At 70.8% G+C, this 357654-nt stretch carries 303 protein-coding genes, 5 tRNA genes and 3 pseudogenes; 125 read left to right on the top strand and 186 right to left on the bottom strand.

Translation table 11 applies throughout. The annotated features are described in order from the left end of the window. A partial coding sequence (locus tag ACIRD7_RS11050; RefSeq protein ID WP_403452288.1) for a CDP-alcohol phosphatidyltransferase occupies positions 1 to 1751 on the top strand: 1751 nt, incomplete at its 5' end. Between the two features lie 3 nt (positions 1752 to 1754). On the opposite strand, the gene dusB is transcribed toward ACIRD7_RS11050, so the two are convergent. Then, the gene (gene dusB / locus ACIRD7_RS11055; protein WP_403452290.1) at positions 1755 to 2897 is read right to left on the bottom strand and encodes a tRNA dihydrouridine synthase DusB; all 1143 of its coding nucleotides are present in this window, start codon (positions 2895 to 2897) and stop codon (positions 1755 to 1757) included. Positions 2898 to 2961: 64 nt separating this feature from the next. Here dusB and ACIRD7_RS11060 point away from each other — a divergent pair, with 64 nt between their 5' ends. Further along, positions 2962 to 4407 (top strand): MFS transporter, encoded by a 1446-nt coding sequence (locus ACIRD7_RS11060; protein WP_403452292.1) that lies wholly within the window; start codon positions 2962 to 2964, stop codon positions 4405 to 4407. A gap of 61 nt (positions 4408 to 4468) precedes the next feature. Here the strand turns inward: ACIRD7_RS11060 and ACIRD7_RS11065 are convergent, their stop codons facing one another. After that, positions 4469 to 5353, bottom strand: coding sequence for a helix-turn-helix transcriptional regulator (locus ACIRD7_RS11065; RefSeq protein ID WP_403452293.1), 885 nt, complete (start codon positions 5351 to 5353; stop codon positions 4469 to 4471). Positions 5354 to 5454: 101 nt separating this feature from the next. On the opposite strand from ACIRD7_RS11065, the gene ACIRD7_RS11070 reads away from it, so the two are divergent. The 3 genes from ACIRD7_RS11070 to ACIRD7_RS11080 all read left to right on the top strand — a co-directional run bounded on the left by ACIRD7_RS11070 (position 5455) and on the right by ACIRD7_RS11080 (position 7856). Then, positions 5455 to 6882 (top strand): MFS transporter, encoded by a 1428-nt coding sequence (locus ACIRD7_RS11070; protein WP_403452295.1) that lies wholly within the window; start codon positions 5455 to 5457, stop codon positions 6880 to 6882. 135 nt (positions 6883 to 7017) lie between these two features. Beyond that, positions 7018 to 7236 (top strand): hypothetical protein, encoded by a 219-nt coding sequence (locus ACIRD7_RS11075; RefSeq protein ID WP_403453061.1) that lies wholly within the window; start codon positions 7018 to 7020, stop codon positions 7234 to 7236. Continuing rightward, positions 7233 to 7856 carry a GNAT family N-acetyltransferase gene (locus tag ACIRD7_RS11080; protein ID WP_403452297.1) on the top strand — a complete coding sequence of 208 codons (624 nt, stop codon included), beginning with the start codon at positions 7233 to 7235 and terminating at the stop codon, positions 7854 to 7856. The genes ACIRD7_RS11075 and ACIRD7_RS11080 overlap by 4 nt, the downstream gene beginning before the upstream one ends. Before the next feature lie 4 nt (positions 7857 to 7860). Here ACIRD7_RS11080 and ACIRD7_RS11085 read toward each other — a convergent pair whose 3' ends face one another. Then, complete coding sequence (locus tag ACIRD7_RS11085) at positions 7861 to 8460, bottom strand: TetR family transcriptional regulator (RefSeq protein WP_403452299.1); 600 nt, start codon at positions 8458 to 8460, stop codon at positions 7861 to 7863. Positions 8461 to 8489: 29 nt separating this feature from the next. Next, positions 8490 to 9497, bottom strand: coding sequence for an aldo/keto reductase (locus tag ACIRD7_RS11090; protein WP_403452301.1), 1008 nt, complete (start codon positions 9495 to 9497; stop codon positions 8490 to 8492). Between the two features lie 147 nt (positions 9498 to 9644). On the opposite strand from ACIRD7_RS11090, the gene ACIRD7_RS11095 reads away from it, so the two are divergent. After that, positions 9645 to 10691 carry a chitinase gene (locus ACIRD7_RS11095; RefSeq protein WP_403452303.1) on the top strand — a complete coding sequence of 349 codons (1047 nt, stop codon included), beginning with the start codon at positions 9645 to 9647 and terminating at the stop codon, positions 10689 to 10691. Positions 10692 to 10709: 18 nt separating this feature from the next. Here ACIRD7_RS11095 and ACIRD7_RS11100 read toward each other — a convergent pair whose 3' ends face one another. The 3 genes from ACIRD7_RS11100 to ACIRD7_RS11110 form a co-directional block, all read right to left on the bottom strand. After that, positions 10710 to 11360, bottom strand: coding sequence for a 1,4-alpha-glucan branching protein (locus tag ACIRD7_RS11100; protein WP_403452305.1), 651 nt, complete (start codon positions 11358 to 11360; stop codon positions 10710 to 10712). A gap of 33 nt (positions 11361 to 11393) precedes the next feature. Next, positions 11394 to 12005 (bottom strand): LysE family translocator, encoded by a 612-nt coding sequence (locus tag ACIRD7_RS11105; protein ID WP_403452306.1) that lies wholly within the window; start codon positions 12003 to 12005, stop codon positions 11394 to 11396. A 150-nt stretch (positions 12006 to 12155) separates the two neighbouring features. Next, positions 12156 to 13538 carry a glycine--tRNA ligase gene (locus ACIRD7_RS11110; RefSeq protein WP_403452308.1) on the bottom strand — a complete coding sequence of 461 codons (1383 nt, stop codon included), beginning with the start codon at positions 13536 to 13538 and terminating at the stop codon, positions 12156 to 12158. Positions 13539 to 13700: 162 nt separating this feature from the next. Here ACIRD7_RS11110 and ACIRD7_RS11115 point away from each other — a divergent pair, with 162 nt between their 5' ends. The 4 genes from ACIRD7_RS11115 to ACIRD7_RS11130 are packed head-to-tail and all read left to right on the top strand — an operon-like array spanning position 13701 to position 16830. Further along, positions 13701 to 14663: a metal ABC transporter substrate-binding protein gene (locus ACIRD7_RS11115; protein ID WP_403452310.1), complete on the top strand. Its 963-nt coding sequence runs from the start codon at positions 13701 to 13703 to the stop codon at positions 14661 to 14663. Positions 14664 to 14683: 20 nt separating this feature from the next. Next, the gene (locus ACIRD7_RS11120; protein WP_403452311.1) at positions 14684 to 15451 is read left to right on the top strand and encodes a metal ABC transporter ATP-binding protein; all 768 of its coding nucleotides are present in this window, start codon (positions 14684 to 14686) and stop codon (positions 15449 to 15451) included. Next, complete coding sequence (locus ACIRD7_RS11125) at positions 15451 to 16353, top strand: metal ABC transporter permease (protein ID WP_403452313.1); 903 nt, start codon at positions 15451 to 15453, stop codon at positions 16351 to 16353. Before ACIRD7_RS11120 ends, ACIRD7_RS11125 begins: the two co-directional genes overlap by 1 nt. Before the next feature lie 60 nt (positions 16354 to 16413). Next, positions 16414 to 16830: a Fur family transcriptional regulator gene (locus tag ACIRD7_RS11130; RefSeq protein ID WP_030947874.1), complete on the top strand. Its 417-nt coding sequence runs from the start codon at positions 16414 to 16416 to the stop codon at positions 16828 to 16830. 110 nt (positions 16831 to 16940) lie between these two features. Here the strand turns inward: ACIRD7_RS11130 and ACIRD7_RS11135 are convergent, their stop codons facing one another. The 12 genes from ACIRD7_RS11135 to ACIRD7_RS11190 all read right to left on the bottom strand — a co-directional run bounded on the left by ACIRD7_RS11135 (position 16941) and on the right by ACIRD7_RS11190 (position 27435). After that, positions 16941 to 17780: an isoprenyl transferase gene (locus tag ACIRD7_RS11135; RefSeq protein ID WP_403452314.1), complete on the bottom strand. Its 840-nt coding sequence runs from the start codon at positions 17778 to 17780 to the stop codon at positions 16941 to 16943. Positions 17781 to 17814: 34 nt separating this feature from the next. Continuing rightward, on the bottom strand, positions 17815 to 18561 hold the full coding sequence (gene recO, locus ACIRD7_RS11140) for a DNA repair protein RecO (protein WP_403452316.1): 747 nt from the start codon (positions 18559 to 18561) through the stop codon (positions 17815 to 17817). A gap of 26 nt (positions 18562 to 18587) precedes the next feature. Next, positions 18588 to 19208, bottom strand: a complete 621-nt coding sequence (locus ACIRD7_RS11145) for a DUF1266 domain-containing protein (protein ID WP_403452318.1) — start codon at positions 19206 to 19208, stop codon at positions 18588 to 18590. A gap of 30 nt (positions 19209 to 19238) precedes the next feature. Next, positions 19239 to 19454, bottom strand: coding sequence for a hypothetical protein (locus ACIRD7_RS11150; protein WP_403452320.1), 216 nt, complete (start codon positions 19452 to 19454; stop codon positions 19239 to 19241). Continuing rightward, positions 19451 to 19657, bottom strand: coding sequence for a hypothetical protein (locus tag ACIRD7_RS11155; protein ID WP_403452322.1), 207 nt, complete (start codon positions 19655 to 19657; stop codon positions 19451 to 19453). Before ACIRD7_RS11155 ends, ACIRD7_RS11150 begins: the two co-directional genes overlap by 4 nt. A gap of 186 nt (positions 19658 to 19843) precedes the next feature. Further along, on the bottom strand, positions 19844 to 20788 hold the full coding sequence (locus ACIRD7_RS11160; RefSeq protein WP_403452323.1) for a hypothetical protein: 945 nt from the start codon (positions 20786 to 20788) through the stop codon (positions 19844 to 19846). 22 nt (positions 20789 to 20810) lie between these two features. Further along, a complete protein-coding gene (locus ACIRD7_RS11165) occupies positions 20811 to 21692 on the bottom strand; it encodes a DUF6879 family protein (protein WP_403452325.1) in 882 nt (293 codons plus the stop codon). 101 nt (positions 21693 to 21793) lie between these two features. Beyond that, positions 21794 to 22765 carry an SCO2521 family protein gene (locus tag ACIRD7_RS11170; RefSeq protein WP_403452326.1) on the bottom strand — a complete coding sequence of 324 codons (972 nt, stop codon included), beginning with the start codon at positions 22763 to 22765 and terminating at the stop codon, positions 21794 to 21796. Position 22766: 1 nt separating this feature from the next. Continuing rightward, positions 22767 to 23750: an SCO2522 family protein gene (locus ACIRD7_RS11175; RefSeq protein ID WP_403452328.1), complete on the bottom strand. Its 984-nt coding sequence runs from the start codon at positions 23748 to 23750 to the stop codon at positions 22767 to 22769. After that, positions 23747 to 24664 (bottom strand): SCO2523 family variant P-loop protein, encoded by a 918-nt coding sequence (locus tag ACIRD7_RS11180; RefSeq protein WP_403452330.1) that lies wholly within the window; start codon positions 24662 to 24664, stop codon positions 23747 to 23749. The genes ACIRD7_RS11175 and ACIRD7_RS11180 overlap by 4 nt, the downstream gene beginning before the upstream one ends. 3 nt (positions 24665 to 24667) lie before the next feature. Continuing rightward, complete coding sequence (locus tag ACIRD7_RS11185) at positions 24668 to 26518, bottom strand: SCO2524 family protein (protein WP_403452331.1); 1851 nt, start codon at positions 26516 to 26518, stop codon at positions 24668 to 24670. A gap of 122 nt (positions 26519 to 26640) precedes the next feature. After that, complete coding sequence (locus tag ACIRD7_RS11190) at positions 26641 to 27435, bottom strand: SCO2525 family SAM-dependent methyltransferase (RefSeq protein ID WP_403452333.1); 795 nt, start codon at positions 27433 to 27435, stop codon at positions 26641 to 26643. 180 nt (positions 27436 to 27615) lie between these two features. Here ACIRD7_RS11190 and ACIRD7_RS11195 point away from each other — a divergent pair, with 180 nt between their 5' ends. Beyond that, positions 27616 to 28143, top strand: a complete 528-nt coding sequence (locus ACIRD7_RS11195; RefSeq protein ID WP_403452334.1) for a GNAT family N-acetyltransferase — start codon at positions 27616 to 27618, stop codon at positions 28141 to 28143. Between the two features lie 83 nt (positions 28144 to 28226). Then, a complete protein-coding gene (locus tag ACIRD7_RS11200; RefSeq protein ID WP_403452336.1) occupies positions 28227 to 29708 on the top strand; it encodes an alpha/beta hydrolase in 1482 nt (493 codons plus the stop codon). A gap of 1 nt (position 29709) precedes the next feature. Here ACIRD7_RS11200 and ACIRD7_RS11205 read toward each other — a convergent pair whose 3' ends face one another. Both ACIRD7_RS11205 and ACIRD7_RS11210 read right to left on the bottom strand, forming a co-directional pair. Beyond that, on the bottom strand, positions 29710 to 30144 hold the full coding sequence (locus tag ACIRD7_RS11205; RefSeq protein ID WP_403452338.1) for a VOC family protein: 435 nt from the start codon (positions 30142 to 30144) through the stop codon (positions 29710 to 29712). A 12-nt stretch (positions 30145 to 30156) separates the two neighbouring features. Further along, positions 30157 to 31311 (bottom strand): abortive phage infection protein, encoded by a 1155-nt coding sequence (locus ACIRD7_RS11210; protein WP_403452340.1) that lies wholly within the window; start codon positions 31309 to 31311, stop codon positions 30157 to 30159. Positions 31312 to 31431: 120 nt separating this feature from the next. On the opposite strand from ACIRD7_RS11210, the gene bla reads away from it, so the two are divergent. Beyond that, complete coding sequence (bla, locus tag ACIRD7_RS11215; protein ID WP_403453062.1) at positions 31432 to 32319, top strand: class A beta-lactamase; 888 nt, start codon at positions 31432 to 31434, stop codon at positions 32317 to 32319. 46 nt (positions 32320 to 32365) lie between these two features. Here the strand turns inward: bla and ACIRD7_RS11220 are convergent, their stop codons facing one another. The 4 genes from ACIRD7_RS11220 to ACIRD7_RS11235 form a co-directional block, all read right to left on the bottom strand. Further along, positions 32366 to 32839 (bottom strand): helix-turn-helix transcriptional regulator, encoded by a 474-nt coding sequence (locus ACIRD7_RS11220; protein WP_403453063.1) that lies wholly within the window; start codon positions 32837 to 32839, stop codon positions 32366 to 32368. A 123-nt stretch (positions 32840 to 32962) separates the two neighbouring features. Beyond that, positions 32963 to 35326 (bottom strand): ATP-binding cassette domain-containing protein, encoded by a 2364-nt coding sequence (locus ACIRD7_RS11225; protein ID WP_403452341.1) that lies wholly within the window; start codon positions 35324 to 35326, stop codon positions 32963 to 32965. Between the two features lie 56 nt (positions 35327 to 35382). Continuing rightward, positions 35383 to 35793 carry a VOC family protein gene (locus tag ACIRD7_RS11230; RefSeq protein ID WP_403452343.1) on the bottom strand — a complete coding sequence of 137 codons (411 nt, stop codon included), beginning with the start codon at positions 35791 to 35793 and terminating at the stop codon, positions 35383 to 35385. Positions 35794 to 35879: 86 nt separating this feature from the next. Then, positions 35880 to 36590, bottom strand: coding sequence for a FadR/GntR family transcriptional regulator (locus ACIRD7_RS11235; RefSeq protein WP_403452345.1), 711 nt, complete (start codon positions 36588 to 36590; stop codon positions 35880 to 35882). A 246-nt stretch (positions 36591 to 36836) separates the two neighbouring features. On the opposite strand from ACIRD7_RS11235, the gene ACIRD7_RS11240 reads away from it, so the two are divergent. Genes ACIRD7_RS11240 through ACIRD7_RS11260 form a run of 5 tightly spaced genes read left to right on the top strand, consistent with a single transcriptional unit; the run spans position 36837 to position 43431 of the window. Beyond that, a complete protein-coding gene (locus ACIRD7_RS11240; protein WP_403452347.1) occupies positions 36837 to 38465 on the top strand; it encodes an ABC transporter substrate-binding protein in 1629 nt (542 codons plus the stop codon). Positions 38466 to 38475: 10 nt separating this feature from the next. Continuing rightward, positions 38476 to 39435, top strand: coding sequence for an ABC transporter permease (locus ACIRD7_RS11245; RefSeq protein WP_403452349.1), 960 nt, complete (start codon positions 38476 to 38478; stop codon positions 39433 to 39435). Then, entirely contained in the window at positions 39432 to 41420 is a 1989-nt protein-coding gene (locus tag ACIRD7_RS11250) for a dipeptide/oligopeptide/nickel ABC transporter permease/ATP-binding protein (protein WP_403452351.1), read from the top strand. The genes ACIRD7_RS11245 and ACIRD7_RS11250 overlap by 4 nt, the downstream gene beginning before the upstream one ends. Then, on the top strand, positions 41417 to 42496 hold the full coding sequence (locus ACIRD7_RS11255; protein ID WP_403452353.1) for an oligopeptide/dipeptide ABC transporter ATP-binding protein: 1080 nt from the start codon (positions 41417 to 41419) through the stop codon (positions 42494 to 42496). The genes ACIRD7_RS11250 and ACIRD7_RS11255 overlap by 4 nt, the downstream gene beginning before the upstream one ends. Then, complete coding sequence (locus ACIRD7_RS11260) at positions 42496 to 43431, top strand: dihydrodipicolinate synthase family protein (protein WP_403453064.1); 936 nt, start codon at positions 42496 to 42498, stop codon at positions 43429 to 43431. Before ACIRD7_RS11255 ends, ACIRD7_RS11260 begins: the two co-directional genes overlap by 1 nt. Positions 43432 to 43537: 106 nt before the next feature. On the opposite strand, the gene ACIRD7_RS11265 is transcribed toward ACIRD7_RS11260, so the two are convergent. The 4 genes from ACIRD7_RS11265 to ACIRD7_RS11280 all read right to left on the bottom strand — a co-directional run bounded on the left by ACIRD7_RS11265 (position 43538) and on the right by ACIRD7_RS11280 (position 48813). Further along, complete coding sequence (locus ACIRD7_RS11265; protein WP_403452355.1) at positions 43538 to 44719, bottom strand: exo-alpha-sialidase; 1182 nt, start codon at positions 44717 to 44719, stop codon at positions 43538 to 43540. 38 nt (positions 44720 to 44757) lie between these two features. Continuing rightward, positions 44758 to 45417, bottom strand: a complete 660-nt coding sequence (locus ACIRD7_RS11270; protein WP_403452357.1) for a response regulator — start codon at positions 45415 to 45417, stop codon at positions 44758 to 44760. Further along, positions 45414 to 46649, bottom strand: coding sequence for a sensor histidine kinase (locus tag ACIRD7_RS11275; protein WP_403452358.1), 1236 nt, complete (start codon positions 46647 to 46649; stop codon positions 45414 to 45416). The genes ACIRD7_RS11270 and ACIRD7_RS11275 overlap by 4 nt, the downstream gene beginning before the upstream one ends. A 73-nt stretch (positions 46650 to 46722) precedes the next feature. Further along, on the bottom strand, positions 46723 to 48813 hold the full coding sequence (locus ACIRD7_RS11280; RefSeq protein ID WP_403452360.1) for an MMPL family transporter: 2091 nt from the start codon (positions 48811 to 48813) through the stop codon (positions 46723 to 46725). Positions 48814 to 49022: 209 nt separating this feature from the next. Here ACIRD7_RS11280 and ACIRD7_RS11285 point away from each other — a divergent pair, with 209 nt between their 5' ends. Further along, on the top strand, positions 49023 to 49445 hold the full coding sequence (locus tag ACIRD7_RS11285; protein WP_403452362.1) for a DUF6234 family protein: 423 nt from the start codon (positions 49023 to 49025) through the stop codon (positions 49443 to 49445). A 10-nt stretch (positions 49446 to 49455) separates the two neighbouring features. Here the strand turns inward: ACIRD7_RS11285 and ACIRD7_RS11290 are convergent, their stop codons facing one another. Continuing rightward, complete coding sequence (locus ACIRD7_RS11290) at positions 49456 to 50154, bottom strand: TerB family tellurite resistance protein (RefSeq protein ID WP_403452364.1); 699 nt, start codon at positions 50152 to 50154, stop codon at positions 49456 to 49458. 317 nt (positions 50155 to 50471) lie between these two features. Continuing rightward, positions 50472 to 52193 carry a 2-isopropylmalate synthase gene (gene leuA / locus ACIRD7_RS11295; protein WP_403452366.1) on the bottom strand — a complete coding sequence of 574 codons (1722 nt, stop codon included), beginning with the start codon at positions 52191 to 52193 and terminating at the stop codon, positions 50472 to 50474. A gap of 318 nt (positions 52194 to 52511) precedes the next feature. On the opposite strand from leuA, the gene ACIRD7_RS11300 reads away from it, so the two are divergent. Genes ACIRD7_RS11300 through ACIRD7_RS11315 form a run of 4 tightly spaced genes read left to right on the top strand, consistent with a single transcriptional unit; the run spans position 52512 to position 56489 of the window. Beyond that, positions 52512 to 53582, top strand: coding sequence for a M4 family metallopeptidase (locus ACIRD7_RS11300; RefSeq protein WP_403452368.1), 1071 nt, complete (start codon positions 52512 to 52514; stop codon positions 53580 to 53582). A 21-nt stretch (positions 53583 to 53603) separates the two neighbouring features. Further along, the gene (locus ACIRD7_RS11305) at positions 53604 to 53870 is read left to right on the top strand and encodes a protealysin inhibitor emfourin (protein WP_403452369.1); all 267 of its coding nucleotides are present in this window, start codon (positions 53604 to 53606) and stop codon (positions 53868 to 53870) included. 46 nt (positions 53871 to 53916) lie between these two features. Beyond that, the gene (locus tag ACIRD7_RS11310) at positions 53917 to 55251 is read left to right on the top strand and encodes a GH1 family beta-glucosidase (RefSeq protein ID WP_403452371.1); all 1335 of its coding nucleotides are present in this window, start codon (positions 53917 to 53919) and stop codon (positions 55249 to 55251) included. Next, positions 55248 to 56489 carry an MFS transporter gene (locus tag ACIRD7_RS11315; RefSeq protein ID WP_403452372.1) on the top strand — a complete coding sequence of 414 codons (1242 nt, stop codon included), beginning with the start codon at positions 55248 to 55250 and terminating at the stop codon, positions 56487 to 56489. The genes ACIRD7_RS11310 and ACIRD7_RS11315 overlap by 4 nt, the downstream gene beginning before the upstream one ends. Before the next feature lie 28 nt (positions 56490 to 56517). Here the strand turns inward: ACIRD7_RS11315 and ACIRD7_RS11320 are convergent, their stop codons facing one another. Next, positions 56518 to 56913, bottom strand: a complete 396-nt coding sequence (locus tag ACIRD7_RS11320; protein ID WP_403452373.1) for a peptidase inhibitor family I36 protein — start codon at positions 56911 to 56913, stop codon at positions 56518 to 56520. A 123-nt stretch (positions 56914 to 57036) separates the two neighbouring features. Next, the gene (locus ACIRD7_RS11325) at positions 57037 to 57891 is read right to left on the bottom strand and encodes an NAD-dependent epimerase/dehydratase family protein (protein WP_403452375.1); all 855 of its coding nucleotides are present in this window, start codon (positions 57889 to 57891) and stop codon (positions 57037 to 57039) included. A gap of 119 nt (positions 57892 to 58010) precedes the next feature. Here ACIRD7_RS11325 and ACIRD7_RS11330 point away from each other — a divergent pair, with 119 nt between their 5' ends. Beyond that, complete coding sequence (locus tag ACIRD7_RS11330; RefSeq protein WP_403452377.1) at positions 58011 to 58859, top strand: helix-turn-helix transcriptional regulator; 849 nt, start codon at positions 58011 to 58013, stop codon at positions 58857 to 58859. Between the two features lie 232 nt (positions 58860 to 59091). Beyond that, positions 59092 to 59568, top strand: coding sequence for a hypothetical protein (locus ACIRD7_RS11335; RefSeq protein WP_403452378.1), 477 nt, complete (start codon positions 59092 to 59094; stop codon positions 59566 to 59568). Between the two features lie 43 nt (positions 59569 to 59611). On the opposite strand, the gene ACIRD7_RS11340 is transcribed toward ACIRD7_RS11335, so the two are convergent. Both ACIRD7_RS11340 and ACIRD7_RS11345 read right to left on the bottom strand, forming a co-directional pair. Continuing rightward, a complete protein-coding gene (locus tag ACIRD7_RS11340; protein ID WP_403452380.1) occupies positions 59612 to 59950 on the bottom strand; it encodes a P-II family nitrogen regulator in 339 nt (112 codons plus the stop codon). Further along, positions 59947 to 61278 (bottom strand): ammonium transporter, encoded by a 1332-nt coding sequence (locus tag ACIRD7_RS11345; protein WP_403452382.1) that lies wholly within the window; start codon positions 61276 to 61278, stop codon positions 59947 to 59949. The genes ACIRD7_RS11340 and ACIRD7_RS11345 overlap by 4 nt, the downstream gene beginning before the upstream one ends. A 131-nt stretch (positions 61279 to 61409) precedes the next feature. Between ACIRD7_RS11345 and era the strand changes: the two genes are divergently transcribed. The 5 genes from era to ACIRD7_RS11370 all read left to right on the top strand — a co-directional run bounded on the left by era (position 61410) and on the right by ACIRD7_RS11370 (position 65931). Continuing rightward, complete coding sequence (era, locus tag ACIRD7_RS11350) at positions 61410 to 62372, top strand: GTPase Era (RefSeq protein WP_403452383.1); 963 nt, start codon at positions 61410 to 61412, stop codon at positions 62370 to 62372. A gap of 321 nt (positions 62373 to 62693) precedes the next feature. Then, on the top strand, positions 62694 to 63758 hold the full coding sequence (locus ACIRD7_RS11355) for a PhoH family protein (RefSeq protein ID WP_403452385.1): 1065 nt from the start codon (positions 62694 to 62696) through the stop codon (positions 63756 to 63758). Between the two features lie 15 nt (positions 63759 to 63773). Continuing rightward, positions 63774 to 64271 (top strand): rRNA maturation RNase YbeY, encoded by a 498-nt coding sequence (ybeY, locus tag ACIRD7_RS11360; RefSeq protein WP_403452386.1) that lies wholly within the window; start codon positions 63774 to 63776, stop codon positions 64269 to 64271. Beyond that, positions 64268 to 65575 carry a hemolysin family protein gene (locus tag ACIRD7_RS11365; protein WP_403452387.1) on the top strand — a complete coding sequence of 436 codons (1308 nt, stop codon included), beginning with the start codon at positions 64268 to 64270 and terminating at the stop codon, positions 65573 to 65575. Before ybeY ends, ACIRD7_RS11365 begins: the two co-directional genes overlap by 4 nt. Further along, positions 65572 to 65931: an MmcQ/YjbR family DNA-binding protein gene (locus ACIRD7_RS11370; RefSeq protein WP_403452388.1), complete on the top strand. Its 360-nt coding sequence runs from the start codon at positions 65572 to 65574 to the stop codon at positions 65929 to 65931. Before ACIRD7_RS11365 ends, ACIRD7_RS11370 begins: the two co-directional genes overlap by 4 nt. Here ACIRD7_RS11370 and ACIRD7_RS11375 read toward each other — a convergent pair. Then, positions 65893 to 67344 (bottom strand): MFS transporter, encoded by a 1452-nt coding sequence (locus tag ACIRD7_RS11375; RefSeq protein WP_403452390.1) that lies wholly within the window; start codon positions 67342 to 67344, stop codon positions 65893 to 65895. The genes ACIRD7_RS11370 and ACIRD7_RS11375 overlap by 39 nt on opposite strands. A gap of 148 nt (positions 67345 to 67492) precedes the next feature. On the opposite strand from ACIRD7_RS11375, the gene ACIRD7_RS11380 reads away from it, so the two are divergent. The 3 genes from ACIRD7_RS11380 (at position 67493) to ACIRD7_RS11390 (ending at position 69637) form a co-directional block, all read left to right on the top strand. Beyond that, positions 67493 to 68314, top strand: coding sequence for a helix-turn-helix transcriptional regulator (locus tag ACIRD7_RS11380; protein WP_403453065.1), 822 nt, complete (start codon positions 67493 to 67495; stop codon positions 68312 to 68314). A 28-nt stretch (positions 68315 to 68342) separates the two neighbouring features. Then, entirely contained in the window at positions 68343 to 68696 is a 354-nt protein-coding gene (locus tag ACIRD7_RS11385) for a cytidine deaminase (RefSeq protein WP_403452392.1), read from the top strand. Positions 68697 to 68836: 140 nt separating this feature from the next. After that, entirely contained in the window at positions 68837 to 69637 is an 801-nt protein-coding gene (locus ACIRD7_RS11390; protein WP_403452393.1) for a VOC family protein, read from the top strand. 75 nt (positions 69638 to 69712) lie between these two features. Here the strand turns inward: ACIRD7_RS11390 and ACIRD7_RS11395 are convergent, their stop codons facing one another. After that, positions 69713 to 70870 (bottom strand): carbohydrate kinase family protein, encoded by a 1158-nt coding sequence (locus ACIRD7_RS11395; RefSeq protein WP_403452395.1) that lies wholly within the window; start codon positions 70868 to 70870, stop codon positions 69713 to 69715. A gap of 264 nt (positions 70871 to 71134) precedes the next feature. Continuing rightward, the gene (locus ACIRD7_RS11400; RefSeq protein ID WP_403452397.1) at positions 71135 to 72082 is read right to left on the bottom strand and encodes a 5-dehydro-4-deoxyglucarate dehydratase; all 948 of its coding nucleotides are present in this window, start codon (positions 72080 to 72082) and stop codon (positions 71135 to 71137) included. Positions 72083 to 72191: 109 nt separating this feature from the next. On the opposite strand from ACIRD7_RS11400, the gene ACIRD7_RS11405 reads away from it, so the two are divergent. Together ACIRD7_RS11405 and ACIRD7_RS11410 are read left to right on the top strand one after the other, a co-directional pair. Further along, positions 72192 to 72977: an IclR family transcriptional regulator gene (locus ACIRD7_RS11405; protein WP_403452399.1), complete on the top strand. Its 786-nt coding sequence runs from the start codon at positions 72192 to 72194 to the stop codon at positions 72975 to 72977. Between the two features lie 199 nt (positions 72978 to 73176). Beyond that, positions 73177 to 74409 (top strand): MFS transporter, encoded by a 1233-nt coding sequence (locus ACIRD7_RS11410; RefSeq protein WP_403452401.1) that lies wholly within the window; start codon positions 73177 to 73179, stop codon positions 74407 to 74409. Here the strand turns inward: ACIRD7_RS11410 and ACIRD7_RS11415 are convergent. From ACIRD7_RS11415 to hrcA, 10 genes are all read right to left on the bottom strand, one after another. Beyond that, complete coding sequence (locus tag ACIRD7_RS11415; RefSeq protein ID WP_403452403.1) at positions 74402 to 75394, bottom strand: adenosine deaminase; 993 nt, start codon at positions 75392 to 75394, stop codon at positions 74402 to 74404. The two genes, ACIRD7_RS11410 and ACIRD7_RS11415, sit on opposite strands and share 8 nt — an antisense overlap. Positions 75395 to 75414: 20 nt before the next feature. Then, positions 75415 to 76320 carry a ribonuclease Z gene (locus ACIRD7_RS11420; RefSeq protein WP_403452405.1) on the bottom strand — a complete coding sequence of 302 codons (906 nt, stop codon included), beginning with the start codon at positions 76318 to 76320 and terminating at the stop codon, positions 75415 to 75417. A 12-nt stretch (positions 76321 to 76332) separates the two neighbouring features. Then, positions 76333 to 76686, bottom strand: coding sequence for a histidine triad nucleotide-binding protein (locus ACIRD7_RS11425; protein ID WP_403452407.1), 354 nt, complete (start codon positions 76684 to 76686; stop codon positions 76333 to 76335). A gap of 93 nt (positions 76687 to 76779) precedes the next feature. After that, positions 76780 to 80010, bottom strand: a complete 3231-nt coding sequence (locus ACIRD7_RS11430) for a S41 family peptidase (protein ID WP_403452409.1) — start codon at positions 80008 to 80010, stop codon at positions 76780 to 76782. A 45-nt stretch (positions 80011 to 80055) separates the two neighbouring features. Then, positions 80056 to 80613 (bottom strand): hypothetical protein, encoded by a 558-nt coding sequence (locus ACIRD7_RS11435; protein WP_403452411.1) that lies wholly within the window; start codon positions 80611 to 80613, stop codon positions 80056 to 80058. Between the two features lie 60 nt (positions 80614 to 80673). Beyond that, entirely contained in the window at positions 80674 to 81066 is a 393-nt protein-coding gene (locus tag ACIRD7_RS11440) for a VOC family protein (RefSeq protein ID WP_403452412.1), read from the bottom strand. An 18-nt stretch (positions 81067 to 81084) separates the two neighbouring features. Further along, positions 81085 to 81843: a 16S rRNA (uracil(1498)-N(3))-methyltransferase gene (locus tag ACIRD7_RS11445; RefSeq protein ID WP_403452414.1), complete on the bottom strand. Its 759-nt coding sequence runs from the start codon at positions 81841 to 81843 to the stop codon at positions 81085 to 81087. Further along, a complete protein-coding gene (locus tag ACIRD7_RS11450) occupies positions 81840 to 82925 on the bottom strand; it encodes a nitronate monooxygenase (protein WP_403452416.1) in 1086 nt (361 codons plus the stop codon). Before ACIRD7_RS11450 ends, ACIRD7_RS11445 begins: the two co-directional genes overlap by 4 nt. 90 nt (positions 82926 to 83015) lie before the next feature. After that, a complete protein-coding gene (dnaJ, locus tag ACIRD7_RS11455) occupies positions 83016 to 84152 on the bottom strand; it encodes a molecular chaperone DnaJ (protein WP_403452418.1) in 1137 nt (378 codons plus the stop codon). Next, positions 84153 to 85169, bottom strand: a complete 1017-nt coding sequence (hrcA, locus tag ACIRD7_RS11460; protein ID WP_403452420.1) for a heat-inducible transcriptional repressor HrcA — start codon at positions 85167 to 85169, stop codon at positions 84153 to 84155. Positions 85170 to 85335: 166 nt separating this feature from the next. Here hrcA and ACIRD7_RS11465 point away from each other — a divergent pair, with 166 nt between their 5' ends. Together ACIRD7_RS11465 and ACIRD7_RS11470 are read left to right on the top strand one after the other, a co-directional pair. Beyond that, on the top strand, positions 85336 to 86079 hold the full coding sequence (locus ACIRD7_RS11465; RefSeq protein WP_403452422.1) for an MBL fold metallo-hydrolase: 744 nt from the start codon (positions 85336 to 85338) through the stop codon (positions 86077 to 86079). Between the two features lie 31 nt (positions 86080 to 86110). Further along, positions 86111 to 86920: a DUF3097 domain-containing protein gene (locus ACIRD7_RS11470; RefSeq protein WP_403452424.1), complete on the top strand. Its 810-nt coding sequence runs from the start codon at positions 86111 to 86113 to the stop codon at positions 86918 to 86920. Here the strand turns inward: ACIRD7_RS11470 and ACIRD7_RS11475 are convergent. From ACIRD7_RS11475 to ACIRD7_RS11485, 3 genes are all read right to left on the bottom strand, one after another. Next, positions 86904 to 87476: a Uma2 family endonuclease gene (locus ACIRD7_RS11475; protein WP_403452426.1), complete on the bottom strand. Its 573-nt coding sequence runs from the start codon at positions 87474 to 87476 to the stop codon at positions 86904 to 86906. The two genes, ACIRD7_RS11470 and ACIRD7_RS11475, sit on opposite strands and share 17 nt — an antisense overlap. Before the next feature lie 102 nt (positions 87477 to 87578). Next, positions 87579 to 88811 carry a radical SAM family heme chaperone HemW gene (hemW, locus tag ACIRD7_RS11480; protein ID WP_403452428.1) on the bottom strand — a complete coding sequence of 411 codons (1233 nt, stop codon included), beginning with the start codon at positions 88809 to 88811 and terminating at the stop codon, positions 87579 to 87581. A gap of 43 nt (positions 88812 to 88854) precedes the next feature. Beyond that, entirely contained in the window at positions 88855 to 90786 is a 1932-nt protein-coding gene (locus ACIRD7_RS11485) for a SpoIIE family protein phosphatase (protein ID WP_403452430.1), read from the bottom strand. 102 nt (positions 90787 to 90888) lie between these two features. On the opposite strand from ACIRD7_RS11485, the gene ACIRD7_RS11490 reads away from it, so the two are divergent. Then, a complete protein-coding gene (locus tag ACIRD7_RS11490; protein WP_403452432.1) occupies positions 90889 to 95094 on the top strand; it encodes a HAMP domain-containing protein in 4206 nt (1401 codons plus the stop codon). A gap of 12 nt (positions 95095 to 95106) precedes the next feature. Continuing rightward, on the top strand, positions 95107 to 95673 hold the full coding sequence (locus ACIRD7_RS11495) for a two-component system response regulator (protein ID WP_403452434.1): 567 nt from the start codon (positions 95107 to 95109) through the stop codon (positions 95671 to 95673). A 117-nt stretch (positions 95674 to 95790) separates the two neighbouring features. On the opposite strand, the gene ACIRD7_RS11500 is transcribed toward ACIRD7_RS11495, so the two are convergent. Both ACIRD7_RS11500 and lepA read right to left on the bottom strand, forming a co-directional pair. Further along, positions 95791 to 97665 (bottom strand): AMP-dependent synthetase/ligase, encoded by a 1875-nt coding sequence (locus tag ACIRD7_RS11500; protein ID WP_403452435.1) that lies wholly within the window; start codon positions 97663 to 97665, stop codon positions 95791 to 95793. Positions 97666 to 97895: 230 nt separating this feature from the next. Beyond that, positions 97896 to 99764 carry a translation elongation factor 4 gene (gene lepA / locus ACIRD7_RS11505; RefSeq protein WP_403452437.1) on the bottom strand — a complete coding sequence of 623 codons (1869 nt, stop codon included), beginning with the start codon at positions 99762 to 99764 and terminating at the stop codon, positions 97896 to 97898. A gap of 234 nt (positions 99765 to 99998) precedes the next feature. Between lepA and rpsT the strand changes: the two genes are divergently transcribed. After that, positions 99999 to 100259, top strand: coding sequence for a 30S ribosomal protein S20 (gene rpsT / locus ACIRD7_RS11510; RefSeq protein ID WP_403452439.1), 261 nt, complete (start codon positions 99999 to 100001; stop codon positions 100257 to 100259). Positions 100260 to 100450: 191 nt separating this feature from the next. Here the strand turns inward: rpsT and ACIRD7_RS11515 are convergent, their stop codons facing one another. The 6 genes from ACIRD7_RS11515 to ACIRD7_RS11540 form a co-directional block, all read right to left on the bottom strand. Then, positions 100451 to 100849 carry a nuclear transport factor 2 family protein gene (locus ACIRD7_RS11515; protein WP_403452440.1) on the bottom strand — a complete coding sequence of 133 codons (399 nt, stop codon included), beginning with the start codon at positions 100847 to 100849 and terminating at the stop codon, positions 100451 to 100453. Positions 100850 to 100919: 70 nt separating this feature from the next. After that, positions 100920 to 101909 (bottom strand): DNA polymerase III subunit delta, encoded by a 990-nt coding sequence (gene holA / locus ACIRD7_RS11520; RefSeq protein WP_403452442.1) that lies wholly within the window; start codon positions 101907 to 101909, stop codon positions 100920 to 100922. A 124-nt stretch (positions 101910 to 102033) separates the two neighbouring features. Then, entirely contained in the window at positions 102034 to 102279 is a 246-nt protein-coding gene (locus tag ACIRD7_RS11525; RefSeq protein ID WP_403452444.1) for a hypothetical protein, read from the bottom strand. A gap of 66 nt (positions 102280 to 102345) precedes the next feature. Further along, entirely contained in the window at positions 102346 to 103185 is an 840-nt protein-coding gene (locus tag ACIRD7_RS11530) for an arylamine N-acetyltransferase (protein ID WP_403452446.1), read from the bottom strand. 4 nt (positions 103186 to 103189) lie between these two features. After that, positions 103190 to 105910 carry a ComEC/Rec2 family competence protein gene (locus ACIRD7_RS11535; RefSeq protein WP_403452448.1) on the bottom strand — a complete coding sequence of 907 codons (2721 nt, stop codon included), beginning with the start codon at positions 105908 to 105910 and terminating at the stop codon, positions 103190 to 103192. Further along, on the bottom strand, positions 105907 to 106557 hold the full coding sequence (locus ACIRD7_RS11540) for a helix-hairpin-helix domain-containing protein (RefSeq protein WP_403452450.1): 651 nt from the start codon (positions 106555 to 106557) through the stop codon (positions 105907 to 105909). Before ACIRD7_RS11540 ends, ACIRD7_RS11535 begins: the two co-directional genes overlap by 4 nt. On the opposite strand from ACIRD7_RS11540, the gene ACIRD7_RS11545 reads away from it, so the two are divergent. After that, complete coding sequence (locus ACIRD7_RS11545; protein ID WP_403452451.1) at positions 106504 to 107142, top strand: hypothetical protein; 639 nt, start codon at positions 106504 to 106506, stop codon at positions 107140 to 107142. The two genes, ACIRD7_RS11540 and ACIRD7_RS11545, sit on opposite strands and share 54 nt — an antisense overlap. Positions 107143 to 107273: 131 nt before the next feature. On the opposite strand, the gene ACIRD7_RS11550 is transcribed toward ACIRD7_RS11545, so the two are convergent. The 3 genes from ACIRD7_RS11550 to leuS all read right to left on the bottom strand — a co-directional run bounded on the left by ACIRD7_RS11550 (position 107274) and on the right by leuS (position 112170). Continuing rightward, a complete protein-coding gene (locus ACIRD7_RS11550) occupies positions 107274 to 108119 on the bottom strand; it encodes a DegV family protein (RefSeq protein ID WP_403452453.1) in 846 nt (281 codons plus the stop codon). Between the two features lie 93 nt (positions 108120 to 108212). Beyond that, on the bottom strand, positions 108213 to 109031 hold the full coding sequence (locus tag ACIRD7_RS11555) for a hypothetical protein (protein WP_403452454.1): 819 nt from the start codon (positions 109029 to 109031) through the stop codon (positions 108213 to 108215). A gap of 259 nt (positions 109032 to 109290) precedes the next feature. Then, the gene (gene leuS, locus ACIRD7_RS11560; RefSeq protein WP_403452456.1) at positions 109291 to 112170 is read right to left on the bottom strand and encodes a leucine--tRNA ligase; all 2880 of its coding nucleotides are present in this window, start codon (positions 112168 to 112170) and stop codon (positions 109291 to 109293) included. 469 nt (positions 112171 to 112639) lie between these two features. On the opposite strand from leuS, the gene ACIRD7_RS11565 reads away from it, so the two are divergent. Together ACIRD7_RS11565 and ACIRD7_RS11570 are read left to right on the top strand one after the other, a co-directional pair. Further along, positions 112640 to 114007, top strand: a complete 1368-nt coding sequence (locus tag ACIRD7_RS11565) for a cytochrome b/b6 domain-containing protein (RefSeq protein WP_403452458.1) — start codon at positions 112640 to 112642, stop codon at positions 114005 to 114007. Continuing rightward, positions 114004 to 115617 (top strand): NADH-ubiquinone oxidoreductase-F iron-sulfur binding region domain-containing protein, encoded by a 1614-nt coding sequence (locus ACIRD7_RS11570; RefSeq protein WP_403452460.1) that lies wholly within the window; start codon positions 114004 to 114006, stop codon positions 115615 to 115617. The genes ACIRD7_RS11565 and ACIRD7_RS11570 overlap by 4 nt, the downstream gene beginning before the upstream one ends. A gap of 128 nt (positions 115618 to 115745) precedes the next feature. Here the strand turns inward: ACIRD7_RS11570 and ACIRD7_RS11575 are convergent. From ACIRD7_RS11575 to ACIRD7_RS11615, 9 genes are all read right to left on the bottom strand, one after another. Continuing rightward, positions 115746 to 115818 (bottom strand) — tRNA-Ala (locus ACIRD7_RS11575). Between the two features lie 123 nt (positions 115819 to 115941). After that, positions 115942 to 116175, bottom strand: a complete 234-nt coding sequence (locus tag ACIRD7_RS11580) for a hypothetical protein (RefSeq protein ID WP_003976229.1) — start codon at positions 116173 to 116175, stop codon at positions 115942 to 115944. A gap of 440 nt (positions 116176 to 116615) precedes the next feature. Next, positions 116616 to 116688, bottom strand: a tRNA-Ala gene (locus tag ACIRD7_RS11585). Positions 116689 to 116792: 104 nt separating this feature from the next. Further along, positions 116793 to 117464, bottom strand: a complete 672-nt coding sequence (locus tag ACIRD7_RS11590; protein WP_403452462.1) for a histidine phosphatase family protein — start codon at positions 117462 to 117464, stop codon at positions 116793 to 116795. Then, the gene (gene rsfS / locus ACIRD7_RS11595; protein ID WP_403452464.1) at positions 117461 to 117907 is read right to left on the bottom strand and encodes a ribosome silencing factor; all 447 of its coding nucleotides are present in this window, start codon (positions 117905 to 117907) and stop codon (positions 117461 to 117463) included. Before rsfS ends, ACIRD7_RS11590 begins: the two co-directional genes overlap by 4 nt. A 119-nt stretch (positions 117908 to 118026) precedes the next feature. After that, positions 118027 to 119733 carry a LytR C-terminal domain-containing protein gene (locus ACIRD7_RS11600; RefSeq protein WP_403452465.1) on the bottom strand — a complete coding sequence of 569 codons (1707 nt, stop codon included), beginning with the start codon at positions 119731 to 119733 and terminating at the stop codon, positions 118027 to 118029. A 25-nt stretch (positions 119734 to 119758) separates the two neighbouring features. Beyond that, the gene (gene nadD / locus ACIRD7_RS11605) at positions 119759 to 120397 is read right to left on the bottom strand and encodes a nicotinate-nucleotide adenylyltransferase (protein ID WP_030948193.1); all 639 of its coding nucleotides are present in this window, start codon (positions 120395 to 120397) and stop codon (positions 119759 to 119761) included. Positions 120398 to 120474: 77 nt separating this feature from the next. After that, positions 120475 to 120639 (bottom strand): hypothetical protein, encoded by a 165-nt coding sequence (locus tag ACIRD7_RS11610; RefSeq protein WP_163016976.1) that lies wholly within the window; start codon positions 120637 to 120639, stop codon positions 120475 to 120477. A 131-nt stretch (positions 120640 to 120770) separates the two neighbouring features. After that, entirely contained in the window at positions 120771 to 120932 is a 162-nt protein-coding gene (locus ACIRD7_RS11615) for a hypothetical protein (RefSeq protein WP_403452467.1), read from the bottom strand. 125 nt (positions 120933 to 121057) lie between these two features. Here ACIRD7_RS11615 and ACIRD7_RS11620 point away from each other — a divergent pair, with 125 nt between their 5' ends. Then, positions 121058 to 122164 carry a M48 family metallopeptidase gene (locus ACIRD7_RS11620; protein ID WP_403452469.1) on the top strand — a complete coding sequence of 369 codons (1107 nt, stop codon included), beginning with the start codon at positions 121058 to 121060 and terminating at the stop codon, positions 122162 to 122164. 24 nt (positions 122165 to 122188) lie between these two features. On the opposite strand, the gene ACIRD7_RS11625 is transcribed toward ACIRD7_RS11620, so the two are convergent. The 5 genes from ACIRD7_RS11625 to proB form a co-directional block, all read right to left on the bottom strand. Further along, complete coding sequence (locus ACIRD7_RS11625) at positions 122189 to 123277, bottom strand: hypothetical protein (protein ID WP_403452471.1); 1089 nt, start codon at positions 123275 to 123277, stop codon at positions 122189 to 122191. Between the two features lie 121 nt (positions 123278 to 123398). Next, entirely contained in the window at positions 123399 to 123974 is a 576-nt protein-coding gene (locus ACIRD7_RS11630; RefSeq protein WP_403452472.1) for a hypothetical protein, read from the bottom strand. 168 nt (positions 123975 to 124142) lie between these two features. Beyond that, positions 124143 to 125429, bottom strand: a complete 1287-nt coding sequence (locus ACIRD7_RS11635; RefSeq protein ID WP_403452473.1) for a glutamate-5-semialdehyde dehydrogenase — start codon at positions 125427 to 125429, stop codon at positions 124143 to 124145. Positions 125430 to 125504: 75 nt separating this feature from the next. Further along, positions 125505 to 125960 (bottom strand): hypothetical protein, encoded by a 456-nt coding sequence (locus ACIRD7_RS11640; RefSeq protein ID WP_383411302.1) that lies wholly within the window; start codon positions 125958 to 125960, stop codon positions 125505 to 125507. A 201-nt stretch (positions 125961 to 126161) separates the two neighbouring features. Beyond that, on the bottom strand, positions 126162 to 127289 hold the full coding sequence (gene proB, locus ACIRD7_RS11645; protein WP_403452475.1) for a glutamate 5-kinase: 1128 nt from the start codon (positions 127287 to 127289) through the stop codon (positions 126162 to 126164). 214 nt (positions 127290 to 127503) lie between these two features. Here proB and ACIRD7_RS11650 point away from each other — a divergent pair, with 214 nt between their 5' ends. Further along, the gene (locus tag ACIRD7_RS11650; RefSeq protein WP_403452477.1) at positions 127504 to 129537 is read left to right on the top strand and encodes a hypothetical protein; all 2034 of its coding nucleotides are present in this window, start codon (positions 127504 to 127506) and stop codon (positions 129535 to 129537) included. A gap of 61 nt (positions 129538 to 129598) precedes the next feature. Here ACIRD7_RS11650 and ACIRD7_RS11655 read toward each other — a convergent pair whose 3' ends face one another. Both ACIRD7_RS11655 and ACIRD7_RS11660 read right to left on the bottom strand, forming a co-directional pair. After that, positions 129599 to 130021, bottom strand: a complete 423-nt coding sequence (locus ACIRD7_RS11655) for a hypothetical protein (protein ID WP_403452479.1) — start codon at positions 130019 to 130021, stop codon at positions 129599 to 129601. A 64-nt stretch (positions 130022 to 130085) separates the two neighbouring features. After that, complete coding sequence (locus tag ACIRD7_RS11660; RefSeq protein WP_403452481.1) at positions 130086 to 136592, bottom strand: RHS repeat-associated core domain-containing protein; 6507 nt, start codon at positions 136590 to 136592, stop codon at positions 130086 to 130088. Between the two features lie 353 nt (positions 136593 to 136945). Between ACIRD7_RS11660 and ACIRD7_RS11665 the strand changes: the two genes are divergently transcribed. Next, a complete protein-coding gene (locus ACIRD7_RS11665) occupies positions 136946 to 138205 on the top strand; it encodes a phospholipase D-like domain-containing protein (RefSeq protein ID WP_403452483.1) in 1260 nt (419 codons plus the stop codon). A gap of 7 nt (positions 138206 to 138212) precedes the next feature. On the opposite strand, the gene ACIRD7_RS11670 is transcribed toward ACIRD7_RS11665, so the two are convergent. From ACIRD7_RS11670 to ACIRD7_RS11725, 12 genes are all read right to left on the bottom strand, one after another. Beyond that, positions 138213 to 139424, bottom strand: coding sequence for a glycosyltransferase family 2 protein (locus tag ACIRD7_RS11670; protein ID WP_403452485.1), 1212 nt, complete (start codon positions 139422 to 139424; stop codon positions 138213 to 138215). 252 nt (positions 139425 to 139676) lie between these two features. Then, positions 139677 to 141755, bottom strand: a complete 2079-nt coding sequence (locus tag ACIRD7_RS11675; RefSeq protein ID WP_403452487.1) for a hypothetical protein — start codon at positions 141753 to 141755, stop codon at positions 139677 to 139679. A 117-nt stretch (positions 141756 to 141872) separates the two neighbouring features. Then, entirely contained in the window at positions 141873 to 143372 is a 1500-nt protein-coding gene (locus tag ACIRD7_RS11680) for a D-ribitol-5-phosphate cytidylyltransferase (RefSeq protein ID WP_403452489.1), read from the bottom strand. A 194-nt stretch (positions 143373 to 143566) separates the two neighbouring features. Beyond that, a complete protein-coding gene (locus ACIRD7_RS11685) occupies positions 143567 to 144787 on the bottom strand; it encodes a hypothetical protein (RefSeq protein ID WP_403452491.1) in 1221 nt (406 codons plus the stop codon). 94 nt (positions 144788 to 144881) lie between these two features. Then, positions 144882 to 146441, bottom strand: a complete 1560-nt coding sequence (locus ACIRD7_RS11690) for an alkaline phosphatase D family protein (RefSeq protein ID WP_403452493.1) — start codon at positions 146439 to 146441, stop codon at positions 144882 to 144884. 170 nt (positions 146442 to 146611) lie between these two features. Next, the gene (locus tag ACIRD7_RS11695; protein WP_403452495.1) at positions 146612 to 148111 is read right to left on the bottom strand and encodes a VCBS repeat-containing protein; all 1500 of its coding nucleotides are present in this window, start codon (positions 148109 to 148111) and stop codon (positions 146612 to 146614) included. Between the two features lie 325 nt (positions 148112 to 148436). Next, positions 148437 to 149882: a GTPase ObgE gene (obgE, locus tag ACIRD7_RS11700; RefSeq protein ID WP_403452497.1), complete on the bottom strand. Its 1446-nt coding sequence runs from the start codon at positions 149880 to 149882 to the stop codon at positions 148437 to 148439. Between the two features lie 125 nt (positions 149883 to 150007). Next, positions 150008 to 150262 carry a 50S ribosomal protein L27 gene (rpmA, locus tag ACIRD7_RS11705; RefSeq protein WP_398829979.1) on the bottom strand — a complete coding sequence of 85 codons (255 nt, stop codon included), beginning with the start codon at positions 150260 to 150262 and terminating at the stop codon, positions 150008 to 150010. Positions 150263 to 150276: 14 nt separating this feature from the next. Beyond that, positions 150277 to 150597 (bottom strand): 50S ribosomal protein L21, encoded by a 321-nt coding sequence (gene rplU / locus ACIRD7_RS11710; protein WP_004931419.1) that lies wholly within the window; start codon positions 150595 to 150597, stop codon positions 150277 to 150279. A gap of 295 nt (positions 150598 to 150892) precedes the next feature. Next, positions 150893 to 154969 (bottom strand): ribonuclease E/G, encoded by a 4077-nt coding sequence (locus ACIRD7_RS11715; protein WP_403452499.1) that lies wholly within the window; start codon positions 154967 to 154969, stop codon positions 150893 to 150895. Between the two features lie 261 nt (positions 154970 to 155230). Further along, positions 155231 to 155995, bottom strand: a complete 765-nt coding sequence (locus ACIRD7_RS11720) for a TIGR03936 family radical SAM-associated protein (RefSeq protein ID WP_403452501.1) — start codon at positions 155993 to 155995, stop codon at positions 155231 to 155233. Between the two features lie 48 nt (positions 155996 to 156043). After that, a complete protein-coding gene (locus ACIRD7_RS11725) occupies positions 156044 to 157165 on the bottom strand; it encodes a hypothetical protein (RefSeq protein WP_403452503.1) in 1122 nt (373 codons plus the stop codon). 200 nt (positions 157166 to 157365) lie between these two features. On the opposite strand from ACIRD7_RS11725, the gene ACIRD7_RS11730 reads away from it, so the two are divergent. Further along, positions 157366 to 158817, top strand: coding sequence for a hypothetical protein (locus ACIRD7_RS11730; RefSeq protein WP_403452505.1), 1452 nt, complete (start codon positions 157366 to 157368; stop codon positions 158815 to 158817). A gap of 18 nt (positions 158818 to 158835) precedes the next feature. Here ACIRD7_RS11730 and ACIRD7_RS11735 read toward each other — a convergent pair whose 3' ends face one another. After that, positions 158836 to 160293: a Yip1 family protein gene (locus tag ACIRD7_RS11735; protein ID WP_403452506.1), complete on the bottom strand. Its 1458-nt coding sequence runs from the start codon at positions 160291 to 160293 to the stop codon at positions 158836 to 158838. A 77-nt stretch (positions 160294 to 160370) separates the two neighbouring features. Further along, positions 160371 to 161468, bottom strand: a complete 1098-nt coding sequence (locus ACIRD7_RS11740) for a PP2C family protein-serine/threonine phosphatase (RefSeq protein ID WP_403452508.1) — start codon at positions 161466 to 161468, stop codon at positions 160371 to 160373. Between the two features lie 254 nt (positions 161469 to 161722). Between ACIRD7_RS11740 and ACIRD7_RS11745 the strand changes: the two genes are divergently transcribed. Beyond that, positions 161723 to 162568: an enoyl-CoA hydratase/isomerase family protein gene (locus ACIRD7_RS11745; RefSeq protein WP_403452509.1), complete on the top strand. Its 846-nt coding sequence runs from the start codon at positions 161723 to 161725 to the stop codon at positions 162566 to 162568. Between the two features lie 57 nt (positions 162569 to 162625). Here the strand turns inward: ACIRD7_RS11745 and ACIRD7_RS11750 are convergent, their stop codons facing one another. The 14 genes from ACIRD7_RS11750 to ACIRD7_RS11815 all read right to left on the bottom strand — a co-directional run bounded on the left by ACIRD7_RS11750 (position 162626) and on the right by ACIRD7_RS11815 (position 183063). Then, a complete protein-coding gene (locus tag ACIRD7_RS11750) occupies positions 162626 to 162982 on the bottom strand; it encodes a carboxymuconolactone decarboxylase (RefSeq protein ID WP_403452511.1) in 357 nt (118 codons plus the stop codon). 102 nt (positions 162983 to 163084) lie between these two features. Next, entirely contained in the window at positions 163085 to 164713 is a 1629-nt protein-coding gene (locus ACIRD7_RS11755; RefSeq protein ID WP_403452512.1) for an MFS transporter, read from the bottom strand. 139 nt (positions 164714 to 164852) lie between these two features. Further along, entirely contained in the window at positions 164853 to 166805 is a 1953-nt protein-coding gene (locus tag ACIRD7_RS11760; RefSeq protein ID WP_403452514.1) for a calcium-binding protein, read from the bottom strand. A 575-nt stretch (positions 166806 to 167380) separates the two neighbouring features. Continuing rightward, positions 167381 to 169354 (bottom strand): TIGR03960 family B12-binding radical SAM protein, encoded by a 1974-nt coding sequence (locus tag ACIRD7_RS11765; RefSeq protein WP_403452516.1) that lies wholly within the window; start codon positions 169352 to 169354, stop codon positions 167381 to 167383. A 131-nt stretch (positions 169355 to 169485) separates the two neighbouring features. Beyond that, positions 169486 to 170988, bottom strand: coding sequence for a CHAD domain-containing protein (locus tag ACIRD7_RS11770; protein ID WP_403452518.1), 1503 nt, complete (start codon positions 170986 to 170988; stop codon positions 169486 to 169488). Between the two features lie 142 nt (positions 170989 to 171130). Further along, positions 171131 to 172330 (bottom strand): rod shape-determining protein RodA, encoded by a 1200-nt coding sequence (gene rodA / locus ACIRD7_RS11775; protein ID WP_403452520.1) that lies wholly within the window; start codon positions 172328 to 172330, stop codon positions 171131 to 171133. Beyond that, positions 172327 to 174588, bottom strand: a complete 2262-nt coding sequence (gene mrdA, locus ACIRD7_RS11780) for a penicillin-binding protein 2 (protein WP_403452522.1) — start codon at positions 174586 to 174588, stop codon at positions 172327 to 172329. Before mrdA ends, rodA begins: the two co-directional genes overlap by 4 nt. A 126-nt stretch (positions 174589 to 174714) precedes the next feature. Next, on the bottom strand, positions 174715 to 175395 hold the full coding sequence (gene mreD, locus ACIRD7_RS11785) for a rod shape-determining protein MreD (protein ID WP_403452524.1): 681 nt from the start codon (positions 175393 to 175395) through the stop codon (positions 174715 to 174717). A 13-nt stretch (positions 175396 to 175408) separates the two neighbouring features. Beyond that, positions 175409 to 176467, bottom strand: a complete 1059-nt coding sequence (gene mreC, locus ACIRD7_RS11790) for a rod shape-determining protein MreC (RefSeq protein ID WP_403452526.1) — start codon at positions 176465 to 176467, stop codon at positions 175409 to 175411. Positions 176468 to 176614: 147 nt separating this feature from the next. Next, entirely contained in the window at positions 176615 to 177634 is a 1020-nt protein-coding gene (locus tag ACIRD7_RS11795) for a rod shape-determining protein (protein WP_004931372.1), read from the bottom strand. A gap of 279 nt (positions 177635 to 177913) precedes the next feature. Continuing rightward, complete coding sequence (gene ndk / locus ACIRD7_RS11800; RefSeq protein ID WP_030943193.1) at positions 177914 to 178327, bottom strand: nucleoside-diphosphate kinase; 414 nt, start codon at positions 178325 to 178327, stop codon at positions 177914 to 177916. A gap of 81 nt (positions 178328 to 178408) precedes the next feature. Then, positions 178409 to 178765, bottom strand: a complete 357-nt coding sequence (locus ACIRD7_RS11805; protein WP_403452528.1) for a DUF4233 domain-containing protein — start codon at positions 178763 to 178765, stop codon at positions 178409 to 178411. A 9-nt stretch (positions 178766 to 178774) separates the two neighbouring features. Further along, positions 178775 to 180262 carry a bifunctional folylpolyglutamate synthase/dihydrofolate synthase gene (locus ACIRD7_RS11810; protein WP_403452530.1) on the bottom strand — a complete coding sequence of 496 codons (1488 nt, stop codon included), beginning with the start codon at positions 180260 to 180262 and terminating at the stop codon, positions 178775 to 178777. Positions 180263 to 180438: 176 nt separating this feature from the next. Continuing rightward, positions 180439 to 183063: a valine--tRNA ligase gene (locus ACIRD7_RS11815; protein WP_403452532.1), complete on the bottom strand. Its 2625-nt coding sequence runs from the start codon at positions 183061 to 183063 to the stop codon at positions 180439 to 180441. 136 nt (positions 183064 to 183199) lie between these two features. Between ACIRD7_RS11815 and ACIRD7_RS11820 the strand changes: the two genes are divergently transcribed. Then, a complete protein-coding gene (locus ACIRD7_RS11820; protein ID WP_403452534.1) occupies positions 183200 to 184195 on the top strand; it encodes a hypothetical protein in 996 nt (331 codons plus the stop codon). 75 nt (positions 184196 to 184270) lie between these two features. Here the strand turns inward: ACIRD7_RS11820 and clpX are convergent, their stop codons facing one another. The 5 genes from clpX to ACIRD7_RS11845 form a co-directional block, all read right to left on the bottom strand. After that, positions 184271 to 185554 carry an ATP-dependent Clp protease ATP-binding subunit ClpX gene (gene clpX, locus ACIRD7_RS11825; protein WP_403452535.1) on the bottom strand — a complete coding sequence of 428 codons (1284 nt, stop codon included), beginning with the start codon at positions 185552 to 185554 and terminating at the stop codon, positions 184271 to 184273. Between the two features lie 180 nt (positions 185555 to 185734). Then, positions 185735 to 186415, bottom strand: a complete 681-nt coding sequence (locus ACIRD7_RS11830; protein ID WP_308400784.1) for an ATP-dependent Clp protease proteolytic subunit — start codon at positions 186413 to 186415, stop codon at positions 185735 to 185737. A gap of 50 nt (positions 186416 to 186465) precedes the next feature. Further along, complete coding sequence (locus tag ACIRD7_RS11835; RefSeq protein WP_030967072.1) at positions 186466 to 187074, bottom strand: ATP-dependent Clp protease proteolytic subunit; 609 nt, start codon at positions 187072 to 187074, stop codon at positions 186466 to 186468. Between the two features lie 363 nt (positions 187075 to 187437). Beyond that, complete coding sequence (tig, locus tag ACIRD7_RS11840; RefSeq protein ID WP_403452537.1) at positions 187438 to 188832, bottom strand: trigger factor; 1395 nt, start codon at positions 188830 to 188832, stop codon at positions 187438 to 187440. A gap of 203 nt (positions 188833 to 189035) precedes the next feature. After that, positions 189036 to 189112: transfer RNA gene (locus ACIRD7_RS11845), tRNA-Pro, on the bottom strand. Positions 189113 to 189243: 131 nt separating this feature from the next. On the opposite strand from ACIRD7_RS11845, the gene ACIRD7_RS11850 reads away from it, so the two are divergent. Beyond that, a tRNA-Gly gene (locus tag ACIRD7_RS11850) sits at positions 189244 to 189314 on the top strand. A 268-nt stretch (positions 189315 to 189582) separates the two neighbouring features. After that, positions 189583 to 190299, top strand: a complete 717-nt coding sequence (locus ACIRD7_RS11855) for a hypothetical protein (protein WP_403452539.1) — start codon at positions 189583 to 189585, stop codon at positions 190297 to 190299. 80 nt (positions 190300 to 190379) lie between these two features. Here ACIRD7_RS11855 and ACIRD7_RS11860 read toward each other — a convergent pair whose 3' ends face one another. Together ACIRD7_RS11860 and ACIRD7_RS11865 are read right to left on the bottom strand one after the other, a co-directional pair. Then, positions 190380 to 192518 (bottom strand): PQQ-binding-like beta-propeller repeat protein, encoded by a 2139-nt coding sequence (locus ACIRD7_RS11860; protein ID WP_403452541.1) that lies wholly within the window; start codon positions 192516 to 192518, stop codon positions 190380 to 190382. Between the two features lie 90 nt (positions 192519 to 192608). Continuing rightward, positions 192609 to 192803: a hypothetical protein gene (locus ACIRD7_RS11865; protein WP_004001285.1), complete on the bottom strand. Its 195-nt coding sequence runs from the start codon at positions 192801 to 192803 to the stop codon at positions 192609 to 192611. A gap of 540 nt (positions 192804 to 193343) precedes the next feature. Here ACIRD7_RS11865 and ACIRD7_RS11870 point away from each other — a divergent pair. Beyond that, positions 193344 to 194546 carry an acyltransferase family protein gene (locus ACIRD7_RS11870; protein WP_403452543.1) on the top strand — a complete coding sequence of 401 codons (1203 nt, stop codon included), beginning with the start codon at positions 193344 to 193346 and terminating at the stop codon, positions 194544 to 194546. A gap of 21 nt (positions 194547 to 194567) precedes the next feature. Here ACIRD7_RS11870 and ACIRD7_RS11875 read toward each other — a convergent pair whose 3' ends face one another. After that, complete coding sequence (locus ACIRD7_RS11875; protein WP_403452544.1) at positions 194568 to 195032, bottom strand: HD domain-containing protein; 465 nt, start codon at positions 195030 to 195032, stop codon at positions 194568 to 194570. A 17-nt stretch (positions 195033 to 195049) separates the two neighbouring features. Then, positions 195050 to 196228, bottom strand: a complete 1179-nt coding sequence (locus ACIRD7_RS11880; RefSeq protein ID WP_403452545.1) for a PP2C family protein-serine/threonine phosphatase — start codon at positions 196226 to 196228, stop codon at positions 195050 to 195052. A 162-nt stretch (positions 196229 to 196390) separates the two neighbouring features. On the opposite strand from ACIRD7_RS11880, the gene ACIRD7_RS11885 reads away from it, so the two are divergent. Continuing rightward, positions 196391 to 197647, top strand: coding sequence for a GNAT family N-acetyltransferase (locus ACIRD7_RS11885; RefSeq protein WP_403452547.1), 1257 nt, complete (start codon positions 196391 to 196393; stop codon positions 197645 to 197647). A gap of 16 nt (positions 197648 to 197663) precedes the next feature. Here ACIRD7_RS11885 and ACIRD7_RS11890 read toward each other — a convergent pair whose 3' ends face one another. Both ACIRD7_RS11890 and ACIRD7_RS11895 read right to left on the bottom strand, forming a co-directional pair. After that, complete coding sequence (locus tag ACIRD7_RS11890; RefSeq protein WP_403452549.1) at positions 197664 to 198473, bottom strand: Fpg/Nei family DNA glycosylase; 810 nt, start codon at positions 198471 to 198473, stop codon at positions 197664 to 197666. A 98-nt stretch (positions 198474 to 198571) separates the two neighbouring features. After that, positions 198572 to 199057: a ribose-5-phosphate isomerase gene (locus tag ACIRD7_RS11895; protein WP_403452551.1), complete on the bottom strand. Its 486-nt coding sequence runs from the start codon at positions 199055 to 199057 to the stop codon at positions 198572 to 198574. A gap of 217 nt (positions 199058 to 199274) precedes the next feature. Here ACIRD7_RS11895 and ACIRD7_RS11900 point away from each other — a divergent pair, with 217 nt between their 5' ends. Continuing rightward, positions 199275 to 200741 carry an amino acid permease gene (locus ACIRD7_RS11900; RefSeq protein WP_403452553.1) on the top strand — a complete coding sequence of 489 codons (1467 nt, stop codon included), beginning with the start codon at positions 199275 to 199277 and terminating at the stop codon, positions 200739 to 200741. Positions 200742 to 200812: 71 nt separating this feature from the next. Here the strand turns inward: ACIRD7_RS11900 and ACIRD7_RS11905 are convergent, their stop codons facing one another. Further along, a complete protein-coding gene (locus ACIRD7_RS11905) occupies positions 200813 to 202810 on the bottom strand; it encodes a serine/threonine-protein kinase (protein ID WP_403453066.1) in 1998 nt (665 codons plus the stop codon). Positions 202811 to 203051: 241 nt separating this feature from the next. Here ACIRD7_RS11905 and ACIRD7_RS11910 point away from each other — a divergent pair, with 241 nt between their 5' ends. Then, on the top strand, positions 203052 to 203777 hold the full coding sequence (locus ACIRD7_RS11910) for a hypothetical protein (protein WP_403452555.1): 726 nt from the start codon (positions 203052 to 203054) through the stop codon (positions 203775 to 203777). An 87-nt stretch (positions 203778 to 203864) separates the two neighbouring features. Here ACIRD7_RS11910 and ACIRD7_RS11915 read toward each other — a convergent pair whose 3' ends face one another. Beyond that, positions 203865 to 204446: a biotin transporter BioY gene (locus tag ACIRD7_RS11915; RefSeq protein ID WP_403452556.1), complete on the bottom strand. Its 582-nt coding sequence runs from the start codon at positions 204444 to 204446 to the stop codon at positions 203865 to 203867. Between the two features lie 408 nt (positions 204447 to 204854). Between ACIRD7_RS11915 and ACIRD7_RS11920 the strand changes: the two genes are divergently transcribed. The 8 genes from ACIRD7_RS11920 (at position 204855) to ACIRD7_RS11955 (ending at position 213559) form a co-directional block, all read left to right on the top strand. Continuing rightward, positions 204855 to 206057 carry an ROK family protein gene (locus ACIRD7_RS11920; protein WP_403452558.1) on the top strand — a complete coding sequence of 401 codons (1203 nt, stop codon included), beginning with the start codon at positions 204855 to 204857 and terminating at the stop codon, positions 206055 to 206057. Positions 206058 to 206264: 207 nt separating this feature from the next. Then, on the top strand, positions 206265 to 207332 hold the full coding sequence (locus ACIRD7_RS11925) for an ABC transporter substrate-binding protein (protein ID WP_403452560.1): 1068 nt from the start codon (positions 206265 to 206267) through the stop codon (positions 207330 to 207332). Between the two features lie 5 nt (positions 207333 to 207337). Beyond that, positions 207338 to 208180 (top strand): ABC transporter permease, encoded by an 843-nt coding sequence (locus ACIRD7_RS11930; protein ID WP_403452562.1) that lies wholly within the window; start codon positions 207338 to 207340, stop codon positions 208178 to 208180. After that, positions 208156 to 208872, top strand: a complete 717-nt coding sequence (locus ACIRD7_RS11935; protein ID WP_403452564.1) for an ABC transporter ATP-binding protein — start codon at positions 208156 to 208158, stop codon at positions 208870 to 208872. Before ACIRD7_RS11930 ends, ACIRD7_RS11935 begins: the two co-directional genes overlap by 25 nt. Before the next feature lie 179 nt (positions 208873 to 209051). After that, positions 209052 to 210392, top strand: a complete 1341-nt coding sequence (locus ACIRD7_RS11940; RefSeq protein WP_403452568.1) for an LLM class flavin-dependent oxidoreductase — start codon at positions 209052 to 209054, stop codon at positions 210390 to 210392. A gap of 12 nt (positions 210393 to 210404) precedes the next feature. Then, positions 210405 to 211301 (top strand): TauD/TfdA dioxygenase family protein, encoded by an 897-nt coding sequence (locus ACIRD7_RS11945; RefSeq protein ID WP_403452569.1) that lies wholly within the window; start codon positions 210405 to 210407, stop codon positions 211299 to 211301. A gap of 121 nt (positions 211302 to 211422) precedes the next feature. Then, the gene (locus ACIRD7_RS11950; RefSeq protein WP_403452571.1) at positions 211423 to 212811 is read left to right on the top strand and encodes an amino acid permease; all 1389 of its coding nucleotides are present in this window, start codon (positions 211423 to 211425) and stop codon (positions 212809 to 212811) included. Between the two features lie 106 nt (positions 212812 to 212917). After that, positions 212918 to 213559 carry a superoxide dismutase gene (locus ACIRD7_RS11955; RefSeq protein WP_403452572.1) on the top strand — a complete coding sequence of 214 codons (642 nt, stop codon included), beginning with the start codon at positions 212918 to 212920 and terminating at the stop codon, positions 213557 to 213559. Positions 213560 to 213676: 117 nt separating this feature from the next. Here the strand turns inward: ACIRD7_RS11955 and ACIRD7_RS11960 are convergent, their stop codons facing one another. The 3 genes from ACIRD7_RS11960 to ACIRD7_RS11970 are packed head-to-tail and all read right to left on the bottom strand — an operon-like array spanning position 213677 to position 216561. Next, a complete protein-coding gene (locus ACIRD7_RS11960) occupies positions 213677 to 214456 on the bottom strand; it encodes an SAM-dependent methyltransferase (protein ID WP_403452574.1) in 780 nt (259 codons plus the stop codon). Positions 214457 to 214468: 12 nt separating this feature from the next. Continuing rightward, a complete protein-coding gene (locus ACIRD7_RS11965; protein WP_403452575.1) occupies positions 214469 to 215104 on the bottom strand; it encodes a histidine phosphatase family protein in 636 nt (211 codons plus the stop codon). After that, positions 215101 to 216561 carry an FGGY-family carbohydrate kinase gene (locus ACIRD7_RS11970; RefSeq protein WP_403452577.1) on the bottom strand — a complete coding sequence of 487 codons (1461 nt, stop codon included), beginning with the start codon at positions 216559 to 216561 and terminating at the stop codon, positions 215101 to 215103. The genes ACIRD7_RS11965 and ACIRD7_RS11970 overlap by 4 nt, the downstream gene beginning before the upstream one ends. A gap of 166 nt (positions 216562 to 216727) precedes the next feature. Here ACIRD7_RS11970 and ACIRD7_RS11975 point away from each other — a divergent pair, with 166 nt between their 5' ends. The 10 genes from ACIRD7_RS11975 to ACIRD7_RS12020 are packed head-to-tail and all read left to right on the top strand — an operon-like array spanning position 216728 to position 226628. Next, positions 216728 to 218149: an ABC transporter substrate-binding protein gene (locus ACIRD7_RS11975; protein WP_403452579.1), complete on the top strand. Its 1422-nt coding sequence runs from the start codon at positions 216728 to 216730 to the stop codon at positions 218147 to 218149. 3 nt (positions 218150 to 218152) lie between these two features. After that, the gene (locus tag ACIRD7_RS11980; protein WP_403452580.1) at positions 218153 to 219028 is read left to right on the top strand and encodes a carbohydrate ABC transporter permease; all 876 of its coding nucleotides are present in this window, start codon (positions 218153 to 218155) and stop codon (positions 219026 to 219028) included. Continuing rightward, positions 219025 to 219855 carry a carbohydrate ABC transporter permease gene (locus tag ACIRD7_RS11985; protein WP_403452581.1) on the top strand — a complete coding sequence of 277 codons (831 nt, stop codon included), beginning with the start codon at positions 219025 to 219027 and terminating at the stop codon, positions 219853 to 219855. Before ACIRD7_RS11980 ends, ACIRD7_RS11985 begins: the two co-directional genes overlap by 4 nt. Next, positions 219852 to 220937: an ABC transporter ATP-binding protein gene (locus ACIRD7_RS11990; RefSeq protein WP_403452583.1), complete on the top strand. Its 1086-nt coding sequence runs from the start codon at positions 219852 to 219854 to the stop codon at positions 220935 to 220937. The genes ACIRD7_RS11985 and ACIRD7_RS11990 overlap by 4 nt, the downstream gene beginning before the upstream one ends. Further along, positions 220934 to 221749: a DeoR/GlpR family DNA-binding transcription regulator gene (locus ACIRD7_RS11995; RefSeq protein WP_403452585.1), complete on the top strand. Its 816-nt coding sequence runs from the start codon at positions 220934 to 220936 to the stop codon at positions 221747 to 221749. Before ACIRD7_RS11990 ends, ACIRD7_RS11995 begins: the two co-directional genes overlap by 4 nt. Beyond that, positions 221727 to 222809, top strand: coding sequence for an ABC transporter ATP-binding protein (locus ACIRD7_RS12000; RefSeq protein ID WP_403452587.1), 1083 nt, complete (start codon positions 221727 to 221729; stop codon positions 222807 to 222809). Before ACIRD7_RS11995 ends, ACIRD7_RS12000 begins: the two co-directional genes overlap by 23 nt. Beyond that, positions 222806 to 223834 (top strand): 2-hydroxyacid dehydrogenase, encoded by a 1029-nt coding sequence (locus ACIRD7_RS12005; RefSeq protein ID WP_403452588.1) that lies wholly within the window; start codon positions 222806 to 222808, stop codon positions 223832 to 223834. The genes ACIRD7_RS12000 and ACIRD7_RS12005 overlap by 4 nt, the downstream gene beginning before the upstream one ends. 20 nt (positions 223835 to 223854) lie before the next feature. Further along, entirely contained in the window at positions 223855 to 225279 is a 1425-nt protein-coding gene (locus tag ACIRD7_RS12010) for an FGGY family carbohydrate kinase (protein ID WP_403453067.1), read from the top strand. 56 nt (positions 225280 to 225335) lie between these two features. Further along, positions 225336 to 226394, top strand: coding sequence for a glycerophosphodiester phosphodiesterase family protein (locus ACIRD7_RS12015; RefSeq protein ID WP_403452590.1), 1059 nt, complete (start codon positions 225336 to 225338; stop codon positions 226392 to 226394). A 9-nt stretch (positions 226395 to 226403) separates the two neighbouring features. Then, the gene (locus ACIRD7_RS12020; protein ID WP_403452592.1) at positions 226404 to 226628 is read left to right on the top strand and encodes a hypothetical protein; all 225 of its coding nucleotides are present in this window, start codon (positions 226404 to 226406) and stop codon (positions 226626 to 226628) included. Positions 226629 to 226631: 3 nt separating this feature from the next. Here the strand turns inward: ACIRD7_RS12020 and ACIRD7_RS12025 are convergent, their stop codons facing one another. Further along, entirely contained in the window at positions 226632 to 227270 is a 639-nt protein-coding gene (locus ACIRD7_RS12025; RefSeq protein ID WP_403452594.1) for a DsbA family protein, read from the bottom strand. A gap of 148 nt (positions 227271 to 227418) precedes the next feature. On the opposite strand from ACIRD7_RS12025, the gene pepN (ACIRD7_RS12030) reads away from it, so the two are divergent. Further along, on the top strand, positions 227419 to 230007 hold the full coding sequence (gene pepN / locus ACIRD7_RS12030) for an aminopeptidase N (RefSeq protein ID WP_403452596.1): 2589 nt from the start codon (positions 227419 to 227421) through the stop codon (positions 230005 to 230007). A gap of 208 nt (positions 230008 to 230215) precedes the next feature. Continuing rightward, on the top strand, positions 230216 to 231268 hold the full coding sequence (locus tag ACIRD7_RS12035; RefSeq protein ID WP_403452598.1) for a hypothetical protein: 1053 nt from the start codon (positions 230216 to 230218) through the stop codon (positions 231266 to 231268). Between the two features lie 85 nt (positions 231269 to 231353). On the opposite strand, the gene ACIRD7_RS12040 is transcribed toward ACIRD7_RS12035, so the two are convergent. The 3 genes from ACIRD7_RS12040 to ACIRD7_RS12050 form a co-directional block, all read right to left on the bottom strand. Then, positions 231354 to 232499, bottom strand: a complete 1146-nt coding sequence (locus ACIRD7_RS12040) for a serine hydrolase domain-containing protein (protein WP_403452600.1) — start codon at positions 232497 to 232499, stop codon at positions 231354 to 231356. Positions 232500 to 232599: 100 nt separating this feature from the next. After that, entirely contained in the window at positions 232600 to 234384 is a 1785-nt protein-coding gene (locus ACIRD7_RS12045) for a TIGR03767 family metallophosphoesterase (protein ID WP_403452602.1), read from the bottom strand. Between the two features lie 231 nt (positions 234385 to 234615). Continuing rightward, the gene (locus ACIRD7_RS12050; RefSeq protein ID WP_403452603.1) at positions 234616 to 235074 is read right to left on the bottom strand and encodes an NUDIX hydrolase; all 459 of its coding nucleotides are present in this window, start codon (positions 235072 to 235074) and stop codon (positions 234616 to 234618) included. Positions 235075 to 235309: 235 nt separating this feature from the next. Between ACIRD7_RS12050 and ACIRD7_RS12055 the strand changes: the two genes are divergently transcribed. Beyond that, complete coding sequence (locus ACIRD7_RS12055) at positions 235310 to 238597, top strand: S8 family serine peptidase (RefSeq protein ID WP_403452605.1); 3288 nt, start codon at positions 235310 to 235312, stop codon at positions 238595 to 238597. Between the two features lie 62 nt (positions 238598 to 238659). Here ACIRD7_RS12055 and ACIRD7_RS12060 read toward each other — a convergent pair whose 3' ends face one another. Further along, positions 238660 to 239388 carry a hypothetical protein gene (locus ACIRD7_RS12060; RefSeq protein WP_403452606.1) on the bottom strand — a complete coding sequence of 243 codons (729 nt, stop codon included), beginning with the start codon at positions 239386 to 239388 and terminating at the stop codon, positions 238660 to 238662. 1 nt (position 239389) lies between these two features. Continuing rightward, positions 239390 to 239917 carry an RNA polymerase sigma factor gene (locus ACIRD7_RS12065; protein ID WP_403453068.1) on the bottom strand — a complete coding sequence of 176 codons (528 nt, stop codon included), beginning with the start codon at positions 239915 to 239917 and terminating at the stop codon, positions 239390 to 239392. A gap of 308 nt (positions 239918 to 240225) precedes the next feature. On the opposite strand from ACIRD7_RS12065, the gene ACIRD7_RS12070 reads away from it, so the two are divergent. Beyond that, positions 240226 to 241242, top strand: coding sequence for an aspartate-semialdehyde dehydrogenase (locus tag ACIRD7_RS12070; RefSeq protein ID WP_403452608.1), 1017 nt, complete (start codon positions 240226 to 240228; stop codon positions 241240 to 241242). Positions 241243 to 241296: 54 nt separating this feature from the next. Here the strand turns inward: ACIRD7_RS12070 and ACIRD7_RS12075 are convergent. Next, a pseudogene (locus tag ACIRD7_RS12075) lies at positions 241297 to 241422 on the bottom strand (type II toxin-antitoxin system PemK/MazF family toxin); the annotation flags it as partial. Positions 241423 to 241433: 11 nt separating this feature from the next. Next, complete coding sequence (locus ACIRD7_RS12080) at positions 241434 to 241907, bottom strand: DUF1203 domain-containing protein (RefSeq protein WP_403452610.1); 474 nt, start codon at positions 241905 to 241907, stop codon at positions 241434 to 241436. A 112-nt stretch (positions 241908 to 242019) separates the two neighbouring features. Here ACIRD7_RS12080 and pepN (ACIRD7_RS12085) point away from each other — a divergent pair, with 112 nt between their 5' ends. Continuing rightward, positions 242020 to 244593, top strand: coding sequence for an aminopeptidase N (pepN, locus tag ACIRD7_RS12085; RefSeq protein ID WP_403452612.1), 2574 nt, complete (start codon positions 242020 to 242022; stop codon positions 244591 to 244593). Positions 244594 to 244706: 113 nt separating this feature from the next. On the opposite strand, the gene ACIRD7_RS12090 is transcribed toward pepN (ACIRD7_RS12085), so the two are convergent. Continuing rightward, positions 244707 to 246209, bottom strand: a complete 1503-nt coding sequence (locus ACIRD7_RS12090) for an FAD-dependent monooxygenase (RefSeq protein WP_403452614.1) — start codon at positions 246207 to 246209, stop codon at positions 244707 to 244709. 143 nt (positions 246210 to 246352) lie between these two features. Between ACIRD7_RS12090 and ACIRD7_RS12095 the strand changes: the two genes are divergently transcribed. Continuing rightward, positions 246353 to 246940, top strand: coding sequence for a TetR family transcriptional regulator (locus tag ACIRD7_RS12095; protein ID WP_403452615.1), 588 nt, complete (start codon positions 246353 to 246355; stop codon positions 246938 to 246940). A gap of 144 nt (positions 246941 to 247084) precedes the next feature. On the opposite strand, the gene ACIRD7_RS12100 is transcribed toward ACIRD7_RS12095, so the two are convergent. The 3 genes from ACIRD7_RS12100 to ACIRD7_RS12110 all read right to left on the bottom strand — a co-directional run bounded on the left by ACIRD7_RS12100 (position 247085) and on the right by ACIRD7_RS12110 (position 249799). Then, positions 247085 to 247330, bottom strand: coding sequence for a hypothetical protein (locus ACIRD7_RS12100; protein ID WP_403452617.1), 246 nt, complete (start codon positions 247328 to 247330; stop codon positions 247085 to 247087). 144 nt (positions 247331 to 247474) lie between these two features. Then, the gene (malQ, locus tag ACIRD7_RS12105) at positions 247475 to 249601 is read right to left on the bottom strand and encodes a 4-alpha-glucanotransferase (RefSeq protein WP_403452618.1); all 2127 of its coding nucleotides are present in this window, start codon (positions 249599 to 249601) and stop codon (positions 247475 to 247477) included. Further along, positions 249602 to 249799 carry a hypothetical protein gene (locus ACIRD7_RS12110; RefSeq protein ID WP_403453069.1) on the bottom strand — a complete coding sequence of 66 codons (198 nt, stop codon included), beginning with the start codon at positions 249797 to 249799 and terminating at the stop codon, positions 249602 to 249604. Positions 249800 to 250045: 246 nt separating this feature from the next. Here ACIRD7_RS12110 and ACIRD7_RS12115 point away from each other — a divergent pair, with 246 nt between their 5' ends. The 3 genes from ACIRD7_RS12115 to ACIRD7_RS12125 are packed head-to-tail and all read left to right on the top strand — an operon-like array spanning position 250046 to position 252617. Next, positions 250046 to 250579 carry a PadR family transcriptional regulator gene (locus ACIRD7_RS12115; RefSeq protein ID WP_403452620.1) on the top strand — a complete coding sequence of 178 codons (534 nt, stop codon included), beginning with the start codon at positions 250046 to 250048 and terminating at the stop codon, positions 250577 to 250579. Then, positions 250576 to 251274: an ABC transporter ATP-binding protein gene (locus tag ACIRD7_RS12120; protein WP_403452622.1), complete on the top strand. Its 699-nt coding sequence runs from the start codon at positions 250576 to 250578 to the stop codon at positions 251272 to 251274. The genes ACIRD7_RS12115 and ACIRD7_RS12120 overlap by 4 nt, the downstream gene beginning before the upstream one ends. Continuing rightward, positions 251271 to 252617 carry an FtsX-like permease family protein gene (locus ACIRD7_RS12125; protein WP_403452623.1) on the top strand — a complete coding sequence of 449 codons (1347 nt, stop codon included), beginning with the start codon at positions 251271 to 251273 and terminating at the stop codon, positions 252615 to 252617. The genes ACIRD7_RS12120 and ACIRD7_RS12125 overlap by 4 nt, the downstream gene beginning before the upstream one ends. A gap of 169 nt (positions 252618 to 252786) precedes the next feature. Here the strand turns inward: ACIRD7_RS12125 and ACIRD7_RS12130 are convergent, their stop codons facing one another. Continuing rightward, on the bottom strand, positions 252787 to 253323 hold the full coding sequence (locus ACIRD7_RS12130) for an HNH endonuclease (RefSeq protein ID WP_403452625.1): 537 nt from the start codon (positions 253321 to 253323) through the stop codon (positions 252787 to 252789). A gap of 326 nt (positions 253324 to 253649) precedes the next feature. Here ACIRD7_RS12130 and ACIRD7_RS12135 point away from each other — a divergent pair, with 326 nt between their 5' ends. Further along, on the top strand, positions 253650 to 254744 hold the full coding sequence (locus ACIRD7_RS12135; RefSeq protein WP_403452626.1) for a mechanosensitive ion channel family protein: 1095 nt from the start codon (positions 253650 to 253652) through the stop codon (positions 254742 to 254744). Between the two features lie 7 nt (positions 254745 to 254751). Here the strand turns inward: ACIRD7_RS12135 and ACIRD7_RS12140 are convergent, their stop codons facing one another. Beyond that, complete coding sequence (locus tag ACIRD7_RS12140) at positions 254752 to 255009, bottom strand: hypothetical protein (RefSeq protein ID WP_403452628.1); 258 nt, start codon at positions 255007 to 255009, stop codon at positions 254752 to 254754. A 202-nt stretch (positions 255010 to 255211) separates the two neighbouring features. Between ACIRD7_RS12140 and ACIRD7_RS12145 the strand changes: the two genes are divergently transcribed. The 14 genes from ACIRD7_RS12145 (at position 255212) to ACIRD7_RS12210 (ending at position 274623) form a co-directional block, all read left to right on the top strand. Next, a complete protein-coding gene (locus tag ACIRD7_RS12145; RefSeq protein ID WP_403453070.1) occupies positions 255212 to 256465 on the top strand; it encodes an MFS transporter in 1254 nt (417 codons plus the stop codon). A 160-nt stretch (positions 256466 to 256625) separates the two neighbouring features. Further along, positions 256626 to 257837: an ROK family protein gene (locus ACIRD7_RS12150; RefSeq protein ID WP_403452629.1), complete on the top strand. Its 1212-nt coding sequence runs from the start codon at positions 256626 to 256628 to the stop codon at positions 257835 to 257837. 71 nt (positions 257838 to 257908) lie between these two features. After that, positions 257909 to 259267: an ABC transporter substrate-binding protein gene (locus ACIRD7_RS12155; protein WP_403452631.1), complete on the top strand. Its 1359-nt coding sequence runs from the start codon at positions 257909 to 257911 to the stop codon at positions 259265 to 259267. 8 nt (positions 259268 to 259275) lie between these two features. Continuing rightward, positions 259276 to 260217 carry a carbohydrate ABC transporter permease gene (locus ACIRD7_RS12160; protein WP_403452632.1) on the top strand — a complete coding sequence of 314 codons (942 nt, stop codon included), beginning with the start codon at positions 259276 to 259278 and terminating at the stop codon, positions 260215 to 260217. 2 nt (positions 260218 to 260219) lie between these two features. Continuing rightward, positions 260220 to 261110: a carbohydrate ABC transporter permease gene (locus ACIRD7_RS12165; protein WP_403452634.1), complete on the top strand. Its 891-nt coding sequence runs from the start codon at positions 260220 to 260222 to the stop codon at positions 261108 to 261110. 7 nt (positions 261111 to 261117) lie between these two features. Next, on the top strand, positions 261118 to 262383 hold the full coding sequence (locus tag ACIRD7_RS12170; protein ID WP_403452635.1) for a 6-phospho-beta-glucosidase: 1266 nt from the start codon (positions 261118 to 261120) through the stop codon (positions 262381 to 262383). Then, positions 262380 to 263345 carry an N-acetylglucosamine kinase gene (locus ACIRD7_RS12175; RefSeq protein WP_403452637.1) on the top strand — a complete coding sequence of 322 codons (966 nt, stop codon included), beginning with the start codon at positions 262380 to 262382 and terminating at the stop codon, positions 263343 to 263345. The genes ACIRD7_RS12170 and ACIRD7_RS12175 overlap by 4 nt, the downstream gene beginning before the upstream one ends. A gap of 249 nt (positions 263346 to 263594) precedes the next feature. After that, the gene (locus tag ACIRD7_RS12180) at positions 263595 to 265055 is read left to right on the top strand and encodes a hypothetical protein (RefSeq protein ID WP_403452639.1); all 1461 of its coding nucleotides are present in this window, start codon (positions 263595 to 263597) and stop codon (positions 265053 to 265055) included. 170 nt (positions 265056 to 265225) lie between these two features. Continuing rightward, positions 265226 to 266200, top strand: a complete 975-nt coding sequence (locus tag ACIRD7_RS12185) for a glutamate ABC transporter substrate-binding protein (protein ID WP_403453071.1) — start codon at positions 265226 to 265228, stop codon at positions 266198 to 266200. A 74-nt stretch (positions 266201 to 266274) separates the two neighbouring features. Next, positions 266275 to 267600, top strand: a complete 1326-nt coding sequence (locus tag ACIRD7_RS12190) for a hypothetical protein (protein WP_403452640.1) — start codon at positions 266275 to 266277, stop codon at positions 267598 to 267600. A 22-nt stretch (positions 267601 to 267622) separates the two neighbouring features. Next, positions 267623 to 270172 carry a tetratricopeptide repeat protein gene (locus ACIRD7_RS12195; RefSeq protein ID WP_403452642.1) on the top strand — a complete coding sequence of 850 codons (2550 nt, stop codon included), beginning with the start codon at positions 267623 to 267625 and terminating at the stop codon, positions 270170 to 270172. 3 nt (positions 270173 to 270175) lie between these two features. Further along, on the top strand, positions 270176 to 271603 hold the full coding sequence (locus ACIRD7_RS12200; RefSeq protein WP_403452643.1) for a protein phosphatase 2C domain-containing protein: 1428 nt from the start codon (positions 270176 to 270178) through the stop codon (positions 271601 to 271603). Positions 271604 to 271699: 96 nt separating this feature from the next. Further along, on the top strand, positions 271700 to 273046 hold the full coding sequence (locus ACIRD7_RS12205; RefSeq protein ID WP_403452645.1) for a VWA domain-containing protein: 1347 nt from the start codon (positions 271700 to 271702) through the stop codon (positions 273044 to 273046). Between the two features lie 104 nt (positions 273047 to 273150). Next, positions 273151 to 274623, top strand: coding sequence for an FHA domain-containing protein (locus tag ACIRD7_RS12210; RefSeq protein ID WP_403452647.1), 1473 nt, complete (start codon positions 273151 to 273153; stop codon positions 274621 to 274623). Positions 274624 to 274876: 253 nt separating this feature from the next. Here the strand turns inward: ACIRD7_RS12210 and ACIRD7_RS12215 are convergent, their stop codons facing one another. Continuing rightward, the gene (locus tag ACIRD7_RS12215) at positions 274877 to 275863 is read right to left on the bottom strand and encodes a methyltransferase domain-containing protein (protein WP_403452649.1); all 987 of its coding nucleotides are present in this window, start codon (positions 275861 to 275863) and stop codon (positions 274877 to 274879) included. Between the two features lie 124 nt (positions 275864 to 275987). Between ACIRD7_RS12215 and ACIRD7_RS12220 the strand changes: the two genes are divergently transcribed. Further along, the gene (locus tag ACIRD7_RS12220; protein WP_403452651.1) at positions 275988 to 276401 is read left to right on the top strand and encodes a globin; all 414 of its coding nucleotides are present in this window, start codon (positions 275988 to 275990) and stop codon (positions 276399 to 276401) included. 72 nt (positions 276402 to 276473) lie between these two features. On the opposite strand, the gene ACIRD7_RS12225 is transcribed toward ACIRD7_RS12220, so the two are convergent. The 3 genes from ACIRD7_RS12225 to ettA are packed head-to-tail and all read right to left on the bottom strand — an operon-like array spanning position 276474 to position 279238. Next, the gene (locus tag ACIRD7_RS12225; protein WP_403452652.1) at positions 276474 to 277142 is read right to left on the bottom strand and encodes a hypothetical protein; all 669 of its coding nucleotides are present in this window, start codon (positions 277140 to 277142) and stop codon (positions 276474 to 276476) included. Then, a complete protein-coding gene (locus tag ACIRD7_RS12230) occupies positions 277139 to 277567 on the bottom strand; it encodes an acyl-CoA thioesterase (RefSeq protein ID WP_403452654.1) in 429 nt (142 codons plus the stop codon). Before ACIRD7_RS12230 ends, ACIRD7_RS12225 begins: the two co-directional genes overlap by 4 nt. 6 nt (positions 277568 to 277573) lie before the next feature. Continuing rightward, complete coding sequence (gene ettA, locus ACIRD7_RS12235) at positions 277574 to 279238, bottom strand: energy-dependent translational throttle protein EttA (RefSeq protein WP_403452656.1); 1665 nt, start codon at positions 279236 to 279238, stop codon at positions 277574 to 277576. Positions 279239 to 279545: 307 nt separating this feature from the next. On the opposite strand from ettA, the gene ACIRD7_RS12240 reads away from it, so the two are divergent. From ACIRD7_RS12240 to ACIRD7_RS12250, 3 genes and pseudogenes are all read left to right on the top strand, one after another. Further along, positions 279546 to 280046 (top strand): DUF6928 family protein, encoded by a 501-nt coding sequence (locus tag ACIRD7_RS12240; RefSeq protein ID WP_403452658.1) that lies wholly within the window; start codon positions 279546 to 279548, stop codon positions 280044 to 280046. Further along, positions 280046 to 280238 (top strand): annotated as a pseudogene (locus ACIRD7_RS12245) (hypothetical protein); the annotation flags it as partial. The gene ACIRD7_RS12240 and the pseudogene ACIRD7_RS12245, both read left to right, overlap by 1 nt. Before the next feature lie 131 nt (positions 280239 to 280369). Next, the gene (locus ACIRD7_RS12250; protein WP_403452659.1) at positions 280370 to 280663 is read left to right on the top strand and encodes a hypothetical protein; all 294 of its coding nucleotides are present in this window, start codon (positions 280370 to 280372) and stop codon (positions 280661 to 280663) included. 272 nt (positions 280664 to 280935) lie between these two features. On the opposite strand, the gene ACIRD7_RS12255 is transcribed toward ACIRD7_RS12250, so the two are convergent. The 4 genes from ACIRD7_RS12255 to ACIRD7_RS12270 all read right to left on the bottom strand — a co-directional run bounded on the left by ACIRD7_RS12255 (position 280936) and on the right by ACIRD7_RS12270 (position 287427). Next, positions 280936 to 282366 (bottom strand): Cys-Gln thioester bond-forming surface protein, encoded by a 1431-nt coding sequence (locus ACIRD7_RS12255; RefSeq protein WP_403452661.1) that lies wholly within the window; start codon positions 282364 to 282366, stop codon positions 280936 to 280938. A 280-nt stretch (positions 282367 to 282646) separates the two neighbouring features. Then, positions 282647 to 283120 carry a single-stranded DNA-binding protein gene (locus tag ACIRD7_RS12260; protein ID WP_403452663.1) on the bottom strand — a complete coding sequence of 158 codons (474 nt, stop codon included), beginning with the start codon at positions 283118 to 283120 and terminating at the stop codon, positions 282647 to 282649. A 293-nt stretch (positions 283121 to 283413) separates the two neighbouring features. Continuing rightward, the gene (locus ACIRD7_RS12265) at positions 283414 to 285816 is read right to left on the bottom strand and encodes a GTPase (RefSeq protein ID WP_403452664.1); all 2403 of its coding nucleotides are present in this window, start codon (positions 285814 to 285816) and stop codon (positions 283414 to 283416) included. Between the two features lie 3 nt (positions 285817 to 285819). Continuing rightward, positions 285820 to 287427, bottom strand: a complete 1608-nt coding sequence (locus ACIRD7_RS12270) for a dynamin family protein (protein ID WP_403452666.1) — start codon at positions 287425 to 287427, stop codon at positions 285820 to 285822. A gap of 320 nt (positions 287428 to 287747) precedes the next feature. Between ACIRD7_RS12270 and ACIRD7_RS12275 the strand changes: the two genes are divergently transcribed. Next, positions 287748 to 287820, top strand: a tRNA-Arg gene (locus ACIRD7_RS12275). Between the two features lie 292 nt (positions 287821 to 288112). Here the strand turns inward: ACIRD7_RS12275 and ACIRD7_RS12280 are convergent. From ACIRD7_RS12280 to ACIRD7_RS12345, 14 genes are all read right to left on the bottom strand, one after another. Continuing rightward, entirely contained in the window at positions 288113 to 288781 is a 669-nt protein-coding gene (locus tag ACIRD7_RS12280; protein ID WP_403453072.1) for an SLATT domain-containing protein, read from the bottom strand. Positions 288782 to 288856: 75 nt separating this feature from the next. Continuing rightward, on the bottom strand, positions 288857 to 290245 hold the full coding sequence (locus ACIRD7_RS12285) for a tyrosine-type recombinase/integrase (RefSeq protein ID WP_403452668.1): 1389 nt from the start codon (positions 290243 to 290245) through the stop codon (positions 288857 to 288859). After that, positions 290245 to 290448, bottom strand: coding sequence for a helix-turn-helix transcriptional regulator (locus ACIRD7_RS12290; RefSeq protein ID WP_403452671.1), 204 nt, complete (start codon positions 290446 to 290448; stop codon positions 290245 to 290247). The genes ACIRD7_RS12285 and ACIRD7_RS12290 overlap by 1 nt, the downstream gene beginning before the upstream one ends. After that, positions 290445 to 291599 (bottom strand): AAA family ATPase, encoded by a 1155-nt coding sequence (locus ACIRD7_RS12295; RefSeq protein ID WP_403452673.1) that lies wholly within the window; start codon positions 291597 to 291599, stop codon positions 290445 to 290447. The genes ACIRD7_RS12290 and ACIRD7_RS12295 overlap by 4 nt, the downstream gene beginning before the upstream one ends. Continuing rightward, positions 291596 to 292495 (bottom strand): bifunctional DNA primase/polymerase, encoded by a 900-nt coding sequence (locus ACIRD7_RS12300; protein ID WP_403452676.1) that lies wholly within the window; start codon positions 292493 to 292495, stop codon positions 291596 to 291598. Before ACIRD7_RS12300 ends, ACIRD7_RS12295 begins: the two co-directional genes overlap by 4 nt. Before the next feature lie 90 nt (positions 292496 to 292585). Beyond that, a complete protein-coding gene (locus ACIRD7_RS12305; RefSeq protein WP_403452678.1) occupies positions 292586 to 293056 on the bottom strand; it encodes a hypothetical protein in 471 nt (156 codons plus the stop codon). Between the two features lie 2 nt (positions 293057 to 293058). After that, positions 293059 to 293661: a hypothetical protein gene (locus ACIRD7_RS12310; protein ID WP_403452679.1), complete on the bottom strand. Its 603-nt coding sequence runs from the start codon at positions 293659 to 293661 to the stop codon at positions 293059 to 293061. 17 nt (positions 293662 to 293678) lie between these two features. Continuing rightward, a complete protein-coding gene (locus ACIRD7_RS12315) occupies positions 293679 to 293861 on the bottom strand; it encodes a hypothetical protein (protein WP_403452681.1) in 183 nt (60 codons plus the stop codon). A 165-nt stretch (positions 293862 to 294026) separates the two neighbouring features. Next, positions 294027 to 294278: a hypothetical protein gene (locus tag ACIRD7_RS12320; protein ID WP_403452683.1), complete on the bottom strand. Its 252-nt coding sequence runs from the start codon at positions 294276 to 294278 to the stop codon at positions 294027 to 294029. A 139-nt stretch (positions 294279 to 294417) separates the two neighbouring features. Then, the gene (locus ACIRD7_RS12325; protein ID WP_403452684.1) at positions 294418 to 296673 is read right to left on the bottom strand and encodes a cell division protein FtsK; all 2256 of its coding nucleotides are present in this window, start codon (positions 296671 to 296673) and stop codon (positions 294418 to 294420) included. A gap of 80 nt (positions 296674 to 296753) precedes the next feature. Further along, on the bottom strand, positions 296754 to 297137 hold the full coding sequence (locus tag ACIRD7_RS12330) for an RRQRL motif-containing zinc-binding protein (RefSeq protein ID WP_403452686.1): 384 nt from the start codon (positions 297135 to 297137) through the stop codon (positions 296754 to 296756). Further along, positions 297137 to 297787 (bottom strand): GGDEF domain-containing protein, encoded by a 651-nt coding sequence (locus ACIRD7_RS12335; RefSeq protein WP_403452688.1) that lies wholly within the window; start codon positions 297785 to 297787, stop codon positions 297137 to 297139. The genes ACIRD7_RS12330 and ACIRD7_RS12335 overlap by 1 nt, the downstream gene beginning before the upstream one ends. Beyond that, positions 297784 to 298776, bottom strand: coding sequence for a DUF2637 domain-containing protein (locus tag ACIRD7_RS12340; RefSeq protein WP_403452690.1), 993 nt, complete (start codon positions 298774 to 298776; stop codon positions 297784 to 297786). Before ACIRD7_RS12340 ends, ACIRD7_RS12335 begins: the two co-directional genes overlap by 4 nt. After that, the gene (locus tag ACIRD7_RS12345; protein ID WP_403452692.1) at positions 298773 to 299072 is read right to left on the bottom strand and encodes a hypothetical protein; all 300 of its coding nucleotides are present in this window, start codon (positions 299070 to 299072) and stop codon (positions 298773 to 298775) included. The genes ACIRD7_RS12340 and ACIRD7_RS12345 overlap by 4 nt, the downstream gene beginning before the upstream one ends. 340 nt (positions 299073 to 299412) lie before the next feature. Here ACIRD7_RS12345 and ACIRD7_RS12350 point away from each other — a divergent pair, with 340 nt between their 5' ends. Both ACIRD7_RS12350 and ACIRD7_RS12355 read left to right on the top strand, forming a co-directional pair. Next, the gene (locus tag ACIRD7_RS12350) at positions 299413 to 300102 is read left to right on the top strand and encodes an XRE family transcriptional regulator (RefSeq protein WP_403452694.1); all 690 of its coding nucleotides are present in this window, start codon (positions 299413 to 299415) and stop codon (positions 300100 to 300102) included. Then, positions 300099 to 300572, top strand: coding sequence for an NUDIX domain-containing protein (locus tag ACIRD7_RS12355; protein ID WP_403452696.1), 474 nt, complete (start codon positions 300099 to 300101; stop codon positions 300570 to 300572). Before ACIRD7_RS12350 ends, ACIRD7_RS12355 begins: the two co-directional genes overlap by 4 nt. Here the strand turns inward: ACIRD7_RS12355 and ACIRD7_RS12360 are convergent. From ACIRD7_RS12360 to ACIRD7_RS12370, 3 genes are all read right to left on the bottom strand, one after another. Then, on the bottom strand, positions 300565 to 301125 hold the full coding sequence (locus ACIRD7_RS12360) for an HD domain-containing protein (RefSeq protein WP_403452698.1): 561 nt from the start codon (positions 301123 to 301125) through the stop codon (positions 300565 to 300567). The two genes, ACIRD7_RS12355 and ACIRD7_RS12360, sit on opposite strands and share 8 nt — an antisense overlap. Positions 301126 to 301154: 29 nt before the next feature. Then, a complete protein-coding gene (locus ACIRD7_RS12365; RefSeq protein ID WP_403452700.1) occupies positions 301155 to 301592 on the bottom strand; it encodes a GntR family transcriptional regulator in 438 nt (145 codons plus the stop codon). 721 nt (positions 301593 to 302313) lie between these two features. Further along, a complete protein-coding gene (locus tag ACIRD7_RS12370) occupies positions 302314 to 303105 on the bottom strand; it encodes a hypothetical protein (RefSeq protein ID WP_403452701.1) in 792 nt (263 codons plus the stop codon). Positions 303106 to 303645: 540 nt separating this feature from the next. Between ACIRD7_RS12370 and ACIRD7_RS12375 the strand changes: the two genes are divergently transcribed. After that, complete coding sequence (locus tag ACIRD7_RS12375; protein WP_403452703.1) at positions 303646 to 304707, top strand: DUF4365 domain-containing protein; 1062 nt, start codon at positions 303646 to 303648, stop codon at positions 304705 to 304707. A gap of 834 nt (positions 304708 to 305541) precedes the next feature. On the opposite strand, the gene ACIRD7_RS12380 is transcribed toward ACIRD7_RS12375, so the two are convergent. Then, positions 305542 to 308622 (bottom strand): NACHT domain-containing protein, encoded by a 3081-nt coding sequence (locus tag ACIRD7_RS12380; RefSeq protein ID WP_403452704.1) that lies wholly within the window; start codon positions 308620 to 308622, stop codon positions 305542 to 305544. Positions 308623 to 308782: 160 nt separating this feature from the next. After that, positions 308783 to 309154: a hypothetical protein gene (locus ACIRD7_RS12385; protein ID WP_403452706.1), complete on the bottom strand. Its 372-nt coding sequence runs from the start codon at positions 309152 to 309154 to the stop codon at positions 308783 to 308785. Between the two features lie 722 nt (positions 309155 to 309876). Here ACIRD7_RS12385 and ACIRD7_RS12390 point away from each other — a divergent pair. After that, positions 309877 to 310983, top strand: coding sequence for a hypothetical protein (locus tag ACIRD7_RS12390; RefSeq protein WP_403453073.1), 1107 nt, complete (start codon positions 309877 to 309879; stop codon positions 310981 to 310983). A gap of 136 nt (positions 310984 to 311119) precedes the next feature. Beyond that, complete coding sequence (locus ACIRD7_RS12395; RefSeq protein WP_403452708.1) at positions 311120 to 313030, top strand: TerD family protein; 1911 nt, start codon at positions 311120 to 311122, stop codon at positions 313028 to 313030. Between the two features lie 510 nt (positions 313031 to 313540). Here ACIRD7_RS12395 and ACIRD7_RS12400 read toward each other — a convergent pair. The 3 genes from ACIRD7_RS12400 to ACIRD7_RS12410 all read right to left on the bottom strand — a co-directional run bounded on the left by ACIRD7_RS12400 (position 313541) and on the right by ACIRD7_RS12410 (position 316393). After that, positions 313541 to 314119, bottom strand: coding sequence for an NUDIX domain-containing protein (locus ACIRD7_RS12400; RefSeq protein WP_403453074.1), 579 nt, complete (start codon positions 314117 to 314119; stop codon positions 313541 to 313543). 421 nt (positions 314120 to 314540) lie between these two features. Beyond that, positions 314541 to 315188, bottom strand: a complete 648-nt coding sequence (locus ACIRD7_RS12405; protein ID WP_403452709.1) for a response regulator — start codon at positions 315186 to 315188, stop codon at positions 314541 to 314543. Continuing rightward, positions 315173 to 316393 carry a sensor histidine kinase gene (locus ACIRD7_RS12410; protein ID WP_403452710.1) on the bottom strand — a complete coding sequence of 407 codons (1221 nt, stop codon included), beginning with the start codon at positions 316391 to 316393 and terminating at the stop codon, positions 315173 to 315175. The genes ACIRD7_RS12405 and ACIRD7_RS12410 overlap by 16 nt, the downstream gene beginning before the upstream one ends. Before the next feature lie 147 nt (positions 316394 to 316540). Between ACIRD7_RS12410 and ACIRD7_RS12415 the strand changes: the two genes are divergently transcribed. Both ACIRD7_RS12415 and ACIRD7_RS12420 read left to right on the top strand, forming a co-directional pair. Beyond that, positions 316541 to 317308, top strand: coding sequence for an ABC transporter ATP-binding protein (locus tag ACIRD7_RS12415; protein ID WP_403452712.1), 768 nt, complete (start codon positions 316541 to 316543; stop codon positions 317306 to 317308). Continuing rightward, the gene (locus tag ACIRD7_RS12420) at positions 317308 to 319725 is read left to right on the top strand and encodes an ABC transporter permease (RefSeq protein WP_403452714.1); all 2418 of its coding nucleotides are present in this window, start codon (positions 317308 to 317310) and stop codon (positions 319723 to 319725) included. Before ACIRD7_RS12415 ends, ACIRD7_RS12420 begins: the two co-directional genes overlap by 1 nt. A gap of 151 nt (positions 319726 to 319876) precedes the next feature. Here ACIRD7_RS12420 and ACIRD7_RS12425 read toward each other — a convergent pair whose 3' ends face one another. Genes ACIRD7_RS12425 through ACIRD7_RS12435 form a run of 3 tightly spaced genes read right to left on the bottom strand, consistent with a single transcriptional unit; the run spans position 319877 to position 322728 of the window. Beyond that, the gene (locus ACIRD7_RS12425; protein WP_403452716.1) at positions 319877 to 320665 is read right to left on the bottom strand and encodes an SDR family oxidoreductase; all 789 of its coding nucleotides are present in this window, start codon (positions 320663 to 320665) and stop codon (positions 319877 to 319879) included. A 52-nt stretch (positions 320666 to 320717) separates the two neighbouring features. Further along, a complete protein-coding gene (locus ACIRD7_RS12430; protein WP_403452717.1) occupies positions 320718 to 321656 on the bottom strand; it encodes an NAD-dependent epimerase/dehydratase family protein in 939 nt (312 codons plus the stop codon). Between the two features lie 40 nt (positions 321657 to 321696). Next, complete coding sequence (locus tag ACIRD7_RS12435; protein ID WP_403452719.1) at positions 321697 to 322728, bottom strand: ScbA/BarX family gamma-butyrolactone biosynthesis protein; 1032 nt, start codon at positions 322726 to 322728, stop codon at positions 321697 to 321699. Between the two features lie 131 nt (positions 322729 to 322859). On the opposite strand from ACIRD7_RS12435, the gene ACIRD7_RS12440 reads away from it, so the two are divergent. Both ACIRD7_RS12440 and ACIRD7_RS12445 read left to right on the top strand, forming a co-directional pair. Further along, the gene (locus ACIRD7_RS12440; protein WP_403452721.1) at positions 322860 to 323540 is read left to right on the top strand and encodes a ScbR family autoregulator-binding transcription factor; all 681 of its coding nucleotides are present in this window, start codon (positions 322860 to 322862) and stop codon (positions 323538 to 323540) included. A gap of 64 nt (positions 323541 to 323604) precedes the next feature. Beyond that, entirely contained in the window at positions 323605 to 324564 is a 960-nt protein-coding gene (locus tag ACIRD7_RS12445; RefSeq protein ID WP_403452723.1) for a D-2-hydroxyacid dehydrogenase family protein, read from the top strand. Between the two features lie 10 nt (positions 324565 to 324574). On the opposite strand, the gene ACIRD7_RS12450 is transcribed toward ACIRD7_RS12445, so the two are convergent. From ACIRD7_RS12450 to ACIRD7_RS12470, 5 genes are all read right to left on the bottom strand, one after another. Next, on the bottom strand, positions 324575 to 325159 hold the full coding sequence (locus tag ACIRD7_RS12450; protein ID WP_403452725.1) for a DUF2087 domain-containing protein: 585 nt from the start codon (positions 325157 to 325159) through the stop codon (positions 324575 to 324577). A 65-nt stretch (positions 325160 to 325224) separates the two neighbouring features. Then, a complete protein-coding gene (locus tag ACIRD7_RS12455; protein ID WP_403452727.1) occupies positions 325225 to 326085 on the bottom strand; it encodes a tyrosinase family protein in 861 nt (286 codons plus the stop codon). Beyond that, entirely contained in the window at positions 326069 to 326572 is a 504-nt protein-coding gene (locus ACIRD7_RS12460) for a tyrosinase family oxidase copper chaperone (RefSeq protein WP_403452729.1), read from the bottom strand. Before ACIRD7_RS12460 ends, ACIRD7_RS12455 begins: the two co-directional genes overlap by 17 nt. A gap of 108 nt (positions 326573 to 326680) precedes the next feature. Then, entirely contained in the window at positions 326681 to 327271 is a 591-nt protein-coding gene (locus tag ACIRD7_RS12465) for a vitamin K epoxide reductase family protein (protein ID WP_403452730.1), read from the bottom strand. A 10-nt stretch (positions 327272 to 327281) separates the two neighbouring features. Beyond that, positions 327282 to 328028, bottom strand: coding sequence for a beta-glucanase (locus ACIRD7_RS12470; protein ID WP_403452732.1), 747 nt, complete (start codon positions 328026 to 328028; stop codon positions 327282 to 327284). 215 nt (positions 328029 to 328243) lie between these two features. Between ACIRD7_RS12470 and ACIRD7_RS12475 the strand changes: the two genes are divergently transcribed. The 4 genes from ACIRD7_RS12475 (at position 328244) to ACIRD7_RS12490 (ending at position 330196) form a co-directional block, all read left to right on the top strand. Beyond that, entirely contained in the window at positions 328244 to 328639 is a 396-nt protein-coding gene (locus ACIRD7_RS12475) for a hypothetical protein (RefSeq protein ID WP_403452734.1), read from the top strand. Positions 328640 to 329082: 443 nt separating this feature from the next. Then, complete coding sequence (locus tag ACIRD7_RS12480; protein ID WP_403452736.1) at positions 329083 to 329424, top strand: hypothetical protein; 342 nt, start codon at positions 329083 to 329085, stop codon at positions 329422 to 329424. Positions 329425 to 329489: 65 nt separating this feature from the next. After that, on the top strand, positions 329490 to 329810 hold the full coding sequence (locus ACIRD7_RS12485) for a hypothetical protein (protein WP_403452737.1): 321 nt from the start codon (positions 329490 to 329492) through the stop codon (positions 329808 to 329810). Positions 329811 to 329875: 65 nt separating this feature from the next. Continuing rightward, positions 329876 to 330196, top strand: a complete 321-nt coding sequence (locus ACIRD7_RS12490) for a hypothetical protein (protein WP_403452739.1) — start codon at positions 329876 to 329878, stop codon at positions 330194 to 330196. Positions 330197 to 330505: 309 nt separating this feature from the next. Here the strand turns inward: ACIRD7_RS12490 and ACIRD7_RS12495 are convergent, their stop codons facing one another. Then, the gene (locus tag ACIRD7_RS12495; RefSeq protein WP_403453075.1) at positions 330506 to 330811 is read right to left on the bottom strand and encodes a hypothetical protein; all 306 of its coding nucleotides are present in this window, start codon (positions 330809 to 330811) and stop codon (positions 330506 to 330508) included. 157 nt (positions 330812 to 330968) lie between these two features. Beyond that, entirely contained in the window at positions 330969 to 331613 is a 645-nt protein-coding gene (locus ACIRD7_RS12500) for a hypothetical protein (protein ID WP_403452741.1), read from the bottom strand. A gap of 333 nt (positions 331614 to 331946) precedes the next feature. Between ACIRD7_RS12500 and ACIRD7_RS12505 the strand changes: the two genes are divergently transcribed. From ACIRD7_RS12505 to ACIRD7_RS12540, 8 genes are read left to right on the top strand one after another with little or no spacing between them, the layout of a single operon-like run. Further along, on the top strand, positions 331947 to 333086 hold the full coding sequence (locus tag ACIRD7_RS12505; protein WP_403452743.1) for a glycosyltransferase family 4 protein: 1140 nt from the start codon (positions 331947 to 331949) through the stop codon (positions 333084 to 333086). Next, on the top strand, positions 333083 to 334549 hold the full coding sequence (locus ACIRD7_RS12510; RefSeq protein ID WP_403452745.1) for a sugar transferase: 1467 nt from the start codon (positions 333083 to 333085) through the stop codon (positions 334547 to 334549). The genes ACIRD7_RS12505 and ACIRD7_RS12510 overlap by 4 nt, the downstream gene beginning before the upstream one ends. Positions 334550 to 334555: 6 nt before the next feature. Then, entirely contained in the window at positions 334556 to 335908 is a 1353-nt protein-coding gene (locus tag ACIRD7_RS12515; RefSeq protein ID WP_403452746.1) for an O-antigen ligase family protein, read from the top strand. Then, positions 335905 to 337617 (top strand): murein biosynthesis integral membrane protein MurJ, encoded by a 1713-nt coding sequence (gene murJ / locus ACIRD7_RS12520; protein WP_403452748.1) that lies wholly within the window; start codon positions 335905 to 335907, stop codon positions 337615 to 337617. Before ACIRD7_RS12515 ends, murJ begins: the two co-directional genes overlap by 4 nt. Further along, positions 337607 to 338398, top strand: coding sequence for a polysaccharide deacetylase family protein (locus ACIRD7_RS12525; protein ID WP_403452750.1), 792 nt, complete (start codon positions 337607 to 337609; stop codon positions 338396 to 338398). The genes murJ and ACIRD7_RS12525 overlap by 11 nt, the downstream gene beginning before the upstream one ends. After that, complete coding sequence (locus tag ACIRD7_RS12530) at positions 338395 to 339537, top strand: glycosyltransferase (RefSeq protein ID WP_403452752.1); 1143 nt, start codon at positions 338395 to 338397, stop codon at positions 339535 to 339537. The genes ACIRD7_RS12525 and ACIRD7_RS12530 overlap by 4 nt, the downstream gene beginning before the upstream one ends. Beyond that, on the top strand, positions 339534 to 340199 hold the full coding sequence (locus ACIRD7_RS12535) for a lipopolysaccharide biosynthesis protein (protein ID WP_403452754.1): 666 nt from the start codon (positions 339534 to 339536) through the stop codon (positions 340197 to 340199). The genes ACIRD7_RS12530 and ACIRD7_RS12535 overlap by 4 nt, the downstream gene beginning before the upstream one ends. After that, positions 340196 to 341341 (top strand): GNAT family N-acetyltransferase, encoded by a 1146-nt coding sequence (locus ACIRD7_RS12540; RefSeq protein ID WP_403452756.1) that lies wholly within the window; start codon positions 340196 to 340198, stop codon positions 341339 to 341341. The genes ACIRD7_RS12535 and ACIRD7_RS12540 overlap by 4 nt, the downstream gene beginning before the upstream one ends. A 66-nt stretch (positions 341342 to 341407) precedes the next feature. Here the strand turns inward: ACIRD7_RS12540 and ACIRD7_RS12545 are convergent, their stop codons facing one another. The 10 genes and pseudogenes from ACIRD7_RS12545 to iolC all read right to left on the bottom strand — a co-directional run bounded on the left by ACIRD7_RS12545 (position 341408) and on the right by iolC (position 356135). Continuing rightward, entirely contained in the window at positions 341408 to 343333 is a 1926-nt protein-coding gene (locus ACIRD7_RS12545) for an AMP-dependent synthetase/ligase (protein WP_403452758.1), read from the bottom strand. 90 nt (positions 343334 to 343423) lie between these two features. After that, entirely contained in the window at positions 343424 to 344962 is a 1539-nt protein-coding gene (locus ACIRD7_RS12550) for a von Willebrand factor type A domain-containing protein (protein ID WP_403452760.1), read from the bottom strand. A 148-nt stretch (positions 344963 to 345110) separates the two neighbouring features. Then, positions 345111 to 345983, bottom strand: coding sequence for an ABC transporter permease (locus tag ACIRD7_RS12555; RefSeq protein ID WP_403452761.1), 873 nt, complete (start codon positions 345981 to 345983; stop codon positions 345111 to 345113). Continuing rightward, entirely contained in the window at positions 345980 to 348631 is a 2652-nt protein-coding gene (locus ACIRD7_RS12560) for a CocE/NonD family hydrolase (RefSeq protein ID WP_403452763.1), read from the bottom strand. The genes ACIRD7_RS12555 and ACIRD7_RS12560 overlap by 4 nt, the downstream gene beginning before the upstream one ends. A 142-nt stretch (positions 348632 to 348773) precedes the next feature. Continuing rightward, entirely contained in the window at positions 348774 to 350183 is a 1410-nt protein-coding gene (locus ACIRD7_RS12565; RefSeq protein WP_403452764.1) for an APC family permease, read from the bottom strand. A 199-nt stretch (positions 350184 to 350382) separates the two neighbouring features. After that, positions 350383 to 351885: a CoA-acylating methylmalonate-semialdehyde dehydrogenase gene (gene mmsA / locus ACIRD7_RS12570; RefSeq protein WP_403452766.1), complete on the bottom strand. Its 1503-nt coding sequence runs from the start codon at positions 351883 to 351885 to the stop codon at positions 350383 to 350385. A 103-nt stretch (positions 351886 to 351988) separates the two neighbouring features. After that, positions 351989 to 353875, bottom strand: a complete 1887-nt coding sequence (gene iolD / locus ACIRD7_RS12575; protein ID WP_403452768.1) for a 3D-(3,5/4)-trihydroxycyclohexane-1,2-dione acylhydrolase (decyclizing) — start codon at positions 353873 to 353875, stop codon at positions 351989 to 351991. Next, positions 353872 to 354296: pseudogene (locus ACIRD7_RS12580) on the bottom strand (5-deoxy-glucuronate isomerase); the annotation flags it as partial. The pseudogene ACIRD7_RS12580 and the gene iolD, both read right to left, overlap by 4 nt. Before the next feature lie 10 nt (positions 354297 to 354306). After that, the gene (locus ACIRD7_RS12585) at positions 354307 to 355188 is read right to left on the bottom strand and encodes a deoxyribose-phosphate aldolase (RefSeq protein ID WP_403452770.1); all 882 of its coding nucleotides are present in this window, start codon (positions 355186 to 355188) and stop codon (positions 354307 to 354309) included. After that, complete coding sequence (iolC, locus tag ACIRD7_RS12590) at positions 355185 to 356135, bottom strand: 5-dehydro-2-deoxygluconokinase (RefSeq protein ID WP_403452771.1); 951 nt, start codon at positions 356133 to 356135, stop codon at positions 355185 to 355187. Before iolC ends, ACIRD7_RS12585 begins: the two co-directional genes overlap by 4 nt. Before the next feature lie 413 nt (positions 356136 to 356548). On the opposite strand from iolC, the gene ACIRD7_RS12595 reads away from it, so the two are divergent. Together ACIRD7_RS12595 and ACIRD7_RS12600 are read left to right on the top strand one after the other, a co-directional pair. Next, complete coding sequence (locus ACIRD7_RS12595; RefSeq protein ID WP_302000589.1) at positions 356549 to 356749, top strand: AlpA family transcriptional regulator; 201 nt, start codon at positions 356549 to 356551, stop codon at positions 356747 to 356749. Positions 356750 to 356801: 52 nt separating this feature from the next. Next, on the top strand, positions 356802 to 357392 hold the full coding sequence (locus ACIRD7_RS12600; RefSeq protein WP_403452772.1) for a GNAT family N-acetyltransferase: 591 nt from the start codon (positions 356802 to 356804) through the stop codon (positions 357390 to 357392). The last annotated feature ends 262 nt before the right edge of the window (positions 357393 to 357654 follow it).

Here is a 357654-nt window from a genome sequence, read left to right on the forward strand (position 1 = left end):
CACAGGGGCCACCCGCACGCGACGACGAAACCGCCACGGGTGGTGCGGGCGGGAAAACAAAAACAACAAACACACCCGCACCCGCCGACGCCGAGAACGAGGACCGACCCGAAGGCGAAGCCAAGCCGCGCCCCTACCTCCGCTGGACCCTCACCCTCCTCGCCGCCGCCCTCATCTACCTCTGCCTGCAGATGCCGAACACCCTCGGCAACCTCAAGGCACGCGAGTTCCTCCGCCTCCCCGCCGAGGCCATCATCGGCGCCGCCGTACTGCTCAGCCTCCCCCGCCGCCCCCGCCTGATCACCGCGGCCGTCACCGGCGCCGCCCTCGGTGCCCTGACGATCCTCAGCCTCCTCGACATCGGCTTCAACGAATACCTGGGCCGGCACTTCAACATCGTCCTGGACTGGGAACTCCTCGACGACGCCCAGTCGTACATGAAGGACTCGATGGGCGGCTCGACCACGGTCCTCCTCACGATCGGCGCGATCACCCTCTCCATAGCCCTGATCGCCCTCGTCGCCCTGTCCACCGTCCACGTCGCGAACGTCCTCGCCCGCCACCAGCCGAACGCCTCCAAGGGCGCCCTCATCGCCGGCACGGTCTGGATCACCTGCACCGCGTTCGGCCTCCAGATCGCCGGCGTCCCGATCGCCGCCGACCACACCGCGGGCGTCGTCAAGGTCCACGTACGCCGGGCGCTGGACACCCTGCACGACGAGGCGCAGTTCGCGAAGGACGCGAAGGCGGACACGTTCGGCAACACCCCGCCCGCCCAACTCGTGCCCGACCTGCGCGGCAAGGACGTCATCTTCACGTTCATCGAGAGCTACGGCCGCAGCGCGCTGGAGGATCCGGAGATCGCCCCCGGAGTCACGCGCACGCTCGACACCAGCACCGAGGCCCTGGCCAAGGCCGGCTTCCACGCCAAGAGCGGCTGGCTGACGTCGGCGACGTTCGGCGGCAACAGCTGGCTCGGCCACTCCACGACCCTGTCCGGCCTGTGGATCGACAACCAGCAGCGCTACCGCACCGTCATGGCCAGCGACCACCTCAGCCTGACCAAGGTCTTCCAGAAGACCGGCGAGTGGGACACGGTCGGCGTGATGCCCGGCGTGCAGAAGGCCTGGCCGGAACAGAAGTACTACGGCCTGGACAAGCTCTACAACGCCTTCCAACTCGGCTACAAGGGACCGAAGTTCAGCTGGTCGACGATGCCCGACCAGTACGCCCTGGAGGCCTTCCAGCGCCAGGTCCACGGCAAGGAGCGCGACAAGCCCCTGATGTCGGAGATCATCCTGACCTCCAGCCACCAGCCCTGGGCCCCCATACCCAAGATGGTCGACTGGGACGACGTCGGCGACGGCTCGGTCTTCGACGCGATCCAGAAGGCCGGCATCGAACCGGCCGACATCATCTCCGACTCCACCCGCTCCAAGCAGGAGTACGGCAAGTCGATCTCGTACTCCGTCACCAGCCTCACCCAGTGGCTGGAGCGCTACGGCTCCGACGACACGGTCCTCGTCTTCCTCGGCGACCACCAGCCGATGTCCCGGGTCAGCGGCGTCCGGGCCAGCCGGGACGTCCCGGTCTCCATCGTCGCCAAGGACCCGAAGATGCTGGACAAGATCGCCGACTGGAACTGGGCGGACGGGCTCCAGCCCACCGCCGGCACCCCGGTCTGGAAGATGAGCTCCTTCCGGGACCGCTTCCTGATGGCGTACGGCTCGACCCCGAACCCGTCGAAGTAGCCGTCAGCCGCCGGAGGTGTCCAGCTCCGCGTCCTCGCTCACCCCGGCACAGTCGTACGGGTCCTTCAGCCAGCCGTCCGGCAGCACCACCCGGTTGTTGCCGGACGTACGGCCGCGGGGCCCGTCGGCGCCGGCGGGCCAGGCCTGGTCGAGGTCGAGCTCGTCGAGCCCGCCGCGCAGTTCCTCCAGCGAGGACGTGATCGCGAGCCGCTTGCGCATCTCGGAGCCGACCGCGAAGCCCTTGAGGTACCAGGCGACGTGCTTGCGGAAGTCGATGACCCCGCGCGCCTCGTCGCCGATCCACTCGCCTAGCAGCGTGGCGTGCCGGACCATGACGTCGGCGACCTCGCGCAGGGCGGGCCGGGCGATGTCCTGCTCGCGCCCTTCGAAGACCGCGACCAGGTCGGAGAACAGCCAGGGCCGCCCGAGGCATCCGCGCCCGACGACCACGCCGTCGCAGCCGGTCTCGCGCACCATGCGCACGGCGTCCTCGGCCGACCAGATGTCGCCGTTGCCGAGCACGGGGATCTCCGGCACGTGCTCCTTGAGCCGCGCGATGGCGTCCCAGTCGGCGGTGCCGCCGTAGTGCTGGGCGGCGGTGCGGCCGTGCAGCGCGATGGCCGTGACGCCCTCCTCGACGGCGATCCGGCCGGCGTCGAGGTAGGTGATGTGGTCGTCGTCGATGCCCTTGCGCATCTTCATCGTGACCGGCAGGTCCCCGGCCCCGCTCACGGCCTCCCGCAGGATCGCCCGCAGCAGGTTCCGCTTGAACGGCAGCGCGGAGCCGCCGCCCTTGCGCGTCACCTTCGGCACCGGGCAGCCGAAGTTCAGGTCGATGTGATCGGCCAGGCCCTCCTCCGCGATCATGCGGACGGCCTTGCCGACGGTGGCCGGGTCGACGCCGTACAGCTGGATCGAGCGCGGCTTCTCGGTCGCGTCGAAGTGGATCAGCTGCATGGTCTTCTCGTTGCGCTCGACCAGCGCCCGAGTGGTGATCATCTCGCTGACGAACAGCCCCTTGCCACCGCTGAACTCCCGGCACAGGGTGCGGAAGGGCGCGTTGGTGATCCCGGCCATCGGTGCCAGGACGACGGGCGGCTGGACGGTGTGCGGGCCGATCTGCAGGGGCGAGGCGGTCGTGGGCATCCACCCATTCTCACGTACCGGACCGGGTGCGGCTAAATTCATTAGTTAGGCGTACTATTCAAGGATGCCGGAGCTCAGCCCACGCCGCCGGATGCTGGTCCTCGCGATCTGCTGCATGAGCCTGCTGATCGTGAGCCTCGACACCACGGCCCTCAACGTCTCCCTGCCCTCTCTGCAACGCGACCTGGGCGCGAGCACCTCGGGCCTGCAGTGGACGATCGACGCCTACACCCTCGTCCTGGCGTCGCTGCTGATGCTGGCCGGCTCCACCGCGGACCGGATCGGCCGCAAACGGGTCTTCATGACCGGCCTGGTCCTGTTCACGATCGGTTCGGCGCTGTGCTCCCTCGCCCCGAACCTCGACGCGCTGATCGCCTTCCGGATGATCCAGGCGGTGGGCGGTTCGATGCTCAACCCGGTCGCGATGTCGATCATCACCAACACCTTCACGGACCCGCGCGAACGTGCCCGCGCGATCGGCGTCTGGGGCGGTGTCGTCGGCATCTCGATGGCCGCGGGGCCGCTGGTCGGGGGCCTGCTCGTGGACGCGGTCGACTGGCGCGCGATCTTCTGGGTCAATCTGCCGGTGGGCCTGACCGCGCTCCTGCTCACCCTCCGTTTCGTCCCCGAGTCCCGCGCCCCCAAGGCCCGCCGCCTCGACCCGGTCGGCCAGATCCTGGTGATCGCCCTGTTCGGCTCGCTCACCTACTCGATCATCGAGGCGCCGAACGCCGGCCTCTCGTCGGTGCTGCCCTTCGCGGCGATCGCGCTCGCGGCCCTGCTGGGCCTCCTCGCTTACGAGCCACGCCGCTCCGAGCCCCTGATCGACCTGCGCTTCTTCCGCTCGGCGCCGTTCAGCGGGGCGACGGTGATCGCGATCGGCGCGTTCGCGGGACTCGGCGGCTTCCTGTTCCTGTCGACGCTGTACCTGCAGAACGTACGCGGCCTCGACGCCCTGCACGCGGGCCTGTGGATGCTGCCGATGGCGACGCCGATGTTCCTGTGCGCACCGCTGTCCGGGCGGCTGGTCGGCAGTCGGGGGCCGCGGGTGCCGCTGGCGGTCGCGGGTGTCGCGATGACGGCCAGTGCCCTGCTGTTCGCCCTCTTCGACGCCGAGACGTCCGATGTCACGCTGATCCTCGGGTACGTCCTGTTCGGCATCGGGTTCGGGTTCGTGAACGCGCCGATCACGAACACGGCGGTCTCGGGGATGCCGCGTGCGCAGGCCGGGGTGGCGGCCGCCGTCGCCTCCACGAGCCGCCAGCTGGGCCAGACGCTGGGGGTGGCGGTCGTAGGTGCGGTGCTGGCTTCGGGGGTATCGGCGTCGTCGTACAAGGAGAGTTTCGTGTCCGCCGCGGTGCCGGGGTGGTGGGTCGTCACCGGGTGCGGGCTGCTGGTCCTCGTGGTGGGCCTGGTCACCAGTGGGCCGTGGGCACGGGGCACAGCCGAGCGTGCGGCTGAGAAGCTGGCGTCTCCTGAGGTTCGCGATGCGTCGAGGGTCGTCGCATAGGGCGGCGGCTATCCGTGAGTGGGGGCTGGTCGCGCCCACGCGGCGGAGCCGCATATCCGACTCAGCCCCGCGCCCCTTCGAGGGCGATTTCGTGCAGCTTCTCAAGACGTACTGCCGACTCCTCGTCCGCCGGGACGTAAGTCACCATCCTCGGCCCCACGTCCGGGCTCAGCCACAGGTCGGTGTGGTCCACGAGGATGCGGCCGACGTGGCGGTTGAGGAACTCCTTGCGCTTGCTGCGGTGGGACACCACCTCGTGGCGCTCCCAGACCTCGCGGAACTCGGGGGACTCGGTGCGCAGGCGCCCCAGGAGCATCTTCCAGGCGGGCTCGCCGAGATGTCCGGCCATCGCGGCGCGGAAGCGGGCGGCCATCAGGCGCTGGGTCTCCTCCAGGTGCACGATCGAGGACTGCCAGTCCGGGTGGGTGTACGACAGGATCATGCAGTTGCGGTCCTCCGGCGGCACCGCCTCCAGGTCGCACAGCAGCAGCCCGTACGTGCGGTTGTGGGCGAGGATGTCGTACCGGCTGTTCTGCAGGCAGGCCGGATACGGCTCCAGTTGCTCCAGTACGGCCCGCATCGCGGGCGTCACCGACGGGCACGTGGTGGCCGGCGTCGGATCCACCGCCCCGGCCAGCTGGAAGAGGTGGGAGCGCTCGCTGGGGTCGAGCAGCAGGGTGCGGGCGAGGGCGTCGAGGACCTGGACGGAGACCTGGATGTCACGGGCCTGTTCGAGCCACGTGTACCAGGTGACGCCGACCGCGGCGAGCTGGGCGACCTCCTCGCGGCGCAGGCCGGGCGTGCGGCGCCGGCGGCCGCGGGGCAGGCCGACCTGCTCGGGGGCGATGTGCTCGCGGCGGTGACGCAGGAAGGCGGCGAGTTCGTGACGCCGGACGGCGGCTCCGTCCCGCCGTACCGCAGTCGTCTCCTGTGCCATGGTCGTCATGCCTCCAGCCTGCCGCCACCCGCACCCTGTTTCCAGGTGCTTCCGCTACCAGGATAAGGACACTCTGGTACCAGTCTCGGAGCGGGCGCAGGCTCGTCGGCGTGACCGAAACCATCACTGCGCTCAAGGCCCGGACCGCCGACGCACCACCCTCGCTCGGCGCTCTCGGCCTCTTCACGGTGCTGCTCGCGGCGGCACTGCCGCTCATCGACTTCTTCATCGTCAACGTGGCCCTGCCCACCATCGGCCACGACCTCGCGGCGAGCGAGGCCGTGCTCGAACTCGTCGTGGCGGGTTACGGACTGGCGTACGCCGTGCTGCTCGTCCTCGGCGGACGGCTCGGCGACCTCTTCGGCCGGCGCCGGCTCTTCCTCGGGGGCATGGCGGCCTTCGGACTGACCTCGCTGGCGTGCGGGCTGGCGCCCAGCGCGTGGACGCTCGTCGCGGCGCGCATCGCACAGGGCGCGGCGTCGGCGGCGATGCTGCCGCAGGTGCTCGCGACCATTCAGGCCGCCACCACCGGCGGGCGCCGCGCGAAGGCCATGAGCCTGTACGGCGCGACGGCCGGACTGTCGATGGTGGCCGGGCAGATCCTCGGCGGCGTACTCGTCGCGGCGGACATCGCCGGTACCGGCTGGCGCTCGGTGTTCCTGGTGAACGTGCCCGTCGTCCTCGTCGGGCTCTTCCTCGCCGCGCGCGCGGTCCCCGAGACCCGCTCGCAGCACCCGGAGCCGCTGGACGGCCCCGGCACGGTGCTGCTCGCCGTCGCCCTCGTCACGCTGCTGGCCCCGCTCACCGAGGGCCGGGCGGCGGGCTGGCCGCTGTGGACGTGGCTGTCGCTGGCGGCGTTCCCGTTCGTGGCGGCGGCGTTCTACCTGGTGGAGCGCAGGGCGGACCGGCAGGGCCGCACTCCCTTGGTGCCGCCGAGCCTGTTCGCGCTGCTGTCGCTGCGCCGCGGTCTGGTGATGATCGTGCCGTTCTCGATCGGCTTCAGCGGCTTCATGTTCGTGATCGCGGTGGCGTTGCAGCAGGGCGCGGGCCACGGTCCGGTCGAGGCGGGGCTGGCCCTGGTGCCGATGGCGGTGGCGTTCTTCTTCGTCTCGCTCGCCGGGCCGCGCCTGGTGGCCCGGCACGGCACCCGGATCGTGACCGCGGGTGCGGCGGTCCAGGCGCTGGGCGTGGCCCTGATCGCGCTGGCCGCCTGGCGCTCGTGGCCCGGTCTCGGCCTCCTCGAACTGCTGCCCGGCGCGGCGATCGCCGGCGCGGGCCAGGCCCTGCAACTCCCCGTCGTCTTCCGGATCGTGCTGTCCGAGGTGCCAGCGGCACGGGCGGGGGTGGGCAGCGGCGTGATGATCACGACCCAGCAGTCGGCGCTGGCCCTGGGTGTGGCGACCCTGGGCACGCTGTTCCTCTCCCTGGTCCCGGGGGCGGGCATGCGGGACGCGCTGGTCACCACGCTGCTGGTCCAGCTGGCCGGGGTGGCGCTGACGGGCCTGCTCAGCCTGCGGCTGCCGCGCACCATCGGCTGAGCGAGTTGTGAGGGTGTGGGCACAGGTTGGTCAACTCACCGGGGAAGTGTCCCTGTTGATGTTGGTCTTGCTGCACACTCCTTGCTGCGCGAGGGCGCGCACGCAGACTCGATGTCCTGGGACGCTGGAGGCGTCATGCTGGAGATCAACCAGAGCAAGGTGAGCCGCTGGGACCACCATGGGCGCGAGCACGTCGTACGAGTACAGCGCAAAGGCGCGCAGCGCTCGATCAGATGCGACACCTGCGGCTGGCGCAAGAGCACGCAGTTCCTGCCCTGGCTGAAGGCGGAGGAACACCTGGCGGAGGCGCACCAGGCGACCGTGGACCCGGCGGACCCCCAGCCGGACCGATGACCCACGTCCGTCCCTGTCGCCCGGGGGACCGGGCGGCCGTCGAGGACATCTGCGTGCGCACGGCCCACGAGGGCGGCGACAGCCGGCCGCACTACCGGGACCCCGCCGTCTTCCCGGCGACCTTCGCGCTTCCCTACGTCGTGCTGGAACCGGACCTCGCGTTCGTCCTGGACGACGGGGCGGGCCGGGCGGTCGGCTACATCCTCGGCGCCGCGGACACCCCTCGCTTCGTCGAGGCGTTCCGCTCCGAGTGGCTGCCGTCGGCCGCCGCCCGCCACCCCGAGCCGACCGGCCCCGCGGCCACCCCGGACGAGCGGATCGCCCAACTCCTGCACCACCCGGAGCGCATGCTCGTCCCGCAGGTCGCGGCCTACCCGGCCCACCTGCACATCGATCTGCTCCCGGCGTGGCAGGGCCAGGGGCACGGGCGCACTCTGATGCGCACGCTGCTGACGGCCCTGCGGGACAAGGGAGTTCCGGCCGTGCACCTGTCCATGGTCACGGCCAACACCCCGGCCAGGGCCTTCTACGACCGTCTCGGCTTCCACGAGATCGACGTTCCGGACCCGGGTCCGGTCACCTACCTCGGACGCACGACGGGTGATCCGGACCGCCTGTGACGGCTCAGCCCCGGGCCCGCAGGCCCCGGATCAGCAGCTCCACGAGCACCTCGAACTCCTCCTCCACGCCCGGCTGTTCCCATTCCCCGGCGTAGCGCGGGTCGTGGAAGCGGTCCGTGGCCCGGAAGAGGGCGAGGGCCGTGGCGGCCGGGTCCTCGACGGTGAAGGAGCCGGCCTCGGCGCCCGCGCGGACGATCTCGGTGAGCTGGCCGGTGAGGTCGCCGATGTGCTCGCTGACGACCGTCTCGAAGGTCTCGGTGGTCAGCACCGAGTACGTCGCGAAGAGCTCGGGGTCGTCGAACGCCTTGCGGCGCTTGGCGGCGAAGAGGGCCGCGAGCCACTCGCGCACCCTGGTCTCCGGGTCCAGGTCCGGGGCCGCGACGATCGCCGCCAGCACCCCCGTCGTCCGGTCCAGCCACCGCTTCGTCACGGCCTCCCGCAGCGCGGCCTTCGTACGGAAGTGGCGGTAGACGCTGCCATGGCTGACGCCGAGCGCGCGGGCCACGTCCACCACGGTGGCCTTGGCCGGGCCGTGGCGGCGCAGCACCTCCTCGGTGGCTTCGAGGATGCGCTCGGCGGTCAGGGTCTGGGGCGTCGGTGACATGAGTCAGACCGTACCCGGCACGTCGGCCGTCACTTGCTGCCCAGGTGTGCCATCTGCGCGGCCGGGTAGCGGTCGCCCGCCGCCGCGTCCGCCGGCACGGCCTCCTCGATCGCCGTCACGTCGGCCGCGTCCAGCGTGACGTCCAGCGCGCCCAGCGACTCGGTGAGCCGCTCCCGGGTGCGGGCGCCCACGAGCGGCACGATGTCGTCGCCGCGGGAGAGCACCCAGGCGATGGCGATCTGGGCGACGGAGACGCCCTTCTGCTCGGCGATCTTCCGCAGCGCCTCGACCAGGGTCAGGTTGTGCTGGAGGTTGTCGCCCTGGAAGCGGGGCGAGTGGGCGCGGAAGTCGTTCGCGGCGAGCTGCCGGTCCGGGGCGAAGTGGCCGGAGATCAGCCCGCGGGACAGGACGCCGTACGCGGTGATGGAGATGCCCAGCTCACGGGTGGTGGGCAGGACGGACTCCTCGATGCCGCGGGAGATCAGGGAGTACTCGATCTGCAGGTCGGCGATCGGGGCGGTGGCGGCGGCCCGGCGGATCGTCTCGGCGCCGACCTCGCTGAGGCCCACGTGCCGGACGTATCCCTGCTCGATCAGCTCCGAGATCGCGCCGACCGTCTCCTCGATCGGTACGTCCGGGTCGAGCCGCGCGATCCGGTAGACGTCGATGTGGTCGACGCCGAGGCGCTGGAGGGAGTAGGCGGCGAAGTTCCGTACCGCGGCCGGGCGGCCGTCGTAGCCGGCCCAGGCGCCGTCCGGGGAGCGCAGCGCGCCGAACTTCACGCTGGTCAGGGCCTGCTCACGCAGGCTCGCGGGAGCCGTGCGCAGGGCCTCGCCGATCAGCATCTCGTTGTGGCCCATGCCGTAGAAGTCGCCGGTGTCGAGCAGGGTCACGCCGGCTTCCAGGGCCGCGTGCACGGTGGCGATCGACTCGGCCCGGTCCGCGTCGCCGTACAGGGCGGACATGCCCATGCAGCCGAGGCCGAGGGCGGAGACCTGGGGGCCGGTGGTTCCGAGGGGGCGGGTTCGTATCGTCATGCCTCCACCATGCCCTAACAGCTGACAGATTTCAATATCTGTCATTCCATATTTGTCCAGATGGTCCAGACCTATTGACGAAAGGTCTGGACCACGAGCACTGTCATGCCTACGACACCTCACCGCACCCCCACCGGGAGGCCCCGTATGCTCCGCCGCGCCCTGCGCCTGGCCGCCGCCGCACTGGCGACCGCCTGCCTGACCCAGCTCCCCGTCGCCGCCCCCGCCTCGGCCGCCGACACCTGCGCCGTGAAGTCGAAGCCCGCCGGCAAGGTCCTCCAGGGCTACTGGGAGAACTGGGACGGTGCCGCGAACGGCGTCCACCCGCCGTTCGGCTGGACCCCGATCACCGACTCCCGCATCTCCGCCCACGGCTACAACGTGATCAACGCGGCGTTCCCGGTGATCCGCTCCGACGGAACGGCCCTGTGGGAGGACGGCATGGACAGCGGGGTGAAGGTCGCCACCCCCGCCGAGATGTGCGCGGCGAAGGCCTCCGGCCAGACGATCCTCATGTCGATCGGCGGCGCGACGGCCGGCATCGACCTCAACTCCACGGCCGTGGCGGACAGGTTCGTGGCGACGATCGTGCCGATCCTGAAGAAGTACAACTTCGACGGCATCGACATCGACATCGAGACGGGCCTGGTCGGCAGCGGCAGCATCGGCCGGCTGTCCACGTCCCAGGCCAACCTGATCCGCATCATCGACGGGATCCTGGCGCGGATGCCGTCCGGCTTCGGCCTGACGATGGCCCCGGAGACGGCGTACGTCACCGGCGGCAGCGTCGTCTACGGCTCGATCTGGGGCGCCTACCTGCCGATCATCAAGAAGTACGCCGACAACGGCCGGCTGTGGTGGCTGAACATGCAGTACTACAACGGCAGCATGTACGGCTGCTCCGGCGACTCGTACTCCGCCGGCACCGTCCAGGGCTTCACCGCCCAGACGGACTGCCTCAACAAGGGGCTGGTGGTGCAGGGCACGACCATCAAGGTGCCGTACGACAAGCAGGTGCCGGGCCTGCCCGCGCAGTCCGGCGCGGGCGGCGGCTACATGTCACCGTCCCTCGTCGCCCAGGCCTGGCGGCACTACGGCAGCGCGCTCAAGGGCCTGATGACCTGGTCGATCAACTGGGACGGCTCGAAGAACTGGACCTTCGGCGACAACGTCAGGTCGCTGCAGGGGCGTTGATCCCCCGGGCGCCGGACGTCATCGGAGCAGGGTCGCGAACAAGCCGTGGACCCGGGTGCCGTCCGGCAGCTGCCAGGCGCCGCCGACATGGCCGGTGGCTCCGCCGGGCAGCGCCGGGGCACCCGGCCCGGCGGGCCGCAGGACGCGGTGCAGGTGGAGGGTGGCGCCGTCCGGCGCGGTCAGACGGGTGCCCTCCGAGTCGTCGGCGAGAGCGGGCGCGGCAACCTTCGCCGTGCGGCCCGGGCCGGCGTAGGAGCGGGTGACCTCGCGGTCGGCGGTGTCGCTGAGGCTCTGCGCCTGGGCCTGGGCCCGGCCCTCGATCAGGGACCACAACTGGGCGACCAGCACCGGGTCGTGACAGCCGTCGTAGACCCAGCGACGGCCCAGCACCCCGTGCTCCGCGGTCCCGACGAGGGCGTGCTCGGCGCCGTCGAGCGGGGCGCCGCGATAGGTCAGCGGCACCAGGTAGCTGACCGGCTCGGGGCCCGCGGCGTCGGTGGTCACCATGAACTCGATGCCGACCTCGCCCTCCGGGTCGTCCAGCCGGAACCCGCCGGCCTTGGCGAGGAGGGGTTCACCGGCACCGGCGTACCAAGGGCGGGAGGGCAGCCAGGCGGTGAGCAGTTCCAGCTTGGTCGGCTCGAGGGTGGTGCGATGGATGATGGCCATGCCGAAGGCTCTCATGGACAGGGTGGACAGGGCCTAGCGGGCCGTGACCGCCAACTTCGCGCCCAGCGCCACGAAGGACCCCGCGAAGGTCCGCCGCAGCCATGTCATCACCCGGGGTCGGGAGGTGACGTGGCCGCGGACGGAGGCGGCGAGGACGCCGTACGCCGCGAAGACCAGGAACGTCACGGCCATGAACACTCCGCCGAGGCCCAGCATGCGCGCCGCGGCGTTCGGCTCGGCCGGGTCCACGAACTGCGGCAGAAAGGCGAAGAAGAACATCGTCAGCTTCGGGTTGAGGATGTTGATCAGCACACCCCGCGCGATCACCCGCCCCGCGGAGACCGGCGTGGCCCCCTCGTCCACCGCGACGGCGTCCTTGTCCTTCAGCGTCGCCCAAGCCATGTACAGCAGATAGGCGACACCGGCGTACTTGAGTATCTGGAAGGCGGTCGCGCTCGCGTGCAGCAGCGCGGCCGCGCCGGTCACGGTGGCCGCCATGTGCGGCACGATCCCGAGGGTGCATCCGAAGGCGGCGACGACACTCGCGCGCTTGCCGCGGGAGAGTCCGGCGGCGAGCGTGTAGACGACACCGGTGCCGGGGGTGGCGACGACGACGAGGGTGGTGAGGAGGAAGGCGAGGCTCATGCCCGTCACCCTGGCGCCGCCGCGGCCCCGGAAACAGGGCCAATCGATGCCCGGCCTGGCGGACCAATCGCCGCGTCGGACATGCAGAAAACCCCGACTCCGGCACGGCTGTCGCGGCCGTGACGGAATCGGGGTTCCTCAGCGGATTGCTCAGGCGCCGATCAGCCGGCTCGCGAGGTAGCCCTCGATCTGGTCGAGGGAGATGCGTTCCTGCTTCATCGTGTCCCGCTCACGCACCGTCACCGCGTTGTCCTCGAGCGTGTCGAAGTCGACCGTCACGCAGTACGGCGTGCCGATCTCGTCCTGGCGGCGGTAGCGGCGGCCGATGGCGCCGGCGTCGTCGAACTCGATGTTCCAGTTCTGCCGGAGCGCCTGGGCGAGGCCCTTGGCCTTCGGGGACAGCTCGGGGTTCCGGGAGAGCGGGAGCACCGCGACCTTCACCGGGGCGAGGCGGTGGTCCAGGCGCAGCACCGTGCGCTTCTCCATCTTGCCCTTGGCGTTGGGCGCCTCGTCCTCGACGTAGGCGTCGAGCAGGAACGCCAGCATCGCGCGGCCGACACCGGCCGCGGGCTCGATGACGTACGGCGTCCAGCGCTCGCCGGCCTCCTGGTCGAAGTAGGACAGGTCCTGGCCGGAGGCCTTGGAGTGCGCGCCGAGGTCGTAGTCGGTGCGGTTGGCGACACCCTCCAGCTCGCCCCACTCGTTGCCGCCGAACTGGAAGCGGTACTCGATGTCAGCGGTGCGCTTGGAGTAGTGGGAGAGCTTCTCCTTCGGGTGCTCGTACCACCGCATGTTCTCCTCGCGCAGGCCGAGACCGGTGTACCAGTTCCAGCGCTGCTCCATCCAGTACTCCTGCCACTTCTCGTCCTCGCCCGGCTTGACGAAGAACTCCATCTCCATCTGCTCGAACTCGCGGGTGCGGAAGATGAAGTTGCCGGGCGTGATCTCGTTGCGGAAGGACTTGCCCATCTGCGCGATGCCGAACGGCGGCTTGCGGCGCGAGGTGGTCTGCACCTGGGCGAAGTTGGTGAAGATGCCCTGGGCGGTCTCCGGGCGCAGGTAGGCGATCGAGCCGGAGTCCTGCGTCGGGCCGAGGTGGGTGGAGAGCAGACCAGAGAACTGCTTGGGTTCGGTGAACTGGCCCTTGTTGCCGCAGTTGGGGCAGTTGATGTCCGCGAGGCCGTTCTCGGGGGCGTGGCCCTTCTTGGCCTCGTACGCCTCCTCCAGGTGGTCCGCGCGGAACCGCTTGTGGCAGGAGGTGCACTCGGTGAGCGGGTCGGTGAAGGTGGCGACGTGCCCCGAGGCCACCCAGACCTCCGGGGCCAGGATCACGGACGAGTCGATACCGACCACGTCCTCGCGCGACGTCACCATGTAGCGCCACCACTGGCGCTTCAGGTTCTCCTTGAGCTCGACACCCAGCGGTCCGTAGTCCCAGGCGGCCTTCGTGCCGCCGTAGATCTCACTGCTGGGGAATACGAAGCCACGGCGCTTGCTCAGGCTGACGATGGTGTCGATCTTGTCGGCGGCCACGGTGCTCTCTTCATTACGACGACGGGCGACGAAGCGAGGCGCTTCACAGCGAATGCTTCAGGGTACCGGCGGGGCCTCCCCCTCAACCAAATCGGTAGCCCTCTGTGGACCGCTCCTCACGCTTGTTGACAACCGTTTCCAAATTCGCTGAAAATGACTGTCATGAACGTACGACGACCACACATATCCGGGATCGCCCTCGCGGCCGTCACCGCACTCGGCATCGGCACGCTCTCCGCCTGCTCGTCGGACAGCGCCGCCGTGGGCAACACGGACAAGTTCGACGTCGTCGCGTCTTTCTACCCGATGGCCTTCGTCGCCGAGCAGATAGGCGGCGACCACGTCAAGGTCACCAGCCTGACGAAGCCCGGCCAGGAGCCGCACGATCTCGAGGTCAGCGCTCAGCAGCGCGCGCAGATCGAGGAGTCCGACGCCGCCCTCTACCTCAAGGGTCTCCAGCCGGCCGTGGACGAGGCCGTCACCCAGTCCGGCGCCAAGACCAAGATCGACGCCGCCACGCTCACCACGCTGGAGGACCACGGCAACCTCGAGGACAGCCACGAGCACGGGGGCGAGGAGGCGCACTCCGAAGAGGAGGAGCACGCCCGCGATCCGCACATCTGGCTCGACCCGGTGAAGTACGCCGAGGTCGCCAAGGGCGTCGGCGCCGCCTTCGAGAAGGCCGACCCGGACCACGCCGCCGACTACAAGAAGAACACCGACGCGCTGGTCAGGAAGCTCGAAGACCTCAACACGCGGTTCGCCGACGGGCTGGAGAACACCAAGTCCAAGGTCTTCTTCACCAACCACGCCGCCTTCACCTACCTCGCCGAGCGCTACGGCCTGACCCAGGAGGCCATCTCCGGACTCGACCCGGAGAGCGAGCCCAGTCCGGCCCGGATCAGGGAACTCCAGGAGGAGGCCAAGGCCGACGGCGTCACCACCGTCTTCTACGAGACACTGGTGTCCGACAAGACCGCGAAGACCCTCGCCGACGACGCCGGCCTGAAGACGGACGTCCTCGATCCGCTGGAGGGCATCACCGACAAGTCCAGGGGCGACGACTACTTCGCCGTCATGGACGCCAACCTCACGGCCCTGCAGACGGCTCTGGGAGCCAAGTGACCAACCCTACGGAGGACGGCATGACCGAGCCCGTCATATCGCTGCGCGGCGTCCGCGCCGAGCTGGGTTCGCGCCCCGTCCTGCGCGGCATCGACCTCACCGTGCACCGCGGTGAGGTCGTCGCCCTGCTCGGCGCCAACGGCTCGGGCAAGTCGACGGCCGTGCGCGGCGTCATCGGCCAGGTGCCCGTCAGCGCCGGCGAGATCGAGCTGTTCGGCACCCCGCGGGCCCGGTTCCGCGACTGGGCGCGGGTGGGCTACGTCCCGCAGCGCACGACGGCCGCCGGCGGCGTGCCCGCCACGGTCGGCGAGGTCGTCTCCTCGGGCCGCCTGTCCCGCACCCGCTTCGGCGTCTTCCGCAAGGCCGACCACGCGGCCGTACGGCGTGCCCTGGAGCTCGTCGGCATGGCGGACCGGACGAAGGACTCCGTCAACGCCCTCTCCGGCGGCCAGCACCAGCGCGTGCTCATCGCGCGCGCCCTGGCCGCCGAGCCCGAACTGCTGATCATGGACGAGCCGATGGCGGGCGTGGACCTGGCCAGCCAGGAGGTGCTCGCGCGGACGCTGACCGAGCAGGTCGCCGCCGGTGCGACGGTCCTGCTGGTGCTGCACGAGCTGGGCCCGCTGGAGCCCCTGATCGACCGGGCGGTCGTCCTGCGTGACGGCTGTGTGACCCACGACGGGCCGCCCCCGAAGGCGGTCGGCCAGCACGCGCTGCCCGGCCACGACCACGTACACCCGCACGCGGCTCACGACGCCGAACCGATCCGGACGGGACTGCTGAGCTGATGGACTTCCTGAACTACGACTTCATGCAGCGGGCGCTGCTCGCCGCCGTCCTGGTCGGCATCACCGCCCCCGCCGTCGGCATCTACCTCGTCCAGCGCCGCCAGGCCCTGATGGGCGACGGAATCGGCCATGTCGCGATGACCGGCGTCGGCCTGGGCTTCCTCCTCTCCTGGTCCCCGGTGTGGATGGCGACCCTCGTCTCCGTCCTCGGCGCGGTGCTGATGGAGCTGATCCGCTGGTACGGCAGGACACGCGGCGACATCGCCCTCGCGATGCTCTTCTACGGCGGCATGGCCGGCGGCGTGATGTTCATCAACCTCGCGCCGAACGGCTCGAACGCCAATCTGACCTCGTACCTCTTCGGCTCGCTCTCCACGGTGAGCCAGTCGGACGTGACGGCGATCATCCTGCTCGCCGCGTTCGTGGTGCTCGTCACGCTCGGCCTGCGCCGCCAGCTGTTCGCGGTGAGCCAGGACGAGGAGTTCGCACGGGTCACCGGGCTTCCGGTGCGCGCCCTGAACCTGCTGACGGCGGTCACCGCGGCGGTGACGGTGACGGTGGCGATGCGGGTGGTCGGCCTGCTGCTGGTGAGCGCGCTGATGGTGGTGCCGGTGGCGGCGGCGCAGCAGCTGACCCGGAGCTTCGCGGCGACGTTCGCGATCGCGGTGGCGATCGGCGTCACGGTGACGATCGGCGGCACGGTCACGTCGTACTACCAGGACGTCCCGCCCGGCGCGACCATCGTGCTGCTGACCATCGGCGCGTTCATCGCGCTCACCGCGCTGGCGGCCCCGCTGGCCCGGCGCAGGGCACGCGCCCTGGCGGCCGCGCACCCCTCCGGCGACCCGGCGGAGTGCGCGATTCCGGCCAGCAGGGAGAACGGCGGGAAGGTGAGCGTCTGACCGCCCTCCGTCCGGGCTGGCACAATGGCCCGGCAAGGCGCAGACGTGAGGAGGCAACCGGTGACGACGGCAGGACCGCCCGTGAAGGGCCGGGCCACCCGGCAACGTGCAGCCGTGGCGGCCGCCCTTGACGAGGTCGACGAGTTCCGCAGCGCGCAGGAACTCCACGACATGCTCAAGCACAAGGGCGACTCGGTCGGGCTCACCACGGTCTACCGCACGCTCCAGTCCCTCGCCGACGCCGGCGAGGTCGACGTCCTGCGCACCTCCGACGGCGAGTCGGTCTACCGCCGCTGCTCGAGCGGCGAGCACCACCACCACCTGGTCTGCCGTGTGTGCGGCAAGGCGGTCGAGGTCGAGGGCCCGGCCGTGGAGAAGTGGGCGGACGCCATCGCGGCCGAGCACGGCTATGTGAACGTGGCGCACACGGTGGAGATCTTCGGCACCTGCGCGGAGTGCGCGGCGGCCAACGGCTGAGGCCGAGTGCAAGGACTACACGTTCCTCAACGACCACTAGGGTCGGCCGGAACCGCGAACGGCCCCGCTCCACTTCGGTGGAGCGGGGCCGTTCGGCTGTCTCCGGGAGGTCAGCTCTCCTCGGTACGGCCTTCCATCGCCAGCAGTTCCTCGTTCGGGATCGCCCCGCCGAACCGCCGGTCGCGCGAGGCGAACTCCACGCAGGCGCGCCACAGGTCACGCCGGTCGAAGTCCGGCCACAGCACGTCCTGGAAGACCATCTCGGCGTAGGCGCTCTGCCAGAGAAGGTAGTTGGAGGTGCGCTGCTCGCCGCTCGGCCGCAGGAACAGGTCCACGTCCGGCATGTCCGGGTAGTACAGGTACTTCGCGAAGGTCTTCTCGCTCACCTTCGACGGGTCGAGCCGCCCGGCCTTCACGTCCTCGGCGAGGGCCTGCGCCGCGTCCGCGATCTCGGCCCGCCCGCCGTAGTTCATGCAGAAGTACAGCGTCAGCTTGTCGTTGCCCTTGGTCTGCTCCTGGGAGATCTCCAGCTCCCTGGCGACCGACTTCCACAGTTTGGGCATCCGGCCGACCCAGCGCACCCGCACACCCAGCTCGTCGAGCTGGTCACGGGTCTTGCGGATGAAGTCCCGGTTGAAGTTCATCAGGAAGCGCACCTCGTCGGGTGAGCGCTTCCAGTTCTCGGTGGAGAAGGCGTACAGCGAGATCGCGCCGACGCCCATCTCGATCGCGCCCTGGAGCACGTCCAGCACCCGCTCGGCGCCGACCTTGTGCCCCTCGGTGCGCGGCAGCCCGCGCTCCTTGGCCCAGCGGCCGTTCCCGTCCATGACGATCGCCACATGGTTGGGGACCAGCTCACCGGGGAGCTTCGGCGCGCGGGCCCCGGACGGATGCGGCTCCGGCTTCTTGTACTCGCGGCGCCGGCGCCCCAGGATCCCACTCACGACCATGTGCCTCTCGTCTCCCTTGCCTCTACTTCTGCTTCTACTTCTCGACGTACCGAAGCGAGCGCAGCCCGCGCTCCAGATGCCAGTGCAGATAGGCGGACACCAGACCGCTGCCCTCCCGGACGTACCGCGGCTCGCAGGCGTCCGCCGTCTCCCAGTCTCCCGTAAGCAGCGCCCCGAGCAGTTCCAGGGTCTGCGGCGACGGTACGACGCTACCGGGCACCCGGCAGTCGACACAGACCGAGCCCCCGGAGGCCACCGAGAAGAAGCGGTTCGGACCGGGCATGCCGCACTTCGCGCAGTCGCTGAAGGTCGGGGCGTAGCCGTTGACGGCGAGGGAGCGCAGCAGGAACGCGTCGAGCACGAGGTGCGGCGCGTGCTCGCCGCGGGCGAGTGTCCGCAGGGCCCCGACCAGCAGCAGATACTGCTGCACCGCCGGTTCGCCCTCGTGGTCGGTGAACCGCTCGGCGGTCTCCAGCATGGCCGTCCCGGCGGTGTAGCGGGCGTAGTCGCTGACGATCCCGCCGCCGTACGGGGCGATGGTCTCGCTCTGGGTGCACAGCGGCAGCCCGCGCCCGACCAGCTCGCTCCCCCGCGCGAAGAACTGCACGTCGACATGGGAGAACGGTTCGAGCCGGGCACCGAACTTCGACTTGGTCCGCCGCACCCCGCGAGCCACGGCCCGCACCCGCCCATGACCGCGAGTGAGCAGCGTGATGATCCGATCCGCCTCACCCAGCTTCTGGGTGCGCAGCACGATGCCGTCGTCGCGGAACAGACTCATGGGTTCATTCTCTCGTACGGCGGGACTCAGCAGGTGCGGTCGGGGTGGCTGATGGCGTTCCAGGGGGCCTTGTTCCAAGGGCTGGAACGATTCTCCGGGTCCAGCAGGGCGCGCAGATGCTCGTCGGCGACCGACTGCGACGCCGGGAGATCGGGGTCTCCCGCGCCCCGCAGCCCCTCCCGCCACACCTTCCGCCCGAGCAGATAGTGCGCGGCGTACTCGTGCCACGAGCCGTACGTCCCCACCACCGCCGGCACGATGTTCTTCAGCGCGGTCCACGCGTCCGCCTCGTCGATCAGCCCGCCCGCGAAGCCCCGGCGGGTGATGTCGACGTACAGCGCGGCGTCCCAGGCGAGCGGCGCGACACCGGTGAGCCGGTAGGCCCTGGCCCGGTAGCCGGTACGGCTCAGCTCGTCGAGCCGGCCGACCAGCTCGCCCCGCGAGGTGATCTTCCACTGGTCGGCCAGCCAGCGCCGGGCGCCGTCGTCGTCGATCCGCGTGTACGGGTACAGCGTGGTCCGCGAGGCGCCCCGGTCCCGGCTCACCGGCGCGCTCAGCGCGACCATCCACAGCTGGTGCACGGTGAGCGGTACGGGGTAGCGGCGGGCCGCCTTCACACCGCGCCTTCTCCATCTCCACAAGGCCATGCCGCCGCACCCTACGCACCCACCCCTACGTCAAGGAACCTCACCCCGGCTTCGTGCGTTGGCGTACGCCGTCGCCGCGCGCAGCCGCTCGGCGGGCGTCGCGTTGCGTACGGCGGCCGGCTCGGCGTCCCACTCCTTGCCGCCTCCGTACGGCCTCAGCTGCACATACGGCCCCTCGTGCCCCATCACGACACCGATCCGACCCGAACGAGTGTCGACGACATAGGCCCCGATCGCCGGCTTCATCGCAACACCGCCGCGAGGCGCCGCGCGGTCTCGACGGAACAGCGGCCCAATTCGACGAGCGGGCAAGGGGCTTCACGCGCAAGACTCGCCGGATCGATCCGGAGTGTCGGCAACGTAATTCCTGCCTTTTGCAGCACCGCCCGCAATTCCTTCACTGCTTCCTCCGCTTCTTCGACGCAGCGCGCCGAGTGTCGTGCCGTCACGTTGCTCCCCTCCCCTTTGGGTTTCACGCATTCCATCTCCATGGTGACCTGCGACGTCTACACTCGGCGGGAGCCTGTGCCCTACAAGTGCGCGTCTGCGCAAAGGGGTTCACACGGAGTTGCGTTCCCGGGTATTCGTCACCGGGAGGGGTTAACAAACCGACGGTATTTTCGAGCGGACGGATTTCACGCGCTTCGGCGGGCACTCCACAGATGGTCGAACCGTGCCTTGCGCCGAGCGACTCTCTCCTCGCGGGCGTCCAGTTTGGCGTTGGGGTTGAGCTGCTGCACATCCGTGGTGATCTCGAAGTAAAGCTCTCCGTCGAAGATGACGACGTCGAGCGTCTCACCCACCCGGATGTGGGACGGCAGCTCGGACAGGACCACCACCCCGGCCTCTATGCCGGTGGCTCGCTGCTCCTCCAGGAGACTGACCAGGTTCTCGTTGAGCTCGTCGGCGTTCTTCACGATGAACAGACGCCGGACCTTCACGCCGTGCTGCTGGATCGCCTCGCGCTGCAGGTCGAGGTAGTACTTCGCGGTCGCGGTCTCCCAGAACGCCCGGTCGACGAAGCTGCTGGTGGCGTCGATGCTGTGCCGGGCGCACTGGGTGAGATCGATCAGCAGGTCGTTGTTCTCCCCCGGCCAGTCGGCACTGCCCGAGGTCAGTCTCGCCATGGTCGACGCGAGACGTTCTATCTCGGCACGCGCCAGGGCCCGTACGATGCCGGGGCTCTCGCGTCCCACCTGGGTGGCGCTGCGGGCCAGCCACGCCACGTTCTCGGCGTCCATCCCCGACTGCTCCAGCTCGCTGAACAGCTCGGTCACTTCCCCGACCCGCTCGAAGCCCCGGTCCACCAGCTCGGTCAGCTCATGCCGGTGCTGTCGCTGTCCGGCCTCCACCGCCCCGAGGCGCTGCTCGAAGTCGACGAGGTACTGGACGATCAGCGCCGCTCCGCCGATGAGGACGGCCAGGGCGATCTGCCACAGGTCCTCCTCGGACGGGCCGATCAGGTTGCTGATCACATAGGTCACCGTCGCCACGGCCACCGTGACCAGGACCTTCAGTACGACCGGCGGTATGCGCAGCCCGCCGGTCGCCGGACCGCGGGTTCCCTGCTGTCCGTTCATCCCTGCCTCTGGGGCCGTGTCCTCAGGTGCCTGACGTGACCGTCGGCTGCGGCTCGGGGCCGGCCTGGCGCTCCGATTCCGCCCACAGTTTGGCGAACTGGGTGACGCGGTCCTCGATGTGGTCCGGTTCGGCGCTCAGCCAGGTCCCGTCCGGGTTGGACTCCTGGTCCGGCTTGGTCTCGTAGCAGAGTTCGCCGTCGAAGACGATGAAGTCGTCCACCCTGGGGTTCGACTCCATCAGTGAGCGCACCGCGATGCGCGCCTCGATGCCACGCCTGCGCTGGCTCTCGCAGAGTGCTCTGAGCTCCGGGGTGACCTCGTCCTCGTCCCGCACGATGAACAGGCGCCGGATCTCCACGCCCCGCCGCTTGATGGCCTTCTCCTGCGCGGCGAGATACCGCTCGGCGGACCCGCTGGTCCAGAACGCCCGGTCCACCGAGGTGCTGGTGGCGTCGAGGGTCATCTTGACGCAGTCGGTGATGTCGATCAGCCACTCGTTGTTCTCGCCGGGGCAGTCCGCGCTGCCGCTGCCGAGCCCTTCCATGGTCTTGGCGAGGCGGCCCAGCTCCTTCTCCGCGAAGGCCTGCACGATGTCGCCGCCCCGCTCACGGACCTTGGTGTATCCGAGGACCAGCCGGGTCACCTCGTCGGAGCGCAGGACCGAACCGTCGACCTGGCTGAACAGCGTCGTCGCGGCGAGGATCTCGTTGAAGCGCCGGTCGACCTTCTCGAACCGCTCGCCGAAGTCGATGAGGAACTGGACGATCAGGGCGGCGCTGCCGATGACGATGGACGCCACCCACTGCCAGATGTTCCCGTCGTCCTGGTCCAGGATGCTGGTCAGCAGGAAGGCCCCGCCCGCCGCCGAAGCCGTGATCACGATCCGCCAGAACATCTTGGGCATGCGCGGCTCCTGACGCGGCACCGGTCCGCCGTTGCTCCCAGCTCCTAATGGCGCCCCACTCATGTCGTGTCCCCCGTCTGTGTGTGGTTCGGGTTCGCCCCTCAGCCGGCGCTGAACGCCTGCTGCGGCCTGGCTACGGCCTGGAGGGCCAGTCGGTCTCTGATGCGCCGACTGATGTTCTCCCACTGCCGGGAGAACCCCGGCTTCTCTTCCAGTGCGTCCCACAGGTGACCCAGCGCGGGGTCCACATGCGCTCGCGGCATCCACAGATGCAGCAGATGAACCACGACCGGATGGAGCGCCTCCACGACCGAGGCCCCGTCCGCCGCGCCGATCCGCTTGTTGTCCAGCATGTGCTGAACTGTCGTCAAAAGCCAGTCGTGCAGGGCGAGATCCTCGCAAATGCCCGCCGCGGATGCTGCCGGAATGTGCTCCGGCAGCCGTAGCTCCATGGTGCGCAGTCCGCCCTCGGCCACCGTGAAGTGCACCAGAGAGGCCCGCTCGCCCCCGGGCGTGCGTCGCGCCACCCAACGCAGCCTGGTGGGGCTGGACTTGAAGGGCACCCGGCGGTCGAGGAGGGCATGCCGGCGCAGCTGTGCCAGCAGGCCCTCGGCGATCATCCCGAGGTCGAGTTCGCCCCGTCCGGCACCGCGCAACGCGCCGTCAGCGGCGGCCTGTTGGGGCAGCTTGCCGAACGGTTCGACCAGGCCGGGGCGGACCAGGTACTGGCCCCAGGGGCGGCGCAGGTCGGGGCCGGCGGCCGGGAGGCTGAAGTACGCGGTCGACTGCAGCAGCCGTCCCTCGGTCAGTGCCGCGCGGGCGGCCACCGTGCCGACGGCCCGGACCTTGCTGCCGTTGGAGGTGGGCAGCCGGCAGTCCACGCCGGTCAGGATCTCCGGGGACAGGACGTACATGGTGGGCCGCTCGGAGAAACGGACGGGGACGTCGGCGCGCAGCCTGAGCAACTGGGCGGCGGCCCGGCCGTCCAAGGCCTGGAAGGACGGGAGCAGACAGGTGCGCACCTCGCCGCAGGCGAGGACCGAACGCGCCGGTTGTCCGGGGGCCGCCGTCATCTCAGCTCTCCTCGGCCTCGGAGGAGTCGCCCGGCTCCTCGTAGAAGACGTAGGTGGCGCGCTGTGCCACCGCCGGCGGCACCGGCATCCCCTCGGCCCCGGACCGCTCGGCGACCTGCCGCAGGGCCCCGGCGTCGACGTCTATCTGGTCGAGGATGAGCCGTACGGCGTCCTCGACGGCGAGGAAGCGGTTCGGCATGAGCGTGCAGGTGCGGTAGGCGCTGAACGGCGCCTTGGTGTCGGTGAGCTTGATCAGGGGGTCGAGCCGGTCCCAGTCGTGCGGGAAGTCCCCGCCCTGCCACTCCCGCGGCACCAGCACGGGCTCACCGAGGTGCCGTAAGAGGCCCAGCCGGGCCAGTTGCCACACGGCGGCCAGGAAAGGGCAGGACCACAGCCGCCGTCCGTCCTTCTCGGACCACAGCTCCACGTCCATGAAGACCGAGTGGTTGCGGGCCGCGGTCTCCCGCGGCGGCTCCCAGCCCTTGGCCCGGCCGCCGAGCGCGGGGGCCGGCATCGTGGGCGTGCGCTGGCCGTTGGCGAGCCAGCCGGTCTGGCTGACGGGCGGGCGGGAGCCGTAGCTGCCGGGCGGCGGCGACTCGACGAGGCGCTGCATGACGGATTCGGCGAGTTCGACGCGGTCGGCGACCGCGCAGGCCGACTCGCGGGCCAGGTAGTCGATGACGAGGCCCGCCTTCTCGGCCTCCTTCAGCACCATCGGGATCAGCTCGGCCGGGGTGGAGAAGCGGGTGAAGTAGTCGTCGATCAGGAAGCAGGTGCTGATGCGGGGCCGCTTGCTGCGGCGGGCCGCCGAGGCGCGTACGGCGTCCACCCAGATCCGCACCTCGGCGAAGTGCTCGCCGAGCCGCTTGGGGCCCGCCTCGAAGTCCTCCATGTAGAGGTGGCCCAGCTCCAGCGAGAGGTGGGCCAGCGGCACGGACTGGGTGCGCAGCTCGGCGGTGGTCTCCTGGAACACGGCTTCGGTCACGCCTGCTCCCAGTACTTGTCGTCGGTCAGGCGTCCGGCGAGCTGGCTGAGCGCCGTCCAGGTCTCCTGGTTGGCGATCTGGCTGTCGAGCACGTCCTCGTCGGTGATGAGCTGCTCACGCCATTGCAGGACCGGCTCCAGCGGCACCGATCCGAGGACCTGGCTGTAGCCGATGCCGTGGGTGGAGGCGAGCTGCTTGAGGTCGCCGTCGGTCTTGCGCATCCACGCCGACTGGGTGGGCGAGACCTGCGACCACAGCGGCGACTCCGGGTCGGGTACGGCCGCCCGCACGAAGCGGATGGCGTTGCGCAGGGCCTCCTCCTCGTGGCCGCGCTCGATGCCGCCGGCGACGATGCCGCGCTTGCCGAACACCAGGCTCGCGGCGGCGGCCACGTGCTGGCGGGTCCAGCGGTGGAAGACCAGCCAGCGGGCCGTGACCTCGCGCATCTCGCGCTGTGCGGTGGCCTCCAGGACCATGTCGACGGCGTAGGAGCGGCCGGCGCTGAGGTCGACGACGACCAGGTCGAACTCGTAGTAGAGCGTCATCAGCAGGTCGACGCAGCGGCGCAGGTTCTCCTCGCCGGTGGCGAACTCGCCGCCACTGACGTCGCCGGGCATCAGCACCAGCCGACCGCAGCCGGGCGGCGGGAAGCGCAGCACCTGGTGCTCGGTCTCGGACCAGACGTCGATCCGGGCCGGTTCGCTGACCTCTCCTATGAGATAGGCGTGCAGACCCCGGTCTTCCGTCTCCTGGCGGGCGTCGGCCACGTCGAAGACGGCCGCCGCGGTGGGCGAGCCGAAGTCGAAGTCCAGGTAGCAGACGTCGTCCCCGGCCAGCGCGCGATGGTAGGCGAGGTTGGCGCTCGTGACGGAGCGGCCCGTGCCTCCCTTGTCGGAGGCGGCGAAGATCAGCACGGTTCACACTCCCCGGTCCGCGGCTTCGCGGGCACGGGCGAGCGAGTCGAGCTGTCCCAGCACGTCGAGCGTCAACGCGTAGGCGGTACCCGGCTGTTCGTCCACGAGGCTGCGGGCGCGGCGCAACTTGACCTCGATGTTCCTGAGCTGCATTCCGTGCCGGCCGTCTCCGGCGGGCGCGGGTTCCATCTGTTCGTTGCCCAGGAGATGGGCGGACTCACTGAGCAACGCCCTGGCGAGCTCGGTGAGTTCGAGGCTGCGGATCGGGGGCTGGCGGTACATGGCGTGGGCCTGGACCATGACCTCGGTGACCCGCTCGGTGATGCTCCACGACACCGGTACGCGTCGCTTGTGGATCTCGGCCTCGGGATAGGCGTGGTGCACGCTGTCCCACAGGCCGATGCCCTCGCCGTCGCGGATGCGGCGCATCCACATGTGGTCGAAGATGTCCTCGGCGAGCCTGAGGAGCCGGTCGTGCGAGGAGAGGGTGCGCGACAGGGTGCACAGCTGCACGGTCCGCTTCAGCAGCTGCGCGGAGAAGTCGGTCATGGCCCAGGTCATGGGCGGTCCGAGCCGCTCGCTGCCCTGCAGGGGCAGGGCGACGCCCACGTTGTGCAGTTCGTGGACCATCGGGTCGTCGCGCACCATGCGGCTGGTGATACGGCCGCGCTCGGCGAGGCGCTCCATGACGCCGACGGTGCGGGTCAGGTCGTCGTCGGTGGCCCGGCGGCGCATCAGGTCGTGCACGAGGATGGCGGCGACGGAGAGGGAGAAGTACTCGGACTCCAGCTGCTGTCCCGTCGTACGCCAGGGAAGGTCCTCCAGGGGCCAGCGGTCGGCGTCGAAGCGGGCGATGCCGGACCAGTACTGCTGGGTCAGCTCCCACCGCAGCCGGAGCGACTCGGCGAGCCGCTGCTGTTCGGTGTTGAGCAGGCCGAGGGTGAGGGTGCGGTCGGAGAAGAGGTCCTGGATACCGTCGAGGGCGACCACGGTGAAGTACAGGTACGGCACCGAGTTGGCGACGCCCTCCAGCTGCGGGCCGATCGGCTCGCTGGTCTCGACCTCGGGGGCGTCCTTGACCATGCTCCACGCCCAGCCGCACTCGAAGAGCTGGTTCTCGTCCTTGAGGCCTTCCTGGACGTCGATGCCGAGGAACACGCTCTCGTTGATCGCCGCGCGCAGCGCCCGGAAGCGGTTCTGGAACTTGTTGAGCACCTGACGCTGTGACAGCCGTCCCTGGCCGAGGAGTTCGGTGAGCGTACGGCCCTGGGAGGAGTCGGTGTCGAAGACGTTGACGACGAAGGAGCGCAGCAGGCTGACCATGGCGGCGGTGAGCCGGTTGCTGGTGGCCTGGCGCAGTTCGGCGATGGTCTCCCTGATGTCGCTGCGCCGGGTCCTGGTCTCGTAGACCTTGAGGAAGCCGAGCGTGGCGAGGCACAGGGTGATCGACATGGAGTAGGAGTCGACCACGCCGACCTGGCGCTGTTCCTCGGTCAGTTCCTTGGTCTTGTCCTGGGCGCCGAAGTAGTAACCCCCGGCGAAGGTGGGCCTCTTGTCCTCACCGGTGTGCGTGCGCATGAAGTCGGCGGCGGCCGTGACCAGGTTGGCCGGGATGTCCAGGCGTCCGCCGGCCTTCTTCAGGACCTGTTGCACGTCCTCCTGGGTGGTGTCGGGGTCGTCCAGCCGGAACGCGGGGATCTCGGTTGCCGGGTACAGCAGGCAGAGCAGCCGCTCGGCGTCGGCCACACTGCTCTCTTTGCCCCATTCGCCCCACTCCCACTCTCCCCCGTCGAAAGAGTGGCGGGCGACTGCCTGCCAGATGTCCAGCAGATGCTGGCGTGGCTTGATCTGCATCCCATGCCCCTCACACAGGCCGCACTGCCAACTTGCGGAATATCCCTCTTCTGTTGTGAAGATTCACTGCGTTGACTAGCTGCGTTGACTCGCCGCGTCGATTCACCGCGCGGATTCACCGGTCAGCCGATCGGAATGACAGAATCCGAATTGCTGCGCCAGCCGTAGGCGACGATCATTCCGGAATATCCGTCGCGCACCTCGGCCGCTGATTCGAGGCGTTGGACCTTGAAGTCGCCCACGAATGCCTCAAGGCTCTCCCGCACCTCGGATTCTCCCACGTCACAGGCCGGGAAGAAATGCTCGCCCGCGTGATAGCCCTTCGAATGTTCCATGAAGGCGGCGGCGAAGGGGGCGCCGGGTGCGAGCGCCCGCATGAATCGCTCGACCCCGAGCCGGAACTCCCGGTGGGACGAGGTCATCGACTCGGCCACGAAGAACATGGTCCCCATGGACCACCGCCGCTCGTGGCGCGCGAGGTCGAAGAGGTCGCCCTGCTCGACCGAGACGACCTTCCGGAACCGCTCACGCGGCTCCATGCCAAGGGAGTTGTACGCCTCGTGCGTGCGCAGGGCGTCCCAGAACTGGTCCCAGTTGTCGTCGTAGCAGTCGACCTGACTACGGAGGTAGTCGACGTTCGCGGGCGAGCGCTCGAAGAGAGTGATCTCGTCGCACCACGGCATCATCGCGAGTGCGGGATAGAGATTGGCGCCGGCACCGACGTCGATACCGGAAACGGGGCCTCCGCCCTGCTTCTGGAAATGATCGCCGAAATGATCCCGTACCATGTGCAGGATCTCCGCGTCCTCTGCCTGTAAGTCGCGGTAGTTGTGATCAACATAGGCGATCGGGTCGAATGCCGCCCAGCGCACCTCGGCGTTCTTCAACTGGACGCCCCCCGACGATCTGTGGGTCATTCACTCACGGTACCAAAGGAAGGCGCACTGGGAGCGCGTCGAGGCATAAGCGCCTCGCACTCTTGAACCGCCGGATTGCCCTGCTCAAGATGGGCTGATCTCCAACTGAGCACCTGAAAGGGCGGGCAACGGGTGCTCACCCGCACGAGTGACTTCAATCCATCACATAGGGGGCAGTGGATGGCCGTGCCGGAGGAACGTTTCCCTTTTCTGGGCAGCCGCGCCGACCAGGCGTTCTTCGCGGACAGCAGCGATCGGCCGCTGACCATGAGGGGCGTCACCGACGCGGACCTGCCCGAGCTCCTCCGCGTGGACCGGGAGGTCTTCCCGGACGATCCGTACCCCTACTTCGTCCTGCGCCAGCACCTCGACGTGCACGGCGACCGCGTCCTCGTCCTCGACGACGGGGAGTGCCTGCACGGCTATGTCCTCTTCGTCACCACCTCGGACGGCTATGTGTGCTGGGTCCTCAGCCTGGCCGTCAGCGCCGACCAGCGCGGCCGGGGCCTCGGCAAGCGACTGATGCTGGAGGTGCTGCGGCAGTTGCGCAGGGAGCGGACGCACGAGGTGAGGCTGACCGTCGAGCCGACGAACGCGGCGGCGATCATGCTGTACCGGACCCTGGGATTCACCCCCGAGGGGGGCGTGCACCGGGACTACCTGGGCCCCGGGGAGGACCGGCTCATCATGGTGCTGGGGCTGACCTAATGGCCGTATGGGGGTAAACCCCAGGCGCGATACGGGAGTTGCCCGGATGTGACGCTCCGTGAAGGCCGGTCAGGCTGCTGTGCATGAAGCAGATCACGAAGAGCCTCGCCCTGATCGCCGCCGCCTCCGGAGTCGTCATCGGAGTCGTCACCCCCCTCACCGCGTCCGCCACCGGCGCTCCCGCGCCCCTGAAGTGGACCGACTGCGAGGGTGACGCGCTCGACCCGCGCCAGGAGTGCGCGACCGTGTCGGTGCCGATGGACTACGCCGACCCCGGCGGCCCGAAGATCGACATCGCCGTCTCCCGCATCCCGAGCGAGAAGCCGTCCGCACGCCGGGGCGCGCTGCTGATGATCCCCGGCGGGCCCGGCGGCAGCAGCCTCGGCCACCCCTCGGGCGTGGGACAGCGGATGCCGCGGAAGGTGCGGGAAGCCTACGACCTGATCGGATTCGCGCCGCGCGGCAACGCGCCTTCCACACCGGTCAGTTGTGACGTCGGCCCCGACGACCTGGCCGCGGACCGGAAGCTGCCCTGGCCCGCCCCCGACGGCTCCGTCACCGAGAACATGGCGCAGTCCCGGCGACTGGCGGACGCCTGCGCCCGCACCGGCGGCGAGCTGATCAAGCACATCAGCACCCTCAACAACGCCCGGGACGTCGACCGCATCCGGGCCGCCCTCGGCGAGCGCAAGCTGTCCGCCTGGGGCGTCTCCTACGGCACGTACATCGGCGCCGCCTACACCGAGCTGTTCCCGCGGCGCACCGACCGGATCGTGCTGGACAGCAGCGACAACCCCGACCCCGTGCAGGCGGAGCGTGCCTGGCTCCGGGCGTTCGAGGCGGGCGTCGAGGACAACTTCCCGGAGTTCGCCAGGTGGGCCTCCCGGCCCGGCAATCCGGACCGCCTCGCCCCCACCCCGGCCGAGGTGCGCTCGCGCTTCCTCACCCTCGCCGCCCGCCTGGACCGCGAGCCGATCCCCTGGCCCGGCGCCCAACCGGCGGAGCTGAACGGCAACGTGCTGCGCCAGACCATGCTGGACAGCTTCTACGACCCCGACGACTACCCGGTGCTGGCCGAGCTGATGCTGGCCGCCGAGAAGGGCACGCTGCCGCCGGCACCGCCGCGGCCGCCGCTGGAGGCCGCCCGGAACTACATGGCGGTCGCCGCCGGGACGATCTGCAACGACGTCGCGTGGCCCGGTTCGGCCGCGGTGTACGAGAAGGGCGTCGCCGAGAGCCGGGCGAAGTTCCCGCTCACGGCGGGCATGCCGCGCAACGCCCTTCCCTGCACCTCCTGGCCGTGGCAGCCGAGGGAGGCGCCGCTGCGGGTGACGGACCGCGGGCCGTCCAACGTGCTGATGATCCAGAACGAACGGGACGTGGCCACACCGCTGAGCGGCGCCCTGAAGCTGCGGGAGGCCTACGGCCGGCGGGCCGTCATGGTGGTCAACGACTCCACCGGCCATGACGCCTACCTCGACAACGGCACCGCGTGCGGCGACGCCGCCGTCTCCCGGTTCCTGGCGACGGGCGAGCGTCCGGCCCGGGACGCGTACTGCGAGTAGGTCAGCGCTCGGCGAGGGGTGCCGGGGCCTCCTGGACGGCCCAGCCGTTGCCGTCGGGGTCCCGGAAGAAGAGGAAGGAGGTCCATGTCTCCTTGCCCCGGCCCTCCGCCCAGCCGGACGCGCCCACGTGCGTCACCGGGGTCACGTCGACCCCGCGTTCCGCCAGCTCCGCCCGTGCCGCCTCGATGTCCGTGACACACAGTTGCAGGCCCTGGAGCGAGCCGGGCGCCATCCGGGACTGGCCCGGGGCGTCCGGCATGCCGGACTCCAGCACGATGGAGCAGCGGGAGCCGGGCGGGGTGAGCTGGATGAAGCGCGCGCCGTCGAAGAACGGCGCGTCGATGTCGACGCGGAAACCGCACTGTTCCTTGTAGAAGCTCTTGGCCCGGTCCAGGTCAGTGACCGGCACACCGATCAGCTCCAGGGTCCACTCCATGCACGTACCTCCTCACCCATGGTCACCCCGCGGGGCGGTCCCCGCCCGTCGGCGGTAGCGGCCGGCCACCGCGTGGAAGGCCTCCTTCGGTTCCCAGTGCCAGCCCGAGGCCGGGTCGTCGGGGGCGTCCTTGACCGGCTTGGTGATGGCGTAGCTCGCGAGGTCCAGGTCGTAGCGGGGGTTGTCGGGCCGGTGCGGGGCGTCCGGGGTGACGAACTCGAAGGCCATCGCGGCGTACAGGTTCATCGACTCGAAGACGTCCAGCAGTTCGACCAGGTAGGCGGCCTGGGTGCGCTCGCTGCGCACCAGGTCGCCCTTGATCTCCGGCGGCTCCTTCGTGTAGTCGACGACGTACCAGCCCATGCCGCCCGCCTCGGGCGCACCGGCGTAGGCGCACGTGCCGAACTCGGTGATGGCCAGCGGCTTGCCCCAGCGCAGATAGCGGCGCAACTCGCGGACGTAGTCGTCGTGTCGGCGGAAGGAGGAGTAGTAGTCGATGCCGACGACGTCGAAGAGGTTCCAGTCGACCGGTTCGAACTCCTCGTCCTGGGCGGCGGCGTAGCTGAGGCGGCCGTGGAAGACGGACCGGCCGGCCTTCGCCGCCTTCGCGGTGAAGCGGGCCAGGCGGCGCCGCATCCCCGGCATGTCGACGGTGCCTTTCTGGAGGTTCTCGACGCGCTCCAGGACCGTCTCGCCCGGGACGATTCCCGGCACGAACAGCCAGAACTCGCAGCCCACGCTGAAGTCGACGCTCGCGCCCTGCCGGCGCAGCCGCTCGGCGAACCGGCCGCACTCGGCGATCGAGTCCAGGATCTGCTTCTCCGGCAGGTCCCCGAGCGTCGGCTGGAGCCAGACGTGCAGGCCGCGTTCGGCGGCCTCGGCGGCCGTGGCGGTGAGGCGGTCGACTCCGTCACCGGTGACGTCGACCGTGTCGGCGTGCAGGTCGTCGCGGATGACGCGGATGTCCCGGCGCATCCGCGCGGCGCTCCACGCGGTGCCCGGGGTCTCCCCCGCGCCGACGGTGTAGACGACGCCCCGGTGCTTCAGGCCCCGCCGCTCCCGCGGAGCCGCGGCGGCCTGCCCCGCGGGCAGCGCCACCGCCCCCGCCAGTCCGGCGGCCGCCCCCGCGAGAAATCGTGCCCGGCTGATCCCCTTGGTGTTCTCCATGGGGATCACTGTGGCGAGCGCACGCGCCCTCGTCCGTCGGCCGATGGTCTACGGCACGGCAACCAAGGAATGACGTACGGCGTCGATCATTGAAGAGATCGTCATCACCCGTCAGACGAAATCCGAGCGAAGGAGACCGAGATCTTAGGCCGACGCACCCTGCTCACCGCAGGCATCGCCACCGCCGCAGCGCTCCTCACCGGCGCCCCCGCCCATGCCACCACAGACCGCCTGAGCGAACTGGAGCGGCAGCACGGCGCCCGGCTGGGCGTGTTCGCGCGCAACCTCCGGACGAGGAGGACCGTCGCCCACCGCGCCAACGAACTCTTCCCGATGTGCTCGCTCTTCAAGACGCTCGCGGCGGCGGCCGTCCTGCGGGACCTCGACCGCGACGGCGAGTTCCTGCGCCGCCGTATCCACTACACCGAAGCCGACCTGCCGAAGACCGGCTCCGACAAGACCAGGGACCACCTGGCCGAGGGGATGACCGTCGCCGAGCTGTGCGACGTCGCCATCACCTACAGCGACAACGGCGCGGGCAACCTCCTGCTGCGCGAACTCGGCGGCCCCACCGCCATCACCCGTTTCGCCCGCTCCCTGGGCGACCCGGTGACCCGCCTCGACCGCTGGGAGACCGAACTAAACTCGGCGGAACCGTGGCGGGTCACGGACACCACGAGCCCCCGTGCGATCGGCCGCACCTACGGCCGGCTCGTCCTCGACGACGACGCCCTGAACCGCGCTGACCGGGGCCTGCTCACCCACTGGCTGCTCAGCAACACCACCAGCACCAAACGCTTCCGCGCCGGTCTGCCCAAGACCTGGACCGTCGCGGACAAGACGGGCTCGGGCTCCTACGGCACCACCAACGACACGGGCATCGCCTGGACCCCCGACGGCGATCCGGTCGTCCTCTCGGTGCTGTCCACCAAGCCCGCCCAGGACGCGGCCTGGGACGACAGCCTGATCGCGGAGACCGCCGCGCTGCTCGCGCGGACTCTCGGCTGACCCGACCGGGCGGCGACGGGCCGGGGGCGGCGCCCCGGCCCGTCGGTCACGCCGGCTGTCGTCCGGCGTCCGGCATCGCTCCGTTGACCGCCGCCGCGAGGCTGAACGGCGCCGGCCGGTTCCTCAGCGGCCGGGTCACCTGCTTCGCCACGCACGACGGGATGCCCTCGGTCACGTCCGACGCCTCACGCCGGTAGGCGCTCGGCGACATGCCGACCAGCTCCGTGAACCGCGTGCTGAAGGTGCCCAGCGACGAACAGCCCACGGCGAAACACACCTCGGTGACGCTGAGGTCGCCCCGGCGCAGCAAGGCCATCGCGCGCTCGATGCGCCGGGTCATGAGATAGCCGTACGGCGACTCGCCGTAGGCGGCCCGGAACTCACGGCTGAGGTGTCCGGCCGACATGTGCACGCCCCGCGCGAGCGCCTCGACGTCCAGCGGCTGGTCGTACTCGCGGTCCATCCGGTCGCGCACGCGCCGCAGCGCCTGGAGGGTCCGCAGGCGCTGTTCCTGGGGCATCGAGTGGCTGGGGCTCACACCAGCATCTTCCAGGGCCCGCTCCCACCGCGTCCACTCCCGTGCCTGACGGGAGCGGGACGCGAGGAGGGCCATCACAGGGGTGGAGGTCAGACACATCGCCGGTCAGCCGCCGACGTAGGCCGCGAGGTGCTCCCCGGTGAGGGTGGAGCGCTCGGCGACGAGGTCGGCGGGGGTGCCCTCGAAGACGATCCGGCCGCCGTCGTGGCCGGCGCCGGGGCCGAGGTCGATGATCCAGTCGGCGTGCGCCATGACGGCCTGGTGGTGCTCGATGACGATGACCGACTTGCCGGAGTCGACCAGCCGGTCGAGCAGGCCGAGCAGCTGCTCGACGTCGGCGAGGTGCAGACCGGTCGTCGGCTCGTCGAGGACGTACACCCCGCCCTTGTCGGCCATGTGCACGGCCAGCTTCAGCCGCTGTCGCTCGCCGCCGGACAGCGTGGTCAGCGGCTGGCCGAGGGTGAGGTAGCCGAGCCCGACGTCGGCCATCCGCTCGACGATCTTGTGGGCGGCCGGGATCCGCGCCTCGCCCGCCCGGAAGAACTCCTCGGCCTCGGTCACCGACATCGCGAGCACCTCGCTGATGTCCCGGCCGCCGAAGTGGTACTCCAGCACCGACGCGTCGAACCGCTTGCCCTCGCAGTCCTCGCAGGTGGTGGCGACGCTCTGCATGATCGCCAGGTCGGTGTAGATGACGCCGGCGCCGTTGCAGGTGGGGCAGGCGCCCTCGGAGTTGGCGCTGAACAGGGCCGGCTTGACGCCGTTGGCCTTGGCGAACGCCTTGCGGATCGGCTCCAGCAGTCCGGTGTACGTCGCCGGGTTGCTGCGGCGCGAGCCGCGGATCGGGGTCTGGTCGACGGACACGACGCCCTCGGGGGCCGGGATGGAGCCGTGCACGAGGGAACTCTTGCCGGAACCGGCGACGCCGGTGACGACGCAGAGCACGCCGAGCGGGATGTCGACGTCCACGTCCTGGAGGTTGTTGGCGGTGGCGCCGCGGATCTCCAGGGCGCCGGTGGCCTTGCGCACGGTGTCCTTGAGCCGGGCCCGGTCGTCGAGGTGCCGCCCGGTGACGGTGTCGCTGGCCCGCAGGCCCTCCAGGCTGCCCTCGAAGCAGACGGTGCCGCCGGCGGTGCCGGCGCCGGGGCCGAGGTCCACGACGTGGTCGGCGATGGCGATGGTCTCCGGCTTGTGCTCCACCACGAGCACGGTGTTGCCCTTGTCGCGCAGCCGCAGCAGCAGGTTGTTCATGCGCTGGATGTCGTGCGGGTGCAGACCGATGGTGGGCTCGTCGAAGACGTACGTCACGTCGGTGAGGGAGGAGCCGAGGTGGCGGATCATCTTGGTGCGCTGCGCCTCACCGCCGGAGAGCGTGCCCGAGGCGCGGTCGAGGGAGAGATAGCCGAGGCCGATCTCCACGAACGAGTCGAGGCTGTGCTGGAGCTTGGCGAGCAGCGGCGCGACGGAAGGTTCCTTCAGCTTGCGGGCCCACTCCGCCAGATCCCGGATCTCCATCTTGCAGGCGTCCGCGATGCTGATCTTGCCGATCTTCGAGGAGCGGGCGAGTTCGCTGAGCCGGGTGCCGTCGCACTCGGGGCACTCGGCGAAGGTGACCGCACGGTCCACGAAGGCCCGGATGTGCGGCTGCATCGACTCGCGGTCCTTGGACAGGAAGGTCTTCTGGAGCTTCGGGATCAGACCCTCGTAGGTCAGGTTGATCCCGTTGATCTTGACCTTGGTGGGCTCGCGGTAGAGGAAGTCGTGCCGCTCCTTCCTGGTGTACTTGCGGATCGGCTTGTCCTTGTCGAAGAACCCCGACTCGGCGATGACGCGTACGACCCACCCGTCCCCGGTGTAGGTGGGGATGGTGAAGGGATCCTCGGAGAGCGACTTCGAATCGTCGAAGAGCTGCGCGAGGTCGATGTCGGAGACCCGCCCCCGGCCCTCGCAGTGCGTGCACATGCCGCCGGTGCGGCTGAAGCTGACCTTCTCGGTCTTCGTCTTGTCGGCACCGCGGTCGACGGTGAAGCCGCCCTGTGCCGAGACCGAGGCGACGTTGAAGGAGTACGCGGCGGGCGGGCCGATGTGCGGCTTGCCGAGGCGGCTGAAAAGGATGCGCAGCATCGCGTTGGCGTCGGTGGCGGTGCCGACGGTGGAGCGCGGGTCGGATCCCATGCGCTGCTGGTCGACGGTGATCGCGGTGGTCAGGCCGTCGAGGACGTCGACCTCGGGCCGGGCCAGGTTCGGCATGAAGCCCTGCAGGAACGCGCTGTAGGTCTCGTTGATCAGCCGCTGCGACTCGGCGGCGATCGTGTCGAAGACCAGGGAGCTCTTGCCCGAGCCGGAGACACCGGTGAACACCGTCAGCCGGCGCTTCGGGATCTCGATGCTGACGTCCTTGAGGTTGTTCTCCCGCGCGCCGTGCACGCGGATCAGGTCGTGGCTGTCGGCAACGTGCGCCTCGGTCATCGTGAAGTCTCCATCTGCAACTCGGTCGGGAACGCTGCCGGTGCGGGCGGGGTGGCTCAGCCCCGCGCCTGGATACGGACCATGTTGCCCGCCGGGTCGCGGAAGGCGCAGTCCCGGATGCCGTACGGCTGGTCGGTCGGCTCCTGGACCACCTCGGCGCCGCTGGCCTGCACCTTCTCGAAGGTGTCGTCGACGTTCTCGGTGGCCAGCAGGATCCAGCCGTAGGTGCCCTTGGCCATCATCTCGGCGATGACGCGGCGCTCGTCGTCGGTGACGCCGGGGTCGGCGGCGGGCGGCGCGAGCAGGATGGACGTGCCGGGCTGGCCGGCGGGGCCGACGGTGATCCAGCGCATCTTGCCCTGGCCGACATCGCTACGGACCTCGAACCCGAGGGCGTCCCGATAGAAGGCGAGGGAGGCCTCCGGGTCGTCGTGGGGGAGAAAACTGGCGTGAATCGAGATGTCCATGCCCGTCACGCTAGCCGTGGCGGGGTGGCGGCGCTTCTCGATTCCTGATCGGCCTCGGCGCAGCTGCCGGAAGGGCCGCCGCCGCTTTACCGGACCCGCTTCTCGATGCCCCGGAAATGCACGGCCATCGCCCGCTGCGCCCCCTCGACATCCCCCGCACGCAACGCCGCGACGATGTCCCGGTGCCACCGGGCGGTGACCTCGGGGGAAGGGTCGTCGGGGCGCCCGCGCGCCCCGTTCACCCGCCGGAACACCGTCCAGAACGCGGCCAGCAGCTGCGGCACGAGGTCGTTGCCCAGCGAGGCGTACAGCAGCTCGTGGAACTCCCGGTCCAGGTCCGGAAAGGGCCGCCCGGACCGCCCCGCCGCCTCCATCCGGGACACGACCGCCTCCAGCCGGTCCAGCTCCCCGGCGGTCACCGTCGCCGCCACCCGCCGGATCAGCCCCTCCTCCAGCACCTCGCGCACCTGCAGGATCTCGGCGAGGGCCCCCGCGTCATGGTCGTGCCGGGCGAGCGTGCGAAACGTCAGTCCGTCGATCAGCGGAGTGAGCGAGGCCTGGCCGACATACGTCCCGTAGCCGTGCCTGATCTCCACGATGTCGAGGGCCTGGAGTGCCTTGAGCGCCTCGCGCACGGAGTTGCGGCTGACGCCGAGGTCCTCCATCAGCTCGGCCTCGGTGGGCAGGAGAGCGCCCGCCTGGAGCCTGCGGTCGATGATCAGCTGCATGACCTGGCGCTGGATCCGGCTGTTCCTGGACTCCTCGGACGTACGACTGTTCCTGGGCTGCCCGGGCATGCGGCGCATCGTACGCGCACCCGGACGTCCCACGTCCCATGTCTCCGGTAATCACCCCTGACGGGGGGTCAACTCGCGCCATTTCACAGCGCCATTGGTCCGACCTGTGGCAGATGCGCCATTCGTGTGAGATCCCTTGACCGCCCCCATCGGCCCACCTATGGTCGCGCTGACCGTCAGGACGTAGGACGTCGTATCTCCTCATACCTTCCGAGATCCTTCCGAGCTCTCTCCGCTGGAGGAACCGTGCGCGACGTGACCCACGACGTGCCGGCGCTGCACCGCCGGTCGTTCCTGAAGTACACCGGCGCGCTGGGCGCGGCCGCCGCCGTCTCCGCGTCGCTGTCGGCCTGTTCGTCGGGGCCGGAGTCCACGAACGAGACCGGTGGGGGCGGTGGCGCGAACCGGACCCTCACCGCGGTGATCGGCTACGGCAACGACGGCAGCTGGGACCCCACCCAGACGGCGTCCGCCTTCTGCATGGCCGCCAACAACCACATCTACGAGGGCCTCCTCGACACCGACCCGATCTCCCGCGAGCCGTACGCCGCGCTCGCCACGCAGGTGCCGGCGGACCCGAACGCCACGTCGTGGAAGTTCACCCTGCGCGCGGGCGCGAAGTTCCACGACGGCAAGCCGGTCACCGCCGACGACGTGGTCTTCGTCTTCGACCGGATCCTCGACCCGAAGACGCAGACCCTCGCCAAGGGTTTCTTCGCGAGCTGGCTGAAGGAAGTGCGCAAGATCGACGCGCAGAACGTCGAGCTGGTGCTCAAGTTCCCCTTCCCCGACGGGCTTTCCCGGCTCACCCTCGCCAAGATCATGCCGAAGCACGTCTTCTCGCAGCCGGGCGGCTGGGACGAGGCCATCAAGGGCAAGGCGATCGGCTCGGGCCCGTACCGGCAGACCGCGCACCACCCGAAGTCCAACACCACCTTCGAGGCGTTCGCCGACTACAACGGTCCGCGCAAGGCCGCCTTCAAGAAGATGAACTGGCTGACCATCGTGGACGCGGCCCCGCGCGTGGCCAGGATCTCGGGCGCGAGCGCCGGCGCGCAGATCGCGGACAACATCCCGTACGCCAACATCGGCCAGCTGGAGAGCGGCGGGCTGACGGTCGCGGGCGGCGCCGGGATGAACAACCTCTTCCTGATGTTCAACACCAAGCACAAGCCCTTCGACGACGTGCGCGTGCGCCAGGCGCTGCACTACGCCATCGACACCGGCAAGATGATCGAGGTCGCGCTCAAGGGCCACGGGAAGCCGTCGTCGTCGTTCCTCAACGACTCCAACCCCAGCTACCGGCGGGCCAAGACCGTCTACGACTACGACCCCGACAAGGCGAAGGCGCTGCTGAAGGAGGCCGGGGTCAGCGGGCTGAAGATCGAGATCCTGTCCGTGAACGTGAGCTGGATCGTGGACTGCCTGCCGACCATCAAGTCCTCGTGGGACGCGATCGGCGTGCAGACCACCCTCTCCCCGCAGGAGACGACGGCCGTCTTCACCAAGATGGACCAGAAGCAGGACTACCAGGTGGTCGTCGCCGCCTCGAACCCCAACCAGTTCGGTCTGGACGCGGACCTGATCATGCATTACAACTACGGCCCCGAGAACCTGTGGATGCAGTACACGCGGTGGGCCGACAACTCCGTCGCCAAGGCCCTCTTCAAGGACATGGACCGGGCCACCCAGGAGCCGGACGCCGAGAAGAAGAAGGCGATGGTCCAGGACTACATCGACGTCGTCGCCGAGCAGGCCGTGCTCTACCCGGTCGTCCACAACGAGCTGATGACGGCGTGGAACCCGAAGGAGCTCAGCGGCATAAGGGCACAGCCGTACCCCGGTATCAACCTCCTCCAGGCCAAGTGGGTCTAGGAGCCCCTCTGTGATCACCGTTGTCAGGATCCTGGCCCGCCGCGTCCTGCTGCTCGTGCCGCTGATGCTGGGCATCGTGCTGTTCGTGTTCCTGGTCATGCGGTTCTCGGACGTCGACCCGGCGTCCGCGTTCTTCCAGGGCGCGAACCCCACGCCCCAGCAGCTGCACGACTTCCGCGAGCAGAACGGCCTGCTGGATCCCCTGCCCGTCCGCTACGTCGCCTTCATCGGCGACCTGCTCCACGGCGACATGGGCACCAGCGCCCTGACCCGGGGCGCCGTCGTCGACCAGGTCATGACCGCGCTGCCGCTGACCATCCAGCTCACCTTCCTGGGCCTCGGCATCGCGGTCGTGCTGTCGCTGCTGGGCGGCGTGACGGCCGCCATCTACCGCGACCGCCTGCCCGACCAGATCATCCGCGTCGTCTCCCTCACCGGGGTCGCCGCCCCCGGCTTCTGGCTGGCGCTGCTGATGATCCAGTACCTCGCCGTCGACCTCGGCTGGTTCCCGACCGGCGGCTACATCAACCCGGCGGACTCCTTCACCGGCTGGCTGAAGACGATGACCCTGCCCGCCCTCGCGCTGTCGCTGCCGGTGGCGGCGCAGCTGACGCGGATCGTGCGCACGGCGGTGGTGGAGGAGCTGGACAAGGACTACGTCCGCACGGCGATCGGCAGCGGGCTGCCGCCGAGGGTGGTGGTGGGGCGCAACGTGCTCCGCAACGCGCTCATCAACCCGCTGACGGTCCTCGGTCTGCGCGTCGGCTATCTGCTCGGCGGCGCGGTCGTCATCGAGACGATCTTCTCCCTGCCGGGCATGGGGAAGCTGATGATCGACGCCGTGAAGAACGGTGACCCGGCCGTCGTGCAGGGCGTCGTCCTCACCACGGCGATCGGTTTCGTGGTCGTCAACCTCGTCATCGACATCCTGTATCTGCTGGTCAACCCGCGCCTGCGGGAGGCGACGTGACGTTCAACCGCAAGCGCCTGGCCGAGGCGCTCTCCCGGCCCGGCATCCGGCTGCGCGGCTGGCGCAAGCTGCCGCCGCTGTCGAAGGTGGCGGTCTGTTTCCTGGCCGTCGTGGTCCTGGTGGCGCTGTTCGCGCCGCTGCTCGCCCCGCACGACCCGCTCGACCAGCAGCCGCCCGTCGACGGCACCGGACACCCGTCGGCCGAGCACTGGATGGGCCAGGACAGCCTCGGCCGGGACATCCTCAGCCGGCTGATGTACGGCGCCCGCTGGTCGCTGGCGATCGGCCTCGGCGCGACCGGGCTCGCGCTCGTCGTCGGCGCGCTGATCGGCGCCGTCGCGGCGACCTCGCGCAAGGCCGTCGACGAGACGCTGATGCGCTGCCTGGACGTGGTGATGGCGTTCCCGGGCATCGCGCTGGCCGCGGTGCTCGTCGCCGTCTTCGGCGGCGGCATCACCGTCCTGATCTGCGCGATCGCGTTCCTGTTCACTCCGCCGGTGGCACGGGTGGTGCGGGCGAACGTCCTCGACCAGTACGGCGAGGACTACGTGACGGCGGAACGGGTGATCGGCGCCCGCACCCCGCACATCGTCATCCGGCACGTCGCCATCAACTGCGCGGCGCCCGTGCTCGTCTTCTGCACGGTCCAGGTGGCGGAGGCGATCGTCTTCGAGGCGTCGCTGTCCTTCATCGGCGCGGGCGTGCGGCCGCCGGACCCGTCGTGGGGCAGTGTCATCGCGGACGGCAAGAACATGGTGCTGACCGGCGGCTGGTGGGCGACCGTCTTCCCCGGCCTGCTGATGCTGGTGACCGTGCTGTCGCTGAACATCCTCTCCGAGGGCGTGTCGGACGCGTGGGCGGCACCCTCGGCCCGCGAGGTCGACGTCAAGGACCAGCACGACCGGCTGGAGGCGCCGGAGCCGGGCAGTGGCGAGGTCCTCCAGCTGCCGGGCCTGACGGAGGCGGCGGCCCGGCTGCGGGCCCGGGCCCGTCCGCTGCCCCGGGGGCGGCAGCCGGTGCTGGCGGTGGAGAACCTGGCGATCGGCTTCGAGGGCCGGCATGCCGGCGTGGACATCGTCGACGGCATCAGCTTCGAGGTGCAGCCCGGTGAGGTGCTGGGCCTGGTCGGCGAGTCGGGCTGCGGCAAGTCGCTGACCGCGCTCACGGTGATGGGCCTCGAACCGAAGGGCGCCCGGGTGCGCGGCCACGTCCGGTTCAACCAGCGGCAGCTGGTGGGCGAGCCGATGCGGACGCGCCGCAAGCTGCTGGGCCACGAGATGGCGATGATCTACCAGGACGCCCTGTCGTCCCTGAACCCGGCGATGACGATCCGCTCGCAGCTGGGGCAGGTCGTACGGCGCGGGGGCCGCCGCAGCCCGCACGAACTGCTCACGCTGGTCGGCCTCGACCCGGACCGCACCCTGCGCAGCTACCCGCACGAGCTCTCCGGCGGCCAGCGCCAGCGCGTCCTGATCGCCATGGCCCTGTCCCGGGAGCCGAAGCTGATCGTCGCCGACGAGCCGACGACCGCGCTGGACGTCACCGTGCAGGCGCAGATCATAGAGCTGCTGCTGAGGCTGCGGGAGGAGCTGGGCTTCGCCCTGATCCTCGTCTCGCACGACCTCGCGCTGATCTCCGACGTCACCGACCGGGTGGTCGTGATGTACGGCGGCCAGATCGTGGAGACCGGCGTGACCGCCGACCTGGTGGAGGCGCCGGCCCATCACTACACCCGCGGCCTGCTCGGCAGCGTGCTGTCGCTGGAGTCGGCGCAGGAGCGGATGACGCAGATCAAGGGCGTGGTCCCGTCCCCCGCGGACTTCCCGGCGGGCTGCCGTTTCGCGGACCGCTGCCCGCTGGCGAGCGAGGTCTGCCGGACCACGGCCCCCGTCCTCGCGGGGACCCCGACGCACACGGCGGCCTGCCATCACCCGGCGATCCTTCTGGCGCCGACGGACCGCTCGGAGAGCGAGGCGGTGACATGAGCGCGGACGACGTGACGGTGAGCAAGGTGAGCGCGGGTGATCCGGGCGCGCCCGCGCCCGGCGCGCTGGTGGAGCTGTCCGACGCGCACGTCGTGCACAAGGCGCGCAGCGGCGGGCTGTTCACCCGGGACAAGGTGTACGCCCTGACCGGCGCCGACCTCACCATCGCGCCCGGCGAGACGGTGGGCGTCGTCGGTGAGTCGGGGTGCGGCAAGTCGACGCTGGCGAAGGTGCTGGTGGGGGTGCAGCGGCCGACGTCGGGGACCGTGGCCCTGCGGGGGCGTGACCTGTGGGCCATGACGCCGGCCGAGCGCCGGACGGCCGTGGGCGCCGGCACGGGCATGATCTTCCAGGACCCGTCGACGGCACTGAACCGCCGCCTGCCGGTCCGGCAGATCCTGCGGGACCCGATGGACGTGCACGACCGGGGCACGAAGCGAGAGCGCGAGGACCGGGTGCGGGAGCTGATGGCCCTGGTGGGTCTGCCCCGCGCCCTCACCGACGCGCTGCCAGGCCAGCTGTCGGGCGGTCAGCGCCAGCGCGTCGCCATCGCCCGCGCGCTGGCCCTTGACCCGGACCTGGTGGTGGCGGACGAGCCGACGAGCGCGCTGGACGTGTCGGTCCGCGCCCAGATCCTGAACCTCCTGCTGGACCTGAAGCAGAGGCTGGGCCTGGCGCTGGTCTTCGTCTCGCACGACATCCAGACGGTACGCCGGATGAGCGACCGGGTGATCACGATGTACCTGGGCCGGATCGTCGAGGAGGCCCCGGCCGGCAATGTCACCGACGGCTCCCGGCACCCGTACACCCGCGCGCTGTTCTCCGCGACGCCCGGGCTGCTGGACCCCATCGACCCGATCCCGCTGGTCGGCCCGGTCCCGTCGGCGACGCGGCCGCCGAGCGGATGCCCCTTCCGGACGAGATGCTGGAAGGCGGACGGGGTATGTGCGGACGTGTTGCCGGACTTCTCGGCCGCGTCGAGCCCCACGCATCGTTACAGGTGTCACCATCCGGTGGAGGAGGGCGAGGCCACCCGCGACCTCGTACGACAGAGTCACCATTCCAGGGAGCCTTGATCATGATCCCCACCCCGCTCACCGGTGTCGTCCCGCCCGTCTGCACGCCCCTGACACCGGACCGCGAGGTGGACGTCGCGTCCCTGCGCCGGCTGATCGACCACCTGATGGCGGGCGGGGTGCACGGCCTGTTCGTGCTCGGCTCGACGTCGGAGGTGGCGTATCTGACGGACCGGCAGCGGCGGATCGTGGTGGAGACGGCCGTGAAGCACGTGGACGGCCGGCTTCCGGTGCTGGCGGGCGTGATCGACATGACCACGCCGAGGGTGCTGGACCATGTGCGGGAGGTCTCGGACGCGGGGGCGGACGCGGTCGTGGCGACGGCCCCGTTCTACGCCCGCACCCACCCCGCCGAGATCGCCCGCCACTACCGGCTGATCGCGGCGGCGTCGCCGGTGCCCGTCATCGCCTACGACCTGCCGTCCGCCGTCCACACCAAGCTGCCCGCCGACGTGGTCCTCGGCCTCGCCGCCGAGGGGGCGCTCGCGGGGCTGAAGGATTCCAGCGGCGACCTGGCCGGCTTCCGCGAGGTCGTCGTAGGCGCGCGGAACCGGTCCGACATCACCGGGTTCTCCGTGCTGACGGGCTCCGAACTCCTCACCGACGCGGCGCTCGCGGTCGGGGCGGACGGGGCGGTGCCGGGGCTCGCCAACGTCGATCCCGCGGGGTACGTCCGTCTCGACCGGCTGCACCGGGCCGGGGACCGGGAGTCGGCGCGGGCCGAGCAGGAACGGCTGTGTGGGCTGTTCGGGATGGTGACGGTGGGGGATCCGGGGCGGATGGGCGGGAGTTCTTCGGCGCTGGGGGCGTTCAAGGCGGCGCTGTATCTGCGCGGGGTGATCGACTGTCCGGCGACGGCGGAGCCGCAGGTGCCGTTGTCGTCGGGGGAGGTGGAGCGGGTGGGGAAGTTTTTGGCGGGGGCGGGGTTGCTGTAGGGGTTTCTCGCCCCCGCCGCCCCTACCCGTCCCATCCTTCTGGGGCTCCGCCCCAGACCCCGCTCCTCAAACGCCGGAGAGGCTGACTGGCCGGCCCGTCAATCAACTACCGCAGCGACAGCCGGCGGAACTCGATCGTCTCGTACGTCCCGCCGACCCCCGTCTCGTACAGGATCCCCACCCGCTGCCCATCCAGCCGCACCAGATCCGAGTACGCCGCCCGCTGCTGAGACAGCGTCAGCGCCTTCGTGAAGGTCGCCCCGCCGTCCGTGCTGCGCCACACCGCCATCGACTGACGGGCGGTGGGGACGGAGGGTCCGGAGAAGAGCAACGGGGCCTTCGCACCGGGGAGTTGCAGGACGCTTCCCTCGACGACGGGGACGTCGTTCAGGGACGGCTGGACGGTGTAGGGGCGGTCCAGGGACTCACCGCCGTCGCTCGACACACTGTCCAGCCGGTTCCCGGCACTCGTGCCGTGCTGGTCGCGGGAGTTGAAGTACACCCTGCCGTCGGGGAGTTCGGCGGCGGTGGACTCGTTGGCGTTGCTGTAGCCGTCGTACGAGTCGTCCACGAAGCCCATCTCCCACGTGAGCCCGCCGTCGTCGCTGTAGATGGCGTGCGCGCCGTAGTACTTGGCCTCCTGGCCGGTGTCGGGAGAACCCGGCGCCGGTGCCACCGAGTGGTTGGACGCGACGAGCAGCCGGCCCGCGTGCTTCCCGTGCCGGAGGGCGATCGCGTGCCCCGGCCCGGTCGCGTACCAGCGCCAGTTCCACGGCTTCACCGTCCTCGTGATGTCGCGCGGCGACGTGAAGGTGCGTCCGTCGTCGGTGCTGCGCTGCACGAACACCCGCCGGCTCTGCTCCGGCGTCGCCTCGCCGCGCATGATCTGCGCCTCCGTCACGTCCCCGCTGTTGTAGGAGGTGACCAGCACGACCGCGCCGGTGCGCGGATCCACCACCGGCGCCGGATTGCCCCGGGTGTCCCCCTCCCCGGCGGCGACGACGGTCTGCGCGCCCCAGGTGCAGCCGCCGTCGAGGGACCGTCTGAGGACGACATCGATGTCGCCGGTGTCACCGGCCCCGTCGTGCCGGCCCTCGGCGAAGGCCAGCACCGTGCCGCGCGCCGTGGTGACGGTCGCCGGGATGCGGTACGTGTCGTAGCCGCCCTTGCCCGAGACGTACGGCACGGAGGAGGTGCAGGCGCTGCTCGCCGAGGCGTTGCCCGTGGCGACTAGCGGTGTGGTCAGGAGTGCTGCGGTGGCCAGGAGTGTGCGGCTCAGGAGGGTCATCGAGCTCCTTTGACGGAGGGTCAGACATTACCTGTCCGTCACAGGCTCCCCGGTGTCACCATGCCTGACTCATACGCCACGATGACCAGCTGGGCCCGGTCCCGCGCGCGCAGTTTGCCCATGATGCGGCTGACGTGCGTCTTCGCCGTCAGCGGGCTCAGTCGCAACGCCTCGGCGATTTCCGTGTTGTTGAACCCGCGTGCGACCAGCGCCAGCACTTCGCGCTCACGTTCGGACAGGCATTCGGGTCCGCCGGTCGTGGGCGCGGAGGGGCTGCGCAGGAAACGCTCGATCAGCCGTGCGGTCGGCCCGGGCGAGAGCAGCGCCTCCCCCGCCGCCACCGTGCGGATCGCGTCGAGGAGTTCGGCCGGGCGGGTGTCCTTGACGAGGAACCCGGAGGCGCCGGCCCGCAGCGCGTCCACGATGTTCTCGTCGGTGTCGTAGGTGGTGAGGACCAGCACCCTGACCCCGGCCAGGTCCTCGTTCGCCGCGATCAGCCGGGTCGCCTCGATGCCGTCGAGGTCGGGCATGCGGATGTCCATCAGGACGAGGTCGGCGCGGGAGCCGGCCGCCAGCTCCGCGGCCTCCCGGCCGGTGGCCGCCTGGCCGACGACCTCCATGTCCGGTGCCGACTCGACCAGCATGGCGAACGCCTCACGCACGAGCGTCTGGTCGTCCGCGAGCAGGACGCGGATCATCTCTCCCCCTCCCGGCCGGTCCCGACGGACACCCGGCTCTCCTCGGGCAGTCCGGTTCCGGTGGGCAGTACGGCGCTCACCTCGAAACCCCCCTCGTCACGCGGCCCGGCGTCGAGTGTGCCACCCACGCTGCGGGCCCGTTCACGCATCCCGACCAGACCGTAGCCGGGGCTCTGCGCGTCGGGCGCGGGGCGGCCGTCGTCGGTTACCGACAGACGCAGGGCGCCTTGCTCCTCGTACAGCGCGACGCGCACCGCCGGTTCGGGGCCGGCGTGCCGGACCGCGTTGGTCAGCGCCTCCTGCACGATCCGGTACACGGCCGCCCCCACCGCCGGCGGCGCCTCCCGCACCCGTACGTCGGACTCCACCCGCGCCCCCGCGAGCCGCGCCGCCTCCACCAGGTCGGGCAGTCCGTCCAGCCCGGGCAGCGGCCCACGCACATCCCCCGCGGCTCCCTGCTCCCGCAGCACCTCCAGGGTCGTACGCAGCTCCCCCCGCGCCGTACGGCACGTCTCCGCGATGTCCTCCAGCGCCTTGGCGACCGTCTCCCGGTCCAGGCGAGCGGGGTCGGTGTTCAGCACGTGCGCGGCCACCGATGTCTGCACACCGATCAGGGTGATGCTGTGGGCGAGCAGGTCGTGCAGGTCGCGGGCGATCCTCAGGCGTTCCTCCGCCACCCGCCGCCGTGCCTCCTCCTCGCGGGTGCGTTCGGCACGTTCGGCGCGTTCGACGATGGCGGCGATGTAGTTGCGGTGCACGCGGACCGCTTCGCCCGTGATCGCACACGCCAGGATCCAGCCGGAGATGCGCAGCAGCTCGATGCCCCGCTCCGGATTGATCGTGAGGAGCATGACCACGCTCAGGCCGAGCAGCGTCGGCACCACGATCAGGGTCCGGCGCCGCGGGCCGGCCACCGCGAGCGAGTAGATGGCGACGATCGTCACCGCGATCAGCCCGGAGTGGGCGTTGCCCAGGGAGTGGTAGGTGCCCTCCACGGCGATGAGTGCGAGCAGCACGCCCATCGGATAGTGGCGCCGCCAGGCGAGCAACAGCGCGGAGAGACCGAACAGCGTCCAGCCGAGCACGTCCGGCGTGTGCGCGTTGTCGCCCTGCGCCACGAACGTCAGCGGGATCGACGCCAGGCCGATCCCCACGGCGAACAGCCAGTCGCGCCCGGTGGGCCGCCTGGCGAGGTGACTCAGCTGCTCCCTGGTGGTCAACACGTGCTCCATCCTCGCCGATCCGACCGGAGGGCCGGACCCCCGGGCACGAGCCCGGAGATCCGGCCGGCTGTCCCCGTCCCGTTCAGCGCATCCCCACGGGCTCCGAGACCGGCTCGGGCAACTCCGCGCCGCCCGCGGCCGGTTGCCTCGACAGCGCCCCCGGCCACCACACCTTGCGCCGCAGCGCCACGCTCGCGCTCGTGACCAGGTACGTCCGGACCAGGAAGGTGTCGAGCAGCACCCCGACCGCGATGACGAAGCCCAGCTCGACGAGCTGCACCATCGGCATGCTGGTGAGCACGGCGAACGTGGCGGCCAGGACCAGCCCGGCGGAGGCGATGACACCGCCCGTGGTGCGCAGCGCGGTGAGCGCGGCGGCGGCCGGTTCGGCGCCGTTCAGGCCCTCCTCGCGCATCCGGTGCATCAGGAAGATGCCGTAGTCGACGCCCAGCGCCACCAGGAACACGAAGGACAGCAGGCCCAGCCCCGGATCCGTGCCCTCGAAGCCGAAGAGCGGTCCGAAGACGAGTCCGCCGATGCCGAGCGCCGCGCCCCACACCGCGACCACGGCCGCCACCAGGATCAGCGGCGCGACGAGCGAGCGCAGCAGGACGACGAGGATCAGCAGCACCGACAGCAGCACGATCGGCACGACGACCAGGCGGTCCCGGGCGTTGGTGTCCTTCAGGTCGATCTGCTGGGCGCTCGGCCCGCCGACGTAGGAGCCGTCGAGCGTGTCGCGCAGGGCCTCGATGGTGGCCGTCTCCCCGGCGGACTGGGGAGGTGCGGTGGCGAGGACGGAGATCTCGGTCCAGCCGTCTCCGGTACGGCCTTCCCGCGCGCTGTCGACGCCGCGCGTGCCCCGGATCGTCGCGAGGGCCTCCTCGGCACGGCCTTCCGGCGCGATGACGGTGATGGGCTGGGTGCCCCGCTCGGGGTAGGCCTCGGCGAGCGTCTGCATGGCGGCGACCGCGTCCGGCTTGCTGGTGAAGGAGTCCTCCTGCTTGAGGTTGCCGGGCAGGTTCAGGGTGCCGAGCGCGAGCGCGCCGAGCAGGACGGCGCCACCGGCGAGGACGGTGAGGGGCCGGCGTCCGGCCGAGCTGCCCATCGCGGTGAACAGGGACCGGCGGGCCTTGGGCGTACTGCCGTAGCGCGGCACGAGCGGCCAGAACACGCGCCGGCCGAGCAGGACGAGGATCGCGGGCAGCAAGGTCAGCATGGCGACGAGCGCGCACAGCACACCGACGGTGCCGAGCGGGCCCATGCCCCGGCTGGAGTTGAGGTCGGCGGCGAGCAGGCACAGCAGGCCTGCGGCGACGGTCCCGGAGGAGGCGAGCACGGCGGGCCCGCAGCCCTTGAGCGCGGCGGCCATGGCGTCGTAGGGCCGCTCGATGCGTCGCAGCTCCTCCCGGTAGCGGGAGACGAGCAGCAGCGCGTAGTCGGTACCGGCGCCGAAGACGAGGATGGTCATGATCCCGGAGCTCTGGCCGGAGACGGACGTCCCGAACGCCTGGTTGAGCCCGTAGGCCACGCCCATCGACAGATAGTCGGCCATGCCCGCGACGGCGAGCGGGACCAGCCACAGGAACGGGCTGCGGTAGATGAGGATCAGCAGCAGCGCGACGACCGCGGCGGTGGTGTAGAGCAGCGGTCCGTCGAGGGAGTTGTAGACCTCGGCGGCGTCGGTGGCGAGGGCCCCCGGGCCACCGACGTCGACGCTCAGCCCGTCCTCGCCCCGTGCGATGTCCCGTACGTCGTTGACGAGCGCGTCACGGGCCTTCTCGTCCTGCCCCGGCTCGGTGCTGGCCACCGGGTACATCAGGGTGGTGCCGTCCTTCGACGGGACACCCCGCGGTTCACCGGTGAGCCGGTGCTCGCCCGCGATCCGCCCGATCTGCTCGGCGGCGGTGGCCCGGTCCCCCTCGGTCAGTCCCCCCTGCCGGTGATACACGACGACCATCTCGGTGGCCTCGCCACCGGGCAGCCGCTCCTGGATCCTCGCCACGTGCGTGGAGTCGGCACTCGCCGGCAGATAGTCGACGGCCCGGTCCCGCTGCACGTCCCCGAGCTTCGACGCGAACGGCGACGCGATCGCCAGCACGGCGATCCACAGCCCGAGCACGATCCACGGCACGGCCCGCCGTCGCCGCCCACTCGTCCTTACGGCCCCCATGAGTCGGGCCTCCCCTCCGGATCCGGTGTCTGTATCGGCTTCCAGACTTCCGGGGCCGGGGTGGGGAATCGTCGGGCGGGAGGGCGAGTTGGGGAGTACTGCCTCGGTCGACGCGCCGGGGCGATTACTCCCTGGGGAGTACGGCGGCACGCGGAGCCTGAGTACCGCTACTCAGGCGGCCGGGGCCGTTTCCCGGCGATCCTGACCCCATGACCGCCCCCACCGGCCTCCCGCACTTCCGCGGCGCCAACGTGCCGCCCCCGCCCGGCGGACGCCGGCGGCTGCCCCTCGCCGGGGACATCGCCCTGGCCGTCGGGCTGCTCCTCCTCGACGCCCTCGGGACGGTGGTGGCCCTGCTGCTCGGCATCGACGTCGGCGGCGACTGGAGGCCGTTCGACCCGGGCGCGGACAACTCCGACGTCACGTTCACGCTCAGCTGGCTCCCGGTGGGCGTCGCCGGCGGCATCGTGCTGCTGACGGCCGCCCCGCTGTGGCTGCTCCGTGCCGTCGTCAGCGCCTCGCTCCAGGTGCTCGTGGGCATGGCCGTGCTGGTCGTCGCGGTGAGCGGAGCGCAGTTCGACGAGCGGCGCGAGGAGCCGTCCCGGGCGTCCGTGTCCGCGGCGTACCGCTGACCGTCCGCCGCTACGAGGGCGTCCGGGCCGCCGCGGCCAAGAGGCTCGTCACGTCGTCGGCGCAGATCGTCAGCGCTGCGCCCACCGTGGCCAGGACATCCCGCTCGGCGGGTGTGTAGGGCCCGTCGGCCAGGGCGATGCGGGCGCCCTGGAGGAGGATCGATTCGCGGCCGGCGGGGGCCAGGTGGGGGGCGAGGGGGTCCAGGGCCTCGTGGAGCTCTATGGCGAGGCCCGCGCCGCAGGGCTCGGAGAAGACCCGGCCGGTGTCGGCGGCCAGCGCCTCGACCAGGGCGCTCAGCTGGTCCTCCGTGCAGTCGTCGAAGCCGGCCGCGCGCACGGTGGCCGCGGCGGTCTCCAGGGACGGCCGCGCGCAGGTGCCGCCCGCCGCCAGCACCGCGAGGGCGACGGTGTGGACGGCGTCGCGGAGCATCGCGGAGAAGCGGGTGGTGGTCGGATGGTCGAGGACGTCGGTGCCGAAGTGGCGGCGGCAGGCCGCGCACTCCACGACCGGCGCGCTCTCGCCGCGCGGCAGCACGGGCACGCCGAGCAGCGTGAAGCGGCGATGCCCGGTCAGCCGCTGGTAGTTGCGGTCGCCTCCGCAGCCGGGGCAGAAGAACTCCCCGTCGCCTACGGCCGACCACGCGGTGCGGGTGCCCAGGATGCGCGCAGCCCTGGTGGCACGGCCGTTTCGTCCCCGTCCTGGCAGCACGTCGCACCTCCGCGAAACCTCGCGGCAACGTCGCCGCGCTTGCGTGATGTTAGCCACATCACGGACGTGGAGTCAGTACCCCGGACGAGACCTTTCCGTGACCTGCACAGGTCAATGGCCGGAAATGAGCGAACCCCGCCCACCGAAACATGGCGGACGGGGCCCAGAAACTCCGGGTACGACTACGCCCTCAAGGGGCGCGGGGCTGTGTCGATGTGCGGGTCCGCCGCGTGGGCGCGACAAGCCACGACGGCGCCGCAGCCGCAGGACAACCCCTCGCGGCACGACCTGTCGGCGCACCCCCGCGGAGCGAACCGTCAGCGAGCCGCCCGGTTGACGGCGGAGACGACCGCCTTCAGCGAGGCACGCGTGGTGTTGGCGTCGATCCCGATGCCCCACAGAACCTTGCCGTCGATCGCGCATTCGATGTAGGAGGCGGCCTGCGCGGAGGCACCCTCGCTCATCGTGTGCTCCTTGTAGTCCAGCAGCCGCGCGTCGATGTCGATCTTCGCCAGCGCGTCGAAGAAGGCCGAGATCGGACCGTTGCCGGTACCGGCCAGCACCGTGTCGACGCCGTCGACGGTGGCCTCCACCTTCAGCGTGTCCACGCCGTCGGTGTCGGTGGTCGACTGGCCGTTCTTGACCTGGATCCGACCCCACGGGTTCTCGGGGTTCGGCAGGTACTCGTCCTGGAAGACCGCCCAGATGTCGCCGCCGGTGACCTCGCCGCCCTCGGCGTCCGTCTTGGCCTGGATGAGCTTGGAGAATTCGATCTGCATCCGGCGGGGCAGGTCCAGCTTGTGGTCGTTCTTCAGGACGTACGCGATTCCGCCCTTGCCGGACTGCGAGTTGACGCGGATGACGGCCTCGTAGGAGCGGCCGACGTCCTTCGGGTCGATCGGCAGGTACGGGACCGCCCACTCGATGTCGTCGACCGTGACGCCCTTCGCCGCCGCGTCGGCCTCCATCGCGTCGAAGCCCTTCTTGATGGCGTCCTGGTGGGAGCCGGAGAAGGAGGTGTAGACCAGGTCGCCCACGTACGGGTGGCGCGGGTGGACCTCCATCTGGTTGCAGTACTCCCACGTACGACGGATCTCGTCGATGTCGGAGAAGTCGATCTGCGGGTCGACGCCCTGGGAGAAGAGGTTCATGCCCAGGGTGACCAGGTCGACGTTGCCGGTGCGCTCGCCCTGTCCGAACAGGCAGCCCTCGATGCGGTCGGCGCCGGCCATCAGCGCCAGCTCGGCCGCCGCGACGGCCGTACCGCGGTCGTTGTGCGGGTGGACCGACAGGCAGACGTACTCGCGGCGGGACAGGTTGCGGCCCATCCACTCGAACCGGTCGGCGTGCGTGGAGGGCGTGGAACGCTCCACGGTGGCGGGCAGGTTGAGGATGATCTCGCGGCCGGGACCGGGCTGGTAGACGTCCATCACCGCCTCGCAGACCTCCAGCGCGAAGTCCAGCTCGGTGTCGGTGAAGATCTCCGGGCTGTACTGGTAGCCGAACTCGGTCTCGGGGCCCAGCAGCTTCTCGGCGTACTCCATCACCAGCCGCGTGCCGTCGACGGCGATCTGCTTGATGTCGTCCTTGGAGCCGCGGAAGACCACGCGGCGGAAGACGGGGGCGGTGGCGTTGTACAGGTGGACGGTGGCCCGCTTGGCGCCCTTCAGGGACTCCACCGTGCGCTCGATCAGGTCCTCGCGGGCCTGGGTCAGTACGGAGATGGTGACGTCGTCGGGGATGGCCCCGGGCTCCTCGATGATGGAGCGCACGAAGTCGAAGTCGGTCTGGCCCGAGGCGGGGAAGCCGACCTCGATCTCCTTGTAGCCCATCTTGACCAGCTGGTCGAACATCCGGCGCTTGCGCTCGGGCGACATCGGGTCGATCAGGGCCTGGTTGCCGTCACGCAGGTCGGTGGAGAGCCAGCGGGGGGCGGTGGTGACACGCTTGCCCGGCCAGGTCCGGTCGGGGATGTCGACCTGCTCGTAGCGGCCGTACTTGTGGATCGGCATCGTGCTGGGCTGCTGGCGGTTCGCCATGTCTGCGGGGCTCCTCAGGTGTCCGGATGGACGGCCGACGACGCAACGCGAAGCTCCGCGGGGAGGGAGTCGACCTGGCTTACAGGCCCTCGCCGCGGCAGCTAAGAAGAAGCAGCCCGAAACGCATGATGCGAAGCATGCTAGCCGAGCCTCCTCGGATGCGGGGCGCCGTATCAGTATGCGGGACCCGAAGGACGAAAGGGGCAAAACGTGTGCCATACCACTTCGTCACAGAGAGTGCTGCTCCCTGTCCGCATATTTCACCAATCATGGTTGCGGCTAGTGACAGCGACCTAACGCAGTGCAATGGTGCCGCACATGACGACCAACGGGGGCTTCGAGCCCGTCTTCTGCACCGTCGTACCGCCCCACGTCCTGGACAAGCTGGCCCGGAACGACGACCCCGCACTCTCCGGCCCGGCTCGCCGGACCCTGATGCGCGACAGCGAGCTGCGTGGCAAGCGCCGTGTCACGACCGAGTTCGCCCTCGCGGCCGCCCCGACGGCGAAGGCACCGTCGGACCAGCCGCTGCGCACCATCTACGACGCCCGGCACGGCACCGCCCTGCCCGGCACCAAGGTCCGCGGCGAGGGCGCGGACCCCGGCCAGGACGCCACGGTCAACCGCGCCTACTCCGGGCTCGGCGCCACCTTCGAGCTCTTCCTCAAGGCCTACGCCCGCCACTCCATCGACGGCGACGGCCTGCCGCTGGACGCCACCGTCCACTACGACGAGAACTACAACAACGCCTTCTGGAACGGCGAGCAGATGGTGTTCGGCGACGGTGACGGCGAGATCTTCCTCGACTTCACCATCCCGATCGACGTGATCGGCCACGAGCTCACCCACGGTGTCACCCAGTACACGGCCAACCTCACGTACTACGGCCAGCCGGGCGCGCTGAACGAGTCGATGTCGGATGTCTTCGGCGCCCTGATCAAGCAGTACACGCTGGGCCAGACCGCGGCCGAGGCCGACTGGCTGATCGGCGCGGGCCTGCTCGCCCCGAGCGTCTCCGGCAAGGCCCTGCGTTCCATGAAGGAGCCGGGCAGCGCGTACGACGACGACGTGCTCGGCAAGGACCCGCAGCCCGCGACGATGGACGACTACGTCCGCACCGGCCGCGACAACGGCGGCGTCCACATCAACTCCGGGATCCCGAACCACGCCTTCTACCTGGCGGCCACCGCCCTCGGCGGGCACGCCTGGGAGAAGGCGGGCCAGATCTGGTACGACGTCCTGACCGGCGGCGAGCTGTCGGACCGGGCCCTGTTCACCGACTTCGCGGGGCTGACCGTCAAGGCCGCGCGCGAGCGCTTCGGCGACGGCGGCGAGGAGCTCCAGGCCGTGTCCAAGGCATGGGAGCAGGTCGGGGTGCGGATCCTCTAAGTCCGTACTAGACAGGGACCCATGCGTATTCAGGTACGGCGTACGGGCGGATTCGCCGGCATCGAGCGGTACGCCGAGGTGGACACCTCGGCCCGGCCCGACGCCCAGGAGTGGCAGGCCCTGGCCGAGCACGCGCTCGCGGCCGGCCGGGGCACGCCCCCGATCGGGGTTCCGGACGGCTTCAGCTACCAGATCACCGTGGACGGCCGGACGGTGTACTGCTCGGATCCCCGGCTCACCGACGAGCAGCGCAAGCTGATCTCCAGGGTGCTGAAGGAAGGAGCGTAACGGGCAGTTCACGCCGGGGCGTTGACTTCCGTTACCGCCGGTACGGATGATCCGGCGCATGGCGATCGATGAGCGCGGTGCGCAGAGCCCGATACCTCAGTTCCCGGCCGGCTTTCTGTGGGGCGTCTCGACCTCGGCCCATCAGATCGAGGGCGCGGCGGACGAGCGCGAGCGGTCCGTGTGGGACGCCTTCACGGCCGAGCCGGGACGGGTGAAGGACGGCTCCACGGCCGACGTGGCCTGCGACCACTACCACCGGTACCGCGAGGACGTGGCGCTGCTGGCCGACCTGGGCGTGGACGCGTACCGCTTCTCGGTCTCCTGGCCCCGGGTGAACCACCCGGAGGGCCTCGACTTCTACGACCGGCTGGTGGACGAGCTGTGCGCGGCGGGCGTACGGCCGGTGCCGACGCTCTTCCACTGGGACCTGCCGGTCACGCTGGACTGGCTGGAGCGGGACACGGCGGCCCGGTTCGCCGAGTACGTGTCGGTGGTCGCCGAGCGCCTGGGCGACCGGGTGAAGAAGTGGATCACTCTCAACGAACCCGCCGAGCACACCCTGCTGGGTCACGCCCTCGGCACCCACGCCCCCGGCAGGCAACTCCTCTTCGACGCCCTCCCGGTCGCCCACCACCAGCTGCTGGCCCACGGTCTCGCGGTGCGGGCCCTGCGCGCGGCCGGCGCGACGGACATCGGCATCGCCAACTCGCACGGGCCGACCTGGCCGGCCTCGGAGGAACCGGCGGACCTGGAGGCCGCGGGCTTCTACGACGTACTCCTCAACCGGCTGTTCGCCGACCCGCTGCTGCTCGGCCGGTACCCGGAGGGCATCGGCGAGTTGATGCCGGGAGATGCCGAGGCGGACCTGAAGACCATCTCGGAGCCCCTCGACTTCTACGGCGTCAACTACTACGCCCCCACCCGCGTGGGCGCCCCGCAGGGCACCGAGATCGAGTTCGGCGGGATCAGCATGCCCGCCGAACTGCCCTTCTCCGTGCGGGAGATCGAGGGCGTGCCGACGACGGACTTCGGCTGGCCGGTGGTGCCCGAAGGCCTGACGGAACTGCTCACCGGCTTCCGCGAGCGCTACGGCGACCGGCTGCCGCCCGTGGTCGTCACCGAGAACGGCTGCTCGTACGAGGGCATCGACGACCAGGAGCGGATCGCCTACCTGGACGGCCACATCCGCGCCCTGCACCGGGCGGTGGAGGCGGGCGTGGACGTGCGCGGGTACTTCGTGTGGTCGCTGCTCGACAACTTCGAGTGGGCGGAGGGGTACGCACGGCGGTTCGGTCTGGTGCACGTGGACTACGAGTCGCTGAAGCGCACGCCGAAGGCGTCGTACGGCTGGCTGCGGGACGTGCTCCGGACGCGGGGATGACGGCCGACGCCCTCGCCGAACCCACGGACCGGGTCGGCAGGGGCTGGACCGCCGCGCTGTCGCTGGCCAACGTGGCGATCTGGGTGGGCTGGTACGGCCCGCTGCAGATCCTGCTGGCCCGGCAGGCGGAGGACTTCGCGCCCGGCACCGGGATGTCGAAGGAGACCCTGCTGGCGTGGGTGACCGGCGTGGGCGCGGTGGTGTCGCTGGCGGCCAACCCGTTCTTCGGCGCGCTGTCGGACCGCACCGCGGCCCGCTGGGGCCGCCGTACGCCGTGGATCGTGGCCGGTGCGGCGGGCGGGGCGCTGTCGTTGCTGCTGCTCGCCGGGGCGGGCGGGCTGTGGGTGATGGCGGTCGGCTGGTGCCTGGCGCAGCTGACCCTCAACGCGGCCTTCGCGGCGGTGACTGCGGCGGTACCGGACCGGGTGCCGCGGCTCCAACGGGGTGCGGTGGGCGGCTGGTTGGGGGCGGCGCAGATCCTCGGCGCGGTCGTCGGCACGGGACTCGCGACGGCGGCGGGCGGGATCGCGGCGGGGTACGTGGCGTGTGCGGTGTTCACGGCGGCGGGGGTGCTGCCGTATGTGCTCCGCCACCGCGACCTGCGGCTCGGGGCCGCGGACCGTCCCGCGTGGTCCTGGGGTGCCTTCGCGCGCGGCTTCTGGCTGAGCCCGCGCCGCTACCCGGACTTCGGCTGGGCCTGGCTGACCCGCTTCCTGATCAACCTCAGCAACGCGCTGGTGCTTCTCTATCTGCTGTATTACCTGCGGGACCGCCTCCACCACGAGGACCCCGAGCAGGGTGTGCTCATCCTGACCGCCGTGGACAGCGTGGCGCTGCTGGCCACGGTCGTGGTGGGCGGGGTCTGGTCGGACCGCGTGGGCCGCCGCAAGCCCTTCGTGAGGTGGTCCGGGGTGCTGATGGCGGCGGCCACGGCCCTGCTGGCCGGCTGGCAGACCTGGGCGGGCGCGATCGTCGTGGCGGCGCTGCTGGGCGTGGCCCTGGGGGTGTTCATGTCGGTCGACTTCGCGCTGATGACGGACGTCCTGCCCACGGCGCGGGACCGGGGCAAGGACCTGGGCGTCATCAACGTGGCCAACGCCCTGCCCCAGGTCGCGGCGCCCGCCCTCGCCGCGCCGGTCGTCACCCACCTGGGCGGCTACCGGATGCTGTACCTGGTGGCGGCGGTGGTGGGGCTGGCCGGGGCGGTGCTGGTGGGGCGGATCAGGGGTGTGGACTAGGGGCTGGGGCGGGCCGGCGGCGATCAGCTCAGCATTCGCGGCCCCACCGTGCGCTGTGCAGGGTGACGGGGCCCTCGAAGGTCACCATGTTGGTGTCGTTCGGGTAGTGCAGGCAGCCCTTGAAGTTGCCGCCGTTCTCCGGCGTGGTGGTGAGGTTGTACCAGATGTGGTCGGCACCCGGCTGGCGCACACCGTTGTTGACGATGGTCACCCCGTTCTCCGAGCGCAGGTCGTACAGGTTCCCCTTCGACTTCCACGTCGGCTTGCCCGACGCCGTGTCGTTGTTCCACACGCAGACGTATTCCCTCGGGCAGTCCGCCGGGGCGGCCGCCGCCGGCGGCGCCGCGGCCACACCCATGGCGCCCATCATCAGGACTGCCGCCACACCCATGCCGGCCTTCGCGCGCAACCGAGTCTTCATCATGTCGCCCCTCCGTTTTCGGTCACTCGGGGCAGCCGTGGTCAATTCGGCCGCCCCCGAGTGACCCAGCATCGCGCGTGCTTCAGGGCGCCGGTCCCTGACATCTGTCAGGCAACCGGAGGCCGGTCACAGCGCTCCGGCCTCCCGGGCCGCGTAGACCGACGGGTACAGCGGGCGGTAGCCCAGCTCCCGGCGGATACGGACCGTGGAGGTGATCACGTGCCACGGGTCGGGGTCCGTGCGGTCGTACAGTTCGGCCGGGACGTCGACGCCGCCCAGCTGGTGCAGCTCGACCGCCGTGACCGGGGCGTCGTCGGCGATGTTGTAGACGCGGCCCGCGATGCCCGGCGCGTGCAGGATGCGCAGCAGCGCCTGGGCGACGTCCGCGTGATGGCCCATCTGGAGCCGCTGGGTGGCCGCCCAGTTCCGGGCCCACATCAGGGACTGGGAGAGGTGCGGATCGCCCTCGCCGTAGACGAAGGGGAGCCGGCCCACGCGCACGTCCAGGCCCTCCAGCGCGAGCAGTTCCCGCTCGGCCCGCGCCTTCGACTCGGGGTAGGCGCCCCACATCGGCCCGCCGGGCCGGATCTCGTCGTCCTCGGTCAGCGGGCGGCCCCGTCCGGTGCCGTACACCAGTCCCGTGCTGACCTGCACGAACCTCCTCACACCGGCCGACCGCGCGGCGCGGCCCAGCTCGACGGCCGCGTCCCGGTTGACCGCCCACGCCTCCTCGTCCGGCACCCCGCGGAAGGCGGCCGCGACATTCACGACCGCGTCGGCCCCGGCGACCGCCTTGCCGAGCGCCTCCGCGTCCCGCAGGTCGCCGACGACGACCTCGGCACCCCGTTCGGCGTACGGTTCGCCCCGCGCCGCGTCCCGGACCAGCACCCTGACCTTCTCCCCCGCCCGGGCCTGTGCCAGCAGCCTCGGCACGAAGCGCCGGCCGACCTGCCCCGTCGTACCCGTCACCAACGTCAGCATGTCCTGCTCCTCTCGTCACCGACCACCCTCGGACGGGGCCGGGGAGAGCGGGAGAGACCCGTTGATCAGGGGATCGGCAGTCCCTGGATAAGGCGCGCGGCGTGGCGCAGGCTGAAGGGGTGAACCGAGCCGAACTCGCCGACTTCCTGCGCCGTGGCCGCGCCCGCCTGACCCCGTCGGACGTGGGTCTGACGCCCGGCACCCGGCGCCGCACACCGGGCCTGCGCCGCGAGGAGGTCGCGCAGCTGGCGGGGATGTCGGTGGACTACTACACCCGGCTGGAGCAGTCCCGCGGCCCGCGCCCGTCCCGCCAGATGCTCACCGCGCTGGGCCGCGCCCTGCGCCTGACCGACGTCGAGCAGGACCACCTGTTCCACCTGGCCGGCGAGGAGCCGCCGCGGCGCGAGACGGCGTCGGCACACGTCCGTCCCGGGCTGCTGCTGATCCTGGACCGGCTGCACGACACCCCGGCGCAGGTGGTGAACGACTGCGGCGAGGTGCTGGCGCAGAACACCATGGCGAAGGCGCTGGTCGGCGACGTGATGTCCCGCCCGCCGCGCGAACGCAACCTGCTGCGCCTGTTCTTCCTGGACCCGGCCGCGCGCACGCTCTTCCCGCCGGAGGACTGGGCGCCCCATGCCCGCGCCCATGTGTCCACCCTGCGCGCGGTGGCCGCCGCCCGCCCCGACGACCCGGAGCCGGCCGCGCTGGTCGCCGAACTGCGCGCGGCGAGCGAGGAGTTCGCCCGCCTGTGGGACGAGCACGAGGTGTCCCAGCGCAACCGGGCGACCAAGCGGTTCCTGCACCCGCTGGTCGGTCTGCTGGAGCTGGACTGCGAGGTCATGGTGAGCCACCAGCACCACCATCTGCTGGTCGTCCACTCCGCCCGCCCCGGCACCGAGGCCTACGAACGCCTGGCGCTCCTGCGTGTGGTGGGGCTGCAGGACATGTCACCCAGCAAGGCCTGATCCGCACCCCGGGGGCGGTTGCCCAACCTTTCGGTACCCGCCGGTAGTTGAGGCCGGAAATCACCCTTGCCGACCCTCGCCCCACGCGCATCAATGGAACCGACGGTTTCCGACGGACCGTCAGATTCGGGCTGTCGGATTCGGTCTCCGCGCAGTGTGTTCGCACCCACCTGCCGGGCCACCCCACCCCCCACTCACCGAATTCCCCCACCCCTACAGGGAGCGAATCCCCATGAGACGAACGCGCATTGGAGCAGGTGCGGCCCTGATGGCCGGGGCCCTCGCGGTCACCGGCCTGGCGCTGGCGCCGGCCGCCTTCGCCGTCACCCCCGCGACCGCGACGATCACCGCCGACTGCGGCGGCTTCGGGGGCGGCGAGGCCACCCTCACCGCGACTCAGGACGGCACCGCCGCCACCCTCACCCTCAACTCCTCCGCGATCACCGCGCCGATCGCGCTGGGAGAGGACTCGATCTCCTCGACGCTCACCCTGACGAAGGCGGGCGGCCCCGCCGTCGCCTTCTCCGGCACCGAGAACCCGGCGATGGCCGCCGGCGACCCCGTCCAGGTCGGCCCGCTCACCGGCACCGTGGCCTCCGGGGACAGCCTGGAGGCCTTCGGCGGCTCGCTGCGGATGACCGTCTTCGGCATCACCATCACCTGCACGGCGACCGGGCCGCAGGCGCCGGGCCCGTTCGTGTTCGACTGAGGCACCCGACGCGAGGAGGGGCGCGGCCTCGGCGCCCGGCGCTCTACAGCGCGTCGGGGCCGCGCTCGCCCGTGCGGACCCGTACGACCGTCTCGACCGGCAGCGCCCAGACCTTGCCGTCGCCGATCTTGCCGGTGTGGGCGGCCTTGACGACGGCGTCGATGACGTCGTCGGCCGCCGCGTCCTCGACGACGACCTCGATCCGCACCTTCGGTACCAGGTCGACCTGGTACTCGGCGCCGCGGTACACCTCGGTGTGCCCGCGCTGACGGCCGTAGCCGCTCGCCTCGGTCACGGTCAGGCCGTGCACGCCGATCTCCTGGAGAGCGGTCTTGACCTCGTCGAGCCGGTACGGCTTGACGATCGCGGTGATGAGCTTCATGCCTGCTTCTTGACCTTCTGGGCGGCGGGGACGGCGGAGGGGAGGGACGCGGTGACCGGGGCTCCGTGGCCGAGGACCCCGTGATCGTAGGCGCTCTCGGCGTGCACCGTAAGGTCCAGGCCGGTGTGCTCCTGCTCCTCGCTCGCCCGAAAGCCCATGACCCGGTCGATGAGCTTGCCGATGCCGTAGGTGACGAGGAAGGCGTACGCCGCCACCGCCACGATCGCCACCAGCTGCCTGCCGAGCTGCGCGAGTCCGCCGCCGTACAGCAGGCCCTCGGCCCCGCCCGTCATGGCGGCCGTCGCGAAGACGCCGATCAGCAGGGTGCCGATGACACCGCCGACGAGGTGGACGCCGACGACGTCCAGGGAGTCGTCGTAGTCGAGCTTGAACTTCCAGCTCACGGCGTACGAGCAGACGACGCCGGCGGCCAGGCCGATCACCAGCGCGCCGAGCAGGGAGACCGAGCCGCAGGACGGGGTGATGGCGACCAGGCCCGCCACCGCGCCCGAGGCCGCGCCCAGCGTCGTGGGATGCCCGTCGCGCTTGTGCTCGACGAGGAGCCAGCCCAGCAGGCCCGTGCAGCCGGCGGCGAGGGTGTTGAGGAACACGGCGGCGGCGAGACCGTTCGCGCCGAGCGCGGAGCCGGCGTTGAACCCGAACCAGCCGAACCAGAGCAGTCCGGCGCCGAGCACGACCATGGGCAGGTTGTGCGGGCGCATCGCGTCCTTCTTGAACCCGAGCCGCGGGCCGAGGACCAGGCACAGGGCGAGCCCGGAGGCGCCGGAGGTGATCTCGACGGGCAGACCGCCGGCGAAGTCGAGGGCGCCGAGACGCTCGAGGATCCAGCCGCCGGGGCCCCAGGTCCAGTGGGCGACCGGAACGTATACGAGCAGCGCCCACACCGGCACGAACACCAGCCACGCCCCGAACTTCGCCCGGTCCGCGACGGCGCCGCTGACCAGCGCGGCGGTGATGATCGCGAAGGTGAGCTGGAAGGTGGCGAACAGGAGGGTGGGCACGGTGCCCTGGACGCTGTCGGGTCCGAGGCCGGCCATCCCGGCGTGCTCCAGTCCGCCGAGGAGGCCGCCGCCGATGTCCTCGCCGAAGGCGAGGGAGTATCCGCACGCCAGCCACACGACCGTCACCAGGGCGATCGACACGAAGCTCATCATCAGCATGTTGAGGACGCTCTTCGTGCGGACCATGCCGCCGTAGAAGAGGGCCAGGCCCGGGGTCATCAGCAGCACGAGGGCGGTGGCGGCGAGCAGCCAGGCGGTGTCGCCGGTGTCGACGCTTGCGGCGGCGAGGGGCACGGTGGTCTCCAACGGTGCGGGGTTCGTCAGAGGTTCACGGCTTCGCGTTTCCGGTCGCGTACGGGTGTGTTTCGGCGACGTTTCGTTGCGTGGGGGTTTCCGGAAGCTCACCGTGTACGGCGAGGCTTCGACGATCAGGGACAATGGGCGCCATGAGCGTTCGTACCCAGTCATCCGATGAGCCGGCCGAGGCCGTCCACCGCGCCGGCTTCGCCTGCTTCGTGGGCCGCCCCAACGCGGGCAAGTCCACGCTTACGAACGCTCTGGTCGGGCAGAAGGTCGCGATCACCGCGAACCAGCCGCAGACGACGCGGCACACGGTGCGGGGCATCGTGCACCGGCCCGACGCCCAGCTGATCCTGGTGGACACCCCCGGCCTGCACAAGCCGCGCACCCTGCTCGGCGAGCGCCTCAACGACGTCGTGCGCACCACCTGGGCCGAGGTCGACGTGATCGGCTTCTGCCTGCCCGCGAACGAGAAGCTCGGTCCCGGTGACCGCTTCATCGCGAAGGAGCTGGCGTCGATCAAGAAGACGCCGAAGATCGCGATCGTCACGAAGACCGACCTGGTGGACGGCAAGACCCTCGCGGAGCAGCTCATCGCGATCGACCAGCTCGGCAAGGAGCTGGGCTTCGAGTGGGCCGAGATCGTGCCCGTCTCGGCGGTCGGCGACAAGCAGGTGAGCCTGCTGGCCGACCTGATCGTGCCGCTCCTGCCGGAGGGGCCCGCCCTCTACCCCGACGGCGAGCTCACCGACGAGCCCGAGCAGATCATGATCGCGGAACTGATCCGGGAGGCCGCGCTGGAGGGCGTACGGGACGAGCTCCCGCACTCCATCGCGGTGGTCGTCGAGGAGATGCTCCCCCGCGAGGGCCGCCCCGCCGACAAGCCCCTCCTCGACATCCACGCCTTCGTCTACATCGAGCGCCCCAGCCAGAAGGGCATCATCATCGGCCCCAAGGGCAAGCGCCTGAAGGACGTCGGCATCAAGAGCCGCAAGCAGATCGAGGCGCTGCTGGGTACGCCGGTCTTCCTGGACCTGCATGTGAAGGTGGCGAAGGACTGGCAGCGGGATCCGCGGCAGCTGCGCAAGCTGGGCTTCTGACCCCGGTTTTTCGCCCCCGCCGCCCTTACCCGTCCCCTCCTTCTGGGGGCTGCCGCCCCCAGACCCCCGCTTCGGCCCTGAAGGGGCCTCGTCCTCAAACTCCCCCAAGCTCTCCGAGCAGGGGGGACCCCCAGACGGGCTGGTAAGTCATCCGGCGTTCGAGGAGCGGGGGCGAAGAAGAGCCCCCGTCCCGCTTGGCATGCCCCCGCGAAAAAGTCCTACGGCGATGTCAGTCCCCCGGCGTACTCTGGAAATCGCCAGGCCGCCCCTGTGGCGGGCGAGTCGTATCGAGGAGGACGAGCAAGGCCTACGAGCCGGCCCATGACTCAGACACCCACAGCTCACACACCCGCGCAGGGGCAGGCGAGAGCACAGTTCACCGTCCCCGCCCAGCACCCCATGGTGACCGTGCTGGGGTCCGGCGACTCCCTGCTGCGCGTGATCGAGACGGCCTTCCCGGCGACCGACATCCATGTCCGGGGCAACGAGATCAGCGCGGTCGGCGACTCCGCGGAAGTCGCCCTCATACAGCGCCTGTTCGACGAGATGATGCTGGTGCTCCGCACCGGGCAACCGATGACGGAGGACGCAGTGGAACGCTCGATCGCGATGCTCAGAGCCAGCGAGAACGGCGAGGGGCCGGAGGAGACCCCGGCCGAGGTGCTCACCCAGAACATCCTCTCCTCCCGGGGCCGCACGATCCGCCCGAAGACCCTCAACCAGAAGCGCTACGTCGACGCGATCGACAAGCACACCATCGTCTTCGGCATCGGCCCCGCCGGTACGGGCAAGACCTACCTCGCCATGGCCAAGGCCGTGCAGGCCCTGCAGTCCAAGCAGGTCAACCGCATCATCCTGACCAGGCCGGCGGTCGAGGCCGGTGAGCGGCTCGGGTTCCTGCCCGGCACGCTCTACGAGAAGATCGACCCCTACCTGCGGCCCCTGTACGACGCGCTGCACGACATGCTCGACCCCGACTCCATCCCCAGGCTGATGGCCGCCGGGACCATCGAGGTCGCGCCGCTCGCCTACATGCGCGGTCGCACGCTCAACGACGCCTTCATCATTCTCGACGAGGCCCAGAACACCAGCCCCGAGCAGATGAAGATGTTCCTCACCCGCCTCGGTTTCGACTCGAAGATCGTCATCACCGGTGACGTGACCCAGGTCGACCTCCCGGACGGCACCAAGTCCGGTCTGCGGCAGGTGCAGGACATCCTGGAGGGCCTCGACGACGTGCACTTCTCGCGGCTGTCGTCGCAGGATGTCGTCCGGCACAAGCTGGTCGGCCGTATCGTCGACGCGTACGAGAAGTACGACAGCAGCCACGGCACCCAGAACGGCACCCACAAGGGCCGCGGCAAGGCCGGGCACAAGGGGAAGTAGAGAACACGCGCGACCATGTCGATCGACGTCAACAACGAGTCCGGAACCGAGGTCGACGAGCAGGCGATCCTCGACATCGCCCGCTACGCACTCACGCGGATGCGCATCCACCCGCTCTCCGAGCTCTCGGTGATCGTCGTGGACGACGACGCCATGGAGCAGCTCCACATCCAGTGGATGGACCTGCCGGGGCCGACGGATGTCATGTCCTTCCCCATGGACGAGCTGCGGCCGCCCACGAAGGACGACGACGAGCCGCCGCAGGGGCTGCTCGGCGACATCGTGCTCTGCCCTGAGGTCGCCGCCAAGCAGGGGGCGGAAGCGCCCACCCAGCACACCATGGACGAGGAGCTCCAGCTGCTCACCGTCCATGGTGTGCTGCACCTCCTCGGGTACGACCACGAGGAGCCCGACGAGAAGGCCGAGATGTTCGGTCTGCAGGCCGCGATCGTGGACGGCTGGCGTGCGGAGAAGGGGCTGACCGGCCCCTCCCCGGCCCCGACCGTGTCATGAGTCTCGCCCTGGTCTCCGGGGCCATCGCCCTGGTGGTCGTCGCCTGGCTCGCCGCCTGCGCGGAGGCGGGCCTGGCGCGCGTCTCCAGCTTCCGCGCCGAGGAGGCCGTACGCAGCGGCCGGCGCGGCAGCGAGAAGCTCGCGCTGGTCGCCGCCGACCCGACGCGCTATCTGAACGTGGCGCTGCTGGTCCGCGTGGCGTGCGAGATGGCCGCCGCGGCGCTGGTCACGTACGCCAGCCTGCAGGAGTTCGACAGCACCACCGAGGCCCTGCTGGTCGCGATAGCCGTCATGGTCCTGGTGTCCTATGTCGCCGTCGGGGTCTCCCCGCGCACCATCGGCCGCCAGCACCCGCTGAACACGGCGACGGCGGCGGCGTACGTCCTGCTGCCGCTCGCCCGGATCATGGGCCCGATCCCCTATCTGCTGATCCTCATCGGCAACGCGCTCACCCCCGGCAAGGGCTTCCGCCGCGGACCGTTCGCCTCCGAGGCGGAGCTGCGGGCCCTGGTCGACCTCGCCGAGAAGGAGTCGCTGATCGAGGACGAGGAGCGCCGGATGGTGCACTCGGTCTTCGAGCTCGGCGACACCCTGGTGCGCGAGGTCATGGTCCCGCGCACCGACCTCGTCGTCATCGAGCGCTACAAGACCATCCGCCAGGCCCTCACCCTCGCCCTGCGCTCCGGTTTCTCGCGGATCCCGGTGGTCGGGGAGAGCGAGGACGACGTGGTCGGGATGGTGTACCTGAAGGACCTGACCCGCAAGACGCACATCTCCCGGGACGCGGAGAGCGAGCTGGTGTCGACGGCGATGCGGCCCGCGTTCTTCGTGCCCGACACCAAGAACGCCGGTGACCTGCTGCGCGAGATGCAGAAGGAGCGCAATCACGTCGCGGTCGTCATCGACGAGTACGGCGGCACCGCCGGCATCGTCACCATCGAGGACATCCTCGAGGAGATCGTCGGCGAGATCACCGACGAGTACGACCGTGAGCTGCCCCCGGTGGAGGAGCTCGGCGAGGACCGCTACCGCGTCACCGCCCGCCTGGACATCACCGACCTGGGCGAGCTGTACGGCCTCGACGAGTACGACGACGAGGACGTGGAGACCGTCGGCGGGCTGCTCGCGAAGGCGCTCGGACGGGTCCCGATCGCCGGGGCCTCCTCGGTGGTCGAGCTGCCCGACGGCCGTGAGCTGCGGCTGACCGCGGAGGCGGCGGCCGGCCGGCGGAACAAGATCGTGACCGTGCTCGTGGAGCCGGTGATCCCCGCCGCGCTCCCGGAGGAGGAGAAGGAGTCCGAGTGACCCCGCAGGAGCTGCGCGCGCTCTGCCTGTCGTTCAACGCGACGGTGGAGGACTTCCCGTTCAACCCCGAGACCTCGGTCTTCAAGGTGCTGGGCAAGCTCTTCGCCCTGACGAACCTGGACGCCCGGCCCCTGACGGTCAACCTGAAGTGCGACCCGGAGGACGCGGTGCGGCTGCGCGGCGAGCACCCCGGCCTGATCGTCCCCGGCTACCACATGAACAAGCGCCACTGGAACACGGTGACGGTCGACGGCGAGCTCCCGGACGGCATGGTCCGGGAGCTCGTCGAGGACTCCTACGACCTCGTCGTGGCGGGGCTACCGAGAGCCGACCGACTGCGTCTCGACCGCCCCTGAGCGGGTCGCCCGCCGGGTGCGCAGGCCGAGCGCGACCAGGACGGCGGCGGCGAGGACGATCCCCGCGTTCAGGGCCATCACCGTGCGGGTGCCGGACAGCAGGTCGTCGGCGGTGGTGGCGAGGACGCCGAGCAGCGGGATGCCGACCGTGAGGCCGATCTGCTGGGTCGAGGTGACCAGTCCGGTGGCCAGCCCCTGCTCCCCGTCCGGGACGCCGGAGGTGACGGTCAGGCCGTAGGAGATGATCGCGCCGAGGTGGAACATGCTCGCCAGCGAGACGGCGGCCGTGGCGAGCCAGACCGACCAGGTGTGCGCGTTCAGGAACAGCAGGCCCGCGACGAAGGCGCCCTGTCCGGCGAGCGAGACGACCAGGGTGCGGCGGGCGCCCAGGCGGCTGACGAAGCGCGGGGTGAGCGCGCCCGCGATCACCGAGACGACGCCCTGGACACCGAAGACCAGCCCGGTCTGCCAGGCCGACAGGTGCAGGATCTCCTGGAGGTACAGGGTCAGGACGAAGATCACCGTCGACATCATCGAGAAGGTGACCAGGCCGCCCAGGTTGCCCCAGGCCACCGTGCGGCGGCGCAGCATCGGCAGGGAGACCAGCGGGGACGCGGCGCGGGACTCGACGACCACGAAGGCGACGAGGAGCGCGAGGCCCGCGATCAGGGTCGCGACGACGTCGGCGCGGCCGAAGCCGTGGTCGGCGGCCGTCGTCAGGGCGTAGATCAGGGAGAGCAGGCCGCCGGTGACGGTGATCGCGCCGGGGACGTCGAGGTGGGGGCGGTCGGGGGTGCGGGACTCGGGCAGCAGGCCCGGCGCGAGCGGCAGCACGATCAGTGCGAAGACCGCGAGCAGCCCCATCGTGGAGCGCCAGCCGAGCGCGTCGGTCAGGACGCCGCCCGCGACCATGCCGATGGTGAAGCCGAGCGACATCAGCGTCCCCGAGATGCCGAGGGCGCGGTCGCGGGCGGGGCCCTCGGCGAAGGTCGTCGTCAGCAGCGACATGCCCGTCGGGACGATGACCGCCGCGCCGAGCCCCTGCAGGGCGCGTCCGGCGAGGAACGACGCCGGGTCCCAGGCGAACGTGGCGAGCGCCGAGGCGCCGGCGAACAGGGCGAGGCCGGTGAGGAAGAGCCGGCGGCGGCCGTAGAGGTCGCCGATGCGGCCGAACAGGAGCAGGAAACCGCCGGAGGGCAGCGCGAACGCCGTGACCGCCCACTGCAGCGCCGAGGTGCTCATGCCGAGGTCGGCGCCGAGGACGGGCAGGGCGACGTTCAGGACGGAGAAGTCGAGCGCGACCATGAACTGGGCGGCGCACAGGACGAACAGGACGAGCTTGTCGCGCGTCGACATCCGGGGGGTGTCGAGCGGTGGGGTGGGAGCGGGAGCGGTGGTGGAGTCGATCGCCATGGGCACCAGCCTGCGGGCGCCGGAATAGCCGTGGGGAGCGGGAAGTTGTGCTGGTGGTGGCACCACCAGGCAACGGGATGAGGGGGATCCGTACGTGTCCGAGGGCGTGCTGAAAAGCCATCGGCGGCGCGAGCTGCGCGAGTTCCTGATGAGCCGGCGGGCCCGGGTGACCCCGGGCGAGGCGGGCCTGCCGGACGGCGGTCCGCGGCGCCGTACGCCGGGGTTGCGGCGCGAGGAGGTCGCCGTGCTGGCCGGGGTGGGCGCCTCCTGGTACCAGTGGCTGGAGCAAGGGCGGGAGATCTCCGTCTCGCCGCAGGTGCTGGACTCCGTGGCCCGGGTGCTGCGGCTGAGCAACGCCGAGCGCCGGCATCTGTATCTGCTCGCCGGGCTGAATCCGCCGGCTCCCGAAGTGGCGCCCGAGAAGCAGGACATGTGCGACGGGCTGCGGCGGCTGATCGACGCGTGGATGCCGTATCCGGCGCACATCATGGACAAGTACTACAACGGCGTGATGCACAACGACGCGGCCGCGGCGGTGCTCGGCATGCGGCCCGGCAAGCGGTGGAACTGCCTGATCGACTTCTTCACGGATCCGATGTACCGGTCGCGGTCGAAGAACTGGGACGCGAACGCCGCCACGGTGGTCGCACAGTTCCGCGCGGTGTGCTCGGCCAACCCCGACGACGAGGGTTTCCAGGCCGTGCTGGCCGAGGCGAAGGCGTCGAGTGCGGAGTTCACCGCGCTGTGGGAGCGCCGGGACATCGAGGACGCCGGGCAGATCCGCAAGGAGCTGGAGCATCCGCTGGTCGGGCTGCTGTGCATGGAGTCGAGCGTGATGCAGATGCCGGTGCGGCCCGATCTGTCGATCGTCCTGCACACCCCGCTGGACGAGGCGAACACGGCGGCGAAGCTTCAGTGGCTGGCGTCCCCGGAGGGGCGGCGCGGGGCGATGTACCCCGTGGCCGGATAGGCCGGGCGGCCCTCCGTATGCTCAGCTCATGACCGAGATCAGCGCGCTTGACCCCGAGGACCGCAAGATCGTCACCCTGGCCCGTTCGGCCCGGGCCCGCAACGGCGTGCCCGAGGGGGCGGCCGTACGGGACGAGACGGGCCGTACGTATGTCGCCGCGACCGTCGCCCTGGACTCGTTGCGGCTGAGCGCGCTGCGCACCGCGGTGGCGATGGCGGTGGCGTCGGGGGCGACCTCGCTGGAGGCGGCGGCGGTGGTGACGGAGGCCGCGACCGCGTCGGAGGAGGACCGCGCGGCGGTACGGGACCTCGGCGGACCGCAGACGCCGGTGCTGGTGGCGGGGCCGGACGGGGCGGTGCGGGCGACGGTGACGGCGGGCTGAGGCCGGCTCTTCCCTCCCCTGCCGGACCTTCCCCCCTTGCCGGCCCCTCCCCTCCCGCCCTTGCCGGACGGATCCGACGGGCGATTGTCAGTGCCCGGTGTCACGCTGAGGGCATACAGGTTCGGCGGAAGGGATTCGTCATGATCACCACCGACCAGACTCCCGGCTCCCCGTGTTGGCTCGACCTCGGCACCCCTGATGTCCGGGCCGCCGCGGCCTTCTACGGCGCGGTGCTCGGCTGGGAGTACGAGTCCATGGGCGAGGGCGGTGAGATGGAAGGCGGGATGTTCAAGAAGGACGGCAAGACCGTCGCCGGGCTCGGCAAGCTCACCGAGGAGGGGGCGCGCTCGGCCTGGATGATCTACTACACCGTCACCGACGCGGACGCGACGAGCCAGGCGGTGCAAAGCGCGGGCGGCACGGTGCGGGTGGCTCCGACGGACCTCGAGGACTGGGGCCGGATGGCGCAGTTCAGCGATCCGCTGGGCGGGCAGTTCGCGGTCTGGCAGCCGGGGAAGAACGCGGGCTTCGAGCTGGCCGACGAGACGGGCTCGCTGTCCTGGACCGAGCTGTACACGACCGACGCCGCGGCGGCGAAGGAGTTCTACGGCAGCGTGTTCGGCTGGCAGTTCAGCGACATGGAGCTGCCGGGCGGCGGTGGCGCGTACACCCTGATCACGCCGGCCGGGCAGCCCGAGGAGCGTATGCAGGGCGGCCTGATGCAGCTGCCGAAGGAGAATCTCGCGCTGGCGGGCGGACGGCCCTACTGGCACCCGGTGTTCAACGTCGACGACTGCGACGCGGCGGTCGCCAAGGTCACCGAGAACGGCGGCAGCGTGCAGATGGGACCGGACGACGCGGAAGGCGTCGGCCGGCTGGCCGTGTGCGTGGACCCGTCGAACGCGGACTTCGTGGTGCTGAAGCCGGCCCCGCCCACCTGAGTGCGCCCGGCGGCCGGCCCCACCTGAGTCCGCCCGGCGGCCGGCCCCGGCTGAGTCCGCCCGGCGGCGGCACCCTCACGCCGAGCGTCCGAACCCGATCGTCGGCACCGCCCGCCGCAGCGGCCAGGGTCTCGCCGCCGCCTCCGGAACCAGGTCCGCCAGGAACGCGTACCGGCGCAGGGCCTCGGGGTCCTGCCGGTCGAGGGACTGGACCTGACGCCACCAGGCGCCGATCTCGGCCCAGCCGGGTGCGGACAGCGAGCCGCCGAACTCCTGGACCGAGAGGGCCGCGGTCAGCCCGGCGAAGGCGAGCCGGTCGGCGAGCGGCCAGTCGGCCAGGGTGCCGGTGACGAAGCCGGCCACGAAGACGTCACCGGCCCCCGTCGGGTCCAGTGCCTCCACGGCGATGGCGGGGACCTCGGCCGTCTCGCCGGTCCTGCCGTCCACCGCGTACGCGCCGTCCGCGCCGAGGGTGACCACGGCCAGCGGGACGTGCGCGGTGAGGGCGTGGGCCGCCTTGCGGGGGCAGTCGGTGCGCGTGTACCGCATCGCCTCCTGCGCGTTCGGCAGGAACGCCTCGCAGTGCTCCAGGTCCGCGAGGCCCGCCAGGTCCCACGCCCCGGTGTCGTCCCAGCCGACGTCCGCGAAGATCCGGGCGCCCTTGCTCGCGGCCTGGGCGATCCAGGGTGCGCGCCTGCCCGGCTCCAGGGAGGCGACGGCGGCTCTCGCGCGGGGCGGGCAGTCCGGCGCGGGCTCCTCCGGGGGCGGCTCGTGGCCGTGGGAGACCATCGTGCGCTCCCCCTCGTACGCCATCGAGACCGTCACCGGTGAGTGCCAGCCCGGGACCGTGCGCGAGGGCGAGAGGTCGATGCCCTCGCCCTGCTCCAGCGCGTCCCAGCAGTAGTCGCCGTAGTGGTCGTCGCCGAAGGCGGCCGCGAGGGAGGTCTTCAGGCCGAGGCGGGCCAGGGCGGTGGCCATGTTCGCCACCCCGCCGGGGCTGGAGCCCATCCCGCGCGCCCAGGACTCCGTGCCGCGCACCGGGGCGGAGTCGAGGCCGGTGAAGATGATGTCCAGGAACACCGTGCCCGTGAGGTAGACGTCCCAGGGCGGGTCGGCGGGCTCGCGCAGGCCGGCGAGCGGGTCGACCTGGGCCCGTCGGTAGGGCCCCACCGCCTTGGTCGGCGGCCGCTGGGGCGAGGGTCCCTTTCCGTTGGGCGCGGTGGGCGTGGTCACGGTGCGCTCCCTGACGTGGTGCTGATCTGGCCAGTGTGCACCACGCCACCGACAACACCACCGCGATCTTGCCCGAGCCGCCCGTCCGTGCGGGGTGGACGGGCGCGGCTCCGGGCGCACCGGCCACTGTCAGGGGCGGACACGGCCCCGGCCCCGGGCGCCGCCGAGCCCGACACCACCGCCGCCCCTGGCCCACCAGCCGCTTCCCGGGCCGCACACCGCGCCGCGGACTCGTCGGCCGCTAGATCTCCCCGACGGTGAGGTTCACGGCGCGGCTCCCACGAGGTCGAGTCCCGCGGTGAGCAGGGTGCGCAGGTCGGCCAGGTCGGCGGCCGACGGGTCGGTGAGCGGGGCGCGCACGGGTCCGACGGGGTGTCCGCGCAGCCGGGCCGCTTCCTTCACCAGGGCCACGGAGTATCCGGGCACCCGGTCGCGCAGCTCGACGAACGGGACGTAGAAGTCGCGCAGCAGCTTGTCGACCGTGCCGTGGTCGCCGGCGGCGAGGGCGGCGAAGAAGGCGTTCGCGATCTCGGGGGCGAAGGCGTGCACGGCGGAGGAGTAGGCGGGGACGCCGACGGCGGCGTAGGCGCGGGCCTGGACCTCGGCGGTGAGGGCCCCGTTGAAGAAGAGGAAGTCCTCGGGTGCGGCGAGGGTGAGGCGCTGGAGCCGGTCGAGGTCGCTGTGGCCGTCCTTGAGGCCGATGACGCCGGGGAGGGCGGCGATGCGCCGGAGCGAGTCGACGGTGAAGGCGACCTGGCCGCGCTGGTAGGCGATGAGCGGGAGCCGGGTGCCGGCCGCGATCCGCTCCAGCTGGGCGACCAGGCCGTCCTGCGGCGCGGCGATCAGATAGTGCGGCAGCACGAGGAGGGCGTCGGCGCCGGCCTCCTCGGCGATGCGCGCGAAGCGGACGGCCTGCGCCCAGCCGTACCCGGTCCCGGCGACGACGGGCACACGTCCGCCCGCCTCCTCGACGGCGATCGAGACGACCTGGCGGTACTCGTCCTCGTCCAGCGAGAAGAACTCGCCCGTGCCGCAGGCGGGGAAGAGGGCGCCGGGCGCGGTGGTGAGCCGGTCGGCGACGTAGGCGCGGAAGCCGTCCGGGTCCAGCGAGCCGTCCTCGTGGAAGCTCGTCAGCGGGAACGACAGCACGCCGTGGGCCATGCCGTCCCGCAGACGGCGGGCCGTGTCCGTATCGAGGCTCACCCTGGTCATCTCCAGTCTTCCTGTCTTCCCATGTAGACCTCATCCACGTATGAGAATTGAGATTAGATACGCGAACCGGGACCGTCAATGCCGCGGTCGGCCCGATTACCATCGGCCCATGTCGGAGACAGGCGGCGTCCGCGAGGTGAAGTCCGCGGCGCGGACGGTCGAGCTGCTGGAACTCCTCGCCGCGCGCGGCGACCGCCCGGCGCGCCTCCAGGAGCTGGCCGACGAGCTGGCCGTGCCGCGCAGCTCCATGTACGCGCTGCTGCAGACCCTGATCTCGCGCGGCTGGGTCCGCACCGACGTCACCGGCTCGCTCTACGGCATCGGCATCCACGCCCTGCTCACCGGCACCGGCTACCTGGACTCCGACCCGCGCGTGCGCGTCGTACGCCCGTATCTCGACGAGGCGTCCGACGCGCTGGGCGAGACGATCCACATGGGGCGCCTCGACGGCCGGGACGTGGCGTACCTGGCGACGCGCGAGTCGCACGAGTACCTGCGCACGATCAGCCGGGTCGGCCGTCGCCTGCCGGCCCACGCGGGTGCGCTGGGCAAGGCGCTGCTCGCCGAACGCCCGGACGCCGACCTGCCGGAGGGCCCCTACGAGGCGCTCACCCCCAACTCCCACACCACCCGCGCCGCCCTGACGGCGGATCTGGCCGGGGTGCGGGCGCGCGGCTGGTCGGTCGACCGCGAGGAAGGGGTGACCGGCATCGTCGGCTTCGGCTTCGCCCTGCGCTACGACTCCCCGGCCCAGGACGCGATCAGCTGCTCGGTGCCCGTGGCCCGGCTGTCGGCGGAGCACGAGGAGCGGATCGTCGCGGTGATGCGGGAGATCAGATCGAAGATCGAGGCGACGGTTCCGGGCGGGGCCGGGGCGGTGCACTGGCGCAGGTGAGGCGGCCGCGAGGGGTCGGCGGGGCACTTCGGCTACCCCCCTTCTCACCCCTCAAACAGAACGTGCCCCAGATCACACCATCCCCGCTTTTTCGCGCGTCCCCTCGCTTGATACAAATTGCCCGCGCGTTCCTGTCCGTCGACGGCCTGCGCCCCTCCCCCTTCTTGAGCCGCTCCTTTCGCATGCCCTGGGAACGCCCGTGTTCGCCCCCCGCACCACCCCCTGGCCCCTCGTTGCCCTTTTCACGGCCGGGTACCTCGCTCCGTATCTGCTGCCGACGGTCGTCGGCAGGCTCGACTCCGGACTTCCGCTCTCCCCCACCCAGGCGGGCGCCGTCGGCAGTGCCCTGCTGCTGAGTTCGGCGTCGGCGGGCTTCCTGCTGGCCTCCCGCGTCGAGCGGATCGGCGCCCGCGCCCTGGCCCGGTTCGGCCTCACCCTGGCCCTGCTCGGCTACGGCGGCGCGGCCCTCGCGCACGCCGTACCGGCCGTCGTCCTCGGCGTGCTGCTCGGCGGTCTCGGATCCGGTACGGCCACCGCGGTCGCCGCCACCCGGATCGCCGCCGAACCCGACCCGCACCGGGCCACCACGGTCGGCCTGCTCGGCGTCTCCGCCCTCGCGGGCGCCGTCTATCTGACGGTGCCGCACCTCGGGGCGGGCCACGGCCAGCCGCTGGCCGCCATCGCCCTGACCGCGCTCGCCGTATGGCCGCTGACGGGCCGTCTGCCGTCGGGCGCCGCCCCGCAGCCGCAGGCCCGGGCCGCCTCCCGCCTCCCGCACCGCCGCCCGGGGCTGGTCCTCGCGGCCTGCATGCTGTGCTGGTCCCTCGCCCAGAACTCCCTGTGGGGCGTCAGCGGCCGGATCGGCCTGACGCAGGCCGAGCTGTCGGAGACGACGGTCGGCGCGGTGTTCGCCGTCGCGCTCGGCGCCGGGCTGCTCGGGGTGACGGGCGCGGGCGCGCTCGGCCCGCGGCTCGGCCGCGCGCTGCCGATCGGCGGCGGCACGGTCCTCATCGCGGCCTGCATCGCGGTGAGCGCGTCCGCGACGGACCTCACGACCTTCGCGACCGGCGAGATCGCCTGGAACACGCTCTACCCGATCGTCCTGTCCTATGTCATTGGCCTCGCCGCCTCCCTCGACGCGCGTGGCCGCTGGGCCGTCCTCGTCGGCTCGGCGTCCTCGCTGGGGACGGCGGCGGGACCGCTCACCGGGAGCGTGCTGTCGGCGCAGGCCGGGTTCCCGGCGATGGGCGCGGTCCTCGCGGCGGGGCTGCTGGTGATCGCCGTGCCGATGACGGTCGTGGCACTGGGCCGGCGCTCCCGCAAGCCGGTCGAGGTCGCCGAGGGCATCGAGGTCGTGGAGGTCGTCGAGATCCCGCTGGACACCGCCGGGGCGGCACCGGCCGCGCCCGAGCGGCTGACCCCGGCTACGTGAACTCGTAGGCCTCGACCTCGGCGAGATACCGCGCCCGCAGCTCCTCGTCGTCCTCCAGGAAGGAGGCGAGGAAGGAGTTGCGGGCCAGCTCCCGGAGCTGTTCCTCGCTCAGTGCGAGGGTCCGGCGCACGGCGTCGAAGTTGTCGCCGGCGTACCCGCCGAAGTAGGCCGGGTCGTCGGAGTTGACCGTGCACATCAGCCCGGCGTCGAGCATGGCCGGCAGCGGGTGGTCGGCGAGGACGTCGACCGTGCGCAACCGCACGTTCGACAGCGGGCACAGCGTCAGCGGCACCCGCTCCCGCACCAGCCGCTCCACCAGCGCCGGGTCCTCCATGCAGCGCAGCCCGTGGTCGACGCGCTCGACGCCGAGGATGTCGAGGGCCTCGGTGATGTAGGAGGGCGGCCCCTCCTCGCCGGCGTGCGCGACACGGCGCAGACCGAGCGCGGCGGCGGCCTCGTACACCTCGCGGAACTTCACCGGCGGATGCCCGACCTCGGCCGAGTCCAAGCCGATGCCGACGATCCGGTCGAGGTACGGCTCGGCGGCCCGCAGCGTGTCCATGGCCGACTCGGCGGAGTCGTCGCGCAGGAAGCACATGATGAGCCGGGTGGAGACCCCGTGGTTCGCCTCGCTGCTCCCCAGCGCCCGCCACAGCCCCTCGACGACGGTGCCCAGCTCGACGCCCCGCTTGGTGTGCGCCTGCGGGTCGAAGAAGATCTCCGCGTGCCGCACGCCCTGCGCTGCGGCACGGGCCAGGTACTCGTTCGCGAGGTCCTCGAAGTCCCGCTCGGTGCGCAGGACCGCCATGAGCTCGTAGTACAGGTTCAGGAAGGACTGGAGGTCCTCGAACCGGTAGGCCTTGCGCAGCTCTTCGGTGTCGCCGTAGGGCAGCGTGATGCCGTTGCGGGTGGCCAGTTCGAAGGCGAGCTCGGGTTCGAGGGTGCCTTCGACATGGAGGTGCAGTTCTGCTGTGGGGAGGGGCATCGGAGCATCGTACGGCGGTGTCAGCGCCGCTTCGGCATCGGCACCCGCAGCAGGTCGTGGGCCACGGTCAGCTCCCCGTCGAAGCCGGCGTCGCGTGCCTCCCGCTCGAATTCGTCGGGCTCGGTGTAGCGCTGGCTGAAGTGGGTGAGCACGAGGTGCCGCACACCGGAGTCGAGCGCGACGCGAGCCGCCTGACCGGCCGTCAGGTGCCCGTGTTCGACGGCGAGTTCCATGTCCTCCTGGAGGAAGGTGGACTCGATGACGAGCATGTCGCAGCCCTCGGCGAGGGCGTACGCCCCGTCGCAGAGCCGGGTGTCCATGACGAACGCGAACCGCTGCCCCCGCCGGAACTCGCTCACGTCGTCGAGCGACACCCCGCCGAGCGCACCCTCCCGCTGGATCCGTCCGACGTCCGGCCCCTTGATGCCGTGCGCGGCGAGCCGTTCGGGCAGCATGCGCCGGCCGTCGGGCTCGACGAGTCGATAGCCGTACGACTCGACGGGGTGCGAGAGCCGGGCGGTGTGCAGGGTGTAGGCGCCGGTGTCGGCGATGACGCCGTCGGCGCTGACCGGGGCCGGCGCGAGGTCGACGGTCTCGCGGTAGGCGGTGGCGTACCGCAGCCGGTCGAAGAAGCGCTGCCCGGAACGCGGGTAGTGGGCGGTCACGGGGTGCGGGACCTTGTCGAGGTTGATCCGCTGGATCACCCCGGCGAGCCCGAGCGAGTGGTCGCCGTGGAAGTGCGTGACGCAGATCCGGTTGAGGTCGTGGGCCGCGACGCCGGCACGCAGCATCTGCCGCTGCGTGCCCTCGCCGGGGTCGAAAAGGAGGCCCTCACCGTCCCACCGCAGCAGATAGCCGTTGTGGTTGCGGTGCCGGGTCGGGACCTGGCTCGCCGTCCCGAGGACGACCAGTTCACGTACGGACACGTCTGTTTCGACCTAGCCGGGGGGCCACTGCATGCCGCGGCCGCCGAGGAGGTGGGCGTGGGCGTGCCAGACGGTCTGGCCGGCGCCGGCGCCCGTGTTGAAGACGATGCGGTAGCTCTCCAGCTTCTCCTCGTCGGCGACCGCCTGGGCCTCGCGCAGGACGTCCGCGGCGACGGCCGGCTCGGCGGCGGCCAGCGTGGCCGCGTTCTCGTAGTGCACCTTGGGGATCACCAGGACGTGGACCGGGGCCTGGGGGTTTATGTCCCTGAAGGCGACGGTCGTTTCCGTCTCCCGGACGATCGTCGCAGGGACGTGGCCCTCGACGATCTTGCAGAACAGGCAGTCGTCCTGGGGTTCCCCTGTCATGCCGTTTTCCTCCAGCGGTTGATCGCTTGTGGGGGCATCGTATCGTCGCCGCGTCCGGGCGCTTCGTGGCTGGTCGTTCGGTTCCTCGCGCCCCTAGGTGGGCAGACCCGGCGGCGTCTTCGCCGGCCGCTCCTCCAGCCCCGCCAGCGCCAGCCGGATCGCCTCGTCCAGTTGGGCGTCTCTCCCCGCCACCCAGTCCTGCGGACGCTGCACCACCTCCACGTCCGGGTCGACGCCGTGGTTCTCGACGTCCCAGCCGTACCCCTCCAGCCAGATGGCGTACTTCGGCTGGGTGATGAGCGTGCCGTCGACCAGCCGGTACCGGCTGTCGATGCCGATCACGCCGCCCCAGGTCCGGGTGCCGACCACCGGGCCGAGCCCCAGCGCCTTGATCGCCGCGTTGACGATGTCCCCGTCCGACCCGGAGAACTCGTCCGCGACCGCCACCACGGGCCCGCGCGGAGCGTCCGCCGGATAGCTGTACGGCCGCATGCCCCGCGGCAGTTCCCAGCCGACGATCTTTCGCGCCAGCTTCTCCACGACCAGCTGGGAGGTGTGCCCGCCGCCGTTCTCGCGGACGTCGACGACCAGCCCCTCCCGCGCCACCTCGACCCTGAGGTCACGGTGGATCTGGGCCCACCCCGGCGCCTGCATGTCCGGCACGTGCAGATAGCCGAGCCGGCCGCCGGACTTCTCGTGGACGTACGCCCGCCGGTCCGCGACCCACGCGTGGTAGCGCAGCGGCTGCTCGTCCGCGATCGGTACGACGACCGCGTGCCGCACGTCCCCGCCGCCGGCCGGTGAGATCGTCAGCTCCACCGCCTTGCCGGCCGTGCCGACGAGCAGCGGCCCGGGGCCGGTCACCGGGTCCACCGGCACCCCGGCCACCGCCACGATCCCGTCGCCGGCCCGCACCGCGACGCCGGGCGCGGCCAGCGGTGCCCGCGCCTCGGGGTCGGAGGTCTCCGAGGGCAGGATCCGGTCGATCCGCCAACTGCCGTCCGCGTGCCGGGAGATGTCGGCGCCGAGCAGCCCCTGCCGGGCCCCGCCGCCGTACCCGCCGTGCCCGGCGACGTAGGCGTGCGAGGTGCCCAGCTCGCCCTGCACCTCCCACAGCAGGTCGATCAGGTCGTCGTGGGTGGCCACCCGGTCGAGCAGGGGGCGGTAGCGGTCCAGTACGCCCGCCCAGTCCACCCCGCTCATGTCCGGCCGCCAGAAGTGGTCCCGCATGATGCGGCCGGCCTCGTCGAACATCTGCCGCCACTCGGCGGCCGGGTCGACGGTCTGCCGTACGCGGGTCAGGTCCACGGTGACGTTGGAGTCGCTGTCGTCGTCGCCGGAGGCCCGCCGGTCGCTCGGGACGACCTTGAGCCTGCCGTCCGTCCACAGCAGCACCCGCTTGCCGTCGCCGCTGACCTCGAAGTCGTCGGCGTCGTCGGCGAGATGCTCCACACGCCGCTGGACGAGGTCGTAGCGCTCCAGCTCGGTCTTGGGCTCGGGGTCGTCGGGCGTGGCCCGGGAGGAGCCGAGCGCGCCGCGCACGGGGTGCCGCAGCCACAGCACGCCGTCCTTCGCGGCCCGCAGGCTCGAGTAGCGGGCGGCCTCGACCGGGAACGGCACGATCCGGTCGGCGAGCCCTTCGAGGTCGATGCGCGTGGTCGGGGTGCCCTCGCTGTCGGGCGTCTCGTCCTTGTCCGGCGCGTCGAAGGGACGGCCGTGGCGCTGCGGGCCGAAGGGCGACGGGGTGGTCGCGGCGAGGGTGATCAGGTGGGGGCGGGAGCCGACCACGAAGGCGAGGTCGAAAACGTGCTCGTCGTAGACCGGGTCGAAGGCACGCGTCGACAGGAACACCAGGTGCTTGCCGTCCTGGGTGAACGCGGGCGCGTAGTCCTGGAAGCGCAGCGGGGTCGCCTCGGACACCGACAGGTCGGTGGTGTTGGCCAGCTTGAGCTGGGCCAGCGGGCGCGGGCCGGGGTGGGACCAGGCGAGCCAGGTCGAGTCCGGCGAGAACACCAGCCCCGAGACGTCGCCGTCCTGGCTGCGGTCGACCTCGCGCACCTCGCCGCTCTCCCGCTCGACGAGCAGCACCCGCCCGTCGTGCGCGGCGACCGCGGCCCGGCTTCCGTCGGGCGCCATGGCGAGCTCCAGGACCCGGCCCAGCTGCCCGGCGCCGAGCCGGCGCGGTGTGGCGCCCGGGGCGAGTCCGGTGGCGGGCGCGAACTCCAGCGCGTCGTCGCCCTCCGCGTCCGTCACCCACACCACCCACTCCTCGCCCTCGGCGCGGAAGGCGCGCGGCAGCCGGGCCCGTACGCCGGGCTCGGCGGCGAGCGCGCGGGCGGGGCCGGAGCGGTGGGTGACCCAGTGCACGGCGCCCCGGACCGAGACCGCGCTGCCGCGCGCGGTGTGGTCGGGCGCGGCGGCGCCGAACGAGCGGGCGGCGCTCAGCGAGTACGGCTGCCGGTCGGTGCGCTGCCCGCCGAGCCGGATGTCGAGCCGGCGCGGCTCGGCGCCGTCGAGGTCGTCGAGGAGCCACAGTTCACCGGCGCGGGCGTGGACGACGCGGGTGCCGTCGCTCGCGGCGTGCCGGGCGTAGAAGCCGTCGAGGGCGGTGTGCCGTCGCAGGTCGGTCCCGTCGGCGAGGGAGGAGTAGAGCGCCCCGACCCCCTCGTGGTCGGAGAGGAAGGCGATGCGCTCCCCCACCCACAGGGGATCCTCGAGGTTCCCGTCCAGCTCCTCGTGCAGCCGTACGAACTCCCCGTCGCCGTCGCGGTCGATCCACAACTTGCCCGCCGTGCCGCCCCGGTAGCGCTTCCACCGGGCCGCCTCCAGCCCCATCGGCGCCGAGGCGAGCACGAGGTGCGGTCCGTGGACGACGTCGCCGACGGGGCCGTACGGCAGGGTGGTGGCCGGGCCGCCGTCGAGCGGGATCGTATGGGCCCAGGTGCGGCGGCCGCCCGCCTGGCCGCGGGTGCTGATCGCGAGGACCCGGCCGTCCGGGGTCCAGCCGCGCACCCGGGTCTGCCAGCTGCCCCAGTGGGTCAGGCGCTTGGCGGGGCCGCCGTCGACCGGGGCGATGTGCACCTCGGGGGCGCCGTCGCGAGTGGAGGTCCAGGCGACGGTCGTGCCGTCGGGCGAGATGCGCGGCCGGGTCACCGGCACGTTGTCGGCGCTGACCCGCCAGGCGCGGCCGCCGTCGAGCGGGGCGAGCCAGACGTCGTCCTCGGCGGTGAAGGCGACCAGGTCGCCGTGCAGATGCGGATACCGCAGGTACGAGGGCGCGGGGGGTGCGGCCGAGGCCGGAACAGACGTCGCGGACTGTGTCACCCGATCACCCTAAGCAGGCGCCGCGCGCGCGAACAGCCCTTTGGATCACTTGCCCTCCGGCCAGCAGCCGGGGTGCTGCTTGCAGTAGACGGTCTTGGTGACGGTCACCGTGACGGTGGGGCCGGGCTGCTGACCGCCGCCGGGCGGGTTGACCGGCGAGGGTGTGGCGTCGCAGTTGCCCAGCCCGTTCACGTGGAACCACTCCTTGCCGCCGATCTTGGCGACGAGGTCCCCGCGCACGCAGGAGCCGCTGACGGCCCGGGTGATCCGGCCGGTGACGGTGATGTCCTTGCCGTCGGAGGTCTCGCCCTCGCAGTCGACCTTCACGACGGTGTTCTCACCGGCCGTCGGCGAGCTGTTGCCGTTGCCACCACCGGCGTAGGAGCCGGTGCAGTTGAGCCACTGCACGTCGGCCTTCTGCCGCTCCAGCTCCGCGGTGACGGTCTGGTCGGTCGTGAACGCCACGGTCGCGGTGCTCAGCCCGCCCGGATCACAGCCGCCGACCCCGGCGACGGCGACGACCGCGAGGCCCGCCGCACCCACCGCCCGCGCCCCACGCGGGCGCAGCCCCGCGCGACCCCAAATCCTGCTGAAAGCCCCCATGGGAGGGCAGCCTGCCACTGTCCCGGCCGACGCGGTAGAGCGCATACGGCCACTCGCTGCTCAGCCGCGCAGCAGCAGCCACTCCTGGAGTTCCACCAGGTTGCCCTCCGGGTCCTTGAGGTGGGCGACCCGCATGCGGTCGGTCAGCGGGGCGGGGCCGTGCAGGAGGGCGGCGCCCCGTTCGGCGAGCCGCTCGCAGTAGGCGTCCAGGTCGTCCACCCGCAGGACCACCAGGGAGCGGTGGCCGGTGGCGTGGTCGCCGAGTTCGCCGAGGACCTCGGCCATCATCGCCCGGTCCTGCAGGGCGATCCCCGCCGAGCCGGTCGTGGGGCTGAACTTCTCGTACGGCCCGTCCGTCGCGCCGGACTGCGGCTTGAGGCCGAGGACGTCGGCGTAGAACCGGTAGCAGGCGGTGAAGTCGCCGACCAGCAGCCGCACTTGGGCGAGTTCCACGGCGGACGTCCCTCCCTGTCAGGACCAGCGGCCGGTGCGGCCGAGGAGCAGTGCCGTCGCCGCGGTGCCGGCGGTGGACGTGCGCAGGACGGTACGGCCCAGACGGTACGCCTTCGCCCCGGCCTCCTCGAAGAGGGCCAACTCCTCGGGGGACACACCGCCTTCGGGTCCGACGACGAGCACGATCTCGCCCTCGGCGGGCAGTTCGGCGGTCGCGAGCGGCTCGCTGCCGTAGTCGCGGTCCTCGTGCAGGACGGCGGCGAAGTCGGCTGCCGCGAGCAGCGCCGCGACCTGCTTGGTCGTCGCCGCCTCCGCGACCTCGGGGAAGCGCACCCGGCGGGACTGCTTGCCGGCCTCGCGGGCCGTCGCCCGCCACTTGCCGAGCGCCTTGGCGCCGCGCTCGCCCTTCCACTGCGTGATGCAGCGGGCCGCCGCCCACGGCACGATCGCGTCGACGCCGGTCTCGGTCATGGTCTCGACGGCCAGCTCACCGCGGTCGCCCTTGGGCAGGGCCTGGACGACGGTGATCCGGGGCGGCTGCGGCGGCTCCTCGGCCACCGCGCCCAGCTCCAGCACCAGCCGGTCCTTGCCCTCGGCCGCCTTGACGACGCCCTCGGCCCAGCGCCCGTGCCCGTCGGTGAGGACGACGTCCTCGCCGGGCCGCAGCCGCTTCACGGAGACCGCGTGCCGCCCCTCGGGCCCGTCGAGCACGTACTCGCCGCCGGCGGGACCGGTGGCCCGCTCCAGCGACTCGACGACGAAGACCGGCGCGGTCATCGGCCGGCACCGCCCTGCGGGTACGACGACAACGCTGTCGACGCGGCGGCCGACTCGGCGGCCAGGACCTCCACCAGCTGTCCGGCGGGCAGCTCGCGGGCCATGCGGTGGCCCTGCCCCGCCCACAGCGCCATGCCCTGCGGGTCGCCGGAGGAGGCGGCCTTCTTGCGCAGCGGCGAGGTGAGGTGGTGGATCTCGGGGTAGGCGGCGGGGGCGTACGGGCCGTGCTCGCGCATGAAGCGGTTGACCAGGCCGCGCGCGGGTCGTCCGGAGAAGGCGCGGGTCAGCTCGGTGCGGACGAACAGGGGGTTGGTCAGCGCCTGCTTGTGCAGGGCGTGGGCGCCGGACTCCGGGGTGGCGAGGAAGGCGGTGCCGAGCTGGGCGGCACTGGCGCCGGCCGCGAGGGCGGCGGCGATCTGGCTGCCGCGCATGATGCCGCCGGCGGCGACGAGGGGCAGGCTCACCGTCTCGCGGACCTGGGCGACGAGGGACAGCAGTCCGATGCCGGTGCCGTCGGTCTCGGGGTTGTCGCGGTGGGTGCCCTGATGGCCGCCGGCCTCGACGCCCTGCACGATCACCGCGTCGGCGCCGGCCCGCTCCACGGCGAGGGCCTCGTCCGGGGTGGTGGCGGTGACGAGGGTGAGGGTGCCGGCGCGGCGCAGCGACTCCAGTACGTCGGCGCTGGGCACGCCGAAGTGGAACGAGACGACCGGCACCGGGTTGTCCAGCAGCACGGCGAGCTTGGCCTCGTAGCCGTCGTCGCGGCCGCTGTCGGGGTCCCCCAGCTCGACCTCGTACCAGGCGGCCTCACCGGCGAGCTGATGCGCGTAGACGTCCACGGCCGCGGCGTCGGCGTAGTCGGGCTGCGGCATGAACAGGTTGACGCCGAAGGGCCGCTGGGTCAGTCCCCGCAGCTGCTTGATCTCCTGGTACATCCCGTCGGCGGTTTTGTACCCGCCGGCGAGAAACCCCAGCCCACCGGCCTCGGCCACGGCAGCGGCGAGCTGCGGCACGGAGACGCCGCCTGCCATGGGGGCCTGCACGATCGGATGCGGGAAGAGATCGGTCAGCGCGGAGGACATGACCGCATGTTGTCACGTCCTCCGAACAAGTCCGAATCGGCCCTGGGCCGTGCAATGCACGGGGACTGCACAGGGCCCGCCCCACCGGACTCAGCGTCCGTTGAACGCATCCTTCAACCTGGAGAACAACCCCTGCTGCCCCGGCTGGAACTGCCCCTGCGGACGCTCCTCGCCGCGCAGCTTGGCCAGTTCGCGCAGCAGTCGTTCCTGCTCGGGGTCGAGCTTGGTCGGCGTCGTGACCTCGACGTGGACGATGAGGTCGCCGCGGCCGCCGCCGCGCAGGTGGGTGACGCCCCGGCCGTGCAGCGGGATCGACTGGCCGGACTGGGTGCCGGGCCGGATGTCGACCTCCTCCATGCCGTCCAGCGTCTCCAGCGGCACCTTCGTGCCGAGCGCCGCCGCGGTCATCGGGATCGTCACCGTGCAGTGCAGGTCGTCGCCGCGCCGCTGGAAGGTCGTGTGCGGCAGCTCGTGGATCTCGACGTACAGGTCACCGGCGGGACCGCCACCGGGCCCGACCTCGCCCTCGCCGGCGAGCTGGATCCGGGTGCCGTTGTCGACACCGGCCGGGATCTTGACCGTCAGGGTGCGCCGGGACCGTACGCGGCCGTCGCCGGCGCACTCGGGGCACGGCGTCGGGACGACGGTGCCGAAGCCCTGGCACTGCGGGCAGGGGCGCGAGGTCATGACCTGGCCCAGGAAGGACCGCGTCACCTGCGACACCTCACCGCGGCCGCGGCACATGTCACACGTCTGGGCGGAGGTGCCGGGCGCGGCCCCTTCACCGTTACAGGTGTTGCAGACGACGGCCGTGTCGACCTGGATGTCCTTCGTGGTGCCGAAGGCCGCCTCGTCGAGCTCGACCTCCAGCCGGATCATCGCGTCCTGGCCGCGCCGGGTGCGCGAGCGCGGGCCGCGCTGGGACGCCGTACCGAAGAACGCGTCCATGATGTCCGAGAAGTTCCCGAAGCCGCCCGCGCCGAAGCCGCCCGCTCCCGCGCCGCCCGCCTGGGACAGCGGGTCGCCGCCGAGGTCGTAGACCTGCTTCTTCTGCGGGTCCGACAGCACCTCGTAAGCGGCATTGATCTCCTTGAACCGCTCCTGGGTCTTCGGATCCGGGTTGACGTCCGGGTGCAGCTCGCGGGCGAGCCGCCGGAAGGCCTTCTTGATCTCTTCCTGCGACGCGTCGCGACGCACGCCGAGCACGGCGTAGTAGTCCGTGGCCACTTACGACTCCGCCAGGATCTGTCCGACGTAACGTGCCACTGCGCGTACCGCTCCCATCGTTCCCGGGTAATCCATGCGGGTCGGTCCGACCACGCCGAGCTTGGCGACTGCCTCGCCGCCCGAACCGTAGCCCACCGACACGACGGACGTGGAGTTGAGTCCCTCGTAGGCGTTCTCGTGCCCGATGCGCACGGTCATGCCCGAATCCCCCGCCTCGCCAAGCAACTTGAGGAGGACGACCTGCTCTTCCAGGGCCTCCAGGACCGGCCGGATGGTGAGGGGGAAGTCATGTGCGAAGCGGGTGAGATTGGCGGTGCCGCCGATCATCAGCCGCTCCTCGTTCTCCTCGACGAGCGTCTCCAGGAGGGTGGAGAGCACGGTCGAGACGGTGCCTCGGTCCTCGACGTCGAAGGCCTCGGTGAGGTCCTCGACGAGCCGCGGGACGTCCGTGAACCGGCGTCCGGCGACCCTGCTGTTGAGCCGCGCGCGCAGATCGGCGAGCGAGGCCTCGCCGAACGGCGCCGGGCAGTCGACCATCCGCTGCTCGACCCGGCCGGTGTCCGTGATCAGCACGAGCATCACGCGCGCGGGTGCGAGCGAGAGCAGCTCGACGTGCCGGACGGTGGACCGGGTCAGGGACGGGTACTGCACGACGGCGACCTGCCGGGTGAGCTGCGCGAGCAGCCGTACCGTGCGGGCCACCACGTCGTCGAGGTCGACGGCGCCGTCCAGGAAGTTCTGGATGGCGCGCCGCTCGGGCGGGGTCATCGGCTTGACGCCGGCGAGCTTGTCGACGAACAGCCGGTAGCCCTTGTCGGTCGGGATGCGCCCGGCGCTGGTGTGCGGCTGGGCGATGAAGCCCTCGTCCTCCAGGGCCGCCATGTCGTTGCGCACGGTGGCCGGGGAGACGCCGAGGTTGTGCCGCTCGGTCAGGGCCTTCGACCCGACCGGCTCCTCGGTGCCGACGTAGTCCTGGACGATGGCGCGCAGAACCTGAAGCCTGCGTTCGCTCAGCATCTTCCGCACTCACCTCCAGAAGTCGTGCCCCTTGGCGCATTTCCTGGCACTCTGTCCATCCGAGTGCCAGCCGTCCCCGGCCAGTGTACGGCGGTGGGGTACGCCCCGGGCAAGGCCGGGCCAGGTCCGCCGTGCCCGACGGTGGTGTCCCCGCTAGCGTCGCCGTATGACGGTGACTTGGGAAGAGCTGGGGTGGGAGCGGCTGGCGGCCGGGGTGGGCCGGTGCCGTCTTCCGGTGTGGGACTGCACGGCGGGACTGGTCGTGGGGGACGGCGCCGCGTTGGTCGTCGACGCCGGTTCGAGCCTCGCCGAGGGCGCGCGGTTGCGTACCCAGGCGCAGTGGCTCACCGGTCACCGTGTGACTCATCTCGCGCTGACGCATCCCCACTTCGATCACGTCTTCGGGGCGGCGGCGTTCGCGGGGGCCGAGGTCTACGGCCCGGTGGGCATGGACACAGTGTTCCAGGGGCGGCACGCGCGTGAGGAGCTGCGCGCGGACGCGGTCGGCAACGGCCTGGACGCGGCCGCGGCCGAGGAGGCGGTGGACGCGCTGATCCACCCCCACCACCAGGTCAGCGGCGAGTGGACGCTCGACCTGGGCGGCGGCCGCCAGGTCCTGCTGGCGAACGTGGGCCCGGCCCATACCGCCCACGACCTGGTCGTGCTGGTGCCGGGCGAGGTCTCCGCCGACCGGGAGGTGGTCTTCTGCGGCGACCTGGTGGAGGAGTCCGGCGAGCCGCAGGCGGGCCCCGACGCCGTACCGTCGCACTGGCCGGCCGCCCTGGACCGGCTGCTGGACCTGGGCGGCGAGGACGCGCTGTACGTGCCCGGTCACGGAGCGGTGGTGGACGCCGGGTTCGTGCGGCGCCAGCGCGACGAGCTCGCGTCGAGATTCGGCGTGTCGCGGTGACCGCGGGGGCGCTTCTCCTATCGTCATCCGAATGCGCCAGTACTCCGCCGACCTGACCCCGCCCTGGAAGAAGCCCAAGCCCGTCCCCGAGGTCCCGGCGGAGCCCGGCCTGGTGGTCGAGGAGCCCGGCACGGGATTCTGCGGCGCGGTGATCCGCTGCGAGGCGGGCACGGTGACCCTGGAGGACCGCTTCGGCAAGCACCGGGTGTTCCCGCTGGAGCCGCGCGGCTTCCTGCTGGAGGGCAAGGTGGTGACGCTCGTACGGCCCTCGGGGGCGGCTCCCGTACGTCCCACCCGTACGGCATCCGGTTCGGTGGCCGTTCCCGGCGCCCGCGCCCGCGTCGCCCGCGCCGGCCGTATCTACGTCGAGGGCCGGCACGACGCCGAGCTGGTCGAGAAGGTGTGGGGCGACGACCTGCGCATCGAGGGCGTGGTCGTGGAGTACCTGGAGGGCGTCGACGACCTGCCGTCGATCGTGGCCGAATTCGCACCCGGTCCGGATGCGCGGCTGGGGGTCCTGGTGGACCACCTCGTGCCCGGCACGAAGGAGTGGCGCATCGCCGAGTCGGTGACGAGCGAGCACGCGCTGGTCGTGGGCCACCCGTACATCGACATCTGGGAGGCGGTGAAGCCGGCCTGCCTGGGGATCGAGGCGTGGCCCCGGGTGCCGCACGGGCAGGACTGGAAGACCGGGGTGTGCCGGGCGCTGGGCTGGCCGTCGGAGAACACCGGGGCGGTGTGGCAGGCGATTCTGAAGCGGGTGGGGTCCTACAAGGACCTGGAGCCGGCGTTGCTGGGGCGGGTGGAGGAGCTGATCGACTTCGTCACCCTGCAGCCGTGAGAGGGGGCAGAGTGCCGAACCTGCTGGTGTCGAGATCGATACCGATGATCGGCAACGGCACCGGGTCGCCGAACTTGCGGGTCCTCTTCGTTTGATAGTCCGCTGACAAGCTTGTGCCGACCGGCTCTGTGAGCACCAGGCACTGGGCCTTGAAGGGGTCGATGATCAGGTAGACGGGGACGTGTCCCGCAGCGTAGATCGAGCGCTTCTCCACATAGTCCCGGTGGACACTGGTCTTGGAGACGACCTCCACCAGCATCGTGACTGCCGGTCCGGGTACGAGGCGTCCCGGACTGTCATCGGCACCGATCTCCATGACCACGAGATCCGGCTGGGGCTCGCTGTCCTCAGCGGGAAAGGCCACGTCCTGGGTTTGCAGCCGGTCCCATCGGTCGGCGGGAATCTGGTCCTGAACGAACTGAACGATTCGATTGTGGACCTTGTCCGGCCCCGCCATCATCACGATTTCCCCCCGGATGAGCTCAGCCTTGAAACCCTCCGGAACCTCAAGGTTCTCGAAGGCCTCATGCACCCGGCGTTCATCCACAGCGGTCATCTCCGTGGCCCTCCGCTCCCTGCCGCCGCGTGTACAGCGGCAGCCTACGAATCAGGTTAGGGACCGAACCGACGTTCCGCACCGATTCACTCGCCCGCGTGATCAGTCCACCAACTCCCTGACCACCGCATCAGCCAGCAACCGCCCCCGAAGCGTCAGCACCGCACGCCCCTCCTGGTACGGCCCAGCCTCCAGCAGCCCCTCCCCCAGCGCCCGCCGAGAAGCCGCAAGCCCCTCCTCCCGCAGCAGCTCCAGCGGCACGCCCTCCCGCAGCCGCAGCTCCAGCAGGATCCGTTCCACCCGCCGGTCCTCCTCCGACAGCAGTTCGCGGCCGGCCCCCGGCGACCGCCCCGACGCCAGCGCCGCCGCGTAGGCACCCGGGTGCTTGACGTTCCACCAGCGCACCCCGCCCACATGCGAGTGGGCGCCCGGCCCCGCGCCCCACCAGTCGGCACCGCGCCAATACAGCTCGTTGTGCAGACAGCGGGCGGCCTCGGAGGTGGCCCAGTTGGAGACCTCGTACCAGTCGAAACCGGCCGCCGCCATCACCTCGTCGGCGATCAGGTACCGGTCGGCGTGGATGTCGTCGTCCGTCATCGGGACCTCGCCCCGGCGGATACGGCGGGCCAGCTGTGTGCCCTCCTCCACGATCAGGGCGTACGCGCTGATGTGGTCCGGCCCCGCACCCAGCGCCGCCTCAAGCGACGCGCGCCAGTCGTCGTCCGACTCGCCCGGGGTGCCGTAGATCAGGTCCAGGTTGACGTGCTCGAAGCCGGCCGCGCGGGCCTCCGCGACGCAGGCCTCGGGGCGGCCGGGGGTGTGCGTGCGGTCCAGGATCTTGAGCACGTGCCGGCGCGCGCTCTGCATGCCGAAGGAGATCCGGTTGAAACCGCCCTCGCGCAGGGTGGCCAGATACGCCGGGTCGACCGACTCCGGGTTCGCCTCCGTCGTGATCTCCGCGTCCGGCGCCAGTCCGAACTCGTCGCGGATCGCCCCCAGCATCCGTACGAGATCACCGGCGGCCAGCAGGGTGGGCGTACCGCCGCCGACGAAGACGGTGCGGACCTCGCGGGGGTCGTCGCCGAGGACCTTGCGGGCGAGGCGGACCTCGTCGACGAGGGTCTCGGCGTAGTTGTCGCGGGACGCGAGCACTCCGCCCGTGCCGCGCAGCTCGGTCGCCGTGTATGTGTTGAAGTCGCAGTAGCCGCAGCGGGTCGCGCAGTACGGGACGTGCAGGTAGAAGCCGAGGGGGCGGTCGGCCGCGGCGGCGAGCGCGGTCAGCGGCAGCGCGCCGTCGGCGGGGACGGGCTCGCCGTCGGGGAGTGCGGAGGGCATGGGTTCCATTGTCCCGTACTCCGCGGGTGTCCTTCCCCGCCGGTCACTCGGCCTGGAGCACCAGGAGCGCCAGATCGTCCTCCGGCGGGCGCCCGCCGAACTCGTGGACGAGCCTGCGGATCCGTTCCGCGATCAGCTCGGCGTTCAGCCCGGCGCACCCGGCGAGTGCCGTGGCGAGGCCGTCGCCGTCGTCGAACTGGCGGGTGCCGCTGCGCCGCTCGGTCACCCCGTCGGTCACGCACAGCAGGGTGTCGCCGGAGCACAGCTCGAAGGTCTCGCTGCGGTACGTGGCGTCCTCGACGACCCCGAGCAGGGTCTGCGGCTGGGCGACGGTGTGCACCTCGCCGTCCGTGCCGAGCAGCAGCGGCAGCGGGTGGCCGGCGGAGGCGAGGGTGCAGCGGATGCCGCCGTCGACGGGTGTCAGTTCGCCGTAGAGCAGGGAGAGGAAGCGGGTCTGGGGGCCGTCGCCGGGGGCCATCGGGCCGACCAGGGCGCGGGCCGCGGCGTCGGCGGCCTCGGTGGCGTCGTCGAGGAGCAGCTGGTTGAGGCGGTCGAGGACGTCGGAGACGCGGTAGCCCTCGCGGGCCAGCAGCCGCAGCCAGGGCCGCGCGATGCCGATCACCACCGCCGCCTCGGGGCCCTTGCCCTGGACGTCGCCGATGGCGAAGCACCAGCGGCCGTCGCCGGCCGGGAACAGGTCGTAGAAGTCGCCGCTCGGACCGCCCTTGTCGCACGGCTCGTACACGAGGGCGCTGACCACCCCGGGGATCTCCGCGACGGCGCCGGGCAGCAGTCCGCGCTGCAGGACCCGGCTGATGGTGGCCTGGCGGGCGTACTGGCGGGCGGCGCCGATGGCGAGGGCCACCCGGCGGCTGAGGTCCTCGACGAGCCCGGTGACCTCGTCGGGGAAGCGCGGCAGACCGGCCCGCCCGATGACCAGCGTGCCCATGGGGCGGCCGCCGGCGATCAGCCGGTACGCGAGCGCGGTGCCCCGCACCCCGCGCGCGCCGAGCGCCTCACCGGGCCAGGGGTAGGAGACGGGTCCGGCGCGATCGTCGTCGGGCGGCTGCGGCGGCTCCTTCTCCAGGGCGCCGCGCAGTTCCTCGATGAGGCTCTCCGAGCCGTGCCAGACCCGGGCCAGCCGGGGCCCGGTGCCGTCCGTCGCCCAGCCGGCCGCGCCCTCCGCATCGCCGGAGCGGGGGTACCCCCAGCGCCCGGCGACCTCGTCCTCCAGCCACACCGCGCACCAGTCCGCGAGCCGCGGCACGATCAACTGGCCGGCGAGGGCGGCCACGAGGTTCTCGTCGAGCTGCCCGGCGAGCAGGTCGGAGGCCTCGGCGAGGAAGGACAGCGCGCCCCGGTTGAGCCAGTCCCGCTCCCGCTCGGCGCGCTGGGGCTCGGGCGCGAGGATCTCGGCGACGCGCAGCCCGCGCTCCAGCGCGCGCTCCTCGGCGTACGCCTCGATGTCGTCCTTGGCCGCCACGGGATCCTCGGCGGGCAGCCGCGCCCACACGGTCTTGGAGCCGGTGCGGTAGGTGACGCCCCAGGACTCCGCGAGCCGGGACACCAGGCGCAGCCCGCGCCCGTACTCCGGTGTCTCGTAGGGCGCCTCCAGCTCGCCGTCGCGCGGGGCGCGCGAGGGGTGGTGGTCCAGGACCTCGACGAGGAGGGCGCCGGTGTCCATCTCCAGCCGGCAGGTGAGCTCGACCTCGGTGCCGGCGTGCACGACGGCGTTGGTGACGAGTTCGCTGACGGCCACCACGGCGTCGTCGACGAGGCGGTCGGTGAGGTGCTCGGTGCCGGGGAGTCCGGAGGCGGCCCACTCGGTGAGGGCGCGCCGCACCAGGGTGCGGGCGGAGCCCGGGGAGAGGGGGCTGCCGGGGAGCGTGGTGCGGGTCATCGCGCGCTCGGTGTCGTGCGCAGGCGCATCACAGGCACGGGTGACGGTCTCCCGTTGCACCGGAATGGCCCCCATCTACAGCTCCCCGGACGGTTCGGACGAATACGCCTCAGCGGACGCCGACAGAGTGACAGACTGGCCACGCCCATAAGCACCGAGTTACCGAAGTGGGCCGCCATGAGTGAGAACCGTGCTACGCGTGTGCTCGAAGACGGACAGAAAGACGGTCAAATTCGAGCATCGGATCTGCGCCCGCTGCTCGCCGCGATGACCGCGGCCCGGGACGGGGACTTCCGCAGGCTCCCGGAGACCGGTGAGGGTGTGGTGGCCGAGCTGACGGCCGTCTTCAACCAGATCATGGACCGCAGTACGCACTTCAACGGGGAAGTGCAGCGCGTAAAACGGGAGTTGATCCGGCACGGCAGGCTGGACGAACGGCTCTCCGCGAGCCCGGGGCAGGGCGACTGGACGACCCGCGTCAACGACGTCAACCATGTGCTCGACGCCCTGGTGGCCCCGGCCGCGAACGCCACGCGCGTGCTCGACGCGGTGGCCGGCGGCGACCTCACCCAGCGCGTCGACCTCCATGACGGCAGCCGCCAGTTACGCGGCGACCTGCGCCGCCTCGGCCGGGCCGTGAACAAGATGGTCGACCAGCTCTCCCTGTTCACCGGCGAGGTCACGCGCGTGGCCCGCGAGGTCGGCACCGAGGGCCGGCTCGGCGGACGCGCCAAGGTGCAGGGCCTGTCGGGCAGTTGGCGGGATGTGACCGAGGCGGTCAACGCGATGGCGTCCCGGTTGACGGCCCAGGTGCGGGACATCGCGGCGGTGACGACGGCCGTGGCGCGCGGCGACCTGACCCGCACGGTCACCGTGGAGGCGACCGGCGAGCTGCTCGAACTGAAGCTGACCGTCAACACGATGGTGGACCAGCTGTCCGCCTTCGCCGACGAGGTCACCCGCGTCGCCCGCGAGGTGGGTACGGAGGGCCAGCTGGGCGGGCGGGCCCAGGTGCGCGGCGTCAGCGGCGTATGGAAGGACCTCACGGACAACGTCAACTTCATGGCGTCGAACCTGACCTCCCAGGTCCGCAACATCGCCCAGGTGACCACCGCGGTGGCCAACGGCGACCTGAGTCAGAAGATCACCGTGGACGCCCAGGGCGAGATCCTCGAACTGAAGTCGACCATCAACACGATGGTGGACCAGCTCTCCGCCTTCGCCGACGAGGTCACCCGCGTCGCCCGCGAGGTCGGCACCGAGGGCAACCTCGGCGGCCGGGCCCAGGTACGCGGCGTCTCCGGCGTATGGAAGGACCTCACCGACAACGTCAACTTCATGGCGGACAACCTCACTTCGCAGGTCCGCAACATCGCCCTCGTCTCCACCGCCGTCGCCCAGGGCGACCTCGGCAAGAAGATCACCGTCGAGGCGAAGGGCGAGATCCTGGAGCTGAAGTCGACCATCAACACGATGGTGGACCAGCTCTCCGCCTTCGCCGACGAGGTCACCCGCGTCGCCCGCGAGGTCGGCACCGAGGGCAACCTCGGCGGTCAGGCCCAGGTGCGCGGCGTCAGCGGCGTATGGAAGGACCTCACCGACAACGTCAACTTCATGGCGCTGAACCTGACCTCCCAGGTCCGCAACATCGCCCAGGTCACCACCGCCGTCGCCAACGGCGACCTCTCCAAGAAGATCACCGTCGACGCGCGCGGCGAGATCCTGGAGCTGAAGGACACCGTCAACACGATGGTCCAGCAGCTGCGCGCCTTCGCCGATGAGGTCACCCGCGTCGCCCGGGAGGTCGGCACCGACGGCCGGCTGGGTGGCCGGGCGCAGGTGCTGGGCGTCTCCGGTGTGTGGCGGGACCTGACGGACAACGTCAACTACATGGCGGACAACCTGACTTCCCAGGTCCGCAACATCGCCCAGGTCACCACCGCCGTCGCCAACGGCGACCTCTCCAAGAAGATCGACGTGGACGCGCGCGGCGAGATCCTGGAGCTGAAGACCGCCATCAACACGATGGTCGACACGCTGTCGTCGTTCTCCTCGGAGGTCACGCGCGTGGCCCGCGAGGTCGGCTCCGAGGGTCAACTGGGCGGCCAGGCCCGGGTGGAGGGCGTGTACGGCACCTGGAAGCGCCTGACGACCAACGTGAACGAACTCGCGTCGAACCTCACCACCCAGGTGCGCGCCATCGCCGAGGTCGCCTCCGCCGTGGCGCAGGGCGACATGTCCCGTTCGATCACGGTCGAGACGCGCGGCGAGGTCGCCGAGCTCAAGGACAACATCAACCTGATGGTGGCCAACCTGCGCGAGACGACCCGCGCCAAGGACTGGCTGGAGTCCAACCTGGCCCGGCTCGCGGCCCTGATGCAGGGTCACCGGGACCTGATGGAGGTCGCCGACCTGCTGCTGCGCGAGCTGACACCGCTGGTGAACGCCCAGTACGGCGCGTTCTTCCTGGCGGACCCGGACGAGGAGAGCGCCGCGCTGCGCACCACGGTGCCCGCGAAGGGACTGGCCTTCATCGCCGGATACGGCTCGGCGCAGGGCACGACCATCGAGACCGGCGGCCTCCCGGTGCACGGGCTGGTCCGGCAGGCGGCCCGGGAGAAGAAGCGGATCCTCGTCGAGGAGGCCCCGCCGGACTACATCAAGATCAACAGCGGGCTCGGCGAGGCGGCTCCCAGCAGCGTCGTGATCATCCCGATCCTCTTCGAGGACAAGCTCCTCGGCGTGATCGAGCTGGCGTCGTTCTCCCGCTTCTCCGATGTGCACCTGGCGTTCTTCGACCAGTTCGTGAACACCATCGCCGTCGCGATCAACACGATCATCGCCAACTCCCGTACGGAGTCCCTGCTCGGCGAGTCCCAGCGCCTCGCGATGCAGCTCCAGGAACGCTCCGACGAACTCCAGATGCAGCAGGCGGAGTTGCAGCGCTCGAACGCCGAACTGGAGGAGAAGGCGGCCCTGCTCGCGACCTCCTCCCAGTACAAGTCGGAGTTCCTGGCAAACATGTCGCACGAGCTGCGCACCCCGCTGAACTCGCTGCTGATCCTGGCCCGGCTGCTCTCCGACAACCCGGACGGCCATCTCTCCGACCAGGAGGTCCAGTTCGCGACGACGATCCACCGCTCGGGCTCGGACCTGCTCCAGCTGATCAACGACATCCTGGACCTGTCGAAGATCGAGGCGGGCCGGATGGACGTACGCCCGAAGAAGCTGCCGCTGATCAAGCTGCTGGACTACGTCCACGCCACCTTCCGGCCGCTCACCCTGGACCGGGGCCTCGCCTTCGAGGTGTCGGTGGGCGAGGACGTGCCGCGCGAGATGTACTCGGACGAGCAGCGCCTGCAGCAGATCCTGCGCAACCTGCTCTCCAACGCGATCAAGTTCACCGCGACGGGCCGGGTCGAGTTGCGCGTGAGCCGACTGAAGGACCCCGAGCACCGATGGGGGTCCCCCCGCTCGAGCGAAGCCGAGAGTGGGGGAGTGCGCGAGAACGACGAGGTGATCGCCTTCGCGGTCTCCGACACCGGCATCGGCATCGCGGCGGAGAAACTCCCGGTCATCTTCGAGGCGTTCCAGCAGGCCGACGGCACGACCAACCGCAAGTACGGCGGCACGGGCCTCGGTCTGTCCATCAGCCGGGAGATCGCGGGCCTGCTGGGCGGCCGTATCGTCGCCGAGAGCGAACCCGGCAAGGGCTCGACGTTCACGCTGTACGTCCCGGTCGTCAGCCCCGGTCACGCCGCCACCGGCCCGGTGCCCGAGGACCGTCCCGTGCCGGTGCCGGAGCAGTTGTCGGCGGAGCCGTTCCAGGCGGCCCACGACGCGGACGACTCGTGGCCGACGCCGACCAAGCTGGAGGCGTGGCAGACGGGCCGGGCGGGGCGGGTCCTGCCGGGCCGGCGGGTGCTGATCGTGGACGACGACATCCGCAACGTCTTCGCGCTCACCCATGTGCTCGGCCGGGTGGGCATGCCGGTGCTGTACGCGGAGAACGGCCGCGAGGGCATCGAGACACTGGAGCGCGCCCCGGACGTCGAACTCGTCCTGATGGACATCATGATGCCGGAGATGGATGGATATGAGACGATCTCCGCCATCCGTCGCACCCCGCGCTGGATGAACCTGCCCATCGTCGCGCTGACCGCCAAGGCGATGCCCGGAGACCGGGAGAAGTCCATCGCGCGGGGCGCCAACGACTACGTACCCAAGCCGGTGGACGTGGATCAGCTGCTCACCGTCGTCTGCGACCTCCTGGACCCCGAGGGCGCGGACACGGCGGGCGGTACCGCGCGGCCGGATCTCACCGCAGTACCGGGACCCGACGCTTCCGAGGGGGAAGAGGTCCCGCCGACCATCACCGAATGAGGCCACTTCACCATGAGCGCTGAGGCTACGACCGACGAGCGGGCCGGAATCCTCCTGGTCGACGACATGGAGGACAACCTGATCGCGCTTGAGGCCGTCCTGGGGTCCCTCAACGAGCCGATAGTCCGCGCGCGTTCGGGCGAGGAGGCCATGAAGGCGCTGCTGCGGCAGCGCTTCGCCCTGGTCCTGCTCGACGTCCGGATGCCGGGCATGGACGGCTTCGAGACCGCCACCAACATCAAACGGCTCGACCAGACCAAGGACGTCCCAATCATCTTCCTGACTGGCGCGGAGGACGAGCCCGGCTACGCCTTCCGCGGCTACGCCACGGGCGCCGCCGACTATCTGACCAAGCCGTTCGACCCCTGGGTGCTACGCGCGAAGGTGTCTGTGTTCCTCGACCTGTACCGCAAGAACCGGCAGTTGGAGCAGTTGCTGAGCCGCGAGCACATCCAGACCAAGCAGCTCAGCACACAGCTGGAGGCCTTGGAGGAGCAGCTCTCCGACGACACTCCCCCGGACCTGCCGGACCTGCGCGCAAGGGTCCACGAGATACGCCGACTTGTCGGAAAGGGCTGACCTTGCCTACCTGAGGGGCGCGGGGCTGTATCGATTGGGGGCTCCGCGGCGGGGGCGCGAGCAACCACGGACCACCCGCGGCCGCCGCCAGTCCCCCGCCACCCCTCCGCTACGGCGCTACGCCTCGCGAGAGCCCGCGTACATCTCGTCGATCAGGTGCTTGTACTCCCGCTCGACGACCGGCCGCTTCAGCTTCAGGCTCGGCGTGATCTCCCCGTGCTCCACATCGAGGTCCCGCGGCAGCAGCCGGAACTTCTTGATCGTCTGCCACTTCTGAAGCCCCTCGTTGAGCTTCTTGACGTAGCCCTCGACCATCTCGACAGTGGCCGGCGCGGCCACGATCTCCGCGTACGACTTGCCGCCGAGCCCGTTCTCCTCGGCCCACGCCTGGATCGCGACCTCGTCCAGCGCGATCAGCGCCGTGCAGAAGTTCCGGTCGGCGCCGTGCACCAGGATGTTGGAGACGTACGGGCACACCGCCTTGAACTGCCCCTCGACCTCGGCGGGCGCGATGTACTTGCCACCCGAGGTCTTGATGAGGTCCTTCTTGCGGTCGGTGATACGGAGGTAGCCGTCCGGGGACAGCTCGCCGATGTCGCCGGTGTGGAACCAGCCGTCGCTCTCGAGCACCTCGGCGGTCTTGTCGGGCAGCCCGTGGTAGCCCTCCATGATGCCGGGGCCGCGCAGCAGGATCTCGCCGTCGTCGGCGATGCGGACCTCCGTGCCGGGCAGCGGCTTGCCGACCGTGCCGGTGCGGTAGGCCTCGCCCGGGTTCACGAAGGACGCGGCCGAGGACTCCGTGAGGCCGTAGCCCTCCAGGATGTGGATGCCGGCGCCGGCGAAGAAGTAGCCGATCTCCGGGGCGAGGGCGGCCGAGCCGGAGACGCAGGCGCGCAGGTTGCCGCCGAAGGCCTCGCGGATCTTGGCGTACACGAGGGTGTCGGCGACCTTGTGCTTGGCGGCCAGGCCGAACGGCGCGGAGTGGGTGCCGGTGCGCCGGAAGTTGTCCTGGGTGACCTTGGCGTACTCGCGGGCGACCGCGGCGGCCCACTGGAAGATCTTGTACTTGGCGCCGCCGCCCGCGCGGGCCTTGGCGGCGACCCCGTTGTAGACCTTCTCGAAGATGCGCGGGACGGCCGCCATGTACGTCGGCTGCACGACCGGCAGGTTCTCGATGATCTTGTCGACGCGGCCGTCCACGGCCGTGACGTGGCCGACCTCGATCTGGCCGGAGGTGAGCACCTTGCCGAAGACGTGGGCGAGCGGCAGCCACAGGTACTGCACGTCCTCGGGGCCGACCAGCCCGGTCGCGGCGATGGCCTTCGCCATGTACGACCAGTTGTCGTGCGGCAGCCGCACGCCCTTGGGGCGGCCGGTGGTGCCGGAGGTGTAGATCAGGGTGGCGAGCTGGTCCTTGGTGATCGCGCCGACCCGCTGCTTGATCAGATCGGGGTCCTTCTCCAGCCGGGCCGCGCCGCGGGCCTCGAGCTCGTCGAGGGTGAGGATCCAGTCGGCGGTCTCGACACCGGCCGGGTCGATGACGACGACATGGGTGAGGTCCGGCAGCTCGCCGCGCTTCTCCACCGCCTTGGCCAGCTGCGCCGCGTCCTCGGCGATCAGCACCCGGCTGTCGGAGTCGGAGAGGATGAACGCCGACTCCTCGGCGTTGGTCTGCGGATAGACGGTGGTCGTCGCCGCGCCGGCGCACATGATGCCCAGGTCGGCCAGTATCCACTCGAGCCTGGTCGAGGAGGCGAGGGCCACCCGCTGCTCGGGCTGGACGCCCAGCTCGATGAGGCCGGCCGCGATGGCGTGGACCCGCTCGGCGGCCTGTCCCCAGGTCAGCGACTTCCAGTCGTCCGGACCCTGCCCCGAGGCCGCAGGCACGGGATAGCGGTACGCCTCGGCTTCCGGCGTGGCGGCCACGCGCTCCAGGAAGAGGGTCGCCACGCTCGGCGGGCGGTTCTCGATCAGTGTCTGTGTGTCGCTCACGACATCCTCCGGGGGCCCGCGACTGTGCGGCTGGTTCCACTCACGTTGTTTAACTCGCGAGTAACTATCGAGCAGGGATCAGGTTAAAGGTCGACAGGCCAGTGCGTAAGGGCCCGCGCCTTGTCACTTCCTCCAGAGCGTCACCTGGCGTACACAAAGGGGCCCGTCGCACTTGCGCACGACGGACCCCTGTTGCGGCGATTTGCCGGGCCACCGGGTGTTACCCGCGGTTACTTCTTGCCCTTGCCCGACCCCGCGCTGTCATCGCTGCTGAGTACCGCGATGAAGGCCTCCTGGGGAACCTCCACGGAACCCACCATCTTCATCCGCTTCTTGCCTTCCTTCTGCTTCTCCAGCAGCTTGCGCTTACGGGAGATGTCGCCGCCGTAGCACTTGGCGAGGACGTCCTTGCGGATGGCGCGGATGGTCTCGCGGGCGATCACCCGGGAGCCGATGGCGGCCTGGATCGGCACCTCGAAGGCCTGCCGCGGGATGAGCTCGCGCAGCTTGGCGACGAGCCGCACACCGTAGGCGTAGGCCGCGTCCTTGTGGGTGATCGCCGAGAAGGCGTCCACCTTGTCGCCGTGCAGCAGGATGTCGACCTTGACCAGGCTGGAGGTCTGCTCGCCGGTGGGCTCGTAGTCCAGCGAGGCGTAACCGCGCGTCTTCGACTTCAGCTGGTCGAAGAAGTCGAAGACGATCTCCGCGAGCGGGAGGGTGTAGCGGATCTCGACGCGGTCCTCGGAGAGGTAGTCCATGCCGAGCAGGGTGCCGCGCCGGGTCTGGCACAGCTCCATGATCGAGCCGATGAACTCGGTGGGCGCGAGGATCGTGGCGCGCACGACCGGCTCGTACACCTCGTTGATCTTGCCCTCGGGGAACTCGCTCGGGTTGGTGACGGTGTGCTCGGTGCCGTCCTCCATGACCACGCGGTAGACCACGTTGGGCGCGGTGGCGATCAGGTCGAGGCCGAACTCGCGCTCCAGCCGCTCACGGATCACGTCGAGGTGCAGCAGGCCGAGGAAGCCGACGCGGAAGCCGAAGCCGAGGGCGGCGGACGTCTCGGGCTCGTAGACGAGCGCTGCGTCGTTGAGCTGGAGCTTGTCCAGGGCCTCGCGCAGCTCCGGGTAGTCCGAGCCGTCCAGCGGGTACAGGCCGGAGAAGACCATGGGCTTGGGGTCCTTGTAGCCCCCGAGCGCCTCCGTGGCCCCCTTGTGCTGGCTGGTGACGGTGTCACCGACCTTGGACTGGCGGACGTCCTTCACACCGGTGATGAGGTAACCCACCTCACCGACGCCGAGGCCGTCGGCCGACAGCATCTCGGGCGAGTTCGTCCCGATCTCCAGCAGCTCGTGGGTGGCGCCCGTCGACATCATCTTGATGCGCTCACGCTTGTTGAGCTGGCCGTCGATGACACGGACGTACGTCACGACACCGCGGTAGGAGTCGTAGACCGAGTCGAAGATCATCGCGCGGGCGGGCGCGTCCTGGACGCCGACCGGCGCCGGGATCTCGGCGACGACCTTGTCCAGCAGGGCCTCGACGCCGAGGCCGGTCTTCGCCGAGACCTTCAACACGTCGCCGGGCTCGCAGCCGACGAGGTTGGCGAGTTCCTCGGAGAACTTCTCGGGCTGCGCGGCCGGCAGGTCGATCTTGTTCAGCACGGGGATGATCTGGAGGTCGTTCTCCATCGCCAGGTACAGGTTGGCGAGGGTCTGGGCCTCGATGCCCTGGGCGGCGTCGACGAGGAGGATGGTCCCCTCGCAGGCGGCGAGCGACCGTGAGACCTCGTAGGTGAAGTCGACGTGCCCCGGGGTGTCGATCATGTTGAGGATGTGCGTGTTGTTCTTGTCGTGGGTGGGAGCCCACGGCAACCGCACCGCCTGGGACTTGATCGTGATACCGCGCTCACGCTCGATGTCCATCCGGTCGAGGTACTGAGCACGCATCTGCCGCTGCTCGACCACACCGGTCAGCTGGAGCATCCGGTCGGCGAGCGTGGACTTGCCGTGGTCGATGTGCGCGATGATGCAGAAATTGCGGATCAGAGCCGGGTCGGTACGGCTCGGCTCGGGCACATTGTTAGGGGTCGCGGGCACGCAGGGTCCTGTCTCTTGAGGCGCCTTATGCCTCGGGTCGGATCTATACGTAGGTTCCATGGTCCCATGGGCGGCGACCGGGGACCGTTTTGGGCCGTCGGCCGGGCCACTGGTAGTCTGGGTGGCTGTGTCTCATGCCCTCTCAGCGCGAGGCACACCCCGAAGAAATCACCCGGTACAGGTCCCGTGCGGCTTCCGTGCGGCCCGGTGCCAGAACCTGAAAAGGCTCAATCAGTGGCGAACATCAAGTCCCAGATCAAGCGGATCAAGACCAACGAGAAGGCTCGGCTGCGCAACAAGGCCGTCAAGTCCTCCCTGAAGACCGCGATCCGCAAGGCCCGCGAGGCCGCTGCCGCGGGTGACGTCGAGAAGGCCGCCGAGCTTCAGCGCGCTGCGTCGCGTGCGCTCGACAAGGCCGTCTCCAAGGGCGTCATCCACAAGAACCAGGCCGCCAACAAGAAGTCGGCGCTTGCTTCGAAGGTCGCGTCCCTCTAAGGGCGACACCTTTCTGATCTGACCGCCGGAGGGAATCGAGCGGGCCCTCTCTCTTCCGCTCCCGTCCGGCACCCCAGGAGCCACGCGCGGCCTGCGTTCGCCACGCGGGCGTGGCCCCGACATCGTGAACCGAAGGCCCCGGCCTCTAGCCCTTCCCCAGGGCAGGCGCCGGGGCCTTCGGCATGGCTGCGTCAGGACCAGAACTCGTTGGTCATGTCGATGTCCGCGACGCATTCGTCGAGATCGGTGATCTTGTCGCCGACGATCCGGAAGACGATGCCGCCGCTCTCGTCGATGTGCTTGTCGCCCCGGTCGGCGGTGAAGCGGTGCACGGACATGGCGTGCCCGCGGCCGTCGACCAATATGTCGCGCAGCTCGACCTGGAACGAGCCGCCGGTCTCCGAGTAGAGCCGGCCGTAGTACCCGTCGAGGATCGAGTCGATCCCCTTGAAGTCCCCCGAGAGCTGGTGCGAGCCGGGCACATGGTGTGTGCAGTCCCCGGTCATCATGCCGCGCAGGGTGTCCATGTCTCCGCGCTGGAAGGCCTCGTAGCCCTTGCGGACGAGAGCCGCGTGCGGGTGTACAGCCATCTCCGATCGCCACCTTTCCCACTGTCCGGCGAGGTGCGGCTGACACGCCCGATTCTCCTCCCCCTCGCCGCTAGCCGCGCCCCCTGGACCGGGCGGCCCGCGCGATGGTCACGACGGCCTTCTCCAGGGCGTACTCGGGGTCGTCCCCGCCGCCCTTCACCCCCGCGTCGGCCTCGGCGACCGCCCGCAGTGCGATCGCCACGCCGTCGGGCGTCCACCCCCGCATCTGCTGGCGGACCCGGTCGATCTTCCAGGGCGGCATGCCCAGCTCGCGCGCGAGGTCGGCGGGGCGGCCGCCCCGTGCGGAGGAGAGCTTGCCGATGGCCCGGACGCCCTGGGCGAGCGCACTGGTGATCATGACGGGCGCCACGCCCGTCGCCAGCGACCACCTCAGCGCCTCCAGCGCCTCCGCCGCCCGCCCCTCGACCGCCCGGTCGGCGACGGTGAAGCTCGACGCCTCGGCACGGCCGGTGTAGTACCGCCCGACCACCGCCTCGTCGATGGTCCCCTCGACATCGGCGACCAGCTGACTCACCGCGGACGCCAGCTCGCGCAGATCGCTCCCGATGGCATCGACCAGCGCCTGACAGGCCTCCGGCGTCGCGGAGCGTCCGGTCGCCCGGAACTCCTGCCGGACGAACGCCAGCCGGTCCGCCGGCTTGGTCATCTTCGGGCACGCCACCTCCCGCGCCCCCGCCTTGCGCGCTGCGTCGAGCAGCTTCTTGCCCTTGACGCCCCCGGCGTGCAGCAGCACCAGCGTGATCTCCTCGGCGGGCGCCGCGAGATACGCCGTCACGTCCTTGATCGTGTCGGCCGACAGATCATGCGCGTTGCGCACGACCACGACCTTGCGCTCCGCGAACAGCGAGGGGCTGGTCAGCTCGGCGAGCGTGCCCGGCTGCAACTGCTCCGGAGCCAGCTCCCGCACATCCGTGTCGGCATCGGCGGCCCTGGCGGCCACCACCACCTCCCGCACGGCACGGTCGAGCAACAGCTCCTCCTGACCCACGGCGAGGGTCACGGGGGCGAGGGGATCATCGTTCGCAGTCTTCCTGGCCATCGCGCCAAGCATGGCACGCGGGACTGACAATCCTGCTCCGGGAGCCGGCCGGACTACGGTTCCGGGAGCCCGCCGACCCACGGCTCCGGGAGCCCGCCGACCCACGGCTCCGGGCGCCGACCGGCTACGGCTCCTCCCGCCAGCCCTCCCACTCCCCCGCGAACTCGTCCAGCTCCCCCGGGTCCAGCCGGCCCTGCTCGTCCCGCAGCACGACGAGCCACTGCGCGTCCTCGGCGTCGTCCTCCCCGGCCAGCGCGTCCCGCACCAGCCGCGGCTCCTCGTCGATCCCGAACCGCTCCCCGAGGGCCGCCGCGGCCTCCTCCGCCGCGTCACGGTCGGGCAGCACCAGCACATGTCTCACATCACTCACGGAGCCATTCTCGGGCACGGCCGAGGGACGTACGTTCGACGCCGCCCGACGGCCCCTTCGCGGCCCTCAGCTTCCCCCGTCGGGCTTGCGCACCGTCGGCACCCGGTCCAGCTCGATCCCGAACCGCTCCCGGTACACCCCCAGCACCTCCTCGTCCGTGCCCAACTCCCGCTGCTCACGCGTCCCGTCCGCCGCCGTCGACTTGAACGTGCGGCCGCTCAGCGTGATCCGCCCTCCTTCCTCCGTCACCCGCGAGCACACCAGCGACTGCGTGAAGTGCGAGACCGGCGAGGTCCGGTGCCACCAGGCCCCCGCCGCGAAGTCACCGAGCACCCGCGGCCGCCGGTCCACCCGGTACTGCGGCCGGCCGTCCATGACGACGTCCAGGTCCACCGCCTCCAGCACGTCGCACCCGCCGCGCACCCCGGCCGGGTCGGGGCCAGCCTCGACGACCCGGAACACACCCGCCGGATCGAGCTGCTCGCCCCGCGCCTCCAGCGCCAGCGGATAGTGGCTGTGCGCCCCGAAGCCCACGTCCGCCAGCCAGGCGCCCCCGTCGACGGTCCCCACCTGCAGCGCCATGTGGTCGTACGGGATCCCGAGCCGCTCCTCCTGCCCGTAGACCCGCGCCGCGAGGAGCGTCACGTCGAAGCCCAGCGCGCCGAGCAACGCCCCGAACGCCCCGTTCAGTTCGTAGCAGAACCCGCCCCGCCGCGCGCCCACCACCTTGTCCAGCAGCCGCTTCTCCTCCAGCACGATCTCCTCGCCGAGGTGGATCGACAGGTTCTCGAACGGCACGGTCTGCAGATGGCGCAGTTGCAGCTCGCGCAGCACGTCCACGGTGGGCCACGCCGGGTGCTCGACCCCAAGGCGTCGGAGATAGGCATCAGCCTCTACGGAATCCATGGCCTCAGTCTCCCGCCACGGTGAGTTCCGCGCCCGTACCCGCGACCGCGATCGCCCCGTCCTCGTCCGTCCGCAGCACCATCGCGCCCTGCGCCCGCAGCGCCGCGACGGTGCTGGGTGCCGGGTGGCCATATGTGTTGTCCTCCCCGGCGGAGATCAACGCCAGCCTCGGCGCCGCCCGGCGCATCAGCTCCGGGTCCTGGTACGCCGAGCCGTGATGGGCGACCTTCAACACGTCCACGCCGCCCAGCAGCGGTCGCGCCGGCGATCTCAACAGCGCCCGCTGTGCCGGAGGTTCCAGATCGCCGAGCAGCAGAAACCGCAGCCCGGCCGACCGGGCGAGCAGGGTCACGCTGGAGTCGTTCGGACCGTCCGGACCGCCGGAAGCCGACGCCGGGTGCGGCGGCGGCCACAGCACCTGCCAGCTCAGCGCCCCGGTGCGCCGCTCCTCCCCGGCCGTGGCCCGCGTCACGGGAATGCGCCGGGCGGCCGCCTCCCTGCGGACGAACTCCACCTGGTCCACGGGCGCTTCGTGCCCCGTCGTCTCGATCGCGCCCACCGCACGCCCCCGCAGAACGCCGGGCAGGCCGGCCACATGATCCGCGTGGAAGTGGGTGAGGACGACGAGCGGGATCCGCGTGATGCCGAGCGTACGCAGGCACCGGTCGACCAGCGTCGGATCGGGCCCGGCGTCCACGACCACGCCCGTCCCCGCCCCCGCCGCGAGCACCGTCGCGTCGCCCTGTCCCACGTCGCACATCGCGAACCGCCACCCCGGCGGCGGCCACCCCGTGACGACCCTGGTCAGCGGCGGCGGCCGCACCACCGTCAGCAGGAGCAGCGCCGCGCACACAGCGCACCACCAGGGGTGCCGCAGCAGCCGCCGGCCGACGAGCAGGACGACCACCGTGGCGAGGGCCAGCAGCGCCGCCCCGGTCCAGCTGCCGGGCCAGTCCACTCCCGCGCCTGGCAGCGCGGCACCCGTCCGGGCGACGTCCGCGATCCACCCGGCCGGCCAACTCGCGCACCAGGCCAGGGCCTTGGCCACCGGCATGGCGAACGGTGCCGTGGCCAGCGAAGCGAAGCCCAGTACCGTGGCCGGCGCGATGGCGAACTCCGCGAGCAGATTGCAGGGCACCGCCACGAGGCTCACCCGCGCCGACAGCACCGCCACGACCGGCGCGCACAGCGCCTGCGCGGCCGCCGCGGCCGCCAGCGCCTCGGCCGACCTGGGCGGCACCCGGTGCCTGCGCAGCGCGGCGCTCCACCGGGGCGCCAGGGTGAGCAGGGCACCCGTCGCGAGGACCGAGAGCAGGAAGCCGTAGCTGCGGGCCAGCCACGGGTCGTAGAGCACCAGCAGCAGTACGGCCGTCGCCAGCGCCGGGATCAGCGATCTACGGCGTCCCGTCGCCAGGGCGAGCAGCGCGACGGCTCCACAGGCCGCGGCCCGCAGCACGCTCGGGTCCGGCCGGCACACGATCACGAATCCGAGGGTGAGCCCTCCGCCGAGCAGCGCGGTCGTCCGCAGCGAGGCTCCCAGGCGCGGCGCGAGTCCGCGGCGCTCGGCCAGCTGGGCCATGCCGGGTGGGCCGATCAGCAGGGCCAGGATGATCGTGAGGTTGCTGCCGGAGACGGCGAGCGTGTGCGCCAGGTCGGTCTCCTTGAAGGCCTCGTCCAGCTCCGGCGTGATCCGCGCGGTGTCACCCACGACCAGCCCCGGCAGCAGCGCCCGGGCATCCGCCGGCAGCCCGTCCGTCGCTTCCCGCAGCCCGCCCCGCAGCCGCCCCGCCAGCCGCTGCGCCGCCGACGGTTCCCGCACGACCTCGGGCTCGCCCGCGTCCCGCACCCGCAGTACGGCGGCGATCCGGTCGCCACCCGCCAGGGCGGGGACGAACCTCGCGGTCAGTCGGAGGTGGGTGGAGGGGAGGAGGCTTAGCCAGGGGGAGGGCTGGTCGGGCGGGCGCGGGAGCTGGTTCGGCGGGGGCGGGAGCTGGTTCGGCGGGGGCGGGAGCTGGTTCGGCGGGGGCGGGAGCTGGTTCGGCGGGGGCGGGAGCTGGTTCGGCGAGAGTGAGGGCGGGGGTCGGTTCGACAACACCCTGTCCGAGGAGGTCGACTCCGCGTCGACGATCAGCAGCACCGGCGCCCGCGTCCCCACCGAATTACCACCCGCCTTTTCCACGCGCCGCACCTCCGCATTGATCAGCACGGCGCTCGGCGCCATGTGATCCCCCTTGACCCGAGGCCGGGTCAGCCGAGGGTCGGAGGTGATCTCCACCTCGGCCGTGACCGTGGCGTACTCCCGCGCCAGCCCCGGCACCGGCCCACGCCGCAGATCGGCGCCGTGCAGCCCGGCGGAGGCGGCGGCCGCGGCGACACAGAGCAGCACGGCGGCGACGGAGACACGGGGCCAGGACACCCGCCCGGGAACCGGGCTCCGCGTCCCGGGCGCCTGGGCACCACCGCCCCGCGCCCCGGTAACGCCACGCCGCCTCAGCAGAAGGACGCCCGCCGCGAGCAAGCAGACCACCGCTGTACGGAAGACCCACCGCGACGGGGCATCCAGCATCAAGGCCGCCGTCGCCCAGGCGGCCAGCGCGGGCGGCACGAGACGCAGGTCCGTCGGCCCTTCCTGCCGGGGGTGGGCGGCGCCGAGCCGTCGTCCCGACGCGGCGTGGACGGCGGTGCGGGCGGGCGCGAGGCCGGATGTGCGGACCTCGTGGCTCATGGCCGTACGAGATCTTGTAGATCGGCGAAACGGCGGTCGCCGATGCCGTTGACCTCACGCAGCTCGTCCACCGAGCGGAAGCCGCCGTGCTGGGTGCGGTAGTCGATGATGTGCTGGGCCAGCACCGGTCCGACGCCGGGGAGGGTGTCGAGCTGGTCCACGGTCGCGGTGTTGAGGGACACCGGCACGGCGGGCCCGGCGCCGGCCGTACCGCTGCCAGCCCCCGCCCCGCCCCCGGCCCCGGGCACGGCCGCCGGAGCACCGACGATCACCTGCTCGCCGTCCACCAGGAACCGGGCCCGGTTGAGACCGTCGGTGTTCGTGCCGGGGCGCACCCCACCGGCCGCGCTCAGGGCGTCGGCGACGCGCGAGCCCGCCGGCAGCCGATGGATCCCGGGCTCGCGCACCTTGCCGCCGACGTCCACCACGATCTCGGCCGCGGCCGTGCCCACGGCACCCCGCGCACCGACCCCCGCCGAGCCGCCAGAAGTCAGGTCACCGCCCCGCTCGCCGCCGGCCTCCGACCCGCCGAACGGGGGCACTGCTCGCACCACTTCGGGCGCCCGCACGGACTGCGTCCGCCCCGCCCAGAAGTGCTGCACCGCGAATCCGGCGGCGAGGACGAGCACCAGGGTGAGCGCGACCACGCTGCGCCGCTCCAGCCCACACCGTGCCTGCAACCACACCGGCATCCGCTCCCGCAAAGCCAGCCCGGCCCGCGCCCGCCACTCCCCACCGCCGCCGACGCCCGCGTCCTCGGGAGCGGCCCCGGCAACAGCCTCGGTGCGGCGATCGGCTTCGGACCCACGTCCGGCCCGACCCGCACCACCGGCCTGACCCGCACGACCGGCCCGACCCGCACCACCGGCCCGACCCGCACCACCGGCCCGACCCGCACCACCGGCCCGACCCGCACCACCGGCCCGACCCGCACGACCGGCCCGACCCGCACGACCGGCCCGACCGGCACCACCGACCTGACCCGCACCACCGGCCCCAACCTCTTCGAGCCGGCCGGCCTCACGCCCCGGCGGGCCCGCCCCCGACTCCCCCCACTCCTCGGCCCGTTCGGCGAACATCACCTCCGCCCGGCGGCGCAGCTCCTGCGCCGAGGCATGGCGCTGCCGCGCCCTCCCCCGGACATGCGTGCCCCGTCGGTGGCGGGCGCGGCTGTCGGAATACCGGCCGCGGCCCGGGCCACTGCTCACCGTCGTAGCTGTGCGTGTACGTGATCGAAGTGCCATGCGCCGAGGATCGGACACCTCGCCGTTCCCGCGATGATCTTGCTCAATTCCCGGGGACTACTCGCCAGTTGTGGAAAACTCCGCCACCCACACGAGTGCGGCACCCGCCCAACGGCCGCTCAGCGAGGCGAGACCACGACCCCCAGCAGCCCGGGCCCGGTGTGCGCCCCGATCACCGCCCCCACCTCGCTCACATGCAGGTCCGCCAGCCCCGGCACCCGCGCCCGCAAACGGTCCGCCAGCGCCGACGCCCGATCGGGAGCGGCGAGATGGTGGACCGCGATGTCGACCTGTGTGCTGCCCGCGCGGTCGGCGGCGATCTCCTCCAGGCGGGCGATCGCCTTGGAAGCCGTCCGCACCTTCTCCAGCGGCCCGATCCGGCCGCCCTCCAGCTGCAGCAGCGGCTTCACCGCGAGCGCGGAGCCCAACAGCGCCTGCGCGGCGCCGATGCGGCCACCGCGGCGCAGATAGTCGAGGGTGTCGACGTAGAAGTAGGCGGCCGTGGCCCCGGCCCGTTTCTCGGCGGCCGTGACGGCCTCGTCCACCGTGCCGCCCGTCTCCGCCGACTCGGCCGCCGCGAGCGCGCAGAACCCGAGCGCCATGGCGACCATGCCGGTGTCCACGACCCGCACCGGCACGGGCGCCTCGCGCGCCGCGAGGACCGCCGCGTCGTACGTACCGGAGAGCTCCGCCGACAGGTGCAGGGAGACGATGCCGGTGGCGCCGGCCTCGGCGACCTTGCGGTAGTGCTCCGCGAACACCTCGGGGCTGGGGCGGGAGGTGGTGACAGGGCGTCGCTTCTGCAACGCCTGGGCGAGGGAGCGGGTGGAGATCTCGGTGCCCTCGTCCAGCGCCTGACCGCCGACGACCACGGTCAGGGGCACCGCTGTGATGCCGTGGCGCTCCATCGTCCGGGGCGGCAGGTAGGCCGTTGAATCGGTGACGATAGCGACATGGCGGGACATGAGCTGGAGGTTACCTGGCGTAGCGCCCGGGCGGCAGCCCGACCCCGCTCAGCCGGTGAAGCCTTGACCGGAGCGCATCGCCGTCACCCGGGCTCAAGTCGTGCTCTCCGGGCGGGGTTTCTTCTGCCAGGGGTAGGTCGGGCGAGGGCCGGGCGGGTTGATGGCGGGCCTCGTCGGCTCCTCGGCCCGCTGGGTGCGAGGGGTGTCCGGCCAGGTCTGCTCGGTCGTCGGGCCGGCCTCGGCGGCGGGCGCCTCCGGCCACGGGGGCGGCGTCGACGCCGGCCGTTCCGACGGCGCCCCGGGCTCCGCCGTCGCCGATCCTGTGGCCGACGATCCGGTCGCCGAAGATCCCGCCGTCGAGGACTCCGTCGTCTGCCAATGCCGAAGCGCGCCGGTCTCCACGTCGATCTGCGCGCTGAGGGTGTCCAGGTCGTCCGCGGCGAAACGGCTCGCGCGGTCGCGGGCGGCCCAGCGCAGGGAGTCGGCGGCGTGGACGATCCGCTCGGTGCGTTCGCGCAGGTCGGGCAGCCGCTTGGTGAGGGTCGCGCGGTCCGGCTCGGACTCCAGGCGCCGCAGCTCCGCGTCCAGTTCGTGCCCGTGCGCGCTCAGGCGCTCGAAGAGGCCGAGCGACTCCTTGAGGGACGTGTCCTCGGCCGAGCCCGCGTGCAGGGCGTCCTGCGTGGACCGCATGGAGGTGCGCAGCTTCAGACGCAGCTGGGCGATCTCGCCGGCGGGGCCCGTCTGCGCGAAGGACTTGGCCCTCAGCGTGTGGTCCTCGACCGTGCGCCGGGCGTGGGTGATCGTCTCGTCCACGCGGCGCTTGGCGGCCCCGACCACCTTCACCGTGGCGTACGCGCCGAGCGCGACGAAGAGCACGAAGAGCAGGGCGAACACTGCGATCACTGCTTCCACGAGCTCCTCCTCCGACCGGCGACGGCCCACGCCGCGTCACTCTTCAACGGTAAACGCAGCGGGCAGGCCCGGAGTTCCAGAAGAACCCCGAACCTGCCCGTAGGGGATCACCCCGAGCGACGATCACCCGGAGACGTCCGCCGCCAGCAAAGACCACCCGGAGACCTCCGCCGCCAGCCCGCCAGCCCGCCAGCAAAGACCACCCGGAGACGTCCGCCGCCAGCGAAGATCACCCGGAGACGGTGCACCGCCCGCGGCACTACGCCGTGACGATGTTCACCAGCTTCGGCGCCCGCACGATCACCTTCCGGATCCCGGCCCCGTCCAGCGCCGCCACGACCTTCGCGTCGGACAGCGCGACCTTCTCCAGTTCCTCCTCGGAGATGGCCGGAGAGACCTCCAGGCGGGCCTTGACCTTGCCCTTGATCTGCACGACGCAGGTCACGGTCTCGTCGACCACGTAGGCCGGGTCGGCGACGGGGAAGTCCTGGTGCACCACCGAGTCGGTGCGGCCCAGCTTGCGCCACAGTTCCTCGGCGATGTGCGGGGCCAGCGGCGCCACCAGCAGCACCAGCGACTCGGCCACGGAGCGCGGCACCGCGCCGCCCGCCTTGGTCAGGTGGTTGTTCAGCTCGGTGACCTTGGCGATCGCGGTGTTGAACCGCATGCCCTCCAGGTCCCCGCGCACCCCGTCGATCGCCTTGTGCAGGGCACGCAGCGTGTCCTCGTCGGGCTCGGCGTCCGTCACGGTCACGTCACCGGTCGCCTCGTCGACGACGTTGCGCCACAGCCGCTGCAGCAGCCGGAACTGGCCGACCACCGCGCGCGTGTCCCAGGGACGCGAGACGTCCAGCGGGCCCATCGCCATCTCGTACAGCCGCAGCGTGTCGGCGCCGTACTCCGCGCAGATCTCGTCCGGAGTGACCGCGTTCTTCAGGGACTTGCCCATCTTGCCCAGCAGCCGGGAGACCTTCTCGCCCTGGTAGTAGTAGGCGCCGTCGCGCTCCTCCACCTCGGCGGCCGGCACCGCGATGCCACGGCTGTCACGGTAGACGTAGGCCTGGATCATGCCCTGGTTGAACAGCTTGTGGAACGGCTCCGCCGAGGAGACGTGCCCCAGGTCGAACAGGACCTTGGACCAGAAGCGCGCGTACAGCAGGTGCAGCACGGCGTGCTCGGCGCCGCCCACGTACAGGTCGACACCGCCGTGCGGCCGGCCCTCGCGCGGGCCCATCCAGTACTGCTCGATCTCGGGGTCGACCAGCCGCTCGCAGTTGTGCGGGTCCAGGTAGCGCAGCTCGTACCAGCAGGAACCGGCCCAGTTGGGCATGGTGTTGGTCTCGCGCCGGTACGCGCGCGGTCCACGGCCGTCGCCCAGGTCCAGCGTGACGTTGACCCAGTCCTCGTTGCGCGACAGCGGCGTCTCGGGCTGGGTGTCGGCGTCGTCCGGGTCGAAGGTGCGCGGGCTGTAGTCCTCGACCTCGGGCAGCTCCAGCGGCAGCATCGACTCGGGCAGCGCGTGGGCGATGCCGTCCTCGTCGTAGACGATCGGGAAGGGCTCGCCCCAGTAGCGCTGGCGGCTGAACAGCCAGTCGCGCAGCCGGAAGTTGACCGTGCCCTCGCCGACACCGGTCCGCTCCAGCCAATCGGTGATGCGCGCCTTGGCCTCGACGACGCCCAGGCCGTCCAGGGAGACACCCTCACCACTGGAGTTGATGATCTTCGCGTCGTACGACGAGAAGGCGTCCTCCCACGTCGAGGTGTCCGTGCCGCGGCCGTCCGTCGGCTCGACGATGCAGTGGATCGGCAGCTCGAAGGCGCGAGCGAACTCGAAGTCGCGCTGGTCGCCCGCCGGTACGGCCATGATCGCGCCGGTGCCGTAGCCCATCAGGACGTAGTCGGCGATGAAGACGGGGATCTGCTCGCCGTTGACCGGGTTGGTCGCGTACGAGCCGATGAAGACGCCGGTCTTGTCCTTGGCCTCGGCCTGCCGCTCGACGTCGGACTTCGAGGCGGCCTGCGCGCGGTAGGCGGCGACGGCCTCAGCCGGGGTGGCGTGACCGCCGGTCCACACGTCGTGCGTGCCCTCGGGCCAGGCGTCCGGGGTGAACTTGTCGACCAGCGGGTGCTCGGGCGCCAGCACCATGTAGGTCGCGCCGAACAGGGTGTCGGGGCGGGTGGTGAAGACGGTGATGTGCTCGCCGTCCACGGGGAAGTCGACGCGGGCGCCCTCGGAGCGGCCGATCCAGTTGCGCTGCTGCAGCTTGATGGCCTCGGGCCAGTCCAGCTCCTCCAGGTCGTCCAGCAGCCGGTCGGCGTAGGCGGTGATCCGCATGTTCCACTGCCGCAGCTTGGCCTTGAAGACCGGGAAGTTGCCGCGCTCGGAGCGGCCCTCGGCGGTGACCTCCTCGTTGGCCAGCACGGTGCCCAGACCGGGGCACCAGTTCACCGGCGCGTCCGAGGCGTACGCCAGGCGGTACTCGCCCAGGACGTCGGCGCGCTCGGCGGCGCTCAGCTCGCTCCACGCGCGCGTGTGGCCCGGTACGGCACGCTCACCGGACTCGAAGGCGGCGACCAGCTCGGCGATCGGCCGGGCGCGCTTCGCCTCCTCGTCGTACCAGGAGTTGAAGATCTGCAGGAAGATCCACTGGGTCCACTTGTAGTAGTCCGGGTCGATCGTGGCGAACGACCGGCGCTTGTCGTGGCCCAGGCCCAGCCGGCGCAGCTGGATCTTCATGTTCTCGATGTTGGCCTCGGTGGAGACACGCGGGTGCGTGCCGGTCTGCACCGCGTACTGCTCGGCGGGCAGGCCGAAGGCGTCGAAGCCCAGGGTGTGCAGGACGTTGTGGCCGGTCATGCGCTGGAAGCGCGCGAAGACGTCGGTGGCGATGTACCCCAGGGGGTGACCGACGTGCAGGCCCGCACCGGAGGGGTACGGGAACATGTCCATGATGAACTTCTTGGGCTTGGCGACGAGTGCCGGGTCGCCCGCCAGGTCACCCTTGGGGTTGGGTGCGGCATACGTGCCGTCGGTGTCCCAGAAGTCCTGCCAGCGTGCCTCGATGTCGGCCGCCATGGCGGCCGTGTAGCGGTGCGGCGCGGCCACCTCGGCGGTGGCAGCGGGGTTCGTCTCGCTCATGGTCCTCAAAGCTCCATCGATCGTCTCTGCCAGCGGCTGCGGTTCCTGGAAACGAAAAATCCCCTCGCACAGGAGGGGACGCCGCGCCGATTCCGACCATCCGATTCGCCCGGTGGTCGGGACTGATCAGCGCGGCTCGCTAAGCAGAAGGCGTACGGCACGCATGGCGTCAGGGTACCGCAGCGCCGGAGCGGGCCGCGACGGGCTTCCCGGGGGCGCGTGACGGCGCTCAAGAGACGGCTCACACATGAACAACCGCGCCCCCTGCTCCGTACCTGAGAGTTGTGAAGACATGGAAAAGCTGAGCAACGTTCAATTGTTACCTGGCGTAACAGTCGCTAAGGGACATCGCACGCCTCACCCAGCCCGTAGATAACAACGCAATAACTCAAACGCCGTACCCCCCGGTATGGAGCCACTTAGAGTGCGGCAGCGGGACCGCCTTCCCGAACCGCTCGGAGTTGCCCCCATGAACCCTCGCCGTAGTAACAGTTCGCTTCCCCAGCCGGGCCGGTCGGCCTATGGGGTGGCGACCGCCGCTGTTCTGCTTCTCATACCCCTGGTCGTGCTGCTCGGCGGTACCTGGCTCCAGGAGTTCCTCAACTTCGGTGCCGGCGTCCTGTCGCTCGTCTGCCTCACCTGCTCGGTCATCTGGGGTCTGGTCGCCCAGGACCGGATGATCCTCAACACCCGCCAGCGGATCATCGCGCAGGGCATCCACCGGGTGACCGCCGTGGCCTCGATCGCGTTCCTCCTGGTGCACATCGGCGTCAAGCTGGCCCTGGACCACGCCACCCCGCTCGCCGCGCTGATCCCCTTCAGCCTGGTGTTCGCCGGCGGCAGCGAGATCCCGGGCAGCGCCTTCCTCATCGGCCTGGGCTCCCTGGCCGCGCTGCTCATGATCTTCGTGGGCGTCACCGGCGCCCTGCGCAACCAGTTCGCCTCCCCGGCGCCGGTCGCCGCACGCTGGCGCGCGATGCACATGCTGGCCTACCCGGCCTGGTGCTCCGCCCTGATCCACGGCCTGTTCGCGGGCCGCCCGGCGAAGACGTTCTTCATGGTCAGCTACGAACTCTGCGTCGTCGCCGTCGCCGCCGCCCTCGCCCTGCGCGCGGCCCCCCGCCCCGTCAAGCGCAAGGTCGCCGACCGGATCGCCCAGATCATCGGCACCGACCCGGGCGCCCGCGAGGACCTGGAGGAGAGCCGCGCCCGGGCGGCGTCCGGGTCCTCCCTGCCGGGATACGAGAACCCGGGCCGCGGCCGCTCCTCGCGCGACGAACGGCCGGCGCGCGAGGAGCGGACCGGACCACTGCCCGGCATGCCCTCCCAGGCACCCTCGGCCGCGGAGACCACGGGCGGTTTCGCCGCCGCCTACCGTGCCGTCAACCCCCGCTCCCGCGGGCAGCAACAGCAGCCGTTTGCCGACCAGACCTCGCGCATGGACCTGCCCATGGACATGCAGCCGACGGAGGCGATCCCGCGCGTCGACGGCAACACCGGCAACTGGCCGATCCCCTCCCCGCCGCCGGTCGGCGAGGCTCCCCCGTCGGCCTACGACCCGCTGAACGACACGGGATACAACATCCCCGTCTATGACAACTCGGGCACCACGACATACGGCGCGAACACGTCGGGCTACGGTTCCAACGCCGCGGGCTACGGCTCGAGTGATGTGTACGACACCGCTGAGACGAACGCCGTCTTCGGTACGTACAACCAGAACGACACGTACAACAACAGCGGTCCCGCCACCGAAACAATGCCCGGTGCCTCCTACGACTTCGACGCACCGGGTTCGGGCGAACCTTGGAACACGCCTTCCGGAGGCTTTAAGTGAACGAGGCCCTGCCCGACGTACCCGAAGTCCGCGTGGTCGGACTTCCCCAGCTCACGTCGGGCTTCGACCTTGTCGAAAGACTTGACCTGCCCATGCACCTGAAGGTGCACGGGCCGCTCGAACCGTTGGGCGGCGAGCAACTCGCGAAGCTCGCCGAGAACATCAACCTCAAGGGCCGCGGCGGCGCGGGCTTCCCCTTCCACAAGAAGCTGCGCTCGGTGGCCGAGTCCGCGATCAAGCGCGGCGTACGGCCGGTCGTCGTCGTCAACGGCAGCGAGGACGAACCGGCCTGCCGCAAGGACACGGTGATGATCAACCGTGCCCCGCATCTCATCCTGGACGGCGCGCTGCTGTGCGCCGAGGCCCTGGGTGCCCGCACGCTCGTGGTGGCGGTCACCCGTGAGTCCACCCAGCGCTCCATGGAGGCCGCCCTCGCCGAGCGCGGCCTCAGCAACAGCCGTCGGTCCGCGCTACGCGCGTTCGTCCAGCGCAACCCGGTGCGCATGGTCACCGGCGCCGCCGCCTCCGTGATCCGCTCCATCGACGGCGGCCCGGCGATCCCGCCCGGCCGCAAGGTCAGCGCCTCGCAGAACGGCGTGGGCGGCGCCCCGACCCTGCTGTCCAACGCCGAGACCTTCGCCCAACTGGCCATCGCCGCCCGCATCGGCCCCGAGCGCTACGGCAACACCGGCCTGTACGACGAGCCGGGCACCGTCATGCTCACGGTCTCCGGCGCGGTCGCCCGCCCGATGGTCCTCGAGGTCCCCACGGGCGTGCCGCTGCGCTACGTCCTTCAGCTCGCCGGCGCCCCGCCGGTGCCGCAGGGCGTGCTGACCGGCGGCTATCACGGCAAGTGGATCGACGCGGCGACGGTCAACGAGGCGATCGTCTCGCGCAACTCCCTGGACGCGGTGGGCGGCGCGCTCGGCGCCGGCGCGATCCTGCCGATCACTCAGGAGACCTGCCCGCTGGGCGAGTCGCTGCGCGTGGCGCAGTGGCTGGCCGAGGAGAGCGCGGGCCAGTGCGGCCCCTGCTACCTCGGTCTGCCGGCCGCCGCGCGCGGCATGGAGGACATCCTCAACGGCGGTGGCCCGGCCGCACTGGAGGCGCTCAAGCAGGTCGCCAAGAACGTGAAGCGGCGCGGCGCGTGCTCGCATCCGGACGGCTCCGCGATGTTCCTGGAGTCGACCATCAAGGCGTTCACCGACGACCTCGCGGCGCATGTCCTCGGCAACGGCTGCGGACGGCCCGTGGAGGGCGTTCTGCCGCTCTTCGAGGGCGGCCGGGCGCCCTCGGGCATCCCGGGCGGCGCCGAGGCCGAGGAGAACGGCCCCAGCCGCCAGAAGATCTACGTCGACTGGACGCTGTGCCGCGGCCACGGCCTGTGCGCGGACATCCTCCCGGAGGTCTTCCAGCTCGGCGCCGACGGCTTCCCGACCGTCGCCCAGGCGATGGTCCCGCGCTACGCCGAGGCCAAGGCCCTGCGGGCGGTGCGCCGTTGCCCCGCGCTGGCCCTGCGCCTGGAGGAGGACACGCGCGGGCAGGACACCTCCCGCAACAACCTGCCGGTCCTCTCCCAGGGCCGCGGCAGGCGCGCCCTGGGCCGCTGAGCCCACCGGGGGCCGTCCCACCGGGACGGCCCCTGGAACCAGCGCTGTTCGCACACGAAAGCGCTGTTCGCACACGAAAAAGATCCCGCCGGATGGATTCCATCCGGCGGGATCTTCTTGTCTCACTGTGGAGCTAAGGAGAATTGAACTCCTGACCTCCTGCATGCCATGCAGGCGCTCTACCAACTGAGCTATAGCCCCTTGCGGTGTCTGCCGGGTTTCCCCGGCGGCGACGCCAACATTACCGGTCGACGGGGTGCAGCACCAAATCGTTTACCCCCCAGGGCAGTACGCCCCGAAATGTCGGAATTTACGACCCGTCGATCACGCCGTGACGAACGAATAGAAGCGCTTGAGCGTGCAGTGCTCTTCGAGCAGCCGGCCGTAGATCGGCTCACCCTCGAGTTCACGGTAGGTCTCGATCGGGTCGCCTTTTATGATCAGCGCCCGCGCGCATTCCTCGCACCAGTACTGGTAGTCGGGGTTCACCGGTTCCATGTCACGGACGATCGGCGTTCCGCTGCCGCACCAGTCGCACTTTCGCCTGTGTGCACCCATCGATCAGCTCCAGCTGTGGCCGCAGGCCGTGCACACGTAGGAAACTCCGCCGTTGTCACCGAGCAGCTGGGCGACATGGACGGAGCCGCAGGAAGGGCAGCTGAGGCGGGTGATCGTATCCCGTGTCAATGCTGCATCGAAGAGGTGACCGACCTCTCCGAGGATGCACGCAGGCATCGCAACTCCCTCCCGTCGGGCCGCGCCCCCTCCGGCCGTTTGATTCTGCCACGGCCGGACCAATACGGTCAGCGACGCCTCAGTACCAGTCCGGACACGGCACCCGCAGCGGCCCTGCGAACCGAGCGAACCCGCACCCCAACGCGCCTCTCCTGAGAGGTATACGCCTGAGAGGCCCAACTAACTCAAGCCGGACCCGAACAGTTCGGATACCAGAAGATCCCGCCGATCGGAGCGATCGACGGGATCTTGTTGTCTGACTGTGGAGCTAAGGAGAATTGAACTCCTGACCTCCTGCATGCCATGCAGGCGCTCTACCAACTGAGCTATAGCCCCTCGCGTCCCGCCGCTCGGCGGGGCGAACAAGAAGAACCTTAGCCTGTGACCTGCCGGAAAGTGAAATCCGGGCTCGCCGTGAGTCCCGGCCGGGACTCATGGCGTCAGTCGTCGTCGCCGAGCACCGGCTCCGGCAGCGTGCCGGCGTTGTGCTCCAGCAGACGCCAGCCGCGCGCGCCCTCGCCCAGCACGGACCAGCAGCAGTTGGACAGGCCGCCCAGGCTCTCCCAGTGGCGGGCCTGGAGGCCGAGGAGGCGGCCGATGGTCGTACGGATCGTGCCGCCGTGGCTGACCACGACCAGCGTGCCGTCGTCCGGGAGCTTCTCGGCGTGCCGGAGCACCACGGGCGCGGCGCGGTCGGCGACCTCGGTCTCCAGTTCGCCGCCACCGCGGCGCACCGGCTCGCCCCGCTTCCACGCGGCGTACTCCTCGCCGTAGCGGACGATGATCTCCTCGTGCGTGAGCCCCTGCCAGACGCCGGCGTAGGTCTCGCGCAGGCTCTCGTCGTGGGTCACCTCCAGGCCGGTGAGCGCGGCCAGCTCGGCGGCCGTGTGCGCGGCGCGCTGGAGGTCGGAGGCGACGATCGCGTCGGGCCTGAGGCCCGCCAGCAGCCGGGCGGCGCGGCGGGCCTGGGAGACACCGGCCTCGGTCAGGGGCACGTCCGTGGAGCCCTGGAAGCGGCGCTCCACGTTCCACGAGGTCTGGCCGTGCCGCCACAGGATGACGCGGCGGCCGCGGCCGGGCCGGCCCGCCGACACCTCGCCGGTGGCGCTCATCGCCACTCACCGCTCGGTTCGGCCGCGTCCTCGGCGGCCTGGAGCTTGGCGTGCTCCGCGGCCTTGCCCCGGGTGGCCTTGGCGTCCTCGGGCAGGTCGAGCTCGGGGCAGTCCTTCCACAGCCGCTCCAGGGCGTAGAAGACGCGCTCCTCGCTGTGCTGGACGTGGACGACGATGTCGACGTAGTCGAGCAGCACCCAGCGGGCCTCGCGGTCGCCCTCGCGGCGCACCGGCTTGGCGCCGAGCTCCTTGGCGAGCCGCTCCTCGATCTCGTCGACGATCGACTTGACCTGGCGGTCGTTGGGCGCGGAGGCCAGCAGGAAGGCGTCCGTGATCGACAGGACGTCGCTGACGTCGTAGGCGATGATGTCGTGCGCGAGCTTGTCGGCGGCCGCCTGGGCGGCGGAGGTGACGAGCTCGAGGGAACGGTCGGTAGCGGTCACTACAAGGCTTTCGATCGGCGGACACTTGACTTGACTGACATCAAGGGTCTCACGGACCGGTGACAGGACCCCACGCGATTACCGGCTCACGTGGGGTGGCCTGCGGTGATGTACGGCAGCTACGAGGACGACGGCTCGTAGTCCTGGCCCAGGACCACCGACACGTCGGCGTTTGCGGACACATCCCCCTTGGTGACCGCGTCCGCGGACAGCCCCAGGGTCTTGGCGACCTCGGTGGCGTCGTCCTTGTCGGCGGCGTCGGCGTAGACGACCTCGGACGTGGCCGCGGTGGAGGCGTTGCCGCCCTCCAGGAAGGTGAAGCCGCCGTTCAGCAGCACCACGCGGGCCTTGCCGGTGTTGTCCTTGACCCCGCTGGCGTTGCGGACGGACACCCGGACCGCGGCGTCCTTGTCGGGGCTCTTGGCGGTGCCGCCGAGGACGTCCTTGACGACGCTCGCGCTCGCCCGGTCGCTGAGCGTGCCGTCGCTTTGGACGGGCAGCAGGGCCGTCTTGTAGTCGCCGCCCTTGGCGAGGTCGGCGAGCTTGGCGAGGAAGGCGCCGAGGTCCTTGTCGGTCAGCGGCGGTTCGATGATCATGCCCAGCGTCTGCACGGTGGTGGTCGCGCCCTGGGTGTCCGAGGTCAGCTTGCGCAGCACGGCCTGCATGACCTGCCCGAACCGCTCCAGCTGGGCGTTCTGCGCCTCGCCGGAGGCCTGGTAGGTGGCGTAGGCGACGGCCATCTTGCCGCTGAGGGTCTGGTCCGTGCCCTTGCGCACCAGGGGCGCCGAGCCCTTGGCCTTGGCGTCCGGGTCGGGTACGTCGGCGTTGGTGTCGACCTCGATGCTGCCGACCAGGTCGACGAGGTTCTGCAGGTAGGGCGTGTCCAGCCGCCAGGTGCCCTGGATCTCGGTGCCGAGGACGGTGTCGATCGCGTCGCGCGTCCCGGAGGAGCCGTCGTCGTCGACCGACTTGGCGAGGGTGGTCGTGCTGCCGTCGTCGCCGGTCAGGGCGAGGGAGTTGGGCAGCAGGACGGTGGTGCCCTGCTCGGTGGTGGTGTTGTCGACGAGCAGCGCCGTGGAGGTGCCGCCCTTCTTGGTGTTGTGCAGATGCAGGACGATCACGTCGCGCTTCTGGGCGCCCACCGGCGTCGCGGTGTCGCTCTTGTCGTCCGACGACGACAGACCGGGCAGCTTCCCGGCGTACCAGAGGTAGCCGACGCCGCCGGCCGCGACGATCGCCAGGACGACCACGAGGGCGACCACACGCGCGCGTGCCCGCCTCTTGGCCTCCTCGCGGCGCTCGGTGCGGTTCTCGGTGAACGCCAGCCAGTCGATGACGTCCTCGGAGTCCTGGTCGGGCTCCTCGACGAAGGCGAACTGCTCGGTCCGGTAGTCCCGGTCGTCCCGCCCCTGGGCCACCGGTTCCTCGACCGGTCCGGCCTGCTGCGGGATGTAGGCGGTCTGCTCGGCGGTGCGGGGCTGCTGCCCGCCGGTGGCGGTACGGCCGTACGGGTCGTACGGCGGCGAGTGCGCGCCGGGCTGCTGCTGGTGGTGGGTGCCGGTGCCGTACGCGTCGTACGGCGGCGGGGGCGGCTGCCGGCCGGTGTCGCCGGTGCCGTAGGGGTCGTACGGCTGGACAGGCTGCTGCCGACCGGTCGCGTACGGGTCGTAGCCGTACCCCTGCTGTGCGTAGGGGTCGTAGTGCTGCTCAGGCTGCTGCTGGGCCGGGATCTGGCGGTACACCGGCCGTCCGTACTCGTCGTAGCCGACGAGTTCGTACTGGTCGGCGCCGTATCCAGCCGCCCCCGCGTCGTATCGGTCGTTCACCGGTAGCCCCTCTCGGTTCACTGCCTCACTCGCCGCGGTACAGCTCACGTTTGTCGATGTAGCGCACGACTCCGTCCGGCACCAGATACCAGATGGGATCTCCCTTCGCGACTCTCGCGCGGCAATCGGTGGACGAGATGGCCAGCGCCGGGACCTCGACCAGCGACACACCGCCCTCCGGGAGTCCCGCGTCGTCGAGGTGGTGGCCGGGCCGGGTGACCCCGACGAAGTGCGCGAGGGAGAACAGCTCCTCGGAGTCGCGCCAGGTCAGGATCTGGCCGAGGGCGTCGGCGCCGGTGATGAAGAAGAGGTCCGTGTCGGGGTTGAGCGCGCGCAGATCGCGCAGGGTGTCCACCGTGTACGTCGGACCGCCGCGGTCGATGTCGATGCGGCTGACGGAGAACTGCGGGTTCTCGGCGGTGGCGATGACCGTCATCAGATAGCGGTCCTCGGCCGGGGAGACGTGCCGGTGGCTCTTCTGCCAGGGCTGGCCGGTCGGGACGAACACGACCTCGTCGAGGTGGAACTGCGCGGCGACCTCACTGGCCGCGACGAGGTGCCCGTGGTGGATCGGGTCGAACGTTCCGCCCATGACGCCGAGACGGCGCTTGCCGGGGTTCGACGGGCCGTTTCCGGGGCCGGTAGGCATGTCCTGCTCTCCCATGCGTGCAGACCCTACCGGCCCCGCCTGAGAGCTCCGGCCGACGGCTGTGGCGGCGGAGCGGGGGGCCTGGCCGGGACTCAGCGGTCGCGGTTGAACCGGGTCGTGATCCACAGCAGCAGCATGAGGATGATGAAAGCGCCGCCACCGGTGGCCAGCGGGCTGATGCTGTCGTGGTTGCCGCCGTGCTCCTCGCCCTCGGCGGCGAGGGTGACCAACTGGGCAGCTGCGCTGTGGAAGCTCATCTTCGGCGTGACCTATCGGTGTGGGCGGGATAAAGATGTCGGCCCATCGTATGCGGGCGCCATGACGGCGATCACGCCGACTCCACCGTTGGGGCGCCCCGACCGGACCGGCGGGCAACCTTCCCGGCGGATCAGTCGTCCTTCTGCCTGTAGCCCCGCAACAGGAACCACGCGGTCATCACACAGCCCACGACCATCACGATCAGTACGACCCGGAGCAGATTCCCCGCCCCCTGCTGCTCGGCCGCCCTGGCGGCCTCGGTGAGCCAGGCGGCCGAGGGGTTGTGCTCCATGACGCGGAACTCCTTCGCTGTAGTGCCCGTCCACGGTAACTCCGCCTAGGCTGGGCTCTGCTTCGGGGGGCGCAAAGGGCGGAACAAGGCTCCGCAAAGGGCCGGCCGAAACCCATCACACGCACATGGGGGAAAACATGTCCGACGGCCACGAGCACAACGGGCACGAGAACGTACCGAGCAGGCAGCGCAGGCGTTTCCCGGGAATCTCCTCGCGTGCGTACGAGCATCCGGCGGACCGCTCGGCCCTGGTGGCCCTGCGCAAGCTCAGCGGCTTCGACACGGTCTTCAAGGCGCTGAGCGGGCTGCTTCCCGAGCGCAGCCTCAGGCTGCTGTTCCTCTCGGACTCGGTCCGGGTGTCGGACCAGCAGTTCGCGAACCTCAACGACATGCTGCGGGACGCCTGTTACATCCTGGACCTGGAGAAGGTCCCGCCGATGTACGTCAACCAGGACCCGGTGCCGAACGCCATGTGCATCGGCCTGGACGAGCCGATCATCGTAGTGACGACCGGCCTGGTCGAGCTGCTCGACGAGGAGGAGATGCGGGCGGTGGTGGGCCACGAGGTGGGCCACGCCCTCTCCGGTCACTCGGTGTACCGCACGATCCTGCTGTTCCTGACCAGCCTGGCCGTCCGGGTCGCCTGGATCCCGCTGGGCAACCTCGCGATCATGGCGATCGTGACGGCGCTGCGCGAGTGGTTCCGCAAGTCGGAGCTCTCCGCCGACCGCGCCGGCCTGCTCGTCGGCCAGGACCTCCAGTCCTCCATGCGCGGCCTGATGAAGCTCGCGGGCGGCCACCACCTGCACCAGATGAACGTGGACGCGTTCCTGAAGCAGGCGGAGGAGTACGAGGCGGGCGGCGATCTGCGCGACTCGGTGCTGAAGATCCTCAACGTGCTGCCGCGCTCCCACCCCTTCACCACGGTGCGGGCGGCCGAGCTGAAGAAGTGGTCCGAGTCCCGCGACTTCCAGCGGATCATGGACGGCCACTACCCGCGCCGGAGCGAGGACAAGGACACGTCGGTCACCGACTCCTTCCGTGAGTCGGCGTCCCACTACGCCAATCACGTGAAGTCGTCCAAGGACCCCCTGATGAAGCTGGTCACGGACATCGCCGGCGGTGCGGGCGACTTGGGCGGCCGGGTGCGCCGCGGGTTCGGCGGCTTCACGAGCACCCCGCCGAACGACGAGCCGGGGCGCGACGCCGACGACCGCGGCACCGACAGCTGACGGGGCCCGCGGGCGCCGCCGGGCTCACACCTTCGGCTGCGACCCCGTCGCCAGCGACCCGCACAGCGCCGTGGCCCCGCCGGTGGCGTACGGGTCGGTGCCCGCGGGGCCGCCCTCCTTGGCCGTCTGGCCGGCCAGCAGCGGATGCAGCCGGTTGGTGGAGTCGTCGGCGCAGGACATCGGTCCGGCCTGGACGTAGGAGACGACCAGCTGGGCCTGGTGCAGCCGCAGGTCCTCGCGGTCGAAGCGGAAGTGCAGCTCCCGGCGCACGGTGAACAGCGACGCCTCGGCGGTCTTGGCACCGGCGCCGGCCGCGGCCTCCACCGGCCGCAGCGCGTACACGAAGGTGTGGTCGGCCGTGACCTCCAGCGTCGAGGAGTCGGTCTCGGCGGCCTGCAGCGTCCCCTGCACCCGGATCTTGCGGTCGGCCAGCTCCGTCTGCGAGGAGTCGAAGCGAACCAGCCAGCCGGTCGGCGCGTGCCGCCCGTCGGCGGTCGGCTGCCGGAAGCTCTGGTCGAACTGATCCAGTTGGTCGGGGTCGAGCAGCACCCGCACCGGACGGACCTGGTCGCCGGTCAGCACCTCCGGATACAGCGCGGACCGCACGATGTAGTCCTTGGCGATGCTCAGCGCGGTCGTGACCTGACTGTCCGAGAAGTGGGCCGTGCGCCGCGCGGCCGGCAGCGGAATCCCCTCCGCGCCGATCCGGAACTGCGCGGCGGGACTGCGCGCGTACAGGACGGCGGTGTCCCGCGTGCCGGGCACCGCGCCCTCGGGCGCGAGCGGGATGACAGTCATCCGCAGGGGCTCGACGGGCGGGCCGGAGCCGGCCGGGCTCTGATAGGGATGCCGTACACCCATGTAGATCGCCGTACCGAAGGCCACGGCGATCAACAGGACGAGAACGAGAGCCTGCCGGGACAGGCCCCGGCGCATCGGTGGACGGCGGCGTACGGCGGGCGCGTGGTCGGCCATCCGCTCCTGTGCGGAGAACTCCTGAAGCCGGGCAGCACGGACGAACGACTCGTCGAAGACGACGGATCGGTACTCTTCCTCGCCACCTCCGGGGCCGCCCTCGGGTGCCCCCTCGGGTGGGTCTCCAGGCCCTCCCATATCTTCAGGGTAGGTCGCGGAGAGCTCGGGTAAACGCCCTGCTGCGCGACAAGTTCTGACAGGTTCTCACCAGGATTGTGCGGTGGCTCCGCGCGCCGTCCGAGCCCCTCCACCGCCCCCGTCAGGGGGTGCGCGGGGTGGCCGGGACGGCCGGCGGTGAGTAGTCGGCGGAGGCGGAGGGAGACGCTCCGCTGCCCTGCTCCAGCCCGGTGGAGGCCGGCGGCGGGACCTGGTCCCGGCTGCCCGAGGAGGCGCCGCGGTAGACCGCCGTGAAGGCCAGCGCGACCATGCCGATGCCCATCACGAGGGCGAGCATCCAGGCGACGGGACGATGCCAGCGGACCTGTTTGCCGTACGTCCCGGGGGTGCCGTAGGGGCCTTCCAGGATGTCCGTGTCGTCCAGATCGTCCAGCTCGGGATCATGGCCGAAACCGGTCCGGGGGTCGGGCCCGTAGCCCTCGTCGTACCGCTCGCCCCGGCCGTGCGCCCGGCGCGCTTCCGCCTCGGAGGCCTCGGCTCTCGCCTGTGCGGCGGCCAGGAGGCGCTCGACGGCGGTCGGCTCGTGCACCACGGCCTCCTGTACGAAGGCCTCGTCGAAGACCACGGAGGCGAACTCTTCGTCCGACACCCCGCGGTCGTGGTCGTCGTCGGGCTCCCAGCCGTCAGGGAACGGCGTGCCCCCCACGTCCTCCGGCACGGGATCCAGAGTAGTCCTGGGGGGTCAATTTGGGCAGACGGTATGGAAATTCATCCGCCCTGTGAGACGCCTCTCGTACGGCACGGAGGCGGGCCGGGGGCGCGTGTCGGACGCATATGCCCTGACCGCGCGCCCCGCGCCGGGGCGTCCTTCGATGCGCCGTGCGGCTCAGCGCCGTACGTGTCCGTCCCCCGTGACGATGTACTTCGTGCTGGTCAGCTCCGGCAGCCCCATCGGGCCGCGGGCGTGCAGCTTCTGAGTGGAGATGCCGATCTCCGCGCCGAAGCCGAACTGGCCGCCGTCCGTGAACCGGGTGGAGGCGTTCACGGCGACCGTCGTGGAGTCGACCAGCTGGGTGAAGCGGCGGGCGGCCTGCTGCGAGGTGGTGACGATGGCCTCGGTGTGACCGGAGGTCCACAGCCGGATGTGCTCGACGGCCTTGTCCAGGGAATCCACGACCGCGGCCGCGATGTCGTACGACAGGTACTCCGTCTCCCAGTCCTCCGCCGTGGCCTCGACGACGGTCGCCTCGGAGTCCTTGGCGTACGCCATCACCCTCTCGTCGGCGTGCACGGTCACGCCGGCCTCGGCGAGGGCGTCCAGGGCGCGCGGCAGGAACTCGGGGGCGATGTCCTGGTGGACCAGGAGGGTCTCGGCGGCGTTGCAGACGCTGACGCGCTGGGCCTTGGAGTTGATCAGGATCTCGACGGCCATGTCGAGGTCGGCGTGGGCGTCGACGTAGACGTGGCAGTTGCCGGTGCCGGTCTCGATCACCGGGACGATGGACTCCGTGACGACCGTCTGGATCAGCGAGGCGCCGCCGCGCGGGATCAGCACGTCGACGAGTCCGCGGGCCCGCATCAGCTCGCGCACGCTCTCCCGGCTCTCGCCGGGCACCAGCTGCACGGCGTCGGCGGGCAGCCCGGCCCCGCCCACGGCGTCCCGGATCACCCGTACGAGCGCGCTGTTCGACTCGTAGGCCGACGCCGAGCCCCGCAGCAGCACGGCGTTGCCGGACTTCAGGCACAGGGCGGCGGCGTCCACGGTGACGTTCGGGCGGGCCTCGTAGATGATCCCGACGACGCCGAGCGGCACGCGGACCTGGCGCAGGTCGATGCCGTTGGGGAGGGTGGAGCCGCGCACGACCTCGCCGACCGGGTCGGGCAGCGCCACGACGTCCCGGACGTCGGAGGCGATGGCCCGCACCCGCTCCGGCGTCAGGGTCAGCCGGTCGATGATCGCCTCGCTGGTGCCGGCCTCGCGGGCCTTGGCGATGTCCTTGGCGTTGGCCTCGACGATCTCACTCGTACGGACCTCCAGGGCGTCCGCGATGGCGAGCAGGGCGTCGTCCTTCTCGGCCCGCGGCAGCGGCGCGAGGTCGGCGGCGGCGGCCTTGGCGCGGTAGGCGGCCCGGTTGACCGGGGACATGGAGTCGTACGGCGAAAGCGTGGTCATGCAATGAAGGGTAGTGCGGTCACGAACGCGTTCCCTCGCCTGTTCCGAACCGCGAGACAAGCCGCCCAGGGCCGCTCAATAGGGGTGCACACCCACCGGAGTCGCCGGTGGCGGTCCGTAGCCCTCGGCGACCCGCTGGTGGTAGGTCTCGCGGTCGATGACCTCCAGGCCGACGATCTCCCAGGGCGGCAGTCCGGCGCTCTGCCGGTGCTCGCCCCACAGGCGCAGGGCGACGGCCGCCGCGTCGTGCAGATCGCGAGCCTCCTCCCAGTAGCGGATCTCGGCGTGGTCGCCCGCGTACCGGCTGGTCAGCAGAAAGGGGTGGTCGTGGGCGAGCTGTTCGAGCGCGCGCCGCACCTCCTTCAGCGGGGCCTCCTGGCCGGAGACGCTGAGGGTGACATGCCACAGGCGGGGCAGGTCCTTGGGTTCCTCGTACCGGTCGCCTGCCGCGACGCTCGTCAAGGCGCGCTCCTCACCGGCCGCACGGGACGAGGCCCCACCGGCACTGCGCGACGCCGTCCCAGGGCGCACTCGTCTCACGACGGCCTCCTTCACGCAGTGACCGACCGGGTGGTCGTACGGAATATGTCCCTCAGAGAAAGTTGAGCAGGCCGCAAGGGCTCGCGGGGCGATTTTGCGGAACGTCCACCTCAGGGCGACGTTTGAAACGGGGCGTTCCCCCTGTTTTCGGCGGCGTGCCTTGCCGTCTGTTTTCGGCGGCGTGCCTTGCCGTCAGGGCTCCAGGATCACCAAGTCGTCCCGGTGCACGACCTCCCGCTCGTACTCCGCCCCCAGCTCCCGCGCCAGTTCCCGCGTCGACCGCCCGAGCAGTCGCGGCATCTCCTTGGCGTCGAAGTTGACGAGGCCGCGGGCGACCGCGCGCCCCGTGGTGTCGCGCAGCTCGACCGGGTCGCCCGCGGTGAACTCGCCCTCGACGGCGGCGATCCCGGCCGGCAGGAGGGACTTGCGGCGCTCCACGACCGCCCGCACCGCGCCGTCGTCCAGAGTCAGCGACCCCTGGGGCGTGGAGGCGTGCTGGAGCCACAGCAGGCGGTCGGCGGAGCGCTTGCCGGTGGCGTGGAAGTAGGTGCCGGTGTCGCCGCCGGACAGCGCCTCGGCGGCGTGGATCGCGCTGGTCAGGACGACGGGAATGCCCGCGGCGGCCGCGATCCGGGCGGCCTCGACCTTGGTGACCATGCCGCCGGTGCCGACCCCTGCCTTGCCCGCGCTGCCGATCTCGACGTGCGCCAGGTCCTGCGGCCCCGTCACCTCCGCTATCCGCGAGGTCCCCGGCTTGCTGGGGTCGCCGTCGTACACGCCGTCCACGTCGGACAGCAGCACCAGCAGGTCGGCGCGGACCAGGTGGGCGACCAGGGCGGCGAGCCGGTCGTTGTCGCCGAACCGGATCTCGTCCGTGGCGACGGTGTCGTTCTCGTTGACGATCGGGAACGCGCCCATCGCGAGCAGCTTGTCGAGGGTGCGCGAGGCGTTGCGGTGGTGGGCGCGGCGGCTCATGTCGTCGCTGGTCAGCAGCACCTGTCCGACTCGGACGCCGTAGCGCGCGAAGGAGGCGGTGTAGCGGGCCACGAGCAGTCCCTGGCCGACGCTGGCGGCGGCCTGCTGGCGGGCCAGGTCCTTGGGCCGGCGGCGCAGGCCCAGCGGGGCGAGGCCCGCGGCGATGGCACCGGAGGAGACCAGGACGATCTCCCGCTCGCCGCCGCTGCGCCCCTTGGCGAGGACGTCGACGAGCGCGTCCACCCGGTCGGCGTCCAGGCCGCCCGACGCGGTGGTCAGCGACGAGGAGCCGACCTTGACGACGACCCTGCGGGCCTCGCGCACACCCTGCCTTGCCCCTGCCACCTGTGCTCTTTTCCCCTCGCGCGGACGCCGGTCACCTGCCTTCGAAATCTACGCGAAGCGGATCGCGCGGCGCGCACCGGTCCAGCCTCCGGACAGCCATGTGTTGACCACTCCCCGTCACTCGCGGCACTCAGGACACGTGCGTGTCGTCTGCAGGCCGCCGGGCGTTAACCCGGGCGCATGACATCCCGCCGCGACCTTGGAGTGACCGCAGTTGCCCACACCCCTGTCCCGCATTCCGGTGAGAGCCCTCGTCACGGCTCTGCTGGCCGCGGCCTTCTGCGGCCAGGCCGTGGCGGCGCTGCGCCCGCACGTCCCGCTGCTGCTCGCCGCGACGGTGGTGTCCCTGGCCGTCGAGGGCGTGCTCTACCGCTGGCACCGGGGCATGCTGTCGGCCTTCGCCAAGTCGCACGCGGACGTCACCGTGCGGCACGTGCTGCGGGATCTGCTGCTGGTGGTCGCCCTGCTGCGGCTCGGCGAGCAGCAACGGGAGACGGTGTACACCCCGCTGGTCGCGGGCCTGCTCGCCTTCTACGCACTGCACTGCGCGATCCAGGCCGCCTCGGTGCTGGTCCGCCGCACCCGCACCCTGCCGGTGGTCACCCGCAACATCGACGCCTGCGCGCTTCGGCTGTCCCCCGCCCCGCCGGTCCTGCTGCGCCGCCCCGGCCACCGCCTGCTGGTCTTCGGTCTCCCGGCCACCGCCGGCCTGCTGGCCACGGCCGCCACCGACGACCCGCGGGCCGCCGCGCTCGGCATCGCGCTGTCCCTGGGCCTCGCCCTGCTGGGCCTGTACGACCTTCTCGTACGGCTGCTGCCGAGCCGTCGCCCGGCGGGCGAGCGGGAGACGCTGGCCTGGCTGGACGCGTGGCTCGCGGAGTACCGGCCGACGGTCGGCCTGTACTTCTCCGGCGGCGCCTCCTCGGCGTACCAGGCGAACATGTGGCTGGAGCCGCTCGCGCGGCTGGACGGCCGTCCGCTGATCGTGCTGCGGGAGCGGTTCATGGTGCAGCGGATCGCCCCGACCGACGTCCCGATCCTGTGCCTGCCGAAGGTCTCCACCCTGATGCGCCTGGAGGAGTCCTCGCTCCAGGTCCTCATCCACCCCTCGAACTCCGGCAAGACCTCCCAGGTCCTGCGCATCCCCACGCTCAAGCACACCTTCGTCAACCACGGGGAGAGCGACAAGCTGTCGTCCTGCAACCCGTACGCGAAGGCCTACGACGAGGTGTGGGTGGCCGGCCCGGCGGCGCGGGAGCGCTACGCGCTGGCCGAGGTCGGCGTCGAGGACAAGGACGTGGTGGAGATCGGCCGCCCGCAGCTGGATGCCGTACGGCCGTCCAAGGGCGCGCCGGCGGGTGCGTGCACGACGGTCCTGTACGCGCCGACCTGGGAGGGCTGGGACGGCAACCCGGGCAACACCTCGGTGATCGACGCCGGCGAGAACCTCGTACGGGCGCTGCTGGCGGACCCGGGAGTGCGGCTGCTGTACAAGCCGCATCCGCTGACGGGTTCGGTGGATCCGCGGGCCGGGGCCGCCGATCTGCGGATCCGTGAGCTGATCCGGGCGGCGAACCGGGAGCGGGCGGGTGAGCGGCCGAATGGTGCCGAGGAGCTCGGCCTTCGTACGCGGGAGCTGGACCGGCTCACCACGACGGCCGTGCGGGCGGGAGCCGATCCGGTCGAGCGGATGTTGGTCCAGGCGGCGCCGGAGCCGGGGCGGGCGGAGGCGGTGGCGGCGGCCACGGCGGCCTGGGAGCGGGCGTACTGGGCCTCGCTGCCCGAGCGGGAGCACCAGATCGTCACCGCGCCCCGGCCTACGCTGTACTCCTGCTTCAACCAGGCCGACGTGCTCGTCAGCGATGTGTCGAGCGTGATCAGCGACTTCCTGGCGAGCGGCAAGCCGTATGCCGTGGCGAACACCAGTGGTCTCTCGGAGGACGTGTTCCGCAAGGCCTTCCCGACCGTGCGCGCGGCGACCGTGCTGACGCCGGACGCGGCCGGGGTCGCGGACCTGCTGGAGGCGGTACGGCACCCCGGGAAGGACGAACTCGCCGAGGAGCGGGCCGAGTTGAAGCGACACCTGCTGGGGCCGGACGAGCCGGCGTCACAGGTGCGCTTCAACGAGGCAGTACAGGCGCTGTGTTCGGCTGCGCGCGAGCACCGGGCGCGGAGGGAGGAACGGCTTGCGGCGGAGATCCCGGAGCAGCGCGGAGCAGCACCGGCGACTGCCGCGTCCGAGCGGTGACACGACTGTGGGCCGGTTCGGGGTCTCCCCCGTACCGGCCCACAAACCTGTGGTCACGGCCTCAGCGCACGAACGTGCAGTGGAAGCCCTCGTCCGGATCCCCGACCGACCAGTGCAGCTTCAGCTTCTTGCCGTCGTGCACATAGTCGAGCGAGTACAGGCTGCGCTCCCCGTCCAGGTCCAGGGTCGGCGGTGCGACGCCCTTCTTGCCGGGGTAGAGCGACCACTTGCCGTCGCCCGAGGTGCGTTCCGGTTCGGCCGTGCGGCCGGCGAGACGGATCGGGAAGCCGGTGAAGCGGAAGGTGTGGTCGGCGGCGATCCGGATCGTCGCACCGCACGCCGCGCTCCAGTCGCCGATCACCTGCCGGTCGGTCACCGGTGGCGCCGGCTCCTCCCCGCACGCGCTCGTCAGGACGAGACAGGCCACGGCGACGCCGACACGCGCGAGCCTGCCGGCGCGCACCGTGGGTCTGTCCTTGAGCACGGGTTTCACTCTCCTGTGCGGTTCGGTTCCGCGGTTCGGTCCGCGGTTCGGTTCCGCGGTTCGGCTAGAAGATGAGGCTGAGCATCAGCAGCAGGCCGAGCGCGGCGTTGATCGCGGCGTTGATGATGCCGCCGCCCCCTCCGCCGCCACCGCCGCCTCCACCACCGCCGTAGCTGATGGTCTCGGTCCAGGTGATGCTCTGCGTCTTCTCCGCCATCACTCCGCTCTTGAACTCCACGTCGTTGAGCGGCGTCGCGATCTTCTTGTCCCACCAGTCGCTGTAGCCGCCGAGGGCGGGCGTGGTGTGGACGGCCGAGTTGATCGTACTGGAGTTGGTGATGCTGAAGGCCACCTCCGCGGTGCCGGAGCTCTTGTTGACCGACAGGACCCGGAACTCCAGTTGGTAGGAGCCGAGGAAGGCCGCGGCGTCGTTGGTCAGGAAGTCCTTGGTCAGCTTCTTGACGCTGTCCGTGAACCCGCCTCCGAGTGAGTGGTCGTGGCGGTACGGGTCCTTCTTGCCGACCACGAACTTGCCGTGTCGCAGGCCCTCCGCGATGTAGTCCCGGGTCTGCTCCATGTGGTAGTGGTACTTCAGGTCTTGGACGAACTGCGAGTCGCCGTTCAGATCCCGGTGCTTGGGACCGGTGCCGGTGGCCCACTCCCAGCCCAGGCCCACCGCCGTCGGGTCGTCCTCGGTGCCCATCACGGAGTCCGAGAACGGCAGCGACCGGACCAGTGGGTCGGCGGTGCGCAGCGCGCCTCCGACCACATGGCCGCCGAAGTCCACCGCGGTGACGTATCCCTTGGCGAACACGGTCGTGGCCTTGTCCACGGCCTCGTTGGCGATGCCGGTGATGGTGTTGGTGACGTACTGCTTGACGAAGCCGCCGATGGGGTCCGACGTGGAGAACAGGCCGGTCGCGTCGGAGAGGTTGACCGGGTTGTTCCGGGAGTAGCTGTACGGGTTGATCGTCTGCGGGTTCTCCGGGCTCAGCACCGGGTCGCTGCTCAGGAAGCGTCCGAGTGCCGGGTCGTAGAGACGTCCGCCGAGGAGGGAGAGGCCGGTGCTCTCGTCCTCCGGCTTACCGAGGAAGCCCCGGTCGGTGCCCGCAGGCAGGGCGGTGTTGCCGCGCTGAGCGCCGAACGGGGAGTAGCGGCGCCGGGTGACCACGCCGGCCATGCTGATGAACAGCGCGCTGGAGGCCTGGGCGTCGCCGAGCAGCCAGGTCAGCGTGGAGCCGCCGCTGCCGTCGGCGACGCGCATCGCGACGGGCGTGCCGCCCGCGCTGTAGTAGCGGGTCGCCTTGACCGCCTCGGTGCCCTTCTTGTGCAACTCGTGGCCTTCGAGGTAGAGCACGTTCTCGGCCTTGGACGTACGCAGCAGCGGCTTGCTCTCGGCGTCGTACACATAGGTGCTGACTTCGGTGCCGCTGGTCTTCGCCTGCGTGATCTCGGTGACGAGGTTGCGCGGGTTCCACTTCAGCGACGTCGTGGTCGTGCCGGACGTTCGGGTGAGCAGCTGACCCGCGTCGTCGTAGGTGTAGCTGTCGGCGCCCACCTTGCTGACCGCGTTGGGGCGCGGCTGGTCGGGGGTGTAGGTCTGCTCGTCCACGCTGTAGCCGGGGTACCGGTAGTCCTTCGTCGTCGAGCCACCGGCGGTGGTGTCGGTGACGGACTGCAGGTTGCCGACGCGGTCGTAGGAGTACTTCGTCTGGTACGGGTCCGGGCCGGTGAAGTCCGACTTCGGTGTCGCCTCACAGGTGGTGGCCGCGGTCGTCCAGGCGTCCGTGAGCCGCTTCAGGTCGTCGTAGCGGAAGCACTGCTGCTGGTTCGCGACGTTCTCGCGCAGCGCGCTGACCTGGCCGCTGAGATCACGGGTGTACGTGTCGTCCTGCACCTTCTTGGTGGTGCCGCCGACGATCGTGCTGGTGGTGATGTTCTTCAGCCAGCCGGAGCCGTTGGCGTCGTCGTAGGTGACGTTACGGGTGACCTGGGTGCCGCTCGCCGAGTCGCCGAACGAGCGGGAGGTCAGCCGGCCGAAGTCGTCGTAGCCGACCTGGGCGAGGTAGGTGCCCAGGGTGCTGGAGACCTTGTCGAGCCGTCCCTGGCCGGTGTAGGCGGTGTTGACCGTCTCCGCGGGCAGGCCGCCGATGGCGGGGTAGCTGACGGCGGTGGTGTGGTCGGCCAGGTCGTAGGTGTAACCGAAGGTGTACGAGCCGTTCAGGCCCGAGCCGTCGTCGGGCACGGTCACCGTCTTGGAGGTGACACGGGCCCGGGCGTCGTACGTGTTGACCTTGGTGGTGTAGGCCTTGCCGTTCGTGTAGGCGAGCGACGAGGCCAGCAGACCCTTGCCTCCCGTGGCGGTGTCGTAGGTCTTCTGCGTCAGGACGGTCGTGCCCTGCTTGACGTAGGTCGGGCGCTGCAGCGCGTCGTACTCGTACGTCAGGGTGTTCTCGAGGGGGTCGGTCGTGGTGAGCGGCAGGCCGTTGGCGTCGTACGTGGTCGAGGAGGCCCCGCTGTTGGGGTCGTCGACCGTGACCCGGTCCCCGGCCCAGTTGTACGTGTAGTGCCAGGTGTTGCCGAGCGAGTCGTGCAGGTACTTCAGCTTGCCGGTGCGGGTGTACTCCATGGTGGTGTTGTACGACGCCGCGGCGTTGTGCTCGACGACCTTCGCCACCTGGCCGTACACGTCGCGGTAGGTGTCCATGGGCTGGCCGACGGACGGGTAGACCTGCGTCAGGTCGGAGCCCGGGTAGCGGGTCACCGTCTTGCTGATCGGCTGGGCGAGGCCCTTGGCCTGGATCTGCGAGAGAGTGGTGCGCCCTGCCCAGTCCACCACCACGTCGTTGTACGACGGGATGTCCGCGAGCGCCGGGTTGACCGGGCCTGATCCGGCGGCGGCGGAGTTGTAGAACGGCGCAGACCGGCCGGCGACGTTGCCGGAGGAGTCGTAGCGCGTGATGGTGACCACGCGCCCGGTGCCCGAGGGAGCCTGCTCCTGGGTTTCCCTGGCCCGCCCCAGACCGTCGGTGTAGGCCACCGAGGTGATGTAGCCGGTACCGGACTGCAGGGTCTGCGTGGTCGTCTTCAGCGCCGCGCCCGTCGCCACGTTCGGCACACCGGTCTCGGAGGGTGCGACCGGGATGACGTAGCCGAACTTCATGGACGCCGTGCCGTCCGGGTAGTTGGCGGCCTCGGTCGGCTTGAAGACCTTGGCGAGCCTGCCGGCCGCGTCGTACACGAGGTACGAGGTGTTGCCGTTGGCGTCGATCGTCTTCCACGGCTGCCCGAAGAAGCGGGAGACGTACGAGGTGACGGTGAGCGCGGTGCCCGGTCCGGCGTCGTCCGGGTCGGGTCCGGTGTGCTTGACGCCGTTGACGGGCCAGGACGTGGCGGGGCTGAACGTGATCGTGCTCAGCTTGCTCTTGCCGTCCCACGCCTTGACCGCGCGGCCGGCGTCGTCGTACTCGGCGCGCTTCGCGCGGTGGGTGGCGGAGTCGGTGTAGACCCGCACCTCGGTGGCGTTGCCGTCGGTGAGCGCGGCGTCGTTGCCTGACATGGCGGTGGCGCCGTCGTACAGCGTCACCATCCGCTTGTCCTGGTGCAGTTCGGGCGTGCCGGCCGCCTGGTCGGCTGCCTGGGCGGTGCAGGAGACGCTGTAGTGGCGCTCCTCGTCCTGGTAGACCATCCAGCGCTTGGTGCCTGTGGAGTCGAGCTGGTCGGTGTTGTAGGCGCGGCCGAACTCGGTGCAGTGGTTGTCCGAGACGCCGGTCTGGCCCCACTCGTCGATCCGCATCGGCAGGCCGAAGCTGGTGCTGGCCGCCTGGTCGTTCTCGTACTCGTTCTCCACGATCCGCTCACGCCAGGTGGCGGGGTCGTCGGTCGAGGTGGAGACCTTCTCCAGCATGCGCGTCTTGTTCTCGCGCACGAAGCGGGCATCGGGCAGGCCGGTGTACTGCGCGGTGTTGTACGTCCAGTACTCGTGCCAGGTCCGCTTCTGCGACTTGTTCTCGTGATCGCGCGCGGATGTCTGAAGGACCTGGCCGCCGAGCCAGGCGGAATCGGTCCATTCCTTGTCGTCGGAGTCCTTCACCTTCACCGAGCGGGTCTGGGAGGGGTCCGTCTTGACGGTGCGGTCGCCGTCCAGGCCGCGGTAGAGCCAGTAGTAGGTGGAGTGCTTGTTGCTGCCGGCACCCGTGGTGACCAGGACCTTGCCGTAGCCGCGCCACTCCGACCAGGACTCGTCCTCGTCCTTGGCGATCGGGTCGGCGGTGAACCGCCAGCCGGGGGCACCGTCGTACTCGTACTCGGTGGTCATGACCGGGTTGCCCTCGGAGAGGTCGCCGGGGTCGACCTGCACCTTGGTGACGACGAACTTCTTGAACCAGCCGGTGCGTTCGCTCTCGGCGCCCTCGGGACGCCACTTCTGCCAGAAGCACTCGTAGTCGTTGTTCGCCTGCGATGGCAGGTTGTTCTCGTCGCACTGGCGCGAGATCGCGCCGTTGTCGTCGGTGGCGTGGCCGTAGGTGGCGGTGATCGTCGAACCGGTGTCGGTGAACACTTTGTTCACCCGGCGGAAGTTGAGCTCGCCGTCGCCGACCTTGTTGTCCTGCCACTCACCGTTGAAGTTGATCGTGGGCAGGGTGATGTCGTCGCCGGAGTAGCCGCGGCGCTGGATGTAGTCCAGCCACAGCTGGTCGCCCACCGAACCGGACGGGTTCATCAGGGCGTACTTCATCTGGTACTGCCGGACCAGGTCCCAGGACGCGTCGTTGTTGTCGCGGACCTTGACGTTGATGTCCCAGAGCATGCCGCGCAGGAAGAACGTCGGGTAGTACGTCTTGCCCGCGCAGGACTCGCCGTCGTCCGGGCCGTCGCAGATCAGGTCGACCGGTACGTCCGGGTAGGACTCGGGCTCGGCGTCGATGGTCGGGCAGTCCGGCGCCACATTGTTCAGCGGGTCCTTCTCCGTGGTCCGCTCAACACAGCGGTTGACGTGCTGGAAGTCGACCTGGGCGGGCAGCTGGGCGTTCGCGATCTGCGAGGACCAGCCGTAGTCGATGCGCTCCAGGTAGGAGCCGGCGTCGTAGGAACGGGCCTTGTCGGCCGCGGCGACCGAACGGTAGTGGTTCTGCTCCTTCTTGTAGAAGTAGGAGTTCTCCACCTCGTTCGGGGTGACCACCCGGTCCAGGTTCCAGCGCCACGCCTGCTTGCACGGCTCGGGGTACTGCGCCTTGCAGGGCTCACCGGTGTCGTCGCCGACGACCGGCACGGTCAGCACCGAGTTGGTCTTCTCGCGCTCGTTGCTGTTGTTGAGGCGCTCGGTGCGGCCCCAGCCGAAGTAGTGCCGGGTGCCGTCCTGCTCGGTGACGACCCAGAACTCGTCGGTGTTGTCCGAGCCGTAGCCGCCGTTGAGCTTCTGCACCTTCCAGCCCGGGTCGTCCTTCAGATGGAAGGAGCCGGTGCCGGTGTTGTCCTGGATCAGCTCCGACGTGACGCCGTTCAGGCTGATGACGTAGGGGGCGCCGTTGGGGTCGTCCGCGGAGTTCGGCGAGTCCCAGCACAGGTCGCCGAAGGTCGGGTGACCGTCCTCGGTGCAGTTCTTGTAACGGCGTTCGATGTAGCCGACGTTGAGGTCCCAGCCCATACCGGCCCAGGAGGCCTGGTTGTTGGCGGCGGAGGTACGGCCGTCGATCGACTGCGAGTTGTAGCTCAGGGCCAGGTCGGGGGCCTCGCCCATGGGGGGCTTGGGGACCTCGATGGGCACGGAGTACGTGAAGGCGCCGGAGCCGAGGGAGACGTCCCACTTGCCGGTCGGCGACAGGGTGCTGGCCCGGTAGTCGCCGTTGTCCGACGAGGAGCCGGAGGTCACCGCGAACACCGCGGGCTCCGACAGCGCGGACATCCCTGATATCTGCTGGACCTGCGGCGCGGCCTCGACCGTCGCCGTCAGTGTCTGGTCCTCGGTGTTGTTGACCGCCTTGACCGGCTTGCCGTTGCGGCAGCGCTCCAGTTCGGGCGTGGTGGCCGCACAGGCGGGCAGCTTCGTCAGCCGCAGCCGACCCGCGAAGTCACCGCCGTAGGCCTGGGCGAAACCCGAGTAGTCGATGGCGACCTCGACGGGAGCGCCGGTGGTGCCGCCGTCCCGGCGCGCCACGCGAACGGCGAGTCCCAACCCGCCTGCCTTCTCGGCCTTCTTGCGGTCCAGAACCTCGACGGCCACCTTGTCAGGCAGCCGCTTCGCCGCCGCGCCCTTGACCTTGGCCGCGCGGACCGACACCACGGACGCCTCACCCGCCACCGGACGTTGCGCGCGCCGCGCCGCCGGTATCGCGGTGAAGTCGACCGTCTTGCGTGCGGCCTCGGGCCACACCACCTTCGGAGCCTTGACCGTGCCGGGCTCCGCGGGCTGCCGCAGCAGCGCGTCCAGCCCCCGCGACGGCACACTCGGCTTCTCACCATCGGGCAGAGCCACCGCGGCCGTTGGCGCGAACGCCACGGCCGACAGCAGCCCTGCCAACAATCCCTTGCTGGCCAGCGCGACCAGACTTCGGGAACGCAAAAGTCTCACGAGACCCCACCCCTGAACGCCAACAGAATCCGCGCAGCACGCCCTTGACGGACTTTCGGACTCCGCTTCGGGTGGCCGCGCCTCGTACCACCCGAGGATCAGGAACCGGTACGCGACGAACGTACGGAGGCCAGGTCTGACGTGTCTAGATCAACAAATCAGGACCTCAGCGACACACAGGGAGGTAAAGGCAGCCTCAAAGTCACCCAACGGACACCTCAAGAACACCCCACCAACTCCCTTCTGTTACTCGACCCTCACGTCTGACAAGATCCCCTCTGCGAACACGTGAACTACAGACGCCAGTACGACCGGCGCGTGCGCCGAGCTGCGCCTGGCGTGGGAGGGGACCCATGCGCTTCATCACCACCCGCCTCAGATCCCGCCGCCTGGCGACGGTACTCAGCGGCCTGCTGCTCGCCACGGGCGTACAGGCGGTGACGGCACCCGAGGCCGCCGCCGCCCTGCCCGAGATCAGCGCCGTCTACAACAACCCGGCGGGCACCGTCGAGGAACAGCAGGCGATACGCCTGCAGATACAGAGCCTCATCAACTCGGCGGCGCCGGCCTCGGACATCACCGTCGCGCTCTACCACATGTGGGACGAGACCACGGCCCGGGCGCTGGCCACCGCCCACACCGAACGGGGGGTCAACGTGCGGGTCCTGCTGGACTCCACGAGCGTGAGCGACAACCCGTCGAACGGCAGCTACGGCATCCTGCAGGAAGCCCTCGGCACCGACCGGACGCAGGCGTCATTCGTGGGCCTGTGCCCCCAGGGCCGGGCATGTCTGGGCGACCCCGCGAACGGGGCGTCCATCAACCACAACAAGTTCTTCCTGTTCTCACAGGTCGACGGCGCGTCGAACCTCGTCGTACAGACCTCGTCCAACCTGACGCCGTCGCAGTACAGCCGAATGCGCAACGACGCGGTGCTGCTGCAGAACATCGGCATCTACAACGCCTACGCGTCGTACTTCGGCAAGCTCTCGACCCAGGACTGGGACTCGTGGTCGTACACCACGGCCACGTTCAGCCCGTACAAGGTGTACTTCTACCCGTACGTGCCGGGGACCGGGAACAGCTCCGACACCATCTGGAACATCCTCGACGACGTGACCTGCACCTGGACCGAGGGGACGACGACCAAGCGCTCAAAGGTCCGGGTGGCCGTCCTGAAGATCACCCGACAGGGAGTCGCCGACAAGCTCGTGGAGCTGAAGAAGGCGGGCTGCGACGTCGACATCGTGTACGCCGAGTCGGACAGCGTGGCCAGTTCCGGCAGTCCGGGCACGTGGGAGACGCTGCACACCTCCGGGGGCCCCAGCGTCCGGTGCTACAACTACGACGAGGACAACGACGCCACGACGGCGAACTCCACCGTGCACTCCAAGTACCTGCTGATCGACGGCAAGTACAGCGGCACGGTCAACAAGCTGGTGTGGACGGGCAGTCACAACTACTCGGGTCCCGCCCTGCGGGAGAACGACGAGGCGCTGCTGAAGATCGACAGCACCACCGTCCACGACCAGTACGTCACCAATTTCACCGCGGTGAAGGCCGCGGCGGTCCCCGGCACGGCGGACAACACCGCGGCCTGCAAGGGAGTCTGAGCTGGCGTCAGGCCGCCGTTCGGACCGCGCGCCGGGTCGTCAGCACCCGGCGCGCCTTGCGCACCGCCCGCCGCAGGAACGAGTCCGCGCCGCCCTCCCGGTATCCGGGGAAGGCACGGGCCTGGCGCGGTTCGGCGAGGTACACCGAGTCGGGGATCCCCGCCGCCGCGTCCCGGAAGTGCGGGTAGACGAGGTAGACCCGGCGGCCCTTCTTCTCCAGGAGGGCCGCCGCCTGCTTCTTGGCCTTGACGAACTCCACCACGGGCAGCAGGAGATCGGGGCGCTGCACGGCGACCAGGTGCAGCCGCAGCCGCTCGTCGACCTTGAGGCGGCGGGCGATGCCCTCGGTCCAGTAGGCGTCCATGAGGGGCTTGGCCAGTTCCAGCTTGTGCTGCCTGACCTTCTCGCTGTCCTTGGCGTACTGGGGCCCGAACTGCGGCAGCAGGGTGATGAGGAACGGGCGGACCATGAGCAGGTCGCGCCGGTCGCCCGCGGGGACGAGCTCGGCTATCAGGTTCATCAGGGCGCGCGCGGAGTCGAAGCGCAGGGCGTAACCGCCGCTCTTCGTCACGTGCTTGCCGTCGTCACGGCCCACCAAGTAGTAGCAGGTGTAGTCGGCGACCACGGAGACGCCGTCGGCCCGCAGATAGGCCTCCATCGTGAACAGCGCGTCCTCGCCGGTCCACAGGGACTCGTCGAAGCGCATGTTGTGCCGGGTCAGCAGATCGCGGCGGAACAGCTTCTGCGCGCTCAGCGTGAACTTGATGTTGGAGGAGTAGACGTCGGTGCGGTCCAGCGTCTTGCCCCACATCGACTTGGGCGCGATGCGGTTGACGCCCTCGACCCGGCCGAGCACCACGTCCGTGCCGTTCCTGTCGGCCATCGCGACCATGCGCTCCAGGGCCTCGGGGCCCAGCCGGTCGTCGGCGTCCAGGAAGAAGACGTAACGCCCGGTCGCCTTGCCCAGGCCGACGTTGCGCGGGCCGCTCGGGCCGCCGGAGTTCTCCTGCCGGATGACGGTCACCTGCATGGGCACGCGGGCCGCGAACTCCTCCAGGCACTCCCCCGTCCCGTCCGTCGAGCCGTCGTCGACCGCGATGACCTCGATGCGCTCCGGGTCGATGGTCTGCGCCTCGACGGATGCCAGGCACTCGACCAGATAAGGCATCGCTTCGTACGCCCCGATGATCACAGTCACATCAGGCTGCGTGACGGTCACGTTTCCCCCTTGTCAACGGGATATTTCCCCCGTATCGCCTCATTCGCTACCTGATAGACGGCTGGGCATAACAAGCGGTTGCCCCAAACAGGTGATTTGGTGAGCCAGATCACAATGGCAACTGACATGAGGTCACACTAATCGGGAAGCGTAAGAGGCCCGCCAGAAGCGCTGAAGCGCGGCACAAGAAAAGGGCTCGGCCCCCGAGGATCCGCTCCTCGGGGGCCGAGCCGTTCGTGCGCCGCGCGGGGGTCAGGCCGTCAGATCGTCCCCGGCCACCGTCACCGGCATGTCGGGCAGGACCGCCGCCCGGGACTCCTGGCCGACATTGCGCGTCTCGGCCTTGATCGCGAGGTTCGCGACCGCGGCGTTGAACTGCTCGATCGACGTCGGCTCGTCCGGTCCGAGCAGGTACCGCTTGAGGTCGCCGCGGTCCGCGGCCAGCGGGTCCGCCGCCGGGTCCCGTACGGCGTCCAGCAGTCCGCCCAGTTCGGCCGCGCTGTTGGACAAAATCGTCGCCGCGCGCACCGCGGTGTTCGCCCGCTTGAACTCCTCCTCGCCCACCTCGGCGGAGTCCGTGACGGCGTACGGCTTGCCGCTGGCGATGAAGTCGGAGACCACGCTGGAGATGTCGGAGACCATCGCGTCGGAGACGTTGAAGCAGTCGTACAGTCGCGGCTCGGCGCCCGAGATGACGCGGTGCTCGTGGCTGCCGAAGGAGCTCCAGTACGCGGTGTTCCACTCGGCGCGCAGCCGGGCGACCTCCTCGTGCCGGGCGATGTCGACCAGGCCGTCACGGGTGGCCTCGGCCTCGTCGCCGTTGCTGCCCTTGCCGTTGGTCTTGCCGGACAGCTCGGCGAGGCGGGCCTCGATCCGGGTCAGTTCGGTCTTGGCGGCGACCTGCGCGACGACGTCGGCCGCGAAGCGCGGGTCGGTGGCCCGCTCGGCGGCGGCCCGCTCGACCAGGGCGGTGATCCGGCGGTGCGCGGCGCCGGCCTCCTTGCTGACGGTGCCGGTGAAGGGGTGCGGCTTGTACAGGACGCGGACCGGCGGGTCGGCCTTGACCAGCTTCTTCACGATGTTCTCGCCGGCCAGCACGAGCGAGGTGTTGCCGGGGTTGCCGTCCCAGCCCTCCCAGGTCGGGGCGTACAGGACGGTCGGGATCCGGCCCTCGGGGACGCCGTTCCAGCCCTCGATCGGCGCCAGCTGCGGGCGGCCGACCTCGACGATGTCCTCGTCGCGGACGCCGACGTCGGCGATGGCGTAGCGGTCACGGCCGGCGCGGCCGGCGGTCCACACCTCGTCGTAGACCTTGCTGTACGGGTTGACGCTGGCCAGCTTGTCGCTGTCGCCGTGGCCGATGAAGACGTGCTTCATGGTCGGCACGCGCAGCAGGTGGATGTTCTTGCCGACGTTCGCCGCGTACAGGGCGACGCGCACGTTGCTCAGGTCCAGGTTCATCAGGTGCACGCCGCCGGGCACACAGATGACGGGGACCGTGGTGGGCGCCAGGTTGTTCAGGATGACCCGCTCGCGCAGGATGATCAGCGGCTTGGAGTCCAGCTGCTCCATGGTCTCCAGCCACATGTTGACCTGGTAGACGGAGTCCTTGGAGCCGGAGAAGTACAGCACCGTCTCGGGCCGGTACTCGGCCAGCCAGTCGTCGACGGCGGCCAGGACCTTCTCGGCGTTCGGCGGGATCTTCGCGCCGCGCACGTACGGCACGAGCGCCAGCACGTACAGCACGCCCAGGCCCACCGTGATGCCGATGCCGACGAAGCCGACGACGGCCGACCCGAGGTAGGCCGAGACGAGGATGCCCGCGACGGCCGCGAGATCGAGGTGCAGCATCTTCTCCGCCGAGCGGTGCAGCAGCCGGCGCGGCGGGGCGTCGGGGATGCGGATGCGCGAGGCGAGGTCGACGTTGCGGGTGGCGACCGGCATGCGGCGGCGGTTGCGGATCAGGGTGACCAGCGCGCCGTGCGGGGCCTGGAGGCCGTAGAAGGCGATGAAGCAGGCGATGGCGCCGTAGTAGATCAGGTCGTCCGCGAAGCCGAGCCGGGCCAGCAGCAGGATCAGCAGCAGCTGTCTGATCAGGAAGCGGATCGACAGACCGGCCCGCACCTTGCTCAGACGGTTGACCAGATAGCTGCCCTTGCGGTGCAGATAGTGGTCCGCCAGGTACGTCACGGCGGCCGCGGCCGCGAAGGCGGGGACGCTAGGGACGAGCGCGGCCAGCATGAGTGCCGGGAAGCCCAGCATCATGAGGGCCGCCGCGGCCAACTCGGCCGCGCTGCCCACCCGGGCGACGCGAATAGCGGTGGATATCACGGAGAACCTGCTCAGGGAGAGGGGCCGGTCTGACGGGGGAAGGACTCAGGCCCCTGTGAATTCTTCGTGAACGAAGAAACGCAGAGGCCTGAATTCCATGAGGCTATTAAATCTTGATTATGCCATGCCGTCCTGGCGGTCGAGGACACTGGCCAGCGCCTGCTCGAAGCCGGAGGCCTGGCCGGCGGCGGCCGTCGGGTCCTGCTGGCGGACGTCGATGACATGGCCCGTCAGCTCGGAGAGCAGCACGTCCAGGGACGTACGGGCGACGGCCTCGGAGGACAGCAGGGAGCCCGCGGGCTCCTGGCCGAAGGCCTTGGTGCGCATCGGGGTGGCGGTGCGCTCCGGGTTGATGCAGTTGACGCGGACGCCGTCGCCGGCCCACTCGTCGGAGAGCGCCTGGGTGAGGTTCACCATGGCGGCCTTGGTCGAGGAGTACAGGCTGTACTCGGCGCGACCGCGGGTGTAGCTGCTGGAGGTGTACAGCAGCAGCTGGCCCTTGGTCTCGGACAGGTACTTGTACGAGGAGCGCGCGATCTGCACCGGGGCCAGGTAGTTGACCTTCAGCGCCTCCTCGATGGTGGCGTTGTCGGTCTCGGCGAGCTTGCCGATGCGCAGCACGCCCGCGGTGTTGACGACGTAGTCGATGCGCCCGGTCTCGGCGTACGCCTTGGACAGCGCGTCGTCGACCTCCTCCGGGTTCTCCACGTGGGTGCCGGTGGTGGAGCGGCCGAGCGCGTACACCTTGGCGCCGTAGGACTCGGCGAGTTCGGCGATGTCCTTGCCGATGCCGTACGAACCGCCGAAGACCACAACGGTCTTGCCGGTCAGCAGCTCGCGGTAGGCCTCCTCGGAGACCTGCTCGGGCGTGGCGGTGGAGGCCAGCTGGAACAGCTTGTCGGCGATGAAGACGTCGACCGGCTGGGTGACCTTCATGTTGTACTCGTCGCCCGCGACCACGTGGATCGGCACGTCCGGCAGGTACTTGAGCACGACGGAGCAGTCGTCCGTGGCCTGGAAGTTGGGGTCACCGGCGGCGACCTCGTAGGCCCGCTTGATCGTGGACAGCTTGAAGGCCTGCGGCGTCTGGCCGCGGCGCAGTCGGGAGCGGTCCGGGATCTCGGTGATGAACTCGCCGTCCTCACCGTGCGTACGCGTGACGATGATGGTGTCCGCGGACGGGATGGCGACGTCCACGGCCTGGTAGCGCTCCAGCGCCACGACACAGTCGTCGATCACACGCTGTGACAGCAGCGGGCGTACGGCGTCGTGGAACAGGACGTTGAGGTCCTCGCCCTCGGCCAGGCCCTCGCCGAGGGCCTCGATGGCGCGCTCGGTCGTCTCGTTTCGCGTCGAGCCGCCCTCGATGATCTTCTTGACCTTCGTGAACCCGGCCTTGGCGACGATCTTCTCGATGTCCGGCACGTAACCGGGCGCCATCAGCACGATGATGTCGTCGATCGAGTCGGCCTTCTCGAAGGTGGTCAGGGTGTGCTCGATGACTGCCTTGCCGGCGATCTTCAGCAGCTGCTTGGGGATCGACAGACCCACGCGCTGACCGGTACCGCCGGCCAGGATCACGGCGGTGGTACGGGGCTTGGCTATGTGCTGGGACACAGGTGACCTACCTTGTGGCGACTGGGAACTTCGAAATGGTCCCACTTGTGGTTACCGCAGTGCAAGGTGAGCGTCCCCGGGTGCATATGTGCGCGCAACCTGTCATTCACCTTGTACGCATGGTCGATGCGGAGAGGCCCTTCGAAGGTTCCGGATTATTGCTGTGAGTAACCGCACAGGCGGCCGCGCGGGGGTCAGCGAAGCCGCAACCGCTTCAGGCAGCGGTGTCCGAGTACCCGCACGAGTTCCCCGGACGACGTCTGATGCACCGTACGCGACCCGGCGGGCGAAGTGTGCCGCACGGGCGCGGCGGCGGCCGCGGCGAGGGCCCCGTAGAGCGCCTGAGCGACGGCTTCGGGGGTGCTGCGCGGCTCACCGTCGGTACGGGTCGCGGGCTTCGGTACGGCGGACAGAAGGCCCGTGTGGCCGAGGACCCGTACCCCCATCGAGTCGATACGCTCCGCCATCTGCGCGCCGATCTCGACGGCGGCCTCGACGGCCCATCGCGGGGTCCGGATCTTCACATCGCCGGGACCGGGAGCGCACGTGTTCTTCATATGCGTCACGGCGCCGTTCCGAACGAGCTGTGAATAGAGCTCCTCGGGCAGTTCATTGGCGCGGAATTCCTTATTAAGATTCCGCAGCATTTCGGTCTCGGCGAGGGTGAGTGAACGATTCACCGCGTCCGGAACGGGACGCAACAGACCTTTCGGCAGCCCGAGCAGCGCCTCGAAGGTGCGCATCAGCCCCGCCCGGTCCCGGTCGTCCACCACGACGACGGTGACCCGCTCCGGTCCCGCCACCCGCGCCCAGCGCTCGACGAGCCGGTCGTGCCGGTGCCGCCGCCAGAAACTGGGGTTGGGCTCGTCGTACGGCGGCTTGCGGAGCATGTGGGTGGGCCAGTCCTCGTAGCCCATGCGCAGACCGTTCTGGACGTACTGCTGCCACTGCGAGGGCATGATGCGCGCGAGCGGGCGCAGGGTGACCAGCACATGGACCCGGTCACAGTGGCCCCGGTCACGGCCACCGTCGTCGCCGAGCCGCGCGACGATCCGCCCGATCGTCTCCTCGTCGGAGGCGTCGGCGAAGAACTCGCTGCTGATCACCGAGGTGCGCCGGCCCGTCGCGCGCACCTGTTCCAGCAGCCGCTCCCAGTGCCGCTCGGTCGGCCGGGCGTCGCCCATCATCCCGGTGCGGGCGCAGGCGGCCAGAACCGCCTCCATGGGGTGCCGGGTGGCGGCCAGCCACGCGACGCCGTGCCGTGCCATCTCGTCCTTCGCCGCGAACAGCGCGCCCTGGATCGAGGTGGTGCCGGTCTTGTGCGGGCCGATGTGCAGCAGGCGGGTCCCGGTCGGCAGCGGTGTGATCGCGGGGCCGCCGGCCTCCGGTCCAGCTCTCGTGCAGTCCGTCGCCATGGTCAGAGGACGGTAAGAGAGGTTCTTGAGAGCACGCTGAGAGAGGCCTGGGACGGGGATGAGTCCCGGGCCTCCGTTCAGGCGGCGGGAGGGGTCAGACGACCTCGACGCCGGGACGCCCCGCCTCGACCCGCAGCCGCGCCAGCGTGCTCGGCGTCGCCGTCTGCTGCCGGACCGTGTCCACGATCCGCACCTGCGCGTCGATGCCGTCACGGCGGATGTCGAAGAGGTGGTAGCCGCGGTGGGCGTCGAGCAGCTTCCAGTGCGGATTGTCCGGCACCCGCGGGTCCCACTCCTTGTGGAACGCGTCCTGGTCCTGGTCGCCGTTGCTGGAGATGGACGTACCGACGAACTCGGCGCCGACGACGGCGGAGTCCGGGTCGGCGTAGTCCTCCTTGAGGTCGCTGATCATCGTCAGATGGCGGTCGCCCGTGAACACGACCGGGTTGCGGACGTGCTTCAACTCCTCCATCAGTTCATCGCGTTCGACCTGGTAGCCGTCCCAGGCGTCGTAGAACCAGAGCTTGCCGGGGCCGACCTGGAGGTCGGTCTCGGCCATCATGATCTGCGAGCCGATCATGTTCCAGCGGGCCGGCGAGTGCCGCAGCCCGTTGATCAGCCACTTCTTCTGCTCGGCGCCCAGCATGGTGAGCGAGGGGTCCTGGGCCGCCTCCTGGCTCTTGACCTGGTCGCTGCGGTACTGCCGGGTGTCCAGCACGCTGAGCCGGGCGAGGCGGCCGAACTCCAGACGGCGGTACATCTGGATGTGCGGGCCGTTCGGGATGGCGCTCGCCCGGACCGGCATGTGCTCGTAGTACGCCTGGTAGCCGGCCGTCAGCCGGGCCACGAAGGCGTCGTGCGACTGCTTGTCCGGGTCCTGCGGGATCTCACCGGCGAAGTCGTTGTCGATCTCGTGGTCGTCGAAGGTCACCACGAAGGGCGCGTTCGCGTGCATCGCCGCGAGGTCCGGGTCGGTGCGGTACTGGGCGTACCGGTTGCGGTACTGGACCAGGCTGTACGGCTCACCCGTGCCCTCGTGCCTGCGCAGGGCTGTCGCCGACGGCGTCGACTCGTAGATGTAGTCGCCGACGAACAGCACGAAGTCGGGGTCCTGGTCCAGCATGTCGGCGTACGGCGTGAAGTAGCCGTGCTGCCAGTTCTGGCAGGAGGCCAGCGCCATGCGCAGCCGGCCGCCGGAGCTCGCCGGGTGGGGCGCGGTCCGGGTGCGGCCGGTCGGCGAGATCTGGCCGCCGACGCGGAAGCGGTACCAGTACGTACGGCCCGGCCGCAGCCGCCGTACGTCCACGTGAACGCTGTGTCCCAGCTCGGGCCGGGCCTGGGCCACCCCGCGGCGCACCGGCTTGCGGAACCGCTCGTCCTCGGCGAGCTCCCACTCGACCGAGACGGCGGAGTCGGGCATCCCGCCGCCGTTCAGCGGGTCCGGCGCGAGCCGGGTCCACAGCACGATGCCGTCCGGCAGCGGGTCACCGGAGGCGACGCCGAGGCTGAACACGCCGTCGGGCAGCGGGGTTTCGGCGGCGCGGGCGGCTGTCGGCAGCCACAGCTGGGCGGAGGCCGCCGCGCCGAGCACGGCGGCCCCGGCGGTCAGAAAACGGCGTCGGTCGGGGGACACGGACCCGAGCTCATGGGTCATCGACGAACTCCCTTGCCTCGCTGGCCTCTTGGACACTTCGGATGCTCATGCTTCAGGGCGGTCCGCCCGTTGAACGGCGTACTTCGCGTGCATGACAAACAGGGAGACAACAGAAGACCCGTCGCAGAGGAGCGAGAACGTGCCCTTGCCGCGACGGGTCTGCCGGGGAATCAGTGGTTGAACCCGGAGCCGAGCCTCGCGTTCGCCGCGACGGTGCCGAGGGTCCCGGCCCCGAAGGTGAACGAGCCGGTCGGGGTGATCCCGGCGGACGTGGACCTGAGGACCCACACCGAGCCGGCGTTCGCGTTCTCCCCCGGGGCGCCCACGGCGAGTTCGGCGCGGCCGTCGCCGTTGCCGTCGACGAGGCGGGTGGCGGCGCCGAACGCGTCGCCGGTCTCGGCCGCGCCCGGCACGTCGGCGGTGGCCTGGTTGACCCCCTTGGCGCCGGTCCCGGTCACCCCGTTCGCGCCGCCGCGCAGGACGACCACGCCGCCGGCGTTGCTGAGACCGTCGAAGTCCTCGCCGGGCACGCCGGTGGCGACATCGGCGTATCCGTCGCCGTTGACGTCGGCGACCGACACGTCCGTCCCGAAGCCGTCGGCGCGCTCGGCGGCGCCCGGGACTCCGCCGCTGTCCTGGTTGACGTATGTCACCTTCGTGCCGACCGGTCCGTCCGCGGAGCCGGGGATGAAGGCGACCCGGCCGCCCTTGGGGAGGGGAGTGTCGACGTCACTGTCGTACCCGTCCACGGGACGGCCCACGACGACGTCCTCGAACCCGTCCCCGTTCACGTCGCCGACGTCGAGCGACTCGCCGCCCTGGACCCGCAGGTCCCTGCCGTCGCGGACCACGACGCCCTCGGCGAGCCCGTCCGGCGTGCCCCGCCAGTAGGTCACCCGGCGGGCGTCGTACTCGTCGCCGTCGTGCATGGTGCCCACGACGTCGTCGATGCCGTCGCCGTTCACATCGCCGGTGGCCAGGTCCAGGAACCGCGGGTCGGACTCGTCGAGGACGATCTGCTCGCCGCCGCTCGCGGCCCCGTCGCGCCCGAACGGCCCCTTGACGACCCGCAGTTCGACGAGGCTCTCGACGACCACGAGGTCCGGCGCACCGTCACCGTCGACGTCACCGACGGTGAGCTGCCCCCGGGCGCTGAGCCGGTCGTAGGTGTCGCGCCCGTACGCCAGTGGCGCCCCGCCCGACAGTCCGTTCGCCCCGCCCCAGACGACCTGCACCAGGCCGGTCTCGGCGCCCCCTTCGACCGAGTCCTCGCCGGTGACGCCGACGATCAGGTCGGCGTAGCCGTCCCGGTCGAGATCGGCGCTGCCCACCGCGCTGCCGAACAGGTCGCCGGTCTCGGCGGAGTCCGTGACGCCGGTGGTGTTCTGGCTAATGACCTGCCTGCTGGAGGTCTTGAGCCCGCTCGCCGACCCGTACACCACGGCGACGTACCCGGCCCGCTGCCTGCCGCCGACGGTCGCCTCGGGCGCCGCCACGGCGAGGTCGGAGTAGCCGTCGCCGTTGAAGTCGTCGTGCCGCGGTCCGGCGCTCACGGCGGCGGCCGGCGCCTCGGCGGCGGCGCCGGCCGCAGGAACCGTGAGGGCGCCCGCCACCAGCGCGATACCGGTGGCGAACACGAGGCGGCCGTGTCGGGAGCGGGGGTGATCCACGTCGACTCCGGGAGTCCGAGGGGCAGTTGGGCGCGCGGCGAGGCACAAGATCCTCATCCGCGCTGCCCAGTACGACTCACCGGAGGGGCGGGTGGTTGCCCTGAGGTACGACGTGAATTCACTTGTGGTTAACCGCGTCGGTGTCCGGCGGGGTGGGGCCCGGAACGGCTCGCGGGACGGGCCCCAGAGCAGCTCGCGGGATGGGCCCCGGCACGGCTCGCGGGACGGGGCCCAGAAGGCTCGCGGGACGGACCCAGGAGCAGCTCGCGGGACGGGGCCCAGAAGGCTCGCCGGACGGGCCCCAGACCGGCTCGCGGGATGGAGCCTAGAACGGCTCGAAGTCGTCGAACTCCCGCGAGGCCTCGTCCCGTTCGGCGTCGCGGTCCCGCCTGCGCTGCGCGGCGGGGCGCGGTGCCTCGAAGCGATGGTCCTCGCCACGACGCCCGAGCATCTCCGCGCCGGCCGTCATCGTCGGCTCCCAGTCGAAGACAACGGCGTTCTCCTCGGGGCCGATGGCGACGCCGTCGCCGGACCGGGCGCCCGACTTCATCAACTCCTCCTCGACACCGAGGCGGTTGAGCCGGTCGGCGAGGTATCCCACGGCCTCGTCGTTGTTGAAGTCGGTCTGCCGCACCCAGCGCTCGGGCTTCTCGCCGCGCACCCGGAACAGCGGCTCGCCGCCGACCTCCTCGCGCGTCACCGTGAAGCCGGCGTCGTCGACGGCCTTGGGCCGGATCACGATCCGCGTCGCCTCTTCCTTCGGCTTCGCGGCACGCGCCTTGGCCACCAGGTCCGCCAGCGCGAACGACAGCTCCTTCAGCCCGATGTGCGCGACGGCGGACACCTCGAAGACCCGGTATCCCCGAGCCTCCAGGTCCGGCCGCACCATCTCGGCGAGGTCCTTGCCGTCCGGTACGTCGATCTTGTTCATGACGACGATCCGCGGCCGGTTGTCCAGCCCGCCGTACTCCCGCAGCTCCGCCTCGATGACGTCCAGGTCGGAGACGGGGTCGCGGTCGGACTCCAGCGTCGCGGTGTCCAGGACGTGCACGAGCACGCTGCACCGCTCGACGTGCCGCAGGAACTCCAGGCCCAGGCCCTTGCCCTGGCTGGCGCCCGGGATGAGCCCCGGCACGTCGGCGACGGTGTACACGGTCGACCCGGCGGTCACCACACCGAGGTTCGGCACGAGGGTCGTGAAGGGATAGTCCGCGATCTTCGGCTTGGCGGCGCTCAGCACGGAGATGAGCGAGGACTTGCCGGCGCTCGGGTACCCGACCAGCGCCACGTCGGCGACCGTCTTCAGCTCCAGGACGATGTCCTGGAGGTCGCCCGGCTCACCGAGCAGCGCGAAGCCCGGGGCCTTGCGGCGCGCCGACGCCAGCGCGGCGTTGCCGAGCCCGCCCCGGCCGCCCTGGGCGGCGACGAAGGAGGTGCCCTGCCCGACCAGGTCGGCGAGCACGTTGCCCGCCTTGTCCAGCACCACCGTGCCGTCCGGCACCGGCAGCACCAGGTCCTGGCCGTCCTTGCCCGACCGGTTGCCGCCCTCGCCGGGCTTGCCGTTGGTGGCCTTGCGGTGCGGGGAGTGGTGGTAGTCGAGCAGTGTGGTGATCGACTGGTCGACCGTGAGGATCACGTCGCCGCCGCGCCCGCCGTTGCCGCCGTCGGGCCCGCCGAGCGGCTTGAACTTCTCACGGTGAACGGAGGCACAGCCGTGGCCTCCGTTACCCGCGGCGACATGCAATTCGACGCGGTCCACGAAGGTGGTCATGGTTCAGTGCCTCCAGAAAGTACGGAATGTCTACTACGTAACACGCGAAAGGCGGACCCGCCTTCCCCGAAGGGAAGTGAGGTCCGCCTCGCGAAACGTTCGGTCGAAGCCGTGAGTCAGGGAACTCAGGCGACCGGAACGATGTTCACGACCTTGCGGCCACGGCTGGTGCCGAACTCCACCGCACCGGCGTTCAGCGCGAACAGCGTGTCGTCGCCGCCACGGCCGACGCCCGCACCGGGGTGGAAGTGGGTGCCGCGCTGGCGGACCAGGATCTCACCCGCGCTGACGACCTGACCGCCGAAGCGCTTCACGCCGAGCCGCTGGGCATTCGAGTCGCGACCGTTCCGGGTGGACGATGCGCCCTTCTTGTGTGCCATTTCTCCTCAGTCCCTTACTTCGCAGCCGCGGGGATCTCAGTGACCTTGATCGCCGTGTACTGCTGGCGGTGGCCCTGACGGCGACGGTAACCGGTCTTGTTCTTGTAGCGCAGAATGTCGATCTTCTGGCCCTTGTGGTGGTCCACGACCTCGGCCTGGACCTTGATGCCGGCCAGCACCCACGGGTCGCTGGTCACAGCGTCGCCGTCGACAACGAGCAGGGTCGAGAGCTCGACCGTGTCGCCAACCTTGGCAGTGGAAATCTTGTCAACCTCAACGATGTCGCCGACAGCAACCTTGTGCTGGCGACCACCGCTGCGCACGATGGCGTACACGCGGATCTCACTCTCTCGCTCGGAAACGGCACCCCCGCAGTCCAGCCACCACGCACGCGGGCGGCCTCTCCGGAACACCCTGTGCTCCGGAGGATGAGGTTTACGGGGATGTGGCGTGCCTATATCCACGGACACGCCGACGGTCAAGGTTACGGGGCCGTGGCCGAGGGGGTCAAACCGGGCCGGGCCCCACGAGAGTGCGGCCGGTCACAGGGACCGGCCGCACCTCACTGGTCGATGACCGTCACTGGTCGGTGACCGTCACTGGTCGGTGACCGTCACTGGTCGACGACCGTCACTCGTCGGTGGCGGCCGAGACCGTGGTCTTCTTCGCCGTCGCCTTGGCCGCGGCCGTCTTGGCGGTGGTCTTCGCCGCCTTCTTGGCCGTCGCCTTCTTGGCGGCCGTCTTCTTGGCCGCGGTCTTCTTGGTGGCGGCCTTCTTCGCCGTCGCCTTCTTGGCCGTCTTACGGGCCGTCTTCTTGGCCGGAGCGGCCTCGGCGACGTCCTCGTCCGCGGCCGGGGCCTCCGCCTCGGCGGCGGGGAGGACCACGACGGCCGTCTCCTCGGACGCGGTCGGCGCGGTGGCCTTGCGCACGGCGCGGCGCCGCGGACGGGCCGGAGCGGCGCTCTCGGCGACCGCCTCGGCCGCGGGCGCGGCGGTCTCCTCGGCCGGAGCCTCGACCGCGGCCTCGGCGGGGGTCTCCCCGACCGTCACCACGGTGGCCTCGGCACCCGCCGGCGACCCGGCGGGCGCGGACACCTTGCGGGTCGCGCGGCGCCGCGTACGGCCCTTGGGCGCGGCCTCCTCGGCGACCGGGGCCTCGACCACGGCGTCCTCCAGCGCCGCCGGCTCGGCCTTCGCCTCGGCGGCCGGCTCCGGCTGCACGGGGCGCTCGACCTCCTCGGCCACGGTCACGTCCTGAGCGGTGGGAACCGCCTCGGCCTTCTTCGGCGCACCCGCCGGAGCCGACACCCGCCGGCCCCCGCGGCGCCGCGAGCGACCACCGCGAGCGGCGGCCTCGGCCTCGGCGACGCTGCTGTACAGCTCCTCGTCCGGCGCGAAGGCCGGCTCCGCGAGCGCGGCCGGCTCGGCGACCTCGGCAGCAACCTCGGCCTCGGTCTCCGCCTCCTCCTCGGCCGTCTCGGCCGGCTCGGTGGCGACGGACGCCTCGTGGACGTGCTCGGGACCGGCACCGGCACGCGCGCGCTTCTTGCGCTTGCCGCCACCGCCGCCGCCGCCGCCGCCGACGGCGGTCGGTTGCTCCATGTGCACGATGACACCGCGACCGTTGCAGTGGACGCAGGTCTCGGAGAAGGACTCCAGCAGACCCTGGCCGACCCGCTTGCGGGTCATCTGGACGAGCCCCAGCGAGGTCACTTCGGCCACCTGGTGCTTGGTCCGGTCCCGGCCCAGGCACTCCAGCAGGCGCCGCAGCACCAGGTCCCGGTTGGACTCCAGGACCATGTCGATGAAGTCGATGACGATGATGCCGCCGAGGTCGCGCAGTCGCAGCTGACGCACGATCTCCTCGGCCGCCTCCAGGTTGTTCCTGGTGACGGTCTCCTCGAGGTTGCCGCCCTGACCGGTGAACTTGCCGGTGTTGACGTCGACGACGACCATCGCCTCGGTCCGGTCGATCACCAGCGAACCGCCGCTGGGCAGCCAGACCTTGCGGTCCAGCGCCTTGGCGAGCTGCTCGTCGATCCGGTACGTGGCGAAGACGTCGACCTCGGAGGTCCACTTCGACAGGCGGTCGGCCAGGTCGGGCGCGACGTGCGAGACGTATCCGTGGATGGTCTCCCAGGCGTCGTCACCGCTGACGACGACCTTGGAGAAGTCCTCGTTGAAGATGTCCCGGACGACCCGGACGGTCATGTCCGGCTCGCCGTACAGCAGCGTCGGCGCGTTGCCGTTCTTGGCCTTCTTCTGGATGTCCTCCCACTGCGACTGCAGCCGCTCGACGTCCCGGCGCAGCTCGTCCTCGCTCGCGCCCTCGGCGGCGGTGCGCACGATGACGCCCGCGTCCTCGGGGACGATCTTCTTGAGGATGGTCTTCAGCCGCGCCCGCTCGGTGTCGGGCAGCTTGCGGCTGATGCCGGTCATGGAGCCCTCGGGGACGTACACGAGGTAACGGCCCGGCAGGGAGACCTGGCTGGTCAGACGCGCGCCCTTGTGGCCGATCGGGTCCTTCGTCACCTGGACGAGCACCGACTGGCCGGACTTCAGGGCGGACTCGATGCGCCGTGGCCCGTTGGCCATGCCGAGCGCCTCGAAGTTGACCTCACCGGCGTACAGGACGGCGTTGCGCCCCTTGCCGATGTCGATGAAGGCGGCCTCCATCGACGGCAGCACGTTCTGGACCTTGCCCAGGTAGACGTTGCCGACGTACGAGGTCGACTGCTCCTTGTTGACGTAGTGCTCGACGAGCACGTTGTCCTCGAGGACGCCGATCTGGGTGCGGTCGCCGTGCTGGCGGACCACCATCACGCGCTCGACTGCCTCACGCCGGGCCAGGAACTCGGCCTCGGTGATGATCGGGACGCGGCGGCGGCCCTGCTCGCGGCCTTCGCGGCGGCGCTGCTTCTTGGCCTCCAGGCGGGTGGAGCCCTTGATGGACTGCACCTCGTCGGACGGCTCGGCCTTCGGACGGGGCTCGCGGACCTTGACGACGGTGCGCTCGGGGTCGCCGTCACCGGGCTCGGTGTCGACGGAGCTGTCACCGGCGCGCCGACGACGGCGCCGGCGGCGACGGCTGCTGGAGCTGGACCCGCCGCCGTCCTCGCCGCGGGCGTCCTCGGCGTCCTCTTCCTCCTGCTCCGCGGTGTCCTCGGCGTCCTGCTCGGCCTGCGCGGCGGCGAGTTCGTCGGCCTCCTCGCCGTCGCCCTCGGTCTCGGCGGCCTCGCCGCGACGGCGGCGCCGGCCACCGCGCCGGCGGCGGCGACGCGAACCGGTGTCCTCGGACTCCTCGCCGTCGCCGAGGTCCTCGGCGGACTCCTCGGCCTCCTCGGACTCGTCCTCGGCGGCGGTCTCGGTGGCCTGTGCCTCGGCCTGCTCCTCGGCGAATCCGCCGCTGCGCCGACGGCGACGGCGCCGGGACGCGCCGGCCTGCTCCTCCGAGAACTCCTCGACGTCCTCGGTCTCCGCCTCGGCGGCGGCCTCGGCGGCGGCACGCTCGGGCGTCTGGAACTTCGGCTCGGTGAACACGGGCGCCTGGAACACGGCCATGGCGGGCCGCGCCGGGCGCGGGGCCTCGTCGGACGCCTCGGAGCCGGCGGCCCGGCGGCCGGCGGTGCGAGCACCGGCGGACTGAGCGGGCTCGGCGAAACCGGTGGCGGCGCGGCGGACGACCCGGCGACGGCGGCGGGGGCCGGCTTCCTCGCCGGCCTCGGCGGCCGGGGCCTCGGCCGCGGCGGGCTCGGTGGCGGCGAGGCCGGTGACCGCGGCGGTCTCGGTGTCGACACCGGGGGTCAGGGGGGTCTCGGCCGTGACCGGCGTCGCCTCGGTGGTCTCCGCGGCCTCTTCGGCGGCGGGGGCGGACACGCGGCGCGTGGCGCGGCGGCGCGAGCGGCGGGTGGCGGTCTCGGCAGCCTCACCGGCCGCGTCGGGCGTCTCGGCTTCGACGGGCTCGGCGACCTCGGCAGGGACCTCCGGCTCGGCGGCCGCCTCGGTCTCGGCGGGCGCGGTCACCTTGCGGGTGGCACGCCGACGGGTGCGACGCGGGGCCGCCTCCTCGGCGGGCTCGGCGGCCTCGGCGACCTCAGCAGGTGCGACGGTGCTCTCGTCTGCACCGGCCTGCGCGGCGGACTCCGGCGCCTGCGCGGGTGCCGGAGCACCAGCGGGAGCGGACGCCCGGCGTACCGCACGCCGACGCGTGCGAGGCGGCGTGGCCTCGGCGGTCACCTCGGTGCTCTCCGCGGCCTGGGCGTCGGAGCCCTCCGCCTCGGCGAGGGACGCGGCGGCGGCCACGGGCACCACGGTCTCGGCGGCCTCGGCAGCCGCGGGCGACCCGACGGGCGCGGACGCGCGACGCACCGCACGCCGACGCGGACGACCGGCGGACGCGCTCGCAGCAGCCTCCGCGGCCTCTTCGGCCTGCTCGGTCTCTGCGGCCTCTTCGGTCTCGGACGTCACCTCGGCCTCGACGGCCTCGGCGTTCTCCTCGGTCTCGACGGTGTCTTCGAGCACCGCCGCGACATCGGCCACCTCGGCGGCCGGTATGGCCGGCTCCACCACCTCTGCGGGCTGCGCCTCGGCGGCAGCCACGGGCGGTCCCGCCGGGCGGGACGCGGCACGCCGCCGCCGACGGGGCGGCAGGGTGTCGCTGGGAGTGTTCAGTTCGGAACCCTCGTTGGGTTCGGTCGGTTCGAGCATGCGGGCGTTTCTCCCGTCAGGCTCCCGGGCGCCGCGCCTGGTCCGGCGGCATGCCGGTGACGTCCGCGGCTCGCGCGGTGCGCGACTGCCGCCGTCCGGGGCGCGGGCGCCGCACGGGAGCTCTCTGTGTCCTGTCTCGCCGGTTCCGTACGCCTCATGCGTACGGCCTGGCGAAAGTCTTCTGGTCGGTGCGCTGCCCGACCCAGGTGGCTCCCGAGTACGAGGGCGGCGCTTCGACGTGCGTCCCTACCGGAACCTTCCTTACGCCGGCGCCTTCGCGGCGGCAGCGGGCTCGGCCTCGGTTGCGGCCGTCGCTGCCTCGCGGTCGGGCGCGAGCGGGTCGGTCACCGTGCCGGTCTCTTCATCGAACAGCCCCTGCGCCAGCCTGGTCACCGCTGCGGGGACCGGCGGCGCCAGGTCGGCCACGGCGCGGAGACCGGACAGGACGTCGTCGGGTCGTACGGCAGGCGTCACGTGCCGAACAACCAGCCGCAGTATCGCACAGGCCTGGTCGGTCGGCCTATCAGCCGTTTCATTATGCGTTTCAAGTTGTACGACCGCCGGGCGGGCGTCGAAGGTCCGGATGCCGTTCTTGGTCATCCGCTGGACCTCGACGGCCTCGGCGGCGTTGAAGGCGGCGACCGCCCTCTCGGCCTGCTCCGGTTCCACCCCGTCCAGCCGCAGCTCCCACACGGAAGCCGTCAGCCGGTCGGCGAGACCGGATGTCCGCGCCTCGACGGCGTCGATGATGTCGAGCCCGGGGGGCAGCGACTCGTCGAGGAGGACCCGCAGCTTCTCCGGATCCCGCGCCTCGGTGAGCGCGATCTCCAGGAACTCCGCCTCACTGCCCGTGCCGGTGGGTGCGGCATTGGCGTACGACACCTTCGGATGCGGCGTGAACCCCGCCGAGTACGCCATCGGCACCTCGGCACGGCGCAGCGCGCGCTCGAAGGCGCGCTGGAAGTCACGGTGGCTGGTGAACCGGAGGCGGCCGCGCTTGGTGTAGCGCAGTCGGATGCGCTGCACCGCGGGTGCGGGCGGCGGGCCTTCGGGCTGTCGCTTGCCCAGTGTCGTTCAGTCCTTCGTGAGAGCGGTCGTACTGCTACCAAGAGTACGTGTCTCGCGGCCCCGAGGTCCCCGCGCGGCCACCGCTTCCCGCTCACGGGTCTCCCCGAACAGCATTCGCCGGAAGTCGGCGCGCGCCTGCCGTACGGAGTCGCGGGCGGCGGTGAGGGCCTGCCGGGTGGTCCGGCCCACGCTGCGCGCGGCCTCGGCGGCGGGCCGGAGCACCGCGTCCCGGACGACGTGTCCGATCGGTGTGAGCACGGTCCGGTAGGCCCAGCGCACCGGCTCCACGAAGATCCACCGCAGGAGGCTCGCGAGGAACCTGCCGACGGCGAGCGAGATCCGCCCGGCGATCCGCCACGCATGACCGAGCGCGTCCCAGATCTCCCGGCCTACGACGGCCAGCGCGCGGCCGACCGGGGCGAGGACCCAGCGGTACAGGGCCAGCGCGGGCAGGACGAGCAGCACGCGGGCGATCCAGTACAGGGCGGCTCCTATGCCCGTGACGACGGCGCCCAGGAGCCACGCCACGCCCTTCGCGCACCAGGCGAGCGCGTGGCCGACCGGCGTGAGGATCCACTGGTACACCCACCTGGCCGGGACGACGAGGAGATACCGCGCCAGCCATGCCGCCGCGCCGAACAGGCCGAGCCCGATCGCGGCGAGCGCCGCGCCGAGCCCGTTCAGGACCCACAGCAGCGCGTGCCCGACGGGCGTGAGACCGCGCGCGTACAGCCACGTGAGCCCGGCCCCGATGCCCCGAGCCACCCACGCGCACGCGTGCCCGACGGGGGTCATCGCGTTCCGGTACAGCCACACCGCGGGCAGGACGACGAGCACGTTCCCGAGCCACCCGATCCCCTTCGCGACCGGCACCAGGACATAGCGCCACAGCCCCACGAACGGCCACACGAACACCGCCCGGCCGAGCCACAGCAGTGCCCGCCCCACCGGCCGCAGCACGGTGTCGTTCAGGAAGCGCCCGGCGACGACGAGCGCGTCCCACACCATCCGCACCGGCACGACGAGCACGAGCGCGACGATGCGCACCGGCACCCGGATCGCGACGACGAGGCACCCTTCCGGTGCCGGGTCCTGCGGGTGTCGTGGCGGCGGCTTCTCAAGGTCCATATCCGTGTAGACGCCACAGCCACCTGTCCGGATCCCGATGCCGGCCGCCACCCTGTACGGACCAGTGTGGGCGGGACAACAGCGGGCCGGGCGCCGGGGGTTCGCATTGCGGGGTGCGCCGAGCGGGTGAACAGTGGAGTTATAGGCCCGGGTCGGCCAACAGTTGATGCGGAACCGCGCAGAGCGCATCGGGAACCATCATGGCCAGAACCACTCGGCGATACCTCCTCAACAGGGTCAACGCGTCTCTCCTGGCTGCGGCACTCGCACTGCCGGCCGGTGTGACGAGCGCGGTGGCGGCCCAGCAGGCGCCCGACGCGGGCAGGACCGAGGCCCCCGTACAGACGCCGCCACCACCGCCGGAGCCTCCGCCACCGCCGCCACCAACGCCCGAGCCCGAGCCCCCACCGCCCGAGCCCCCACCGCCCGAGCCGCCGCCCAAGCCACCGCCGCCCCCCGATGACCCACCGCCCAAGCCACCGCCGCCCAAACCGCCGCCTCCCGATGACCCACCGCCCGCTGACGAGGACGAGGATCAGCAGGACCAGGGAGAGGGAGAGGACAAGGAAACGAAGACGAAGGACCCGCCGTCGGAGCAGACGCAAGCGGTTGAAGAGGTGACGACGACGCTCAGCGCGAGGCGTGATGACGTACCCAAGGAGCTGACGGCGTCCGTCGACGCGGTGACCGCCACGCTCCGGGCGGCCGAAACCCCGGACACCACACCGCAGGACCGGGGAGCGGTCACGGACAGCGCAAAGGAACTGGCCTCGGCGCTGGAGGTCATCAGCGACGACAGCACGCCGGCCAAGGTACGGAAACAGCTGACCGTGCTCGTGAAGCAGGTGCCCGAAACCCTGGAGGCCGGGCAGGCCCCGGACGTGCCTCCTGAGGACCGTTCGCGGCTCTTCCTGGTGGTGAAGCGGACGACCGGCATGTTCGGCTTGGTCGCCGATCCCCAGACGCCCCAGAGCGTGGCCGGGCCGACGATGGAAGCGATCAGAGACACGAACAAAGCGGAGGAACAGGACAAGGGGAATGACGAGACGGGCGTGACGATAAGTTCCTCAATGGATCTTATCAGTGACCGGCAGATACCCGAGAAGCAGCGCCAGAGGCTCGCGGAGATCACGGCGGAGGTCAGTCGGCTGATGAAACGAGCGACCGACCCCAAGGCCTCGCCGGAGGAACGGGCCGAAGCTCGACAGGAGATGAACGACCGGACCTCCCGGATGAAGGACGAGCAGGAAGAGGCCGCCTCGGCTCAGGAGCCACCGGACTCTCCGCTCGGGGAGGCCGCCGAAGTCTGCACCAACGCCGTGTTCGAGGCCGTTTCGCAGCAGGACCTCTCGAAGGGGCTGGAAGACGTTACGCCCCCGGATTGGGACAGCACCGGGGTCAAGGACTTCTGGAAGGCCAGCGACGAGGGAAACGACGTGCTCGACGTCCGCGCCCAGTTGGAGAACGACCAGCACGCCCACGCCCCCTTCGAGGTCGCGCCGCTCATCACCGGGCTCGCCGAAATCGTGGAGGGGAGGGACCTGATCGGAAAACTCGGCGGGAAGCCGTCCGCCCATTGCCGCCAGACGGCCGTGTACCTGCGCGAGGAAGGCGTCACGGTGGGCAGCTGGCTGCCGAGCGACGAGGGATAGGCCTGCGCGGGACCGTCGTCACACACCGGCGGACTTCAGCAGTTCCGCCACAGGCACCTCGGCGTCGGCCCGCATGCCGGCGGCCCCGTACCTGTCCAACTCCCTTCGCTCTTCCCGCAGGTCGCCCTTTGTCTCCCAGTACCGACGCGAGGAGATGGAGGAAACGGTCCGGGCACCCGGCGACCAGGTCGTCGTCACGAACCGTGGTTTGCGTGTCACGTTGATGAGGTTGTTGTTGTGCCGGACGCGCCCGCTGTAGATGATCTGCTGTCCGCACAGCACCCACTGGCAGTAATAGCGCTTGTCGCTTTCGTGCCAGGTGTAGTGCGCTTCACTGAACTCGTCCACATCGAGCTTTCCCCGGTCCTTCCTCATGTAGGAGATCTGCACATTGACGCTGACCGTGTCGTATTTCGCTTCTCTGGGAAGCTGAAAGACGCGCCGGGTCGAGAACTCCTGCCCGACTTCGAGCCACTTGCCGGCGCCGTAGACGTGATTGCTGCTGATCGTGGTCTTGCTGAGATCACCGATGTAGAGCTCGGCCTCCCCCAGCGTGTTTCCCAACTCCCCGGCGGTCTCTCGCCACTCCTCCACCAATTCCGCGTCCCTGGGTTCTTCGGAGTATGCGGCGGCCCTGCCCCGGACCGTGTAGATGTCATTGATGACATAGACGGGAATTCCTCCGGTGTTCTTCATGGAAAACGTCAGTGGCACATGGACGAACGGCAGTTCCCGATCCGCCCGCGCCGCCCCGAACTCCGCCTTCAAGGTGAGGTGCATGGGGGCTGCCGTCGGTTGGTACATGGTCGAGTAGGCCAGGCTGACACCGGTCAGGAGCGCGGAGACCACGACGCCGGCCGCGAATCTCTTGGGCCATGGGACACCTTTCCAGCATTTCTCCCGCACGAGAACGACGAGCGCCCACACCGACCAGAACCAAAGGGGCAGGAACACCAGCAGATAGGGCGTGTATTCCCTCTCTTCGAGCCACATGAAGAGCAGGAGGCTGGACGTGGCCAGCGAGATGAGCACTCCGAGCAGCACGACAGCCCCGGAGATCCTGAACTGGCGTCTCCCCCAGTAGTCGAGCACGGTCACCACGGCCAGGCCCTGCACGAGGCCCGTCAGCACGAAGAGCACGCCGGTCATCCGTTGCGCGAAGGTGAGGGCCCCTGAGGCGTCCGGCCATCCGACGGCCGCGCTGAGCACCATGGACGCCAGCAGTCCGGCCATCATCAGCACGAGCGTCGCGTGTCTTCGCCAGGGGTGGTCCGGCCACGTGCCGCTGTCGCCGCCGCGCCAGCATATGGAGGTCGTGTCCTCCAGATCCGTGTCGTCCGGTAAGCCGAGACTGCGGAGAATCCTGCGTAGCTCCCCCACCGACCAGGCGCTGCCCACCGTCCGACCGCCCACGGTCACCCGGCGAAGCCCACGACGGTCCGGTGCTTCGACGACGACCCATGGGCGGATGCTCATGCCCCCAGGCTCGGACGCGGCCCATCCGAGCGCACCCGGGGCTACCCCGTTCGGCAGCGGCTCCGACGCGAATGAACTCAAGGAGCGTGGCCCTGCCCGGACGGGTGAGCGAGCGGGACCCCCTCCCGTACGCATTCCGGAACCCGGTCGATGACGATCAGGGCCACGTCGTCCTTCAGGAAGTCGCGGGTGTGGCCGATCAGCCGCTGATGGAGTTCGTCCAGGAACTGCCCCGGAGTGGCCGCGTCCACCGCCTCCATCACCTCGGGCAGCGGAAAGAACTCGCCGCGGTCGTCGCGGGCTTCGACCACGCCGTCGGTGTAGAGGAGCAGCCGGTCGCCGGGCTCGAAGGCGTGGCTTTCCGGCGCGACCGGCAGGGTGGGCATCAGGTCTTCCAGCCCCAGCGGCGGCATGGGCACGCCGGCGTCGAGTGCGCAGACCCGGCCCTCGCGCAGCACCAGCGGAGCCGGATGGCCGCGGTTGATCAGCTGGACCTGGGACTCGTCCGTCACCTCGGCGACGACCGCGGTGACGAAGCACTCCATCCGGTAGTCCTCGTCGTGGTCGGCGGCGCGCTGCCTGCGCACGGCCGCCGCGCAGTGATCGACGACCTCGGCCAGATCCTTCTCGTAGTGGGCCGCTTCCCTGAACGCCCCCAGCACGGCCGCGGCCGCGTGGACGGCGGGCAGGCCCTTGCCCCGCACATCGCCGACGATCACCCGGACCCCGTACCGGGTCTGCACGGCCTCGTACAGGTCCCCGCCGATCCTCGCCCCGGACTCGGCCGCCAGGTAGATGCTCGCGGCGCGCAGCGGACCCAGGTGCGGGGACACGGGTCGCAGCAGCACGTCCTGAGCCGCCTCGGAGACCCGGCGGACCTGGTCCATCTCATGCTTCCTGCGCCTGCGCATGACGTTGCTGATCGTCACGCAGGCGACGGACACCACGAGCAGCCCCAGGAGGTTGCTGTAGATCTGCCCTTCGCCCCAGGAGTGATGGATGGTGGCGGACGTGGTGCTCACCGCCCCGGCGCCCATCGCCGCCGACAGGGTGCCCAGCGGGCCCATCGTCAGGGCGGCGAGCGGCGGCATCGCGGTGAGCAGGGGCCCGGTGTACACGAAGTGCATCGGCGAGAGCTCGATACCCAGCCCGACCAGCAGGACAGCGAACGGCACACACTGGCCGACCCTGAGAAGGAGACGGCCATGTTCGCCCGCTCCGGCATGCGCGGGAGCGGGAGGGAGCCACCGCATGACAACACGGTCTCTCGCCGCTGTCCCGAATACCAGTCGAGCCGAGATCCCGAGACGGGGAGGCGCACGCCACGCTCCGCGCAGGCCGGGTCGACGCGAAGGCCCCCGCTCACGGCCGTAGAGTGAAAAGACCGGGTCGGCCGAACGGCACAGTGCTCCGCGACCAAGGGGTGATCATGAGCTTCGCCTACTCGTCGATCCAGACCCGGCAGGAGGACGGCGTCCTGTTCGCCACCCTCGCCGCCGACCCCCTCAATCTCCTCGGCGTCGATCTCGTCCGTGACTTGGTCTCGCTCGTCGGCACGCTGTACGACGACCCCGGTGACGTACGGGTCGTCGTGATCGAGAGTGCGTCGGACGGGTATTTCTCGGCGCACGTGGACCTCACGGCGATCCCGCAGTACACCGCCGAGGCCGCGAAGGCCGGCGGGCCGGGGGACGCCTCGCTCGGGATGTTCCTGTACAAGCTGGCGCACGTCCCCGTGATCACCATCGCCAAGGTGCGCGGCCGGGCACGCGGCGGCGGCAACGAACTCGCCCTGGCGTGCGACATGATCTTCGCGTCCCGCGAGAACGCGGTCTTCGGCCAGTTCGAGTCCGGCACCGGCGCCCTGCCCGGCGCCGGCGGAGTCCAGCATCTGGCCCGGCGGCTGGGCAGAACACGCGCCATCGAGGCCATCGCCGGCGCCGACGACTTCGACGCCGACCTCGCCGAACGCTACGGCTGGATCAACCGCGCCCTGCCCGACGCCGAACTGGACGGCTTCGTCGAACGCCTGGCCAAACGCATCGCCGGCTTCCCACCGGCGGGCGTCAAGGCCGCCAAGCGCGCCGTCAACGACCTCACGCTGGCGGCCCCGGCGGCCGTACGCTCCGACGCGGCCACGTTCGTAGGCCTGGTCGGCCTGCCGGAAACGCAGGAACGCCTGACCGACCTGGCGAACCGGGGTCTGCAGAAGCCCGGCGACGTAGAACGTGACCTGGGCAGGGCGGTGGCGGAGTTCGACGACGGCGGTCACTGACGGATCCGGAACGCGCCCCGCCCAGCCGCTGAAGTCCCCGGAACCGCCGGAGTCGTATCAGGAGGCGCCTCGGCTGTCGGCCTCCGCCCGGGCGATGGCCTCCGCCTCGGCGTCGGCCATGGCCAGCGTGACCCCGAGCGCCTGCGCGATGTGGCCGGCGGCGGACATGACACGTGCCGTCCCCACGACGGGGGCGATCGCGACCAGCAGGTCCTGCACCTGCTCGACCGTGAAGTCGGCCCTGATCGCAGGGTTGATATGGGCCAGGTACGAGACGGCCGGCGCGTCCATGGCCACGAGTGCGGCGACGCGGGTGAGGATGAGCGTCCGTTCGTCCATGTTGCAGTGCTCGATGGAGTCGATCGTCATGGCGGCGATCGTGTCCAGCACCGGGGTCTCGGATGCAGTAGCCATGGTGGGGCCGCCTTCCGCTGCCGTAGGGAGCTGAACCGCCGCTCACAGAACGCGGGAACCTCCCCGCCCTGAACGGCGGTTGCGCATCAAGCGTAGGCACGCTCAGGTGGGGGCGCTCGTCGAGCGGGGCTGCGTCGTCGGGATCCTCGAGGTGAAGAACAGGGCCAGGGCGCAGGCGAACGCGAGGATCGCGAGGGCCGCCCGCAGACCGTCCAGCCGGGCGTCGGCGTTCGCATCGAGCGCGGCCTGGGTCACCTCCTCGTCGACACCCGCCTCGTCGAGTGCGGACCTGAGCTGCGCGTCCGACAGGAAGGTCACACCGTTCTCGATCTCGACGGCGGCCTGGCTCTTGACCTCGGCCGAGATCGCCGGATTCGCCTCGAAGGTGGTCAGGAAGGACGACGCGAGCGCGGCGATGAGGATCGACCCGGCGAGTGCCGTACCCATCGAGGAGCCGAGATTCGTGACGGCGTTCTGGATGCCGCCGACCTCCGCGCTCTGCTCGTCCGGCACCGCCGAGACGGTCACGGCCCCGAGCTGGGACGCCAGCGCGCCCGTACCCAGCCCGATCAGCAGGAAGGGCACGGTCACGATCTCCGCCCCGGCACCCTCGTCCAGCGCCGCCATCAGCACCACCGCGCCGACGAGCAGCGCGAGGATCCCGAGCCGGACCACGCGCCTCGGCGAGACGTCCGGGAAGAAACGGGGGATCAGCGTCGCCCCCGCCAGCAGGGTCAAGGAGAGCGGCAGAAGGCGGGCACCGGTCTCGAGCGCGGACAGCCCCAGAGCGATCGACAGATACAGCGGTACGACGAAGAAGACGCCCATCAGGACCAGGTACTGGAAGAAGAACATGGTCAGGCCACCGGTGAGCTGCCTGCTGTGCAGCAGGGCGGGGTCGACGAGCGGGTCCTTGTGCCGCTCCACGAGGCGGGCCTCCCAGCGCAGGAAGAGCCAGATCAGCAGGACTCCCGCCAGCATCAGCCACACGACCGGCGAGATCCCGAGCCACGACGGCGCATCGGGCTTCGGCCGGAACCAGCCCCACTCGCCCGAGCGGAGCACGCCGTAGACGAAGGTCCCGAGCCCGAGCGCGCACAACGCGGACCCGACGAGATCGATGTGCGCACGCTCGCGCCCCACGACGTCGGAGATGTGGCGGGCGAACACCAGAATGCCGAGAACCACCACCACCTCACCGGCGAACACCCAGCGCCAGGACAGATACGTGGTGGCGAACCCCCCGATGAGCGGCCCCAGGGCGATCGCCACGGCACCGGCGGCCGCGACGAGCCCGTAAGCGGCGGGCCGCCGCTCGGCCGGGAAGTTCCCGGCCACCAGCGCCACGATCGCGGGCAGGATGAGCGCCGCCCCGATGCCTTCCAGGAAGGACCAGCCGAACAGAAGAACCGGCAGATTCGGCGCGAGCGCGGTGGTGAGCGACCCGCAACCATAGATACAGCAGCCGATCATGAACGCCCGCCGACGCCCGACAAGCGCCCCGACCTTGCCGCCCGGGATCATGAACATCGCCATCACCAGGGTGTACGCCGTGATGGCCCCCTGGATGCCGGTCACCGTCGTCCCCACGTCCTCGGCCACCGTCGCGATGGAGACGTTCATGACGGAACTGTCGAGCGCCATCAGAAACTGACCGGCCGCGAGCGTCCACAACACGAACCGCGCCTTCGAAGCGCCTTCGGAAGAACGGGTGCCTGTCCTGGGCGTCATACGCGAAGCATTGCCGCCCCCTTGGCCCAGATCCTTGAGCCACCACGGAGTTCAGCCGCTTGGCGCACGCGAAGCCCCGGCCCCGCGAGGGGGCCGGGGCACGGGTGGATCAGGCCACCCGATGCGGCAGAACCCGTGCCTAGGGGCAGCTGATCCGGGTGTCGCCCGAGTCCGTCGTGCAGGTGTCCGTGCCGGAGCCGCCGTTGGCGATGTCGTTGCCGGATACGTTGTCGACGGTGCTGAGGTTGTCGTTGTCGGCGTTGCCGATCAGGTTGTCGTCGCCAGGGCCCCCGTTGAGGGTGTCGTTTCCGTAGCTGCCGTCGAGGCGATCGTTGCCGTAACCGCCGTAGACGGTGTCACCGCCGAAGCCGGCGTTGACGGTGTCGTCCCCTCCGAGAGCGCAGATCACGTCGGGGCCGAACGTGCCGTTGAGGGTGTCGTTGCCGCTGGTTCCGACGCGGGTACATCCACGTGCGTTGTTCACCGTGGTGGTCGCCGTGGCGGTGTTGTTGCCCGAGTCCGGGTCCGTTTGTGTGGCGCCGACCGTGGCCCGGTCGGAGAGGGTGCCGGTGGCCCGCGGCTCGGCCGCGATCTGCACCGTGGCGCTGGCTCCGGGGGCGAGGGTTCCCAGGGAACAACTCGCGGTGGTGGCCGTGCGGGTGCAGGTGCCCGTGCTGGGGGTCGCCGAGACGATCGAGGCGGCGGGGCCGCTGAGCGTGTCGGACAGGGAGACGCCGGTGGCGGAGGTCGTGGTGCTGTTGTTGGTCACGGTCACGCTGTACGTGGGCCGGTCGCCGATGCTGACGGTGGTGGGACCGGTCTTCCTGACCGACAGGTCCACGCCGGGCGGTGGCGGAGGTGTGGCGGTCACCTGGTACCGGACCAGGCCGCGGTCGTCGCCGGCGTTGCCGGAGGCGAGGATCTTTCCGTCGGGCTGCAGCGCAACCGCGCTGGCTGTGTCGAAGCCGTTGGAGAGATCGGTGTTCACCTTGCCGCCGATTCCGAAGCCGCCGTCCAGGTTGCCGTCGAGGGTGTACCGGGCCACCGCGAAATCGGCGTGGCTGATGCCGGCAGCGACGATCTTCCCGTCGGACTGCAACGCCAGGTCGGAGCCCCTGTCCAGGGTTCCGCTCCCGAAGTCGGTGGTGACTTTGCCGTCGCCGCTGAAGCCGCTGTCGAGAGTGCCGGTGGGGTGGTACCGGGCCAGGGCGAAGTCGAAGTCACTGAATCCTGAGACGACGATCTTTCCGTCGGGCTGCAACGCCACCCCACCGACGACGTCGGCATCGGCGAAGGCGGTGGTCACCCTGCCATCGGTGTCGAAGCCGGTGTCGAGGCTGCCGTCGCCGTTGTAGCGCGCGAGCGCGAAATCGGAGGCGTTGGCCGGATAGTTGTACCCCGCGCGACCGGCAGCGACGATCTTCCCGTCCGACTGCAACGCCACGTCGAAGGCGGTGGCCGCGCCGCCCGCAAAGGCGGTGGTGACCCTGCCGTCACCGTCGAAGCCGCTGTCGAGGCTGCCGTCGCCGTTGTAACGGGCCAGCGCGAAATTGGCGCCGCTACTGCCGACGGCGACAATCCCGCCGTTGGCCTGCACTTGTACGGAGAACGCCTCGGCCGGTCCACCCGTTCCGAATTCCGTGACCACCGTACCGCCGGTCCCGAAACCGGTGTCCAGGGTCCCATCGGCGTTGTAGCGGACCACCGTGAACTCGGGGATCAGGGTCTCGGGGTCCGAGGTGCGGCCGACCACGACGATCTTGCCGTCGGCCTGCACCGCCACCCCGTTGGCGTAGTCCTCACTGCCGCGAACGTCGGTGATCACCCTGCCGCCGGTCCCGAATCCGGGGTCCGGACTCCCGTTTGAGTTGTAGCGGGCGAGGGCGAAGTCGACCTCTCCGCTTTCGTAGGGCTGGAGGAGACCCACAGTGACGATCTTGCCGTCGGGCTGCAGCGCCATGCCGCGGCTCTCGTCGTAGCCGCCGAAGTCGGTGACGACTCTGCCGTCACCGTCGAAGCTCGGATCGAGGTCGCCCGGTGCGGCGAGCGCGGCTCCGGGCACGGTCAGCACGAGCGCCAGGCCGGTGGCCACCGCGATGCCGGTTCGCCCCAGTGCTCTTCGCAGACCAGAGGTAAATGTGTACATACGGGCTTGCTTCCTGCCCCTCGTTGCCGCGCAGCGGATCGCCGCGTCCAGTGACAGCCCAAAGCCTGTGGGAACCGTTGCGGCAAGATCCTTACGGCAAGCTGAGCTGGGCTTACTGGACGCCGAGATCCACCCCCACGGGTGAGGGTGGCGCAGAGGGCTCGGAGCGCGCGCCGGTGCCGTCCCAGGCGAAGTCGACACGATCCACGGCAAGGACCTCACCTGTGATCCTCCGCCCGACCACGGCAACGTCGTCGTGGCGCCTCCGCCAGGAACCGTCCAGCGTCCCCACCGACCCGAGCGGGTGGGCGGGGAAGCCGTCCAGGGTCACGGACATCTCAGACCTGGAAACCGCGGTGACCGTCCCATGGCAGAGGTCACCGACGCAGATCGCCGCCAGAAACCTTCGGCCGTCCTCTCCAGCCGACGCATCCCCCATGCGCCAAAGGCTCCCACGCAGAGATCGCTAACCCCACTCCGCCTCGTCCGCCTCGGACATCCGACCGAGTGCCTCGCCTACCTCAGTGCGAATGACCACTCGGCGCCGGCGCCGCGTTCTTCACCGTGAGCGGCAGCAGCTTCTTCCCGGTCGGGCCGATCTGGATGTGCGTGTCCATCTGCGGGCACACCCCGCAGTCGAAGCACGGCGTCCACCGGCAGTCCTCGACCTCGGTCTCGTCGAGGGCGTCCTGCCAGTCCTCCCAGAGCCAGTCCTTGTCGAGGCCGGAGTCGAGGTGGTCCCAGGGGAGGACCTCCTCGTAGGTGCGCTCGCGGGTGGTGTACCAGTCGACGTCCACGCCGAACGGCTCCAGCGCCTTGTCCGCGCAGCTCATCCAGCGGTCGTACGAGAAGTGCTCGCGCCAGCCGTCGAAGCGGCCGCCGTCGTCGTAGACCGCGCGGATGACGGCGCCGATGCGGCGGTCGCCGCGGGAGAGCAGGCCCTCGACGATGCCGGGCTTGCCGTCGTGGTAGCGGAAGCCGATCGAGCGGCCGTACTTCTTGTCGCCGCGGATCTTGTCCCTCAGCTTCTCCAGGCGCGCGTCCGTCTCCTCCGCCGAGAGCTGCGGGGCCCACTGGAAGGGCGTGTGGGGCTTGGGGACGAAGCCGCCGATCGAGACCGTGCAGCGGATGTCGTTCGAGCGCGAGACCTCGCGGCCCTTGGCGATCACGTTCATCGCCATGTCGGCGATCTGCAGGACGTCCTCGTCCGTCTCCGTGGGCAGGCCGCACATGAAGTACAGCTTCACCTGGCGCCAGCCGTTGCCGTACGCCGTCGCCACCGTCCGGATGAGGTCTTCCTCGGACACCATCTTGTTGATGACCTTGCGCATGCGCTCGCTGCCGCCCTCGGGGGCGAAGGTCAGGCCGGAGCGGCGGCCGTTGCGCGTGAGCTCGTTCGCGAGGTCGACGTTGAAGGCGTCCACACGGGTGGACGGGAGCGAGAGGCCGATCTTGTCTTCCTCGTAGCGGTCGGCCAGGCCCTTCGCGATGTCGCCGATCTCGCTGTGGTCCGCCGAGGAGAGGGACAGCAGGCCGACCTCCTCGAAGCCCGTCGCCTTCAGGCCCTTCTCCACCATGTCGCCGATGCCCGTGATGGAACGCTCACGGACCGGGCGGGTGATCATGCCGGCCTGGCAGAAGCGGCAGCCGCGGGTGCAGCCGCGGAAGATCTCGACCGACATCCGCTCGTGGACCGTCTCGGCCAGCGGGACCAGGGGCTGCTTGGGGTAGGGCCACTCGTCGAGGTCCATCACCGTGTGCTTCGACACACGCCACGGGACACCGCTCTTGTTCGGTACGACGCGGGCGATCCGGCCGTCCGGGAGGTACTCGACGTCGTAGAACGCCGGGATGTACACCGAGCCCGTCTTCGCGAGGCGGAAGAGGACCTCTTCGCGGCCGCCGGGGCAGCCCTCCGCCTTCCACGCGCGGATGATCGCCGTCATGTCCAGCACGGCCTGCTCGCCGTCGCCGATGATCGCCGCGTCGATGAAGTCCGCGATCGGCTCGGGGTTGAAGGCGGCGTGGCCGCCGGCCAGGACGATCGGGTCGTCGATCGTGCGGTCCTTGGACTCCAGGGGGATGCCCGCGAGGTCCAGGGCCGTGAGCATGTTGGTGTAGCCCAGCTCGGTGGAGAAGCTGAGCCCGAACACGTCAAAGGCGCGCACCGGCCGGTGGCTGTCCACCGTGAACTGCGGGACGGCGTGCTCCCGCATCAGCGCCTCCAGGTCCGGCCACACGCTGTACGTGCGCTCGGCGAGGACCCCCTCCTGCTCGTTCAGTACCTCGTAGAGGATCATGACGCCCTGGTTGGGCAGCCCGACCTCGTAGGCGTCCGGGTACATGAGCGCCCAGCGGACGTCGCAGGACTCCCACGGCTTGACCGTGGAGTTGAGTTCTCCGCCGACGTACTGGATCGGCTTCTGCACGTGCGGGAGCAGAGCTTCGAGCTGCGGGAACACGGACTCGGCGACCGCAGCGGCTTCGGCAGGCATCTCGCGAACCTTCGTGAGCTGGACTGAACTGACAGGGGTGACCATCTAGCCTAACGCGACCGCGGACACCCCTTGTCCGTCCGAAAGCCCAGACCGTCCGTCGGAACGCTCAGACCGTTCCTTCCGAAGGCTCAGATGACGGCCGTCGCGTCCTTGATCCCGTCCCAGAACCCGGGCAGCTCGGCCTCCACGGCCGCCGCGCGCCGCTCCTCACGCCCGTACAGCAGCCCGTACGTGAAGGCGCTCTCCCCGGCCGCGTGGGCGACCGCGGACAGCTCGCGCAGGGTCTGGCGGGACATGACGCTGTCCTGGTGCTCGCCGAGCAGGTTCTGCAGGGCCTTCATCGTCTTGACCAGGTCCTTGGCCGGCTTGCCGAGCACCGGGACCGCCGCCTCCGCCGCGTAGCGGGTGCGCTTGGTCTTCTTGCGGGCCTCGTGGATGGCCACGTCCCGGTCGGTGCCGGGGTCCAGCTCCACCGCCTGCTCGACCAGCGCGGAGACCTTGGCGAAGTCCTTCTTCACGGCCTTGGGGATCACCTTCTCGGGCTTCTTCCCGGCCGCCTCCCTCAGCGGCGGTTCGGCGAGCAGCGCGTCCAGGGCTTCGAGCAGCGCCAGATAGCGGCCGGAGTCCAGGACCCCGATCAGCCGGGCGCTCGCCCCGCCCGGCGCGTCGCCCGCCCAGTGGCTGATCCGCTCGGCGACCGGGCCGGAGACCAGCGGCCTGGGCACCTCCTCGAGCGCCGCGCTCAGGCGTTCGTTGAGCACCTCGCGGTCGCGGTCCACGCCCAGCTCGCCGGCGAGCCACTTCAGCTCGTCGCCGATCGGGTCGGTGACCGCCCGGTCCAGGACCTTGCCGAAGGACTTGAAGGTGCTGCGCATCCTGCGGGTCGCGACGCGCATGCTGTGGACGGAGTCCTCGGCGTCCTGGCGCACGGCGGGGTCGAGCTCGACGATCGCGTCCCGCTGGGCCCGGACGTAGGCGAGCACATGGTCGCCGGCCGTCACGAGCTCCTCGTCGGGCCCGGGGGCGAGCTTCTTGGGAGCGGTCTCGGCCATCGCCCGCGCGAGCTTCGACGCCGATTTCGACGGCCGTACTCCCGCCTTGCGCAGCCGCTTGTCCACCTTGTCGAGGAAGACCGGGTCGACGCCGTCGGCCAACTCCACCTCGATCTCGGTCCATTGGGCTTCGCCGCTCCCGCCGGCGAGCCGCTCGGCGTGTACGGCGTCCACGCTGACCTCGGCCAGCAGCCGCCCGTCGGCGTCCATGAGGTGGCGCACGTCCCGGTCGGAGCGCAGCCTGACCACCGGCACCAGCTCGGCGTCCCGGACCCGGGAACGGACGAGCCCGGCGAGCGCGCCGGGCAGGTCGTCGGAGAGCGGGGCCTGGATCTCGTCCCGCACCCCTTGGGCGACGGGGAACTTCAGATGCCAGCCCGCGTCGGAGCCGCCCGTTCTGCGGCGCAGCGTGACCGAGGACGCGGCGAGGCGCTCGTCCGCCGTGTCGTAGTAGGTGGCGTCCAGTTGCGCGACACCCTTGTCGACGACGGCAGCCACCCCGGCGACGCCGGTCAGATCGGGCAGGCCGCTGTCGTCGGACTCATACTTCCGCTCGATTTCGCGCTTCGTGTCCGCCATGAACCGAATCTAAACGGAGGGACGACGCGATGACAGGGCTTACCAGCCATGAACCGCAGGCAAACGGACGATGACAGGCAGGTCCCCCCTCCCGCCGGGGCCCGCCCGGTCCCGCCCGGTCCCGCCCGGTCCTGCCCGGTGTTCACGCCGACATCGGACGCTGCACCCGGATCGACTGCAACAACCCGACCGCCACCCACACCGCGAACATCGACGATCCGCCGTACGAGACGAACGGCAGCGGCAGACCCGTCACCGGCATGATCCCCAGCGTCATCCCGACGTTCTCGAAGGACTGGAAGGCGAGCCAGGCCACGATCCCCGCCGCGACGATCGTCCCGTACAGCTCGGTCGTCTCGCGGGCGATCCGGCACGCCCTCCACAGGATCACGCCGAGCAGCAGGATGATCAGCCCGCCGCCGAGGAAGCCCAGTTCCTCCCCCGCCACCGTGAAGACGAAGTCGGTCTGCTGCTCCGGCACGAACTGGCCGGTGGTCTGCGAGCCCTGGAACAGCCCCGAGCCGGTCAGCCCGCCCGAACCGATCGCGATGCGCGCCTGGTTGGTGTTGTAGCCGACGCCCGCCGGGTCGAGCTCGGGGTTGGCGAAGGCCGCGAAGCGGGCGATCTGGTAGTCGTCCAGGACACCCAGCTGCCACACCGCGATCGCGCCCGTCGTCCCCGCCCCGATCAGCCCGAAGACCCAGCGGTTGGAGGCACCGGAGGCGAGCAGCACGCCCAGCACGATCACCACCATGACCATGACCGATCCGAGGTCGGGCATGAGCAGCACGATCAGCATCGGCACGGTGGCCAGACCCAGCGCCTGCACCACCGTGCGATGGTCCGGGTACTGCTTGTCGCCCGCGTCCACTCTCGCCGCCAGCAGCATCGCCATGCCCAGGATGATCGTGACCTTCACGAACTCCGAGGGCTGCAGCGAGAAACCGCCGGGCAGCTTGATCCAGGAGTGGGCGCCGTTGATGGTGGAGCCCAGCGGCGTGAGCACCAGCAGGATGAGGAACACCGAGACGCCGTAGAGGATCGGAACGGCGGTGCGCAGGGTGCGGTGGCCCAGCCACACGGTCCCTATCATCAGCGCCAGACCGATGCCGGTGTTCAGTACGTGCCGGATCAGGAAGTAGTACTGGTCGCCCTGGTTCAGCTCGGTGCGGTTTCGGGTCGCCGAGAAGACCAGGAGCGCGCCCAGCATGGACAGGGCGATCGCCGACAGCAGTATCGTCCAGTCGAGCCGCCGGGCGAGCGAGTCACGGGCGAACAGACGGGTCCAGCCCGCCCGCTCCGGCCCGTACCCGGAGACCTGGAAACCGTTCGCGCCGGTCATGTGAGCATCCTCCGGCTTCCCCGTCCCTGGCCCCGGCGTCGCCTGCGACGCGTGTCACGGTTCTCCGCCGTCGGCGTCGCCACCGTGCCGGCGAGCTGCTGCTCGTCGGGGGCCTTCTCGCCCTCCTGGGTTTTCCGCTGCTCCTTCGCGGGGTCCTTGGAGACCTTCGGCGAGGTGATGGTGCCGTCCGTGCGGACCTTCGGCAGGCTCTTCTGCGGCGTGGCCAGCAGCGCGTTCTTCTTGTTGATCGTGCCGTCGTCGGAGACGCCGTACAGCGCGTCGTAGATGTTGCGCACGGCCGGACCCGAGGCACCGGAGCCCGTACCACCCTGGGAGATGGTCATGACGACCGCGTAGTCCTTGGTGTAGGTCGCGAACCACGAGGTGGTCTGCTTGCCGTAGACCTCGGCCGTACCCGTCTTGGCGTGCATCGGGATCTTGTCCTGCGGCCAGCCGACGTCGGCGAACCGCCAGGCGGCGGTGCCGCGGGTGGCGACGCCGGCGAGGGCGTCGTCCATCTCGGCCAGCGTCTTGCGGCTTATCGGCAGCTTGCCGTGCGACTTGGGCTTGATCTCCTGGACCGCCTTGCCGTCGGCGCTGACGATGGCCTTGCCGACGGTGGGGTCGTAGAGGGTGCCGCCGTTGGAGATGGCCCCGTAGATGGTGGCCATCTGGATCGGGGTGACGAGGGTGTCGCCCTGTCCGATGGAGTAGTTGACGGAGTCACCGGCGCGCAAGCGGTTGCCTTCGAGGCAGTTCTCGTAGGCGATCTTCTCGGCGTACGAGCCGTCCTTCTTGCCGTACTTGCACCAGGCGTCCTTGTTGGCCTTCCAGTAGTCCTGCTTCCACTGGCGGTCGGGGACGCGGCCGGTGACCTCGTTGGGCAGGTCGATGCCGGTCTCCGCGCCGAGGCCGAACTGGTGGGCCGTCTTGTAGAACCAGTCGTTGGGGTGCTTCTTCGGCTTGGTGCCGCCGTCCCGCTTCCACTCCTCGTGGCTGAGCCGGTAGAAGACGGTGTCGCAGGAGACCTCCAGGGCCCGGCCGAGGCTGATCCCGCCGTACCCCTTGGACTCGAAGTTCTTGAAGACCTGGCCGCCGATGGAGTACGAGCTGGAGCATTCGTAGGGGCCGTCGAAGGAGTAGCCGGCGTTGACGGCGGCGGCCGTCGGGACGACCTTGAAGATCGAGCCGGGTGCCGACTGGCCCTGGATGGCCCGGTTGAGCAGCGGGTAGTTGGAGTCCTTGCCCGTCAGCGTCTTGTAGTCCTTGGCGGAGATGCCGCCGACCCAGGCGTTCGGGTCGTAGGTCGGGTTGGACGCCATGGCGACGATGCGGCCGGTCTTGGCCTCCATCACGACGACCGCGCCCGAGTCGGCCTTGTACCGCTCGTTGGTGTTGCGGTCCCACTCCTGGCGGGCCTTCTTCATGGCGTCGTTCAGCTCGTACTCGGCGACCCGCTGGACGCGGGCGTCGATGCTGGTGACCAGGTTGGAGCCGGGCTGGGCCGCGTCGGCCTGGGCCTGGCCGATGACCCGGCCGAGGTTGTCGACCTCGTAGCGGGTGACGCCGGCCTTGCCGCGCAGCTCCTTGTCGTACTCCCGCTCCAGGCCCGAGCGGCCCACCTGGTCCGAGCGCAGGTAGGGCGAGTCGGTGTTCTGCGCCTTCTGGAGCTCCTCGTCGGTGACCGGGGAGAGGTAGCCGAGGACCTGGGCGGTGTTGGACCCGCCGGGGGCGGGGTAGCGGCGGACGGCCTGGGGCTCGGCGGTGATGCCGGGGAAGTCCTCGGCGCGCTCGCGGATCTGCAGGGCCTGCTTGGCGGTGGCCTCGTCGGTGATGGGGATCGGCTGGTACGGCGAGCCGTTCCAGCAGGGCTGGGGCGTCTTCGCGTCGCACAGCCGGACCTTTTCCCTGACCTCCTGAGGCTTCATGCCCAGCACGCCGGCCAGCTTGGTCAGGACCGCCTCGCCGTCGTCCGGCATCTTCAGCAGGTCCGTGCGGGAGGCGGAGACCACCAGCCGAGTCTCGTTGTCGGCGAGGGGCACGCCGCGGGCGTCGAGGATCGAACCGCGTACGGCCGGCTGGACGACCTGCTGCACGTGGTTGCCGGACGCCTCCTTGGCGTAGGCGTCGCCCTCACGGATCTGGAGGTACCACAGGCGCCCGCCGAGGGTGCCGAGGAGGGAGAGGACGAGGATCTGGATGACGATGAGCCGGATCTGGACGCGTGGCGTCCGACCGGTCTCCGGGATGTTGGTCACTGCGCTGCCTCCCCTCTCAGTGCGAGTACCTGTGCGGATACGACTGTGTGCGTTCGAGTGGTGAACGACCGGCCCTCACGGCCCGGTTCCTCCTGGCCTCACTCGTCCGGGTGAACTCCCCTGCCCTCACAGCCGCTTGACCCCCTTGATGCGCCCGGCTCGCGCCGTGCGCGCCGTGCGCGCCTTGACCTTCAGGCCGCCCAGGCCGCCGCGCTGGCCGCCGATGCGCAGACCGGTGCCGCCGGAGAGCCAGCCGGAGGAGATGTCGGGTTTCTTGGCCTGGGAGTTGGTGTCGGCCAGCGGGTCGTTCTCGGCGCGCCGGGCCAGGGCCATGACACCGGGGACGACGAACGGCGCGAGCAGCAGGTCGTACAGCGTGGCCGTGAACAGCAGACTGCCGAGGCCGACATGGCGGGCCGCGGTGTCCCCGACGAGGGCGCCCACACTCGCGTAGAGCATGGTCGAGCCGATCGCCGCGACGGCCACGACGACCATCGGCCCGGTGGCCGACTTCAGCCGGCCGTTGTCCGGCTTGATGAGCCCGGCGAGGTAGCCGATGACGCACAGCACCAGGGCGTAGCGGCCGGCCGCGTGGTCGGCGGGCGGGGCGAGGTCGGCGAGCAGACCGGCGCCGAAGCCGATGAGGGCGCCGCCGACATGGCCGTAGACCATCGCGAGGCCCAGGACGGTGAGCAGCAGCAGGTCGGGGACGGCGCCCGGGAGGTGGAGCCGGGACAGGACGCTCACCTGGAGCACCAGGGCGACGACGATCAGCGAGGAGGAGAGCAGGATTCGGTTGACGCGCATGGGGCTTCAGCTCCTACTGCTCTTGCTCGTACTCGTACTGGGTCTGGCCGTCGCTCGGGGGCGGATCCTCGCCGTCGACGCGGGGCTGCTGGTACTGACCGTCGGCCTGTGGCTGGTTCTCGCCGTCCGCCAGGGGCTGCTCCTGACCGTCGCCCGGCGTCTCGGCACCCGGCGTGACGGTGACCGTCACCGTCGGCCTCGGGGTCGGCCTGGGCTTGTCGGGGAGCACCGTGTCGCGCGGGTCCTTGGTGGGGGCCTGGACGACGACGCCGACGATGTCGAGCTTGGAGAAGGCGACGTACGGCGTGACGTACAGGGTGCGGGTCAGGTCGCCGCCGGAGGGGTCGACCCGGGAGACGACGCCGACGGGGACGCCGGGCACGAAGGGCTTGTCGGCCTGCGAGCCGAAGGTGACGAGCCGGTCGCCCTTCTTCACCTCGGCCTTGCCGTTGAGGAGTTCGACGCGCAGCGGGCGGTCGCCCTGGCCGGAGGCGAAGCCGAGCTCGTCGGTGGACTCCATGCGGGTGCCGACGGTGAAGTCGGGGTCGCTGGCCAGCAGCACGGTCGCGGTGTTGGGGCCGACGGTGGTGACCCGCCCGACCAGGCCGTCGCCGTTCAGGACGGTCATGTCGCGCTGGATGCCGTCGTTCTCACCGACGTCGATGGTGATGGTCCATGAGAATCCCTGGGCCGCTCCTATCGCGATGACCTCGGCGCCCTTGATGCCGTACTGGCCCTCGCCCGCGACCTTGAGCATCTTGTCCAGCTGCTTGAGCCGGCTGCGGTCGCGGTCCTCGCTGCCCAGCTTCGCCTTGAGAGCGGCGTTCTCCTGCTCCAGCCGGGCGAGCCGGTCGTGGCGCTCGCCGGAGTCACGGATCGCCGCGACCGCGTTGCCGACCGGGTTCACCGCGGCCGACACACCGTCCTCGATCGGGCCGAAGACCGTGGCAGCGGCCTGGCGGGCACCGTCGACCGGGGAGTCCTCACCACCGCGGATGTCCACCGTGATCAACGCGAACGCGATGGCGATCAGCAGCACCAGGAGCAGCCGGCTCTCTCGTGTGTCCCTCACGTGCGGCGGCCGTGCCCTTCCTCATTGGAATGTGCAGAGGTTCTTGTGTTCAGGTGTGCAGAGGCTTATGGGGGAGCTTATGCCTCGATATCAACGATCCGCCGTACGAGAGGAGATCATCCCGTACGGCGGAACCGAAGAGTTACCTCATCTGCGCGGCTGGGCGTCCAGGACCTGCTGCAACGCCTCGAATTCCTCGACGCACTTGCCGGATCCGAGCGCCACGCTGTCCAGCGGGTCCTCGGCGATGTGGATCGGCATGCCGGTCTCGCGGCGCAGCCGCTCGTCGAGACCGCGCAGCAGGGCGCCGCCGCCGGTCAGAACGATTCCTCGGTCCATGATGTCGCCGGACAGCTCCGGCGGGCACTTGTCGAGGGTCGTCTTGACGGCGTCCACGATGGCGTTGACCGGCTCCTCGATGGCCTTGCGCACTTCGGCCGCGGAGATGACGACGGTCTTCGGCAGGCCGGAGACGAGGTCCCGGCCGCGGATTTCGGTGTGTTCGTCAGCGTCGAGGTCGTACGCGGAACCGATCGTGATCTTGATCTGCTCGGCCGTCCGCTCACCCAGCAGAAGGGAGTACTCCTTCTTGATGTGCTGGATGATCGCGTTGTCCAGCTCGTCGCCCGCGACGCGGATGGACTGGGCGGTGACGATGCCGCCGAGGGAGATGACCGCGACCTCCGTGGTGCCGCCGCCGATGTCGACCACCATGTTGCCGGTGGCCTCGTGGACCGGCAGGCCGGAGCCGATGGCCGCCGCCATGGGCTCCTCGATGATGTGCACCTGGCGGGCGCCGGCCTGGGACGACGCCTCGATGACGGCGCGGCGCTCGACGCCGGTGATGCCGGAGGGCACACAGACGACGACCCGCGGACGAGCCAGATACCGCCGCTTGTGGATCTTCAGGATGAAGTAGCGGAGCATCCGCTCGGTGATCTCGAAGTCGGCGATCACGCCGTCCTTCAGGGGACGCACGGCAACGATGTTGCCGGGCGTGCGCCCGATCATCTTCTTCGCCTCGGCGCCGACCGCGAGGATGCCGCCGGTGTTGGTGTTGATCGCGACGACGGACGGCTCGTTGAGTACGATCCCGCGACCCCTGACGTACACCAGCGTGTTGGCGGTCCCGAGGTCGACAGCCATGTCACGGCCGATGAACGACATTGAGTTCCCCATCAGGATTCGTCTGGCCTTCCTGGGAGCTTTTGACGGCTTGTCAGGTCGGCGAAGTGGGTGCTGTGACGTGAAGGCTTCCATCGTAGACGCGCCTGCACGAACACTGCGGGAGGGTCTTCGCCATTGTCAGCAGATGGCGAGTCGCCCCGCTTGTGGAGACGGGCCATCGGGGGCACTCGTTCCCTCGATCGGCACGCATATGCATTTGGTATGCACTGGGGTGTGGAGATTCAATCTCCACACCCTCTCCGTTCAACTACGAAGCTGTTACGCCCGGCCCGGGAAGAAGATCTTCACCTCGCGCTCGGCGGACTCCTCGGAGTCGGAGGCGTGGATGAGGTTCTCGCGGACGATCACACCGTAGTCACCGCGGATGGAGCCGGGCGCGGCGGCGATCGGGTCGGTCGGTCCGGCCAGCGCGCGCAGCCCCTCGATGACCCGCTCACCCTCGACGATCAGGGCGACGACCGGGCCGGAGGCCATGAACTCCACCAGCGGCTCGTAGAAGGGCTTGCCCTTGTGCTCGCCGTAGTGCTGCTCCAGGGTCTCCTGGTCCAGGGTGCGCAGCTCCAGCGCGGTGATCTGCCAGCCGGCCTTGCGCTCGATACGGCTGATGATCTCGCCGGTCAGGCCGCGGCGGACTGCGTCGGGCTTGAGCAGGACGAGGGTGCGCTGGGTCACGGGAGGGCTCCTTCTTACTGCCGGTGTGCGGTGATGCCGGTGGACGGTGGGATGAGGTTACAGGGCGTGTCCGGGCGCCCGTTACGCAGCGTCAGGTGTGGAGGAGTCCGCCTGCGCGGCGAATCTCGCCTTCGCCTCGTCGACCTTCCTGCCGTAGTGCACGGAAGCCCACCAAAGTGCCGCGAAGATCGCGCCCAGGAAGAACATCGTGGGAACAATGAACCCGGACGCGATGAGCGCGATCTGCAGGGCCCAGCCGAGGGCGACGCCGCCGGGGCGGGTCACCAGGCCGCACAGCAGCACGCACAGGAACATCGCGATCCCGCTGACCGTCCACACCGTGGACATCGCAAGATCCGGATCCTTCATCGCGACCAGACCCGCGAAGCCGATGACGAAGAACTCACCGATCAGGGTCGAGGAACAGAGCGTACGCATCTTCCGGACTCAGCCCCTTCCCAGCAGCAGCCGGGCCTCGCCGACCGTGATGACGGATCCGGTGACCAGCACACCGCCGCCCGCGAACTCGCCCTCCTCCTCGGCCAGCGTGATCGCGGCCTCCAGGGCATCAGGCAGCCGCGGCTCGACCTGCACGCGCTCGTCGCCGAACACCTCGACGGCGATGGCGGCCAGTTCGTCGGCGTCCATGGCGCGGTGCGAGGAGTTCTGCGTGACGACGATCTCGGCGAAGATCGGCTCGAAGGCCTCCAGCAGTCCCCGCACGTTCTTGTCGCCGCTCGCGCCGACGACGCCGATCAGCCTGCTGAAGTCGAAGGCCTCCTGGATCGCCTCGGCGGTCGCCCGCGCGCCCGCCGGGTTGTGGGCGGCGTCCAGCACGACGGTCGGAGAGCGCCGTACGACCTCCATGCGGCCCGGCGAGGCGACGGCCGCGAACGCCTTGCGGACCGTGTCGATGTCCAGCGCCTCGGCGCGCGCGGCGCCGACGCCGAAGAACGCCTCCACGGCGGCCAGCGCGACGGCGGCGTTGTGCGCCTGGTGCGCGCCGTGCAGCGGCAGATACACCTCGGGGTACTCGCCGCCCAGTCCGCGCAGGGTGACCAACTGTCCGCCGACGGCGACCTGACGTGCGACGACACCGAACTCCAGGCCCTCGCGGGCGACGGTGGCGTCGACCTCGACGGCCTTCTTCAGCAGCACCTGGGCCGCGTCCACCGGCTGCTGGGCCATGATCACGGTCGCGTCCTGCTTGACGATGCCGGCCTTCTCGACGGCGATCTCGCCCGGGGTGGAGCCCAGCCGGTCGGTGTGGTCGAGGTCTATGGGCGTCACGACGGCGACGTCACCGTCGATGACGTTGGTGGCGTCCCAGGAGCCGCCCATGCCCACTTCCACGACGGCGACGTCGACGGGCGCGTCCGCGAAGGCCGCGTACGCCATGCCCGTGAGCACCTCGAAGAACGACAGGCGGTACTCCTGCGAGCCGTCGACCATCTCGATGTACGGCTTGATGTCGTGGTACGTCTCGACGAAGCGCTCGGCGGAGATCGGGGCGCCGTCGAGGCTGATCCGCTCGGTGATCGACTGCACGTGCGGCGAGGTGTAGCGACCGGTGCGCAGCTCGAAGGCGCCGAGCAGGGCCTCGATCATGCGGGCGGTCGACGTCTTGCCGTTGGTGCCGGTGATGTGGATCGAGGGGTACGACCGCTGCGGCTCGCCGAGGAGGTCCATGAGCGCGGCGATGCGGCTGACCGAGGGCTCCAGCTTGGTCTCGCCCCAGCGGGTCGCCAGCTCCGCCTCGACCTCGCGCAGGGCCTTGTCGACCTCGGGGTCCTCGGGGCGCGCGGGCACGCCTGCCTCCGGCGGGCCGCCCTGGGTGCGCAGGGTTCGGCTGCCGGCCTCGATGACGGCGAGGTCCGGGTCCCGGTCGGTCTCGGCCGCGATGATCTCGTCGAAGGGGTCGTCGCTCTCACTCACGGGGCCAGTCTACGGAGGCGGAATGACAGCGCGCCCAGGGAGTGGGGTGGTGCGGGTCGTGCGGCGGCTGACGGCCGGTGGGGGCTGGTCGCGCAGTCACCCGCGCCCCTAAGAAGAGGCGGCGAAGGCCCCCGGCGCCATGACAGCACCGGGGGCCTTCAGCGACGTACCGACGCCTACGCCTGCGGCAGGCGGTCCAGCTGGGCGGCGATCCGGGCGATGTCCTCGTCGGCCTTCGCGAGGCGGCCGCGGATCTTCTCCACGACGTTGTCCGGGGCCTTCGCCAGGAACGCCTCGTTGCCGAGCTTGGCGGTGGCCTGGGCCTTCTCCTTCTCGGCGGCGGCGAGGTCCTTGGCCAGGCGCTTGCGCTCGGCCGCGACGTCGATCGTGCCGGAGAGGTCGAGGGCGACCTCGGCTCCGGCGACCGGAAGGGTGGCCGTCGCCGTGAAGGAGTCACCCTCCGGCTGGAGGCGGAGCAGCTGGCGGATGGCGGCCTCGTGGGGCGCCAGCGCCGTGCCGTCCAGGGTCAGGCGGGCCGGGACGCGCTGGCCCGGCTGCAGCCCCTGGTCGGCGCGGAAGCGGCGGACCTCGGTGATGACCGACTGGAGCGACTCGATCTCCCGCTCGGCGCCCTGGTCGCGGAAGCCGCTGTCGGCCGGCCACTCGGCGATCACGAGCGACTCGCCGCCGGTCAGCGTGGTCCACAGGGTCTCGGTGACGAACGGGACCACCGGGTGCAGCAGCTTCAGCGTGACGTCGAGGACCTCGCCGAGGACCCGCTTGGAGACCTCGGCCGCCTCGCCGCCCGCCTGGAACGTCGTCTTGGACAGCTCGACGTACCAGTCGAAGACCTCGTCCCACGCGAAGTGGAAGAGGGCGTCGGAGAGCTTCGCGAACTGGAAGTCCTCGTAGAACGCGTCGACTTCGGCGACGACGGAGTTCAGGCGGGACAGGATCCAGCGGTCGGTCGAGGACATCGCCGACGGCTCCGGCAGCGGGCCGTCCACCGTCGCGCCGTTCATCAGCGCGAAGCGGGTCGCGTTCCAGATCTTGTTGGCGAAGTTACGGGAGCCCTGGACCCAGTCCTCGCCGATCGGGACGTCGACGCCCGGGTTGGCGCCACGCGCGAGGGTGAAGCGGAGCGCGTCGGAGCCGTACTTGTCCATCCAGTCCAGCGGGTTGACCGCGTTGCCGAAGGACTTCGACATCTTCTTGCCGAACTGGTCGCGGACCATGCCGTGCAGGGCGATGGTGTGGAACGGCGGGGTGCCGTCCATCGCGTACAGGCCGAACATCATCATCCGGGCGACCCAGAAGAAGAGGATGTCGTAGCCGGTGACCAGGACGGAGTTCGGGTAGAACTTCGCGAGCGACTCGGTCTGTTCGGGCCAGCCGAGCGTCGAGAAGGGCCACAGGCCGGAGGAGAACCAGGTGTCGAGGACGTCGGTGTCCTGGTGCCAGCCCTCGCCGGTCGGGACCTCGTCGTCGGGACCGACGCAGACGACCTCGCCGTTCGGGCCGTACCAGACCGGAATCCGGTGACCCCACCACAACTGCCGCGAGATGCACCAGTCGTGGAGGTTGTCGACCCAGTCGAAGTACCGCTTCTCCATCTCCTGCGGGTGGATCTTGACCCGGCCGTCGCGGACCGCGTCACCGGCGGCCTTCGCGAGCGGGCCGACCTTGACCCACCACTGCATCGACAGGCGCGGCTCGATGGTGGTCTTGCAGCGCGAGCAGTGGCCGACGGAGTGGACGTAGGGCCGCTTCTCGGCGACGATCCGGCCCTCGGCGCGCAGCGCGGCGACGATGGCCGAGCGGGCCTCCAGGCGGTCCAGGCCCTGGAAGGGGCCGTGGGCGGTGATGACCGCGTGCTCGTCCATGATCGTGATGGCCGGCAGGTCGTGCCGCTGGCCGATCTCGAAGTCGTTCGGGTCGTGGGCCGGGGTGACCTTGACGGCACCCGTGCCGAACTCGGGGTCGACATGGGTGTCGGCGACGACCGGGATCGAGCGGTCGGTCAGCGGCAGCTTGATGAGCTTGCCGACCAGGTGCTTGTAGCGCTCGTCGTCCGGGTGGACGGCGACGGCCGTGTCACCGAGCATCGTCTCGGCACGGGTGGTGGCGACGACGATGGTCTCGTCCCCGTCGCCGTACTTCATGGAGACGAGCTCGCCGTCGTCGTCCTGGTACTCGACCTCGATGTCGGAGATGGCCGTCAGACACCGCGGGCACCAGTTGATGATGCGCTCGGCGCGGTAGATCAGCTCGTCGTCGAAGAGGCGCTTGAAGATCGTCTGGACGGCCTGGGACAGACCCTCGTCCATCGTGAAGCGCTCGCGCGACCAGGCGACACCGTCGCCGAGGCGGCGCATCTGCCCGCTGATCTGTCCGCCGGACTCGCCCTTCCACTGCCAGACGCGCTCGACGAACGCCTCACGGCCGAGGTCGTGGCGGGACTTGCCCTCCTTGCCGAGCTCGCGCTCGACGACGTTCTGGGTGGCGATGCCGGCGTGGTCCATGCCGGGCTGCCACAGCGTCTCGAAGCCCTGCATGCGCTTACGGCGCGTCAGGGCGTCGATGAGGGTGTGCTCGAAGGCGTGCCCGAGGTGCAGGCTGCCGGTGACGTTGGGCGGCGGGATGACGACGGTGTACGGCGGCTTGTCGCTCTTCGCGTCCGCCTCGAAGTAACCCCGCTCCACCCAGCGCTCGTACAGCGGCCCCTCTACATCGGCCGGCGCGTACTGGGTCGGCAGTTCGGTGTCGGGCGCTGGTGGCTGCTGCTGAGCGTTCTCGGTCACGGGCTCAGTTTAGGGGTGTCTCGGGGGTGTCCCGAAACGCGTTTGTTCTGTAACGGTGGGCACCCCGATGCCATGCGTTGCCTGTGTCTGCGCCAGGATGTCAGGAACACATAAGCATCTGGAGGGGAACCCAGAAATGAGCTACAACCAGCCGGGCCCGTACGGCGGGCAGCCCCAGCAGCCCGGTCCGTACGGCGGGCAGCCTCAGCAGCCCGGTCCCTACGGCCAGCAGCCGCAGGCGCCCCAGCCCGGCTACGGCTACCCTCAGCAGACCCCGCCGGCCCAGCCCGGGTACGGCTACCCGCAGCAGGCCCCGCAGGGCGCCCCGCCGCAGCAGCCGTACGGCCAGCAGCCCCCGTACGGGCAGCAGCCGCCCTACGGCCAGCAGCCCTACGGCATGCCGCAGCCGCCGGCGCCGGGTGGCGGAGGCAAGAAGACCGGACTGATCCTCGGCGCGGTGGCGGTCGTGGTCGCGATCGGCGTCGGCGCGTACTTCGTGCTCGGCGGCAGCAGCGGGGGCGCGGGCAGCCTGGAGGACGACGGGGCGCACAAGCTGGCGACGCCGGAGAAGCTGCTCAGCGAGTACACCCGGGCCACCAAGGCCGGCGAGACCATCGGCGGGTCCAGCACCACCGCCGACGACCTGGAGAAGAGCGGCGTCAAGAACGGCGAGAGCGTCGTCGGCGTCTACTCGACGGCGGACCTGAGCGGTTACGACCCCAGCGACCCGAGCACCACGCCGGACCTGTCCGAACTCGCCACGGCCAAGGGCATCACGTACTTCGGCGCCTACGGCGAGATCGCCGACCCCGAGGCGGCGCTGGACCGGTTCTTCACCGACTTCAAGAAGTCGTCCGAGAAGAGCTCCTCCTCCGGCTCCTCCGGGGCCGGCAAGACCACGCTGGTCGGTTCGCCCGAGGACGTCGACCTCGACGGCGCGGTCATGAAGTGCCAGGCCGCCCAGGGCACCGACCTGGCCACCAAGAAGGAGAAGACGGACTGGTTCTGCGCGTGGGCGGACTACAGCACCATCGCGATGGTGTCGCCGGGTGACGCCACCAAGGGCATCGAGAAGGACGTCGCCGTGGACATCACCACGAAGGTGCGCGCCGAGATCCGCGTCAAGGCCTGACGCCCGAAGCGCCAACCGCGCAGGGGCCCCGGTCGGTTGACCGGGGCCCCTGCGCGTTGCCGTTGACCGCGGCGGCTACGCCGACTTCTGCTCCCCCGGCCCGCGCCGCGCGTCGCGCGGGATCAGGGTCGGGTTGACGTTGGAGTGGACGACGTCCGCCGTGATGACGACCCTGGCGACGTCCTTGCGCGAGGGCACCTCGTACATCACCGACATCAGGACCTCCTCCATGATGGCGCGCAGGCCGCGCGCGCCGGTCTGGCGGAGGATGGCCTGGTCGGCGATGGCCTCCAGGGCCTCGCGCTCGAAGTCGAGTTCCACGCCGTCGAGTTCGAAGAGGCGCTGGTACTGCTTCACCAGGGCGTTGCGGGGCTCCACCAGGATCTGGAGGAGGGCTTCGCGGTCCAGGTTGTGGACCGAGGTGATGACGGGGAGGCGGCCGATGAACTCGGGGATCATGCCGAACTTGACCAGGTCCTCGGGCATGACGTCCTCGAACTGGTCCTTGGCCTCCAGCTCGCGCTTGGAGCGGATCGTCGCGCCGAAGCCGATGCCCTTGGCGCCGGCCCGGGACTCGATGATCTTCTCCAGGCCCGCGAACGCGCCGCCCACGATGAACAGGACGTTCGTCGTGTCGATCTGGATGAACTCCTGGTGCGGGTGCTTGCGGCCGCCCTGCGGCGGGACCGAGGCGGTGGTGCCCTCCAGGATCTTCAGCAGGGCCTGCTGGACACCCTCGCCGGACACGTCCCGCGTGATCGACGGATTTTCACTCTTCCGCGCGACCTTGTCGATCTCGTCGATATAGATGATCCCGGTCTCGGCCTTCTTGACGTCGTAGTCGGCCGCCTGGATCAGCTTCAGCAGGATGTTCTCGACGTCCTCGCCGACGTACCCGGCCTCCGTCAGCGCCGTCGCGTCGGCGATGGCGAACGGGACGTTCAGCATGCGGGCCAGGGTCTGCGCCAGCAGCGTCTTGCCGGAGCCCGTGGGGCCCAGCAGGAGGATGTTGGACTTGGCCAACTCGATGGCGTCCTCGCGGCTTTGGCCGCCGCCGTTCTCGCCGGCCTGGACGCGCTTGTAGTGGTTGTAGACGGCGACGGAGAGCGCCTTCTTGGCCGCTTCCTGGCCGACCACGTAGCCCTCGAGGAACTCGTAGATCTCGCGCGGCTTGGGCAGTTCCTCCCAGCGGACCTCACTGGTCTCCGCGAGCTCTTCCTCGATGATCTCGTTGCAGAGATCGATGCACTCGTCGCAGATGTACACACCAGGGCCTGCGATGAGCTTCTTGACCTGCTTCTGGCTCTTGCCGCAGAACGAGCACTTGAGCAGATCGCCGCCGTCACCGATGCGTGCCACGGTGTGCTTCCCCTTCGCCTGGGAGACGCCTGGACGTTTTCGAATCCAGCGGCTCCTGGTGCTGCCTTATGTCGACGGTACCTTGCCTGGCCCCCCGTTCGGGCCCCCCTTGGCGCGGTTCACTTTGACGTGCACCGTCCCAAACCGTGCCAAGGGGCAGCAGACAATACCCGGTCCGCGTCAGCGAACGTCGGCGTTGTTCATCTTCCGGGTCGAGATGATCTGGTCGATCAGCCCGTACGACAGCGCGTCCTCGGCCGTGAGGATCTTGTCGCGCTCGATGTCCTCGCGGATCTTCTCGATCGGCGTGGTGGAGTGCTTGGCCAGCATCTCCTCCAGCTGCGAGCGCATCCGCAGGATCTCGTTGGCGGCGATCTCCAGGTCGGAGACCTGACCGCGGCCGGTCTCGCTGTACGGCTGGTGGATCAGCACACGCGCGTTGGGCAGCGCCATGCGCTTGCCGGGCGTGCCCGCGGCCAGCAGGACCGCGGCGGCGGAGGCCGCCTGGCCCATGCAGACCGTCTGGATGTCCGGCTTCACGAACTGCATCGTGTCGTAGATGGCCGTGAGCGCGGTGAAGGAGCCGCCGGGGCTGTTGATGTAGACCGAGATGTCCCGGTCGGGGTCCATCGACTCCAGGCACAGCAGCTGCGCCATGACGTCGTTGGCGGAGGCGTCGTCGATCTGCACGCCGAGGAAGATCACGCGCTCCTCGAAGAGCTTCGCGTACGGGTCGTACTCGCGGATGCCCTGCGAGGTGCGCTCAACGAAGCGCGGGATCACGTAGCGGGACTCGGCGGCGGGGCCGGTGTACTCGGCGCGCGTGCGGTCGTACAGGCCGCTGCCGGGGAAGTCGTTCACTGTCTGTCTCCTAGAGGCTGTGGCGGTCGGCTGAGGGCTTTCAGGGGGCCTCAGGCCGCCCCGGTACCGCCGCCGCCCGGCATGCCGGCGGCCGTCGGGATGACGTCGTCGATGAGGCCGTACTCCTTGGCCTCGAAGGCGTCGAACCAGCGGTCGCGGTCCGAGTCACGGGTGATCTGCTCGACCGACTGGCCGGTGTGCTGGGAGGTGAGCTCGGCCATGCGCTTCTTCGTGTGCAGCAGCCGCTCGGCGTGGATCTTGATGTCGGAGGCCGAGCCCGCCAGGCCCGCGGAGGGCTGGTGGATCAGGATCTCGGCGTTCGGCAGCGCGAAGCGCTTGCCGGGGGTGCCCGCGCTGAGCAGGAACTGGCCCATGGAGGCCGCGAGGCCCATGGCGATGGTCACCACGTCGTTCTTGATGAACTGCATGGTGTCGTAGATCGCCATACCGGCCGTGATCGAACCGCCCGGGCTGTTGATGTACAGGTAAATGTCCTTGTCCGGGTCGGCGGCAAGGAGCAGCAGCTGTGCGGTGATCTTGTTCGCGATGTCGTCGTCGACCGGCTGGCCGAGGAAGATGATCCGCTCGCCGAGCAGCCGGTTGTAGACCTGGTCGCCGAGGCCACCACCGATAGAGGGCTCGCCGGCGGCGTAGGGCATCAGATTCGTCACGTCTCCACCTGCTCGTCTTACGACGGCGCCGGGCCGTCTCACGTGTTCCCTGCGGGGGGCTTCCGGCGGTTTCGCCGACTTCCCTGCCCCCATACTCATGGACCCTAACGCGCAGGCTGTGCGGTGCCATCCCGGTTCCGTGAGTGTTCGCCGGGGGCGTAGAGCCACGGGACGTGCGGCCGGCGCCCACTCACCGTGACTGTGCGGGTGCGTGGGCGGGTGCGGAACCGTCGTGACCGTCCGCGCGGTTCCCCGCGCCCCTCAGCGGCGCCGCAGCGGCCGTACGGAAGAAGGGCCCCGGGGATTTCGCATCCCCGGGGCCCTTCCTACGAGCTGCTAGGCGCCGTGGGCTCAGCCCTCGGTCTTCTCCTCGGCGGCCTCGTCGGCGGTGCCCTCGGCGGCCTCGACCGTCTCGGTGGCCTGCTCGACCTCGTCCTCGTCGTCCAGGTCGACGACCTCGCCGTTGGTGTCCTTGACGACGGCCTTCTCGACCACGACGGCCAGCGCCTTGCCGCGGGCGACCTCGCCGACCAGGAGCGGAACCTGGCCGCCCTCGACGACCGCCTGGGCGAACTGGTCGGGGGACATGCCGGAGGAGGCCGCGCGCCGCATGAGGTGCTCGGTGAGCTCCTCCTGGTTGACGTTCAGCTTCTCCTGCTTGACGAGCTCGTCGAGGACGAACTGCGTCTTGATGCCCTTGACCGCGGCTTCCTTGGTCTCGGCGTCGAACTCCTCGACCGTCTTGCCCTGGATCTCGAGGTACTTCTCGAGGTCGAGGCCCATCTGGCCGAGCTGGTGGTGCTCCAGGTTGTGCTTGCGGGTGTTGATCTCGTCCTCGAGCAGCTTCTCGGGGACGGGCACCTCGACGAGCTCCAGCAGCTTCTCCAGGACGCGCTCCTGGGCCTGCGTGGCCTGGTCGTACTGCTTCATGTTCTCGAGGCGCTTGCGGCTGTCGGCCTTCAGCTCCTCGAGGGTGTCGAACTCGGAGGCGAGCTGCGCGAACTCGTCGTCCAGCTCGGGCAGTTCGCGGGCGGCGACCTGGGTGACCTTGACGGTGACCTCGGCCTCCCGGCCGGCCGCCGAGCCGCCCTTGAGCTCGGAGGTGAAGGTGGCCTCGCCACCGGCCTCCAGGCCCTTCACGGCGTCGTCGATGCCGTCGAGCAGCTCGCCGGAGCCGATGGTGTAGGAGACGCCGCTGGCGACGCCGTCCTCCAGGACCTCGCCGTCGACCTTGGCCTCCAGGTCGACGGTGACGACGTCGCCGTCCTCGGCGGCGCGCTCGACCGGGGAGGTCGAGGCGAAGCGCTCGCGGAGCTGCTCGACCGACTTCTCGATGTCCTCGTCCGTCACCTCGACGGCGTCGACCTCGACCTCGATGCCGGAGTAGTCCGGGATCTCGATGGCGGGGCGGACGTCGACCTCGGCGGTGAAGTTCAGCGTCTCGCCGTCCTTCAGCTCGGTGATGTCGACCTCGGGCTGGCCCAGGACGTTGAGCTCGGCCTCGTTGACCGCCTCGGTGTAGAACTTCGGCAGCGCGTCGTTGACGGCCTCCTCCAGCACGGCGCCACGGCCGAACCGCTGGTCGATGACGCGGGCCGGGATCTTGCCCTTGCGGAAGCCCTTCACCGTGACCTGCTGGTTGATCTTCTTGTACGCCGCGTCGAGGCTGTCCTTGAGCTCCTCGAAGGGCACCTCGACAGTGAGCCGAACCCGAGTCGGGTTCAGGGTCTCCACGGCGCTCTTCACGGTTCGGTCTCCTTGTGGCTGACTTCTTGGATTCTGCCGGAGCCAGAATGGTCCGGCGGATTCGCCGCCCGGAGGACTTCGGATGGGAGAGACACACGGGCGTGCAGCTTGCATAGTAACGGCAGCGGCGACACGCCCTCAAAGGCGATCACGGAACGCGATCGCACGAGGTCGTCACGCATGTGGCCGGTCTTCACCGGCGCTGGTCGGGGTGGCGGGATTTGAACCCACGGCCTTCCGCTCCCAAAGCGGACGCGCTACCAAGCTGCGCCACACCCCGTGCTGGTGCGACACGTAGGGTACATGCCCGCAGGCAGCGGGGCCGCCGCATTTACGGGGTGTGCGGTGAGGGGGGCCGACCCGCTACGATGCATCCTGTGCCGCGGTCACCTGACCTGCGGCGCGTCCTGTGCGGGCGTAGCTCAATGGTAGAGCCCTAGTCTTCCAAACTAGCTACGCGGGTTCGATTCCCGTCGCCCGCTCTGAACGGCTCAGGGCCAGGTCAGAGGTGAGATCCTCGACCTGGCCCTGATCGTTTCCGGGGGCGGAGTTCCCGGCTGCGGGCGGTTGGTGGCGGGCACGGAAGGCATCCCCTGCGCAAGGCATCCCATTCGGAAGATGCCTCTAGCCCGATTTATTGATCTACAAGCGTGTTATCCCACCATCGGACCGCTGCTCCGACGTGTCCGGGTCAAGCTCCGCATGTGTCCTCGGGGATCACCCGGGAGTTAGCAGCAAGGAGCACCCCCCATGAGACTTGTACGCAGGATGCCCCCGCAAGCCGGGTCAGCCGGTCAGGGCGGCGTCAACAGGGTCCGCAGGCTCGCGGCGATCGCGACGGCGGTGACGGTCGCGGTAGGGGCCCCCGCGCTGGCGGTGGCCGCGAGCGTGGCGTCCCAGGCGGGCGTGGCATACGCCGCCGACCCTGCCTGCGACCACCACAAGCCCGGGAAACCGGGGGGCGGCAAGGGCTGTCCGAAACCCACCGTCACCGTGACGAAGACCGCGACCGCCACCGCGACCGTGACGGCGACCGCGACCGCGACGGTCACCGCCACCTCGACCGTGACCGCGACAGCGACCGCGACCGCATGCGGCACCGGCGTCGATTCGACGAAGCCGAACGGCATGGAGCAGTTCCTCGCCGCACTGGTCGACGGAACGCCCTTCGCCGGCAGGCGTCCCAACACCAACGTCAACCCGGACAGCCCGAACATCGTCTCGGGCCCCGACAACACGCCCGGCTGGACCGACCTCAGCACCATCGCCGGATTCCCCACGAACTCCCCGGTCTGCGACGTCTCGGTCGACGCCCTGGGCAGTGACGCGTTCTACAAGATCATCACTCAGGGCGGCGCGGTCTACACCCTGCACTGCGCGGCCAACGGCACCTCGCTCGTCTGTCCCGCCCCGGCGCAGGGGATGACACCTCAGTCCCAGTGGGTCGCGGTGTCACCCCAGCCCTGATCGGCATCGTGGCGGGGCTGCGGCGGCGGCCGGCGGAGGCGGGGGCGTCGTAGCCCTGGGCACACCGGCCTCCGCCGGGATCACAGGTCCCGGACGTTCACCGTGTAGACGGAGCGGATGCCGTACGGGACGTACAGGGCGTCGCCGACGAGGACCAGCGGGGCGCCGATGACCGTGGAGTCGGGGCTGCCGCCGTCGTCGCGGCTCTCGAGGGTGCCCTCGACCCTGCCGGTGCGCAGGTTCAGGGCGGCGAGGCGGCCGCTGGGGGACGCCAGGTAGAGGTGCGTCGCGGAGGCGGTCGGCGGGCCCGGGGACTCCACGGTGGAGTTGCTCTGCCAGAGCCGGCGTCCGCTGTCCGGGGAGAACGCGCGGACGTTGCCGCTGGGGAGGGTGAAGCAGAGCCTGCCGCGCAGGAGGGCGGGGGCCGCCGCCTCGGGCTGGGTTTCGGACAACCGCACGGTCGTCACGATGTGTGAGGTGGCGTTGACCAGGGTGAGGGTGCGGCGGGCGCCCGTCGTGTTCAGCATCACCAGGCGTCCGTCGGCCTGGCCGACGATGTCCTGGCCCCCCTTGACCGTCACGGTCCAGCGGGGGCGGCCGGTGGCGGGGTCCAGCTGCGCGAGGCTGGTGTCGGAGACGGCGTCGTCGGCCCACTTCTGGCACACCAGGTAGGCGTTGCGGGCGGCCGTGCGCAGCAGGCACATCTGGGCGTCCGGGTCGGGCAGCGGGCGCTTCCAGCGGACCTTGCCGTCGGCGGCGTCGAGCAGCGCGTACTGATGGCCCTTGGAGCCGTACACGGCCACGACACCCGCGGGTACGGAGATCGAGAACCCCTGGTCGCTGTTCGGCTCGGTGGCCTGGTCGCCGGCTCCGGTGACCGTCTTCCAGACCACTTCGCCGCTCTCGGCGTCGAGCGCCTGGACCGTGTAGCGGGTGAGGGAGGTGTCCTCGCCGACCATCCGGTCGTCGGCGCCGTAGGCGTACACGCGGCCGCTGCGGGCGGCGATGATCGTGCCCAGGTCGGCGCCCCCGATGTCGTCGGGGGTCTCGTCGATCGGCCGGGCCCAGGTGTTGCTTCCGTCCGCGAGGGCGAACCGGGTCGCCAGGACGTCGTCGCCGGCGCACACCAGGGAGCGGCCGGTGGCCCCGCAGCGGCTGAACGGCCGGTCGGCGGACGACATCTCCTCGTCGACGCCGGGGTCCTTCGACTTCCCGTGCCAGGCCTCCCAGCCGGTCGGGAGGTTCCCCGGGGCCGAGTCGTCACCGCTCACGGCGACCGTCGTGGTGGCGGCCACCGCGAGAGCGACGGCACCGGCCGCAGCGGCCAGCCAGAGGCGGCCGCGGCGCCGGCCTGCGGGGGCGGTCCCCACGACCGTCGGCGTCTCGTCTGCCGGGCCCGGGCCGGGCAGCTCGCCGTCGCGCAGGAGACGGAGCAACTGGTCCGGGGTCGGGCGGGACTTGGGGCGCTTTTCCAGGCAGAGCTCCACAAAGGGGAGCAATTCGGGCGGGACGCCGTCGAGTTCGGGGGTGCCGTCCACGACCCGTATCGCCGTCTCGTAGGGGCTCGGGCTGTCGAACGGGCCGTGGCCGGTGGCGGCGTACGCGACGACCGAGCCGAGGGAGAAGACGTCGGCGGCGGGGCCCACGTCCTGCGGGGAGGAGAACTGCTCGGGGGACATGAAGGGCGGCGTGCCCATCACGCGCCCGGTCTGGGTGAGGGCGTCGGAGGCGGCGAACTCGGTGGCGCGGGAGATGCCGAAGTCGATGACGCGGGGGCCGTCCTCGGCGAGCATGACGTTGGCCGGCTTCAGGTCGCGGTGGACCATCCCGGCGCGGTGGATGTCGCGGATGGCCTCCGCGAGCCCCGCGGCCAGTTCGCGCAGTCTCGGCGGCGGCAGGGGGCCGTGGCGGCGGACGTGGGTGCCGAGGTCCTCGCCGGGGATGTAGAGCGTGGCCATCCAGGGGCGCGGCGCGTCGGCGTCCGCGTCCACGACGGGGGCGGTGAAGGCGCCGCTGACCTGGCGGGCGGCGGCCACCTCACGGCGGAAGCGGATGCGGAACTCGTCGTCGTCGGCGTACTGCGCGTGCACGACCTTGAGGGCGAGGGGACGGCCGGAGGCGGAGCGGGCGAGGTACACCACGCCCATGCCACCGGAGCCGAGACGGTCCTCGATCCGGTAGCCGCCGACCTCCGCCGGGTCCGTCTCGCGCAGCGCCATCCCGTAGGTCCCCCGTTCCGCCCCGTCGTTCCATACGTTCGACGATCACGAACGAGGGTATCCGTACCCTTCCGGGCCGCCCCGAGGGCCCTAGAACTGGATCGAGTTGATGGTCTCGGCTATCGAGTTGAGGAACCTCTGGATGTCGTCGGCCATGCCGGTCGAGGCCAGGAAGAAGCCGAACAGCACGGCTACGACGGCGGGGCCGGCCTTCAGGGATCCGCCACGGATCAGCACCACCAGGACGATCGCCAACAGCAGTACCACTGACAGCGAAATGGCCACAACAGATCACACCCTCGGTCGGTCCGCTCTCCCGGCCCGGGGACGCGACCCCGCGCACCCCCGCCAGAACCATCGTGCCACCAACCGGGCCCCGCTATGCGGCACGTGACGTTTCGTTCGCCACACCTGTGCCGGATCCGTGCGGTCCGCCGACGGGTGCCGACCACCCGGGTTGCGGCCGTGCGGCATTTAGAGGAAACGGTCGCGAGGAGAATTCGACGGGATCGTTTCCATCGCCACACAACGTGTTCGCCGGTATTTCGAATTCACGGCACGGTGATCATTTCATCGACGTCACCTCTTTGCCATATGCACTACTTAGTCAGGATGAATCCGGACAATGAGGGTGACCAACAGGTGTCTGCCAGGTGCATGTTCGCTGTACACGCGACGTCGTCCGTAATAACCGCTAATGACCTCGGGGGTTTTACGAAATCCCACAGGCGACGCTAGGGTGCCTCAGATGTTCCACGCTGCCTCGTCCCCCGCATGCGCAGCGCGGTCCTGCATCGACTTCTCCGGCTCCGGGCTGGAGGGTCTGTGACGGACTCGCTGCGACCGCACGGCGACAACAGAACGCCACTCCCCCCGACCCAGGCGTCGGCGGACGGAGTGCCGAGTCCGCGCTCACCACTGGGCAAGAAGGCTCAAGGAGACTCCAGAGCCACGTCCGGCGGTGCCAAGCAGCGCGACGCGTTCTTCGACAACGCCAAGTACCTGGCGATCGTGCTCGTCGCGATAGGACACGCCTGGGAGCCGATCAAGGGTGACAGCCGGATCCTGGAAGCCGTGTACACCGTCGTGTACTCCTTCCACATGCCGGCGTTCATCATCATCTCCGGCTTCTTCTCGCGCAGTTTCGACGCGACCCCCAGCCGGCTGAAGCGGCTCATCACCGGTGTCGCCGTGCCGTACATCGTCTTCGAGACGGCGTACCCGCTCTTCAAGCGCTGGATCGCCGAGGACCCCGGCCAGGACATCAGCCTCCTGGACCCGTGGTACCTGACGTGGTTCCTGTGCGCGCTGTTCATCTGGCGGATGACCACCCCCATCTGGAAGATGGTGCGCTGGCCGCTGCCGATCGCGCTCGGTCTCGCCATGATGGCGACGGTCTCCCCGGAGATCGGCGACGACCTGGACCTCCAGCGGGTCCTGCAGTTCCTGCCGTACTTCGTGCTGGGCCTGATCATGAAGCCCGAGCACTTCCACATGGTGCGCACGCGCGCGGTGCGGATCCTGTCCGTGCCGGTGTTCGCGGTGGCGCTGGCCTTCGGCTGGTGGGCGGTGCCGCGCATGAACACCGCGTGGTTCTACCACCGGGACGCCGCCCAGGAGCTGCACGCCCCGTGGTGGACCGGGCCGGTCATGGTGCTGGCGATGTTCGGCTGCTCGCTGCTCCTGACGGCCTGCTTCTTCGCCTGGGTGCCGCGCCGCCACATGTGGTTCACGGCGCTCGGCGCGGGCACGCTGTACGGCTATCTGCTGCACGGCTTCGTGGTGAAGGCCGGCGACTACCAGGGCTGGTTCGACCACGCCTGGCTGCACCGCCCGCTCGGCGAGATCTTCGTCTCCGTCCTCGCGGCCGTCGGTGTCACGCTGCTGTGCACCGCGCCGGTGCAGCGGGTCTTCCGGTTCGCGATGGAACCGAAGATGGAGTGGGCGTTCAAGCGCGACGCCGCCGAGGTGGCACGGGACCGCGAGAAGCGCGAGGGCGCGGCGGCCCGCGAGAAGGTCAGCGCCTGACCCCAGGGCCCGCGGGCACAGTCATTCAGCGGACAGACCGAGAAGTGCGCGCATCCGTGCGTACTTCTCGGTCAGTCGTTTGCGGGTCGCCTCGTCCAGGACCGCGAGGCGCCCCGGGTCCGCGTTGTGCGCCAGGTCCGCCTCCTTCACCAGCAGCGCGCCGTCGGTGGCGCGGATGCGCGCCGCGTACGCCTCGGGCGGCTCCCCGGCCCGCTTGGTGACCGCGCGCACGATGTCCTTCGTACGACAGCTCAGGGCGGCCTCCTCCAGCCACCGCTCGGACAGCGCGTCGTCCTCCACGGCGTCGTGCAGCCAGGCCGCCGCGATCTGCTCCTCGTCACCGCCGCGGGCCCGTACGCCCTCGGCGACGGCGCTCAGGTGCTCGGTGTAGGGGCGGCCGGCCTTGTCGGTCTGGCGCGCGTGGGCGGCGCGGGCGACGGCCTCGACCTCGGCCAGGGACAGGTGCGGGTGCGGTGTCTCGGTCACCCGCCCAGTGTCCCGGCTCAGCGTGCCGCCGTCGTCGTCGGGCCCTCACGGCAGATCAGCAGCAGCGCCCGGTCGTCGTTGACGTCCTTCGCCACCGCCTCGATGAGGTGCCAGGCGGCGCCGTGGAAGCCGGCGGCGACATAGCGGTCGGCCTCGCCGGTGAGGCGGTCCATGCCCTCGACGATGTCGCGGTCGGACGTCTCGACCAGGCCGTCCGTGAACAGCATCAGCACGTCGCCGGGGCGCAGCGAGCCCTTCACGGGGTCGAACTGGGCGCCGTCGTACACGCCGAGGAGGGGGCCCTCGGCGGCCTTCTCCTCCCAGCGGCCGCTGCCCGCGCTCAGTTGCAGGCCCGGCGGGTGGCCCGCCGAGTACAGCTCGTAGTCGCCCGAGTCCAGGTCGAGGACCAGGTGGATGGAGGTCGCGAAGCCCTCGTCCCAGTCCTGGCGCAGGAGGTAGCCGTTGGCGGCCGGCAGGAACGCGTGCGGGGGCAGGCTGCCCAGGAGGCCGCCGAAGGCGCCCGAGAGGAGGAGGGCGCGCGAGCCGGCGTCCATGCCCTTGCCGGAGACGTCCGTCAGCACGACCTCCAGCGTGCGGCCGCCGTTGGTGCGGGCCGCCACCACGAAGTCGCCGGAGAAGGACTGGCCGCCCGCCGGGCGCAGTGCCATCTCGCGATGCCAACCGTGCGGCAGCTGGGGCAGCTTGCTCTGCACGCGGATGCGTTCGCGCAGGTCGAAGAGCATCGTGCCGCCGCGTCGCCAGGGCACGCCGACGCGGCTGCGGAACTGCGCGATGAGGAGCCCGAAGAAGCCGCACGCCGCCACCACCAGGACTACGCCGGGCGTGACTCGCGACGGGCCCTCCGTGTACGGGCCCAGCCGTACCGACTCCACGATCAGGGCGGTGGCCGCCGCCGCGTACAGGCCGAGCAGGCTGGCCGGGCGCAGCAGCAGGCCGCCCGCGACGATCGGCAGGACCAGCGCGGCCGGTGAGAACCAGACCGGGTTGGCCATCGTCATGGCGCAGATCAGCGGCACGGTCAGGAGCAGTCCGGCCAGCGCGACCCAGTCCGAGCCGTCGCCGCGGAAGTAGTCCACGGCGCTTCTGCGCACGCCGACGCGGGCCCGGTGCCAGTGCATCCTCAACCGGGCCGTGAGCGTCTCGGTCGCCGTGCGCCGCTCTCGTCCTGCTGCCATTAGTTCGGGACCCTATCCATCGGACCAGTCGCTTGGCACGGGAGGTCCCACTTGTCCCCCGTCCGAGGTTCAACTTCACAGTGAACTTCACGGAAAGCCGTCACGCGGCCGCCAACGGGAAATTCGCTCGCTCGTCCCGCATTGCCCTGGTACGCATGGTTCATGGCGAAAGACAGTGCGGGCGACGCGGGCCGACTTCAGCTGCGGACGCTGCGGCAGGACGAGTGGGACATCTGGTACGACACCCTGATCCGCGCCTTCGGTGGAGTGCCGGAGTCGGCGCAGGAGCGGGAGGTCTGGAACGCCATCACCGAGGCCGACCGCTCCATCGGCGTCTGGGACGGGGACGCGTGCGTGGGCACGGCCGGCACCTTCAGCTTCCGGGTCACGGTGCCCGGCGGAGCGGCCGTCCCCGCGGCGGGCGTGACGATGGTGAGCGTCGCCGCCACGCACCGCCGGCGCGGCGTGCTGACGTCGATGATGCGCCGGCAGCTGGACGACGTGCGCGAGTGGGGTCGGCCGCTGGCGGTGCTGACCGCCTCCGAGCCGGAGATCTACGGCCGGTTCGGCTACGGCATCGGCACCTACCAGGTGAGCGCCGAGATCGACACCTCACGTGTGCGGCTGTCGGTGCCGCCGGGCACCGATGACGTACGGCTGCGGTACGCCGTACCGGCCGACGTGGTGGACCCCTGCGAGGCGGTGTACGCGGCCAGGGTGCCCGTTCGGCCCGGGATGATCGCGCGGCTGCCCGGCTGGGAGCGGGTCGGGCTGCTCGACCCGGAGAGCGACCGGGAGGGCGCGTCGCCGCTCCAGTGCGCGCTGGCGGAGCGGGACGGCGAGGTCGTCGGGTACGCGCGCTTCCGCGTGAAGCCGGAGTGGGACGGCAAGGGCCCCTGCGGTGTCGTGCTGCTGCGGGACCTCCAGGCCCTGGACCCGGCGGCCGAGGCGGCGCTGTGGCGGTTCCTGTTCGGCATCGACCTGACGTCCACGGTGAAGATGTGGGCGCGGCCGGTGGACGACGCCTGGCAGCACCAGGTCTCGGACATCCGGCGGTGCGCGGTGCGGGTGAAGGACTCCCTGCATGTACGGCTGGTGGACGTCGGGGCCGCGCTGCAGGCGCGGACGTATCAGGCGCCGGTGGATGTGGTGTTCGAGGTGGAGGACGCCTTCTGCCCCTGGAACACGGGGCGTTGGCGGCTCAGCGGCGACGCGAAGGGCGCGTCGTGCGAGCGCACGACGGACGCGGCCGATCTCTCCCTGTCCGTAAGGGAGTTGGGTTCGGCGTACCTCGGCGGGGTGAGTCTCACCGCGCTGGGTGCGGCGGGGCGGGTGCGGGAGCTGCGGCAGGGGGCGCTGGCGGAGGCTTCGGTGGGGTTCGCGTCCGCGGTGGCGCCCTGGCTGCCGCACGGCTTCTGACGTAGGACGGACCGCCTTACGGCCGCTGGCAGGCCGGGCACCAGAAGAGGTTGCGGGCGGCGAGGCCCGCGGTGCGGATCTCACCGCCGCAGATGTGGCAGGGCAGGGTGGCCCGGCGGTAGACGTAGACCTCGCCGCCGTGGTCGTCGACGCGCGGCGGGCGGCCCATCGCCTCCGGGGTGTGCTCGGGGCGGACGGTGTCGATGCGGTTGTTGCGGACGCCCTCGTGCATGAGCTCGACGAGGTCGGTCCAGACGGCGTCCCACTGGGCGGGGGTGATGTCCCGGCCGGCGCGGTAGGGGTCGATGCGGTGCCTGAAGAGGACCTCGGCACGGTAGACGTTGCCGACGCCCGCGATGACCTTCTGGTCCATGAGCAGGGCGGCGATCGTCGTACGGCTGCGGGAGATCCGCCGGTACGCCCGCGCCGGGTCGGCGTCGTCGCGCAGGGGGTCCGGGCCGAGGCGGTCGTGTATCGCCTGCTTCTCGGTGTCGGTGATCAGCGCGCAGGTGGTGGGGCCGCGGAGATCGACGTACGCGGCCGTGTTCGCCAGGCGGAGCCGGACGGTGTCCGTGGGCGGGGGCGCGGGGGCGGCGCCGAAGTCGACCTTGCCGAAGAGGCCGAGGTGGATGTGGACCCAGTCGGTGTGGCGGAAGGCGAGGAAGAGGTGCTTGCCGTGCGCCTCGGTGTGGGTGAGTTCGGCGCGGTCGAGGAGGGCCGCGGCGTCCGAGAACTTGCCCTGGGGGCTGGTGACGCGCGGGGTCGTGCCGAGGAACGCGGTGCCGTAGTCCTGGGCCAGCCGGTGGATGGTGTGGCCCTCGGGCACGGTGGCTCCTTCTTCGTGCGGCGTGCGGCTTGTGCTCCCGTCCTCCGAGGACTTCGGGACCCCCCAGGGGGTAGCGCCCCCTGGGGTGGGTCCGGGAGTTACCGCTGGGGGTGGTGCGGGGGGATCGGGGGGAGGTCGCCCGTCGTCTCGTAGGCGCTGAGCATGTCGATGCGGCGGGTGTGGCGCTCGTCGCCCGAGAACGGGGTGCCGAGGAAGGTCTCGACGAACTTCGTCGCCTCCTGCGTCGTGTGCATGCGCGCACCGACAGCCACGACGTTGGCGTTGTTGTGCTGGCGGCCCAGCGACGCCGTCTCCTCGCTCCAGGCCAGCGCCGCGCGGACGCCCTTGACCTTGTTCGCGGCGATCTGCTCGCCGTTGCCCGAGCCGCCGATCACGATGCCGAGGGAGTCGGGGTCCGCGGCCGTCCGCTCCGCGGCGCGGAGGCAGAAGGGCGGGTAGTCGTCCTGGGCGTCGTAGATGTGGGGGCCGCAGTCGACCGGGTCGTGACCGGCCGCCTTGAGCCACTCGACGAGGTGGTTCTTGAGTTCGTAGCCCGCATGGTCCGAGCCGAGATACACGCGCATGGAACGAGTGTGACACGGCTGTTTCGGGGCAGCAGCGTCGGGTGGCGATCACGAAAATTGTGACCTGCGCAATGGAAGCTCAAGGAAACCTCAAGTAACAATCCCGAATCAAAGGTTCCCGAATCAGTTCTCCTCCGATTCACTGGTCCGACTCGTACACCGCACCACTACCGCTCGTACGAGATTCGCTCCCCACGGCTCAAAGGAAATCCGCTCCATGACTTCGCAGCCGACACAGAAGACGGCCGAACCGGCCGCCGGCGGCCACGGCCTACAGGCCGGGCTCAAGAACCGCCATCTGTCCATGATCGCCATCGGCGGCGTCATCGGCGCCGGACTCTTCGTCGGGTCCAGCTCCGGTATCGCCACCGCAGGACCCGGCATCCTCCTCTCCTACGCCCTCGTCGGCACGCTCGTGGTGCTGGTGATGCGGATGCTGGGTGAGATGTCGGCGGCCAACCCGACGTCCGGATCCTTCTCCGCCCACGCCGACCGCGCGCTCGGCAGCTGGGCGGGGTTCTCCATCGGCTGGCTGTACTGGTTCTTCTGGGTGGTCGTGCTGGCGGTCGAGGCGACAGCCGGTGCGGTGATCCTGGAGGGCTGGATCCCGTCCGTACCGCAGTGGGCCTGGGCCCTGATCGTCATGGTGGTGCTGACCGCCACCAACCTGGTCTCCGTCGGCTCCTACGGCGAGTTCGAGTTCTGGTTCGCCGGGATCAAGGTCGTCGCGATCGCCGCGTTCATCGTCATCGGCGGGCTGGCCGTGTTCGGGCTGCTGCCCGGCGTCGACAGCGAGCAGGCCGGGCTGAGCAACCTCACCGAGCACGGCGGATTCCTGCCCAACGGCCCCGGCGCCATCCTCACCGGTGTGCTGCTCGTCGTCTTCTCCTTCATGGGCAGCGAGATCGCCACCCTCGCCGCCGGTGAGTCCGAGAACCCGCAGCAGGCCGTCACCAAGGCCACCAACAGCATCATCTGGCGTGTCGCCGTCTTCTACCTCGGCTCGATCTTCGTCGTCGTGGCCCTGCTTCCCTGGGACAGCAAGGCCATCGCCAAGGACGGCTCGTACGTCGCCGCGCTCGACTCCCTCGGCATCCCGCACGCCGGTCAGATCATGAACTTCATCGTGCTGACCTCGGTGCTGTCCTGCCTCAACTCCGGCCTCTACACCGCCTCCCGCATGGCCTTCTCCCTCGGCCAGCGCGGTGACGCGCCGAAGGCCTTCGCCCGCACCACCGGCAACGGCGTGCCGCGTACGGCGATCCTCGCGTCCGTCGCCTTCGGGTTCGTGGCCGTGTTCTTCAACTACAAGTTCCCGGACTCCGTCTTCCTCTTCCTGGTCAACTCCTCCGGCGCGGTCGCCCTGTTCGTCTGGCTGGCGATCTGCTTCTCGCAGCTGCGCATGCGGAAGATCATCAAGGCCGAGGCGCCGGAGAAGCTGGTCGTGAAGATGTGGCTGTACCCGTACCTGACCTGGGCCACGGCCGCGCTGATCGTCTTCGTCCTCGGCTACATGCTGACCGACACCGAGCACGACGGACGCAAGACCGTGCTGCTGTCGCTCCTCGTGGCCGCGCTGGTCCTGGTGACCGCGTTCGTGAAGGAGAAGGTCACCGGCGGTCGCAGGCCGGCCGTCGAGGCCCCCGCCACCGACGCCGCCCGCGACGAGGTCAAGACCGGCTGAGCCCGGCCGTCCCCGGCGCAGGGGTGGTGGAGTGCGACGCGCGCTCCGCCACCCCTCCGCCTTTTGCCGGGTCACAGCACCGTGAAGCCGTCCCTGACCTTCTCGTACGTCTTCACGGCCTGTTCCTCGACGTCCGGGCGGTACCACGTGTTGATCTGGTACGTCTTCCCGTCCACGGTGAAGCCGAGCAGCTGGGCGTGCCAGGGGTCGCCCTGCAGACTGAAGGTGTACTCCCAGACGACCGCCGGGTGTCCGCGGAACGTCGTCCGCTCCAGGCGGATCTTGACGTAGTCCTTGCCCTGCCGGGCGTCCTGTTCGGACTTCTGCCAGGAGTCCATCAGGTCGTCGCGGGCCAGGGAGGACTTGGCGGCGAGTTCCTGCGCGGCGTCCGGTGAGGTGTAGTGCACCTCCGAGCCGGTCTTGACGTCCCGCCGCCAGCCCTCGGGCGGCGCCCACGCGAACCCGCCCGCCTCACGGCGCGCTCCGGGCGGCAGGCTCTGCGGCCTGGAGGTGCCCTCGACCGTGGACGAGGGGCTCGTGCTCGGGGCGGACGCGACCGAGGAGGCCGACGGCGAGGACCCGGCCCGGCTGTCCTTCGGCGCCCCGAAGTCGCTGGCCAGCACCACCGCGACGACTGCTCCCGCGGCCACGATCCCGACGGCCGCGACGACGCCCGTACGGCGGTGCCCGCGCCGGGGCGGCCGGGGGTGTGCCGGCACCGCCGGGCCGGGGAGCTCGCCGGGCGGCATACCGCCGTACTCCCGGGAGCCGCCGGGCACGGGTTCCGTCCCGGGGCCGGGGCGCCGCTCGGTCACCGCTTCCGCACGGGAGAGGGAGACGCCCGCGCGGCGCGGTGCGGGGCCGCTGGAGTTGCCGGAGGGGGTCGCCGAGTGCGTCTCCGCGCGGGATTCGGGGGCGGTGTGTTCCGTGGAGGCGTTGAGGGGGCGGGGGGCCGCCTCTTCCTCCGGAGTCGGGGCTGGGGTGGGAGTGGGCGTGGGCGTGACCGGTCCGACAACGTCGTGTCGGGGGCCCTCGGTTCGGGGTTCCTCGGTGCCCAGGTCCTTGGTCGGGGGCAAGGGCTGCGGTGGGATCGCGTCCCGTATGTCCTCCGGCTGCCGGGGGTCGGGTGGGCGCGGCGGGATGCGGGAGGCGTCCAGGAGGGCGGGCGTGGGCGATTCCGCGGACGAATGCGACTCCGGCTCCTGCTTCTGCTCCGGTACCGACCGCGACTCAGGTACCGGCTCCGGCTCGGGCGTTGCGGGCGGCGCCTCCCCTCCCCCCAGCACCGGCATCGTCGGCGTGGGCACCGGATCCGCCACCGTCCGCAGTGCGCTCTCCACGTCGTCCAGGCCGGGGCGCAGGGCCGGGTCCTTGTCCAGGAGGGCGGCGAGGATGTCGCGCAACGGGCCTGCGGTGGGCGGGAGTTCGGGCTCCTCGTACAGGACGGCGTGCAGCGTCGCCAGGGTCGTGTCGCGGGAGAACGGGGAGCGGCCGGCGAGGGCGGCGCTCAGCGTGGCGCCCAGGGACCAGATGTCGGACGGCGGGCCCTGGGGGCGCCCGGAGATGCGCTCCGGGGCCATGTAGTCGGGGGAGCCGACCAGCATGCCGACCATGGTGAGGGCCTTCGCGTCCTGGATCGCCGCGATGCCGAAGTCCGTGAGGACGATCCGGCCGCGCCCGCGTGCCGTCTCCGACTCCACCAGCACGTTGCCGGGCTTGATGTCCCGGTGGAGGACGCCGCGGTCGTGCACCTGCCGCAGCGCCGCCACCAGGCCCACCCCGATCCGGGCCGTCTCGCACGGACCCAGCGGGCCCTCCTCCGCCATGATGCGTTCCAGGGAGCGGCCGGCCACCAACTCCATGACGATCCACAGGCGTTCGCCCTCGTCGACCACGTCGTAGACCCGGACGACGTTGGGGTGGTCGATGCGCGCCGTCGCCCGCGCCTCGCGCAGCGTGCGTTCACGGCGTGTGCGTGTGTCCTCGGGGTCGAGGCCGTCGATGCGCATTTCCTTGACGGCGACCAGCCGGTCGAGTATTTCGTCGACCGCTCGCCACACCCGCCCCATTCCCCCCTGGCCGATACTCTCGACCAATCGGTAGCGCCCCGTCACCAGTAAACCTGGAACCCCGCCGCTCCTCGTATTCCCCATATTCCCCGGCAATCCACTGCACCCCCCTCGATGCCGCATCGGACATCCGCCATTGAAACACAATGGTCACACTTCGTGCCGTACCAGCATAGTGCGGAGAAATCTTGTGGTAGCTCTTCAAGTACTGCGAATTCAGGCGCAGGCAAGGGGGACGAACATGAGTTCTCGTCGCACGACGACCATCGCGGGATCGCTGGTAGCGGCATCTTTCTCGACCGTGCTGATCCTTTCCGGCACGGCCGGGGCGGATGACCAGGGCCCCGGCAGCAGCAAGGGGGGAAAGGTCATCGACGAGGCGCCGGCAGGGGTCAAGCTGACCACTGCGCTGCCCGAGAAAATTTCTGTGAACAACAGTTCGCAGGAAACCGACATCACCGCCACGGTGAAGAACGAAGGGACCGAGGACAGCGGAAAGATCAGGCTTTTGGTCGTCGGATTCGACGGCCTGACCGTCAAGAATGTCGAAGGCTGCTCCGCCATTCCGGAGGGCGATCTCCCGGAGGGCTCGAACAGCGGTTTCGCCTGTCCCCTCGACAATCTTCCGGCCGGTGAGTCGAAGTCGTACGCCGTCGACGCGACGTACGACCTGAGCAAGACCGGAAAGATCTGCCTCCCCGTCCAGACGAGCGACGGCGGCAAGACGTACTGGCAGCAGGGCCCGGTGCCGTTCGGTACGACGAACCCGTCGCCCGACGCCCCGGCCACCCCGCTGCTGCTCGGCACGGACAACAAGCCGGTCGCACCGGGCGCCGACGAGTTGCCCAAGACCGGTCTCGGCCGGGACGTCCTGCCGCTGGGCGCGGCCGGCGCGACGCTGATCGCGGTGGGAGCGGCCGGGCTGTGGTGGTCGCAACTGCGGCCGCGGCGCTCGCGGGAGGGCTGAACGGCCCGCCCGTGACATGACGAAGAGGCTCGCCGGGAGCAAAGTCGCAGTGCGACCCGGCGAGCCTCTTGCGCGGGAACTACCGGGTCAGCGGTCGAGCAGCTTCCAGGTGGTGGGCAGCGCGCCCATCGCGAGGGCGGCCTTCAGGGCGTCGCCGATCAGGAACGGGGTGAGGCCGGCCGCGATGGCGGCGGACGCCGACATGCCGGTGGCGAGGGCCAGGTACGGGACGCCGACGGCGTAGATGATCGCCTCGCCGAGCAGCATCGCGCCCGCCGTGCGCAGCGCGGTGCGGTCGGCGCCGCGGCGGGCCAGGGCGCCGACGACCGTGGACGCGAGGATCATGCCGAGGATGTAGCCGAAGGACGGGGCGGCGGCGCCGGAGGTACCGTCCGCGAACCACGGCACGCCCGCGATGCCCGCCAGCGCGTACAGCGCGAGCGAGAGGAAGCCGCGGCCGGCGCCGAGGGCCGTGCCGACCAGCAGCACCGCGAGGGTCTGGCCGGTCACCGGCACCGGGGAGCCCGGCACGGGCACCGAGATCTGGGCCGCGAGGCCGGTGAGCGCGGCGCCGCCGACGACGAGCGCGATGTCGCGGACTCGGGAGGCCGGGAGCAGGTCGGCGAGGACCTGTCCGGTGCGGGCGGGGGCGACGGCTGCGGTGCTCATGGGGACTCCGCGGTGAGAGGGCGGTACGGGACGTTGCGACGCTATCCCAGCGTGTCCATGCCGCTCACCGTCAGTGGTCGACAAAGGCCGGATCACGGGGTTGGTGGGCTCCGGACAAAGGATGGGGGTTACACCGGGTACGAGGTGATGCCGGTCACGGAGGCGGGGACGTCCAGCTCACAGGCCGTCCGCCGTCTCGCCCCTCGGTCGCCGTCTGGGCAGCGCCGAGCCGCTTTGCTAGCTTCGAGCGCATGGTCGCCCAGTCCCGGAACTTCTCGTCGCGTCGCCACGTCGACCTGCGACGCGTGGGCGCGGCCGCCTGTCGCCGGCCTGGGTGAGCCGGTCTGTCGGTCCGGCTCCCCCGTTGCAGACGGCGCAGTGTCGGACCGGCTCCCGAGGAAGTTCCCCATGCCCCGTACCGCGGCACCCACCCTTTCGTCCCCCGTCCCCCGGATCGCCGACCGTGACCGGCGCCGGACCAGTGCCAGCGCCGTCCTGCGGTCCGTGCTGGAGCACGGGCCGGTCGCACGCAGCACCATCGCCCGGCTGACCGGGCTGTCACCGGCGTCGGTGACCGACCACTGTGCCCGCCTCACCGGGCTCGGGCTGATCCGCGAGAGCGCCGCGCCCCGGCAGTCCAAGGGCGTCGGCCGGCCGCACGTACCCATCGACCTCGACGACACGGGTTTCGTGGTGGGCGGGGTGCACGTGGCGGTGCCGTACACCACGGTGGCGCTGCTCGATCTGCGCGGACGCGTCCTCGCCGAACGGGAGTTGAAGCACTCGGGGGTCATGGCTCCCCGCGACGTGCTGGTCCGGGCCGCCGACGGGCTGGGGGCGCTGCTGGACGCGTCGCCGGGCCTTCGGCCGCTCGGCGTCGGCTTCGCCGCGGGCGGCTGGGTGGACCGGGACTCCGGGACGGTCGTCGAGCACCCGCTGCTGGGCTGGCGCGACGTGCCGGTGCGGGAGGTGCTCGGCGACCGCGCCGGCCTGCCGGTCCATGTGGACGGTCACGCGCGGGCGTTGGTGAACGCGGAGCGGCTGTTCGGGCGGGCGCGCGGCAGCCGGAGCGTGCTGCACCTGTTCGTCGGCAACGTGGTCGACGCGGCCTTCGCCACCAACGACGAGGTGCATCACGGTCCCCGCTCGCAGGCCGGGGCCATCGCGCACCTGCCGGTGCCGGGCGGCACGGAGACCTGCGACTGCGGGCGGGTGGGCTGCCTCCAGGTCGAGCTGAGCGAGCGGACGTTGTGCCGCCGGGCGCGCGCGGCCGGGGTCATCGACGGGGTGAACCCGATGCACGTCCTGCGCGCGGCGGCCCGGGGCGACGCGGTGGCGGCACGGCTGCTGACCGACCGGGCGCGGATGACCGGGCGGGCGGTGGGGCTGCTGCTCGACGTGCTCAACCCGGAGACCGTCGTGGTGACCGAGGTGGGTGTGCTGAGCCGGGCGGACTGCCTCGCCGCGCTGCGAGACTCGGTCGGCAGCGAGCGGGCGGCCGCCGTCGTGCCGACGAGTTTCGCGGATTCCGTGCTCGCGGTGGCCGGTGGCTCGGTGGCTCTGGACGTGCTGTACCGGGATCCGCTGGGCGCGTCACCTGACGCTATTTAATTCAGAAACTCGGAATGTTGACAGGGGGCACCGATGGCCGGGAACCTACTGCTCATGAGCCTGTTCGTGAGCTGTCGCACCTTCTGTTGCTGACCCGCCGCCGCGTGTGAAGCGCTCATTCCTCCCTGCCTGAATTCCCTTTCTCCGGCTTCTTACGGCCCGGAATTCGGCATGCCTTCTTTCCTTTTGAAATCACGGAGTCCTGCCATGCCTTCATCCCCCGTGTCCGGTGTCGACCGACGGCTCTTCCTCACCTCCCTGCTCGGCGCGGCGGCCGGCGTCGCCGGACTCAGCGGCTGCGCCGACGGCAGCGCGGCCGCCGCGAGCGAGGGCGCCTCGACCGCCCCGCTGGCGAAAAAGGTGCCCGCCGGTACGAGCCTGAAGATCGCCTCCTTCCAGAACACCCAGCAACTCCAGTTCAGACTGGCCAAGTTGGGAGATCCGCCCTTCACGGTCAGCAACTGGCTGAACATCGGCGCCGGGCCCGATGTCATCAACGCCTTCCGGGCCAAGTCCCTGGACCTCGCCAACAACGCGGGCATCCCGCCGATCCAGGCCCACTACCAGGGCTTCGACGCGAAGATCGTGGCGATCAACATCACCCGTAAGCCCAACTACCTCTTCGCCACCAAGCCCGGCAGCGACATCCGGTCGGTCGAGGACTTCAAGGGCAGGAAGCTCGCCTTCTCGCAGGGCCAGGCGCAGGGCGTCGTCCTGCTGCGCGCGCTGAAGAAGGCGGGGCTGAAGTACGACGAGGTGGAGCTGGTGCCGCTGACCAGCAACCAGTTCCTCACCGCCCTGCAGTCCGGACAGGTCGACATCGCCCCGCTCGGCAACACACAGGCGCCCGCCTATCTGGCGCAGTACGAGGCCAAGGGCGCCCGCACCATCACGACCGACGTCGTCGACCTGCTCAACCTGCTGTGGGCGCCGGTCTCCGTGCTGAACGACCCCGCGAAGGCCGCCGCGATCGCCGCGTACATCCCGTACTGGGCCAAGGGCCAGGTGTGGACGTACGAGCACCCCGACGTCTGGAACCGGGAGTTCTACGTCAAGACGCAGAACCTGACCCTCCCCCAGGCCGAGGCGATCACAGAGCTCGCCAACAAGCCCTTGTACCCGCCGAACTGGGACGAGGCCATCAAATGGGAGCAGGAGACCGCGGATCTGCTCGCCGAGGGCGGGTTCGTGAAGAAGTTCGACGTCAGCGAGCTCTTCGACCACCGCTTCGAGGGCATCGCCGCGAAGTCCGTACCGGCCGAGTACCGGAAGTGACCGCCATGACCACGACCACCCTGGACAAGGCCGCCGCCGTCGTCACGGCTGGCGAGCGGCCCCGAAAGCGACGCCGCGGGCTCGCCCCCGGCAAACGGCTGCCCGCCGCAAGGCTCGCCGGGCCGCTGCTGGTGCTCGCGCTGTGGGCCGTCGCGTCCGCCGCCGAGGCGCTCGACGCCGCCGCGATCCCGGCACCGTGGACGGTGGTGGAGACCGGGGCCCAGCTGTGGACCGACGGGACCCTGGTCACCGACATCCTCACCTCGTTGCAGCGGGCCGCGTCCGGGTTCGCGATCGGTCTGACCGCCGGCGTCGTGCTGGCGCTGGCCTCCGGGCTCACCCGCACCGGGGAGGCGCTGATCGACGGCACGGTCAACCTCAACCGGGCCATCCCGACCCTCGGTCTGATCCCGCTGTTCATCCTCTGGCTGGGCATCGGCGAGACCTTCAAGATCGCGATCATCGCGATCGTCGTCTACATCCCGATCTACCTCAACACGCATGCCGCCCTGTCCGGCATCGACCACCGGTTCGTCGAACTCGCCGAGGTGCAGGGCCTGTCGAAGCTGCGCTTCATCCGGGAGATCGTCATCCCCGGCGCGCTGCCCGGGTTCTTCGTGGGACTCCGGCTCGGCGTGACCGGCTCCTGGCTGGGCCTGGTGGTCCTGGAGCAGATCAACGCCACCAGCGGACTCGGCTACATGATGTTCCAGGCCACGAACTACGGCCAGTCGGACGTCATCCTCGTCGGCCTGGTGGTCTACGGCATCTTCGGCCTCGTCTCGGACAGCACGGTCCGTCTCATCGAACGGAGGGTGCTGTCGTGGCGCCGCACACTGAGCAGCTGACCCGTCCCGCCGTCCAGCTCCGCTCGCTGACCCGCTCGTTCGACGAACGTGTCGTGCTCGACGGCATCGACCTGGACATCCCCGCCGGCCAGTTCGTCGCCCTGCTGGGGCACAGCGGCTCCGGCAAGAGCACCCTGCTGCGCGCGGTCGCCGGGCTCGACCACGAGGTCACCGGCAGCGGACAGCTCACGGCCCCTGAACGGGTGTCGGTCGTCTTCCAGGACTCCCGGCTGCTGCCCTGGCGGCGCGTCCTCGCCAACGTCCTGCTCGGGCTCGACGGCGGGGAGGCGGAGCGGAAGGGTCGCGAGGCTCTCGCCGAGGTCGGGCTGGCAGGCCGCGAGCGGGCCTGGCCGAACGAGCTGTCCGGCGGGGAGCAGCAGCGGGCCGCGCTGGCTCGGTCGCTCGTCCGTGAGCCCGAACTGCTGCTGGCCGACGAGCCGTTCGGGGCGCTGGACGCGCTCACCCGGATCAAGATGCACAACCTGCTGCGGGAGCTGTGGGAACGGCACCGGCCCTCCGTGCTGCTCGTCACGCACGACGTCGACGAGGCGATCGTGCTCGCCGATCGGGTGCTCGTGCTGGAGCGGGGGCGGATCGGGCTCGATCTGACGATCGACCGCGATGCGCATGCGCGCGGCGAGTACCGGTCGCGGTTGCTGGCGGCGCTGGGGGTGACCGAGGACGTCAGGTGAGCGCCGGTTGCGGGGCGTCTTTCGCCCCCGCCGCCCCTACCCGTCCCGTCCCCGGGGGCTGCCGCCCCCGGACCCCCGCTGTCGGCCCTGAACGGGCCTCGTCCTCAAACGCCGGACGGGCTGAAGTGCCTGGACCAGCGCTCGTAAGACCTCCCCGACTGTCACCGTGAAGGACACGCATGCCCCGGCAACTCCATCTCAACGCCTTCCTCATGAACACCGGCCACCACGAGGCCTCCTGGCGGCTCCCCGAGAGCGACCCGTACGCGCACGTGGACCTGGCGCACTATGTCAATCTGGCCCGCGTCGCCGAACGCGGCACCTTCGACTCGCTCTTCCTCGCCGACGGACCTCAGCTGTGGAACAACCTCGCGCAGCGGCCCGCCGGCGCACTGGAGCCGCTCACGCTGCTCACCGCGCTGGCGACGGCCACCGAGCACATCGGGCTGATCGCGACCGCGTCCACCTCTTACAACTCCCCCTACAACCTGGCCCGCAAGTTCGCCTCCCTCGACGTCATCAGCGGCGGCCGGGCGGGCTGGAACATCGTCACCACCGCCGGCGCCGAGGCCGCCCGCAACTTCGGCCTCGACGCCGAGCCCGCGCACGCCGAGCGGTACGCCCGTGCCGCCGAGTTCCTGGACGTCGCCCTGAAGCTCTGGGACAGCTGGGAGGACGACACGATCGTCGCCGACAAGGCGGCCGGGGTGTGGGGCGACGACGCCAAGATCCATCCGCCGCGGCACCAGGGGACGTACTTCAGCGTCGAGGGGGCCCTCAACGTCCCCCGCACCCCGCAGGGTTACCCGCTGCTCGTGCAGGCCGGGTCGAGCGAGGACGGCAAGCGCTTCGCCGCCCGGTACGCGGAGGCGGTGTTCACCGCGCAGCAGACGATCGAGGACGCGCGGGACTTCTACGCCGACCTCAAGGCGCGCACCGCTCAGGCGGGTCGCGACCCCGAGCACATCAAGGTGCTGCCCGGCATCGTCCCGGTGATCGGCTCGACCGAGGCGGAGGCGCACGCCCTGGAGCAGCGGCTGGAGGACCACATCGTGTACACGCACGGTGTCGACCGGCTGGAGCATCTGCTGCAACTGGAGCCCGGTGCGTTGGAGTTGGATGCCCCGCTCCCCGCCGAACTGCCCTCCGAGGACGCCATCGAGGGGGCCAAGAGCCGCTACACCCTCGTCGTCGAACTGGCCCGGCGCGAGCGGCTCACCGTCCGGCAGCTCATCGGCCGACTCGGCGGCGGCCGCGGCCACCTCACCTTCGCCGGTACGCCCGAGCAGGTCGCCGACGCCATCGAGACCTGGTTCACGCAGGGCGCAGCCGACGGCTTCAACATCATGCCGCCGGTGCTCCCCGCCGGTCTCGACGCCTTCGTCGACCACGTCGTGCCGATCCTGCGCGCACGCGACCTGCTCCGGCAGGAATACGGCCCGCGCCGGACCCTGCGCGAGCGCTACGGCCTGCCCCGCCCCGCCAACCAGTACACCGCCCGCGAGAACGCCCTCGTCTGAAAGGACCCGCCCATGTCCGGCATCGAAATCCACAAGGTCACCGCGCACATCGGCGCCCGCGTGTCCGGCGTCGACATCTCCCGGCCGCTCGGCTCCGACACCGTCGCTGCCCTGCGCGAGGCACTCAACGTGCACAAGGCGCTCGTCTTCGACGACGTGAACCTCGACGACGAGTCCCATCAGGCCTTCGTCCGTCACTTCGGCGACATCACCACCGCCCACCCGACGGTCGCCTCCGTCGCCGGCACCCCGAACGTCCTGCCGGTGGACAGCGAGCGCGGCCGGGCCGCCAACCACTGGCACACCGACGTCACGTTCGTCCTCAACCCACCGCAGGCCACCACTCTGCGCAGCATCACGATCCCGCCGTACGGCGGCGAGACCCTGATCGCGAGCTCCGCGGCCGCCTACCGGCAGCTGCCCGAGCCGCTGCGGAAGCTGGCCGACACCCTGTGGGCGGAGCACACCAACGACTACGACTACGCCGTGCCGGACGAGGAGATCGACGAGGAGCAGGCCGCCCAGCGCGCCCAGTTCACCTCGATCACGTACCGCACGGTCCACCCGGTCGTCCGCGTCCATCCGCTGACCGGTGAGCGCGGCCTGTTCATCGGCGGGTTCGCGCAGCGGATCGTGGGCCTCTCGCCGGGCGAGTCCCGCAAGATCCTCGATCTGCTCCAGGCGTACGTCACCCGGCCGGAGAACGTGCTGCGCCACCGCTGGTCCGAGAACCAGCTGGTCGTCTTCGACAACCGCATCACCCAGCACTACGCCGTCGACAACTACGACGGTCTGCCGCGCCGTCTGCACCGGGTGACCGTCGCCGGTGACGTGCCGGCCGGTATCGAGGGCAAGGAGAGCTACTCGATCGAGGGGAACGCCGCGCACTACACCCCGGTCGCCGCGTAGTCGCAAGGTCACGTACAGTGCGGCGACCGTCCGCATAGTGGGCAGCCTCTCCTTCTGAGCGGAGAGGCTGCCCAGACTGTGGGCGTTTTTTGCCCTCTCACGCATTGGACGAGCCGCGCCCATGCAGAACAGCACCACCGAGACGCCCCCCACAGCGGACGACGTCTCCCTCTCCCACGGTCTCAAGCAGCGCCATCTGTCGATGATCGCCCTCGGCGGTGTCATCGGCGCGGGCCTGTTCGTCGGATCCGGAGCCGGCATCGCCGCCGCCGGTCCCTCGATCGTCATCGCGTACGTCCTCTCCGGCCTCCTCGTGATGCTGGTGATGCGGATGCTCGGCGAGATGTCGGCCGCGTATCCCTCCTCCGGTTCCTTCTCCGCGCACGCCGAGCGGGCGATCGGCCCCTGGGCGGGCTTCACGGCCGGCTGGTCGTTCTGGGTGCTGCTCTGCACGGCCGTGGGCCTGGAGGGCATCGGCGCCGCGAAGATCGTCACGACCTGGCTCCCGCACACCCCGGAGTGGGCCTGGGTGGCCCTGTTCATGGTCGTCTTCTGCGGCGCGAACCTGGCCGCCGTGAAGAACTTCGGCGAGTTCGAGTTCTGGTTCGCGGCACTGAAGGTCGGCGCGATCGCGCTGTTCCTGGTGCTGGGCGGGCTGGCCATCGCCGGCGTCCTGCCGGGCACGGACGCGCCGGGCACCGCGAACCTCACCGGCGAGGGCGGTTTCCTCCCGAACGGCACCGAGGGTCTGATCATCGGGCTATTGGCATCGGTCTTCGCCTACGGCGGCATGGAGACGGTCAGCATCGCCGCGGCCGAGTCGGAGAACCCGGTCAGCGGCGTCGCGAGCGCGGTCCGCACGGCGATGTGGCGCATCGCCCTGTTCTACATCGGCTCCATGGCGGTCGTCGTCACCCTGGTCCCCTGGGACTCCAAGGAGGTCGTGGAGAAGGGCCCGTACGTCGCCACCCTCGACCACCTCGGCATCCCCGGCGCCGGTCAGCTGATGAACGTCGTGGTCCTGGTCGCCCTGCTCAGCGCCATGAACGCCAACATCTACGGCTCCTCGCGCATCGCGTACTCCCTCGTCCAGCGCGGTCAGGGTCCGAAGGGGCTGGGCCGGGTGTCGGGCGGGGTCCCGCGCGTCGCGGTCCTCGCGTCCTCGGTGTTCGGCTTCGTGTGCGTGGCTCTGAGCTACTGGCGGCCGGACGACGTCTTCCCCTGGCTGCTGAACATGATCGGCGCGGTCATCCTGGTCGTCTGGATCTTCATCGCCGTCTCCCAGCTGCGGCTGCGCCGCCGGCTGGAGCGCGAGGAGCCGCAGAAGCTGGTCGTGCGGATGTGGGCCTTCCCCGTGCTGACGTGGGTGGCGCTGGCCGGCATGGCGGCGATCTTCGTGCTGATGGCCCGGGAGCCGGACACCCGGGTGCAGCTGTACTCGACGGGCGGGATGACGCTGTTCCTGGCGGTCGTCGGATACGCCTGGCAGCGGACGCGCGCCAGGGGCTGACACGCCCCCGGCCGCGGCAAAGCCCCCGTGTGATCCACACGGGGGCTTTTTGCTGTTAGCTTGTTGTTGCAAGCTACTTGCAATAAGAGCTCTGAGGGGACCCTTCATGCCCGTCTACACACTCCCGGACCTGCCCTACGACTACTCCGCGCTCGCGCCGGTGATCAGCCCCGAGATCATCGAGCTGCACCACGACAAGCACCACGCGGCCTATGTGAAGGGCGCGAACGACACGCTGGAGCAGCTCGCGGAGGCTCGGGACAAGGAGAGCTGGGGGTCGGTCAACGGCCTGGAGAAGAACCTGGCCTTCCACCTGTCCGGGCACATCCTGCACAGCATCTACTGGCAGAACATGACCGGTGACGGCGGTGGCGAGCCGCTGGAGAAGGACGGCGTGGGCGAGCTGGCGGACGCGATCGCCGAGTCCTTCGGCTCCTTCGCCGGCTTCAAGGCGCAGTTGTCCAAGGCCTCCGCGACCACGCAGGGTTCGGGCTGGGGCGTGCTGGCGTACGAGCCGCTGAGCGGTCGGCTGATCGTCGAGCAGGTCTACGACCACCAGGGCAACGTCGGCCAGGGCTCGACCCCGATCCTGGTCTTCGACGCCTGGGAGCACGCCTTCTACCTCCAGTACCGGAACCAGAAGGTCGACTTCATCGAGGCGATGTGGCAGGTCGTCAACTGGCAGGACGTGGCCCGGCGTTACGCGGCGGCCAAGTCCCGTGCGGACGTCCTGCTGCTGGCTCCCTGAGCCACGGAGAACGTCCTGCCTCGTGATCGTCTTCTCACCTTTCACGCAGGGCAGGCGGAATGACGGAAGCCCCCGCGAGGACGTGACTCGCGGGGGCTTCCCCGTGTCCGGGGGGCGTCAGGGCTTGCGGCCCACTCCGCCGTGCTGCCCGATCGGCCGGGGCTCCTCGTCGCCGGGCTCGGGGCGCCACAGCGGGACCGAGACGATGCCCGGCTCCACCAGCTCCAGGCCCTCGAAGAACGCCTCGATCTTGTCGACGGGGCGCAGGAAGTACGGGACGGCGCCGGTCTCGTTGTAGCCGTCCTGGGCGTTCTCGTAGTCCGGGTCGGTGCCCCGGGAGCCGTCGTTGATACAGAGGTAACTGCCGGAGGGGAGCCCGGCCAGCAGGCGGCGGACCAGGTCGCGGGCCTGGTCGTAGTCGGCGACGTGGCCGAGGAGGCCGCTGAGGATCAGCGCCGTCGGGCGGGAGAGGTCGAGGGTCCGCGAGGCGGCTTCCAGGATCTTCTCGGGCTCGTACAGGCTCAGGTCCTCGTACGCCGTCACGCCCTCGGGGGTCGAGGTGAGCAGGGCGCGGGCGTGGGCCAGGACCAGCGGGTCGTTGTCGACGTAGACGATCTTCGACTCGGGGGCGAGGCCCTGGGCGACCTCGTGGGTGTTGTCGACGGTCGGCAGTCCGGTGCCGACGTCGAGGAACTGCCGTACGCCCGCCTCCGCGACCAGGTACCGGATGCTGCGGCCCAGGAAGGCGCGGCTGCTGCGCGCGATGGTGACGATGCCGGGGAAGACGGCGGTGTACGCGTCGCCCGCCGCCTCGTCCACGGGGTAGTTGTCCTTGCCGCCCAGCCAGTAGTTCCAGATCCTGGCCGAGTGCGGTACCGAGGTGTCGATCTCCGTCATGCGCCCATGGTGCTACGGCAGGTCGGTCCCGCAGGGCACATTGAGGGAGAGAAGTGCGGCGGATCCGTCGGTTTTCACGAGGAGTTCGCTGATCGCCGCGTTGCGCAACCGGGGGAACACTCTGCGGTACTCCCCGGCCGGGATCGACAGCAGCGTGCACAGCACCAGACGGAGCAGGGTGTTGTGGGCGACGACGAGAACACGCCCGCCCGGATGGGCGGCGGCGATGCGGCGCAGGGCGGCCGCGCCGCGCTCGGCGGCCGCCGCGGGGTCCTCCGCGCGCGGGAAGGGGTGGGCCACCGGATCCCTGCGGAACGCCTCCGCGGCCGCCGGGTCCTCGGCCGCGAACTCCGCGAGCGTACGGCCCTCCAGCACCCCGAAGTCGCATTCGCGCAGCCCGGGTTCGCGCCGCGGGGTGAGTCCGAGGGCCCGGCAGGCGGGGTCGGCGGTGGCGACGGCGCGGGAGAGCGGCGAGGTCCAGATCGCGTCCACCGGGTGGGCGCCGGCCCAGCGGCCGAGGGCCTCGGCCTGGGCGCGGCCGGTGTCGGTGAGGGCCACGTCGCTGATCCCGGCGTAGCGGTTCTCGGCGTGCCAGATGGTCTGTCCGTGCCGGGCCAGCAGCAGTGTCGTACCGGTGCTCGTGCTCATGGCTGTGCAGTATCCCCGTCCAGGCGGGCGTGCGCGTGGGCCGCGACCGGGGGCGGGAGCCAGCCCCGGGTCGTCAGCTCGTCGACCAGGCGGGCGTAGGGCTCGGCGAAGCGGGCGGTGCGGCCGGGCCGGGGCTCGACGGTCGTGTCGATGCGGACCATGGCCTCCGCCGCCTCCGCGAGGCCCGGTGCCGCGCCCGTGCCGTAGGCCGCCAACGCGGCCATGCCCAGGGCCGGTTCGGTGTGCCGGGGCACCCGGGCCGGGCGGCTGAGGACGTCGGCGCGCAGTTGGTTCCAGTACGGGCTGCGGGCGCCGCCGCCCGTGAAGGTGAGGGGGCCGTCGAGGGGCGCGCCGAGATGGTGCAGATAGTCCAGGCACAGGCGTTCCGCGAAGGCGACGCCCTGCAGGAGCGAGGCCCACAGGTCGGCGTCCGTCTCCGGTTCGCCCAGGAAGAGCGCGGTGGCGTCCGGCGCGAGGAACGGGAAGCGCTCGCCGGGTGAGACGAGGGGGTAGGTGATCGCGCCGGACGGCTCGTAGGAGGCGGCCAGCGTGTCCATGGCCGCCGGGTCGGCGCCCGCGAACGCCGCCGTGAGCACGCCCGCGCCGACGCTGGAGGCCCCGCCGGGCAGCCAGCCGCCGTCCGGGGCGCGGTGGTTGTAGACCACGCCCGTCGGGTCCCGGACCGGGGTCGGGGAGGCGCCCTTGAGGACCAGGGTGGTGCCGAGCACCGAGTTCCAGGAGCCGGGGCGCAGCGCGGCGGAGGCGATCTGGGCCGCGCAGCCGTCGGTCATCCCGGCGATGACGGGGGTGCCGGCGGGGATGCCGGTGGCGTCGGCCGCGGACCGGGAGACCTCGCCGAGGCGGGTGCCGGGGCGTACGACGTCCGGGACCGCCGGGTCGGGCAGGCCGAGCCGGGGCAGCATGGCCGGCCAGGCGTCGTGTTCCAGGTCGTAGCCGGTCTTCAGGGCGTGGCTGGAGTCGGCCGGGGGCAGTTCGCCGGTGAGGAGGGAGACGACCAGGTCCGGCTGGTGGGTGATCCGCCCCGGCCCGTACGTCTCCGTCAGCCACAGCGCCTTCGGCAGCGCCCAGGTGTCCTGCACGCCGATCCCGGCCATCCGGGCCCGCGCCCCGTGGGCCGTCGCCCGGCCGTCGTCGTACATCAGCGCGGGGCTCATCGGCCGTCCCGCCCCGTCCGTCAGCAGCACGGTCCCGGACGTCCCGCACACCGCGAGCCCGCCGACCCCTGCGCCCCTGGAGGAGCCGAGCGCGGCACGGGACGCGGCGCACAGCCCCTCCCACCACTCCCCCGGATCCTGCTCGTGCCGCACTCCGTCCCGGCGCCCGCCGAGCGGGGCCGAGCCGCTGCCGAGGACGGTGCCGTCCCCGGTGACCAGCAGCACCCGGACGCTCTGCGTGCCCAGGTCGACCCCGAGCCATGCCTCCTGCTCCTGTGCCATCCGGACCTCCCGCACATCTGGATCCGTGAACTTCACACTCTGCCCTGAGATTTTCCCCTGCGCGAGGGATTGACGCCCAACTTCCGCCGTTCCACCCTCTGTTAACGAGTCGACTCGCCGCGTTAACCCGACACCCGGATGGCCGAACCCCACGTGGAGGTCACGGATGGACACGCACGCGCACGACCGCCGACGCTTCCTGGCGATGGGCGCCGCCCTGGCCGCGACGCCGCTCCTGACCGCCTGCGGTGCCGGATTCGGCGGGGACGACAGCAAGAGCGACGGCTCGGCGGCGGACGACGTCACCGGATCCTTCGACTGGAAGCGCGAGAAGGGCACGACCGTCAAGGCGCTGCTGAACAAGCACCCCTACACGGACGCCCTGGTCGCCGACCTGAAGTCGTTCACCGAGCAGACCGGCGTCAAGGTCGAGTACGACGTCTTCCCCGAGGACAACTACTTCGACAAGCTCACCGTCGACCTGTCCAGCGGACGCGCCTCGTACGACGTCTTCATGCTCGGCGCGTACATGGTCTGGCAGTACGGGCCGCCGGGCTGGCTGGAGGATCTCGGCCCCTGGATGCGCAACTCCTCGGCCACCGGCGCCGAATGGGACCAGGCCGACTTCTTCCCGAACCTCCTCCAGGCCGACCAGTGGTCCCTGAAGGCGGGCGCGCCGCTCGGGCAGGGCGGGCAGTACGCGCTGCCGTGGGGCTGGGAGACCAACGTGGTCGCCTACAACACGGACGTCTTCAAGAAGCTCGGCCTCAGGCCCGCCGAGACCTTCGACGAGCTGCGCGAGATCGCCGGCGCCATCAAGCGCAGGGCGCCGGGTGCCGGCTTCGACGGCATGTACGGGATCGCCGTACGGGGGTCCCGCAGCTGGGCGACCATCCACCCGGGCTTCATGACGATGTACGCCCGCAACGGGCTCAAGGACTTCACCGTCCGGGGCGGCAAGCTCACACCCGCGATGAACAGCCCCGAGGCCGTCGCCTTCACCGAGGACTGGGCCGGCATGGTCAAGCAGGGCGGGCCGCCGTCCTGGACGTCGTACACCTGGTACCAGTGCTCCAGCGACCTCGGCGCGAAGAAGGCCGGGATGCTGTTCGACGCGGACACGGCGGCCTACTTCCAGGCGGTGGAGGGCGCGAGCCCCGCCTCCGGGAAGATCGCCTTCCACCCCGGTCCGAAGGGGCCGGACGGCTCTCTCGCCACCAACATGTGGATCTGGTCGCTCGGCATGAACGCCAAGAGCAAGAAGAAGAGCGCCAGTTGGCTGTTCCTGCAGTGGGCGACCGGCAAGGAGCACCTGCGCAGGAGCGCGATCACCCACAACCACATCGACCCGGTCAGGAAGTCGGTCGCCGACGACGCCGCCTACAAGGACAAGATGCGGCACCTGCCCGGCTTCATCGAGACCTTCGAGACCGTCGTCGACCAGACGAAGATCCAGTTCACCCCGCAGGCCCAGTTCTTCGACGCGACCACCAGCTGGGCCGCCGCGCTCCAGGAGATCTACGGCGGCAAGGGGGCCGGGTCGGTGCTCGACGACCTGGCGGGCGACCTCGCCGACAAGGTGGGCTAGGGCATGCGGCTCGCCCTGCGCCCGTACGTCCTGATCGTCCCGGCCCTGCTGCTGACCTGCGGGATCCTCTATCCCTTCGGACTCGGCCTGTACTACACGCTGTTCGACTTCTCGGCGAGCAAACCGCAGCCGGACATGGTGCGGTTCGAGAACTACGAGACCGTCTTCACGCAGGAGGCGTTCTGGAACTCGGCGTGGGTGACGGTGCTGTACGCGGTCGGGGCGGCCGCCGTGGAGACGGTGCTGGGCGTGACCGTCGCGCTGCTGCTGCACCGGTCGACGGTCGTCGGGCGGGTGCTGGAGAAGATCCTCATCCTGCCGCTGATGATCGCGCCGGTGATCGCGGCGATCATCTGGAAGCTGATGCTCCAGCCGTCGGTGGGCGTGGTGAACTACCTGCTCAGACCCTTCGGGCTCGGCGGCGTGCAGTGGACGGACACCCCGACCGGCGCGCTGCTGTCGTCCATCGCCGTGGACGTGTGGGTCTACACCCCGTTCGTGGCGATCCTGGCCCTCGCCGGACTGCGGTCGCTGCCCACCTCCCCCTTCGAGGCGGCGGCCGTGGACGGCGCGGGCTGGTGGTACACCTTCCGGCGGCTGACGCTGCCGATGCTGTGGCCGTACGTCCTGGTCGCGGTGATCTTCCGGTTCATGGACTCGCTGAAGGTGTTCGACATCATCTACGCCCTGACCGAGGGCGGACCCGGCGACTCGACCGTCGTCCTGCAGATCCGCGCCTACCTGGAAGCGATCCGCTTCCAGCGGTACTCGTTCGGCATCAGCTACACGATCGTGCTCTGGGCGGTCGTGTACCTCGCCGCGATGGTGCTGGTGAAGCACCTCGGCAGGATCCAGCGGAAGGCTGCGGAGGTGAAATGACCGTACGAAAACGCCTGTCGGGCTGGCTGGCGGACGCCGCCCTCATCCTCTACTTCGTCTTCGCGCTGTTCCCGATCGCCTGGATGGTGATCCTGTCGCTGAAGCCGGCGAACGAGCTCTTCTCCACCTACTTCTCCTTCTCCCCCACCCTCGACGGCTACCGCACGGTCCTCGGTGACAGCGAGGGCATCCCCTTCGTGCGGTTCTTCGTCAACAGCCTGGTGGTGTCGGTCGGAGCGGTGTTCCTGTCGCTCCTCGTCGGCCTCCCGGCGGCGTACGCCTCGGCGCGCTGGCGGTTCAAGGGCTCCGAGAACCTGATGTTCACGCTGCTGTCGTTCCGGTTCGCGCCCGAACTCACTGTGATCATCCCGCTGTTCGTGCTGTACCAGAATCTCGGCCTGTTCGACACGTACGTCGGCATGGTGTGGGTGCTCCAGCTGGTCACCCTGCCGCTGATCGTGTGGATCATGCGGTCGTACTTCGCCGACCTCACGCCCGAGCTGGAGCAGGCGGCGCTGCTGGACGGCTACACGCGCAAGCAGGCGTTCGTGAAGGTGGCGCTGCCGCTGGTGAAGCCGGGGGTGGCGGCCGTGTCCCTGCTCGCCTTCATCTTCGCCTGGAACAACTTCGTCTTCCCGCTCATCCTCACCTCCAACGAGGCGCAGACGGTGACGGTGGGCGCGCTGTCCTTCCTCGGCGGCGACCGGCCCAAGTACAACCTGACGGCCGCCGCCGCGCTCGTCTCCGTCGTGCCGCCGCTGCTGCTCGCGCTGACGATCCAGCGGTATCTGGTGCGGGGGCTGTCGTTCGGGGCGGTGAAGTCGTGATCCGGCTGCGGGACGTACGCAAGGCGTACGGCAAGGTCACCGCGCTCGACGGGCTCGAACTGGACGTACGGAAGGGCGAGTTCTTCTGCCTGCTCGGCCCGTCGGGCGCCGGCAAGACCACGACGCTGAAGACCGTCGCCGGACTGGAGATCCCCGACGCCGGCACGGTCGAGCTGGACGGCGCGGACATGCGCGGGGTCGAGCCCTACGACCGCGGCGTGGCGATGTGCTTCGAGAGCTACGCCCTCTACCCGCACAAGTCGGTCCACGACAACCTCGCCTCGCCGCTGCGCTCACCGCGCCACCGCCTTCCGGCGGCGCGGGCGCGGGAGCGGATCGGCGAGGTGGCGGAACTCCTCGGCATCTCCGCCCTGTTGGACCGGCCGGTCGGACAGCTCTCCAACGGCCAGCGCCAGCGCGTGGCCCTCGGCCGGGTCCTGGTCCGCCCCGCCCGAGCCTTCCTGCTCGACGAGCCGCTGTCCCATCTGGACGCCAAGCTGCGCCAGCAGATGCGGGCCGAGCTGAAGGCGATCGGTGCGGTGCGGCGCACCACCACCCTCTACGTCACCCACGACTCCGTCGAGGCGCTCGCGCTCGGTGACCGGATCGGGGTGATCCAGGACGGGCGGATCGTGCAGACGGGGACGCGGGAGGAGATCTGGTACCAACCCCGGGACACCGAGGTCGCGCGGGCTTTCGGGCGCCCCCGGATCAACCTGCTGCCGGGCGTCGTCGCGGCCGACGGCGCGTTCCGCTCGGCGGACGGCAAGGTCGAGCTGCCGATCCGGGCCGGCGCCGCCGCCGGGACCGAGGTGCTGATCGGGGTCCGCCCCCGCGATCTCACCCTCGGCGCGGGCCCGGGGCACGAACTCAGCGGCACGGTCTACGTCACCGAGGTGCTCGGCCGGTCCGTGGAGGTCACCGTCCGGCTCGGCGCACAGCATGTGTCGCTGGTCGCCCCGCGCGGCGAGGCGGCCGGTCTTCGGCCCGACGATCCGGTACGACTGTCGGTCCGGCCTGAGAACCTGCTGCTGTTCGAGGCCGACCGGCCGGAGCGTCCAGGACGAAGGATCGCGCGATGAACAACGCACAGCAGGGCCCCGCCGCCCGTCAGGCCGCCATGGCCGAGCAGGTCCTCGCCGACGGGTCCGCCACGGCCGCCGAGCTGGCCGAGCGGTTCGGGGTGAGCCTGATGACCATCCACCGGGACCTGGACGAGCTCGAACGGCAGGGAATAGTCCGGAAGTTCCGGGGCGGGGTGACCGCGCAGCCGTCCGGGGTCTTCGAGTCGAACGTCCAGTACCGGCTGAAGACCATGCGCGCACAGAAGGCGGCCCTCGCCGACGAGGCGCTCCGGCTCGTCGAGCCCGGTATGGCGATCATGCTGGACGACTCCACCTCCACCCTGGAGATAGCCCGACGGCTGCGGCTCGGGGAGGTGACCCCGCTGACGGTCGTCACCAACTTCCTGGAGGCGATCAACCTCCTGTCCGACCAGCGCGGCATCCACCTCATGGCCCTCGGCGGCGACTACGACCCCCTGCACTCCTCCTTCCTCGGGGTGTCCTGCGTGGAGGCGGTCCAGCAACTGCGCGTCGACGTCTGCTTCGCGTCGACGTCGGCCGTGCACGGCGGCTACGCCTACCACCAGGAGCAGCACATCGTGTCGGTGAAGCGGGCCATGCTCGACGCGGCCGCCCGCAACGTCCTGCTGATCGACCACACCAAGCTCGCCCGGGCCGCCCTGCACCGGGTGGTCCCCCTCTCCCGCTTCGACCTGCTCCTCGTGGACGACGGGGCGTCGGCCCAGGCGCTGCGGGACCTGGACGAACACAAGGTCAACTACCGAGTCTGCGCGACGAAGGGCAGCGATGACCGAGCTGGAGCTACGTGATCTGCGCAAGACCTACTCCGCCCGGGGCCGCCCGGCGGTGGACGCGGTGCGCGGGATCGACCTGGCCCTGCGCTCCGGGGAACTGCTGGGGTTGCTGGGCCCCTCGGGCTGCGGGAAGTCCACCACCCTGCGGATGATCGCCGGACTGGAGACCGTGACCGGCGGGGACATCCTCGTCGGCGGGACATCGGTGACCGCGCGGCCGGCCCAGCGGCGCAACATCGGGGTCGCGTTCGAGAACTACGCGCTGTATCCGCCGCTGACCGTGGCGGAGAACCTGGCGTTCGGGCTGCGGGCCCGCAGGCGCGCCGACCGGGGTGACGTCGACCGCAAGGTCAGGGACATCGCCGAACGCGTCGACCTCACCGGCCTCCTAGACGCCCGACCCGCGGGCCTGTCCAGCGGCCAGAAGCAGCGCGTGTCCCTGGCCCGCGCCCTGATCCGCGAACCGGACGTCCTGCTCCTCGACGAGCCCCTCTCGCACCTGGACGCGGCCCAGCGCGACACGACCCGCCGCGAACTCAAGCGCATCCAGCGGGACCTGGGCCACACCACCATCCTGGTCACCCACGACCAGGAGGAGGCTCTCTCCCTCGCCGACCGGATCGCCGTGATGAAGGACGGCGTCATCCAGCAGCTCGGGACGCCGTACGAGATCTACGACAGCCCCGCCAACCTCTTCGTCGCGGACTTCGTCGGCGAACCGGCGATCAACCTCCTCCCCGGTGTGGCGACGGACGACGGACACGCCCGCCTCTCCGGCACCGCCCGGCTCGCGCTGCCGGTGCCGGTGGCGGCGGGCCGGGAGGTGGTGGTCGGCATCCGCCCCGAGGACCTGACCCTGACCGGCGAGGGCACCGGGCTGCCCGCCCGGGTCGTGGCCCACGAACCCCTCCTGGAGTCGGGCATCGCGACGCTCGCGCTCGACGGTGCCCCGCAGCCGCTCGTCGTCCTCACCGACCCCGAGGTCCGCCTCGCCCACGACGACCGTGTGCACGTGGCCGCCGACCCTCAGCTCACCCATGTCTTCGACGCCGAGACGGGAGACTCCCTTCGATGACCAACGGGAACCGTGTGCGCGTGGTGGCCGCCGGCGACCACTTCGTCCTGCCGTCGCTCATCAGCGCGGCGCTCGGCCGTGAACTCCCCTGCGACATCGGCGAACTGACCCTCGGCTGGCCGCTGGAGCCCTTCGGCCCGGTGGCCGAGGTGACGGAGGCGAGCGACGCCGAGGACGAGCTGATCGACGCGCTCGCGGGCGCGCAGGTGCTGGTCACCCAGATGGGTCCGGTCACGGAGCGGGTCCTCGGCGCCTGCCCGGAGCTGCGGCTGGTGGTGGTGTGCCGGGGCGGCCCGGTCAACGTCAACCTGGACGCGGCCAAGCGGCACGACGTGCGGGTGTGTTTCGCGCCCGGCCGCAACGCCGCCGCCACCGCCGAGTTCACGGTCGGTCTGATGCTGGCGGCGCTGCGCCGGATCCCGCAGGCCCACGACCCGCTGGCCCGGCGGGGCAGTTGGGAGGGGGCGGCCTACTACACGTACGAGCACAGCGGTCTGGAGCTGGAGGACCTGCCGGTCGGGCTGGTCGGCTACGGGGCCGTGGGCAGCCGGGTCGCTCGGGCGCTGGGGGCGTTCGGCGCCCGGGTCATGGTGCACGACCCGTATGTGCACGGGGAGATCCACGGGCTGCGTGTCGCCGCCCTGGACGAACTCCTGCTGAAGTCCCGGGTGATCAGTCTGCACGCCCGGCTCACCCCCGAGACCCGCGGTCTGATCGGCGCCCGGGAACTCGCCCTGCTGCCGCAGGGCGCGGTGGTGGTGAACGTGGCCCGTGGCCCGCTGCTGGACGAGGACGCCCTGTGCGACGCGCTGGCGAGCGGGCGGGTGGCGGCGGCGGCCCTCGACACCTACGTACAGGAGCCGCTCCCCCCTGACGCGCGGCTGCGCGCCTTCGCCGACCGGGTGGTGCTGACCCCGCATCTGGGCGGGGCGTCCCGGGCGGTGGCGGAGAAGGCGGCGGCGATCGCGGCGGCGGAGGTGGGGCGCTGGGTGCGCGGGGAGCCGCTGGCGCACTGTCTGACGTGACGGGACCGAAGGAGGTCGGCATGTACGTCGGTATCGATGTGGGCACGTCCACGGTGAAGGCGGCCGCCTTCGACGCCGCCGGCCGTGAACTGGCCGTCGCGTCCCGCCCGGTGGCCCTCGCGCTGCACGGCGGGACCGTCGAGCAGGACATGGAGGAGGTGTACGGGGCGGTGCTCGCCGTGCTCGGGGAGGTGACCGAACGCGTCCCCGGACCCGTCGAGCTCGCCGGGCTCACCGGGCAGGGCGACGGGGTGTGGCTGGTGGACACGGACGGGCGGCCGGTGCGTCCCGCCGCTTCCTGGATGGACGGGCGGGCGCACGAACTGGTCGACCGCTGGCTGGCGGACGGCACGTTCGAGGCGGTGTTCCGGCGGACCGGCAGCGCGATGTTCCCGGGCTGTCCCGGGCCGCTGCTGGCCTGGCTGGAGGGTCATGAGCCGAAGACGCTGGATGCCGCGGCCGCCGCCCTGTACTGCAAGGACATGGTGTTCCAGCGGCTGACGGGGGCGGCTGCGGCGACGGACGTGTCGGACGCGTCGATGCCCTTCCTGGACCCGCGGACGCGGTCGTACGACAACGGGGTCGTCGAGCTGCTCGGGCTGACCCACCGGCGCGGGCTGCTCGCGCCGGTCAGCGACCCGATCGCGACGGCCCGGACGCTCGGCGAGGGGCTGCCCGCCGGGACGCGGATCGCGAACGGGCCCTACGACCTGCCGGCCTGTGCGCTCGGCGCGGGCGTGACGTCCCCCGGCGACGGCCTGCTGATCGTCGGCACGTGCCTGGCCAGCCTCGTCGCGACCACCGACCTGGACCTGACCGGCGAGCCGGCCGGCCTGTACATCAGCACCGACCGCCCGGGGCACTGGCTGCGCGCGATGCCCGCGATGGTCGGTACGGCGGCCCTGGACTGGGTGCTGTCGACGACCGGCGTCCGGCACGAGGAGGTCGACGGGCTGCTCGCCGAGACCCCGCCGGGGGCGCACGGGGTGCGGGTGCTGCCGTACTTCGCGCCCTCGGGTGAGCGGGCGCCCTTCGTCGAGCCCCGGCTGCGCGCCGAACTGACCGGTGTCTCCCTGGAGTCGACGCCCGCCGATCTGGTCCGGGCGACCTGTGAGGGCATCGGGTACGCGGCCCGGCACTGTCTGCAGGCGGCGGGGCTCACCGGGACGCTGGCCGTGTGCGGTGGCGGTACCCGCAGCCCGGCCTGGATGCGGTTGCTCGCCGATGTCCTGGGGCGGCCGCTCAGGGTCGTCGAGGGCGAGGTGGGCGCGCGGGGCGCGGTGCTGGCGGCGGCCGAGCGGTACGGGGTGGGGCTGGACGCGCGGACGTGGACGCGGCCGACGGCGGTGGTCGAGCCGGACCCCGCGCGGGCCGCGTACTACACGGAGGGCTACGAGGACCATCTGATCCGGCTGAGTCAGGCGCGCGCCCGCGCGCGTGCCTGACTCAGCCACGCGCGCCCGCGCGCGTGCCTGAAGCGCCCGCGACGAAAGGGAGTTGTATGCACCCGAGACGTAGATCCGTGCTGCTCGCGGCCGCCGGCACCACGGCGGTGGCGGCCGTGCCCGCGACCGCCGGCGCCGCACCGCCCTCCCGCCCCGGGCGAGGACCGCTCGTCATCGGTCATCGCGGCGCGGCCGGCTGGCGCCCCGAGCACACCGCGGCCTCGTACACGTACGCCGTGCAGGCCGGCGCCGACTGGATCGAACCGGACCTGGTGCCGACGAAGGACCATGTGCTGGTCGTCCGGCACGAGAACGAGATCTCGCAGACGACCGACGTGGCCGCCCACCCCGAGTTCGCGGGCCGCCGGACGACGAAGACGGTGGACGGGCGGTCGGTGACGGGCTGGTTCACCGAGGACTTCACGCTCGCGGAGCTGCGCACGTTGCGGGCGGTGGAGCGGCTGCCGCTGGTCCGCAACCGCAACACCGTCTTCGACGGCCGCGACCGGGTCCTCACCTTCCAGGAGGTCGTCGACCTGGCACGCGAGCTGTCCCGGGCGCACGGCCGGACGATCGCCGTGTTCCCGGAGACCAAGCATCCGACGTACTTCCGCTCCCTGGGGCTGCCCCTGGAGCCGGAGCTGGCGCGGGTGATCCGGCGCAGCCGGCTGGGCCGGCGCGAGTGCGTGGTGCAGTCCTTCGAGCCGACGAGCCTGAAGCGGATCGCGGCGGAGCGGCTGGGGGTGCCGCTGTGGCAGGCGCTGGGGACCACGGGCGGGCCGTACGACCTGGTGTCCGCCGGTGATCCGACGACGTACCGGGACATGATGACCCCGGCGGGCCTGGCGCGGATCGCCGCGTACGCGGACTGGATCGGGCCCGACAAGTCCTCGCTGGTGGGCACGCCCGTCCTCGCGGACGCGCACGCGGCGGGGCTGCGGGTGGGGCCGTACACCTTCCGGGCGGAGAACCAGTTCCTGCCGGAGCGGTTCCGGCGCGGCGGCGGAGCGAACGATTTCGGGGACGCGTTCGCGGAGTACGCGCTGTACTACGGGATGGGAGTCGACGCGGTGGTGACAGACTTCCCGGATCTGGCGGTGACGGCAAGGAGCTAGGAGGGGCTGATGTTTTTCCGGGACAAGCACTGCCGGACCTGTGGTGGCAGCCGTACCCAGGTGTTCAGGCCGCTCACCTCCGAGGAGCTGGCGGCCGTGGGGTCGGACCGCGGGGACCTGTGGCGGTGTACCGCCGAGGGCTGCCGTTGGTACCAGCCCTGGCACAAGCAGCGCGACGGCGGCCTGCTCCCTGAGGAACTGAAGAACAAGGCCGCCGTCACCGAGTCGAAGTGACCCCTACAGGTTGCTGAAGTCCGGGCCCTTGGTGCGCGTCCGCTTGATCTCGTAGAACCCGGGCACGGAGGCCACGGCGAGGGTGCCGTCCCACAGCTTCGCGGCGTCCTCGCCCTTGGGCGCCGGGGTGACGACCGGCCCGAAGAAGGCGATCTGCTCGCCGTCGGCGCCGGGGACGGCGATGACCGGGGTGCCGACCTCCTGGCCGACCTTGTCGATGCCCTCCTTGTGGGAGGCGCGCAGCTGCGCCTCGTAGGGGGTGTCGTCCCAGTGGTCCATGAGGGACTCGGGCAGGCCGACGTCCTTCAGGGCGGCGGCGACCGTCTCCTTGCCAGGGCCCCCGCCCTGGTTGTGGATGCGGGTGCCGAGCGCGGTGTAGAGGTCGCCGAGGACCTCGGCGCCGTGCTCCTCCTGCGCGGCGATGACGACCCGGACCGGGCCCCACGCCTTGGTCTCCAGCAGCTCGCGGTACTCCGCGGGCAGGTCGTCCAGCTTGTCCTCGTTGAGGACGGCGAGGCTCATCAGGTGCCAGCGCACCTCGATGTCGCGGACCTTCTCCACCTCCAGCACCCAGCGCGAGGTCATCCAGGCCCAGGGGCACAGCGGGTCGAACCAGAAGTCGACGGGGGTCTTGTCCGACATGTCTCTCCTCATGAGGCAAGCAGGTCTCAGCTGAACCTCAAGGGGAACAACGCTGCTCGCCGGGCCATTCCCCGGTGCCGCGCGGTGGGGGCGCATGGCAGGATCGGCCTGTCCGCATACTGAACACCAACCCCAGGGAGTGCCACCCGTGCCCGGTGAGAATCTGTCCCGCGACGAGGCCCGGGAGCGGGCCGCCCTGCTGTCCGTCGACGGATACGACGTGTTCCTCGACGTGCGTTCGGCCCTCGGCGACGGGGACCCCGAGGGCGGGGCGCCGCGTACCTTCCGCTCGGTCACCACGATCCGCTTCCGCTGCGCCGAGCCCGGCGCCTCGAGCTTCGCCGACCTGATCGCGCCGAGCGTGACGGCCGTCTCCCTCAACGGCAAGGACCTGGACCCGAGCGAGGTCTTCGACGGCTCGCGGATCGCCCTGGAGGACCTGGCCGCGGACAACGAGCTCGTCGTCGACGCCCAGTGCGCCTACTCGCGCACCGGCGAGGGCCTGCACCGCTTCGTCGACCCGGAGGACGGTGAGGTCTACCTGTACACGCAGTACGAACCGGCCGACTCCCGGCGGGTCTTCGCGGGCTTCGAGCAGCCGGACCTCAAGGCGCCGTTCCGCTTCGAGGTGCGGGCGCCCGAGGAGTGGACGGTGTGGAGCAACGGGGTCGGTGAACTCGCCGACGGTGTCTGGAGGTTCGCGGAGACCAAGCCGATCTCGACGTACATCACGTGTGTCGTCGCGGGCCCGTACCACTACGTGACCGACTCCTACGAGCGCGTCCTCGCCGACGGCACGACGCTGCGGATCCCGCTCGGCGCGATGTGCCGCAAGGGCCTCGCGCCCTACTTCGACGCCGACGACGTCTTCCTGGTCACCAAGCAGGGCCTGGACTTCTTCCACGACCACTTCGACTACCCGTACCCCTTCGGGAAGTACGACCAGGCGTTCGTGCCGGAGTACAACCTCGGCGCGATGGAGAACCCGGGGATGGTGACCTTCCGGGAGGAGTTCATCTTCCGCGGCAAGGTGACGCGGGCGTCGTACGAGAGCCGGGCGAACGTCGTCCTGCACGAGATGGCGCACATGTGGTTCGGCGACCTCGTCACCATGGAGTGGTGGGACGACCTGTGGCTGAAGGAGTCCTTCGCGGACTTCATGGGCACGTTCGCGAACGTCGGCGCGACCCGCTTCAAGGACGCCTGGATCACCTTCGCCAACCGCCGCAAGGCCTGGGCCTACCGCGCCGACCAGCTGCCCTCCACGCACCCGATCACGGCGGACATCCGCGACCTGCAGGACGCCAAGCTCAACTTCGACGGCATCACCTACGCCAAGGGCGCCTCGGTGCTGAAGCAGCTCGTCGCGTACGTCGGCGAGGACGCGTTCCTGGAGGGTGCGCGGCGCTACTTCAAGCGGCACGCCTACGGCAACACGCGCCTGGGCGATCTGCTGTCGGTGCTGGAGGAGACCAGCGGCCGGGACATGGGGGCGTGGGCGCGCTCCTGGCTGCAGACGGCCGGCGTCAACTCCCTGACTCCGCAGGTGCTGCTGGACGCGCAGGGGCGGATCAGTGAGCTCTCGGTGCTCCAGGAGGCCGCCGAGTCGCACCCGGAGCTGCGGCCGCACCGGGTGAAGGTGGGCCTGTACCGGCGTACCGAGGACGGCGCGCTGGAGCGCTACTCCTCGGAGGCGCTGGACGTCGCCGGCCCCCGGACCTTGGCCTCTTACGCGACCGGCGCTCAGGCCCCGGAGCTGGTGCTGGTCAACGACGACGACCTGACGTACTGCAAGACCCGCTTCGACGACACCTCGCTCGCGACGCTGCGTTCCGCGCTCGGCGACATGACCGACCCCCTGGCCCGTGCCCTGTGCTGGTCGGCGCTGTGGAACATGACGCGGGACGCGCTGCTGCCGGCGCGGGAGTTCATCGACCTGGTCCTGAGGTTCGCGCACCGGGAGTCCGACATCGGTGTGCTGCAGATGCTGCACGCGTGGGCCGAGTCCGCCGTGACGCACTACGCGGCGCCGGACTGGCGGGAGCAGGGTGTCAGGCTGCTCACCGAGGGCGCCTCGGGCCGGCTGCGGGACGCCGAGCCGGGCAGTGAGCACCAGCTGGCGTGGGCGCGGTTCTTCGCGCACGTGACCGACGAGACGGGCTTCGAGCTGCTGGCGGGCCTGCTGAACGGCACGGAGACCCTTCCCGGTCTCGACGTCGACCAGGAGCTGCGCTGGACCTTCCTGGACACGCTGGCCGCGCACGGCGTCGTCGGCGAGAAGGAGCTGGCCGCCGAACTGGCCCGCGACGACACGGCGTCCGGCAAGCGGCACCAGGTGCGCTGCCTGGCCGGCCGGCCGTCGGCGGCGGTGAAGGCGCAGGCGTGGGCGCAGGTGGTGGAGTCGGACACCCTCTCCAACGCGCTGGTCGAGGCGACGATCGCGGGCTGGGGCCGGCCCTCGCAGCGGGAGCTGCTCGCGCCGTACGCCGAGAAGTACTTCGCGGCCATCGAGCGGGTGTGGGCGGAGCGGTCCATCCAGATCGGCATGGACGTCGTGCGGGGGCTGTTCCCGGGGCTTCAGCAGTCGCAGGCCACGCTGGACGCGACGGACGCGTGGCTCGCGGCGCACGAGGACGCCGCTCCGGCGCTGCGCCGGCTGGTCCTGGAGGCGCGCGACGATCTCGCGCGGGGGCTGCGGGGGCAGGCGTGTGACGCCTCGGCGGCGTCAACCGCCTAAGACCTTTGGCCAACGGTCATGGCCTGCGTGACCGTTACGGAATTCAGGCAATAGCAGCCGTAACCCCTGGTCCCACCCGATCGGACCAGGGGTTTTCCGTGCCTACTCGGCATCCGAACACCCGTCCTTTAGTGCCATGTTGTCCGTTTTTGTCGACGGGCCTGTAACAGCGGTTAAAGGGCTCATCGGACGCGGGAACCTCCGGGTCATGAACCACAACACCCCGCTGTCCCCCCGCCCCCTGCGTCACCTCTCCGAGATCCACCGCCGCGTCATGACGGCCGCTCAGCTGAAGTCGCACGGCGTCGCGCCCGCCGAGATGAGCGAGCAGTGCCGTCCGGGCGGCCCCTGGCAGCAGATCCTCCCCGGCGTCCTCCTGCTCCACCCCGGCCCGCCGACCAGCGAGGAGCGCCTGCACGCGGTGCTGATGTACGCGGCGCGCGAGCGCACCGCCGGGGTGCCGTCCCAGCCGAACGCGGGCGAGGAACACGCCGCCCCCGCCTACGCCGACGCGATGATCACCGGTCTCGCCGCGCTCACCCTGCACGGCTTCTCCGCGACGCCGCCGCTCACCGCCCTGGACACGATCGACGTGCTGGTCCCGCGGCTGCGCCGGCTGCGCTCCACGGGCTGCGCCCGCATCCTGCGCACCGCCGCGCTGCCCGCGCCCCGTCAGGTCACCGGCCTTCCGGTCGCCCCGGTCCCGCGCGCGCTGGCCGACGCGGTCGCCGAGCTCACGGACGCGGGCGCCGTACGCCGCCTGCTGACCGAGGCCGTGCGCGGCGGGCACTGCGAACCTGCCTCGGTGGTACGGGAGTTGAACCAGGCGAAGCTGCTGAGCCGCCCGCACGTGGTGGACGCGGTGGACTCCCTGCTCGCCGAGGGGCGGGCCATCGCGGAGGACCGGCTGTACACGATGGTCCACGAGTACGGCCTGCCCGACCCGGTGTGGAACGTCGACCTGCGCCTGCCGGGCGGCCCGCACCTCGGCGGCCTGGACGCCTACTGGCCCGAGCAGGCGGTCGCGGTGGAGCTGGACACCCGGGCCCCGCGCCAGGGACACCGGCAGGAGGACGACGCCCTGTGGTCCGAGTACGCCCGCAAGCGTGAGCACCTGGAGCGGCTGGGCATCACGGTCGTGTACATCACGCCGAAGAAGCTCCGGGAGTCGCTGGAGCAGCAGGCCGCGGTCGTCCGTACCGCGCTGATGGCCGCGGCGGACCGCGATCCGGCCGCGTACGTCGTGGTGCTGCCCCGGTAGTGACGGACCAGGGGCAGCACCAGGAGGGGAGAGGAGGGGCCGCCGGGCCTGACACCGGCGGCCCCTCCTCGTGTCGTGCGCCGCTCTACCGCTTCCCGCAGAACTCGGCCTCGACCACCGCCGCGGTGTCCCCGGACCAGTCGCCGTTGAAGTTGAAGGCGAGGGAGTGGCGGCCGTCCTTCGTCGTGACCGCCTCGGACGTCGAGCCGTGGATGCCGCCGCCATGACCCCAGACGGCGACCCCGCAGCTCAGCTCCGTCTTCATCAGACCGAGCCCGTAGGAGTTGGCCTCGTCCAGGGGGACGGTGTCGGTCATCTCGGCCAGCTGCTCACGCGGAAGGAGCCGGCCGCGCAACAGGGCGCTGTAGAAGCGGCCCAGGTCCTTGGAGTCGGAGATCATCTCGCCGGCCGCGTAGGCGATGGACGGATTGATCCTCGTGACGTCGTACGTCGGTCCCGTCGCCGTCTCGGCCAGCTTGGAGTAGGCCCGGCTGCTCGGCCCCGGCACCGTCACGCGCGTGCCCGGGACGGACGTGCCGGTCAGGTGGAGGGGCTCGATGATCCGGTCGCGGACCTCGGCGCCGTAGGGACGGCCGGTGGCCTTCTCGATCACCATGCCCGCCAGGACGTAGTTGGTGTTGGAGTAGTTCCAGGACGTGCCCGGCTCGAAGTCCGGCTTGTGGGTCATGGCGAGGGCGACCAGTTCCGCGGGCTTCTTGGTGTCGTAGCGGTGCTCGAAGAAGCCGTCCTTGAGGAAGTACGTGCGGCCGAAGTCCTCGTCGGCGGTGTAGTTGAAGATGCCGCTGGTGTGGTTGAGGAGCCGGCGGAGGGTGATGCGGCCGCCGTCGTGGCCGTTGCCCCGCACCAGGCCCGGCAGCCACCGCTCCACGGTGTCGTCCAGCGACAGCCTGCCCTCCGCCTCCAGCTGGAGCAGCACGGTGGCGACGAAGGTCTTGGTGATGCTGCCCACCCGGTAGCGGTCGTCGGCCGAACGCGGCTCGCCCGTCTTGAGGTTGCCGACGCCGGCCGTGGCCGACCAGGTGCCGTGGCCGTCCTTCGCGGTCACCGTCACTCCGGGGACGCCCTCCCGCACGGCGGCCTTGACGGCCTTGCGGGTCGCCTCGTGGCCGGTGCCGGCGGGTGCCGCCGCCAGCGCGGGGGCCGCGAGGGCCACCGACAGCGCCACCGCCGTCGTGGCCACGAGGGCCGTGCGGGTCGTACGTACGCTCATGTCTCTCCCCCTGTCTGCGCGCTCTGATCGAGCGTGGTCGGGGGGAGAGACCGGGCGTCCGCCACCAGGGTTGAAGCGGGATGGGGCAGTTGAGCCTGTTTCAGCCCTTCTTCAGCACCAGCTCCGTGTTGCGGTCCTTGCGGTCGCCGCCGAGCTTCGTGCCGGCGCCGGGGGCGTTCAGGGACAGCTCCCGGTAGAGGGCGGCCAGGCCCGTCTGGGAGAGGTCGGTGAAGCTGGTGCGGTGCGGGGCCGAGGACTCGATCAGCGTGGTGAACAGGGAGAGCGTGCCGTCCTTGTTGTCCACCACCTCGATGATCCGGGCGAGCTGGGGGAAGTCGACGTGCGAGGCGGTGGAGATCTCCCAGAACGCGCGGCCACCGGTACCGGAGTGCGGGGTGATCACGTTCTTGTGGATGTGGCCGTTCACCCAGGCCAGGACGTTGCGGTGGCTGCCGAGCAGCTGGAGCAGCTCGGCGCCGCCCACGCGCCGCTCGTTCGGGCGGGCCGGGTCGCGGCGCATGTTGTCCATCGTCTCGCTGGTGTGATGGCTGAAGACGATCGCGTACGAGTCCTTGTTGTCCCGCAGCGTCCGGTCCAGCCACTTGAACTGGGCCGCCCCGATGGACCCTTCGTAGTGCCCGCCCGGGTCGGTGGTGTCCAGGCTGATCCCGATGACGTCGTCGGCGATCCGGAAGCTGTAGTACTGGGTGCCCGCGTCCAGGTTGGCCGTCGAGTAGCCGTGGCCGACCGGACCGTGGCCGCGCACCGCCGGGTCCAGGTGGGCGCGGATGTACTCCTTCGGCGTGAACGGGGCGCGGCTCTCGTCCGGCGTGACCGAGCGCATCGAGCGGGCGTGGGCCTTGAGGAAGTCCTTGAAGACGGTGCCCCTCGGGTCCTTGTCCTGCTTGAGGGAGTCCTGGAGCTTCTTGGCGTCCGCGGCGGAGACGCTCATCAGCTTCTTGCCGCCGACGGCCAGGTCGGTGAGGTAGGAGTCGCTGTGCGAGGCGTAGGTGCCCAGCGGCATCGCGTCGTGGTTGCCGACCGTCGAGTACCAGGGGATGTTCAGGCCGGGGCTGCGCAGCTCGCGGATCGCGGCGGCCAGATAGCCCTCGATGTACGGGAAGCCGAGCTGCTTGTCGGCGTCGCGGACGGTGTCGTCGGCCTGCCAGTACTGCTTCAGGCCGCTGCTCTGGACTCCCTCGTAGTGCCGCGGGTCACCGGTGTTCGGGGTGACGCGGCCACCGCTCATCACCGTCAGGAACCACTCCAGCTCGGACTTGCAGTTGTTGTCCGTGTTGTCGCCGGTGGTCATGGCGAAGTGGAGCGGGGCGCCGGTGACGGGGGCGCCCCGCAGCGCGTTGATCCGCTCGACGAGCGCGACGGCGCCGGGCACGGTCAGCGCCTCGTGCGGGCGCCAGGCGTGCACGTCCGCCGAGCGCAGGTACTCCAGCCGGAGCGGGTGCTGGGCGTCGATGAGGTGCAGATCGGTGAGCTGTACGAAGGCGGCGAGCGCCGTGCGCCGGGTCTCGCGCCCCGACTTGGCGGCGGCCAGGTTCTCCCGGACGACCCGCTTCCAGCCGGGGCCGTCGCCGAGCCGGCGGTAGCCGGAGGTGCCCTGTGCGGTGGCGACGCTCGCGAGGGTGGTGCCCCGGGTGTACGGGGCGAGCGCGACCGGCACCCGGCGGGAGGCACCGACCGGGGCCTCGGCGGCGGTGTCGGCGCCGGGTGTGTTCGCGGCGGCGTCGGTGGTGGTGGCGGCCTCGCTGTCCGTGGGCCGCAGGGCGTAGCCGACGCCCGCGGAGAGGGACACGGCTCCGGTGGCGGCGAGCAGGGTTCGGCGGTGGACCCCCAGCGCGGAGCTGGCGACAGAGCGTATGCGCGACATGGCGCGATCTCCCCGAGTGCGAACGCGTCGGCAGTGGTCACGGTCGGTCGCTGTCGCGAACGGCCCGTTCACTGTGGATCGTTGGCACCGGGAATGACCTGTGCATGAACATGACGGCAACGGGCAGCGCCGATCACCGTACGTCGATCTTGGGCTACCTTCCGCGTCCACGGCCGCTCCTCGAACGGCCGGGACACGGTCACTCAGCGTTCACTTTCCGGGGTAGGAGGGCTACTTCCCGGCGATCCGGGTCCGCCCCGCCGCCGGCCGCTCGCGCCACAGGGACAGGCCCTTGTCGACCATCGACACCCGGGTCAGGTCCGGTACGTCGTCCAGGGGGTGCCAGGCCGCCATGTCGGTGGAGCCGTTCGCCTCGTAGCGCAGTTCGCCTCCGGTGATCCGGGCCTCGTAGACGAGCCGTACGCCGTGGTGGTCGACGCTCCGGCCGAAGCGGGCCGGGAAGACGTGGCGGGAGGAGTCCACGCCGAGCAGGCCGGTGGGCTCGGCGAGGTACCCGGTCTCCTCCTCCACCTCCCGCACGACCGTGTCGTAGGGATCCTCACCGTGCTCCATGCCGCCGCCCGGCAGCACCCACTCGAAGCCGCCGCCGGGCGCCGGGGAACGGGCGAGGAGGAGTTGTCCGTCACGCACGCATATGGCGTAGGCCGCCACCCTCAACTTCTTCCGCACGTACGGACATTAGAACGCCGGGGCCGAATCGGCAGGCGATTATTCGGCTTGCGGGCGACTTACCCCTTTCACTACTTCTCGCCCCCTCTCACTCCAAATGAACAGCGGGTTTTCCCCATCCGTCCATTTCGATTCGGTCAACTCTTCCCAAACATCCTTCCCTTGCATAAAGCTGTGCGGTCGTCCGGGATCGCATTCCGGACGACCGATGCTCCTTTACCTCCAAGGGATGCCGATGATCAACACCCCCCAGCGCGATCCGAAGCCGGGCGTCAGACGCGCGGCCCGCATAGCCGTGGCGGCCGGGCTCGTCGCCGCGCTGTCCGCGGCCGGGCCGATACCCATGGCCGTCGCCGCCGACCCCGCGCCCACCGCGACGGACCCGAGCGTCAAGTCCGCCCATGACAAGCTCGGTTCGGACGACGCCGGTCTGCTCGCCGAGGCCAAGGCCGACGACGCGAAGAACGTCACGATGATGATCGCGACGGCGCCCGGGCAGACCGAGCAGGTCGCCGAGCAGCTGGACGCGGTCGGCTCTGTGGGCCGCACCTACGACAAGCTCGGCTACGTCCGGGCGACCGTCCCCACCGGCAAGGCCGACAAGGCCATCGCCGCCGCGGCGAAGCTCTCCTCGGTGCACGGCATCGACCTGCGCGAGGAGATACCCCTGGACGACCCCGCCGTCGACACCAAGAAGTCGACGGCCGCCGCGACCACGTATCCGGCTCCCGGCAAGGGCACCCCGGCCGAGAACCCGTACAACCCGTCCTTCGAGACGGGCGCCGTCGACTTCGTCGAGGACAACCCGAAGGCGGACGGCCGCGGCATCACCATCGGCATCCTCGACTCCGGCATCGACCTCGCCCACCCGGCGCTGCAGAAGACCACCACGGGCGAGCGCAAGATCGTCGACTGGGTCACCGCCACCGACCCCCTGCTCGACAGCGACCGCACTTGGCGCCCGATGGTGACCTCCGTCTCCGGGCCCACGTTCACCTACGGCGGCAAGACCTGGACCGCACCCGCCGGCTCCTACCAGGTGAGCACCTTCCTCGAGTCGTACACCACGGGGGGCGACGCGGCGGGCGACGCCAACCGCGACGGCGACAAGACCGACTCCTGGGGCGTCCTGTACGACGCCGCGAACGGCACCGTCCGGGTCGACCTCAACAACAACTTCGACTTCGGTGACGACACCCCGATGAAGCCGTACAAGGACGGCTACCAGATCGGGTACTTCGGCACCGACAACCCGGCCACCGACGTGGCCGAGCGGCAGCCGTTCGTCGTGCAGATCCGCAAGGACGTGCCGATGGACCCCCTGGGCGGGGACTGGGTCGGCCAGAAGCGCGACTTCGTCAACATCGGCGTCATCGAGTCCGAGCACGGCACCCACGTCGCCGGCATCACCGCCGCGAACGGCCTGTTCGGCGGCAAGATGAACGGCGCGGCACCGGGCGCGAAGCTCGTGGCGTCCCGTGCCTGCACCTGGACCGGCGGCTGCACCAACGTCGCGCTCACCGAGGGCATGATCGACCTCGTCGTCAACCGCGGCGTCGACATCGTCAACATGTCGATCGGCGGTCTGCCGGCGCTGAACGACGGCAACAACGCCCGCGCCGAGCTGTACACGCGCCTGATCGACACCTACGGCGTGCAGCTCGTCATCTCCGCCGGCAACTCCGGCCCCGGTGCCAACACCATCGGCGACCCCGGCCTGGCGAGCAAGGTCATCTCGGTCGGCGCGACCATCTCCAAGGAGACCTGGGCCGCCAACTACGGCTCGGTCGTGTCCAAGCCCTACGCGATGATGCCGTTCTCCTCGCGCGGTCCGCGTGAGGACGGCGGCTTCACCCCGACGCTGTCCGCGCCGGGCGCCTCGATCAACACCATCCAGACCTGGCTGCCGGGCGCGCCGGTCGCCGAGGCGGGCTACACCCTCCCGGCCGGCTACGGCATGCTCCAGGGCACCTCGATGGCGTCCCCGCAGGCGGCGGGCGCCTCGGCGCTGCTCCTGTCGGCCGCCAAGCAGAAGGGCATCGCCCTCACCCCGGCGAAGCTGCGCACCGCGCTGACCTCGACCGCCGACCACATCAAGGGTGTCCAGGCGTACGAGGAGGGGGCCGGCCTCATCAACATCGAGGACGCCTGGGACTCGATCCGCGACGGCGCCACCGCCCACGAGTACACGGTCAAGGCGCCGGTCGACACCGCGATCGACCAGTTCCTGAAGACGCCGGGCTTCGGCACGGGCGTCTACGACCGCGAGGGCGGCCTGAAGGCCGGGCAGAAGAAGACGTACGACGTCACGATCACCCGTACGTCCGGCGCGGACAGGGCGATCCGGCACGAGCTGCACTTCGAGAACAACGCCGGTGACACCTTCCGGATCGTCGGCTCCGACGAGATCAGCCTCGGCCTGAACAAGCCGGTCACCGTCCAGGTCGCCGCGAAGCCGTCCTCGGCCGGCATCAAGAGCGCGATCCTGGAGGTCGACGACCCGCGCACCGAGGGCATCGACAAGCAGGTCCTCAACACGGTCGTGGTCTCGGAGCCGCTGAAGTACAGCTACTCGGCGTCCGGTTCGGTCCAGCGCAACAGCAGCAAGTCGTACTTCGTGACCGTCCCCGAGGGCGCGAAGTCGCTGGAGGTCGCGATCGGCGGGCTGAAGGACAAGAGCCAGACGCGGTTCATCGCGATCCACCCGTACGGCGTCCCGTCCGACCCGACCGGCACCCCGAACTGCTACAACAACTACCTCGGCGGCAACGGCTGCAAGCCGGACGTGCGTTCCTACGCCGACCCGCAGCCGGGCGTCTGGGAGATCGAGGTCGAGTCGCGCCGTACCTCGCCGCTGCTCGACAACCCGTACAAGCTGGACGTCACCGTCCTCGGCGCGGCCTTCGACCCGGAGACCGTGACCGTCCCCGAGGCCAAGGTCGGCACGCCGACCGCCGTCTCCTGGAAGGTGACCAACAACTACGCCGCCATCGACGGCAAGCTGGCCGGCGGTCCGCTCGGCTCGTCGAAGACGGCGCGTCCGACGATCGCCGAGGGCGACACGCAGACCACCACGGTCGACGTGCCCGCGGGCGCGACCTCGCTCGACGTCTCCATCGGCAACGTCTCCGACGCGGCCGCGGACCTCGACCTGGTCGTCTACGACGCGGCCGGCACCGAGGTCGGCAGCTCGGCCGACGGTGACTCGGAGGAGTCGGTCTCGGTGGCGAACCCGGCCGCCGGGAAGTACAGCATCGAGGTGATCGGCTACGCCGTGCCGAGCGGCTCGACGGCCTACGACTACCTGGACGTGTTCTTCTCCGCCGCGCTCGGCACCGTCTCCGTCGACGAGTCGGCGCCGGTGAAGCTCGGCACCGGGGACTCGGCCACGGTGTCCGGCAGCGTCACCGCCGCGGCGGCCGCGCCGGAGGGCCGTGAGTTCTTCGGCCAGGTCCAGCTGCTCAACGCGCGCGGCACGGCCGCGGGCCTGGGCAACGTGAGGATCGAGAAGGTCACTCCGTAGTCAGGGGTGCCAGGGGTACGGCAGTGGGGCGGGCGTCCGTGCGGGCGCCCGCCCCTTGTCGTTCAGCAGCCGGCCTCCCGTGCGTCGGGCAGTGACGCGGTGATCCAGGCGCGTTCGGGGGCGATGTCCTGCTCGCCGACCGCCCAGAAGTCGGGCTCGCGCTCGCCCCGCGGGATGCCGATGAGCACCGGGTCGCCCTTGCGGACGCCCGGGACGACGCTCTCGTCGACCTCGAAGGTCAGGTCCTTCTCGCCCCTGTCCGGCTTGTAGTAGCGCGTCATGTGCAGGGTCACGCGCAGGGACGTGGTGCCGGGGAGCCGTTCCACCGCGGTGGCGGTGCCCTCGGCGACCAGGCGGGAGCAGGCGAGGTAGCGGGGGCTGCCGAAGTCGACGCCGCCGGACGCCTGCGTGCTGGCGGACTTGTCCGACGCGCTGTCGGCCCCGGCATCGTCGCCGGCGCCGCCGGCCCGTGTCAGCAGCCAGCCCATGCCGACCAGCACGGACCCGGCCGCGGCCACGGCGAGGCCGCCGAAGGCGACGGAGAAGAGGCGGCGCCGGAGGTGGGAGGGCTGTCGTACGGGAGCGGGCTTCGGCTCCGGGGCCGGTGGCGGTGGCTCGGTGAGCGCGTGCCCGATGAGGCCGAGCTGCTCGCGCAGCAGCGCCACGTCGGCCGCGGCGGACCTGTGCTCGGCCATGAAGGCGGCGTCCGTCCGGTCCTCGTCGGACAGCGGTTCACCGGTGATCGCGGCCATCAGCGCGTCGGCGCCGCGGCCCTGGTTCTCGGCGGTCACGTCACACCACCTCGTCCTCGTGCAGGCGGGCGCGCAGGGCCCGTACCGCCGTGTGCAGCCTGCTCTTGACCGTGCCCTCGGGGATGCCGAGCTCCTCGGCGATGCCGCGCACCGGCAGATCGGCGAAGAAGCGCAGGACGAGGACCTGACGCTGGGCGTCGGGCAGCTCGTCCAGGCCCTGGGCGACGGCGAGGGAGAGCAGGCTGGTGTCCTCGCCGGAGGGGTGCGCCGGCTGGCGCAGGGAGGCGAGCCGCTCGCCGAGCCGTTCCTGGCGCTTCTTGGCGCGGTGCCAGTCCATGGCGAGGTTGGAGGCGACGACCGCCGCCCACGCCGAGACGTCCCGCGGCGCCTCACGGCCGCTCGCGGCCCGCTCCAGCAGCCGCAGGCGGACCTGCTGTACCCCGTCCAGCAGGTCCGCCTGCGGCACCCCGCCCAGCGCGAGCACCGCCCGCACCCGACGCTCCTGGGCCGCGTCCAGGGGATCGGTCTGATCGTCCTCCTGGGCACGGCGGGCCTTTCTGCGCAGCACAAGCCACCCCCTCACCGCGTTTCCTCTACGACGCCGCGGCGCACGGAAACGTTCGGCCCGGGCGGCGGGAGTTTGTGCGAGGTGTACGTCACACCGCCGCGCGAGCGCAGCACAGCTTGCGGCAGGAGGGCCTCTGAGGGCGAATTTATGCAGCTCAGCACGGGTGCGGACGGGATTTCCGGAACCGTCCGGCCGGTCGGGGTGCCCCTTTCGGTGGGTATGAAGCGCAAAGAATTGGACAGGCGGACCTGGGTCGGCCGCATGATGGAAAGGCCGCAGACATGCAAGAACGCCTAGAAGGAGTCGCCGTGAGGATCGGAATCGTCGGAGCCACCGGTCAGGTCGGCACGGTCATGCTCAGGATCCTCAAGGAGCGAGACTTCCCGGTCACCGAGCTGCGTCTGTTCGCCTCGGCCCGCTCGGCGGGTTCGGTCCTGGACGGTGTGACCGTGGAGGACGCGGCGACGGCCGACTACTCCGGTCTGGACATCGTCCTGTTCTCGGCGGGCGGCGCGACGTCGAAGGCGCTGGCCCCGAAGGTCGCCGCCCAGGGCCCCGTGGTGATCGACAACTCCTCGGCCTGGCGCCGCGACCCCGAGGTGCCGCTGGTCGTCTCCGAGGTGAACCCGCACGCCATCGCCGACCGCCCCAAGGGCATCATCGCCAACCCGAACTGCACCACGATGGCCGCGATGCCGGTGCTGCGGCCGCTGCACGCCGAGGCGGGCCTCGAGGCGCTGGTCGTCGCCACCTACCAGGCGGTGTCGGGCTCGGGTCTCGCGGGCGTGGACGAGCTGTTCGAGCAGGTCAAGAAGGTCGGCGAGGACGCGCCGAAGCTGACCCACGACGGCTCGGCGGCGGAGTTCCCCGAGCCGCACAAGTACGTCGCGCCGATCGCGTACAACGTCCTTCCGATGGCCGGCTCCATCGTCGACGACGGCCTGCACGAGACCGACGAGGAGCAGAAGCTCCGCCACGAGTCCCGCAAGATCCTGGAGATCCCCGAGCTGAAGGTCTCCGGCACCTGCGTCCGTGTCCCGGTCTTCTCCGGCCACTCCCTCCAGGTCAACGCCCGCTTCGCCCGCCCGATCAGCGTGGAGCGCGCCAAGGAGCTGCTCGCCGGCGCCCCCGGCGTGGCCCTCACCGACGTCCCGACCCCGCTCCAGGCGGCCGGTCAGGACCCGTCCTTCGTGGGCCGCATCCGCCAGGACGAGACGGTCGAGCACGGCCTGGCCCTGTTCGTCTCCAACGACAACCTCCGCAAGGGCGCCGCGCTGAACGCGGTGCAGATCGCGGAGCTGGTGGCGGCGGAGTTGAAGGGCTGACACCCGGGCTTACGTCGGCAGGGCGCCCACACGTGTGGTGGGCGCCCTTCGCGTTCACAGCGCCAGATGCCGCCTGATCGCCACGTCGATATCAGCCATGCGCTGGCGTGGGACCGCACCGACCCGCTGCAGCAGACGTTCCGGCGGGACGGCGCGCACCTGCTCGCACTGCACCTTGGAGTCCTTGGGAGCTACTCCTTGCGTACCTCATAGAGGAAGCATCCGTACTCCACAGCCCGCACATGCACCACCGCCACCGCCGGATCGGCGAACGCCTCCGCGAAGCCCTCTTCGAATCCCCCCGGCTCCACGAGCCGTCCCCCCAGAATCCGCCCCTCCCCCGAGTAGCGGCGAAGAGTCCGATGCGCCTGGGCGAAGGGCACCGCACCCCCGTCCGGCCCCCCGCACTCCTCGGCGTGCACGAACACCGGCCCCTGCTCGTCGTACGCCCCCGGATCGACCCCGCGCCCGGCCGCCCACCGCCGCAGCGGGGCGTACGAGACGAGAGCGATCCGCTCTCCTGAAGCACTGCGGCGCAGACAGCAGCGCAGCGGCGCCCCGCCCTCCACGTCCGTCACGGGAACCGTGCGGCGCCCCGAGTCGTCGATGGAGCGCAACTCCTTGAGGGCCGTCGGATCGATGGCGCGTGCGGAAAAGTTCGTCATGCACCCAGCCTCACGCGCGCACGCCCCGCCCACCGGCGGCAAACGGACATCGCGTTCCGCGCGGCTCCCATGGAAGGATGACCGAACCCACACATATCGAGGAGATGACCGCGTGCCTGGCACAAACCTGACTCGCGAAGAGGCGCAGCAGCGGGCGAAGCTGCTCACCGTTGACTCGTACGAGATCGATCTCGACCTCTCCGGCGCGCAGGAGGGCGGCACCTACCGGTCCGTGACCACGGTGCGCTTCGACGTCGCGGAGAACGGCGCCGACTCCTTCATCGACCTCGTGGCACCGACCGTGCACGAGGTGACCCTCAACGGCGACCCGCTCGACGCGGGCGAGGTCTTCAAGGACTCCCGGATCGCGCTTCCGGGCCTGCTGGAGGGCCGCAACGTCCTGCGGGTCGTCGCGGACTGCGCGTACACCAACACCGGCGAGGGCCTGCACCGCTTCGTCGACCCCGTCGACCAGCAGGCGTATCTGTACACCCAGTTCGAGGTGCCCGACGCCCGCCGCGTCTTCGCGTCGTTCGAGCAGCCCGACCTGAAGGCCACCTTCCAGTTCACCGTGAAGGCGCCGGAGGGCTGGACGGTCATCTCCAACTCGCCCACCCCGGAGCCCCAGGACAACGTCTGGTCCTTCGAGCCGACGCCGCGCATCTCGACGTACATCACCGCGCTCATCGTCGGCCCGTACCACTCCGTGCACAGCGTGTACGAGAAGGACGGCCAGAGCGTGCCGCTGGGCATCTACTGCCGCCCGTCGCTCGCCGAGTTCCTGGACTCGGACGCCATCTTCGAGGTCACCCGGCAGGGCTTCGACTGGTTCCAGGAGAAGTTCGACTACGCGTACCCGTTCAAGAAGTACGACCAGCTTTTCGTGCCGGAGTTCAACGCGGGCGCGATGGAGAACGCGGGCGCGGTGACCATCCGCGACCAGTACGTGTTCCGCTCGAAGGTGACGGACGCGGCGTACCTGGGCCGGGCCGAGACCATCCTGCACGAGCTGGCCCACATGTGGTTCGGCGACCTGGTCACCATGGAGTGGTGGAACGACCTGTGGCTGAACGAGTCGTTCGCCACCTACACCTCCATCGCCTGCCAGGCGCACGCCCCGGGGACGCGCTGGCCGCACGCGTGGACGACGTTCGCCAACCAGATGAAGACGTGGGCGTACCGGCAGGACCAGCTGCCCTCCACGCACCCGATCATGGCGGAGATCCGCGACCTGGACGACGTCCTCGTCAACTTCGACGGCATCACGTACGCCAAGGGCGCCTCCGTCCTCAAGCAGCTCGTGTCGTACGTCGGCCAGGACGAGTTCTTCCAGGGCGTCCAGGCGTACTTCAAGCGGCACGCGTTCGGCAACACGCGGCTGAGCGACCTGCTGGGCGCGCTGGAGGAGACCTCCGGCCGCGACCTGAAGACCTGGTCGAAGGCGTGGCTGGAGACGGCCGGCATCAACATCCTGCGGCCCGAGATCGAGACGGACGCCGACGGTGTGATCACGTCCTTCGCGATCCGCCAGGAGGCCCCGGCGCTGCCGGCCGGCGCGAAGGGCGAGCCGACGCTGCGTCCGCACCGCATCGCCGTCGGTCTGTACAACCTCGACGGCGCCTCCGGGAAGCTGGTGCGCGACGAGCGCATCGAGCTGGACGTGGACGGTGAACTGACCGCCGTGGCCCAGCTCGTGGGCAAGCGCCGTCCGGACGTCATCCTGCTGAACGACGACGACCTGTCGTACGCGAAGGTCCGCATGGACGAGGCGTCCCTGGCCTTCGTCACCGAGCACCTCGGTGACTTCGACGAGTCCCTCCCGCGGGCCCTGTCCTGGGCGTCCTCCTGGGACATGACCCGTGACGCCGAACTCGCCACACGCGACTACCTCTCGCTGGTGCTGTCGGGCATCGGCAAGGAGTCCGACATCGGCGTCGTGCAGTCGCTGCAGCGCCAGGTGAAGCTGGCGGTCGAGCTGTACGCCGCCCCGGCCGCCCGCGAGACCCTGCTGACCCGCTGGACGGACGCCACGCTGGCCCATCTGCGCGCGGCCGAGCCGGGCGGCGACCACCAGCTGGCGTGGGCGCGGGCGTTCGCTGCGACGGCCCGTACGCCGGAGCAGCTGGACCTGCTGGAGGGGCTGCTGGACGGCTCGCAGTCGATCGAGGGCCTGGCCGTCGACACCGAGCTGCGCTGGGCGTTCGTGCAGCGCCTCGCGGCGGTGGGCCGCTTCGACGAGTCGGAGATCGCGGGCGAGTACGAGCGGGACAGGACGGCGGCCGGTGAGCGGCACGCGGCCACGGCCCGTGCGGCCCGCCCGACCGCCGAGGCCAAGGCCGAGGCCTGGGCGTCGGTCATCGACTCCGACAAGCTGCCGAACGCCGTGCAGGAAGCGGTGATCGCCGGCTTCGTCCAGACCGACCAGCGCGAGCTGCTCGCCCCGTACACCGACAAGTTCTTCGACGTGGTCAAGGACGTCTGGGACTCCCGCTCCCACGAGATCGCCCAGCAGATCGCGATCGGCCTGTACCCGGCGCTCCAGATCTCCGAGGAGACCCTGCGCAAGACGGACGCCTGGCTGTCGTCGGCGGAGCCGAACGCGGCCCTGCGCCGCCTCGTCTCGGAGTCCCGCGCGGGCGTGGAGCGCGCGCTGAGGGCTCAGGAGGCGGACGCCGCCGCCGAGTGACAACGCGTCGCTGACGCCGACACGTCGGCAGGGGCGCCCGGTGCTCACGGCACCGGGCGCCCCTGTGCGTACGCGACGCCTTTTCGAGCGTTCTCCTCAGGAGAACTGAAAGGTCAGCCCGTCAGCCCGGTCAGTCCGGTCAGTCCGGTCAGTCCGCTCTTGATCGCCGCGGTGTCCGCGTCGTCCGCGGCCCAGGCCACGTATCCGTCGGGCCGCACGAGCACGGCCGTACGGCGCTCGCTCGCCCAGCGCTCCACGGCCGGCAGGTCCTCGCGGGCGCCCTGATCGTCGTAGCGCACTCCCCTCGGGGCGATCAGGACGAACCGTCCGCCGCGCAGCGCCTCGTACAGGCGGCGCCCGCTCTCCAGGGTCACGTCCGGGACGCGGGTGCCGACGAGGCGGTGGGAGCCGCGCGGGGCCGGATACCGGTAGCCGATGCCCGAGATCTGGGCCAGGGCCTTGGTGCGGACGGGGCGGGCCGCGTTGGCGAAGGCGGAGACCAGGGCGCGCACGGCCCGCAGTGCCGGGTTCTGCGCGCGGGCGAGGCGGACCAGCCCGCCGCTGCTGCGCAGCACCGCCTTGCCGACCGGGTGGCGCTCGGCCTGGTAGGTGTCGAGGAGGGGCTCGGGGGCACGGCCCTGAAGGACGGCGGCGAGCTTCCAGCCGAGGTTGGCGGCGTCCTGGAGGCCGGTGTTCATGCCCTGGCCGCCGGCCGGCGAGTGGATGTGCGCGGCGTCGCCGGCCAGGAAGACCCGGCCGACCCGGTAGTGCGGCACCTGCCGCTCGTCGCTGTGGAAGCGGGAGAGCCAGCGGGCGTCGTGCATGCCGTAGTCGGTGCCGAGGGCACGCCGGGTGACCTCCTTGACCTCGTCGAGGTCGAGCGGGGTGTCGTCGGAGACCTCGTGGTGCCGGTTCCAGCCCATGACCCGGTACCAGCCGTCGCCGAAGGAGGCGATCATCGCGAAGGAGTCGCCCGCGCCGTTGACGGTGAGCACACTCTCGGGCCGCTCGGCGAGCCGGACGTCCGCCAGGAACAGGGACTTGATGACGGAGACGCCGGGGAAGGGCAGGCCGAGCGCCTCGCGTACGGCGCTGCGGTGGCCGTCGGTGCCGACGACGTAGGCCGAGCGGTGGGTGACGACCGCCCCGTCCGGACCGCGTACGTCGAGGTCGACCCCGGCGTCGTCCTGCCGCAGCCCCACGACCTCGCTCTCGTGCCGGAACTCCACACCCAGCTCGCGCGCCCGCCGCTCCAGCAGCCGCTCGACCTCGTACTGCGGGGTGATGAGGAGGAACGGGAAGCGGGACGGCAGCGTGCCGAGGTCGAGCGAGAGCCGGCGGAACAGGCGCAACCGGGTGATGGTGCTGCCGGTGGCGATCAGCTCGTCGGCCAGGGCGCGGGCGTCGAGCTGCTCCAGGGTGCGGGCGTGCACACCGAAGGCACGGGAGAGGTTGCTGATCTTGTGGGGGCGCCTCTCGACGACGGTGACGGGGACGCCGGCGGCGGCGAGGTCACCGGCCAGGAGGAGACCGGTGGGGCCGGAGCCGACGATGGTCACGGGGTGGGGGCCGGTGGTGCCGGTGGTGCCGGAGTTTTCGGTGCCGGTGGCGTTCATGGTGGCCTCCTGGGTGCCAACGTTCGTTTGCCAACATCTGTTGACCAACGCTTGTTGGCAACAATAGGAGAGACCGGACTGAGGTGTCAACAGTTGTTGGCCTACGGTTGTTGACCCACGAGCGTTGACCTACGCTTGTTGGCATGACCCAGAGCAGCCCCCGACCCCCCGCCCCACCCCGCCGCTCCGACGCGACCCGCACGGCGATCCTCGACGCGGCCCGCGAGCGCTTCGCGGCCGACGGGTACGAGCGCGCCACCATCCGCGCGATCGCCAAGCACGCGAACATCGACCCGTCGATGGTGATGCGCTATTACGGCAACAAGGAGGGACTGTTCGCCGCGGCCGTGTCCATCGACCTGAAGCTGCCGGACCCGGCGTCGCTGTCCCGGGAGGAGGCCGGCCGGAAGCTCGTCACGCACTTCCTGGCCATGTGGGAGGAGAACGAGGTGCTCACGGCCCTGCTCCGGGTCGGCGCGACCAATCAGGCCGGGGCCGAGCGCATGCAGGGGATCTTCGCGGACCAGCTGATGCCGCTCGCCCTGCGGGTCTGCCCCGACCCCGAGCAGGCCCCGGCGCGGGCCGCGCTGGTGTCGTCCCAGCTGCTCGGCCTGGCGCTGACGCGCTACGTCCTGCGGTTTCCGCCCGCGGTGGCGCTGGCGCCGGAGGAGATCGTGGCGTGGACGGCGCCTACGGTGCAGCGGTATCTGACGGCGCCGCACCCGGCGTGACGCGCCGCCCGCCACGGAAACGCGTCGAGGGCGCCGGCCTGGTCGACGTACGGGAGAAACGCATACGTACGGCAGGGTCGGCGCCCTCGACGAAAAGCTCTACTAGGGCGGGAACGCCCTGATTTGTCAGGCCTTGGCCTAGGCCTAGGCCTTGGTCTTCGGCTGACGGTCCGAGGAGCGGTCCAGGACCATCACGAGGCCCGCGATGACCGCGAAGATCACGGTCGGGGCGATCACGAACTGGGCCACCGTCTCCATGACGCTCAGGCCCTGCCCGGGGTCGTCGCCGTCGTCACGCGCCAGCGCGAGCGCGGGGGACGACATGAGCAGCATCATCAGCGTCGTACCGGCGGCCAGGGCGCCGGCGCGCAGGGCGTTCTTCTTGTCCACGGGGCCAAAAGTACCGAACGCCGCCGGGGGACGCGCGTCCGGGGGTGCCGTAAGGCCGTCCTCCGGCTCCCGCCACCCCGGCCCCCGGCACCCGACACCGGGCACCGGGCACCCGACGCAGGCGCCCCATCCCGACAGGGCGCGCTACCCCCGTCGCCCACCGACCGCCCGCAGCACCTCCAGCAACCCCCGCACCCGGGCCGACCCGGCCAGTTCCTCCAGCGTCACCGGCCGCCCCTGCGCGTCCGCGATCGGCAGCCGCCAGTTCGGATACTGGTCCCAGGTGCCGGGCAGATTCTGCGGCCGCCGGTCCCCCACGCCGTCCGGCAGCCAGACGCCGATCATCCGGGCCGGGGTGCGCAGCAGGAAGCGGTGCACGGCCTGGATCTCGACCTCCTCCTCCGGGGCGCAGCGTCCGCCGGGCGTGCCCCGCAGCAGCCCCAGCCGGGACAGCAGCTCCAGCCACTCGCCCGTGTCCGCGGCGGCCTCGGCGCGCTCCTGCTCCAGGGGCCGGGTCAACAGGCCGAGGCCGTGGCGGAGTTCGACGTGTTCGCCGGTGAGGCGGGCCGCGGTGGACGGCAGGTCGTGGGTGGTGGCGGTGGCGAGGCAGTCGGCGCGCCAGGACTCCGGCGGCAGCGGACGGCCGTCACCGTCCCAGTCGCGCTCGAACCACAGCACCGAGGTGCCGAGCACACCCCGCGCGCGGAGCGTCTCCCGGACCCCCGGCTCCACCGTGCCGAGGTCCTCCCCTATCACCACCGCCCCGGTGCGGGAGGCCTCCAGGACCAGGATCGCGAGCATGGCCTCGGCGTCGTAGCGGACGTACGTCCCCTCCGTCGGCGGCTGCCCCTGCGGCACCCACCACAGCCGGAACAGCCCCATGACATGGTCGATGCGCAGGGCGCCGGCGTAGCGGAACAGGGCGCGCAGCAGCCGGCGGTACGGCTCGTACCCCGACTCGGCCAGCCGGTCCGGACGCCAGGGCGGGAGCCCCCAGTCCTGGCCGCGCGCGTTGAAGGCGTCCGGCGGTGCGCCGACCGACATCCCGGCCGCGAAGTAGTCCTGCTGCGCCCAGGCGTCGGCGCCCCCGGGATGCACACCGACCGCGAGGTCGTGCACGATCCCGACCGGCATCCCCGCCTCCCGGGCGACCCGCTGGGCGTCGGTCAGCTGGGCGTCGGTGAGCCAGGCGAGCCGGCAGTGGAAGTCGACGCGGTCCATCAACTCGCCCCGCGCGCGGGCGGTTTCTTGCGACCGGGGATCCCGTAGCCCCTCCGGCCAGCGCTGCCAGTCCGAGCCGTGCGCCTCGGCGAGCGCGCACCAGGTGGCGTGGTCCTCCAGGGCCTGCCCCTCGCGCGCGAGGAAGTCGACGTAGGCGGCCCGCCGGCCCGGCCCGAGCGGCACCTCGCGGACCAGCTCGAGCGCCTCCCGCTTCGCCGCCCAGACCGCGTCCCGGTCGATCAACTCGCCCTTCTCCAGCACCGCTTCGCGCAGCCGCCGGGCCCGCTCCAGCAGCTCCCGGACGCGCTCGCGGTCCTCGACGTAGGCGAATTCGGGCACGTCCTCGACCCGCAGATGCACGGGGTCGGGGAAGCGGCGGGACGACGGGCGGTAGGGGGACGGGTCGGTCGGGGTTCCGGGTACGGCCGCGTGCAGCGGGTTGACCTGGACGAATCCGGCGCCGAGCGACCGGCCGGCCCAGCCGGCGAGTTCGGCGAGGTCGCCGAGGTCGCCCATGCCCCAGGAGCGGCGGGAGAGCAGCGAGTAGAGCTGGACGAGCAGGCCGTAGGAGCGGCCGGGGGGTGTGGGCAGGCGGGGCGGGGCGACGACCAGGTGGCTGGTGGCCGTACGGCCACCGGGGGTGGTCACCGTCAAACGGTGGACGCCCGGCGGCAGTTGGCCGGCGGCGGCGTGGGTCTCGCCCTGCTCGGTCTCGACGGACAGCCGGGTGCCGGACGGCAGTGCGGCCAGCGCCTCGGGCTCGGTACCGCTCCAGCACACCACCGTCGGCGGCAGCAGCCGCTCGCCGAGCTCCCGCTCGCGCGCGGCGAGCGCGGCAGCGACGGCGGCGGGCGTGCTCGTGTCGACGCCGAGGGCGGTCAGGGTGCGGGTGAGTGCGGTCACGGAGGCCGTGACCGTGCGGTCGGCGGACGGCTGGTAGGAGGTGGCCACGCCGTGCAGCTCGGCGAGCCGGGACAGGTCGCGGGAGGGGAGGGCTTCGGGGCCCTCCGGGTCCTCGGCAGGGGCTTCGGCCGACCGCTGTCCTGTCATCTACGGCCTCAGGGAGTCCATGTCCATGTCCATACCGATGTCCATACCCATGTCCCAGGTCGCCGCCTCACTCGTCAGCGGTGCGGCGTCGGCGAGCGGTGGCTCACTGGTGAGGGGCTCGGCGTCGGGGAGGGGAGGTTCGCTGGTGAGGGGGGTTTCGACACAGGCGCCCTCGGCGCTGAAGACGCAGGCGTGCATCTCCGGCTCGATGGGCGCCTCAGGTTTGGAAAGGGCCGATGCTGTGGGCACGGGGCCTCCTCTTCGAGTACGGCATCACGGCTTAACGCAGCCCTACCCAGCGCGAGCGTCGGCAGACGTACGGATGGCAACAACGTGCGTGTCCTCACATTCCGTTCCGCAACTTTTCCGTCACCGCGCCTTTGTGGGAACTGATTCGCCGGTCACTATTCACTCAGTACATGTACTCAGTACATAATGATCGGCATGAGCACCCGCCACATCCTGCTGGGCCTGCTCGCCACGGGGCCGAGCCATGGCTACGACCTCAAGCGACGCCACGACGAACGCTTCCCGCAGGCCCGTCCGCTCGCCTACGGGCAGGCCTACACGACCTTGCAGCGGCTGGTCCGTGACGGGCTCGCCGAGGTCGACGGCGTCGACTCGGACGGCGGGCCGGAGCGGACCATGTACCGCGCGACGGACGACGGGGCGCGTGAACTGGCCCGGTGGGCCGGGGAGATCGCGCCGCCCGCGCCGTTCGTGACGAACGAGATCTTCGCCAAGGTCGTCGTGTCGATCCTGTCGGGCGGCGACCCCGAGGCCTATCTGCGGGCCCAGCGCGCCGCCCACATGGAGCGCATGCGGGAGCTCACGGCGGTCAAGACCGCGCCGGGCACCGATCTCGCGACGGTGCTCTCGGCGGACTACGCCCTCAACCATCTCGACGCCGACCTCCGCTGGATGACGACCACGGAGGCCCGGCTCACCACCCTGACCGCGGAGGTCGACTCGGCATGAACAGCAGTGGGGAAGGTACGGCGCCGCTCCTGGCGGCCCGTGATCTCGTCAAGGCGCACGGCAGGACCGAGGCCCTGCGCGGGGCCTCGGTGGAGCTGCGGCCCGGCGAGATCCTCGCCGTCACCGGCGCGAGCGGCAGCGGGAAGTCCACGCTGCTGCACTGTCTGGCCGGCATCGTCCGCCCGGACGCCGGCTCGGTGACGTACGCCGGGGAGCGACTGGACCGGCTTCCCGAGCGGCGGCTGAGCGAGCTGCGGCGCACGGAGTTCGGGGTGGTCTTCCAGTTCGGGCAGCTGATCCCCGAGCTGACGGCCCTGGACAACGTGGCGCTGCCGCTGATGCTGGCCGGTGCGCGCCGGCAGGAGGCGCAGGCGCGGGCCGACGAGTGGCTGGAGCGGTTCGGGGTGCGCGGGCAGCGGGAGCTGCGGCCGGGCGAGATGAGCGGCGGCCAGGCCCAGCGGGTGGCCCTGGCGCGGGCTCTGGCCACCGACCCGAAGATCGTCTTCGCGGACGAGCCGACCGGCGCACTGGACTCCCTGGCGAGCGAGCAGGTGATGACGTCCCTGACGCACACGGCCCGTGAGTCGGGCACGGCGGTGCTCCTGATCACCCACGACGCCCAGGTGGCGGCGTACGCGGACCGCGAGGTCCGGCTGGCGGACGGCGCCGTGCCGCCGCTGGAGGTGGGGGTATGAGCGCCGATCTCCGGCTGGCCTGGCTGCTCACCCGGGGCTCGGACCGGCGCGAGTGGTGGCGGGTCGCGCTCACCGCGGTCGGCGCGGCCCTCGCGACCGGCATCGGGCTCGCGTTCGCGACGATCGCCTCGATCAGGGGCCGTTACTCGGTGTCGGTCGGCTCGGGGCTCCTCGACAACGCCAGTGACCGCCAGGGCGTGATGATCACTCTGCTGATGCTGCTGGTGCCGGTGCTCGGGTTCCTCGGGCAGTGCGCCCGCGTGGGTGCCGTGCACCGCGACCGGCGCCTTGCCGCACTGCGGCTCGCGGGGGCCACGCCCGCTCAGGTGCGGCGGATCGCGGCGTTGGAGGCGGGCCTGGCCTGCCTTGCCGGGTCGGCCCTGGCCACGGCGGTCGCCGTCCCCGTCCTGCTGAGCCTGTGGCAGCACCCCGAGCCCCTGACCTGGGCCGGAATCGCCCTCGTCGCCGTTGCCGCCCCGGCGCTGGGCGCGGCCGTGAGCGCGCTGGCGCTGCGCCGCGTGGTGGCCTCGCCCCTGGGCTGGGTACGGCGGGTGCGTCCGACGCGGGGGCCTGGCAGGGTGTTCGGCGCCTTGACCGTGCTCCTGGTCGTACTGGCCGCCTACGTGGGTCTGAACACCTACCGCGGCAACCGGCTCGGCGTCGCCCTCGGCCCGCTGACGGTGTTCGCCACGAGTCTGCTGCTCGGCGTCGCGGCCGTCTGGCTGGCGGGCTGGTCCTCGCGGCGGCTGGGCACCGCTCTCGCCGCCCGCGCCCAGCGCCCCGCGCTGCTGATCGCGGCGGAGCGCCTGCGGGACGACCCGTGGGCGACGGCCCGCACCCATGCCGCGGTGCTGCTCGTGACGGTCGTCGGTACGGCCTTCGCCGGCATCCGCGCGGTGATACTGCACATCGTGAACGGCACCACCCAGCTGTCCGAGAACAACGCGTACTACACCACCGGCCTCGACCTCACCGGCGCCGCGATCCTGATCGCGCTCGCGCTGACCCTGTCGGCCCTGGCCGTCGGCACGGCCGAGTCGCTGGTCTCCCGTCGCCGGGGACTGGCCGCGCAGGCCGCGGCGGGCGTGCCGCAGAACGTGCTGGGACGGGCGCTGCTGCTGGAGACCGCGCTGCCGCTCGCGCCGGCGGTGCTGCTCGCGGGCGCCGGCGGCACGGCGATCTACGTGGGCTGGGCCAAGCTGATCGACGACGCGGTCGGGCCCGTACCGCTGCTGCCCGTTCTGGTCCCGGTGGCCGTGTACGCCGCCTGCCTGCTGGCCGCGGCCACGTCACTGCCGCTGCTGCGGCGCTCGGTACGGCCCGCGGAGCTGCGGTACGCCTGAGCCTGTCGCGGCACGCCCGATCCGGCATACAGCGGAGTTGGGGCACGCCCGATCCGGCGTCCGTGCTGCCGGCGCACACCCGGGCAGGCGTCCGGCCCCGAGGGCACGGGGGACCCTCGGGGCCGGGTGGCACACGCGCCGTACGCCACGTATGCGAAAGCCCGGATCGTCAGGCGGAAATGCCGTCGATCCGGGCCAAGGCGTCGTCCGCGCCGAACGGCTGCAAGTACGGCAGCCAGCGCGGGTCCCTATGGCCGGTCCCGATGATGCGCCAGGCGAGGCCGGTGGGCGGAGCTGGTTTGTGGCGCAGCCGCCAGCCGATCTCCACGAGGTGGCGGTCGGCTTTCACGTGGTTGCAGCGGCGGCAGGACGCCACCACGTTGTCCCAGACGTGCTTGCCCCCGCGGCTGCGCGGAATGACATGGTCGACGCTGGTTGCGACGCCACCGCAGTACATGCACCGGCCCCCGTCCCGCGCGAAGAGCGCGCGGCGGGTCAGAGGAACGGGCCCCCGATAGGGAACCCGGACGAATCGCTTGAGCCGGACCACGCTGGGTGCGGGGACTGTGACGGTTGCGCTGTGCAGATAGGCGCCGGACTCCTCGAGGCATACGGCCTTGTTCTCGAGGACGAGGACGAGCGCGCGGCGGAGCGGTACGACGCCGAGTGGCTCGTACGACGCGTTGAGGACCAGGACATGCGGCACGGATGCCTCCTTGGGCGTCGGCGGCGCGTGGCTCGCGCCGGGACGATCTGTAGTCAGTCTCCCCTCATGCCTGGTGAAAGCGCCACCATGTCCCGGTAACGGGCTGAGAGTGTTTTCGACCACATCTGATTCATCCCATGGGCGATGAACGGTTCATCCCACCAGTTCATCCCCAGGTGGGCACGATTCCTCCCTCGAACACGGCGACGATCCGCACACGATGCCCCGATAGTGTGGTGGCCCTGCCCTGCCGGTGACCTTTTCGTGACCTTGAAGACCTTGACCGCCTACCGGTGGGGCGGGCCGCTGCACTGGAGGTACCTGCCGTGTCCCTGCCCGCCGTCCTACTGGCCGCCGGTCCGTCGCCGTCGCCGACTCCCTCGGAGACGACGACCCCTGCGGTCCCCTCGCTCCAGGACGCCCACGAGAGCGCGACGCAGGCCGCCGGCTGGGTCGAGCAGAACTGGTCGACCTGGCTCGCGATCGGCCTCAGGGTCCTGCTGATCCTGGTGATAGCGGCGGTCCTGAGAGTGGCCGTGCGCCGGGCGATCACCAAGCTCATAGACCGGATGAACCGCACCGCACAGGCGGTGGACGGCACGGCTCTGGGCGGCCTGCTGGTCAATGTCGAGCGCCGCCGTCAGCGCTCGCAGGCCATCGGGTCGGTGCTGCGCTCGGTGGCCAGCTTCCTGATCATGGGCACGGCCGCGCTGATGGTCCTGGCGACCTTCGAGATCAACCTGGCCCCGCTGCTGGCGTCCGCCGGTGTCGCGGGCGTGGCGATCGGTTTCGGCGCCCGCAACCTGGTCACCGACTTCCTCTCCGGCGTCTTCATGATCCTCGAGGACCAGTACGGCGTCGGCGACTCGATCGACGCGGGCGTGGCCTCCGGCGAGGTCATCGAGGTCGGCCTGCGCGTGACGAAGCTGCGCGGCGACAACGGCGAGATCTGGTACGTCCGCAACGGCGAGGTCAAGCGCATCGGCAACCTCTCGCAGGGCTGGTCCACGGCCGGCGTGGACGTCACCGTCCGTTCCTCGGAGGACCTGGACAAGGTCCGCGCCACCATCGGCGAGGTCGCCGAGAAGATGAGCAAGGAAGAGCCCTGGAACGAGCTCCTGTGGGGCCCGATCGAGGTGCTCGGCCTGGACAGCGTCCTGCTGGACTCGATGGTCGTGCGCGTCTCGGCGAAGACCATGCCGGGCAAGTCGCTCACGGTGGAGCGCGAGCTGCGCTGGCGCATCAAGCGCGCCTTCGACGCCGCGGACATCCCGATCGTCGGCCGCGCCGCGCCGCTGATCGACGAGGAGCCCACGGCCGACCCGACGGCGGGCATGGCCGCCCCCTCGGCCTACGCCAGCACCACCTCGCCCCAGTCCCAGGCGGCGACCCCGCTGACGCCGCCGAGCGTGACGAAGTAGGCGGGGCTCAGTCGAGCCACCCCCGCCACCGCGGCCACGGCGGCTCGCACCGCCCTTCGGCGACCGCCTTGTCGTAGGCCCGCCGCACGAGCCCGTCCAGCTCACGGCCGGTCGCCGGCCTGCCGTCGCCGGAGATACGGGAGTAGGCGACCACGCACTCGCCGTGCGGCACGGGCCGCGTCGCCCAGCGGACGAAGGTCCCGCCCGCGAGGATCACGGCGAGGGCGGCGAGAACGAGCAGCGAACGGCGGCGAACACGCGGCATCGGCGCAGCGTAGCCACCGCCGGTCGAGGTGTCCCTGGTTCGTGCGCGCACAACCCGCGGTTGTGGCGGGGCCGCGCGTCGGTTGTTTGATCCGCCCCCTCCCGGCTGGCTTGGATGCTCGGGTCGGCGTGCGGCCGTCGCGCCCGATCAGGGTGGCGCGATCGGACGCGCGGTGAGGCGCGGAGCAGAGGCGGGCGGGGTCATGGCGGGGGCGGGCGGGCGGTCGCTGGGGCAGCGGTTCGGGTGGCTGTGGGCGGCGTACGCGGTCAGCGCGTTCGGCACCTGGCTGGCCTTCGACGCGTTCTCGTTGATCGCGGTCGTCGTGCTGCACGCCGGGGCGACCGAGGTGGCGCTGCTGTCGGCCTCGGGGCTCGCGGTGGGGGCGGCGCTGGCGGTGCCGCTCGGGGCGTGGGTGGAGTTCCGTCCGAAGCGGCCGGCGCTGATCGCGGCGGATCTGATCCGGTGCGCGGCGCTGCTGACCGTCCCCGTCGCGTTCGTGTGGGGCGGGCTCGGGCTCGGTCAGCTGCTGCTGGTGTCGGTGGTGGTGGCAGCCGCGGACATCACGTTCAACGCGGCGACCGGCGCCTACCTGAAGTCCCTGCTGCCGCCGCGGGACCTGCTCGTGGCGAACGGCCGCTTCGAGGCCACGATGTGGACGGCGACGGCGCTCGGACCGCCGCTCGGCGGGGCGGCGGTCGGGGTGTTCGGCCCGATGGCGACGGTGCTGGCGAACGCGGTCAGCTTCCTGTTGTCGGCTTTGGGTATCCGGGCGATCGACGGTAAGGAAGCCCAACAGAAGCCGGCCGAGCCGTCCTCCGGCTCACGGGTGGGCGGCCTGCGGGCCGGCGACCTCAAGGCGGGCTGGCGGCATCTCCTCACCCACCCCACCCTGCGCCCGCTGTTCCTCAACACGGTCATGGTCAACTCCCTGATCATGGCGCAGGCGCCCCTGCTCGCCGTCCTCATGCTCGGCCACCTCGGCTTCGCCCCCTGGCAGTACGGCCTCGCCTTCGCCGTGCCCTGTCTGGGCGGCCTGCTGGGCTCCCGGACCGCCCGGCCACTCGCGGCCCGCTTCGGTCGGCACCGGGTGCTGCTCGTCGCGGGTGCCCTGCGGGTCTGCTGGCCGGTCGGCCTGGGCTTCGTCGGACCGGGTACGTCCGGTCTCGTGCTCGTCATGGCCGTCGAGTTCGGCCTGATCACCTCCTCGGCCGTCTTCGCCCCGGTGCTCGCCACCCACCGCCTCGACCGGACCCCGGCGGACCGGGTGACCCGGACGCTGTCGGCGTGGGCGGTCACCGCGAAGACGACGACCGCGGCCATGACCGCGCTGTGGGGTCTGCTGGCGAGCGTGACCGGCCCGCGCACGGCGATCACCCTCGCCGGCGTCCTGCTGCTGGCGACGCCCCTGCTGCTCCCCCGGCACGAGCACGCGCGGCGCTCCGACGCCCTCGAGTAACGACTCGGTTGCCTGCCGGACCACCTCTCTTGACGCCGCCTTCCCAGCGGGCTTACGTTCCTCCGCAGCGAATAGGAAACTTTCCTAACAGTGACCTTGGATGGACTTCCGTCGTAGATCACTGAGAAGCTGGTCAGCCGAGAGGCAGGTGTCGACTCCCATGGCAGGAACCGCCGGTACGCCGGGCACCCCGCGCGTCCTGCGCGCCATGAACGACCGCGCCGCCCTGGACCTCCTCCTGGAGCACGGGCCGCTGTCCCGCACGCGGATCGGCAAGCTCACCGGCCTGTCCAAGCCGACCGCCTCCCAGCTGCTGGCCCGCCTGGAAGCCGCCGGCCTCGTCCTCGCGACCGGCACCACGGAGGGCCGGCCCGGCCCGGGCGCCCAGCTGTACGAGGTCAACCCGACCGCCGCGTACGCCGCGGGGCTCGACGTGACCCCCGAACGCATCCTCGCCGCCGTCGCCGACATCACCGGCCGCACGGTCGGGTCGTACGAGCTGCCCACCCCCGGCAGACGCCCGTCCCAGCCCGTCGTCCGGCAGGTCACCGACGCCCTCGACGGCGCGGTGAAGGCGGCCGGCCTCGCCCGCGACGACGTCCACCGACTCGTCATCGGCACCCCCGGCGCCTTCGACCCCAACACGGGCCGGCTGCGCTACGCCTCCCACCTCCCCGGCTGGCACACCCCCGCGCTCCTGGACGAACTCGCCGCCATCCTGCCGATGCCGGTCGAGTACGAGAACGACGTCAACCTCGTGGCGGTTGCCGAGCAGCGGCTCGGCGCGGCCCGCGGCCACGAGGACTTCGTACTGCTGTGGAACGAGGGCGGCCTGGGCGCCGCCCTGGTCCTCGGCGGCCGACTGCACCGCGGGTGGACCGGCGGCGCGGGCGAGGTAGGTTTCCTGCCGGTTCCCGGCACCCCCCTGGTGCGCCAGGTGACGAAAGCCAACAGTGGCGGCTACCAGGAACTGGCCGGTTCGCAGGCCATCCCCCGGCTCGCCGCCGAGATCGGCCTGACGAACATCCCGTCGACGCCGTACGCCGAGGCCGCCGCCACCCTGGTCGCGCGGGCCGCCGGCGAGGACACCGTCCTGAACCGGCTGCTCCTGCAGACCTACGCGACCCGGCTGGCCACCGGTCTCGCCTCCCTGGTCTCCGTCCTCGACCCCGAGCTGGTCGTGCTCAGCGGCGCCTCCCTCACCGCCGGCGGCGAGGTGCTGCGCGCGCTCGTCCAGGCCGAGCTGGAGGAGCTGGCCGCGTCCCGGCCCCGGCTCGTCGTCGGTGACGTCCGTGAACACCCCGTGCTGCGGGGCGCGTTGGAGAGCGCGCTCACGACGACACGCGACGAGGTCTTCAACACCTCCCGCTGACCGCCCACCCCGTTCGACTCACCCCCCGCCTTCCCTTCACCCACCCCGTCCCGTCCTTGGGAGACCTCGCCATGCCCGGAAAGTCCTGGAAAGTCATACCCTCCGCGTCCCGGAAGACCGCCGCGCTCGCCGCCTCCGCCTCCCTGGCCCTGCTCGCCACGGCCTGTACCGGCTCGTCGGAGTCCGCCGCGAACGACGACCCCAACGCCAGGACGACGATCACCTTCTGGCACGGCTGGAGCGCGCCCGCCGAGGTCAAGGCGATCCAGGAGAACGTCGACCGGTTCGAGAAGGCGCACCCGAACATCACGGTGAAGGTCGTCGGCAACATCAACGACGACAAGCTCAACCAGGCGCTGCGCGCGGGCGGTTCGAACGGGCCGGACGTGGTGTCGTCGTTCACGACCTCCAACATCGGCAAGTTCTGCTCCTCCGGCGCCTTCCTCGACCTGAAGCCCTTCATCGAGAAGTCCGAGCTCGACCTCGACAAGCTGATCCCGAAGCCGATGCTGGACTACACCCAGTTCGAGGGCACCCGCTGCGCCCTGCCGCTGCTGGGCGACGCGTACGGCCTCTACTACAACAAGGACGCCTTCGAGAAGGCGGGCATCAAGTCGCCGCCGAAGACCTGGTCGGAGTTCGCGCAGGTCGCCAAGAAACTGACCGTCAGCAAGGGTGACAGTTACCAGCAGCTCGGCTTCATGCCGACGTACCACGGCTACGAGACGGTCGTGGACCACTACATGTCCCAGTGGGACCACGCCTACTTCGACCAGGACGGCAAGTCCAACATCGCCAAGGACCCGGCGTTCGCCGAGATGTTCACGTACCAGAAGAAGCTCATCGACGACCTCGGCGGCTTCGCGAAGCTGGAGAAGTACCGCAGCACCTTCGGTGACGAGTGGGGCGCCAAGCACCCGTTCCAGACCGGCCAGGTGGCCATGCAGCTCGACGGCGAATGGCGGCTCGGGATGGCGAAGGACGCGGGCGTCGGCTTCGAGATCGGCACCGCGCCGATGCCCGTCGCCGACGACGAGGCGGACGAGTACGGCAAGGGCTTCCTCTCCGGCACGATCATCGGTATCGCCCCGCAGAGCGAGAAGCAGAACGCGGCCTGGGAACTGGTGAAGTACCTGACGACCGACACGCAGGCCGTCGTCTCCTTCGCCAACGCCATCCACAACGTGCCCTCCACGTTCGAGGCGCTGAAGTCGCCCGACCTGAAGGTTGACCCCGGCTTCAAGACCTTCCTGGACATCGCCCGGAACGAGCACTCGAACACCCCGCCCGCCTCCGTCAACGGCTCCACCTACCAGACGACGCTCCAGGACTTCGGCTACCAGTACGAGTCCGGCAAGGTGAAGGACCTCAAGGCCGGTCTGGAGAAGACGGCGAAGCAGATCGACACCGACATCGAGCAGGCGAAGTAGCGCCGTCGATGTCCACGCACACTCTCCGCGCGAAGCGCCGCAGGTCGGCGCTTCGAACGGTGGCCTTCCTGTCACCGTGGCTCATCGGTTTCGGCGTCTTCTTCGCCTATCCGCTGGTGTCCACCGTGTACTTCTCCCTGATGAAGTACGACGGCTTCGGCACACCGGTGTTCCGCGGCCTGGGCAACTGGGCCTACGTCTTCGACGACTACCCGCTGTTCTGGCCGGCGCTGCGCAACACCCTGTGGCTGGTCCTGGTGATGGTGACCTGCCGGGTGGTGTTCGGCCTCGGCATCGGCCTGCTCATCACGAAGATCAAGACCGGCACGGGCGTCTTCCGCACCCTCTTCTATCTGCCCTACCTCGCCCCGCCGGTCGCCGCGACGCTGGCGTTCGTCTTCCTCCTCAACCCCGGTACCGGGCCGGTGAATTCGGTCCTCGACGGTCTCGGCCTGCCGACCCCCGGCTGGTTCACGGACCCCGCCTGGTCCAAGCCGGCCCTCACCGCGCTCGCGCTGTGGGGCGTGGGCGACCTCATGGTCATCTTCATGGCCGCCCTGCTCGACGTGCCGAAGGAGCAGTACGAGGCCGCCGAGCTGGACGGCGCATCGGCCTGGCAGCGGTTCCGGTACGTCACCCTGCCGAACATCTCGCCGATCGTGATGTTCGCCGTGGTCACGGGCGTGATCCAGACGATGCAGTACTACACCCAGCCCCTGGTCGCCGGAAAGGTCGCCTCCGGCATCATCGGCGGCTCCGGCCAGCAGTTCGAGCCCGGCTACCCGGACAAGTCCACGCTCACCCTCCCCCAGCTCGTCTACAACCTCGGCTTCCAGCGCTTCGACTACGGCTCGGCCTGTGTGGTCGCGCTCGTCCTGTTCGCCCTCGCCATGGCGTTCACCGCGCTGCTGATGCGGCGCCGGGGCGGACTGATCCAGGCAGGTGACTGACCATGACCCAAGTGCTGGACAAGCCGGTGCGGGTGGACACCCCGACCGTGGCCGAGCGCACGGCCCGCCGCAAGGCACTCCTGGAATGGATAGCGATCCACTCCCTCGGCATCGCGGCCGCGCTCTTCTTCACCCTGCCGTTCGTGTTCGTCGTCCTGACCTCGCTGATGAGCGACCAGCAGGCCCTCACCCGCGATCTGGTCCCGGACACCTGGGAATGGAGCAACTACACCCAGGTCTTGGACACCCCCGGCTTCCTGACCTGGTGGAAGAACACCCTGATCTACGCGGGTCTGGGCACGGTCCTCACCGTCGTGTCCTCCGTCCCCGTGGCGTACGCGCTCGCCAAGTTCCGCTTCCGCGGCCGCAATCTGACCCTGATGCTGGTCATCTCGATGATGATGCTGCCGCCGCAGGTGGTCATCATCCCGATGTACCTGTTCTGGGCGAAGCAGCTGGACCTCTCGGGCACCCTGTGGCCGCTGATCATCCCGATGGCCTTCGGTGACGCGTTCTCGATCTTCCTGCTGCGCCAGTTCCTGACGACGATCCCGAACGAGTACCTGGACGCGGCGAAGGTGGACGGCTGCGGCGAGCTGCGCACCCTCCTTCGGGTCGTCCTGCCGATGGCGAAGCCGGGCATAGCCGCGGTGGCCCTCTTCCAGTTCTTCTACGCGTGGAACGACTACTTCGGCCCCCAGATCTACGCGTCCGAGAACCCGGGCGCCTGGACCCTGTCCTACGGCCTGGAGTCGTTCAAGGGAGCGCACCACACCGACTGGAACCTCACCATGGCCGCCACCGTGCTGGTCATGGCCCCCGTGATCATCGTGTTCTTCTTCGCCCAGAAGGCGTTCGTCGAGGGCGTCACACTCACCGGAGTAAAGGGTTGAATCTCAAGTGAAACTCACCGTGGTCGGCGGAGGCTCGACCTACACCCCCGAACTCATCGACGGGTTCGCCCGCCTCCGGGACACCCTCCCCATAGAGGAACTGGTCCTGATGGATCCGGCGGCGGACCGACTGGAGCTGATCGGCGCCCTGGCCCGCCGTATCTTCACCCGCCAGGCCCACAACGGCACGATCACCACCACCACGGACCTGGACGAGGCGGTGGACGGCGCCGACGCGGTCCTGCTCCAACTGCGCGTGGGCGGTCAGGCGGCCCGCGAACAGGACGAGACCTGGCCCCTGGAATGCGGCTGCGTCGGCCAGGAGACCACGGGAGCCGGCGGCCTGGCGAAGGCCCTGCGCACGGTCCCGGTGGTCCTGTCCATCGCCGAGCGCGTCCGTCGCGCCAACCCCACCGCCTGGATCATCGACTTCACCAACCCGGTCGGCATCGTGACCCGGGCCCTGCTCCAGGAGGGCCACAGGGCGGTCGGCCTGTGCAACGTGGCGATCGGCTTCCAGCGGAAGTTCGCGACGATGCTCGGCGTGTCCCCGTCCGACGTCCACCTCGACCACGTGGGCCTCAACCACCTCACCTGGGAGACCGGCGTACGGCTGGGTGGCCCCGAGGGAGAGAACGTCCTGCCGAAGCTGCTCACGGAGCACGCCGACACGATCGCCGCGGACCTGCGTCTGCCCCGCACCGTCCTGGACCGTCTGGGCGTGGTCCCCTCCTACTACCTGCGTTACTTCTACGCACATGACGCGGTGGTCCGGGAACTGCGCACCAAGCCCTCCCGCGCCGCCGAAGTGGCCGAAATGGAAGGAAGGCTGCTGGCTCTCTACGCGGACCCCGCCCTCGACGAGAAACCGGAACTCCTCTCCAAGCGGGGCGGCGCGTACTACTCGGAGGCGGCGGTGGACCTGGCGGCCGCGCTGCTGAACGGCGCGGGCAGCCCCTACCAGGTGGTGAACACGTACAACAAGGGCACGCTTCCGTTCCTGCCCGACGACGCGGTGATCGAGGTCCAGGCCGCGGTGGGCCGGCAGGGCCCCGTCCCGCTGCCGGTACCGAGCACGGACCCGCTGTACGCGGGCCTGATGGCCCAGGTGACGGCGTACGAGGACCTCGCCCTGGAGGCGGCCATGCGCGGCGGCCGGGACCGGGTCTTCAAGGCGCTGCTCTCCCACCCCCTCATCGGCCAGTACGAGTACGCGGAACACCTCACCGACCAACTGATCGCACACAACCGGGAGCATCTCGCGTGGGCATGACCGCACGTGTCCTCGCCGTAGACGCGGGCAACAGCAAGACCGACGTGGCGGTCGTGGCCGCCGACGGAACCGTCCTGGCCAGGGCCCGGGGCGGCGGCTTCCGTCCCCCTGCGGTGGGCGTCGGGCAGGCCATGGACACGCTCGCCGAGGCCGTGGAGGAGGCCTTCACGGCGGCGGGCGTGACCTCGGCCGACCACGTCTCGGCGTGCCTGGCGAACGCCGACTTCCCGGTGGAGGAGGAGACCTTGGCGGCCGCGCTGCACGCGCGCGCGTGGGGCACGACCGTCGAGGTCCGCAACGACACCTTCGCGATCCTGCGGGCGGGTGTGACCGAACCCCGTGGAGTGGCCGTGGTCTGCGGGGCCGGCATCAACTGCGTCGGCATGCGCCCCGACGGGCGCACGGCGCGCTTCCCCGCGCTCGGCCGTATCTCCGGTGACTGGGGCGGCGGTTGGGGCCTGGCGGAGGAGGCCATGTGGCACGCGGCCCGGGCCGAGGACGGCCGGGGCGCGCGCACGTCCCTCTCCCGGACCCTGCCCGCGCACTTCGGCCTGCCCACCATGTACGCCCTGATCGAGGCTCTCCACCTGGGGCGTGTCGAGGAGATCCGCCGCCACGAGCTGACCCCGGTCCTCTTCGCCACCGCGGCCGGCGGCGATGCGATCGCCCGTGACATCGTCAGCCGCCTCGCCGAGGAGGTGGTCACGATGGCGACGGTCGCGCTGACCCGCCTGGACCTGCTGGAGGAGGAGACCCCGGTCCTCCTGGGCGGCGGGGTGCTGGCTGCCCGTCATCCCCAACTGACGGACAGGATCGAGGACCTGCTCGCCTCCCGCGCCCCGAAGGCGACCCCGAGCGTGGTCACGGCGAGTCCGGTGCTGGGTGCGGCGCTGCTGGGTCTGGACGCGGTGGGAGCGGGAGAGGAGGTCCAGACGCGGCTGCGCCGGCACTTCGAGCCGTAGGCCGGCCCCCGTCACGGGGCTCCGACGGGCGTTCCGGGACCGCGGGCGGCAACGCGCACGCCCGAACGTGGAACCGAACCGATTCCCCCGGCGTATTCATGGGCAGGGGGTGGTGCGGGGGCGTGTCGCGGTGTGCCGAGACGCTCCCCGTCCGCGCTGCGATCCGATCAAGATCCAGTGAAGGCCGGTGCGGATGTCAGTCCCGGCAGCGATACTTGCCGCGACGGATGACCACGGGGGAGGTCAACAGTGACGCAGACACCGAACAGCAGCGCGGCACCACCATCGGGCGGCTCCAGCGCGCCCACCATGCCGTCCGTGCCTCCCCAGCCCCACCGTTCCGGCGCGATCACCGCCGCCGCGGCCACTCCCCCACCCGGCCCGAGCCCCCGCCGCACCGCCTTCGCGGAGGGCTTCGACCAGCTCCGCGCGGCCGCCACCACCGAACCGGGCCGGCTGCGCATCATCGGCGCCCTCCTCGCCCTCCTCGTCGTCGCCTTCGGTGCCATCGCCGCCTGGCAGATGACCGAGCGGTCGGCCGCCGCCGACGACGTCCTCAACCGCAGCCAGCCCCTCACCTCCGACGCGGCCGACATCTACCGCTCCCTCGCGGACGCCAACACCGCCGCGGCCAGCGGCTACCTCGCCGGCCTCCAGGAGAAGCCCGCCATGCGCGAGGGCTACGAGTCGGACATCCGCACGGCCGCCGCCAAACTCGTCACCGCCGCCGCCAACTCCGACCCGGGCTCCACCTCGGCGAACACCATCGCCGAACTGAGCAGACTGCTTCCGGAGTACAAGGGCCTGGTCGAGACGGCGAGGGCCAACAACCGCCAGGGCTACCCCGTGGGCGGCGCCTACCTGCGCGCGGCGAACGAGATGATGCAGCAGAAGATGCTGCCGGCCGCCCAGAAGCTCCACGAGACGGAGAACCAGCGCCTGCGCGACGACTACGCGGACGCGAAGTCCTTCCCCTGGGCGGCGGCCGGTCTCGGCATCCTCGCCCTGGCCGCCCTCACCTGGGCCCAGCACCGCAACTACCGGCGCACGAACCGGGTCCTGAACCACGGCCTGGTCACCGCGACGGCCGCCTCGACGGTCGTCCTGCTCTGGCTCACCGTGGGCCACGTCATCGCCCGCGCCGGCCTGAACGACTCCTACGACCACGGCGTCCGCTCCCTGAACGTCCTGCACGAGGCCCGCATCGCCTCCCTCACGGCCCGCAGCGACGAGAACCTCACGCTGGTCCGCAGGGGCGCGGACACCAAGACCCTCACCGACGGCACGGTCGTCGACGCCTACGAGTGGGGCTACGACAAGGAGATCGACGACCTCGGCAAGGCGCTGACCCGCGCCGCGGGCCTCGCGGACGACACGGCGGGCAAGAAGCCCGTGCAGGACGCGAACGGCTTCATGAAGGTCTGGAAGGACCGTCACGACGCGGCCCGCGACGACAACGACTCGGGTAACTACCAGGCCGCCCGCGACCGCGTCATCGGCGCCGCGAAGGAGCCGACGAGCGTGTGCTTCGACAACGTCGACAAGGCCCTGGCGACGGCGCTGACCCACGAGCAGAACGAGTTCAGGCAGGCCGCGAGCGACGGCCGTGACTCGCTGACCGGCCTGCCGACGGGCGCCGCGGTCCTCGCGGTCCTGGGCGCGGCCGGCGCGGTCCTCGGCATCGGCCGCAGGCTGTCGGAGTACCGGTGAGAGGGGGCACGACGATGAACGCACACGGCATGACGCCCGGCGAAGGCGGCAGGACGCCGAACGAGCACGGCATCCCGCCCTACGAACACGGCACCCCGCAGTCCGCACACGGCACCACACCCTGGCGCCGGCTGCGAGCCGCCCTGCGCGGCTGGGGCGGCGTCGGCGCGATGGCCGTCGTCTGCGCGCTCACGCTGGCCTTCGCGCTGCTGCTCCCCCTGTCCCAGCGGGACGGCGTCGACAGCGCCCCCGCGGCCCACGGCGTCTCCCAGGGCAACCAGGCCAAGGCCGAGGAGTGCGAGAACCCGCAGGACCAGAGCCTGTCCCCGTCCGGCGGCAGCGGCGCCGCGCCGACCCTCGACGCCATCAAGGACCGCAAGGACCGCCGTCTGATCGTCGGCGTCGACACCAACAGCTACCGCTGGGGCTACCTCGACCCGAACAACCCCTCCGGCGAGCTGGAGGGCTTCGACATCGACCTGGTCCACCGGATCGCGCAGGACATCCTCGGCGACCGGGACGCCGTGCAGTTCAAGGCGATCCCGACCAGCCGCCGTATCGAGGCGATCCAGAAGGGCGAGGTCGACATGGTGGTCCGCACCATGACGATCAACTGCGACCGGATCGAGCAAGTCGCCTTCTCCGCCCCGTACTTCGTCACCGGCCAGCAGGTCCTGGCCGCCAAGACCTCGAAGATCACCGGGTTCGACAAGAGCCTGACCGACAAGAAGGTGTGCTCGGCCGAGGGCTCGACCGCGTACGACAACCTGGAGGAGGGCCGGAAGTCCGGCGACCTCCCCGCCTCCACCGACATCGGCACCACCGTCCCCAACCAGCTCGACTGCCTGGTGAAGTTGCAGCTCGGCGAGGTCGACGCGGTCGTCACCGACGGCGCCCTCGCGGCCAGCCAGGCCGCGCAGGACCCGACCGTCGAACTGAAGGGCGGCCTGTTCACGGACGAGTACTACGGCGTGGCGATGAAGTCGGGCTCGGACGATCTGGTACGCCAGGTCAACCGGACCCTGGAGAACTACGTCAAGGACGGCGGCTGGAAGGCGTCGTACGAGAAGTGGCTGCACCCGACCATGGACCAGGGCGAGAAGAAGTCGGCGTCGGCGACCCCTCCCGAAGCCCGCTACAAGTGACGGACCATCGACTGAGGGCGTTACGACAGCACAGGACAGACCACAACGGACCACTACGCAGCGAGAGGTGATCGATGGGCGTCACGGACCCCGCCGGGCCGGTGATGGACCGGGACGAGGTGGACCGTGCGCTGGCGCGGCTCGGCGCGGAGCACGAGGCGATCGAGACCTCGCTCCTCGCCCTCCAGGACCACGCGGGCCGCAGACTTCTCGAAGGCGCGGAGCTGACCGGCGTCACCAAGGAGCGCTGGTCGGCGGCGGAGGCGTCGATCACCCTGCTGTGGGCGTACTTCGACGCCTACACGGACGCGCTGCGCTCCGCCCGTGACATCCGCGCCCGGCGCCGCTGGTCCAGCCGGGACGACCTGGTGGAGCTGACGGAGCTGCTGCGCGGCGACTCCGTGACCGTCGCCGGCTCGGCGACGGCGATGGCGGGCGCCCCGACCCTCACGGGCGGCCCCGGCAAGCTCAGCGAGCAGTTCTCCCTGGTCACCCTGGTGGACCGGATGAACGAGCTGTACGCGACGAGCCTGGACATGGTCGTCGCAGCCGACGCGGTCTGGTCGGCGCTGCCCGCCCGGATCGATTTACTCGCCGCGGAGCTCCAGCGCACCCGTCAACTCGCCCATTCCGTGGGCGTACGCCCCGGCGAGCACCCGGCGGGCGACGACCTGGAGCGCATCACGCGCACGCTCACCCACCTGCGCGCGCAGGTGGTGTCCGATCCGCTGGCGTACTGGGTTCCCACGCAGGGGAGTTCGGCGCCGGGCGGCGGCAAGCCCGACACCACGGTGTACGACCGCGAGGCGCGCGCCCTGGAGGACGTACGCCGTGAGATCGACGCGGTGCTGACGGTCCGTCAGGATGCCGAGCAGCGCCTGGTCAAGCTGCGTGACGTGCTCTCCCGCGCGGACCGTACGCTCGCCGAGGCCCGCACCGCGCGCGGCGAGGTGCTGGCGAAGATCGCCGCCACCGAGGTGCCGGTCGTCAGCGGCCCGCCGACCGTGCTGCAGGAGCAGCTGGCGACGGCCGCGGAGTACCGCCGACACGCCCAGTGGCACCGCCTCTCCCCGCTCCTTGAGTCGCTGGAGCAGAAGGCGGAGGACGAACTGCTGCGCGCCCGCGAGTCGTTGACCGCGGTCACCGCGCCGCTCGCGGTCCGCGCCGAGCTGCGCGGCCGCCTCGACGCGTACAAGGCGAAGGTCGCCCGGCACGGCCTCGCGGAGGACCCGTTCCTCGTCGAGCGCTACGACGCGGCCCGCCGCATGCTGTGGAGCGCGCCCTGCGACCTGCGCGTCGCCGAGCAGGCGGTCCTGCGCTACCAGCACGCGGCGGCGGAACTGCTCGGCGGCGGCCGGGTGCCGGGTCCGCGCGGGCCCGAGGATCGCGGGGGAGCATGAGGGACAGGGGGGAGTCGTCGTCATGAGTCAGGCACAGCAGAGCTGTCAGCGGCCGGACTGCGGCGGGACGTACGAGGACATGGGCGGCGGTGAGCTGTACTGCGACACCTGCGGTCTCGCTCCGGTCGTCTCGGCGTCCGGCATGGTCGGCTCGCCGCCCACCGGGGTGACGGGCGGCGGCAAGGGGGCACGCGGTTCGGCGGGCAGCGACAGCTCCCGCTCCAGCAGCCGCGGCAGTTCGCGTACGTCGTCGCAGTCGTCGAAGTCCCGGCGCTCGGTGTCGGGACGGCTGTCGCGCTCACTGTCGGGCCGTTCCACGGGCCGCTCGGTGTCGGTGCGCAGCTCCGGCTCCACGGCCGGCTCCAGCGGCCGCGGCCGGCTCGGCGTCGGCCTGGTCCAGGTCCCGGACGTGCCGCGGCCCGATCCGCGGGCGATGGTGCTGGAGAACCCGGAGGTGCCCGAGCGCAAGCGGTTCTGCTCGCGTTCGGACTGCGGCGCTCCGGTCGGCCGCTCCCGCGGGGAGCGTCCGGGCCGTACGGAGGGCTTCTGCACGAAGTGCGGGCACCCGTACTCCTTCGTCCCGAAGCTGAAGTCGGGCGACATCGTGCACGGCCAGTACGAGGTCGCGGGCTGTCTCGCGCACGGCGGCCTCGGCTGGGTCTACCTCGCCGTGGACCGCGCGGTCTCGGACCGCTGGGTGGTGCTCAAGGGCCTGCTCGACACCGGCGACCAGGACGCGATGGCGGCGGCGATCTCCGAGCGGCGCTTCCTCGCGGAGATCGAGCACGCCAACATCGTGCGGATCTACAACTTCGTCGAGCACCTCGACCAGCGCACCGGCTCCCTCGACGGCTACATCGTCATGGAGTACGTCGGCGGCAAGTCGCTGAAGGAGATCGCCAACGCCCGCCGCACGGAGACGGGCCGGCGCGACCCGCTGCCCGTCGAGCAGGCGTGCGCGTACGGCATCGAGGCCCTGGAGGCGCTCGGCCATCTGCACACCCGCAACCTGCTGTACTGCGACTTCAAGGTCGACAACGCCATCCAGACCGAGGACCAGCTCAAGCTGATCGACATGGGCGCGGTGCGCAGGATGGACGACGACGAGTCGGCCATCTACGGCACGGTGGGCTACCAGGCGCCGGAGGTCGCGGACGTCGGCCCGTCGGTCGCCTCCGACCTCTACACGGTCGCCCGCACCCTGGCCGTGCTGACCTTCGACTTCCAGGGCTACACGAACGTCTACGCCGACTCGCTGCCCGACCCCGACAACATCGAGGTCTTCCGCCAGTACGAGTCCTTCTACCGCCTGCTGGTGCGCGCCACCGACCCGGACCCGGCCCGCCGCTTCGCCTCCGCCCAGGAGATGTCGGAGCAGCTCACGGGCGTGCTGCGCGAGGTCGTGTCCTTGCAGACGGGACGGGCGAGGCCGTCGCTGTCGACGCTGTTCGGGCCCGAAGTGCGGGTGACGGACACGGAGTTGTTCCCGAAGCTGAACGGGGAGGTCTCCCGGCTGGGGGCGCGCGTGGCGCCCGCCGGGAAGAAGCTCGCCCTCACCGGCTCCCCCGCGCCCGAGGCGGGGGCGGGCATCGTCAGGCCCGTCGGCGCCCCGGCCGCCGCTCTCGCCCTGCCGGTCCCCCGTGTCGACCCCGCGGACCCCAACGCCGGTTTCCTCGCGGGGCTGATGACCACCGCGCCGGCCGAGCTGCTCGGCGCGCTGGCCGCCGCGCCCGCGTCGTCGACCGAGACACGGCTGCGGCAGGTGCGGGCCTGGCTGGAGAACGGCGACACGGCCACCGCGCACGAGACGCTGCTGAAGCTGGAGGACGAGCGGCCGGACGACTGGCGGGTCGTCTGGTACCGGGGCGTGGCCGCGCTGGTCACCGGCGACCAGGAGGGCGCCGCGCTCTCCTTCGACGCGATCTACGATGCCTTCCCCGGCGAACCCGCCCCCAAGCTGGCCCTCGGCCTGTGCGCGGAGGTGCTGGGCCAGCTGGACAACGCCGCCGAGTACTACCGCCTCGTGTGGTCGACCGACCCGAGCTATGTCAGCGCCGCCTTCGGTCTGGCCCGGGTCCAGCTGGCGACCGGCGACCGCCGCAGCGCCGTGGCGACCCTGGAGTCGGTGCCGGAGAGCTCCATCCACTACACGGCCGCACGCGTGGCGGCCGTCCGGGCCCGGCTGCGTCAACGCACGGCGGTCGCCGGCGACGTACCGTTCCTGGACGACCTGACCGCCGCCGCGGGGCAGGTGGAGGCGCTGGAGGCGTACGGCCTGGACCCGGCGCGCAGGGAGCAGTTGTCGGCGGAGGTCCTCGGCTGCGCGCTGGACTGGGTACTCTCCGGGGGCCAGGGTTCCGCCCCTCCCCCGAGCTCTCAGCCAGGTTCGAGCAGGGAGGGCGCCCATGCCGCCGGAGGACGGACGCTGCTCGGCAGCGGCCTGGACGAGCGGGGACTGCGCTTCGGTCTGGAGCGTTCGTACCGCATGCTGGCCCGGCTCGCCCGGGGCGGCGAGGAGAGGATCGACCTGGTGGAACGTGCCAACCGTTACCGCCCCCGGACGTGGGTGTAGTTGATGTCGCAGATGCCCCAGTTGTCCGCCTGCCCGAGCTGCGAATGGCCGCTCGAGTCGGGTGACCGTTTCTGCGGTGCGTGTGGATACGACCTGTCCGCCGTGCCCGTACGGCCGGACGACCACCCCACCATCGCCCTGAACGGCACGACCCCGCCCCCCGCGGCCGGCGCGCCCGGCATGGACTGGCCCGTCGCGCCCGACGGCTCCGGCATCCCGGCGCCCGCGCGGCTGCCCGCGGACCCGCCCCCGCCGCCGCAGGCACCCCCGCCCCCGCCCGCACCGGCAGCCGGCCCCGGCCTTCCGGACGGCTACCCGGCCCCGGGCGGCCAGGCCGGACCCGCCGGTCCGCAGCAGCCGTCGGCCCCGGCGGGACCCACCGTGCCCGCACCGGCCGGCTCGCCCGTCTCCCCGGCCTCCGGCGTGCGGTTCGACCGGCCGCCGGAGCCCGAGGAGTACCCGCTGCAGGCGCCCGACCCGCGGATCGCCGCCGAGGTGCCGACCCCGCCCGAGGGCATCAAGGTGTGCGTGGCCTGCCGCGCGGGCCGCGTCGACCACGACGGGTACTGCGAGAACTGCGGGCACGCCCAGCCGCGCGAGCGCGACCACATGGAGCAGGACGCCGGCCCGGTCGCCGCCGTCAGCGACCGCGGCCTGCGCCACCACCGCAACGAGGACGCGTTCGCCGTCAACTGCACCGCGCTGCCGGACGGCCGTCCCGCGGTCCTGGCGATCGTCTGCGACGGCGTCTCCTCGGCGACCCGCCCGGACGACGCCTCGATGGCCGCGTCCCGGGCCGCGAGCGAGTCACTGCTGGCCGCCCTGCCGCGCGGCACGCATCCGCAGCAGGCCATGCACGACGCGATCATCGCCGCCTCGAACGCGGTCAACGCGCTCGCCGCCGAGCCGGCCACGGCCCGCGAGCACGCCCCGCACCAGAACGCGCCGGCGTGCACCTTCGTCGGCGCCGTGGTCACCGCCGGCCTGCTGGTCGTCGGCTGGGTCGGGGACAGCCGCGCCTACTGGGTGCCGGTGGACCGCGGCACTCCGCCGGCCCGGCTCACCGAGGACGACTCCTGGGCCGCACAGATGGTCGCCGCGGGCCTGATGAACGAGGCCGAGGCGTACGCCGACGAGCGCGCCCACGCCATCACGGGCTGGCTCGGCGCGGACGCCTACGAACTGGAGCCGCACACCGCTTCCTTCAAGCCGGACCGGCCGGGTGTAGTGGTGGTGTGCACGGACGGGCTGTGGAACTACGCGGAGGCGGCCGAGGACATGGCCGACGTCGTGCCCCTCGACGCCGCCGCGCGCCCCCTGCACAGCGCCCAGGTGCTCGTCGGACACGCGCTCGACGGCGGGGGCCACGACAACGTAACAGTGGCCGTCCTGCCGTTCCCGGCGCCGCCGATGGGGGCAGGATCGGCCTGAGGCCAACTGCGGGGACGGCCTCATCGGACCGGAGGGGACCGGTCCGTCGACAGCCATGGCCCCATCACGGGGTTCTTTAGGGGGATTTGAGAACGTATGGCCAACTTCTCGAAATCAAGCGCGCCGCAGTTCTCGGTGGACGTGTACCAGAACGAGTACCTGCCGGAGGGCGGCCGCGAGGTCAACGCGATCGTCACGGTCACCGCGACCGGCGGCGGCACGATCGGCAGCGCGGTCGCCGCGCCCCATCTGTACGCACCGGGGCAGGGCCCGTCGGCGGCCGTGGCGATCATGGTCGACTGCTCGGGCTCGATGGACTACCCGCCGACCAAGATGCGCAACGCCCGCGACGCCACGGCCGCCGCGGTCGACACCCTGCGCGACGGAGTGCACTTCGCGGTGATCGGCGGCACACACGTGGCCAAGGAGGTGTATCCGGGCGGCGGCCGCCTCGCCGTGGCCGACGCCACTACCCGCGACCAGGCCAAACAGGCGCTGCGCAGGCTCAGCGCGGGCGGCGGTACGGCCATCGGCACCTGGCTGCGGCTCGCGGACCGGCTGCTGTCCTCGGCGGACGTCGCCATCCGGCACGGCATCCTGCTCACCGACGGCCGCAACGAACACGAGTCGCCGCAGGACCTCAAGGCCGCGCTCGACTCCTGCGCCGGACGTTTCACCTGTGACGCCCGTGGCGTGGGCACCGACTGGGAAGTGAAAGAAGTCACAGCGATCGCCTCCGCACTGCTCGGCAGCGCCGACATCGTCGCCGATCCGGCCGGCCTGGCCGCCGACTTCACGCAGATGATGGAGACGGCGATGGGCAAGGAGGTCGCGGACGTCGCCCTGCGGCTGTGGACGCCGGTCGGCACGGCCATCAAGTTCGTCAAGCAGGTCGCGCCGACGGTCGAGGACCTGACCGACCGGCGCACCGAGGCCGGCCCGCGCGCCGGTGACTATCCCACCGGTTCCTGGGGCGACGAGTCCCGCGACTACCACGTTTGCGTCGAGGTTCCCGCCGCGGAGATCGGCCGGGAGATGCTCGCGGCCCGGGTCTCGCTGGTCGTCCCGCAACCCGACGGCACCGCGGGGACCTTGGGCGCGCAGGGGCTCGTACGGGCCGTATGGACCGACGACATGGTCGCCTCGACGTCGATCAACCCTCAGGTCGCCCACTACACCGGCCAGGCCGAACTGGCACAAGCCATTCAACAAGGGCTCGATCTTCGCAAAGCCGGAGATATGGATGGAGCAACGGCCAAACTGGGCCGGGCCGTTCAGCTCGCCAGTGCCTCCGGAAACGCGGATACGGCGAAACTCCTTGCGAAGGTGGTGGACGTGGTCGATGCCGCGACGGGTACTGTGCGACTGAAGGCGAAGGTCGCGGAGGCCGACGAGATGACTCTCGAGACACGGTCCACAAAGACTGTTCGTGTAAAGAAGTGACCTAGCAGGACCTGTAGCAGGACTACAAAAGATCGAGCCTGACCCCTTGGGGTTGGAGAAATCCGGTCGGAAACGACCGGAAAAGGAGAGGGGGAAGCGCCGACATGCCGACCTGCCCGAACGGACACCAGTCGGGTTCCGACGACTGGTGCGAGGTCTGCGGTCACCGCATGGCCGGTGCCGTACCCCCGCCCCCTCCGCCGCCGCCCCCGCCCGGCGGTGGCTACGGCTTCCCGCCCCCCGGTGGCCCGGCTCCCGGTGGCCCGTTCGGCGGCCCGAACGCCGGTCAGCCGGGCGGTCCCCCGCACCCTTCCGCCGTACCGGAGCCGGAGCTCTGCCCGCAGTGCCGCACGCCCCGTGAGGGCGGTGCGCCGTTCTGCGAGGAGTGCCGGTGGAACTTCCTGACCAACACGGCGACGTCGTACACCCCCGCCGCACCGCGCCCGCCGGCGCCGGGCGGCCCGGGGCTGCCGTCGCACTTCCAGCAGCAGTCGGGTCCCCCGCCGTCGTTCGGCGGCGGTGACTCGTACGAGTACCAGGGCTCGCGCCCGTCCCAGGTGAACCGGCCGGCGGAACCGATTCCGCCGTTCGGCGCCGATCCGACGGGTCGGGGAGGCCAGGGTGGTCCCGGCGGTCCCGGTGGGCCTGGCGGCCCCGGTCAGGGTCCCGGTGGACATGGCGGGCCCGGTGGCATGGGCGGACCTGGTCAGGGTCCCGGCGGCCCCGGCGGCTTCGGTGCGGGCCCCGGCGGTCCGGGCAACACCAACCCCGGTGGTCCCGGTGGCCCCGGCGGCCCCGGTCAGGGCTTCGGCGGCGACCCCTCGCGTTCGGTTCCGCCTCCGCCCGGCCCGACCCCGCACGGCGGCCCCGGTGGTCCGGGTGCTCCTGGCGGCCCGGGTGCGACCGGCGGTGCCCCGCAGGCGTTCCAGCCGGCCGGCCCCGGTCCGGGTGCCCCGCCGGCCCCGCCCGGGTTCGGGCAGGAGCCGCCCCGTCCGCAGCCGGGCGGCCCGTCCTTCGGCGGCGGTGACGACGACTGGGTGATCTCCCCGCCGTCGTCGGGTCCCGGTGGCCCGGGCGCCCCCGCTCAGGGCGGCTACGGCTATCCGCAGCCCGGCGCGACCCAGGCCCCGCCGCCTCCCGGCCCCGGCTACCCGCAGCAGCACGCCGGCCCGGCCACCTGGCTGGCGACCATCGGCCCGGACCGCGACTACTTCATGGCGATGATGCAGCGCTCCGGCCCCGAGGCCGCGGGCCTGAACCTGCCCGCGTACTCGCCCGAGCAGCAGCGCACGCTCACCGGCAACCAGGTCACCATCGGCCGCCGCCGGCACTCCACCGGCGACACCCCCGACATCGACCTGTCGGTGCCGCCGGAGGACCCGGGCGTCTCGCACCAGCACGCGGTCCTGGTCCAGCAGCCGGACGGCACCTGGGCGGTCGTCGACCAGAACTCGACGAACGGCACCACGGTGAACAACTCCGAGGAGCCGATCCAGCCGTTCGTGCCGGTGCCGCTGCAGGACGGCGACCGGGTGCACGTCGGGGCGTGGACGACGATCACGATCCGGCGCGGCTAGGGCCTGTCGTTTGGATCAGGCCGGCTGTGAGGTGCGGCGCCTTTCAACCGACCCGAGCGGGGTCTGGTGCGTGCAGCTGCAAGGCGGAGGAGGGAGTCGACGCGGAGCGTCGGCGAGTGACGACAACGCCGCAGATGGGCGTGCCAGACCCCGCGACGCCGGCATGATCCAAACGACAGGCCCTGGTTCTCGATCCCGGGAGGGGTCGGACGTACGGCGGGACCTGCCCGTACGTACGGCCCCTCGCGGTGTTTCAGCCCGGCAGCGACCACGCGTACGGCCCGTCGGGGTCGTCCAGCCACGCCCACTCGTGTTCGCCGCGCACGGTGATCCCGTACCGCTCCCGCTGCGGCCGCCCCTCGTGCTCCCACAGCGTGTAGGCGTCCTGCGGGTCGAGGCTGCCGCGGGTCAGGGCGAGCAGGAAGCGGAACAGTTCGTGTTCCCTGGCCCGGCGCGGCAGCCCGCCCAGGTGCGGGGGGTCCGCCCCGTGCGGGATGCCTCCGCGCAGCGGCACGAAGTACGCGGGCGTGTGCAGGAAGCGTCCCTCGGCGTGCTCGGCGTCCCGGACGACGAGGGCGAGCAGGCCGGTGGCGAGCGGGGTCAGGACGCGGGCGCCGGGGCGGCACTGGGCGAGCCAGGCGCGCGGGATCGAGGTCAGGGTGCAGGTCGCGATGACGCGGTCGAAGGGGGCGCGCTCGGGCACACCGCGGGCGCCGTCGCCGGTGACGACGGCCGGGTGGTACCCGGCGGCGGCCAGATGCCGGCGCGCCGACTCGGTGATCTCGGGCTCCAGATCGATGGTGGTGACGAGATCGTCGTCGCCGAGCCGGTGGGCGAGCAGGGCGGCGTTGTAGCCGGTGCCCGCGCCGATCTCCAGGACCCGGTCGCCGTCCGCCACCTCCAGCGCGGCGAGCATCATCGCCATCAGGGACGGCTGGCTGCTGGAGGACAGCAGCTCGCCGTCGCGCAGCCGGGTGGCCAGCGGGGTGTCGTCGTAGGCGCCGCGCACCCAGCGCTCGCGCGCGGCCGGGTCGGGGCTCTGTCCCCAGCGGCGTTCGTATCCGCCCACGACGCCGACGTAGTAGTACGGCACGAACAGATGCCGGGGCACGGCGGCGAAGGCGGCCCGCCACACGGGGTCGCCGGCCCACGCCCCGCTCGCCTCGATCCGGCGCACCAGCTCGGCCCGCGCCGAGGCGGCGAGGTCTTCCAGGTCCCTGTCGAGAGCGTGCGCGCTCATACGTCCACTGTCCTGCGCGACGCGAGAGGAGGCGAGCGCCTCGCCGGACGATCCGGAACGCGTCACTCGGGGTGCGGGTGGGCTGGTCCTAAGCCTGGAGTCCTCGGTCGCCGCGTCTGAGACCATGGGGGGTGTGAATGAGATTCGGCGCGGCACGCTTCAGGAGCAGACCTTCTACGAGCAGGTCGGCGGGGAGGAGACCTTCCGCCGCCTCGTCCACCGCTTCTACCAGGGTGTCGCCGAGGACCCGCTGCTGAAGCCCATGTACCCGGAGGAGGACCTGGGCCCGGCCGAGGAGCGCCTGACCCTCTTCCTGATCCAGTACTGGGGCGGCCCGACCACGTACAGCGAGAACCGCGGCCACCCGCGCCTGCGGATGCGCCACGCCCCCTTCACCGTCGACCGCGCGGCGCACGACGCCTGGCTGAAGCACATGCGCGACGCGGTGGACGAGCTCGGCCTCTCCGAGGAGCACGAGCGGACGCTGTGGAGCTACCTCACGTACGCGGCGGCGTCGATGGTGAACACGGCGGGCTGAGCCCCCGGGCACGGAACGACGTACGGGCGGTGCGCGCCGCGACGGCCGCCGGTGTGACGGCGGCCGTGGCCGTCAGCGGACGCTGACGTCGAGCGCGCCGAGTCCCCCACGCCGTACCGCGATCGACCCGTAGGGCGTGCGCAGCCGCAGCCACGCGCCCGACGAGAGCAGCGCCAACTCGCCGGTGGCGCGCAGGAATCCGAGCGACTGGGCCGCGTGCACGGCCCGTACCGGCAGATGGGTGTCGCCGACGGTCCGGGACCAGATCTCCCGCCCGAGCCGGTCGAGTTCGGTGCGGGTACGCCGTTCCTCCGCCAACTCCTGTGTGCGCGAGCGGAATTCCGCGACCCCCGCGCCCACCATGGCCCGCAGGGCGTCGGGCGCGGGTAGCCCCGGCACCGGCCGCCAGCCGCCGCGCGGCGGGAGCACCCCGGCCCACGGCGGGCCGGTCACGGCGTCCGGCACGGCGGCGGTGGCCGCCGTCTCGTCGACGGACTCCAGGAGCTCTCCGGCAGACACGGTCACGTCGAGCGTGACGTCGAGCCCGTTCTCGTACGGCTTCGCCAGCCGCACCGCGCGGATCGCCAGCACCTCGAAGGACGGCGGCCGCCCGAAGACGGCGAGTGCGGTGCCGGCCGCCTGGAGGCGCACCGCGGCCCCACGGTCGTAGTGGAGCAGCCGGGAGAGGAAGGCCGCGAGATCCGCCGCCTCCCCCTCGTCGGCGAGGTGGAGGACCGTCATGCGGCGACGGCCTCCTCCTCGTCGGCTCCGTCGGCCACGTCGTCCATGTACTCCCGGAGGAACTCCTTCTCCTCCGCGGTGATCCGGCGCGGCCGTTCCGCCTCGAAGTCGAACGGCACGACCACGGTCGAGGCCCGGACATAGACGAGGTCGTCGTCCTTCACCTCGTAGGTGATGGTGAAGGACGCGGCCCTGATCTCACTGACCCACAGCTCGATGTCCACCGGGTGGTGCCGGTGGACGAGCTGCCGCTTGTAGTCGATCTCGTGGCGCGCCACCACGGACCCCTGCTTGAAGTCCTTCTCAGGACGGAACAGGAAGTCGATACGGGCTTCCTCCAGGTAGCGGAGGAAGACCACGTTGTTGACGTGGCCGTACGCGTCCATGTCCGCCCAGCGCAGCGGGCAGCGGTAGATGTGGCGCAAGATCGATCAGCCCCGGGTCAGCTTCTTGTAGGTGGCGCGGTGCGGGCGGGCGGCGTCCGGGCCGAGCCGCTCGATCTTGTTCTTCTCGTACGACTCGAAGTTGCCCTCGAACCAGAACCACTTGGACTCGCCCTCGTAGGCGAGGATGTGCGTGGCGACCCGGTCCAGGAACCACCGGTCGTGGGAGACGACCACGGCGCAGCCCGGGAAGTCGAGCAGGGCGTTCTCCAGCGAGGAGAGCGTCTCGACGTCGAGGTCGTTGGTCGGCTCGTCGAGGAGCAGCAGGTTGCCGCCCTGCTTGAGGGTGAGCGCGAGGTTCAGGCGGTTGCGCTCACCGCCGGAGAGGACGCCGGCCGGCTTCTGCTGGTCGGGGCCCTTGAAGCCGAAGGCGGACACGTAGGCGCGGCTCGGCATCTCGACCTGACCCACGTTGATGTAGTCGAGCTCGTCGCTGACCACGGCCCACAGGGTCTTCTTCGGGTCGATGTTCTCGCGGCTCTGGTCGACGTACGAGATCTTGACGGTCTCGCCGACCTTGATGGAGCCGGAGTCCGGGGTCTCGAGACCCTGGATCATCTTGAAGAGGGTCGTCTTGCCGGCACCGTTGGGGCCGATGACGCCGACGATGCCGTTACGGGGCAGCGTGAAGGAGAGGTCGTCGATCAGGACCTTCTCGCCGAAGGCCTTGTTGAGGTTGTTGACCTCGACGACGATGCTGCCGAGTCGCGGGCCCGGCGGGATCTGGATCTCCTCGAAGTCCAGCTTCCGCATCTTCTCGGCCTCGGCGGCCATCTCCTCGTAGCGAGCGAGACGGGCCTTGGACTTGGCCTGCCGCCCCTTGGCGTTGGACCGAACCCATTCGAGCTCTTCCTTCAGACGCTTCGCACGCTTGGCGTCCTTCTGCCCCTCGACCTTCAGACGGGTCTGCTTGGTCTCGAGGTACGTGGAGTAGTTGCCCTCGTAGGGGTACGCCCGCCCGCGGTCGAGCTCGAGGATCCACTCGGCGACGTTGTCGAGGAAGTACCGGTCGTGGGTGATGGCCACGACGGTGCCCGCGTACTTGGCGAGGTGCTGCTCCAGCCAGTTCACGGACTCGGCGTCGAGGTGGTTGGTGGGCTCGTCGAGCAGCAGCAGGTCGGGCGCTTCCAGCAGCAGCTTGCACAGCGCGACGCGGCGCTTCTCACCACCGGAGAGGTTGACCACGGGCCAGTCGCCGGGCGGGCAGCCCAGCGCGTCCATGGCCTGCTCGAGCTGGGCGTCGAGGTCCCAGGCGTTGGCGTGGTCGAGGTCCTCCTGCAGCTTGCCCATCTCGTCGAGGAGCGCGTCGGAGTAGTCGGTGGCCATCAGCTCGGCGATCTCGTTGAACCGGTCGAGCTTGCCCTTGACCTCGGCGACACCCTCCTGGACGTTCTCCAGGACGGTCTTCTCGTCGTTCAGCTTGGGCTCCTGCATCAGGATCCCGACGCTGTAACCGGGCGACAGGAACGCGTCACCGTTCGACGGCTGCTCGAGGCCCGCCATGATCTTCAGAACGGTCGACTTACCGGCACCGTTCGGGCCGACGACGCCGATCTTCGCTCCGGGGAGGAAGTTCAGGGTGACGTCGTCGAGGATCACCTTGTCGCCGTGCGCCTTGCGCGCCTTGCGCATGGTGTAAATGAACTCAGCCAAGAGAAACCGTCCGGCAGCTTGAAATCAGGCAGTGGGCAGATACACCCCATCTTGCCCGACCGCTACCCCTGGGGGGAAACGCGTATGAGTGGGGGGCTGTGACCTGGGGTTTCGCTGCTGGCGACTGTCCCTCGACGGTCATCGCCGGTCGCCGTCGGGTGGCCTCGGGGCACCTCGGACGGCCCAGGGCGACCCACGGACGGCCCACGGACGGCCCAGCCGGGCATGTCAGCTGAGAACACCTCCGTTGTCAGCGCGTACGTATACGGTGCGCCCACCATCGAGGGCAGCGCTCTGGGGAGGGGCTTTGGGCGCCAAGACGGGATTGCTGGTGTACGCCGACGGCGACGTGCCGGAGCTGCTGCGTCGAGTGGGGGCGGCGGAGCTTGATCGGACGGCCGCCATGATGCGGCGGCTCTATCCGACCTGCGAGATCGAGCAGTGCGAGGGCTCGAATCTCTGGGACGGCGTGTACCCCCCGAAGGGGATGGCGTACGCAGCCAGCTGGCCGGGCGTGGATGTCATCGGCGATCAAAGGGCGATGATCGACGCCCCATCCGAGCTCCCGGAACAGCTCGTGGCCGCAAGCGTCGGCCGACGGCTCGTCCTGCACGCCATGCACAGCGTCGTCGACTGGCTCGCGTTCGCCGTGTGGGAGGACGGACGTCTCGTCCGCTCCCTGAGCCTGTCCCCGGACAGCGGCATCATCGAGAACATCGGCGAGCCGCTCCCCTTCGAACTGCCCTACTGGGCGGGAGACCGCCCGGCGGACATCGTCCCCTGGCCCGGCGAGGAAGAAGAACCGTAGTCCTCCTGGACGCCGGATGGACATCAAGGCCCTGCGCCTCTACCTCGGCCACAGCGACCGGGATTCACGCTCCGCATGTACACACACCTCTTGCCGTCCAGCGAAGCCCGAACCCGAAACGCCCCTCATGTTGTGACTGGGGATGCTGGACGGAAAGCCGTGCTCCTCTGCGACTCCGCTGAGGCCTCGTGACAGATCCTTGACGTCACGGTTCTCGCCCGGCGCGTCGTCCGGACATATCCATACTTTTCCGATTAACCTCTCGTAACTGTACGAAGTCGATCTCGCACAGATCGCACTCACTTCACTCCATCGGAGATGACATGCACAAGCTTCAGAAGGCTGCAGTCGTGGTCGTCGCCCTTGGCAGCGTCGGCCTGCTGAGCACCGGCACGGCGACCGCCCAGGGCCTCGACGGGCACGGCGGCAAGGGCGGAGACAAGGTCAGCGTGCTGCAGAGCTCCAACTGCAAGTCGCACGACCTGAACCTCGACGTCCTCGGCCAGGTCGGCATCCTCAACGGCGCGCTCGGCAGCGCGCTCAACGGCGAGGGTGACCCGGGCGCGCAGGCCACCCACCTCGGTTCGACCATGGGCTGCGACAACAGCGCCTTCTGAACCCCGCCTCAGAACGGGGATTTCTGACCACGTCTCACGCCCTCCCGGTGTGAGACGTGGGGCGGTGCGGAGCGGTGCGCCCCAGGCGTGACCTACCGGTGGAGTACGGGCCGTGACGGGCGGCCCCTGGGTTGTTCCGCCGAAGACAGCGCACCGAGACCTGCCAAGCCGCACCGGCGCCCCGGAAGTCAGGGCCCGATCCGCTCTCGTGGATCGGGCCCTGACCGATGTTCTGACGGAAACCGGCGCCGAAGGTGCGCCCCTGTTCCCGGCTACCGCTGCTGCGCCGCCGCTTCCCTCTTGCGTACGACCACCAGCGCCGCGCCGCCGATCACGACCAGGCCGATGGCGATGCCCGCGATCAGGGGGGTCATGCTGGAGCCGCCGGTCGCGGCGAGGTTGGTGTCGTCGACCGTGCCGACCGTCGCCGGGCTCGGCTCGCCGACGGTCTGGGTGATGGTGCCCGCCTGGTCGGCCTCGCCGGCCTGTGTCATGCAGTCGAGTACTCCGGCGAACCGCTTCTCGAATCCGCCGGGCCCCTCGATGGTGAAGTCGTAGGCCTGGTCCTCCTGGAGCGGGACGGTCACCGTGCGCGACTCGCCCGCCGGGATGCTGTACTCGATCCCGAGCAGTTCGAAGGTGAAGGGCGCGTCGCCCTCGTTGGCGGCGGTGATGTCGACACCGCCCTTGTCGCAGTTCTCCACGGCGGACAGCGCGGGTATCGCCCCGGTCTCCGCCCAGCTCGCGCTCGCCGTCGCCGAGACCGTCGACTCGCTGGAGCCGGCCAGGATCTGCGTCTGGCTGCGGCTCTCGGCGGCGAAGGCACGGCCCACCGGCACGGTCGTCGAGGCCTGCACGGTCAGTTCGGCCTGGCCGTCCGCGGCGTCCTCGGGCACGTCGAAGAACACCTGCCCGCCGTCCGCGGCGGTCGTGACGGGCGCGCCGTCCTGGTCCACGATCCGCACCCCGCTGGTGGCGGCGTCCGCGGGCGGCGTCAGCGTCACGCTCTCCGCGTTGGTGTGCACCGTCACCGGCCCGAGCCGCTCACCGGCGTGGCCGGAGACCGCGGGCGGGTCGAGCGTCAGCGACGCCTGCGGCTCGGCGACGTTCTGGGCGCTCTTCTCCAGGTGGTCCGCGAGCTTCTCCGCCTGCGGGCCGACGGCGTCGACCTCGACGTTGTCCGAGTAGCGCCAGATCGCCACCTGGGTGCCGGCCGCAGCGTCCTGCTCCGTGAGGCCGCCCTTGACGCCGGCCTTCGCGGCGAGCGCCGCGAGGTCGTTGACCTGCGGGTAGGAGTTCTCAAGAATCCAGCGGATCTTGCCCGCGTTCTTGTTGGCGCCCAGCGAGGTCCCGCTCCAGGGCGTCTCGTGGTACCTGGCGTCGCGCTGGGTCGGGTTGTGGATGTCGACGCAGTACGTCTGGAGCATCCCGCCCCCGTCGACGGACATCTCGAAGAGGCCGGCCGAGATCTCCTGGTCGCCGGCGTCGGAGTGGACGACCGCGGCGCCGTACGTCTTCAGGCCGCCTATGGTGGCGGTCGCTCCGCCGTGGCTCGGCGCTGCCGCGTCGGCAGCCGGCGCGGCCGCGGCCGTGCCGGCGCCTGCCAGCACCGTGGCGGCGACGAGCCCGGACGCCAGGGTCGCGGCGGCGAGACGTGCCGCCCCTCGCCCGCGTGCCGACAGCGCTGAGAACGCAGCAAACACAGAATTCCCCTTCGAGCAGGACCCGTTGACGTGGGGGGACGGTCCCACCAGCAGATTCTTCAAGTGCCAGGAGCCCTCAAGAGCCCCGAGAGCCATGCCCGGCATCCTAGGGAGGCGGCACAGCACGCTTCCCCGTGATCCCGTCGCAGGGCCGATCCGACTCGGAATCGTTATCGCCAAGATCCCTTACGAGCAGGGCTTATCGACAAATCCACCGGGGTCGTTCGGTACGCATTCGTCGATAAGCCGCAGTTCGGTCAGGCCGTGTGAGTGACTGACGTCACGTCACCATCGCTGGTTCCTGGGCCGGTTGGCGATCGGCGTCGGCGGGTGGCGTCTCCCAGTCGGGCTCGGGGCCCGGCTGCGCGGGTGCGGTCGCGGCGGCCATCGCGTCCGGCCTCGGAGCACGCCGGAAGGCCGCTGTGCCGCGCGCCAGATCGTGGCCGATCGCCAGCGCGTCGATGTCCGCCGAGGTCCAGTTCTGCCCCTCCCGTACGTCCGTGCGCACCTTGAGCCGGCCCTGCACCACGACGGGATCGCCCACGTTCAGCGAGGCTGCGGCGTTGGTGGCGAGCTGGCGATTGGCCCAGACCGTGAAGAAGTTGGTGTGGCCGTCGGTCCACTCGTTCTTCCCCCGGTCCAGATAGCGCGAGGTCACCGCCAGCCGGAAACGGGCGGACGGTCCCGTCGGCAGTTCCCGGTACACCGGCTGGGTCGCCACATTCCCCACCGCGCAGATGATCGTCTCGTTCATCACGAACCCCTCCCTCGCCCGGCACGGCTCCGGCCGGGCGGAATCACGTACGGGCCCGTCCCGTACGGCTGCACGTACGGGCCCGTCCCGTACGGCTGCGTCCGACATGACGGCCGCACCCCGGACACCTCCGGGTGTGCCGCCGTCACGCGGTCGACCACGTCCGTCGTGATCGCCGCGAAGCCAGACTGCCTCCGTCGAGCCGAGCCCGCAGAGCCCTGTGGATCAGCGCCCGCCTGTGGACAACTCCGCCACCCGCACGGGTGACCGAAACGCCCAGCCGGCGCGTCACCTCACCTCCCTGTCGCCCCCACCCCCATCACCCGGCCGTACTGCTCCCGAACCTCCCGGTACCGCAGCAGTTCGGCCGCCACCGGATCGAGGACCCGGGCCCGTCCGCACCCGGCGGCCGCCTCTCTGAGCCGTCGTTCCGCCTCGGTGCCGTACCGTCGCGCCGGCCCCCGTGCGGCCATCCGGCAGCTCCATTCGACGAGCGGACCGCCGACGATGCCGGCCGTCATCAGCAGCACGGGCATGCCCAGGTTGGGTTCCATGACGCCGACGATCTGCCCCACCAGCCAGAGCCCGCCGAGGATCTGAAGAATCGTCATGGCGGCCTGCACCAGCACGGCCGCCGGCCACCAGCCCGGCCGTGGCGGCCGTCCCGGCGGCAGCCCGGCCCGCGCGGCCAGCTCGTCCAGCGCCTCGGGCAGCCCCTGCGCGCCCCGTACGGCCGCCTCCCGCACCGCCTGCGCCCACGGCGTGGGCAGCCCGGCCGACGCTCGGTCGGCGACCGTACGCACCGCCTGCTCGACGCGCTGGCGCGCGGTGGCCTCCTCGTCCGTCTGGGTCCGCGGGGACAGGCGTCCCGTCGGCGGTTCGCTCCGGTCCTGGTACCAGCGCCACAGCCGCAGCCAAGGCGTCCCGCACGCGCGGTTGGCGTTGCGCAGCCAGGCCCGTTCGGCGGCCTCGCCCGCGGCGGTGGCGCCGATGGCGTCCGCGAGCTTGGCGGAGAACTCGTCCCGCGCCTCCTCGCTGAGCCCGGGTCGCCGCCGCGCCGCGTACACGGGCCGCAGCCCGAGCCCCGCGGAGTCCACGTCCGCCGAGATCCGGCGCGCGGCCGCCCCGCGTTCCGCCACGAACTCGCCGAGCGCCTCGCGCAGTTCGCCGACGCCGTCCCCGGTGAGCGCGGACAGCGCCAGCACCGCGGCACCCGGTTCACCGTGCTCGCCCAGGGCGATGCCGTCCTCGTCGAGCAGCCGCCGCAGGTCGTCGAGGACCTGGTCGGTGGCCTCCCCGGGCAGCCGGTCGATCTGGTTGAGGACGATGAACATGACCTCGGCGTGCCCGGCCATGGGCCGCAGATAGCGCTCGTGCAGGACCGCGTCGGCGTACTTCTCCGGGTCGACGACCCAGATGACCGCGTCGACGAGTGCCAGCACCCGGTCCACCTGCTCGCGGTGCTGCACGGCCGCGGAGTCGTGGTCGGGCAGGTCCACCAGGACGAGCCCGCGCAGCTGCCCGTCGGCGGCCGCGTTCTGTGCGGGACGCCTGCGCAGCCGGGGCGGGATGCCGAGCCGGTCGATGAGGCCGGCCGCGCCGTCGCTCCAACTGCACGCGAGGGGCGAGGCGGTCGTCGGGCGTCGTACGCCCGTCTCCGAGATGGTGACGCCCGCGAGCGCGTTGAACAGCTGCGACTTGCCGCTGCCCGTGGCGCCCGCGATGGCGACGACGGTGTGCTGCCCGGAGAGCCTGCGCCGCGCCGAGGCCTCGTCGAGCACCCGGCCCGCCTCGGCGAGCGTCTTGCCGTCGAGCCGCGTGCGCGAGAGCCCGACCAGTTCCCGCAACGCGTCGAGCCGCGACCGCAGCGCTCCGTCGTACGCGAGCGGGGCCGCCGTCTGGGGTGCCGTGGAGGCTCTGGGCTCCACGAGGGCGGGTTGCTCGGCGGGGGCGCTCTCGCTCACGCGCCGGGCGATCAGGCCGTCGTCCCAGGGGGTTGCGGGGTCTGTCGGGTCGGGAGCGGGGTCGGTTTGGGGGGGCTTGTGGGAGGGGGCCTTGTGGGAAGGGGCCTTGCTGGAGGGGCCTTTCCGCGTGGGGGACTCTGCGCGGGAAGGGGTCTCTGTGCGCGAGGGGGATTCCGTACGGGGAGTGGATTCCGTACGGGAGGAGGGGGCCGTATGACGGGCCGGGGTGCTCGCCTTGCTGGACGTGCTCGACTGGCTCGGCCTCTCGGCGACGCCCGCCCTCTCGGTCCGCTCAGCCCGCGCAGCCCTCTGGGTCCTCTCAGGGGCTTCATTACGACCGCTGGATTCGGGAGTCGTGTCGCGGACGCCGGGGTCGGGCACGGTCACGCGCGGGGATCGTGTGCCGTTGTCACCCTGACGGCTGTCGCCCGAGTCGGGGGTGTCCGCGCGCCGGGGCGGGGCGTCGGCCTCCACGCGCGCGTGGCCGTCGATCGATCTGCTGTCCCACTTGGCCAGCTTCTTCCAGAGCTTGCGCTTGTCCGGCTCGTCGGCGGCCACGGAGTCCTCGCTCTCGCCCGGCTGGTCACCGGGCGCGCGGCTGTCGGCCGAAGGGAGGCCGTTCACGGCGCCCTCCACAGGGGTGTCGTTCACGCGATCGTCGTCCTTGGTGACGCGGTCCTCCTGCTGCTGGTCGGCGTGTTCGGTGTGGTCATGGTCAGTGACGGCGGTCACCGGTCACCTCTCCTTCTGCAGTACGGACAGCGCGGCGATGAGTTCGGCCTGGGGGTCGGGATGGATCTCCAGACCGTCGAGCGGGGCCAGGCGCCGCTCGCGTTCGTTGTGCATGACCCGGTCCAGGTGCTCGTTGAGCAGCCGTCCGCCCCGGTCGCGCAGGCGCAGCGCCCCGTGGGCGCCGATCCGCTCGGCGAGCCCCTCCCCCGCGGACCGCGCCCGGCGGCCGCCGAGCAGGGCGGTGGCGACGAGGGCGGTGACGACCTCGGAGTCCGGGGCGACGCTGCGGTCGAGGTAGCTCACCTCGTCCTCGGCGTACTCCTCGAGCTCGCGCCGCCAGCGCCGTACGGCCATGCCGATCCGGTGCTCGAGGCTGGCCGACTTGGGGTCGGGGTCCGTCAGTTCGGGGGCGGCTGCGGCCGGTTCGCGCCGCCAGGCGTCGTCGACGCGCTCGTCGGCGGCGGTGACGGCGCACAGCAGCAGGGTGCTCAGGCTCTCCACCAGCGAGTCGAGGAGCTCGCCGGCGGTGCAGTCGAGCGGGAAGGCGCGCCAGCGCTTGAGGGCGTCGCCGGCGAGTACGGCGCCGGCCTGGAGCCGGGCACGCACGCGTGCGTACTCGCCGTCGTAGGCGCTGTCGACGGCGGCGGTGAGGCGCAGTGCGGCCGCGTACTGGGCCGCGGCGGCGGCGGCCAGCTCGGGCATGCGGGACTTGAGGGAGTCGAGGAGGCCGTAGGCGGTGCGGGCCATGGCCTGCTCGCGCGCCGAGGGATCCTGGGTCTGGTGGACGAGCCAGGTGCGCAGCGAGGCCACCGCGGTGGCCGGCAGCAGCCCGCCGCCCCAGGCCGACTCGGGCAGCTCGGGCACGGTGAAGCGGGGTACCTCGCCGAGGCCGGCCTTGGTGAGGAGGGCGCCGTACTGCCGCGAGACCTCGGAGACGACCTGGTGGGGCACGCGGTCGAGGACGGTCACGAGGGTGGCGTCGTACTCCTTGGCGGTGCGCAGGAGGTGCCAGGGGACGGCGTCGGCGTACCGGGCGGCCGTCGTGACCATGACCCAGATGTCGGCCGCGCAGATCAGCTGGGCGGCGAGGGCGCGGTTCTCGGCGATGAGGGAGTCGATGTCGGGCGCGTCGAGGAGGGCGAGCCCGGCCGGCAGGGTGTCGGCGGTCTCGATCCGGAGCACACGTTCGGAGTCCTCGCCAGGGAGCATCAGCTCGTCGGCGGGGTCGTGTTCGGGTACCCAGACGCGTGTGAGGTCGGGCAGTACGCGCATCCCGCTGAACCAGTGATGGTCCTCCGGATGGCAGACCAGCACCGGGTTCCGAGTGGTCGGGCGCAGTACGCCCGCCTCCGTCACGCGCCGACCCACGATCGAGTTCACGAGCGTCGACTTGCCGGCGCCGGTGGATCCTCCCACCACAGCGAGCAAGGGCGCTTCGGGCTCTTTCAGGCGGGGCACCAAATAGTCGTCGAGCTGCGCGAGCAGTTCGTCGCGGTTGGCACGCGCGCGTGGCGCCCCCGCGAGGGGCAGCGGGAAGCGTGCGGCCGCGACACGGTCGCGCAGGGCGGAAAGTGCGTCGAGCAGCTGAGGCCGTACGTCCAAGGTCACCACATGCGAAGAATGCCCAATTTTAGGGGAATTCTGAAGCATATGAGCATGTCTGCGCGCCGACAGGACACAAGGGACGGAAGGGGCGACTGAGACACAGGCACAGTCCAGGCATAACGAGTGCACAACACCCGAGGCGAGAGAGGCCAAAAGCGGTGCACGATTCGTACCTGCCTGCGATTATCAGGACCGCTTCACCGAACCTCCACATCGAGCCACGGAGGCGAAGCAACTGGGACACGGATGCGGGAGCCCTATCCTTGTCCCCGGCAACGTCACGGATCGGCCCACACCCGGGCACCACGAACGAGGCCACACACCCGGCCCCCGTAGCTCAGTGGATAGAGCAGGCGCCTTCTAAGCGCTTGGCCGCAGGTTCGAGTCCTGCCGGGGGCGCCCAGTCTCCGCCCTCCTTCGGGAGGGCGTTTTTGCTGGTCAGAGCCCGTTAAGATACGTGCAGAAGCGCGCCGAACCCTCCCTTTGCGCTGCGGGCGGAGTCCGGCGCTGTCCGGCTGTCACCGGGTTTCTGCGGGTGGCTGCGGTGAATACGCGGGGAAGCTACCGGCCTCGATCGAGCGCGGACCGGCAGCCTCAGAGCCGTCGGCTCGACCCGCACTAGCGCCGCCAGTCCGCAGGGCTGCCGATTCGAGTCACGACCGCCCACTCGCCGCTCCCGAGCCCACAGGATTCACGACCCGCTTGCTTCACCGCTCCCTGAGGGCGGGCCCTCCACTGCGTCAACTTGCCTCGCAGCACGGTCATGAATCTTCTGCGGCACTGTGGGAGCCTCCTGACGCAACGCATCCAGCTCGCTGGCGAACCGACTCAGCACATCGCGATTAGCGAATGACTGATCCGTCAATTCGACATCCATACGTCGACGAAGGCGCCCGTAGGCCAGGGCGGCTCGCCGATGCTGCTCAACCACCACGGCGTAGTTCTGGAAGGCGTGAAGCGCGGCCAGGACCGCAGCCAGCACGCTGAGCAGCCCGGCCAGAATTTGCAGGCCAACGGCCGGAGACTTGTCGATGGTCGCGAAAATTGCTGTGCCCACCACAGCCGAAAGGGTTACCGAGGAAGCGCCCAGTACTCGGCCACGGCTCTCAAACGATGCGCCGGCCCGCTCGTGCGCGACGTGCAGGATGCGCACATGCCTCCTCCACTGGTCAAGCGTCTGGTGAGCGTCCAAACCCTGCCTGCCTTTCTTACCGGAGGGCGCGCACGATGTCACGGTATGTACGCCGTCACCATGGCGCATTCTCGGCATGGCCCCGACAGGGAAGGGTGGACGCTCTTCGGAGGCGCTGAGTCTGCTCAAAGGCGGCCGAAGTCCGAGCCGCCCCATCCCGCCAGCCATGCGAAAGCGGGACACGGCTGTCACCAGGTTCCCGGCCGTGACAGCCGTGTTTACTCGGGTGCTCGCAGAGACTGATCAGCCGGTCTCAGGCAGTTCGGGGAGGTCCCCACGAGCCAGAATCCGCTGCTTGAGATCCCCCAGCTGCCCGGAGATGCTCCGGGCGTAGACGGCCAACAGCACTGGGACGCTGTTGCCCGCCCACTCGGCTACCTGCGCCGGCGGGATGCCGTCGTTGAGCCAGTTCGTCAGGCACGTGTGGCGCAGGTCGTACACCCGTTTGCCGAGCGGCGACGCGAATTCCTCCGGCGTGAGGACGTCCGTGCGGGCACTCCGCCAGGCCCGGCGGATGACCGAGCCAGCGAGCATGCTTCCCTTCTCGCCCTGGAACAGCAGATCTCCCGGCGTCAGCCCCTCCGCCTTGATGTGCTGGCGCAGGATCCCCGTAAGCGACGGATGGCCGGGCACGACACGGGTGTCGTCAGCGGCCCGCCCCTTCAGTCCGCGCTCCTCGTGGATCCCGCCGTCATCCGTCCAGTTCTTCCCCACCTCCGGCTGAGCGGTGTGGAAGAGGAGTTCACACCACTGGTCAACGGCACTTTCGTCAGGAAGACGGACGTCCGCGACCTTCATCGCCACGACCTCCTCCGGGCGCGGCCCGGCGTAGTACAACGTGGCGAAGAAGGCGTGCAGCCGCTGTCCCCCGCGAGGGCGCCGGCGCACCCATCCCAGCAGGCGCGCCGCCTGCTCCGGGTTGAGGAGAGACCGCTTGTCGACCGCGGACGACGTCTTGGGCGCGGCGCCTCTCCCCTTCGGCAGCGGGTTGGCTCGCAGGACCTTGTGCTTGACGGCGTACCCCATTGCCACGTTCAGGATTCGCCTGTTGCGTTTGACGGAGCTTGCCGCGGCTCGTGTGCCGTCCAACTTCGAGCCGACGGCCCGCAGGACATCGTCGACCTTGGCGGGGTCCTCCCATGCGGCCATGGTCAGAGTGTTGCGCTCCACCCACTTCAGGATCACGGCCACTTCGGGAGGTGCGTCCTCCCGGCGCCGGGTGTTGAACGCGTACTCTCGCAGCGCGGTGCGCACGTCGACCGGTCGGAACGCGGAAGGTGGGGTGCGCAACAGGGCGACGGTTGTCGCCATGAGTGCCTTGGCCGTGTTCTTACGGTTGTTACCGCCGGTCCGGTGCCATTGAGCGTCCACGAACTGGACGGCGAAGTCATACCAGTTCACCGCGCTCGCCCCGGACTGATGGGAGACGGGGCGTCCCGTAGCGAGGCTGAATGCCTCGCCACGGCGCGTGGCGCTGACCAATTCTGAGCGGAAGGCGTCCGCGAGAGCCTTCGTGCTGAACGGTGCTCGCCACTCTTTGCCGTCCAACTCCCACCGCACGGTGTGGGTGGTTTTGGTCTTGCCCCTGTAGACGGCCGTCTTCCAGATCTTGACGTTGTACGTCGTATCCATTAGGCGTGGTCCTCCCGGTCGTTCAGCCAGCGCTCGTAGTCGCTGCGACGGATCCGGAGGTCACCGTTGGGCAGCTTGATGCAACGCGGGGCGCGCCCCTTCGCACGCCAGTCGTAGAAGGTTGAGCGCGAGATCTTCAAGTCCTTGCAGACCTCTGCGAGCGTGAGCTTGTCGTCTCGTGACTTCGGTAGGGCTGTCGTCACAGCTCGCTCCCTTCCTCCTCCGGGCCGGACAGGCCGGACAGCTCCAATTCCGACTGTCCGGGGTGTTCGTGCTGGTCAGACGGTGTAACCGGACAGCCGGACAGTGCGGACACCTCTTGGTCGCCCTGTGTACGGGTCTCGGTGTCCGGGTAGTACCGGCCGCCGGGGTCCTTGGTGAGCTGTCCGGCGTCGGCCATGCGGTTGCAGGTGCGCCGGATCGTGTCGAGGTCGACCTGCGGCAGCTCGCCCGCCATGTCCTTGGGCTTGGCGCCGGGGTGGGCGCGGACGTAGCGCAGGATCGTGGCGCGGGTGTCGCTGACGGTGTGGTCGGTGACCGGGCCGTCCATCAAGTACCAGGCGCCGGAGGCGGGTTGGAAGCTGAGGGCGTACTCGGCTTCGTCCACGTCGCGGCCGGTGACGTGCAGGATGCCGTCCGCCTGCCCGCGCGCTCGCTTCAGTACGAGGGTGGCGTCAGCGGCGCCGGCGATGCCGTTGGTGCCGGAGACCTCCGTGAGGAAGTCCTCGGAGCCTGCCTTGCGGACGTGGTGGACCAGGACGACGGCCACCCCGTAGTGGTCGGCGAGCCGCTTGGCGTAGCCGACAGCCAGATAGTCCGCGTCATACGCCGACACACCTTGCGGGGCCTGGCCGCGCATCTTGGCGAACACGTCAATGACGACCATGCGCGCGTCGGGGTTGCGCTCCAGCCACTGGGCGATGGCCTCGGTGCCGCCCTGGGGGAAGGGCGGGCATTCGGTGACCAGGGTCAGCCCGGCGGGCGCTGGCTGGCCTCCGAGTAGCTTGCCCATGCGGGTCTGGAGACGGCGCGGGGTGTCTTCCAGGGCGAGGTAGAGCACCGGTCCGCCCTGGACGGGCACGGAGTCGAAAGCCTTGTCTCCTGCCGCGACCGACAGGCCCAGTCCGAGGGAGAGCCAGGACTTGCCGACCTTGGGCGGTCCGGCGAGCACGCTGACGCCTTCGGCGAGGATGCCGGGCACGGCCCACTTCGGCTCGGGAAAGTGCGCGGCCATGAGCTGATCAGCCGTCCAAGCTGTCCGCGGGCGCTCCCGCTTCGGCGGCGCCGTAGGGGCCGGTCCGGGGTCGCTGGGCACGGAGTACAGGTGCAAGGGCGGAATGGGGTTGGTGCTCATGCCGCGACCGTCCTCGGGCGCCGTGCTCCTGCCCGCAGACCGGAAGCGATGGTGCGCCGGGCCTCGCGCTCGCCCTGGCCGACTTGGAGCGCGGCCGTGAGGAGCCAGCCGGTCACGTCGGCTTCATTCAGCTCGCCTCCTGCAACGAGCTGTCCCAGGGCAACCGAGGCGATGTAAAGGCTGTTGTTGTGCTCGTGCGGGCCGGAGCTGGTGACCCGCTGCACTTCCCCGTTGATCGCGGAGCGGAGGAAGGCGGTGCGCCGTCCGCGGCCGGTGAGAGCGACCGCGATGGGCGTCTGCGGGGGCAGCGGGGCCGGGCGCAGGAGTTCAGCGAGCCAGCCCGGCAGCGGCGCCACGGGGGCGTTGTTGGTGACCTCGTATAGCCGTCCGGCGAAGGTGCTGCCCGCGCCGACCACGAGTCCGCCCCACGCGCGGGTGTCGACCTTCCAGCCCAGTCCGCGGGCGCTGTCCCCGGCAGTGTTACGCAGGGGCTCACCCTCTGGGGCGGCGAAGTACACGTGAGTGCCGCCACTCCAGGTGCGGACAGTGTAGGTGTCGGCGGGGAAGGGCTGGCCGTGGCGCTCGCAGAGCACGGCGAGCACGTCGGCGCCGTCGGTGACGCCGTGCTGGGCCCACGCGGCCGGCGGGGTGTCGCCGGGGTGCTTGGGCCGATCCAGGTCGATGACGACCAAGCCGGAAGGGCCGGTGGCGACGCCGACGTTGAAGGCGGCGACGGACCACGCGCGGGTGATGCGGTCCGGGTCGGTGGTGGCGCGGGTCTCCCAGTCGGAGACGGCCGGGCGCTTGTCGCCGGGGATGAGGGGGAAGACGCGCCAGTCACGCGACGCTGCGTCAAGCGCGGCGGTGAGCTGGGCAGAGCCGTCCGGGTACGGCATGCTGGGGGTTCTCCTGTTCTGTCTACGGATGGGCAGGGAGAACCGCGGCGGCGGGCGACCTTGCTGGGGAGTCCCGCCGCCGCGGCGTTGCTACTGCTTGTTGATCCAGTGGGCGTATGCCTGGCGGACATAGCCGCGCGGGTCGGTGACGGCCTCGGAGTGTTCGCCGTCGATCTCCAGCAGGCGGAGCGCGGCATTCATGGCCACCTCGGGGGCGTCGGTGTGGACGCGTGCTGTCTCGTCGTCCAGGGCCATGCGGTCCAGCAGGGCGGCTTTGCGCAGCCAGTAGTCCCGGTCAACAGCGCGGCCGTGCAGGTGCATGCGCGCGCGGTCAGCGGTCCAGCCGATCTCGCTGATGATGCTCGGGGCGAGCGCGTACGCCTCTTCCGGCGCGGGCCACACTTCCGGCTCGGGGCGGTGATCGGCGGTGACGTACAGCCGGGTGCGCTTGCCGTCGCGCGTGGGGTGCTGGCGTGCCGAGCCCGTGTCGAACGCTGTGGTCAGAGTGTGGCTGACGCGGTCGGCGTCGGCCGGGTCGCAGATGATGCGGATCTCGAACATGGTCAGATCTCCTTGCTGGTGGAGGGGAGTTCGGGCAGTCCGGCGGTTTCCACGGCCTTGAAGTCGAAGCCGGGCAGGGCGGCACGGGTGACGAGCGCTTGCGCGAGCTGTTCGGCGTAGGCGGCGCCGGTGCGGGCCACCTCGATCTGCGCTCCGGCCCGTAGAGCTTCGACACGCTCGACGTGGGCGTGTTTCTCGCGGCGCGCGCTGGTCTGCCGCTCGTACGCGACGCGCTCGCGGCGGTCGGTACGCCAGTACTGTGCGGCGAGCCCGTAGGCGATGGCGGTGGCCAGCACCCACAGCAGCAGCGGCAGGGACCACCCGTCGGCGTATCCGGCGACCCCGGCGAGGGCGAGCCCGCCGGAGGCGGCGAACGCGGTTCCGGCGAGCACGCTGTCTCCGGCGCGGCCGATGCTGGCGCACACGCCGGCCGCTGCGGCTCCGAGGGACAGCGCGGTCATGAGCACGGCGTTGCCGATGGAGTGTTCGGCGCCGTTGGCGTTCCAGATGCGGGCCAGGATCAGCACGGTGGACGTGGCCAGCGCGGGGGCGGCCTTGGGCGCGATGATGGCGAGCCAGTGCCGGGCGATGATGTGTTCGTTCACGACGGGGCTCCTCACAGTTACTTGACGGCGTCGATGACGGCGGCGGCGAGCTGGTTGATGGGTCCGGCGGCGCCGGTGGAGGCGAGGAAGAAGCCGAACCCGGCCGCGATGAAGGCGGCGCCGTAGCCGAGGGACTTGGAGCGCAGCAGGAAGAACAGGACGAGTCCGAACAGGGCCACGAGCGAGACGGTGACGGCCACGGGCGGAAATCTCCTTTGACTGTGAGCTGGGACGGTTGGTTGAATCCCGCTGGCTTCGGGGTGCTGGCAAGCTCCGGTGGCTGGCCGACGGTTGCGCCCGCCTAGCTCCTTCTCGGAGCGGGGTACGTCTCATGACGGGCACCGTCGGCCGTCTTGCGTCCGACGTCAGTGGGTGCCTTCGCGGTAGATCCGCTGGGCGCGGTTGAAGAGCCAGCGCCCGACGCGTATGCGCTTGCCGGTGGCCTTGCAGCGGCTGCAGCTCTTGCCTCGCTTGGGCCGTCCCTTGCGGTCGGTGTCCATGGCGAAGCCGAAGCCGTTGCACTTGCGACAGGTGCCGAACGGGCTGCCCGCACACAGAGCGCTGTAACCAAGAGTGACGACGAACAGGCAGGCGATAGCAAGCACGATGGGGGGCATGAAGGGCCCTTCCAGGCAGTTTCCAGGGTTTTCGCAGGTGAGGTGCTACGCACTAGATCGCAGATCAGGTGCTATATGGGGTGCTAGCGGGGGTGCTACCGGTAGCAGGGTGTGGTGCTACCGGTAGCAGTGCCTCGGGCTAGGCGGCGCCCCGTTTCTCGTCACGCTCCGCAATCGCCTTTGTGAGGTCGGCGCGGGCGATGCCGCGGCGGGTGGTGCGGGTTCCGTCGTCGGTGGTCCCGGCCACGTCGCGGGTCTTGATGCCGTGCGGCTTGAGCGCGGAGGTGACGTTCTCGCCCTTCCAGCCGCCGTAGACCTCCGGCCGCAGCTCAGCCAGCCGGGCGGCGATCCGCTCGTTCCACACCCGCTCTTCCGACGGCGGCACGATGACGGCGACGTCGGCGAGCAGGTCGTAAGACGGGCCCGACGTGCTCTCGGCTTCCTCCCCAAGCGCGTGGCCGGACAGGGTTCCTGCGGCCTTGCGCAGCGCGTGCGCGCGCTGGGCGATGGCGTGGGTGGCGTTGTCGTCCAGGTAGGCGGTGCGCACCACGACCGGCAGCGCGGTCGCGCCGGCGAGGTAGCCGTTACCTGCGTCGATCTCCGGGCGGAACGACGTGGCGCGCACACCGTTCTTGTACGCCGACGTGCCAAGGATCATGTCGTTCTCGACCTGCCCGGCGACCTTGAGGGCGAAGCGGATGGACACGTTGCCGCTGATCCCGGTCGGGAGAGAGTCCTTGTCCGGGCGCTGCGTGGCCAGGATCAGGATCACACCCAGCGCGCGGCCGAGCTTGATGATGAACTCGGCGTCGTCACCTGCCTGTTTGCCGTACTTGGGGTGGGCGAACAGGTTCTGGCACTCATCGAACACGCCGACCAGCGGCCAGAGCTTGAGCGAGCGCTTGTCGGCGATGGTGCGGGTGACGCGCTTGTCCGGGCACAGGTCCCTCGGCAGCTTCTTGATCGCAGCCGCGCGGCGCATGACTTCCTCGCGCAGCAGCTTCAGCGAGTCGGCCGCGTACTTGATCGAGTCGTCGTCGATGCCGGAGACGAACCGGTGGCTGACGCATTCGAGGGAGTCCAGGTCGCCGGTGCCCTTGTTCTCGTGCAGCCACAGTTCCACGGACGGGTCCATGGCGGCGCCGCAGGACAGCACGCGCACGGAGGCGGTCTTCCCCTGGCCGGGCAGCGAGCCGATCAGGATGTTGTGCTGGATCATCGGCACGGACTGAGCCCGGCCGCGCGGGTCGATTCCGAACGGGACACGCTTGAAGATGTCGTGCTTTGACGCGTTGGCGAGCGGCCACTTGACGATGCCGGTCTTGGACAGGTCCCGGTCCCCCACCCACAGGATGAGCCGTCCCTCGTGCTCGCTGGGGTCGGCGTCCGGCCACACGCAGCCCAGCGGGCGGCGAAGTCCCGAGGCGAGTCGGGCGCGCCGGTCGGCCACGTCCGCCACGGTGACGCCCAACGGCAGGTCGATGTCCGCGCGCCAACCGGGCCCCTCGCGGGTGATCGGCGCGACGAACTTGATGCCGTCCTGGCCCTTGGCCACCGCGGAGGCGATCTGGCCGATGCCGATGGACGCCATGGCCTTGACCACGATGTCGCTGGTCAGCTTCTGCACCTCGGTCTTGATGACCGCGCGGGTGGCGAGCGGCGCATCCGCCGGCGCACCCAGCCAGCCCAGCGTCAGCACAGCGACCACGGCGGCGATGACCTGCGTCATCGTTTCGGCGCCGAACACCAGGAACAGGGTCATGCCCAGGGCGACCACGGCGGCGAGGATGGTGACGAGCATCCGCAGCCGCACCCGGCGGTCACGCTGCCGCGAGAGCTTCAGGTACAGCTCGGAGTTCTCCCGGCGTGCCTCCGCCTGACGTAGCGGCTCGCCTTCCGCGTCGACGGCCCACCGGCCGATCCTGCCGAGGGTGTTGGCCAGTCCGCGCGGGGAGCGCCAGACGAGTTTGGGCACGTACAGGAACGGCACGCGGACCGCGTGGAAGGCGATGGTGTGCCAGGCGTGCCCGGCCAGCCACCGCATCGCGTCGGCGAACTCCGGGCCCGACTTCACCCACGCGGGCAGGACGTCCAGCCGCTTGGAGCCACGGATGCGGTCGATCAGACCGGGGCCCGACTGAGTCGGCGCCGCACGGTCGACCAGAGCCGGGCCGGAGTCGTCCGACTCCCCCTCGTTCGGGTCGGCCGACTCGGTCGGCTTGGGGTCGGCCGACCGGTCGGGGCCGGAGTCGGGCGACGCGTCGGGCGTGCGGTCGGCCGACTCGCCACGGGCCGACCGGGCCTTGTCCAGGTCGACCACGGCGCCCGCCGGGTCGGCGACCATCTCGGCTTCCAGTCGGTTGAAGAGTTCGTTGTCGTCGTCGGGGTGTTTCACTGAGACTTCCTTCTCTCTGGGAGGGATGCGGGGCCCGGCCGCTGCTTTGGTCGGTTTGGGACCGGGCCCCGTACCGGTGTTCAGGCGGCGCGCTGTTCCTCGGGGTAGGCGCAGAGGATGCACATCCCGAGCGAGGGCGGGATGCAGTAGCTGAAGGTGATCCGGCACTCAGGGCAGGTGCGGCGGGCGAGCATCGCCAGGGCGAGCGCACCCCACTTGCGCGACGTCATCGGCCGCACCGGCTTCGCACGGTCGACGCGGTACAGGTAGGCGACCTGCACCCCGGCCTTACGGCCCCGGTGGGTACGCATCACCTGAGCGGCGACCGGCTGCCCACCCGGCCGCAGCCCGCAAGCGCGCAGTTGGCGGCGGGTGGCGTAGCCGTCGGGGGCGAACTGCCACGGGTACGTGGGGATACCGAAGCGGGCTCCGGAGGGGTCGAAGCACTGGCCGTAGGCGGACATCAGGCAGCCACCCCCACCACGGGCACCTCGGCACGGGCGCCGGCACGTCCGGCACGCCGTCCAGTGACCGTGGCGAGCAGCCGTCCCAGCCCCGCCCGGCGGCTTCCGGCACGCCCCTGCTTGGCCGCGTACATCGCCTCATCGGCCCGCCGCAGCAGCCCGGACAGGTCATCCGCGGGGAAGTCCGCGGCGCGCACCCAGCCGAGAGAGACCGTGGTGTGTACGGCGGGGTCCTGGCTGTCGGCCGGGCGGGCGAGCACGCCGTGCAGGACAGCGAGCATGTCGGCGGCGGTGCCGTGGTCGTCGATCAGGACGGCGGCGAACTCATCGCCCCCGAGCCGCCCCGCCACCCCGGACCGTCCGGCGTGGTGGGCGAGCCGGTCGGCGGTCGCCTTCAGCAGCACGTCTCCGGCCGCATGGCCGAAGGCATCGTTGATCTGCTTGAAGCGGTCGACGTCGGCCAGCACCACAACCGCGCGCGGGTCCTTCAACAGTGCTGTAGCCCGGCGGGTGAACGCTTCGCGGGTCCGTAACCCGGTCAGGGGATCGCGGCGGGCGACGTTCAGGCGCCGCCGCAGCCACAGCGTGTGGGCCGTCCAGCCGGAGGCGACCGGGGCTGCCGCGACCAGCATGCTCAGCCAGGTGTTCATGCCGCTGCCCCCTCGGTCCCCTCGTCGGCGTCGACGGAGTGCAGGCGGCGGCCCTCGGCCCGCTCGTTCAGCAGCAGATCGCGCAGCACGCGGGAGTTGGCAGCGGAGCAGTGCAGCGTGGTCCGGATGGCTTCCGCGTTGATCGCGTCATCGGCCCACTCGGCCGTGGCCTGGCGCGCCTCGGTGAGCAGTTCCGCCGGGGTCCGCGGCGGCTTGCCAGGCTTGGCCTTGCCCTTGGTGCTGGCCGGGCGCTTAGGCGGCGCCTTGGGCGCCTCCGGCTTCGGCTCCCCGGTCTCCTGCGCCGGCTCAGGCGGGATGTCCTCGCTCGTCGGGGCCAGTTCGCCCAGCTTCAGTAGCACGCGTTCCGGACGCGGGGTCTTCGACCGCCACCGCCGACCGTGCCGCTCGCGCAGCCGGGCGCGGGCCAACTGGCGTTCCCGCTCCCGCTTCAGAGCCTCCGAGTAAGAGGTGATCTCCCACAGCGTCATCCGCCGCCACAGGGCGAACGTCGACAGCGGCGCCAGCATCCAGCGGGAGAACCGCACTTTCTCCATCCGCCGGCCGGTCGCGGCGCCGATCCGTACGGCGTAGACGTGGGCGCCGATCTCGGAGAACACCACCCACAGCAGCGGCATCGTGCCGTGCGCGACCTTAGCCCATAGCGAGTGCCCGGCGGCGACGTTCAGCCCGCACGTGACCAGCGTCAGCACCCACGGCACGAACCGCACCCACGCCAACGCCATGTCCATCCGGATCAGCAGCAGGTTGGCCACGGTGAACACCGGAATGGCCACGTCGATCCCGACCGGCAGCATCCACGGTTCCCCGAAGCCCCACCGGGCCGCGGCAGAGGAGACCGCGTCGAACGAGGCGATCAGCCCCAGGGCGCCGACCCCGGCCGCGGCGAGCGCGCCGAGCCCGGCAAGGCCCATCTCGGGGCGTGTCAGCGGCGGCACAGTCGGCCGCGTCGTCTCGGTTGTGGTCGTCATGCCGCCGCTCCCTTCCGGGAGCTCCGGCGACGCCTCGCCGGGCGGGCCAGCGGGACGACGTTGAACAGCTCCGGGGCGTGCGCCTCGATCACCTCGGCAGCGATGCGGGCCACGTCGTCCGGCAGGCTGCGGTACTCCGGGTCGGCGAGGATGTGGCGCGCCGCGTCCAGGCGAGCAGCGCGCTCCTCGTCCGTCTCGCCCTCGGCCCCGAGCCACAGCTCAACTGGGGTGCCAAGGGAGAGTTCCACGAAGTCTTCGGCGGAGACAGCCTGTTGATGGCCGATGTACGTGCGCATGGTGCTCTCCTGAGTCGATGTGGCAGGGAGAGCCCGGCGGTGGGCGACCTTGCTGGGGAGTCCCACCGCACGAGCAGATGCGATACATGCTTGAACGTGTATCTCACCGTGGCGCACTCAATCACGGCTGTCAAGCCCAGTGCCGTTCTCGGAGTGCCGCGCGATGTGACTTCAGGTTGCCGTGGGGACCCGGGACGAAGTCACCGCACCCCTGGACGACTTGGGACGTCCTCGATAGCGTTCGGGAGGTCGAGTACGTCCCTGGACGTCCCTGGGGGTTGGGATGGCGAACGAGCGCTTACGGTCGGCGATGCTGACGCATGGGATCACGGTCGACGCCATGGCGACCCACGTGGGGGTGGACCCGAAAACTGTCGAGCGCTGGATCACACAGGGACGCGCGCCCTATCGGCGCCACCGCCTTGCCATCGCCGCATTCCTACAGGAAGACGAGACATACCTCTGGCCGAACGGCCTTCCTGACAGCCAGCGGCAGGACGCAGCCGACGCTGAGGTCCTGAAGGTGTACCCGCACCGCTCCTACGTCCCTCCGGAACTCTGGCTGCAACTCTTCGGCCGGGCGGAGCGGGAGATCGGCGTACTCGTCCACGCGGGCGTGTTTCTGGCGGAGAACCCACGGTGGCCCCAACTACTGAGACAGAAGGCGTCGTCCGGCGTGCGTGCCCGGATCCTGCTAGGCGACCCAGATAGTCCAGAGATCCGACGACGCGGGGAAGAGGAGGAGATCGGCGAAGGAGTCGCTTACAAGGTGCGCGAAGTCATGAAGCTCTACAGTCCGCTGTACTCGGTCCCGGGCATCGAGTTCCGGATGCACAGGTCAACTCTCCACAATTCCCTCTATCGCTCCGATGACGAGTGGCTGGTCAACACGCAGGTGTACGGCGTGAGCGCCCCCTTGACCCCGGTGCTCCACCTCCGCCGTGTCGCTGGCGCCCAGCTGGTCTCGACGTATCAGCAGAGCTTCGAGAAGGTGTGGTCCGAAGCCCTCCCCATCGAAAGGCCCTCATGAGTCGCCGCACCGACTACTTCAACGATCCCGCCGCTCCGAAGGCAAACAGCATCGTGCCCGCGGTAACCGCGTTCGTCGTGAACGACGCGGGTGACGTACTTCTGGAGCGACGTTCAGACAACGGCCGCTGGGGCATGCCAGGGGGCGTGCAGGAGATCGGAGAGAACATCGCCAGTACGGTCGTCCGCGAGGTGCTGGAGGAGACAGGGATTCAGGTCGAAGTGATTGGCCTGGTCGGGATTTTCACCGATCCCGGCCACATCATCGCCTTCGCAGATGGAGAGGTGCGTCAGGAGTTCTCGCTCTGCTTCCGAGCCCGGCCGGTCGGTGGCGAGATCAAGGTGAGCTCAGAGTCCTTCGCAGTGCGGTGGGTCCCCAGAGCAGAGCTGGACTCTCTCGATATCTCGCCGACGACGCGTCGCCGCCTCGAAGAGGGCTTCCGAAACGCTGAGGTCCCTCTGATCAGCTGAGCTTCGCCATCACAGCCTCAGCACGCTGCCGTACCCGGGCCACCCTTGCCATGAGCTCGGGCCGGGCCGCGGATACCGCCCGGAAGACGACGTGCTCGGGACCGTACCGCTCCAGAACCTCCGAGAGCCGCTCGGCAGGGTCCACTAGATCCCCGACCGGACCACTGGTCAGGTCGCAATAGGTGATCGCGTCTACCAACTCGGGTTCGGTCGGCCCAAATTCGCTGAGCGCATCCTCCAGTCCAAGTTCAGATGCCTCCCATGAGGAGGATGTGTGGAAGGCCACGATGCTGCACAGCCGCGGGTCAGCCCCAACGACGTCGCGCAGGTACCGGGCGCCGTCGATCATGTGCTGCCCTGTGTCCACGGCGGCCTGGGCATAGCCGATGTCATGCGCGATGGCAGCGGCCGCCAACAGCTCGGCGTCCTCGCCCAGCGCCGGCGCCAGGGTCAGCGCCTGGGAGTAGACCCTCTGAGAGTGAGCCCATCGCCTCGGCAGGCTGTCAGCCAACAGCGACTCAGCAAGGGCATGGGCCCACTTGGTCAGTTGCATTTTCTACTGCCTCCGAGGCAATCGGGAGTTCAGGAAGGAGAGCTGACGAACCGGCCAACCCCATGTCTTGCCTCGATGTGACCGGCGGTCTCCAGTTCACGCACGGCACGGCGAACCGTGCCGCGAGAGACCCCGTACTTCTCGACCAGGGCCGCTTCGCTCGGAAGACGTGTGCCGGCAGGCAGGTTGCCCTTCCGAATCTGCTCTAGCAAGTCCGCCATGATCTGTTCGTACGGCGCGGCCCCAGCGCCCCCGGGAACACTGCGGCCAACACCAGCGACGGTCCTGATGTCCCCTGATTCTTCGAGGGCACGCAGAGCACGCCGAACCGTCGAACGGGCCACCCCGAACTCGCGCCCAATCGCGGCCTCGGACGGCAACCCGTCCAGATAGGCTCCAGCAGCGATCCGCTCGCGCAACGTCTGAGAGATCACCTGATACGTCCCGCGTGGGCTGGGGCTCGGCACGCATTCCTCCTTCGGACACCATCGCGTTCCAGCTTCCCATGCACGCTCGCGCCTGTGGGGTGTCCCGGCTGTCCGGCTGTCCGGTTACGCACCTCACCTGCACAAACAGGCCGGACAGCCCAAAGTGCCGGTGTCCGGGCTGTCCGGTCATAGACGGCTGTAACACTCACCGGGTGTTACAGCCCGTCGGCGAAGCCGACCTCTCAATCGACGTAGGAGCCGGAGGCGAGTTCCGATCTGCTCTCCTCCCGAAGGATGGGCAAGGGGGCATCGAGTTTCCCTACTTGATCAAGGGCTCGCTTCGCTCGCCGTTGCTCCCGGCCTCCTGAACTGTAAGCAGTCCGATCACAGATCGAAGGTGCCGCGCACAGCGCGGCGGCGCCGGTCGACCGGGGTAAGGGTGAGACGGCCCAGCCGAGGTCAGAACAGTGCCTCCGGCGGGGAATCGGCCGGCACCGGGATGGCGGGGCCGCCGTTCCCGGCTGCGAGTCCGTTGTGGCCTGCGCAAGGTGCTCCCATCCAGGTCGTTCGTACAGTGGCGCGCTCCACCTGGACGCCATGGACCACGCCCGCTCCACGGTGTGTGGGTCGACGGCGGACGGGATGGGAGCTGGGGTGAGTGGCGGGTTGAGGTGGCTGCGCGGGTGTGGTCAGGGAGAGACGCCCGAAGCGACACAAAGCCGGTCGCTTGCCTAACTAACCCTGTCGAGGCGTGCCCTCTCTAAAGCATGAACGTCTTCCTCTTTTTAAGCGTGGAATCTTCGAGCAAGAGAGCGTAAAAAAACTCCTCGAAGTACGGCAGCCCCAAATTTTGGCTCGCCTGCTCGGCTCGCGCGCAAAGAACTGAAATCGCGTACCGCGCCAACTTGGCACATAGAAACGTGCTCTCCTTTGCGACGAACTCACTGTCGCGAGTCATTCGCGCCAAGTCTTCGAAGCTGCTGAGAGGCCCTCCCGTTGCATCAGTGAATCTGATCTGTACTCGATTCCCAACCTCGTCGTCCACGAATTTCGCCCACTGCACATCTTGGGTCCTACTCCTGGTTGCCAGGAGTGGAATACCGACTTCTGTGAACCATCTGGCCACAGGGTCCGTGGTAGGTTCCTTGCCGGTAAGTACGTCGATGTTGTAGTACCGCGCCCCACGTGCGAAATCAGAAAGGACGGAGACCGCTGCGTTGACTATCGGGCCGTCTGGCGCCTCCCAGACTCGCGCGTCGGGCTCCAGTTGTCCACGCACGCCAGCTAGACCAACAATCAAGTCGGTGAGGCGATGCCCATATTTCTGAGCGTACTTCTCATTGCTAGGAAACGTTCCATACTCTACGCAATGATCAACAATTAGGGCGAGCTTCATTACTCGCTCCAGGCCGATTGTGTACTCGAAGAAAGCTCCATAGTAATGCTTCGGTTCGGCGAAATTCGCCTTTCGCATACTGGCCAAACCGCTACCAAGGCAATAGGAAGCGAGACCGGCTTCATGCACAAGGGGGGTCCAATGTGTGGATTCCACGCGGGCTCTCCTGGTCAATGATTCTTACTCTTGCTTTGCCGCATTGTGCCAGCCGACGCAAGAGCGCGCAGGGTATTTCGGGGAATGCCGGATCACCGGCGAGGTCATCAGTCGCCAGCGCTTCAAGGTTTCCATACGTAGAGGCGGCGCGCCGAACGCCATAGCGTTGGCGGAGATCACGGCCATGCCGCTAGGGATGGACCTCCCAGCCCTCGGGGCCTTCGTCGGTGGGGAGGCCATCTGGCACGCCGCCCACAACCACCAGGTCAAGGTCCGGCTCGATGAGTGGCTGACAGCCGACGAGTGATCGCCAATGGGCCGTCTCTGGGTCGTCCGAGGCCGCTCAGTGGCGACCGGTGACGACTACTAACCGACTCTGAACCCACCCAACCGTGAACGGTTCGACCGATTCTGCGCAGGGTGAGGAGACGAGCATGGACGATGACAGGCAGTCTGGCGCCCGCAGTGTGTCCAGCACTGCCCGAGTGTCAGACCGGGTAGCTACCGTCATGGGACCTGGACAGCGAGTGAGGGGGAGCCTTGGCCAAAGTTCTTGCAACCAAGAAGACGGAACGAGCCGGCGTCAACGCCTTCAAGTCGATCATGGAAGCTGCTGGACACATTGTTCAGGAGATCGACGGCGGCAACGACTACGGTGAGGACTGCTACCTCAGCTTTACGGAACTCGGTCGCCGCACTGGGGACTTAGCTGCCGTGCAGATCAAGAGCGGCGTGAAGTACCGGAGAGCTGTCGGCTACGCAATCCCCTGCCGGGATCACATCGAAGACTGGACGAAGAGCAGGATTCCAGTACTTGGGATTGTGTACGACCCGGAAATGCGTGCCTGCTACTGGGTGAACTTGACGGAATACTTGCGTCGCGAACTCAGCAAGGGGAAAAGGCCAAAAAGTGTACCTGTGAATGAAGAGGCGATCCTAGAGGGAGAAGGTGTCGACGATCTGACAAAGGCTCTCCGCCAATACATCAGCGAGACAATGGGGGAGGGTGGAAAATCGTACCGTGGAGTGCGCGGTGCGATCAATAAGGCGATCGACGAGCGAAAGCACAGGGGGGAGCAACATTTCGCGTCGGCTCCAATCGGAGGCCATCCAATTCCGGTCTTTGAAGCCGAAGCAGATTTTCTCGAACGGCATCCAAATTTCTTGCCGCGCCTTTTTACGATTCTCGTCTATTTGATCATGATTGTGACTCATGCGGCCATGCTTCCCGGCCTATATGAAGCCGCTGGCATCAAGTATGGCGACTTCATGAGAGTCAGTTGGCTGGCCAACTACTACGGGCTGATCTGGTTCCTTCTAATGATCGGCCGAAAGGACAGCCACCGCAGCCGGGCCGCCATATTGCGATATTCCGCCTACGTCGTGATGTGCAGCGGTTGGTACGTGGCGATGGGGCGGTACCTTTCACCCCCGCCTTGGCCAGTCTCAGCAGATTTCGAGTTGAGCTACTTGGCCGCAATTCCCCAGGTAACGAAGTTGGCTGTAATTCTCATCGGCGGTCACTACCTGACCCTCGAATTCAGTCGCCGTCGCCGGATCGCCAAGGTACGGGAATTAAGGGCAGAAACAAGGGAGGATTGATTCTGACGCCGACTGCAGCCTAGGAGGATTGGAAGACAGGCCGGTGCAGTTGTCTACGAGCTGGGAGCCGGACGACCTCACCGCCGGCCGTCGTCCTGCCCGAGGGAATGCCCAGACATGCGCCGCAGCCCGGACTACCACCCAGGCCCTGCTTCTGTCACTGGCCCTCCGTAGGACGGGGAGAGCCGATGCCCTCGACCGCCCATATGGTCTTGCGTCGTTGGACGAGGGAGTCTGTCGGGCACACGGCTCGGCAGCGCTGCCAGCGGAGCGTCCGACACGCCCCCGACACAGTCTGTGTCGCCTCGGCTGCATCATCCGCTCCGTAGCTCCGGAACCGTGTTCCTTAGAAGCTGTGTCACATCCTCTTTCCGCAGCCCACGGGCGTAAAGGCTGGTGGTGATCCCGTTTGCCGTTCGGTTGGGCGTCGATGGTCGCTGTTCCGAACACAGCGGCAGTGCGCTGGGCCCCTTCTAGCGGCTCCACAACGTCTCTGACATCGACAACCGCGGTCAGATCGTGACTACTACGACGAAGCCGGCTTCAGCCCCCGACGGCAACGTCCCCGCAGGCACGGTTCACGGCTTTATGTGGAGGGGAGACACTACGGCAGCTTCAACGTTCCGGGATCGATGTTCACTCAGGGGTTCGGGATCAATGATCGCGGCCAGATCGACACGGCTACTACGACGCCGCAGGCCCAACATCGTCTACGGCATCAACGACCGCGTTGAGAGCATCCTGCCGGATCCCTCGAGCCGCCCACCTGCTACCCATCGCGCGCTGACCCGGGTGTCCTGGCCCGACGGAAGGTAAGAGTCTGCTTCAGTGGGTTCAGAAGAGGAAGGTACGGCCCTGGGGCACGGAAACGTCGGCATCGGGGAACAGAACGGAATACGAGGTCACGTCGAGGGGCTGACGAGTCGGAAACACACGGACGGTACGGAGGTGTGGACACAGGCGCGACAACTGTGACAATTCTTCGTCGCCGGTGACGTTCAGCAGGTACAGAGTCTCGACGTTAGTCAGCTCAGGTATCTCCGTGGAGGAGGACACGAAGCCCACGTCGATTGCCAGACGGGTGAGTGAAGGGAGCCGTGCCATCTCTGACCAGTCCTCCGGGTTCAGTGGGGCGGTCCCTTCCCTGAGGTCGAGGTAATCCAGCGCCGTCCACCGACTCAGACCGCGCAGACCGGTGTCCATGAATGCTTGCCCGCCCAGGCCCAGCATCGTCAATGGAGCGCCCTGGGGAAAGGCAGCCAGCCCTCCCGGCACGAAGGTCTTTGTGACCGTGAGCGACTGCAGTGTGTCTAGCCGGTCGAGTCCCGACAAGTCGGTGAGGTCGTGTAGATACACCTCCTCCAAGCCGAGTTCGGCAAGAGGAGTCAGGTCGCGTACTTCCGGGCAGCCCATCACGCCCACGCGGTTGAGCGAGCCCAGGGCCGTTAGCGGGCGCAGGTCGCGCACCACGGGGTTGGTCGACAGGCCGATCTTCTCTACGCCGCTGGGCAGCGCGCTCATGATGTCCGCGATGTGATGGGGGCCGTCGATACCGAGGCGCATCCGAGGGCCGATGCGAGGCAGGGCGTGCAGTGCCTCGGGCGAAGTGACGGTGATGTAGAAGTCGTGGGAGTCGACATGGGCCAGCACCTCGTCGGCGTACGTCACCACGTCGAAGCGCTCCCATGCCCGCGCCAGACTGACTCGTACCCACACATCCTGGTGCTGGCGATATCGGGCCAGCAGCGGCACCGCTGCGTCCGTCCCCACCAGCCCGGCCGTTTGCGTCACTAAGTCAGCCTGCGAATCGGACAATCCCTCTGGCCCCGGCAACAACTCCAGCACCAATGGTCCGACTTCAGCCAGCTCCCGGGCCTCCTCCACTGTCTGGGGAGGCAGCAGCGCTGCCGCTTGCTCTTCGACCCGTCGTCGTACCGCCGGGTCCAGTTCCGTGGCGTGCTCCAGGCAGGCCACCGCCAGCAGGTGGACGCGCTTGTCCGAGGATGCCGTCAACAGTTCCAGCAGGTCGGCCCGCTCATGCGGCCTTGCCTGTGCCACCGCCATGCGGATCACGTCCGCCCACTGGTCGTCGGCGGCATGCTCCATCAGCAGGCCGAAGTCGCCGGCTTCCACGGCCGCCCGTGCACCCAGGTAGTCCTGGAACGTGCGGTGCACGAAGTGGATCGTGTCAGGGGCGGGCGAGAGCAGTAGGCCGGTGCGGATCAGAAAGTGACGCAGTACAGCGTGGGCGTCCCCGAGTACCTGCGCCGCCGGGACCGCCGGGAGGATCTCCGCGATGACGCTCTCCGCCCGGGTGCGGTCCATTTCCGTATGACCGTTGCGGATGAGCCAGTGGGCAAGCCGCTGGAGGAGCTGCAGTTGGGGCTCCTCGCTCAGTTCCGGGCCTGTCATGTCGCGCTCGCGGTCGCGCCGGACGAGGAGCATGGAAAGGGCGGAGTCGTACAACTCCTTGCGGCCGTACGGGAGGTACCCGCGCCGGTCGCGGTGCAGGGCGCAGATCAGCCCGCACAACAGGGGGTTGGTAGCGAGACGGCCCAGGTCGGGCTTGGTGCGGACGGCGTCGAGGAGTTGAATCTCATAGGAGGTCAGCAACGCGTCCTCGTCGGGGGCCCCGATGGCGGCCGCCCGGTGCCAGCGTCTGATGAATGAGGCCACGTCCGCAGTGCTCATCGCGGAGAGACTGAGCTCGGTGAAGCCGTCGGCGGCGAGCCAGTCCTCTCGGACGGCCGCGGGGCGCGAGGTGACGAGCCAGCGATTGCCGGGGAACGCCTCCACGAGGTCACTCAGCCAGGTGCGGGCACGGTCGCGCTCGGACTCCGGGACCTCGTCGAGACCGTCCACCAGGACGAGTCCGCGGCCGGTGGCCAGAACGCGGTTCTCCCAGCCCTCCGGCTGTGTGCCAGCCAGCGGACAGCCGACGGCGGAGAGGAAGCGCGCGGGGGCCGGGAGACGCTCGCCGTGCCGGGTGAGGGTGCGCAGGGGAAGGACGAACGGGATCCGGCCAGTGAGGTAGGCCATGCGGTCGGTGGGGCCGGTCGCCGCCGACACCGCGAGCCACTGGATCAGCGTCGTCTTGCCCGAGCCCGCACCCCCGCGCAGGAGCACGCGGTCGTGGTCGGACAGTGCCTGGTCGGCGGGCGGGGAGACGGGGGCGGCAGACGCCGGTCCGAAGTTCGGTTCGTCGCCGTGTCCGATCACGTCCAGGCTGAGGTAAGCGGCGTCCAGCGGCCAGCGGCCAGGAGAGTTACTGAGATCGATGCCGTAGATCGTGAGCTTGCCGTGCTTCTTGGCGACGTACTCGAGATAGCCGCGTTCGAAAGCGGTGTCCCGGTAGCCCGGGCGAGGAGTGCGAGCCAGCAACTCATCCACCTTGGCGATGAGCTCAGCCTGCGTTCGGGTCTGTTCCACCAGGGTGCGCGCCACGAATGTGGAGCGGCGCGTGAAGAACTCCAGGATCTGCAGGCACGCCCACTCGGTCGCAGAGCCAAGGAAGAAGCAGGCGTCGCTTGAGAGTCCGTCCGGTGCGGGTGACTGATCGTGCAACTGCTTGGCCAGCTCACGGTGGCCAAGCCGTACGGCCTGGACGTCGTCCATGTCCAGATCGCCAAGGGCGAGCAGTATGCGGGCGAGGGCATGGGCGACGGCGGCCTGTTCCGTGGCCCGGAAGGGCGGTTCGCCGGGCGAGTCGACCGCTTGTCGGACCAGGTGTTCTGCGAGTTTGTGCACGTCCTTCTCGTCCAGCGTGCGTTTCTCGCCCCGGAACGACACCAGGTCCTTCAGCCGTACGGGCTTGTCGACCAGGCCCGCGCCCGGCCCATCTGCCACGAACAGCTTCTTAACCAGTGAGCCGACAACGCTGGACGCCAGTTTGCCGCCGAGTACCGCGGGCTCCATCGCCACCCCCCGTGATGCATGCGAACGGATGGAGCCTAACCGGCGGATAGGACAACTAGACCCCAGCGATTTGTCATGCTGGGCTCAGACACAGCTTCTTAGGTCCGCCTTGCGCATGAACACATCGGCGAGCAGGGACGCTGACGGCCTGGTGGAAGTTCTAGCGGCAAGGATCCCAGGGGGAGGCAAGCGGTGTCCCAGCCGAGCAACCGTCGGGAAAAGCCGTGAGCCAGTCGTCCTCATCGGTATCGAGCGGAGCGGCTGCTAGTGACTCAGCGGGAATGACAGGGGCTGCCGAGGGCAGCGTGGGCGCAGTCGTCCAGTGATCGAGGTAGCCATGTACTTCGCCACAGACATTCCAGGGTGGTTCAAGGACCGTGCCATCCTTGCAAACCGCCGTGGAACCGTGGGTCGACTCAGGATCCTCGGGACCGACAACGACGGTGTAGACAACGCTGGTGACCAGCACAACGGCGAAGAGCACCAGGCCGACAGCCTTCAACCCGACAATGGCCTTGACGACTGTCTCCATGGCTCATCTTCTCGTTCCACGGGGGCCGGCGCCATGAGTTAGGCGCGATGGGCTGTGGGCACGTGGGTCAACTCGCAATAGAAACGCTCCGCAGTGCCAAGGTCTCTGCCCCTGGTCGGGAGCAGACCAGGGGCGCATGTGAAGGTCGGAGAGCGGGGGCGGAATCTTCGATTCCGGTGAATGTGCGGTGAGGTAGGACGCCCGGACAGGGTGACGCCAAAGAACGCCCAGGTCAGGCGAGCCATGATGCGAGAGTGCAAAGCTCTCTTCTAAGCGCTTGGCCGCAGGTTCGAGTCCTGCCGGGGGCGCCCCTCTCTCCGCCCTCCCCTTGGGAGAGCGTTTTTGCTGGTCAGATGCGGTTTCATCAGGCACGGCCGGGCGGCTTCTCGGGTGCGGTTGCCCCCTGGCAAAGTCGGTGGGTGTCCGGCCGGAGACGTTTTCGTCCGGCCCTCGGCGACGGTTCTTCCCGAAAACCTCCCGAAGTTTCGGCGCGGTCTCTGACCGTCGAACCGCTCACCCACGCCACGGTCTGCGGTCGGCCACAAGCATTGCCCTCGGCCGCGCAGACGGCCGCCGCCGTCATGGACGGCGGCTGGCGCTCGCCCACGCTGCGTTGACGCTCCCTGACGGTGGCAGGTGCCATTGCCACGACGGATGAAAACACTTTGGCGGGCCGCCTCCGAGCTGCGACGATGCAGCTGTTTCCCGCACGGAGGGCGCCTTTGTTCGTTTTCATTTGTGCGCGCTGCGGTGCCGAGCTGACAGTCACCTTGTCCCAGGTCTCCCTTCCGCCCCATGCCCGTCAGAAGTACGGGAATGGGGTCCAACTACCGGTGCTCATGGAGTCAGGGACCTTTGCCGTGGACCCGGACCCATGGGGCGGGCCGTGGCGGATGTGGGACGAGATCGATCCGGGCGAGGCGGAGGCACGCGGCATCTACGCGCCGGTCTACGCCCTGTCCGACAGCACGCCCGGGGCGATCGTCATCGCTCCCGGTGATATCCGCGGGACCCGGTTGATTCCCGAGAAACGTGGCGGTGCCTGCTGTGGCCTCGATGGGGCCGAGGGGCCCAACATGGCCTGCGAGGTGTGCGACCTGCCCGTGGCAACAAGGGTCGACGACTGCTCGCTGTGGCAGGCGGTGCGGCTCAGCTCAGACGCCGTGCGCCGCGTCCTCGTCGACGGTGTCCACACCGCGCTGTTCTCCTGGACGGAATTGGTGGAGAGGGCGGAGAGCACACCCCCGTTCGAGCCGATTGGCACATGGGGAGGCCGGTCTGGGTCTCGCCACTACTGGTCGTGGAGTCCTCAATGGGAGGCGGCAGCCGGCCAGGCGCTCGCCCACCTGTTGGTGGCCTCCGAAGGGCAGCCGGTGAAGGTCCCGGGCGGTCTGACCGCGGACGTGTTCCAACGCGCGCTCGACGTCTTGCTGCCCGCAGGCCCGCCAACGCGGCACGCCGTCCTGGCCGGGCCGGGAGAACCCTCCGCCAGTGCGGGCGTCGACATCCTCCTCGTACCGGTCCATCCCCAGACGGGTCAGACCTGGACCCCCGCCGGCCCGGCCGCATCGGCATATCCGGTGCCCCTGCCGCTGGGGGTGTGGCTGTGGCTGGTCTCCCCCGAGCCGTACTTGTCTGTTCCCGCGTCGGGCGGCGTACCCGAAGACGTGCTCCGCGACGACCCGCTCCCGCCGCGCCCCAACCACCTGTTCCGGGCCGACCGGGGCAGGTTCGAGCACACCTTGGTCCGGCTACCAGCCGTTCGCAGCCCGTGGATACGCACGATCCTCGAGAACCTCACGCAGGGTACGGCGGCCGACATCTTCTAGCCGTATGGCAATCGAACAGCGCCACCCTCCGGTTCAGCGGTCGACGTCGTAGGACCGCCTCCTTGCAACCTTCCAAACGATGGCAAATCGGCATACGGGTTGAAGGGGCGCTTGATATCCGATCATCCTTGCCGTCATGAGTCTCGTCTCCGCCTCCTTCGATGTGCCCGCGTTGGGTGACTACGCCTACGACTGGGCCCTGGTCGACGTGGAGACATCGGGCCTCATAGCCCGGCGAGATCGCGTGCTGTCCGTCGCGGTGATCACGATCGGTCCGGACGGCGAGCAGACCGGGGAGTTCTCGACGCTGCTCGATCCGGGCTGTGATCCGGGACCGGTGGAGGTGCACGGGCTGACCGTCGAGCGACTTCAGGGGGCGCCGACCTTCGACCAGGTCGCCGGGCGGATCGGGGCGATGCTTCAGGACCGGGTCCTGGTCGCCCACAACGCCCAGTTCGACTACGACTTCCTGGCCTACGAGTTCGCCCGTGCGCGGATGTGGCTGCCGGTGTCGCAGCGGCTGTGCACCCTGGCTCTGAACCGTCAGGTGGATCCGCCGACGGGCGACATGAAGCTCGGCACCCTCGCCGCCCATTACGGCGTCCCCCAGCAGCGTGCGCACGATGCGCTGGACGACACCCGTGTGCTGGCCGGGATCCTGCGGGCGTCGCTGCGCGAGGCGGCGCGGCTCGATCTGCCCTTGCCGCTCGTGGCCTGCCCGCCCCGGGCGGAATCGCAGTTCACGCCGAAACCGCCGAAGACTCCTTGCGCCTACCGTAATCCGGGACGGCTGGCTCCCGGCGGGCCTCTCCAGCAGGGCATGAAGGTCGCGATCACCGGTGAGACCGCCCATGCCCGGGCGGAGTTGGTGGGACGGGCGGTTGCCGCCGGGCTGAACATGATGACTTCCGTAAGCCGGCACACCAGCGTGCTCGTCACCAATGAACCGGCGTCCGGTTCGGCGAAGGCCCGACGCGCACTCGCCGAAGGCGTGCCGGTCATCGACGAACACGATTTCCTGCGGCTGTTGGCCGACGTACGGCCGGGGACAGCGCATGAGACGACGGCCGTCGCTGTCGTCCCCGCGGCTCAGCCGGAAGCAGAACCCGTCGCCAGGCCCGTGGAGTTGGCACCCACCACGCCCTCTGCCGCCCCCGTCCCGGAAGCCGCAGCCCTCCCCACGGCCGCACCCGGTACAGGGGTACCCGCTCCGCGCCAACCGGTGCCCTCCGTCCGCACGTCGGACAAGCCTCTGGCCGGGCGTCGCGTGCTGGTGCTCGGTGGCGTCCATGCCGATGCCGCGGCAGCACGTACCCGCATCGTCGAGCTCGGCGGGTCCGCGGCGATCAACCTGTCCGCCAGCGTCACCGACGTCATACTCCTGGAGGGAGGGCAGGGCGACCGGCGCATGAGCCGCATCACCGCCCTCGAACTCCCCGTGCACGACCTCCACTGGCTCACCGCTCCGACCGCCACCGCCCCGGCCGCGGTGGCGTTCCGGCCTCAGGAGCCGTATGTGATGCCGAGAGGGGGTGTCGTCGACCTGCCCATGCCGCACGGCAGACCCGCGCCGGAGTGGTACGTCACCGCTGGCTGGGCCCCGCAGTCCGGCTACGAGGTCGACGTCGTCGCCTTCCTCCTCGACGAGGACGAACAGGTCACCTTCGACGAGGATTTCATCTTCTACGGCGCTCCCGAGAGCCCCGCCGGAACAGTGCGACTGCTCACCGGCGGGCCGGCCGAACAAACCATCGCCCTCAACCTGGCCTCCCTGCCGTCCGCGACGCGCAAGGTCGTCGTCGCCGCGGCCATCGACGGCGCAGCCACCTTCGGGACGGTCGGTGCGATCCAGATCGGTGCGGCTCCCGGCAGCAGCGGCGCACCGCTCGCCCGGGCAACCCTGGATGCCGCCACAACCGAACGCACCATGCTGCTCGCGGAGATCTACCGCAGGGGCCCGGTGTGGCGGCTACGCGCCGTCGGCCAGGGATACGACCACGGCCTCGACGCCCTCGCACGCGGATACGGCGTCGACATCGCCGACTGAACGCCGGCGCCGGAAGCGGAGATCTGCGCGTCCCTGCGTCCGGTCAGGCCCGGCGACGCGGTGCGGGCGTGGATCCGGGCTTGGACACCGGCATGCTCCGTGCGGCCGGCCTGGCGGGCAGTCTCTGGGGCCTTCGATGCGCTGCTGGAGTTCGGCGAGCTGGCCCGTGTTGCAGCGGGCGTAGGTAGCGAGCAGGACGGGACGCAGTGCCGGCCCACTCGGGGACCTGGGCGCGTGGGATGCCGTGGGTGAGCCGGGTGGTCAGGCAGGTGTGGCGCAGGTCGTAGACGCGCTTGCCCACAGGTGACTCGTATTCGTGCTCCGGCAGGACCGCCTTGCGCGGTGCTCGCGGGGTCGCGAGCTTCACCCTGGCGGGCTGCGAGCGCGAAGCACTCGAAGGGGACCGCGAAGCGGTCTCCGCCCTTGCCGAACGCCTCGCGGACACCCACACCGCCGGCCCAACCCCCCGAAAGCTCGGAACGGCCAGCAGGTTCGTTCCCATGACTCAGCTCATGAAGACCGTCTCTGCGAAGACGCCGGGTCAGCACGACAAGCAAAGTACCGATCGAAAATCTCCTGACTATCAGGAGTGAAGGTCCACTGCTGCAAAGCCCGCCGCAGCTCGGACTCGGTCAGCCACCCGTGCCAGGCCACTTCTCCCGGGTCGCGGGCGCCGATCTCCGGAAGCACGGCATCGCACACCCCCAGCCAGTGAGGGCTGAGCCCACCCCGGTTGAGGAACTTGAACCGAAGGCACACGGTCGCCAGCGCCCCCAGCTCCTCGCTGAGCTCGCGGGCAGCCGCCTGCTCATAGGACTCGCCGACTCCCGCAGCGCCCCCGACACCGAGTTCGTAGTGCCCTGGGAAACGGGACAGCCGCTCGGCACGGCGGTGGACGAGAAAGCGACCTTGCCCATCACGGCACACCACCACACCGACCCGGTGCAGCCAGCCCTCCCGGACGGCCTCCCTCCGGCTGACCACTCCTAGCACTCGGTCCTGAGCATCGACACGTTCCACGAGTTCATCCACGACGCACACGGTCCCGGAAACCACTGACACCCGACCGAAATGACAGCGGCAGGCCATTGCTTTGGGCGTCGGCGAGATCGGCAGCCTCGTGGATTTCGGAGTGGAGTCCCGGGCCGAGGTCTGGTGCAACCAGGCCGACCAGTGGCACCCGGCCGGCCTCGGCGACGAGACCTCCAAGGAGCTGTACGACATCCTCGCGCCCGAGGAGTTCCCGCAGTACGTCACGTTCGCTCGCCGACGGCTCGCCGATTCCGGACGAGTACATCACCCAGATCCGCGACCGGGACCTCGAGCCGGCCGTGGACGTGGACTGGCGGTTCGGCGACGTGCTGGTGATCGACAGCGTGCTCAGCGGGGACGGCCGCCGCCCCTTCGAGGGCACCCGCCGCATCCTGGTCGCCATGTCCGGCGGACCCGTCCTGCGCGGCGGACCGTGGCTCCCTCCTCCCCTGTTCCCGGGGCGGAGGGAGCCGCCCCGTCATGCCCGCAGGAAGGCGAGGACCGCGAGGACCCGGCGGTGGCCCTCGGTGTCCACCGGGAGGTCCAGCTTGTTGAAGATGTTGCCGATGTGCTTGTTCACGGCCGCCTCGGTGATGAACAGATGCTTGGCGAGGCCGGCGTTGGTGCGGCCCTCCGCGATCAGCGCGAGCACCTCGCGCTCCCGTGCGCTCAGCCGCTCCAGCGGGTCCTGGCGCAGCCGCACCAGCTGGGTGATCACCTCCGGGTCCACCACGGTGCCGCCGGCGGCCACCCGCTCGATCGCGGACACGAAGTCCACGACCGCGCTCACCCGTTCCTTGAGCAGATAGCCCACCCCGGCCCCGCCGCCCGAGTCGAGCAGGCGCAGCGCGTAGGAGCGCTCGACGTACTGGCTGAGGACGAGCACGGGCAGGCCGGGGAGCTCCTCGCGAAGGGTCACCGCCGAGCGCAGCCCGTCGTCGCTGAGCGACGGCGGCATCCGTACGTCGGTGACGATCAGGTCCGGCCGGTCGGCGCGCACGGCCGCCAGCAGCGCGTCGGCGTCCCCGACGGCCGCCACGACCTCGTGGCCGACCCGTTGCAGCAGCCCGACCAGGCCCTCGCGCAACAAAACGGCGTCCTCGGCCACGATCAGGCGAAGCGACACGGAACCTCCACCTGCAGAAGGGTGGGACCACCGAGGGGACTCGACACCCGCATGCGGCCGTCGAGCGCCGTGACCCGGTCCGCGAGCCCGGTCACGCCGCTGCCCGCCTCGGGGTCGACCCCACCGTGACCGTCGTCCGTGATGTCGAGGATCAACAGATCGCAATGGTGACGCCCGTGTATCCGGGCACTGGTGGCCCCGCTGTGCTTGGCGATGTTCGTCATGGCCTCGTTGATCAGGTAGTACATCGTCGTCTCGAGCTTCCTGGGCAGCCGCTCGGGCAGCTGCAGGTCCACCGTCACCGGGATCGGGAACCGGCCGGCGTAGTCCTCGATCGCCGCGACCAGACCGTGGTCGGCGAGGACCGGCGGGTTGAGACCCCGGATCAGGGCCCTCAGTTCCTGGTGGACGGTGGACAGTTGGGTCTCGGCCTGGGTGAGCAGCTCGGCCTGCGGTGAGTCCTCCGGGACCTCCAGGCGCATCAGTCCGAGCGTCATCCCGAGCGAGACGAGCCGCTGCTGCGCCCCGTCGTGCAGGTCCCGTTCGATGCGCACCCGTTCGGCGTCGAAGGCGTCGAGCAGCCGCGACTGGGAGGCGCGCACCTCGCGCAGTTCCTCCCCCAGCTCCTTGTCGCGCGGGGCGAGGAAGGTGCGGGCCATGGCGGCCCGCGCGCCCGCCCACGAGGTCACCGTGTACGGCGAGGCGAGCAGCACGATCGCCCCGAACACCGTCCACGGCCAGGTGTCGCCGTCGGTCGTGGCGATGGTGGTGGCGGGGATGCCGAAGGAGAAAGCGAGGACCATCAGGTCCATCCACCACAGCGCCGCCGCCGACAGCAGCGTGAACATCAGCTCCCGCCAGGTCACCTGCTCCTTGAGCCGGGCGGCCGTCCAGGCGCGGACGCCCCGGCCCTCCGGGGCCCGGTGCGGGTCGGGCAGGTGGTCCAGGTCCACCAGCCGCAGCCGGCGGCGCTCCACCCGGGCCACCTGCGTGGACACCAGCACCATGCCGACCAGAGGTGCGACGCCGATCAGCACGACCAGCAGGGCGAGCCCCGCGGCCAGGCCCAGCGCGAAGACCAGTACGGCGGCGGCGCCGACCACGACGCCCCCGCTCAGATAGGCCAGCGACCGCCAGGGCCAGCTCGAGGTCAGAAAGCTCAGGGGGCGCTGAGCCATGGCCTGCCAGGCTGTTGTGGGTTGCATGCGATCAACGTAACCACGGGCAAAGGGATTTGGGGACGCATCCCCGCGGGGCGACCGCCTCCCGGCGGCAAAGGTAGAGCTGGCTCTACCTCGGGAGTAGAGGGTGGATCAGTGCCCCGCGCACCCCCCGTGCGGTGGAGTCGACGCATGACGACAACGAGGCGAACCCCCGTGCAGGACGCGGTCGAACTCCAGGGCGTGCGCAAGGTCCACGGCACCGGCGGACGCCAGGTGACCGCGCTGGACGGCGTCTCCCTCGGCTTTCCCCGCGGCACCTTCACCGCCATCATGGGCCCCTCCGGATCCGGGAAGTCGACCCTGCTGCAGTGCGCGGCGGGGCTGGAGCAGCCGACGGACGGTCGGATCGTCCTCGCCGGCGTGGACATCGGCCGGGAGAGCGAGGAGGAGCGCACCCAGCTCCGCCGGGACCACGTCGGTTTCGTCTTCCAGGCCTTCAACCTGGTGGAGTCCCTGACGGCGGCGCAGAACGTCGAGCTGCCGTCCCGGTTCGCCGGCCGCAAGGTCAGCCGCGACCAGGTCGCGAACGCGCTCGCCGCGGTGGGTCTGGCCGATCGGGCCGGGCACCGCCCCAGTGAGCTCTCCGGCGGCCAGCAGCAGCGCGTCGCCCTCGCCCGGGCCCTGGTCACCCGCCCCGACGTCCTCTTCGCCGACGAGCCCACCGGCGCCCTGGACACCGTCACCTCCCAGGAGGTGCTCCGGATGTTGCGGATGCTGGTCGACCGGGAGGGCCAGACCACCCTGATGGTCACCCACGACCCGGTGGCGGCCTCCATGGCCGACGTCGTGGTGTTCCTCAAGGACGGCGGCATCGCCGACCGCATCACGCTCGACCGTCACTCCGGCAGCGACAACGCCGCCGCGATCGCTACCCACATGGCCCGGCTGGAGGCGTGATGCTGATCCTCGCGAACGTACGCGAACGCTGGTCCGGCTTCCTCGGAGCCTTCCTCGCCGTCCTGGTCGGCGTCGCCCTGATCACGACCACCCTGGTCATCTACGACTCCGCCCGGCCCAAGGTCCAGCCCCGCTACACCGGCACCGCCGCCCTGGCGCTGCCCCAGCAGGCCGTCGACGCCGACGGCGGCCCCGAGGACCGCATGCCGTGGAGCAAGGCCGAGGCCGAGCCGCTGGTGGCCGGACTCGACAAGGTGCCGGGCGTGGCCGACGCCGTGGTGGACCGCTCCTTCTACGCCCAGGCGATCAAGGACGGCGAGCCCGTCACCGACGAGGGCGCCCTGGAGTCCGGGCACGGCTGGGGCAGCGCGGCGATGGCGCCCTACAAGCTGGTCTCCGGCCGGGCCCCGAGCGCCGCGGACGAGGTCGTGGTGGACCGCGCCCTGGGCGCGGCCGTGGGCAGCGACCTGACGGTCAACATCACCAAGGGACGCAAGCGGTTCACGGTCGTCGGCACCGTGGACGGCCCCGGCTACTACTTCAGCGAGGAGTTCGCGGCGCGCCAGCAGCCCGGTGTCGCGGCGATCGCCCTGATCCCCGACAAAGGGGCCGACACCGGCGCGCTCGTCACCGCCGCGAAGAAGGTGATCGGCGAGAAGGGCGCCGTGGTCTCCGGCGACGGCCGCTCCGAGCTGCAGCCGCAGTACATCGAGCACAAGCGGTTCCTGGGCGTGCAGCTCATCAGCGCCATGGCCATCCTCGGCCTGTTCACCACGGTGTACGTGGTCGCCTCCATGCTGGTCCTGGCGACCGGGATGCGGCGCCGCGAGATCGGTCTGCTGCGCACCATCGGCGCCGCCCCCCACCAGGTCAAGCGCATGATCATCGGCGAGGCCGCGGTGGTCGGCCTGCTCGGCTCGATCGCCGGCTGCGTGGCCGGCGTGGCCGCCGCCCCGCTGCTGCACTCCATCCTCGACGGACTGGAGGTGGCCCCGCCCGGCATGGAGGTCACCGTCGCCGCCTGGCCGCTGCTCACGGCCTGCGTGATCGGTGTCGGGGTCAGTGTGATCGGCGCCTGGACCGCCGGCCGCAAGGCCGCCCAGGTCGCGCCCATCGAGGCTCTCCTGGACAGCCGCTCCGCCAACAAGGGGATGGGACGCGGCCGTTGGATCGCCGGTCTCACCGTCCTCGGCGCCGGTGTGCTCCTCGCCATCGGCACCGCCACCTCCAGCGCCGACAACCGCGTCAACATGGCGATCTTCGCCACCATGACGCTGATCGTCGCGGCCGCTCTGCTGACCCCCGTGTTCATCGGCGCCGTCGGCCGGTTCTTGACCGCCCCGTTCCAGCGAAGCGGCTCCGCGGGCCCGGTCCTCGTCCGGGCGGAACTGGTCGCCAACCCGCGCCGCGCCGCCCCCCTGGTGGCGCCCGTGATCGCCGCCGTCGGCTTCGCGGTACTGCTCAGCGGCATGGTGGAGACCATGCGGGTGGCGTACCCGGCGGGCGAGGCCCTGAAGGTCTCGGGCCGGACGATCGTCACCCCGGACGGCACGCCCGGGAACACCGACGAGGTCGTCGCCGCCAACCCGGTGGGCAAGGCCGCCCTGCCGACCCGCGCCTTCGTGCTGAAGGACGGCGAGGCCGGCAAGAACGCGGAGCAGGCCGAGAACACGGCCGACGCCACCGTCCTGGACATCCTGGGCAGCCGGGACGCGCGCTGCAGCAAGCCGGGCGAGGCCGTCCTCGGTGAGAGCACCGCCCAGCAGCTGGGCCTGACGAAGGGCCAGGAGGTTCCGGTCCGGTTCGCCGACGGCACCGCCGTCACCTTGCGGGTCGGCGCGGTCCTGCCCGACGACCCGGCCCGCGGGTCCTTCGTGGTCGCCCGCGACCTGGTCCGCGCACACGACCCGGCCGCGCTCACCGACGACATCTTCGTCCCCGGCGACGCCAATGCCTCGGCCGCCGTGCCCGGCACCGCCCTGCACGACGCCGCCGAGTACGCGCTGGCCGACTACAAGACCGACGCCAAGCTCACGGACAGCCTCGCCATGATGCTGATCGTCATCGCCGTCGGCTACAGCGTGATCGCGGTCGCCAACAGCATGGCCATGGCCGCCCACGGCCGGCGCCGCGACTTCGGGGTCATGAAGTCCGCCGGCGGCACCGTCCGCCAGCTGCTGCTGATCTCGGTCGGCGAGACGTCCCTGGTCATCGTCATCGGCGCCGCTCTCGGCATCCTGGTGACGCTGCCCCCGCTGGCGGGCATGGCCTCCGGTCTCTCCCAGGCCACCTCGTCCGACGTGAGCCTGCACCTGAGCACCGGCACCCTCACCGTCGCCGTCATCGGCACCCTCGTGGCGGCCGTCCTCGCCGGACTCGCGGTCACCGCGAAGACGCTGCGCAGGCAGGCGGCGTAACCGGCACAACCTCACCGCACAGCGGCTCCGGGGGTCTCCCCGAGCCGCTTTCGTGTGTGCGCGTACAGAGCACGGATAGCCCCCTGGTTGTGCTGAGCGGCGCAAGCGCGATGGGAGGCGCTGACAGTGACCGTTCTTGCCGGCCGCACCCTCACAGGCCGGATCCCCCGCTGACCTCGAGATACTGACCCGTCAGCCAGCGGGAGTCGTCGGAGGCGAGGAAGGCCACCACGTCCGCCACGTCGGAGGGCTTTCCGATCCGGTCGAAGACGGACGCCGCGGCCAGGGCGGCCCGAGCCTCGGGGGTCGCCCTGCGGCGCGCGTTCATGTCGGTCTCGACGAACCCCGGCCCGACGGTGTTGACGGTGATGCCCCGCCCGCCGAGTTCCTTCGCCAGACACAGGGTCAGCGTGTCCAGCGCCCCCTTGGACATGGCGTACGCGACGGACTCGGGGAAGGAGTGCCGTGAGGCGAGCGAGGAGATGTTGATGACGCGTCCGCCGTCGCGCATCCGCGGCAGCGCGCCCTGGACCAGGAAGAGCGGTGCCTTGGCGTTGACGGCGATCATGCGGTCGAAGACCTCGGGATCCGTCTGCCCGAGCGAGCCCGAACCGCTCACTCCGGCGTTGTTCACGAGGATGTCGAGCGGGGCCGCGGCGCCGGCGGCCCCCTGCGTCTGCTCCCGCACCCCGGCGTCGAAGGCCGCGAACACGGCGTCGGCGTCGCCGGGCACCCCGAGCTCCGCCCCGACCGGGAAGGCCCGGCCGCCGTTCTCGCGTATCTCCGCGACCACCTCCAGGGCGGCGGCCTCACTCTTTCCGTAGTGGACGCCGACCAGGGCCCCGTCCCGGGCGAGCCGCTCGGCGATGCCTCTGCCGATCCCCCGGCCGGCCCCCGTGACCAGTGCGATCTTGTCCGTCAGTGCGCGGTTGGTGTCCACGGGGTCCCTGAGTGTCGTAGAAGGCGTGAGGAGGGTAAGGGGCGGCGGCGCTTCAGTGGTCCACGAACTTCCGGTACCACTCCTCGTGTTCGGCCAGACTGCGCGCGAACCCCGCTCCGGGGTCGACACCGGCACCGGCCCAGAACCCGTCGTCCGCGAACCAGTGGTCCACGGCCAGCATGCCGAGGTGGTGCAGTGCGCGCGGCTGCCCGGCGAGCCGTGCCCGCGCCTCGACGATGTCCACGGGCGGACCCGGCAGCCGTGTCCCGAGCCGGTCGGCGATCGTGTCGAGCAGTTCCGAACAGTCCACCGGTTGCGGGTGGTTGACGTGCCGCACGCCCGTGGGTTCCCGTTCCGACAGCCCGGTGGCGACCACCGCGCGGGCCAGCGCCCGCACGTCGACCACGGAGTGCCGGGCCGTACACCCCTTCAGCCGGGCCGACAGCGCTCCCATGAGGGCGTTCAGTCCGGGCACCACCCAGCGGTCGCCGGTCCCGAGCACGAGGTGCGGGCGCAGGACGACCCCGCCCGCGTCCAGCACATGCCGTTCGGCGGCGGCACGGGCACGGCTGGTCGCCGAGGCCGGGGCGAGCGGCAACTCCCCCGGCAGCGCGCCGGTGAAGGGCCCCCGGCCGTACACCGCGGCCGTGCTCACATAGACGACGCGGGTCACGCCGGATCGGGTCGCCTCCTCGACGAGGGCGCGGGTGCCGTGGTGGTTGACGGTCTCGGTGAGCCGCTCGTCGGCGCCGATGTGGGAGGCGCAGTGCAGCACGACGTCCACACCGTCGCAGACCCCGCGCAGCGACTCCGGGTCGGCGAGGTCGCCTCGCACGACGTCCCCGGCCGGGGCTCCCGGTGGCGCGCTCGCGGGGTCGCGCAGCAGGAGCCGTACCGCAGGCGGCGTCGGCCCGTCCGACTCCCGCAGGGCGGCCACGACATGGCCGCCGACGAAGCCGCTGCCCCCGGTGACGAGGATGCTTGATGACACAGTGGGGTCCTCCCTGTCGGCCGGCGATCCGCGCGCCGGGTCAGCGGTCGCCGACGGGCCCGTCATGGGGGCCGTGGGTGTCGAGGGGCGGTACGGCGGGCTCCGGCGCGGCGGTCGTCACCGTACAGCGGAAGACCTCGGCGCCGTCCTGGAGGGCGCGCACCCGGACCCCGGTCGGGTCGGGGTCGCCCGGCCGCAGCGTGTCGGCCTCGATCCAGCAGGGGCTGTCCAGTTCGGCGTACCGGCTGAACGCCATGTCCATGCCGGTGACCACCACCAGGCCGGGAAAGAGCGAGTACGCCGTGGCGGCCTGCCGGGCCGCCTCCAGCAGCACGAAGCCCGGCACATGGTCGTCCGGTCTGCGGAACAGGGTGGGATGCGCGGTGTTGACCCTGAGCTGCCAGGCACCCGGCCGCGGCGAGGGTGCGAGGACGACGGCGGCGGCGTCCTTTCTGCCGACCGCCCCGGGCGGCAGTCCGGGCGGCAGCGGCACGGGACGGCCGGCCGCGGTCAGCCGCTCGCCGCGCAGCCGGCTGTAGGCGCGGTCCGAGACGCAGTCGAGCAGCCCGTCGGCGGTGGCGACGACCCGGTCGCGCCGGCGCAGCACCATCGCGCAGCGCATCCCGGCCAGGCGGCGGCCCCGGCGTCGTACGCCGCCGCAGGTGAGGTCGGCGACGAGGGCCTCGGGCGACCGGTCGAGCAACAGCCCGGCCGGCGCCGCCGAGTAGCGGATGCGCCGCATCACGAACCGCTCGCCGAGCGGCACCGAGAAGGCGGCGTGCGCCAGGAGCAGGGCGCCCTGCCGCAGGGTCTCCGGTATCAGCATGGGATCCCGGAAGCGCCCGGCCACCTCGGTGAAGAACCGGTGCCGGCGCGGCCAGCGGGCCCTGAGCTGGAACCGTGTGTCGTCCAGGCGGCGCCAGGCGACGGGGAAGGCGTCCCGCGGATCCGGCCGGTGCACCTGCTCGCCGCTGATCTCCGTGTGCCACAGGGCCGTTGCCGGGGCGGGCCCGGCCGGATGTGTGCTTTGCTCGCCCTGTGCGGTCGGGTCAAGGGATCGCGCCCTGTCCATGGCTCCCCCCGAGTCATCGGCCAGAGCGAGGTGCTCCCGCCCGCCCCGTAACCTACGTGTGATCCGGTTTTCTTTTCAATACGTGTCAATACGTGAAGTAACGTGCCGCGTGCGCACGTTGGAGGCGTCCCATGGCCCAGCAGGACCGCGCGATCAGAACCCGCCGAACCATCCTCGAGGCGGCCGCGAGGGTGTTCGGCGAGCGCGGCTACGCCTCCACCACCGTGGAGGAGATCCTCAACCGCGCCGGGGTCACCAGGGGCGCCCTGTACTTCCACTTCTCCTCCAAGGAGGAGGTCGCGCTCGGGGTGCTGGAGGCCCAACGGCCCGTCGACCGGCTCCCCGAGAGATCCAGCAAGCTGCAGAAGCTCGTCGACCACGGCATGGTCATGGCCTACCGGCTGCAGCACGATCCGCTGGTGCAGGCCGCTGTCGCCCTCGCGCTCGACCAGGGCGCCCATGACCTGGACCGCGACGCCGCCTTCCGCGCCTGGACCGAGCACATGGAGCGGATCCTCACCGAGGCCCGCGCGCAGGGCGAGCTCCTGCCGCACGTGGACGTGGCCGAGACGGCGGAGTTCCTCAACGGCGCCTTCGCCGGCGTCCAGGCGATGAGCCAGGCCAACTGCAACCGCGCCGACCTCGGCCGCCGGGTCTCCGTGCTGCTCCGCCACGTCCTGCCGAGCATCTCCACGCCGGCGCTGCTGGCCGCCCTCGACCTGTCGCCGGACCGGGGCGAGCGGGTCTTCGAGGAGTACCGGGCCGAGTCCGACCGCTCCCCCGAGCCCGCCGTCCCCGCGCCACGGGGTTAGCGGATAACGGGCGACAACCCAACCGATCGGTCTGGTTCACCCACGGCCACAGAAAGGAACCACCGTGCGGCTGCGCTGTGCTGTGCTCGACGACTTCCAGAACGCGGCGGCCGACTCCGCCGACTGGTCGCCGCTCGCGGACGACGTGGAGGTCGTCCCCTTCACCACTCACTTCCCGGACGAGGATTCGCTGGCGGCGGCCCTCGCCGACTTCGACATCGTGGTGACCCTGCGGGAACGGGTGCCCTTCCCCGCCTCCCTGATCGCCCGGCTCCCCCGGCTGCGGCTGCTGGTCGCCTCCGGCATGCGCAACACGGTCATCGACTACGCCGCCGCCGAGGCGCACGGCGTCACCGTCTGCGGCACGGCCAGCTCCTCCACCCCGCCCGTCGAACTCACCTGGGCGCTGCTGCTGGGCCTCGCCCGCGGCCTCGTCCAGGAGAACGACGCGCTGCGCTCCGGCGGCCCCTGGCAGAGCACGGTCGGCGCCGACCTGCACGGCCGCACCCTCGGCCTGCTGGGCCTGGGCAAGATCGGCAGCCGGGTCGCGCACGTCGGCCTCGCCTTCGGCATGCACGTGACCGCGTGGAGCCAGAACCTCACCAAGGAGTACGCCGACGAGGTGGGCGTCCATCTGTCCGCGTCCAAGGAGGAGTTGCTCGCCGGCAGCGACTTCGTCTCGGTGCACCTCGCCCTGAGCGAGCGCACCCGGGGTCTCATCGGCTCCCGCGAACTCGCCCTGCTCAAGCCGACGGCGTATCTCGTCAACACCTCACGCGCGGCCATCGTCGACCAGGACGCCCTGCTCGCCGCCCTGCACGAGGGCCGTATCGCGGGCGCGGGCGTCGACGTCTTCGACACCGAGCCCCTCCCCGCCGGCCACCCGATGCGCACGGCACCCCGCCTGCTGGCCACGCCGCACCTGGGCTATGTCTCGCGGGCCAACTACGCGACGTACTACGGCCAGGCGGTGGAGGACATCCAGGCCTATCTGGCGGGTGCGCCGGTACGGCGGCTGCCCTGAGGGGCGGCGGTCAGGCGACGTCCGCCTCGGAGCGCGCCGGCCGCCGGTAGACGCCCTCGCTCCGGTGCAGATGGTGCAGGTCAACCAGGTAGCGCCGGAGGGAGACATGGTCGATGTCGTCGCTGCCCTCGCACCAGCCCCGCAGCTTCTCGTCGACCGTGCGCTCCGGGTACTCGACGCCGGGCTCGAAGGTCCGGTCGGCGATGTACCGCAGCACCAGCTTCTTACGGGTCCACTGCGCGGGCAGCCGCACCAGCCGCCCGTCCCGGACGAAGGTCCGCAGCACGATGTCGGTGGCCGCGTCCCCGGTGGCCGGGGCCTCGGCCCGGCGCGCGTCGCTCTCCCGGGTCGCGGCCTCGCGCGTGTACTCCCTGAACCGGTCGTAGGCGATGCCCAGCGCTCCGTCGTCCCCGGTGCTCAGCACGCCCTGCGCACGCAGCCGCCGCAGCGCCGCGGTCGTCTCCCGGGTGGACAGCCCCGCCGCCCGCGCGACCTGCTCGGTGTCGGCCGCGCCCAGCGCCACGGCGGCGAAGGCGCGCACGCGGCTCTCCTCGGCGAACAGTCGGACCAGTTGCTCCGTGGGATCGGTTGCCATGCCCGGAGGCTAGTGGACGAGCGGGAGCGGGGCTGAGCGATTTTTTCGCGCCATTTCCTCCGGCCTCAGGCGTACCGGTAGATCGCGGAGACGTCCTCCAGCTGATCCGGCGTCACGTTCCACGGCGGCAGCCGCTCGTGCCGGGCGACGATCCGGCGGTATTGGCCGCTGCCCCGGCCCGGCGGCCGGTCCGGCAGATAGCGGTGCGCGCGGTGGCGCTGCTGCCAGCGCTGCCACTGCAGGTCCACGAAGGCGTGGTGCAGCCAGAAGACGGGGTCGTTGACGGACGCGCCGCCGAGCATGGCGCCACCGACCCAGCGGTGCACCCGGTTGTGGTTGCGCCAGGAGCTCCTGCCGCTGCCCCAGCCCTCCATCTTGTTCCGGAAGCCCTTGCGGACCGTGGAGTTCCACGGGGCGACGTCGTACACGGGGTCGTCCAGCGCCTGCTGCAGCTCGGCCTTGGTGGGCAGGTCGATCGGACTGCGCGCGCGGCCCAGGTCCCGGGTGAGGAAGGCGCCCTGGGTGACACCGGCCCTGATGGTCCAGTTGCCCGTCCGGTAGGCGAACGGCCCCGTCATCACCTGCCGGTCGGAGGGCCGCCCGTTGCCGCCGAGCAGGTCGTCGGTCCAGGGCAGCGCGGTGGCCCTGCGGTCCTGGGTCCAGTCCCAGTACGGCACCGTCACCGAGGAGTCGACCCGGCGCAGCGCGGTCTCCAGGTCGAGCACGAACCGGCGGTGCCAGGGCAGGAAGGAGGGCGTCATGTGCGCGGCCCGCAGACCCCGGTCGCCGTCCCCGACGAAGTGCGTGATGTGCAGCCGTACGAACTCGTCGTACTCTCCGCGCCGTTTGACCTCCAGCAACGCCTCGACGAACCGCCGCCGCTCGGTGCGCGTCAGCTTTGTCACGTTCTTACGCACGTACACCATGCTCCGCCTCCCTGTGCGGGTGCCCGCCGCCGAAGGGACCGGGAGCCAGGTCGCGCAGTCGTCCGCCGGGGCCGAGCTCGTCGACGGCCGCGCGGGTCGCCTCCAGCGGGGTCCGGTACCAGCCGTAGTGGTCGACCATGCTCAGCCAGGTGCCGTCGGCCCGGCGCATCAGGTGCAGCGGCCGGCCGTCCACGGTGACGTGCCAGGCGACGTCGAGGGCGGTGAGCCCGCCCTGCGACACAGGGGTGCCCTGGATACGGCGGCCCTGGTAGGTCTCGTCGAAGGCCTGGTCGGTGTCGGCGCCGTCGCGTCCGTCGGCGGACCGTGAGGGCACCGAGGCGCTGATGACGGGCGCGACGGCCACGGCGGCCGAGGCGAGCAGCAGCCGTGCCGTCTCCCGCCTGGTCCGCCCTCGCCGCTCCCCGCTCACGGGGGCGGACGCCCCCCGCTCGGCATCCGCCGACACACCGCGCGCGCTGACGGCCATGGCTCACTCCTCGTACGGTTCGGTGTTCGTACGAGTAACAGTTCACGGCGCCCCACGGTCACCACCTGGGCGTCGCGGCGGGCCGTGTCGCCCCGGGTGCAGCAATGGTCAGCTTGTCCAAAAATCCCACCAACGGGTCAGGATCAGCATGCCGACGACCCCGATGTGCAGCACGGGGAGCACCCAGGTGAACTCTGCGAAGAAGGCCCGCACCGGGCTCGGCGCGGGCAGGAACCGGGCCCGTACGCACAGGGACGTCACGTACCAGAACAGCGGGATCGTCCCGAGCCAGGCCAGACAGCACCACAGGCACAGGGCGTTGATCCGGTAGAGCGACTCGAACTGGAGCCAGGAGACGAACCCGACCCCGAACAGGCAGCCGGCCTCGAAGGTCAGCCAGTACCAGCGCGGGAAGGCCGCACCGGCCAGCAGGGTCACGCCGACGCAGATGACGACGGCGTAGGCCGCCAGGCCGAGCATCGGGTTGGGGAACCCGAAGGCCTCGGCCTGCTCGCTCTCCATCACACTGCCGCAGGACACGACGGGGTTGAGGCTGCACCCCGGGGTGAAGTCCGGGTCCTCCAGCAGCTTGAACTTGTCGAGGGTGATGACCCAGGAGGCCAGCAGCCCGGCCGCCCCGCAGAACACCAGCAGCAGGGCGAACGCCCGGCTGCTGCCCGTACGTGAGGTCGGAACCACCGCGCACCCCTCAGCGGTAGACGCGGAGATAGTCGACGTCGAAGGTGATCGGCTGCGGGGAGCGGGGCGCGGGGTGGTACTCGCCGGCGCTCAGCGACAGGTTCAGGATCAGATACGCCGACCAGTCGGGGCCGACGCCGACGCCGTCGGAGAAGACGCACGCGCCGCCCACGTACCACTCGACGCACCGCGCGCCGTACCGCGTGCCGATGGTCACCCAGCGGCCCGGGGCGACCGCGTCGATGTCGGTGAAGTACGAGGCCGCGCCGCGGACGTGGTTGGACAGCTCCAGCACGTGCGGGTTGTCCGGGTGGTACTCGAAGGTGTCGACCTCGTTCGCGCCGTCCTTCCAGGTCCACAGGGCCGGCCAGGCGCCGGTGCCGAAAGGCAGCCGGACGCGGATCTCGACGAGGTCGCCGGTGCGCACCTGGAAGCCCTCGGCGGAGTACTCGGTGGTGAGCAGCCCGGTGCGCCAGGCCTCCCGCCCGTTCTCGAGGGGGCGGCCGTCCGGGACGGCGACGAAGGTGGCCATGCCGCCGGACACGCTCACGCACGCGGGGTCGAGCCGGTCGAGCTTGTTGTCGTCCGGGTTGTGGTCGCAGTACCGGAAGGCGCTGGTCCGGTCGCCGACCCACCGGGTGCCCCAGGCGATCGGGCCGTCGAACTCCTCCGCCCAGACGGGCGATCCGCCGGGAGCCGGAGGCGCCGGGAATTTGTCACCACCGGTGATCAGGTCGAGCAGGGCGCTGAATTTCATATTTCCGATCATGCAGGCAGCCCTCTCGAACCGGAAGCACCATACGATCAATTGATTCGCGGACCAACTGTCAATCCCTCCGAATGCCCCTGTACATTGCATTCTTCACTCGGGAGACTTTCATGCGTATGGAGTAACGCGTCGCTTTTCCAGTGCTGATGGACTGCTATGTTCTCCAACCGTTGGATCAGAGGTACTTTCAAGCGAGGTGAATCATGAAGAAGGCAGTTTTCACCACTGCGGCGTTGGCGATCGGTGCGGGTCTCGTCGGTGGTTCCGCCGTTGCGGCGTCGGCCGCCACCGGTGGTTCGGGAAGCTCCAGCGGCCCGCTCGGGCTCGTGTCCCCGACCCACGTGAGCCCGGCGGTCGTGCCGGCCGCCGATGTCGTGACGCGGCTGGCCCGGGACGGCGGAGTCGCCAAGGGCAGCGCGTTCGACAAGAAGTCCCCGGGACAGCCGATGTCCGGCATCTACCTGGACGGCATGGACCCGGACGCGGCCAAGAAGCCCACCATTCCGGTGAAGAACCCCGCGGGCAGCGGTTCCGTGCAGGTCCGTCCGCTGAAGGCGCCGACCGCCGCGGGAATCGGCACCCTGCTTCCCAACAAGTGACGACCCGGCAGCCTTACGAGTCGGCCGCACCGGCGAATAACGGGACCGGAATTCCGAGACTCTGATCCGGTTCTCGGCGCCCGGTCACCGTCGGCAGGCCCGGACGCTGGACCGGTACCCGCAGTTCCAGCTCCGTACACGGCGGGCCCACGCGCCCATCGGCGCCCGTGAACCATTGCTCCGGCCCACCGGCCCCCTCGTCGGTGGGCCGGACGCATGTCCGCGGTCGGGCCGTCCGGAATCCATTCGGACCGAACCGGACAAACATTTCCACGGACCTTCCTCGGTAATGAGAGTTAAGCGGACTCCGCCGTATGGACTGTCGGGTTGCGCCATCCGATGGAATCTGCCCACGTTTGAATGTTCCCACCGTGACTTATGCGTGCATATACGGGTTTCCTTTTCGTAAGCGTGCGCAACCGTGAATTCAGGAAGGAACCACGTTGCCCAAGAAGTTCGCGGTCATCACGGCCCTCGCCCTCACCACCGTTGTCAGCGCCGCCGGCATCGCCTCCGCCGGTGGTGGCGGGTACGACGGCAAGGGCAAGACGACCACCGTCAAGGGCGGTGACGACTTCTCGTCCGGCCCGGTCGTCGTGAACGCCCCCCAGCAGGGCGTCCTCGTCGTCAACGGCACCCTCATCGACGGTCGCTGCCTCGCCCCGTGGTCCAACGGAGCCGTGCTCGGTGGCGTCGCCGCGCCGAACTCGAAGTACGCCGCCTGCAACACCGACAAGGTCGAGCAGGCGCGCAACGCCGTCCACTACGGCGGCCTGATCCTCTGACCCCCCTGCTCCGAACGATTCGGTCCAGGTGAATCACCCAAACGCCACCCGGAAAGGCGCAATTCATGCGTAACAAGGTTACGGCCATCTCCGCCCTTGCCGCGGGCATCGTCCTCGCGACCGGGGGCTCCGCCACGGCCGACAGCGACACCACCACCGTCAAGGGCGGCAGCGACTTCTCGTCGGCCCCGGTCGTCGTGAACGAGCCGCAGCAGGGCGTTCTCATTGTCAACGGCACGGTCGCCGACCTGCGCTGCGCCGTGCCGTGGTCGAACGGCGCCGTCCTCGCCGGCACCGTGGCCCCGAACTCGAAGTACGCCGCCTGCAACACCGACAAGGTCGAGCAGGGGCGCTACTCCGTCCACAAGGGCGGCCTGATCCTCTGACCCCCCTGCTCCGAACGATTCGGATCAGGTGAATCACCCGAACGCAGCCCGGAAAGGCTCAACTCATGCGTAACAAGGTTACGGCCATCTCCGCCCTTGCCGCGGGCATCGTCCTGGCGACCGGGGGCTCCGCCACGGCCGACAGCGACACCACCACCGTCAAGGGCGGCAGCGACTTCTCGTCGGCCCCGGTCGTCGTGAACGAGCCGCAGCAGGGACTCGCCGTCGTCAACGGCGCCGTCCTCGACGCTCGCTGCCTCGCCCCGTGGTCGAACGGCGCCGTCCTGGCCGGCACCGTCGCCCCGAACTCGCACTACGCCGCCTGCAACACCGACAAGATCGAGCAGGGGCGGGGCGCGCTGTACACCGGCGGCATCATCCTCTGAGTACTGCTTCACCCGTTGGCGGTCCGCCGGAACTCCGGCGGACCGCCAACGGCGTTCGGCGCACCCGCTTTCCGCAAAGCCGTGGGGCCCCGTCCGGATGGGAAAGCGGACGGGGCCCACGGCTTTGCGGAGAGCGCCGGCAAGGAGGAAAGAGCGCCCATTCACTGGGAATAACGTGGCTGCCGCCACGGCGGTCACCCCCCGTCGTCCGTTCGGCCCAACGGCGCCGAAAATCACACTCCGCCGCACATGACGAAGGGCCGACTCCGAGGAATTCGGAGCCGGCCCTTCGAAGTCACCCGACAGAAGTCACCTGTTGAGCGGGAGGCCACCGAGCAGCCGGCCGTCGACCGGGTTCGGCAGGGTGCCGCCGACCACGGGGGTCTTCACCACGCCCGAGTCCTTCACACCCGTCTTCACCTGGTCGGCCGTGCGCTTCACATTGCCGCCCACGTAGCTCGTCGGCAGCTTGGCGGCGGTGGGGAGGCTACGGGCGACCGTCTTACCGTTCTCTACGAGGCCGTGCCCCGACATGTCCACCGCGGAGGCGGGAACAGCCGCGCCGGCGATGGCAAGGGAGCCGGCGACAACGGCAGCAGCCTTCAGGTTCTTCATCATGTTCCTTTCCAGGTAAATCCGGTCTCGTTCTCCTGGGCTAACGACCCGGGAAGCGCCCGGGAAACTCTGCGGCGGTAAGTTCCGGGAACTCATACGAAAAGACCCGTTGTGCCGGACCGGCCGGCACAACGGGTCCTGCGGATCGGCGACTGCCTCAGGCACCTGCCCCGGACACGGTGCCGAGGAGCGTGCCGAGGGTGGCGTTCAGGAGGGCCTCCAGCACGTTGCCGGCCGAGGCGTCCACCTTCTCGGAGCTGGTGGTGCTGGAGGTGAGCGCGCCGAGCAGCGCGTCCAGCGCCTCGCTGAGGGCGCTCAGCGCGTCCTCGGAGGACTGGGCGGGCAGGGTGGAATCCGACGCGGTGACCCCGGCCTCGGCGAGGGCCTCCTTCCTGGCCTCCTCGATCTCCTTCTGGGCCTCGGCGAGGGCTTCGTCCCTTTCCTTCAGGGCTTCGTCCCTTTCCAGCAGGGCTTCCTTCCTCGCCTCTTCGGCTTCCTCGCGGGCCTCGGCGATGGCCTCCTTCGCGGCCTCGGCGAGTTCCTCGATCTCCTTCTCCTCCGCTGCGGTGAGCGGGTCGTCGTCCGCCGCCAGCGCGCTGTCCAACAGGCGGGTCACCGGGGTCAGTACGGTGCCGAGGCCGGCCAGCTCGCGGTTCTGGTCCTGGAGGGCGGTCCGGGCGGGGGCTGCGGGGGCCGGGGAGTCGGAGCGGGTGTCGGCGAGCGCGGGCGCCGCCACCGTTCCGAGGAGAAGGGCCGCGCAGAGAGTCGAAGTGACGATGTGCCGGGTTGTCGATGCAGGCATGGAGTCTCCTGGAGCGATTTTCGGATCGTGCGATCACCGTTAAACCGGCACGGTGCGCGCGCAACCGCGCGGCATTCCGAAGAGATCACCCCGCACCGCGACTCCGAATGGGTGGTCCCACAGGGAAACAACTCGGAAAACGCTGCCGTTCCAACACTGTTGAGCGGATCGAAGTAAAAATGGATAAGTGGCTGGTACTGCTAATCCGCTGAATCCACGAAGCCGGTTGCCCCACAGGCCCTCGCCAACAGGAGCGGGATCTTAACCCGGGAACGCGAGCCACACATCTTGTTACTGGTTCGGACTCATTTCTTCGGAAGGGCAGCATCGGTCATGCGCATCGCGCCGCACATCCTGCACGTCGCCCAGCCCGTCGAGGGGGGTGTCGCACGGGTCGTGACGGACCTCGTGGCGGCGCAACTCGCCGCGGGCCTGCGGGTGAGCGTGGCCTGTCCGCGGGGCGGCACGCTGGCGTACGACGTGCGCGAGCTGGGCGGCCGGACCCTGCTCTGGGACGCGACCCGCGCACCGGGGCACCGGCTTCCGGCCGAGGTACGGCGGTTGGCGTGGCTGGTGCGGGAGGTGCGGCCGGACCTGGTGCACGCGCACAGCGCGAAGGCGGGGCTGGCGGCCCGGCTGGCGGTGCGCGGCGCTCTCCCCACCGTCTTTCAGCCGCACGCCTGGTCCTTCGAGGCCGCGCACGGCGTCATGGCGCGGCTGGCCGTGGGCTGGGAACGGTACGGCGCCCGGTGGGCGACACGGGTGCTCTGCGTGAGTGAGGCCGAGCGGCGTACCGGGCACCGGTCCGGCGTCAGCGCCCGGTGGCATGTGATCCCCAACGGAGTCGACACCCGGGTGTTCCGGCCGGACGGGGAACGCGCGCGCACCGGGCCGGGGCCGCTCGTCGTGTGCGTGGGCCGGCTGTGCCGCCAGAAGGGGCAGGACGTTCTTCTGGCGGCCTGGCCCGAGGTGGTGCGGGAGGTGCCCCGGGCCCGGCTGGTGCTGGTCGGCGACGGTCCGGACGCGGAGCGGCTGCGCCGTGTCGCGCCGCCGTCCGTGCAGTTCGCCGGCGCGACGCAGGACACCGCCTCCTGGTACCGGGCCGCCGACGTGGTGGTTCTGCCCTCGCGCTGGGAGGGCATGGCGCTCGCCCCGCTGGAGGCCATGGCGTGCGCCCGGCCGGTCGTAGTCACGGATGTGGACGGGGCGCACGAGAGCCTTCCGCCGGGTCTGCGGCCGACGTGCCTGGTGCCGTCGGAGGACCCCGGCGCGCTGGCGCAGGCCGTCACCGCGCTGCTGGGGGACGAGCCGCTGCGCGCGGCGCTGGGCGCACAGGGCCTTACGCATGTGCTCGACGCCCACGATCTGCGACGGGCCACGGGCGCCGTGACCGACCTGTACCGCGAGCTGCTCGGCCTCGACGCCGCGCGGGTCGGCGGATCCGACGAGGGCAGGAAGTGCACCACCACATGACCGCGGAAAGTTCCGTTGCCTCACCGGCGGGGCAGCAGCGGGTGCCCCAGGGCGCCGTCTCCGTCCTCCCCCCGCGCGGCCCGGCCGCCGGGCGGCGGGGAACCGAAGGGCGCCGGCTGCGCCGGCCGCGCCGGATCTCCCCGGCCCCCCTGTGGTTCGTCGACGGCGGTGCCGTCCTGCTGGGCGTCCTGGTGCTGCCCGCGCCGCACAGGTACCCACTGGTCTTCGCCGTACTGGCGGTCGCCGTGCTGGGACTGAACCGGCGGGCCCGGCTCTACGACACCTCCGCGGTTCCCGGCATGCTCGACGAACTCCCCGCCGTCTGCGGCCGGATCGCCGTCGCGTGGGCGGCCGTGGCCGCGCTCTCGCCGCTGCGCTCGCTGCCGTTGGCCGTGCTGGCCGGTGCGGTCGCCGCGCACTGCGCGACGGCCTGCGCGGGCCGGGCCGCGGTGCACGGGCTGCGCTGCCGGGCGCTGCGGCTGCGGCCCGCACCCGCCCTGGTGGTCGGCCCCCTCGTCACGGCCCGGCGGGTCTCGGCCGCGCTGCTGCGCCAACCGGACTGCGGAGTACGGCCGGTGGGCGTCGTCGCCGACGACGCCGAGGTCCTCGGCGGTACCGGCGCCGAGGCCGAACTGCCGGTGCTCACCACGGTGCTGGAGGCACGGCGGGCGCTGATCCAGAACGGGGTGCGCACGGTGCTCGTCGTGGGCGCCGCCACCCGGGTCGAACAGTCCGCCGTGCTAAGGGCGTTGGCCGGGCACGGATGCGTGCTGTGGGAGCTGGACGCGGATCCGCCGTCGTACGGCGCGGGCGGGCACCGCCCGGGTGCGGGGCATCTGGCCGGATTCTCCCGTCGGCTGCTGCGGCCGCAGGGCGGGTGGCGGCCCGGCGGTGTGGGCAAGCGGGCGCTCGACGTGGTGCTCTCCGGGGCGCTGCTGGTGCTGGCGGGCCCGGTGCTGCTGGTCTGCGCGGCCGTGCTGCGGGTCATGGACGGGCCGGGCGTGGTGTTCCGGCAGGAGCGGATCGGCAAGGACGGGCAGCCGTTCACGATGCTGAAGCTGCGCACCCACCGTCCGGCCGACGCGCACGAGGCGGCGACCCGGTGGAGCGTGGCGAACGACCAGGACATGAGCCGCTTCTGCCACTTCCTGCGCCGGACCTCGCTGGACGAGCTGCTCCAGCTGTGGAACGTCTTCCGCGGAGACATGAGCCTGGTCGGGCCGAGGCCCGAACGGCCCTATTTCGTCGCCGAGTTCAGCCAGGCCCACGCCGGCTATCCGGCCCGGCACCGGATGCCGACCGGCATCACCGGGCTCGCCCAGATCAACGGCCTGCGCGGGGACACCTCGATCGAGGACCGGTGCCGCTACGACAACGCCTACATCGACAACTGGTCGCTGTGGCAGGACGTCTGCATCCTGCTGCGCACGGCGGCCCAGTTCGTCCGGCCGACGGGGAGCTGAACGCAGATGAGCACGACCACGACCGCCCCGCCCGCTCCCCCGCTCGCGGTGGCCGGGCCGGTGCCCGCGCTGCGCCGGGCCCGTTCCGTCCTGCCGGTGCTGCCGATCGTGGCGGTCGTCGCCCTGCTGGGGCTGCCGGTCGCGTCGGACAGCTCCGCCTCGCCCGCCGACGCGGCGTCGGGGCTGCTGGTGCTGTGGGCCGTCGCGCACGCCGTGCTGCGTGGCGGGCGTCCGCTGACGCGGACCGCGGTGGTGGTGTTCGGGCTGCCCGTGGTGGGCATCGCGGTGGCCGCGGCGGGGGCGGTGAGTGCCGGTGACGCGCTCACCGGACTGGTCCGCTACGTCCAGGTGTTCGTGCTCGTCCCGGTCGCGGTGCTGCTGCTGGTGCGGGACCGCCGGGACGCCCGGCCGGTGCTGTGGTCCATGGTCGGTCTCGCCCTGTGGCAGGGCGCGATCGGCGTGAAGCAGTACCTCACCGCGACCGGGGCCTCGTATCAGGGGGCGAACATCCGGGCCGTGGGCACCTTCGGGGCGTCCGACGTGATGGGGATGGCCAACGTCGTGGCGTTCGGGGTGGTCGCCGCTGCCGGGATCGCGCTCGGGGCGCGGGACCGGCGGCAGCGGGTGGTGGCCGTCGCGATCGCGCTGGCGCTGCTCGTTCCGCTCGCGCTGTCCTTCAGCCGGGGTGCCTGGATCGCGACGGCGGCGGCCTGCGCGGCGCAGCTGCTGCTGGTCGGGGTGCGCCAGGCGGCGAAGGTGTTCGGCGCGTTGATCGCGCTCACGGTGGTGCTGGTGGGCGGGCTCGGTGTGGGCGCGACCGCGCTGGAGGAGCGGCTGACCAGCATCACGCAGGTCACCGACGCGCCGGACCAGTCGGTCGTCGACCGGTACACCATGTGGGCGGCGGCGACCGACATGTGGCGCGAGCACCCGGTGACCGGCGTGGGACTGAAGGCCTTTCCGGCGCAGCGGGACGGCCACGCCTCGCTCGCGCTGTCCTCGGGCAGCGACACCGCGGGGGCGGGGCAGGCCTATCGGCGCCAGCCCCTGCTCTCCCCGCACAACATGTACCTGCTGATCCTGAGCGAGCAGGGCCTGCTGGGCCTGGCCACCGTCGTCGGCGGCTGGCTGGTCCTGGCGCTGTGCGTGCTGCGCCGGGTCCGGCGAGGTGTCGGGCGCGCCCGGGACTGCGCGTTCCCGGCCTGCGGACTGCTCGTGTGGCAGCTCGTCAACTTCCTCTACGCCGACATCGGCGGCCCCTCCACGGTCCTCACGTCCATCTGCTTCGGCCTCGCCGCGTGGTGGGCCCTGTCCGGCGACGGGACGCAGACCCCGGCCGCGGAATCGACCCCCCGATGAGGCCACCAGCGACGCCGCCGGCGGAGGCGATCACCACGCTGCCGGCCGACGGACTCCCGGACCGGGCGGGCGCGTCGGCGCAGAGCCGCCCCGGCCACGAGCGGGGCGCTCGGCCCGCCCCCGTCTCCAGCCGCTTCCTCGCCCGCGCGACCCTGCTCACCGCCGCCCTGTCGATGGCCGGGGCCCTGCTCGGGCTCGGGCGGGATCAGGTGCTGGCGCAGTTGTTCGGGGCGGGGGCGGAGAGCGACGCGTTCCTGGTGGCGTGGACGGTGCCCGAGATGGCGTCGACGCTGCTGATCGAGGACGGCATGGCCTTCGTGCTGGTGCCCGCGTTCAGTGTGGCGCTGGCGCGGCGGGCGGGCGGGGCGGGCTCCCCCGACCCCGTGCGCGCCCTGGTCGCCGCCTCGCTGCCCCGGCTGTGCCTGGCGCTCGCCGGCAGCGCCGCCGTGCTGGCGGCCGGGGCGCCGCTGGTGGTCTCCCTCCTCGCGCCCGGCCTGCCCGACCCGTCCCTGGCCGTGTCCTGCACCCGGCTGACGGCGACGTGCGTCCTCAGTTTCGGACTGGCGGGGTACTGCAGCGCGGCGCTGCGGGCCCACGGCGACTATCTGGCCCCGGGCGGCATCTACATCGCGTACAACGTCGTGATCATCGCGACGATGCTCGTGCTCGCCGAGCGGTGGGGCGTACGGTCCGCCGCTCTCGGTGTGGCGATCGGCGGGTGCCTGATGGTCGCCGTACAGGTGCCGTCGCTGTGGCGGCGGATCGCCGGGCGGCGGGAGCGGCCCGAGCCGGGGGTGCTGAGCGAGGGGGACGGTGACGGCGGGCGGGCGGTCGTGGTCGGGCTCGTCCTCGCGGTGCTGCTGTTCGTGCTGTGCCGGCAGTCGCAGGTGCTCATCGAGCGCTACTTCGCCTCCGGGCTGCCCGCCGGGGCCATCTCGCACCTCAACTACGCGCAGAAGGTCGCCCAGTTGCCGATGTCACTGTCGATGATGGTGTGCGTCGTCACCTTCCCGGTGGTGGCGCGGGCCATCGCCGAGGGCGACACCCGGCGGGCCGGGGAGCGGGTGGAGCGGGATCTGCTGCTGATGGCCTGCGTCGTCCTGCTGGGCGCCGCCGTGGTCGTGGCCTGCGCCCCGCAGCTCGTCCAACTGCTGTTCCAGCGCGGCGCGTTCACCGCGCAGGACACCGCCGCCACCGCCGCCGTCATGCGGGTGTACGCGCTCGGGCTGCTCGGGCAGACGCTGGTGGGGGCGCTCGTACGGTCGTACTTCTCGACCGGCCGCACCACCTGGTTCCCGCTCGGCGCGATGGGCGTGGGCGCGCTCGCCACCGCCGGCATCAGCGCCTGGGCCGTCGACCCGTGGGGCGCGCGCGGCATCGCCGCGGCCAACGCGGCCGGCATCACCCTCACCGCCCTGCTCCTGCTGCTGGGGCTGGGGTCGCGCGCGGTGCCCGTGCGGGTCCGCCCGTTCGTCGCCCAGCTGAACCGGCCGGTGCGCGCGGCCTTCTGCGCCACCGGGGCCGGGCTGCTGTGCGCGAGCCCGTTCGCCTCACCGGCGGCGGCCGTCGCCGTCTGCTGTGTGAGCGTGCCCGCCGTCTTCCTGCTGCTGGCCTGGTTCCTCGACGTGGCCGGCGCCCGCACCCTGCTGCTTCCCGTCACGCATTCCGTCCGTAGCTCCCTCACCCGAAAGCTTCGCCATGGTCGCTGACACCACCGCCGCCCCGCGCGCGGCCGAACCCGATCCCGAACCGGTCTTCCGGGGACACCACAGGCGGCGGCCCGCCGTCTGGGTGGCCATGTACCACTCCGTCTCGAACTGCCCGGACGACCCGCACAACATCACCGTCACCCCCGGGCGTCTGCAACGGCAGTTCGCCTGGCTGGCCGGGCACGGACTGCGCGGGGTGAGCATGCGCGAGCTGCTCGACGCGCGCGCCCGCGGCCAGGAGCGCGGCATGGTGGGGCTCACCTTCGACGACGGGTACTCCGACTTCGTCACCACCGCCCTGCCCGTGCTGCACCGCTGGGGTTTCACGGCGACCGTGTTCGTGCTGTCCGGACTGCTCGGCGGCGAGAACGACTGGGAGGCCACGGGCCCGCGCAAGCAGCTCCTCGACGTCGAGGGCATCCGCATCGCCGCGGACGCGGGCATGGAGATCGCCTCGCACGGGCTGACCCACGTCGATCTGACCAGGGCCGGCGACGACCTGCTGCACACCGAGGTCGTCGAGAGCCGGGACCGGCTCGCCCGGATCACCGGCGAGGAGGTCGAGGGGTTCTGCTACCCGTACGGCCATCTCGACGAGCGGGCCGTCGACGCCGTGGACCGGGCCGGCTACCGCTACGCCTGCGCGGTCTCCGCCGGCCCCGCCGGATCGGGCGACCTCGCGCTGCCCCGCATCCACATCGGGGAGGCCGACACCGCGCTGCGGCTGGAGCTGAAGCGACGCCTGGCCCGGGTCTTCGGCCGCGCCCTGGAGGCGGTGTGAAGGCCCTGCACGTCATCACCGGCCTCGGCGTGGGCGGCGCGGAACAGCAACTGCGGCTGCTGCTGCGGCACCTGCCCGCGCGGTGCGACGTGGTGACCCTGACCAACCCCGGCCCGGTCGCCGCGGGTCTGACCGCCGACGGTGTGCAGGTCACCCATCTCGGGATGACCGGCAACCGCGACCTCGGGGCGCTGCCCCGCCTCACCCGGCTGATCCGCGACGGCGGCTACGACCTGGTGCACACCCATCTGTACCGGGCCTGCCTGTACGGCCGGCTCGCGGCGCGTCTCGCGGGAGTCACGGCCGTCGTGGCCACCGAGCACTCCATCGGCGCGACCCGCCTGGAGGGCCGCCCGCGCACCGCCGGCGTGCGCGGGCTGTACCTGGCCGGCGAGCGCCTCGGCCACACCACGGTCGCCGTCTCGCCGACGGTGGCCGAACGGCTGCGGCACTGGGGGGTGCCCGGGCAGCGCATCCGCGTCATCCCGAACGGCATCGACGCGCCCCGGTTCCGCTACGACGAGGCACTCCGCAAGGAGGCGCGGGCGGTCCACGGGCTGCCCCAGAACGCGTTCGTCGTCGGCGGAGTGGGGCGGCTCACGCCGGGCAAGCGCTTCGACCTGCTGCTGCGGGCGCTGGCCCTGCTGCCCGGCGACGTATGGCTGCTGCTGGTCGGCGGCGGGCCCGAGGAGACGGTGCTGCTGCGCACCGCCCGGGATCTCGGGGTCGCGGACCGGGTGGTGCTGACGGGCGAGCGGCCCTATCTGCCCGGCCCCGGCGACCGGGCGCCCGGCCTGGTCGCGCTGCTGTCCGCGATGGACGCGCTCGCCTCGCCGTCGCCGGAGGAGTCCTTCGGCCTGGCCGTGGTGGAAGCGCTGGCGGCCGGGCTCCCCGTGCTGTACGCGAGCTGCCCGGCCGTGGAGGACCTGCCGCCGGACGCGGCGCCCGCCGCCCGGCGGGTCACCGGCGGCGCCGGGGCCTTCGCCCGCGAGCTGCTTCGGCTGCGGGCGTCGGGTCCCGGCGAACGCAGCGCCCCGGAGGTCGTACGCCGCTACGACATCGCGCGCACCGCGCGGCAGCTGATGGATCTGTACACGGCCGCTCTGTCCGGCTCGAACCTGGAAGTGAGTACCTCATGACGGACAACCCCGGTGGGCGTACCCCGCTGTCCGACCGTGCGCCGGTGAAGCGGGTGCCCAAGTGGTGGTGGCTGCCGGCCGCCGCCGCGCTCGGCGCCGTGGCCGGCGGCGCCTACGGCCAGTTCAGGCCGCCGCAGTACACGGCGACGAGTTCCGTCGTCGCCGTGCCCAACGGCACGACCGAGGCCGACTGCACCGACGCCCTCGGCTTCGCGCAGGCCTACGGCCGGGTGGCCAAGCAGCTCGCGGTGCTCGGGGACGCGCAGGTGTGGGCGGGGGTGCCGGTGGCGACCATGCGCGAGAGCGTGGACGTGGCGACCTCCCCGGACGCGCCGATGGTCGCGGTCTCGGCGACCTCGTCGAGCCCCGCGCAGGCCGTCGACATCGCCAACGCCGTGTCCCGCGCGCTCCTGACGCACGCCGACCACGCCAAGGAGGAGACCGGCATCAAGCTGGAGGGCCTGTCCAGGGCCCTGAAGCCGACCGAGCCGTCGTCCGCGTCCCCGGCGCTGACCGCGCTCGTGGGCGGCAGCGCCGGCGGGCTGCTGGGCGGGCTCGCGCTGCTGGCCCGGCCGCGGCGGACCGAGGACGAGGAGGACGTGAGCCGGGCGTCGGTGCCCGGTCCGGCCAACGCCGCCGACGCCCACGGGACCCGTGGATGACGGCGCCGGGAAACGCGCTGTCGGTGGAGGTGTGCACCGACGGGCGCGCCTTCGCCGAGCTGGCCGGGGACTGGGACCGCCTCTACCGGGCGTGCCCGTCGGCGACGCCGTTCCAGAGCCACGCCTGGCTGCACTCCTGGTGGCTGTCTTACGGCACCCCGGGCGCGCTGCGGCTGGTCCTGGTGCGCCGCGGCGGTGAACTGGTGGCGGTGGCGCCGCTGATGCGGGTGCGCCGGCCGCTGCCGACGCTGGTGCCGATCGGCGGCACCATCACCGACTTCTGCGACGTGCTCGTGGACGAGACGGTGGCCGTGCCGGCCGCGACGGCGCTGGCGAACGGCCTGGGCGAGCTGGCCCGCACCGCGCTCGTCGACTTCGGGGAGGTGCGGGCGGGCGGCGCGATGGAGCGGGTCTTTCTGTGCTGGCGCGGCCCGCGGCACCGCACGCGGGGCTCGGTGTGCCTGGACCTGCCCGCCCTTCCGATGGGCGAGCTGGTCGGGCGGCTGCCGGTGGCCCGCGCCCGGCGGACCCGCACGAAGGTGAAACACCTGGGCAAGCTCGGCATCCAGTGGCGGGTGGTGGGCGACGACGAGACCGAGGCGGCGCTGCGCCGGCTCCTCGAACTGCACCGGCTGCAGTGGGAGGGCAGAGGGGTCACGACCGAGCATCTGCGGCCGCGGTTCCTGGAGCACCTGGTCCGGGCGGCGGTCCCGCTGGCCCGGAGCGGGGAGGTCGCGACGACGGAGTTCGTGCTCGACGGTTCGGTGGTGGCGGTCAACGTCATGCTGCTGTCGGGGCGGATGGCGGGCATGTACCTGTACGGCTTCCACCCGGGGCTGCGCCGGCGCAACGTGGACGTGGCGACGATGCTGCTGGACGCGGTGACCGGGCACCTGGTGTCCGCCGAGCCCCGGGTGCCCGGCCAGGTCCGGACGCTGAGCATGCTGCGCGGCGAGGAGCCGTACAAGTACCGCTGGTGTCCGCAGAGGTCCGTCAACCAGCGCTTCCTGCTGGCCCGCGGCCGCACCCTGCCACTGCTGGCGGCCGCCGTCGCCGAGGACGCCGCCCGGCGCCGGGCCAAGGAGGTCCTGCGTGCCCGCGCGGGCTCCGAGGGCGCCGCGACCGCCGCGGACGGACGGTGAGCTCGCCGCCGCCCCGGTGTGCCGGCCGGGGCGGCGGCGTCAGGTCGAAGCCGGCCGAACGGTACGTCAGCGGTCGTACAGGGTCTCGATCTCGTCCGCGTACGCCGCCGTCACCGCGTGCCGCTTGACCTTCAGGGACGGGGTGAGCATGCCGTTGTCCTCGGTGAACTCGCCCTCGACCAGGACGAAGGCGCGGATCGACTCGGCCCGGGAGACCGCTTCGTTGGCGTGGTCGACGGCCTTCTGGACGGCCGCGCGCATCCGGGGATCCCGGATCACCTCGGACAGCGGGGTGTCGCCGGGCAGCTTGCGTACGGCGAGCCAGTGGGCGACCGCCTCCGGGTCGAGGGTGATCAGCGCGCCGACGAAGGGGCGGTTGTCGCCGACGACGAGGCACTGGCCGATGGGCGAGCGGCTGCGCAGGCGGTCCTCCAGGACGGCCGGGGAAACGTTCTTGCCGCCGGAGGTGACGAGGATGTCCTTCTTGCGGCCGGTGATGGTGAGGTAGCCGTCCTCGTCGAGGGAGCCGAGGTCGCCGGTGGCGAACCACTCGTCCTGGAGCACGGCGTCGGTGGCGGCCGGGTTGTTCCAGTACGAGCCGAAGACGATGCCGCCCTTGATGAGCACCTCGCCGTCGTCGGCGATGCGGACGGCCGTGCCGGGCACGGGCCGGCCGACGGTGCCCGGGCGGGGCTTCAGCGGCGGGACGATGGTGGCGGCGGCCGTCGTCTCGGTCAGGCCGTAGCCCTCGTAGACGACGATGCCGGCGGCGTAGAAGAACAGGTTGAGGTCGCGGTCGAGCGGGGAGCCGCCGCTGATGGCGTAGCTCATGCGGCCGCCGAGCTCCTTGCGGACACGGCGGTAGACGAGGAGGTCGTACAGGGCCCAGGCGGCGTACAGGCCGGGGCCGGGGCCCTTGCCGGTGCCGAGGAACTTGTGCAGGTAGGCCTCTCCGAAGCGGACGGCGATGCGGTCGGCGCGGTCGAAGGAGGCGGCGCGGCCCATCTTCTCGGCCGTCGCGCGGCCGGTGTCATGGATCTTCTCGAAGAGGTACGGGACGCCGACGAGGAAGGTCGGGCGGAACTCCTTGAGGGCCGGGCGGAGTTCTTCGGGCTTGATGCTCGGGCAGTGGCCGATCTCTATGCGGGCCATCAGGCAGGCGATCTGGAGGCTGCGGCCGAGGATGTGCGCGAGGGGGAGGAACAGCAGCGTCGAGGCGGTCCGGCGGGTGACCTCCTTGAAGATGGGGTGCAGCAGTTCGACGGTGTTGGCGGCCTCGGCGTGCAGGTTGGCGTGGGTGAGCACGCAGCCCTTCGGCTTGCCGGTGGTGCCGGAGGTGTAGCAGACGGTCGCGATGGTGTCGGGGGTGAGGGCGGCGCGGCGCTTGGTGACCTCCTCGTCGGGGAGGTCGCGGCCGAGGGCGGTGAGGGCGTCGAGGGCGGCCGTCTCGGCGTCCAACTGCCATATGTGCGGGGATTGTTCATGGCGGGCGGTGGCGGTCGTGACCGTCTCGGTGTGCTCCGCGGTCTCGGTGACGACGTGGCGGGCGCCCGAGTCGCGGACGATCCATTCGACCTGGTCGGCGGAGGACGTGGCGTAGACGGGGACGCTCTGGCCGCCGGCCGCCCAGATGGCGAAGTCCAGGACCGTCCACTCGTAGCGGGTGCGGGACATCACGGCCACACGTCCGCCGGGTTCGAGGCCGGCGGCGATCAGGCCCTTGGCGGCGGCGGTGACCTCCCGGGCGAACGTCTGGGCGGTCACCGGCCGCCAGGTGCCGTGCCGGCGGCGACGGAGGACGACCGCGGTGGCGTCCTCCGCCGCGTTGGCGAAGGGGAGGTCGGCGATGCTGCCGGTGGCGGGCGGTGACGCGAGGGGCGGGGTACGGGCCTCGCGGACCACGCCGTCACCGTCCTTGGCGATCTCGACCCCGGTGCGCTCCATCAGGTCGGTGCGCTGCTTCGCCCGCTTCAGATCCTTGCGTACGCCCATGTCGGCTCCCGGTGCCCGTCGGACTTACCGGGGAGTCAACTTACTCACGCGTAGCGAGAGGTCAATGCCTGCGACGGCCCCGGGCGGGACTCAGTCCTGGCCGGTCAGGTCGCTCGCCCGGTGGATGGCGTCGGCGAGGTGGCGCACCTCCTCGTCCTCGGTCGTACTCGCCAATTCGTCGGCGCGGTCGGCCAGTTCACCGAGGCGACCCGAACCCGGCAGCGCGCTCCAGCGGTCGTCCCCCGAGCGCAGCGCGTCCGCGAAGTAGGCCGCCGTGGCCGTCACCTGGAAGCGAGGGCTCGCGCTCCAGACCGAGTCCTGCAGGGACCCCGTCTCCAGGGCGCCCGACTCCTCGTGCGGCGCCCGGGAGCCGGGGTCCAGCCAGCGCACGCTCGCCGTGGCCAGGTGGCCCTTCGCACCGGGCCTGGTGTGGACCGCGTACAGCGCCGTGACGGTGTGGCCGGGGCCGACCTCGCCGCCGTCGACGCTGTCGTCCCGGAAGTCGTCGTCGGCCACCGCGCGGTTGTCGTAGCCGATGAGTCGGAAGTCGGAGACCGTCGCCCGGTCGAAGGCGACCTGGGCCTTGGCGTCGCGGGCGGTCAGGTCGATGTTGCGCGGGAGGTCCTCGCAGAACACCTCACGGGCCTGCTCAGGGGTCGAGACGTACGTCGTGTGGCCGTCGCCCTTGTCGGCCAGGCGTTCCATCAGCGCGTCACCGTAGTCGCTGCCTACGCCCACTCCGAACAGGGTGATGCCGTGCTCGCGGCGTTCCGAGGCGATGCGTTCGAGGATGCTGTCGGCGTCGGTGTCGCCCGTGTTGGCCAGCGCGTCGGAGATCAGCACGACACGGTTCGTGGCGCCCTCGCGCAGGCCCTCCTCGGCCGTTTCGTAGCCCGTCTCCACGCCCGCGCCGAGGTTGGTGGAGTCCGTGGGCTCCAGGGTGGCGACCGCGTCGTGGACGTCGTCCCGGTTGCCGCCCAGACGGGTCATCGGAAGGACGGTCTCCGCCTCGTCGCTGAAGGTGACCAGCGCGACCGAGTCGTCGTCGCGCAGCCGGTCGGTCATGACGTCGAGGGAGTCCTTCGCGAGGTCCAGGCGCCCCGGTTCGGCCATCGAGCCGGAGATGTCGATGACGAAGGTGAGCGCGGCCGGCGGGCGTTCGCCCGAGTCGGCCGAGGGGCGGGTGGCCAGCCCCACCCGCACCAGGGACCAGTCCTCGCGGTCGGTGCGGGCACCGTCGACGGTGACCGTGAAGCCGTCTCCGTCGGGACGGTCGTAGTCCTGGCGGAAGCTGTTGACGAACTCCTCGGGGCGGACCGTCGAGGGGTCGGGCAGACGGCCCTCGGCGAGGGTGCGGCGGGCGTAGCCGTAGGAGGCGGTGTCGACGTCGAGGGCGAAGGTGGAGAGGTGGTCGGGGGCCGGCTCGAACTCCCGGGAGTCCGCGTCGTCGCCGTTCTTCTGCTCGCCCGTTCCGCCGCTGCCGCGGTCGTACCCAGGGGCCGGAAAGCCGCTGTCGTAGCCGCTGTTGTCGGCCGAGGAGCCGCCACTGTCGCCCGCCCCGCAGCCGGTCAGCAGCAGGCCCGCCGCGGCGCCGAGTGCCAAAGCCCCTCGTATGCGGTGTCGCCCCATCTTCCGTGCCCCCTTGGTCCGTTGACGTCGGCTTTCTGTGACTGTGACGGGCCGGGGGGCCGGAACGTGCGCTACGGAGCGTTGCGGATGAGTCTCGAAGAGGCCACGGGGGACGCCGGCCGAGACCGGTGGGTGATCTTCCGGTGACCTACGACACCACGTCCTTGCGCGCGAAACCGCGGAAGGCCAGCGCGAACAGGACCAGGGCGTACGTTATGGAAATCGCCGTGCCCTGGATCATGCCGGACCACTCGGGAGTGGGCTGTACGGCGTCCGCCCACGCGAACTGCCAGTGCGCGGGCAGGAAGTGACGCCAGTCGCCGAGCGCGGTCACCGCGTCGAGGACGTTGCCGACGATGGTCAGGCCCACCGCGCCGCCGACCGCGCCGAGCGGGGCGTCCGTCTTGGTCGACAGCCAGAACGCCAAGCCCGCGGTGACCAGTTGGGACACGAAGATGTAGGCCACGACCACCAGCAGGCGCTGCGCGGCCGTCCCCGTCTCCAGCGAGCCGCCGGTGGGGATCTGCAGCGGACCCCAGCCGTAGGCCGCCGTGCCCACTGCCAGCGCGACCAGCGGCAGCAGGACCATCGCGGCCAGGCTGAGGCCGAGAGCGACCACGAGCTTGGACCACAGCAGCCGGATCCGGGGCACGGGCGCCGCGAGCAGATAGCGCAGGGAGGACCAGCTGGCCTCGGAGGCCACGGTGTCCCCGCAGAACAGCGCGACGGGGATGACCAGCAGGAAGCCCGCGGAGACGAACAGGTTGACCGCGGCGAAGTTCGCGCCGGACGCGGTGGCCGTGTCCATCAGGGTGATCCGGTTGCCGCCGGCGTCCGGCTCGCCGCCGATCGCGAACGCCGCGACCAGGACGAACGGGAGCACGGCGAGGATGCCGAACATCACCAGCGTCCGGCGGCGCTTGAGCTGGCGGACCAGCTCGACCCGCACGGGCAGGGTTCGGCCCGCCCGGTACCCGGAGGCGACCTCGGTGCGCGCAGTGCTCTGGGCGAGTGTGCTCATGCGGAGCCTCCGATCAGGGTGAGGAAGGCGTCTTCCAGGCGGCGGTGGGGGCCGACCGACTGGACGGGCACCTCGAGGCGGACGAGTTCGGCGACCAGGCGGGTGGCGCTGCCGTCCGCGTCGAGGCGGACCAGGAGTCCGTCGTCGGTGCGCACGGCCGAGGCCACGCCCGGCAGGGCGGCGACCTTCTCGGCGACCGGCTCCTCCACGGCCGTGGCCGTGCCGACGAGCAGGGTGTCGCCGGAGCCGATGATCTCGCCGACCGGGCCCGCCTGCACCAGGCGACCGCGGTCCATCACCACGAGGTGGGTGCAGGACTGCTCGACCTCCGCAAGGAGATGGCTGGAGACGATCACCGTGCGGCCGGCGGCCGCGTAGCGGATCATCACCTCGCGCATCTCGCGGATCTGGGGCGGGTCGAGACCGTTGGTCGGTTCGTCGAGGATGAGCAGGTCCGGCAGGCCGAGCATGGCCTGGGCGATGGCCAGGCGCTGGCGCATGCCCTGGGAGTACGTGCGCACCGCGCGGGCCAGCGCGTCGCCGAGGCCGGCGATCTCCAGTGCCTCGTCGAGGTGGGCGTCCTCGGCGGGGCGGCCGGTGGCCTGCCAGTACAGCTCCAGGTTCTCCCGGCCGGACAGGTGCGGCAGGAAGCCCGCGCCCTCGACGAAGGCGCCGACGCGGGACAGGACGGGGGCGCCGGGGCGAATCGCGTGGCCGAAGACCCGGATCTCGCCGGCGTCGGGCTTGATCAGACCCATCAGCATGCGCAGGGTCGTCGTCTTGCCCGCGCCGTTCGGGCCGAGCAGGCCGAGGACCTGGCCCTTCTCGACCCGGAACGACAGGTCCCGTACCGCGAACCGGTCCGGCGAGCCGGCGTACCGCTTGCTCAGGTCGGTGATCTGGAGCGGGACTTCGGCGAGCGCGGGGTCGGGTGCCGGGGAGGCGGTGCGGCGGCGGGCGGTCAGCAGCAGGGCCAGGGCGATGACGGCGCTGGTGATCGGCAGCCACCACACCCAGGACGGCAGGGGGGCGGCAGCGGTGCTCACGGCGGGGGCCGTCGGGACCGTCAGGTCGTCCTTCAGGGAGACGGTGTACGTCGCCGGCGCGGCCGGGGAGGCGTAGCCGAGGTCGGTGGAGGAGACGACCAGGCGCAGGCGGTGGCCGCTCTCGATGTCGTGGTCGACGGCCGGAAGCGTGAGCGTCACGTCCTTGCCCGCCTTGGCGTCCTCGACACGCAGGGGCGTGACCAGCTGGGACGGCAGCACCTGGCGGGTGCCGTCGGCGCCGACGTCGTAGACCTTCGCGAAGAGGACCGCGTCCTCGCTGGTCGACTTCACGTGGACGGTCGCCTTGGGGCTGCCGGTGATGCGCAGGTCGTCGGTGACCGGCGCCGACTCGAAGGCGGCGAACTGGCCCGGGAACTCCAGGGAGACGCCGACGCCGAGGGAGGACAGCTGGGCGAGGCCGCCGGAGCCGCCGAGGCCTGGCAGGGCGGAGACGGCGGGCGGGCTGGCGCCGGCCGGGTTGGCGAAGCTCTGCTCGCCGCCGCTGAGGACGACGGCCTTCGGGCCGCTGTCCAGGCCGGGGTAGGCGTCCGCGCTCGCGCCCCGCAGCAGGGCCTGGCCGTCGGTGGAGTCGACGCCTCCGGTGCGGGTGACCCGGAAGGCCGGGCCGGTGTCGGCGCTCTTGTCGTCCTTGAGGTACCGGTCGAACCAGGACTTCACCCGGCCCTGGATCCGGGCGGTCTCCATGTCGCCGCCGTCGTGGCCGCCGGAGATCCAGTCGACGTCGACGGGGGCGCCGTTGGCCTTGATCGCCTTGGCCGCCTGGTCGGCCTGGCCGAGCGGGAAGAGGGAGTCGGACTGGCCCTGCATCAGCAGGGTCGGCACCTTGATGCGGTCGCCGACGGCCGACGGCGAGCGCTCCTCCAGCATGCTGCGGGCCTGCGCGTCCGGAACGCCGGACTCGGCGACCCGGTCGTACATCTCGCAGATCTGCTTCTCGAACTTTTCGCAGCCGCCGGCCGAGTTGACGAAGATGCCCGCCCAGAGCTTCTTGAACACGCCGTTCGGGAAGAGGGCGTCCGCGAGGTTCCAGTACGTGATCGCCGGGGCGATGGCGTCCACACGGTCGTCGTACCCGGCGGCCAGCAGGGAGATCGCGCCGCCGTAGGACCCGCCCGCCATGCCGACGCGCGGGTCGCCCTTCTTGTCGAGCTCGACCTGGGGCTGCTTAGCCAGCCAGTCCAGCAGCCGGGAGACGTCGGCGACCTCGCCCTTCGGGTCGTTCAGGCCGACCTCGCCGGTCGAGCGCCCGAAGCCGCGCGCCGACCAGGTCAGGACTGCGTACCCGTCCCGGGCGAGGTCCTCGGCCTGCCGGCGCACGTCGTCCTTGCTGCCGCCGAATCCGTGCGCGAGCAGGACGGCGGGGCGGCGGCCGCCGGATCCTGACGTGAAGTACGAGGTGTCGACGCGCACCCCGTCGCCCATGTCCATGACCCGGTCGGCACTGCGCAGCGGTGGCGCGTCGTCGTCGGCGCCGGCCGTCCATGTCCCGGCACCGGCGAGGACGACGACGGAGGCCGCGACGGCGATCCACCGACGCGGCCTCCGCACACGCCCGCGCAGTCCGGGCAGTCGAAGATCCATGTTTCAACGGTACGGGGTGAACCTGTCGGCGAGTTATCGACCGAGGGCTGAATCCCGGGACCTTCCCTGGGGGTACGGCGGGGGTTTTGTCTACCGCGTTCGTGGTACGGCGGGTGGAGTCCGGGCCGTCCCCCTGGAGCCGTCACCTCTGGAGGGGTGACTGCTCGTCCGCCGGTATCGAGACCAGCCAGCGGGTGTCCCGGCGCGGGCGCAGGTACAGCGCCCAGTACAGGGTGGCCACCGCCGTGATGCCGCCCGTCCACAGCAGATAGGTCGTCTCCTGCCGGCTCAGGATGTACAGCAGGACCACGATCAGCAGCACCGGCATCCCCGGCCACAGCGGCATCCGCCACGCCGGTGTGTGCCGGTGCGGGGTGCGGCGGGAGGCCAGGGCGGCGAGGGCCACCAGCAGGTACATGCCGGTCACCGAGACGCCCGTCACGCCGTACAGGGTGTCGAGGTTGACGAAGCACAGGGCCGCGCCGGGCACGCCGACCGCGAGGGTGGCGACCCAGGGGGAGCCGAAGCGGCCGAGCTTGGCGAGGACGTTGTTGACCGGCTCGGGCCAGGCCTTGTCGCGGGCCGAGGCGAACAGGACGCGGGAGTTCTGGATGACCATGACGATGCCCGCGTTGATGATCGCCAGGGCCACGCAGAGGCTGACGAAGGTGCCGACCGCGGAGTTGGACCAGGCGGTGACCATGGTGCCGATGTCGCCGCCGGTCAGCTCCTCCAGGTTCGACGCGCCCAGGGTGATGGCGACGACCGGGACCAGGATGATCACGGCGGAGATGGCGAGGGTGGCGAGCACCGTGCGGGCGACGTTGCGGCGCGGGTTCTCCAGCTCCTCGGAGAGGTAGACGGCGGTCGAGAAGCCCTGGGTGACGAAGAGGGCGATGGCGAGCCCGGAGACGATCAGCAGGGCCGTCACGGTGTCCGCACGGCCGTCCGCGCCGGCCACCTCCATCGAGACCAGGCCGGCGGGGCCGCGCTCGGCGTGGGCGAAGCCCAGGACCGCCACGACGGCCGCCGCGATGACCTCCAGGACCAGGAAGACCCCGGTGATCCAGGCGTTGGCGCGCAGGTCCAGCAGTCCGGCGAGGGTGGCGAGCAGCATGACGCCGGCGCCGGCCATGGCCGGGTCGAGGTGGACGATCGGGGCGAGGTAGTCGGCGGTGCCCATCGCGATCACCGGCGGCACGATCATGACGACCAGGAGGGACAGCACGAAGACGAGCCAGCCCGCCAGCCGTCCCGCCAGCGTGGACACCATCGCGTACTCGCCGCCCGCGCTGGGGATGAGGGTCCCCAGCTCCGAGTAGCAGAACGCCACGGCGACGCAGAGCAGGGAGCCGATGGCGATCGTCAGGGCGGTGGCGGTGCCGAGCGAGCCGAACAGGTCGGGGACGACCACGAAGAGGGTGGAGGCGGGCGTCACGCAGGAGAGCGTGAGCAAGGTGCCGCCGACCACGCCGATCGAGCGCTTGAGCTTCTTGGGGCCGTCCGACGCCTCGACGACGGCGCCCTCCGCAAGGGTGAGGGTGTCGGTCACGAGGGGGATGCAACATCGACGGAAACCGTCACGTCAATGGGTGTTCACCTACGGAATCCGTGGCCGCATGCCATCAATTCGCGCGTTAACGTCGCGTCAAGGCTGAGGACGCCGCGACTTCGGGGCGTGCGGGAACCGCAGCGCGGGCGCACAAAAAAATGGGGCCGTCCGCATCGCGGACGGCCCCTGAGGGCCGGCGTCAGTGGTTGCGCGGGAACCCGAGGTCGACGCCGGAGGGCGCGTCGGCCGGGTCGGGCCAGCGGGTGGTGACGACCTTGCCGCGGGTGTAGAAGTGCGTGCCGTCGTTGCCGTAGATGTGGTGGTCGCCGAAGAGCGAGTCCTTCCAGCCGCCGAAGCTGTGGTAGCCGACGGGGACCGGGATCGGGACGTTCACGCCGACCATGCCGGCCTCGATCTCCAGCTGGAAGCGGCGGGCGGCGCCGCCGTCCCGGGTGAAGATCGCGGTGCCGTTGCCGAACGGCGAGCTGTTGATCAGCGCCACGCCGTCCTCGTACGTCTCGGCGCGCAGCACGCACAGGACGGGGCCGAAGATCTCGTCCTGGTACGCCTTCGCGCTGGTCGGCACCTTGTCGAGGAGCGAGATGCCGATCCAGTGGCCGTCCTCGAAGCCGTCGACCGTGTAGCCGGTGCCGTCGAGGACGACCTCGGCGCCTTCCGAAGCCGCGTTGGTCACGTACGACGCCACCTTGTCGCGGTGCACGGCCGTGATCAGCGGGCCCATCTCGGACGTCGGGTCGTTGCCGGGACCGATCTTGATCTTCTCGGCGCGCTCGCGGATCTTCTCCACGAGCTCGTCGCCGATGGAGCCGACCGCGACGACCGCGGAGATGGCCATGCAGCGCTCGCCGGCCGAGCCGTAGGCCGCCGACACGGCCGCGTCGGCCGCCGCGTCCAGGTCCGCGTCCGGCAGCACCAGCATGTGGTTCTTGGCGCCGCCGAGCGCCTGCACGCGCTTGCCGTTGGCGGAGGCGGTGGTGTGGATGTAGCGGGCGATCGGCGTCGAGCCGACGAACGACACCGCCTTGACGTCCGGGTGCTCCAGGAGGCGGTCGACGGCCACCTTGTCGCCGTGCACGACGTTGAAGACGCCGTCGGGAAGGCCTGCTTCCGCCAGCAGCTCGGCGATCCTGATCGACGCGGACGGGTCCTTCTCGCTCGGCTTGAGCACGAAGGTGTTGCCGCACGCGATGGCCATCGGGAACATCCACATCGGCACCATGGCCGGGAAGTTGAACGGCGTGATGCCCGCGACGACACCCAGCGGCTGCCGGATCGAGGAGACGTCGACGCGGCTGGCGACCTGCGTCGACAGCTCGCCCTTCAGCTGCACGCTGATGCCGCACGCCAGGTCGACGATCTCCAGGCCGCGCGCCACCTCGCCGAGGGCGTCGGAGTGCACCTTGCCGTGCTCGGCGGTGATCAGCTCGGCGATCTCGTCGCGGTGGGCGTCCAGCAGGGCGCGGAACTTGAACAGGATCGAGGTGCGCTGGGCCAGCGAGGACTGGCCCCAGGTCAGGTACGCCTCCTTGGCGGCGGCGACCGCGGCGTCCACCTCGTCGACCGAGGCGAACGCGACCTTCGTGGTGACCGCGCCGGTCGCCGGGTCGGTGACCGGCCCGTACGTGCCCGACGCGCCTTCGGCGGTCTTGCCGCCGATCCAGTGGTTGACGATCTTCGTCATGACCGGTTACTCCTTCACTCAGGTTCGCCTCACGATGTCCGCGCCGGTCATGCGGGCCAACCTGCTTTTCTGCCGGGGGTCCGGGGGTTGTCCCCCGGGAGAATCAGCACAGATGGCGGCGTCGGGTCGAGACGTGCCGTTCGTACAGCTCACGTGCCTTGACCGCCGACGGCCTGGTCGCGGTCTCGGCCACGGGAACATCCCACCAGGCCTGTGCGGGCGGCGCGCCCGACACTGTGTCTGCCGTTTGGGTCTCGACGTAGACACATGTGGGAGTGTCGGCGGCGCGCGCCTCGGCCAGTGCCTCGCGGAGATCGCCCACGGTCTTCGCGCGCAGCACGCGCATCCCCAGGCTCGCCGCGTTGGCGGCCAGATCCACCGGGAGCGGGGGCCCCGAGAACGTGCCGTCCTCCGCACGGAAGCGATACGCGGTGCCGAAGCGCTCCGCACCCGTCTCCTGCGACAGACCGCCGATGGACGCGTACCCGTGGTTCTGCACGAGTACCACCTTGATCGCGACGCCCTGCTGCACGGCGGTCACAATCTCCGTCGGCATCATCAGATACGTGCCGTCCCCGACCAGCGCCCAGACGTTGCGCTCGGGCGCGGCCAGCTTGACGCCGAGCGCGGCCGGGATCTCGTAGCCCATGCAGGAGTAGCCGTACTCCAGGTGGTACTGGTCCCGCGAGCGCGCCCGCCACATCTTGTGCAGGTCGCCGGGGAGCGAGCCGGCCGCGTTGACGATGATGTCGCTCTCGTCCACCACCGCGTCCAGGGCCCCGATGACCTGCGGCTGCGTCGGCCGTACGTCGATCTCGTCGGCCTCGTAGCAGGCGTCGACGCGCTGCTCCCAGCGTTCCTTGTCCTCGGTGTACTCGGCGATGTAGCCGTCGGCGACCCGGTAGGCGTGCATGTCCAGGGCGGCGGTCAGCTCCATCAGGCCGCTGCGGGCGTCCGCGATCAGCGGCATCCCGGCGAGCTTGTGGCCGTCGAAGGGCGCGATGTTGAGGTTGAGGAAGCGCACGCCGTCGCCGGCGAAGAGGGTGCCGGAGGCGGTCGTGAAGTCCGTGTACCGCGTCCCCACGCCGATCACCAGGTCGGCGGTGCGGGCGAGCTCGTCGGCGGTGGCGGTGCCGGTGTGGCCGACCCCGCCGACGTCCTGGGGGTGGTCGAAGCGCAGGGAGCCCTTGCCGGCCTGGGTGGAGGCGACGGGGATGCGGGTGACCGCCGCGAACTCGGCGAGCGCCTCCTCGGCGCGGCTGTGGTGGACGCCGCCGCCCGCGACGACCAGCGGCCGGCTCGCCGCCCGGACCGCCCGTACGGCCTCGGCGAGTTCGGTCGGGTCGGCGCCCGGCCGGCGGACGACCCAGGTGCGCTCGGCGAAGAGGTCGTCGGGCCAGTCGTACGCCTCGGCCTGCACGTCCTGCGGCAGGGCCAGCGTCACGGCGCCGGTCTCGACGGGGTCGGTGAGGACCCGCATGGCCTGGAGAGCCGACGGGATCAGGGCTTCCGGGCGGGTGATCCGGTCGAAGTACCTGGACACCGGGCGCAGACAGTCGTTGACCGACACATCGCCCGCGTACGGCACCTCGAGCTGCTGGAGGACGGGGTCGGCGGGGCGGGTGGCGAAGGTGTCGCCGGGGAGGAGCAGCACCGGCAGGTGGTTGACGGTCGCGAGGGCGGCGCCGGTGACGAGGTTGGTCGCGCCGGGACCGATGGAGGTGGTCACGGCGTGGGTGGCCAGGCGGTTCGACTGGCGGGCGTAGCCGACGGCGGCGTGCACCATCGCCTGTTCGTTGCGGCCCTGGTGGAACGGCATGGCGTCGCCGTACTCGACGAGCGCCTGGCCGATCCCGGCGACGTTGCCATGGCCGAAGATGCCCCAGGTCGCGCCGATCAGACGCTGCCGCACGCCGTCGCGCTCGGTGTACTGGACGGACAGGAAGCGGACGAGCGCCTGTGCGACCGTGAGCCTCGTCGTTGAGGTCATCGGTACCCCTCTGTGCTCTCTACGTGGTCCGGGTGGAAGCAGGTCCGCCGCTCCCCTCGCCGGTGCGGACCTCCGTGAGGACGTCGGATCCGCCCTCGTGCGAGGGGAATACGCGCTGCCGCCCGAAACCGTTCGGGCCGTCGATGTAGAAGTGGCCGCCCGATGTGATCATCCCGACGGGGACCTCCGGCGCGGGGCCGTAGCGGGCGGGGAGTCTTCGCTCGCACTTCGCTCCTGCCAAAGCAAAGCGGCCACCCGCGCCGGAGGCGATCTGTGCCCGGGCTTCACGGGGTACGTACGCGAAGTCGGTGACTCCACTGAATACGCCGTCCCTGCCCAGGAGTTGGTACTTCCCGTACTCGATGTCCACGGTGCATCCGTCGTTCAGCGGAAGCACGGTCCATTCACTGTCGCGGTTCGTCATGAGGCCCTCACAGCAGCCCTACGGCGGTGTCGACGGCGGCTGCCACGTCCCCGTCCGCCGGGTAGAGCAACGAGCGGCCCACCACCAGGCCGCGCACGGTGGGCAGCTGGAGAGCACCCCGCCACTTCTCGTATGCCCCGTCCTGGTCGTCGCCGACCTCGCCGCCGAGCAGAACGGCCGGCAGCGTGGAGGTCCGCATGACCTCCGCCATGTCGTCGGGGTTCTCGGTGACCGGGAGCTTCAGCCAGGTGTAGGCCGAGGTGCCGCCGAGGCCGGAGGCGATGGCGATGGACTTGGTGACGGCTTCGGCGGACAGGTCGTTGACGACCTTGCCCTCGGGGGTGCGCCGGCTGAGGAACGGCTCGACGAAGACCGGGAGCCGGCGGGCGGCCATCTCGTCGATCGCGCGGGCGGTGGACTCCAGGGTGGTCAGGGAGCCCGGGTCGTCGTAGTCGATGCGCAGGAGCAGCTTGCCGGCGTCGAAGCGCAGCCGCTCGATGTCCTCGGCGCGGTGGCCGGTGAAGCGGTCGTCGAGTTCGAAGCGCGCGCCTTGCAGGCCGCCACGGTTCATCGAGCCCATGACGACCTTGTCGTCGAGCGCGCCGAGCAGCAGCAGGTCGTCGAGGACGTCGGCGGTGCCGAGGACGCCGTCCACGCCGGGGCGGGACAGCGCCAGGCACAGGCGTTCCAGCAGGTCGGCGCGGTTGGCCATGGCCATCCCGCGGCCGCCGACGCCGAGGGCGCCGCGGGCCGGGTGGTCGGCGGCGACGATCATCAGGCGGCCGTTGTCGCCCAGCAGCGGCCGGCGCGTACGGCGGGCCGCGGCCTCGGCGACGGCCTCGGGACGCTGGGTGCGCAGCCGGACCAGTTCCGCGATGTCGACGGTCACTTGACGGCTCCCGCGGCGATCGCGGCCTCGATCTCGTCCGGTGTCGGCATCGCGGAGGAGCACTCCAGGCGGGAGGCGACGATGGCACCGGCGGCGTTGGCGTGCCGCATGATCTTCTCCAGCTCCCAGCCGGCCAGCAGTCCGTGGCAGAGGGAGCCGCCGAAGGCATCGCCGGCGCCGAGGCCGTTGAGCACGTTCACGGGCAGCGGCGGCACCTCGGCCTGGTCGCCCTCGCTGTTCACGGCGAGGACGCCCTTGGGGCCCTGCTTGACGACCGCGATCTGCACGCCCGCGGCCAGCAGGGCGCGGGCGGCGGCGTGGGGCTCGCGCACGCCGGTGGCGACCTCCACCTCGTCGAGGTTGCCGACGGCGACGGTGGTGTGCTTGAGCGCCTCGGCGTAGAAGGGGCGGGCGGCGTCGGGGTCGCTCCAGAACATGGGGCGCCAGTCGAGGTCGAAGACGGTGACGCCGGACTTGGCACGGTGCGCGAGGGCCGCGAGCGTCGCGGTACGGCTGGGCTCCTCGCTCAGGCCGGTGCCGGTGACCCAGAAGATCCGGGCGTCACGGATGGCGTCGAGGTCGAGCTCGTGGGCGTCGATCTCCAGGTCGGGGGCCTTGGGCCGCCGGTAGAAGTACAGCGGGAAGTCGTCCGGCGGGAAGACCTCGCAGAAGGTGACCGGGGTGGGCAGGCCGGGGACCGGCGTGACCCAGCGGTCATCGACGCCGAAACCCTTCAGGGCCTCGTGGAGGTAGGTGCCGAAGGGGTCGTCGCCGGTGCGGGTGATCACCGCGGTACGGCGGCCGAGGCGGGCGGCGGCGACCGCGACGTTCGTCGCCGAGCCGCCGAGGAACTTCCCGAAGGACGTGACCTGCGGCAGGGGAACGCCGGTCTGCAGCGGGTAGAGGTCCACTCCGATCCGCCCCATGGTGATCAGGTCGTACGCCATCGGCTTCCCTCGGTCTCCCTTGTCACGGCTCGCGTGGCGACGCCGGCGCGCGCTCGCGGTGCGTCGGGTCTCTTCGGTTTTGTAGCCCTGGTCGGGGAGGCCTGTCAATGTTTTGTCCAGACATTCGAACCATACGCTTACGGGCTGGCGCGCGCCCGGCCACCCCTGGCGTCCCTGGCAAGGCGCCACGCCCCCGCGCCCGCCTTTGCGTCACCTGTGTCACAAAGGCACCTTTCCTGTCACACATGTCCCGTGTACGCGGTGCTTGCGTCACACCTGGCGCACAGGCCCTACCCCGTTCTCACGTCGGGTCGTTGACCGGACACAGGCTTAGTGATCGCCAGCGCAGCGCACGGTCCCCCCGACGACCAGCCCCCGGTCGCCACCGCGGCGCGCGCGGGGAGGTGTCACCGATGACCGACCGAAGGCTCTGGTCGTACAAGGAGATCGCCGCGCACATCAAGGTGCAGCCGGACACCGTGCGGTCGTACCGCAAGCACGGGCTGCTGCCGCCGCCCGACCATGTGGAGGGCGGCAAGCCCTTCTGGTACGCGGACACCGTGCGGGCCTGGGTGGCGTCCCGGCCGGGCAATCGAGGTCGCAGATCGGACTGACCCCTCGGAAAACCAGCTGTGCCCCACCCTTGGCGTGGGGCACAGTCGCCCCATGAGCGACTTCTCCGAGAAACCCGTACTGCGCGGCGAGAAAGCGCTGTTGCGCCCGTTCACCAAGGAGGACGTGGCCGGGATGGCCCGGATTCTGTCCGACCCCGAGGTGATTCGGCTCACCGGCAGTCCGCGGGAGGAGTTCGGGCTGGACGAACTGCGTGCCTGGTACGAGAGCCGCAACGACCAGGCCGACCGGCTCGACCTCGCCCTAGTGGACCGGGCGAGCGGCGAACTCGTCGGCGAGGCCGTCCTGAACGACTGGGACAAGGACAACCGCAGCTGCAACTTCCGCATCCTGATCGGCCCGGACGGACGCGACCGCGGACTGGGCACGGAAGCCGTCCGGCTGATCGTGGGCCACGGCTTCGAGCAACTCGGGCTGCACCGCGTCTCGTTGCACGTCCTGTCCCACAACCCCCGGGCCCGGCGCGCCTACGAGAAGGCCGGCTTCGTCGCCGAGGGTGTCGACCGGCAGTCGGTACGGCAGTCGGGCGAGTGGATCGACGAGGTGCGGATGTCGATCCTGGCCCCCGAGTGGGCCGCCCACCGCGGCCACCCGGACACCACCCTCAGCTCCACGCCCGGATGACCGTCACCCCCGCCCCCGGCACCGACCCCATCGCCCTCAGCGCCGCCGGCACCGCCTCCAGCGGAATCGCCGACGTCACCCGCAGATAGCGGACGGCGATCCTGACCCCCGAGTCGGCCGCCCACCGCGGCCACCCCGACACCACCCTCAGCCCCACGGCCGAATGACCGTCACCCCCGCCCCCGGCACCGACCCCATCGCCCTCAGCGCCGCCGGCACCGCCTCCAGCGGAATCGCCGACGTCACCCGCAGATAGCGGACG

It is taken from the genome of Streptomyces sp. NPDC093568, assembly GCF_044764945.1.
GTDB lineage: Bacteria > Actinomycetota > Actinomycetes > Streptomycetales > Streptomycetaceae > Streptomyces.

What these genes read in the sequence shown, in the direction of transcription:
- dusB (WP_403452290.1), bottom strand. Translation starts at nt 2,897, where the DNA reads ATGCCCACGACCGCCTCGCCCCTGCAGATCGGCCCGCACACCGTCCAG.
- ACIRD7_RS11060 (WP_403452292.1), top strand. Translation starts at nt 2,962, where the DNA reads ATGCCGGAGCTCAGCCCACGCCGCCGGATGCTGGTCCTCGCGATCTGC.
- ACIRD7_RS11065 (WP_403452293.1), bottom strand. Translation starts at nt 5,353, where the DNA reads ATGACGACCATGGCACAGGAGACGACTGCGGTACGGCGGGACGGAGCC.
- ACIRD7_RS11075 (WP_403453061.1), top strand. Translation starts at nt 7,018, where the DNA reads ATGCTGGAGATCAACCAGAGCAAGGTGAGCCGCTGGGACCACCATGGG.
- ACIRD7_RS11080 (WP_403452297.1), top strand. Translation starts at nt 7,233, where the DNA reads ATGACCCACGTCCGTCCCTGTCGCCCGGGGGACCGGGCGGCCGTCGAG.
- ACIRD7_RS11085 (WP_403452299.1), bottom strand. Translation starts at nt 8,460, where the DNA reads ATGTCACCGACGCCCCAGACCCTGACCGCCGAGCGCATCCTCGAAGCC.
- ACIRD7_RS11090 (WP_403452301.1), bottom strand. Translation starts at nt 9,497, where the DNA reads ATGACGATACGAACCCGCCCCCTCGGAACCACCGGCCCCCAGGTCTCC.
- ACIRD7_RS11095 (WP_403452303.1), top strand. Translation starts at nt 9,645, where the DNA reads ATGCTCCGCCGCGCCCTGCGCCTGGCCGCCGCCGCACTGGCGACCGCC.
- ACIRD7_RS11100 (WP_403452305.1), bottom strand. Translation starts at nt 11,360, where the DNA reads ATGGCCATCATCCATCGCACCACCCTCGAGCCGACCAAGCTGGAACTG.
- ACIRD7_RS11105 (WP_403452306.1), bottom strand. Translation starts at nt 12,005, where the DNA reads ATGAGCCTCGCCTTCCTCCTCACCACCCTCGTCGTCGTCGCCACCCCC.
- ACIRD7_RS11115 (WP_403452310.1), top strand. Translation starts at nt 13,701, where the DNA reads ATGAACGTACGACGACCACACATATCCGGGATCGCCCTCGCGGCCGTC.
- ACIRD7_RS11120 (WP_403452311.1), top strand. Translation starts at nt 14,684, where the DNA reads ATGACCGAGCCCGTCATATCGCTGCGCGGCGTCCGCGCCGAGCTGGGT.
- ACIRD7_RS11125 (WP_403452313.1), top strand. Translation starts at nt 15,451, where the DNA reads ATGGACTTCCTGAACTACGACTTCATGCAGCGGGCGCTGCTCGCCGCC.
- ACIRD7_RS11135 (WP_403452314.1), bottom strand. Translation starts at nt 17,780, where the DNA reads ATGGTCGTGAGTGGGATCCTGGGGCGCCGGCGCCGCGAGTACAAGAAG.
- recO (WP_403452316.1), bottom strand. Translation starts at nt 18,561, where the DNA reads ATGAGTCTGTTCCGCGACGACGGCATCGTGCTGCGCACCCAGAAGCTG.
- ACIRD7_RS11145 (WP_403452318.1), bottom strand. Translation starts at nt 19,208, where the DNA reads ATGGCCTTGTGGAGATGGAGAAGGCGCGGTGTGAAGGCGGCCCGCCGC.
- ACIRD7_RS11150 (WP_403452320.1), bottom strand. Translation starts at nt 19,454, where the DNA reads ATGAAGCCGGCGATCGGGGCCTATGTCGTCGACACTCGTTCGGGTCGG.
- ACIRD7_RS11160 (WP_403452323.1), bottom strand. Translation starts at nt 20,788, where the DNA reads ATGAACGGACAGCAGGGAACCCGCGGTCCGGCGACCGGCGGGCTGCGC.
- ACIRD7_RS11165 (WP_403452325.1), bottom strand. Translation starts at nt 21,692, where the DNA reads ATGCCCAAGATGTTCTGGCGGATCGTGATCACGGCTTCGGCGGCGGGC.
- ACIRD7_RS11170 (WP_403452326.1), bottom strand. Translation starts at nt 22,765, where the DNA reads ATGACGGCGGCCCCCGGACAACCGGCGCGTTCGGTCCTCGCCTGCGGC.
- ACIRD7_RS11185 (WP_403452331.1), bottom strand. Translation starts at nt 26,518, where the DNA reads ATGCAGATCAAGCCACGCCAGCATCTGCTGGACATCTGGCAGGCAGTC.
- ACIRD7_RS11190 (WP_403452333.1), bottom strand. Translation starts at nt 27,435, where the DNA reads ATGACCCACAGATCGTCGGGGGGCGTCCAGTTGAAGAACGCCGAGGTG.
- ACIRD7_RS11195 (WP_403452334.1), top strand. Translation starts at nt 27,616, where the DNA reads ATGGCCGTGCCGGAGGAACGTTTCCCTTTTCTGGGCAGCCGCGCCGAC.
- ACIRD7_RS11200 (WP_403452336.1), top strand. Translation starts at nt 28,227, where the DNA reads ATGAAGCAGATCACGAAGAGCCTCGCCCTGATCGCCGCCGCCTCCGGA.
- ACIRD7_RS11205 (WP_403452338.1), bottom strand. Translation starts at nt 30,144, where the DNA reads ATGGAGTGGACCCTGGAGCTGATCGGTGTGCCGGTCACTGACCTGGAC.
- ACIRD7_RS11210 (WP_403452340.1), bottom strand. Translation starts at nt 31,311, where the DNA reads ATGGAGAACACCAAGGGGATCAGCCGGGCACGATTTCTCGCGGGGGCG.
- ACIRD7_RS11220 (WP_403453063.1), bottom strand. Translation starts at nt 32,839, where the DNA reads ATGCCCCAGGAACAGCGCCTGCGGACCCTCCAGGCGCTGCGGCGCGTG.
- ACIRD7_RS11225 (WP_403452341.1), bottom strand. Translation starts at nt 35,326, where the DNA reads ATGACCGAGGCGCACGTTGCCGACAGCCACGACCTGATCCGCGTGCAC.
- ACIRD7_RS11230 (WP_403452343.1), bottom strand. Translation starts at nt 35,793, where the DNA reads ATGGACATCTCGATTCACGCCAGTTTTCTCCCCCACGACGACCCGGAG.
- ACIRD7_RS11235 (WP_403452345.1), bottom strand. Translation starts at nt 36,590, where the DNA reads ATGCCCGGGCAGCCCAGGAACAGTCGTACGTCCGAGGAGTCCAGGAAC.
- ACIRD7_RS11255 (WP_403452353.1), top strand. Translation starts at nt 41,417, where the DNA reads ATGAGCGCGGACGACGTGACGGTGAGCAAGGTGAGCGCGGGTGATCCG.
- ACIRD7_RS11265 (WP_403452355.1), bottom strand. Translation starts at nt 44,719, where the DNA reads ATGACCCTCCTGAGCCGCACACTCCTGGCCACCGCAGCACTCCTGACC.
- ACIRD7_RS11270 (WP_403452357.1), bottom strand. Translation starts at nt 45,417, where the DNA reads ATGATCCGCGTCCTGCTCGCGGACGACCAGACGCTCGTGCGTGAGGCG.
- ACIRD7_RS11275 (WP_403452358.1), bottom strand. Translation starts at nt 46,649, where the DNA reads ATGGAGCACGTGTTGACCACCAGGGAGCAGCTGAGTCACCTCGCCAGG.
- ACIRD7_RS11280 (WP_403452360.1), bottom strand. Translation starts at nt 48,813, where the DNA reads ATGGGGGCCGTAAGGACGAGTGGGCGGCGACGGCGGGCCGTGCCGTGG.
- ACIRD7_RS11285 (WP_403452362.1), top strand. Translation starts at nt 49,023, where the DNA reads ATGACCGCCCCCACCGGCCTCCCGCACTTCCGCGGCGCCAACGTGCCG.
- leuA (WP_403452366.1), bottom strand. Translation starts at nt 52,193, where the DNA reads ATGGCGAACCGCCAGCAGCCCAGCACGATGCCGATCCACAAGTACGGC.
- ACIRD7_RS11300 (WP_403452368.1), top strand. Translation starts at nt 52,512, where the DNA reads ATGACGACCAACGGGGGCTTCGAGCCCGTCTTCTGCACCGTCGTACCG.
- ACIRD7_RS11305 (WP_403452369.1), top strand. Translation starts at nt 53,604, where the DNA reads ATGCGTATTCAGGTACGGCGTACGGGCGGATTCGCCGGCATCGAGCGG.
- ACIRD7_RS11310 (WP_403452371.1), top strand. Translation starts at nt 53,917, where the DNA reads ATGATCCGGCGCATGGCGATCGATGAGCGCGGTGCGCAGAGCCCGATA.
- ACIRD7_RS11315 (WP_403452372.1), top strand. Translation starts at nt 55,248, where the DNA reads ATGACGGCCGACGCCCTCGCCGAACCCACGGACCGGGTCGGCAGGGGC.
- ACIRD7_RS11320 (WP_403452373.1), bottom strand. Translation starts at nt 56,913, where the DNA reads ATGATGAAGACTCGGTTGCGCGCGAAGGCCGGCATGGGTGTGGCGGCA.
- ACIRD7_RS11325 (WP_403452375.1), bottom strand. Translation starts at nt 57,891, where the DNA reads ATGCTGACGTTGGTGACGGGTACGACGGGGCAGGTCGGCCGGCGCTTC.
- ACIRD7_RS11335 (WP_403452378.1), top strand. Translation starts at nt 59,092, where the DNA reads ATGAGACGAACGCGCATTGGAGCAGGTGCGGCCCTGATGGCCGGGGCC.
- ACIRD7_RS11340 (WP_403452380.1), bottom strand. Translation starts at nt 59,950, where the DNA reads ATGAAGCTCATCACCGCGATCGTCAAGCCGTACCGGCTCGACGAGGTC.
- era (WP_403452383.1), top strand. Translation starts at nt 61,410, where the DNA reads ATGGGCGCCATGAGCGTTCGTACCCAGTCATCCGATGAGCCGGCCGAG.
- ACIRD7_RS11355 (WP_403452385.1), top strand. Translation starts at nt 62,694, where the DNA reads ATGACTCAGACACCCACAGCTCACACACCCGCGCAGGGGCAGGCGAGA.
- ybeY (WP_403452386.1), top strand. Translation starts at nt 63,774, where the DNA reads ATGTCGATCGACGTCAACAACGAGTCCGGAACCGAGGTCGACGAGCAG.
- ACIRD7_RS11365 (WP_403452387.1), top strand. Translation starts at nt 64,268, where the DNA reads ATGAGTCTCGCCCTGGTCTCCGGGGCCATCGCCCTGGTGGTCGTCGCC.
- ACIRD7_RS11375 (WP_403452390.1), bottom strand. Translation starts at nt 67,344, where the DNA reads ATGGCGATCGACTCCACCACCGCTCCCGCTCCCACCCCACCGCTCGAC.
- ACIRD7_RS11380 (WP_403453065.1), top strand. Translation starts at nt 67,493, where the DNA reads ATGAGCCGGCGGGCCCGGGTGACCCCGGGCGAGGCGGGCCTGCCGGAC.
- ACIRD7_RS11385 (WP_403452392.1), top strand. Translation starts at nt 68,343, where the DNA reads ATGACCGAGATCAGCGCGCTTGACCCCGAGGACCGCAAGATCGTCACC.
- ACIRD7_RS11390 (WP_403452393.1), top strand. Translation starts at nt 68,837, where the DNA reads ATGATCACCACCGACCAGACTCCCGGCTCCCCGTGTTGGCTCGACCTC.
- ACIRD7_RS11400 (WP_403452397.1), bottom strand. Translation starts at nt 72,082, where the DNA reads ATGACCAGGGTGAGCCTCGATACGGACACGGCCCGCCGTCTGCGGGAC.
- ACIRD7_RS11405 (WP_403452399.1), top strand. Translation starts at nt 72,192, where the DNA reads ATGTCGGAGACAGGCGGCGTCCGCGAGGTGAAGTCCGCGGCGCGGACG.
- ACIRD7_RS11415 (WP_403452403.1), bottom strand. Translation starts at nt 75,394, where the DNA reads ATGCCCCTCCCCACAGCAGAACTGCACCTCCATGTCGAAGGCACCCTC.
- ACIRD7_RS11425 (WP_403452407.1), bottom strand. Translation starts at nt 76,686, where the DNA reads ATGACAGGGGAACCCCAGGACGACTGCCTGTTCTGCAAGATCGTCGAG.
- ACIRD7_RS11435 (WP_403452411.1), bottom strand. Translation starts at nt 80,613, where the DNA reads ATGGGGGCTTTCAGCAGGATTTGGGGTCGCGCGGGGCTGCGCCCGCGT.
- ACIRD7_RS11445 (WP_403452414.1), bottom strand. Translation starts at nt 81,843, where the DNA reads ATGACCGCGCCGGTCTTCGTCGTCGAGTCGCTGGAGCGGGCCACCGGT.
- ACIRD7_RS11450 (WP_403452416.1), bottom strand. Translation starts at nt 82,925, where the DNA reads ATGTCCTCCGCGCTGACCGATCTCTTCCCGCATCCGATCGTGCAGGCC.
- hrcA (WP_403452420.1), bottom strand. Translation starts at nt 85,169, where the DNA reads ATGCTGAGCGAACGCAGGCTTCAGGTTCTGCGCGCCATCGTCCAGGAC.
- ACIRD7_RS11465 (WP_403452422.1), top strand. Translation starts at nt 85,336, where the DNA reads ATGACGGTGACTTGGGAAGAGCTGGGGTGGGAGCGGCTGGCGGCCGGG.
- ACIRD7_RS11470 (WP_403452424.1), top strand. Translation starts at nt 86,111, where the DNA reads ATGCGCCAGTACTCCGCCGACCTGACCCCGCCCTGGAAGAAGCCCAAG.
- ACIRD7_RS11475 (WP_403452426.1), bottom strand. Translation starts at nt 87,476, where the DNA reads ATGACCGCTGTGGATGAACGCCGGGTGCATGAGGCCTTCGAGAACCTT.
- hemW (WP_403452428.1), bottom strand. Translation starts at nt 88,811, where the DNA reads ATGCCCTCCGCACTCCCCGACGGCGAGCCCGTCCCCGCCGACGGCGCG.
- ACIRD7_RS11485 (WP_403452430.1), bottom strand. Translation starts at nt 90,786, where the DNA reads ATGGGGGCCATTCCGGTGCAACGGGAGACCGTCACCCGTGCCTGTGAT.
- ACIRD7_RS11490 (WP_403452432.1), top strand. Translation starts at nt 90,889, where the DNA reads ATGAGTGAGAACCGTGCTACGCGTGTGCTCGAAGACGGACAGAAAGAC.
- ACIRD7_RS11495 (WP_403452434.1), top strand. Translation starts at nt 95,107, where the DNA reads ATGAGCGCTGAGGCTACGACCGACGAGCGGGCCGGAATCCTCCTGGTC.
- ACIRD7_RS11515 (WP_403452440.1), bottom strand. Translation starts at nt 100,849, where the DNA reads ATGGCTGTACACCCGCACGCGGCTCTCGTCCGCAAGGGCTACGAGGCC.
- holA (WP_403452442.1), bottom strand. Translation starts at nt 101,909, where the DNA reads ATGGCCAGGAAGACTGCGAACGATGATCCCCTCGCCCCCGTGACCCTC.
- ACIRD7_RS11530 (WP_403452446.1), bottom strand. Translation starts at nt 103,185, where the DNA reads ATGGATTCCGTAGAGGCTGATGCCTATCTCCGACGCCTTGGGGTCGAG.
- ACIRD7_RS11535 (WP_403452448.1), bottom strand. Translation starts at nt 105,910, where the DNA reads ATGAGCCACGAGGTCCGCACATCCGGCCTCGCGCCCGCCCGCACCGCC.
- ACIRD7_RS11550 (WP_403452453.1), bottom strand. Translation starts at nt 108,119, where the DNA reads ATGTCCCGCCATGTCGCTATCGTCACCGATTCAACGGCCTACCTGCCG.
- leuS (WP_403452456.1), bottom strand. Translation starts at nt 112,170, where the DNA reads ATGAGCGAGACGAACCCCGCTGCCACCGCCGAGGTGGCCGCGCCGCAC.
- ACIRD7_RS11565 (WP_403452458.1), top strand. Translation starts at nt 112,640, where the DNA reads ATGAACCCTCGCCGTAGTAACAGTTCGCTTCCCCAGCCGGGCCGGTCG.
- ACIRD7_RS11580 (WP_003976229.1), bottom strand. Translation starts at nt 116,175, where the DNA reads ATGGGTGCACACAGGCGAAAGTGCGACTGGTGCGGCAGCGGAACGCCG.
- ACIRD7_RS11590 (WP_403452462.1), bottom strand. Translation starts at nt 117,464, where the DNA reads ATGAGCGCCACCGGCGAGGTGTCGGCGGGCCGGCCCGGCCGCGGCCGC.
- nadD (WP_030948193.1), bottom strand. Translation starts at nt 120,397, where the DNA reads ATGGGAGAGCAGGACATGCCTACCGGCCCCGGAAACGGCCCGTCGAAC.
- ACIRD7_RS11610 (WP_163016976.1), bottom strand. Translation starts at nt 120,639, where the DNA reads ATGAGCTTCCACAGCGCAGCTGCCCAGTTGGTCACCCTCGCCGCCGAG.
- ACIRD7_RS11615 (WP_403452467.1), bottom strand. Translation starts at nt 120,932, where the DNA reads ATGGAGCACAACCCCTCGGCCGCCTGGCTCACCGAGGCCGCCAGGGCG.
- ACIRD7_RS11620 (WP_403452469.1), top strand. Translation starts at nt 121,058, where the DNA reads ATGGGGGAAAACATGTCCGACGGCCACGAGCACAACGGGCACGAGAAC.
- ACIRD7_RS11625 (WP_403452471.1), bottom strand. Translation starts at nt 123,277, where the DNA reads ATGGGAGGGCCTGGAGACCCACCCGAGGGGGCACCCGAGGGCGGCCCC.
- ACIRD7_RS11635 (WP_403452473.1), bottom strand. Translation starts at nt 125,429, where the DNA reads ATGACCACGCTTTCGCCGTACGACTCCATGTCCCCGGTCAACCGGGCC.
- ACIRD7_RS11665 (WP_403452483.1), top strand. Translation starts at nt 136,946, where the DNA reads ATGCGCTTCATCACCACCCGCCTCAGATCCCGCCGCCTGGCGACGGTA.
- ACIRD7_RS11685 (WP_403452491.1), bottom strand. Translation starts at nt 144,787, where the DNA reads ATGGCGACGGACTGCACGAGAGCTGGACCGGAGGCCGGCGGCCCCGCG.
- ACIRD7_RS11690 (WP_403452493.1), bottom strand. Translation starts at nt 146,441, where the DNA reads ATGACCCATGAGCTCGGGTCCGTGTCCCCCGACCGACGCCGTTTTCTG.
- obgE (WP_403452497.1), bottom strand. Translation starts at nt 149,882, where the DNA reads ATGACCACCTTCGTGGACCGCGTCGAATTGCATGTCGCCGCGGGTAAC.
- rpmA (WP_398829979.1), bottom strand. Translation starts at nt 150,262, where the DNA reads ATGGCACACAAGAAGGGCGCATCGTCCACCCGGAACGGTCGCGACTCG.
- ACIRD7_RS11715 (WP_403452499.1), bottom strand. Translation starts at nt 154,969, where the DNA reads ATGCTCGAACCGACCGAACCCAACGAGGGTTCCGAACTGAACACTCCC.
- ACIRD7_RS11725 (WP_403452503.1), bottom strand. Translation starts at nt 157,165, where the DNA reads ATGGACCTTGAGAAGCCGCCGCCACGACACCCGCAGGACCCGGCACCG.
- ACIRD7_RS11730 (WP_403452505.1), top strand. Translation starts at nt 157,366, where the DNA reads ATGGCCAGAACCACTCGGCGATACCTCCTCAACAGGGTCAACGCGTCT.
- ACIRD7_RS11735 (WP_403452506.1), bottom strand. Translation starts at nt 160,293, where the DNA reads ATGAGCATCCGCCCATGGGTCGTCGTCGAAGCACCGGACCGTCGTGGG.
- ACIRD7_RS11745 (WP_403452509.1), top strand. Translation starts at nt 161,723, where the DNA reads ATGAGCTTCGCCTACTCGTCGATCCAGACCCGGCAGGAGGACGGCGTC.
- ACIRD7_RS11750 (WP_403452511.1), bottom strand. Translation starts at nt 162,982, where the DNA reads ATGGCTACTGCATCCGAGACCCCGGTGCTGGACACGATCGCCGCCATG.
- ACIRD7_RS11755 (WP_403452512.1), bottom strand. Translation starts at nt 164,713, where the DNA reads ATGACGCCCAGGACAGGCACCCGTTCTTCCGAAGGCGCTTCGAAGGCG.
- ACIRD7_RS11765 (WP_403452516.1), bottom strand. Translation starts at nt 169,354, where the DNA reads ATGCCTGCCGAAGCCGCTGCGGTCGCCGAGTCCGTGTTCCCGCAGCTC.
- ACIRD7_RS11770 (WP_403452518.1), bottom strand. Translation starts at nt 170,988, where the DNA reads ATGGCGGACACGAAGCGCGAAATCGAGCGGAAGTATGAGTCCGACGAC.
- rodA (WP_403452520.1), bottom strand. Translation starts at nt 172,330, where the DNA reads ATGACCGGCGCGAACGGTTTCCAGGTCTCCGGGTACGGGCCGGAGCGG.
- mreD (WP_403452524.1), bottom strand. Translation starts at nt 175,395, where the DNA reads ATGCGCGTCAACCGAATCCTGCTCTCCTCCTCGCTGATCGTCGTCGCC.
- ACIRD7_RS11795 (WP_004931372.1), bottom strand. Translation starts at nt 177,634, where the DNA reads ATGTCGTTCATCGGCCGTGACATGGCTGTCGACCTCGGGACCGCCAAC.
- ACIRD7_RS11805 (WP_403452528.1), bottom strand. Translation starts at nt 178,765, where the DNA reads ATGCGTACGCTCTGTTCCTCGACCCTGATCGGTGAGTTCTTCGTCATC.
- ACIRD7_RS11820 (WP_403452534.1), top strand. Translation starts at nt 183,200, where the DNA reads ATGAGCTACAACCAGCCGGGCCCGTACGGCGGGCAGCCCCAGCAGCCC.
- ACIRD7_RS11835 (WP_030967072.1), bottom strand. Translation starts at nt 187,074, where the DNA reads ATGCCCTACGCCGCCGGCGAGCCCTCTATCGGTGGTGGCCTCGGCGAC.
- ACIRD7_RS11855 (WP_403452539.1), top strand. Translation starts at nt 189,583, where the DNA reads ATGAGACTTGTACGCAGGATGCCCCCGCAAGCCGGGTCAGCCGGTCAG.
- ACIRD7_RS11860 (WP_403452541.1), bottom strand. Translation starts at nt 192,518, where the DNA reads ATGGCGCTGCGCGAGACGGACCCGGCGGAGGTCGGCGGCTACCGGATC.
- ACIRD7_RS11880 (WP_403452545.1), bottom strand. Translation starts at nt 196,228, where the DNA reads ATGGCAGCAGGACGAGAGCGGCGCACGGCGACCGAGACGCTCACGGCC.
- ACIRD7_RS11885 (WP_403452547.1), top strand. Translation starts at nt 196,391, where the DNA reads ATGGCGAAAGACAGTGCGGGCGACGCGGGCCGACTTCAGCTGCGGACG.
- ACIRD7_RS11895 (WP_403452551.1), bottom strand. Translation starts at nt 199,057, where the DNA reads ATGCGCGTGTATCTCGGCTCGGACCATGCGGGCTACGAACTCAAGAAC.
- ACIRD7_RS11900 (WP_403452553.1), top strand. Translation starts at nt 199,275, where the DNA reads ATGACTTCGCAGCCGACACAGAAGACGGCCGAACCGGCCGCCGGCGGC.
- ACIRD7_RS11905 (WP_403453066.1), bottom strand. Translation starts at nt 202,810, where the DNA reads ATGGGGCGGGTGTGGCGAGCGGTCGACGAAATACTCGACCGGCTGGTC.
- ACIRD7_RS11910 (WP_403452555.1), top strand. Translation starts at nt 203,052, where the DNA reads ATGAGTTCTCGTCGCACGACGACCATCGCGGGATCGCTGGTAGCGGCA.
- ACIRD7_RS11915 (WP_403452556.1), bottom strand. Translation starts at nt 204,446, where the DNA reads ATGAGCACCGCAGCCGTCGCCCCCGCCCGCACCGGACAGGTCCTCGCC.
- ACIRD7_RS11920 (WP_403452558.1), top strand. Translation starts at nt 204,855, where the DNA reads ATGCCCCGTACCGCGGCACCCACCCTTTCGTCCCCCGTCCCCCGGATC.
- ACIRD7_RS11925 (WP_403452560.1), top strand. Translation starts at nt 206,265, where the DNA reads ATGCCTTCATCCCCCGTGTCCGGTGTCGACCGACGGCTCTTCCTCACC.
- ACIRD7_RS11930 (WP_403452562.1), top strand. Translation starts at nt 207,338, where the DNA reads ATGACCACGACCACCCTGGACAAGGCCGCCGCCGTCGTCACGGCTGGC.
- ACIRD7_RS11940 (WP_403452568.1), top strand. Translation starts at nt 209,052, where the DNA reads ATGCCCCGGCAACTCCATCTCAACGCCTTCCTCATGAACACCGGCCAC.
- ACIRD7_RS11945 (WP_403452569.1), top strand. Translation starts at nt 210,405, where the DNA reads ATGTCCGGCATCGAAATCCACAAGGTCACCGCGCACATCGGCGCCCGC.
- ACIRD7_RS11950 (WP_403452571.1), top strand. Translation starts at nt 211,423, where the DNA reads ATGCAGAACAGCACCACCGAGACGCCCCCCACAGCGGACGACGTCTCC.
- ACIRD7_RS11955 (WP_403452572.1), top strand. Translation starts at nt 212,918, where the DNA reads ATGCCCGTCTACACACTCCCGGACCTGCCCTACGACTACTCCGCGCTC.
- ACIRD7_RS11960 (WP_403452574.1), bottom strand. Translation starts at nt 214,456, where the DNA reads ATGACGGAGATCGACACCTCGGTACCGCACTCGGCCAGGATCTGGAAC.
- ACIRD7_RS11965 (WP_403452575.1), bottom strand. Translation starts at nt 215,104, where the DNA reads ATGAGCACGAGCACCGGTACGACACTGCTGCTGGCCCGGCACGGACAG.
- ACIRD7_RS11970 (WP_403452577.1), bottom strand. Translation starts at nt 216,561, where the DNA reads ATGGCACAGGAGCAGGAGGCATGGCTCGGGGTCGACCTGGGCACGCAG.
- ACIRD7_RS11975 (WP_403452579.1), top strand. Translation starts at nt 216,728, where the DNA reads ATGGACACGCACGCGCACGACCGCCGACGCTTCCTGGCGATGGGCGCC.
- ACIRD7_RS11980 (WP_403452580.1), top strand. Translation starts at nt 218,153, where the DNA reads ATGCGGCTCGCCCTGCGCCCGTACGTCCTGATCGTCCCGGCCCTGCTG.
- ACIRD7_RS11985 (WP_403452581.1), top strand. Translation starts at nt 219,025, where the DNA reads ATGACCGTACGAAAACGCCTGTCGGGCTGGCTGGCGGACGCCGCCCTC.
- ACIRD7_RS11995 (WP_403452585.1), top strand. Translation starts at nt 220,934, where the DNA reads ATGAACAACGCACAGCAGGGCCCCGCCGCCCGTCAGGCCGCCATGGCC.
- ACIRD7_RS12000 (WP_403452587.1), top strand. Translation starts at nt 221,727, where the DNA reads ATGACCGAGCTGGAGCTACGTGATCTGCGCAAGACCTACTCCGCCCGG.
- ACIRD7_RS12005 (WP_403452588.1), top strand. Translation starts at nt 222,806, where the DNA reads ATGACCAACGGGAACCGTGTGCGCGTGGTGGCCGCCGGCGACCACTTC.
- ACIRD7_RS12010 (WP_403453067.1), top strand. Translation starts at nt 223,855, where the DNA reads ATGTACGTCGGTATCGATGTGGGCACGTCCACGGTGAAGGCGGCCGCC.
- ACIRD7_RS12015 (WP_403452590.1), top strand. Translation starts at nt 225,336, where the DNA reads ATGCACCCGAGACGTAGATCCGTGCTGCTCGCGGCCGCCGGCACCACG.
- ACIRD7_RS12020 (WP_403452592.1), top strand. Translation starts at nt 226,404, where the DNA reads ATGTTTTTCCGGGACAAGCACTGCCGGACCTGTGGTGGCAGCCGTACC.
- ACIRD7_RS12025 (WP_403452594.1), bottom strand. Translation starts at nt 227,270, where the DNA reads ATGTCGGACAAGACCCCCGTCGACTTCTGGTTCGACCCGCTGTGCCCC.
- ACIRD7_RS12035 (WP_403452598.1), top strand. Translation starts at nt 230,216, where the DNA reads ATGAACCACAACACCCCGCTGTCCCCCCGCCCCCTGCGTCACCTCTCC.
- ACIRD7_RS12040 (WP_403452600.1), bottom strand. Translation starts at nt 232,499, where the DNA reads ATGAGCGTACGTACGACCCGCACGGCCCTCGTGGCCACGACGGCGGTG.
- ACIRD7_RS12045 (WP_403452602.1), bottom strand. Translation starts at nt 234,384, where the DNA reads ATGTCGCGCATACGCTCTGTCGCCAGCTCCGCGCTGGGGGTCCACCGC.
- ACIRD7_RS12055 (WP_403452605.1), top strand. Translation starts at nt 235,310, where the DNA reads ATGATCAACACCCCCCAGCGCGATCCGAAGCCGGGCGTCAGACGCGCG.
- ACIRD7_RS12080 (WP_403452610.1), bottom strand. Translation starts at nt 241,907, where the DNA reads ATGACGAACTTTTCCGCACGCGCCATCGATCCGACGGCCCTCAAGGAG.
- ACIRD7_RS12090 (WP_403452614.1), bottom strand. Translation starts at nt 246,209, where the DNA reads ATGAACGCCACCGGCACCGAAAACTCCGGCACCACCGGCACCACCGGC.
- ACIRD7_RS12095 (WP_403452615.1), top strand. Translation starts at nt 246,353, where the DNA reads ATGACCCAGAGCAGCCCCCGACCCCCCGCCCCACCCCGCCGCTCCGAC.
- malQ (WP_403452618.1), bottom strand. Translation starts at nt 249,601, where the DNA reads ATGACAGGACAGCGGTCGGCCGAAGCCCCTGCCGAGGACCCGGAGGGC.
- ACIRD7_RS12110 (WP_403453069.1), bottom strand. Translation starts at nt 249,799, where the DNA reads ATGCACGCCTGCGTCTTCAGCGCCGAGGGCGCCTGTGTCGAAACCCCC.
- ACIRD7_RS12115 (WP_403452620.1), top strand. Translation starts at nt 250,046, where the DNA reads ATGAGCACCCGCCACATCCTGCTGGGCCTGCTCGCCACGGGGCCGAGC.
- ACIRD7_RS12120 (WP_403452622.1), top strand. Translation starts at nt 250,576, where the DNA reads ATGAACAGCAGTGGGGAAGGTACGGCGCCGCTCCTGGCGGCCCGTGAT.
- ACIRD7_RS12125 (WP_403452623.1), top strand. Translation starts at nt 251,271, where the DNA reads ATGAGCGCCGATCTCCGGCTGGCCTGGCTGCTCACCCGGGGCTCGGAC.
- ACIRD7_RS12140 (WP_403452628.1), bottom strand. Translation starts at nt 255,009, where the DNA reads ATGCCGCGTGTTCGCCGCCGTTCGCTGCTCGTTCTCGCCGCCCTCGCC.
- ACIRD7_RS12145 (WP_403453070.1), top strand. Translation starts at nt 255,212, where the DNA reads ATGGCGGGGGCGGGCGGGCGGTCGCTGGGGCAGCGGTTCGGGTGGCTG.
- ACIRD7_RS12150 (WP_403452629.1), top strand. Translation starts at nt 256,626, where the DNA reads ATGGCAGGAACCGCCGGTACGCCGGGCACCCCGCGCGTCCTGCGCGCC.
- ACIRD7_RS12155 (WP_403452631.1), top strand. Translation starts at nt 257,909, where the DNA reads ATGCCCGGAAAGTCCTGGAAAGTCATACCCTCCGCGTCCCGGAAGACC.
- ACIRD7_RS12160 (WP_403452632.1), top strand. Translation starts at nt 259,276, where the DNA reads ATGTCCACGCACACTCTCCGCGCGAAGCGCCGCAGGTCGGCGCTTCGA.
- ACIRD7_RS12165 (WP_403452634.1), top strand. Translation starts at nt 260,220, where the DNA reads ATGACCCAAGTGCTGGACAAGCCGGTGCGGGTGGACACCCCGACCGTG.
- ACIRD7_RS12175 (WP_403452637.1), top strand. Translation starts at nt 262,380, where the DNA reads ATGACCGCACGTGTCCTCGCCGTAGACGCGGGCAACAGCAAGACCGAC.
- ACIRD7_RS12185 (WP_403453071.1), top strand. Translation starts at nt 265,226, where the DNA reads ATGGCCGTCGTCTGCGCGCTCACGCTGGCCTTCGCGCTGCTGCTCCCC.
- ACIRD7_RS12190 (WP_403452640.1), top strand. Translation starts at nt 266,275, where the DNA reads ATGGGCGTCACGGACCCCGCCGGGCCGGTGATGGACCGGGACGAGGTG.
- ACIRD7_RS12195 (WP_403452642.1), top strand. Translation starts at nt 267,623, where the DNA reads ATGAGTCAGGCACAGCAGAGCTGTCAGCGGCCGGACTGCGGCGGGACG.
- ACIRD7_RS12200 (WP_403452643.1), top strand. Translation starts at nt 270,176, where the DNA reads ATGTCGCAGATGCCCCAGTTGTCCGCCTGCCCGAGCTGCGAATGGCCG.
- ACIRD7_RS12205 (WP_403452645.1), top strand. Translation starts at nt 271,700, where the DNA reads ATGGCCAACTTCTCGAAATCAAGCGCGCCGCAGTTCTCGGTGGACGTG.
- ACIRD7_RS12210 (WP_403452647.1), top strand. Translation starts at nt 273,151, where the DNA reads ATGCCGACCTGCCCGAACGGACACCAGTCGGGTTCCGACGACTGGTGC.
- ACIRD7_RS12215 (WP_403452649.1), bottom strand. Translation starts at nt 275,863, where the DNA reads ATGAGCGCGCACGCTCTCGACAGGGACCTGGAAGACCTCGCCGCCTCG.
- ACIRD7_RS12220 (WP_403452651.1), top strand. Translation starts at nt 275,988, where the DNA reads ATGGGGGGTGTGAATGAGATTCGGCGCGGCACGCTTCAGGAGCAGACC.
- ACIRD7_RS12225 (WP_403452652.1), bottom strand. Translation starts at nt 277,142, where the DNA reads ATGACGGTCCTCCACCTCGCCGACGAGGGGGAGGCGGCGGATCTCGCG.
- ACIRD7_RS12250 (WP_403452659.1), top strand. Translation starts at nt 280,370, where the DNA reads ATGCACAAGCTTCAGAAGGCTGCAGTCGTGGTCGTCGCCCTTGGCAGC.
- ACIRD7_RS12260 (WP_403452663.1), bottom strand. Translation starts at nt 283,120, where the DNA reads ATGAACGAGACGATCATCTGCGCGGTGGGGAATGTGGCGACCCAGCCG.
- ACIRD7_RS12280 (WP_403453072.1), bottom strand. Translation starts at nt 288,781, where the DNA reads ATGGCTGGCGGGATGGGGCGGCTCGGACTTCGGCCGCCTTTGAGCAGA.
- ACIRD7_RS12285 (WP_403452668.1), bottom strand. Translation starts at nt 290,245, where the DNA reads ATGGATACGACGTACAACGTCAAGATCTGGAAGACGGCCGTCTACAGG.
- ACIRD7_RS12295 (WP_403452673.1), bottom strand. Translation starts at nt 291,599, where the DNA reads ATGAGCACCAACCCCATTCCGCCCTTGCACCTGTACTCCGTGCCCAGC.
- ACIRD7_RS12300 (WP_403452676.1), bottom strand. Translation starts at nt 292,495, where the DNA reads ATGCCGTACCCGGACGGCTCTGCCCAGCTCACCGCCGCGCTTGACGCA.
- ACIRD7_RS12305 (WP_403452678.1), bottom strand. Translation starts at nt 293,056, where the DNA reads ATGTTCGAGATCCGCATCATCTGCGACCCGGCCGACGCCGACCGCGTC.
- ACIRD7_RS12320 (WP_403452683.1), bottom strand. Translation starts at nt 294,278, where the DNA reads ATGCCCCCCATCGTGCTTGCTATCGCCTGCCTGTTCGTCGTCACTCTT.
- ACIRD7_RS12330 (WP_403452686.1), bottom strand. Translation starts at nt 297,137, where the DNA reads ATGTCCGCCTACGGCCAGTGCTTCGACCCCTCCGGAGCCCGCTTCGGT.
- ACIRD7_RS12335 (WP_403452688.1), bottom strand. Translation starts at nt 297,787, where the DNA reads ATGAACACCTGGCTGAGCATGCTGGTCGCGGCAGCCCCGGTCGCCTCC.
- ACIRD7_RS12340 (WP_403452690.1), bottom strand. Translation starts at nt 298,776, where the DNA reads ATGACGACCACAACCGAGACGACGCGGCCGACTGTGCCGCCGCTGACA.
- ACIRD7_RS12345 (WP_403452692.1), bottom strand. Translation starts at nt 299,072, where the DNA reads ATGCGCACGTACATCGGCCATCAACAGGCTGTCTCCGCCGAAGACTTC.
- ACIRD7_RS12350 (WP_403452694.1), top strand. Translation starts at nt 299,413, where the DNA reads ATGGCGACCCACGTGGGGGTGGACCCGAAAACTGTCGAGCGCTGGATC.
- ACIRD7_RS12355 (WP_403452696.1), top strand. Translation starts at nt 300,099, where the DNA reads ATGAGTCGCCGCACCGACTACTTCAACGATCCCGCCGCTCCGAAGGCA.
- ACIRD7_RS12360 (WP_403452698.1), bottom strand. Translation starts at nt 301,125, where the DNA reads ATGCAACTGACCAAGTGGGCCCATGCCCTTGCTGAGTCGCTGTTGGCT.
- ACIRD7_RS12380 (WP_403452704.1), bottom strand. Translation starts at nt 308,622, where the DNA reads ATGGAGCCCGCGGTACTCGGCGGCAAACTGGCGTCCAGCGTTGTCGGC.
- ACIRD7_RS12385 (WP_403452706.1), bottom strand. Translation starts at nt 309,154, where the DNA reads ATGGAGACAGTCGTCAAGGCCATTGTCGGGTTGAAGGCTGTCGGCCTG.
- ACIRD7_RS12395 (WP_403452708.1), top strand. Translation starts at nt 311,120, where the DNA reads ATGAGTCTCGTCTCCGCCTCCTTCGATGTGCCCGCGTTGGGTGACTAC.
- ACIRD7_RS12400 (WP_403453074.1), bottom strand. Translation starts at nt 314,119, where the DNA reads ATGGCCTGCCGCTGTCATTTCGGTCGGGTGTCAGTGGTTTCCGGGACC.
- ACIRD7_RS12410 (WP_403452710.1), bottom strand. Translation starts at nt 316,393, where the DNA reads ATGCAACCCACAACAGCCTGGCAGGCCATGGCTCAGCGCCCCCTGAGC.
- ACIRD7_RS12415 (WP_403452712.1), top strand. Translation starts at nt 316,541, where the DNA reads ATGACGACAACGAGGCGAACCCCCGTGCAGGACGCGGTCGAACTCCAG.
- ACIRD7_RS12420 (WP_403452714.1), top strand. Translation starts at nt 317,308, where the DNA reads ATGCTGATCCTCGCGAACGTACGCGAACGCTGGTCCGGCTTCCTCGGA.
- ACIRD7_RS12435 (WP_403452719.1), bottom strand. Translation starts at nt 322,728, where the DNA reads ATGGACAGGGCGCGATCCCTTGACCCGACCGCACAGGGCGAGCAAAGC.
- ACIRD7_RS12440 (WP_403452721.1), top strand. Translation starts at nt 322,860, where the DNA reads ATGGCCCAGCAGGACCGCGCGATCAGAACCCGCCGAACCATCCTCGAG.
- ACIRD7_RS12450 (WP_403452725.1), bottom strand. Translation starts at nt 325,159, where the DNA reads ATGGCAACCGATCCCACGGAGCAACTGGTCCGACTGTTCGCCGAGGAG.
- ACIRD7_RS12455 (WP_403452727.1), bottom strand. Translation starts at nt 326,085, where the DNA reads ATGGTGTACGTGCGTAAGAACGTGACAAAGCTGACGCGCACCGAGCGG.
- ACIRD7_RS12460 (WP_403452729.1), bottom strand. Translation starts at nt 326,572, where the DNA reads ATGGCCGTCAGCGCGCGCGGTGTGTCGGCGGATGCCGAGCGGGGGGCG.
- ACIRD7_RS12470 (WP_403452732.1), bottom strand. Translation starts at nt 328,028, where the DNA reads ATGAAATTCAGCGCCCTGCTCGACCTGATCACCGGTGGTGACAAATTC.
- ACIRD7_RS12475 (WP_403452734.1), top strand. Translation starts at nt 328,244, where the DNA reads ATGAAGAAGGCAGTTTTCACCACTGCGGCGTTGGCGATCGGTGCGGGT.
- ACIRD7_RS12485 (WP_403452737.1), top strand. Translation starts at nt 329,490, where the DNA reads ATGCGTAACAAGGTTACGGCCATCTCCGCCCTTGCCGCGGGCATCGTC.
- ACIRD7_RS12490 (WP_403452739.1), top strand. Translation starts at nt 329,876, where the DNA reads ATGCGTAACAAGGTTACGGCCATCTCCGCCCTTGCCGCGGGCATCGTC.
- ACIRD7_RS12495 (WP_403453075.1), bottom strand. Translation starts at nt 330,811, where the DNA reads ATGAAGAACCTGAAGGCTGCTGCCGTTGTCGCCGGCTCCCTTGCCATC.
- ACIRD7_RS12500 (WP_403452741.1), bottom strand. Translation starts at nt 331,613, where the DNA reads ATGCCTGCATCGACAACCCGGCACATCGTCACTTCGACTCTCTGCGCG.
- ACIRD7_RS12505 (WP_403452743.1), top strand. Translation starts at nt 331,947, where the DNA reads ATGCGCATCGCGCCGCACATCCTGCACGTCGCCCAGCCCGTCGAGGGG.
- ACIRD7_RS12510 (WP_403452745.1), top strand. Translation starts at nt 333,083, where the DNA reads ATGACCGCGGAAAGTTCCGTTGCCTCACCGGCGGGGCAGCAGCGGGTG.
- ACIRD7_RS12515 (WP_403452746.1), top strand. Translation starts at nt 334,556, where the DNA reads ATGAGCACGACCACGACCGCCCCGCCCGCTCCCCCGCTCGCGGTGGCC.
- murJ (WP_403452748.1), top strand. Translation starts at nt 335,905, where the DNA reads ATGAGGCCACCAGCGACGCCGCCGGCGGAGGCGATCACCACGCTGCCG.
- ACIRD7_RS12525 (WP_403452750.1), top strand. Translation starts at nt 337,607, where the DNA reads ATGGTCGCTGACACCACCGCCGCCCCGCGCGCGGCCGAACCCGATCCC.
- ACIRD7_RS12535 (WP_403452754.1), top strand. Translation starts at nt 339,534, where the DNA reads ATGACGGACAACCCCGGTGGGCGTACCCCGCTGTCCGACCGTGCGCCG.
- ACIRD7_RS12540 (WP_403452756.1), top strand. Translation starts at nt 340,196, where the DNA reads ATGACGGCGCCGGGAAACGCGCTGTCGGTGGAGGTGTGCACCGACGGG.
- ACIRD7_RS12545 (WP_403452758.1), bottom strand. Translation starts at nt 343,333, where the DNA reads ATGGGCGTACGCAAGGATCTGAAGCGGGCGAAGCAGCGCACCGACCTG.
- ACIRD7_RS12550 (WP_403452760.1), bottom strand. Translation starts at nt 344,962, where the DNA reads ATGGGGCGACACCGCATACGAGGGGCTTTGGCACTCGGCGCCGCGGCG.
- ACIRD7_RS12555 (WP_403452761.1), bottom strand. Translation starts at nt 345,983, where the DNA reads ATGAGCACACTCGCCCAGAGCACTGCGCGCACCGAGGTCGCCTCCGGG.
- ACIRD7_RS12560 (WP_403452763.1), bottom strand. Translation starts at nt 348,631, where the DNA reads ATGGATCTTCGACTGCCCGGACTGCGCGGGCGTGTGCGGAGGCCGCGT.
- mmsA (WP_403452766.1), bottom strand. Translation starts at nt 351,885, where the DNA reads ATGACGAAGATCGTCAACCACTGGATCGGCGGCAAGACCGCCGAAGGC.
- iolD (WP_403452768.1), bottom strand. Translation starts at nt 353,875, where the DNA reads ATGACCTCAACGACGAGGCTCACGGTCGCACAGGCGCTCGTCCGCTTC.
- iolC (WP_403452771.1), bottom strand. Translation starts at nt 356,135, where the DNA reads ATGGCGTACGACCTGATCACCATGGGGCGGATCGGAGTGGACCTCTAC.
- ACIRD7_RS12595 (WP_302000589.1), top strand. Translation starts at nt 356,549, where the DNA reads ATGACCGACCGAAGGCTCTGGTCGTACAAGGAGATCGCCGCGCACATC.
- ACIRD7_RS12600 (WP_403452772.1), top strand. Translation starts at nt 356,802, where the DNA reads ATGAGCGACTTCTCCGAGAAACCCGTACTGCGCGGCGAGAAAGCGCTG.